The sequence below is a fragment of the Pullulanibacillus sp. KACC 23026 genome, from assembly GCF_029094525.1.
Taxonomy (GTDB): Bacteria; Bacillota; Bacilli; order Bacillales; family Sporolactobacillaceae; genus KACC-23026.
Map to the genome: position 1 here is coordinate 3,921,662 of NZ_CP119107.1, position 461,373 is coordinate 4,383,034.

Consider the following 461,373-nt stretch of genomic DNA (forward strand, 5'->3'; position numbering starts at 1 on the left):
ATATTTACTGATTATTTTTTCCCAAAATGTTTGAGCTGGTTTGTTCTCGGTTATAACAGATACTTCCCAGTTCCCTTTAAATTTTTCAAATAAATTTATAGCAGATATTCTACCTACACCCATTCCCCTATATTTTTTCATAATAAAAAATTCAGCCATAGAATAATAATTATCACTGCTATTATCTTTCTTAATCTTCCTTACTAAAGCAAATCCAGCATATTTATCATTGACTTTAATAAAGAATGGAAATCTGTGAGGCTCGTTCCAATAATTATCCAAATACTTATAGTCATATAGACCGAACTCATTTACATCATCATTCGTAAATTCACTGAAATCATAATTGTACAATTCAATGAGATGTCTTAAAACAGTTTTTTTCTCATAATCTACTTGTTCAACGGTAATACTCACAGCTTTTCAAAACCTCCAAAACGAATTTCTTATTGAACTATATTGACCGTTACTTTAAGTACATTAGTTCACAAACTCTTGGATACTTCTAATTTTATTTTAACATTAATATCCAAATGCCTTTGTAATCACAATGTTTTAACATAAAAAAACGCAACAAAATTCACATACCCGCCAATAGTTATTTTCACTCTGAGAATTACCCTGTGATTTAATATGTGAATTCTGCGTGAAAAGCTCAATAACCATTGATATATAAGCAAAAATCGCACGGTGAATTTCATTGTGAAATACCGTGCGATTTGCTTTGTTATTTTGTTGTTTGCACCTCTGAAGTGACCCCTCCAAAAAAGGGTTCTTCCATTTATTCATGAGGCCTGTTAAACCTTTTCCCTGCGTCGTTTTTCTTCCTAGCCCAAGGTTAGGCTTTCTTATTAGGCATGAAAGCCTGCTTCACCTAATAGGTCCTGAGCTAGTTGCTTGCCTTGACGGATACAGTCTGGGAGCCCGACTCCGTCATAGGATGCACCGATGAGATGTAGGTGCGGATACTCTTTGGCAAGCTTTTGCTTAATGTTATTTAACCAAGCCTGATGGCCGACTGGATACTGCGGCATCGCTTCCGGCCATCTCGAAACGATAGCGAAATCCGGATCCGCGCTGATTGAAACAACATCGCTCATTTCCTGAAGCGTTTGATTAACAAGTGTCTCGTCCGATTCATAAATGACCTGGTCATTTCCGGCTTTGCCGACATAGGTTCTGAGAAGGGCTTTTCCTTCTGGTGCCGCGTGGTCCCACTTCATGTGCGTCCATGTGCAGGCGGTTAAGGCTTTTGGTTCAAGTCGTGAGGAAACAAAGCCCGTTCCTTCACGATCCAGTTTGACATCCTTTTCATCAAATGCCATCGCAATCGTGGCAACGGACGTGTTAGGAGCGGCATCTGGACGTCTTAGAAAATCAGCTTCTGGAAGCAAAGCCTCGACCAAATGATGAGGGATCGCAAAAATAATCTGATCAAAAACGGCAGATTCTCCGTTTGAGAATCCCAATTCATAGCCGTTATCAAGCTTAAAGATTTTCTCAACCCGGATTTCTGACCGGAGGGTAACGCCGAGTTCCCTTAAGGCATTCACCAGTTCCTCCACTAAAGTGGCAAGTCCTGATTGAAGTGTTGCAAATTGACTTGTTCTCTTGCGCGGCGCTTTTCCTTGCAGACCTAGCATAAGGCTGCCTTGTTCACTCTCCGCATGAACAAATTGAGGCAAGGTAGTGGCTAAGCTTAGCTTATAAATATCCCCCGCATAGATTCCAGATAGCAAAGGACTGATTAAATGGTCGACTAATTCCTCACCAAAGCGTTTCGCAAAAAAGGCACCCACGGAGATGTCCTCAAAAGGCTCTAGCTTTGGAATGATCAGATCATTAAGAGCTCTTGCCTTACCTTCCTCGCTTAAAAGGCCTGTCTCCATAATGGCATGGATGCTTGTAGGAACACCCATAACTGAGCCAGGTGGAATCAGATGCAAGTCTCCACCCTTCAAAATATAGGACTGTCCAGTTTTATTCTCGATAAGCTCTTTTGATAAACCAAGATCTTCTACTAAATTCATAGCAGCAGGCTTCCGCTTTAAAAATGAATCCGGTCCTCTTTCAATCACAAATCCATCGCGGCGAACCGTTTGGATCTTCCCGCCAAAAGCGGCATCCTTTTCAAAGATGGTGATATCGATGTCATCTCGATGATCCTGTGACAGTTTTTTCAAATAAAAGGCAGCACTAAGTCCCGAGATGCCTCCGCCAATGATGGCTACTTTCACCTTGCTCACCTCAAATCTAGCTTCTTCTTAACAACGGTTGTTAAACAATCAATAAATTGCGGCTGATCATTTGGCATTGGCGGACGATGATAATGGGCACCAATTTCATCCGTAACCACTTTGCATTCGTAGTCGTTATCATAGAGGACTTCCAAATGCTCGGCGACAAAGCCAATTGGGCAATAGATAAAATGCTCGTAACGTTCATGCTCGTACAAGTCCCGTGTTAAGTCCTGGACATCCGGCCCAATCCACGGGTCAGGCGTGTTCCCCGCGCTCTGCCAACCATTTGTGTAATGCTTTAACTCAGCTTTTTCAGCAATGAGTTTCATGGATTCTTCTAATTGTTTAGTGTAGGGGTCACCAGCCGCTATAATTTTTTCAGGCAGACTGTGAGCGGAGAAAATAACAACCGTCTTATCATGTTCCACCTCAGGGATTTGATCAAAGGTTTCCTTAATCCGGTCAACCCAGTATTGAACAAATTTAGGCTCATCATACCAGCTTTCAATCGGAGTGATTTTTGGTCCGCCAAGCGCTTCGGCTGTCTCACAAGCCCGATCATTATACGACTTCACGCTAAAGGTCGAAAAGTGTGGAGCCAAAACAAGAGAAACCGCCTCTTCCAAGCCATCCTCATGCATTTGCTTCACGGCATCCTCAAGAAACGGATGAATATGCTTAAGTCCTATATACAGTTTAAATTCGACTTCATCCTGGCTTTCATTAAGCTGCTTTTCAAGGGCTTTAGCTTGAGCGTTGGTAATCTTCGCAAGCGGTGAAACGCCCCCAATCGATTGGTAACGAGAGGTCAAATCCTCCAGCTGTTCGTCAGATGGGCGGCGTCCATGCCTTATATGCGTATAGTAAGGTTCAATATCCTCTGGTTTATAAGGCGTGCCATATGCCATCACTAATAATCCCATTTTTCGCTTTGCCATGTTTCTGCCTCCTACTGTTACTGATTTTGTGAATAAGTATGAATAAACTCAGTCAATTTCCTCAACGTGTCAGCACTCGCTTCTGGGAAAATACCGTGACCGAGATTAAAAATATAGCCCTGTTGCTTTTTGCCTTGATCAATAATGGTCTTGGCTCTTTCTTTTAAAAGGTCAAACGGTGCGAGGAGAAGTGACGGGTCCAGGTTACCTTGCAGCGTTTTGGTAATCCCTTTTTCACGAACTTGATCAATTGTAATCCGCCAATCAATCGAAAGGACATCTACAGGAAGCTGGTTCCACTGCTCGAGCAAATGACTAGAGCCGCTTCCAAAATAAATCGTTGGGACACCCGTCTTCTTTACTTCTGAAAAAATATGGTGCATGGTCGGCGCAATGTAGATCTCATAATCCTCAGCAGAAAGGGCTCCAACCCAGGAATCAAATACTTGGACAATTTGAGCACCCGCTTCGATTTGAGCGGTTAAGTAGGTAATGGTCATCTCGCCAAGCTTATCCATTAAAGCTTTCCATACGGATGGGTAAGCATACATAAAGCCTTTTGTTTTATGATAGTCCTTAGATGGACCGCCTTCGATTAAATAACTCGCCAGTGTAAAGGGAGCTCCGCCAAAGCCAATTAAAGGCACCGATAATTGTTCACGCAATAAACGGATCGAATCTAATATGTACGGGAGATGACGCTCAACGTTCAGCTGCCCCATCCTGTTCACATCTTCAAGTGTACGAATTGGATTTGAAATAACCGGTCCGCGGCCCGATTCAATGTCGACATCAATTCCAATTGGTTTAAGAGGTGTCATGATGTCCGCAAAAAGAATCGCCGCATCTACACCTAATTGTTCAACAGGTAATCGTGTTACTTCCGCACATACCTCAGGATTCTCATTTACTTCAAAAAAGGAATACTTTTTCCGGATCTCCCGATATTCCGGTTGGTACCGCCCGGCTTGTCTCATATACCAAACGGGGATGTGGGGGACAGGTTCTTTCCTGCACGCCCTTAGGATCGCATCATTAAACAGTTGTTTATCCAAAACTTCAGCACTCCATTCATCAGACTAGCTTTTCAGTTTATCTTTTATTTTTTAATTATCTATTAAAAGCATTACGATGTGAGGGGTTTCATGTTCTCACCCTATTATTCCACATAATACGGTAATAATCGAGTGATAGAAATCACACTTTCTAACAATTCCACGACAGCTTTTTTGGATTGTCATTATTTTAATATGAGAAAGAGTTCACCATCTCATGTAAAAAAATTTGCATAAAGCCGCTCACTTTCGGTTAAAGTAATCTTAATCGATGGGACATCGCCAAGCGGTAAGGCATCGGGCTTTGACTCCGTCATGCGCAGGTTCGAATCCTGCTGTCCCAGTTCTCCTCCTTTTATTATGTCGTTTATCAAAAAAGCTGATTTAAAGGGATCCCTTTAAATCAGCTTTTTTGTTGTGTTGGCTTGTCGCCAAGGTTTCCGGCGAAAGTTGTCAACGTGATGCAGTAGCGCAAAATCCAAGAAGCTTGTCCAAAAATCACAGAAGCTCTCACCCAGCCTCATCCAAGTGAGCGAAATCCAAGAAGGTTCCCCATTTATCCGAGAAGGTCGCTAAAAAATCCAAGAAGCTTGTCCAAAAATCCTAATAGGTCAGTCAAAAATCACAGAAGCTCTCACCCAGCCTCATCCAAGTGAGCGAAATCCAAGAAGGTTCCCCATTTATCCGAGAAGGTCGCTAAAAAATCCAAGAAGCTTGTCCAAAAATCCTAAAAGGTCAGTCAAAAATCACAGAAGCTCTCACCCAGCCTCATCCAAGTGAGCAAAATCCAAGAAGGTTACCCATTTATCCAAGAAGGTCGCTAAAAGATCCGTGAAGCTTGTCCAAAAATCCTAAAAGGTCAGTCAAAAATCACAGAAGCTCACTCCCCACCCTCATGCAGGAGCGCAAAATCCAAGAAGGTTCCCCATTTATCCAAGAAGGTCGCTAAAAGATCCGTGAAGCTTGTCCAAAAATCCTAAAAGGTCAGCCAAAAATCACAGAAGCTCACTCCCTCCCCCCAGCCAGTAGCGCAAAATCCAAGAAGGTTCCCCATTTATCCAAGAAGGTCGCTAAAAGATCCGTGAAGGTTGTCCAAAAATCCTAAAAGGTCAGCCAAAAATCGAAGAAGCTCACTCCCTCCCCCCAGCCAGTAGCGCAAAATCCAAGAAGGTTCCCCATTTATCCAAGAAGGTCGCTAAAAGATCCGTGAAGGTTGTCCAAAAATCCTAAAAGGTCAGCCAAAAATCGAAGAAGCTCACTCCCTCCCCCCAGCCAGTAGCGCAAAATCCAAGAAGGTTCCCATTTATCCGAGAAAGTCGCTAAAAAATCCGAGAAGATTGTCCAAAAATCCTAAAAGGTTGGCCAAAAATCCTAAAAGGTCTACCAAAAATCTGAGAAGCTCACTTCCTCCCCCCCAGCCAGGAGCGCAAAGTCCAAGAAGGTTCCCCATTTATCCGAGAAGGTCGCTAAAAGATCCGTGAATCTGTCCTAAAATCTTTTCTTAATTAGACAACCCGCTCGAACCTCTCTTAGACTTCCCCACCCCACTCACCTGCCCAATTGTCTTTGCATACTGTATCTAAAGCACATCTATACTTAAAAGGAGGAGTCTTATGGCTGTCCATTTAACTTTTTTACATTGGACTTACCTCGTCTTTATCCTGCTTATCATGGGCTTTATGGTGATGAAACGGGATACGTCTTTAATTTCCATTATTGGTATCTTTGTTCTTGGGCTTATTGGAACCCATTCCCTTGTTCATGCAACAGCTGGTGTATTCTCAAGCCTTGTTTATGCCATTGGCCAACTTTTGGATATTATTTTGGTTATTTCTGTCATTGTCGCCCTCAGCTCCGTTATGACTAAAACCGGAATAAACGATATTATGATCCGTCCTTTTACTAAGCTGATTAAAAATCCAACTCTCGCCTTTTGGGTGATCGGATTGGTCATGATGATTGTCTCCTGGTTTTTCTGGCCATCGCCAGCCGTCGCTCTCTTAGGCGTCATCCTGCTTCCGGTAGCTCTAAGGGTGGGACTCCCCGCCTTAGGAGTCGCGATCGCGATGAACCTTTTTGGTCATGGAATTGCCCTTTCAGGTGACTATATCATCCAAGGGGCACCCAAACTCACCTCACAGGCAGCAGGTATTTCAACTTCAAGTGTTATGGTTGCGAGCGTCCCTCTTGTTATTGTTATGGGTCTTGTTACAACCATCACTGCCTTTATTCTATTGCGTCGCGATATGAAAAAGGGAAGATTAACCGTCTCAGATTCTGAGTTAGCAGACATTAATAATCAAGAAGAAAAAATGAGCCCATTATCAAAAGGCAGTCAGCACTTTTTTGCACTGCTCATCCCTGTTTTACTGATTCTTGACGTTGTAGGCATGCTCCTATTTCATCTCCAAGGCGGGGACGCCACTGCCTTAATCGGCGGTACCGTTTTGTTTATCCTTTCTCTTATTGCCCTAACTGCTTATAAAAACAAGGGGCTTGAGAAGATAACCGATTACCTTATTGAGGGGCTGCAGTTTGGATTCAAAGTATTTGGACCGGTCATTCCGATCGCAGCGTATTTTTACATGGGGGATACAGGGATTACCCAAGTATTTGGAAATGTCCTTCCACACGGCTCTCAAGGAATCGTTAGTGACCTTGGTGCTGCTCTTGCCCATAGTGTCCCGGTTAATCCTCAAGTTGCAGCGGGTACATTGACTGTCGTCGGCGCTATCACTGGACTTGATGGTTCTGGGTTTGCTGGTATTACACTTGCCGGCTCAATTGCCCATCTATTTGGTGCAGCCATTGGACATGGGATTGCCACGCTAACTGCCCTTGGTCAAATCGCTGCGATCTATGTCGGCGGGGGCACCATCATTCCTTGGGCCTTAATCCCCGTTGCCGCTATTTGTAAAGTCGATGCCTTTGAACTCGCCAGGCGTAATCTGATTCCCGTTCTAATTGGCTTCATAGTAACCACCATTGTTGCTATGTTTTTGATTTAATAGAGGATCGGCGTATCCGCCAAAGTTCTCTCTATATATTAAAGGAGTGCCCGTCCATAAATCGGATGGCACTCCTTTCTATTCGTTTAATTGGCGGCCTGATACCCACTGTAACCAAACCGTTGAAAATAGGATCCCCGCAATAAGCATCATAACGGCCGTCAAGCCATTTTGCAGATGCGTAACAATGAATACAAGCGTCAACAAGACCGTCTGGCTCATGATCAATACACGCATCACGTACAGATAACCTCTCCGCTTTTCTGACCCATTAATCGGATACAGCCCTTCTAACGCTTCTGGAAACTCATGTTTACCAAGAGCAAGCAATTGAAATGCAGTCAAAAAGATAACCGCAGCAGCAATCACAATCGATAGGACAAGCGAATAACGGGTCAAGATCATAAGAAGGGCTCCGATTAGAGTAAGACGGACAAAGATCCCGAAATAATCACCCGCACGAAGAAATGTCTTTAAATAAAGTAAAGCATACACATTATGAATTCGGCTTACCCATGGCTTTATTAAAAGATCAATATAGCGTCTTGGTTTTATAGGTTGAATGAGTCCTGGGACATCGGTCACCCAATTAGCAATTCTTAAGAACCTCATCGAGAGACGTGCTTCTTCGTCCGCCAGTAAAATCCAATTAAGAGACCCTCTGAGAAGGAGGGGCTGATACCCCAACCAACTATAGATGGCTAGAATGATAATCAAAGCAGCGATGAACCACAAATTCGCTTTTACTAAAAGAAGATAGATAAAAATGAGCGAAAGCAAAGCTCTAGCGTAATTCAATCCTCTTATAGCCTCAAGGCGGGACTCACACCAAACCCCATAAATATTCCAGCCTTTAAGAAGAATTAACAGTAAAACGATCACGGCATAATGAGCGGGCGAAGCATCTAGCGTTTTCAAATAAAGCGGCATTGCTACAGCTGAAAGAAAAATGAGGTAGATCGATTGCCTGCCCCAGCTATCTCTTAAAGCCGCTCGGAAATAGCCTGTTAAGTCCCCTTCTGCCGGTAGAAGGAGCACAAGGTCTGCCCTTTGGATATAAGTTCTAATTGAGGTGGGAATGACGGCTGCTCCAAACAAAATGGTTAAGATAAATGCCGCCGGAAAATGAGCGGGAAGCGTTTTTAACGCTTTTTGATAATAAACACTGCCGATAATAAGCCCCATATAAAGGCTAAACATAAACCCGCTATTCGCAACTAATTTGGTGTAACGAATCGTTATCTTCGTCCAAGCCTGCCGTCTCTCAGAATAAAGCTGTGAAAGCCTCATAGAAGCTCGCCTCTTGCCATTGCAAGATAGATATCATGCAAAGTCGCGTCAGGCCTCGCGATCTTTTCCTGAATTTCTTTTAAGGTTCCCATTGCAACGATACGCCCTTTATGTAAAAAGATAAATCGGTCACAATATTGTTCGGCAGTTGTCAAAATATGTGTGGACATAAGAATACCAGCACCTTGCTTTTTGGCTTCTACCATATTGTCCAAAAAGGCTTGAATGCCGACAGGATCTAAGCCAACAAACGGTTCATCTACAATATAGAGAGAGGGATTAATTAAAAAGGCACATAAAATCATGACTTTTTGCTTCATCCCTTTTGAGAAGTGGCCAGGAAACCAATCCAACCGCTCTTCCATTTGAAACTGCTTTAATAAAATGGGCAGCCGCTCCTCGACTTGTTTCGGGTCTAGATGATGAGCCATAGCCGTGAATTCTAAATGTTCTCTCAGTGTCAACTGCTCATAAAGCTCAGGCGTTTCAGGTATGTATGAGAGATGTGACCGATAGACGTTCACATCTTCTTTTAAGGTTATGCCATTGATCTTAATGACGCCTTTTTCAGGCAGAAGTAATCCTAATATATGTTTGATTGTCGTACTCTTTCCGGCTCCGTTTAGCCCGACTAGTCCAACAAGTTCACCTTTTGCAACTTGAAAGTTCAAATCATGGAGAATGCGTCCTTTTCCAGAGTATCCTCCACTTAATTGGTTGACTTCTAAAACCGATTCCATTGATCGTCCCCCTCACTGCATCTGTCATTATTGTACGTCTTTTGGCGGGATATTCCAAATCAAAAAGGAACGACCTGCAGTGTGCTTCTCACATCTAGTGATAGACATGAACAATATGGTAAGATTGAAAAAAGACTAGAAAGGATGTAGAAGGATGGCTCATGATTCAACTTGTATTTTCTGTAAAATAATTCAGGGGGAGATCCCTGCTGCTAAAGTGTTTGAAAATGAACATGTAATTGCCTTTCTTGACATTGGACAAGTAACAAAAGGACACACCCTTGTCATCCCGAAAGACCACCAAGCGAATATTTTCGAGCTTCAGGAAGATACCGCTGCGAAACTCTTTGCGGCCGTGCCTCAAATTGCAAGAGCGATCAAACAAGCCTTTCAACCTGTTGGTCTCAATCTCTTGAATAATAATGGCGAGTTAGCCGGGCAAAGTGTTTTCCACTATCATGTCCACTTGATTCCTCGTTACGGTGAAGGCGACGGATTTGGTGCCGTCTGGAAAACAAATGACGTGACACCCGAAGCGCGTACTGAAATCGCGCAAAAAATAGCGGACGCACTTTAATCGTTTAAGGATTAGGAAAGCGGATCCCGCTCCTTTTTAAGGTTTAAGAAAAGGTTCCGTATTCCCCTGTTTTTTGATATACTGTTTGTAACCTCGCGATAAGCTATGAGAGCATTATCGGAGGAAAATCAGAGTTTAGATGAGGAGAGATGAGGTTTGAAACCTACGTTAAGATTAGTACTTATGGCTTTATTTTTAGGAATTGGGACAGTGCTTTACGCCATTATTCCCGGCTTTGTGATGGGGATGAAGCCAGACATGCTGTTGTCAGCCATGTTCTTGTCGATTTTCTTCTTAGCCGATCGACGGACGATTATTATTTTAGGTTTAGTCACAGGCGTCTTGTCAGGACTTTTTTCAACAATGCCAGGTGGATTCTTACCGAACGTCATAGATAAACTGATCACTTCATTGATTATTTTCGGTTTGTTTATGGCCTTCAAAAAAGTCATTCATTCATTTTTAGGGGCAGCAATTCTGACAGTGGTTGGTACGATTGTGAGCGGAACCGTGTTCTTAAGTGCATTAGGGTTAATCGCAACCTTGCCGAAATCCTTCTTTGCTCTTTTCACAGCGGTCGTTCTTCCAGCAGCTTTGATTAACGCTGTTTTTATGGCCATTGTTTACCCTATTGTAGCAGGCATTATGGTTCGAAGCGGTCACCGCTCTTCCAACCCAAAAATAACAGCTTAAGCTTATACTCTAAAAGGCTGCCAACACTGGCAGCCTTTTTTTGGCGGGGACGGTATAGGTGCTAACAGACTAGACTTCTGCATTTCATTTGTTTTCTGACTGTGACTTTGGTACTCTCAAAATAGAGAGAAAAGCGAAATAATCAGTAATACGAATCCGATACACGCGATCAGCATGATTTTCTGTGAACCTTTAGGATCGCGAAACATAAAACGGCGCATGCCGATCCATTGTAAGGCTGTGTATCCAATTAAGCCGATACCGACAATTAAAAACAAAGACATTAAGATTAACATATGACGGACCTCCTTAGTAGACGTCCTCTAAAAATAAGTTTATTTTTCGTTATACTATCTTATGTCTTAAATAGAATATGGTGTTTCCAACTTCCTAAATTCATTCAATAGATTTTATTGAAAAGGCAAGAGTTGCTGTTTCCCAAGCTGTTACAAAGCTCCAAGCTTTAGATAGATCCCCTAAAAAATAACGAATGGAATAGGAGTGACTAAGAAATGGGAAAAGCGAAATCATTTCTTTTAGGATTTACATTTGGAAGTGTTGCGGCAGCATCAGCCGTTTTGCTCAGTACACCCAAAGCCGGTAAACAATTTCGAACCACTCTAAAAGATAAAGTAGGAGAAATGAGTGCTTCTGTAGACGATATTAAAAACGCAGTCAATCAAGCGAAAGAAAACATCAATGACTTGAAGACAAAAGGGATGCCTCTTGTAAGAACAACCGTAAACGATGTCAAGGAATTAGTAGATACTTGGAAGTCCCAAGTTCAACCCCACCTTGGAAAACTGCTTCAAGACTCCAAATCCCTTGGAGAAGAGACCAAACGAATTCCAATTACTCGGTCGATCGATGACTAAAGACACCTATCCAGCAGGCGCCTCTTAACTAACAGAGGTACCTGCTGGTTTTTATTTACCTTGAAATGCCCTGTCCGCTGTTTCCTTTTTTTAAAAGTCGGGTAACATCTCTTTGAAGAAAGCGTGACTTAGGCAACCCATGCCCTTTTCAAATGCCATAGGCCAATGCCCATTAAGTTAATATTTAGGCATTTACCTAAACGAACGAACGAAATTCTGCATACGTTAAACGAGATGAATCTGTCAACCTGTTAAAACAGGAATAAAAAAAAGGCGAAATGAATAGTTGTTATAGAAGTATGAGGACTTGCTGAATGTTAGGATAAGATTCACACGTCTTAAGGCCTACGATTGCCTTTATTTTCTTCTTTCTTCTCATCTTTTCTAAAATTAGATTCTATCAAAATTTCGAATTGTGCATTTAATCATTATGAGGGTTGATTTTCTAATTAAAAGACAGTACATTAATTGAGTGATTAAAAATAGACTTCGAGAGTAGAAAGGGCGAAGGTCGTGAATTGTTGGAAATCATTTAATATAACGAAGGACCATGGCTCAATACGGCTTATTATTCTATCGCTTTTTTTCATGGTTACCTTTTTCATCTTTTTCAACATCTCCGTGGCAGCGTTCTTTAACAAAACAACAGTAGTAGCCTTTAATCCCTTTATAATAGTGGTTATTTTTCTATTGGTCATGCCGCTTCACAAGATTTTGCATGGTCTTCCACTATGGCTTACCAGAAAGAAAACGATTTTCCAATGGAATCGGACGCTAATTCTCCCCTCTTTACGTTTTAATCAACTGCTCTCCAAGCGATTATGCCTAATGGTGATGATCTTTCCTGCTTTAATAGGGACTGTCCTGACGATCGTCTTAACATGGGCATTCCCATCAGGTATGGACTATTTCGGGACGTATGGAGCCCTGAATTTTGGCATTTCAGCCATCGATTTCTTATATATTATTAATCTGTTAAAAGCTCCACACCAATCTTATATAGAAGACGATCAAAATGGGTGCAAAATTCTTATAAAACAAACGAGTTAAGAGCTCTGGAACTAAAATCCCCCTTAGTGTGGGCAATGAATGCTTAAAAGAGGCTTTCCCATATGGGCAGCCTCTTTGTTGTTCTTTAAGCTATTTTTTGTTAGCTGAGTTATAAATATTAAAAATCAGCTTATTATGCTTTAGATCAATCTGCTCAGCACGTATGGTAAACTGATCACGGATAACAAATCCAGAAAGATGAACCTCCAGCCTTTCCTTGTTCGGTTGAACCACTACCCATTTGGGAAGGCTTGCCCCTTGTTGGATAAAGGTCATTACTTGTGAAACAGGCAAGGAAAACAGGCCAATGGTGGCAGAGGTTTCCTTAAGGACAACCGTTTCTCCATTATTTTCGACTTTGGGATCAAACAACATACTATAAGGGATTTTCACACCAAGAATTTTTAGAGAACCTGTAAATTCAACCTGATTATTTAATAAGATGGATGCCTCCAAATTACCTTTTATTTCTTTTTGAAGCTCAGCATTCATTAAACTAGCCAGTTGTTCTTTATTACCACTTACTGTAAAAATAGGTGCTGTGTTGATTGCCGATGTTTGCCACTTTGTATTAACAGGCGGCTGAGCTTTAGGTAAGGCCGTTACAAGTAGCAGCAAGACAATGATGACAAAAAGGACATCCACAGCTAATAAAATAAAAAACGCGCGTTTCCACTTATTGATCACAACAAACCTCTCTTTCCAAATCTCTTGTCACTTTAATTTCCAGATCTCAAAGACTATTTTTTTTAGCTTGAGTTTGGTACCCTTATAATAATAACGCCTTGTGCAAATTAGGAGGTAGACGTTACTTTGTATCTTTTATATCTTTTCTTTGGATTTATTATTTTATTTCTGTTCAATATTTTAACCAATACATTATGTTTAAAAAAGAATATTCCGGAAGACAAACAGTCCTCAGTTTTCAAAATGATTAATGTTTCCATTACCATTTTATTAGTTTCATCTTACATCGAAGTTCTTTTTAATGTATAAAATATCCCCAACTGTTACAAATTAAATGTTAGAGTTTTTTTGGTAATCATTCAAGCAACAGGGTTTATGGAAGATCAAATCGATAAGACCTATGTGTTATTTCTCACATTTTTTAATTTATTAAGGCTTTTTTAATAAAAATTTGCTATATTTAAGAAAGGCTATATAATAATTGGACAAGTTCCTCTCATAATTTTAAGGCTAATAGGAGTGTTTACATGAAAAAATTGGTAGCAACAACGGCCGTCATTTTCGGGATCTTCAGTCTGACAGCATGTGGAAATCCAACGATTGTGAAAACAAAGGCTGGAAATATTACGCAACAAGATTTTTATAAGGAACTGAAATCTGAATACGGCAACCAAGTTATCCAAAATATGGTATATACTAAATTACTTCAAGATAAATATACCGTTACGAAAAAAGAAATTAACGCCAAAATTAAAGAAGTAACGGATTCTTTAGGCGGCTCTGACCAACTTCAAGCAGCTCTTCAACAACAAGGGATGACAATGTCACAGTTCAAAGACAACGTTAAGACACAGCTATTGTTGTTAAAAGCCGAAACAAAGAATGTCAAAGTGACAAATGCTGATCTTCAAAAATATTTTAATGCAAATAAGAGCAATTACATTGAAGTTAAAGCACGTCATATTCTTGTTGACAAGAAGTCCACAGCTGACATGATCGAGAAGAAATTGGCAAATGGTGCGGACTTTGCAACGTTAGCTAAAAAATATTCAACGGATACAGGTTCAAAAGACAAAGGCGGCGAACTTGGCTGGGTGAAAAAAGGAACAATGGTACAGCAGTTTGAAGATGCCTTGTTCAAGCTTAAAAAAGGACAAATTACCACAACTCCAGTCAAGTCTGACTATGGGTACCACATTATCCAAGCCGAGGATATTAAAGACAGTCTTTCTGATTTCAAATCCCAAGTTACAGAAGACTATAAGGCCTCCAAGGCTGAAGATCAACAGGTTGTCCTTAACAGTTTGATCAAGAATGGCGGTATTAAAGTGAATGACAGCCAATTTAAAGATCTATTCAAGCAACAAGCTGTTACAAGCACAGACAGCTCTAGCACTGGTACTGATACGAGTACAGACAGCAGCAGTAGCTCAAGTTCAAGCAGCGATTCAAGCTCAAGCAGTTCTTCCAGCAAATAAAAGGTTCAAGGAGTCTCACAAATGTGAGACTCCTTTTTTCATTAAGTGGGTGATTTTCAGTTGGATAGCTTATTCTCGTTACGCTTATTTGCTCGGATAGCCCATTGATAGGCGAATAGAGTATTGTGGTTACGCCTAATTAGTTTTTGTGTAACGAGTATTCGCTATTGGCTGATTTTGTGTCTGATTGCCTGAATAGAGGTAACGACGATTCGCTATTTCCTCGGATAGGAGGCTTTTGGGCCTGCTTTTGAGTCATAGCGTGCCCTCGTTACGCCTATTTGCTCGGATGATCCATTGGTAGGCGAATAGCGTATTGTGGTTACACCTACTCATTTTAGTGGGAACCAGAATACGCTATTTCTTTTTTAAAAGAGTTTACATTAAGCAGCCATTAGTGATATCCGTTTAACTGCTTCTTTTTTTGCGTGCCTTTTCGATCCGCTCCATATAAACCTGTCCTTGCTCTTCTATAAAAGCTTGGTCAGCTTGGCGGTCCTCTTGATTAGCCTTAATGAATTGATACCCGCTAAAAAGGATCCCGGCAATGACAAAATACATCCACCAAGGTAACGTGGAAATAAGGGAAAAGACGCCTAAAGTCTTCAACACAAAAATGCCGGCAAGACCGCCAATGATCCAAAGTGAACGTTTGGCTCCTTTTTTCATATGAAATACCTCCTCTAGAGATAAACGACTAACACAACTTGTCCTTCGGCTTATATAAGACTATGCACCTTCCCCTTAAAATATGACAAAAAGGGTTAATGGTTTAAATCCATTAAATGGGGACCGTTCTTCTGTCCATTAATTAAACAGAGGAACGGTCCCCGCAATTTTATCGAAGAAAAACTATTTCCCTTTTTTTGAGTAAAACCTGTCCTCACATTTATTAATGACCGGCTTCAACCTGATCGACGTGGTGGACGTGCTTTCGATTGACTAAAATAAATAAAACCGACACAAGAACAAAAACGCCGCCTACAATAAACGGAACATGCGGTGAAAACCATTCCGCTAATTTCCCAGCTAGATAAGGGGCGACGGCACCGCCCAAAAAGCGTAAGAAGCTATAGGCAGCGGATGCCGTTGAACGCTCGATTGGCGCTGCATTCATCACAGCAGTTGTAATTAATGTATTGTTATTTCCGAGCATGGCACCCGCTAATATAACTGCTACAATAATAACCCATTGAATGTCCGTCCATATCCCCATGATAATAAGTAAGAGCGCAAACAAAAATAGCATGGCGCACATGGAGGAGACCGTCCCAAAACGCTGCTGCAGTTTCGGTGCCATGAAAACGGATGTGAGAGCTAACAAAACACCCCAGCCAATGAAAACATAACCAAGTCCGTGTGCGTCTAAGCCCATAACGAACGGCGCATAAGCTAATAAAGTGAAGAAACCAAAGTTATAAAGACAAGCTGCTAACCCAAATACGACGATCGATCGATGTTTCAGAGCACGAAATGGGTCAAGCAAGGAGGTTGATTTAGCCTTTGGCTTCCCAGCGTTCAGCTTACGAGTTCCTGGCATCAGCACGCTGACAAATATAAAGGCCAATACCATAAGAGCTGCCACTCCTAAAAATGGCCCTCTCCAAGTAATCGCTCCGAGTTCACCACCGAGGAGAGGACCTACTGAAATGCCAAGTCCGATTGCCGCCTCATAAAGAATCACCGCTTTTGCCGTTCCATTATTAGATAAAGTAACAATCGCCGTTAAGGCTGTTGCTACAAACAATGCATTACCGAGACCCCAGCCTCCACGTAAACCAACAATGGCCCATATATTATTTGAAAGACCCCCAGCTGCTGAGAAAAAAGCAATAATGACAATTCCGCATAAAAGAGTCCTTTTAATTCCAAGACGCGATGAAAGGGCCCCTGTAATTAACATGGCAACCGCCATCACCGCATTATAACTTGTAAATAGCAAAGTGACCTGACTGGGTGTTGCCTTTAACTGTGTGGCAATGGCCGGTAAGATCGGATCAACTAATCCAAGCCCCATAAAGGCGATGATACAAGCAAAAAAAACAGCCCATACGGCGATGGATTGCCCCCCTTGGTGTTCTTTTGACAATTCAGCTTGTTGCGTCATGTCGACTCTCTCCTCTTTTCATTTCTAATTCTTGTTCTAACGACCCAATCCGCGCCCGTACTCTCTCTCTTAACGTGACAAGTTCCTTTTGAACGCTAAGTATTTTTTGCATTTTATCTTCAATCACAAGAATTTGTTTATCCAGTGTCTTACCCATTTCCTCCAGGCTCGTTTTTTCACTAATTGAGTCCTTTAATTCTTTTACTTGAAGATAATTTGCACGTGTCTGTTCAAAATTTTCCCTAAGCGACATATAATGGACGAGCTCCTGCAAGGAAAAGCCTAACACTTCTTTGATGGTCGTGACTTTTTTCAAAAGTTCAACATGCTTGTCAGAGTAGATTCGCGTTCCTCCCTTGCTGCGAGGTGGTGAATCCAATAAACCAATTTCTTCATAGTAACGAATCGTCCGCTTGCTTAATCCAGACTGTTTGGCGACTTCATCAATTTTAAAACCCCTTTCCATAAAACACCTCCCATCCCACTTATCTATAATCACTGTGGCCAACTCATTTTCTTTTCTTTTCTTTCAAACATAATCTCTTGATAATTCCCATAATTCAAACTCACTTTATGAGTATAATATAAATTTAACGTTAACGTCAATTTTTGTTTTACAAAAAAGGGGCAGCACTTTCTGTTTCTTTTTTTATGAAACAGAAGCGCCACCTCTTTAAACCATTTAATCAGCTTAAACTGAAACCGTTTTTGACGTAAATGTCGGTTTATAGAAGGAACGATTATCCATCGCAAAAAGTCGCTCCGTAAACTCTCCCGGCTGTACTTTTTCAAGGGCCCTGGACATCATATTCATCTTGGCATCCAGATTATCAATCATATGAAGAATTTCGGCCTCTTTAATTAAAGGCGGTTTCGGGCTCCCCCATTCTCCCTTATGATGATGGCTCAAAATAAGATGTTTGAGAATGAGAACCTCCTCGGCCTCTTCATAATCCAGTGCCTTCGCTGCTTCACCTATCTCGTTTACCATAATCGTGATATGGCCGAGAAGTTTTCCTTCGAGCGTATAGGCGGTTGCCGTCGGACCCGATAATTCAATCACTTTACCCATATCATGAAGAATGATCCCTGCGTATAACAAGTCTTCATCCAATTCGGGATATAGACCCGATATCGCAGCGGCGAGATCCAGCATCGAAGTGACATGATAAGCAAGACCTGACATATACTCATGGTGATTTTTCGTTGCAGCTGGGTATTCATAAAAGGCCTGTTGGTGTTTCTTTAACAAAGCACGTGTCATTCGTTGTAAGACGGGGTTATTCATTTTAAAAATATACTGTGTGATCTTCTCCATCATATCCGCAACAGGTACAGGAGCAACCGGAACAAGATCGGCCTTTGTAATCGGATCGGACTCTTTAGCCTGTCGAATGCGACGAATCCGAAGCTGCATTTTCCCCCTGAAGCTTGTAATATCCCCTTCAACAAGGACAATGGTATCCGGCTGATAAATGTCCTCATCATCACGTGAGATATCCCATAATTTCGCTTCAATTTCACCTGAGACGTCTTGTAAAATGATGGTTAAATACGGCTTTCCATTGCTTGCGATTGAACGGCTTACGGATTTAATTAAGAGATATTGATTGATCGTTTCCCCTTCTAATGCCTGTATGATTCCCTTCAAGTCTCGTCTCCTCCTTAATTTGCTCTCTATTGTTAAGGCTAGTTTCTGGCCTCTATTTGATTAAGCGAAACTAGCAACCCCCTTATAGAAAAGCATCTCTTTTTCTAAATGTGATCTCAATCGTCAAAAGGGTATGGTTATTTTGAACGTCACACCATCTTTATCATTAAACAAATCAATTGTTCCATTATGGCGCTCAATCAACCGTTTAACGATGGCTAAGCCTAACCCAAACTGTCCTTTTACCCCTTTTTTGAAGGGTTCGAACAAGCTATCCATTATATCCTCTGAAATAGAAGATCCGTCATTATGAATTGAAATGATGTGACACCCTTGGCCTTCCTCAGCCTTCAATTCAATTTTAGATTCAGCATAACGAAGCGCATTTTCTAAGAGATTCTCTAACACGATCCCAAATTGTTCGGGATCGACATGCAGCATGACGCTTTCACCACTTATATGAAACTTCACCTCGGGCTTCATAGCGGATAAGCGCTCTTTAAAAGACTGAGCAAGCTCACCAAATGTGATCAGTTCGAGCGTCGGTGTTTCATCCTTAAGTGAATCAATACGCGTATAATAGAGAAGCTTCTTCACCCGATGCTCCATTTGCTTCGCTTCCCCAAAAATAATATCCATTGTAGTATCTAGTCCATTGGGCAGCAAGCCGTCCTTTACAGCCTGTGCATAGCTTTGTATCACCATTATTGGGGTTTTCAGCTCATGCGAGGCTTGCTGGAGAAATTCCTTTTGAGCTTCATCATAATGAACTAAATTTTTTCTCATATTCTCGAATTGATCGGCTAATGCTTGAAACTCGTCACCGCTATTCCAAATAAAGGGCTCTTTCCAATTGAATTTCGAAATAGCTTCAAAATTTTTCCCTAAAGCCTTTAGCGGAGCTTTTAAATAATGAGTCAGCCATACAGAGAACCCCAGACTGATTATGACCGCTAGCAAAAAGACATATAAGAGCCGAATCCATAATTTCTTAGCCATTTGGTTGCGATAAGTGTCCCACATATAAGAAATAACTGTGGCTTGTCCGTCATTTGTATCGATATGACGGGTCACATAAAAGAGCGTTGCCCCTTTATAATTCAACTCAAATTGACCCACTTCAAGTTTCTTACTGCTATTTGCATGTGACATCATTTCCTTCAAAACACTTGCCGGAACAGCGGCCCCTGATAATTGACCAATCCCATTTTGAACAATGAGATTTCCTACAGAGTGCGCTGCCTGTTGCTGCTCAATAAATCCAAGTCCTGATTGGGTATTGTCATCATGATCAATAGTTGGAATAAAGTTAAGCTGCTCCTGTTGGATCAAATCAAAGGAATCTTCTTTTAATGCCTGCTGAATAGAAATCGGGTAAATAACCGCAACGCTCACGGCAATAACTAGAATTAATAAAATAAAGGAAAACCAGATTCGACTCGTTAGATTTAAACGAAGCATTAGGTCACAATCCTATAGCCGGCTCCATACAGTGTTTCAAGCGAAAGCCTTGGCATCTTCTTTCGAATGCGCCGGACGACGTCGTCCACTGCCCGATTGGAGCCGTAATAATCTTCTCCCCATACTTCAGATAAAATTTCTTCTCTTGTCTTAGCGACATTCGTATTTTCTAAAAGGAAGAAGAGGACATCAAATTCCTTCATCGTCAATTCAATTTCAGCACCACTGTCATCATGCACTTTCCTTCTTGTTACATCAATATGGTAATCGGAAAGATCAATAACATGGGTTTTGATGCCTTGCCCATAAACACGATGCAGCAATTTTTGGACACGAATAACCAATTCTTTTGGAAGAAAAGGCTTCGTTAAGTAGTCTTCACTGCCCAATTCAAGTCCTGTAATACGGTCAAGATCCTGATCGCGAGCAGAAATAAAGATGACCGGCTTTTCAGAGTGAACCGCCTTAACTTCCTTGATTAAATCATGACCAGACATGCCTGGAAGCATAACATCTAATATCCAGAGATGGGCCCCATTATGAAGATGTTCCAAAGCTTCCTCTGCACTATGAAAAGTAGAAACCTTCCAGTTTTCATTTTCTAGATATGTTGTTAATATGGCTGCAAGGTTTTCTTCATCCTCAACTAGATTAATATGAAACGTCCAATCACTCATTTTAATTGGCCACCTTTCGACCCTTTTCTTTCCAATCTTCCATTCTTATACTTGTGGACTCATAGGAATGACAAGTGAAAAGAAGGACCTGACGATTTTTTGCAACCTTTTCTAAAACAACCATCATTTGATTCAACCGCCCCTGATCGAAATTCACAAACCCATCGTCAACAATAAGAGGAAGGGCCACTCGCGTCTCAAATAAATCGACTAACGCTAGACGCAGACTCACATAGAGTTGTTCAGCTGTGCCACGGCTTAATTCTTCCGCCCTAAATAGGGTTCCATCTTCATGTTCAACGGAAAACCCTTCCGTTTCTTGATAATATAAACGGATATACTTGCCATCAGTGATCAGTTTGAAATACTCCTTGGCGCTCTCAACAAGTGCAGGCAATCGATTAGCCTTATAAGTTTCCTTCGCTTTTATGAGAAGACCTAAAGCTGTCTTATAAATGGCCCATTCCTTTGCCTCATTGTTTAATTGATTGCGATGGAGCTCAAATTGATGGATTAACTCAGCATGTGATTGATCATCCTCAATCTGCCTGATTTGAACTGTAAGATCCTCTAGATCGATTTGCAATTCCTGCAAGTTTTTCTCAATTTGATTCAGCTCTCTGCTAAACCGTTCTTCCCAATCCCCCTGCCACTTTAAGTGATTGAAGTCTTCTTGATGACGCTCCAATTGTTCAGGAGAACCAAGCGCTTTTAGCAATGTTTGATTAAGTCGTTCCAATTCCTGACTATCTGCTTCTTTCTTCTTCAGCAATGCTTCTTTTGTATAAAAAGCCTCCTCAGAATCGACTTGAGCTTGCTGCCATAAATTATAGCATTCCTTTTGAAAACGAGCGATTTTTTCTTCATAGGAACGCTCTTTCTCTCTCAACTTTTCCATATTCTGCTTATGTTGGTCTATTTTCCTTTCCATTTCTAACAGGTTCTCATAAGTCAGCCTTAAGTCTCCCAAACTTAATCGTGAAACTCCTAAGCGTTCTCCCAATTGTTCAAGAGAGTGGTCCTGTTGTTCCTTTTCTTTAACTAGCTTGTCCAATGTCTTTTGCAAGGATTGGATCTCATAAATTTTTTGTTTCGCTTGTTCCATCCAATTGACGTACTCAAGAGCGAGAGAACGATCATGAATCTCAGGATACCCCTTTTGAATGAGCCAGGTCCTAAATTGGTTGTCTCGTGTTTGAAGGAGGGCTTCCGCTTCCTCCCATTCTTTTTGACTCAGTTGCCGCTTATCGAGCAGCGCCTGTCTCTTTTCTATTCGAGCCTTTTCCTTTTCTTGAAAACTTTGGTCCTCCATATAGCGCTGAAGCAAGGATTCCTGTTGCTTAAGCAGCTCTGTTTCTTGTCGCAGGACGGATAAACGCCTTTGAACGGCCTCTAGTTGTTCTAGAGAAGACGTTTTTTTGAAGAGAAGCTGACTGCCTGCCCAAACCAAGAGCGCAAGGGTGAGTATGTAGCCGCTTATCCAGCCCGTCCAAGAAGGGGGAGAAAACATTTTGCTTCCAACCAGCCAGCCTATTAGAGCCGCAAGCCCTATAAATAGAGCCAGAGAGGAATAAAGCTTCCATTTCTTCTGCGCTTTGACCCCATCCTTTAACTGCCTTAAGTCCGTTTCCAAACGTTTGACTTCTTCTTTACGGGCATCCCTTCTTAAATATAGGGAATAGAGTCGCTCCCCTGCTTCTCTCTCTTCCGATGACAAGGAATGGTCTTTTAAGGACTGTGTATCCAATAGATGTAATTCCTGTTCAATAACCGCTACATCTCTCTCAATAAAATCCCTTTCCTGTTCTAGCCGCTGCATGTCCTTCAAAGCTGATGTTAATTGATGCGACATTTGAAGGCTCGTATCTGCCTCTAATATCTTTTCTTCACTTAAGTGATGTTTATAGGCCGGTTCAAGGCGATTGAGATGAATTTGATAGGCTCGCTGTTCACCATTCAGCCGTTCCTCGATCTTTCCTATTTCAATGAGAAGGGCATCGAGCCGCGGCATGTCTTCTATGAACGCTTGTATTTGATCCCGTTCAGCTGCCCAGCGGCTATCAATCTGTTCGGTTAATTGAGCGATTTTTCCTTCTAGATCATGGATTTGAAGCTCAAGCTCTGCCTTCTCCCCTTCGAGCGTCACCCATTGCGTGCGCCAGGATTCATAACGGGCTCTGCCATCATGAGGAAAGCTGTCAAGATTATCCGGGTATGAGCTCATTTGTCTATTAAGCGTTTGAAAATCTATTAACTGCGGTTCAACGGCCTTATATTCTGTAAATTGCTGTCTTTTCTCCAGCAAGGTTTTCTGATTTTGCTTCAACCGCTTTTCTTTATCCGTTAAAATCTCTTTCTCTTTCTTTAAAGATAAATAATAGGCTTTCTTTTTCTCCCATACTGAAAGCTTCTCTCTAATCCTGCCTAACTCGTTCAACGTCTGATTCATGGTTGGATTTTTCCCCAAGGGGCGGAAATGCTCCTGCGCGGATTTCTCAAGTTCTCGTTCCAGCTCCAAAATCTTGGCATTCCCCATCATCCCTGTGCTAAACAAGTAATGCTGAAGCGTATCAGGCTTCATTCGATGTACATCCTTCAACCCGTCTAAGTCTAACCCGAAGATCGCATCAAAGAGAGGCAAATCAATTCCGTGACACCACTCCTTTAGAAGGGAGGCGTCACCTTGGGAGCCATCTGGAAAATAAAGAACAGCTTCACCACTTGCTTTTCTTAAATGGCGAACAATGGTTACCCTGCCAGCAGTAGGATGCCAAACGACGAGGCGTCCTCCCAATTGGATATCGCTGTCCCCTAGAAACCCCAGTGAACGCAAGGTGGAACGTGATGGAAAACCAAACAACATATATTTAATAAAATGAATCAAGGTTGTTTTTCCCGATTCATTTTGTCCTTGTATGACTAGAAAAGGGACATTTGGAAATTCAAAAAACTGGTCACTGAATTGACCGAATTGATCAATATGAACCTCAGTTACCCTCATCCTCTCACCGTCCTTTTCCTTCATCATATAACTTGCGAACAATTAACTGCTCAGCGGCTTTCAGAATAGACTCTTGCTGCTTGGCATCAATAGGATCTAAATAACTTCGGGCTTTTGAATGGGTGTAGAGTTCTTCAACAAATGGGGTCAGTGTGTCGGTATCATCAATTAGTCTTATCAGGTCACCTAAGAAATGAGATTCTTTACCCCAATCATCACGCGGGTAATCCGGCAATGTGTCACAATCCATTTCCATGATCCAACAAAAGACCTCTTCTTGATCTTCTCCATCCTGAAAAAGGTCCAGCAATTCTTTCTGCACCTCTATCGTTCGAAGGGTATGATGCAGCGGGCTTTGACCTATTACTTTTAAACGGAACAGCCCTGAAATTCCTGTCTCTTTAAACAAGCTCTTCCTTGACTCGACTTCTAGTATCACATCATTTAGAGTCAGCATTTCGGTAATATCTATTGTCATGGTCTCAAACAAAAAGGAGGCCGTACTCAAAAAATCAACCTTACACTCCCTCTTCGATAAGGTCACCAGTTGCACACCTTTATCTCCCGTCTCTTTAACCGAAAGACCTTGAGGGGTTCCTGAGTAATAAATAGGAGCGTGATCCGTTAACCGTTCACGTTTATGTATATGACCTAAAGCCCAATAATCAAAATCCTTTTCGATAAGTTCTTGAACAGTAAAGGGGGCATAGTTGTCATGCTCAATCGTCCCTTTGACCGACCCATGTAAAAGACCGATATGATAATCTGCACCAGACTCTTTCTTGTACAAGGAAATCATGGAGTCTGTCACATGACGAGTGGGGTAACTAAAGCCGTAAAGGTTGACCGTCTGTTTGCCTTCTTTTATAAATCGCTTAACCTCAACTTTGTCTGAAAAGACTTCAACTTGGTCATTTGACACATCCAAGCGGACCGAATCAAGAGGATCATGGTTGCCATGAATCACATACACCGAGATATCGAGATGCCTCAGACGTTCAATTTCCTTCTTAAAGCGTTGCTCCGCTCGAAGGCTCGGATTATGACTATCATACAAATCACCCGATATAAGTATAAAATCAACCTCATTTTCGATCGCATAGGTGATGGTTTGATGAAGGGCATGAAAAGGAGCTTCTATTATTTGGCTATACAGTGCATTGGGTAACGGCGTCAAACCTCTATAGGGGCGGTCCAAATGAAAATCCGCGGCATGTATAAAGCGAATGGTCACGTCCAGAGTCTCCTTTCAAGCTAATCTATTTCCATCCCTATTTTACCATAATTCACGATCATATGTTCTTGTTTGACCAACCATTTCAATTTTTAATCTAGAGTTTTCTTGATTCTCCGAGAGGGAGAGGCTACAATTCACATAGACTCATATGAGTAGGACAACCTATTAATAATCCTAAGGAGGAACAATCATGAGTGTACATATTGCAGCAAAACAAGGTGAGATTGCAGATAAAATTTTACTTCCCGGTGACCCTCTACGGGCAAAGTACATTGCGGAAACTTTTTTAGAAAATGCCACTTGTTATAACGAAGTGCGCGGTATGTATGGTTTCACTGGAACCTATAAAGGAGAACGCATTTCCGTACAAGGAACTGGAATGGGCGTCCCTTCTATTTCAATCTATACACATGAACTTATGGCGGACTACGGTGTTAAGAGCTTAATTCGTGTCGGGTCTTGCGGCGCTTATTTAGAGGAAGTAAAAGTGAGAGACGTTATCTTGGCGATGTCTTCTTCAACCGATTCACAAATCAATAAACTTCATTTTCAAGGCATTGATTTTGCTCCAACCGCTAACTTTGAACTTCTTAAGGCTGCTTATGACGTCACCATCGAAAAAAACTTGCCTGTTCATGTCGGCAGCATTTTCACAAGTGACATTTTCTACAACGATAATCAGGAACAAACGGAGTTGCTCAGAAAACATGGAACATTAGCTGTAGAAATGGAAACAGCCGCATTATATACATTAGCGGCCCGTTTTAAAGCAAAAGCGCTCTCTATTCTTACTGTTAGCGATCATCTTATAACAGGTGAAGCAACGACTTCAGAAGAACGCCAAACTACCTTTAACCAAATGATTGAAATTGCCTTAGATGCCGCTATTCGTTCATAAATAATAGGTGGGGACAGACCCTTTCAGAAGCGGTCTGTCCCCTCACGTTTACCCCTTGTTTTAGTCCCTCTTCTTAGCTTGACAGCTCTCACATTCCACTTGATAAGACTCTGCTTGTTCATCCATCCTTTTTCCGCACTCAAGACATCTTTTCTTAGGTAAGTTTCTAAAAAATTCAACCGGGTTTTGCATCTGTAATACCTCTCTTTCGATATATGACAGTTTGTTATATAACATATTCTGTTGTGATACAGTATATACCTGAAAAGAGAGTCTGTGACTTTTTTCTAAGAACAATCTTATTTATGAAAAGAAACGGGAGAACCGTCCCTGCATTAAAAAAAGGGCTGTTATAAAACAGACCCTTTCAAATCCCTTTATTAGACGGCTGTTGAGCCGCCATCGACAACTAAAACATGCCCGGTCACAAAGTCGGACGCTTTGGATGCGAGATAAATAACCGCTCCTTTAAGGTCCTCATTACCGCCAAATCGTCTCAATGGGGTGTGCTCTAGCACTCGCTCTCCGGAGACTTCAAGGACACCCTTTGACATTTTTGTCGGGAAAAAGCCCGGTGCAATGGCGTTGACGCGCACCCCTTTAGGCCCCAACTTTGCCGCCATATCTCTTGTAAATGAGACGATGGCCCCTTTGGAAGCTTGATAACCGATGGCATCCATTATTTCAGGTTCTGAACCTTTTAGTGCCGCAACCGACGCCAAATTGATAATTGATCCTTCACCGCGTTCTACCATGTGACGCGCCACAGCTTGTGTCATCAGGAATGTTCCTGTTACATTCACTTCCATGACTTTATGCCAGGCTTCAAGAGGCATTTCAAGTGCAGGCGCTCCCCAGCTTGCACCGCTGTTATTTACTAAAATATCAATGGTTCCAAACTTTTCTAATGTGCGATTGACCACGTTTTCGACAGCTTCAGGCTTCGTAATATCACATGGCAGAGCAAGTGCTTCTCCGCCCAGCGCTTCTATTTCCTTGACGAGCGCTTCACAATTTTCTACCCTTCTAGAACACGCGACAACAGACGCTCCCATTTCAGCTAATGCGATCGACATTTGATGACCAAGCCCGCGACCGCCGCCTGTAACAATAGCTGTTTTTCCTGTTAGATCAAAAAGCTTTATACTTGACATTTTTGGTCACCCCTCGTTGTTAAATAACCGTAACTTCTATCGATTAAGATCAGTTGGCTGATCCAATGATGACTGTTTCTTCATGTCTTCATCCCGAAGCTCTCTTTTGAGCAATTTTCCAACCGCGGATTTGGGCAACTCATCGCGGAACTCCACAATTTTGGGAACCTTATAAGGCGATAAGCGTTCTTTAGCAAATGCGATGATTTCATCCTCTGTAACGCTTTGACCCGGCTTGAGCGTCACGTAGGCTTTTACCGTTTCACCGCGATAGGCATCGGGCACTCCGATCACCACTGTTTCCTGAATGGCTGGATGTTCGTATAGCACCTCTTCAATTTCACGTGGATAGACATTGTAACCGCTTGCAATAATCATATCCTTCTTACGGTCAACGATATAGAAATAACCGTCTTCATCCATTCGTGCCAAATCTCCTGTTAAGAGCCAGCCCTCTTTCAGAACTTCAGCCGTCGCTTCAGGGCGTCGCCAGTACCCTTTCATAACCTGCGGGCCTTTGATCGCTAATTCGCCAACTTCCCCTGCCGGAAGAACTTCCAATCCATTTTCACCCTCTCGGACAATGGCCGCTGTTGTACCAGGGAGAGGAATGCCGATTGAGCCCGCACGTCGATCTGTAAACACCGGATTACTATGGGTGACAGGTGAACATTCAGATAAACCGAAACCCTCATATAATTGAGAACGGGTTCGCTGCTCGAATAGATGAAGTTGTCGAAGAGGCATGGCCGCTCCTCCGCTATTAAAAAGGCGAATCTTAGTAAGACCCGAATTCTCAATGTCTTTTTGTGCGTTCAACGCCACGTACATTGTTGGAACACCAGAAAAGGAAAACACCTCGTGCTTAGATACCGTTTCCAAAATTTCTATTGGGTCAAACCGAGGTAAAAGAATCTGATTCGCTCCTGTTCGAATTCCTTGAAAGGCATTGCAGGTTAATCCATAAATATGAAAAAGCGGGAGAACAGTCATTATCTTAGCGTTATAAGGGTAATCAAGCGTTTTAAAACTGAATTCATAGACCTGCTCAACGTTCGAACGCAGATTAGCATGGGTCAACATAACCCCTTTAGAGACGCCTGTTGTTCCCCCTGTATATTGAAGAACCGCGACATCTTCTAAGGCATTGATTTCGATTTCTGGAGCCTGCTCATCAGTCGTTTTAAGAAAATCCTCTAACAAATAGTCTCCTTCACTTAATTCAAAGTCCAATTTGCCTGAAAAGGAAGACACTATGACTTGTTTAAGTGATGGTGTTTTGGGTTGAACAGATTTTATTTTTGGATAAAAAGCATCAAGAGCCATAATTGAGGTGGCTTCAGAATCCTTTAAGACGTACTCTATTTCACGTTCCACGTACATCGGGTTGACCTGGACGACAATCCCACCAAGGCGAAACACAGCAAAAAGGGAAAAGAAGCTCTGAGGACAATTCGGAAGCATGACAGCTAACCGGTCACCTTTTCTAAACCCTGACTTATAAAGGGCTTGCGCAAACTGCTCAACGATCCCTTGAACTTGTTCATAAGTAAATGTCTGATTATAAAAAGTTAAAGCAACATCCTTTTTGTATTTCTGTACGGCTTGTTTCAATAAATCATTCATGGATTCATTTGATGCCGGCAGATCCCGTACTATGCGCTCATCATAAACGTTTAACCAAGGCCTTGGTTCATCTAACATATTGAATCTCTCCTCATCCAGAAATATATGCCAGTCCTGTAATAAACCCTTTTATAAAAGCGCTTTCAATATACTATTATAAATAATCCCTCGATTAATTGCGAGATAATTTTTTATATTGTGTACAATAACTTGACAAACCTGCTCTTTAAGAGAAAAAATGAAAGTATGTAAGAAAGCGCAACCATCATGATGGGGGGAAGACAGATGTTTACCTACACGCTTACAGCCTATGAAAAGGATGGAACCAAACTCATTGACGAGGTCTTTGAAGCAGAGAATGATGAACTTGCCCGCTACAGAGGAGAAAACAAATTAATTGAACTTGGTCTCTCTGAAAAAACAAGCCGTGTCACATCCCGAGGAAAGCTCATCCACTTTCATAGATAGGACGAAGTATTAATAAGGGATCTCAAGTGAGTGCGAATGGCTCAGGAGCGCGGACCTTGGATCCCTTATCTCTAGTCTATCTGGTCAAATCATTAATGTGCCTCGATGTTCATCCTCTAAGCTTATCAAAGAGCCTTTTGGGAATCCCGCCTCCTGCTCTGCCAAACCAAAAGAAAGACCCTCCCTTTTTTGGGAAGGTTTCTATAAATAATTTTATGATTTCATTATACATAAGTCTTCATTTGTTTGCGGAATACCTCACGAACAACATAGGCAACACCATTCATGTCGTTTGAGCGCGTGATCCAATCGGCTTTAGCCCGAACTTCCTTAGGTGCGTTTTGCATGGCTACACCGAGCCCCGCTTTTTCAATCATCTCTAAGTCATTAGCATCGTCACCGACTGTCACCACTTGATGGACAGGTATCCCTAAGCGGTGACACAAATAGCTCAAGCCGCCCCATTTAGTTGCCCCATGATTCGTCAAGACAAGCGTTGTGGCATCCTCTTTCCTGACTTGTAAAGAAGGGAAAAAGTCTTCCATCGCCTGCAGGACTTCCTCCATATTGTCATTGTACAATTCAACTTCTACTTCTGCCGCGTCATCTCCGTTCTCACGAAGATAACCACTTAAAGAGTTCACATAAGTAACTGGATAGAATAGGGGTTCACTAACGCCTACCGTCATTTTAGCAATCAGATTTTTTTGTCTAGGACGATTGCTGACAGATAAGCGCTCATGTGCAAATCGAATGCGGCAATTATAAGTTTCAAGAAATTCGACAAGCTGAAGCAAGACATCATGACTAATTTTGTTCGTATGGATGGGATCATCAATTGTAGTGGAGATAAAAGCTCCATTATGTGTCACGATTGGATGTGTCAATTTTAACGCCTTTGCCACTTTTGCCGCGGAATGAAAATGACGTTCTGTGACAAGTGTCACAATCGCGCCTTTCTCTTTTGCAAAAGCAACTGCCTCCTTCGTTGAACGATCTAAGCGATGATTATTTTTTAAAAGGGTGCCATCGATGTCCAATGCGAGTATGCGATAAACCAAGGTAATCCCCCTTTTCCAAAGTAAACTAATGTCCTAATTTCAAACATATGGTATTGGTTTATAAAATAGAACAGGCATACCATCTTTTTTGAATAAAAGCTATTTCTTATATAAAAACTACAATTAAAGGAGTGTGAAGAACTATGTCATTCTTAGCACCTAATGAAATTGCCCAAAAGGCCGTAGAAAATGGGACGAAAAAGGCAAATCTTCCCTTTCTTTCACAAGTTTTACTAGGATTTTTGGGTGGAGCCTTCATCGCTATTGGTTTTCTTTTAGATATTCGTGTCACCGCTGGTATGCCTGCCAATGTTTGGGGTTCCTTTCCCTCCTTTTTAGGAGCTGCCGTCTTCCCAGTTGGACTTATTCTCATTATTGTGGGAGGGGGAGAACTTTTAACGGGAAATTTGATGGCCGTCGCAATGGCTTGGTATTCAAGAAAGGTGAGTTTCGCTCAATTAATTGGCAATTGGATTAGCATCCTTATTTTTAACTTTATTGGCGCGGTTTTTGTCGCTTATTTCTTTGGTCATGTTGTTGGTCTTACAGAGACCGCACCGTTCCTCGACAAGACGGTTGCCATTGCACAAGCTAAATATTCGGAAGCGTGGTGGCCGACCTTCGTTTCAGCCGTGGGGTGTAACTGGTTAGTCTGTCTCGCGGTTTGGCTGGCATATGGGGCCAATGATATGATTGGAAAGATAGTTGGAATCTGGTTTCCCATCATGACCTTCGTCGCGATCGGTTTTCAGCACGTTGTCGCCAATATGTTCGTTATTCCTGCCGCTATCTTCGCCGGTCAAGCCACATGGGGAGACTTTTTCACTAACTTTTTCCCCGTCCTGCTCGGAAATATAGTCGGCGGAAGCATCATGGTTGGCCTAATTTATTGGATGACCTATATTCGATCACCAAAAGCGGATTGATATTTAAAAACATCCCAAAAGAGCACTGCTCTTTTGGGATGTTTTCATTTGAGTATAAGGGCAACGAGGGCTAGTACCTCGCCTAAAGGCTTGGCACCAGCCCTCGTTTTCCTTAAAACCTAGTATCTTCAGGATGCCTTAAATTCTCTGTACAAGCTTCACAAACATCATACAAATCTTCCTCTTCATTATCCCGCTCTTCAACTCGTCCACAAACTTCACAAGTACGTGCCATGCACCTATTCACTCCTTTTTTTAGACAGGGGGGTCAGACCCCTAGCATCAAAAACCTTGATATGACAACGTTTTGGTTGTTGAATTAGCTATTTAGGGGGTCAGACCCCCTAAATAATTTAAATTTCTATTTGGTAGCCGCTGTCCATTAGGGCTTGTTCGAAGTCTTCGAGTGAGGCTGAGTCTTCGTTAAAGGATACGACGGCTTCGCTTGTATCTACGTTGACTTCGACATTTCGAATGCCCCATACATCATAAAGAATTCGGCTGACCTCATCTGCTTTTTCATCTTGCAGATCCTTCACTTTAATTGATCTGATTACTTCCACGATAATCCCTCGCTTATTTCACCTAACAAATTTTATTAGAATCTTCCTAAACTCTGTCCTTGCTTGAATGGATTAGTGGGCTTCTGAAGCTTGCTCCGATGCCTGCATTCTTAAGTGTTCACCGATTCCCTTTAAAAAGCTGACACCGGCCGTTAAAGCGGCGTTTACATCAGGATCCTTTAAAATTTTCATTAAGCCCCAAACATTGATCTGCTCGTTTGTTTTTAAGGATTCAGAGGCATTCTCGATCCCTTTTGTGACACCGCCTGTCATGGCACCCAGCCCGCTTAAGTCCAATGCGCTCATGATTTCAACCATGGCAAAGACATTTTTAATCATGTTATACGTACCGGGCTTATTCACTTGCTGAATGGCAAGGGCACTGACACGATGCCCTTGATTCAGCATCGCTCTGAGCGCCTCAAGCACCCCGTACTCCTGAAGCCGCTGCAATATCTCAAGCGTCTCCATTAGGGCATTTCGACTATCAGCCGTCATCTCCATTAATTGTTCAATGGCTTGGCGCTGTTCTTCAACCGGATCTGGAACTGATTTATTAAGCTTAGTAATCGCCTTAGCCATTCTGATACCCTTCCTTCTCAATAAACTCTGGGATTGAAAGAAAATCTCGGCGTTCCCATTTCTTCTCAACTTCAACGCTGATATGGGGCTGCGGGTTTCCAAAGCGATGATTCACACGTGGGAGCGGCGAATCGCCATCCGCCTCCAACACGGTCATTTTGACACTCATTTCCTTATAGTTTGGTGTATGGGTAATGATGTCATGATAGCTGCTTGTTAGTTTATTAACCGCTGCTTCATTGTCTAGCGTATTCATGGGTAAATACAGCTCTTTTCCTTTGACATTGTCCGTCACCCAAACCCGTACTTTAACTTTTCCATAAGGCGACTCTAACCGGACAAGTGCCCCTGTTTTTATCCCGCGCTCCTCTGCAAGCTCCGGAGAGACTTCTAGCCATGGCCCTGGCACTTTATGAGTAATACCAGGTGAACGATACGTCATATTTCCTTCATGGAAATGCTCGAGCAACCGGCCATTGTTAAGATGAAGATCATAATCTTCACCAGGTTCATATGGCGGTGTCCAATCAACCGGAACAAGTCGAGCCTTGCCGTCCGGAAATCCAAATTGCTCAGTATAAAGAAGCGGTGTATCCTTACCATCCTTTGAGACGGGCCACAGAAGGCTGTTCCAGTTTTCAAGACGCTCATAAGTGACTCCAGCAAATTTCGGTGTAAGGGAAGCCACTTCATCCATGATTTCAGATGGATGATGGTAATTCCAATTTGCGCCGAGACGATTAGCCACTTCTTGGAAGATTTCCCAGTCTGGCTTACTGTCACCAAGCGGTTCAAAAACTTGATAAAGGCGCTGAATTCGACGCTCCGTATTGGTAAAGGTTCCTTCTTTTTCAAGGCTTGGCGCCGCCGGTAAAATAACATCTGCAAATTGAGCGGTCTGGGAGAAGAACAGATCCTGAACAACGAAAAACTCTAGTTTTTCAAAGGATTTATGCACATGGTTAATGTTCGAATCCACAAGCCCCATATCTTCCCCAAACAGATACATGCCTTTTACTTTATCCTTTTGGATCGCCTCAACAATTTGATGATTGTTAAGACCAGGGCGTTTTGGAATCATCGTTTTCCAAGCTTTCTCAAATTTCCCGCGGATTGCATCATCCTCTACAGGCTGATACCCAGGGAGCCATGCTGGCATTGTTCCGAAATCACTTGCCCCCTGAACGTTGTTATGGCCGCGCAGAGGATAAGCCCCTGCACCAGGACGACCGTAATTTCCTGTTATTAAAAGCAAATTGGAAATAGCCGTACTAGTGTCTGTTCCACCCAAATGCTGGGTCACCCCCATCGCCCATAGGATGCAAACCCCATCTGATTCATGAATCATTGTCGCCATTTGAATAAGGGTATCCTTTGAAATGCCCGTCATTTCTTCGGCATACTCTAAGGTGTATTTTTCAAGTGATTTCACATAGTCTTCATAACCGACCATTCTCTCTTCAATCATCTTTTTATCTTGAAAGCCTTGATCAATAATGTATTTGGTCACGGCATTCAACCAAATCAGGTCCGTTGAAGGCTTCGGATGAACATGTAGGTCAGCCCGTCTGGCCAGATCATGTCGGCGGATATCGGCAACCATTAATTTCTGTCCATGCAGCTTATGGGCCCTTCGAATGCGGGTTGATAAGACAGGGTGCGATTCAGCAGGGTTAGCCCCAATAACAATCACAAGACCTGCTGTTGCAATGTCATGAATCGTTCCGGCATCCCCGCCAATCCCAACGGTGCGCATGAGACCGGTTGAGGCTGGTGTCTGACAATAACGCGAACAGTTGTCCACATTATTAGTACCGAACACGCCACGCGCGAGCTTTTGAAACAAATAGTTTTCCTCATTTGTACATTTGGAGGAAGCGATAAAGCCGAGCGCATCCGCCCCATGTTCTTCCTTAATTTGTTTTAATTTGCTTGAGACTAAGTCTAGCGCCTCTTCCCATGTTGATTCAACAAACTCATCCCCTTTTCGAATCATTGGGGTGGTAATCCGTTCTGGGCTATTAACAAAATCCCAGCCGAATTTTCCTTTCACACAAGTTGATATCCCATTAGCAGGACCCTTTTCAGTTGGCTGTACTTTTAATAGTTTCCGATCCTTAGTCCACACTTCAAAGCTGCAGCCTACCCCGCAATATGTACAAACCGTTTTGGTTTTTCGAATACGGTCTTCACGCATGCTTGACTCAATATTAGATATGGTGAAAATTTGTTCATAGCCGGGTTCAACTTCCTTAGTAATATCGATCATTGGCTCTAAGACATCCTTTGGAATGTTCGTCATAAAGCCTGCCTCGCCAAGCATGTTTTTCTCCATCAGGGCATTGCACGGACAAACCGTTACACAATGGCCACAGGATACACATGACGATTGATCAATAGGTACGTCATTATCCCAAATAACCCGCGGACGATCCCGATCCCAAGCGATACTGAGCACTTCACTGACTTGCAAATCTTGACACGCTTCCACACACATTCCACATAGGATGCATTGGTCAGGCTCATATCGATAAAAAGGATGTGTGTTATCCGCTGCATAAGGCTTTGGTTCAAATGCATATTTCTGATGATTAATTTTTAAATGCTCTGCCGTATTGTGAATTTCACAATTGCCGTTATTGTTATCACAAACGGTGCAATAAAGCTCATGATTTTTTAAAATTCGCGACATGGCTTCTTCCTGAGCTTCTTTGACCTTGTCCGACTGAGTGCGTACCACCATTCCTGATTGAATTTCTGTCGAACAAGCTCTCTCAAGCTTTCCATTCACTTCCACATAACACGTATCACAGGTTTGGATTGCGCCAACCCCTAGATCAGGCTGATAAGAGCAAATACCTGGGATATACATGTTGCTGTGACTCTTTGAAACCTCAAGGATTTTTTTCCCTTTTTCAGCTTCGACTTCAATATCATCAATCATCAATTTGATGGTTTCAAGGTTCGAGTCCAATCATGCCACCTCACCTTCTAATTTCCTATTAGATCTTCATATTTAAATGCTTATTAGACATTTTTAACCAAATACAGACTTATCATTCAATAAAGAAGGGCGTAACTGCGGAGGGATTCAATAAAGTTATAAAAGAAGGCGGATAGCGAATCCTCGTTTCGCTCAATCCGAATAGGCGTAACGTCAGTCTCTTATTTCGGCTTTTCGTCCGGATTCGCGGCGGATAGCGTATTCTCGTTTCGCTTAACCGAAATAGGCGTAACGTCAGTCCGTTATTTCGGCTTTCCTGCCGGATTCGCGGCGGATAGTGAATCCACGTTACGCTTAACTGAAATAGGCGTAACGTCAGTCTCTTATTTCGGCTTTCCGGCCGGATTCGCGGCGGATAGCGTATTCTCGTTTCGCTCAAACGAAATAGGCGTAACGGCATTTCCTTATTTCGGCATTTCAGCCCATTTGGAGGCGGATAGCGAATCCACGTTTCGCTCAACTGAAATAGGCGTAACGTCAGTCCTTTATTTCGGCTTTCCGACCCGATTCGCGGCGGATAGCGAATCCACGTTACGCTCAACTGAAATAGGCGTAACGGCATTCCGTTATTTCGGCTTTCCGACCCGATTCGCGGCGGATAGCGAATCCTCGTTTCGCTCAACTGAAATAGGCGTAACGGCAATCCTTTATTTCGGCATTCCGGCCGGATTCGCGGCGGATAGCGAATCCTCGTTTCGCTCAACTGAAATAGGCGTAACGACATTCCCTTATTTCGGCTTTCCGACCCGATTCGCGGCGGATAGCGTATTCTCGTTACGCTCAAACGAAATAGGCGTAACGCCATTCCCTTATTTCGGCTTTTCGTCCGGATTCGCGGCGGATAGCGAATCCTCGTTACGCTCAACCGAAATAGGCGTAACGTCAGTCCGTTATTTCGGCTTTCCGGCCAGATTCGCGGCGGATAGCGAATCCACGTTTCGCCTAGTCGGCCGCAGTGTAACGACGATTCCCTATTGGCCAGTTTTGAGGCTGGTTTCAAGAATATAAAAAACACGCCCAAAAGCAGGCGTGTTTTAAAGGTATTAAAATCTATTTAGGCTGGTACAAATCCATTAGCGGCTTAGTAATAATCATGTTAATTTCTTCAATGATTTGGCTCATGCGCTGCTCGTGAGCCATGAGTTGACTAATAAGCGGCTGTTGCTGAAGCATCTGAAGCTGACTTTGAGCATTTTGTGCCTCTTGCTGGGTAATCGGTTGCCCCATTTGCTGTTTTTGCTGAAGTTGAAGCTGGAACTGTCTAAACGAGTCAAACATCCGCTTAGCGTCGGGATCTGATTCAACTGCTTGATAGGCCTTTTTTAACGAAGTGAATTCATCACTAACACGTATTGATTTTTCTAATTCATGAGCCTGTTCCTGTAAGTTCACCTAATCCCTCCAATGTTTATCATAACTATATATCTTAGTGTAGCAAACTATTCAGAGATAACAAACCGATCGATCTTTTTTTAGCATATTGGCTTTTGCCAGGTTTACACGATGGCCCCCCTCTTAGTCATCAGCTTAAAATATGCATGATGACAGCCTGAACGACTCCGATTATCCCACCTAATAATGCCCCTAAATACGTGATCATTTTAAATTCTCTCTTAGATATCATTAAAATGACGCTTTCTAATTTTTGCATAGAGAAAGCACGTACCTGATCACTCACTAATTGGTCAATCTCTAAGGATTTTAATAAATGGGCGGCTTCTGAGGAGGCTTTTGTTAATAAAAGGGAGACAAGAGAAGGAAGGAGACATTCTGTAATAGGCCGTTGCCAGTCAACCAAAGTGGAACCGGGATTTTCAACCCAGTCGCGCAATGGGGAGTGATCGATTAGTGTTTGGGCGAGCTCTGAGGCTTGATTAGTGAATTGAAATTTTGTATTTAGTTCATCTAAGGTCAATCCTTCTAGCTTGCTCCACTCTTTTTCTAAAAAAGAATAAATGGCGGTTTGGGTCGTCGGACATTCCATAAATTTAATGAGATCGGGATACAGTAAGTCCATTAAACTTTGATTCCCTAAGAACATGTTCAGCATACTGCCGAGCATTCCCCGTCCTTCGAAGAATTGGTCTAATTGCTGCTTCATCACCTCCTTAGTGGCGTCCTGATGAAGCATCTCGCAAATCGAATCAGCTATATGCCGAGATACTTCAGGTAAAGAGGTCACAATTTTCGCCTTGAGGTCTTCCGGCATTAAGTCCCCCAACTTCTTCTCCTTGTGAGCTTCAACGGTTTCCCTAATCCATGTTTGGACCCGTTGTACCAGTTCCTTTTGAAAATGGCCTGAAATCCCCTCAACATCAACATAAGTCAAGAGGTCCTCTTTGGTTGGCCTTTTTTCCATTAGATACCGTTCAATTTGTGCTTTGAGATTAGTAAGGATAACCGTTTTGAACCGTTCATCTAAGAAACGTTTTTCTAATGCCTCCGCTGTAATCAAATGCTCCATTACCAGATTGCCAAGCTGGTAAGCGATCTCTTCATGACGCTTTGGGATAACCCCAGGAGTGAAAGGAACCCTTAACTTCCCGATATAAAAAGCTCGATAGGGACGAAACAGCATCTTAATAGCAAGATGATTCGTCATTCCTCCAATGAAGGCCCCCACAATAGCAAGCAGTAAAAAAGTATCAATAAAAGGTAACATCTCAAGGTCCCTCACTTTCTTAGACTCACATTATTAAATGAATGCCCATAAACTATGGCTAACCCCAAAGGATCGATATGGAGGAGATGACGCTTGACCAAACACTGGTTCACCTCTGTGATGAAGGAGAAGAGTCAATCCATTAGAGTCCCGACTAACTTTGCTGCAACAGACATACATTATGTTCAATTTGGACGAAAAGTGCTTCCTTGCGACATTTTATTGAGTGATGGAACCGAATTCCAAATTAGTGAAGACTTGTGGGAGCTTTTAAGAATCCCCCGCCAAACCCAATTCCGCTATGTTCAGGAGGACTCAACCCTTCGACTATTGCCGTTAATTGGTCTTTTTACCCCTCATTTGCAGAGAGGGGCTAAGGAACCTCTAGGAACGGAAACGGCTATTCAACAAAAATGGCTTAAGATGACACAAGACTTAGGCGGTGTGGCTTTTTTGTTTGATGGAAAACACATTAATTTTAATGAAGGAACGCTTGAAGGTTGGGTCCTTGCAGATGGCGAATGGAAGAAGATGGAACTTCCTCTCCCTGATGTCGTTTACGACCGGACACCCAATCGCTACATGGAACGCCATCCTCTTGTTAAGGAAATCCGATCCTTATTCGAACAAGACTATGACATTCCATGGTTTAATCAAGGTTTCTTTGATAAATGGACCACATACACCCTTTTAGAAAAGGCGTCTGATGGTTTAGATTACCTGCCTGAAACGCGTGTCTACAACAAACCTAACTTTATTAAAATGTTGGAGAACCATGATTTTCTCTATCTAAAACCTCGAAACAAAAGTAAAGGCGCCGGTATTATCAGCATTGAAGCGAATGAAAGCGGCTATTTGATTAAGTCCTATCACCATCAGCAGTTAAAGAAACAGAAGGTCCAAACGAAAAGGGACTTATGGCAAACCATTCATCAACTCATTAAAAAACCAGATAAATATATCATTCAAAAAGGGATTAGACTCATTCTCTACCAAAATCACCCCGTTGACTTCCGCATTCACACGAACAAGGATCGAAATGGCCGCTGGCAACTGTCCGCTATTGCCGGAAAACGAGCAGGAGCCGAGCAGCTCACCACCCATCTTACTTATGGCGGAAAAGTCATTCCTTTGACCAAGCTGTTTAATCAAGAACAACTGAACGAGTCGTTCGAGCAGCTTAAAACGGCTGCTCTTCGACTGAGTGAAGCACTCTCAAGGCAAATGGATGAGAAACTAGGTGAACTTGGCTTTGACCTTGGAATCGATCAAACAGGACAAATATGGCTATTTGAGGTCAATGCCAAACCCCGTCATCACATCTTTTTATCACCCAGTATTCGCCATCAGCTTAAAGGCGTCCATCAATATTGGCTTGATTACTCTCAGTTTTTAGCGGAGTATCGAACAGAAATGAGCCTTTTAATGCAAAATTTTGAATGGTTTATAAATGTATATGATATGTTATAGTAAACATCGACTATAAAAAAAGGAGTTGGTCGTCCATGTTTACTCATTTTACATATCAGCCATTCATTGCTTCTGAATCAAGAAGACGGGAGTACCAATTTTCGTTTTATTATAAAGGAACCTATTTTCAAGGCATTTACCATTTTGATGGATCGATTGATTGGCAAAACGAGCCTGATGAAGCGGACAAAAAGGCCCTAATAAGTCAAATTCATGAATTGATGCTATACCATGTCTATGAATAGAGACAGCACCCATCCTTTACATGAATCGGCTGCGGACCGTGCAAACTAGGTTCAAGGGGGTGTGTTGCCATGGGCAAAAAACCATTAGTTAAGCCCGATATTGAACATGAAGGCCGTGCCGAGTATTACTTGGATGTCGATCGGATGATGAACGAAGGGATGGCTGGAGGTACCGTTAACTGGGAACACGACCATCCATCCGTCGATTTCTATCATGACGTTGTCCAACTCGAAACGAAACCGCGTGAAACTTAAACCGTCCCCTTGCCTCGAGTCTTTCACAGGACTCGAGGTTTTTTTGGCCTTATTTTTTCATGATATAATGGAGTTATCTAAAAAAAGGCCTAGGAGTTTAAAATGAAAGAGTTAAAAGCAATATTCGGACAAGCATTTATATATGAAGGGGAAGAAGCTGCTTCACCTCAAGATTTTTATTGGTTTCGTTCTTCATCAGGGCGTTCCTTTGGGATAAGAAAATCGGGGATTACAGATAAGGAACTGCAACTCTTAAAACTTCAATACCCTGTTTTGGATCAGCCGATTCGTCCTCTTTCAGATTCTCAAAAGGCTTGGATGGCTCTTCTTTACGAGGGGAAAACGCAACTTCCAATTGATTTAAAGGATGCTCTTACACAATTGATTTGGATTCGTTTTAAATCTTCTTTGACCGATCAGGAATCATTTGAAGAGGCTATATCCGGTTATTTCCCAGGGCATGTCACCATTCTCTGGCCTGACCCACAATTAGCGGTTCTTGTTACCCGCCTCAACCCTTCAGAGCTTGCAAGCGGTGAAGAGCTAATTGAACAGATCAACTCGGATTTCCTTGTCAGCGCACGGCTTCTTTTCGGCACGCCTTTTAAACACCATCAAATTGCCCCAACTCTTTTTCAGAAAGAGAAGAAAGCATTCGAAACGGTTCAACAAATACTGCCCGACAAATATGTCTTTCATTATACGGAGGTTGTTCCTTATCTATTAAAGGAGGAGCCTGTCACATCACTTACGATTTTTTTCACGACTTTAACGGCTTACTTAAAAGAAGATCCTGACAGCCGCCTGCAATTAGAGGCCCTGTTCAGCCATGACCTTAATCTGTCAACAACGGCCAAGGCCCTTTTTATGCATCGTAATAGTTTGCACTATCGCCTCGACAAATTTAAAGAGAATACAGGCTTGGACCCGCGCCTTTTCCGCGATGCTTTTTTCATACGGCTAGGTCTTTTAAACGAATTGAGCTGAAAAAGTCAGCCTTGTCCTAGTTTTCATAAAACTGACAAGAAACCGCTTTATTTTTGTGCAAATTGACAGCCCATGAAAAGGCTTTCTTACTATACAATAAAGACAAGAACTTATATTGATAGTGGGAGGCTTCAAAAATGGCTAATATTTCAATGAAACACATCAACAAGCGTTATGAAAATAGTGATTCCAACTCTGTAAACGATTTTAACCTTGAAATTCAAGATAAAGAATTTATTGTCTTTGTTGGTCCATCTGGCTGTGGTAAATCCACAACCCTTCGTATGATTGCTGGCCTTGAAGACATTACGGAAGGCGATCTTTATATCGGTGAGCGCAAAGTAAATGACGTCGCTCCTAAAGACCGCGACATTGCAATGGTATTCCAAAACTATGCGCTTTATCCACATATGAACGTTTATGATAACATGGCATTTGGACTTAAGCTTCGCAAGTTCAAAAAAGATGAGATTGAGCGTCGTGTTAAAGATGCAGCCCGCATTCTCGGCCTTGAACAATACTTAGATCGTAAGCCAAAAGCATTATCTGGCGGTCAGCGTCAGCGTGTTGCCCTTGGCCGTGCGATTGTCCGTGACCCTCAAGTATTCTTGATGGACGAACCTTTATCTAACCTTGATGCTAAGCTTCGTGTACAAATGCGTGCTGAAATTACCAAGCTTCACCAACGTCTGCAAACCACAACCATTTACGTTACACACGACCAAACGGAAGCCATGACTATGGCTACTCGAATTGTTGTTATGAAAGATGGCGTGATTCAGCAAGTTGGTTCACCAAAAGAAGTCTATGACCTTCCACAAAACATCTTTGTAGGCGGATTTATCGGTTCACCTGCCATGAACTTCTTAAACGTGAAACTTGAAGACGGTTATGCCGTTCTTGGTCAGCACAAAATTAAAGTGCCTGAAGGTAAAATGAAGGTGCTTCGTGACCAAGGCTATGTAAACAAAGATGTGGTTCTCGGAGTTCGCCCTGAAGACTTCCATGATGAGCCGATCTTCATCGAAAGCTCTAAAGAAACTTCTTTTGAAACGACAATTGATGTTGCCGAATTAATGGGTGCTGAAAGCTTCCTCTATTCGATACTCGATGGTCAAAATTTTGTCGCTCGTGTTGACGCTCGTAATGAAGTCAGAAACGGACAAAAACTCACCCTCGCCATGGATATGAACAAAGCCCATTTCTTTGACAAAGACACTGAACTTCGCATTCATTAATAAAGAAAAAAAACGGCCGCACATCATGTGCGGCCGTTTTTTTGGGGACAGACCTCCTCCGGCAGTGGCACTTTCAGTAGAGGTTCGTCCCCAACCAAAAAGAATAGGAGAAGCCCGAAAGCTTCTCCCTAGCCAATTAATGATTTACTTGCTGTAACCGCCTAACTGCTGTTGTGCAGTGGCAACAAGTCGTTTTGTGATTTCGCCACCAACAGAGCCGTTAGCTCTAGAAGTTGTATCAGCTCCTAGATTTACACCAAACTCTTGAGCGATTTCTTGTTTCATTTGATCAAGAGCTTGTTCGACTCCTGGTACAAGCAATTGGTTACTGTTGTTAGCCATCAGTGTCACCTCCCTTGTACATGAATTATCTTGTGCATTTGGGAGGTGGTTCATGCAGAAAATAAGTTGGGAATTTCTTCAATTGATGGAAAAATGGAAGTGACTAAGTGGGGACAGACCTCTCATCCTGAGAGGTCTGCCCCATTTAGAATTAGTTGGTTTTTAAATCTTCAATAGAATCGATGTTGACATAATCAGGAACGACGAGTCCGAGCTTTGTTCCTTTAAGGTTAGTAGCCAAGTCGGTCACTTGATTCTTAAACTGTTTCATATAGGAAGCATGGGTCGTTGGGAGCCAAGCACAAAGCATAGCATCGGCACTCCCTTTAGCAACAGCCGCCCACATTGCACCTGCTTGAAGCTGCTGAAGCTCAACTTTATAACCTTCGTCTTCAAGAACGGTCTTGACAACATTGTTACTTGCAATGGCGGAATCCCAGGCAACATAGGCTAATTTAATGGTCCCACTGCCTTTTGTTGCACCAGCTGTCCATTTCTTAACAACATCTGGATTTGCTTTAACCCATTTCTCTGCGGCTTTTGCTGGATCTGTCCCATTACTAATATCGAGCATTACAGATCCCATCTGGTCCGGTGTCCAGTTAAATTGCTTAAGAATTTTAGCTGCGTTCGGATGCTCTGAAACAAATCCTTTTGTTACAACGGTATGAATTTCTTCTGATTTACCAAAAACACCTTTAGGATCCTTAAGATATTTTAGTTTATATTTGGCAAACATCCAGTGCGGCGACCAGCCGGTTATAATGATTGGTTTCTTCTCTTTGATCGCCTTCGTTAACGCAGCTGTCATCGTCGCATCTGAGCCAGATTGAAGAGTCCAATTTGAAAGACCATATTGGTCAATGGCATCTTGGGCCATTTTCATTTCTCCTGCCCCGGCATCAATTCCCGTAATCGTGTAATTCACTTCTTTTCCCAAACTCGAACTGCTGCTCTTTGAATCCGCAGAACTCGTACCGCTGGCGGACTGACTGCTAGACCCGCAGCCTGTTAACACAAACCCAATCATACAAACCAAACCTAAAAACAATATGCTAAGTTTTTTCACGCTGTTTCTCCTCCTCAATTATTTTTTCTTACGTGTATTTTGTGAAATCCGATCTAATACAATCGCTATAATCACGATGGCAAGACCTGATTCAGCACCAATATCAATTCTCAACTGTTGAACTGCCAAATTAACGTCTGCTCCGAGCCCAGGCGCTCCAACCATTGAGGCAATAACAACCATTGACAAGGCGAGCATGATACTTTGGTTAATACCTGCCATAATTGTTGGTAAGGAAAGAGGCAATTGAACTTTGAAAAGCTTTTGCCAAGTTGTTGAACCAAATGCATTGGAGGCTTCGATTAAATCCTCTGGTACTTGACGAATCCCAAGGCCTGCTAATCGAATGGTAGGAGGCATAGCAAATACCACTGTCGACACGACCCCCGGTGCCATGCCTGTCCCAAATAAGAAAATCGTTGGGATTAAATAGACAAAGGCAGGCATTGTTTGCATAAAGTCTAAGAAAGGAGTAATGATTTGCCGTGCTTTATTATTCAAACCAACCCATACCCCTAGCGGAACTCCAATAATAATGGAAATAATAACGGCTGTTAGGACAAGGGCAATGGACTGAAGCGCATGTTCCCAATAGCCTAGGTTGAAAATAAGCCAAAGCCCTACAAGAGAGAAAATGGCAACTCCCCATCCGCTTCGCCAAAAGGCAATAGCCGCCACAATAATAATAAAAATAAACGGGTTAATCGAGCTGAATAGGGTCACAAGAAAACTGACAAAATGGGTAATTCCATTTGCTATTCCGGTGAAAAAGGGTTCAAAATGATTTACAATAAAATTGATAAAGGCTTCTACCCATTTGCCAATTGGGATTTTTGGAATGAAATGATGATAAGAGTCATTCATGATGTCACCTCCTCATTCAGTGCGTCGCTTGAGTGAGCCATGACATCAATAATGGCACTTTTCCCTACAATCCCGAGAAGTCTGCCTTCTTCTGTCGTAACAGCCACCGGAACAGGTGATGCCGCAATGACGTCAAACATATCACTTAAGAGCGTGTCCGGTCTTACCGAATGAATCGGTTTAACCAGATCTTTCAACTGTCCGTCTTTATCCATTGCTTTCGCCGCATCTTCAAAATAGATAATTCCGAGAAGATGTTTGTTTTTATCAATGGCATAGACGGTCGAAACACCGGCATCCTTCATGAGTCTTGCCGCCACATTTGGTCCTCGACTTATTTCTACCGTTTCAGGACGCTTCATCACATTTTGGGCTGTAAATACTTTCGTTACATTGACGTCTTCAATAAACTGTTTTACATAATCGTCTGCAGGATTCCTTAGAATATCTTCAGGAGTTCCGATTTGAACAATAACGCCATCCTTCATCAAAGCGATTCGGTCTCCAATTCGAAGGGCTTCATCTAAGTCATGTGTAATGAAAACAATGGTTTTTTTCATCTTCCCTTGCAGTTCCAAAAGTTCATCCTGCATGTCTTTACGAATAAGAGGATCCAATGCACTAAAGGCTTCGTCCATAAAAAGAACATCGGTATTGTTGGCTAATGCCCGGGCAAGACCCACGCGCTGCTGCATCCCACCGCTCAATTCATTTGGCTTCATCGCTTCATAGCCTTGTAGGCCGACAAGCTCAAGAGCAGCCATCGCTTTTTCACGACGTTCTTTCTTTGGCATTCCTTGGATTTCAAGCCCATATTCCGTATTCTCAACGATTGTCCGATGTGGGAATAAGGCAAAGCGCTGAAACACCATACTCATTTTCTTTCTTCTTACTTGACGGAGTGCTTCTTTTCCCATTTTCGTAATATCCTCTCCGTCAATTAAAACCGAACCGGCCGTCGGTTCAATCAGTCGATTCAGCAGGCGTATAAGTGTCGATTTCCCACTTCCCGATAATCCCATGATGACAAATATTTCCCCATCTTGGATATCAAAGCTTGCTTGATTGACCCCCACGGTCATTCCGGTTTTTTCAAGTATGTCCTTTTTGGAATGTCCTTTATTTAAATAATCTAATGCTTGTTTCGGTTGTTTCCCAAAAACTTTAGTCACTTGTCGGACTTCAATTTTATTCAAACCGTCACCTCATTTCTCTTTATAAGGGCGAGTGGCACTTCCTCCTTTAACTGGGAGCAAAAAAATGTTTGTATTAGCAGAAGGTCAGCCGGTCTCTCGCTGGCTCCTTAATTAATTCTAAAGTAATTCGTTTATTTCAAACAAACCGTATATACAATCAAAACAGCTCATATAGTTTGTAAAGTTAAAACTGAACAAACTAAATAGATGCCATTCTTAGAAATCCTACCGAATCCTCCCATTTACTGCTAAACTTGACAATTCATGTTCAATAGATAATAAGTTATGATAGAACTAAGACAAAAGAATTTAGAATAGGTGTTGATTATGTCAAATTCATCACAATCAAAAATCGATGAACAAATTGACCGGGCTCGTGAGCGAGTTATTGAAACCATTTCACAAAACATGCATTTATATGGCGTTACACCTTCTATTGGAAGATTGTATGGCATCCTTTTCTTTAATGAGGAACCCCTAACGCTTGATAATATGAAGGAAGAACTCAAAATGAGTAAGACAAGCATGAGTACTTCTGTTCGAACGCTGACCGATCTGAATATGGTTGAAAAAGTGTGGCGCAAAGGGGAACGAAAGGATTTGTATACCGCTAAGAAAGACTGGTATGACATTTTCATTCATTATTTTTCTAACGAATGGAGAAAAGTGGTTCAAATTAACGTGAGCGCCATCAACGAATCATTGAATGAGCTTGACTCTCTTTTAACAAATGAGGATTTGTTGACCGACCAACAGCGTGATGTCATTTCAAAGGATCGTGAAAAGCTTCTTTATTCTAAAGAGTATTATGAATGGTTAACTCGTTTATTCGATTTCTTTGAGTCAGATGAAATATTTAAGGCTGTTCAACGTTTAGATCAAGAAAAAAAGAATTAACCGCTAATGAAAGGAAAAGCTCAAGTTTTCGCTTTTAGGCGAATGCTTGAGCTTTTCCTTTAGGTTTTGATGAAGCGTTCTTCCCATCTAACACGAAACTGAAGACATTCCCCCAAAGCCCTCATAAGCGTTACAGGGGTTCCTTCTTTTTCATGCAGGCACGAATGACGACATGATCCATCAGCATCTGTTTAATTTCTAAACAATCAGCAGATGCCACCTGTACAAAGACTGGCAGCAGGACCTCCTCTACTTCCCGCAAATGCTCTATAGACTATTTGCTGTCCGCAACTCCTAGCTTGGTTAACTTTAAGAACTACAACAAGTGCATAATGTTGGTGATGGAACAATGAGATCAGTGCTTCATGTCTTTTTACTAACCTTTAACAATAGGATTCTCTATTGGAAGAGATCATTTTTTGTTCAATACCTTAAAAGCCTAGTGTCCTTCTATTCATCTTATTGAAACGCGAGAACCGTCCCCGTGTCTCATTCGTGTCTCAGTGTCTCATTCCCGTGTCTCATTTTAACGTTTGTTTCAATCCTTCAAGGTCTATTATTTTTATTTTTCTTTTGTTTATTTCAAGCAGGCCCTCTTTTTTGAATTGATTAAATATTCTATTAATCGTTTCGCGTGAAGACCCGACCATATTTGCAAAATCCTGATTCGTAATGGGGGCATTAAGTATGAGCATTCCATCTTCACTTCGATCACTTTCACTGGCTAACCTTATTAGTGTATTAACTGTACGATGGTAAACATCGTCAGAAATAAGTTCTTGAATCCGTTGAGTGAGTGCTTGAATCTTTTGCCCTAAGATTTTCATCACCTTTAGGGCAATTCCAGGTCTTTCTATTAATAGCGCATTGAACTCTTCAATTTGTATCATCACTAACTGTGCTTTTACAACAGCCTCAGCTGTTGCCGGATAGGGACTGTCATCAAAAAATCCCACATGTGGAAACATGTCTCCGGGATATAAAAGAGAGATCAATTGCTCCTTTCCATTTGAATCCAGCTTAAATGTTTTAATGGTCCCTTTTTGAATGAAATAGACCGCTTCCCTTTTCTCGCCTTCCATAAATATATAACTTTTCTTCTCATAATCGCGAAGGATTGAAATGGTCTCAACTTGTGCTAGTTCATAGGTAGTTAATTCCGAGAAAATGGGAATTGATTTTAGTAAGGCTGTTTGATCGCTCACATCTTACCTCCTCCTCAAGTAAAAGTAGGAATACCTTATATTAATTCATTATTTTTTATCTGCCTTGGAAAAAATCTCTATTTAATTGAATATACTTCTCTTCCTCACCTGGAACTTCTTCTTCTGGATAAATGGCTTCAACAGGGCAGACTGCCTCACACGCTCCACAATCTATACAAATTTCTGGGTCAATGTAATACATATCCTTGCCTTCTTCTATACAATCAACAGGGCAAACCTGGACACATTCAGCTGCCTTTTCTCCAATACATGGTGAAGTAATAACAAAAGCCAATTTGCAATTCCTCCTTACTATTATTAATTTTATCTCCCCTTACTTCAGCTTCTTAATTGCAACTCTCCAAATTTCCGGACCTTCTTCAAGATATTCCCACTCGAAAGCACCTGGTCTTTCAATCTTAAATTCGTAAAAAAGCGGTTTGGGGTTGTGATCATGTATCAATTCCATATATGTTCCTGGATTCAATGCCTCAAATGTTTCCAATATCATTCGATGTTTATCTCTTGAAGGATAATCAGGGGCATTTACTCGAGCTGTAAAGATAGGCTCAACCAAAATATCACTTCCTATAAGAAAAATCTAATCAGTATTTCTACTGATTGCTTTTATTAAAAGTACACCTTTAGCCTAAGTTACTTGATTGACCTTGTCTGTGATAGAAATCACGTTTCCTAATAAACCCTCTTGAAGCTCAAGAACACCATTAGAGTCAGGAAAATAATGAACTAACCATTTCCTTTCATTAGAAAATGATCGGTGAACTCACCGATTAAAATGTGTCACTTCTATTATCTGCACTAGTTTTTTTAGAAAAGTGAACAAAAAGTGACAGACCGTATGTCGAAATATGAACGGTCTGTGAACTTTACATTAATTGTGATCTATATCACACAGAGCCAAGCTTGAAAGTTCGTAAAATGGGGAGGCAGGAAAAGGGTAAGTAAGAAGGATTGTCAGATAGAAACTATCCGTACCATCCAATACCTTTTTCAAATCACCTAAACAAGAAGGGGGAAATTGTAATGCCAAAGACATTCCGTCGTGGGATCCTTGGCGTGCTTTTCACGGCTCTAAGTCTTTTCCTATTATCGGGCTGCAGTTCAAAATATCCAGTCCTTGATCCTGCCGGTCCTGTCGCTAAAGAAGAGCTTCATCTCATTGAATTATCTGCTTTGCTCTGTTTAATTGTCGTTTTACCGGTCATTATTCTCTTATTTGTCATTATCGCCAAATACCGAGATCGCCCTAATCGGAAAGCAAAGTATCAACCTGAATGGGCAGAAAGTGCTAAGCTCGAGTTAATTTGGTGGTCCATTCCAATTATTATCATTATCATTCTTGGTACTTTTACAGCACGTTCTATCTTTCATTTGCAACAACCAGTAACTTCTGCAAGCGATGGAACAAAGGCTAAGGCACCAATAACAATTGAAGTGACATCAATGGCATGGAAATGGGTCTTTATGTACCCTGGGCAAGGTGTTGCTACGGTTAATACGCTGGAGATCCCGACTGATCGTCCTGTTCAATTTGTATTAACAACTGATGGACCAATGAACACATTATGGATCCCAAGCCTTGGCGGGCAGGAAATGACGATGCCTGGTATGGCTATGCGTTTATGGCTTCAAGCCGATAAAGCAGGTACTTATATTGGTAAAGGCGGGAACTTCTCTGGAAAAGGCTTTGCCGATATGTCCTTTAAAGTTCACGCAGTTAGTCAAAATGATTTTGACAAATGGGTATCTAATGTCAAAAATTCTTCACCCAAAATGACTACGTCCACTTATAACAAATTAACGAAGCATAATGTTGTCGGTGTTTCGACTTATTCATCGTATCCAAAATCAATCTACACGAAAACGATTGAGGAGTATGGCGGAAAAGACATGAAAGACTGGATGATTAATGGAACAGACCCGTCTTCAATGCCAAGTATGTCCGGCAACTCTGGAATGTAAGTTTTTATTTATTTTTTCCACTTAACTATAAGGAGGATTCATATGTCTAGTCTTGAGGACTTCGCCTCACACTTTTTTGTGACCGGTGAACCTATGATTTATATGGCAGATGTCGCAATTGTTCTTGTTACGCTTGGCATCATTTTCACGCTTACCTTCCTAAAAAAATGGAAATGGTTATGGCGTGAATGGATTACAACAGTTGACCATAAAAAAATTGGGATTATGTATTTGATTTGCGCACTTTTAATGTTCTTTAGAGGTGGGATGGATGCCCTTCTTATGAGAACGCAATTAGCTTTACCAGATCTTAAGTTTCTAGATCCACAACACTATGATGAAATTTTTACAACTCATGGTACAATCATGATTCTTTTCATGGCGATGCCATTCATTTTTTCCGTATTCAATATTGCTGTTCCGCTTCAAATTGGAGCACGTGACGTCGCATTTCCTTATTTAAATGCCGTCAGTTTTTGGTTGTTCTTCTTCGGTGCTATGCTCTTTAACCTATCCTTCGTAATTGGAGGTTCACCAGATGCCGGCTGGATCAGCTATCCACCGTTAACTGAATTAGGCTTTGACCCAGGCCCTGGTGAAAATTACTATTTACTAGCTATTTCAATTTCAGGAATAGGCAGTATTGCAACTGGTATTAACTTTATTGTCACCATTTTAAAAATGCGTGCACCTGGCATGTCTCTGATGAAAATGCCGCTCTTTAGCTGGTCTGTTCTGTCAGCAAGTATCGTTGTTATCTTTGCTTTCCCTGCATTAACAATTGCCTTGGCTCTCTTATTATTTGATCGTTTGTTTGGAACCCATTTCTTTACAATGACCCACGGCGGAAGTCCAATGATGTTCGTTAACCTGTTCTGGCTATGGGGGCATCCTGAGGTTTACATTGTAGTTCTGCCTGCTTTTGGTATTTACTCTGAGGTCGTTGCCGCTTTCTCGAAAAAACGAGTATTTGGTTACGCATCAATGGTCACATCACTCATGATCATTGCAGTAATTAACTATCTCGTTTGGGCTCACCACTTCTTTATCATGGGGGCAGGTGCTGGGGTTAACACTTATTTTGCCATCGCATCTATGATTATTGCGATTCCAACTGGTGTTAAAATCTTCAACTGGTTATTTACTATGTACCGAGGAAAAATCCAGTTTACACTTCCAATGCTATGGACGATTGCTTTTATTCCGTGTTTCGCGATTGGCGGTTCTACTGGAGTTATGCTTGCAACGGTTCCAGCTGATTATCAGGAACATAATAGTTACTTTATGATTGCTCACTTCCACAACGTTTTAATCGGTGGAACAGTCTTTGGTCTCATTGCTGGTATGTATTATTGGTGGCCTAAAATGTTTGGCCATAAATTAAATCATACCTTAGGTGTTTGGGCTTTCTGGTTATTCCAAATCGGTTTCTATGTCTGTTTCTTCCCTCAATATGTGCTTGGATTCATGGGAATGACACGCCGCGTGTTTACGTACTCTGCTAACGCTGGTTGGACGAGTTTGAACTTTATCTCATCCATTGGTGCCTATGCAATGGGTCTTGGGTTTATTTTCATTGTGGTTCAGGTGCTTTACAGCATTAAACATGGTGAAAGAGATACAACTGGAGATGCTTGGGGGGTTGGACGTACACTTGAATGGGCGATTCCTTCACCAGCACCGCATTATAACTTTGCTCATACTCCAGAAGTACGTGATCGCGATGAGTTTTGGTATATGAAGGAACGCGGTGAATCACTTGCTGAACTTAACAAAACAAAAGTATTCAAACCCATTCATATGCCTAAGAATTCAGCAAAACCGTTTATGATGTCTCTCTTCTTCTTTATCTCGGGATTCGGATTTGTATTTACTTGGTACGTGATCGGATTTGCTGGTTTAATCGGGGTCTTTGTATGCATGTGGCTGCGTTCACAAGATCAACATACAGACTATTACATCCCTGTTGATGAAATCAAAAAAACCGAAGCATCTTACGGAAGGTATATAGGGGAGGTTATCGGAAAATGAGTTCAATTTCAGAAAAGGGAACGCATGGCAATGACCATGCCCTTCCCCTTGAATATTCAACCGAAACGGGCCGTTTAAATATTTTAGGCTTTTGGATTTTTCTTGCCACTGACCTTATTCTTTTTGCCTGTTTGTTTGCAACCTATATAATACTCAGTCACCACACCGACGGCGGTCCGACAGGTAATCAATTGTTTGAAGTAAAAGGCTTTATGGTTGAAACAATTGCTCTCTTAACCAGCAGTTTTACAGGAAGTCTATCCATTTTTGCGATGAGAAATAATAACAAATCACGGATGGTTGGCTGGATGATTGTCACCCTCCTTCTCGGTATCGTATTCGTTGGTTATGAAATGAGCGAATTTGTTCATTATGCATCCATTGGTGCCACCATGCAGCGCAGTGCTTTTCTTTCAGCTTTCTTTACATTAGTTGGGACACATGGTTGCCACGTCACACTCGGTATATTTTGGATGTTCTCTATCCTAACTCAAGTCATCCGTTTTGGCATTAATAAGGATACCGCTCGTAAAGCCTTTATTGTAGGGATTTACTGGCACTTCCTTGATATTGTTTGGGTCTTCATCTTTACAGTGGTTTATATGACAGGGGTGATTTCATAATGAGTCAAACTAAATCTAATCCGACCCACACACCTATGATTCCTATGAAAAATCTTGTTGGATTCATTCTTTCTCTAATTTTAACCTTTGCGGCCCTTTGGCTGGGATTATCAGGCGTTCTTTCATTTGCAGCCGTTATAATCATTCTATTAATCCTTGCCTGTTTACAAATTGCAGTTCAACTCTACTTCTTTATGCATTTTTCGGAATCGGATGGGCCAAAATATCATATTATTGGACTTTCTCTTGGTCTCTTTTTCGCTTTCTGCGTCATTGCAGGATCGATTTGGATTATGACCTTTAATGCTCAGGTTCAATAAGAAAGGAGTAAGAGATGTCATCCATTGAACTTGCCCTATCCCGTTCGTCGGTCATAGATCGATTCAAAGGCTATGTTATTTTAACCAAACCGAGAATTAATGCCCTATTACTCTTTACCGCCTACTCTGCAGCGATTGTTGCTGCAGGTGGGTTTCCTAGTTTAAAAACAACCTTTGTTCTGCTCATTGGTCTTGCTTTATCTGGCGGCGGTGCTGCTGCCTTTAACATGTGGTACGACAAAGATATTGATCAAGTGATGTCCCGTACACAAAACCGACCGATTCAGCAAGGCTTAATGACCGCGAATCAAGCCCTTGCCTTTGCTCTATTACTAGGTGCCGCCTCTTTCTTTGTGTTTTATTTTGGAGCGAACCTTTTGTCTGCGGTCTTATCTGTAGCGGGTTATGTCTATTACGCTATTGTTTATACCGTCTTATTAAAGCGCCGTACTCCGCAAAACATTGTGATCGGCGGCGGAGCGGGTGCTATCCCTCCTCTTATTGGATGGGCAGCGGTAACGGGAGATCTTAGTCTTGCAGCATGGGCCATGTTTCTAATTATCTTCTTTTGGACACCTGCTCATTTCTGGTCGCTCGCTTTGTATAAAAACAAGGATTATAAACGCGCAAATGTTCCCATGATGCCTGTTGTCAGAGGTGCACGTACCACTAAGATTCAAAGTTTTATTTACACTTTAATTTTATTGATTACCATAATTGGTCTTGCAATCGTTCATCAGTTCGGTCTTTTTTACTTCATCGCATCAAGTCTCGCTGGGCTCTCTTTCTTAGCCGTCACAGCGCGATTAATTCAAGAGCCGGATGATGAATTCACGTGGGCCAAACGCACCTTTGTTGCCTCACTTATTGTGCTTCCTCTCCTCTTCAGTTTGATGGTAGGAGCGACGCTGTGGCATGTCTTTTTTTAAGGCTCTTTTCTAAAAGAGTGTTGCTAGTTGATAAAAATAGGTGGAAATAGGCGAGACTCCTGCGGGAATAGCAAGCCAGGTGAGACCTCGCAGGCGTATTTTGCCGAGGAGGCTCACGGATTGCCCGCGGAAAGCGAGCTTATTGGAGCCTAAAAAAACAACAAGGTTTACGAAAATAACGGGTTTACCTGTGAGGTGCAAAACTCTAATTATTACCTTAAATCACACCATTATTCACAATAAAATCACAGAAAGAAAAGACTAGTAAACGTCAAAACAACCGAATCTTTTGAGATTCGGTTGTTTTACTTTCATAAAAGGCAATCGATTACCTATTTCATTAAATGGCTAGAGCGAACTTTCTAAATAAGCGGAGAAATTCCGCTTATTTAGAAATCAGCACCAAAAATAGCTAAAATAGACGGAGAAATTCCGACTATTGACTCGAAAAACATGAAAATGGGTCATTTCTTTTTGTTTAAGCGGAAAAACTCCACTTATTTATGACGAACTGAACACTACTTTGGTTGATAACGGAAAAATTTCCGCTTATTTCAACGATCACAGGTGACTCTAAAATTTCTTGTTAACCATTACACTCCGGTTTTTACCTTAAGAACCATTTCTTCACAAAGTCTTCGATAATCCAACATTTATTTTAACAGATATATCCAAATTCCTTGGCAATCCCCCTACCTTTCACTTGCTCAATCACCGGTTAATTCACACACCTCCACTAATTATATCCACCCATGTAAATTAAACGGTGATTTGATCGGTGATTTACGGATGAAATGGTTAATAAACATTGATATTACAATAAAAATCGCACGGTGAATGACTACGTGAAAAGCCGTGCGATTTACCTTGATAGTTAATTGTTTGCACCTCTGAAGTGAACCCGTTATTTACGAAAACAGCCTTTTTTAAAAACAAAATAGAAATGGACCTTCAAATCGAAGGTCCATTTGTTTTACTTTTTATTTCTTTTTAGTAAGAAAACAAAGCCAATAAGTATGATGATAAGCAGTATAACGAGTGCGACGGTGATCATGGTGTTATTGTGTTGTACAGGAGCCTGGACAGCCTTACTTGATTGGGCGGACTTGGCTGATGAATCACTTCCAACTGTAAACGATAGTTCCCCTGGAGAGTTATGCCCATCCTCACTTAAAGCCACCCAATTCATGGTGATCTTTCCGCTTTTAATAGGAGCAGCAAGATTGACCACGACTTTCTCACCATTATAGTCGTAGTTCTTGACCTTGTAAGTATGCCCGGAGTCATCTTTGATCGACATGCTGTTAAAATGCTTAACACCTTCACCAAAAGTTAAAAAAACGATGGAGACTGGTCCCTCAACACTTGATCCATCAACAGGATTACTTGTGACGAGCTCGGCATGAGCAGAAGCCTGAAACACTTGTCCGAACCAGCAAACCATACTAATTAACAGAGCAAAACAGATGCTTATCCCTCTTCTGTTCCTACGCATTCGGAGCATCATCCCTTTTTCTTTTTATTATACAGTCAAGCTATGTAAAAAGTTAGATAATTTATGACGATAATGAAAACACTTACACAAACGAAGGCTTCTTCCGTGAGCCCATAGGGAATCCATCGGCTTCGCAACTTCATGACTTGTGAACTATTTTTCTACGATTCTCTTATACTTTCATCGCTTGATGGGCATAATGCTAGAAAAGTTTTATAAAAAGATGGAGGAACGAGAATGGTTATGCAAGCAACACTTCGCCAAAACTTCTTACATTTTCTTTTCGGACTCGTCCTTTTATTTATTCCTATCGTGTTCTTTCTGAATCATGAGAACCAGACGGCCCTGGCTGAAGCCGAGACTCACATCACGGTCACCGCCGCTTCTTTAAATGTCCGCACACTCCCGTCAATTGAGGGAAAGATTATTCAGGTTGTCCATCGCGGGGATATCTTTAAAGTAACGGACACTCAGGCGGGATGGGACCGAATTGAGCTCATAAGTGCAGAAACGGGTTGGGTAAAAAGCGATGCCGTTCAGCCAACTCTTGGTGAGACATACACAGTGATCCAATCTAAGGTCAATGGACTGAACGTTCATCGTTCGGCTGATTTACAATCAACCATTATCTCGCATTTATCACCAGGACATGATTATAAAGTGATGAATCAAAGCGGACAACTTATTGAAGTTCAGTCTCCTGATGGACCTGGCTGGGTAGCTTCTCAATGGGTGACCCAACAACTCAAGCAGATGGATTCCGCTCAAAAAAAGGCCAGTGTCACTGCTGCGGCATTAACTATTCGTGAACTTCCAGAGTCGAGCAGCCAGGCTCTCGGCTATCTGCACAAAGACGACTTGGTGCGTATTCAATCAGAGCAAGCGGGTTGGGCAAAGATCATGACTTCGACTAACATTATTGGCTGGATATCCAAGTCTTATCTATCCTTTAGTGCAAATGATAAGGCGAAAAAGAATCAAAGTAATGGAACAACAACGAGTTCAACTCCAACCAAGAGTTCTAACCAAACCGTTCAGCTCGCCGCTCCCCCATCGAACAAGAATGTTTTGAAGGGTAAAACAATTGTTTTAGATCCTGGTCATGGCGGGAAGGATGATGGAACAACCAGTGTTTCCGGGACACCAGAGAAAACATTAACATTGGAAACCGCCGAGCTTGTTGCCCAGAAACTCTCTCTAGCTGGCGCACATGTCGTTCTTACACGAACCAACGATACCTATATTAGTCTCGATAAGCGTGTCAGCATTTCAGAAGCTCAGAATGCAGATGCCTTTATCAGCCTGCACTATAACGCTTCTCCGATTCCTTTTGTAAAGGGGATCTCAAGCTATTATTACACCAAGAATAAAGATCAGGAATTGGCCTCTGACATCTTAGACGGTGTTCTCTCTTCTACGGGTTTGAGCAGCCGCGGTACCCGTTTTGATGATTTGCATGTCCTTAGAGAAAATACCCAACCCTGCACCTTAATTGAATTAGGATTTGTCTCCAATAAAAGCGAAGATCAGGCAGTTGAAACCAATCGCTTCCGAATTGAGGTTGCTGATGGAGTCTATAATGGGCTCGTCACCTATTTCTCTTCTAAATAGACGGTTCTCCCGTTTCAAGGACAGGGCGATCTATTCAAAAAGCTGCCAGAACCTAAAGTCTGACAGCTTTCTTTTGGTTTATGAAACGGGAGAACCGTCCCTGCGTTTCAGTTTGCTCAGGGCCTCATAGACGATTGGGACAATGAGGAGGGTGAGTAGGGTTGAACTGGCAAGGCCGCCGATAACGGTGATGCCTAATCCTTTACTGATGAATCCACTGTTTTCGTATCCAAGGGCAAGCGGCAAAAGGGCGAAGATGGTCGCGATAGCCGTCATTAATATAGGGCGAAGACGGGTTACCCCTGCCTCAAGTAAGGCTTCTCGAGTTGACAAACCTTCCCTTTCTTTGTGAATCACGCGGTCAATCAGCACGATAGCATTGGTGACCACAATTCCGATTAACATAAGAGCTCCGATCATAGCCGATATACTTAAGGATTCGCCTGCAATCCAAAGCCCAGTAAGGCCCCCAATAATCGTAAATGGGAGGGAGAACAATATAGCCAATGGGGCAAGCGCACCGCCAAATGTGATGACCAGTATTAAATAAACAATGGCAATAGCCGCAAGCATAGCGAGTCCAAGCTGTGAGAAGGAATCGTTCATATCCTCCGTCACACCGCCCATTGAAACACTTGCTCCTGATGGAAGATGGAGCTTGTCTAGAGCTGTCTGGACATTCTTCGAGACCTTGGACACGTCATTCCCTTTTACCTTTCCGGAAACACTCACCATAATTTGTCCGTTTTCTTTAGTTATGGTATCGGCTGTTGTCCCTTTTTTGGTCGTCATGACATCTCCTACTTGAACATCCTTCCCAGTGGCAGATGGCACCTTTTGATTCAGCATATCTTGAACATCTTTATAATTTTGAGCCTTAACTTGAACGTAGACCTTAACGTCCTTTCCCTTTAATTTAACAGTCGTCAGTGTGGACGGATCACTTGGCTTCTGCAAAGCCATGCCCACTTGTGTCGCAGTCAGCCCATATTGACTGAGTTTGTTTTGATTCGCGACAAATCTATATTCTTGATAAGAGTTAGAAAGGCTTGAGTCAACTTGTTCAAGCTGTGGCTGTTTCTTCATAATTTTTTCAACGTCAGAGACAATAGGCTTGAGTTGATCCATCGTGTCCCCATAAATATTGACGGTCATTTGATTCGTGCTGCCTGTTGATGAAAAATCCTGTGAGGCCCATTCCCCTTTAGCAGTTTGCGCCTTCAAATCTTTCAGCACTTGCTCCTGCTCATGTGAGAAGTTTGTAAAGTTATCTTTATACTCCACATAAAAAAGGGCTTGGTTAGAGGCGGTTGGATCCATCGGGTTTCCCCCTCCGCCTAATGAATACTGAATCGTTTTCACCCCTTTTCGCCCCTCGAAGTAGTTTTCTGCCTTCGCTGCCACTTTCTTGACATCCCCTAAGGTCATACTTGGATCTGGGTTGTATGTTTCAATCACCATATTTTGTTCCTGGCTTGGTAAGAAGCTCATTCCGATACGTGGAACGAGGGCAATACTTCCAATTAGTAAGAGGATGGCAATTCCTGATGTAAGCCATTTGTGATTGAGAGCCCAATTAAGCACGCTTTTATAAAATCTGGCTAAGGCATTAGGCCCTTCATGACGATCAGTTCTCACTCGCTTAAGCCCTTTGCCTAAAAGACTATGTGCCATAGCCGGAACCACCGTTACCGCCACCAACAGTGAGGATAAAAGAGAAAAGACAATCGTCAAAGCAAAAGGCATAAAGAGTTGACCAACCATTCCTGTGACAAAGCCCATCGGTAAAAAGACGGCAATGGTCACAATTGTGGAAGAAGCAATTGGCCGAAACATCTCTTGGGTAGCAGCACGAATCAGCTCCCTACCCTTTAATTCCTCACCTTCTAGACCAATTCGACGGTAAATATTCTCAATGACAACAATCGAATCATCGACCACACGTCCTATCGCAACTGTCATGGCTCCAAGTGTCATAAGGTTTAGAGTGATAGTCATTTGTTTGAGAATCAGTAAAGCAATCAGTATGGACAGCGGAATCGAAACAACTGAGATTAAGGTCGTTCTTATGTTTCTTAAGAAAATTAAAATGATGATCATAGCGAACAAGGCACCAAAAACCGCTTTGCTCAGCATTGTATGAACAGAGTCAACAATTGGCTGACCTTGATCATAGGTTGACAGAATGGAAACATCTTTATAATCTTTCTTAAACTGTTTAATTTGATTTTTAACGGTATTCACCACATCAACCGTGTTTGCATCTGGAGATTTGACGATCTGAAGACTGATCGATTCCTTCCCATTCGTTTTAGAAATGGAATCAACCTTGTTGACCACTTTAAAATCAGCAAGATCTTTAAGCTGTACAGTAGGCAGCTTACTGATTTGAGAAGCAGTTGCCCCCTGTTGTACAGCAGTGGTGCCCGTTCCTTGAGAGGCTGTGCCACTTGTCTGTCCTTGACTAGGCGTTGTTGTCCCCATTCCTTGAGAGTTCGTCCCGCTCATTTGTCCTTGGCTTGAATTTGCGGCCCCCGCACCATTTGGATAAGCGCTTTGCCCAGACACTCCGTTTGCCTGCCCCATGCTTGCGGGCAATTGTGGGGTATAAGGAATCCTCAGGTTCTTGAGATCATTGAGCGATTGAATGTTGCCGTTAATGACAATGGATTTCTGTGTTCCATTTAATGTATACAATCCAAGCGGAAGATTTACATTGGAACCTTGAATAACCTGCTCTACCGTATTTGCAGTTAACCCATATTTGTTAAGCTTTCCGTCCTTAAACTTGAGCTGAACTTCTTGGGATTGCTGACCTGATAGTTGAACAGAGGAGACGCCCTCTAATCCTTGCAAAGTCGGGGACAGGTCATTTTCAACCCGTTTTGTTAAGGCATCCATATCAATCCCTTTCCCTGTAACACTCAACGTAATAACCGGCACTTCATTAAAACTTAAACGAGAAACTTTTGGAGCGTCGACCCCCTCCGGCAATGTCACCCCTGATATGGCATCCTTTACTTCTGTTAAGGCCTTATCCATATCTTTATTAAACTTATATTCGATCTGTATGGATGATGCATTTTGTGAAGAGGATGAACTGACTGTATCCACACCATCTAGATTTTTAACTGCATTTGTCAATGGGTCCGTTACGTCATCTGATAATTGCTGAGGGGTTGCCCCGGGATCTGTTGTCACAATCGTGATTAAAGGAATGTTAATATTCGGGATCGTTTCCATCTTCATATGTAAACCGGAATACAAACCTCCAACAATGACAATAAGGGTCATTAATAACAAGGCAAATTTATTTCTTAAGTTAAAGTTTATAAACGATCTCATACAACCTCTCCTTTACCCTAATTCTTTCAAAGCCTGTTACCCTTTTAATAAGATTTACCAAATCTCCTTTTATCATCAGTTATTTTATTAAAAAATCTCCTTAAATGACGAACAATTCTAGAGTGTAACGAGAATACACAATGACTCAAAAACATGACTTAAAGCCCTTGATCTTGAGGAAAATAGCGTATCGTGGTTACAGCTATTCTTGAAATCAGCGTCAAAATCCGCAATAAGGAATTCTCGTTACGCTCATCCGACATTGGCGTAACGGCAATCCGTTATTTCGGCATTCCAGCCCGATTCGCGGCGGATAGCGAATCCTCGTTACGCTCAAACGAAATAGGCGTAACGGCAATCCGTTATTTCGGCATTTCAGCCCCTTTGGAGGCGGATAGCGAATCCTCGTTACGCTCAAACGAAATAGGCGTAACGCCAATCCGTTATTTCGGCTTTCCAGCCCATTTGGAGGCGGATAGCGTATTCTCGTTACGCTCAAACGAAATAGGCGTAACGACATTCCCTTATTTCGGCATTTCAGCCCATTTGGAGGCGGATAGCGAATCCTCGTTACGCTCAAACGAAATAGGCGTAACGTCATTCCCTTATTTCGGCATTCCAGCCCCATTTCGCGGAGGATAGCGAATCCTCGTTACGCTCAAACGAAATAGGCGTAACGACAGTCCCTTATTTCGGCATTTCAGCCCCTTTGGAGGCGGATAGCGAATCCTCGTTACGCTCAAACGAAATAGGCGTAACGGCAATCCGTTATTTCGGCATTCCAGCCCATTTGGAGTCGGATAGTGTATCCTCGTTACGCTCAACCCGAATAGGCGTAACGGCAGTCCCTTATTTCGGCATTCCGGCCGGATTCGCGGCGGATAGCGAATCCTCGTTACGCTCAAACGAAATAGGCGTAACGTCATTCCCTTATTTCGGCATTCCGGCCGGATTCGCGGCGGATAGTGTATTCTCGTTACGCTCAAACGAAATAGGCGTAACGGCATTTCCTTATTTCGGCTTTCCGGCCGGATTCGCGGCGGATAGTGTATTCTCGTTACGCTCAAACGAAATAGGCGTAACGGCAATCCGTTATTTCGGCATTCCGGCCGGATTCGCGGCGGATAGCGAATCCTCGTTACGCTCAAACGAAATAGGCGTAACGCCATTATCTTATTTGGGCAATTCCGTCCAATTTAGAGTCGGATAGCGTATTCTCGTTACGCTCATCCGACATTGGCGTAACGACATTTCCTTATTTCGGCATTCCGGCCGGATTCGCGGCGGATAGCGAATCCTCGTTACGCTCAAACGAAATAGGCGTAACGACAGTCCCTTATTTCGGCATTCCAGCCCCATTTCGCAGCGGATAGCGAATCCTCGTTACGCTCAACTGAAATAGGCGTAACGACATTCCCTTATTTCGGCATTTCATCCCCGTTTAGCAGCGGCTAGCCGCCTCCAATTGGGCGATTAATATAAAAAGAAAAAAGCCAACCTCTATTTAGAAGTTGGCCAACATTTATTGAAGTCGAGACAGAAGAAATCGGACAAGGAGCCAAATTAAAAGAGCCGAGAACCCACCCGATCCACTTACTAGAATCGTGATCCTGCGAGGTTTTGTTGCCTTATCAAAGAATAGTGACGAAATCAAACCAGCAATAAATATGAAGCAACCTATTAGAAAAATTGTAAAAAACGGCAATTTTACGGCGATCAATAGAATTAACAGCAGACAGGCAGTTAGTAAGACAAGCCCTCCGTCTACCATATATCTTTTCATAAATGGATGCTCCTCCTTATCCATAGATTTTAATATATATCTATTATTAAAATGGACAAGTTATACCAATATAGAAGATTTCCTTCCCTATCTTTTCATCTTTTCCTTTAAAGGTGTTTTTCGTAAAGCTACCCGCCTGTCTGTGGATCGATGTTCGCCTTTATGACACAACAATCTAAAAAAATAAGAGTGGAAAAGAGAAGCAGAATGCATAATCACCTCTCCTTAATGCATCCTAAAAATGACTCAGACTTGCTTGTTGAAGGAGTGCGGATATTATCGTGAGTAAAAAAGAAAATCCTCAATTTGCCGTATTCGGATTAGGACGTTTTGGCGGAAGCCTCGTTACCGAATTGTCTAACCATGGAGTCGAGGTATTAGCTGTTGACAATGACTTAGAAAAAGTAGAAGAATATGCCCAAATTGCGACTCATGCACTCCAAGCTAATACGATTGAAGAGCACGTCCTTAAATCGATCGGCATTCGCAACTTTGATTATGTGATCGTCAGCTTTGGCGACAATTTGCAGGAAAGCATTCTTACTACCCTGCTGCTCAAAGAAATGGGGGTTAAAAAAGTTTGGGTAAAAGCACAGAACGATTACCACCATCGCGTGCTTGAAAAAATTGGAGCCGACCGAATCATTCATCCTGAAAGGGACATGGCAAAACGAATCGCACATCACATTGTATCTGATAAGATATTAGATTTTATCGAACTCTCAAACGAATTCAGTATTGCTGAAATTAGAGCGACCACCAAAGTCGCCAATCACACATTAACAGAGCTTGATACACGCGCTAAGTTCGGGTGCAATATTGTGGCCATCAAGAATCCACAACAAATTATTGTTTCCCCTTCTGCGGATCAACAAATACAAGAAGATGATATTCTCGTCGTGATTGGGCATAACAAGGACATCGAGCGCTTTGAAAAGTTAGGGGTCTAGTTAGACTTCTGGCTTCTTTTAAGTTTCCCAATTGCACTGCCCAAAAGCGGTTTATTTAAAGTTCGCGATATGGTTTTTATAGGAATTAAACTAAAGGTGAATGAGGGTATGCAAACGGTTGAAAAAAAGGATTGGACAAGCTCTAAGGCATGTCGCAGGAGATTTTGAAAGGAGGCTATCATTGAATCGACTTATAAAACGGTGGATGAGAGGAGCCCCTGCAAAGCAAAGAAAGGGCGAGATCGTTCAGAAAAAGAAGCCCCTCAAACTAATAGAATAACTAATCTATATATATTGGTAAATCAATCTCCACAGCGGTTCCAATACCTTCACGACTTCTAAACAGGATCGTGCCATTATGATGTTCAATAATGTTTTTGGTCACCATGATCCCCAAGCCTGTTCCTGTTTCTTTAGTTGTAAAAAATGGCTTGCCGATTTTTGTAAGAAGGGGCTCTGGAATCCCACATCCTTGGTCTTCCACGGTAATCTTGACAAAACCTTTAATAAAACTCATCTTGATCGTGACAGCACCGCCAGAAGGCATGGCCTCAATTGAATTTTTTATAAGATTAATAAACACTTGTTTGAGCTTAACCATATTACAAAGCACCGTGACGTCTTTCGTCTCAAACTTAGGGATGATCTCAACCGAAACAAGATTGGCTTGCGGTGTGAGAAAGTGGATCACTTGTTCTAAAATCACTTGAATACTGAGCGGTTGGAATGTTGAATTATCGGACTTCGAGAGCAACAAAAATTCCCCAACAATGTCATTGATTCGAGTGACTTCGTCTGCGATCACCTTTAAATAAGGATAATAAGCATGTCCAATCAATTCTTTTTGAAACAATTGGATAAATCCCTGAATGCTTGCCAATGGGTTACGAATCTCATGTGCAATTCCGGCTGCGAGCTCCCCCAAAGCATAAAGGCGATCGGGATAGCGCAACATCTCGGCACTTTTTTTCTCGGATTCTTTCAAATGTGTGATATCATGGAGAACGGATTGAACACATTGTTCTCCGGCATACAAAATTTCGGTAGCGGAAACCTCTACTTCTATATAATGCCCGTCCTTACAGAGAACTCGAAGGTCAGCACTCTTACGCTCTTTCTGAGTAGCAGCAGCGTCAGCCTCAATCCCTACTAACTTTTGATAGTCTTGCGGATGCACAAACCGACGTACATCTTCTTCCAAAATATTAGAGTAGCCCGTTATATGAAGCGCCGCTTTATTAATGTACATAATTTTACCCTTACATGTCACAAGCATGGGATCGGGGTGCTGGTCCGCTAATCGTCTAAATTGCTGATAGCTTTCTTCCAAAGCTTGCTCCACTCGTTTTTGCTCCGTTACATTGCGAATTTGGGCCTTAAAAAACATCGGCTCATCCGCCTCATTACTAACTAAGGAGTACCTTATAGACCCCCAGACGATATGACCCCTCTTGTGAATATAGCGCTTTTCAAGATAGAAATCGCCCATTTTTCTTCGTAAAGCTTGTCTAAAGTAAATCAAATGTCGATCTAAATCATCGGGATAGGTTAGTTCTTGGAAAGTCAATTTCAACATTTCATCTTCCGAATAGCCGAGCATATCACATAACGCTCGATTTAGTTTAAGAAAGCGGCCATCAAGATCCACTATTGCTTCTCCAATAGGAGCATGATGAAACGCGTTCAGAAACAATTCCTTCTCTTCTAATGGTAAAGTGAACCCCATTTGCGAACGCACCTCTTCTAAAGAATAGATATCTGTAAAGCCACCTGTGTATGTCTTACTTCTATGATAATTTAAAATTTGACCCTGTCAATTCGTAATTCTACAAATTCGTATTATTTTTGGAAAATTTGGATTTTGTGTGATATTATAAACGATTGGTTTCGCGCCTCCCTTTCTCTAATTTGAGGCAGGGATCGCCGTTTTCTTTTCTGCGGAAGTGGGTTACCCCAAAAGAATTTCCTACAATTGCTCAGTCGAAATTAAAAGGGCTTCTTCAACACTTTCCCTTGAAGTAAGCCCCGCTCTACACAAACCATATGGACCTTTTTTAGAAGTTAAAAGGGACTTTGAACATCTTGATTAACAGAGCAACAAACCCAACTGATAATAGATAAGCCCAAAAAGGGTAGCGCTGATGCAAGGCAATGATAGAAAACATAATAATATCAAATAAGAACGAGAACCAAATATGCCACCCTTGAGAATAGGAAATTCTTCCAAATATCATCATGACCCATTCTACTACAATATAAATACCCGACCAAATCAGAATGTAAAAGACACGTTCTGACCACTTTTCAGGAAAGTGCGAAAGAAAAATGAGGATACTGACAGGCATCGTTATGAGCGCATAAATAATGACAACCATTTCTTTACCATATAGAATATCGGGATGGAACTTCCATAAAGAATAGTCTTTGACCATGAATTCATAAAGCAATCCACCCGTTGCAATAAAAAACATACTGGCATGATAGGTTCTCCAATTTTTCCAATCTGCCCATTTAAGTGAGGCAAGCAATGTCAATAGAGCAATCGCCACATGCATCTAGAAAAATCCTTTCAATTATGACCTTCAGCTTTAATTTGCATAGTTCCATATTTTTTCATACACCTTTAAATAAGAACAATTTCCGCAAATTAAGGATGACTCGAATGACTTGTCCCATTATAGTGGAACTCGTTTAAGTCTCAATGCGTTGATTACCACTGAAACTGAGCTAAACGCCATGGCTGCGCCCGCTAACCAAGGTTCAAGCAGTCCAAAGGCAGCAATGGGAATTCCGACTGAGTTAAATATAAGCGCCCAAAATAGATTTTGCCTTATGTTCGCTAGAGTTTTGCGACTTAATTCAATAACCTTTACAAGATGAAGTAAATCGCCACCAAGCAATGTCACATCAGACGCTTCAATCGCGACATCCGATCCCGTACCGATCGCGATTCCAATATCCGCTTCGGCAAGTGCCGGTGCATCGTTAATCCCATCCCCCACCATACCGACTCTTTTTCCCATGGCCTGAAGCGCTTTTACTTTTGCCGCTTTTTCTTCTGGCAGAACCTCCGCCAAACAATGTTCAATCCCTACTTCAGCGGCAATAGCCTCCGCTGTCCCGCGGTTGTCACCTGTTACCATATAAACGTCAAGGCCCATCTTCTTTAAAGAACGAATCGCCTCCTTTGACGTTTCTTTGACCGTATCGGCAACCGCCATAATTCCCTGTAGCTTTCCATCAAAAGCAATCAGAACCACTGTCTTCCCTGACTTTTCCAAAACCTTCAAGACAGCTGCATGAGACTCCATGTCAATAGCGTGTGCTTCTAGCAATCTTACCGATCCGACCACTAATTCAATACCATCAATCCTAGCTATAATCCCATACCCTGGGAGCCTCTCAAATTGGGTGGCTTTCTTTACCATTACCCACTTTGATTTTCCAAATTCAACAATAGCCTGAGCAAGGGTATGCTCGGACCCTTTTTCGGCAGCTACAACCAACGAAAGAAGGTCTTGATCAGATCGCACACTTAAATTAATAAAATCGGTGACCGCTGGTTTCCCTTTAGTAATGGTCCCTGTTTTATCAAATACAAGAACATTGAGATGGTGAGCCGTTTCAAGATATTCGCCACCTTTAAAAAGGATGCCTAATTCCGCTGCCTTACCTGATCCCACCATTATCGAGGTGGGTGTAGCGAGCCCGAGGGCACAGGGACAGGCAATAACAAGAACTGCCGTAGCGGCATCAAGCGCCTGCGACCAATTCCCTGGAGAAGCCCACTTTATCCAGATTAGAAAAGTCAACAAAGCGATGAGAATAACAACAGGGACGAAGATAGACGATATGACATCGGCCAAGCGCTGAATGGGAGCTTTAGAGCCTTGTGCTTCCTTCACAATTTTGACAATCCCAGAGAGAGCGGTGTCCTTTCCTACCCTTTCCGCTTTCATTGTTAGAGTCCCGTTTTTATTGATAGTGGCTCCTATAACAGCATCCCCTTTCTTTTTTTCAACAGGGAAGGATTCTCCCGTTATCATCGATTCATCCACAGAAGAATAGCCTTCAATTACGGATCCATCCACAGGAATTTTTTCACCTGGACGAACCAGTAATACCTCTCCTATTTTAATGGCCTCAACAGGTATTTGTTCTTCTCTCCCATTGCGCAGAACAATTGCTTCTTTCGCTTGTAAATTTAAAAGTGATTTGATGGCTTGTGTCGTTCGTCCTTTTGCTCTCATCTCTAATAATTTCCCCAATAGGATCAATGTGATAATTAACACACTGGTTTCAAAATAAAGATGAGGTACAAACGTCGGATCCGTCATGGAGCGAATCAGTTGATAAAGGCTGTACAGATAGGAGACCGAAGTCCCTAACACCACCAAAACATCCATATTGGCGCTCCTGTTCAAGATGGCTCGATAAGCACTTATATAAAAAGGGCCACCGATATAAAACTGAACAAATGTTGCCAGGATCCATTGAAGCCACCCGTCCGCCAAAAGTCCTGGCATAGGAAGAAACCCTGATTTGACCAACATCATATAAATAAAAGGCAAGGAAAGGAGAGCAGCGAGAATAAAAGTACGACGTTTTTCTAGATATTCTTTTTCCTTATATCCTGCTTGATCGGCATCATCGCTTTGCGGTACAGCCTCATAGCCTAATTTCTTCACCCGCTCCACAATCTCCTCAACAGAGAGGACATCTGGCCAATAGGAAACACTCCCTGATTCCGTCGCAAGATTAATAATGGCTTGATTGACTCCAGGTGTTCTCGTTAACACCTTCTCGATTCGTGCTGAACAGGCCGCACAAGTCATCCCTCTAATATCAAATTCCCGTTTTTCAGATCGAACATCATAGCCCAATTTTCGAATCCGCTCGATGATCTCTTCTGGTGAAGCTTTATTGTCATGTATGGTGATGTTCGCTAGTTCAAGTACAAGGTTGACATGAGCTTGAACGCCCTCCATCTCGTTTAACCCTTTTTCGATACTTGCCGCACAGGCTGCACACGTCATACCGATGATCCCTAGTTGCACTTCTTCTTTGGACATCCGACTCCCCCCTTTCACATTCCTCTTTAAGCTCTCTAACGCTCGTTCGCCCTTCTGCGATTTCATTAAATGGTGAGATTTGTCTTCTATTTAATTCTTCTTAAATTCTTCGAGGTCTAGAGCTACATATCCTTCATACAAGTCTCGCTATAAGTCGGCATAAAAAAACAAGACAGTCACCTGTCCTGTCGAAATACTGAGAAACATCGGATGCTCCTTAGACTATCGATCGAAAAATAAACAAAAAAAGAAGCCTAAGGAAGTCCCCTTCACACTAGGCATCTCAATCAAAATCATTCAGGTTTATACCATTTTCTCCGTTTTCTTTTCTGGTACACCAGGTTTTTGCTCTTTTGTCCATGTGCTTCGAGCAGGTATCTTTGAATAATCCACACGATGCGCATATTTCTTTGCGATATCGGTCACTTCTTGAAGCAGTCCATTATCCAATGTTGTTGGATTCAAGCCTTTTGATAAGAACAGATCATTGGATACGTAAAGCTCGTTCTCAGCTGCTTCTTTACGCGGGTTCGACACATAGACAACTTCTCCGCCAGCCAAATCACTGACAAGATGGGCAAGATCATTAACGCGATGAGTCTCTGTCATTTGATTAAAGATCATAACTCTTTCGTCGTGTTTTGGAGGATTCTCGATTGCTAATTGGATACAACGGACAGTATCTTGAATGTGGATGAAAGCACGTGTTTGTCCACCTGTTCCATGAACCGTAATCGGATAACCAACCGCTGCCTGCATCAAAAATCGATTAAGGACGGTTCCATAATCGCCATCATAATCAAAGCGGTTGATGAGGCGATCATCAAGCATCGTTTCTTTCGTGTTTGTTCCCCAAACAATCCCCTGGTGAAGATCGGTTATCCGGATGCCATCATTTTTGTTGTAGTAATGGAACAAGAGCTGGTCTTGCGTTTTCGTCATGTGATAAACAGATCCTGGATTCGTTGGATAGAGAATTTGTTGGTGAATCAGTTCACCTGTTTCTGTTGGAACCTTCACATCCAAGTACCCTTCAGGAATCTTCATCCCAGCTGTACCGTAGCCATAAACACCCATTGTGCCAAGGTGAACAAGATGAATGTCAAGTCCAGATTCAACGATTGCACACAATACATTATGAGTCGCATTGACGTTATTATTGACTGTATATCTTTTATGCTTCGGTGATTTCATGGAATACGGAGCGGATCGCTGTTCTGCAAAATGGATAATCACATCCGGCTGCTCGTCCAACAAAACAGCTAACAATGTGTCATATTCCGTTGCAATATTAAAATTATAAAAATTGATTTTTCGACCTGAAACCTCTTCCCATGCTTTGAGACGAGTTCCCATTGGTTGAATTGGCGTTAATGATTGCGCTTCTAATTCATTATCTATATTGCGACGAGATAAATTATCAATAATGACAACATCATGGCCTAAATTTGACAGATGCAGGCTTGTTGGCCAACCACAAAAACCGTCTCCACCCAAAACAATAATTTTCTTTGATTCTTTTGTCTCAATGGACATATTTGAACACCCTTTTAATAGATTTTTTTCGACATCTGAAAATCATCTTATAGTGGTTTTCTAGTCGTTCGAATAGAAAACTCTTATTAATAACGTATGTTTTAACTAGACTATTATACTTGATTATTCGATTTGCCGCTAACTGAAAATTTGTATAGATAACGTTTTCACCACTTAAGGCTAACCCTGCTACCGTTTAATGAACGCTTATTAAGCATCGCGCTTCCTTTTTCTATTTTAACAAAGTTTTTAATAAAAATAAGGATGAATGTGTAATTTTTTCGACAATCTTTGCTCAGCTGCCTGAAAACGGACCCGTTTAACCAAATTTGCTAGCTTTCAGTTCGAAATCTCCTCCCCGTTCAATGGATGAGGTCCTGCGCTTCTTGAGCCTAGAATGAAAAATTCCCACAAAAAAAAGACCACCGAAGTGGCCTAGATTTGAAAGCTTCTTTTGCCCTTTTTAAACAATCGATTGGAAAGATTCTTTGCACGACTTCTGTAGGGGCTTGGAATAGACGCAAACTGCTCGGTCTTACATTCGGTCTGTACCGTCGTTAACCATCGTTCATGATGACAAATGGACTTTCTTAAGGCTTTAATCTGTGCTTTCAAACGTTTTAATAATCGGAAGTCATTTTGAATCATCGCTTCGAAGCATCTTATCAGCTCTTCTTCTGTTTCAGCAGCACGAGCTACATTCGCTCGAGTTAAAAACTGGACATTTTCCATCTCTTGCCCTGGTAAGGACCCATATAAAAGCATAGGCGTCTCCGCTGCTATCGCCTCAGAGATCGATAACCCTCCTGCTTTCGTTAAGTAAAGGTCGGCTACTTGCAGCCACTCGGCCATTTGATCCGTAAATCCAATGACCTTAAGTCCCTGAACCTTGCTCAAACGTTTGAATAAACTGGCATTTTTACCGCAAATCACGACAAATTGAAATTCCGGATAGCGCTCATGGAAAGTCACACAAACAGAAGCAAAATTAGTGACCCCATAGGCACCTGCCGATATCAAGACAATCGGTCGATCTGAACTCACCCCAAGATTGGCTTTTAATTGCTCTAGGTCTCTCTTCTCTTCAAATTGTGCTAATACCGGAATGCCAGTTGACTGAATGGTTTCAGCCGGAATGCCCCGCGCAATAAATTCCTTTTTAATTTGATTGGTCGGAACGAAATAATGATCGACATGCTGATAGAGCCAATGATTATGCGTTGTATAATCGGTTAATACACAGCACAGCTTAAAAGATGTCTGACCACGCTTTTTGATTTGAGACAGCATACCGGTTAAAGCTGGAAAAGTACTGATAACAACATCGGCCTTCATTTGGCGAATATAAGCCTCCAGTTTCAGACTGCCTAAATAGGTAAAAAGGGACGTGACCGAAGAATCGATAGGTAAGTCTTTTGTTTGGTAATACAACTTCTTATAAAATGGTTTAGCCCAATGAAAGGACTGTATATATAATTTCCTCATAAATTGGTCAATTAGAGGAAAGGCTTGGCCAAGAAAATCGGTTTTGTGAATAATCATCGCATCCCTATGGTGAACAGTGGCCAATTTCAGCTTTTCTTCGATTGCGTCAGCTGCCCTCTTGTGCCCTGCCCCATAATTGGCATACAAAATTAAGACGGTAGGCTTCTTCATGAACTAACCTCCTCGCTTTGTCTTCTATAATAAGACAGCCTAAATAAGTATAAAGTTCATTGTCCTAAAAAAAAAATTTCAGGATGCCAGTCTCTCCTTTAGATTCACTTAAAACTCTCCCACAGTTAAGCCAGGCGAAAAGGCCGAGGGAAAAAGTGGATGTCTGCGTCTTCTTTGTAGTCCATTATAATCGATTTAACGCTTGACCATTATTAAGATTCAATTAATTTATTGTCATTTAAGATTATTTTCTAGCCATTCAATTCCGTTCATGCTATCTTATTATCATTAACCTTATTGGTTTACTCGGAATTAGAAAGCAGGGATACTCAGTGACACTGACGACCATCGCTATTATCATTTCACTGTTTTTTGCTATAAATATTGGTGCAAGCGGTACCGCAGCTTCAATGGGCGCCGCCTATGGAGCGGGAGCCATAAAAAAGAGATGGATCGCCTTGCTGCTTGCCAGTCTATCCGTCTTACTTGGTGCCTACTTTGGCGGAGGGGAAGTCGTGAAGACTATTGGTAAAGGACTCATTCCTTCCACAGTCCTTACCAGTCAAATAACTATTATTATTTTAGTGTCGGCTTGTCTGACCTTATTTTTGGCTAATTTATTAGGTATCCCCCTTTCGACCAGTGAAGTAACCGTTGGCGCGGTTGTAGGTGTTGGAATAGCGAGCAAAGCCATTTATGGAAGCTATATTCTTTTCATTGTGGTCGTTTGGATCGCCCTTCCCTTTTTAGCTTTTTGTTGTGCCTATCTTCTTGGGAAACTGGCACCTTACATAGAGAAGTGGCTGATCACATTCAAAAATGCAAAGAAAGCCTCTCAATTTCTTATCGTCCTATTGATCCTATCGGGCTGTTACGAAGCCTTTTCAGCGGGAATGAATAATGTGGCAAATGCCGTTGGTCCATTGGTCGGCGCAGGACTAATCGACAAATCGACCGCCATTCTTTGGGGTGGATTATTTGTCGCATTAGGTGCTTTTGCACTTGGAGGAAAGGTATTAGACACCAATGCCAAAAAAATAACAAAGCTCTCCCTTCTGCAAGGCAGTATGGTCTCACTGACGAGCGGTACACTTGTCGTCATCGCCTCTATTTTTGGCTTACCCGTACCGCTGACTCAAGCCACAACCATGGCTATTTTCGGGATTGGCACGACTAGAGATGGACTCAACATCTGGAAATCCGATATTGTCAAACGAATTATAAAAGTATGGATTACATCACCGATCTCCTCGATGATCATCTCTTACTTGTTCGTCGAAGCCCTTATCGAACAAAATATCTATGAAGTCATTATTGTCTTTGGGGCCTTTGTCATGACAATTGGATTAATGAGTTTCCTCTCCCCCAAAAAAAGCTTAATTAAATGAAATGCGAAAACGCGGGGACGAAAAAAACGCGGGGACGGTTCTCCTGTTTCAGAAACGAGAGAACCGTCCCCGCGTTTCAGTCCTCGCTTCACATATCTATTATAATTCCTCTTTACAAAACAGGGGGAGGAAAGTAACATAGTAGTGTGATTGAAAGCAACGCTTAATTTCTTTTTTTGAAAACGGGGAAACCATTATTTTTGTGATATGAAACGAACATCACTTGGGGTGAATCCTTCGATGCTTAGAAGGTAGGGATACTCTTAATAGTCCCGAATCCGACAGCTACCCTCGTAAGCGTGTATTAAGAGAAACCCATGTGATCTGACAGTTGACCACAGAGTCTTTCTCTGTGGTTTTTTGGCGTGGTTTCAACGGCTCAAAACGGTGGTAAATACCATTACCTTTTTTAAAATAAGCTGGCTTTCAAATGAATGAATAAGGATCTTGTAAAGCTATTTTTTTACCAAGGAGACGACTATGGATAAGCGCACACAATATGCAGTATTTGGTCTTGGACGTTTTGGCGGGAGTTTAGTATCTGAACTGCACAGCTATGGTGTTGAAGTACTGGCAGTGGATGTAGACCCAGATCGTGTCGAAGAGTACCTGTCGATTGCCACTCATGCTGTACAAGGAAATACAACCGAGGAGAATGTCTTAAAATCGATTGGAATTCGAAATTTCGATTACGTCATCGTATCATTCGGTGATAACCTGCAACAAAGCATTTTAACAACTCTTCTGTTAAAAGAAATGGGTGTCAAAAATGTTTGGGTTAAAGCCCAAAACGATTATCATCATCGCGTTCTTGAGAAAATCGGAGCGGACCGCATTATCCATCCTGAACGTGACATGGCGAGGCGGATTGCCCATCACATTACTTCGGATAAGATATTAGATTTTATCGAGCTATCTGATGAGTTTAGCATTGTTGAGGTGATTGCGAGTAAAAAGGTAGCCAACCAATCTCTAGTAGAACTCGATACGCGCGCCCAATTTGGCTGTACGATTGTAGCGATTAAGACAAAGGACCAAATTAAAGTTTCGCCTTCTGCTAATGAGCGGATTCAAGCGGATGATGTTCTGGTTGTCATTGGACATAATAGAGACATTGAACGTTTCGAAAAAGAGGGTGTCTAATTTATGCTTAATCGATTGAAGGTTATGAATCTCAGCCCGCCGCAAATTATTACTTCTGTCTATTTTTTAATTATTCTGATTGGCGCTCTTCTTTTAATGCTGCCCTTTTCAACCACACATGGGATCAGCTTCTTAAACGCCCTTTTCACTTCGACATCAGCCATGACCGTTACAGGGCTTGCAGTGGTTGATACGGGAGAAGCTTTCACTTATTTTGGACAGATCGTCATCCTGCTCTTAATTCAAACAGGCGGTCTTGGAATCATGGTTTTTGCTGTCTTTATCTTTATCCTTCTCGGGCGAAAGATTGGGCTTAAACAGCGGATTCTTATGCAGCAATCCATTAACCAAACAGAACTTGGCGGCATCATCTATCTTGCCCGCCGTTTACTCACCTATTCTCTAATCATCGAATCAATCGGCGCCTTCTTCTTAGCCTTAAGATGGGGTCCGACAATGGGATGGGGAAACGGGATCTATAACGCTATCTTTCATTCCATATCTGCCTTTAATAACGCCGGTTTTTCCACTTGGTCAGATAACTTAACTAAATTTGTTGGGGACCCGACGGTTAATATTGTGATCTCATTATTATACATTATTGGAGGGTTAGGCTTTACGGTTCTAATTGATTTATGGACAAAAAAACGGTTTAAAGACCTGAGCCTGCAAACCAAATTGATGCTGATCGGAACACTTGTCATTAACGTCATATCAGTCCTCTTAATATTCATAATGGAATACCATAATCCAAATACATTAGGAAAACTAACATTGCCGGAAAAAATTTGGGCGGCCTACTTCCAGGGAACCGTCCCCCGAACGGCAGGATTTAATACGATTGATATCGGCAGCATGCACCCATCATCTTTGTTTTTGATGTGTCTGCTCATGTTTGTTGGGTCAGGAAGCGGATCAACTGGTGGTGGGATTAAATTAACCACCTTTATTGCCATTCTTCTCTGCGTTCTTAGTTTTCTAAGAGGAAAATCAGAGATTGTTGTTTTCAAGCGGTCCATTCCGCCATCCATTGTCATTCGTTCACTTGTGGTTAGTTTTCTTGCCTTCTTGTTAATATTTGTCGCTGTTTTCATTCTCAACATTACTGAAAAAGCGCCTTTTATTGAAATTCTATACGAAACCATTTCCGCTTTTGGTACGGTTGGATTAACTATGGGCCTGACGAGTCACTTATCCTGGATTGGACGAATCGTTATTATTCTAGTCATGTTTGTTGGTAAAATAGGACCGCTGACACTAGCCATATCGTTTGCCAAACAAAACGATGCCCCCATTCGCTACCCAAAAGAAAATATCCTTACAGGCTGATTGCATGAAAAGGGTTGCCAAAAATCAGAGAGATACTGATTATATGGCAACCCTTTTATTGATCCCATTTTTTATCCCCTCGTTGCACGAAAATTTGCTAGACGTAACCAGAATTCGCTATCCGCCGCGAATTCGGCCGGAATGCCGAAATAACGGAATGACGTTACGCCTATTTCGGATGAGCGTAACGAGAATTCGCTATCCGACTCTAAACTGGACCGAATTGCCCTAATAAGATAATGTCGTTACGCCTATTTCGATTGAGCGTAACGAGAATACGCTATCCGACTCTAGATTGGACCGAATTGCCCAAATAAAGGAATGACGTTACGCCTATTTTGATTAGGCGTAACGAGAATACGCTATCCGACTCTAAATTGGACCGAATTGCCCAAATAAGGGAATGGCGTTACACCTATTTCGATTGAGCGTAACGAGAATACGCTATCCGACTCTAAACTGAGCTGAAATGCCGAAATAAAGGAATGACGTTACGCCTATTTCGATTGAGCGTAACGAGAATACGTTATCCGACTCTAAATTGGACCGAATTGCCCTAATAAGATAATGGCGTTACGCCTATTCCGATTGAGCGTAACGAGAATACGCTATCCGACTCTAAATTGGGCTGAAATGTCGAAATAAGGGAATGGCGTTACGCCTATTTCGATTAAGCGTAACGAGAATACGTTATCCGACTCTAAACTGAGCTGAAAATGCCGAAATAAGGGAATGTCGTTACACCTATTTCGATTGAGCGTAACGAGAATACGCTATCCGACTCTAGATTGGACCGAATTGCCCAAATAAAGGAATGACGTTACGCCTATTTTGATTAGGCGTAACGAGAATACGCTATCCGACTCTAAATTGGACCGAATTGCCCTAATAAGATAATGTCGTTACGCCTATTTCGATTGAGCGTAACGAGAATACGCTATCCGACTCTAGATTGGACCGAATTGCCCTAATAAAGGAATGACGTTACGCCTATTTTGATTAGGCGTAACGAGAATTCGCTATCCGACTCTAAACTGGACCGAATTGCCCTAATAAGATAATGTCGTTACGCCTATTTCGATTGAGCGTAACGAGAATACGCTATCCGACTCTAGATTGGACCGAATTGCCCAAATAAAGGAATGACGTTACGCCTATTTTGATTAGGCGTAACGAGAATACGCTATCCGACTCTAAATTGGACCGAATTGCCCAAATAAGGGAATGGCGTTACACCTATTTCGATTGAGCGTAACGAGAATACGCTATCCGACTCTAAACTGAGCTGAAATGCCGAAATAAAGGAATGACGTTACGCCTATTTCGATTGAGCGTAACGAGAATACGTTATCCGACTCTAAATTGGACCGAATTGCCCTAATAAGATAATGGCGTTACGCCTATTCCGATTGAGCGTAACGAGAATACGCTATCCGACTCTAAATTGGGCTGAAATGTCGAAATAAGGGAATGGCGTTACGCCTATTTCGATTGAGCGTAACGAGAATACGCTATCCGCCGCGAATTCGGCCGGAATGCCGAAATAACGGAATGCCGTTACGCCTATTTCTTTTGAGCGTAACGAGAATTCGCTATTCGCCTCCAAATGGCCATTCGGAAAATAGGCGTAACGAGAATACGCTATGACTCAAAATATCCTCCTCTATTCCAAGAATATCACCGATCGCCCCTAGCTTCGTGCACCCATAAGTCGCATACTATATCAAAGCGGTACCCGCTAATTGTTTAGTGGATACCGCTTTTATTCTACTGAGTTTTGTACCAGCCTTTTTATTTTTGTAATGTATTGCGATATATTACGCCTTTTTTGCAAACTCTCCTTCAAGAGAACCACACAGGTGGTCGCTCCTTTTTGAAAGTTATTGGTTCGCTTTTTTAACCCATTCGGCAACGGTGACGGTTCTTTTGGCTTGGTGCTTAACAGCCGCTTGAACATCCCCAACCATGTTCCCATTTTGGTCAACCGTAACACTGGTTCCATATGGATTTCCTCCAGCGCCAAAAAGAACGGGATCCGTGTAACCTGGAGGTACAATAATGGTTCCCCAATGCATCATCGTTGTATAAAGAGAGAGCAGCGTGGCTTCTTGTCCTCCGTGAGGATTTTGGGCAGAGGTCATCGCACTCACAACCTTATTTACAGTCTTTCCGGTCGCCCACAGTCCGCCTTGAATATCAAGGAATTGCTTCATTTGAGAAGGCATGTTCCCAAATCGAGTTGGAACACTAAATATAATCGCGTCGGCCCATTCAATATCCTCAGATGTGGCAACAGGGATGTGCTTGGTGGCTTCCACATGTGCTTTCCAGCCTTCATTCCCTTGAATGACAGATTCCGGAGCTAATTCCTGTACCCTTAATACCTTTACCTCAGCACCTAGTTCTTTTGCACCTTCCTCTGCCCATTTGGAGAGTTGATAGTTCGTCCCTCCCATACTGTAATAAATAATCGCTAATTTTACATTTGTCACGTGTTTTGTCTCCTTTTATTTAAACTTCAATTTTTACCCTCTTTATTATTTCTTCTTTCTATCTGGAATAAACGCCAAGTTCCCATTACAAAATAAAAGGCTCCCCCAGTATTCTGAGAAAGCCTTTACTTCTAGCCCGTATTTCTAAGTATTTCATTAGGACGCACCTGATTGACGGTCACTGCCAAAGCCTCCTGTGCCTTGTCCTCCCCCTCCTTGGGAATCATTAAAGCTCCAGCCTGAACCACCGTCTCCGCCATATGAACCTGAATCCCCGTCCCCGTAAGAGCCTTGTCCGCCATCGCCATAGGCGGCTGAACCATTATCACTGTTGAATGGATCGGTATTACTGTTCGTCCCGTTTTGAACACTGCCTCCGTTTACTTCATTATTAAATAAATTTGTTTGCGTCTTATTTGTTGCTTGTGCAGGACTAAATTGACTTAATACAAAAGCTGAAAAGGCGACTCCAACCGTACCGACAATCCATTTTGCTTTTTTATTTTGGTTCATCCTCTTACACCTCTAGCATCTCGTTTTTTACCCTTAATTATAGGAACTTATAATTAAAATTCACTTAACTTAACCACCTTGGTCCCGCACCGCACATTCTGTTTTGCCGCTGCCTCTTTTGCTAAAAAAAGTGATTTTTTTATTGAATGAAGCGCTTGAGATGTTGAAATGCTAATTTTGAAGATTAAATGACCCTTCTTTTTGTCAATCATCGAGTTCCTCCTTGCCTGCTTGAACAATTTTTTCAATAGAAAATGTAGTGTCTGTCTCCTAAAAACAATTCCATTATGGCTCTTCCTTCTTAAAATCCGCTTAAAGCCTGTCTCATTCAAAAAAATTTGAATGAGAGCGTATCCTTTTTGCCGCTGCCACATATATTAATTCCAAATAATTTTTTTGCCCTGGGTAAACATTTTTCAATAATCCAAATCAAGGAGTGAGAAAGGCATGAAGTCATTTAAATCTCAATCAAAACCGGCTAAGTCTTTTCCGGTCAGTCACAAACATGTGAAACGATTTGTCGCAACAGTTGGTATTCTTAGCGGGTTTCTTTAAAGTTAAAAGGTGCCCCTTAAGAGGAACACCTTTTAGCTCAAGTTATTCTAGTCCTATTACATCTGCTCAGGTGCCTTCATCCCCAACAGACGAAGACCTTCTTTTAGCACGATTTTGACAGAATCGATCAATGACAATCGTTCCTGTTTTAAACCATCTTCTTCAAGGATGCGGACAGAAGCGTAATATTTATTAAAGGCTTTAGAAAGATCCAGTACGTACTTTGCTATTAAGGATGGGTCATAGGCTTCAAAAGCATGAACAACGGTTTCTGGAAAAGTCATTAATTGAGTCACTATTGACCAAGAATACTCATCCCCATTAAAAACCGTCTCCGCGTCATTTGCGTAATTTCCTTTATTAAGGAGTGAGGCGGCACGGGCATGGGTGTATTGAACATAAGGACCGGTATCACCTTCAAATGTCAGCATCTCTTCCATCGAAAACTCGACATCATGATGTCGGTCATGTTTGAGGTCGTGAAAAATAATGGCGCCTATTCCTACGGCGCGCGCCACTTCTTCTTTCTCTGCAAGGGTCGGATTTTTCTCGTGGATATTAGCCATTGCCATTTGAATCGCCTGCTCAAGAACTTCTTCAAGTAGAACAAGCTTTCCTTTTCGTGTTGACATCTTTTTGCCACCCTTTAAAATCATGCCGAATGGGATATGGCAAAGGTTCTTGGACCATGAGTAACCCAGTTTCTCTAAAACTAACTTTATTTGCTTAAATTGAAGAGTTTGCTCATTCTTATTAAAATTCTGTCTTCCCTATATGCATAAGGAATCAATAATGATTCACTAATATATGACTCTTTAGGAATTCTCCTATTAATATTATTTCAATCCTCCTCTCCGTCATCTTCTCCATCAATAGCTCGGCATGCTTGTTCTTTTATTTTCTCTGCCTCGTGAAGCTCGAACTGTTTCGTAAATTCCTCAATCACCAACTCAATGGCCTTTAGTTCGCCTTGAATGACCATTCTAATTTCTTGAAATTCGGGGGCTTCTAGCTGTTGTCTTAATGTCATACGTTTGACATTTAATTTCTCTAAGAAATCAAGGGCACGGCCGCGACGAAACGTTTGGGCCCCATGATGGTGATGCCTTCCCCTTCCTCTTGTTTTCCCGCCCTCACGCATGTAATCTTCCTGCTGCCTGTCAATGTCCTTCATCAAAAGCACCTCTTCGAATACATTTGTATACAACTGTATTTTCCTATAATGTATACAATTGAATGCCTGTTTGTCAATTGCCTCTTATAAAGAAAAAAATCGGGCTCTTCCTTGAAGTAAGAGCCCGAGTTTTTCTATTAAGATCTCGTCATTCTAGCTGGCCGTGCTTCGATCTGAGACGGTTTTTCTATGAACGGTTCCCCTATTCATTGACTTTACTAAGAACAGAATAATGATGATGATTCCAGAGATCCAATAGACAGACGTTCCCCACACCGTCTTAGTGTCAGAACCCATCACAACCCCGTGAATCAGCATTAATAGCCAGGCCGGAAACACCATCAAGTGAATCCTTTTCCATACCTTTTTATTCATTTTGCTTCTCATCACATCAGAAGTAAATAAGACAATAACAATGATAAAGAATGCGAGTGTTCCTAAGCCTGAGGCAATCCGATCATATTGTGCAACAAACGGAATGAAAATTTCCTTTATTGTATATGGCTGATACGAATCTACTATTAAGATAAGGATATGTCCCAGTGTAGCAAAAAGCCCCGCCCAGCTCGAGGACATGTGAATGGCACTAAATAATCCCCATTTTTTCTTAAAGGAAGACATCCGGCTGAGCATACCAAAGACAAGCGACATTGAAAAGAAGAAGTAGGCTAACCATCCGAATAGCCGAATGAGATGCCAGGTATCAAATAGCTGTAAAAAGTTTTGCATATACATCCACCTTTATCCCTATAAATTAAGCGGCTCCCGATTGACGGTCACTGAATATATCCATTTGAGCTTTGCGTATTGTTAAAACGAAAACTGAAAAGGCAATGCCAACCGTCCCCACGCCCCCACCTTGTTTTTTAATCTGTATCAACTATTGACACTTCAATTTCCCATTTTCGATTAGCTGATTCTTTGCTTTTGAACCAATTCTCCATCTGCTTTCACCAACAAATAATGAACATTAGGCATTTTGGTGCTAAACCACTCTTCACGTTCCTGCCCATTTAGCAAGAAGCACATCTTCGCTGCAACTTCTGCTTCAACACAAGTTTCGGCGATGGCGGTTGCCTGAACAATTTCTGACTCTAACACTTTACCTGTTCGCCCGTCCAACAAGTGATGCTTCGTTTCGCTCCCTTGTTTCCAACTTCTATAAACGCGATTAGACGTCGCGATACTCGCATTCTTAAAGGTAAAGATGCCAAGCTCCTTACGCTTATCCCAAGCATCGGTAACACCAATCTTCCATTGCTTCTCACCGCTTGACCAAACCGTCATGTCGCCCCCTCCATCAACAATCCCGTAATCCGCACCGTGCTCCTTCAGCCACATAGCCGCTCCCTGCACGGCATAGCCTTTGCCAATTCCTCCAAGATCAATTTGGAGGTCGGTGTTTTTGACCACTGTCAATTCCTCTTTAAAGATAAAGGGCTGCTCTTCTAAGCGGTAGGGTTCAAGGAGCCCCTCTTCGGATGATGTAAAAGGAAAACTTCTATTATAGCCTTGTTGTTCCAGCGCTTTCTTTAAATAAGGTGAAAACCGGTCCTGAGTTATAGCCCGATACTGATCGGCCATTTTTAGACAACCATACAGTGCCGGTGGAAGAACCAGTTCGGTTCCTTTTGGGGCTTGATTGATCCGATCCAGCTCATTATCCTTTTGAAATCTGGACCATTCCGCATTAACATAATGCAGCCATTCACCAACGTAATCTTTCCAATTGTCATCCACTTGGTCGGATACATCTATATAAAACTGAGTATTCATAAGTTCAGCCGTATAAGGGTCCATTCGTCATACTCCCTTTTTAAATACTTATCCTCCAGGAATTCCCTGAAGATCTAGTCGAGTGTTCAACACACTCATAATCAAATAGTAGAACATAATTATTAAACAACGCTTAATTTCTAAAAGTAAAATAAAACTAACTTTTAAGAAAATCCCCTAGGATTGCGAAGATAAGAGGGTTCCACGCTTGCCTAAAATGGCTTTAAGAAGCTCCCTCACCTGCTTTGGATATTAGGAATCGGCCATCTTCCACCCTTGACACATTTCTTTTTTATACATTAAGAAAATCGACGCAAGTATAAGTGCGACTAGGCTGCCGTCTTCACCTAAAGGCTTGGCGGGCCCTAGTTTTTCTAATGTAAACGCAATCATTTGTTGGTTGACACCTTTCTGTCTTCGGAATACAATTAGATTTGAATACATTTGTATACCAACTCTTACATAGATAGTTAGGTCGGTCATTAATAAACTTCTGGGGGAATTAGTTATGAGAGGATTAGGTGGGGGAAAGGGCTGGGAATTGCGCGAACTGGCTAAGCAAGAGCACTTCGACTGGGCCATTATCCAGCGAGTAGGTAAATCCTTTAGAACCTATTGGAAAAAAGCTGTTTTTGTATCTATTCTTCTTTTAATTACGTCAGCCGGGGGAGCTCTTCCCGCTTGGTTAACCCAGCAAATTATTGACGAAGGCATTCTGAAAGGCCATGTTTCGACCGTGATCTGGTTGACTTCTTCACTCATACTGATTGCTTTAATAACAGGGCTACTCGGAGTTGCCCAGTCCTGGTTAAGCAATTCTGTCGCACAAGATGTGATGGCGGATTATCGTCTATCTTTATTTAGTCACATCCAACGTCAAACGGTGAACTTTTTTGCCTCCCGTCAAACTGGTGATCTCGTCTCACGGATTATGAATGATGTAACGGCTATCCAAAATGTCATTACCTCCACCTTAATGGGATTAGCCAGCAATATTCTAATCATACTGACGACACTGGGTCTTATGTTTGAAATGAATTGGAAGATGACCATTCTCTCTCTCGTTGTTGTTCCAGGGTTTGTCCTCCCCACCCAACGAGTCGGCGGTGTACGCCAAAGACTGCAGGGTGAAATCCAAAACAAATTATCTGCACTTACTATCCAGCTTAGTGAGCAATTTGGCGTAAGCGGAGCCTTATTAACTCGTATCTTTAATCGAGAACCTCAAGAAACAAGCAAATTTAATAAAGTTAACATGGAGCTTAGAGATCTGCAAGTCAGACAAACGCTTGTCGGACGCTGGCTATTTATGTGGATCGGCATGTTTTCCTCTATTGGACCCGCATTACTGTGGGGATATGGGGGATGGCTTGTCATTCACCATCAAATGGGGCTTGGGACCATCGTCGCTTTTACTGGATTATTAGGTCGATTATATGGACCAATGCGGGATCTGGCTCAGATGCAAGTCAGTTTACTTTCTTCAATTGCCCTATTTCGGAGAATTTTTGCCATACTCGATATTGAACCTGAAGTCACAGACGGTCCTCTCACGCTTCCAGATGGTTCTGTAAAAGGGAGAATTCGTATTGACAAGGTTTCGTTTGCCTATCAAACGGATGAGACCCAACAGTCCAATAAAGTTCTTCACGATATTGAACTCGATATTCAACCAGGACAGATGATTGCTCTAGTGGGTCCAAGCGGTGCGGGTAAGTCTACACTGCTTAACCTCATTCCTCGTTTCGCCGATCCAGTTTCAGGTCATATTTATATTGATAATTATGAGAGTAAATCATTAACTCTCGCTTCCTTGCGCGGGCAAATGGGATTAGTGCCTCAGGATCCTTTCTTTTTCCATGACAGCATCTACAACAATCTTCTTTTTGCAAAACCTGATTCAGAACGGGATGAGATTGTAAAAGCTTGTCAAGCGGCTCAAATTCATGACATGATTGCAAGCCTCCCAGACGGCTACGATACAATTGTTGGTGAAAGGGGCTACCGGCTATCCGGGGGAGAGCGCCAGAGATTGGCCATAGCCCGAGTCTTATTGCGGGCCCCTCAAATCGTCCTGCTTGATGAGGCAACCAGTGCCCTGGACACTCTTGTCGAACGGCAAATTCAAGAAGCATTAGAAGTCCTATTGAAAGGACGTACCGCCATTATTATTGCTCACCGTCTCTCCACCATTTTAACGGCCGATCGTATTGTCGTTCTTCAGGATGGTCGAATTGCGGCTTCAGGCAAGCATCAAGAATTACTGCAAAAAAACAAACTTTATCGAGAACTGTACGAAGCTCAATTTGCTCTTCAAGGTGTGTAAGGGACAGACCTCTTCAGAGCAGTTAGTCTTTCAGTAGGAGGTCTGTCCCCAAAAAGTCCCCACCGTATTTTAGGCTTATTCAGATTTTAAACGTTTTAGAAACTGGAGCAATCGGGGATTTTCCGATTGTTCAAATACATAATCAGGTGTGCCCTTTTCAATAATTTGTCCCTCGGCCATAAAGATGACTTGATCGGCCACATGATGCGCAAAGCTCATTTCATGTGTCACCACGATCATCGTCATGCCAGCACTTGCCAAATCCTTCATGACTTCTAATACCTCACCCACAAGCTCTGGATCAAGAGCGGATGTAGGCTCATCAAATAAAATCACTTCCGGATCCATCGCCATGGCACGAGCAATTCCGACTCGTTGCTGCTGCCCGCCTGATAACTGATGAGGGTATTTATTAATATGCTCGCTCAGCCCCACTTTTTTCAATAGTGCGATAGCCTTGTCCTCTGCTTCTTTCTTTGGTCGCCTAAGAACAACCAGTTGACCTTCCGTTACATTTTCTAATGCTGTCTTATGAGGAAACAGATTGTAATTTTGAAAAACCATTCCCGTTTGCTTCCTAAATGAAGTCATTTCCCGTGGGGTAAGTCCATTATGCTCATCAAAGGACACGTTATGATCACCGATCGATATTTCCCCGCCATTCGGTATTTCCAACAAATTAACGCATCTTAATAACGTTGTTTTTCCGGATCCCGACGGTCCAATAATCACCGTTGTTTGTCCTTTTTCAACACGCAAATCAATGCCGCGCAAAACGTGATGATCGCCAAAAGACTTTTGAAGCTGCGATAGTGTAATCAGAATTTGTCACCTCAATTCTTTGCCGTAAATTTACTGAGCCGTTCTTCTAATGTCGACTGGTAATAATTCAAAATGGTACAAAGGATTAAGTAAATAAACGCGACTTCAATATAGAGCCAAAGCGGTTCATAAGTCACTGCCGCAATTTGCTGCCCCTTTTGAAAAAGCTCTGTAACGGTAATAGTGGCTGCAAGTGAGGTATCTTTAACAAGACTTACAAAGGAATTACCCAGGGGAGGGACAGAGACTCTTGAGGCCTGCGGTATGATGATCCGCCTCATCGCTTGCCATTTGGTCATTCCAATCGAAAAAGCCGCTTCCCATTGGCCTTTATTGATGGATTGAATAGCCGCTCGTATGATCTCAGAATTATAAGCCCCCATATTTAATGTAAAGCCAATTATGGCGGACGTAAAAGGATTAAGGGTGATCCCGACACTTGGTAAACCGTAAAATAAAATAAACAGTTGGACAAGAAGCGGTGTCCCTCGGATGATCCACACATAAAAAGAGGCAAGGCCCTTTAATAGTTTTATTTCAGAAATACGAGCCATTGCGGTAAAGAAGCCTAATATAAGACCAAGTAAAAAAGTAATAAGGGTAAGCGGGACCGTAAATTCCAATCCCGCTTTTAATATAGGCCAAAATGACGTGATTAAAATGTGAATAACATGTGCTGTATGTTCAGACATAGCCCGGCATCCTTATTTTGAGACGTCTTGACCGAAATACTTTTTGGAGATCTTCAAGTAGGTTCCATCTTTTTTCATATCAGCAAGGGCCTTATTGACTTTCTGAACAAGCGCTGTTGAACCCTTCCGAAATAGAAACGCACTTTTGGCTGCATTTGACTGTTCCGCCACCATCTTAATCGGTGCATTTGGATTCTGTTTTTTCATATCTAGATAAGAGAGACTATCGTTGACCGTTGCATCCACACGCCCCGATGTTATCAGATCAACAGCCTGATTAAATCCATCCACTTGAGTATTGACTGCTCCATAGCTCTTAGCAATGTTATAGTAATTACTTGTTAAGGATTGGGCGACCTTTTTTCCTTTTAAGTCTTTAAAGGTTTTAATCGTGTTATTATCTTGTTTGACAATAAGCGCTGCCTTTGACGCAATATAAGGACGGGAAAACAAATATTTTTTTTGTCTATCTGGCGTAATTCCTACTTCATTGGCGACCATATCGTAACGCTTATCATCTAAGCCCGCCAACATCCCATCCCATTTGGTTTCAATAAATTTCGCTTTTACTCCGAGACGTTTCGCCACTTCTTGAGCGATTTCGACGTCAAAACCGGTTAACTTATCACTTGAGTCATGATAGGTAAAAGGCGGATAAGTTCCCTCTGTCCCGATCGTTATAACTCCTTTTGATTGAATCGATTGATAAAGGTTCGTTGTATTTGCCTTATTTTTGCCAGACCCGCATGCTGTGAGAGAGAAAAAAACCATTAATGTCACAAGAAAGATCAGACTTTTCTTCATGTTCTAGTTACCCTCCTGCTTCTAAAACTCTTCTCATTTAATATGCACAATAACCATTATTATAATGAGCAGAAGAGAGGAATAGAGAGGAAATATAATCAACCAAAAGGCGGCTTACCTTCGTCTTGTAAAAAGTCTTCTGATCAACCAAACAATAACGAGAAGAAGGATAATATCAACCAAAATGCCTGTGAACGAAAAGCCGTACATAGTCCCGCCATAATAGCCGCCAAACGGATGGAACATATGCCCAATGAGCATACCTGCCCCAAAAGCCGCTGCATGAGAGGTAAAGCTTCTTCCAAAAGAAGAAGTGCCACGATTTGTATAGGAACGACTAGGCGTCGAATAATGTCGTGAAAAACTATGGCTATAGCTCCGGGCTTCAGAAGAATGCGGCACCATCCCTAAACCAATCATTAAAGCCAAAACTAAACTAACCCATCTTTTCATAATGTCCTCCTTAAACAAGCTAATGCTTGTCATCAACACATTTAAATTCCCCGACCTCTGGGATACCTCATACTTGGTAAAATTATTTTTCTGTTATATACAACAATACGAATTTAGAGCGAAAAGGTTACGCCAGCTGGACGCGGCCTCTGTTTTCGTGCGCAAGCCCCACTTGCGCTCGGGTATAAATAAAAGAGCGACCTAATCAGTCCATCGCTTGGACGTTTAAGTCGCTCTTCCTTAAACTATTCACATTTTTTCAAGCAGCCCTAAAGCTATTGGACTATTTTCGTTAAATTCGCCATTTCAATGGCTGCTACTGCACTGTCCCAGCCCTTATTGCCGGCTTTTGTCCCGGAACGTTCAATGGCTTGTTCGATGGACTCGGTGGTAACGATCCCAAAAATAACAGGGACGCCTGTTTCCATCCCCGCTTGGGCGACCCCTTTAGCGGCTTCATTACATACATAATCATAATGTGTTGTCGACCCGCGAATGACCGTTCCAAGCGTGATGACCGCATCGTATTTTTTAGAGGCCGCCAATTTTTTTGCTATAAATGGAATTTCAAACGCACCGGGAACCCATGAAATATCAATAGATGCTTCATCAACTCCATGCCGCTTAAGTGCGTCAAGAGCACCTGATAATAATTTGCTTGTTATAAATTCATTAAACCTTCCTACAACAATAGCCATTTTCAAACCAGATCCTACTAAATTTCCTTCAAACGTTTGACCCATTCCAATCGCCCCATTCTTATTCCTTCTTTTTTAAACCTTACAAATGCAGCAGGTGACCCATTTTTTCTGCTTTCGTCTTCATATAACGTTCATTATCTTTGTTCAATGGCAATTCAAGCGGAACTCGCTCGATAATGTCGATCCCATAGCTCTTTAAGGCCGCTACCTTTGTGGGGTTATTGGTTAGGAGGCGGCACTCCCTCACTCCTAAATCCTTTAACATCTGTGCGGCCGTATGAAATTCTCGCATATCTGCTGGAAAGCCTAGCTGTTCATTGGCTTCAACCGTGTCATAGCCCTGTTCTTGAAGCTTATAGGCACGAAGCTTATTTAATAAGCCAATTCCTCGACCCTCTTGTCTTAAGTAGAGTAGAACGCCTTGCCCCGCTTCTTCTATTTGCTCCAAAGCGGCATGCAATTGAGGACCACAATCACATCGACGAGAGCCAAACACATCTCCGGTTAAACACTCAGAATGAACGCGGACCAGGACTGGCTCATCCGGCTTTATAGTTCCCTTCACCAAAGCAACATGCTCTTTGGCATCGTAAGTGGAGGAATAGCCGATTGCCCTAAAATCACCAAAATCCGTCGGAAGCTGAATTTCAACCTCTCGCTCAATTAAAGCTTCATGAAGACGACGGTAGTGGATCAAATCTTTAATCGTAATCATTTTCAAATTATATCGCTCCGCAAGTGTCTGAAGTTCTGGCACTCTTGCCATCGTCCCATCCTCATTAATCACTTCACAAATCACACCAGACGGAGACGCCCCGCAAAGCCTTGCTAAATCAACCGCAGCTTCCGTGTGGCCCGGCCGCTCCAAAACCCCGCCTTTTTTCGCGATTAAAGGAAAGACATGTCCTGGCCTATTCAACTCATCACCCCTAGTATCAGGATGAATAAGAGCTTGAATCGTTTGGGCTCTTTCGGCAGCGCTTATACCGGTCGTTGTACTTTGGTGATCGACACTTACCGTAAAGGCGGTCCGATGCGCATCTGTATTGGCCATAACCATTGGCGTTAAGCCTAGTTGAACGGCTCGTTCCTCACTAATTGGCGTACACACTAATCCTTTTCCATTTGTAATCATGAAATTAATGACGTCAGGCGTAACCTTTTCTGATAAGGCTATAAAATCACCTTCGTTCTCGCGATTCTCATCATCACAAACGATAATCATTTTTCCTTCTTTAAGATCTCGAAGGGCTTCTTCTATTGTGTGAAACATAGTGTCACTCCTTCAGGTTCATCACATATATCCATGATCAGTTAAGAAAGCAGGAGTTATGGATGACGTATTTGTTGGTTGCTGAGCTTTTCCCATTTCCGAAAACTTATATAGATATTTAGCCAGCATATCTGTCTCGACATTCACGAATTGTCCAGGTTCTTTCTCACCTATAATACTTTCTTGCAACGTATGAGGAATCAGAGAGATCGTAAAAGTAGCGTCTGTTAAGCCAAATAAAGTCAAGCTTGTCCCATCAACGGTTACCGACCCTTTTAGTACCATGTAAGAAAGAAGAGAGGGTTCCACTTCTATTTCATAATAAATAGCATTGTTTGAAGCGACTTTCTTTTTTATTTGACCAACACCGTCCACGTGTCCTGCTACAAAATGCCCGCCAAACCGCCCATTAGCCCCCATTGCTCTCTCAAGATTCACCTTGGATCCTCGAGATAAAGTGCGAATAGTTGTGGCCTTTACGGTTTCAGGCATAACGTCAACGGTAAACTCGTTTGAGCGGAAAGACGTTACAGTTAAGCAAACCCCATTGACTGCCATACTGTCACCAAGCTTCACATCCTGTAACACTTTTTTTGCCCCAATTGTCAGGGTATAGACTTGACTGCCCGTCTGAATGCTCTCAATCTGTCCAATCTCTTCGATAATTCCGGTAAACATTAGAGGTTCTCCTTTTTTGGTATCGCCACTATCTTGATATCAGGCCCGATTCGTTCAAATGACTTAAACTCTAATTCCATGACATCAGCCATTTTTAGAAACCCCGCCCCTCCTATTGGCGATGGTGATTCGCTGCCACCACCAATGACCTTTGGTGCAAGATACAAAATTAATTGATCGACAAGTCCTTCTCTTATAAAACTCCCATTCACCTCTCCACCGCCTTCTACAAGTAATGAAGTGATGTGTTCCTCACCTAATAATTGGAGAAGGGGTGCTAAAGCAGGCCGTTCTTCACCTGTTTCAATAATTCGGACCCCTGTGGATCTAAAAAGCTCGACTCGTTTTTCATCTGGCCTTCCTGTAATGATCCATGTTTCAGCCAATTGGTCGGTCACAACCTTACTATCAATTGGCGTACGTAGATGAGTATCCAAAATGATTCTAAGAGGATGTTTCCCTCCTTCGGGAAGTCGGGTGGTTAAACTGGGATTGTCTTTTAAAATGGTTCCTATTCCAACTAAAATAGCGTCATGGTTGTGGCGGAGCCGATGAACATCCATCCGAGCCTCTTCACTCGTAATCCATTTACTTTCACCTGTTGAAGTCGCGATCTTACCGTCCATACTCGTTGCGGCCTTTACAGTGACATATGGTTGTTTTGTTTTAATAAAATGAAAGAACTCTTCATTTAAGGCCTCAGCCCCTTCGCGTAAAAGCCCAACTTCCACCTTTATTCCCGCATTCTCAAGACGCTTGATCCCTTGGCCTGCGACAAGAGGATTGGGGTCAGTTGAGGCGATGACGACTCGTGCCACCCCCTTTTCAATCAGCAAATTAGAACAAGGGGGTGTTTTACCAAAATGGCTGCATGGCTCAAGTGTGACATATACAGTTGCGCCTTTTGCTTTTTCTTCAGCCATTCTTAGGGCATTTACCTCGGCGTGAGGTCCTCCCGCTTTTAAGTGAGCTCCCATGCCAATGATCTCACCGTCTTTGACTACAACCGCTCCCACCGTTGGATTTGGACTCGTCTGGCCCTTCAGCTTACGTGCCAACTCAATAGCAAAAGCCATATACTCTGCATCCCGCAACTCGATCACCCTCTGTCTAACTCGTATTTAAAAATCGAATATAAAAGAAAATCCCCCAAGATAGTCATCTTGAGGGAGAAATCAACCTTAAAAGAGCATGCGACATCCTTTGTCCATACTTTTTTAAACGATCCTTCTCCCATCCAGACTATAACTGTCGGCTCTGGAATCACACCAGATCCTGCCACAAGTGGCTCGCGGGCTAAAGCTTTCGCTCATTACCGCCGATTGGGATTTTCACCCGACCCCGAAGGACTACTTATAAAATTGTCAAGCTTATAGAACTTTTATTTAAAATAACCTTTTTATTTCATGAAGTCAAACTAATTGGCTTTTAAAATGATCAATAAAATGAATAAAAAACTACAAAAAACGGATTAAATAGGCGTTTGCTTAGTGGAAATGACAAAACTCCGGTGGAAATAAAAGGCTCGCTTGTACACCATTTTCCATGGGCACACGGCCATTTTCGTGCGCAAGAGGTGGTTGCACACCATTTTCTTCACGCGCACCGACTTTTTCGTGCGCAAGAGGAGCTTCTATCCCGCCAAATTTATTTTGGGCCCATCTATAGCACCCTAAATCCGAATAATTCCATTTTATTCCATAGTTTATATTTTTTTGTTGAATAAACAAGTATTGAAAAGCTCATAATTTGTCTTAAAAGAATGAATAAGAAGTGGAGGAAAAATTTTGGCGGCTAAAAACCCATTAAGTGCATCTGAGATCGGAACACTTTGGCTTACTTATCAAGAAAAAACCTTGATCATGCGGATATTAGAATACTTCCAACAAAAAGCACTTGAAAAAGGGCAAGATGCAGATCGACAAGCCATCAATATTATGGGAGGGTTATGGCAAGAACTTAATCATTATGTTGAAATTATTATAGAGATTCTTGTGAATGATGGAGTTGCCATACCTGTTGGCCTTACGAGTGAAGATGTGAATTTAAACGCCCCTGAATTATATCAAAACGGATTTGATCTTATGTTTACAAGAGTTTTAAAAGAGGTCAGTCTAGGAATGTATACAATTAATATGAATATGGCCTATCGTGAAGATGTCATGTCTGTGTATGAGGGTCTGACAACCGTCAGTCAAAAAATTTATAAATTGTGTACACACTATTTACTTAAGAAAGGTATTCTTACTTTGCCGCCAAAAGTGACTCCCCCTATAACAACTGAGTTTATAAACAATCTTTCTTATTTAAAGGGACTTAACCTCTTTGGTGAGCTTCGCCCATTAAATAACATTGAACTGGGCTATCTTCATCACGGGATTGAGGCAAATAATATCGGCTTGCAGCTTATCACGGGGTTTGCGCAGGTTGCCGAAGATAAAGAGGTCAGACAGTACTTCATTAAAGGAAAGAATCTTGCTCTAAAACAAATTAAGCTGTTTGAAGATCTGCTTTTAGAAAGTGATGTCCAATTCTCTGTGACATCTGGTGCGACTGTCACCAACTCAACTGTTGCACCATTTTCTCAAAAGCTGATGATGGTATGCATCTTCTTTTTAAATGGCTTTTCTCTTGTCGGTCAAAGTTTCGGCTCTTTCTTTAGCTTGAGAAATGATATCTCCATGAAAAATGCCTTAATCGCAAAAGAAATTTACGATTATAATGAAGAAGGTATTAAACTCTTAATCAAAAATAGATGGTTAGAGGAGCCCCCTCAAATGGAGAATCGCTCGAATAAATAACATGACCATTCGAGAGGAATAGGAAAGCCCACTTAGTATAGGAATTTAACAAATTACGTAGGACCTGCCATTGTACTTTTTAGAGCCCCTGTTCTACCTAATATGAGAGGAAAAAACTATGAACTGGATGAGCCTTTTAAAACAAACAAAAAAAAGACGATATAATTTCCTTGGAGTTTTATTTTTCCTATTGCTAACGCTCCTGCTCCTGTCACTGAACAAATCCTTAAGAAAAGGCGTCGATTATTACCGGGATAAATTCTCGTTAGAATTCTTTAATTCGTTGAACTCCTATGCTGTTAAATCCAATTCAATTATAAACAGTCTATTTAAAGCTAAGTGAAATAAGACGCACGATGCCATTTTCTGGATGATCAGCCCCAAAAAAAAAGACAACACTTTTGCGCTAAGGGTTGTCTTTTGGAAATCTCGACCGATCGCGCGCTTTTAATGAAGAAAGCCCTCGTTATTCTTATACTATCCTCCTTCGTTGCTTCAACAACATTTCTTCTGATCACTTTATATTAAAGCAGGGCAAATTGTATCTTTAACTACTCACTATGACTAATGATCCCAAGACCATTTCTTGAAACTCATTTAATCCTCTGCTGCCTGCCATCACAAGGCATACACACCCTCATTAGCAGACATGACTATTTTGGCCCTGTCTCCTTTTCCTCTGTAAATTCCTTCTCAGCAGAAACTAATTTTTGATGATGCTTTTCCTCAAGAGCTCTCGTGTGAAAAACTCAAAGTATCATTTCATCATGTAGAATATAGCATTCAGGAGATAATCAACGCATGATCTACTTTTAAGCGTTTTCTTAAAGTTACGTTTTTCCTCTAATCCATGTTATAATTCTTCACGTTGATAACGGCCCCGACTTCTATGAGAGTTAGAAGTCAAATATATACAAAAAATTTCAAAATAGAAGTGAGGTTATGTATGAACTTTCTTATGACAATTAAACAAGACTGGTTTGGCAATTTGCGCGGGGATATCCTCTCAGGGTTAGTAGTTGCTCTTGCCTTAATTCCTGAAGCAATTGCTTTTTCAATCATTGCGGGTGTTGACCCTATGGTTGGGTTGTATGCTTCTTTTTGTATTGCCGTGACGATCTCTATTACTGGTGGACGTAAAGCGATGATCTCTGCTGCAACAGGGTCGACTGCCTTAGTCATGGCACCTTTAGTCGCCAAGCATGGTGTCCAATATTTGCTGGCAATGGCGATCTTAACAGGTGTCCTGCAAATCATCATGGGCTATTTAAAAATTGGTCATCTCATGAAATTTATTCCGCGACCGGTCATGACCGGTTTTGTCAATGCCTTAGCGATTCTCATTTTCATGGCACAGCTCCCTCAATTTGTAGGAGAAGGCTGGCAAATGTATGTCATGGTTGCAGGGGCACTAGCTATAATCTATATCCTGCCGAAGTTTTTTAAAGCCATTCCTGCACCCCTGGTTGCCATTTTAATTATTACGATTATCGCTATTGTCACTCACAGTCCTGTCCGAACAATCGGCGACTTAGGGGCATTGAAGCAATCCTTACCTAACTTTATGTTTCCACATGTTCCGTTAAACTTGGAAACTTTGAAAATCATTTTCCCATATGCTTTAACAACGGCGGTTGTGGGACTGATCGAGTCATTTCTAACCGCCCAAATTGTGGACGACATGACCGATTCCACCAGCAATAAAAACCGAGAAGCTAAAGGACAGGGTATTGCCAATATTGTGTCCGGATTTTTCGGAGGTATGGCCGGCTGTGCCATGATTGGCCAAACAGTGGTGAATGTGAAATCTGGCGGGCGCGGCCGTTTATCAACATTCGTTGCAGGTGTTTTCTTACTGATTCTCATTGTTGTCCTTCATAGCTTTTTAATTCGTGTGCCGATGGCTGCTCTAGTCGGCGTCATGTTTATGGTATCAATTGGAACATTTAACTGGGGTTCTCTTAAGACTTTACCTGTTATGCCGATTACCGATACGATTGTAATGATTGCAACAGTTATCGTGGTCGTTTTAACCAATAATTTATCCATTGGAGTAATAGCTGGCGTTATCTTAAGTGCTATTTTCTTTGCTTCAAAAATATCAAGCGTTCATGTTAAAGCCTCTTTTAATGAATCGACAGGCGTGAAGCATTACGAGATAAAAGGGCAATTATTCTTTGCATCCGTCACGGACCTCTTATCGCACTTTGATTACAAAGAACAAGTGGCACTCGTTGAATTAGATCTTACACATGTTCATGTATGGGATCATTCAGCAGTCGACGCGATCGATCGAATCGTCCTTAAATACAAACAAAATCATACAGAAGTTAAAATAATCGGATTAAACCAAGAAAGCTCAGAGTTAGTTGACAAAATCGGCATCCATAAAAAACCGAATGCACAGGCTTCATCACACTAACTCTAAATAAACTTAGGAACAGGAAAGAGGCTGGGACAAAACTAAACTAACTAACCTAAATTCCGAACACTAAATGTTTATAAGGACAGAAACAAATAGGAGGCGTAGTCAAAATACGGAGACTTCTGAGGGAATAGCACGGCCGCGGAAAGCGACGTATTTTGACTAGCGTTTCATAAATGACTTAACTTATAAATGAAAAACCGAACCCATCACGTTAAAAGGTGTGAATAAGTTCGGTTTTTTTCTATTCATCAACTCCTTCTGTTCCGGCCCCTTTAAAACTGGATCTCTACTTGTAACTCAGGTGCCATTGAGGAAGGTATTAAATTTTACTGTTATTCTCAAATAGGATATCATTTAAGGCCAATTCCAATGTCCCTTTAAATTCTGCTAGTTCTCTTAGATTAATACCTATATTAACAAAGTTCTTAACAATATCCGAACGAAGGCCGGTTATAATCGTTTGGCAACCCATCATCGAATTGGCCTCAATGATCTTTTTAAAATCATAAACCGCCACTTCTTCCATTGGGGTAATTCCCGATAAATCAATAATTAAAGTTCGGATATGATGCTTTCCAATTTCCTCAAGAACCTTTTCTTGAATGGTTCTAACACGGCTAGTATCGATCGATCCTATTAATGGGAGTATACGAATTTCCTTATTTATAGGAATAATAGGGACGGATAAATTTTCAACAAGCTCTCGCTGTTTTTCAATCAGCTCATCTTTATATGTAGAATAACTAATAAAAAAATGGGTCAGAAATTGGTCTATATAATCATTTATATTTTTTTCTAAAGTAAAAAAGGCATTCGAATCCTCTTTCTCTTTATTTAACAACTGGTAATTATTGAGAAATTTCCACAAAGTCCTTCTTATAGCGTGAATCCATTCCAGCTTGAATGCTAATGTTAAAGAATATTTGGCCCATGCCACGCCTTCTTGTTTGGCAAAAGCGACTAACTCCTCTTCCTTCTTTTCTACAACAAACATGACCAATTTATGAGCATTCTTTAGCAAATCAATATTTCCTATGAACAAAATCTCATTAATCTTATCCTTGACATTGATTGCCTCATCAAGCAATTCTTGTTCAAAAGGACTTTGATTATCAATAATAAATTGCTTAACAGTCGAATTCTCACGATAGCTTAGCTCCAATATCCTCACTCTCTCCATTTCACATAATATCTTCATTCCCGAAAAAGAAAAAGGTTATCTCAAGCACTTTCCCCTTACATATTATTTCAAAATTTTCCAAAGAAGAAAAGCACTTATAATCCCCCTCAGCACATCGAAACACGGGGACGGTTCTCTTGGTTCAATTGGAGAACCGCCCCCTCTTGTTCCCTCATTTTTATTCTCCTGTTTCTGCAGATCGCTTAATTCGTTCCCCTATCTCATCTCTTACTCATTGAAAAGCGACCATTTTTCTTCATCGGTCCCTGTCGCCTTGGCTGGGGCCTCGAAACCCCAATGGTCCCGTTTTACATACGGTGGTGTCATTGGGCACTTGTCGGCAGCGTCTCCGCATAATGTCACCGCCCATGCTGCACTATTTAAACTATCGGGGTCAATCACTTCTGATTTCTGTTTGGAAATATCAATTCCTTTTTTCATCATAGCTTTAACCGCATTCGAATTAAGACCATGCGCCACAATCCCCGCACTTTGGACGTTCCATTCCTTTCCAAGAAGCTTCTTTGCCCAGCCCTCTGCCATTTGGCCGCGACAGGAATTACCCGTACATAGAAAACGAATGGTTTTTTGAGTCATCATGCGTTCTCCTCTTGGTTGAAATTTACACAACTAACAATCGTATATAAAGACCGAGCAAGGTAATAAACAAAATAGGAATGGTAAGAACAATTCCGGTTTTAAAATAGGTGCTCCAAGAAATCTTAAGTCCCTTTTTGGAAAGAACATGCAGCCACAAAAGAGTCGCAAGGGAGCCGATTGGCGTTAGTTTTGGACCTAAATCTGAACCAATCACGTTGGCAAAAATTAACCCCTCTCTAAGGGCACCTTGCGTCGTTGTACTGTGAATCGCCAAAGCATCGATCATGACGGTTGGCAAGTTATTCATGATAGAAGATAAAACCGCTGCCAAGAAACCCGTCACCATGATTCCAAGAAACATCCCTTGTTCCGCTCCCGCTTGAATCAAATGCCCTAGAAGAGACGTTAACCCAGCATTTCGGAGACCATAGACCACGACATACATCCCAATGGAAAAGAACACAATCGCCCATGGTGCCCCCTTTAAAACCTTCTTAGTATGAACGGCAGAACTGGACCTGGCCATCAGTAAGAAAAAGAAAGCAACAATAAGAGCGATAATCGAAACAGGAACATGAATAAGCTGACTAATAAAATAGCCCGCTAACAGGACAGCTAGGACCAGCCATGAGAGACGAAACATTTTTAAATCCTTGATAGCCTGAACCGGCTCTTTTAAATCATCCAAATCATAGTTCTTTGGTATGTTCCTTTTGAAGTAAAAATAAAGCACCAGAATACTTCCTAATATTGAGAATAAATCCGGCAAAATCATCTTTGAAACGTATTGAATAAAGCCAATACCGAAATAATCGGCCGAAACAATGTTGACCAAATTACTCACCACAAGCGGAAGTGATGTCGTATCGGCAATAAAACCGCTCGCGATAATAAACGGAAAGATCATTTTTTCATTAAATTTAAGACTCCGCACCATCGCCAATACAATCGGCGTTAAAATGAGGGCTGCTCCATCATTCGCAAAAAAAGCGGATACGACAGCACCAAGGATAGTCACGTAAACAAACATTCTCACCCCATGGCCTTTCGCTGCCTTTGCCATATGGAGTGCGGCCCATTCAAAGAAACCAATTTCATCTAATATCAAGGAGATTATAATGATTGCAACAAAGGCAAATGTCGCATCCCAAACAATTTTGGTCACCTCAATGACATCATGTATATGTACAACACCAACTAATAAAGCCAGAACAGCTCCACCACAAGCTGACCAGCCAATTGATAAATTCTTTGGCTGCCAAATGACAAAAACCAAAGTAAGAACAAAAATTACGATTGCTAAAATCAAGGTTGTCACTTCATTTCCTCCCACTAACAACAGCTCATGCGGCTACCTTTAACCTCTAACTCATTTAACTTTTCTTTCTGATTTGGAACGTGTTCCAAAAGCGAGTGAATCAAAGCATAAGCTTCCTGATTCTTATTTAGAGAATAAAACACCCATTGCCCCTTCTTCTTCTCTGTTACAATGCCGGCCTCTCTCAATTTTCTTAAATGCTGGCTTATTGCGGGCTGAGTCATATTAAAAAGGTCCACAAATTCACAGACACAACACTCATTTGTTTGACTTAAAAGAGCAACGATCGTAAGCCTTGTTTTATCCCCCAATAATTTTAGAATGGACACGGCTTTCTCCATCTTAATTTCCTTTTTGTCCATAAAAACCTCCTCCTGAAAACCATATAAGCATATGCTTATATTATAGTATTAAGAGAGGAATCACCAGCTGTTTTAAAAACAACAAAAGCCCTGATTTCTGCGTTAAGCAGGAAATCAGGGCTTTCAAATCACATAACTGTTGTATCTGTCATAACTAAAGTAAGTTTCATTGCCTGTCTTGCCGTGACCCTTCTTTACACTTTAATTATTAGGCGTTATAATAGGTTATATAAGAACGTATATTCGCATAAAATAACCTTATAAAACGAGACCTTAGCCTTCAGTTTATATAGCCTAAAGTAAATTAACCCATTTGTATGAATGGTCTTCTAAGAAAATCCAGTGACAGGATGATGATATTCAAATGAATCCTTTAAATTATTTAGATTCAGAAGAACGCATAATTTTTAACGAGATTAAAAAAATGATTAATGAATGTGATTCTAACAATCCGATTAGGTTAAAGGCACTGGAGCTGTCGCTTGATAGTTTACTTTTTAAATCAATTGAAAAATATTGTGAAGGATTAATAAAGAGCACAAAACAATAATTTAAATTCGTCAACTTGGAGAAATAATACGATCTTCCGCTTACGCTCGTGACTTAAAGAAAGTAAGCCCAATACCTATTATCACAATAACCATTAATGCACCGTTAAAGATCCTCTTAAAAATCCTTTTCTCTTTAACTGAAGAAAAAAATGGGAACTTTGACTCTAAAAACCTAGTAAAACTTCCAAGGCATCCGACACCTATGATTATGAAAACATCTGCCATTTCGTCGTTTAAAATAAGAATATACCGCAAGAATGCAATCGCTATGGATAAATACCCTAGGTAACCAAGACTGATATAGAATAACCGATAATCCTTCTCACCAGACATATGATCTACCTTCCCATATTTAAACTTGTTTACTTGATCCAAACCTTCAATACGCATTTAAGATTTAGCCACACCTGAATCAATCACTAATCTAGGTGGCGACGTTGTGAGTTTTGCATTTGCTCCCAGAGGCACGCCATAATTAGGCTGGCAATGACCGATATAAAAATTCTCAACAACGGGGAAAGACGCACAAGCGAAGAAATCTTGTAACACCTTTTTTATTTTTGCGTATTCTTCTGGATCCGCCTGAAAATTGCCAATGACCACACCTTCAACACTCTCAAACACTCCGGCTTGTTCGAGATGGGTAAGCATCAAATTAATCTTAAACGCAGGTTCTTCAACATCCTCAATGAGTAGGATGGCTCCGTCCGCATTCACTTGATAAGGAGTTCCCAAACCATTGGTGAGTAATGTTAAATTCCCTCCCACCAAACGTCCTTCCCCTGTGCCATAAACTAGCGTATTGAGCGGAGAATGACTAGAATCATAGGTCAAAGATTCTCCTGTGAATAAAGACAAAAATGTGGATTCTGTCTCCTTTGTCCTTTGTTCATCATTCAAATCGGATGCCACCATCGGCCCGTGGAAAGTAACCAAATGACTCAAATTTTGAATGGCATTTAGCAGATACGTCATATCGCTGTACCCCCAGAAGACCTTAGGATTTCTCTGTATCTGTTCATAATCAATCATAGGAGCAATTCTAGCGGTCCCAAATCCTCCGTTAGCACAAAAAATCCCCCGAATAGCAGGATCAAAGAAAGCCTCATGCAAATCAGCAAGGCGCTTTTGATCCAAAGATGTAAGCTCCTCCTCCACACTGAATACGTGACGTCCAAAGATGACATCAAGCCCCATTTCTTCAAGTACACGTTTCCCCTGTCGCAACATCTCTTTGTCTGGGGGGCCAGCCGGTGCAACAATCGCTACCCGATCACCTTCTTGTAAGGCACGCGGTTTGATCATCATTAACTTCCCTCCCTTTCCTAGGTATTAAAATTATTAATCTTAAAAATGCTTTTCATTTCACTTTTTAGTATTAAAACCAAAGAATAATGTTGTCGTATCTAAATTATTTCTCTTGATTTAAGTAGTTTTCATAAAGCAACTCAATACTTTCTAAAATTTTTTCATCTGAATGATTATTTTTAAATCTATTAGGCAAGTCTATTGCTCCTAAGACATACAAAAGAGGATTTTGGGTGAACTCACCTAATATTCCTAAGTCCACTACTACGTTATCCAATCCGCCTGTCATATGGTTTAAAATATATGGGGGTATATTCTTAACATCATCTTTTTGTCTTACTAATCCATTAATAATAGGTGCCCATAGTTCAGGATTAGCTTTGTATCCTTGAAATATTATTTTTAAAAGATTAAACACTTCAATTAATTGCCCTTTATTCTCCACATCTCTTGGATCCTCTGTAACATTAATATTATTAAAATGCCTCTTGAGTTTTTCATTAATTACTTCCCAACCACCAGAAAATTCAACAACTCGATTAGCAACAAAACTATCGTGGCAAGCAATCATCACTTCCACTGCATCTCGCAATGGTAACATATCTCTATGTTGAAAGTGAGGGTATATTTGATTACTATTCTCATTTCTATTGAATTGAATACGACCTACAATATCGTTCCAATTAATCTTTTCTTCTTCAACAAATTTAGCTATGCAGAATGCTATTGCTACTTTTGCAGCAGATGCAAGAGGTATTTCTAACTCTTGATTAAGAGATAGTATGACTTCCTGTTTTAATACTGAGTAAACCAGTATCCCTACTTCTCCCAACTCAATTTCATTTAATTTATTTAGTATCTTTTGCATTTTTTCCCCTTTATGATGCTCTGTCATCTTATTCGGTAATTTCTCAGTATCTTGAATTAGTCTGAGTTTTAGTTGAATACTAATTGTAGTCAAAAGCGTTCATTAACCTTCTTTTTAACTGGTTGTTTTTTAAATAATTTATGAGAGTACTTCCAAATAATGATCCAAAAGTATCTAGAATAATGTCATCTATATCAGAAGCACGGCCCATTGGAATGTCATATTGAACTACTTCTATAAATAAAGACAAAAAAACCTATTGTTATTCCCCTTACTCCTTTGACTTTCCCAACAGGAATGCTGACCGCTAATTGAATAGCGATGGAGTGCTCCTTGTTCTGCAAAAGCACGGGTGAAATAAAAACCTTTATCAATCTTTAGTGTTATACAACTTATTAGTTTGAAACTTCTTCCTCGATCTCTCTCATAATATCGAACGCTCCTTGGGATTTGTTAGAGCAAATTACTGTTTTTATTGAAGTTTCGGGGTAAAAAGTCGAATGAAAACTAACTCCAGGGTCATAACCCATAATATGATATTTAAAAATCTCACTATCATTTTTCTCAATCCATAGCCCATAACCATAATATCCATTTTTGTCATTGGTTCGAACATATGGAGTTAGTAACTTTTTAGTCTGTTCTTCATTAAGTAATTGGTTATTGATGAGTGAATCCCATAAAATTGCCATATCATTCACTGTTACATAGGCTCCGCCATCTGAACCACCCTTTACAGGCAACGAGTAAATATTTGTTTTCCACTTACCATTAGGAAGGTCAATATAACCAAGCGCTGTATGTCTGGGGAAAGAATCAAATTCAAAATAGCCTGAGTTAGTCATACCAGCCTTTTTGAATATATTCTCTTCTATATATTTAGAAAAATTTAGTTGGCTTGCCTGCTCGACAATTAAACCAAGTAAAATGTATCCTGCATTATTATAATGAAACCTTTCACCCAATTTTAATTTCATTGGTTGGTTCTGGAATAGTGGTAAGAAGTCTATTAAGTTTCTTATAAGATACATTGGATTCTTAACCCACAACTCCTCAAAATCGTCCATAACTTCTTCATCAAAATAATCAGGTATTCCTGAAGTATGCGTTAAAAGATGGTGAACGGTTATTTCCTTATCAAAATTAGGAAAATGCACATCAAGACAATCTTCTAATTTTGTTTCAAAAGTAAGTTTTCCTGCTTCCACAAGCTGGCAGATAGCTATAGATGTAAAGAGTTTGCATCCCGATGCAATCCCAAATCTTGTATCTGTGCTATTTTCAATTTGTTCAGAACGATTAGCATATCCGTAGCTTAATTCCAATAAGACATCATTATATTTCTTAACAAGAATGTTTCCTGAGAATCTAACTTTTTCTTTGGTGTCAGCTATACGATCTAGTATAATGTTTTTCATTAATAACCCCTCCAAAACTATTAACTCCACCTCTTCACCACAACTTTAAACAGTTTCTAATTAAACTATCCTACTTTTAATCAAGTGACTGAATTTTCTTTATCTTAATACTAACATTGATCTCCTAATTAGCGTGAGACAAATAAAAAGCGTCTCTTCATTTGTGAAGAAACGCAACTTGTTGGAAAAAGAAAATATGACGATTACCCAATCCTTTAAACCAATTTTTCACACGTTCAACGGGATCAGTATCGCCCTTAACGGTTAGAATGGGAACCTTTTGACTAGTCGTTTGATCGTTCAAACCGCTTATTCAACTGATTTTTTAAGCTATTTAACTTTGGGTTTAATAAGAAATAAACGGTAAACCCTAAATAACCCAATCCTGAGATGAATAAAATAATCTTCCCCGATGTTAGACCACCCATTAAACCACCAATAAAATATCCAATTGGGCTTAGAGAACCTAATATTGATGAAATAAAAGAAAAACCAAGTCCAATGTATTCTTCTGGTAAGTTCACCTGAATTAAAGTTTGCACATAAATATTTAGAATTCCAATACCAATCCAAGCAATACCAAACAAAATGGTAGCAAAAATGAGTTTATTCACTAAGAGTGTTGACATAACCCAAACCACTCCTGTAAACAAAGAAATGATTGGCATTACAAGGTTCAGTGGGAATTTTTCAACCTTATTTGCTAATAAAGTTCCCAATAAAGTCCCAATTGACATAGCCGTTAACCAGAAACCGTATTGGGCAGAGGTTTTGGATATGACAGGAAGCATTGCAATTCCCATCGTTGCCATGACATTCATTCCTATAACCCCAAAAACAATATTCAACAAGATAGTTTGTTCTTTTACAATTTGAAACCCCTGAATAAAATCAACTTTATACTGCTGTAAAAAATCATTAGTTGATCTCTCAGACTCTTTTTTAGTCTTTGGAACTTTGAGATATACTAGAAAAATTAGCCCTACAAAGAATAATAAACAACTATTGGAGACATAGATAAAACCAACTCCAATAAATAAGACAAGAATTCCCGATATGCCATTACAAATAATGTCAAGTGATTGATAACAAAATTCAAAAATGGAATTTATCTTAGTCAATTTTTCACGAGGGCTTAAAACCTCAATCAAAGAACTTTCTGTTGGGAATGTTATTTCCGATAACAGGAACGAAATAAACATCATGAAAAGTAAGAGCGGGAGCCACAAAAGATGGATGAAGTAAACGATTGAGATTACGCCAACAATAATGGATTGCCCTATCATTGCAAAATATAAAATCTTTCGTTTCGAATAACGGTCAATGATTGGACCATAAATAAATTGAAATGTTACGGGCAAAATAGCAACAGCACTGGTTATCCCTATCAAAAAAGGTGAGTCGGTAACAGTTTTGACTACCAAACCGTGGCGACCATATAAAAACTATCAGCAAAATTAGTAATAATACATCCTATCAAAAAAACAAATAATTGTTTATTCATAATTCTACTCCTTAAAATGTCTACAAATAAAAATTAAATAAAGTAAAGACATTTCAGGAGGCGACCGTATATTGCGTTATATATCAAAAGGATTCTGATAAACAATTTAAAACCATTGATTTTCCTCCCAACAATTTATTATAAATATCATTTCGTAATTTTTCTGTAAATTTCAACATGAGTGTTATAATAACGGGTAAAAAGAAGGCAGTGAAAGATTTGAAATGGTCAGAGGTTAGACAATTGTACCCGCATCAATTTGTTAAATTAAAAGTGTTGCTGTCTCATATAGATAATGGACAAGAGTTCATCGAGAAATTGCATTGATAAAATCTATATCAGATAAGCAAGCAACGAATGAACTTTTAAAATCAAAAGGTGATGAGCTGGTTTATCATACTGCAAATAAAAATATTGTGATTGAAGTACGCCAAGATGTGGGATTTGGCTTTCATGAAAATCAAGCATAATTATGGATTGCTATTAGTTGACATTACTTTAACATTTAAAGGAAGAAGTGAAGTAATAAAAAATATGGTTGTAGATACAGAGGAGACCAAAACTCTAATTTTCAAAAATATGGTTGAAGAACTAGGACTTCGTGTTGAATTACAAGAAAAATTGTTACTTATTTGGGGGGGCAAAGAGAACGCCTTTAAAAAGCAAGTAGATCAAATTCAATACCTTTAAAATAGGGACATCAATTAGTATACGAATTACAGCGTTATTCAAATTTTCCACTCCCAAAACTAAAACTAGATTTCCTTTCGTTCTAGTTATCCTTTTTTATTAATGAAAAGTCTTTTTATTATTCTAAGGGCAGAAAAAATAAGTGCAATGTCTGCAAGTAGATTAATTATTGGAAAACTCATCCCCCCATACTTACGAAAGACAAGCCAAGGAATTGGATACCCATACCAATGGTCCCCAGCTTCAATATCTGGACTATGAAATTCAAAAAACGACAAAATTAGTATGATTAATAGAGTGAAACTTAAAAGTTTATGTTTACTTATTTTTTTCATAATTTCATCCCCTCTTTTAACTTTCATCCATTTTTTTTCTAGCTATTCGGTCTTTTATCATTGCATTAAATGTCCTCTACCGGAATCAATAGTTAAATAATGTCTATTTTAGATTGTATTTATCATCCCGATTGAACGACATATCTGGTTGCAAGTAGAAGTGTCATCAAGAAAATTGAAATTACACTCCTTACAGAAAATGATACCCGTGATTGCTAGTTTTCTTCCTTCTTGTTTAATACGTTTCATTTCTATTAGTGCAACGATACCCAGTATTAAAGCAATAACACCTAAAATTTATGTAAATTTAAACTTTTAAACACAAAAATGATTGACCTTATTAAATGATCGCTTGCAACCGAAACATCTTCTGGAAAACCTTTCTCTGTTAGTTCACGCCCCGTTGAACAAGACATCAAAACATCTCTCAAGTCATGTTCTGCATGTCTAAAGGCACTTACTGCAACCTTGGCTTCTGAAGAAAGAGTTGATTGTTCAAATTGACTAAGAATGGCTCCCACTCCAATCCAATCTTCAATAGCTGGTCTTAACGTACCATTAGACCACTGTTCACCACATGCAACTACACTGACAACTTTGCTTGGATAATTCATCTTTATATAGTTAGAAACGGCGAAGGCATTCCTTAGACATCCGGCAATCGTACAAACATTAGATTCTCTCGCAATAACTGTACATGTTGAACCATTTGGAGACGGTAATACGATACGTGATTTTGGGGTTAATTCTAACAAAGAATTGGGAGAAAGAGATGGGATTTGACCACGTTCTTTAGCTAATAGGGCATTAACTGAATTGGCAAATCTATCGGCAGACTTGTCTTTGTAGCGATATGGAAATACCAATGCTTCTCTAGAACAAGCAATTTCAACACAAGTTGTAAACGATAAAACATCGATAATAACAACTACATTCGATAGTGGTGCCAATCGACGTACACCCTCCGCTCCCCACCATTTACGTTTTTAAACTCTACTGCCCCATTACTTAAAGAAAGAACGGCAACTGTTGTTCAATAATCGCTTCCTCTTAGCCAACCCTGTAACGAAACGATCACCGCTGACACAGAAAAAGGGAGAAAAACTTCATTCTCCCATGGTAGCCAAACATGCCCTTTTTTGTTGCTTGTTATTCTTCTTATCTATGAAACACTTTCCTCTTGTTGGTGTGCCTTTGCCCTGCTCTCTAGACCAGGGATGATCTTTTGGATCAGAAGGAATCCAATTAATCCTGTTATCAGCAAAAAGACGCTCATTTCCCCTTTTGACAGGTAAGCCCCTAATGTGACGGAAATCGATGCGAGAATACTAGCGCCTTGATAAGTAAAGGCGTTGACGGCCATATAGCTGCTTCTTTTATCATCAGGTGGAATGCTGGCTAAGTAATTTTGTTGAACAGGGACTCTCATAAGTTCACCTACTGTTGAAATCACCATGGCGGCTAGTAAGATCCAGACGTTATTAAAATAACTGATGGAGGTATAGCCGATTGTAAATAGAACAATGGAGATTAGAAACACATTTTTATCTTTATATTTTTGAATGATTTTGGCAATCAATGCTGCTAAAAGAACAACTAACAGTGTATTCTCCGTTCTTAAGATACCCGTCATTTTAAGCCCGTCCATTGACCAAAACAAGACATGTTGGGTTGGCATACTTTTATGAAGACGAACCGCGATATATTCGGTTAATTGAAATTCCAGGCTTTGAACAAACAACCCTGCTATAACAAACAAAATAAAGAGCTTGTCTGTTGCAACCGTCTTGTAACTTTGAAAAATATTGGTTAAAATCTTTGTCTCCTTATGTTTTTCTTTCATATGCTCTGGCGGGACATAACTTTCTTCAATAAAAAAAATCACAGCAATGGTGGTCAAAACAGAGATAATAGCCATTGCTAAGAGTAACTGAAACAGGTACTTTTCAAATAGAAAGGCTCCTACAGCCCCCCCAACCGCGACAGAAAGATTGGAGGACCAATACATAATCGCGTACATGGATTTGCGTTCCTCTGGTTTACTTATGTCAATAAACATCGCATCTGTAGCGGGTCCTTCAATCCCCCAACACACACTCCCCATTAAAAACATAAAGAAAGTAAGGATCGGCGATGTGAACCAAGGTGAATTAGCAAGAGTTCCAATGATCAAGACAAACGACATCATGACTTCAGCAATCACCATCAGTTTCTTTCTACCCATAACATCCGATAAATAGCCGCCATAAAAGCCAACCAGTACACCGACTAAAATATTTAAAATAAGCAGGATTCCTGTTAACTTTGCCCCAAAATGATCCGCAAAATAAATGGTCATAAAGGGAAAGATCATACTCCCTACAATACCGCTAAAAAAGCCTATAATAATTCTTAATTTAACATTTGGATGAAACTCTCGAAAACGCATGCCATACTCCCCTCACCAACACACTTTGTATTCCCTGCTTAACCCATGCCCTTTTGAGAGCCTTGGTATAACCTCCAATATTTGGTTATTTTGGTCTTCTTAATTATTTCGAAATTATAAAAAGTAATAAAAAGCAAGATGATACCAAATTATACCATAATCCAGAATAGATTTATTATAATTTTTATAACTTTTCCCTTTTTTGAAGTATTAATTATCTGCAAGCAAATTTGACCGTTGGCACCTTAAGAAAAAAGGCGCAATCTTTCATACGATCTTCAACTCCAGCATCACTACTTGAGTAATAAATTTCTTCTACCTCTTAGTGGATGATTCATTCTTCTTCACCTCTGCATAATATCAAATTAAACAACCGAAAATTCTATATTTTTAGCATATCACCAAGTTCCTTTTAATGGTTAAAAAATTTTATAGCGTTTCTTATGAGGCTATCTTAATTTATAATCGACTTAGATTAGAAGTCTATATTTCTAGTAAAGGAGCCATACTATGAAAGACAATTGGGAACGTCTGAATTCTCCTCCTTCCTTGAACTCTGCACAAATAAACGACATTATCGAAGAAGCTTTTCCAAATAAACGGGTGATCTATTCTGAGCGAATTGGCGTTGGACTAAGTAATTCCAACTATAAAATATATTTTAATAACACCCCACAACCTTTTGTTTTCCGACTATATAGAGGAACTAAGGAGGTGGCATCTAAGGAATTAGAGATTGCCCATTTAATTAGCAGACATATCCCTATCGCCAACTTCATCGTCTCCGATACTAGCTGCAGTAAAGTGGACCATCCTTGGTCTATTTTAGAATGGAAAGATGGTCAACTTCTGTGGAATGTGATCAGACAAGGAACACGTGAGGACATCGCTTCATCTGCTGAATCAACTGGTAAAGTGCTTGCTGACATACACCGATTTACATTTAATAATTCGGGGTTTTTCGGAAAAAGTCTCAAAATCAAGGAGCCTTTCAGAATGGATGGTGACCGATTTTTATCGGTTATAGATGAGTGTTTACATAACAATTGCGGATTATATCTTGGGGAAACATACACACGAAAAGTTTGGTCCTTTTGCCAAACGTACAGTTCCTTATTAACTGAAAACCAAGAATCCCCTGTCCTCGTTCATTCAGATTACAATGGTTTAAACCTATTAGTTCAACAGAAAGGAAATGGCTATTCAGTCTCTGCTGTTTTAGACTGGGAAGATGCCTTTTCTTGGAACCGATACGCAGATATTGGCAATATGTTACGATATGAAGAAGCAGCGTCTATTTTTGAAACCCATTTTATCCGAGGCTACCAAGAAAATGGAGTAACCCTCAATGATAATTGGAAACTCTTATCTAAGCTAGAAGATTTAGTGGCACTATGCGATATGTTAAACCATTCCACTCCTAATACGCCTAATCGTGTAAACGACTTAAAGAATTTGATCCTAAATACGATTCAATGTCAATTCAAATAAACGATCCGAAAACACAAGAAAAACGCATCAGTGAACCAATCACTGTGCGTTTTCTTGTGTAAAGTTTATTGTGATTTTAACTACGAATTGGTATATGATCGGTGTTTCTCTATTCAAGAACTGAACTTGCAAGGACTAGATCCCCATCTCTTTAGTTTCAGTAACATTCAAGCAACCGGGTTTAAATAATACGGGTTCTTATGATTCCTTGAATTTGGTTAATTTCCCCTTCCAATTCTTGAACAGTTGCTCCATTTAATTCATTATCAATGTCAATAAGCGTATAAGCGATCGTTCCACGGTTTTTATTGACCATATCTGTAATATTAAATTGATAAGCCGCTAAGATAGCCGTGATATGGCTGACCATATTCGGAATGTTATCATGAAAAACCGTTATTCGGCGCTTTCCCGTATAAGGAAGTGTAACGTTTGGAAAATTGACGGAGTTTTTAATGTTACCTGTCTCTAAGAATTCCTTCAATTGGCGGCTCGCCATTACCGCACAGTTTTCCTCAGATTCGATGGTCGAAGCCCCCAAATGAGGCGTTGCAAAAGCATGCTTCATGTTGAGTACATGTTCATTCGGGAAATCTGTCACATACTTGTTGACTTTTCCACTTTCTAGAACCACGGCCAGATCCGTTTCGTTAACAAGCTCACCGCGAGAAAAGTTTAAAATCGTGACACCAGGCTTCATCTTGTTAAAGGCCTCTTCATTGAACATATCTCTTGTCTGATCATTTAATGGCACATGAACGGTTATATAATCCGCCTCTTCAAAGAGTTGGTCAATGCTCATCGCCCGCCCGACATCCCGAGATAAATTCCAAGCAAGATCTACAGAGATGAACGGATCAAAGCCAACGACATCCATCCCTAAGTTCAGGGCATTGTTAGCGACAAGCGCCCCGATAGCCCCTAAACCAATAACACCAAGAGTTTTACCTTCCAGTTCAGTTCCAACAAACTGTTTCTTTCCTTCTTCAACCTGCTTTGCCAATTCATGACCATCACCTGTTAAGTTCTGAGTCCAAGTTACGGCCTCATAAAGATTTCGAGAGGCATTTATTAATGAGGCCAAAACAAGCTCTTTGACAGCATTGGCATTCGCTCCTGGGGTGTTAAAGACCACAATGCCTTTATCAGTACAGAGTTGGACAGGGATATTATTGACCCCTGCTCCAGCTCTGGCTATAGCTTTTAGATGCGTTCCAAATTCCATGGTATGCATCTCATGACTGCGAACAAGGATTCCATCCGGATTTTGGCTCACATTGGAGACCTCATACTGCTCCTTAAATACTTTTAAGCCCTTTTCGGAGATCTTATTTAACACTTTAATTTGCCCTAACGTTTTCTTTTCTAAAGTTGAAGTAGACATGGCCATTCATTCCTCCTTATTGGTTTTTCACAATCTCAAGCTCAAATTCCCCTTAAAAACACAAAGAGGCAAGGGATAGAATCCCTTACCTCTGCCCAGGCGAACGGCCTCGATACAATGCGCTCCCTCACGGTGATCCGTGTTCGCCAGTAACACATTGCCTTTTAATTTCTTTTAGTCTAACAAACTCGCAAGCAATCTTCAACCCTTATTTTGAAATAATAAGAAAATGATAGACCGTTCACTTTCAACTTCAGTGAATCACTGCAAATAAACCCGTTAACCCTCACATTTCAATTAAATGAAATAGAAATAACTGTCAAAATCTGAAATTAGCCGCCATTTATTAATCTTTCAAATAGACCACCTAACACTACTCACAATATACTGCTCCATACCTTTATTGCGGTCATGACAATTAAAAACGCAAGTATCCCCTTTAACACCTTCGCATTTAGACGTTGCCCAAGCATCGCTCCTAGTGGTGACGCAATAATACTCGCAAGTACCACTATAAGTGCTGGGATAAACAGCACTTGATGCGAGACTAATTTTCCAAAAGTGGACCCAATGGAGGAAATAAAGGTAACAGCAAGCGATGTGGCAATTGTAACTCGCAGCGGAATTTTAAGAACCGTTAGCATTATCGGAACTAAGAGAAAGGCTCCTCCAGCCCCAACTATTCCTGCACTGACGCCTACCAAGAAGGATAGGATGATGGCCCAAAAGCGATTGAAATTATGTGGCTCATCTAGATTCCTCTCTTCTTTTCGTGGAATAAAGATTAAGATAACGGCAAGCAGGGCTAGAATCCCATAAACAAGGTCTTCAACTGCATTAGAAACCCATCTTGACCCTACTCCACCAAGCAAACTTCCAATTAAAATACTTATTCCCATATACATGATAAGACCTTTATTTAAATAACGGCTTTTCCGATAGGCAAAAACTCCTGTGAGGGTTGCAAAAAAGACTTGAACAGCTACGATCCCTGAGACACTATGGGCAGTTAAGGCAGCAAACCCCAAAAGTGGTGGAATATAAAGCAGCATCGGATAATTAATGATGGCACCCCCGACGCCAAGCATTCCTGAAAGAAATGACCCAATAAATCCTAAAACAAACAATATAACCAGATAAGAAAATGATAGCAAGGGTTGCCCTCCTCTCGAAGAATGTGAGAACCCCTAGACTTCTCTAGAGGTTCTCAAAATCTCTATGCTTTTTTAATCCAAAACTTAAGAACGTTTCCTTCTTCTATCTGTTTCAAGCAGATCATGTCCACCAAAACGGGCCCAAGCTACCAGATCACTCTTTGCACCTTTATCAGTTGCATGAACTTCAATTAATTGTCCTGCGGCAAGCTCATCCATTGCTTTTCTGGTTCGGATAATGGGCATAGGGCAAGCTAGCTCTTTTACATCTAACACCTTATCCGCTAATAAGTTCAATAGGATTTACCCCTTTCATGAAGTGGATCTCCCTGTTTAATGCACAGCACAACGGTTGGGTCCAATTTCCATTTCACGTTGTTCCTCTTCAGAAGCTTCTAATCTACCCATATTCATTTGTCGGATTTCCTGATAGCTGTTTGGTTGAGGGGGCAAATTTTCTGTTACCATTCTACGGAAATCCTCTTGATCCTGGACTTGAAGGCCCGCATTTTCTTTATATAAGTCCCCAAGCTTGGCTGTAACTGACCCATTTTCACCCATTTCATGACTAGTTGAAAAGTGTGCTGGGAGTACGATTAAATCCTCAGAAAGATCTTTATAGCGCTTATAGAGGGTTTCCCTAAGGTCGCTCACCCAATCTTCAGCTTTACCGGCTAAATCTGGACGTCCAATCGATTCAACAAAAAGAATATCTCCGGTTAATAGATGGGTGTTCTCTACAATAAAGGACGTACTTCCTATTGTGTGACCTGGAGAGTATAAGGCTTGAACCTTAATCGCCGTCTTACCAACTGTGAGGGTAGTTCCATCAATAAGCGGTTCATATTTAAAGGTAACATCCTCGGCATCCTTTGGCGGGAGATAATACGCTGCGTTTTCTTCTTTAGCTAGCGCACGGCCACCTGAGATATGATCGGCATGCAAGTGAGTATCTAAAGTGTACTTAATGGTTAAACCTCGCTCTTTTGCAAAGGTTTGATAAGTATCTATTGTACGAGCGGTATCAATAACCGCGGCCTCACCGTCAGACTCTATTAAATAGGATAAACACCCTTTTCCAAGACGCACAAATTGATAAAGAGCTCCATTTTCTAGATCCGCTATTTTTACCGGCTGTAAATACTCACTCCAAGCCTTCATGCCGCCTTCAAGGTTATAGACTTGATCAAAACCTGCTTCAACAAGCTGTTCCCCTATAAACTCAGAGGAGCCCCCCTTTGCACACACGACGAGTATTGGCTCCGTTTTCGGTAATCGGCTCTCAACTGAATCAACCCCATCTAGCAGGTTGAAATACGGTTCATTGATAATCTCAATGTTTTTTCCTTCAATCTTCCAATCATCAAACTCATCTGTATTTCGAACGTCAAAGATGAATAAACGTTCTTTGTTCATCACGATTTTTGACAATTCTTCAGCTGTCATATGTTTTACAGTCACGTTATCTCCTCCCCTTTTTATTTTTAGAAGGATAGTGTAATATTGGCATCCTTCGCAAATTCAATAAATGTTGCCGCACCGCCTACTTCAATACCTTCAATAAATTGATCTTGATCAAGCTTCATGACATCCATTGTCATTTGACACCCAATTAATTTGACACCCAGGTCCTTCGCCATCTCTAATAATTCTTCAATAGAGGGGACGTTCGATTGTTTAAATCCTTCAATAAAATGCTCTCTGCCTGCTGGTACTGGGAGATTTTTATGCGCTTCTTTATGAATAAGGTTAAGTCCTTCAAATGTAAAGAAAATCCCTACTTCTGCATCTGATGCTGCGGCAGCTGTTGCGATATTAAATACCTTATAAGCATCAAATAATCCACCGTTTGCTGCAATAATCGCTACTTTTGTCATGTTCAATTCCTCCAAATTTATTCTTTATGTTTTTATTGTTATTTTTCAATTGGACCTTCCCAGCTTGACATGCCAGGGATAACGTTTACTACTTTAGAAAAGCCTTTTTTGGTTAAGGCTTGTGACGCCCTATCACTTCTGTGGCCCGAACGGCACACCACATAAATTTCAGCATCTTTTTCCAATTCGTCAAAGCGTTCTTCAAGTTCGCCTAACGGGATATGTTTGGCTCCAGGGATGTGCCCAAATGCATACTCGGCTGATTCACGAACATCTAAAATCGTTATGTTTTCTTTCCCTTCGATTTTCTTACGTAAGGTGTCTAGATCCATGACATTTGAATGATGGGTCTCCGTTGTTTCTTCCTCAGGAAGTGCTTTCCGAAGATAGTGCTTTAAAACAGTCCCATCCTCTAGTGTTCCAATGTAGTGATGACCTGTACTTCTGGCCCAAGCTTGGATATCCGCCGTTGACCCTTTGTCAGTCGCTTGAACTTCCATGACTTGACCGGGTTTCAATTGATCAATCGCTTTCTTAGTTCGTATAATGGGCATTGGACAGGCCAGTCCTTTTGCATCTAATACCTTATTCGTCTGAATGACTTTCATAATAGTCCTCCTTTTAAAGTTATTGACTATACTTGGCATTCCAGGCTGTCATGCCGCCCACCAAGTTTATAGCTTGAAGTCCCTCTCTTTGTAGGATTTCACAAGCTTTTGCGCTTCGTCCTCCTGAGCGGCACACCATGATATGTTTGGCCGTCTTATCCAACTCCTTCAGCCGATTTTCGAGATCTCCTAAACGAATAGGTTTGGCACCCGGGATCATACCTTGGGCTACTTCATCATCTTCACGAACATCCACAATACTTAAATTCTCCCCATGTTTAATAGCTTCATATAGATCGTCTGGCAAGATTATTTGAACCATCCATAATGCTCCCTCTCAAAATATTTTACCAATACCCGTATAGGTATATAACTAATTAAAAAAAATAGGGGGGACTGACCTTCCCCAAAATTTTTTAACGGCTTTTAACTAGAAGATTAACAGCCTCTTTAATGAGTTCATCAGTCGATTCGCCCTTTTCAACTTGCTCACGTACACAGGCTTCAAGGTTAGAACTGACAATCACTCCAATCGCTCGATCTAAAGCAGATCGCACGGCTGCCATTTGAGTAACCAGGTCTTTGCAGTCTTTTTCTTCTTCCATCATTCTAATAATTCCTTTGACCTGCCCCTCGATACGACGCATTCTGTTTTTTACTTTTTCATCGTAATTCATTCTCTCCCCCCTCACCCTTTATGTTGTTATTTTATACCCCACAGGGTATGTGTGTCAACCTAAAAAAGTGAACTCCTGCCCGCTCCCAAATCACAAACGTTACCTTCTTTAATAGCGAGTTGTTCAAGAATTGGCTTAGGAGTAGGTATTTCTTATCTGTGATCACTTAAAAGTTTAGCCTCGTGTCCTGGATTAAGACGTTGGCCATGAGTTGATATCATCGATCACGTCTCCTTTCTATCCTAGTTTATCCAATTTATAGCCAAGCACTCATGCCACCTCTTACATTGGTTACTTTTTCAAATCCCATTTTTTTGAGCAGTTTACTGGCTTGGCTGCTCCGCATACCACTTTGGCAAATGACGATGACTTCTTTGTCTTTAGATAAAACCTGCTGCGCCTGTTGTCCAAGTGTGTTCAATGGCATATTTTGAAATTCCCGAATATGCTTAGCCTTGAATTCTCCAGGCGTTCTAACATCAATAAATTGCTTATTTACGTCTTTCAATAGACCTTTTAAATCGGTCGTCGATATCGACTTTACTCCCTTTACTGGCATTATCCGTTTTACTAGGAACAAGACAATCAGCGCTATAATCACAATGTTTAGCCATGTCGGCATAATAAGTTCACCTCCTTAACCTTCGCATTGTCAGGGATTCAATCGTTTTCTCACTCCTAATAACTCCGCCCCTATTTAATCCCTTTCTTTGTAAAATTCGTTGCTCTACTGCATTAACAAGATCTTGATTCGGAACCTCTGAATACTCCCTTTTTATATAGGGAGAGGGGATATTACTGGCCCCCTTTTAAAGGTGACTTATAAAAACATTGTAATCCCTAAGATCCAATAGCAACATTTTGTTATTTTTGTGGATCTTTTCAATCGTCCATGCGGGTAGAGATCGCTTTGGAATAAGTAGACAAAATAGGGATCCTCCAATGATTGCAAGTATTATAAAGACTGCAATCATCATTGGCGACCTCCATCCTGTGCTTGACACTTTGGTATTATATACCCGTATAGGTATATTGTAAATTGGAAAGCTCACTCTAGCTTTTCATAAAAATCCAACTTAAATGTTACTTATAAATGTGCTGTCTTCCAAACACCTTATTCACTCCCATTTCTATTCCTGGGATATCACTCTCTTTTCTTAAATTTATTTAATCCAACAGCTTCACGCATTCTCCTCCAACGAGAAACTGATTTCTACCAATCTTCATAAGGGCCAAAAATAACTCTGTTTTACACAAAATGTCTTTAAAATTTTATTTCTAATTCAATGTCCATTCTCCTCAAGGCCATCTCTTTTAATAGACTTCTGTTGGTTATTTCTGTTTTTTGGATCTCCCCCACCAGCCTTTTAAATAAAAATAAAAGGCCAATAAAGCGCCTACTCCAAACATGAGAATTAGAGCATAAAAATACCCAAAGGACCAATTTAATTCCGGCATATACTTAAAGTTCATCCCGTAAAGTCCCGCTATAAACGTCATTGGGATAAAGATAACACTGAATAAAGTTAAAGTTTTAACAATGGTGTTTGTATGGTCTGCTTTAAGTGACATTTGCAGATTAAAAATCCCATCAAAACTTCCCGAAAATTGATCAAGCGCTTGTACAATTCGATTGTAACTATTTCTTAGATCCTGTGAATAGAAACTGATATCTTCATCTTTATAGGGGAAGTCGGGATCCTCCATTTTTGTTATAAGGGCATCAAGAGGTTCAATTATTTGCCGAAAACGGTGCAGATGTTGTTTCATTCGATAGACTTGCCTAGCTATGTCATTTTCAAATGGCCACTTAAACACCTGTCCTTCAAGGTCTTGGAACTTATCTGCAATGGTATCCACTTGTTGTAAATACAACATGAAAAAGGCATTCAGAATATGATAAAGGATTTTAAAAGGATTGGTCATGCTCTCAGGAGTTTCTATAAAGCTTTCTTTGATTTTAGAAAACAAATTAAACAGATTACTTTTTAGGATTGTCACAACATAGTTTTCGATTACTAAAATTGTACAATTGATTGGAGTCAAATCCTTTCCAATGGCAGTCAATGAAAAAAACAGTTGATTCTTTAATTGGGCCAACGTCGGAATAGATTCAAGGTCGAAAAGTTTCTTTTTTATATGCGGATGAATGGTTTGTTCCAGAAAACTCGGGAGTCGGTCATGCTCTTCTAAGTTTAAACAGATCCAAACTGCCCCATCTTTAATTGGGACTCCCGCTTCTTGTCTCTCTTCAATTTCACCAGTCGATTCATTATATACAAGCATTGCCGACTGTTCCTCCTTGATTCCTTTTTATAAACTTAGGATTCACAAGAATTTCAAGTCTAAACCTCTGTATGCTCCTGTAGTTTGGTTTTATGAGGCAGTTATGTCTTTCCCAAAGATTTATATAGAAGTTAAATGGCTTCTCGATTAAGGAATAAAGTGAATGGTTATCCCTCTATTAGCTATTGTCCCTCTTCACTCCTTTCTCAAAGTGCTCTCTTAAGAATAGTCCGTTTCTATAAAGGAAAAGTTAAGAACAAGTCTATCTAAATGCGAGGGAAAGAATTTGAATAAGACCGAACGTACTATTGGTTTATATAACGCCCTGTTTATGATGTTGCTTAGTTCCGGCCTTTATAACCATGTCATTTTAACTCCTCTTCTATTAAAAGCCGGAGGGAGAGATGCATGGATTGGCGTTCTAATGGCTTCACTGCTTATACCGCTTTTAATTCTTATATTTTGGTTTATCTCTAAATCTACAAATGGGATGTCGATCTCTTCATGGCTTATCCAAAAGTTTGGGAAGGGAATTCATTATCTTTTAATAATTCCTATTGCCGCTTGTATTTTTATCATGAACTGCGTGACTTTCAAGGATACAATTTCCTGGTCCATTGCAAGTTATTTACCCTATACGCCCCCTTTAGCTTTAGCCTTATTCTTAGCTTTACTCTGTTATTCGACCTGCCTATTAGGTATTCGGAATATCGCCTACACGGCCGGGATACTTGGACCATTAGTCATCATTTTGGGCTTTGGTATTATGCTCACTAACATCCCCAATAAAAATTACACATACGTATGGCCCTCTTTTGAAAACGGAATGATTCCCGTTTGGCACAGTGCCTTTTTAACACTTGGGGGATTAATGGAGCTGTTTCTTGTCTTATTATTTCAACAACATCTCTTAAAAAGGATTAGATTAATTCATTTAGCTATTTTAAGTGTATTTCTAATCGGAATAACCATTGGTCCTCTGTTAGGAGCGATCTCTGTATTTGGCCCTGAAGAGGCATCCAAGCAGATATATCCTGCCTTCGAATTATGGCGTATTGCCACAATTGGTAAATATATTTCACATATTGATTTCTTTGCTATATTTCAATGGTTATCAGGAGCATTCGTTAGAATTTCCCTATTAGGTTTTTTAGCAATGGATTTATTTAACATTCAATCCAAAAAAGTTAAAGCTTATTTTCTAGCTGTTGTGTATTTAATTTTTATAGCCTTTGCCATGTTACCAATAAATCAAGAAATTATTTTATCTCTCATAACGAACTACTATACCATTTTGATAGTAATTGTTTTTGGGGGAGCAACTGTTCTTTTAACCGCCTTAACCATCTTTAAAAGAAAGTCAGAGGGATAGTCCATGAAGCCGATAGAAACTCCCAATTTCAGTAAATTATTTAAGGGGTGCCATGATGTCAAAGTTAATACCCATTCTTTTGGTGACTCCATTGCTGAGAATAAAATTATTATGATTTACTGCGAGACATTGGTAGATGGAAAGGACATCAACCAAATTGTCTTGCCAGCTTTAGAAAAAATGGCAATCAAAAAAAAAGCTTCTGTATCCATTCAGCTTAATGAAAGCAATTTACTAAATATCAGGCAATTGGAATCTAGTGACTGTTCAAAATTGGTTGATGAGGTATTTGACGGTAAAATAGTATTTTATATTGAAAGGGACAGGAATCTTTTTAGTTTAGATATGGCCGCTTTTCCAAATCGTACTCCGGAAGAGTCCAATGAGGAAGTCACAATTGTAGGAGCAAAGGATTCATTTACTGAAGATCTTCGGACAAATTTGGCGCTCATCCGGAAACGCCTACGAACGAATACTTTATACTACGAAGAATTTGTAATCGGTAGTCGATCACGGACGAAGGTCGGACTTCTTTATTTAGAAGATCTTATTAACCCAGAAATTCTAAAAGAAGTGCGCAAAAGATTGAAAGGCATTAATAGAGAGGCCCTAACACATGCAATGCTCAAAGAGGCGATATCAGATCGTACTTTTAGCATATTTCCAGTGACGGATACCACTCAACGTCCCGAATTGGCAATGGGCTGTTTGATAAATAGTCGTTTTGTTATTTTGATGGACGGTGTTCCAAGCGCAACTGTTGGACCAACTGGTTTTATGGAGTTAATAAAATCAGCCGAAGATTCTTATTTCCCCTTTTTCATCGTTTCGTTGCAAAGATTTCTACGGACTATTGCTTTTATAGTTGCCCTGTTAATTCCGGGTGCTTGGATTGCCCTTACTTCTTTTCATCCTGAACAATTGCCTGTTCCACTGTTAGCAACGATCTCAATGGGGCGATATGGGATTCCCTACTCATCCGCTTTTGAAACTTTTCTTATGCAGATTATGTTTGAATTATTCCGCGAAGCAGGACTTCGATTACCCAAAGCTGTTGGCCAAACAGTCGCGGTTGTAGGAGGAATTATGATAGGTGATGCTGCAATTAGTGCTGGTCTCACTTCGCCAGGCATTCTTGTCGTAACAGCTGTTTCAGCCGTTGCCAGCTTTACTCTGATTAATCCAACTTTAACCTACTCAGTAACTTTATTGAAATTTATCATCATGATTTTTTCATCTTTTTTTGGTTTCTTCGGTTTCTTTCTTTCAATTTTTGGAATTTGTATTTATGTAACAAATATGAAGTCATTTGGTGTCCCTTATTTATCACCCGTTTCACCATTAAACCCTCGTGAACTTATATCGGCCATGTTTTCGAAACCCTCTATTTATGATGATGAAAAACCGAGCCGCATCACAAAATCCAACTCAATTAACAGAAAGAGGGGAAAGAATGACAACTAAAAAAACCCTTTTTTTATTGTTATGTTCAAGTATCTTTCTTACAGGGTGCTGGGATCAAAAGGTGATACAAGATATATACTATGTTGCATCGGTCGGAATCGATTATCAAGATAATAAATATATAACTTATCTAAAATTGTTAGATTTTTCAACTATCGCAAAAACCGAACAAGGAAAACCAACAGAAGCTGTTCCTATCTGGATTTTAACTGGATCTGGTCAGACTCTTTTTGATGCCATTAGAGATGCAAAAAGGATGTCTCAACAGAATATTGTCTTTAGTCATGTTAATACTTTTATTCTTTCTGAATCCGCCATTAAGCATCATTTAGATGATACATTAGATTTATTGCGCAGATATCCAGATTTTAGACTAAGCGGATGGATTTTTGGGACCAAAGACGATATCATGTCTATTTTAAATTCAAATCCTGTCCTCAATAATTCTCCTTTAACCCTTATAGAAAATACACCTAAAGCGATTTCCAAGCAATACAACCGTATCACCCCTTTAGAAACATTAGAATTCAACAGAGAATATTGTGATACCAATCGGACAGTATTTCTTCCCAATTTGTCGCTTACGGACTCCTGGTATAGTGGGGGAAAACCAAACCCTTTACCCCGTATAGACGGTGCCTTTTTGTTTCATGATAAGAAATATTACACTTGGTTCTCAGATGATTCACTTATTGGATACAGATGGTTAACCCCCCATACAGAACGGACACTCCTAAACGTTCATGATTCCAAACATCATACGGCATTTGAAGTCGCTGTCTGGAAAGTCAAACCTAAAATTAAAACCTATGACCAGAACGGCACGCCTAAATTCGATGTTCATATTAAAGGAAAAGCAACCATATTAAATAAACTTGAAAATCAGCAAAATCCTAAACGACTTATTCAAGAGGAAATCAAGAAAGAAATTCAATTCACCTATAATAAGGGGCTAACAAAGAACTTAGATCTATTAGAATTAGAAAACACTTTATATCGGCAGAATAATCCGCTCTGGAAAAAAACAAAAGGAAATATAGGCTTTTCCCAAAATATGCTGAGACATATTACGGTCAATATTACGATCATCAATTCAGGTAAGATAGATTTATAAGATTTGAAAGGGCAGAAAGACCCATTATCCTAATCCTTTAAAAGGATGGGATCGAACATTTGAAGAGAATTCAATTACATGAAAAGCATCTATTTGGCGAAGAAATCATTAAAACGTCTTTGCTTAACGTAATCAAATTAAATAAACGATTCATAATAATATACTAGGTAAAAAACGAACTCATCTTCTTGAGTTCGCTTTTTACCTTTATAATAAATATGAGATAATACGACTATAGACTGTTAGAAAATGAGGGAAAAAGATGAATGACTTTTATTTGGAATTAAAAGACAGGATCGATGCCAATCGAGTGAAAATAAATGAACCGCTTAAGAACTACACGTTTACTAAAACAGGCGGAAATGCCGACTGTTTAGTGTTACCTATAACTTACGAAGAAGTCCAACAAGTCATTCGTTTCGCTCAACACACTAGTATACCTGTGACCATTTTAGGAAACGGCTCTAATGTCATCATTCGTGACGGAGGCATTCGTGGGCTCGTCATCAATTTAACAGCCATGAACGATGTTTCCAGGAGAGGGAACCATCTCATTGCTCAAAGTGGAGCCAAAATTATCGATGTCTCACGCATAGCTTACGAAGAATCCTTAACTGGCTTAGAATTTGCGTGCGGCATTCCTGGAACTGTAGGCGGTGCCGTCTATATGAACGCAGGGGCTTACGGCGGAGAAGTGAAAGATGTTTTGGATGATGCATTAGTTGTGACAAAAGAGGGCGACCTTTTACGACTAACCAATGAGGAATTAAAATTTTCTTATCGCCATAGCATCATCCCAGAAAAAGAATATCTCGTTTTGGAAGCAAGCTTTCGTTTGAATTTGGGTAATCCGGCAGCAATTAAAGAAAAGATGGATGAATTAACGTTTCTGCGTGAAAGCAAACAACCGCTTGAATATCCGTCTTGCGGAAGTGTGTTTAAGCGTCCTCCCGGTTTTTTTGCAGGTAAATTGATTCAAGACAGTGGCTTACAAGGGGTGCAAATTGGCGGTGTTCAAGTCTCGACCAAACACGCAGGTTTTATGGTTAATGTTGGTAATGGGACAGCCACTGATTATGTCCAATTGATTCACCACGTTCAACACGTCGTAAAAGAAAAATTTAATGTGAATTTAGAAACCGAAGTGAAGATTATTGGAGAAGAATAAAAAAAGACCATCAACTCCCCTGTTTTAGGGTATTGTCGATAGTCTCTGAAAGAGGAAGCCTATAGAAAATAGGCTTCCTCTCTTTTTATATGTTAAGCAACATCGTAACCTTGATCTTCAACAGCCTCTTTCATTTGTTCCAAGCTCACTTTGCTTGAATCAAACTCGACACTAACCTTACCTGTTTCGAGATTAACGTCCACCTTTTGAACGCCATCCAAATCCGTAAGTGCACCGTTTACCGCCATTTTGCAATGACCGCAAGTCATCCCTTTGACATCTAGTGTAATAGTTTGCATAAAATGAATCCCCTCACTTTAATTAAATTTTAACGCGTTTTAAGCGCAACGCATTGGTGACAACCGATACGGAGCTAAACGCCATTGCTGCTCCTGCTACCCATGGTGCCAGCAGTCCAAGCGCAGCAATTGGCACCCCAATCGAATTGTAAAACAATGCCCAAAACAAGTTTTGGCGAATGTTTTTCATCGTCTTACCGCTTAAGTCAATAGCTTTGACAACATGTTCTAAGCCGCCGCCGATTAATGTGACATCCGCTGTTTCAATAGCGACATCTGTACCAGACCCGACAGCCATCCCGATATCAGCTGCGGCAAGGGCTGGCGCATCATTAATGCCGTCACCGACCATGCCCACTTTCATCCCTTGAGCTTGAAGTTCTTTCACTTTAGATGCCTTTTCTTCAGGAAGAACCTCCGCAAATACATGATCAATCCCGACAAGTCGCGCGATCGCTTCCGCTGTTCGCTTGTTGTCACCCGTGATCATATAGACATCTAGGCCTAATGCCTTTAAATCACTGATTGCCTGTTTCGAAGTCTCTTTTACCGTGTCAGCAACAGCAATAATCCCTTGCAATTGCCCATTATATGCCACGAGCATCGCTGTCTTACCATCTTGTTCAAGTTTAGACATCGTTTGCTCATGATCATCCATCGAAATGTTTTCACGGCTCATCAGTTTGCGTGTTCCGATATAGAGTGGCACGTCATCAACTTTTGCAAAAATACCATGTCCAGGTATCGCTTCAAATTCAGAGACACTAACCGATAGAACCCCTTTTTCTTTTCCATACTCCACGATGGCTTGGGCTAATGGGTGTTCCGAAGATTCTTCCGCTGCCACAATTTTGGCAAGCAGTGCTTCGTCGGAATCCTCACCAAGGTTGATGAAATCGGTCACTTCAGGTTTTCCTTTTGTAATCGTCCCGGTTTTATCAAGTAGAATAGCATTGAGATAATGAGTGGTTTCGAGATATTCCCCGCCTTTATATAGAATACCCGACTCAGCGCCTTTACCTGTCCCCACCATGATGGAGGTCGGTGTCGCAAGCCCTAATGAACATGGACAAGCAATCACTAGAACCGCAATAGCCGCATCAAGAGCATGAGGTAAATTTCCTGGTGTGACAAAGGCAATCCAAACAATAAAGGTCAAAATCGCAATCCCAACTACAATTGGAACGAAAATGCCCGAAATCACATCCGCTAATCGCTGAATAGGGGCTTTAGACCCCTGGGCTTCTTTCACAATCTTAACAATACCTGCTAAAGCAGTATCCTTGCCGACTTTCTCAGCCTTCATGGTCAATGTCCCATTTTTATTAAGAGTAGCTCCAATGACTTCATCGCCGACTTGCTTGGAAACCGGGAGTGATTCACCTGTAATCATAGATTCATCGACAGTTGACTTACCTTCTATAATTGAACCGTCCACAGGGATTTTCTCACCTGGACGCACAAGAAGAACATCCCCGACTTGTACATTTTCAACAGGAATTTTGACCTGCTCGCCATCTTTGATCAGAGTAGCCTCTTTCGCTTGAAGATTGAGTAAGGATTTGATCGCAACCGTTGTTCGGCCCTTAGCTCTTGCTTCAAACAATTTACCTAGAAGGATCAGGGTAATGATCAACACGCTTGTTTCGAAATAGAACTCCGGCTTATATCCTGGCTGTACCAGTGACCGAATGACTCCATATAGACTGTAAAAATAGGCGGATGCCGTCCCCAAAGCAACCAGCACATCCATATTGGCACTCTTATTGGCTAGGGCACGGTAAGCCCCTACAAAGAATGGACCGCCAATATAAAATTCAACGAAGGTTGCGAGGATCAGTTGAAACCACTTATTTTCAACGAATCCTGGAACAGGCAGGATGCCCGCATGACCAATCATCATATAAATAAAAGGCAAGGCTATAACCGCAGAAACAATAAATTTCGTCCGTTTTTGTTTATATTCCTTTTCCTTATAATCTTCTTGTGATTGGTTCTCATTTTTCGGAATCGCTTCGTAGCCCAATTTCTTGACACGCTCAACGATGTCCTGAGCGGTTACTACCCCTGATAAAAACTCGACTGTCCCTGATTCGGTAGCTAAGTTAATCGTAGCTTTATCCACACCAGGCATTTTATTTAACATTTTTTCTATTCGCGTGCTGCAAGCGGCACATGTCATACCACGTATATCAAATTCCTGTTTCTCTTCTTGAACATCATAGCCTAGCTTCCTTATACGAGTCACAATCTCTTCTGTCGTCACTTGATCATCATGAATATGGACTTTCGCATTTTCTAACGCCAAATTAACATTGGCATCGACTCCATCTATTTTGTTTAATACTTTTTCAATACGGGTTGAACAGGCCGCACAGGTCATGCCTGTTATCGCTAATGATAATTCTCTTTCTTTCACCGTCATTGCTCTCTCACCTCCAAACCAGACGCAAACCCACTATTTTGAGAATTGTTGAATCACTTTCATCAATTCGTCAATGTGATGATCCCCATGCCCTTCTTGTATAGCTTTAGTAACACATGACTTAGTATGACGCTCCATGAGATTAAACCCTACTTTTTTAAGAGCAGCTTGTATGGCAGAAATTTGGACAAGAACATCAATACAATAACGGTCCTCTTCAATCATTTTTTGAAGACCTCTCACTTGTCCTTCCACGCGCTTTAACCGATTTATTAATTTATCCTTTTCCATATCTGTCCGTGGAACGGCAGGCTTTCTCCCAGTATCTATTGGTAATATCTCATTAGGTTCATTTACCATTTGCTCACCTCTTATCTAATTTTATATTATACCCCTATATGGTATATGTCAAATAATTGAACCTGTTACTGAAAAACGATCGAATTTCATTAAGATAAAATAGGGGGTAGGGGTAAAAACTCCCGAGGGGTATCACGCAGCAAGTCCTAGATTTCACCTTTATATTACGCTCTTCTTAAGCCTCCTAAAAGACTTAACAATTAAAGTTTACGCAAAAAGGGACATAAAACACGGCGTTTATTCAGTGGATACGTATCAGGGGTATTTTTTCTACTCATGTACTGCAAAAAAATGACTAAGCCTGCAGGGGAGGCCTAATCATTTCCTATTTATCAACTTAAGCAGGACGTTTTATTTGAAGTTTACTTTAAGGCGTCTATCGCGAACGATTAAATAGATCATAAAGATTAAATCTAGTGCAACAATTCCAATGGCTGACCACTGGCCACCTGTAAACTTGCCGTATCGCGGAGAATCCCCACGAAAGAACTCGAGGATAAAACGCTCGACGAAGTAGGCGGCGACATAAATGGAAAAGAGCCAGCCTTTTCCCAAACGGTTGCCATAAAATTTCGAGATCATAAAAAGAACACAAAAGAGAATCATATCCCCTTGAGATTCCCAAACCTCAGCTGGCCAAAGAGGCTGACTTCCGTAATAGTCATAGGCAATGGTGCCCTTTGGATAAACAAGACCAAAATTCCCACCAGTCGGTTTACCAAAAGCATCGCCATTCATAAAGCAAGCTATTCTTCCAATCCCTTGGGCCAGGATCATAGCCGGTGAAAGATAGTCTGCAAATTGTAAAAAGCTTATTCTGTGATACTTAGAATAAATAATTAGTGAGACAATCCCGCCGGCAACCGCCCCCTCAATAGAAATACCACCATTCCAAACTTCAAAAATCTGAATCGGATGCCGAGAGTATGTAGGCCATTGAAAGATGAAAACATGCCAAATTCGTGCTCCTATAATGGCACCAATAACTCCATAAAGAATAAATGCCTTTAAATGATTATAAAAAATCGTATTTTTAGTTAAGGCTAAGGCTACACCATACCCTAATATAATAGCGAGAAGGGAAATCACGGCATGCGTTTGAACCACATAGCCGAATAAATTAAACAAATCCTTATGCATACTTATAACAACTCCTTTATGATTAACTGTTTTTGGATCCTAAAAAATATAGGTGATAGTCCCTTCATCAAGAATTGACTTATTTAGCTAATTGATCGACCTGATCGACAAGCTCCTGATAAGAATTGCCTGTGAATTCTTTCCCATTTACAAAGAAGGTTGGCGTCCCTTGAATCGATAATTGGTTGACATAAGCGGTGTCCTTATCAAGGGCACTCTTAAACTTATTTGTTTTAAATGCCTGAACGACTTTATTTACATTGGTTGGACTCGTTATCTCACTTAACGTCTTTTCTAAAAATGACTCCGAATAAAGATCAATTTGTTCATACTTAGAATCAGCGGGCTGTTTCGAATACAATAAATCATGGAATTTCCAGAATAATTTATTTCCCAACTCGTTATAGACCGTTTCTGCAAACAGAGCAGCCCGAGTGGAATCTTTATTTATAAATGGATCATTCATAAAATAAAAAGTCGCTTTTCCTGTTTGTATAAGATCCTGATCGATCGCTGGAAAGGTTGCGTCATTGAAGTTCTTACAGATTGGGCATTTATAATCCCCGAATTCAACAATCTTGACAGGTGCCCCTTTCTTCCCTAAATAGGGCTCATCGTTATAATTGAACGTAACGGCACCCGCTACCTTACTAGATTGCGAATGACCAATAATAATTAACACAACCGTACAAATGGCAATGATTCCGATTGTCCCATAGAAAATCCAAATCGAGAAACCGCTTTTCTTTTTTACCTTTTTCTTTAAAGCCATTTTTTCACCTCTTTTAAGAAAATAGTTTAAAGCTATATTTAAGCTTGTCCTTCCTCAACTAGAAAGTTAAAATTACTACACTACATATTGTAGTGCAGTTGCTAAAAAAATTTTAGCGACTAGCTAAGCAATTGTCACTAAAACCATACCGAAGAGAATCACTAAAACTGAAACAAAAACAGTTTCGCGATCCATTCTTATCTGAAGGCTTTGATCGGGGTTAATCAAATGTTGCAGCCTATAATTAACCGCTTCGTTTGAGAAGTGCACAAAAATGAGGGATCGATTCCTCTTTTTAAAATTATTAATCATTTTAAGTAATGCTGTGCTTAACCCTAATTCGGATCCTGTTGTTTTAATAGCATATTCATCTGCTGAGAGTTCACATAAAATCTTAAAATTGGTATACAGCAATTTGGTCATGGGGACAAACCACAATGTCCGTGCAATCAGGCGTAAAATGAATATTTTTAAAGAATCATGATTGATTTTATGAGACATTTCATGCAGGATGACAGCCTCAACCTCTTGAGTTTCAAGCAAATTGAGTAAACCCGTACTCAATACGATTAACGGAGTTCGGAGTCCAATCGTAAAGGCCACCATTTTATCATCGTTAATCACGGCAATAGATTGACCTACAACTTTATATTTCTCACTAACCGCTTTGGTCCATTTTATAGTCTTTAAGGAATCGATTTTAGCATGCATTCTAGTTGATTGAATAGCATATTCAATCATTCCCACTATTAAAACGAGAATACTGTAGGCCATAATCGAATTTAACAAGAAAACAACAATTAAATAGCAAGGTGAATCCCTTTCAAATAGCCCAATACAGAAGTCAAAAAAATCCGCTTGAAATTTCAAGCCAAAAATAAGATGAATCCCATAAACAGCTATTTGGCACCATACAATTAATGCGATGAAAACGCCCGTTCCAAACATCATCTTTGACTTTTTCTTCCACATCATGACTTGTCCTTTTTTAATTGTTTGATTTTTTGTTCCAGTTGATTTAATAAGTTTTGATCAACATCCGTTATAACATCTAACATATGGTTGATTACAACACCACCAAATTCGTCCAGCAAATTCTCTGTTAACCGCTTCGATTGTTCCTCAATAAACGCTTCCTTTGTCTGAACGGGCTTGAATAAAGAAACCCTTCCATCAGTCCGTTTTGTAAGAATGCCCTTGTCGACTAACCGTTTCATAACGGTCATAACCGTATTAAAACTAATCGGCTTATCCTTCTCTAAGTAATGCTGAACCTGCTTGATTGACTGTTCTTGACCAGATTCCCATAGATAATCGATTATTTTAGCTTCGAGCGGGCCGAAAAAGCGGTCTAATCCAACCTTATCATATTTAAAATTTTTGATAGTCATTTCGTTTAGTCCTCCACTACAAATTGTAGTGTATTACTATTTAAATTTCAAGTTAAAATCAAAATCTTAATACAATTAAAAAGCCTGCCGTTTTGAATAGCTTAATTGAACGCTATCAAAGTACGCTATCAAAGTACGGTAGAACATCCCTCTTACTTTGTTCGGCTTTTAAATTCGAATAGATAGTAATGAATTCATTACTAAAAATGGTTTTTAAAAAGAGGCCGGGACAGAAGCCGTTTACGAATAGAAAAAACCGAACTTATTCACATCTTTTAACGTGATGGGTTCGGTTTTTCATTTAAAAGTTAAGTCATTTATGAAACGCTTCGTCAAAAATACGTTGCTCTCCGCGGGCACGGCCATAGCCTCTAAAAATGGTTGAACGGTAAGTGAGATTTGGAGTAATGATAGGCAAACCTTGAGGGCATATGTTATATGTGATTTTCAAAAAGGAACATCAAACTGATTTATTGATAAATACCTCCGCCAGAACTCCTAAATTCATTAGCTTTTTCTCTCATCCCTTGTTCAATGACTTTCTGTGTATCTAGGTTCTTTTCTTTTGCAAATTTGCGGATATCATGTGAGATCCTCATACTGCAAAATTTCGGACCGCACATGGAACAAAAATGAGCTGTTTTTGCTCCTTCAGCTGGCAAGGTTTCATCATGATAGTCGATCGCCCGTTCAGGATCTAATGATAAATGAAATTGATCGCGCCATCTGAATTCAAAACGGGCTTTAGACAAGGCGTCATCTCTTTTTTGTGCACCTGGATGTCCCTTTGCTAAGTCAGCAGCATGGGCCGCAATTTTATAGGTGATCACCCCTTCGCGAACATCATCCCGATTAGGCAGCCCTAGATGCTCTTTAGGTGTCACATAACAAAGCATGGCCGTTCCATACCAGCCAATCATAGCGGCACCGATTGCAGAGGTGATATGGTCATACCCAGGGGCAATATCGGTTGCAAGCGGTCCAAGTGTGTAAAAAGGGGCTTCTTTACAAACCTCCAGCTGTTTATCCATATTTTCTTTAATAAGATGCATGGGCACGTGTCCTGGTCCTTCTACCATAACTTGAACGTCATGTTCCCATGCGATTTGAGTAAGCTCTCCAAGGGTCTCAAGTTCTGCAAATTGGGCTTCATCATTGGCATCTGCAATAGAACCCGGACGTAAGCCGTCACCTAATGAAAATGAAATATCGTAAGTTTTCATAATGTCACAGATTTCTTCAAAATGAGTATATAAAAAGTTTTCCTGATGATGATACAAACACCATTGAGCCATAATGGATCCTCCACGTGAGACGATTCCCGTTACACGATTGGCAGTAAGCGGAACATACCGCAATAGCACGCCTGCATGAATGGTGAAGTAATCAACGCCCTGTTCCGCTTGTTCGATTAACGTATCACGGTAAACTTCCCAAGTCAGATCTTCAGCAACCCCTTTTACTTTTTCTAAAGCTTGATAAATAGGGACAGTCCCGACCGGAACAGCCGAATTACGAATAATCCATTCTCTAGTAGTATGAATGTTTTTGCCTGTTGAAAGATCCATAATAGTGTCGGCACCCCAGCGAGTGGCCCATGTCATTTTTTCGACTTCCTCATAAATTGAAGAGGATACAGCTGAGTTTCCAATGTTGGCGTTAATCTTTACATGGAAGTTCCGACCAATAATCATAGGCTCCGATTCTGGATGATTAATATTAGAAGGGATAATGGCCCTTCCTCTTGCCACTTCTTCTCGAACAAAATCAGGAGTCATATTTTCGCGAATAGCTATAAACTCCATTTCCGGAGTAATGATTCCTTTTTTGGCATAATGAAGTTGAGTGACATTTGTTCCTGATTTTGCCCGGAGGACCTCACGTTTTAATCCAGGAAAGACGTTATGGTTTGCTCTTGGATCCTTTTCATCCCTATACCCATTATCCTCAGGCAGGATATCGCGCCCCGAGTACTCCTCGACATCTCCGCGTTCCTTAATCCAAGTGCTTCTAATTGGAGGTAAGCCTTTTTTGATGTCAATTGAATAATTAGGATCTGTATAAGGCCCACTTGTATCATAAACACGGACAGGCCCATTTTCTTCTTCTCCAAAGCTGCCTGTTGTAGGACTTAATTCTATTTCCCGCATAGGTACCTTAATATCCGTTCGTGAGCCCTCTACATAGACCTTCTTACTTCCTGGAAACTGGGACATAATCGAAATACTTTTTTCATTTAGTGACATAAAAAAAATCTCCCCTTTTAAAATTTTTAAAAGACGAGACCCAGACAATACAGAGTAGTCAAAATCAAAGAAAAAAGCTGAGTCCATAAATAAAACGGACCCAGCTAATATGTAGAAGTTACCTACTTTGATTTCTAAAAACATCTAACTTCCCTACGCTGGCATGATCCAGATCAGGTCCAAAGAGTCAAGAAACTTCATCGCGTTTCTTTCTCAGCCCAGCTTATTGGACTCCCCTAGTTATTCGCTATTTAATTGTAGTTACAGTATACCTTAATTTCAGAAAATGAAAAGAGGGTTTCGAAAATATCTACTCTTAAACACTCAAATGGATTGTTCAACTTTTCAGTCGGACACCCTCAAAATCATAGCAGCATAAAAAAAGAAATCGGTCCTGGATTATAACTGCAAAAGTGAGGAAATGATGACCACATAAGAAAAGCAAGAATCATTGTTGATCCTTGCTTAATCATAATATTTTTAATCCAGCCGCTTCCGGTGCACCTTGGCCCCGTCACACGAGAAGAGCGTCTTTTTATCATCGATAATCGTTTCAATATGAACCGTTCGGCCCCAAAGCTTGTGAACATGGATGAGTACCTTTTCCAAGTAATTGATATCAAGCTCCTGACCTTCATAGCGATGGGCTAAATAAAGCTCTCCATTTTTTAAATAATCCCCGTCTTCTACCTCAATGTATGGGAAACCGGCGTTAACACGGCTCGCGACCAGTTCATCCCGAACCTGTTCCCAATCTTTGCTCGAAACAACTACTTCATTCCCTTTTCTTTCAAATAAAAAGAGATCCTCACGCTGGACAAGTTCCTTCGTTAAATAATTTCGGATAAAGGATTGGTCAGATTCAATTTCGCGTACTTCAAAGATTTTCTCTCGGCCAGATCCAGGTTTTACTCCGCGTTTTAACATCTCTTCCGTCGGGTTATCATAACGCTCTTCGATATCTTCAAAGATTTTAATTCCTAAATAATAAGGATTAATCTGCCGGCGTGACGGCTGAACGACGCTGGCATTTAATTTGGCATATTCAATGGCTTCCTCCGTTGTAAGATCCATCTCCCGCATGATCCTCGCATGCCAGTAGGACGCCCAACCTTCGTTCATGATTTTGGTTTCCATTTGCGGCCAGAAATAGAGCATTTCTTCACGAAGCATAGTGAGAATATCACGCTGCCAGTCGGTCAACTCACGGCTATGCTCTTCTATAAATAAGAGCAAGTCCTTTTCCGGTTTTTCAGGGAATTTCTTTTTGGTTTCAGGATTTTTCAATACTTTCTTAGCGTCGAGTCTCAGAAGATCATCATAATCAGAAAGAGGCTTTGCGGGCTTCCAACGCAAGGAATCCGTCTCCTTCGCTTCTTCCCGTCTGACTCTTGTCAGGGTAGGATCCACATGTTCTTCAATCGATAAGACGGCATCAATAAAGGCTTCGACATCGTCTCGCCCATACCGTTCCTCGTAGGCTTTAATGCGTTCTGCCGTTGCCGCCATGCTTTCCACCATATCTCGGCGCGTTTTCGAGAAACGAACATTATTCTTAAAGAAATCACAGTGAGCAAGTACGTGAGCAACGATCATTTTATTTTGGATGAGACTATTGGAATCCAGTAGAAAGGCATAACAAGGATTGGAATTAATGACAAGCTCATAGATTTTACTCATGCCGAGGTCATATTGGAGCTTCATTTTATGATAGGTTTTACCAAAGCTCCAGTGTGAATAACGGGTCGGCATGCCATAGGCCCCAAATGTATAAATAACTTCAGCTGGGCAAATCTCATACCTCATTGGATAAAAATCAAGGCCCAATCCCTCAGCAATCTCCGTGATTTCCTCAATCGCGACATCCAGCTTTTTCAACTCATCGGACTTCAAGCGGCCTCACTCCTTATATCCTTTTATCTAATATATGTTGCCACTAGTGTATGAATGAGCGAACAAGCATGTGACAGATGTTAGAATATTTAGTTATTTTTTATACTTTAGAATGATGGACATAGCTTACCATTCCGCGATGCTGCCATCCTTATGACGCCAATGCCAATTCCGACATAGTTTCCAACCGCTTCGCGAATCGCTGCTACTCTTTCTAGAACTTGATCTACTTTCTCATGGGTATCAATATACTGCAATTCTTCGGTAGCATTCATTTTGATTGCTGTAAATCCTTGCTCGACAACTTCTTTGGCCGAATTGCCTACATCACTCGGACGGTCACCGCCAATCCATGAATAAACACGGATCGAGTCACGACAGGCGCCACCCATTAGTTCATAGACCGGTGCATGATAATATTTGCCTTTAATATCCCTTAAAGCTTGGTCAATACCAGCGATCGCACTCATGAGAATCGGACCACCGCGATAAAAGCCGCTTCGATACATGACATTCCATAGATCCTCAGTACGAAGGGGATCCTGATCAATTAAATATGTACTTAGCTCGCGTACAGCAGCTTCAACGGTTGCGACTCTACCCTCTATTACAGGTTCTCCCCATCCTGTCATCCCTTCATCTGTTTCTATCTTTAAAAAGAGCCAGCGGGGTGGTACAACATAGGTCTCGAGTTTAGTTATTTTCATTTGCCAAATCTCCTCACTTCCTGCTCGTCTAATTTCTTGAGAAATACAAGTTCACTTCTAATCTAGAAATGAGTCACAATCGATGAATTCGCTAAATTTGTTAGCTTAGGCTATACTGTCTTTTTGTCTTTTCACGAACCTTGAGCAATAACTGATCTCTTTTTCCTTAGAGAAAACAGGAAAGCGTGTTCATTTTTTTCGTGAAATAGACTTTAGTTTTAATCCATATCCCATTATAATTAGTATCGGTTAGCTTTTTTGGTTACAAATAGAGAGACTATCGACAAAGGGGGAGGATGACCATTACGGCAGTTAGATGGTTACTCAGGATCATGATCATCGGCTTCTTTCTTTTTTCCTTCAATCATTCCATGCCCCCCTTTTCCAGGCATCCCATCCCGATATTAGTCTATCACTTGCTGGGTACCTATCCGGGGCACGGGGAGAAAGCTCTGTATGTTTCACCTAAAAATTTTGAAGCTCAGATGAATTATTTAAAGCAGCATGGATTTACCCCTTTGACTTTTGAGGATTGGGGCAAGGCTTCCCTAGTCAAAAAGCCTATCTTTATCACCTTTGACGATGGATATAAAGACAATACTAAAATGTGGGCCATCTTTAATAAGGTCAAATCGAATGAGTTCGAGCCTAAAGCAACGATCTTCGTCATTTCCGGTGATATAGGAAAACACAACCATTTAAATCAAACCGATATCCAGTCAATGGCTAAATCGCCCTTCTTTTCGATCCAATCCCATACCGTCACACATCCTAATCTAGCAAGGTCAAAGGATTTAGATTATGAGTTAGGCAAATCCAAGCAAGTCATCCAAAATCTAACAGGCAAACCCGTTGTCGCGATTGCTTATCCCTACGGATTATTTAATGCGAAGGTCATTAGAAAAGCCTCCCATTATTATAATTACGGTTTGACAACATTACCAGGTTTCTATCATAAACTTTGGATACCTGATGAGAACTACCTATTGCCTCGAATTTATGTGAAATATACAACGACAATCAATCAGTTTGCCCATCTAGTCACACCTGGCAGCTGATTCTTGGAAGATCTGTATCTCCCTTCTTTAGTCAGACCTTTTTATAAGGACTGTCTAGGAGGGGACTAAATCAGATCTTTTTTGTTAATACAGTCCCTTTCTTTAACATAAATCGTTTAGGTCTTAGAAAAACTAAGCCTATCTTAAACAGTTTATGAATAAAGGAAGTCCCCATATGACCAACAGAGAATTCGTCCATAGAATACGCCAATATGAACAAGAAAAAAGCCATCTTGAAATTAATCAATGGCTGCACCATGATTTGTTTTCTGCAAGATGGTGGCTTTTATTGTTATTTTTAATTGTCCCATGGGTGATTTGGATGCTGCTCCGAAAAAAAGAACTTTACCTCGAATCCGCTTTTATCGGGTGTTATGCCATTGCTTTGACACTCTTTATCGACAGCATCGGATCACAGTTTAATTTTTGGCGGTATCCAACCAAATTTTTACCTGTCATTCCAAGTGCGCTCCCTTTTGATTTATCACTTGTCCCGGTTATGTTCATGTTTATTTATCAATACTGCCAATCGTGGCGCACTTATTGGAAGACTTTGTTAGTCATAAGCTTAATGTATGCGTTTATAGGTGAGCCCGTTTGTATTTACTTACAATTAGTCATTTATATCAATTGGTCCATTTACTATTCCTTTGGCTATTACCTTATTGTTGGCTTTTCTGCTCGCGCCTTGGTCTTACTCCTTAAACGTAAGCGCAAGGAAAAGGAGACTGTCTGACGAAAAACCGCCTGCTCCATCTATTGCTTAATCCCTTTAGCAGAAGGGCCCAACAAGCTTTCCCTTCAAAAAAGTCGAAAAAATGCAGCGTTAGGAATGAGTGTCTCCCTTCAAAGTGTATTACCCGGGAAATTTCGACACTCTCCATCCTGATTCAATCTAATATCCACTCAAAAATCGATATTTCTCGCTCTCCGCGTTGATACATATCGTTATAAGGCGGTAAATCAACGGTCTCTATAAACTTACCACCCACCCGCTCAATTGTTTTTCTTGATGCCAAATTAGTCGGATTACAAGTAATGTAGAGGCGGTTCTTCCCATGCTTAAGTGCTATTGGTTTTAACAGTCTGCATGCTTTTCCTGCATAACGATGTCCCCGATACTCTTCGTCAACACTATAGCCAATATGCCCCCCATAATAGAGGCTCTCTTGCTCACCAATTCTTAGATCAATTTTCCCAATGATTTGATTCGTTCCTGCTATGACAATGTGATAGCGGTAAGCAGGGACCCACCCCTTTTCCAAATCGCCTGGCATATAGTTATCAATCAATAAATCAATCTCTTCCCCTTTAATGCGATCCGCCTCTAGAAATTCAAAACTCATGTCTACTCCCCCACACTTGAATGTCATTGAAAGGATCAACATCCTAACGACTCCACTTTATATCTTAAAATAGGCATAAACCCGTCCTGTAAGCTTCCCAGCCGCATCAAATCTCAGGGCGCTTAATGAAGAAAACACACGCAATCCTTGAAAATGTTGGCGTGTGTTCTCTCTAATGTCAGTTCTATTCAGTACTTGCTTCAACCCAAACTGCTGTTAGTTCATCAACGGATGGATATCTCATGCCAGGGTCCTCTTCAACCGCTTTGCGTGCTATATCAAACAGCCGTGGTCCTGCCTCCCATTTCGAATAAGAGCGGTCCAACCCTCCACCAAGCAGAACAAATGCTAAAGCTCCCATGTTAAACACATTGGTTCTAGAATCAATAGAGGCTCCTAACGTAAATTCTTCAGGCGACATAAACCGTGTCGAGCCCCATAACCTGCCCATGTCATTGATAAAAGGCTTCTTTCGGTACTCGTCGATATCACAAATTCTGAGTTGATCTGCTTGAAAGTTATAAAGAAGGCTTCCATCATAGAAATCAACTGCAACGAATCCTCGCTTCTCCACCTCTACGTGAAACGCCAAGACTTGCTGAAAGGCGGAAAGCCGTTTGTGAATGGGCCGTTCACGAAATCGACGAAAGGGGGAATCAGGATCGGTCTCCTTTAAAGGCGGCGGGTATCTCCAATGATTATGCAGACCTTCCCCCTCAAACCAATCAAACACCATGGCATAACCATTTGGGAGCTCTAAGCCATATTCAAATTGGATTAACGCAGGATGTTCTAATGCGTGATATAAATGCCTTGACGCCTTTAACTTATCGATCGCATCCTGGGGATCTCCCGAATAATGTATCGTGCTGGCCCCCGCATACTTCACAAACTTTTTTTGCCCTTTTATCATGACTCCAAAAGAGAGATTCCCCGAATCCTGCTGATCAAAGACCGTAAAGACCTTTCCTAAGTCCATTAACCAGTCGAAGGAATGTGGTTCTTTTAGAGAAAAGGACACATCATTCACCTTCATCTTATTCACGGCTTCGGCCATAATGCCCTCCTTTGAAAAATCGACATTTTTGGTAAGGCAGCGTCCTTCAAGAAGTCAAACTCTCAGGCCTGGACCGAAAGAATTGGCTTTATTTAAGATCTTGTATCCCTTTAGCAATCAACTCAAATAACTCTTCTAAATCCTCTTCTTCCACGCATGAGAAGGCAATTCTTAGATCTGTTGAGTTAATTGAAACGGTTCCCACTCCATATTCGTTTAATAAATGAACACGAACTGCTTCACCATCGACCCCGTCAAGCTTAAGACACATGAAATAACCTGAATTGAATGGATAGTAAGTCCACACCTCTTTATACTTTGGCTGGGTAATAATTTCCTTCGTTTTTAAAGCTCGGCGCTTCATAATTTCGAACTTTTCCTGCTTTTCAATCTGAAATTCATCGGATTGCAAGGACTGCAAAATGATCGTCTGCGAAGGATGCGAACCGCTTGAAATCGTTCCTCGAATCAACCCTTTTGTCTTAGCCTCCAATGCATTGAGAACCTCTTCGCTTTCAGAAGCGTACGTGATAAAGCCCACTCGGAAGCCCCAGACATAATTCTCCTTAGTAGCCCCGTCCACCTTAATCGGCAGAATACGGGGATGAGCATTAGCGAGCATACCAAATAGCGATTCCTTAATTGAATCCTCGTAAAATAAACCAAAATACGCATCATCAATAATCGCCACAATGTCCAATCCTGCTTCAGCCATTTCAACGATTGTGCTTACAATCGCTTTGGCTTCATCTGGGTGCGGCGTATAACCTGTTGGGTTATTAGGGAAATTTAGAAGAAGGACAACCTTTCCTTTTTCTTTAACCGATAAAATGGTATTTCTAAAGGCTTCTGCATCAAACCGACCTTCTTCATTGAACAATCGGAAGGTCTTAAGTTCTGCCTGTCTTCTGATTCCAAAAATAAGATTGTAATTCCCCCAATTTTTATCTGGAAGAATAACCGTATCCCCTTTTTCAACAAAGAGGTCAGCAGCAAGACTTAGTCCGTGGGTAAGGGCATTCGTCACAATGGGAAGCCCTATTTTCTTATTGGATAGGGATGGATTGTCTCTTAAGAGCTTCTCCTTCCATACTTGTCTGAGCGCAGGTTTCCCTTGAGGCGGTGCATAAGGGAACAAATCCTTGGTCTCATAATCCGGCATGCTGTTATGTATATGTTTGAAATGCATAGGTTCATTGCCTTCTGTAGCAATGCCAATGGTGGCGTTAAATTTCGTTGCTTTTTGATTCGCTTCATTAGATTGACTGAGAATACCTTTTGGGTAATAAAGTGCTTTTCCTAATTCAGAGAGCATTTGATAGACCGATGGCTGATCCGCTTGAATGGCCTCATTTAATCCCTTTGCAATTGGGTTCATGGGTGTTGCTCACTCCTAACTTAGCCCTAATTATTTATAGATTAAAGCCATTTTACCACATTATAAGACAGAAGAAAGCTACACCTCTTATAAAGATGTAACCCTCTGCTTGAATTTAGATGCTATAACAATAGGATTTACAGCAATGAACATATTTCACCTGTTTAAGATCAATACTATTTTTATTAGTATTCAATTTGGAGGAGAGATTAAATGCCTATTCAGAACGACCTGACATCCAGTGAGTATGGAACATTGTGGATGACTTATCAGCAACAAACGATGACTCAGAGAATTTTAGAATATCTCATACAAAACTGTGATGAACATAACTCAGGTAAGCTCCTGAAGCACACCCATAATCAAATAAGCAAGTTTATTGGTGAAATAGCGGAACTGTTCAAAAATTATGGAGCTGTTGTCCCTGTCGGTTATACGGAAGAGGATGTTAATGTAGGAGCACCGCGCTTGTATGACCAGTATTTTGATATCTTGTTTCTCCGATTGCTCTTAGAAATTGGTATGGGTCTACATACCCTTCATCTTAACATGAGTTTTAGAAAAGATATTCGCAACCTCTTCACTCGACTAACCACTTTTAGCCAGGATACTTACAATGCCTGTATGGATTACTTGGAAGCAAAAGATATTATACTCAAATCTCCAGGAATGTCACCCTCTAAAACGGTTGAGTTTGCAAAGGGGAAAGGTTACATGAGCGGCCTTAATCCCCTCAATCAGAAGCGTTCATTAAATTCAGTGGAAACTGCCCATCTCTTTTTCGCCATTGAGTCCAACATCTTTGGCATGTACATGATTACTGGGTTCGCTCAGGTTGCAAGCGAGCAAGACATAAGAAATTTTTTTGAAGAAGGGAAGAACATTGCCAAGCAAATCATTCAAGACTTTTCAACTATTCTTAGTGAATCGGATATCCAACCCCCAACCACTTGGGCAGGACAAGTGACGGATTCGAGAGTAGCCCCTTTTTCCGATAAGCTCATGATGTATTGTACGAGCCTGTTTTGCAGCTTCGGCCTCGGAAGCAATGCACTTGGGACTGCTTTTAGCTTAAGAACCGATCTTCCCATAAAAATAATAAGCGTCGCTAAGACCGTTTACTCATACGGGCAAAAAGGTGCCAAATTACTTGCAGAAAAAGGATGGCTAGAGGAACCGCCTCAATCCCATGACCGCCACGCTCTCATTAACTAACCTCCTTTCAATTTTCGCCTTAAAAAACACACCTTCTTATTAAAAAAGAAGGTGTGTTTTTTGTGCAAGCCGTGGTTCCGATAACTTGGCGGATTAATAATTGGCAGACTAAAGCTTGAGGGCTTATACAAGTTCATTAGGTAGCGCCACCACCGACTTTTGATAAATAAGCGGAGAAAGTTCTCTTATTTAGGAAACAGCGCTGAAAACAGCTTAAATAGACGGAGAATTTCCGCCTATTGGCTCCGGAAAGCGTTGACCGGAGTCGTTTTGCCCTGCTTAACAGGAAAAACTCCGCTTATATTCCCGCACGCGAGCTCTATCCAGCAGTTTAACCGGAAAAACTCCGCTTATTCTGGTGACTCAACTACCTGCTTTAGTAAAAAAATCTTCTGGGTATCGATTTTACTGGCAATTGGTAAAATAAAAGACCAAATCGTCGGCGATTTGATCTCTTTCTACATTCTTAGGTTTTGGGTCTTTCATCCTGCGAGCAAGACACAGGTGCTGCTAATGTGATTCATGATGATGATGGTCGTGGTCATGATCATGTAAGTCGGTACAGATAAGGTGATCACGGTGCGAGGTTTGACAGTCTTCCATTTGAATCGTTGAGTGATGGATGCCATTATTTTTAAGTGCCTTATTAATTTGACTGATGAACTGGGGACTTTTACTCATCGGTACCCCTTCATCTAATACAACATGACACGTTAGAAAATGGCGATCGCCTGTCAATGTCCAAATATGCAAATCATGGACTCCTTTGATTCCCGATATCCTTTTTATGTTCTCAGCAATCTCTTCAAGCTGTATGCCTTTTGGGGTGGCTTCCATTAAAATCCGAAAGCTCTGCCTAATAATATTCCAAGCACTATAAGCGACCAGCAAGGCGATTAAAATGCTTAAAAGCGGGTCAATCCACTGAAAGTCAGTAAAATAAATAATGATTCCAGCCACAATCACCCCAGCAGAAGCTCCTAAATCCCCCATAACATGTAAAAGCGTCGCCTTCACATTGAGATTACTGCTTTCACCGTTTAAAGCAAATATAATAATAAGATTAACAACTAAACCAATACCCGCACCGATAAACATCCCAAACCCATGAACGGACTGGGAATCATTAACCGCGTCACCGCTGAATACAAAATCCAAATCGTTATTAATACCAAAGTTAGTCCATTAACGGCGGCAGCAAGGATTCCCGCCCGCTCATAGCCAAAGGTCATATAGCGATTAGCCGGCTTCTTCGCTTGAACAAGCGCATACCATGAAAGGCCAATTGCCAACACATCAGTTGCCATATGCCAAGCGTCCGCCAACAAAGCCAAGCTGTTTGAAATGAGGCCAAAAATTAATTCGGCTACAAGAATAATCATCGCTAGGAAAAAGGCCTGTTTCATTTTGCCTGCAGGAGCATGGGTATGAAAAAGTCCGCTATGATCATGATCATGGTCATGGTCATGCGTATGGGAGTGACTCATGAAATCCTCCTTACTCGGGGTTATACTGTATTCTATGCAGTTTTTTAAAATTATGATTTAAGCATTCATATAATCATGGTAACGTTCCTCATTTAGAACCGTCAAGGGAGGGTTCTTGTCAAAAAGTCCTGGCCCAAGTGATCGCTTTCTGTGCGTACAGAAAAAGGGTCTGCCCCCTCAAGTGGGTAAACAGACCCTAAAGGACTAACCTCGTCCAAATGATTATTTTTTCGGCTTATGCATCCACTGCCTGTTTTCGTTAGCGCAATCAGGAAATTTTTGTCCTGCTTTCATGTGGATCTGTGTAGGCGTTTCTACCATACTTCCTGTTTCGCCAACCTCCATATAAACACCGTCATTTGGCGCACGGTCTCCTGGCTCAAAACGCTTGTTATCATAAGGAGCACCCACTATGAATCCCTCCTAATAATGAAGTCGTTCATTAGGATATCCAAAGGCGGCCGTTTTATGAAAAGGTCAGCTAACCTCTTTAAATCACGGAAATGTACAGCAAATGAAAATGAAACGCAAGAACCGTCCCTCTGTTCACACGCTGCTAATGAAACGCGAGATCCGTCCCCTCGTTCACAGGGAGGTTTCGGATAGGTGAATGTCTGGATTTTTTTGTTGGAACCATTGGAGGCCGAATTCGTTTTCGAATAAGATAACTGGGCGGTTGCGATGATCCCGCACAACCATATTGGACGTGCTTCTCAGTGCTTCTGTCGGAATTTCATCGTCATTCAGCCAGCGTGCAACTCGATAGGTCAGAGGCTGTATATCCAAATCCACATTATATTCGGCTTCCATTCGGTAGATAAAGACGTCAAATTGAAGTTGGCCAACTGCGCCAAGAACGGTCTCTTCAAAGCGCTCAGTTTTATACACCTGAACAGCCCCTTCTTGTGCGAGCTGCTGCATCCCCTTCTGGAAGTGCTTCGCTTTAAGTGCGGTCTTCGGGCGGACCTTTGCAAAATGCTCAGGGGAGAACTGCGGCAGTTTTCCAAAATTGAAAGTATCCTTCTTACCAACCAATGTATCACCGATTTGATAAATCCCTGGGTCATAGATCCCCACAATATCTCCTGGATACGCTTCATCTATATTTTCACGGCTGTCCGCAAAGAATTGCTGTGGTTGAGCCAGTTTAATCGGTTTCCCCGTACGATCCAGCCATGTTTCCATCCCTTTTTCATATTTACCTGAACAAATCCGTAAAAAGGCAATGCGATCCCGGTGTGCCGGATTCATATTGGCTTGAATCTTGAAGATAAAGCCTGAAAAGACGTCATCCTTGGGCTCGATGGTTCCGATGCTTGACTCACGCGGCGCTGGAGGTGGAGCCATTGTTAAATAATGCTTAAGAAAGGTTGGAACTCCGAAGCTTGAAACAGCACTCCCGAAGAAAACGGGTGTCAGCTTCCCTTCTAACACCTTCTCCATGTCAAAAGGATTTCCGGCTTCCTCTAATAGCAAGAGCTCCTCTTCTAGCTGCACGAGCACATCCTCATCCGCCTGTGATTGCAGTGCCTCGCGAACCGCTTCCGGCCCGTCTACCTTTAGTGAAGATAACTTCTTCCCTTCACCATAAAACTCAATTTCATTATTAAACCGGTCAAAGACGCCACGGAAAGTTGGACCCATTCCAATTGGATAATTGACTGGACAAGAGGCAATGCCAAGCACATCCTCTAACTCCTCGAATAGTTCGAGGGGTTCTTTTCCTACACGGTCTAGCTTATTGATAAAGGTGAAGATAGGGATTCCCCGATCCGAACAAACTTTAAAAAGCTTTTTCGTCTGTGGCTCGACACCTTTTGCTGCGTCCAAAATCATAACAACACTATCGACAGCCATCAGGGTTCTGTACGTATCTTCACTAAAATCTTGGTGTCCAGGAGTGTCCAAGATATTTATTTTAAAATCATCATATTCAAATTGCATGACACTCGAAGTAACCGAAATCCCTCTTTGTTTCTCAAGCTCCATCCAGTCAGAGGTGGCAAACTTACCTGTCTTCCGTGCTTTAACTGCCCCCGCTGAACGAATGGCTCCTCCTAACAATAACAGCTTTTCAGTTAGCGTCGTTTTCCCCGCATCCGGGTGGGAGATAATCGCAAAGGTTCTGCGCTTTTTTGCTTCTTGTTCTAGTTGGGCCATACAAAAGAGTCCTTTCTTTCCTCTGGTCAGGCTGCCAAGAGCTGGGCCAGCCTACGTTTTATTAAAAAATTACTTAATTCACCTTATTCATGCCTATTAAAAGGTTTCCATTTAAAAAAGATAGCACATATATGGCCTTTTAGACAAGGTCAACAGAAAAGGGGGATAGATGTAATTGTTAAAGTACGAAAATGACTCTGTAACGGACAAGGAGTCCATTAAACGGTAAATAGGACGGGTTCGCCATTTCTAACGGACATAGAATCCGTTACAACCCAAAATCCAATCCCATTTGTACCAAAAAGTCTCCGTTACAATCAGCAAAATAGCCCAAATGCCCCTGGTATTCTGAAGTCCCTCCCGCTTGAGTCAGAATCGATTAAACGTCTCACACCTCATAATAGAAAAGGAAAGAGGAGCCCCTCTTTCCTTCTTAAGAATTAAGCAATTTGATTAACGAGTCCCATAACTACTTCTTTTAAAGTCTCTAATTTGGTGACTGCATCGTCTAAACTGGTTCCCGTTACGCCGTAATAGAACTTAATTTTAGGCTCAGTCCCAGATGGGCGGAGGCAGAACCATGAATTGTCCTCTAGGATAAACTTTAGAACATTTGATTTTGGCAGATCAATTAATTCTTCTTTTGCTGCGGAAAAATCCGAACGAACAGAGGTCTTATAATCCTCCATAACACGAACTTGTTTACCTACGACCGCGGTTGGCGGGTTATCTCGGAACGACTGAAGGATGCGGGAAATTTGGGCGTTTCCTTCGATCCCTTTTAAGGTCATTGAAGTCAGTCCCTCTTGGTAATACCCGTACAGGTCAAACACCTCAAGAAGAGCATCGTACAGCGATTTTCCTTGGAGCTTATAGTAAGCCGCCGCCTCAGCAGCAAGGAGACAAGCCTGAACAGCATCCTTATCTCTTACAAAATCTCCAATTAGGTAGCCGTAGCTTTCTTCATAACCGAACAAAAACTGATGAGCACCGGTCTCATTATATTCTTGAATTTTTTCTCCAATAAACTTAAATCCCGTTAAAGTGTCAACAGTAGGAATACCGAAGCGTGAAGCGACTGTGCGCCCTAGCTCACTTGTCACAATGGTCTTTAAGACAATCCCATTTTCAGGAAGTGTGCCTTTTTCCTTCTTTTGACTCAAGATATAGTGAAGCAAAAGACCACCCGTTTGGTTCCCTGTCAATACAATATATTCACCTTCGTGATTCTTTACCGCCAATCCGACACGGTCGGCATCAGGGTCTGTTGCCAGCAGAAGATCGGCATCGTGCTTTTTACCCTCCTTAATGGCAAGGGTGAATGCCTCATGCTCCTCTGGGTTAGGCGATTTCACTGTAGAAAAATTCGCATCGGGTACAGCTTGTTCTTTTACGACCGTGACGTTTTTGAATCCCCAGTTTTTCAAACCTTCTGTTACAGGCTTATAACCCGTCCCATGTAATGGGGTGTAAACAATTTTAAGTTCATCTCCCACTTCATCAATCACACTTGGGTTTTGCTGAATCGATTTTAATTGTTCTTGGTAGGCTTGATCAATTTCTTCTCCAACGACTTTAAGCAAGCCCTTTTCTTTTAAAGCCTCTAGATTACCTACTTCAACAGCGAGTTCATCTTCAACCTGATTAACAAAGTAAATCACTCGGTCAGCCTCTGCTGGAGGAAGCTGGCCACCTGTTTCATTGTAAACTTTGTAGCCATTATACTGTGGTGGATTATGACTTGCTGTAACGACAATCCCTGAAAAAGCATTGAGGTAACGAACCGCAAATGAAAGCTCTGGTGTTGGGCGCAAGGATTCAAAGACATACGTTTGAATGCCATGGTTGGAAATCGTTTGAGCTGCCTCATAAGCAAATTCAGGTGAGAAATGGCGAGAATCATAGGCAATCACCACACCGCGCTTGATCGCTTCTTCTCCAGATTCCACAATGTAACGAGCAAGCCCTTCAGAAGCCTTTCGAACCGTATAGATATTGATACGATTAGTACCCGGGCCAATTTCACCACGCATTCCGCCTGTACCAAATTCTAATGCCTTATAGAAGCTATCCTCCAAAAGGCTTTCGTTTCCAGCTAAGGCCTCAAGCTGCTCTTTAAGCGCTGGGTCGAGATGCTCGGCAGATACCCATTTTTGATAAGCGTTTGTCCATTCTGTCATTCCCTGTTCCCCTCTCACACTTTTTCATTGTATGTAATTATAGACTAAATAAAATATTACGCACTTCAGCTTTATTATAAGTGGTTCTTTCCTGTAAAAAAAGTCTCTCCTTTATTTTACCAAGAGAGACTTAAATTATCGCCCATTATTTTTATTTCATTTTTTCATCGATTCTAAGAGTGAACAAATCACTCCTGCGGTCTTTAAGCTGTGTGACGGTTCCCATATTTCGGCCGCGGCGCAGAATCTCAAGATCTACATCTCCTACCACAACAGTTTCAATATTGGGAGAGGCTTCCCCTACAATGCCATCTCTAGGGAAGCTATAGTCAGATGGTGAAAAAATACCGGATTGGCCATATTGAATATCCATATTTTCTACGGATGGAAGATTCCCTACTGTCCCAGCAATCACCGTAAAGATTTGATTCTCTACCGCACGTGCCTGCGAGCAATATCGGACTCGCAGATAGCCTTGCCTGTCGTCCGTACAAAACGGTGAAAAAATAATATTGGCTCCTTGATCAACCGCATATCGAGCAAGTTCGGGAAATTGAATATCGTAACAGATCAGGATGGCGACCTTTCCGCGATCTGTATCAAAAATGCGGACTTGATTTCCTGGTGAAATTCCCCACCACTTACGTTCATTTGGTGTTATATGGATTTTATACTGCTTATCAATCGTCCCATCTCTTCGAAACAGATAAGCTACATTATAAATATGGCCTTCCTCTTCCACGAAATGAGACCCGCCAACTATGTTCACATTATATTTAACCGATAAGTTGTTAAACAGTTCAATATAATCTTCGGTGAATGTTGCAAGATGCCGAACAGCAGCACTCGGACTTTTGTCCTCAATAAAAGACATCAACTGAGTGGTAAGGAGCTCAGGAAAGACGGCAAAATCAGCTCGATAATCAGCGGCTACGTCGGTAAAAAACTCCACTTGGTGAGCAAAATCAGCAAAGCTTGAAATTTTTCTCATTTCATATTGGATAGCGCATATCCGAACCGGCAGAGAAGTTTGATAGATCCGCCCTGGTGTTCTTTTATAATCAACATTGTTCCACTCCATAAGGGTGGCATAAGCAGCAGAATCCTTATCATCGGGGAGATAGGCAGCATTGATCCGTTTCACCGTGAACCCATTCATTAATTGAAAGGTCAGAACAGGATCGTATATATTTCTTTCCACTACTTCTTCCATATATTGATACGGTGTAAGCTTGTCTTTGTAATTGGAGTAGCCTGGGATTCGCCCTCCAATCACAATGCTCTTAAGATTTAAACGACGAACCAAATTCTTTCGTGCTTCATATAATCGACGACCAATTTTCATCCTGCGAAAATCAGGATGCACCATCACCTCAATCCCATAAAGATTGCCTCCCTCTGGGTCATGGTTTGTAATGTAGCCATTATCTGTGATTTCCTCCCATGTATGCTCATTATCATACTCATCAAAGTTAATAATCAGACTTGAACAGGAGCCGATAATTTGCCCTTCATACGTCACGCAGAATTGCCCTTCTGGAAAGATAGCAAGATGACTTTCCAACTGTTCCCGCTTCCAAGGGTCCATCCCCGGAAAACAAACTTCTTGGAGCTCCAAGATAGCATCAATATCTGAGAGTTGAATATTTCTTATCTCCATCTTTTTTTCAAAATGATGCAGATCTAATTTTGGCATCTGTCAATCTCCTTTTGATTCATCATTTAAACTGATCTGAAGTGTATCCAAAAGTAATTTGAAATTAGTGTCAGCAAGAGAAAGCAATTTGAGATCAACATCGTCTTCAAAGGTTAACTCGCGCGTTACCTCGTTAGGAATGACGACACAGTAAAGACCTGCCCGTTTGGCAGCAACCGCTCCGTGATAGGAATCTTCAAACGCAATGGCTTCGCTTGGTTTGACGCCAACTCCCTCACAAGCCTTTAAGAAAAGCTCAGGGTTTGGCTTAACCTCCGTTACATCATTAGCCTCTACAATGCAGTCAAAGTAAGCTAGCAGCCCAAGACGTTCAAGGTGTTTTTTCGCCCACTGATCACCCGAGCTTGTTGCGAGAGCAATCTTAAGCCCCGCTTCTTTCCCAGCCTCAAGCAACTCGCGAACCCCTGGCAGCACCTCTTCATCCTTAATCATTTCATTAAACAAAGCATCTCGCTTCTCATAAAATTCCTCTTTCGTAAGGGATGCCCCTGTCTGTTCAATAAAATGCACATAAAGATCAAACTCATCCTCATGGGTTCCGGCAAGCCGCCCCCAAATACTGATCGGAAACGAACTCTTATATTCCTTATAAACCTCATTAGTCGCCTTAAACATAAGCGTCTCCGTATCCAAAATCAACCCATCAAAATCAAACACAAAAGCCCTAATCATCTCACCGCACCCCCACTTACATTATGTACTACCCACACACCTATTTTACCACTGAACCGCAGAGATCGTGAAACGCGGGGGAACGCAGGGAACGCAGGGACGGTTCTCGCGTTCCATTAACTGAAAATTCCCGTTATCTCTGGGAAGCGCTCTATATCAACCAACTGACTCACACAAGCTTCTCGGAAGGTTCCTTAGTTTATGGCTCAATAACTTTCTCACCAAAAGAAGACAGTTCCCATTTAAAAGCAGTGAGCCTAAACAAAGAAAAAGACCCCCGAATGGAGGTCTTTCCACCGTCATTGAGGTTCAGACGGTGTGGAAATAGACTGAAGGGCTTCTCCTGCTTCACTCTGAGATTCGTAAGTCGTCGCCAAGTCACCGAGAGCAACCATCCCCACGAGTTGGTTTTGGTCCACAATTGGCAAGCGGCGTATTTGATGTTGGGCCATAACCTGTGTCGCTTCGTCAGCCGACATATCCGGAGTACCCGATACAAGGCTATGACTGGACATGCAATCGGAAACGGTTTCGTTCCCGGTTCCACCTTTCGCGGTAGAGCGCAAGGTAATGTCACGGTCTGTAATAATCCCTTTGAGCTGATTATTCTCCACAACGGGAAGTGCCCCAACATTATATTGACTCATAAGCTTGGCTGCTTCTTGAATACTTTGCCCCGGTGAAACAGAAATGACGTCTTTTGTCATCAATTCTTTGATTGTTTTTGTCATCTGAAAAGTTCGCCCCCTTCAGATGATAGTGTGACCGATTATCAGGTTTTCATGTCCTATTTTTAATTTAAAAAATGGAACCGGAAAAACGGTTCTCCTAATTTATTTTGAAACGGGAGAACCGTCCCCGCGTTTCCGAAATGGAAAAACGGTTCTCCTGCTTATTTTGAAACGGGAGAACCGTCCCCGCGTTTCGGAGAACCGTCCCTGCGTTTCCCCGCGTTTCACTCTTCCTGCTTTGAGAAGAAGTGCTTTAGGGCGTGGTAGACGTCTTTTTTTTGTTTGAGGATAAAGTGGCGAAAGCCTTCTGCTTGGATTCTGTCGTAGGCACTCATTAAAGTGCTGCGGCGATTGTATGGGTTGATTTCGCCGTATGCAAAGAAGCCAGCGAGGGTTGTCAGCTGTTCCACAAGGTCTTGACATTTTTTATTATCGGATGTGAGGTTATCACCGTCTGTAAAATGAACGGGATAAATATTATAACGAGACGGTGTATATTTCTCATTAATAAGCTCTAATGCTTTTACATAGGCCGAGGAACAGATGGTGCCACCGCTCTCTCCTTTATTAAAAAAGTCATCTTCTGATACCACTTTCGCCTCAGTATGGTGTGCTATAAATGCAATTTCGACCTTCTCGTATTGAGTTCTTAAGAAACGGACCATCCAGAAAAAGAAGCTTCGTGCCATGAACTTTTCCCAGTTGCCCATCGAACCGCTCGTATCCATAATCGCAATAACCACGGCCCGACTTTCTTCTTTCGGTTCCTCATCCCAAGTTTTAAAGCGCAAGTCATCTTCCTGGATGGGTGCGACCGTTGCCTTTCCCTTCATGGCGTTCCGTTTGATCGCCTCAAGGATCGTCCGCCGTTTGTCTACATTACCCATTAAACCTTTTTTCCGAATATCGTTAAATTCTATATGCTCAGAAACAATTTCAACTTCTTCTTTTGGCTTCAAGTTCGGAAGCTCCAACTCTTTAAAGAGGGCTTCTTCAATATCCATCATGGAAACATCCGCTTCATAATAATCAACACCCGGTTTTTCACCAGGTTTCCCTGGTCCTTTGCCAGGCTGATTGGACGGTTGGCCGGGAAGCTTAGCTAACACATCGCCTTCCTTCGTGGTGCCATCTCCCTGACCAACGCGCTTTTGTTTATCTGCATTGTAACGAATTTTGTACTCATCAAGTGACCGAATGGGAATACGTGTAATACCTTTTCCATCTGACATAATAATGCTTTCTTCACTAACCAAATCAGGTAAATTATCCTTTATAGCTTTCTTAACCTTCTCCAAATGCCGTTGTTGGTCCTGATGGCCCTTACGGTGGAGATCCCAATGCTCTTCCGAAACCGCGTAGCGCTTCATATTCCCCCTCCAATCGGCTGTTATTGTAACAGGTTTTTATTTCCCGTCTTATTTTTTGAAAGTTTCGAGATTAATTTAGTCTATGCAGGATCTGACGCCAAATTGCTCATTATTTAACAGAAAAATCATCTTTTACGGCCTATTCTAATAAAAAACCGCCCCTAGTCACTCTCTTGGTCACAAGGGGTGCACAGGACGGTTTGCTTTATTTCATTTCTTATTTAAGTTTCGTGCTAATAGTTCAGAATCCAATTAAATCGGAACTTATTTCTTTATAGTGCCAAATTCATTCAGCGGCCAATAACGCAAATCAACCTTACCAACTACTTTACTTTCATCGACAAAACCAAACACCCGACTGTCTACACTGTTCTGACGATTATCTCCCATTACAAATAACTTCCCTTTAGGAACGACTGTTTTACCCGTTACTTTTTTCAGGTTAAAATCCCATGTCAGATTGCCGCTCGTTTTCTTCTTATACGCATCTAAATAAGGCTCCGCTATTGCCTTCCCATTGATATAAAGCGTATCGTTTTTATATTCCACCGTATCTCCTGGGAGACCTATAACACGTTTTACATAATCCTCTGTTGGAGTGGCATGAAAAATAATCACGTCAAACCGTTTTGGCTGTGTGACATGGTAATCCACCTTGTTAACGATCAGGCGGTTGCCGTTCTGAAGGTTTGGCATCATGGATTCGCCTTCCACCACATAATTGGTGAATATAAAACTGCGTATAACAATCGCAATAATAACGGCAACGGCTAGTGCTTTAATCCATTCAAAGACTTCATTTTTTTCTTTTTTCGCTGGTTTTCTTTGTTCATTTTCCATTTGGGCCCTCCAAAAAGTACATCTAAAATTAACTTTACCATTTCTAAGTCCATCATCACAAGCTACGTCTAGTATTCAAACTCTCTGCTAAAAGTATAAGTTTTATGGAGAGGCCAATGTCTATTTATTGTAAAACCACTACCGGTTCAAAAGACTGCCTACGTAACGCAAAAGTTCATTTGCTGAAGTAGAATTGTAACCATGTTCATCAATAAGCCGGGCAATGACCTCATTCATCCGTTTAAGCTGCGTTTCATCCGGCGTCTTTGTCGAGGTTGTAATTTTCACCACGTCCTTAAGGTCAGCAAACAACTTCTTCTGTATAGCTTCGCGAAGGCGATCGTGGGATTGATAATCAAAACGTTTTCCTTTCCGAGCGTAGGCCGAAATACGAATGAGAATTTCTTCCCTAAAGGTCTTCTTGGCATTTTCAGAAATGCCAATTTGTTCTTCAATAGAGCGCATGAGCTTCTCATCAGGATCCATCTCTTCACCTGTGATTGGATCATGTATTTTATTTTTATTACAGAAAGCTTCGACATTATCGAGATAATTATTCATTAAGGTCTTAGCGGACTCCTCATACGAATAAACAAACGCTTTTTGCACCTCTTGCTTAGCCAGCTCGTCATATTCCCGTCTTGCCATCGCAATATAGTTCAAATAGCTTTCCCTCTCCTCTTTCGTCAAGGAAGGAAGTTGATCGAGACCGTCCTTTAAAGATCGGAGCACATCGAGTGCATTAATGGACGGAACCTCTTTCTTTATTATCGCTGAGGAAATACGATTGATAACATACCTTGGGTCAATCCCCGACATGCCTTCTTCTGGATGTTCAGCTTTTAATTCGGCTACATCCACTTCATTAAATCCTTCGACATGCTCACCATCATAAAGCTTGAGCTTCTTCATAGGATCAATGCCGCGAATGGAGGACGGCTTTAGTCTCGTTAGAATCGAGAAAATGGCAGCAGCCTTAAGCGCATGCGGAGCAATATGCACATCCACAAGATCACTTTGATCAATCATTTTTTGATAAATCCGCTCTTCTTGACTCACTTTAAGATTATAAGGAATCGGCATAACCATGATCCGTGAATGCAAGGCCTCATTCTTTTTATTACTCATAAAAGACCGGAACTCCGCTTCATTCGTATGAGCCACAATTAACTCATCAGCAGAGATAAGGGCAAATCGTCCCGCCTTAAAATTTCCTTCTTGAGTGAGTGAAAGCAAATGCCAAAGAAATTTTTCATCACACTTAAGCATTTCTTGGAACTCCATCATCCCGCGATTAGCCTTGTTGAGCTCCCCATCGAAACGATAAGCACGCGGATCTGACTCAGAACCATACTCCGCAATGGTCGAGAAATCAATGCTCCCTGTAAGATCAGCAATATCTTGAGATTTAGGATCTGACGGACTGAACGTCCCTATACCTACCCGATTTTCCTCAGAAAATAAGATCCTCTCAACCGGCACTTCTTCAATCCGGCCACCATATTCCTGTTCAACGCGCAAGGCATTCAGCGGAGTTAGACTGCCCTCTATGCGGATTCCATATTCCTTGTAAAAATCATCCCTTAACGCAGGGGGTATTAAATGCAGCGGATCTTCATGCATCGGACAATCTTTAATGGCATATACTGCCCCTTCATCCGTTCGTGAAAATGCCTCTAACCCCCTTTTTAAAAGAGTCACAATGGTCGATTTCCCGCCGCTAACTGGTCCCATCAATAATAATATACGTTTTTTAACATCCAATCGTTTTGCTGCAGGATGAAAATACTCCTCCACCAATCGCTCAAGCGACTCTTCAAGCCCAAAAATTTGGTTATCAAAGAAATGATAAATTTTTCTGCCATCCTCTTCAGTAATTCCAGAATCTTTAAGCATATTGTAGACTCTTGTATGAGCGGATTGCGCAATCCAAGGCTTTTCTTTGATTAATTCCAAATACTCGGCAAAGGTCCCTTCCCACTTTAACTGATCTTCTTGGTCACGATAATCTTTTACTCTCTTAAGAAAATCCATGATGGTCCCCCTGTCTCACCTAGTGTACTATTAATCCTATGCTCGAACAGTCCATTCTTTTCATGACAATTCAAAAAAAACATCGATCGCGGGTGGAACGCGGGGACGGTTCTCCCGTCTCAAATGGAACCGCCCCCTCCAATCCCCCTACAACCCCTTAAACTCCTCTGTACTTATTAAAACGCTTTCGTTATAATAAAAGAAAATTGAAACATAGTCTAAAGGGGGAGCTGCCCGATGCATATGTTTCTTATTTTGGTTGTCATTATTGCTTTTGTAACCGCTATGTTCACAGCTGGCTACAATGATAAACCTGAAAATCAAAAATATTGATTTTCTAAAAGACAACCTACATAACAAAACCGACTCTCAGGAAGGGAGTCGGTTTTGTTGTTTGGATGATTAGCTTAGCCCAGGGTATCCCTGTTGTCGTAAAGCCTCGTAGACCATGATGGCTGCTGTATTTGACAAATTGAGTGATCGCATAACCGGTGACATGGGAAGTCGCAAGCATCTGGACTGATTGGCTTCTAATAATTCACTCGGCAATCCCGTTGTTTCACGTCCAAACACGAAAAAATAATCCTTACTTTGATCACTATAATCAAACGCGGAATGCGGCTTCTCACCATTCGTCTCAATGTAATAAAATTCACCATTAGGGTTTTGATTAAAGAAAATATCTAATGAATCATAGTAATGAACGTCTACGTGCGGCCAATAATCAAGACCTGCACGCTTTAAGTATTTGTCGTCAGTTGAAAAACCTAATGGACGAATCAAGTGTAGGGACGTATTCGTTCCGGCACACGTTCGTGCAATATTTCCCGTGTTAGATGGTATTTCAGGTTGATACAAGACAATATTCAAGCCCACAGTTAAGGCACCTCTTTCTGAACAACTTCTAAAAATAGTTCCAGACTTCCTCGAATTAATTAAGGACAGCCTATGACCAACTTTAAATATACTACCATTTTAGAAGGAATTGAAAAAGAGGACCATCTATTAACTATTCCGCAGAAGGGCTATCCATTCACACTAATCTGCGTTAATGTGGAAAAATTTATATTGCGTATTCTCTGTATAAGCCGGTGAATCCTCATAAGCCCAATAGCGGTTACGGCTATTATACGTATGAGCATTAACAAGCGGCATCCCGTCTCGGTCCTGTCCAGTTACAATCGTATTATGGTTCCACTTGCCATCTCCCTCCCAGTCATAACAAATAACATCCCCCGGAACAAGTTCTTCTGGCTCTTCCACCGTCACAGCCCCTACTGAATTGCCATCACTTGCAAGAAACCACCTTAAGGCATTAGCAACTGACCAACTGTAACTGCAGTCCTTTCCTCTGCACCACCACCCCTTACCCTTTTCCCCTATATGTGACATCGGTGCCCCACCTGCTTTCAAGCATTGCGAAACGTAATTCGTACAATCCACTTCAAATTTGGGATAGGCCGGATTATAGCTATTCCACCACTTTTCCGCATACTTAACAGCCGCTTGTCGATCATAGGTATAACGAGCAGTCCCGCTTGATTGCACACGCGGCTCTGGAAAGGTGATCTTCATTCTTGTATCCAGATTTTTTTCTTGGTTCAAAGTGCGGTCTGTAATCAACACGTCCCCATCAAAAATTCCTTCTTTTTCAATCTCCTGCTCTTCAATGTAAAATAGGTCACCTTGCTTAATAAGAAAAGTCAGATGAAGAACATACCGAACTTGATCCTGATTATCTACCTTTTGATGCCCAACCACTCGAGCATCCACCGTCGATTTTACAATTTGAGCCGAACGATCACGCATCGAACGTTTCTTACGCATGGTTTGGCTTCGCTCTTTTTCATCGATCACTTCATATCGGTCATGTGTCCGATCCACCCAAAAGTCGCCTGTTTTTTTAACATGCTCGCGCCAAGCCTCTCTCCAACTCAAGGCTTTACACCACCTTTATATAAAAGTAATAGACTGCCTGCGGGAAAGCTCAGGTTAACCCCTTTTTCGAAAAACAACCACGTTTTGTTTTTATGTGGAGAATTGTTCATTCATGCCAAATTGCCTAAATGAATCCATGAAAAAAAGGTTGTCCTATTAGGGGAATCCCTTAGAACAACCTCTGTACCATTCGTTTATTTTTTTATGATGATTGATTGTTTTCAATGGCTAGCAGATATTCTTTTTTATCTAGCCCACCGCCATATCCAACCAAAGCACCATTTGAGCCGATAACCCGATGACAAGGAATGATGATTGGAATGGGATTCTTGTTGTTTGCTCCGCCAACGGCCCTTACTGATTTCGGATTTCCTATTATTGCCGCAATGTCCTTATAAGTCCTTGTCTCCCCATAAGGAATCATTTGAAGCGCTTTCCATACCTTGATCTGAAAAGGTGATCCTTTTAATACGATCGGGAGGTCAAAAGCGGTCAGTTGTCCTTGGAAATAAGCCTCAAGCTGTCTACGAATCTCTGATGTATGATCCTCATCAAACACCAGCTCGTTATGGAGCATGTGCTTCTTAGCCCATGCTTTGATTAGGCCTTCTTCATCTACTAAATGCCCAAAGGAGACATAACAAAGCCCTGCCTCCACAGAGCCTAAAGTAAGCGGTCCAATCGGACTTTCCATTTCATTAACATAGATTAATGGTTTCTTCTCCATACGTTCCCCTTCTTTAATACATAATTATAATAAGGAAGGGCTGGCTTTTCCCAATAAAGCCTTGAAAGAGCCAATCCTCCAAAACATAAATGCCCATTTTATAATTAAACGGTTGATCAAAAGGAGTGAAGGCAATTTCTTCTCCATTCATCCTTCAATCCGATTGTAGCTTTCAATTCTGAAATAATAGTTAACCTTCTTTTAGTCAGTCAAATGACTCGATTTGCGTTCCTTTTGATGCAGTTGCTGAAGCGTTTTATCTATTTCTATGCACACACTCTCATGTGTTTCAACGTTTTTTTGTTTGATAAGCAGGTCGGTTATAGTCGGAAGCGTATCGGCATGGGCTTTCCCAATCTCTCTTAGCGCCCAAACGATCGTTTCCCGAATGTCCGGTCGAGGATCAGTCTTAAGTCCTGCCTGCAAAACATCGATAGCCGTTTTATCCTTGTAATTTCCTAATGCGAGAATGGCATTACGCTGTATAGGTTTCTTTCCCCTCCAAGAGCCCGCCATCTTTCCAAATGCCGTATAGAAATCACGGTTCGATAAAGACAAGAGCGGTTTTAGCTCTGGTTTTACTTTTTCGGGATCCGGCTCCATCTCACTATGAAAATGAAAGTCTTTGCCGCGATTATAAGGACAAACCTGCTGACAAGTATCACAGCCATAGACCCGATTCCCAATAGCCTTTCGATACGGTTCAGGCACTTTTTTCTTAGTTTGAGTTAGGAAAGCAATGCATTTCTGTGCATTGAGCTGTCCTCCCTGAACGAGAGCGCCGGTTGGACAAGTATCAAGACAAAGCGTGCAATCCCCGCATAGATTCTCAACAGGTTGATCCGGTTCAAATGGGATATTGGTCAGCATCTCTCCTAAATAGACATAAGACCCATATTCCTTAGTTATAAGGTTTGTATTTTTGCTGACAAATCCAATGCCAGCGCGTTCCGCCACAGCTCGATCCGAAAGCTCACCGGTGTCGACCATTGACTTAAGCAACGCCTCCGGATACCTCTCAAGGATAAAGGCTTCCAGTTTTTCTAAACGGTCCTTTAAAATTTGATGATAATCCAATCCCCATGAGGCTCGACTAAAGCTTCCACGGCGGCTCTCTTTCGTTACAGGTGGCTTTTCTTTTAACTTAGACGGGTATGCCAGCGCGATAGATATAATAGAGGCAGCTCCGTCCATCAGTTGAGTGGGATTCACGCGCCTCTCTATATCCTTTGCTTCAAATCCAGACTGGTACCCCAGCATCTGCTGCTGATAAAGACGATTTCTAAGAGAATGAAAAGGATCAGCCGTTGTAAAGCCAATTTTGTCTATCCCAATGGTTTGACTGTAGGCAATAATGGATTGTTTAAGTTCTTGGATGTTCATTTGATCCCCCTCTAGTCGTCTTAATAGGTGTGAACATGGTATGATAAAAGCAGGCAAAGCCTATTACATAAAAAATAGCTATGATAGCATGCATTTAATAGATAGGAGGGCCAACATGGTTCAGCTTTCAATCGACCCTGCGATTTTTGCTAGCATTCCTGACTTTAAAATAGGTATGATTACTTATCATGATATAACGGTTAGGGAAACACCGCAAATGCTGAAAGGCCGTATCCAGCTCTTCTATGAAGAGAGAAAATTAGCCTTTGCTGACAAAACGGTTACAGACATCGAAGGGATAAAAGAATGGCGGAGCATTTTTAAGAAAATAGGGACAGACCCTTCACGCTACCGTCCTTCTCATGAAGCGCTTATTCGTCGACTAATAAAGGACCAACCAATGCCTGAAGTCCAATCCGCTGTTGACCTGATGAACTTTTTCTCAATTCGCCATGAAATCCCTATGGGCCTCTATGATCTAGGCGCCATAGTTGGTGAGCAACTGGAGATTAGAAAAGGCCGATTAAATGATCATTACGAAGGGATCAATGGGCGTGACATGGGAATGGAGGGAAAGCTTTTATCCGCGGATGCAGCAGGCGCCTTTGGCAGCCCTATAGTAGACTCCAAGCGCACTATGGTGACGAAAAAAACGACAGATGCTCTGCATTTAGTGTACATCCGCCCGTCTATGGACCGCCAATCAGCCCGCGACCTCATGGCTCAATTGCAAACCCAATTTATACAAATTCATGGCGGAAAGTCATCGGCCCGCCTCATTACCGGAACAGAAGAGGAGATCATCTAATGAATACAGATAAATTCAGTGTAGACTACTTTAAAGAAGCTCTAACTTTACATGTTGAAAAGAACAAGGACTATGTGACGTTTACCCATGCTATGAACAGCTTCTACCGTTCAATGGTATCCACGATCATCGCTGATAACCTTAATAAGAATTTCGAACTTATTCGCCGATTAAAGAATCTAGATCAAGCGTACAATGACGTTAAAGAAGAGCTTTCCGAGAAAAATTCAGAACGCCCAAAAGCTTAAACGAAATAAGAAATTAACGGGTAAAATTGGGCTTTAGATGAAGCCCTCTCTTCTTTTTTTATTGGATTCAAAAATTGCAACTCATTGAATTTTAATTTTTTTAAAGGCTTAAGGTGTTCTTAAAGAGGGGCTAATTGATTATGTAGTTTTTTTTAAAAGATGAGGTTCTTAGAAGAAGATGACTCAAAATGAGGAAATGACGAAAAGAGATTCAATAGAAGTAAAAAGAGACTTACGCGGTTGGTTTAAAACGATGTTGTTACTTACACGTTCCGATAGTCTCAACTAGATCTGCTATCCATTTAATGAACGCAGTTTCTTTTTCAGTTAAATGGCGCCCTAAATTTTGTTCAAAATGCACTCTCAAAGTTTGTTCGGATCCCATCTATTACCGTTCACTCCTTTGATATTTCAACTCTGACTTCTATTATAACGCAGTCTCGCATTAAAGAGAACCTTATCTGATATGATTTTTCAGAGTAAATAGAAAATGCAGTCTAACCATTCCTATTATACCTCGTTTTGGAATCGGTTTCAATAGTGATTTTTGCTAGGTCGAAATGACTTATTAGTTAATCAAAGCGCCCGGGTCATTTGACTTTTTGGCATGAATCCCCTATGATAAAGTTACACTAACTATTTGAAATATGAACGAGAATGAACGAAGACATAACTTCAGCATCTTGTGCTAGATTCACAGAACGCTTGAGTTTTACTGTCCTTTTGATTAATCTTCGTTACATACATCATGGGTAGTGTACAATTTCGGATCTATTTTGGAGGTTTTTTAATGCACACAGGTACAGTAAAATGGTTTAATGCTGAAAAAGGTTTTGGTTTTATCGAAGTTGAAGGTCAAGACGATGTATTCGTTCACTTCTCCGCAATTCAAGGCGATGGCTTTAAAACTCTAGAAGAAGGCCAAACTGTTACTTTTGACATCGAGCAAGGTAACCGTGGACCACAAGCTTCTAACGTTGTTAAAGGTTAATTCTGCCTATAATGAGGAGGGCCTTCATAATGAAGGTCCTCTTTTGTTCGCCCCCCCTTTTTCACTACATCAAGAAAATGAGTCGAGTGGTTTACACCGCTCCTACCCCACAGTACTGTCCTTCCCAAACACCATTCAAAGCTCGCGATTCAAGTTTTAATCTTCATACCTGAATCCCATTGGCTCGGTCGAGGAACCGTAAAGATGAAAGAGAGGTAGGGCTTTCGTCGTTTTAGGTAGTAAAAAGAGGAGTAGCAGCCTCTGATTATTGTTATTTTTGAACGTGTTGTTAACTTGGAAGATGGATGAATTTGATTAGCAGTAAAAAGGAACCTTCATAATAGAAAAAGAGAATGCAGGAGTTCTACATTCGAGTGTTCAAAACAGTTTGTTTTCTGTTGCTTGACTTCTCAAGGTCCTGCTGTTTACCCTTTAAGCGGCCTGCTCTTCTAGAGAAAGGCAAACGAATCAGGGTAACACTTTGTAAAACAAGAAAACTTGGATCCACAGCTTGAGTTATATTACAAGCAGGAGACAAGTTTTTTTGTTTATCACTGAGGATCCACTTGTGCGGTATTCTTAAATACGAGATATTTGCTTCCAATAAAATTGATTCCTAAACCAACTAAAGTTGCGAGAAGCTTACTTGCCATCAACGAATGAAACAACGAGTGATGGAAGAAGACAAGCATTCCCTCAGTAACACCAAGGCTGAGCAAATTTATGCCTGCAAATAACACCATCTCTCGACTTGTCGGACGAGACACTGCCTCAAATGTCCAGTTTCGATTAACGATATAGCTGTTCAGCATGCCACAAATATAAGATAGACATTGAGCTATTGTATAAGGAATATGAAAATGCACAAAAAGGGCGAACATAAGGAGGTCAATCCCCGTGTTTACCCCACCAACAAGTCCGAATCTGATTAATTTGCCCATCTATTTATTACATTCGATTCCTTGGACCTCAAAACGAATGCCTCCTTTTCTGAATAAGAGCGTTCAAAATCAACAAGCCAATCTACTTACACTTTAACGGCATTACCTTAATAATTGTTTAAGATTATTTTACGGGTACGCCTAACTTGTCAAATGGCCCATTTAGCATTGGGAGGGGAATAGCGAATCATGGTTACGGCTAACTTGTCAAACGGACCATTTGGAGGCGAATAGCGAATCCTGGTTACACCTCATTCATTTTCGTATAACGACGATTCCCTATTTGCTCTAATCGAGAGCCTTTTTGGAGTCATAGCGTATTCTCGTTACGCCTAACTTTTTTAAGTGTAACGGCGATTCCCTATTTGCTCTAATCGGCGACCTTTTTGGGGCCATAGCGTATTCTCGTTACACCTAACTTTTTTAAGTGTTACGACGATTCCCTATTTGCTCTAATCGAGGGCTTTTTTGGAGCCATAGCGTATTCTCGTTACGCCTAACTTTTTTAAGTGTTACGGCGATTCCCTATTTGCTCTAATCGGTGACCTTTTTGGGGCCATAGCGTATTCTCGTTACGCCTCATTCATTTTCGTGTTACGACGATTCCCTATTCGCTCTAATCGGCGACCTTTTTGGAGTCATAGCGTATTCTCGTTACGCCTAACTTTTTTAAGTGTAACGGCGATTCCCTATTTGCTCTAATCGAGGGCCTTTTTGGAGTCATAGCGTATTCTCGTTACGCCTCATTCATTTTCGTGTTACGGCGATTCCCTATTTGCTCAAATCGGCGACCTTTTTTGGAGCCATAGCGTATTCTCGTTACGCCTCATTCATTTTCGTGTTACGACGATTCCCTATTCGCTCTAATCGAGAGCCTTTTTGGAGTCATAGCGTATTCTCGTTACGCCTCATTCATTTTCGTGTTACGACGATTCCCTATTCGCTCTAATCGAGAGCCTTTTTGGAGTCATAGCGTATTCTCGTTACGCCTAACTTTTTTAAGTGTAACGACGATTCCCTATTCGCTCTAATCGAGAGCCTTTTTGGAGTCATAGCGTATTCTCGTTACGCCTAACTTTTTTAAGTGTTACGGCGATTCCCTATTCGCTCTAATCGGCGACCTTTTTGGGGCCATAGCGTATTCTCGTTACGCCTCATTCATTTTCGTGTAACGACGATTCCCTATTCGCTCTAATCGAGAGCCTTTTTGGTGTCATAGCGTATTCTCGTTACGCCTAACTTTTTTAAGTGTAACGGCGATTCCCTATTTGCTCAAATCGGCGACCTTTTTGGGGCCATAGCGTATTCTCTTTACGCCTAATTTGTCAAACGGACCATTGAGAAGCGAATAGCGAATCCTGGTTACGCCTAGGTTCTCAAACTAGTTGCCCTTCTAAGATGAAACGGGAGAACCGTCCCCGCGTTCCGTCGTCCCCGCGTTCCCCCCCCGCGTTTCACCCCGCGTTTCACCATTGTTCAACTTCTTCAAGTGATGGTAAGGAAACGATTGCGCCGATTTTTGTACACACAATGGCTCCTACTTTGTTGGAAAAAACGATCACCTTTTGCAGTTCTTCAAAATCAGTTAAAATCGTTCGCGGGTCTTCAGATTGAGCGAGTTTGAACAAAGCGGCTCCAACAAAAGCATCCCCTGCACCTGTCGAGTCGACTGATTGAATTGGGATACTTGGAACCGTGGTAGATTGACTCCCCAAAGAAACAAAGGTCCCTTCTTTCCCTAATGTTACGGCTACTGCCTTAGCCCCTAGCTTATGAAGGGCCCTCACCCCTTCTTCGACCCGCTCGATCCCAGTAATAAGAGCAAGCTCTTCATCGCTGACTTTGACAAAATCGCTTAAGGCTATTGCTCTTTTAGAAAGCTTTATAAATGTTTCGGCATTCTCCTTCCACAAGTCTGCTCGATAATTGGGATCAAAGGAAAGGAACTGCCCCCTCTTATGAGCATCCTCCATCATTTGAAAATACGTAGTGCAAAACGGGTCGCTCAGCATCGCAGTGGCTGAACCAAAGTGCAAGATAAAGGATGCCTCCACTTTCTTTGTATCAATCTCATCCAATTTCAAATGAGCATCCGCTCCCCGATTAAAAACAAAATCACGGTCACCGTTTGACTTAAGTGAAACAAAGGCGAGAGTCGTCGGAACCGCTTTATCCATTACTAAGAGAGACGTATCAACACCAACATCATCAAGCGTTTGTTTTAAAAAGAAGCCAAAAGGGTCGCTCCCAACCTTACCGCTAAACAAAGCTGTCCCACCTAACCGGGAAATGGCTGCCGTGACATTGGCAGGTGCCCCGCCCGCACTTTTGAAAAAATGATGTCCATCTATTAAATCCGACTCAATATCCGTACAAAAGAAATCAATGAGCAGTTCTCCAACACATAAAACTGACTTAGCCATTAATAATCCTCCCATCTTTCTTGTCATATTCTCTCAATAATTCTAACCTTAACAGATGCAATGCCTTAAAGCATTAATATTTCAATTAAGGTTAAACTAAACCTAACTATTTAATGGAAGGCAAGGTGCTCAGCATGTTTTCCAACTTAACTTATTTAATCAGCATGATCATCCTTTTAATTATTGCTTCTGCTGGTTCCTTTGTTTGGTATAAAATGTGGAAGGATAAAAAATGGGGGAAAGAATGAATCCCCTTATTCTTTCCCTTTCCCCTTATAAATAGGGAAAATGTTAAATAGAACACTTTCCCTTAAATCACAATTTAGCAAAGGCTGCCGATGTTCTAAAGCAACAAAACCATCTAGAAAGCTGCCAAGTACGTGAACAGCGTGAATGGAAAAAGTTCCGGATGATGGTAGATTTAAAAGCAAGCTTTGAATTAAAAGTTCTCCCTCTTCCGCTAACCCCTCCATCCCAATTACAGCCATCCATACGGTTTATGAGGCTAATCTACACTTGATTGATTCCATCCCCCTCATAATGGCATTGTGGAACACGGCGGGGACAGGCCTCTACCGAAAGTTTTACTTTGCTTTCAGCAGGGGACTGGCCTCTACTGAAAGGATAACTGGATGTTGAGGTCTGTCCCCCTTGATAATGGTATTCCTACCTTTACACTCGGAAAAACATTTAAAATGTTTTATAATAAATTGGCAAGGACATTAATGAAATATTAAGGACATTGTATTATCGTATTTAAGCGACCTAATTTAAGGAGGTTTTTTACTTTGGCAATTTCGGCACATGGCGGTGAGTTAATTAACCGCGAATTAACTGGCAAGGAGCGTGAAGACGCTCTTAAGCAAGCTCAAAGCTTACAATCACTACAAGTATCAGCATGGACGGTCTCTGACCTTGAGCTGATTGGTATAGGAGGATTCAGCCCTCTGACTGGTTTTATGGGACAGGCTGATTATGAAAATGTAATCAATCAAACCCGTCTTGATAGTGGACTTGTGTGGAGTATCCCTATTACTCTCGGCGTCTCCACTGAGGAAGCGGACCGTTTCAATGTCGGTGAGAGCATTGCATTAAAAGGCGAAGATGGCGTTATCTATGCCACACTTAAGCTCGAAGAAAAATACCGTTATAACAAAGAACTAGAAGCACAGAATGTCTATGGTACGACAGACAAGGCTCATCCAGGTGTAAAAAAATTGTATGAGAGAGGCGACGTTCATTTAGCAGGCCCGATTTCGCTGTTAAATCGTCCTAACCATGATCAGTTTGCTGAATTTTATAAAGATCCAAGTGAAACACGTCAGCTTTTTGAAGAGCTAGGATGGAAAACAATCGTTGGCTTCCAAACTCGCAACCCGGTTCACCGTGCCCATGAATATATTCAAAAATGTGCACTTGAAACAGTTGACGGGCTGCTTTTAAACCCACTCGTCGGCGAGACAAAATCCGATGATATTTCAGCTGAAATTCGGATGGAAAGCTATCAGGTCATCCTTAAACACTATTACCCTAAGGATCGCACCCGTCTTGTCATCTATCCTGCTGCTATGCGCTATGCAGGTCCAAAGGAAGCCGTTCTGCATGCCATTGTACGAAAAAATTATGGCTGTACCCACTTCATTGTCGGTCGTGACCATGCCGGTGTCGGTGACTACTATGGCACTTATGAAGCCCAAGAATTTATTTCACAATTTGAACCAGAACTCGGGATTGCTATCATGAAGTTTGAACATGCTTTTTACTGCACGGAATGCGGGAACATGGGAACACCTAAAACCTGCCCACATGATGCATCTGCACATATCCACTTAAGCGGAACGAAAGTGCGTGAACTCTTGAGAAGCGGACAAAAGCCGCCAAAAGAATTTTCAAGACCAGAAGTAGCAGAGGTTTTAATTAAAGGTATGGCTCAAACAGAAGCTCATAACTAAGGTTATTTAACCTTTAAGTCCATTTGATGATTAGAAAAAATAGGTTTAAGTCCAATTTTATGAGAAAAATGAGAAAATAGGTTTACAAATCAAAAACAATCATGTAGTATGTTAATTGCTAATACAAAAGGAGGCGTGAGTATCATGAAAAAGACCATTATTGTTTATTCAACACAATTTCATACGGTTTTACATGACTCGGCCTCATACGGTTCTTTATTTTGACTACTGATTGTTTATTCAATATCGTCATTACGCCCACGAGCCCTTGTCAATAAGGTCCCGTGGGTTTTCTATTTTAATCCTTTGTGATGAAAAAACCATGGTATCATGCCATGGTTTTTTTATATATATTTTTATTACCATTAAAAGGAGGAATTGTAAATGATTGCAATTAAAACCGCTACGTACGCTTGGCTTGAGGAGAAGATTGGCTTTAAATGAAACGACTATACAACGAAGGGAGGGTGTTAATATGCTGAAATTGAATCTTTTAGCTTTCACTCTCATGATTTCTGTGCGGAAACGGGAATTGAGCACAGAAGAGCTTGAGCACTTTCTGCGCGTAAGAGAAATTCATGAGCAAATTCTCGATCGCCGTGCCAACTTCCGTCACTTTAATTAATACTTGATCAATCGGTCTGGTCTATTAAGTGAATAAAAAAATGGGGTTCTCGGATGAGTTCCCCATTTTTGTCTTATACTGGTTTTGGTTTCTTTTCTTTTGTAGGCGGATTTCTTTCAAGTGTTCCATAATCTTTTAAGTATCTCTGATAGAGTGCTTCAACACGGTCATGATAGGCTTGAGAGTCAAAATACTCTTGTGAGCGGACACCCTCTAATGCTAATAAATAGAGTTCTTTAACATCGTCCGTTAGATCATCTCTTTCTTTAAAGGCATCCAGATCAATATCTGACCGGCTTCTTTGGAGATTAGGATCGATGAATTCATCCAATTGCTCTTGGAGATGCGCCTCGTCTTTTGGCCATGGTAAATCCAATGTATTTGAAATCCGTCTGAGACATTCAAGCGGTGTATCGAAGAGCTCTTCATACGAAACAATAACCCTTTTTCCGCCAAAAGTGTCTCGAAGCGATAATAAGGTTCTTAATTGCCACTGTCTTAGAGCCCACATCTCATCGCGATCCCACGCCCTGATATTTGAGGACACAACATCGATCGGGTTACGAATGATGATGACATAATGGGGTTCGGCGTTAACATCCTTCAAAATGGCTTTCCAAAGAGCCAAATAATCGTTAGTCCGCGGATCTTTCCATCCCCATACAGGTTTATCAGAAAACGTTTCACGAACGTAGTCTTCTAACTCTTTTCTATACTGTTTTATATTTCGCTGATTCTCATACCCTTCTGGAGAAGGACGGAATTTTAGCTTTGATCCTATTTTTTTGTGCAGATTTAAAATATGTTCATTTTCAAAATAGCCTTTTGGGTTAACCTTTGTTGGTTTAATAAATTTGTCATTTCCTAGGTCAACTCCCATAAAATGAAGTCCTTTAGTCAAGACAGATGTCCCAGAACGTCCGCTCCCAAGTACGAGTACCGCTTTGGTAGCAGGCTGCTTATTAAGCTTCAACAGCTTCAAAAGGCCTGAGATCTTTTGTTCCTTCAATGTTTTATCCACCCTTCTTGAAATATCCCCTGCAACTCTATTTTAGTCTATTTTTATTAAGATAATCTTAATAAATTTAAGAGAACAGCACATTAGGAAAGGAATTCCACACTATCTTATCATAAAAACTTGAGAATACACCTACTTATTGATTGGAATAAGAGAAAAGCACATCCATTGACTTTTGTACCAGATAGCTTAAAAATGTAAGAGTAATTTTATTCATTAATCACAAATTATAGAAAGAAGGAGAGCGTTTGAACGAAACAGATTTAAAACAGTCCGACTGGGCGCTTTCAAGAGGATTAATGCTTCTCATGGCGGTTACTGCCGGAATAGGGGTAGCTAACCTCTATTATAACCAGCCTCTCCTTGCTGACATTGGTCACATATTTCACACCAATGCCCATCAAACCGGAAATATCTCAATGTTTACCCAAATAGGCTATGCGATCGGTCTTTTCTTTTTCGTCCCGCTCGCTGATATCAAAGAACGGCGTCGATTTATCGTTATCTTACTTCTCTGTGTCACCCTTTCTCTAATTGGTGTAGCAACCGCTCAAACGATGACTTGGATGTACATAGCCAGTCTTGCGGTCGGAATCACAACGATCGTCCCTCAAATCATGCTGCCGCTTGCCGCTTCACTGGCACCTCCTAAGGAACAAGGAAAAGCAATTGGGACTGTCTCAAGCGGTCTGTTATTTGGTATTTTGCTTGCTCGTACTGTTTCAGGCTTGGTCGGTGGCACTTTTGGATGGCGAATTATGTTTTGGCTCGCTGCCGTCCTTATGCTCCTTCTGGCTGTGACCTTGCGCCTTTTCTTGCCAAAGAATGAACCGGATACAACCATTACATATAAGCAGCTCTTTCAATCCATCTTCACCCTTGTGAAGCAGCATGGAACGCTCCGTGAAGCTGCCATTATAGGTGCGATGATGTTCGGCAGTTTTAGCGCTTTCTGGACCTCACTCACTTATTTTGTAGAAGGCCCTCATTACAACTTTAATAGCCAAATTGCGGGACTATTTGGTCTGGTAGGAGTAGTCGGTGCGTCCATGGCCCCTATCGTTGGGCGGGCAGCTGACCGAGTGAAGCCCAAAATAATTGCCGGATCGCTAATGGCCCTTACCTTCTTTTCTTTTATATTATTCGGGACAATTGGCTCATTTCTGTGGGGGTTAATCATTGGTATTATTCTGTTAGATCTAGGAATTCAGGGTACACAAGTTGCCAATCAATCGCGAATTTACCCGCTCGCCCCCCATGCGAGAAGCCGGCTCAATACCGTTTTCATGGTCAGTACTTTTTTAGGTGGCGCACTCGGTTCCTCTCTTGGAAGCTTTGCTTGGAAAGAGTGGGGATGGACAGGCGTCTGCACCACTTGCTGTCTAATGGTAGCCTGTGGACTCCTTGTTTGGCTATTAGGTTTTCGGCGCCGGTCCTAATAAGAAAAGCTCTAGAAAAAGACAGTCGCTATTTTTCCAATTCTTATAGGCAAAGCAGTCCATTCTGCTTTGCCTCATCTTTTTGTTGTCTATTGATTTCCCTTACCCCGTCTTCTACCTGTAAGAATGATTAAAGCAACGATAAATAAAACCGGTATGGCTATGTATAATATCGACATGGCATTATGCAAAAATGGACTCATGACGTATGTATCCTCCTTGATTCTGTAGAGTATATACATAGTCTTCCACACTTATCCCCTAACTTATCCCACTCATTCGTTACTTTCAGGAATAACGTAGCGAAATGCTTTAACGATAATGCCATCGCCAGCAGGTTCAAAATCATATTCAGCCAACCGTTCAAAACCCATTTTTGTATAGAGAGCCATAGCCTGCTCCATAAAATCACCAGTATGTAGACCTATTGCTTTGTGTTCGCACTCGCGAGTTAAATCGATACACGTCTGAATAAGCTTGCGAGCCACTCCTTTTCCCCGGGCCCGAGGAGCCACTGCAAGCATTCGGATCTCAGGAAATTCAGACATCCCAGTTAGACCTTTGTACGCATCTGTGTTCTCAGGACACAGAACGACGCTCCCGACAATATCCCCGTCTACTTCAGCTACAAATAGCTCTGCTCCCTCGTCCACATCTGCTGCCGAAGAAATAGCTTGTTTTAAAGCCTCCCAGTGAGCGGATGGAAGTCGAGAAGCGTGCTCCTCATAGGCCTTGACTCTTTGAGTTCGAATGTGTTCTAATTCATGATCTCTATATTCTCTGATCATCACCATTATAAAAAACTCCTTCTATTTAAATTTAAAAGGGTAAACCAATTTCTTTCAATAGTAACCAGTTTGTCATTAATAAAACATGCCTTTGTCGATCAATAGGGGCAACATGATTCGAATTTTTTGTTCTATAAAGTTTCAAAAAGTGAATACATTGGTTATATTTTAAGGGTATATCTTGTCACTTCCTTTAATTAGGGATATAGTTTACATGCGATAACTTCATCAAACCTAATATTAAGGGGGTACATTTTTAGCTTGAAAGCCCTCTAACTCTATATTAAAATTTTAAAACTTCTTTCTCTATAAAGTTTTACACTACCATGTTTGTGAGGAAAAAACATGAAAAGCCTTTCAACATTTCATCGTGTTCTGTTTTTGAGTTCAATCCTCTTAAGTCTCATTACTTTTCTATCTCCTGTACTTATGTCCATTCATGAGTTAAATCATGGTGGTTATTTTATAATATCTTATTATGAGCTAAGGTCAGATGTTAGTGATGCTTTAATTATCAGTTATGAAGTGCTCATGTGTATAAGCTTTGTGATGTCCTTTATTACATTTATACTATTTTTAGAGAAAAAGCGAATCTTTCTGAGATTATCAATTTTGTCAATGATCTTGAGTGTTTTTTATCCCATTGGTAGTGTTATTTTATTTATTTTGGTTATCGCACTCAGTTAACAAAAACCTCAAATACAAAAAACTAAAATTATTCAACAAGTAGAAAAAGAACCTTGGTCTAAAAATAGCCCAAGGTTCTTGTTTAATTTTCATGCTTCACTGTTTACTTTTCCTTTTAAAATATCTATATATGCGGCGATGATGTCATCTCTCGCATCATCAAAAGGGTAATTATGTTAATAATTTTTTTAAAAGAGGGCCAATGCCCCCTTTTGTTAGTTGGATATGTCTAACTCCTGTTCAAGCCGTGCAATTTGTTGTCTTATTTCCTTAATCCTTTCTAAGAGTCCCCGCTGCTCTTCCTCTTGTTCGACTTCTTCAGATACCAACTGGGTGTATTGGAGCTGAAGGGTGCTTAGTTGTCTCCTCTTTTCCTGATCATAACCGCGCTCCTCTTTAACCGATTGCCACTCTGCATAGGTACCAGGAAAATAGTGAAAACCATCATAAAGGGAGATCACCCTTGTAATCACCTTCTGTAATAAATAATGATCGTGGGACACTAATACCACAGCTCCAGGATAGAGTGTCAATGCCTCTTCTATTTTTTCCCTTGTCGCAATATCCAAATAATTAGTCGGTTCATCCAGGACGAGCAAATTCGCCTCTGATAAATAAAGGCGAACAAAGGCAACACGGCACTTTTCTCCCATACTTAAGCTCTTAATCGGTTTAAAGACATCTTCTTTTGGAAAAAGAAAACATGCGAGAATCGTTCTTGCTTCAGATTGGGTAAGCCCAGGAAGCGTTAAAATATAATCTAAAATCGTGCTTTCTTCAGGTAATTGATCCAGCTCTTGTTTAAAGTAACCGATCTTAAGTTCAGGATGCCTATAGATCACACCTTGATCGGGCTCAATGTCACCGATTATTAAATTTAAAAGCGTCGTTTTCCCGGCACCATTTTGACCTAATACCCCTAATCGATCTCCTTTTTCAATGAAAAAAGAAATGTCCTTGAACACTCGTCTTCCTCCGTACCCAAAATCAACATGATCAAAATGAAGCATGGAAGGACTTGAAAACGCCTGTGCATCAAAAGAGACGTTAATCCCCTCTTCTTCCTGAGGCTTCTTCACACGATGCTTCTCTAAGCGTTCAAGAGCCGCTTCTTTTGCTTTAAAACGCGTCATATTTTTATTCGCTCGTTTTTTGGCATGGGGATCCCGTTCACTTGCTGCGTTATGCGCTTTATTAAACCATGTCTTATAGGTTGAGATCGCTTCAACCAGGCTCTTGCGCTCTTGCTCCTGCTTTTTATAAGCGGCTTCAAGACTTTCACGCTCAAGCTCTTTTTGAGCGAGATAGTCCTTATAGCCGCCCTTATATTTTCTTATTCCTGAATCCGTGAGCTCATAAGTCGTGTGGGCTACCTTATCAATAAACGCCCGGTCATGAGAAACAAGCAAAACGGTTCCTTTATAATGATTGATCCATTCAGCTAGCCAGTGAATCGTTTCCACATCCAAATGATTGGTTGGTTCATCAAAGATAAGGAAAGAGGCCTCTTTCAGCTGCATGCGGGCAAGCTGCACTTTTGTTTTTTGCCCTCCGCTAAGCTCAGAAAAAGGTTGATCCCACTTATCCTCAGCGATCCCCATCTGCATGAGTGACCGCTCCACTTGCGTCTCCCATTCATAACCGTCCAAATCCATAAACTCCTGAAGCACCTTCATGTAAGCTTCAGTAAAAGCTGGATCGTGCTCGGCTTCTTTTGAAAGGCAATTCATTTGTTGCTTTAATCTATTCAGCACTGGTCGCTCTCTCTCGACAAACTCTCGGACGGTTTCTGAATCCGCTGCTTCAGGAGACTGCGCCATCCATGCCCAATCTGATTCCGCAAATTTTGACATGAGTTTCCCGCCTGAAATAGGTATTTGGCCAAGTATGGCTTTAAGAAAAGTGGTCTTCCCCTTTCCATTTTGCCCAATGAGAGCCACATGCTCCCCTTTCTCCAGTTCAATTGAACCATTTTTCAAAATGTCTCTTCCATTTATTTCAACATGAATCATTTCGGCTTTTAAGACTGGCATCCAGACATCATCTCCTCACTCACTAATTGGCTAACTTTTTCGGGAGAGAACCTCTTATAATGCCTTTTTTGCACCAAAAAAGCACAAGCGTCTGCTTGTGCTCCGTGAGAATTCAGATCTAGTCATCGTTTTAAAATAGAACAGCAAACCATTGTTAACCTAGGAGACCGTTCCTTCGTTCAACATACACACCTTCAAACGACTCTTCGCTCTCCTATAAAAATATGGCTGCTTATCCGATATCTATTTTTAGACAGACTAATCCTCTCTTCTCTGCACAAAACAGAGGTTCCCTTATCACTATAAAACTTGTGTGGGAAATGGATTAGTTCTTCATGACGTCTAAAATAGATACCTCCTTCGCAACATTCTCCCTTAGTTTATCAACAAACTATTTTGAAATCAATGGGCCTGTGAGGAATCATTTTAATTCATCTGACCTTTACACCTGCTAATGAATCAAAAGTGCATCACTCATGGACTAAGTGCAGAAGATAGGGGGTAGATCGAGCTAAGATTTTGAAAGACGACATTTGACATTGAACAAAAATTAAGGTAAATTACCAAATGTACGAACAATTTATCACAGATTAAATATAAACGTTCGGATTAGGAGTGTAAAACTAAATGGAAAACGTATTCGATTATGAAGATATTCAGCTAATTCCTAATAAATGTATTGTTAACAGCCGTTCAGAATGTGATACACGCGTACAGTTTGGCGGCAGAACTTTCAAGCTTCCTGTTGTACCAGCTAATATGCAAACCATTATCGATGAAAAAATTGCTGTGTTTTTAGCCGAAAACGATTACTTTTATATCATGCATCGCTTTAATCCTGAGAAACGTATTCATTTTATTAAAGATATGATGAACCGCGGCCTTTATTCCTCGATTAGTGTAGGAGTAAAAGAAGAAGAATATGCGTTTATTGAAGAACTTAAAAAGGAACAACTATCTCCCGAATACATCACCATTGATATTGCTCATGGCCATTCCAATGCCGTGATCAACATGATTCAGCATATTAAAAAGCATTTGCCAAACAGCTTCGTTATCGCTGGAAACGTTGGTACCCCTGAAGCCGTTCGGGAGCTCGAAAATGCTGGAGCAGACGCAACAAAAGTGGGAATCGGACCTGGTAAGGTTTGTATTACGAAAATTAAGACAGGATTTGGTACAGGAGGCTGGCAGCTTGCCGCTCTCCGCTGGTGCGCAAAAGCCGCTACTAAGCCGATTATTGCGGATGGCGGCATTCGGACTCATGGTGACATCGCCAAATCCGTTCGTTTCGGGGCATCGATGGTCATGATTGGCTCTCTATTTGCAGGACACGAAGAATCCCCCGGACAAACCATTGAGCGCGATGGCAAATTGTATAAAGAATACTTTGGTTCAGCATCTGAGTATCAAAAAGGGGAAAGAAAGAATGTCGAGGGAAAACGGATGTATGTCGAGCACAAAGGGGCCCTTCTTGACACCTTGATTGAAATGGAACAAGACCTTCAATCTTCTATCTCTTACGCTGGCGGCAACAAGCTGGACGCGATTCGCACCGTTGATTACGTCATCGTCAAAAACTCCATCTTTAACGGAGATCGAGTCTATTAATTAGAAACGCAGGAAACGCAGGGACGGTTCTCCTGTTTCATACTAGGGAGAACCGTCCTCTCTTTTTCCTTCTTACAAGTCGAAAGTTTCTTGAATCATTCTCGCCGCTTCCACGGCAGATAGGTCTGTATTATCTAGTCTAAGATAATGCTCTCTTTGTATTTCCCCCTCCAAAGAATTCAGCCTGTACGCTTCCATGGAACTCTTTAAATTGTTCTCAGACCATTCAAGGTTTCGCTTAGTCGGCTTTTGTTCAAGCCGAAGCGGAGTCTTATTGCGTTCCAGTCGAACATTCAGGTCAGCCTCTAACTCTACTAAGTACACGGTCCCGCCTCTTGATTCAAACAACTCACAAACTCCATTGATATAATCCCAGTCTGATTGTTGATCAAATGCCCAAACATACGTAAAAATTAATCCATAGAGATTGCTCTTGGATACCTCTTCAAAGATTTCCTGACGAAATAGATTAACTAAACGTTTTCCCTCTTTAGTGCCGTAATCAAAAAAAGGAGACACCAAATCTATCGTCATGTGGTTATGAAAAAGCTTCAACCCTGTTCTTTTAGCTAACTCTAGACCAACTGCCATCTTTCCCACAGCCTGCGGTCCCACAATTAATACTAGTTTCAAATGACTCCCCCCTGAAACGCGGGTGAAACGCGGGGACGGTTCTCTTGTTTCATATTAATGGAGAACCGTCTCCTCCTTTTCCCCGCTTAGCCTATTTGGTTTTCACTAAGCTTTTATGTCTCACTCTAAATGCTGACCAGGTGTCATCAATGGAGATAAGTGAAACTCCCAGGTAACCCGCCTCTTCAATCCTTTCCCAGCCATGATCGCGATTGATGTCTGTTTTTATCTTTGAGCTCTTCTTTGGAAAGGCCACCCACAAATAGGTGTTCCTATCCAATTTAGGGATGAGTAAGGGGACATACTGTGCTAGCTCCTGCGAACTGGAAACAAACAACAGGATCAAATCATAATGAGACTCCTCTAGTCCCACCGACTGACTAACATTGCTCGGAAGTTCCTCAGTAGGAAGCTGAAAATCAGCCGGAGCATTTACTACCGTTACATGAAACCCTTCTTTAATTAGCAGCTTTTTAACAAGTCCCATCTCGTGCTTCTCCTCTTCTCAAATCATTTATGGAGTGAAACAAAAACTTATATAATATGGCCATGATTCTACGATATTAACGGTTCTTGGTCAAATCTACTATAGACATAACACCTTTTGGTGATATAATCATTATGACACTATAAGGTGTTACATAATGACCGGAGGTTTTTAAAATGAACCATCAGGAACTGCTACCGCCTATTACAAAAAACATTGTTCTAAATGCCCCTATTGAAAAAGTTTGGAAGGCCGTCGCGACGTCAGAAGGTCTTGAATCCTGGTGGATGCCCAATACTTTTGAGCCTGTATTAGGGTATGAATTTGTTCTTCACGCTGGTGAGTATGGCGATTCACCTTGCAAAGTAACAGAGATCGATCCGCCTTATCGCTTAAGTTTTACATGGGGGAATGATTGGGAGCTTACCTTTGAATTAAAGAAATTAGCTCCTGAAAAAACAGAATTCACCTTAATCCATTCCGGCTGGGATTCAGAAAAAGTCACAGAGTTTGACCAGCCACATTCAGCTATTCGAAATCATATGAGTACAGGTTGGGATAGGCTAGTCCAAGATAAACTTTCTAAAATCATTGGAGCATAGAGATGAGTGCCGAGCAGCACAATCGCGATGTGTTCCAAGCGATTTCGGATCCCACCCGCCGCAGTCTATTGAAACTGCTGGCAGACCAAGAAATGCCGATCGCAGCCATCGTCGCTCAATTTCCAATCACACGCACGGCTATTAACAAACATCTTCACATCCTCTCTGAAGCAGGTCTTGTCAGAAGTCAGAAGGTTGGGCGTGAAACCCGTTTTACTTTGCAACCAGAGCCATTGGTAGAGCTGAAACAATGGCTTTCATTTTTTGAAACCTATTGGGAGAATAAGCTAGACGCACTCAAAGAATTGGTTGAAAAAGAAACACATTAACTTAAAAGCCGAGCGCTCATTATTTGTTGTCTTGATACAAAATTAAAAATTTCTCCAGTATGACTAATGCCTATTGACCGTTTAAATAATTTGTATTAAGATGGCAACAATAATTTAAACGTTATAGAAAGCAATGACAAGGACATGGATCACTCGTTCATTTTCTTAAAAGAGATCAGGGTCATCGGCTGAAAGCCCTGAAGAAAAGCGAATGATTTACCACCTTGGAGCTATTATGGGGAAATGGTTTTAACCAGACTATCCATGATAGGGAAATCCGTTATCATTATCGAGCAAAAAGCTAATGGATAACTGAGCTTTTTGGAATTATGGGTGGAACCACGACCGCACTCGTCCCTATCATAGGGAGGAGTGCGGTTTTTTATTTTTTTAAATAAATAATTTTAGCGTTGATAAGGACATGAATCCTTCGAAAGTTTCTATACAGAGAACAGGGTCACCGACTGAGAGCCCTGAAGAAACCCGATGGATTTACCCCCTTGGAGCTATTATAGGGAAATGGGGCACACCCAAATTATCTATAATCGGACTAACCGTTATCCTTTTCGAGCAAGAAGCTTCAATCCAAACAGCTTCTTGGCATTAGGGTGGTACCACGACCGCACTCGTCCCTATCTTAGGGAAGAGTGCGGTTTTAATTATATTAAAAACAATAGGAGGAATTTAAAATGATTCATCAATCGGAAGCTGAAAAACGTAATCATCGCAAGTTGGGTCAAGAGTTAGAGCTGTTTGCTTCTATGGAAGAGGCGCCCGGCATGCCATTCTTTCTGCCAAACGGGATGGTCATCCGGAATGAACTCGAGAATTTCTGGAGGAAAAAGCATCAAAAAGCCGGCTATCAGGAAATTAAAACACCGATTATGATGAAACAGGAGCTTTGGGAGCAATCCGGTCATTGGGACCATTATCACGAGAACATGTATTTTTCAAAGGTCGATGATCAGCATTACGCCATTAAGCCGATGAACTGCCCCGGTGCCATTCTCATCTTCAACAGTAAACGACGAAGCTATCGAGAACTTCCAATCCGCTATGCCGAGCTCGGACTGGTTCATCGTCATGAACTATCTGGGTCTTTAAATGGATTGCTCAGAGTCCGCTCCTTTACGCAGGATGATGCGCATCTATTTGTGCCCCCTGAAAAAATCGAATCTGAACTCGAAAAAGTACTCGAATTAATTGATGAGTTTTACTCCCATTTTGGTTTTGAATATAAGGTCGAACTTTCAACGCGGCCAGAAAACTTTATGGGTTCAGAAGAGCTGTGGAATCAGGCAGAATCCTCTTTAGAATCTGTTCTTAAGCAGAAAATGGTCCCTTACCATCTCAATCCTGGCGATGGTGCCTTTTACGGACCAAAGATTGATTTTCATATTCTCGATTCCCTTGGGCGAAGCTGGCAATGCGGAACGGTTCAGTTGGATTTCCAGATGCCGGAAAAGTTTAACTGTTCCTATGTGGGTGAAGATAATCATGCCCATCGCCCTGTGCTGATTCACCGCGCCATTTATGGTTCGGTTGAACGTTTTTTGGCCATCTTAATTGAGCATTATGCAGGGGAATTTCCTCTCTGGCTTGCCCCTGTTCAAGCCAAAATCGTTTCAATTGCGGATGCCCATGCAAGCTATGCCTATAAGATAAAAGCCGAACTGGAATCAGCAGGTTTTCGCGTCGAGGTAGACAACCGGAATGAAAAAATCGGGTTAAAAATTAGAGAAGCCGAAAAACAAAAAATCCCTTATATGTTAGTGGTTGGCGATCAAGAAATGGAGAAAGAGACCGTCGCGCTCCGCAAACGAAAAGAAGGAAACCTTGGCGCCCTCAGCATCCATGACCTGATCGAACGATTTTCTAATGAAATTCATTAAAAAGGCGATTACTCTTTTTATATTTTGGAGAGATCAGGGCACTGGTCCGAAAGTCAACAAATATGAGATTTTCTTAAATGAGCCGGAATAGGCAATCCCCAACTCATTAAGAGAATAGCGAATGCTTGTTACTCCTAATTGGAAAACGGCCTAGGTTTCGGTGATTTAGCGAATGCTTGTTACATCTAATTTTTTTCCGTATCCTCATTTCTCTATTTTGCCTCTCCTTTCTGGCATTCTTACTTATGTGAGGATGGGACAGAAGTAGTTTACAAATAGAAAAAACCGAACTTATTCACACATTTTAACGTGATGGGTTCGGTTTTTCGTTAAGTCATTTATGAAACGCTCCGTCAAAATACGTCGCTATCCGCGGGCACGGCCTCAGCCTCTTTATTTAACTCATAACAATCAAGGTTTTACATAGTTGAACTCGATTTCGTCCTTTTGCTTGTTATAGTCTATATGCAAGTCGTGACCATTAAAAAACCAGACGTCGCCTTCCTCAACAAAGAACAAGACGTCATCGACCTTTGTCTGAACGGCTACATTTTTTGGTTCGTTATCTACCGTGAAACCGAGTGCAAAGCCTTCCTGTACAGGGCTTGTTCCATAAATTTGAGAATAGAAACGGACTCCATTGCCGGGCTCGACACCTACTTCTTCCTTGAACCAATCCATAGCTTCTTGACTAATTTTTATCTCCATGTTGATTCCCCTCTACCTTTTTAAGGATGTTTACTTAAAGTATAAATCACTCGATGCTTATACGCTAATTATGAGTATATGCCTGATTTTACGTTGTGACTCTTCACACTTTTTCATAAAGAAAACTTGGCTATCGTCAACCCCCTAGGTGAAGGCGTTTTCCCATGCATCTTAATGTATGAAAAAACCTCCACAGGCAAAAGCCCGTGGAGACATTTTTATGCCGCTTCTTCTTGTGTCAATGAATACGTCTTTTTAAACTTAGCTTGAAAGACTAGACTAGCAAGAATTATAAAGACTACAGCATAGCCGATCAGTATTAACAGGCTCTGCCATAATAGATGAGCATCACCTAAAGAAATAACGGATTTGAAAGCGAGCATGGAATAGTTCATTGGTAAAAAGCTATGAATCGGCTGAAGCGCAGATGGTATGAGTTCTACCGGGAAGGTTCCGCCGCAAGTTGTAAGCTGTAAAATTAAAATCATAATAGCGAGATAACGCCCAGGGTCTCCCAAAGCGGAAACCAATAATTGAATAAGCGTTATAAACGTAAAACTTGTTATGAGTGCCGTTAAGATAAACAGCGGCACCGACTGCACCTTAAGTCCAAGTCCAAACAAAATGACGGCCACTGCGATAAAGGATTGGAACACCCCAATACCTGCCAGTGTGAAAAATTTGCTTGAATACCAGGCCCAGCCACTTTTTGGCTTAATGGCCGGTTCAACAAAGGGATAAACCACCGAAATAAGTAAAGCTCCTACAAATAAGCCGAGAGATAAGAAATAGGCAGCAAACCCCGTACCATAGTTCGATACTTTATGGATGGTCTTACTCTTAAGTTGAACAGGCGAAGCCATCATATTATACGTTTTATCGTTCGCTTTCAATGAAGGTGCTGCTTGAGAAGCGGCATCACCTAAACTGCTAGACAATTGATGAGTTCCTGAAGCCAACTGTTTGGTTCCAGTTGCTAAAGTACCAGAACCGGTTGCGAGTTTCTCAGATCCATTGTTTAACTGAATAGCCCCATTTAATAACTGTGAAAGGCCTTGGTTGAGACTTTGCGTACCTGACAAGACTTGATTGGAGCCCTGTGCCGCCTCTTGCAGTTTTTCATTAAACGTAATGGAGCCCGACAAAAGCTGATTCTCTCCTGATTGAAGAGCTTTAACGCCTGTATTTAAATCGGCTGCGCCGCCAGACAGCTTGTGAACGGCATCGCTCAATTGTTGCTGACCTTGGTTAATCTGTCCCATGCCCTGATTTAAGCTTGATACACTTGGCACAAGGCTGTTTGAAATAGATTGGCTTAACTCATTAGACCCGGAAGCAAGATTTGAGCTTCCGTCTTTCAATTGATCGAAATACGCTTTAATTTGTTGATCTCGTGCATCCTCTTCACTTTTAGCTTTTGCCTGAAAATCAGCCAATTGCTCAGGCGTCATGGATGCTTGTAAATAAGGCAACAATCCTTCAAGCTCTTGTTCTGAAGCCTGGTCGAGTTGGGCAATCATTTGCTGTTCCATTTGGGCAATGCTTTGATTCAACTGAGAAGCCCCAGCCGCTGTATCGGCGGCACCCTTTTGCAGAGCCGGCATCGATTGATTAAGCTGATTAACCCCTGTTGCTTCCTTCTGAGTTCCTTGATTCAAAGCCTGCATCTTTGAATCGACTGTATTCAAACCGGATGCAACTTGTGAAATACCAGAGGCTAAGTCATTTGTCCCTGATTGCGAGGCTTTAACTCCATTTAACAGTTGACCTTCTCCAGATTGCAGCGCATTTAATCCAGAACTTAAGCCCTGCACCCCTGATAATAAATCAGAAGTTCCCGATTGACTTGTCGAGAGACCGTCCTTAAAGGCCGCTGTATTAGTTGCTAAACTCTTTAGACCCGAATGCACTTGGTCAGCCCCTTTATTGACACCTGAAGCTCCCTGATCCAGCTTTTTGGCTCCGGAACTGGCTTCTTTGAATCCCTTAGCCGCGTCTTTTAACTTTCCAAAAACGGTCTCAGAATAGGTTTTGGTGACATTTTCTTGGACTGACGCCTTTATTTCGTTCATTGCATTTTTATCAATCTGCCCCGAAATATAGTTATAGCCTTCATTCGGAACATAAGTTAATTGCATTTTCTTTGGATTGTCATTGGTAAGTGTCGCTGCATTTTCAGAAAAATTCTTTGGAATCTCAATAATCATATAAAGTTTGTTCTGATTAAGGGCAGCATTTGCCTCTTTTTGACTCATGACCTTGTAATCAAATGTCTTATCCTTCTTAAGGTTCGTGACAAAATCCTTACCGACGTTAATCGAATCCCCGTCTAATGCCGCGCCCTTATCCTGGTTCACAATCGCGACAGGCAGGCGATTCAAATGACCATAAGGATTCCAAAACGCCCATAAAAACATCCCCGCATACATGCATGGGATAAAAAAGATCGCAATAACCGGTATCAAGAGCTTCCGATTAGTTAAAATCGCCCGCCATTCACCGAATATAGAACGTTTCATTCCTTCTTTCCCCCTTCATAAACACATTGACCAAAATGTCCAATTGGTCAATTTAGAACAAAATAAAAGGATTCCCTATTAAACAGACAATCCTTCAAATAAATACAATTCAAAGAGCTTAGCAATTTCTTCTTTGCTCAAAGGATCATGATACCTTTCCCAATCAAAGATGAGGGCCACATATAATTTCACTGCAACAAAAGCCGTGAGCTCGGAATTACAGGTTTTAATTTCCCCTCTTTCCATGGCCAGGTCAAGTTTCAATTGGATAAAAGAAATAATTGCTTTTTCTACCCTTCTTATGACTTCCAAAACCTTTGGCGTTCCGATTTCTCGTTCCTCTTGAAATAATTTGATGGTCAGCTGATGCTCCTTGCGAAACTCGAGAATGCGGTAGATGGAACGATGCACATTTTCTCTTAATGAAGCTTGATCATCGATAACTTCTTCAGCTGCCGTTCTCATTTCTTTTATTAAAGTAGAAATAATGACATCAAACAGGTCTTCCTTGTTTTCAAAGAACGTATAGATGGTTCCCTTCCCTACATTGGCGGCCTTTGCCACTTGATCCATGGTCGTCGCCTTGTAACCAAACTTAGAAAAGGACTGTGTCGCTGCTTCAATAATTAATTGTCGTCGATCAACTGCCATCATTTCCACCCCTAAAAAATGACCAAATGAGAAATCCGGTCACTTAGCTCACAACAACTTTATCACATTCTCCAACTTAACTCAATCTAATCGCATACTTTTTTGGCTTATAATAATGGATAAAATCCTTTTTAGCACTTAGTTCAGTCAAGAAAGGATGACAAAAGGCACTCGGGATAAAATTTGAGGGCCTTTGTCTATAATCTGAAGCGCACTAGTTTTTCCATTACGCCTTTTTTAAAAACTTGAATAAGCGCCACGACTAATTTTCCGGTACTTTTACCTTCTTTTAGGCCGTATCGCCTCTCCCTCTTACTCAAACAATTCCTGAACCCTATCTGCTACTTCTTTCGGTTTGACATCCAAGGTGGCAAGCTCATCAATCCCCACCCACATCGGCAAATAGCTGCCTCGATGAGAATCTGCAAATTCTTCCCCTTTTCCTGAACCAAAAACCCCGCCTGTTATCTTCGCTAAAAAATAATACTGGTTTCCATTATATTCAAGCTCCAATAAACAATCCTTTAACAAAATTTCTACCCCTAATTCTTCACAGGCTTCTCGTTTTGCAGCAGCCTCTGGTGTTTCTCCCGCCTCAATGCCACCACCTGGAAAAACATAATAAGTTTCGCCATTTTGTACACGCTTAATTAACGCAACTTTACCTCTTTCTATTAAAACAACAGCCGCCCGGTCCCTCATCCATTTCACATCCTATTCCTATTATGGTTTGGCCACTACTTCAGCGATGAATGAAGATAGAAAAACGAAGCACCGGCTGATAAAAGCCCACCTATTAATATCGTGCCAGCAGAACCTAAGTGCAGCGCGAGCACTCCTGACAAAAACGATGATAGCGGTAAGAAGATCCAGGACATAAAACGGCTCGTTGCCTGAACCCGTCCAAGCAGATGATCAGGGGTGAGCGCTTGGCGAAGGGTAACTATAACCGGATTCATTATAGAAGCCAAGAAATCCCCAATAGCATTACAGATAACAAGCCATACAAATGAATGAGCGCAACTAAAGAGTATAATAGACAAACCACCAATGAATGATGCACCGAACAATAAACCACGCCGCGACACTCTCTTGAGCAGCCAATTAGTTGATAACGCCCCTAAAATGGAAGCAGCTCCCCCTAGTGACAAAAGCCAGCCAATCTGGTCAGCAGTGAGATGCCGGGGTGTTTTTAGATAATAGATCATCATCGTTAAAAAAAGGGTTGCCCCAGCCATTGAAATCAGTATGGACAGGTTCGTATATAGGATCGGCTTAGTCTTAAATACAAACCGAAACCCTTCCATCAATTCTTTATAAAAGGAAACATTGGAACGCGATGGACTTTTTGCGGTTACAATCGGCAAACTGGCAACCGTTAAAAAGGAAACAAAAAAGCTTAAACTATTGATTAACAAGGCGTATCCTGGATTATAAAAACTCACGATCCAACCGCCGAGTCCAGGGCCAAGCAGTACAGCCGTTTTACTAAAGCTTGAATTAATCGAGTTTGCCGCTTGTAAATCCTGTTCTCTAACTAGTCTAGGTATCGACGCAAACTGTGAGGTATTATAAATTTGGCTCATCATCCCTATCAAAAGAGCTCCTCCATAAATTTCCCACATATCTAAATGCTGTAAGAGATAGAGACTTGCGATTAGCCCAATTAACACCCCACGCCCTAAATCACAGATCAATAAAAGTCTTTTCTTATTTACCCGGTCCTCTAAAACCCCCGTGACAGGCTGCAGCCAAATAGGCAGACGTTCCAAGGCCGCCACAATCCCCATGCTTAAAGGGGAACCGGTTAGCTTTAGAATGATCAAAGGAAAAGCAATTAAGTAAATTTGATCCCCAAAAAAGGAAATCAAATTGCCTCCCATAAAACGAAAAACCGGATAATTCCTCCTGAGCCTAGGAAGTTGTTTATCTCGAATGCTCACTGCGGGATCAGACATTTTTTTCACTCCCTCTTAATGCTCCGTCAAATATTGCTCAAGCTCTTTGGCAAGAGACAGAACCGCCTGATGCTTCAAGCGATATTTGCCGTTCTTGACCTCGACCAATCTCGCCGAACGTAGTAGCTTTAAATGGTGATGGACCGTCGTCTTTCCCATACCCAATTCATTGGTAAGGTCTTGTAAAGTTAGACGAAACGCAGGGACGGTTCTTGCGTTTCACCATTTCAAATATGGCGAATGGATATGCCCGTTTGCCCCTATATTTAACAGATTGTTATTCAAACGGACAATCACTCTAATGGAAACGAGTAATATTTGGCCAAAAATTCATTGATAATGGCTCTGTGACTGCCGACCATTTGTGCGGGGAGATTGTCTGGGTAAAACCACTCAAACTGGATGGATTCGTCGAGATCAACGGCTAGATCCCCTGTAAAACCCTCTGCATAATAGGCAATCGTGACACTATAAAACTCATCGCCATTTTGAGCTTTTACGTAACTTTTCGGCCCTGAATGTACCGTAATGAGATGGAGCTTGTCCACTACAAGACCTGTTTCCTCATAGATTTCGCGCCGGGCCGTGTCTTCGGTTGATTCCCCTAACTCCATAAGGCCTCCTGTCAGACCCCAAGTGCCATTAGGAAATCTCCGCTGTTGTAGGAGCAGACGTCCCTTATCATCCACAACGATCGCGACCGCCCCTGGCAAAATAAGCGGCCGATGTCCCACCACTTTTCGCAATTTTTCAATATAGCTCATTTTTTTCACCCATTCCCTTCATTTTAAAGTCTTCATAAATTCGAAAGCCCTCGTCTATACTCTTCTTAGGTACATGAGACAAATTCAATCCTTATTCGCTGTACTGTAATTTCGAATCATTGCTTCATTCCAATTAAGAGCCGGTCGATCGATAGTATCGGACACCGATCTGCCAAACTAGTAAGCAGGGAAAAATAAAAAGGATCCCTGCTAGCGGAATACACGCGTACAGCAGCTCTGGTCCCTTCGTTTTTCCAAGAAGAAACAGGAGCGGCAGGTAGTTCGCACATCCAAAGGGAATTACGAAGGTGAAAAAGCGCGTCACCCATTTTTTGTAGATGTTAATCGGATATTGGGCTAATTCTCTGCCGCCATCGGTAAAAATATTGGCAAGTTCAATCGATTCAATCGTCCAGAAGCACATCGTCGCAGCCAAGATAAAGATACCTGTAAAAATAAACACACCACTCAAAACCATGAGAACGACCGTCACCGCTTTAATTAGATCCCAGTGAATCGATAGGTGACCCAGAACCCATATTAGTACAACAATACTTTGAAGAAAACGGCCGATCCGGGTAAATTCAAACTTAGTCCCAATCACTTGAAGAATCGTATTTCGCGGTCGGACTAATAATCGGTCAAAATCCCCGCTTACAACTAAACTTGAAAAGGAATCAAAGCCCCTTGCCAAGCACTCACTAATCGCAAATGACATTTGAATGATGGCAAAGCAAAGCCCCACCTCGTAAAAACTGTATCCCTTTATTTCACCGAATTTGGCAAAGAGGATATAAACACCAGCCAAGAGAGAAAACGGTGTTAAAAATTGTCCAAGGGCAAGGAGCAGGAATGACGCGCGATACTGGAGCTGCCCTTTAAGCAGAATGGCCATATATTTTCCGATTAGAGACATAGTCACCCTCCTTGAACAACGACTTTGGCAAGCACTTTATTTAAAGTTACCCTTCCGAATCCGACCAATAAAATCAGCCACGCGAGTTGAATCAGAATCCCGTACAGAGCTTGTTCAACCGGAATTTGCCCTGAATAGACACGAAAAGGAAAATCCATCGTATATCTAAATGGCAGGACATTCGCTAATCTTTGAAGCCCATTTGGCATCAGTGGAATCGGAACAACTAAGCCGGCAAAAAACTCTCCGATTAAATTAAACATGAGTAAAGACCCCGTCGGTGACATCGTAATAAAGACCGATAAATACATAAACATCGAAATCGCAACGAGAAGGATAACAGCGAGTAAGAGTGTGACAACAAAGACGATGAAGCTAAGGAAACTTAGTGGAAGACTCATTCGATAAGGTTTCGGTATTAAAAAAGCGATGAAAAGAATGGGCAGTGAGCGAAGAAAAGCAGCAGATAGCCTTTGAGCGATGAGCTTAGAAAACCAAAAACTGTACATATCAAATGGCCGGCAAAGCTCATAGGCAATATTTCCTTTGGCAATGAGATCAAATAAATCATTATCCCGAAACCAAAGAACGATTAAAGCCAATAAAGCCTGCTGCAGCCAAATATAGGCAACCAACTCCTTTAGTGTCATGGGTGGAGGGGAACCCGCATGACTATAAAACGCTTCATAAATCATGATATATATGGAGCCCCAGCAAAACTGGGTCGCAACACCCGCGAAAGCCGCCCCACGATATTGCAGGCCATTTAATAGGCGAAGTCTTAAGACGGCATAGTAAGTTCTCATACGCCATATGCCTCATATAATTGAACAACGATTTCCTCAATTGACTGTGCATCAACGGTAACATCGGTTAAGGCCACTTGCTGAGAGAGCTGGCTGATGACATCGGCTACCTTCAATTCTCTTGTATCCACACTTAAAACCGCCCGTTGTATATCTTGAGAAACAAGCGTGGCCCCATCAATCTGGATAGTCGGTCTTTCATCCTGATAATCGACCGTAATGAGCTTAGTGGCACCGAATTGCTCCCTTAGATCAGATAGCGTCCCATCATACAGGAGATGTCCTTTTCCAATAAGCAGAATCCGGTCCGCTAATGCTTCTATATCGCTCATATCATGTGTAGTTAGAATGACCGTAAGCTTCCGTTCCTGATTATAGGTTTTAATAAATTGTCTGACAGCCAATTTAGACACGGCATCAAGGCCAATAGTGGGTTCATCTAAAAATAAAATTTCTGGGTTATGTAAGAGAGAGGCGGCAATTTCACAGCGCATGCGCTGGCCCAAACTAAGTTGTCGAACAGGGGTGTGGATAAAGTCTTGAAGATTAAGCGTTTCAATAAGGAGATTCAAAGTTTCTTTAAACGCTTCCATAGGCACCTTATAGATATCGCGAAGCAGTTCAAACGAATCCATGACCGGAACGTCCCACCACAACTGTGAACGCTGGCCAAAGACGACACCAATATGCCTGACATACCGCGTTCGTTCCTTCCATGGCGTGTAACCTAGAATCTCGCACATTCCAGAGTCTGGCACTAGAATACCGCTCATCACCTTAATAGTTGTCGACTTCCCGGCCCCATTCGGTCCAATATACCCGACAATTTCTCCAGGCGCAATTGAGAACGAGATATCCTGCAGTGCTTGAACGTTCTTATAATCTCGTTTAAATAAAGACTTCGCTGCCTGTTTTAACCCACCCGTTCTTTCTGCGACTTTAAATGATTTGTTTAGTCCTTTAACCGTAATCATTCCAACTTCCCTCCTCCATTTTTCAGTCGAAGGTTTATATAATAGCACTAACATTTCCAAGAAACAATAGATTTTTTCACATTTTATAAAATTTTTAGAAGAATGAGGCTGACCCCTTTTTCAGCTGCTCATTTCACCCCATCCTTAAGCACCCTGAGATCTGATCCCCCACTTCGTTTGCCGTTCATCCCCCTTATGAACGCCTTTCTCCTTATTTAACTCTATTCTCCCACCACTAGTTAAGTTTTCTCACAAGGCATTTTATTTTCGCTCTAGATACGAGTATACTTATAGGAATAAGTTTTTTTTGAGATAAGTTAAATCAGGCGTTTTGCCTTTTGATTCTATTCATCTATTAATAAGATAACTTAAAAGAGGAGGCCCGCCAGTATGCTGATTACTAAAGAACACTTACAAAAACGAATTGCGGTGGCGAGCAAACAAATTCCTGCTGACATAGTCATAAAAAACGGAATTATTATTGATGTCTTTAATTTAGAATTCCTGCAGGCGGACTTAGCCATTTGCGATGGCTTTTTCGTCGGAATCGGTGAATTTGAGGGAAATCAGATTATTGATGCAAAAGGTCGTTATATAAGTCCTGCCCTTATTGATGGTCATGTTCATATCGAATCGTCCATGATCACACCTTCTGAATTTGCTAAGGTCGTCCTTCCACACGGTGTCACAACAGTCGTAACAGATCCTCATGAAATCGCAAACGTTTCAGGGGTTGAAGGTCTTGAATTTATGTTGAATAACTCAGAGGGCAGCCCATTAGATGTCTACGTCATGCTTCCTTCCTGCGTCCCTGCCACCCCTTTTGAACATAACGGGGCAGTTCTTACGAGTCGAGAACTCGAACCTTTCTACTCCCACCCGCGAGTATTGGGTTTAGCAGAGGTCATGGATTATCCCTCTTTAAGAATGGCGGATGACAGAATGCTCGATAAAGTAGAGATGACCTTACAGCGTGGGGGACATATTGATGGTCACTTGGCTGGGTTAGACTCAACTGCTGTCAATGTCTATAAGGCCTCTGGCATCACAACCGACCATGAAAGCCATACAATTGAAGAAGGGAAAAGTCGTTTGGCTCGCGGCATGTATTTACTCATCCGTGAAGGTTCCGTTGCAAAGGATTTAACTTCACTCATTGATCTGGTTACCCTTAAAAATGCACGGCGCTGTGTGTTCTGCACCGATGACAAGCACCTTGATGATCTCATAGAAGAAGGCAGCATCAATCACATTGTCAGGTTAGCCATCCAATGCGGTTTAGATCCGCTTCTTGCCATCCAAATGGCCACCTTGAATCCAGCAGAATGCTATGGTCTTTCTCATAAAGGCGCCCTTGCACCAGGCTATCAAGCTGATTTTCTGCTCATTGATGACCTTGAAAATATGTCGATCGCTGAAGTCTATAAATCAGGGCAATGTGTGGCCAAAAACGGGGTATATCTAGAGAAGCCAGAAGCCTCAGTGACCTCAGAATCCAAGGTGAGTCGATCTATCGTTCTTCCAAAGTTAACGAGCGAAAGTCTGCAGCTCCCTCTCACCTCATCTCAAGCTAACGTGATCGGGATCATTCCCAATCAAATCACAACGAATAAACTTGTGGAAGAGGTTAACCGTGATCACGGCTTGTTTGTTCCATCACTTGAAAGCGATCAGTTAAAAATGGTTGTTATTGAACGTCACCATCAAACAGGAAATATTGGCTTAGGAATCGTTAAGGGGTTTGGTTTAAAAGCGGGGGCCATTGCCACCACCATCGCTCACGACTCTCATAATATTGTAGCAACAGGAACCAATGATGCGGACTTACATATTGCCATCGAAGCTGTTGCAGATTGTCATGGCGGTCTTGTTATAGTGAAAGATCAAAAGGTCATCGCCTCCTTATCTTTATCGATAGGGGGTCTCATGTCCGACCAATCCTACAAGCAGGTCTATGATGGCTTGCTGCAAATCAAGCCTGCTTTGCTTAAACTCGGTTTTGTTGGAGACTTTAATCCTTTTCTCACTCTTTCCTTTCTAACCTTGCCCGTTATTCCTTCTCTGAAACTAACCGATATGGGGCTCTTTGATGTGCAAACCATGAGCCATATTCCGGTAAGTGTCTAAGGCTAACGGCGAAACCTAAAAAGCCCAAGAACTCTCAAGTGAATGAGTGTTCTTGGGCTTTCTCCCATGCTAATCTAAGCCATTTTTTTAACTAGATTGATTAAATCTGTAAAATGATGAATGGCATACTCGTGTTCCTTTACCTCGCCAAACCCGTATTTGGCGAATACAAAAGGGATGCCGGCTTTTTTAGCTGCTTGCTGGTCACCAGCTGTATCCCCGATATATATAGGCGTTTCCAAGTGATTGCGCTCCATCACTAGCTTAATGTTATCCCCTTTTGGAAGGCCCGTTCTGCCGGGGCACTCAAAATCCTCAAAATAATCGCCGAGTTTGTGATACTCAAGAAAAGCTTCAATATAGCCATCTTGACAATTTGAAACGATAAAAAGCTTGTAGTTCTTAGAAAGCGACTTGATTCCATCCTCCACACCTTCATAAAGACGGCCTCCGTAATTTCGAACCCACTCATTTTCAACTTCACAGCAAGTTTTTAATAGAGCTCGACGCTTTTTTTCATCCAAATCTGCAAACAAGATGTCCCCAATCGCTTCAATTTGCAAACCCATTGTCTTTTTAAAATCCTCGGAGGTAATGACCTTATCATATCCTTCAACCTGCTCAATCACACTATTCCAGGATCGAGCAACGACCTCTCGTGAATCCCACAGCGTACCATCTAAATCGAAAATCAGACTATCCATTGTCATGTCCTCCATCTTTAAAAATAAAAAAACCCTTCACTTATTTAGGTGATGGGTGATGTACTTTTATATTGTTTAAAAAAATCAAAACCTTATTCACCATCATAACAAAACTGTAAATATATGTCTATATCATCAAAGCAACACTGGAATCCATAATGAGCAACCAGAAATAGGCGGAGATTTTTCCGTTAAACAGCCGAATGGAGCTCAGGTGCAGGTATATAAGCGGAAGTTTTCCGCTTAAACAGGTCAAAATGACTCAGATCCACGCTTTCCGAAGTCAATAGTCGGAAATTCTCCGTCTATTTAAGCTGTTTTCAGCGCTATTTCATAATTAAGAGAACTTTCTCCGCTTATTTATCCAAGCTTAGGAGACACCCCAAGCTTTGTCCACGTTATCGGAACGACTAATAGAAAAAGCCACTCCTTTTTGGAATGACTTCCCTATTTCTTTCTTTATCTCGATTGAGGTCTTAGTGATACCCCATTCCTGGAGAATAGGTTCCTCCCCCATGATGATGGCCATAACCCGGCATATAAGTCCCATGAGTATGGTGGTAACCAGCACCTGGCACATACGTTCCGCCGCCGTGATGGTAACCAGCACCTGGCACATACGTTCCATGGGTATGGTGGTAGCCTGCTCCTGGAACATAAGTCCCGCCACCGTGGTGGTAGCCGGCTCCTGGAACATAAGTGCCGTGTCCGTGATGATAACCAACTCCTGGAACATAAGTGCCGTGTCCACCATGATAAGCTCTCTCATCAGGTAGACCTGCTGGATATCCAGGATAGAACCCATTGTAATAAGGCATTGATTCAAACATGTAATTAGTCTCCTCCTCGACCGTCTGTCAAAATAGGGTATGTGTCCCGGTTCGAAGAGGTTTGGGCTTATGCCTAGTATAATGAAAAAACCCATAATGCCCTTGTTTAACGGGTTCACTTCAGAGGTGCAAACAATTAACTATCAAGGTAAATCGCACGTGTGATTTTTATTGTAATATCAATGTTTATTGACCTTTTTAAATCATAGTTTAATTTACATGGGTGGATATAATTATAGGAGGTGTGTGAATTAACCGGTGATTGAGCAAGTGAAAGGTAGGGGGATTACCAAGGAATTTGGATATATCTGTTAAAAAAATGTTGGATTATCGAAGACTTTGTAAAAAAATGGTTCTTAAGGTAAAAACCGGAGTGTAATGGTTAACAAGAAATTTTAGAGTCACCTGTGATCGTTGAAATAAGCGGAGATTTTTCCGTTATCAACCAAAGTAGCGTTCAGTTCGTCATAAATAAGCGGAGTTTTTCCGCTTAAACAAAAAGAAATGACCCATTTTCATGTTTTTCGAGTCAATAGTCGGAATTTCTCCGTCTATTTTAGCTATTTTTGGTGCTGATTTCTAAATAAGCGGAATTTCTCCGCTTATTTAGAAAGTTCACTTTAGCCATTTAATGAAATAGGTAATAGATTCATTTTATGAAAATAATCAAACCGAATCTCAAAGGATTCGGTTGTTTTGACGTTTACTAGTCTTTTCTTTCTGTGATTTTATTGTGAATAGTAGTGTGATTGAAGGTGATAATTAGAGTTTTGCACCTCACAAGCGAACCCGTTATGCCCTTGTTAGGCGGTTTAATAAGATCAACCATCTGTTCATCCACTTCATTCCCCCTCACACTTATAAGAGTCATCGTCTCTATAAAAATGTTCATTTTTCAATTTTAAAATCACGATTTAACTCCATGCCTGTGTTTAACATAAGATTTTCTTATGTCAATGGCTTGTTTTTCGGGCCTCTTTCACAATAAATAGCAATTCCATATCACTTTTAGCCAATTTATCTCAAAACGATATTTTATTTATATCAAATTGAGATTTAAAATAAAAATAAGAAATAAATGAAGCGCGAACAGGTCGCTTTCATTCGGAAGGTTAACAAGGGGGATTCATAAATGAGTCAATCAGAAAGAAATCAAAAAGTGAGACAGTTAATCGATAAGAACAAGTTCAATGAGAAGGAAATTCTCAAGATGACGGATGGCCAAATCGACTATTATCACTGGCTCTATTTTGTAGACTCTGTTTATGACTACATGTAATCATACAATATAATTACTAAATCACGTTTCAGCTCTTGCCTGTAGGCAAGAGCTGTTTTATTTTACTAACCAATAATAACCTTGATTGCTTTCTGACTCGCCGACTTCTGTGCGTAGGGCTACCGTTTTCGCGGGAAAGCCTCTCTTGCCCACCATTTTAGCTCTCATCTCGCTCATTTTCGTGGGCAAGCGCCATTTGCAGTGAGTGCTCAACCTTCGTGAAAAAAATAAACAGCCGCCCACAATTGAAGGGCGGCGAAGTTAATTAATTCTATTCTATATTTTATTGGACTTAATCGGTTTAGACCTCGAACCGGTTAACTGAATGCCGTTATTGGGATGGCTGATCGAATTGTGACCAATGGCGTTTTTTCAGCTTTGGACCCCGGTTTTCCGGCTTAAGATACTGAATTATTTCTACCTACAAAGCTCTTAGAGGACGAACTGATTTTAATTCCATGTCCTTTGCTTTTACTGATTTTATTTTTAATTAGCTTTGCGGTTGAATGATTGGTTACTGATATACCATTTAAGTTAGCTCCTGTTACCTTATTTCTGCTGACTTCGGTGCCGTTTGCGTGAACAAGGTACAGACCATCCTGTCCGCTGTTAGAAATCGTATTACCGGAAATAACGTTAGATTTTACTGGGTTTGATGAGCTTCCATAGAGCTTGACTCCATGACTCTGCGAACCCATAATTGTGTTGTTCTTAAGCTGATTTTGATTAGAGCCCGAGTTGACCCCAATCCCGTATTTAGACTGAGTAATAACGTTATGACTGATTGTATTAAGATTGGACCATCGATAAAGCACAATCCCATAATTGCCATTATTTCCGATCTTATTGCTATCCACTTCGTTGCTCGACGAATGAGTTGAAATGGATATCCCGCTTCCCAAATTATCACGAATAATATTATTCGTAATGGAGGCATTGGCATTCGCGTAGACAGATATACCGTGACTGTGGTTATTTGTAATTGTATTTGAGTCGACCTTAACATCATTGGAATAGTGGTGAATCGCTAATCCATATTCCTTAGAGCTTTGGACGTTATTCCCTTTGATTACGGTTTGACTGGTATAAGCTAAATAGATCCCATCCCCATCTGCATGATGAATTGTATTATTTTCTATGGACACATCCTCAATACTACTTTCCGATGTTCCTAAAAAAACAATCCCCTTTCCGCCAACGCGACCTGGAATCTTATGCACAGAGTCAAACCGATTCCCTGTTATATTAATGGCGTAATGATTATCCGTATAGATTGGCACAATGGGATTATCAGGACTGTAATTAGCTTTGGGATTACTTGGGACCGTTATAAAATAAATGCCTGTTCCCACATTCTCAAACGTATTGTTTAAAATGGACAGATCTTTGAATTTTAAGGCGTCAACCGCCTCATCCGTTAAGTTCTTGAATGAATTGTTTTGAATCGTAATGTACTGTGGATAAACACCTTTTACAGTGGTGTGACTGCCGACTCCCCTTGAGTAGTTCTCAATTGTATTCCCTTGAATCGTTATATTCCTGCATGGGGTATCATCGTAATAACCGAATGGGTAGGAAACTGTACCGTTATGCGTTATGTCGAGTTGAATGGCTTCTTTCTTAGCAAAATTATCATCATGAAAATAACCATTTATTGTACTATTCAAGACTTGTCCATTTTGAACGCCAACAAATTCTATGGCGTGGGCCCCATAATCATTGAGTACATTCGTGTTCTTAACCGTGACATTTGAGGCATGTCCAAATTCGAGATTATCAAAGGTATGCTTTCCCGAAAGCGCTTGGCCATTTCCATCCCATGTCCCGCCTTCGATGACAATATCATGATCCCCGGTATAACCAGGGCCACCCCTTTCATTTCGCAACATGGGTCCAAAAACCGCATTTCTTTTGATCACCGCGTGGCTTGATAAAATAAGATGGGTGTTAGAATGGATCTTCAGCGCTTTGGAGATTAAATAAGTCCCGTCCGGTACAGTTATTGTTGTGGACCTATATTTTTGAGCCGCATCGAGCGCTGCTTGGAGATTAGCGGTATCATCCACTGAGTCGGAACCATTGGCCCCAAAATCAAGAACTGTAAGATTAACGGATTCACTGGCAGACACTTTTTCCATCCCCAATCCTCCAACTAATAAAAGAAGAAAGCCCATCATAATGTTAACAACCTTTAATCGCATCCCAATCCCTTCCTCTCTGCTATGCTTCACCTTTTTTACTATTTTTTTGAAATTCCTATAAATTATTCCTGAAACTTTCTTATGAACGGTTGATAACAAACCATATTTTTTTTATAAAGACCTAAAAAGTTAAGAACACTTAGGGATAAAAGCGTTCAAACCAACTGAAATGGTGCCACTCGAGATCCCTTTTCATCATAAAATCTTGCTTCAAAGAATAAAAATTTGTATCCCTTATTTGTACCCGCTGATCACCGAAAGGAGGAATAAGAGTGGCTCCCTATGAATTTCAGGCTATTAATGAAGCCTTGTTAGTTGGTCAAAGGATTCCTAAGGACTATATTTTCACAAAAGGTTATGGGGATACCGATATTGGTCCGGGGCATGACCCTTGGGAAACGGGCTCGTTTGATATGGCACGGCAAATGGCTCAAATCGAAAACTTTAATATTGTAAGGTATACGTCTATTGTCCCACCTGACGCGACCGAGATATCCATCGAACAGGCGAAGACTCTATACCATCCAGGTGCGGTCATGGAATGCATCATCTCACAAATGAACGGCTATGAAGGGGACCGACTATGCGCAGGTGTTGGATTAGTCCAGGTAAAAAGAAGCTATGACGGCAAGCTTATTTCTAATTATGCGGCGGAATACATTGGAAACGCTGACGAAGAGGTAGCCAAAAAGTGTTTGCACCGATCTTTAACTCATGAATTTACTCGGCGTTATGATCCTAGAGAATACTATATGGATCAAGAAAAACACTGTATTCAGGTACATGAAGTTCAGCACCGTTATGGAACAGCGATCGCCCTGATTGGTTTTGTGACTTACATCTATCCCGTACTAGGAAAGTTTCAATAATCGATTAAGCCACACTCGGTTGGTCGAATCGTCTATCGGGGCTTCTCTCTGTTCACTAGTTAATCAAAGGACCGTCATGTTCATGATTTGAATTTGACGGTCACATTTTTTGGGATATGATAATACAAATTAAACGTTATATAGGGAAGGGTTCCTTTTTTGGGGACACTGTGCTGCATGAATTGCGTGTATCGATATTTGGTAACATAAATGACCGTGGATTGTTTAGCCAACTGATCTTTTATTTCCTGATTACGAATTTCCGTCGTATGACCGATGCGATTAAAGACACCTAAATACATGACCATCATGGCCACTGAACAAACGCCTGCCCCCCGGATGACCACAGGCCGTATCCCCGGTTGAATGACACTATTCAAGAGCTCCACCGCAACTAGCGCCATCATGAAGTAAGAAGAGAGAAAGCACCTCGGACTGAGCGGTGTGACAACCAAAAACGGCATCGCCAAAACGGCACTCGAAATCAGAAAAAATATGGCCCGATTTCGCTTGGTTCTCCCCTTCACCGACACACAAATTACCACAAAAAGTGTCACCACATAGACAAATGAAAATAAGCCCTCCAATATACGAGCTCCACTAAACCTCACATGGAAATTACTGATCCATATGATCTTATAAACGGGATAAGCCCCTAATATTAATGATAAAAACCAAGAAAGAACCTTGAATGGATGAGTTTGTAGCAGCCAGATTCCAGCAAAGGATAGTACAAGAATTAAAATCGTGTTGTTTAAGATGTAATGCGGATAAATATGAGCTGCCGCATGAATCATTTTGTTTACTAGAGAAGCTTCATGCTCGGTCAAAGCGATGGAGCGTCCCTTATAATTTCCGCTCACGACTGTTCGATAGCCGCTGTTTGAGAACATAATCACGGCACCAATGATCACTGAGATAAAATAAGTGACATGCAGAAGATAAACTTTTCGATAGCGGATGAATGTGTAGAGCATGACAAGCGCAGCAGCAAAGATATTATATAAAGTGACATGTTCAATAAATAACTGTGATCCAATTCCAAGAGGAACCATCCAAATCCAGCTTCCTCTCGGATAGGTCGGTTCATCCCCATCTAGGACATTCTTAATAATGTTTAAATACAATAAACTAAAAAAGGCAGCTGTTATGTAGTTGGCAAATCCTGCGCCCCACCCATAGGTTTGAGCAAACACCTTTGCTGGGAGCGATAAGATGAGAAAAAATAAGAGGAGACCGCAATGGAGCTGTTTAAGATCAATTAGACGCCAGAGCAGATAAAACACGCCTGTACAAAAGAGACTCATAGCAAGAACACGCGCCGCCAAATTTCTCGTAATGAGAATTTCTAGCAAGTTTCCTAAATAACGCCCATTATAATTAGAAAACCCGTGTTGCATTCTCTCCCAGCCAACCGAGGATCCCCAAGTCCAATCATCCTGAGTCAAAGCCATATTGAAAGCTATATAGAGATAAAATAAGAAAACGATCCCGAAAGCTACATAACGCGTCTTATGAGTTAGTCTTTCCATTACCCACCGCCTCTCTCTCTTTGGCATTTCGAAAAATAAACCATTTGCTAAAAATGAAATTGGCGACTAATACTACAACGTTTGTAAGTATTTTAGAAAGCGTTTCATTCATATGCAGTCCACTGATTAAGAGAATCATAACAGCCAAATCCATGGCATAAGAAACGAACCTAAACCCTATAAATGAGACAAACTCACGAATGGTTTCGGTTTTGTTTTCCGTTTTACTTTGAAAGACAATGATTTTATTAGCCACATAGGCAAAAAGGACAGACAGAACCCACGCCACCGTATTCGCAATGACATAATTGACTGGGATCGGGACGGTAAGCAGCCAAAAGCTAACAATATTAATAAGGGTTGTGAAGCCGCCAACAACCAAATAAGTAATTAAGGTGTACCATTTATGAAAAGCCTTCTTCACGGCATCACCTGCTCACCATTGTACTCTTCGACATAATATAAAGGACGCTGTTTGGTCTCAATAAAAATTCTCCCTAAATACTCTCCGATAATCCCTATCGAAATCAATTGAATGCCACCAAGAAGTAAAATACAGACCAAAAGCGTTGTATACCCCGTCCCTGGGATGCCCATTACCAACGTCTTAATGATCGTGATCACCATATAAACCAAGGCCAGAAAAGAAACGAGAAAGCCAAAAAAGGAAGAAAGTCGAAGGGGCAAAGTCGTATAAGAGGTCAGCCCTTCAACAGCAAGGTTTAATAAAGAAATATAACTCCATTTGGACTCCCCACTAACTCGCGGTGCCGCCACATACTTTATTTCTTTCTTTTTAAACCCAATCCAACAATATAATCCTTTTGTATATCTATGTGATTCCCGCATTTTCTTGACTGCCTCAATGCAGCGTCGATCTAACAATCGGAAATCACCGGCATCAGGGCATATCGGCATTCTTGTCGTCTTCTGCAAAAGCTCATAATACTTTTTGGACGTAAAACGGCGAAGCCACGATTCACCCTCACGCTTCACTCGCGTCGCATAGACATCTTCATACCCTTCCTCCCAATGCTTGATTAGCTCTGGTATAACCTCAGGCGGATGCTGGAGGTCGGCATCCATAATAATGATCGCATCTCCTTTTGCATAATCCATTCCGGCCATCATAGCAATTTCTTTTCCAAAGTTTCTAGATAAATCAATAAAGGAAATACGAGCGTCCTTCTCTCGATATTGCTTTAAAATATCAAGGGTACGATCCTCACTTCCGTCATTGACAAAAAGAATTTCAAAATCATAATGGGTCTCAAGAGAACCCAAGTGCGAAACCAATGATTCATACAACGGCTTAATCGATTGCTCTTCATTAAATGCAGGTATTAAAAGTGTAATTAATTTCTTGGTGCCCATTGTTGAACTCTCCTAAAGCCATTGTTCAAATGCCTAATTTTATTTCTATTATTACCTAATTTTTCAATTTCATGAGGAAGACTTAAATGGCCAAAAGCGAACATCCATTTGAAAAACTTGAATCCCCTAAAGCACTCTTCATGTGACTGAACCATCGTGAGGCGAATAGCGTATGCTCGTTAAGTCTAACTAAATTTGGGGTAACGAGAAGATGAAAAATGGTGCACAAGCCAACAGGAAAGATTCCGAGGGCTGTCCAGCTTCCATGTTAAAGCTCAACTTCCTCCAGCAATCTGAATAAAGCTCAATTTCTCAGGTTATATTGAGTTTAGTCAGACAAATGAGTGCGAGGAGAATTCGATGATTAAAGCGAATAAAATAAAAGCACTACCACCTAATGTATTTGTACAAACAGAAGAACAAAAATTAAAAGCCCACACTCTTGGGGTGAAATTTTATGATTTCGGTATAGCTGACCCAAGCTATCCTTCACCGATTACAGCGGTCAAAACGCTGCAAGCAGATGCGGAAATCCCACACTATCATCACTATTCTCCTTTAAAGGGGCATCCTGTTTTTCGAAAACAATTAGCCATTTGGTATCAAGAAAACTTCAACGTTCACTTGGATCCCAACATAGAAATCTTGCCCTTATTAGGAACCAAAGAAGGACTGTTTGATATTTGTATGACCTACTTAGATAAAGGGGATGTTGTCCTTATTCCAAACCCTGGTTTTCCCACTTATTTCCAAGCAACCTCTATAGCAGGCGGCGAAATCTATTCAATGCCTCTCTTAAAGGAAAATCAGTATCTTCCGGATTTAAAAAGCATCCCAGAAACGATTTTAAAACGTGCCAAATTAATGTTCCTTAACTATCCGCATAATCCAACTGGCGCCATCGCACCGGACTCCTTTATTGAAAAGGTCATTCAATTTGCCAAAGAACATGAATTCATCATTTGCTATGATAATGTGTTTGCGACTCTAACGCTTGACGGAAATAAGCCTAAAAGTTTCTTGGAATATGAAGGGGCAAAAGAGGTAGGGGTAGAATTTACTTCCTTCTCAAAAATGTTTAATATGCAAGGCTGGCGGATTGGCGCTGTTGCCGGAAACCACGAGGTCATCAATTCCCTTTTAAAAATGTTTGTAGAAGCCCACACTAGTATTTTTCAACCTATTCAACTTGCGGCGGCAGCTGTCTTAAGAGAGGTTGCCCAAACTGATTTTCCTCATCAACTACGGACCGATTATCAGCAAAAGGTAGATTACGGACTAAAGAAATTCGAGGAAATTGGCTGGCCAGTTGAAAGACCTCAAGGGGCCTGTTATTTGTGGGTTCCCGTACCTGATGGCTATTCTTCCGATGAATTCTCAGGGCTTTTATTTGATAAGTATTCCATTCTAACTTGCCCAGGAATCGGTTTTGGTGAATTGGGTGAAGGCTTCATAAGGCTCTCATTAACGCTTAAAATGGAAGACTGCATAAAAGGCATAGATAAATTATGCGAAGCCTTTAAAGAAATCATTTAAATCCCCTAATCCCAAGTGCGTGTCAAAAAGGCTTAGAGATGCTGATCTCTAAGCCTTTTTAAATAGGTCTAAAAAACGTGGATCGGAGAGAGGCAAAATGGTGGGCAAAAATCCGTTTATTTTATTAACATTGTTTTTTTCTAGTTAAATATCTGTTTGGTGGTTTTTAACGAATTATTTCTTTCATATCATAAGAATACATGTCTTTCTTAAATAAGAGGTATTTTATGACCAAACGCTTACTTTTTCTTCTTGAACTCTTTATTTACCTTATCCTCCCCCTTTTATTATGGGGAACGATAAGGGATATCATTGGCGACTTTCCAACGATGATTTGTTCGTCATTGTTTGGAGTATTATTCAGTACATACCGGTATTATAAAACTAGAGAGTTTAATTTGACAGCCCTTCTATTAATGGGGAATTTAATTATCGATTTTCTTATTGATATTTTCTCTCAATCTGCCATTCGTTTACTGTGGAACAGCACGTTCTATTCATTGGGACTAGCTTTTCTTTATCTTTTAAGTGTCCTGATAAAGAGGCCGATTTTTCTGCTATTTGCCTTGGATTTAATTGTCATGGATGGAAATGATAGAAAAATTAATAAGGAAATGCTTTATCGGCCTGGCCCTTTAAAAGTCTTTAACCTTCTCACTCTCGTTAATAGTCTTAAGGAACTCGTTTCTGCTTTTACCATGATGTACTTGATAAAAAACTTCGGGGTAGAAGCCTATCGCTTCGACATCCTGCTCGATCAAGCCTTTAGTTTCATCCTGTCATTGATTTCTATCTTCGGCTTTCTATACGCCTATAAGCTGGCTAACGAAATTGTGACTATCAAAAAATCACCTCTATATGGGAGCCGGCAGACGTCTTGCTTTAAGCTTGAAACGATTTACTACTTTTTCTGTAATAATTAATCGACTCCTCTAATTAAAACGAGAGAGTGCAAATAAAGAAAGCGCATCATCCCTTTTTCCTTCGAGAGCCATTTGGCACAATATTTCTCCGATGACACTGCCAAATTTAAATCCATGGCCAGAGAAACCTCCAGCAATAAGAATGTTACGATGCTCTGGATGATAATCGATAATAAAATGACTGTCGCTTGACCAGGTTTGTAGGCATGTCTTCCCTTGTCTAAGAGAACCATTTGCTCCCGGCAAGTAGGCCTGAAGACATTCGCGAAGCTCCCCTTCATCTTCCCAGTAGGAGCCAAAGTCCTGTACATGTTGACTAGGATCAATAGGCTGCCCGCCATCTGTTCTCCCTAGCTTGAGTCCTTCTCCTTTCACATTCGGGAATCCATAGAACATACGGTGACCTTCATCAATATAAAAAGATGGAAAATGAGTGAGATCATAGGTTGATTCGGTTTCAAACCAGCCAAATACCTTTCGCAACGGTTGAATCGGCAGCTGGAGAGAAGGAAGCAGCTTTCCTGTCCATGCCCCAGTCGATAGAATCACTTTTCTCGCAGAAAACGTCTCCTGCTCTGTTTGAACCATAACATGCCCATTTTTCGCCTCTACATTGACTACAGGCGTATTAATCAATACGTCTGCCCCATTCTTGATCGCAAGCTCCCTATAAGCCTGAATACAATTTTCACTATAGAGAAAGCCAGATTCCGGCTCAAAACAGCCCATAAAATGTTGCGGTAACTTTAGCCCCGGCCATCTTTTCATCACTTCATCCGCTGACAATTTCTGAAGGGGGAGGCTAAATTTCGCAGCGGAAGCTAATGTTTCATTAAGGAAAGGGGAATCCACCGCACCAATTCCTAGCACACCTGTTTTCTCAAAGATTTTATAAGTGGATTCCTCTTCTAACTGCTCCCACAATTCCTGAGCCCGTTTCACTAATGTGACGTACGCTCTTCCTTCTCCGTAAGCGTGGCGAATCATTCGAGTATTCCCATGGTGGCTGGAATTCGAATGCGGCGGATCAAAAGCATCTACGAGCAGCGTCTTAGCCTTTTGTTTTGCCAGAAAATAGCCCGCTGCCATTCCCATTGTGCCGGCACCGACTACAATGACATCATATATCGACTGTCGTTCCATTTGGTCCACTCTCCCATCGATCAGTTTAGAAAAAAAACGCTTGGACAAAAGCCAAGCGTTTTAAAAACCATGTTATTGATTGTAATTCGTAATTTGGTCAATTGGTTTAACAACAGGGATCGCGGCCCCTTTGTACTGCTTCTTAATAAAATCTTGAACTTGTTTTTCGTGGAAGATATCAACAATTTCTTTATAAGTCTTGTTATCTTTATCTTTTGTTTTTGCAGCAATAATGTTGACATAAGCTTTGTTGCTCGCATCTTCGTGGAAGATCGGATCTGTTGTTGGGTTTAATCCAGCGTTGATGGCCATGTCACAGTTAATAACAGAAGCTGTTGCATCATCAAGGCCTCGCGGTGTCTGCCCCGCATCAACTGGAGTAATTTTTAAATGCTTAGGATTATCTTTAATAAATTCGATCCCTTGAGTCCCGTTATAGCCGTCCTTTAGAGTAATCAGTCCTGCCTTTTGAAGAAGCGCAAGCGCACGGCTTTCGTTAGTCGCATCATTTGGCACAATAATTTGCGAACCATCTTTAATGTCTTTAACACTTTTCACTTTCTTGGAGTAAATGCCCATTGGCCAAATAGCCGTCGTCCCAATCGCAGACAAGTCTAAGTTATGATCTTTTTTAAATGAATCAAAATAGATGACCGTTTGGAAGGCGTTTAGATCAATATCTCCATTGTTTAATGCAATGTTAGGCTGTACATAGTCACTGAATTTAACGATTTGAATATGAATTCCCTTTTTCTTAGCAAGCTTTTGTACGAGATTCCAAGTTGGAAGTTCTGCAGGAGAAATCCCTACTTTTACAGTAACCGGTTTATTTGAATCCGAATTGCTGCTATCGCTATTTTGACTTGATCCGCAAGCAGATGCGGCTATAAGCATAAAGAGTCCAAGTACTACCACTATAATTTTTTTCATTCTGATAACCTCCATGTAGGTAAGAAAATGTCTATGTTAACCAGTAAGGATTATTTTCTCCTAATTTTCTTTGATAAATAATTTCCTAGTGCTTGAATAAGCCAAACGAATACGACAAGTAAAATGACCGTAATAACCATCGCTTGGGTTTTAAATTGCTGGTACCCATAAGTAATCGCTAAGTTCCCAAGACCGCCGCCACCGACAGCACCGGCCATGGCTGATGCTCCGATAAGTCCGATCGAGGCAATTGTCAAAGAAAGGATGATCGAACCGAGCGCCTCTGGTAAAAGAAAACGCCAGATAATTTGCCAAGGTGTTGCCCCCATTGATTGCGCGAGCTCAATGACCCCTTTATCAATTTCCAACAAGGAGTTCTCAACAAGTCGGCCAATGTATGGCGCCGTAAACAGCACCAGTGGAACAATCGCAGCAGTTGTCCCAATCGAAGTATGAACGATAAGACGTGTAAAAGGAATGATTGCTACCACTAGAATAATAAAAGGAATGGATCTAAAAATATTAATAATTATATTTAAAATGGTATAAACCACTTTATTCTCTAGGATACCTTCTTCTCTTGTGATGACGAGAATCACACCAAGCGGAATTCCAATTAGGATAGAAATAAGAAATGCCACGACAACCATGTAGAGTGTTTGCTCGACAGACTGAAGCAATTCCGGCCAAAACCAAGACCAATCAAATGCCATTTAGATCAACCTCCTTAATGTTAACCTCTTGGCTTTTGATAAACTGAATCGTCTTTTTGACTTCATCTTCATTACCAATAAAATCAACAATTAAATTACCAAAAGGGGTTCCTTGGAGCTCGGTTACCATGCCATGAATGACGCTGACATGGACGTCAAATTTCTTAGCAACGGTTGAAAGTAGCGGTTCACTCGTTGAATTTCCTTTAAAGATAATGCGATAAAGAAAATGGTCATTTGTTTGGTTTTCAATGAATCCCCGTTTGATGGAATCTGGAATACTATCATTCAATACCGTGCGCACAAAATTTTTCGCAATATCAGTTTGCGGATCAGAAAAGACATCAAGGACAGAGCCTTGCTCCACGATCACGCCACCTTCAATGACCGCCACTTTATCACAAGTATCACGGATGACATTCATTTCATGAGTGATCATTAAAATCGTAATGCCCAATTCATCTCTCACACGTTTTAATAGTTCTAAAACAGATCTTGTCGTATCAGGATCAAGAGCAGATGTCGCCTCATCACACAACAGAATATGGGGATCTGTTGCCAAAGCACGAGCAATTCCCACCCGTTGCTTTTGTCCTCCAGACAGCTGTTCAGGATACTGATGGGCTTTATCTTCTAAGCCAACAAACGATAAAAGCTCCATAACCTTTGCTTCGATTTCCTTCTTGGGTCTGCCCTCCAGCACGAGCGGCATCGCCACATTTCCGAAAACGGTTTTTGCTTGAAGCAAATTAAATTGCTGAAAAATCATCCCAATCTTTTTCCGCTCTTTTCTCAGTTCTTTAGGCGATAGAGATTGAATGTCCACCCCTTCAATAAGAACCTGTCCAGAAGTCGGACGTTCAAGAAGATTCACACAGCGAATCAAAGTACTTTTACCCGCCCCACTGAATCCAATGACGCCAAAGATCTCGCCTTTCTTGACTTCAAGATTAATGCCTTTTAAAGCAGTGACCGTCTTCGATTTACTTTTACCGTAAACTTTGTGTACATCTTTAAGAATGAGCACCGGTTTGACCTCCTATCTCTCAACCTATTTTTCACATCAAAAAACCTCTTTCATTCAAAATGAAAGAGGTTTACATGTATCGTACCTTATCTTTCAGAATGAAAAATAATTCTGCAGGAAGTAGCACCTTTCCCTTTGGAAGGTTGCTGGACGTCATCGGGCCTGTCCCTCAGTCTCTCTGGATAAGTGTTATATGAAATTATCAATAGTTCGAATCGAACATTCTCAATATTAAAAGATATACCCCAGAGTGTCAATCAGAAAAATGAGAGAAAGCAAACCGACAGCGCTATCATTCCTTTAATAGCAATGAAATATTTTTTTGAGTTTGGCTGAGCTTGTGGTATTTTCGGATGGTTTCTGGGACTTTGGAGGAGGTTCTAGGATCTTTCTCAAATTGATAGTGAGAAACATTGGCCTTCTTGGTTTTTTTGGGGATGTTCTCGGATTTTTGGCTGACCTTCTGGCATGTTTGGTCGACCTTCTTAGATTTTTGGCAAACCTTCTTGGATTTTTCTCAATTTGAATGTGGGCACATTGACCTTCTTGGATGTTTCGCGGATGTTCTCGGATTTTTGTTCGACCTTCTCAGATCTTTGGCTGACCTTCTTAGATTTTTCGCCAACCTTCTCGGATCTTTCTCATATTGAAAGTGGGCAACATTGACCTTCTTGGATTTTTTGGGGATGTTCTCGGATTTTTGGCCGACCTTCTGGCATGTTTGGTCGACCTTCTTAGATTTTTCGCCAACCTTCTCGGATCTTTCTCAATTTGAATGTGGGCACATTGACCTTCTTGGATTTTTTGGGGATGTTCTCAGATTTTTGGCTGACCTTCTGGCATGTTTGGTCGACCTTCTTAGATTTTTTGCCGACCTTCTCGGCTCTTTCTCAATTTGAATGTGGGCACATTGACCTTCTTGGATTTTTTGGGGATGTTCTCAGATTTTTGGCTGACCTTCTGGCATGTTTGGTCGACCTTCTTAGATTTTTTGCCGACCTTCTCGGATCTTTCTCAATTTGAATGTGGGCACATTGACCTTCTTGGATTTTTTGGGGATGTTCTCAGATTTTTGGCTGACCTTCTGGCATGTTTGGTCGACCTTCTTAGATTTTTTGCCGACCTTCTCGGCTCTTTCTCAATTTGAAAGTGGGCACATTGACCTTCTTGGATGTTTCGCGGATGTTCTCGGATTTTTGTTCGACCTTCTTGGATCTTTGGCTGACCTTCTAGCATTTTTAGCCGACCTTCTTGGATCTTTGGCTGACCTTCTTAGATTTTTGGCAAACCTTCTCGGATTTCCCATCGACCTTCTAGATTTCCACCCAACCTTCTCGGGTTTTCTACCAGGGCAAATTATGGGGGTTGAAAATATATGTTTCCACATTCATAATTCTATATTAAAACACGGAGACTAATACTGCTGAGTCGATGTTTCTTACGGAATATCCTATAGGAGGTCATCTTATGGATGAGCAGCTCCACTTGTTGGTGCAACGTTTAGAACTTGCTCAACAAGATTTCAACTATGCGGAGCCAGGACACGTTGACAGAGCTATTGATCATTTAGGGGCAGCTGAAATGGAACTGGCGTTGTATCTTCAGGAGACTCGACTTAGTCATGAAGCATGAGCAGCAATAGCCGCTCATGCTTTTTAAGTCGATATATAAACTTATTCAGTGATTATCCAACTAATTAGATGAAACCAAATGCTTAAACCTTAGCGTCTGGAATACTATTTTATGAAAGGATACCTTTCCTCAAACTTATTTATTCCTATAATTGATAAATCCTGGCTTCATGAGGGCGAAGGGTGGTAAATTGAATACTTTCTTTTTCGGTGACATCAGAGTAATTTGCTAATTTAAGCTGCTTGTTGGTTTCGTCGAGAACCGAATCCAATTTAAAAACTGTGGAGTGATCCGAATGATTAAGAATGATCAACCACAGCGAATCCTCCCATTTGCGAGTATACACGTAGAGATGCTCATCTCCCACTGACAGGTCGTTATAATCGCCATATACCATGACCGGATTCTCTTTTCTCATTTTTATGAGACGTTTATAGTAATAAAAGACAGAATCTGGATCTTCTAATGACTCTTTTACATTTATCTCTTTATAGTTTGGATTTACCTTAATCCATGGTTGACCGGTCGTAAATCCGGCATTGGCTGAATCATCCCATTGGATGGGAGTGCGAGAGTTGTCTCGGCTTAACAAAATTAAGCTATCCAGCACTTCGTTTGGGTCTCTTCCTTTGTCCACTTCTTCTTTGTATTTATTCTTCATGGCAATATCTTGGTAATCTTCAATGGAGTTGAAACGAACACCCGTCATTCCTATTTCTTCACCTTGATAAATATAAGGAATGCCTGGAAGTGTATGAATCATTGTCGCGAATAGCTTGGCTGACTCCTTGCGATAGGCTTGGTCATTTCCATAGCGTGTCACCTGTCTTGTATGATCATGATTGTTCAAAAACTGGGAGTTCGTCCCTTTCCCTTTTAACCCTTCATACCAGCGCTTTTGAATGTCCTTAAAGCGTTGCATGTCCCAAGTTGGCATATCGTCTGCCACCTCGAAATGAAATAAAGTATGAAGTTCATGACGATCTTCCCCTACGTAAAGGAGTCCATCTTCAGGTTTTACAAAAGGAATTTCGCCAACCGTCATAATATCATAGTGCCTGAACACTTCTCGGTTCATTTCTTGTAAATATTCATGAATTCCAGGATTATTGCCGAGATAATTAATAGTTTGGGGATGTTCTACATTCGGGAAGCCTTTTAATTTTGCTAAGAGATTAATGACATCGAGACGAAAGCCATCAATGCCTTTATCTAACCAGAATCTCATCATTTTATAAATTTCTTGTCGGACCTCTGGATTATCCCAATTCAAATCAGGTTGTTCGATAGCAAAGGAATGCATGTAATACTGCCCAGTTTTAGAATCATACTCCCAGGCAGATGGTGTAAAATAAGAACGCCAATTATTTGGTTCCTTTCCATCCACTGGATCTTTCCAAATGTACCAATCCCGTTTCGGGTTATTTTTAGAGGCACTTGATTCCAAAAACCAAGGATGCTTATTGGACGTATGGTTCACCACCAGATCCATAATGAGCTTCATTCCCCGTTCATGAACCGCTTTTAATAAGCGTTCCCATGTCTCCATATCCCCTGCTTTATCCATAATCCTATAATAATCTGAAATATCGTAACCGTTATCTATATCTGGTGATTCATAACATGGATTGAGCCATATGACATCAATGCCTAATTCCTTTATATAATCTAATTTATCGATGACCCCTTCTAGATCACCATAACCATCACCATTAGTATCATAAAAACTACGCCAGTATACTTGATAGACAACCGCTTCTTTCCACCATACTCTTAACACCAATCTGCCCCCCTGGTTTCAAATAATTATTTGTCTAAAAGAGAAGTATAAAAACATGCGCTCACCGAGGTGAGCGTCATGTTTATTAATAAAAGCAAACCCAATGGAATTTGTCTTTTGATGAGAAAGTAAAAGCCACTTCTATTTATCAAAACGCTCTAAAGGCTGTACATTCCCGCGAATAGGTTGATTCTGATTTAATGGCTTAACATAATTAACTGCATTCACGATAACACGTTGAATATCATCCTGGTGGTAAGTCGGGAATGTTTCATGTCCTGGTCTAAAATAAAAAACCTTCCCTAATCCGCGGTTAAATACGCATCCACTTCTAAAAACTTCACCACCACGGAACCAACTTAAGAATACCAATTCATCAGGTTCAGGAATGTCAAAATGCTCACCGTACATTTCTTCATGATCTAGCTCTATATACTCGCCAATTCCTTCTGCAATTGGATGACTTGGATTGACCACCCATAAGCGTTCGTTCTCACCGGCTTCACGCCACTTTAAATCGCAGGTTGTTCCCATTAAACTCTTGAAGATTTTCGAAAAATGGCCGGAATGTAAAACAATTAAGCCCATTCCTTTTAATACACGGTCCTTTACCTTTTCAACAATTCGATCATCAACTTTATCATGTCCGGTATGCCCCCACCATATAAGAACATCTGTTTCATTTAGCACATTGTCAGTTAGACCATGTTCTGGCTGTTCTAAAGTTGCTGTTTTTGCTTCAAGACCATTTTCTTTCAAAAAATTTGCTATCGTACCATGGATTCCTTCAGGATAAACGTCTCTTACTTCAGCATCCGTTTGTTCATGAATGTTTTCATTCCATACTGTTACCTTTACCATAAAGACAACTCCCTTTTTCATTAATTAAATTAAATTTGATTAATAAGCTTTTGCATTTAGGTCAAAAGTTAATTCCCCTAGATGGTCGATGTACATTTTGTATCCTACACACTTTCCATCCTCATTAATTTGATATTTGAAAATACCCGCATTCGGACAAGGGTTCATTGTTTCTTCGACGACGATCTTCTTCAGTTCACCCGTTGTCGCTCCATGCCCAAATACTAGGACTACCGAGTTTGAGGAAATGTACTTTTGAATAACTTCCTTATAGAATTTATTGACTCTTTCTTTTACATCATCTTCTTTCTCTGGCCATTTAGGCCACCACTGATCATTAGGAGACGTCTTGTAGAATTGACTGTTTGGAAACTCACCGATAATATCTGAGATCGTCTCCCAGTTATGATCTCTATAATCCAATGAAAGTTCATGGAAAAATTCACACATCTCTGGTGCAAGATGAATAGGCAGCTTCTTCTGGTCAGCTACTGGATTGGCCGTTTCTATCACCCTTCTTAAGGGGCTGCTGTAAATGACATCTACATGGATATCTCTAAAGAACTCTTGCAGACATATGGCTTGTTCTTTTCCGAATTGCGACAACCCCGCGTTTGGGGAATCACCCTTACCAATATTCAATAGGGATTGAGCATGTCTAATGATGTATAAATCCATTCCTTTGTAACCTCTCTTCTTTAACTATAACGATGTGGCACTATAGTCATTATTTTATTGCTCCCTCTCCAATTCCTTTGATAATGTACTTCTGTGACAACACATAGAAAATAACGACAGGAATAATGGTTAACACTAATCCAGCCATTGCTAGGTTCCACTGTATTGTGAACTCTCCGAAGAAGAAGAAAGTTGAAAGCGGAATGGTTCTAAGATTCTCACTAGAGAGCACCAATGAAGGTAACAGATAGTCATTCCATATACCAATTACATTTAAAATAATGACCGTCGCCGTTATAGGTTTTAACATCGGAAAAACAATTCTCCAAAAAATCCCAAATCTTGAACAACCATCAATTGTTGCGGCCTCTTCCAAAGAAACTGGAATCGATTTAATAAAACCATGATAAAGAAATACACTCATTGCGGCGTGAAAACCTATGTTCATGTAGATTAAACCACCTCGTGAATCCATCATTTTAAGGTGGAAGAGCTGTTGAATCTCATTCATCAGCTGCATTAAGGGCATCATTAACGTCTGAAAAGGTATGATCATGGTGGCAACAAGAATCATAAAAATTACTTTACTTAGTTTATTATCGTGTCTTACTAGTACCCATGCTGTCATTGAAGATAGCATGACGATAAAAAAGACCGATATAATCGTAATAATTAATGAATTTTTTAAGGCAATTAAAAAATTCATCTGCTGCATAGCTTGGCTGAAGTTACTGAAATTAAAATGAGAAGGAAAGGCTAACACATTTTGATATAATTCAGACCGATTTTTGAATGAATTGACAAGCAAAATATAAATAGGAGATAAGAATGCAATGCCTATTAACAAGATGACTAATCCTGCTAGAAATCTATTAAACTTTCTCATTACATTTCTACCTCCCTCTTTTTCGTGATAGACACTTGAGTTAAGGTAATAACCGCAACAATTATGAAGAAGATCACTGCTTTTGCTTGCCCATACCCATAATTACTGTTTCCAAAAATTTCATTATAAATATTCATTGAAAACAGTTCTGTTCCATTAACGGGTCCGCCATTAGTTAATGAGAGGTTGATATCATAGATGTTAAACGCATTTGCTAGAGTTAAAAACAAACATATTGTAAAAGACGGCATCAATAAAGGACAAATAATTTTAGTTAATCTCTGCCATGAGTTAGCACCATCCACTTTCGAAGCCTCTAATATCTCATTCGGCAAGGCTTGAATTCCTGCGAGATAGATAATCATGGTGTAGCCTGCCATCTGCCACGCAAAAACAATAACCATTGCATATAAACCAAATTGGGGTTTTAAAAGCCAATCAAAGAAAACGTGGTGAAGACCTGTCATATCACTAAGAATTTGAAAACCATCGGTAAAAATAAATTTCCAGATATAGCCAAGAATTAGTCCACCTATTAAATTTGGCATGAAAAGCATTGTTCGGGTCGCCTTGACCGTAGGAAATTTTGTTGTCACGATTAACGCAAAAATCAATCCAAATAGGTTAACTAATATGACGGCCATGATTGTAAACTCAACCGTGTGCCATGCCGATGTTAAAAATCGGGTATCACTAACTGTTTTTGCAAAATTACCCAATCCAACAAATACCTTTGGATCTGCAGGAATCCCATCCCATTTAAAGAATGAATAATAGATTCCCGAAATAAAAGGAATAATCACGACTGTTGTGAAAATAAAAAGCAATGGAACTGTAAAAAGCAAATTAACGCCTATATGTTTCCTATTACGCATGACAATCCTTCCTTTTTTGTTTTTTACTAAATCAACTCTAAAATAACAAGGCCCCTCTAATGCACTATTGCTTAAGGCAATTAGACAGGGCCAGCAATTTTAAGAAAGTTTCATTCACACTTCTTAATATATATTTACTAAACCAATAGAGATAACCTTATTGACCTGAACCACTTTGCCATGCTTGATCTAATGCTTTAAGGAATTGCTGTCCTGTCATAGACGGTGTTAGGAAGAATTGTTGAGCAACCTGCACTAAGTTGTTTACAACCATATTGCTCGGGAAGTCGTTAAAAGCCCAAGGGATGGTTTGACCGCTTCTCGAAGCATCTAGCACTTGTTGAGACAATGGATCTAATTTACTAGCTTTAATGTTTGTCATGGCTGGAATAAATTTGAATTTATTTACTATATAATCTTGACCTGTTTTGCTTGTAAACATCCAGTTTAAGAAATCATTTGCAGCCTTAATTTGAGCTGGGCTTGCATTTTTATTGATTGCCCAGTTGTTTGATACGCCAACAGCTAATTTATTGTTACCGTCTAACGGGAATGGCATCATCCCCATTTGAAATTTCAGTTTATAAGAACTAAACATCGGGTATGCCCAGTTACCTTGGTGGATCATGGCGTCTTTTCCGTTGGCAAAATCCCCAATTTCTTTATCGTAAGTCACTTTTAATGGGTTAGAGGTATATTGTCTAATAGCGACCATGAATTTTGCGAAATCTTGGAAAGTCTTGTTTCCTGACATCGTTACCTTACCCTCATTTAATTGTTGAATAAATTGTTGAGGGTTAGATTGCATTGCGAATGGTGTATTAATAATATGACCAATTAAGAAGTATGCTTCTTGTGAAAGTCCGAGACCGTTAATCCCTTTGGCCTTCATTTGTTTAAGAGTGTTGACAAAGGAATCGTAATCGGTTACATCTTTTGGATCAATTAAACTTTTGTTATAAACTAAACCGAACCCTTCCACATCATACGGAACACCCACAACTTTACCATTTATTTTTAATGCCATATTAGGAGCAATATCCTTTACATAACTTTGATCGCTCATGTCATATAGATAAGACTTTAATTTATCTGCTTCAGAACCTGGTAAAGTTCCTGGTGAAATACTCATAATAGTTGGTCCCTGATTACTTGCAAGTTTTGTTTGTAACTGTTGAGCATAACTATCTCCTGTTGTACCCCAAACATCCACCTGAACACCCGTTTGCTTTGTATAAATCTTTGCCAATTGTTCCAATTGCTTTGAAATTTCTACTTTGCTTTGAAAAATTGTAATTTTTACTGGTTCTGAACTTTTTGAGCTATTACCATCGCTACTGCCTTTCGTCCCGCAGCCAGCTAGAACAATGGACAGGGATAAGCAAACTACGATCATCCATATAAAGTGCTTTTTCCTTGGTTTCACAAAAAATCCCTCCAAATAAAATATAGAACGCTTACATAAAACGCTTACATTTAATGGAACTTTTTAGGTAAAACGTTTTAGTAAAACGTTATACTAATTATTATTCACCCTAAATTATTTGTCAATAGAGAATAGAAAAAATATTAACCATTCACAAAGAACGAAAATTTAATAATGGGACTACCCTGATAAGATTGAATCATGTTGTAATGACTAGACTCAATTATCTTACAGAATTTCTCCACTTAATTTTTGCCCGTATTTTATAAGGTGCTTCTAGCTGCTTCCCCTCTATTAACTCTATAATTCTCTTGGCAGCCATACTCCCATTTTCATAATATGGGATTGTGACTGTCGTTAGCCCGGCTACTTCCGCTATGTTGCTGTCATCAAACCCTGTTATCGAAATATCTTCTGGTATCTTGATATTTTTTTCTTTTAAGGCTTGGATTGCACCAAGTGCCATATCATCATTGGCACAAACAAGAACTTCAGGTAATGTACCACTAACCAAAAGTTGTATTACCGCTTGATAGCCACTTTCCTCATGGTAATTGCCATCAAAATAGTACTTCGATTCAAATGGAATATTATTATTTGTTAAGCAGTCCAAAAAACCAGAAAACCGCTCTTTATTATCTAATGTATTTTTCCAACCTCCAATATACCCGAACTTTTTGAATCCCCGATTGACCAAAACTTGGACTAATTCATACATTACGGGATAGTTATCAACAACTACACTTGAAATAAATGGGTTATCAATTAATCTATCCATTAGGACAATAGGAAATTTCCGTTTAGATAAAGTAATAAAGAACTCGTCACTCATTTTGACATCAAGAGATATAGCCCCGCTTGAGAAATTACTCTTCATTAAATTTTCAGCAGATTTATGTGTACAAATAATCAGATCATACCCGCTATCATTAAGCTGATCACTAATTCCTTCGATTATTTTTAGATAGAAACTTCTGTCAAAATCGCTAAAATTAAAAACAATCGTATTCGTTTTTCCCGCCTTTAAGTTTTTCCCCATGATATTTGGATGATAATTTTGTTCTTTACATATTTTTAATATCCGTTCTCTTGTGGTAGCACTTACATTTTTGCGTCCGTTTAAAACATTAGAAACTGTAGAAATTGATACCCCTGAAAGCTTTGCAATCTCTTTAATATCAACCATTCGTCATATCAACTCCTATGAAGTTCTATAATTTATTCAAATTAAAAAAGTTGAATGAATAGAATCGATTAATTTCTCCATTTTCATTCATCTCATTATATTAGTCTTGATTTCAAAGCCTTCTTAAAGTTGTATAGTCAATTAAATCAATATCGAATAATTCAATAGTCTGACGCAACTCTTTATCCAAAAAGAGCTCCAACTCTCTTTCTCTGTAATCATTTAGGATAGATAGAGACCTAAGTTGATCATCTGAATAACCCGGATGACAGCCAATCTCTACATAACAATACTTAGCTTTAGCTTCTTCTAAAAAGTGAACAATATCTCTTTTTGTATGGTAGGGTGCTTCCTGGTTAAAATAAACCATTTCAACCGTTTTAATCTTATTATCATCTAGTTTCTTTTGTAAATAGGCTTTTTCATCTCCAATCAAAAGGGATACTTCGTTTCTTAATGGAACTTTATACTTTTTAGCAAGCCTTATAAACACCTCCAAAACCTCTTCATTTTTCAACATAAATCCATGATGAGTATCCAAATGGGTTAATTCTAAATCAAATGTTAAAAAATACTCAATTTGTGCAGTAAGTTCGAGTTCTAATTCATTTGCATCAATTGATTTTTCGAAAAATTCATCTCTATTAAAAAACCTACCTTCATAATTTACAAGAGTTGGTATGTCAACTGCCGGTAACTTTGAATAGCCCATCGTTGCCAATAAATGCATACCCATTTTTCTAATATCGTTCTTCTTTGCTAAGGCCACACTTTTTTCAAATCCTGGAGCTGTGACCAAGGCACTTGTTTCAGTAATAACCCCATTTTTCATACCGTGTATTATGCCCAAACTCACATTTTCTGTCAGCCCAAAATCATCAGCGTGTACGATCAAATTCATGCTCTCTCCTCCTTTTAATCATCCGTTTCAAAACTAACGGATATTAGGAAAATTTCATTCGAATAATTGCTACTGCACTTAGTTTATCAACCACACTAAGAATAATAGAAATATAATAACACAACCTTAATACAAAATGTAGTGCACTAAATTAGTACTGTTTGAGTTTGAAGCTATATTAAATTTGTAGGTACAAGTCCATTCTTGATCCCCCATATGAGATTGAGAAGACATTTCGGTAGTGAAATAAAAAAGGGGTTATCTTCTTTTTGAAGATTTTCCCCTTGTTCGAAAACTTTCTTTATATAACTTTGAATTATAAAGAACATATCCCGTAATTGGGACAATTTCCTTTTTTGATAATTTGTCTATATCCAGAGTGCTAATCCGTTAAACAATTATTTCGCCGTATAACCACCATCAATGATTAGCTCTGTTCCCGTCACAAAGGTTGATTCATCAGAGGCAAGATAAAGTGCACCATAGACGATGTCCTCTGCCCTTCCAAGTCGCGGCCACGGTGTCTGTTCTTTTAATTTCTCAACATTTTTATTGGTGGCTAACATGGGTGTTTTAATAACGCCCGGATGAATGGTATTCACTCGGATACGATCCTTCGCATACTCCACTGCCGCTGTTTTAGTCAGCAGGCGGACAGCACCCTTTGATGCATGGTAAGCAGCAGAGCCGCCGCTTCCGACGATTCCCCATATGGAAGAAATATTGACGATAGAGCCTCCACCTGACTTGCGCATTTCTGGGGTCACATATTTGATTCCTAAGAAGATCCCTCGGGAATTGACTGATTGGATTTTTTCCCACATTTCTAAGGTTGTCTCTTCAATACCTTCTCGTGTAATGATACCTGCATTATTAATCAAGGCATGAACCGCACCAAAACGTTCTACCGTTTGTTCAATGACCGTCTTCCATCCCTCTTCTGAAGAGACATCATGTACAATAGTTAAAACATCTCCACCGTGGTTTTTAACACCAGCCGCAACACGCTTAAGGCCCTCTTCAGCAACATCGGTTAACACTAACTTAGCGCCCTCTTGTGCAAAAACCCGGGCTTCTGCTGACCCTTGTCCACCGGCAGCACCCGTAATAATAACGACTTTTCCATGTAAACGATTCATTTTGATACCTTCTTTTCAAGTGAAATTTAAATAGTCTAACCTCTCTCTCGCAGCATTATAAAGAATTTTGAATTCAATCGGTACGAGTATAAGAGGGTTGATCTTTTAACCTTCCTATTGGACTCGGATCAAATTAAATACTTAGCAACGGACCCGCCTTCAAAATTGCCATTAAGCCTATAAAAAGAACCATTTTCCTCAAAGTAAACATTTTCAAGTTCTTTTCTAGAAAAGACTGTATGTAATCTCTCTATAATTTCTTGGTAAAGATCCATTTCTTCTAATAGTAAAACCTTATGTCCCAGCTTAATTCCGTCCATGATAAAAGTCATTAAATTGTCTAAGTAAGCCGAATCATCATTAAAGACATAAAGAATATGCCCACCATTCTTAACAGGAAATCCTCTTCTAAGTTCGATTGAATTGATTGTCATGGTTCCCCCAAGATCATATGGATTTTTTAATTTTTATAAACTCAATTTAATTCTAACATTCGAAAAATAAAGTGTATAGGATGAGGTCTCAAACCCATATGACCTGCGCTTCCCTCTCATTGACCATAAAAGAGACGACACAAATTCACCCCACTGGTCTCCACTTGCTTAATCAAATCGCATAAATTTTCAAATATCATTGTGCTATAATGAATACGTCTAAGATGGGGGTTGATAAAAAATGGAAATTGTCCTCACCATGCTAGTATTAGGGACGATTTTGGGCTTTATCGGGGCAGGTGGCTCTGGGTTTATCATTGCATTTCTAACGCTTCTCTTTAAGGTCCCCATTCATGTCGCCTTAGCTACATCATTGACAGCCATGGCGTTTACAAGTCTTTCCGGTGCAATCAGCCACTACAGAGAAGGAAATGTGTCCATAAAAGCAGGGGGAATCGTTGGAATATTTGGCGGAATTGGGGCTTTTGGAGGATCGAAAATAGCGTCTCTTATTCAAGAGAACGACATGCATTATTTAACCGCCGGGATGTTGTTCCTTTCAGCTATTCTTTTACTTTTCCGCATGATCTATTTAAAAAATGATGATCGAACCGAATCCAGTACAAATCGATATTTATTTGTGTTAAAAGCAGCACTCCTTGGCATTGTAACAGGCATTCTTTCTGGTACCTTTGGAATCGGATCAACCCCTTTTATTCAATTGGGACTGCTTACTTTCTTAGGGCTTTCTCTCCGGAAGTCAGTCGGAACAACCATGTTGGTCATCATTCCCATTGCTGTCGGAGGCGGAACGGGTTTTTCGACAGAGGGATTTTTAGATGTCACCCTATTAATTGAGGTGCTTGTTGGAACCATGGTCGGTGCCTATATCGGTGCCAAATTCACCAACTTCTTACCCAAAATGGTTTTAAAAACAGCGATGGTCATGGTTCCCTTTATTAGCGGGCTGTTGTTATTAGTTTGAATAGGAAAAATACGCTAACTATGTTTCCGGTTTAATGGCTTTTGTCAGATAGACTTCAAACCGCTTTAGAGTTCCAAAAAAGGTTAGAGTTCCAATTAACACAAAAGACGCATTTCCGAATGGAAAAGCGTCTTTTATCTGATTTAAAATCAGTACATCTTATACAGAAACTAGCGTTGGATCCATTGACTGTGATAACTTTTGAAGGTTCTCAGAAACAAGCCGATACATAACGACTTTCTTTCTATATTCTTTAAACACATCCACACGGCTCTCGTAACTATATATAAAGATCCTAACATCCTGCTTTCCTTCCTTAGTATGGATAACCAAAGGAGTGCCGCTACAGCTTGGAAGTTTATAATAGCGATAGCCAAAGGTGGCTTTGTTAAAGGAGCTAATGACCTGCTCCGAATTAACACCCGCCAATCGCTGATCCCCAAACTTTACTCTGGCTGTATCTTTATTAACTTGTTGATGCACCTCAAATCTTTTAAAAAACCGTCTCGCAACAGCGTTTGGTGGAGCAGCGGCGAACGCCATAACGATATGAATCAGAATCAAAGGTAATAATAGCCACCATATATTCATTGCTTTAAACCCCTTTTAAAATCTAGAATGTAAGAACTTAAGATGTATTAAAGACTAGGGTTGTTAAATTTACGTACTAGATCCCCACCAGAAACTAATCCTCTCTCTTTTACTTTTACAACTTTTTTTACATTAATTTTTTTCCAACCGCATTGATTGACGAAGGTTTTCCAGCTGTTTAACAGTTGGTGTTAAATTAAATAAGAAATAGGATTCACGGAGTCTTCTAAATGGATCACTATCCTTTAAATACGCTCGACCGCCTGAATACAGCATATCGTTATGAACAGCTTGAGATGTTAAATGAATGATTTCTAATCTAGTTAAAAGAATTTTTTGGTTAAACGCGACTAAATCAGCCAGTTTAGAATAATCGTATGTGGTTCTTTGAATTTCCTGTAACATTCTTCCTAAATCTTCAGGTTGAACATTTAAACCTTCAAAGTAGTCCGCATTCTCTCTTCGAACCTCGCTTAGATGATCGATTGATGCTGAAGCCACCCCTAATCCTAGTGGGATTTGGTATAGAACTAATGACGGTCGAATCTGTTGTATAAAATCATCCGGATCTTCAGTCAGTATCCATTTATCAGGAAGAAAAACGTTATTAAAAGAACAAGAGAATGTACGAGTACCATTCATTCCTACAAAACCGTTCTTTTCTTCAAGTCTTAACCCCTCAGCCTCTGCTGGTAAAATGCCTAGTAGCCGATGCTGATCATCTAAAGATGCCAATATGGTAAACCAATGACCATCTCCTAAATTTGAAACACTCGGTAAACTGCCAGTTATAAAATACCCGCCTTTTGTGCGTTCAGCTTTTAATTGAATGGTTCCAATACCTGCATAATACTTTAATGCATTGGACAAGCCCGTTCCTCCAAGTACTTTTCCCGATTCTAACAAAGGGAGAAGTTCTTCTTTAATATAAGGATTGGTACTCATCCTAACGGCAGTTAAAGCGGCTAAGTGACACCATAAAAGAAAAGCGGAGGTCATGCAATAAGTCGCTGTTTTTTCTATAAGTTGTACTTCTCTTTGCCTAACCTCTTTAATTGGCAACTTTGCTGAGAGTAATAAACCGGATCTTCCAACCGATTTTAGGAATTGACCCGGATAATATAACATTTGATCAATCTTCCCAATAAATGGCTCTACCTCATCTTTAAGGATTGGATCAATCAAATGAATATCTAAATGATGATTTATCATAGAAGTTCTCCTTATAATTCATGAAAAAATTAGCTTATTGAAAATTTATGTCACCACAAAAGGATGATACCCAAAAGCCTCTATCAAATGATAGAACTTCACCTAATAGATTCCAGAAACGGTCAATGATTCAAGGTGACACTCTAATCATAAACCTCCATTGAAGAGATAACACCATCCAATTCACCACTAATTTACCCAACCACTTATGGTTAAAACACATTTAAAGAAGGACGGGGTAATTTACCTGAACTCTAGAGAGACTAATTAAAAAGGACCGGTGAGATCAATTCTCAGTCGGTCCTTTTTCTTATTTAATTTGGGAGGTGAAAACAATCGCGCATGGCGTAGGCAACCTTTTCGAGTTAAGGGATAGAGATTTATTTTATGTAGGTATAAGCCCCACCTTCGCTTAATACCTGTGATGGCCACAGTCGCCATCCAACCTATATTCATCGTACCATTACAACGTTAAGATAAAATTAACACAGTGTTAAGGTCTCATAAAGATTAGCAGATCGTGTTACAATCTACAAGTTTTCCATCTGACAAAGGACTTCCCAGAGCCCTTCTCACCAAGTGTCTTTTGGTTGTCCCCCCGCAAGAATTATGCCAGTCATTCTCCTTACTCACTTTTTATGAAGGGCTTCACTATTGTAACCGTTTTAAAATCATTCTCAACAATAAATATTGTTGAAAGATTCTAATTTTATAGTACAATATAAGTTATTCGACAATTTTTGGAGGTAAGATCATGAGAGTCGTTGAGAAAATAAGCACATTTGCAGGAAAAACGTTTACGATTTGGGTCATTATTGTGGCGGTGCTCGCTTATATGCTGCCTGGGGATTTTAAATGGATAGGAGCCTACACAGTTCCACTGTTGGGTATTGTCATGTTTGGGATGGGATTAACACTCTCAGCTGCTGATTTTAAAGAAGTCTTTCGCAGACCTAAGGAGGTCGCAATAGGGGTCGTTGGCCACTTTATTATCATGCCATTATTAGCCTTCTTATTATCTATCGGATTACATTTACCAAAAGAAGTGGCCGTTGGGGTGATTCTCGTTGGTTGCTGTCCAAGCGGGACTTCATCCAACGTCATGGTGTTCTTAGGAAGAGGGAATGTTGCCTTAGCCGTTTCCATTGCCTCTGTCTCTACTATTTTGGCACCTATCTTTACACCTCTTCTTATTTTGTTATTGGCAAGTAAATGGGTACATGTCAGCATTCTTTCCTTATTCATATCAATTGTTAAAGTTATCATCATTCCATTGATTCTTGGTTTTTTAATCAAGAGATTCTTTGGAAAACAGGCCGCTGCTGGTTCAAAAGCCATGCCTCTTGTATCCGTTATTGCCATTATCTTGATTGTATCAGGGGTCGTTGCCGGCAGTCAGCCACAAATTGCTAAAACTGGTTTACTCATATTTGCCGTAGTCGTTCTTCATAACTTACTTGGCTATTGTTTAGGATTTTTCTTTTCTCGATTATTCGGCATGGAATTGTCCAAACAAAAGGCGGTTGCCTTGGAAGTTGGGATGCAAAACTCAGGACTTGGCGTAGCAATTGCCTCCGCAAGTTTTTCTCCTTTAGCAGCCGTCCCAAGTGCCATTTTCAGTGTTTGGCATAATATCTCTGGATCTATTTTAGCTTTCATTTTCAGCAAATTGGATGATGGGAAAGGGAAAGAAGGCAAGAACAAAATGGCAGGCTGATTTTTCGGAATAGATCGAACATAAACTCCCGATATAACAACTTGATTAATGTCTTATTAACCATACCTTTTCTCAAACTGATGAGTCTACCAAGTTGTCAGATTTATTAACAATCATTCAACGGGGACAGACCTCTACTGAAAGAATTACTACTTGCAGAGGCCTGTCCCCACTAATTATTGAAGAATTACTACTTGATGAGGTCTGTCCCCACTAATTACTGAAACAATAGCTGCTTGACGAGGTCTGTCCCCACTATTATTGTGGAATGGAATGGTGACTATTGTTGATCTGAAGACTATCTAGAATAGCTCGATTGACTCGTTCATTCTTTCTTATTTTGTCATACGTTTCTTTATCCAAAAAAGGATATTGAAGAGTTGGCCATTCTCCGCATATATCCATTCCTAATACCTCGATACGACTATCAAGTTTTCGTAATAAGTTTAAAAGCTGCAATAACCCCATACTTCCCTGATCCCAGTTGGTTGCCGCTGCCTTATCGTATAAAACATCCTTATCAACACTGACGTAAATAGGCCCTTCGATAAATTGTTCAATTCTTTCTTGTACAGCCCTCATTGAAAGATTCATAAGTTCCTCTTCCGCTATTAACATGACACGCTCCGAATACAAAGGCTGCGAGCGAGCACCGACTATGACTACTCTTTGTAGATAAGGAAGGTGATCTAAGGAATAGCTGACCCAAGACCCGCAGCTAATAACACCCGGAATATCGTTTGCCATCGCATCAGTGTGGTGATCAAACAATACTAATGAAAATGGCTCTTTTATTTTCTCTAAAAGTAAATAGGTTACATAATGATAGTTTCCGTTACCAATGTAAGTAATAGAATGGACATCTATATCCGCTAATCGCTTTCTGATCTCCTCCAAGGAATCAAACGTACAATAGCCTTGGGTACTAGGTATATCGTGGACATCGATCCATCTATGCGGGAAATCCACTAGCATTTCTTGGGTTACGAGTGTTTCATCGAAATTCATCAGGTTGATATGAGTGATTTCTTTCATAGTCATCCTCCCCAATTCTCAGTACTGGATAGATAGCTTAAAAGATAACGCTTCCATTAATGAAGAATGAGAGTTTGCTAATCTAATGTTGTTGGTAAAAAAGCCGTCAATTTGATAATAATGATTTTGTAGTTTTGTTCTAACTTGGCTCTGCAGAGGGGCCCTTAGGAGAGTTGAATCAGGGATGCACGGTTCAAAAGAAGCCACCCTTATCAAACAACTTAATTGTTTGAGTTGTATATGCAACCCTATCAGTCAATCCTTTTTCTCCAGCTCGCTTATTCTCTGTTCTAACTCCCTTACCTTTTTACTCGAATGAATGAACTTCTGCTTAAACCATCTCAGAGCTCTATAACATAGCCATCCCACCAAACATACAATCACTAAATCCACGATAACATTAACCAAAGAGACCGTTCCCATTTTTCTCCTTTCAGTCCCATTTGCTGAGCAACTCATAAGTCGATTGATATTGTTTTAATTTTAGCACTATTTCGTCCCTTGTTGGAGAAAACAAGAAAAAAAGATCAAGCAACCCACAAGTCGCTTCATCCCTTTTTATAGTGGCTCCCATCTTTTAGGCCCATCCATCCGCATGATGGATCCTGGACCCTCCTCTCAGGGCAAAAACAGTTCTTCTAAGTATCGCTCCTTTCCATTTAGAAATCCCTTTGTTAGTTGATAATGTTCGGTGTCTTCATATTTGACGCTTTCAATTACACGTGAATCAAAACTAAAAATCTTTGCGCCTGGATATCCGAGAAGAATTGGCGAATGGGTCGCAATGATAAATTGAGACTGGCCATTACTCACCAATTGATGCATGACCCTCATAAACGCTAATTGGCGAGCCGGTGATAAGGCGGCCTCGGGTTCATCTAATAGGTAAATCCCCTTACTTGAGAAGCGATTTAGAAATAAGGATAAAAAGGATTCTCCATGAGACTGATGGTGTAAGGACCTGCCTCCATATCCTTGATAATTAAAGTCCGGATCTTCCCTAGACAGCTGATCCAAATGAGAGGCAAAATGATAAAAGCTTTCCGCCCTTAAAAAGAAGCCCTGATTGACTTTGGGTAACCAAGATAACCGAATGTAATCTCCTAAAGCCGCTTCGGATGAGTCGACATCATATTGATTGTTTCTTCCACCACCTGAAGTATTAAACTCGCACTTGTAGGCAATAGCCTCGAGCAAAGTCGACTTACCCGAACCATTCTCCCCTACAAAAAACGTAACGTCACTTTCTAAGTCCAATGTATCCATTCCTCTTATAGCAGGAACAGTAAATGGGTAGGTATTGAAATCCTTCACGTCGTCTCTCAAAAGAGTAATCTTACGCAAAAACAACTAGCGACACTCCTTTCATCTGAGAACTCCCTCTATCTAAATTAAATTATACGTGATGTTCGGATGAAACCAAACTGTAAAACTTTAATAGATACGAGGTTGCCCTCTTGAACAATCACCTCTTCAAGACCATTATTTTTCCCGAAAATCAAACAAGGCTAACGGTATTCGCGTCGTAATTCGGTTTAGTTTCAAAATACAGCTGAACGAGTTCGGACTTTTTTCCTATTGATAAGTCTGAACTTTTAATTGATAATGATAATCAATATCAATTAAATAAGGAGGACTTAATCATGCTGATTCATTTTTTAAAGACGAACCGTTTTGTATCTCTCTTGCTTATGGTACTTAGACTCTATCTGGGATGGCAGTGGTTAAAAGCGGGTTGGGAGAAGTTATCGGGATCAGGCTTTGATGCTCGCGGCTTTCTTTATGGAGCCGTCAAAAACATGTCTGGTGAACACGCTGCTGTTCAACCTTGGTGGGGGAATTTTTTAAAGGAATTTGCCCTGCCACACGTTACTGTTTTTAATGTGATCATTCCTTTAGGCGAGCTCCTAGTAGGGATTGGATTAATTCTCGGGATATTGACCTCCTTTTCTATCCTGATGGGACTCACAATGAATTTTGCTTATCTCTTATCTGGATCAACGAGTACCAATCCACAAATGCTATTACTGGGAATGGTCCTTCTATTCACAGGAAACAACGCTCACAAAATAGGATTGGATTACTGGTTCATCCCACTACTAAACAAAATCATTAAAAAAGCGGGCACTAAACAGATGTCACAAAGCGCTTAGTCTTAGTAAAGTTACCTCGATTCTTGTTTTCAATGGATGCTTTCAAAAAAAAGAGAGAGCGGAGAGCCCTATACAGATGCTCCTCCACTCTCTAATAATGAGGCCTTTGCCTCTTTTTAGTTTTCTTTTCCGTTCACTTTAAGCTTCTTGTTCCGGCGCTTCATAAGCAACTCATAAACAAGTGGAACAATAAATAAAGTTAATAAGGTTGAGCTTGTTAGACCACCGATAACAGAAATACCTAATCCTTTAGAGATTAAGCCCCCGCTTCCTTCCATCCCGAACGCGAGAGGAAGCAACGCACAAATGGTGGCAATAGCTGTCATTAAAATTGGACGCAGTCGTGTTGTGGCTGTTTCAAGAAGGGCTTCTCTTGTTGATAAGCCTTCTTTTTCTTTTCTCACAACTCGATCGATTAAAACGATCGCATTGGTCACCACAATACCGATTAACATAAGGGCACCGATCATGACGGACACACTGATCGTTTCACCTGTTACAAACAGGCCAACAAAGGCGCCGACAATGACAAATGGCAGTGAGACAAGAATAGCTAATGGAACCAACGCACTTCCAAATGTCACCACTAAAATAAAGTAAACAATGGCAATAGCCGCTAACATCGCCATCCCTAATTGCGAGAAGGATTGATTCATGTCCGCTGTGACCCCGCCTATTGAAGCTTTCACCCCAGAAGGCATCGCCAATTTATCAATCTGCTTTTGAACCGCTGCACTTACCTTTGAAACATCCTTCGATTTTATTTCACCGGTAACACTCGCATAAATATCCCCGTCTTTTCTTGTAATCGTATCAGAGGTTTTACCCTTTTCCAATTTGGTAACCTCGGAAACTTCCACATTCTTACCAAGTGGAGATTGTAAGGTTTTATTGGTTAAGTCGTGAACACTGTTATAGCTCTCGGTATCACTTTTGAGATAGACATTGACATCTTTTCCATCACTCTTGATGGTCGTCAGAAGTTGTTGTTGATTATTCTGTCCAAGTGTCGAGCCGATTTGAGCTGTTGTCAGTCCGTACTCACTTAATTTCTCTCGATTTACCACGAGTGAGTTTTGAACATAGTTTTTAGACAAACTGGAGTCAACATTCTTAAGATCTTTATTCTTCTTCATGATGTCTTGAATTTTATTAATAGTTGGCTTAATTTGTTCAATGGATGAACCATTGACCGTAACCGTTAAATCATTGGAACTTCCAGTACTTGACATACTGATGGTCCCCCAGCTCCCTTTGGTCGTTAACTTTTTCAAGTGAGCCAAGACTTTAGTCTGTTCCTTTGAAAAGTTGGGCGTATTTTTATCATATTCCACATAGAACAAGGCGCTATTATCTTGTCCCTGCCCCATTGACATTGGGTTCCCGCCACCAATTGAGTATTGCACAGTTTTGACATGATTGCGTTGTTCAAAATAGTTGTCTGCCTTTATTCCAACCTTTTTCACATCAGAGAGAGTTTGGCCTGGATCTGGGCTGTACGTGATTTCTAAGGCTTCTTGCTGATCGGATCCAATAAAACTCATACCGATAAATGGAACAAGACATAAAGAACCGACAAGTAGAAGGATCGCAATGGCGGAGACGATCCACTTATGATTTAAAGACCAATTAAGGAAATGGCGATAATAGGAGGCAAGCTTCCACGGCTTCGCTTCATCGTGCTTCTTTTTATCGTTGATCCCTTTCTTAAAAAAGCTGTGGGCAAGCATAGGTACCACAGTAATTGCAACTAATAAGGAAGCAAGCAGTGAAAAGACAATCGTTAAAGCAAATGGCAAGAAGAGCTGACCTACCATTCCAGAAACTAAGCCCATCGGCAAGAAGACGGCGATGGTGACAATCGTCGAACTCATGATCGGAACAAACATTTCCCGTGTTGCCGCAATAATAAGGTCGCGCCCTTTTAATGTTTCCTCAGACAAGGACATTCGCCGATAAATATTTTCAATAACCACAATCGAATCATCTATGACACGGCCAATCGCAACCGTCATGGCACCCAAGGTCATAATATTTAACGTTATCCCCATCTCTTTTAACAGGATAATCCCAATTAATAGAGAAAGTGGAATGGAGACCACTGAAATGATCGTTGATTTAAAGTTTCTTAAAAAGAGTAGAATAATAATCATCGCAAAGATCGCGCCAAGGATCGCCTTTTCTAGCATGGCATGAACCGAATCCTTAATCGGCTGTGCTTGATCCAAAGTCGTGACAACATGAAGTCCAGGCACGTCTTTTTTCATCTTCGTTATCTCACTGTTTACCGCATTTCCCACATCAACCGTATTCGCATCAGAAGATTTGACAACTTGAACGGCAATGGATGGCTTTCCGTTTGTTCGACTTATGGACTCCGTTTTACCAACCATTTTAATCGTCGCTAGATCGCTAAGCTTAACCGTTGGCAGCTTAGTTACAGGCACTTGACTGGACATTCCCGCACTCTGAACGGACGATGGCTGCATCGAGGAGGTACTATTCGACTGAGCGCTTGGTACTTGAGAGGTTCCTGTACTTTGAATCGTTATAGGTAAGTTTTTCAAATCCTTAAGTGTTGTCAATTTCCCATTAACTGAAACCGATTGTTGGGAATCATTAAAGTTATACAGTCCGAGTGGGTAATCAAGATTATTATTTTGAATGGCCTGCTCAACTGTCTGTTCAGTTAAACCATATTTCTTTAATTGATCTTGTTTAAATGAAAGATCAACTTCATTCACCTCTTGTCCGGAAACATCGACTGCTGAAACACCCTTAATGCCTTTAAGGCTCGGTACTAATTTATTGTTAATGGTGTCTGTTAAACCAGCGAGGGATTTTCCTGACTGTGTTACACTTAATGTAATAATTGGAAAAGCATCAATGGACATCCGAGAAACAGTTGGATCTTGGACATTGTCCGGAAAATTAATAGAGCTGATGGCATCCTTCAAATTACTCTCTGCCTTATCCAAATCAGTTCCATAATCAAATTCAATTTGAACAGAGGATGAGTCTTTATTAGAACTGGATGTGACGGTATTAACACCTTGAACATTTTGGACGACCTGTTCAACCGGCTTGGTGACTTGGTCATCCACATCTTGAGGCGTTGCTCCAGGATCAGACGTCGTAATTGTAATGACTGGCAGCGTAATATTTGGCATCGTCTCCATTTTCATATTTAAAGCGGAATAGAGACCCGAGACAAGAACTATGAGTGTTAAAATCCATAAGGCAAATTTGTTATTAATTGAAAACAAAATAATTTTTTTCATCGTTTCCACCTATACTAGTTATTTTCATTTTTTCTAAATCAATCTGATGTACTTGTGTCATGATTACATATGTCTACCCAATGACTATGACCAGACGGAACCCGCTCAACCGTACACTGCTCTTGTTCTTTTTACAAAATCCAGCTTGAATCTCAAGTATCAGCACTCCTCCATTCCCAGGGTCACTTCTAGATTATCAATCAAAAGTAAACTGAAAATCAACTGGATGAAAAAAAAACAGTTGATTTTCAGTTTACTTTTCAAAGGTATGATAGAAATTAGGATGATTAAGATTATGGAGGCACTTTTCATATGTTCAAACTGCTAGTTGTGGAAGATGACCTAAACACTCGTAAATTGATGTGTGCTGTATTAAAGCAACATGGCTTTGAAACATACAGCGCAGAGGACGGACTCTCTGCACTTCAATTAATGGAGAGGCAGCATATTGATTTAGTCGTGCTTGATTTAATGATGCCAAATATGGATGGCTATGAATTGACACGCCAACTAAGACTTTCATGGGAGAATTTGCCCATTTTGATGGTAACAGCCAAGCAGAAGCCAGAGGACAAGCGAAAAGGGTTTCTCGTTGGAACGGATGATTATATGACAAAACCGGTAGACGAGGAGGAGATGGTCCTTCGTATTAAAGCCCTTCTCCGCAGAGCAAAAATTGCTAGCGACCGCCAGTTAGAAGTCGGCCATGTCATACTCGATTATGATGCCCTCACCGTGTCCCGTGAAGACACGGTGATTACGCTGCCCCAAAAAGAGTTTTATCTTTTATATAAACTGCTTTCTTATCCAAATATCATTTTTACGCGGATGCAGCTTATGGATGAGATTTGGGGAATGGATACTGAAACCGATAACCATACACTCAATGTCCATATTAACCGCCTAAGAGACAGATTCAGGGATTGGAGGGAGTTTGAAATTATTACAGTGCGTGGATTGGGTTATAAGGCGGTGAGAAAGACTTGAGAGATTTTATAAAAAAACGATTAAGCCTTGCTATAACTTTGGTAATGTTTGTATTCGGAGTTATGGTGGCGACCTTTTGCTTAATTGGGGGCAGTTTCATACTCTTACAGCATCTGGGCATTATTTCCCTTTCTGCTCATACAACACGTCATAGTGGTGAAACGAACGGAAATCCGCTTTTAAGTTTATTTTTATTTATTGTACTCTGCATTTTGCTAGGAACCGCCTTAACTGCGTTTCTTAGCAGAAAAGCACTCAATCCGATCCGCAAGGTCATTGACGCCACACATAAAGTAGCGAACGGCGATTTTAATGTTCAAGTCAATATCAAGGGAATCGGCGAACTCGAAGAACTGTCTCAGAGCTTTAATAAAATGACACAAGAGCTTTCAAGTATTGAAACACTAAGAAGCGACTTTATCAACAACTTTTCCCATGAATTTAAGACACCTATTGTCTCCTTACGCGGTTTTGCCAAACTTCTCAGGGAAAACCATCTAACGGAGGAAGAAAGACGTGAGTATCTTGATATTATCATTACAGAATCCGAGCGTTTAGCGGCGCTTTCTACCAATGTGCTCACCTTAGCCAAATACGAGAACCTTGAAATTATTGTTGATAAGACCCCTTTTAGGCTAGATGAGCAAATCAGAAGGACCATCGTTTTAATGGAACCCAAATGGTCGGCAAAAGACATCACCATGAATGTCGAATTAGATGAAGTGATTTACAACGGAAATGACGAATTAACCCAGCAGATTTGGCTTAATCTATTAGATAACGCGATAAAATTCTCCCATCACGGCGGCGCCATCACACTGACCCTTACAAATGTCATCAAAGGAATTCAATTGGTTATTCAGGATGAAGGGACAGGCATGGATTGCCAGACAAAGGCGCATATCTTTGATAAATTTTATCAGGGGGACACTTCGCATTCGAAATCGGGTTACGGACTTGGCCTTCCACTTGTAAAACGGATCGTCAATCTTTGCGGCGGCAGCATTAGCGTACAAAGTGAGCAAGGAGAAGGCAGCACATTTACCATTGAATTGCCGTATTAACGCAACTCAAGCTCCGAGATTAAATAGGCGGGCTCACTGCACCATTTGTACAACCCCTGTTCTAATCGAACACAAAAAGCACCTCAATGGGTGCTCTCAGATTGTAGACAAAAGGCCCTCAAATTAATTTCGAGGGCCTTTTGTCATCTTTTAGAGGCGGAAAACGTATTCTCGCTTAAGCCTAACTAATTTAATCAAGCCTACTCCTCCGAATTCCTTCATGATTGGGCTTCTTTGTTTTGGCATCTTGCTGTCTCCCCCCAAAGGAAACCTGATGTGCCCTTGCCAGAATTGTGAGTCACATGCGGAGACGGCAGTCATCCTTTCATCAACAGTCTTCCAGCCCAAAGTGATCGAGCAATGCACGCACTTCATCTGTTGACTCGGTGCTCATCAATTGATTTCTTAGCTCACTTGCCCCGCGAAATCCTTTAACATAGATCTTAAAAAAGCGACGAAGAGGTTTGAATGGACGAGGCTCTAATTCCTTTGAATACTTGTCATGAAGGTCAAGCTGCAATCTTAAAAGATCAAGCAATTCCTTACTGCTATGCTCTTTCGGCTCTTTTTCAAAGGCAAATGGATTTTTAAAAATACCTCGCCCTATCATAACCCCATCCACACCATATTGCTGAGCAAGCTTCATGCCCGCTTGACGATCAGGAATATCCCCATTGATCGTCAAAAGTGTATCTGGTGCCACTTGATCACGAAGCTTCTTAATCTCCGGAATCAGCTCCCAATGAGCATCCGCTTGACTCATTTCCTTTCTTGTACGCAGATGAATGGACAGATTAACGATGTCTTGTTTCAATACATGTGTGAGCCATTCCTGCCATTCGTCCACATCCGTGTAACCAAGCCTTGTCTTCACACTGACAGGTAATCCCCCTGCTTTTGCTGCTTGTATCAGTTCTGCCGCAACGTCAGGACGGCGGATCAAGCCGCTTCCTTTTCCTTTGGGTGCCACATTAGCAACAGGGCACCCCATATTGATATCCACACCTCTAAATCCTAACTCCGCAACACCCTTACTCATTTGCCGGAAATACTCAGGCTTATCCCCCCATATATGGGCCACAATGGGTTGCTCATCTTCAGTGAAAGCCAAACGCCCGCGTACACTTTGCTTCCCATCTGGGTGACAGTAACTTTCTGTATTTGTAAACTCTGTAAAAAACACATCCGGTCTGGCGGCTTCACTCACGACATGTCGGAACACAACATCCGTCACATCTTCCATCGGTGCCAGTATAAAAAATGGTCGCGGTAAATCACGCCAAAAATTATCGTTCATCTTCACTGTCAATTCCCCTCATTATTGATACCAAGTCAAACTCTTCGCTTCCTGCTCATTTACACTTATAGCAGATTCAAGCCCTTTTTATCAAACGATAGTCATTTTCGAACATTAAACGGTTAACCAGCCTGTCCCAGAAGTTCCTTTTGTCTGTCCCAAACAAGCTATTACATCCATTGTATGACAAAATAGAGATTTTTTAAAAGCTAATAAGTTCCAGAAGCAGGGAGAAAAAATAAAAAAGAGGATGATATAAGGAATCATCCTCCGCTATTCATTTTGCTTTATTTGAACGTCTGCCTCTTCTTTCAAATCCTCTATTTCCTTTATTATTGTTTCTTCTTGGCTTCTCATTAAATCTTTTTTTCGGTTTACTGGAATATCGAGGCGCCTCGGAAGTCAACTGAACAGGAACATCACTTTGTTCCTTCGACAACAATTTCAAGGCGATTGACACTAAAGCTACAGGATTATACTGCTCAAGCAATTCGCTTGCGGCCTGTTCAAAATGTACATACTGTTCCTCATCAAGTGCTTGAACCATTTTTTCAACGGTCGCTTTCTGGATGGACTCCATGGCCTCCTCTAAAGTCGGAATCGTTTTACGCTGTATCTTTCCTTTAGAGGCTTTTTCGATACTATGAATTAATCTTGTTTCCCGTGGTGTAGCAAAGGTTATAGCTAACCCCGTCTTACCTGCTCGTCCCGTTCTGCCGATTCGGTGAACATAGCTTTCTGGGTCTTGAGGGATGTCAAAGTTGTAGACATGAGTCACCCCTGAAACATCAATTCCCCTTGCCGCCACATCGGTTGCAACTAAAATTTCAATGGCACCTTCACGAAATTTATTCATGACGGCATCACGCTGGCGCTGATTTAAATCGCCATGCAGTCCTTCAGCAAGATACCCTCGCTTAGTTAATCCATCGCTTAGTTCATCCACACGTCTTTTTGTTCTGCCAAAGATTACAGCTAACTCTGGATTATTCACATCAAGAAGACGGCAAAGCGCTTCAAATTTGTCTCGTTCATTAACCTCATAATAAACTTGCTTGACACTTGGAGAGGTCACTTCCTTTGCCTTCATCTTAATTAGCTCAGGATCGTTCATAAACTTTTCTGCAAGGTTTCGAATCGGTTTAGGCATGGTAGCCGAGAACAGCATCGTTTGTTTTTCTTCGGGTGTTTCTTTGAGGATTCGTTCAATATCCTCCAGGAAGCCCATATCTAACATCTCATCCGCTTCATCCAAAACAACCATCGAGACTCGGTCCAACTTCAGTGTTTTACGTTGAATATGGTCCAAAAGTCTACCAGGAGTACCCGTTATAATGTGTGGCCCCTTTTTTAATGCCTTAAATTGACGGTCTATAGATTGTCCACCGTAAATAGGAAGAGACGAGATCCCCATGTATTTGGCCAAACGATTGATCTCTTCAGATACCTGGATCGCTAATTCTCTTGTCGGTGCAATGACGATTGCCTGAACATATCTTTGGCTCGTATCCACTTTCTCCAAAAGAGGGATGGCAAAAGCCGCTGTCTTTCCTGTACCGGTTTGTGCTTGGCCGATAAGATCTTTCCCCGTCAAAGCAGTAGGGATTGCTTTCTCTTGGATCGGAGAAGCTTCCTCAAATCCCATATCGGTAATTGCTTTTAGAATTGTCTCTCTTATACCCAATTCCTGAAATGTCGTCATCGCTCAAAAACCCCTTCTATATTGTTTGCTATTTTTTATATTGGTCTATACGACTTGATTGAATGCACTATTTAATTATTTTTTAATCGTTATTTAGAAAAACCCTACATATATTATAAAGGTTTTAAATGAGATTAGAAAAACTCAGCTTATCTCCAATTCCTTAATAGCAAAAGGCGTCGCATTTCTTATACTACCATCCTTTAGCACTTCAGAGAAATTTTAAACGTGTTGGCAAACTTTCCCTATTGATTAAAAGCTCCCCTTTTACCCTGATTGGCTGCATAAACGCCATCGTAATATTGAATAAAGCTTGGGGTTTCTCCCCAAGCTTTGCTTTGTACAAGTTCATTAAACGCTACCGCGAATTTTTGATAAATAAGCGGACAAATTCCCCTTATTTAAGAAATCGCACTAAAAATAGCTTAAATAGGAGGAAAAATTCCGGCTATGGACTTCAAAAAGCGTCGTTGAGAGTCATTTTACCCTACTTAACCGGAAAACTTCCGCTTATTTCCCGCACCTGAGCTCGATTTTGCTATATAACCGGAAAATCTCCGCTTATTCTGGTTACTCAAAAAGGACACTAAGTTTTTGATAAATAAGAGGTTCATGTGAAATAGAATGCAGTTTTCCGCTCATTCCTAGAGCCTATTTAAAAATGATTGGAAAAGTAAAGATAACGAAAGCTGCCCATATCCCGTATACTGGCAAATACTTAGTAACGGCGTCTTGGATAATCGACGGTCCGGATTTATCTTGCAGAAAACGGATATAGGGTTTCATAATCCAAATTAGATTTGCCCAGATCAACAGGTTTACACCTAAAACAGCAAGTCGATTAGGAGTAATCCCATAAGAAGACAGTCTGAACACGATGGCTGACAAAGCCACACTGTCAATAATAAGTGCAAGAACAATTAAGATAACATTGATATAATCTGAAATGTTCTTTTTCCTTTCAGAATCACTTTCGATAATGGAAAAAATGGTAACAGCCAATACACCAAGGAGTATTCCGTTAAAGGCAATCAAGAAATTGCGGTCCAAGAATGGATTTTTCCCGACCCCTATCACCGTTATTAGGTAGACCACCAATGTGGCTAGGACAATTGGACTAAAGATTTTTGCTAGATAGGGTGTCATATTCTTAGCAAGTTTAAGGTTCATGGATACTAAATAGGCAGCCACAACCGCTAGAGCAGCAGCTCCAAATAAAATGACATTACTAAAATAAAAATCTTCAATATCTAAACCAACAAAACTAAACAACCGCATGGTTAATAGTGCTAACACCATTCCGCTAGCTGCCATGCATGCATAGAGAATACCATATTCTAAGTTAAATTTAATATAGGCTAGCCTTGCACTTCCTTTTGAATAGTCATTTCCTGTGAACGCAAGCCCCACCACTCCCCATAAAAATAGGGGAAGATGCAAATAAGCAAGGATCGTACTGTCTTTATCATTTAATGGAAGAAAATTAAGATACACCCCCGAAATTAGAAACAGCACGATAAGCGAGTAAATAACACTTTTCCTCGGAGTGTTATTGTAAACAAAATAGGCGGCGATAAAAGGAATGATACCAAAAGCCAAGTTAATTGGAGCGATTGCTTCTTGAGAAACAAAATAAAAAATAATCCTAGTGCTAATCCCGGCCAGAATAGCTAAAAGGCCCATGATTAAGAACCCTTTTTGAAACAAGGAAGATTTTTCTGTATTAGCCATTTCCTTGAAATACAATCTTTCATACCAAACGCCAAGAACTGGAGAATCAGGATTAAGTTCCCTTGCATGGGAGAGTGACTTTTTAAAAGCTTTTGGGTCTTTTCTATACATCCTCTCCAACTCATGGGGATTATCCATATATTCAATGATCAGATTGTTATTGTCCACGGTTATACCTCCCCTAAAGTAGTTAACTTTCTTCGTCACTTCTGTATTCTAAAACATCTCCAGGCTGACAATCTAAAGCCTTACAAATTGCCTCGAGCGTAGATAAACGAATCGCTTTTGCCTTTCCATTTTTCAATATAGAAAGATTCGCCATTGTAATTCCAACCTTCTCAGAAAGCTCTGTTACACTCATTTTCCTTTTGGCTAACATCACATCAATATTTATTATTATCGCCATGTCATTCACCTCAGACCGTTAAATCATTTTCTGATTTTATATCAATTGCTTCTTTTAAAAGTTTTTGGAGTACGGCTGCAAAGACCGCAATAACCATTGAAGCAAAAGGGACAACCAATCCGATAAAGACCACACCCGGTGCATCGTCTGCTTCTGCAAAAAGATAGAAGAGAGGCAGAACTAACACGTGCAGAATACTGATTGTGATGGCACAATACTTGATTTTCTTTAATGAACTAACAGACAAATCGGAGAAGGCCTGATTTTTGTCAATATAGTGTAAAAGTTTGTAAGCCTGATACAAAGCAAAGTAAAAAGGAATCGTTGATGCATCGAAAATGATGAATACAACATATTTAATATAGGAAAAGTTTGGCAGCAGTTTAGCTGCAAGATTCGCAAGCTCAGGCACTAAAAAGATGCACAGAGCCAGAACCGGAACCCCCAATAGAATGACAGCTATTTTTAAAAACAACGTCGTTACTTTTTCCATAATCGGCACCTCAATCAGTTATTTGATATTGATTCTAAATTATTATTTATCGTTTTGCAATAAATTTTTATTGATTTATCATCATTGAATGTTGCAACGCCCATTGCTTTACATTTTATAGCAGGCGGATAGCATGTCCTTGTTACGCTCAACTGGAATAGGCGTAACGTCAGTCCTTTATTTCGGCATTCCCCACCGGATTCGCGGCCGATAGCGTATCCTCGTTACGCTCAAACAAAATAGGCGTAACCTCAGTCCCTTATTTCGGCATTCCCCACCGGATTCGCGGCCGATAGCGTATCCTCGTTACGCTCAAACAAAATAGGCGTAACCTCAGTCCCTTATTTCGGCATTCCGGCCTGTTTAGCGGAGAATAGCGTATCCTCGTTACGCTCAAACAAAATAGGCGTAACGGCAGTCCCTTATTTCGGCATTCCCCACCGGATTTGCGGAGGATAGCGTATCCTCGTTACGCTCAAACAAAATAGGCGTAACCTCAGTCCCTTATTTCGGCATTCCCCACCGGATTCGCGAAGGATAGCGTATCCTCGTTACGCTCATCCGAAATAGGCGTAACCTCAGTCCTTTATTTCGGCTTTCCGGCCCGATTTGCGGAGGATAGCGTATCCTCGTTACGCTCAAACAAAATAGGCGTAACCTCAGTCCCTTATTTCGGCATTCCCCACCGGATTCGCGAAGGATAGCGTATCCTCGTTACGCTCATCCGAAATAGGCATAACGTCAGTCCTTTATTTCGGCATCCCCCACCGGATTCGCGGGGGTTAGCGTATGCTCGTTACGCTCATCCAAAATAGGCGTAACGTCAGTCCTTTATTTCGGCTTTCCGGCCCGATTTGCGGAGATTAGCGTATCCTCGTTACGCTCAAACAAAATAGGCGTAACGTCAGTCCCTTATTTCGGCATTCCCCACCGGATTCGCGGAGGATAGCGTATCCTCGTTACGCTCAAACAAAATAGGCGTAACCTCAGTCCCTTATTTCGGCATTCCCCACCGGATTCGCGGGGGTTAGCGTATGCTCGTTACATCTAATCGGCCTTTGTGTAACGAGCATTCCTTAAAAGCAAAAAAGGAATGGGGCTGGGACATAACTAGCCAAAATAACTAAAAAAATGGGTCCACTCATCGCTTTAGATTGAGCGGGCCCATTTTTCGTTGGATTATTATCATGTTCTATAGTTTTCAGCCCCTTTAGCATAAACTGGCAGTCGGGGTCTGTCCAACACTCCCCTGAGGAACAGATCCTGAATTGTACGGTTTATCTAACCTCCACAGCGACTTTATAAGTTAAGGAAGTGCATATTTGTTTCAAATTGTTGCCTAATCCTATCATTCACCTTCCACTTTTGTAAGGCCGTTGTCCGGACACAAGGCATCTCTGAAGTCGGCTTATTTAAAGCATGTCTATGAATTTGCACGCTATTTTTATGGTTATGCGCCTCAAAATGGAACCCTTTATTATGAGATAGACTCTGCCAGATCCGCCACAATCTCATCCAGCGTTCTTTTTGCAAGAGTAACAAATTGTGGGTTTGTTTCTCGATAGTAGGGGATGATAAGTACTGCCTGGTGAAGCGCATACCCTCGGGCTCGAAGCCATGTATCCTTATCGGCATGGATGGAAGTTTGAAAGACTTTCCGCCCTTTGGAATTAAATATACTCCAAGCAGGTATTAGGTCAAACGCTGGATCTCCAATTCCCGCTGTGCCAAAGTCGATGACCGCTGCTAAACGTCCGGAATGAACCAAAAGATTTGTTCTAAGTAGATCAGCATGTATCCATACTGCATGACCGTTCCAGACAGAAGCTTTACATGAATCTTCCCATGCCGCTAATACTCTGTCTCTGTCTAACAAATCACTTGCCTCATCCATACATTCTAATGTTCTTTTATTTAACTCATGCAAAGGTGATCGTCCTGCCCTGGGCGCATCAGCTGGCACTTCAATTGAGTGCATCTCATTTATAAAATCAGCCAAATCTTTTGCAACCTCTCTTTCATCATGAACTAATTCATCCGAATAGATATTACCCTCAATCCATTTGTATACGGCCCAGTTCACAGGGTACGAGGCATTGGGTTGACCTAAGGCAATCGGTTCGGGGATTTTAAGTGTCAGGTAGGGAGCAAGATAGGGAATCCATCTCCACTCTTTCTCTATATCTGCCCACTCCTTAACCCTGGGTAGGCGAATACAAAACTCTTGTCCGAGCCTGTAGACATGATTTACCGTCCCAACCGAATTCACTGGAGTTATCGATAACGTAGAGAGTTCAGGGAGCTGCTCTTTAATTAACCCTCTAACAAAACTTAGATTAACGTCCAATTCATTGTCATGCATTCTGCTCATATTTTCACCTTCAATCTTATCTGATAGCTCTCCAAAGTCCCCTACCTTACCAATAACCCACTGAGCTTACTGCTAGCAACCATATGTCACTGTCGTTGGCGTTTATCTTCTTCACTTTGACGGATGATCTCATCAACGACCTGCTCAATCGGTGCAGTGGCGTCGAATCATCTCTTTAATCTCCGAAAGTTGCTTTAATATTTCCTTATTCTGCATTTCTAATTTCTTTATTGAGTGAGTCCTAGTTCTCTTTATTAAAGATGAAATGCCTATTACAACAACAATCAAAATAATAATAAGAACAAATAGAACGACGAGTTGATAAATTATATTTCCCACACTTATTTGAAGCATTTTCTCCTCCTCCTTAAGCTGTTCCTTTCAACAAAAATACAATAATAACAATATTCTTAATTATATACAAAGAAATAGAGTCATGGTCATTCACTCTAATTTTTTTAAAATAAAAAAGCTATTTCCAAATTCCATTTATTTGGTATGATTAATGGGCTTACCAACAACATAAGAGGAGATTGAAGATGAAGGTCATTAAACAACTTAGATATAGCCTATTAGCCTTACTGGTTCTGTTTTTAGGATACTCTGGCCTTGGGACTACCAACAACGTTGCCAACGCAAGTACGAAACTTGTTCCTGCGGTCGTTTCAAAGAATGTTGATGGCGATACGATCCATGTAAAGATAAATGGTAAGGATCAAACAGTAAGGATGTTATTGATCGATACTCCTGAAGATGTTGATCCACAGGCTCCTGTTGAACCGTATAGTTACACTGCTGCCAGTTATGCCAAGAAGAGGCTTCCTGTGGGTAAACATATTTACCTGCAAGAAGGAAAAAAAGGCTATACAAAAGATAAATACGGACGACTCCTTGCCTATGTCTATCGTACTAAAACGGATATGTACAACTATGACGTTGTCAAAAAAGGCTATGCAAGAGTGGCCTATATTTATCCACCAAACACGGATCACCTTTCCACTTTACAATCAGCTCAAAGTTACGCCAAATCTCACAAACTTGGAATTTGGAGTCTTAAGGGGTATGTGACGTCTAGCGGCTATAGTCATTCCATTTCTTGTAGTTACGCAGCAAAGAACCACTACTCAACTCGTACATGTACACCAAGTTCTTCAAGCTCTAGCAAGTCATCGGCAAGCTCTTCAACATCCGTAACAGGTACAACGCTTAACGTTAAGCATGGCCAGTATGCTTCAGTGACGGTTAAAACTAAACATGGTGCAAAAGGAACAATCGAAGTCGATTATAAATCAGGGCCTAGTCATGCTTCCGGATTAGGGGCTAAAACCGCCAACAGCAGCGGAATGATTTCATGGAAATGGCGAGTGGGTACGAATACGACACCCGGAAAATACCCTGTCATTATTAGAGTCAATGGTTCTACAATTAAAAAGACCCTAACCGTTCACTAAGAATTGATTGGCATAAAAGGGCTTATGATACCTGCCTTAATTTTGGAATTCTTATCATACCGCAAAGTCCTGTCCTTAATGCTTTAAGTGGCGACAAATCTCTTCGAATTGTTATTCTTTCAGTAGAGGTTTGCCCCCCAAAAAAACATCACCATTCAATCTCGACAGCGGGCCTGTTGATGTTCTCTTCCATCATGAAGACGAATATTGACAGGTCTATTCATGTGTTCTCTTTCAATGAGGTTACGATAATATTCCGGTCCCCCTTTCTTCCCTCCTCTAAAACAAAAAATTAGGCCACTTAGAGGAGGGGAGTGACCATTGCCTTTAATAATTACCAAATACACGGTGCACCCACCAACGATGATTAAGAGGATAAACCACACAATATTAAAGGCGAATCCTGCCCCCATACGATATCCGACGCCTTAGCAGCAACTCCACCGTCTCCTACATAAGCCCTGCCATCCTGTTCGTTTTCTAAAAAAATCAATTCTTTTTTAATAGACGTAAGCCGTTCCAATGATATATAAGGGCATTCCGGCAATTTTAGATCAAAAAGGAACAGAAAATAATTAAATCCTATTATACGTTCACCATTTTTAGGGATACTACTTATTAGCCATGAAATAAGGAGGTACACACAAAATGGACGATACCAACCTCTCTGACCTCAATCATCATACGAAATTAACAAGCAGCGAAATGGCCACTCTTTGGACTACAATGTTGGCTGATAGTTCTATGATTGCTTTTCTTACACACTTTGCTGAACACAAAGAGGATGAGGATGTAAATCTTTTTGTTAGGAAAGCGCTCGATACCGCTATTGATCATAGAGATTCTGTCGCTGCAATCCTTGAAAACGAAGGAATTACAAGGCCTATTGGCTTCCCTTTAGATAAACACGTTAATTTGAAAGCACCTAGATTGTTCACCGATGTTTTTTATTGTCATTACATTTTGCAAGCCTGTAAAGCAGCGCTACTGAATCATAACAACTCCTTTACTGCTTCATCTCGGAAGGATGTTGTAACACTCTTTCAAAGATTTTATTCGGATACCAGTACACTCGTTATTGAAATGACAAATATGATGCAAGGAAAAGGCATTTATATTCGACCACCTTACATACCTTATCAAGAAAAAAGTGATGGTCCCATCAAGAAAAACAGTTTTCTGGGTGGTTGGTTTGGAGCTAAAAGACCTTTGCTTGCAAATGAATTAGGTCAGTTATTTGATAACAGCTATTCGAATCAAATGGGAAGAGTGTTGTTGAATGGATTTATTCAGGTGATAAAAGATAAGGAAATACAAGAATACTTCATCAGGGGAAGGAAACTTGCAACGAAGTTTGTTCATAGAGTGCAGCAGATGCTCGAAGATGAATTAGCACCACATGGAATGATATGGGATTCACAAGTTACAACATCAACTGAATCGCCTTTTTCAGACCAGTTAATGCTTTACTTAGTTGGAAGTCTCAATTCAGTGGGACTAGGGAAATTAGGATTATCTCTCGCTCAAACCCTGAGACGAGATGTTGCAAGTTTTTATATGAGCTCATTTACCTTAACAACTGCTTATTCCGAAGACGGGCTTAATTTGTTGATTGATAGGCAATGGATGGAAGAGCCGCCTCAATGCCCAGACAGAAAAGAAATTGCCAGCCAATCTAAATTATAAACAACTTGTTTTAGAGTTATTTGCGAATGAGGGCTCTTTCTAATCCGTTAGGAAGCCCTCATTTTTATATCCACTTAATCACATCCACCTCGCAGTACCTTTTCTAAGCAACTCTGGTGAATCATACATAAATAGAAGGATGCTAATCACTGTCTCGAAAAGCATCCTCTTATTTTTGGTTATGAAATTAGCTGATCTTTACTGCCTTTATTTAAAAATAAATCACCTGGATTTGCTGTTTACCTAAATTGCATTTAATAGATCACTAACACCTTATCTTATTGAAAGCACGCCTATAGAAGAAACTTAATACATAAATCTGGTTATATCCCAGCCTTGAATTTTTTTGGTAACAATTATGCGAGAAAGTCGAGAACCCGCTTGACCACAAGTTTCGTCGCGTCAGCATCGTAACACGGCAAACTGCTGTCGGTAAAGAGATGTTCCTTGCCTTCGTACAGAAAAAGTTCAGCTTGATTGGCAGACGCCACAAGATCACGGGCCGCGTTGATATCGCCGTCTTCAACGAAAAAAGGATCTTCACTCATGGCGTGAACCTGCACGGGCAAGTCGGTCGGCCACTCAGATTCAAACGCAGAAGTCGGGAGGCAGGCATGAAAAAACAGGGCACCTCTGGCTCCTTCACGAGTTTGGGCGAGCTGCTGCGCTGCCGGGACACCGAGTGAAAAACCAGCATAGACGACATCGCGTGAAAGCTCACTGGCTGCCCGAACACCGCGCGCGCTCACTTCTTCAAATCCAATTTCCTTAACAAATACCAAGCCTTCCTCCAGCGTGGAAAATATGCGGCCGTCAAATAAATCTGGCACGTGCACAGTATGCCCCGCCTCTCTCAGTTGATCGGCAATGGCTTCAATCCCCTTCGTTCGGCCTAAAACATGGTGCAACAACAAAACTTCTGCCATCATTTTCTCCCCCAATTTAAAAATATTTCATATGTCTTAAGTTTCTACAAGAAAGCCTGTTTGACCTGCCAGAATTACGATTTAGGGGTATTCCCCCAAGATATACCAACTCTGATTTTTCTAATTAACTAAAAAAAATAAAACCAAAGGACTCGTAATTTAAGGGGTTCACTTGTGAGGTGCAAAACTCTAATTAAAATGCAATCTATTACCTATTTCATTAAATGGCTAAAGCGGACTTTCTAAATAAGCGGAGAAATTCCGCTTATTTAGAAATCGACATTAAAAATAGCTAAAATAGACGGAAAAATTCCGACTATTGACTCGAAAAACATGAAAATGGGTCATTTCTTTTTGTTTAAGCGGAAAAACTCCGCTTATTTACGACAAACTGAACGCTATTTTGGTTGATAACGGAAAAATTTCCGCTTATTTCAACGATCACAGTGACTCTAAAATTTCTTGTTAACCATTACAGTCCGTTTTTTACTTTAAGAACAATTCAATAATCTAACTTTTATTTTAACATATATATCCAAATGACTTGGTAATCACCCTACCTTTCACTTGCTCAATCACCAGTTAATTCACACACCTCCAATAATTATTTCCACCCATGCCAACATTTGAGTTCAGCACGCTTTTGAATCGCTTACTATTACTTCTTATATAGCACACACGCCGTTGTAGCTTAATAAAGAGAGCATCTACTTTTATACATGTTCATCATCAATAATTTCTACATTTTTAGCAGTTAGTTGCTGCGAGTCACTTGCGTTAGGAATTTCAATTAAATCAAAAACAACTTTTTTCCCTTCTTTAAGGCTTTTATAACTATTTCCCGATATTATCTCAGAGAAATGAACGAATACGTGATTACCATCTATCCCATCCAACATGATTCGACCATAACCTTTCTCTTCTTTAAACCATTTAACTATTCCTTTTCTCCGTTCCACCATTTCCCCAACCCTTTCTTGTATCGCTTTTTTTAACAAGGAATTCGATTAGCTATGGCTTTTAAAGCTTATAAAATTTTTATCATATGAACGTCGTTTGGTTCTTTTTCAAAAAGTTCAGTGTCCACATTAGGCGTAATGGAAGAACCATGATTTGAATAAAACTTAACCGCTGATTCAGTTTCAGTAGCTGATATGTACAATTGTCTAGCTCCTCTTTTGGCTGCTTCTCTACTTAATGCTTCAAAAATTTTGCTCCCAATGCCTTGTCTTCGATATTCCCTTGTTACATACATAAGATCTATTTGAAGTTGATCATTGTCTTTACCCCTGAATTTGTGTTCAAGGACAGCAAATCCAACTAATCTATCTCCATCAAAAGCACCATATGCAGCCCCACCGCTACTAACTTCATATTCATACCTTGAAATAATTTCCTTATAGTGATCCTCATCCCAATTTGGACATTCGTGCAGCACTTTTGTCTCCTTAAGTTCACCTTCAATACACTGGTAAATCAGCTCAATCGTTTCTGAACGATCAATATCACGAATCTTATAAGCTTCCTCTAGATTCATAGAGACAACTGAAATCATTATACAATCCCCCCCTTTAAGAATGTCTGCCTATATTTAAAGGTGAATACGACTGCACTTCCATCAAGTACACCCCACCCTATGAAAACACTCACTATAATAATTGTTTTTTAAAGATACAAGTTGAGTGTAGTTTATCATTTAATAGACTTTCTATTATTTGTCTTATCACATGCGGTTCTCTTAAATCCTTGTCTTCCATCTTTGAAAGTTCATTTAATTTTATCCACTTGCTATCGACTATCTCTTCTTCTTCAAGCTTTAAGGTTCCTCCAACGATCTCAGCAGTAAAATGAAATAATATTACTTGGTTATCTGTAATACTGTTAAAATTATATACACCAGTCGTATTTATTAGGCTTACGTCAAAACCTGTTTCCTCTTTTACTTCTCTTTTTGCAGAATCCAGAATGTCTTCACCGTATTCAATTCGACCGCCTGGAAAATTCCACTTATTAATTGCAATTGGCTTATCTTCCTTTATGATTAATACTTTGTCATCTTTAAATATTGAGACACTAACCACTAAAATAATATTTTCACGGCTCAAATATGTACACCTCAAACCCATTTTTAAGTTTTATCAAATTAAATATCTTCTTTCACTAACCGACAGCAAAGCCTTGCTCACAAAGCATATCCGTTTGACCAGATAAAAATTTCAACGGATTTTATAAACACTATCATTCCCCAACCTTAAATAGCCTTGAGAAACATTAAATTGATAATTATGTTCTTTAAGACATTGAATATCATCTTCCATTGTCCCTCTAGAATAATCAAGATTATCGGATTTCCGTATAGGTTAATAGATATTTGTTTCTATATACTCTTACATCGTCATCCGAATTGAAAAGTCCATTTTTATAGGCTATTTTTAATTGGATATGGTCGTCTTTGTCATTAACTGTGTAGATATGTTGTTCCCTCAAAAAGACAATATCTAACGAGCCTAAAATAGTAACTACTATTACAAAGATTGTTCCGATGGTTATTAAAATAGGACCTAAACACTGTTTTTGGGGTAGGAACCATATAAAAAATGTAATTAAAAGAAATTCAAAAGTAATTACATTTATTATAAAAAACATGGTCCATTCGGAATATGCCATAAAGAAGATATATTCATTACTAGGTCTCAGTATCCCGTACATATCAATTAGGTTATAAACAATTAATACAGTAAACCAGACTACTTTTTTGGATTTCGAAACAAAAATTAAGCTTTTAGAGATAAGAATTTCCTCCTTACTATTTATAAAAATAGAACCAAACCAATTTTTTTATAATGCCCTACTGAGCGTTAGTGAATAAGAAAATGGCGACATCAAAACCCCACGCCATTAATAACGAGTCATTAATCTTGATTATTAAGCCAATTAACTAACTTTGAGATCTTCTCCGCATAATCTCTAATTTCCTTTATTGTTCCTATCACTTGTGTCGTCCCTAGCTTTTGCTCCTCTTCATTTGAACATTCAATCCACAAGGAACGCTTTAAATTATATTCAAGCCAACCTAATTTACCTAAGAAGCCATTTTCTAATACCATAGACCAATCCGCCTTAGTTTCTCCGTATCCCTTTTTATATCCATTTATAAAAGCGAAGAATCTTCTTTTATCTACATTACCTGTCTCATCTTCTGACCAGTAAAGAGCTGTTTCAATTAAATCTTGCATAGGATTTATATAACCAGCAGACTCCCAATCAATAAAAACGGGACCACCTTTATACCATAAGACATTTTTAGGATCTAAATCTCTATGACTAATTACTAAATTTGCTGAAAGGCATCTTTTGGCATTGATCGCTAATGAAGTCCATTCATAAAGTTTATCAACAATTTCAAGTAGCTGTTCTATCCATTCATTATTACTCTTTTGGCCCTTCTCAATGTAATATTTCCAGTCTATGCATGGTTCATTGTTTCTAAAATTTCCTATGTTAAGCTCCGAAAAATCTGTCCTATGTATTTCAGCGAGTAAAGAACCTATCTTTTCACAATGACTACAACTAATTGAAGTTGTTTTAAGCGTTTCACCCTCTACCCAATCGAAAACCATATAAAAGTGGTTGTCCATTTTTAAAACAAAGTCACCATTAATTATTTTGGCTGGTGCAGCAGGTACTTTCTTTGATACCAATTTAGCAATTCTCTCTGAATTAATATAATTATTCATCGCATCAGGTCTTATCATAATTTGAGGATTTAATATTTTAATGGCATATTTTCCATCATTCGTTTCAACCGCATACATCTTATGCAAAAGACCACCTGATATTGGTATTGGAACACCAACTATTTCTCCGAGTCTGGACTCGATACATAACTTTTTAATCAATTGAAAATCAACCATTTTATAGTCCACCTCTAGTTCAAGCACATTTTAAGATAATTAATAATTTCAATTCAAAAAAGGGTTTATAACCTTCCATCCTTTACCTTTGAATAATTTTTCTAACATCCATAAATGGTCGCTTCCTATGATTAGCATAATCCGTTCTTTTTGACTCCACGTGATTTGGAGAACATTTTTAAAAATCATTAATTCTCTTTCCATAAAAATCAAGAGTTCTTAGCATTAATCCGATATTCCTTCAATTTTTTTATGAAATGGAACGTTTGCTCCTTCGAATGAAAACGATCTTTTTTGGAATTATAATGCTTCTTTTGTTTCCGGAAAAGTGTTTACTCTTGCAGGGTTCCCTGAGGACTATACCTTCCCAAAACAAATGGCCAATGGCCCTAAATATAAACAATCCAGAAATTCTGTTACGGTTCCCGTTATTAGACGAACTGTTAAAAATATAATTGCTGTTCTTGAAGGTGGTACCATGGTTCACGATCAGGACCTTGCCTTACAAAGACAAAAAAAGAGACCAACACAAAAAAGTGTTTGGTCTCTATTTTTTTCAATCGTGCAAGGTGAAAAAAGGATTATATCGGCGTCCCTTATTAATCAATGGTTTAAGCTAATTCAAGTTTTTCAGTTTGCCCAATAAAAAAGTAACGCTTTTTTTAAAGTGCAGGACATTTAATCCATATACAGATAAAAGAAGAAGTTAAAGCCCTGTGTAAGATAGGTAGTTAGCTTCTTTTTTCCTTTAAGCAGCACCCATTTGATTATATGATTTTTTTTTATCTCGAGCATTGAGTACCATGCTGAAAATAATAACCACAATAGTAAAACCTACAATAAGGGTAGTCAAAGCACCCACACCCAATTTACCTATATTCCCCACAACAATACCCGGAATCAGATAGTCCGTGTCCGCAAAAGTAGCCGAAGCACCAGCTCCAAACGAACCCAAAGCCGGAATGATAAAGAGTGGTAACCAAGAAATCAGCAAACCATTAAAGAATGATCCGAGCACCGCACCTCGACGACCACCCGTAGAATTCCCATAAATCCCAGCAGCAGCACCACAGAAGAAATGCCCAACGACACCAGGAATAATCACCGTCGTTCCCAAAGCGAGCATCGCAAACATAGACAGAGTCCCTGTAATGAAAGAAACAAAGAAACCAATCAACACTGCATTTGGAGCATATGGAAAGATGATTGGTACATCAAGTGCTGGTTTTGAATTTGGCACCAATTTTTGAGCAATCCCTTGAAAAGCTGGCACAATTTCAGCCAAAATCATCCGAACCCCTTGAAGCACCACTACAAAACCGGCAGCAAATGTTCCTGCTTGTACGATGGCAAAGATAATATAGTTCGTACCACTAGAAAGTTTAGTTTCTACAAAGTGAGGGCCAGCAGCAATTACCAGTAAAATGTAAACCACAGCCATCACAAGCGAGATTGAAACCGTTGAATCACGTAAGAATCCAAGGCTCTTTGGAATATTTAACTTTTCTGTTGACTTTTCTGGATCTGGATTACCAAAGACTTTCCCAATCCAACCTGAGAATGCATAACCGATATTCCCTGTATGCCCCATCGCTACATTGTCAGTGCCCGTGATTTTACGCATAAACGGTTGACAGAGCGCAGGTGTAACCGTGAGCATAGTCCCTTCAAAAAGTCCGCCCAACAGAATAGTAATCCAAGAATCTCCCAAACCTGCCGACACAAGAATAACCGCAGCCATACAAGACACATAAAGCATCGCTTGACCCGTCAAAAAGATATATTTAAAACGTGTGAAACGAGCCAAAAGAATATTGACCACCATACCGACCAGCATAATCAAAGCCGTTGGTGTACCAAATTTCACCAAAGCAAGGGCAACAACACCCTCGTTAGTCGGAACAATCCCAGTTACGTGAAAAGCATGTTGGAACATAGTCGCAAATGGTGTCAGCGAGTTAACCAAAATCCCCGCACCACCCACAAGTACCAGAAAACCCGCAAAGGTTTTAACCGTTCCTTGAATCACAGCTGTCGCTGGCTTTTTCTGCAATATAAGACCAAGCATTGCAATCAACCCTACCAAAAGCGCGGGTGTTGTTGCAACAGAAACTATAAAATTAAGTAACCCATTCATTAATTATCGCTCCTCTACTCCACTTAACCATGGTTAATCCCATGACGATCCAGCACACCATTCAATGCTTCACGTGCGACATCTTTGTCAATAATTGATGCCAATGGCACAATTTTTTCTGCTGGAATATTAGGTAAAGCCGCCACCAAAGTTGCTTCTACAAAAAAGTAATCCGCAGCCTCTGGTGTAGCTGAACCTACATCCATGTGATCCAGTTGAAATTCATTCACATCCAAACCTTCTTCTTGTAAAATCGCCTGCAGATTCATTTGAACCATGAAACTTGTGCCAAGACCTGATTGACATACACATGCAAATTTCATACTATTTTTCTCCTTCTTCTGTTAAAAGTATTTGTTCTATTTCTTCGACAGTAGTCGCTGTTAATAACAGTTCTAGCTGTTCCTTGTTGGACAAAATTTTTGCGAGCGTCGATAAAGCTCTAAGGTGAGTTTCATTATCAATCGCAGCTAATACAATAAAAATCTTAATCTCATGCTTAGGATCGTCCATTAGATATACAGGATGTTCGCATTTCAAAAATGACATACCCAACTGATTGACTCCATCTTCTGGCCTAGCATGTGGCAAAGCAATCCCCGACCCTAAGTCAACATAAGGACCAAACTCTTCCACTTTGTTTAGGATTGCTGTAATATATTGCTCTTCAATCTCTTTTTTCTCAATCATTGGTTGAGCAGTAAGCTCAATCGCTTCTTTCCAGCCGAGCGTTTGATTGGTAAATTTTATTTTATCTTTAGTTAATAAATCTGAAAGCATTACTCCTGAGATTCCTCCTTCTTTTCTATTGTTATTTAACTTTTTATCAATGATTCTAAGTAAATCTTTCTTAGCCATTGGAGCTTTTATCGTGATGTATGGTTCTATAGCTTTTAGTATTTTTTGAGCTGATGGTTTCACAAAGCCTGGGAGATTAAAGTCCTTTAATAACTGATTATACAATTCATTTTCTTCCTCCATCTCCGGAAAAATGGACATGAGATAGACTTTTTTGTCTGATTTGACAGGCACTGTTGAAAAAATGACATCATAAGAATTTTTAGGTAATTTCTCAAAATGCGAAACTGACGTGCTCAAGATAAATTCCATTGAGGGAAACAAATTTTCCAGCCGTTTTTTCATAATCAAGCTTGAGCTTATCCCATTCATACATAGAACAATGGCACGCACTGGTTTTCCAGAGTACTTATTCTTATAGATTTCTCCACCAAATAAGATGACAAAATACGCCAGCTCGGATTCAGAAATTTCCCCTACCAATTCTTTCAATGGGACAAGTGCCGAATCCATGAGTAAAAATAACGAGTGATATTTCTTTTTAATTCGCTCCAATAGGACATTCTCAAGCTCAAAGTGATTTTTTAGTCTAAAATAGGCAGGAATCAGATGCGAAAGTAACGCCAAAAAGGTCTTAGTGAAGTCTTCAAATTCCACCGCTGCAAGCTTCATTACGTTTTCCATGATATTAAAAGCCACACGATAAAGAAAATCTACATTACCCAAGCTCCCTTTCCCATCCGACATCCCAATAATTAATGCTTTGAACAATTCTTCTTCGTTGTCGGATGGATGTTTCACAGCACGAGATTTGAGTACACCCACATAAAGAATCATTGGGATATAGCGACTATGTACTACTTCCAGCTCCATCTTTTGCATTAATGCTCGAAGTTCTTGGCTAATCTCAAAAATGCTCAATGGCTGATTTTGATTCAGAAATTTCGATAAAACATAAAATTCATCTTGTGCGGACAGCTTTTGGAGAAAGTACCACGCCTTCTGCCTAAGTGTGACTTCATCAGAGTCAAGATAGAATCCCCTTTTGCGAGAATACTCTATCTTTATTTTTTGATTTTGCAATAAAATTCTCAACTTTTTGATATCACTCAAAATCGTATTTCGGCTGACCTCCAATAAATCTTGAAAATCATTGACCGAAGTCTGCTTTAGCTCAGAAAAAACTAGAAGATATATCAATGCCTGTCTTTTAGACTCTGAAAGTATAAATTTACTTTTATCAATAGAAAAACGTACTTCTTCAAAATTTTGTATTTTTTTTGGTATAGCGAGCACTTCATTTTTATACTCAAGTGTCCTTATACCTGATTTTTCTAGTTTGTCATTAACCTCCTCGATTTTCCTCTGGAAAGTATTTCGATCAAGTTTTGTTGCTTCCAAAGCTCTATTCAGCTTCCAGAAAGATTGATCTGAAAAAAGGATGATATCTAAATCATAATCTATCATGTAGATCTCCTTCTTCCTTATATTTTTTATTATAACTAAATTATTTCCTGAAAATTGACGTTTTCAGTACAAAATCAAGATTCAAAAATGGCATAGATTGGACTTGTCTAATTTCTTTTAATAAACAACACAATAGTATCAATAAAACATGGGATTACAAGAAGAATTTCTCGGAAGGGTTTGGAAAAACCAAGAACGAACAGTCAAATCGGATACTAAAATGGATCATCCTACAATGACTTATTTTAAAGAGTTGTTCATACCAATCAGACTAATATCCACCAATTGTTTTTTTACAGTCCTAATTTAAAGTATAAAGTCGTCAGCAATACTAACACCAACAAGTTATTGAAAAAAATTATTAGATGAGTTAGAAATTGAGCCAATAACTGTTCACGGACTACGGCACACTCATGCAAGTGAACTTCATTATCAAATGGCAACCATTCAATTATGTAAGCGAGAGACTTGGTCATAGTGACATTGAAATAACCTTAAAGGAATATATCCATGTTCTAATGGAATCGCGTTTGCATGTGAGCAAGTCACAGTGAAAATATTTGAGAGTATGATTGTGTAAGATAGGTGTAAAACGCATTGGAAACATATCGTGTTCTATCGATATTCAATAAAACAAAAAGCTCATAAACCCTTTAAAATCAAGGTTTACGAGTTTCAATGTTTTTTCTATCGTAACGTAAATATTTATAGGTATACCGGTGGTCGGGGTCGAACCGACACTCCGTGAGGAACACGATTTTGAGTCCCCTTATAATACATAGAGTCATTTGATCCAATAGTATCAAGGATTTCTATGAAATCTTTTAAAATTGGTAACACAATTCACTATACTTATGCCTCAAGGTCCTTTATTTGTCAAGCATCAACCAATCTTCTTATTAAATTTAGCAAGACCCATCACTTTATATTTTTTTATAAGTTCAATTTCATGCCTTCGAGCATCCTCTTCTTTTTCATACTCTGCCACAAAAATATAATCAAGTTTACCTTGCTCCATTAAAGCTTTATGCTCAAGATTTCTCCTATTACTTGACCTTCTGCATCGATACCAAAGACCACTTCCGACATAGACCACATCACCATCTAGTAAATGTTCATAAACAGTGTACATGTTTGTTCGTCTTAGTTTATCGGCGTCAAAATTATATTGCTTAATCAGATCAGTGATCTTTTGAAACGGTACTCCATAAATTTTAGCAATCTCTTGGTTTGTCATTTTACCAGATAGATGTTTAACAAGTTGTTTTTTAGTTGGAAGCATAAAAAATCACCTCGTTAGTGTTATAGATAAAAAAAACGAGGTGTAAATTATGTCTAACTAATTTTTCTTATTTAATTGTTTTTAGATTAATAAATTTAGATTATGCTCCAACACTTTTATAATGTACAGGGGCTGCTGTTAGCTGTGTAAAACTAATTATTCAAGCTTACTAAACGTTTCTTCATAAATTATTTGTAGCTTTTCTAATATGTTCTGCAGTTTCTTGTTACCATATAAAGCATTAAATTTCTCAATTATCTCAGATTCATTTAATCCTTTAATTGAAATGGTTTCAGTATGAATATGAGTAAATTTGGCTTCTTGACGAAGTCCTTTTTTATTAAATTTAATTCCTCTTTCTTTTATACTTTCCATTAATTGTACCCGTTTATCGATTTCAATTGGACCAATTTCCAATGTAAAGTAAAGTGAATCTGGCGGATCAAGTCTCATCCAAAATAGAAAAGGCCCATTATCCCACCACCATTTTTCTCTTGTTTCTCCTAATTTTTCTTTAAATGCGTCAAACAATGGAATTTTAAAAGATAGCAGTCGAGATGAAACTCGATAATGATTTTCAGGGATATTTTTAGATTCCATCCATTTTTTAAATGCAATATGAACCATATTTGTTCTGTCTATTGTGTCAGTTTTCAATAGTTGAGATACTTCATTTTCTACCGGATTTCTATTATTTAGAATAGCAGCTATTTGTTTTCTTAATAAAGTAAATTCTGGACTATTATATAGATCCATCATTACTTGTGTAAGCTCTGCCATATCATCCCACTTATTAACATCCATTTTTTCTGAGAAAAATCGCGTATAACGTGCTTTCTCTAATTTGGAATCTTGCCTGATTTTAAACCCTAATTTCTCCAATTGTTCAAGTAATATAAGACGCCTAAAGTATTCCATTGGTCCTATTTCAGCAATAAGACGTAAACGCCGATCGTTCGACTGTTCAAACCAAGTAATTAATCCTTTTCCCAACCAATAATTTGGTTCTCTTAATGGAATTTTACTAATAGCTTCCCATTCAGGTGGTAATAAATAAGGTGTAGTAGGATGAGCATTATATAGAACTTCTCCATTAAATTGTTGATGAATGAACTGTTCAAAACTATATGAAAGAATGTTCTGTCCATGGTTATAGATATAATCAATAGTATTTTTATATTTCATCTTGAATTCAAATTGATACCCTAGTTCCATTTTTAATTGCTTATTTTCTAAAGCCATTTGCCCAACTAATTCATCTATTGTTTGCTTATGATTTCGATAAATATCAACAGCTTGAAATATTTGATCTTGATTTGGATAAAACTTTTCTTTCAATATTTGGTTGTAATCTTCAATAAACTTATAAACATTGTCACTCAATTGATCCTTATACAACATAAGAATTGTATCTAAAATCATTTCAACTCTTTCATAAGTTTGGATAAAATATTCATTGTTTGAAGGTTCTTCCCCGTCAAGCGTTAAGTAAATTGGAATCACTTCAAAATCTGTAAATTCACATTGAATAAAATTCAAATAATCATTTAGTTGATTTTTCGATTCTGTTGAATACAATTTATTTTCAATCAGAAATATATATTTCAATTTTGGGTTGACAATTAGTAGGTCAATAAAGCGGTTTTTATCTGTTCTTACTTCACGATATACATGACTTTCTATTAATGAATGGTTAAGGATTTTACCAATACTTTCATAACGTGAGTTGCTGCCATTTTCATCAATGAGGACAAGGTGTTCAATCATTTTCCGTAGAAAGTAGTCACCTAAACTATGATTTTCTTTGGGGTTCAGTAACCATGCCAAAATATTCGAGTGACGGATCTCATGATTCTCTAGCCTTAGAATTTTTAGTGTATTAAATGAATTCACTTGTTGGTTGAGTTGTTGGAAGGTTTTATCGTTTTCTAATTCAAACAAATCTCGAATTTCCATTACATCCACTCCCATAATTCAGATAAAATTTCCCAACACTTTTATTCTATCTAAGAATAGCATTAGACACTACCATTGTGCATACGTGGCTATAACAACCTTTTATCTTCCCCAAGATTGCCTTATCTCAAGCTTTACAAGAACAAAAAAACTCGATTTTAGATAAACATAAATTGGAATTGCGAATCTATGTTCATAAATAACGAGGTTTTATCTAAAAACTTATTAAATATTCATGGCTTTTAAACTGAGACCTAGTTCAGCAAAGAAAAAGTGCGGCAACGATTCAACTCTTGCACCCGTTAGTCTCCATGCAGCGCAAAAATCGGCGCTGCACTACAATGAATGAAAATATGCTTGAAGTGTCAATACTGATCTTAATCCAATCCAGTCTACCCTTTTTATATTTTTTCAGCTTTTCTCCTCTTTTTTTAACCATTCAGTGGGGTTTTATTTAGTGATGACCCATGTTAATATTGCCACCATTCTTTAACAGCAATACTATGTGATTTCTTATTTTTATCTATAATATCAACCGAGCAATTATATTTTTCAAATTTCGCTTTATATGGATTATTTAAATCAAAAACTATTTTTGCTTTAGCTGAAATAACATAATCTAACGGAATATTCCCACCTTCTAAGTGACGTTCAAAATCCTTTCTTAAATCATCTAAAGATTGCTTTATAACAGGGATTTCAAAAGTTCTTGGTTGAATACTTCTTCCTAGAATATCTATAACAATACAATCTATATTTTTATCTTTTGCAATGTTATATAAATGTTCAACTACATACCCATTATCCCGATAATTCATAAGGCTTAAATAGCTATGAACGGTATTATGTCCTATACTTTTTAATAATTTTAACTTAGCCATCCCAGCACCTTCTATCCTTATTTCGCAGATTAATTAATGGCACTCTTCTTCAACTCTATGAACCGTAAGTAAAGAAGAAATTGCTTTTGCTCTATTTTAAATTCGATGTATTAAGGAAATGGTCGGAGGTTCAGTTGATCCTACATCAATTATATGATTTAAAGCATTTATACCATAATGTTTAAACGGACCTGGGTGAAAATCGCTTGCTATTGTACTGACATTAATAAAATCCAAATATCTGGATTTAGAATAAATACAAAAAGCCTTCCCATCATAAACCTCGTACTGATCCCCAACTGTATAGGCTTCGTTTCTTATTGAATAAGCAATGTACCAATCAAATACCAGTCGAATGATTGGAAGTGATTCATCAACATCAATAGAGCCATAGGAATCTGATTGACTTACTTCTGTTTGTTCATTTTCTTTAACTCCCTTAATTATAGTTCTATCTAATTCAAGTACCAATGTACTATCACTGGATTCCGATATTGAATTTAAATACAAGTAACCTTGGTAATTCATCAATTCAGAGTAATTCACAAAAGTCACCCTTTTCTTTTTAATCATGAACCCAATAGTACAATTAGAAAAAGAGCCGGAGACCAATCATTGATCTTCAACTCTAGCACTCGTTAGTTGAGCGAACCTACCCTTTATTATAGGTGTTTAATATCAATTACCTCACTCGAATATGCCTTTAATTGTTGTATAGCTACTTTGTCTGCATTTTCCTTAGTATCAATTAAAGATAACCCTTTTTTAATCGGAGACCAATACTCAAATCCATCAACTTCCTTCCACTTATATACTTCTGTTGAAAAGAAACCATTCTCCCTTTGAATTATTTCGACTTTATACCGTTTACTTGGAGACAGAAGCTCTTTTATTACTTGCTCCAATATTTCACCTTCTTTAAGGTCGGTTCCATTATTTCATTCTTCAGCTATCCTGACCGTTTGCAATAAGAAAAGTGCTACAACTGTTAACTCTCTCAATATCTTGCAGCCATAGCTCAATACCTTCCCCAAGACCTTTCTATTTCATCTGATAATACTCTAGTTTCTTTTCCCATATATTTTCGTGCAATATTCAACACATTCCTATCGTCACCAAGTCTTTCTAGAATAGTGACACACAATATATTCACAACATCATCATTTCCTTGGGTTGCCATTATCTCAAATAAACGGAAGAGCCTCTGTAATACTTTAGGGTTACCCTCGATAATTTAATCTATAAAAAATTCATTACAATCTCCAAAAAAGACGTGAGGCAATAGTTCTTCGTAAAAGTTTAGATGTTCTTTTAATACAGGATCTAAGTCTTTAAATTCTTTAAATTCATCAATAAGTTTATTTATTGTTTCCATTACGTCCATATATTTTTTCCCCTTTAAACTAAAAACGTACAATGACTTGTTCAACCTTCCTGAACCGAGTGGAATAAGAAAAAAGAGCCGACGACCTTTAAACGATCTTCAACTCTTGCTCTATTTAGTGGAGCCAGCCTATTACCTACAACGACTAAATACTCTTTCAAAATCACCATCTATTATTAGTTGTTCAACAACACTCTCAATATCCTCTCGCCTAATCCTATTAACTAAAATCATATCGCTTGACCAAAAATATTTCCCATTTAAACACTCAACTGTTTGTTCATTTCTTTCTCAGAGAGTGTAAGTATGTTTCGATAAGTGAAGAACGTAGCTATCCACTCAGTTCCGTCCTCAAAATTAACCTTAACATCTGTATTACCATCTTCTTCATTTCTATTTTGCTCTTCCCAATGTTCGGCTTCAATCCAAATAAATGAAGGATTTTCTTTCACTGTAATTCCTCCAGCCCAAAACCTTCTCTTAAACTCCCTTCACTCAAAGAGTACGGCGACACCCTTGTTGAACTATTGCACTCCGTTAGTTCAATAATTACAAATATAAAAACTAAACCAACTTACCCCAACAATTGTTGGAGATGAACCAATACCTTCAAATTCAACTTGGTTGCCATTTAATATATGAGGACCAATGACACTGATTTCGCCACCTAGTTTACTCACAAGATGAAGAGTCTTGAATACGGCGTTTTCAGGTTCAGCTATTTGTAAGGTTGTATAGCAATCTAACTTATATTTTGATTGGTCTTTCCAGTATTGTTCTAATGAGAGAACTTCAATTTCGCCAATTACATTTGCTAATCTATTGATTACTCTTTGTGCCTTCTCTTTTGTTGTTACATCCAATAAAATTCCCCAAGTTATGTCTCTAAACATATTAATACCCCTTGATATTTTGCTTTTCTTCTTTCACTAGTCGAGTAGAATGGAGTCTTTCCACCTTTCGGTAGATTGTACCCCACCCCCTCTCAGAACCGTGCTTGCACTATTAATGCACACGGCTCCTCCAGTTCTCATTCACAGAATATAGTTGATCTCTTTTCTTAAGTCATATATATTAACCTTCACCCTTGGAGAAGGTAATGGATATTTACTAAGAAAGAGTCTGAATTTCTCCCAGGTGAATGACTTTCTTTGACTTCTCCTGTTGAGCCACTTAAATAATAAGTATCCGATTTTGTCCCTAAAGTTTAACACGCTTGGTGTATTGTCTGTAATGCAGTAATAGTTGTAATAACCTATAAGTGAGCGTTTAAATCGATCCATTATCATATGGATATTCTTACTTCTATTTTTCTTTAACCACTCTTTAGACTCCTTGAGTTTACTTTTGACTTTCTTACTGCTTGATTTCCGTTTCATCCGAAAATCCCCTTTCTTACTCCTCCCGCAATAGTGGGTAAAGCCAAGGAAGTCGAAAGTTTCGGGCTTGCTATTCCCTTTTTGTTTTGCATCTTTCTCCGCAAATTTTCCAAAGGAAATAATTTTAGTTTTATCTTCAGCTATTTCTAACTTAAACTTCTTAAGTCTGAGTTTTAATGATTGAAAGAAATCGAGAGCCTCACTCTTATACTGAAAACAACAAACAAAATCATCTGCGTATCTCACCATATATGCTTGTCCCTTGCACTGTTTTCTGACCCTATTCTCAAACCAAAGGTCGAGGACATAATGGAGATAGATATTGGCTAATATCGGAGATATTACGCCACCTTGCGGTGTCCCAGTATCTGTTTTGTACTTCTTACCTTCCTCCATATATCCACCTTTTAGAAACCTACCAATTATTCTAAGTAGGTTAGGATCAGCGATTCGCAGTTTTAGAAACTCCATCATCCACTTGTGGTCAACGTTGTCAAAGAATCCTTTAATATCTACATCTACGACATAATTAACTGATCTCTTTTCGATATAGTGATTCAGTATTTTCAGGGCATCGTGGCAATTGCGATTTGGACGAAAACCAAAAGAACAGTCCAGAAAATCATTTTCATAGATGGTATTTAGTATCTTTGCAATGCCCTTTTGAACTATTTTGTCCTCGTGTTCTGGTATTCCAAGCGGTCTTTTCTTATTCGAATTAAGTTTTGGAATATACATTCTTCTTACAGGAACAGGGCGATAACTTTTGCTTTTAAGCTTACTTACTAAGTCCTCTATGTTTTCTTTTAAATTTTCACCGTATTGTTCTTTAGTTGTACCGTTAATCCCAGTTGCCTTCTTATTAGGTAGCTCAATATGACATTGAGCGAGTGAATGCTCATTAAGTAAATGAGTAAGAGATGTAAATTTCATTTTAGGATCAGATTTTGCTAATTCTGCTATCCTTAATAGTTTTGTTTCCATTTAATGTTCCTACCTCTGGGTGTAGTAAATGTGTCCCTAGTAAGGACAATAACTGGTAGTAGCCTTTCCTCCATCGGCATTACCCGATTTCATTGGTACTACGCTACTATCCGACTCCCTAATGCGGCATTTGGTTTCCTTGCTTGTTATCGCTTGTACACCATACTCTTCATAAAAAGAAAAGACCGATAGGGTCTCCTGAGTTGCCATATCATATCAATGTGTTACGTGCCAAGGTCTCTGACTCCAGAGAGGTTTTACCTTTCTTGCCATTAACGAAAGATAAAATGTAGCTTTCTGCTATGCTTAAGGCATCAGCCCTCTCAAATTACTAACCTTATGGAGCTCAATCCCTTCAACCACTTGGCTTTCGGCCCGCAACCTAACTGTCTACGCTTAAAGACTAAAGTTACCTTTAGTCCTCCAAGACTCGCTACGAGTGAATGGCTAGTTCTTTCTCGACGGGAATCCCACCCGTTATATGATACGACCTAAGCTCAGCCGCACAAGCATTTGTTAGTTCATAAGAAATTTTCCTATTTCACAACGTATAACAACAATTTTCTTATTTCTTCATAATTTTTATATTCCTCAAAGAACCCTTTATAGCTACTAATTTCGGATTCTAAAAACTTATATTGCTTAAAGGAATCAAAGAAAGACATCTGTAATAATTCAATTTGATGTTCAGGAATTTGTAAGCGTCAAATCGTCTTTTTACTTTCTCTGTTTCTGTATGCAATCGAAAAACAAAATCTTCATAAGAAGCGGCAATGTCTTTATCGTCTACTTTGTACCATTCTAATATCATCGAATCCTACTCTCTTGTTTGAATACTATCACATTGACTTTGTTTTTATTATATAGGAGACATAATAAAAGCAACATCATACACAATATGAGAAAGTTGCTTCACATACATAAAAAGACCCACCTTAGCCTGTAAGACAGGAGTGGGTCTTTTATATCAAGGTCGTTTATCGAGGATACTATAAAGGTATAAAAATATCCTCTCTTTACTTAAGCGTAGGATTGGGTTTCATCATTATTATTTATTGTATAAACAACTTCATATTTAGATTTCTTTAAAATTTCTTCAACATCCATATCGTGAATACTAATGACTCGACATCCGGATTTCAAGAATTTGAGCACCTCTTCGTGTGGCCAAAATAATTGATCCATAGCACTTTTAAAATTCATTCCATTATGGACAACTAAACTAATTCTATCATTTCTCAATTTCTCAAATTCATCTTCATCCATAAGAAGACTAATATAATCACGTTTCTCTATTTTTGTTCTAACTAATACATCTGCAAGTATAGAAGACAAGTTATATATGGGAAACTTAAAAAGGATATAGATTGATCTTAAGACAATTATGTGAAAGAAAAGGTGTAGAAATTATTGAAGCCGAAGCCTGTAAAGATCACATCCATATGCTTGTAAGTATTCCACCAAAAATAAGTGTTTCATCCTTTGTTGGATACTTGAAAGGGAAAAGTAGTTTAATAATTTTTGACCGACATGCCCATTTAAAATATCGGTATGGGAATCGGAAATTTTGGTGCAAAGGATTTTATGTTGATACAGTAGGAAGAAATAAAAAAGTAATTGAAGAATACATTCGAAACCAATTACAAGAGGACGTAGTTGCAGAACAATTAAGCATGTTTGAATATATAGATCCATTCACAGGAGAGGAAATTAAGAACAAAAACAAGAAAAAATAAAAGAAGCCCTTTAGAGTAGCTGGGAAAGTGGTGCGGTTGGGGAATCTTTCAGTACCCTTTGAAGGGCTGGCCAGTAACAGAGGCTTTCAGCCGTCGAACAAACCACCCGTTATCACGGGTGGTTTTGATTTTAAGCTAAGATACCCCCCCAAAAAAATTCTCAGTTACCGTGGATAATTAATAAGTTGATATATATTGTGTCAATTAAAATAATCTTGTAAATTTAATAAAAATTTGGTAAGTTTTAGAAAATGATACATTATTATAAAAATCGACATTTTGTATTCATCGATTTTAACTTTCAGTGTCTCAGAAGATAAAGAGGTGATGGGTAATAAGAATAATCTCTAAAATTTATAACTACTTTATTACTGACATTAGTCCCTTACAATCGTCTGGCCGATTATTCCAATTACACTACCTGCATTGGTAAGAGGAAAAGGCTTATGAAGATCACCTTAAAATTAATAAAGATGTGGATTCGCCGAGAAAAAGTGATATTTTTTTAGTTATTATAAATTAGAATTGTAGAAGCTAATTTATCTAGTTATAAGGGGAGAATTGATATATGAGTAAGTATAAATCAATTAATATGAGATTAAGGTCTAGACAAAGCATTTCTGTTTTCCTTACCGCGATACTAGTTTTCTCCTCTTTAGCTTTTTTTCCCCATCAGAGTGCAAAAGCAGATACTGTAAAAAAACAGGTTATTGTTTCTCAAATAGTAGCTGGTAATAAAAGTTTCTTTGCCTTGATGAATGATGGAACTGTAGAATCTTGGGGAGTAAATAGTTATGGTCAGCTTGGGATAGGGAATATGAAAAATCATAGTTCTCCTGTTACCATATTTGGAGCTGAAAGTGTAAAACAAATAGTTACTGGTAAAGGTAGTACCTATGCTTTGAGGAATAATGGAACAGTAGAGGCATGGGGATTGAATAATGACGGTCAGCTTGGAATAGGGGATACAAAAGATCAAAATAGACCTATAACAATCCCCGGATTGCAAGGCGTGAAACAATTAGTAGCTGGTGATTATAGTGTTTTTGCCCTAATGAGTGATGGAACAGTAAAAGCTTGGGGAAACAATAAATATGGTCAATTAGGTATAGGAAACAGTACTAATAAAAGTACACCTGTTAATGTGAATGGGCTAAATAATGTCAAACAGTTAGCTGCTAGTGCAGATAATGCTTATGCAATAATGGGTAATGGCAAAGTGTATGCATGGGGGAGAAACGAACAGGGTCAACTTGGTATTGGAGCCAAAACAAATAATAGTATACATGTTCCGATTGTTATTCCAGGTCTTACAGATGTAAGACAGATAGCTGCAAATAATCAAAGTGTTTATTCGTTAATGAGTGATGGAACAGTGAAAGCTTGGGGTTCTAACAATTATGGTCAACTTGGGTTAGGAAATACAACTAATCAAAGTGAACCTGTTGAAATAAAAGGATTAAATGACGTAAAACAATTGGTGTCTTACATCAGTAGCACCTATGCACTTATGAATGATGGTACTGTAGAAGCCTGGGGTTTAAATAACCGTGGCCAACTTGGATTAGGAAATACAACTAAAATAAACCAATTATAATCCCCCGGCTCGCCAATGTTAGGCAATTATCCGCTGGTCAAAATAGCGCAATTGCTTTGATGACTGATTATACGCTTAAAGCTTGGGGTAATTATAACTATAATCAGCTAGATAATCAAAGTAAACAAATTCAAACAACACCAGCTGATTTGATGATACTTCCGGGGGATACAGCCCCACCAACAATTAAACTCTCTCAAGAGAACAAGTCTAGAACAAAAGTAACAATAACTGCTTCTATTGTTGATAAAGGAAGTGGTTTAGCTGTCAAGAAGTGGACTGCGGGAAATCATAATTCAAGATATTTTTCAACAGGAGGTACAAACTTTAAAGGTTCATCCTTCAAAGTTACTGCAAATGGAACTTATACGGTTTATGCGAAAGATAAAGCTGGTAATACAGAGGTCAAAACTATCTTAGTAAGTCATATGGATAAAACCCTTCCAACTTCACTTATTAATTTAGTTTCCAAAGTTAAAACAGACCATTCGGTAAGTTTAAAATGGAATGTCCTAACTAAAGATAAGGGGAAAACTAAGTACTACATATTTAGAAATGATAAAAAAATAGGAAGTTCCACACACGCAGCATACGTAGACAAAGGTCTGTCACCAAACACAACTTATAATTATGTCATTAAAGCTTTAGATAAAGTTGGAAATGTTTTGTATGAAAGCAATGAACTAACTGTGGTTACTAAAAATCCATCAGACTCAACAGTACCTTCAAAGCCTAGTAAAATTTCTATTAAATCAAAGACAAACACATCAGTTACTCTTACTTGGGAAGATTTAAAGGATAATCCGGGAGAGATTGATTTCGACATCTATCGCAATGGTAAAAAAGTGGGTAACAGCAAAACAATAACCTACAAAGATTCTGGTTTAAAGGCTGGAACTACTTATAGGTATACAGTGAAATCAAAAGATGAAAGTGGAAATATTTCGGAGGCAAGTACTGCTTTAGCTGTTACAACTCTTGATACTGTTGATACAACGGCGCCTACAGCGCCTACGAATGTCACCTGGACATCTAAAACAGAAACATCGATAACTCTTTCTTGGAAAGCATCAACAGATGATGTCGGAGTTTCTTCTTATGAGATTTTCCGTGATGGAGAAGAAGTAGGTGTCTCTACTGATAATACGTATCAAGATGAAGATTTGGATTCGGGAGTTACTTACAACTATACAGTTAAGGCTGTTGATGCAGCAGGGAATGAATCAACGTCTAGTAGCCCAGTTAGTTTATCTCCTTCAACATCCTTTGACTATTCAGTAAATGGTGATGGGACTATAGCTATAACCGGCTATTCTGGAACTGATGCAAATTTAGCTATTCCAACTCAAATTGAAGGGAAAACAGTTACGATAATTGGAGATTATTCTTTTTCATCGAATGATAATATGACTGATATTTCTATTCCAGATACTGTAACATCTATAGGGACTGGCGCATTCCAATATTGTCAAAATCTTAAAAGTATTACAGTTAGCGATGATAATAAAAATTACAGCAGTAGTAATGGTGTATTGTATGATAAAAAAATGCAAACTTTAATTCAATACCCAATAGGTAATCCAGCATCCGAATTTGTTATCCCCGAGGGAGTGGAAGAAATAGGTTCAGAGGCATTTGAAATGAGTTCCAATTTAACGAAAATAACGTTGCCAAATAGTTTAACAACAATAGATGATTGGGCATTTGGCTTTTGTACAAACCTTTCAACTATTAAAATTCCGGATAATGTTACTAATATAAGTAGTTTTGCATTCTATAATTGTGACAGTCTAACGAATATACTGATTCCGGTTAACGTTACTAAACTAGGTCAATTTGCTTTTTCGGATTGCGATAATTTGCAGACTGCGACGATCGCTGGATATGCAACAGATATAAATGAATTTGTATTTGAATACTGTAATAACTTAACAAGTCTTACATTAGGAGATGATAATAATACTTTAAACCAAATGAAGATTGAAGACTATGCATTTCAAGGAATTACTAACTTAGCAAATATTACTTTTAAAAATGGAGTTGCGGATATAGGAGAATTTGTTTTGGATGATTGTGAGAATTTAAAAACCTTAACCATCGATAATAATCAAACCACCATCGAAGACTATGCGTTTTATGGTTGCTCTGGGTTGACTAATGTTAATTTAAATGTAAATAGAATAGGAGAATCGGCATTTGGAGATTGTAATAATTTAACAACCGTTGATATTAATGCTGTTAATATTGGGGACTCTGCCTTTGAATCATGTGATGACTTAACAACTGTTAATGTTTCCGCAGAGAATTTAGGAGAATGGACTTTTGGAGATATTAACAGTTTAACAAGTGCTAATATTGATGTAGAAAATATTGGAGATTGGGCATTTGGGGGATGTGAGAAATTATCGGATGTAACACTGGGTGGGAATGTAAAATCGATTGGTTATGGTGCTTTTGATTCTGATAATATGTCCAGTGTTAAAATTCCTAACAATGTGATTAGTATTGGGGGTCTGGCTTTTGGGGAAAATCCAAATTTATCTGATGTTACTTTAGGAAGTAACTTAAAAAGCATAGGTGATGATGCTTTTGTGTCGAGTGAGCAACTTAAAAGTATAGTTATACCGGCATCTGTAACATATATAGGAGAATGGGCGTTTGCAGATTGTGGGTTAATGTCTGTTAACTTTAACGGGCATCAGCCTGAGATGAATGATGATGCATTTGTTGGTTGTCCAGATAGCTTGATGATTTATTATAATTCATTGGAAGAAAGTGAACCACCTTCAAAACCTCAGGAAACAAGTTGGGCGGACCCTGTTGATACATCAAATGCGGCACACAAAATACAGATGGATATCCTAGACGTTAAAGGGGCACAGGATTTATCTTTTGAAATAAGCTACGATTCATCTCAATTAACAATTGGAACAATGGGGAGAGCGTGGAGTAATAATTACGACATTCGAATTGAGAAACAAAATGATGGTACCCTGTTTGTATACTGGTCACCATCGGCTTACACGGTGTTTACCCAAAATGAGGATGGTTCATATACCTGCAAATCTCTTGGTAAACAAAATGATGTTCTAAATCAGAATTCTGATGGTAGTTATACACTTAATAGCAATAATGATGAAATATATTCTTTTGATCCCGATGGCCAATTAACAAAAATACAAAATCGCACTGGTATGGATTTAACTATTACTCATAATTCTGATGGTAATGTTGTGATTACCGAACCTATTTCTGGTCAGTCGCTGACTATGACTTATAATTCTGATGGTATGATACAGAGTGTTTCAGACACTACTGGGAGGACGGTGAAATTCGGATATAACGCGATTGAATGTTTGACATCTATAACAGATGCAAATGGCAAGACAACAAATTTCACCTATGATAGAAGTGGACGTATTCTCACCGGAATTGACGGAGATGGGGTGAATTATTTTACTGATACCTATGATGATAAAGGACGGATATCATCACAGGATGATGCGGTAAATGGTAACCAACTTACCTATTTTGGCTATGATGATAGTTCAGATAATGGACAAACCACAGTTACAATAACTGATCGTAACGGTAATACACGTAAAAATATATTTAACAATCTAAATCAGCTTATTTCTGTAACAGATGAGAACGGTAATACTAAAACTTACTCTTATGATTCTAACGGGAATATATCAGAGGAAACCGATGCACTCGGTCACACTACATCTTCTACATATGACAATTATAATCATCTGATTGAACAAATAGACCCTGTGGGTTCGAAAACAGATTATACATATGACCCAAATGGTAATAGGCTCACCCAGGTAAACCCTGATGGAAGTAAAGTAGCCTTTACCTATGATTCTAGTAATCGTGTTACTAGTATGACAGATGTACATGGTAATAAAACAACCTACAAGTATGATCTAAATGGTCTTCTTGTTGAAAAAAATATAGGTGATAAAAAATATTCCTATACCTATAAAAATGGACTTCTTAAGACTACAACTGATCCTAATGGCGGAGTAACAACCTATTCTTATGATGATGAAGGTCGTATAGTTTCAATTACTGACGCAAATGGGAAGGAAACTACCTACACCTATGATGCTAATGGAAACCAAACTTCAAATACAGATCCGTTAGGTGATAAAATTACTTATACCTATGATAGCAACGGGAATCCACTCACAGAGACTGATGCAAGAGGGAATGTAACCACATATGCATATAATGGGAATGGAAAAGTGATTTCTTCAAAAGATCCCAAAGGAAATATGACCTTATATTCATATGAAGGGGAAGGTAGAATTGCAGAAATTAAGGATTCTCAAGGGAATACAACAAAAAAAATCTATGATCCTGCTGGCCAACTTCTTAGTGAAACGGATCCAAGTGGGAACATTACCTCTTATACCTATGATGCAGTCGGGAATGTTCTTACAATAACTGCACCAGGTGGGGGAGTTACATCCTATACCTATTACCCGAATGGGAAAGTTAAAACAGAAACTGATGCAGTGGGTAACTGTTTAACCTACAGCTATGATTCCGGAGGAAGGATTAATAGGGTAACAAATGCTGCTGGTAAAGATACTACGTATGACTATGATAATGCTGGCGATTTACTCAGCGTAACTGATCCATTAGGAGATAAGACTTCCTATACTTACGATACGTATGGGAATATACTCACGAAGACTGATCCAAACGGCAACGTCACGACCTTTAACTACGATGCTAATAACAACATGATAAGCAAAACGGATCAACTTGGGAATAAAACAAATTATACCTATGATGCTCAAAACAGATTGGTTAGCACTACCGATGCCAACGGGAATACAACAACGCTTACCTATAATGCTGTTGGAAGGATAATCGCACAAACTAATGCTCTTGGTGATAAAGTTTCCACGGATTATGATCCAAACGGTAATACTGTGAAAGTAACAGACGCACTCGGTAATGTTACAAACCAAACAACCTATGATTCTACAAATCTTCCATCAACTGTTGAAGACGCACTCGGTAATAAAACAAGTAACACCTATGATTCACTTGGGAATCTTATCCAAACATCAGATCCCATGGGGAATCAGACAACTTATGGGTATGATTCTTCAAGTAACCTTGTTTCTTCCACAGATTCAGATAATGGAAACAGTAACTATGGATATGACTCGGATGGAAATGAAACAACAATTACTGGACCTGATGGCGGTTCGACTAATTTTAATTATGATCAGGCAGGAAGATTAAAGTCTGAAACCACATCTTCAAATGGTACGATTACCTATGGCTATAACTCTTCGAATTTATTATCAGAGGTTACCAATGCACGTGGTCAAAAAAGGGATTATACGCATGACGATGCGGGTAGAATTAAGAGTTATACTGATCCGGATGGTACTACTTCTTATACCTATGATAAAAATGGAAACATTCTAACTGAAATGGATGCTCAGGGTACCATTAACCGTGCATATGACGCTAATAACCGAGTTATTAAGTATACTGATGCTAACGGAAATGAGATTAGATATAAGTATGATGCTGTGGGAAATCTTTCATCTCTCATCTACCCCGATGGTAAAACGGTTCAATATGGTTATGATGCTGCCAACCGACTTATTGAGGTAACAGATTGGAATGGGAGGAAAACAAGTTATACTTATGATGCAAATGGAAATTTAATTAAAACTATAAGGCCAGACGGCAGTGTTCAAACTGAGTCTTATGATGTTGCAGGAAGGCTTACTGGAATGAATGATGTTGATGCCAACAGCGATATCATCAACAAATATGCCTTTACTTACGACTCGGATGGCCATATTATAACTGAGGCATCGTCAACTGGGCAGAAGAATTCCTCGTTGTCTTATGATTCATTGGGAAGGCTTCTCAGCCGGAAAGATACCGATTCTAATGGAACTGTACTTGATAATTATTCCTATGTCTACGATGTTGCGGGGAATATCACATCTGGTGGTTCTAATAATCAGAGTGCTTCAATGATTTATGATACGCAAAACAAACTAACATCATATAACGGTCAAAGTATCAAATATGATGCTGACGGTAATATGATAAATGGACCGCTTGGTGCTAACGAAGTAAGTTTTTCCTATGACTCACGGAATAGGCTTGTTCAAGCAGGTGGAACATCATATACCTATGATTCGGAAGACAATCGGGTGTCTGCTTCAACAAATGGACAGACAATTAAATATGTTTATAACGATGTATCCAACGATCTAAGCCAATTGCTTGTCAGAACTGGACCTGATGGAAAAAGTACTTACTACGTCTATGGGATTGGTCTTATTGGAGAAGAAAACGCTGATGGAGACTATAGTGTCTATCACTTTGATTACCGTGGCAGCACAACTGCAATAACCAATACACAGGGAACCGTTACAGACCGTTATTCATATGGGGCATATGGTGAGCTTTTAAATCATTCTGGAACAAGCGACACCCCTTTCCTTTATAATGGACGAGATGGTGTGATAACAGACAGTGATGGCCTTTATTATCTTCGGGCGAGATACTATTCTCCTCAACTAATGCGTTTTATTAATGCTGATACAATGAAAGGCATCATCGGTAATAATGAGACTTTGAATAGATATGCTTATGCCAATGGAGACCCAGTTACATATGTTGATCCACATGGTAGATTTGTAACTGTTATTATTGGGGGTATTGCAGGTGCTCTTATAGGTGGAGGTGCTGATTTAATTAATCAAGTTCTGTCTGATAAGGGAGATTGGAATCAAGTAAACTGGGGTGAAGTGGAAATTAACGCTGGAACAGGGGCGATATCTGGGGCTCTTGCTGGGACAGGAATTGGATTGGGTGCATCAATTGCTATTAATGATGGCTTGGGAATTATAAACTATGTCGCCCCTCAATACATTGAAAATGGTCCAAAATCTATTACAACTAGTGGATTAATCACAACTGCACTTTTTAGCTCTGCAGGTGCAGCAATCGCAGGGGCCGGAATATTAAGTGGTAAAACAGGTGATTTTGTAAGGGACTACCAACAAACTAGTGCATTTGCAAAATTATTAAATATACAATCTGGAGTAGATATTGCAAAAATGGAAATAAAAAACAGATTAGTTAATGATGGTACAGTAGCTTTATTTAAAACATTGGGAGGAACTGCTATAAATACAAGTCTAACTGATACTACGAATTATTTTCTTAATAAATCCTCTGATACAAGAACTAAATAGGATATATTATAGTTAAAAGAGGTGAGTCGTATTAATTGGGTTTATGACATTCTAATTAAAATAATGATTTTACCGCTATTAGTTCAATTTTTAATTTTGATTCCTTTGTTTTTTGTAATGTCACTTTGTATATTTAACCTGTTAAAAATTATAAGTATATTAGTATATCATGGATCAAAAGATTATTATTACGCGAATAACTATGATCCGCTGACAACAAACAAAATTTTGTTAAGGTCACTATTTGTAACATCTTGCCTAATGGGTGGATATTTGGCATTAGAGTTTTTAAATTAGATTTCCTTAATTTATATCTCGCTAAATAATATATTTGAGGAATTTTGTAGTATATTGCTCTATAATCTTAATGTGTGTAGCCTTTGATGAGAAGGTCAGCCAATTTTGCTGACCCAGATTGTAGACAAAAGGCGCTTCATTTTTGTGAAGTGCCTTTTGTCATCCTTTATGTCGCCTATTTTAGGCCAATTCTGGACTTACCCAGGTCCAATTGGCCATTTTCTTCAAATTTATGGCAGCGAAAGTAAGCATCGCTTGCATGGCCAATTTTTTTAACCCTCTTGGGTTGTCCATCGCATACCATGCTTTTCTTTGGCATCGGCAAACACGCGTTCAATGGATTCTTTGCGTTTGGCATAGATGTGCTTATTTTCTTGCGTGTGACGAAGGTGATCGGCTTCCTCTAGATAAGGTTCCCAAACATGTCGTTGAATCAATTTCTTATGCTCCATACTTTGGGTACAGGAAGAAAGTAGAGGACAGGATTGACACTCCATAGGGTTTGAAAAATATTGGCGGTAGCCTTCCTTCGTCGTGGTTGAATAGGGGAGCATCTGCCCTTGCGGACAAATATAGGCATCATAATATTCGTCGTAGACATACTCTGTCTTGCGCATATAACCTTCTTTGGTTTTGGGGCGTGTATAAGGTAATGCAGGTGTCATGTCATTCGTAAAGAGATAGTGTTATCGAAATGGCTTTGTGTTAGGTACGATTGTCACCCCGGGGAACACACATGATAGTGCAATCTTTGAAGATTTGGTTGAACAAGTCATAGAAAAGCATGGTAAACCTAAGGTTGTAGCCGCTGATGCTGGATACAAGACACCTGCCATTGCAGCTGCCGTATGGAAAGAATAAACAAACTGCTTGGTTCGTTCATCCTTCACATAATACCCACTCTCAGGATCTGTTGTGCTTTCTTTAATTTCCTTGGCCGCTTCCTTTTCAAATTTATCCGGAGTAAAAGGCTTTTTCAGCATGGCTTCAGGACCAACGGTTAAATGCTTTGCCGAAAAGTCCATTTGGCATGGCCGTCAATTGATCCACTTAACACTTGGACCGAGGCCAATAAGCTCTGTAATCCCCGATTCAGGTCCATAGGCAACGGATGAATATAAATCAGCCGAAAGAATTGGAAGGGCTATAAACCAAATTAATTTATTATGCTGGGCATTTAATTCCTCTGTTCTCATAGGGCGACCGATTAATACACGCTTAATACTAAAAAAGTTTGATATGGCAAACCATAGCCCTAAAACGGAAAGAATAATCAGGAAAAATTCAATTATATGTATATGAGATTGAATCACGAAGATTCTCCTCCCTATAAATAAAATTACCGATAACTTATTTTTGGCTTTTACTTAAAAATTAACTATTCCTTTATTTACCTGCCTCTTTAAACGTTTAAAAAACAAAAAAACACCTAAAATTAGGTGGTTCGTTACCTCCTTTACTTTGGCCGACGAAGTTAGCTGACGGGTAGGATGGCAAAGAAGAAGAATACATCCCTTCTACAAAATTGTAGAATTAACCCCAAGAGAAATTGGGTCCTCCGTTCTCGTATGAGACTAGGCATTGTTTATTTACTTATGTCGTTGATGTTACTCCGAAGTAGTCAAACTGTAAAGAACTAATTTTTCATTTCAAATAGTAATCAACTAAGTTTTTCACACTCAAATCTTGATTTGGATGTCCAATAACCCTGAAAGCTAATTTGGTATTTTCGTCAAATATTACATATTCATATTGATCGATAGGGAATTCAACATGATTATATAGTTCTTCCTTTTCCACTTTACCTTCCCTTGCTATTTCCCTTAATTTGAAAACTTTTCTTTCGAGCCAATCCTGTCTTTTAAAGCCAGCCCTTGGTTTAAACCAATATGTTATTTTGACTTTAGTAAATGTTTTCTCGTAAAACCAATCTCCAACAACAGCAAGTTGATCTTCATCAAGATCTTCTAATATTAATTCAATCCCTACCTCAGGAAACTTTATTTTATCCGCATTAATATTCTCGTCTTCAATTATTTCTACAATAGAATGCTTAAAGTTGTCTTTCGTTTTTGAGTTTATATAAATCTTTTTTTAAACATAGTAATATCCTGGCTTAACACCAATCCCTATGCAATCAATAAGGTTAGACTTACCAATATTATTTTCTCCAATAATTGTAGTAAATGGTTTTAGTGGTATTGAGAACCCCTTTTCACCAAAATTTCTATAGTTCCTTACACTCAATTTTGAAATTTACACAAAAAGCCCCTTATGTTTTTATAATTTACATCATTAAACTTCTACAAAAAAATATAAAAACATCCAAATTTTAGGTAAAAAACTAATAAATAATAAATCAACATTGAAAAGTAACCAACTCTGCATTTCTATAAATTAAATTGATAACCTGGCTTGAATTTCTTGCAGGTCCGCCCGCCCTTTTTACTTTTTTGATTTTAATAAAATTGATATTTTATATCAACAGAGATAAACCTATACTTCCACAAATAAACTATGCATTTTTAGTGTTTTCCCGTTATATTTTTTTCAATTCATACATATTTACAGCAGTACTACATCAAACTAACATTTAATCTGGTTGAAGAGGCTTGGTAATTATGACAATTGAAAACGAAATATACAATTCAATTGAAAAAAACGAATCGGAACTAAATCAAACTTTCAATAATTGTACTGACTTTGTCATCAAGAAAATTCAGTTATCCGAGATTCCTTGTTTCGTGGCTTTTTTTTCCGGGCTTGTCGACACTGAACAGTTAAATAACTTCTTAATACGGCCTATCATGGAAAGATCTCAAGAGAAACAGCCTTCTCCGCTTCCACACACCCTCCGAAAAAATAAGGAGAAACATTTAGAATTAATGCAGCAATTGAAAAGCGAACGGATTTCTCTTGAAAAAATTATGACAGTACATAAATTACGAGAAGCGATTCAACATATCGCAGACGGCAAAGTGGCTTTCTTTATGGATGAATGCCCGATTGCTCTTATTTTGGACATCGGCAATTCAATTCAACGTTCACTCGAAGAACCGAAAACAGAAGTCTCATTGCGGGGCACCTACATCTCTTTTATTGAAAAATTAGATATAAATATTGTGTTAATCCGCCAGATTATTCGTTCTCCTGCTCTTAAAGTTGAAAGCATGACCATCGGGACAATGACTAATACTCCTGTCGCTATGCTATATTTGCAAAACGTCGCTCCGGATTCATTAATACAGGAAACCAAGAGACGGTTGAGCAACGTTAAAGTGGACAGTATTCAAGACACAGGAAATTTGGCTGAGTTGATTTCCGATACACCGTATTTCCTATTCCCACGACTGTTGACTACAGAACGTCCGGATACTGCAGCATCGTCGTTGCTCGAAGGTAAAGTCCTCATCTTGATGAACGGAACCTCCAAAGCACTTGTGGCTCCGACTAATTTCTGGGCACAGTTGCAAACGGTGGATGATTATTATTCCGGTGTATATGCAGCTATTTTCATGCGTTGGATGCGATTTTTTTTCACAATGATCACCTTTTTGCTTCCGGGCTTATTCGTAGCTTTCACCTCTTTCCATACTGAAATGATTCCGACCGATCTAGCCCTGACCATCACCGCATCGGAAGAACAGGTTCCTTTTCCAATTGTGGTTGAAGTATTTACAATGGAGATCATGTTTGAAGTAGTAAGGGAGGCTACTCTGCGTATGCCGAGAATGGTCGGCCAATCGATCGGCATAATTGGCGCTTTGATTCTCGGTCAAGCTGCCATTCAGGCAGGAATTGTGTCGGCTCCGGTAGTTATTGTCGTCTCCGTTTGCGGAATATCTTCCTTTCTAATTCCGCATATTACAATCAACTGGACCTTCCGCTTGTTAAAATATCCGTTTCTTCTGCTGTCATCGATGTTCGGCTTTTATGGTATAAGCGCGGGATTGATTGCACTGCTCATACATCTGGTAAATTTAAAGTCTTTTGGACAAAACTATATGGAACCGTTAGCGCCTTTCCGAATGTCGTTTTTTCGAGATGTGATCTTCCGGATTCCATGGGGTAAACTAAAAAGATCTCCAAGGTGAAAGATCATTTCTACCAGCAGGTGAATTCATGAAAAAAATCATCATGCTTAGTATGTTTCTAATAGTTCTACTTACCACGAGCGGTTGCTGGGATTACTACAGAATCGAAAATTTAGCTTTTGTCATGGCAGTCGGTTTTGACAAGGCAGAAAACGGCAAGACTAAGTCCACCTATCAAATTGCCCTGCCATCCGCATTATCTCTGACAGGGAATGGGGGAGACAAGCAGCCGATATTGGTCCTGACAGCAGAAGGGAAAGACGCAGTGGAAGCAGAAGCTAAAATCCAAAGCCAGCTTTCACGCAAACTCTCTTTCAGCCATCTCTCCTTAGTCATTTTTGGAGAACAATTTGCAAGACAAGGAATAAAAGCTAACCGCGATGTGCTTTTGCGTTCCCCTTATTCTCGGATAAACATGTTTGTGGTGACTAGCAAGGGCTCCACAGCGCAACAAGTGCTACAGACTCCTTATCCACTAGAACGCGTCCCTATCCTGGGTCTCAAGAAGATGCTGAACCTAGAAGGTAACAGAATCCTTATGTTCGATGAATTTTTAACTTTGCTTTCTTCCTCATCTCATGAACAATCTGCCTATTCGAAGGCTATCCGAATAAGCAATATGTCTTTTCCACCGGGTAAAATATTTGATACGGACGAAATCGCAGTGTACAGGAAAGAAAAACTAGCTGGTTTTCTTAACAGTCAGCAGGTGATCGAATTGTCCAGTTTATGGGGTTCGATCTCTCAGAAAAGCAAAACATATCCATTCGGAACGAACGAAACGATGGGCATAGAATTTTTGGACAGCAAATCACACGTTGAAATCAGAGTAAAAGAAGATCGTCCTCACATTAAAGTGAATCTGAATTTCAATTGCCAAGTAATAGAAAATAATACGTCTATAAAATTAGCTGATCAAAAAGATTTGCAAAAAGCTCAGGAAAAACTGGATGTACTAATGAAAAAAAATGCAGAACTAACAATGCATATTTTACAGAAAAAAATGAAATCGGACATTTGGGGTTTTGGAAAAATGGTACATGATCAGGATCCTGTATTATGGAAAAACATAAAGAAAAATTGGTATAGTATCTATCCCGAAATTCCGATCGAGGTGGATGTAAAAGTGAATCTTCTGATGCAAGGTCGGATTCAATCTACCCAAAGATAAGGAGACTTTCGTTTTGCGTATTTCAGGGTTGCAGCTTTTCTGGATGATAACTGGGATGGAAATTGGAATGACAACTTTGCTGACATTCAATCCCGCATTGCAGTCAGCGAAACAAGATGCATGGATTTCCGTTCTTGTCGCGGAGATGATCGTATTCCTCATCGGGCTCGTCACCTACTATTTATGTCTTTTATATCCTGCACAAACTTTGGTGCAATTCAGCAGGACCATTCTGGGCAAATGGCTTGGTAGCTTTATCGTCTTCTTCTATATAATTCAATGGTACTCGATCATTCCAGTCGTGTTGAGGCAATACTCTGACTTAATCAAGCTAATTTTACTCCCACATACCCCAGTAATCGTCATTATGGCGATCATGCTTATCCTTGTTATTTATGCAGTTGCAAAAGGTGGAATTGAAGGCATTGCCCGATGCAGTGAAGTTATGGTACCGGTCATAATTATTTGTATTATCATTATTCTATTGTTGAGTTGGCCCAACATTCGTATTAGTAGATTGATGCCAATCCTAGCTGATAGGGGTGCTGGCCCCATTGTGAAGGGAGCGTTACCGGTCGCTTCTTATCTCGGGCATGCGTTAGATTTGACGACACTTTGCGCATTTCTCCAGAACTCGCGCAAACAGCTGCGCTACGGATTATGGGGGGTTTATTTCTCTTGCATTCTCGTGTTACTTTCTATGTTGATGACTATACTGACTATTAATGAAGGGCTGTGGTCAAAAGAATGGTATCCGTTCTTTTTGATGTCAGGTAAAGTCAGAATTGCCAACTTTATTGAAAACATGGACCCACTCGTCGTCATTATCTGGATTTCGAGTGTGTTTACAAAACTTTCGATTTATTTCTTTATCGCTTGTTACGGCACTGCGCAGTGGTTCGGTATAAAAAACTGGAGAGTGTTCATCTGGATATTAGCCCCGTGTATGCTCGTACTCGGCATCCTGCCTAGAAACATGTACGAATCGACAACCCTTTTTCTAAATTATTACTGGGTGCCTTGGGTGTTGTCAGTTAATATGTTCCTACTCCCTTTGCTGCTGTTGCTCATCGGTAGTATTCGCAAACGGATTAATCGTGCATAAACTAGAAGAAATTCAAAAATAATGTCTTTGGTCAGAGTGGCCAACATCTGTAGCTTCAAGGTAGATTGGAACTGCCGTCCGGTTGTAATCCAGATTGTTGTCTAGCGCACGAATCGCGTTCCGTGGGAAATGATATTCGATTTATTCAATTCACTGCTGTATTTTAATCACAAAATATGGAACTCAAAGTGGTCCCGAATAACCAGAGCGTATCCTTTCCGAAATATATGAATGGTTACGTAGCCGCTAATTGTGCTCGTTTAGGCAATTTCAGTAAGCTCTTATGTAGTTCCTGGAAAAAAATTTAAAAATCACATGTAATTGAAAATTTTGGTTAAAAAAAATAAAGTTAGTTTGGTAATTTACTTACTTAAAATTAACAATATAGAGGTCAAACAATCTTCAATCTTCAATTATCCTGAACTGTTAATTTACAGAACGGAATCCTTTGAATTTCCCTTATGTGTTCGTAATATCGATAATGTTGTTGTTGATGAAATAGTTGTAGGAAATGCATGGTGTTGCCTCTGTTAAGGTTGACAATCTGCTTGATGCTATCTGTTCAAACCTGTCCTTCTGCGCTGCTCCTACTTTCACGTTTCGTCCACATACAGCCTACCTCCCCGAAAAAAATGCTGAATCTACCGTAATAATGGAGGGGTGTTCACTCTCAACAAAAGCTCCAAAACGCTCAAACTCCGTTGAATTGTTCGAACTCCTCACATTTATAATTGGCTTGATAACACCTTCTATAAGGCAACTATACGAAGCAGTCCCCTACCCTACTGATCCCTACAAAAAAGTAAACCTTAAAAGTAGAACCCAAAAAATAAATTAAAAAAATAGAACTCCTAAAAAGAAATCCCAAAAAATCTTAGTATATGAATGTTCTAAATTAACTATAGCAAACAAAATGAGACATTAGTCTATTACCCTAAAAAAATTTTTCGATTCTGCTTTACAATTACTATGAAGACAATAAAAATAGCGTGTTAACTATAAGTTTTCACTCCTTCTTTTGGTGGTCTTATTAAACTAAAGCTTCAGTTAGCTAAACAACCTCAACCACCCTTGTTACATTAAAAATTAGATTAAAGTGGTTAAATCGGCATAGAAAGTTAAAAATAATTGTAGTTCATGTTAAACAATTAACGAGGTGAAAAAATGGAACGTGACATTGAACGTAACATTGATCTAGTACCACTGTCCTTCTTTCCGTCAGAAAATCTTGAATTTCCAATAATTTCAGATGCTCCTACTATTACACCAAATGAATTATTTTACGTTAGAAACCATTTCGATTATCCAAAAGTTGATTTGGATAGCTGGACGCTTACAATTGAAGGTATGGTAAATCACCCCATTGAATTATCCTATTTAGATTTAAAAAATATGACTAAGTACGTGGTTCCAGTAACGCTAGAATGTGCTGGAGATTAACGTTCTTTATTTAAAAAGAAAGCACAGGGGAACCAATTTGGTCTGGGTGCCATAAGCCATTCGGTTTGGGGTGGTGTACGATTAAAGGATGTATTGGATAAAACGGGAATTTCTCCAAATGCTACTGAAATTGTTTTTGAAGGGTTGGACTTTGGTCAACGAAAGGACATGCAAGCACCTGTCTCCTTCGAACGAAGTCTTCCCTTAGAAAAAAGTATTCATCCTGACACCTTATTGGCCTATGAAATGAATGGTGAGCAACTCCCATACAAACATGGTTTTCCTTTAAGGTTAATCGTTCCCGGTTGGTACGCTGTCGCATCTGTTAAATGGTTAAACAAAATAAAATTAATAGATAAGCCGTTCATGGGTCCTTTTCAAAGTATAGATTATGTCATCTTAAAGAAACCAAACGATTTCAAACATGTAGAACCCGTAACACAAGTTTTAATTAATTCAACAATAGCATCTCCAACCGAAGAGCAAGAGATTGGATTAGGAAAAAATACAATTACTGGTTATGCGTGGGCTGGAGAACAATCAGTTAAAACAGTAGAAGTTAGTACGGACGGGGGAAGAAACTGGAGTCCTGCAACTTTAATTGACCCTGATGTTCCATATTCGTGGAGAAAATGGTCGTTTGATTGGGAGGTACAAAAACCCGGCGAATACACAATAATGTCTAAAGCCATCAATGAACTCAACGAGGAGCAACCTCTAAAAGCGAAATGGAATGTTAAAGGTTATCAAAATAACTCCATTCATTCCATTCGTGTTCATGTCATTGACCCAAAATTAGTTCAGTCAATTTTACATTAAACAACAGAAAAGAAAGAGCGAATATCCTTTTAAGATACGTTCTTTCTTCTTTGTATTTTAACCTCTTTATTAAACAATACTGAATCGAAAAAGACGCTATTTTCATAGTGTCTATTTAACAAAACTCCCCTTACCTAAACGTTTTATTTCCACTCAATCTTATTCTCTAGATCCTTCCTAATCTGCAGTGCAGCACTTAACAATCCTCGTTCTTCTTCATCACCTGAAGCAAAGTTATACGACTCCATCCACTCAATGCACTCGACAACCGCAAACTCCAAAGCCAAAAATAGCGTTTCAACCTTTAGGTTCAACGCTTTTGCATCTCCCAAAATAGCTTCTTCTTAAACTAAATCTCATCTTTAGTTTAAGAAGTAATGTACCTTATTGCTTGTTCAACTAATTTATCAGTCTCTAATGTTGTATCAAGAACAAGTTCATCGGTTAAAATACCCATACGCACTTTTGAATAATATTCCTCTAATTCTTCAACGTCAGTTAATAATTGATTTGGCAATAGGTTTAATTTTCTTTTATTTAAACGTTCTGCCCAAACTGTTTTATCCTTACACATACATAGGATTGTTTTCAATTCACCTTGTCGCTGTGTAACCCAAGACTCTAACATCTCAACGTCATCCAAGTTGTTATATCCAAAATCGACAATTATATCGGCACCGCATTCTAATGAAGATGAAAGTAATTTATAAAGAATATCAAAACAGATTTTATTGCAATAGTACGATCCATTAACGTCTTCCATAGGGTTGTTTATAATGAAACTCTCGTTTTCTAGAAAATTGAAAAACGCTCTGACTGCTCGTAGTGTTGCGTTTATGGTCGTCTCTTTACGTCCCTTATCCATCATGTAAAGTATGACGTTTTCTCTAATTGTGTCCTTTGTTATTTTGGACGGAGACGTTTCTAGATCTTGTCGTTCGAGAATTTCACGTACAGTCGTTAATTCGTTTTTGTAATAATGAGAGGTCGTCTCACTAAGGTTGCGTATTTTAAGTCACTTAAGAACAAGTGCGAGCCTTCTTCAAATGTCCTTACTTCATGAATAGGATGTAGACCTTCCAAGTTTAACGAAATTGCGTTTTTTCTACGTGCCATATTCCTTCCCCTTCCATTTGCTAGACGAATAGTGCGAATAGGAAAACGTGCAGTCACACTATTATCGTTGCGTACTATTTTAAATCGACGCATAGACCCCAATTAACGAAAAAACGCCGACCTCACATAACGTGAAATTAGCGTTAAATCAACGTAAATATACGGTTTTAAGATACCGGTGGTCGGGGTCGAACCGACACTCCGTGAGGAACACGATTTTGAGTCGTGCGCGTCTGCCAATTCCGCCACACCGGCACGTTAAAAATATAATAGTGGAGGCGGCAACCGGATTCGAACCGGTGGATAAGGGTTTTGCAGACCCGTGCCTTACCACTTGGCTATGCCGCCAAAAACTTATCAAATTATAGATGGAGCGGAAGACGGGATTCGAACCCGCGACCCCCACCTTGGCAAGGTGATGTTCTACCACTGAACTACTTCCGCATTATAAAATGGCTGGCCCACCTGGATTCGAACCAGGGCATGACGGAATCAAAATCCGTTGCCTTACCGCTTGGCTATGGGCCAATGTATGGAATGGGGCGGCTGATGGGAATCGAACCCACGAATGTCGGAACCACAATCCGATGCGTTAACCACTTCGCCACAGCCGCCATAAGGTGCTATTATGGCAGGGGCAGTAGGAATCGAACCCACACTGGAGGTTTTGGAGACCTCTGTTCTACCGTTAAACTATGCCCCTATGATGGTGGAGGGAGAAGGATTCGAACCTTCGAACCCGTCGGGAACGGATTTACAGTCCGTCGCGTTTGGCCGCTTCGCTATCCCTCCAAATAAATAACCAACTATATCAATATATGCTAAAAAAACTTACATGATACCAATAAAGTGGTGCCGGCCAGAGGACTTGAACCCCCAACCTACTGATTACAAGTCAGTTGCTCTACCAATTGAGCTAGGCCGGCATATTAAACTTAAAATGGTGGCTCGGGACGGAATCGAACCGCCGACACGAGGATTTTCAGTCCTCTGCTCTACCGACTGAGCTACCGAGCCAAATGGCGGACCCGACCGGGATCGAACCGGCGATCTCCTGCGTGACAGGCAGGCATGTTAACCGCTACACCACGGGTCCATATTAAAATAATTTGGTTGCGGGGGCAGGATTTGAACCTACGACCTTCGGGTTATGAGCCCGACGAGCTACCAGACTGCTCCACCCCGCGACGAATGGTGGAGGATGACGGGATCGAACCGCCGACCCCCTGCTTGTAAGGCAGGTGCTCTCCCAGCTGAGCTAATCCTCCAAAATCAACAAGAGACAATGTCTATTGTAAAATATATTAATTTAAAATACAAGCCTTTTTTTAAAATTAATTGGTGACCCCTACGGGATTCGAACCCGTGTTACCGCCGTGAAAGGGCGGTGTCTTAACCGCTTGACCAAGGGGCCATTCTATTAAAATTCTGGCGGAGAGCGAGGGATTCGAACCCTCGAGACGGCTTTTGACCGTCTACACGATTTCCAATCGTGCTCCTTCGGCCAACTCGGACAGCTCTCCAGATAAATGGCTCCGCAGGTAGGACTCGAACCTACGACCGATCGGTTAACAGCCGATTGCTCTACCACTGAGCTACTGCGGAATAATTAGGTTAAAATAAGGATTACTCCTTGTTATTGATGTGGCACCTGTCCCTTCCTCTTCTAGTTTGATCTTAGAAGCATATGCGTCGGGACAACTCGCAGCTAATTCAAAGGAGTCAAGCTCGTCACTGAGCTACTGCGGAATAATTTGGTTAAAATAAGAATTATTCTTTGTTATTGATGTGGCACCTGTCCCTTCCTCTTCTAGTTTAATCTTAGAAGCATATGCGTCGGGACAACTCGCAGTTTACTCAAAGGAGCCAGACTCGTCACTGAGCTACTGCGGAATAATTTAATTAAAAGATGAATTAATCTTGTAATACAAAAAACTATCTTGTCCAATTATCCTAGTACATAACATGTATAAAGATTATGCCCGGCGGCGTTCTACTCTTGCAGGGGGAAGCCCCCAACTACCATTGACGCTGAAGAGCTTAACGGCCGTGTTCGGGATGGGAACGGGTGTGACCTCTTCGCCATAACCACCGGACTATGTAGGAAATAACAACTCAAAGGACAAATGACCTAGAGTCTATTTTCCATTTTGAAGAAACATTATTCCTTCAAAACTAGATAGGAAGTCAAACAAACACTAATTTAAGGTTAAGCCCTCGATCGATTAGTATCCGTCAGCTCCATGCGTTGCCGCACTTCCACCTCGGACCTATCTACCTCATCATCTCTAAGGGATCTTACTGACTTAAAGTCATGGGAAATCTCATCTTGAGGGGGGCTTCATGCTTAGATGCTTTCAGCACTTATCCCGTCCACACATAGCTACCCAGCGGTGCTCCTGGCGGAACAACTGGGACACCAGCGGTGTGTCCATCCCGGTCCTCTCGTACTAAGGACAGCTCCTCTCAAATTTCCAACGCCCGCGACGGATAGGGACCGAACTGTCTCACGACGTTCTGAACCCAGCTCGCGTACCGCTTTAATGGGCGAACAGCCCAACCCTTGGGACCCACTTCAGCCCCAGGATGCGATGAGCCGACATCGAGGTGCCAAACCTCCCCGTCGATGTGGACTCTTGGGGGAGATAAGCCTGTTATCCCCAGGGTAGCTTTTATCCGTTGAGCGATGGCCCTTCCATGCGGCGCCACCGGATCACTAAGCCCGACTTTCGTCCCTGCTCGACTTGTAGGTCTCGCAGTCAAGCTCCCTTGTGCCTTTACACTCTGCGAATGATTTCCAACCATTCTGAGGGAACCTTTGGGCGCCTCCGTTACTCTTTAGGAGGCGACCGCCCCAGTCAAACTGCCCACCTGACACTGTCTCCGAACCGGATTACGGTCCCGGGTTAGAATGTCCATACCGAAAGGGTAGTATTCCACCGACGCCTCCACCGAACCTGGCGGTCCGGCTTCAAAGGCTCCTACCTATCCTATACAATCGATACAGACATCCAATATCAAGCTGCAGTAAAGCTCCATGGGGTCTTTCCGTCCTGTCGCGGGTAACCTGCATCTTCACAGGTACTATAATTTCACCGGGTCTCTCGTTGAGACAGTATCCAAGTCGTTGCACCTTTCGTGCGGGTCGGAACTTACCCGACAAGGAATTTCGCTACCTTAGGACCGTTATAGTTACGGCCGCCGTTTACTGGGGCTTCAATTCAGAGCTTCTCCTAAAAGGATAACCCCTCCTCTTAACCTTCCAGCACCGGGCAGGTGTCAGCCCCTATACATCACCTTTCGGTTTAGCAGAGACCTGTGTTTTTGCTAAACAGTCGCTTGGATCTTTTCACTGCGGCTCAGCAGGGCTATTCACCCCGCCAAGCACCCCTTCTCCCGAAGTTACGGGGTCATTTTGCCGAGTTCCTTAACGAGAGTTCTCCCGAGCGTCTTAGGATTCTCTCCTCGCCTACCTGTGTCGGTTTGGGGTACGGGCACCTTGAGACTCGCTAGAGGCTTTTCTTGGCAGTGTAAGCACGGGCACTTCGGTACTAAAATTCCCTCCCCATCACAGCTCAGCCTTATGAAGGCGGGATTTGCCTCACCTTCAGCCTTACTGCTTGGACGCGCATATCCATCAGCGCGCTTGCCTTGCCTTCCTGCGTCCCCCCATTGCTCAAACGTCTCCTGGTGGTACAGGAATATCAACCTGTTGTCCATCGCCTACGCCTTCCGGCCTCGGCTTAGGTCCCGACTAACCCTGAGCGGACGAACCTTCCTCAGGAACCCTTAGGCTTTCGACGGAGGGGATTCTCACCCCTCTTTTCGTTACTCATACCGGCATTCTCACTTCTAAGCGCTCCAGCAAACCTTCCAGTTTACCTTCTCTGCCCTTAGAACGCTCCCCTACCATCCCATTGGGATCCATAGCTTCGGTGATACGTTTAGCCCCGTTACATTTTCGGCGCAGCGCCACTCGACCAGTGAGCTATTACGCACTCTTTAAATGGTGGCTGCTTCTAAGCCAACATCCTGGTTGTCTGGGCAACGCCACATCCTTTGCCACTTAACGTATACTTGGGGACCTTAGCTGATGGTCTGGGCTGTTTCCCTCTCGACGACGGATCTTATCACTCGCCGTCTGACTCCCGAGGATGAGTCCTTGGCATTCGGAGTTTGACTGAACTCGGTAACCCTGTGGGGGCCCCTCACTCAATCAGTGCTCTACCTCCAAGTCTCTTCCCTCGAGGCTAGCCCTAAAGCTATTTCGGGGAGAACCAGCTATCTCCGAGTTCGATTGGCATTTCACCCCTACCCACACCTCATCCCCGCACTTTTCAACGTGCGTGGGTTCGGGCCTCCATTCAGTGTTACCTGAACTTCACCCTGGACATGGGTAGATCACACGGTTTCGGGTCTACAACCTTAAACTATCGCCCTATTCAGACTCGCTTTCGCTCTGGCTCCGTCTCTTCAACTTAACCTTGCTTAAGATCGTAACTCGCCGGTCCATTCTACAAAAGGTACGCCGTCATCCATAAAAGGACTTCGACTACTTGTAAGCACACGGTTTCAGGATCTCTTTCACTCCCCTTCCGGGGTGCTTTTCACCTTTCCCTCACGGTACTGGTTCACTATCGGTCACTAGGGAGTATTTAGCCTTGGGAGATGGTCCTCCCGGATTCCGACGGGGTTTCACGTGTCCCGCCGTACTCAGGATCCACTCAGGTTGGGGGTCTGTTTCGACTACAGGGCTGTTACCTTCTCTGGCCGGCCTTTCCAAGCCGGTTCGTCTACAGCTCCCCTTCCGGGATGAGTGTCCTACAACCCCAAGAGGCAAGCCTCTTGGTTTGGGCTGTTCCCGTTTCGCTCGCCACTACTAAGGGAATCGCATTTGCTTTCTCTTCCTCTGGGTACTTAGATGTTTCAGTTCCCCAGGTCTGCCTTCCATACCCTATGTATTCAGGTAAGGATACTGCCCGTTCAGGGCAGTGGGTTTCCCCATTCGGAAATCTCCGGATCAAAGCCTACTTACAGCTCCCCGAAGCATATCGGTGTTCGTTCCGTCCTTCATCGGCTCCTAGTGCCAAGGCATCCACCGTGCGCTCTTATTCGCTTAACCTTGTTACAATTGATGTCTTGTTTGCACTTCATTATCTAGTTTTCAAAGAACAATAAACACCATCTTCACTTAAGATGATTATTTAAACCATTGCATATTGCAAGCACTTAACTTGCTTAGTTTATAAATAAATTAAAGAATTATTCATAAACATATATGGTGGAGCTTAGCGGGATCGAACCGCTGACCTCCTGCGTGCAAAGCAGGCGCTCTCCCAGCTGAGCTAAAGCCCCATTATTAAGATAATGGTGGGCCTGAGTAGATTCGAACTACCGACCTCACGCTTATCAGGCGTGCGCTCTAACCAACTGAGCTACAGGCCCATTACCTAAATTATTATATAGTGTAATAACAAAAATGTTACACACTCAAAACTAAACAAATAACCAAAAGCACCTAACGCTAAGAATCGTTTCCTTAGAAAGGAGGTGATCCAGCCGCACCTTCCGATACGGCTACCTTGTTACGACTTCACCCCAATCATCTGTCCCACCTTCGGCGGCTGGTTCCTTACGGTTACCTCACCGACTTCGGGTGTTACAAACTCTCGTGGTGTGACGGGCGGTGTGTACAAGGCCCGGGAACGTATTCACCGCGGCATGCTGATCCGCGATTACTAGCAATTCCGGCTTCATGCAGGCGAGTTGCAGCCTGCAATCCGAACTGAGAGTGGCTTTATGGGATTCGCTCGACCTCGCGGTTTCGCTGCCCTTTGTACCACCCATTGTAGCACGTGTGTAGCCCAGGTCATAAGGGGCATGATGATTTGACGTCATCCCCACCTTCCTCCGGTTTGTCACCGGCAGTCACCTTAGAGTGCCCAACTGAATGCTGGCAACTAAGATCAAGGGTTGCGCTCGTTGCGGGACTTAACCCAACATCTCACGACACGAGCTGACGACAACCATGCACCACCTGTCACTCTGTCCCCCGAAGGGGAAAGCCCTATCTCTAGGGTGGTCAGAGGATGTCAAGACCTGGTAAGGTTCTTCGCGTTGCTTCGAATTAAACCACATGCTCCACTGCTTGTGCGGGCCCCCGTCAATTCCTTTGAGTTTCAGCCTTGCGGCCGTACTCCCCAGGCGGAGTGCTTAATGTGTTAACGTCAGCACTGAAGGGTGGCCCCTCCAACACCTAGCACTCATCGTTTACGGCGTGGACTACCAGGGTATCTAATCCTGTTTGCTCCCCACGCTTTCGCGCCTCAGCGTCAGTTACAGACCAGAGAGCCGCTTTCGCCACTGGTGTTCCTCCACATATCTACGCATTTCACCGCTACACGTGGAATTCCACTCTCCTCTTCTGCACTCAAGCTCCCCAGTTTCCAATGACCCTCCACGGTTGAGCCGTGGGCTTTCACATCAGACTTAAGAAGCCGCCTGCGCGCGCTTTACGCCCAATAATTCCGGACAACGCTTGCCCCCTACGTATTACCGCGGCTGCTGGCACGTAGTTAGCCGGGGCTTTCTGGTCAGATACCGTCAAGGCGATAGCATTTCCTCTATCACTTGTTCTTCTCTGACAACAGAGCTTTACGATCCGAAGACCTTCATCGCTCACGCGGCGTTGCTCGGTCAGACTTTCGTCCATTGCCGAAGATTCCCTACTGCTGCCTCCCGTAGGAGTCTGGGCCGTGTCTCAGTCCCAGTGTGGCCGATCACCCTCTCAGGTCGGCTACGCATCGTCGCCTTGGTGGGCCATTGCCCCACCAACTAGCTAATGCGCCGCGGGCCCATCTGTAAGTGATGGCAGAACCATCTTTTACATTGACACCATGCAGTGTCAACGATTATCCGGTATTAGCTCCGGTTTCCCGAAGTTATCCCAGTCTTACAGGCAGGTTGCCCACGTGTTACTCACCCGTCCGCCGCTCGATCCACAAGCATCACCCCGAAGGGATCTGGAAGTTTCACGCGCTCGACTTGCATGTATTAGGCACGCCGCCAGCGTTCGTCCTGAGCCAGGATCAAACTCTCAAAAAAGTGCAGTTAAAGCACTGCTGGCTTTTGTTGGGGACAGATCTCTTCTAAAAGAGGTCTGTCCCCTTTAAAAAATATGTTCGTTTGATTCCTAGCGTTAAACTCAAAGTATGACTTTGACTGGCGCTTTTGGTTTTTGTTTAGTTTTCAATGTGCAACTCGCTACCCTTTCTTGCGACAGCGACTTTATTAATATAACATCTCAAGTTGATTTCGTCAACCACTTTTTTTGAAAAGTTTTTCGCGTCGTGGTGACGACTTTTAATAATTTACCATGTTCCATCGATAAGGTCAATAGTTTTTTTGAATTTTATTCTAGGAATTTTCTTAAGAGCCATTTGGATAATCAAATGCAGCAAGTAGAATAAATGAAAAATCATTGTTACTTCATATGATAAGTCGACCAAACCTTCATCAATACGAAGTAATTATCTAAGGATCGACGCCATCCTGCCGCAATATTTCATCGTTTTAACTTCTTACAATTGTTTTTCATGGAACGGTTGCTATTCTCCAGGCAAGGGATAGACACAAACAGGAACTGACTGAACGCATTGTCTGACCCTCTCGTGAGTTAAATGGCGGATTTTCAAAGTAACATCGGATGTATCAAATGTCAATGAGCGACAAGCGTTTAACCATTGGGAATTTGATACGGTGACTTCCTAGCCCATTGACACACAATGGCCTTAACAATAAGGCCTATTAAATTAACATAACGCCCGTTCTCTCCAAGTTTTAATAGGGATTGCTGCTGCACGTATCAACACTTATCTAAAAGAGTTTTTTCAGTTGAATCATGTACGGTATTTTGAGCCGAGAAGCAGACTAGAGCCACTTTAATAGAGTAATGCTTGCTTTCAACGCTTCACAATTTCTCTTACAGCAGATAAATCTTTCATTCATTAGAACAGAGTTGCTTCATTCTACCATCCGTATTTTAAACTCTTTAAGAATAGTAAGTCAGGCTTTCGATCGGTTCTTGGGTTTTTTTCGTGTTGTGTGCTTTCCCAAAAACATATAACGTCCACTAGTCTATTGCAATTACACGGACGTTCTCCCTCAAGCTGACGTTTAGTTAATCCCGATGAACTCTAATGTCACTTGAGCAACACCAAAGCTAGATATGATTCAACCCCACCTTTTTTGGCCAAAAGTTATTAGTTAAATGATTCAATGTATGATTTCCCAGTTAGAAAGTTGTCTTAAACATGTGATCAAACACTAATGCCTATTTTGTCGATGACAACATCCACTTGCCAAGTGTGGGGGCAGAAACTTCGAGCAGGTAGTCTTCCAGTAGAAGTCTGTCCCCAAAAAAACTATCCTCCTCCATCGCGAACAGCGAGCCTACTACTTGAATTCCTTCATGATTTGGCTTCTTCGTTTTCGCTTCGTGCTGGCTTGCGCGAAATCCATATCCTTTGAATTGGGATTTTCAAACGAGAAAGAGGCATCTTCTAACAAGTACTCCAATATCTAAATGGTAATTGGCGGCTAAATGGTCAAGCCTTCTTTTTTCTCTATGGGATTGTCGAGCTTATTTCATGCGGTTAGATAGATCTAAATTTTCACTTGAGAGGTAGGGGATTACCGCTTACATGTTGAGGGTTCTGTGCTATACTTCAAAGTGGGAGGTTGTCAAAATGTTTAAACGACAAAGTAAAATCAATAAATTCCGATCATTTGCTCTTATTCTGGTTTTCTTTGGTATCGCGATTATGTATCTGGCTCTCTATTTCCGGTCTCATTATCTCATTATGACGATCTTCATGTTGTTAGGTTTTATTGCTGTTTTGGTGAGCTCAACTGTCTATCTATGGGTAGGAATTATTTCAACGCGAACGGTACAAGTGACTTGTCCAAGTTGCGGGAAGGCAACGAAGATCTTAGGGCGCGTCGATCTTTGTATGTTCTGCAATGAGCCCCTCACAACAGATAAAGAATTAGAAGGAAAGCCGTTTGATTCAAAATACAATAAAAAACTGCCTCACTAATTATATTATTTTCTATCGTGTGTCCCCAAAAACAGGTGACACACTTTTTTATTAGCCAGCCTACTACTTGAAAAAACTTCGTGACTTCACATCTTTGAACAACTCCATGCTGGCTTGTCCCGAGGAAGCTCGCTTCGTTAGCATTGGCTTGGAGACGCAGGGACATCAGTTCTTTACAAAGTACAAGATTGGCGTTTTCCAAGACTTTTTTCTTCGTGTTGGCTTGTCCCGAGAAAGCCCGCTTCGTTAGCATTGGCTTGGAGACGCAGGGACATCAGTTCTTTACAAAGTACAAGATTGGCGTTTTCCAAGACTTTTTTCTTCGTGTTGGCTTGTCCCGAGAAAGCCCGCTTCGTTAGCATAGACCTGGAGACGCAGGGACAAAAGCTCTTTACAAAGTACAAGATTGGCGTTTTCCAAGACTCTTTTTTCGTGCTTTCTTGTGTAAAATCCCCATCATTTAATAAAAGTTTTAAGCACAGCTTTTATCTAGACTATTCGCAAATCGCAGCTTAAAAAGTATTTTTTACTCAAGCAAGTAATTGAGCAACCAAAAATAAGCGGAGGTTTTCCGGTTAAACAGCTGAATAGTGCTCGGTCAGGGGAATATAAGCGGAGGTTTTCCGGTTATTCAGGGCAAAAGGACTCCTCTCCATGCTTTCCGGAGTCAATAGGCGGAATTTCTCCTTCTATTTTAACTGTTTTTAGTGCTAATTCCTGAATAAGAGAAATTCCTCCGCTTATTTATCGGAAATCAGCGAGTGGGCAAGGTTAATGACAAAAGCTTGGACCCCCAAGCTTTTGTCTGCTAATTATAGTGTTAGTCGCTATCCGGAATGACTTAACTTTTTGTATCCATAAGTTTGATAATTCCATTAAAAAAAGCCAAGGAATCCATTCCTCAGCTTCTATATTTAAACTCAAGTTTTATTAATTTTTAATGCCATGTAATGTCTTTTGGCAGTCACTGCAGGTTCCGTAAACTTCCATGCGGTGCTTTTTAACCGTATAGCCTGTCACATGTTCAGCTAGTGCTTCAACCTCATCAAGACCTGGATAAAAGAAGTCCACGATCTTCCCGCAAGATTCACAGATGACATGGTAGTGATCAGATGTTGCAAAGTCAAAACGGCTTGAGGAATCCCCGTACGTTAATTCTTTAACTAAGCCTGCCTTCTTGAACACGCGTAAATTATTATAAACCGTCGCGACGCTCATATTTGGAAACTTATTCTCAAGGGCTTTATAAATTTCATCTGCCGTTGGATGCGTCATAGTAACGATGAGGTACTCCAAGATTGCATGACGTTGTGGTGTAATCCTTACGCCAGAGTCCTTTAACGTACTAATGGCTTCTTTAATTTTCCCATCCGTCATTGCCTCGCACCTCGCTTTCAGAGAAATAATTGGTTGCTGGTCTCAAATGAGAACTAGCCTTAAATTAGAATCGTTATAATGTATTTCTATTTTATACACTTTTACAATATCTTGTCAATTTCTTAACTCTCTTCATGTAAAACGGATTCTTTTATTCCTAATATATGATTTACATAGCGTCCTGATACGAAAAGAAAGTCGGAAAGGCGATTGAGATAGGACAGCGCCAGCGGATTAACCTCATCGTCTAGCTTAACCGCTACTCGCTCAGCACGTCTCACGATTGTCCGAGCAACATGCAGTGCACTCGCAGCCGGATGACCTCCGGGAAGAATAAATTGTCTCAAAGGATCAAGCTCCGCATCCCATTCATCAATGATTTTCTCAAGTTCATCCACCCATTCCTGCGCAACCTTCCACTTTACGTCTTTTTCCTTCGGGGTCGAGAGTTCTGCTCCAACATGAAATAAAGCCGTCTGTATTTTATGAAAAATCTTCATGATGGCCTCTTTCTCCTTAAAATCGATCTCTAGGAGCTGGCTCAAGGCAAAGCCAATCATTGAATTGGCCTCATCGCAAGTTCCATAGGCCTCAACTCTTGTATCATCTTTTTTGACCCGTTTCCCATAAACCAAGGATGTGGTCCCTTTATCACCTGAACGCGTATAAATTCGCATCTTAATACCCCCGATCCAGGTCTATTAAATTTATATAGTTTTCTCCATTTTCAAGGAAGATCCTCATATTCTCTTTAAATATTTCAAGCGCCCTTGGTTGGTAACGCGCTGTGACGGATGAAAAATGCGGTGTAATTGTCACATTATCCATTTTCCAAAAAGGATGATCTTCCGGTAACGGCTCTTCTTCAAAGACATCCAAAATAGCATGGCCCAATTCATCATTTTGAAGAGCCTTCAAAAGATCGGCTTGAATGACGGTTTTCCCCCGGCCGATATTAACAAAGACCGCATCAGGACGCAATGCACAGAAAAACGCACTATCTAAAAGACCTTTTGTTTCCTTTGTATCCGGTAAAATCGAGATGACATATTTGGAAGTTGCACAGGCTTTGTTCAGGTCACTCATTTTATACACGTCATCGATAAACTCCACTGATTGACCGCTTCGGTTAACACCAATTGTTTTCATTCCAAAAGCTTTGGCGAGGCGGGCAATCTCACTGCCAATTGCTCCGGGTCCAATCACCGTTATCGTTTCCCTAAACAGCTCCTCCATTCGGACACTGCGATCCCACTTCGATTGCTTTTGGTGTTCGAACCAGACTTTGGTTTGTTTAGCCACACTCAAGAGCGTTGTAAAAGTATACTCGGCCATTGGAATGCGGTGAATTCCTCGTGCATTGGTAACAAAGACCCCCATCTCCTTGATTTTCTGCAAAGGCATCTTTTCCAATCCAGCTGAAATCACCATAATCCATTTCAGCTTAGACATTGTTTCCAGATGCTCTTCTTTGAGGTCTTCTCCATAGGTAAGAAAAATATCTGCTTCTGGCAGTGTTTTTTCCGCATCAGCGATCGCAGGATAAAAAAGAAAATCAATATCTGGAAATGATGTGACTAAGTCCTGACGAAGTTCCTCCTTAAGCTTGGCTGTTGATACGACTTTCATCGAGAACCCTCCAATTTTATTCATATGTATAAATGCTGAAAAAAAGAAAAAGACAGCGCCCCTTTTTGTGCTCCCTAATCGCAATTAGATATGGAATAAGAAGGATCGCAAAAAGATAAGGCTGCTGCCTTTTAATATTTAGACTAACTTACCCCTCAAGGTTTTCTTTAATATAATTGTAGACCTCTTGGACATGCCCTTCCACTTTTACTTTCGGCCAGACCTTTCGAATGACGCCTTCCTTATCAATTACAAAAGTGGCCCTGACAATCCCCATATACTTCTTGCCAAAATTAGTTTTTTCTTGCCAGACGCCATATGCTTCACAAAGCTTGTGATCAACGTCTGCCAATAGTGGGAATGGAAGAGCATGCTTCTCCGTGAATTTTTCATGATCACTGACTGGGTCGGCGCTTACTCCTAATACGACCGTGTTTATTTCAGCAAAACCGGCATGATGGTCCCGGAAATCACAAGCCTCAGTGGTACAACCCGGTGTCATATCTTTTGGATAAAAATAGAGGACCACATTTTTGCCTTTGAACTCATCCATTGTTAACATGTCGCCATTTGTGGCTTGCAACGAAAAATCAGGTGCCTTTTGACCTGCTTCTAGCATAATTATCACTCCTACTTAGTTTATTAGAAAAACTTAGCTTGTCGCTAAGTCCTAGCGAAAGCTTTAGTTTTTCTTATACTACCATCCATAATTGCGACAGTGAAAGTTTGTACTTTCTGATAGTATAAAAATACAGACTGATCGTGTTTAAAAACATTCTCATATCGCCCTAGAGGATTTCAAGATACAGTAAAAGCAATCTTGCCAAACTGTTCGCCTTCTTCAAGACGCCTCATTGCTTCTACACAGGCTTCAAGCGGATAGGTCGTGTCTACCATTGGTGCGATATCATGCTTTGAGATAAATTCCAGCATGTCATGGAATTCTTCGATGCTCCCCATTGTACTGCCAAGAAGCTGATATTGCCCGTAGAAAAAGTCTCGGAGATTAAAATCGACTGAATCTCCAGCAGAGGCACCAAAAATAACGATTCGACCTCCTTTTTTCAAGACATTTAAGGATTTTTGAAAGGTAGCTGCTCCAACACTGTCAATAACGAGGTCAATGGTTTCGTTTTTCAGTGCTTCCACCCAATCCTCTTGTGAAGATAGAACGAGGTCAGCGCCGAGCTCAAGAGCCTTTTGTCTTTTCGTTTCATATCTTGAGGTCACGATCACACGAGCCCCCACTGCCTTTGCCATTTTAAGTAAAAGAATCGCTACACCGCTCCCGATTCCAGGAATGAACACGGTATCCCCTTCTTGAATCTGCCCTTTTGTAAAAAGTGCTCTGTAGGCAGTGACGGCACCAAGAGATAATACCCCCGCCTCTTCCCATGAAAGGTGAGCAGGTTTCTTCGCGACATTTAATTCTGGAAGTACGATAAACTCCGCAAAGGTTCCGTCGTCAGGCAGTCCGAGAATTTCAAACCCTTCTGGGGGCGCAGGTGTATTTTTCTCCCAGCCAAGACTTGGAATGACGACGACCTCATCTCCTTTTTGGAAGGAGGTGACACCTTCACCAATCTCTTCTATTATTCCAGCACCATCAGATCCAATGACAATCGGTGGTGCATCCGGTTGGTGGCGGACCAGCACAAATAGATCTCGATGATTGAGCCCTGCCGTCTTCAGCCGAATTTTAACCTCTTGTGCTTTCAACACTGGCTCTGGATAATCGGTATAAGCTAACCCCTCATAACCAGTCTTTCCATAATGGACTATCGCTTTCATCTTAATCCCCCTTGGTAAAACCAGCCTATTTTGTATAAGTATAACATGTCCTGCCTGCTCTATGCCTCTCATACGTGTTATGATAATGGCAGGAGTTATCTTCTATTAAAGGCTCTTATTCTAAAGATTCTTTTATAAATCCTGATGGTTCAAGACAAGCTTACCCAATCCATGCATACTATTATAAGAATTAACGTGCTGTCATCCATTCAATACGTTTAATAACCCATTCCTACCCTTCGTTAAAATAGGGTTAACTTGAAAAATTAAAGCACAAGGAGGAATTAAGTTGGTAGACATTCATGCCCTAAAATCGGCATTAACCTCCCATTTTACTGGGGGTATCATGGACGAGGAGAAAGCCTTAAGAGCGGCCATCTGTCTGCCGCTTTTCAAACTAGAAAATGACTGGCATCTTCTTTTTGAAGTAAGAGCCTTTCATTTGAAGAGCCAACCGGGTGATATTTGCTTTCCAGGCGGTAAGATCGATCCAGATGACTCCACACCTCTGCATACTGCTGTCAGAGAAACATCAGAAGAGTTGGGTATTCTAAAAGAATCGATTGAAATCATCGGGGCGCTTGACCGCTACGTTCCCTCTTCGCAGTTTATTATTTATCCTTTTGTAGGGCTTTTAAAAGATCTTCATTTTAATATTAATAAAGAAGAAGTCGATCATACCTTTACAATCCCGCTTAAGTGGCTTCTCTCCCATCAGCCCGAAAAGCATCGTGTGAATATGGATCCGAAGCCGGGCGAGGACTTCCCTTATGAGCGAATCGCACAGGGACGAGATTATAAATGGCGAAGAAGAACGATGGTAGAACTCTTCTATCACTATGAGGATCACAGCGTTTGGGGAATGACAGCTAAGATCTTAACGCATTTCTTGGAAGTTATTAAGAAAGAACACATCCTCTAACTCGGAGAAACTTAGATGCCCACGGTTCTTACTAAGATTACATAAGCATTTTTACTTTCTAACTGAAAGATAAACAAGTAAGATAATTCGTGGCAAATTTTTTTATTAATGTACCTAGAATCCCCCGGACTAGGGCATAGAGTTGAAAGGAAGAGAGACATTGAATAACAGAACACAATCACAGACTTTATATGAAAAAGCACAAGAGGTCATCGTCGGAGGGGTGAACAGCCCTTCCCGTTCTTTTAAAGCAGTAGGCGGAGGCGCACCTGTTTTTATGGAACGCGGCCAAGGAGCCTACTTTTGGGATGTTGACGGAAATCGATATATTGATTATCTGGCTGCGTATGGCCCGATCATTACCGGACATGCCCATCCCCACATAACCGACGCAATTGCACGTGCTGCTGCGAACGGTGTCTTATATGGAACACCCACACAGCTTGAAATTCAATTTGCCACGATGCTCCAAGAGGCGATGCCATCACTGGAAAAGGTCCGTTTTGTAAACTCTGGTACTGAGGCAGTCATGACGACCATTCGTGTTGCCAGAGCTTATACAGGACGAGATAAAATATTAAAATTTGCTGGCTGTTATCACGGACACTCTGACCTTGTCCTCGTTGCAGCAGGTTCAGGCCCTTCCACACTAGGAACACCGGACTCTGCTGGTGTCACACAAGCTATTGCGAAGGAAGTCATTACGGTTCCATTCAATGACCCTGATGCATTGAAGGAAGCCTTTGATAAATGGGGACATGAGCTCGCTGCCGTTCTTGTTGAGCCGATTGTTGGAAATTTTGGCATCGTCACTCCTGAGCCGGGCTATCTTGAAACCATTAATGAAGTCGCTCACGCACATGGCACACTTGTTATATATGATGAAGTGATCACCGCTTTTCGTTTTATGTATGGCGGCGCCCAAAATCTCCTTGGCGTTGAACCTGATATGACGGCAATGGGTAAGATTATTGGTGGGGGTCTGCCAATCGGTGCCTACGGTGGAAAAGTCTCTATTATGGAAAAAGTAGCTCCGCTTGGCCCTGCCTATCAAGCGGGAACAATGGCAGGAAATCCGGCTTCCATGTCAGCTGGAATAGCTTGTCTTGAAGTGTTAAAAGAGCCTGGCGTTTACGAGGAGCTTGACCGGTTAGGTGAGCGTTTGGAATCTGGAATCCATGCGATTAACAAAGAGTTTGGATTACCCATCGTCATTAATCGACTTAAAGGTGCACTGACACTTTATTTTTCAGATCATCCAATCATCAATTATGAAGATGCCAAAGCAACAGACGGGGAAAGGTTTGGCCGATTCTTCAAAGCCATGCTCGATGAAGGCGTGAATCTGGCCCCTTCCAAATACGAAGCCTGGTTCCTAACTACTGCCCATACTGACGCAGACGTCGATCAAACACTCGAAGCTGTCAGAAAGAGTTTCGCGAAGCTCTAAGCAAGCCTAAGAAATTCTTGACTCCAAGGGGCAGCGTAGCCGTTTGGAAACAACGATTTGGATTTTGGGATGCACGCGCGCCTTGTGGGCCTGGGGGCTTTTTGGATTCTAACGGACACGGTGTCCTTTACAAGCGCAATCTAAGGCAAAATGGCCAGGAATCTGTCTGTAACGGACTTGAGTGGAAAACCGGCTAAAACGGGGCTGTAACGGCCTGTATGTCCGTTACACAGGCCAGCACGGAAAGCAGAGCTTCAACTAGCTGGCTGACTGCGTGCCGTCAGTCATTTAAAATCTGCCATCAATTCGTCATAGGTTTAGCATTGAATTTATATGGTTAACATTGTATAGTCTATGAGGTGTTTATTTAGGAGAGCCGCAAGTGTGGTACTTCTTATATTTGAAGGGATTTTGATAAAACTATGAAGCTTGGTGCGCGTGTCTTAAAGACAGGGTTAGCCATCACTCTTTCGATGTATATCGCAATTTTGATAGGTTTTAAATCGCCATCAGGTGCAGCAGTTGCTGCCACCTTTGCCATTCAGCCTTCTGTCTATCGCTCTTGGCAATCGATCGTTGAAAATGTCCAGGGCAATGTAATTGGGGCGATAGTCGCCATATTAATGTTAATGCTGCTTGGAACGAACCCGATCCTAATCGGTCTTGCCGTTATAATTGTTATCGCGCTTCACCTTAAACTTAGAATTCAAGATACCATTCCTTTAAGCATTGTTACGATCATCTTAATGATGAGTGGTGTTCCGGCAGGTGAAGGGGTTCTGACTTATGCGCTCAGCCGCCTCTCCCTTATACTAATCGGGGTATTTTCTGCTTTTATTGTCAATCTGGTATTTTTACCTCCCAATTATGATAAGCGGTTGTACGAATTAATTTTCGAGCAAACGAATGAGTTATTTAATTGGATCCGTCTTACGCTGCAGCATACACCCGACCGGACTAGTCTAAAAAATGAACTCAAACAATTTCAAGATAATCGATATAAGATTGCAGAGTATTTTCTATGGTATAAAGAAGAACGCACTTATTTTAAAAAGGTTCGTTATGCTAGGTATCGAAAAGGGGTTATCTTCAGGCAAATGATGATGACAACTAACAAACTAAATGACGTTCTCCGATTAATGAGCGAATACGAAAACCTTCCTCAATCTTTGCCGGATGATTTAAAGGCAGATATTAAGGAGCGGATTGAGGGATTAATGATGTTGCATGAGGGAATCCTGCTTCGTTACAACCGAAAAATCCGCAAAGAGCCGCATGAAAAAATAATAGAAAACTCACATCTGCATAAGGCGAAGCTTGCCAAAAGCTTCTTCGACTATTATGAAGCCAAAAAGGATAATGAATCCCTTCAGCTTTTTCCTCTTATAGCAACGCTTGTTGAATATGGTCAATGCTTGGAGCATCTCGATCGCCTTGTAGATAGCTTTCAAACGTTCCATGTTAAAGAAAACAAAAAAGAAGAATAGTAAAGACCGGCCCGATTGTCACAAAGCGTGACAACGGAGCCGGTTATTTTTTATTTATAAATATAGTCCATTATTCCAGTTGTTGAACTTGAAATAGCTGATAGTAGTTGCCTTGTTTTTTCATAAGCTCCGCATGATTGCCGATTTCGACTATTTGTCCATGCTCAATAACGACGATTCGGTCAGCATGAGTAATGGTTGAGAGACGATGTGCCACAATAAATGTGGTTCGGTCCTTGGCCAGTTCCTCCATAGCTTCTTGAATCAAGTGCTCACTTTCCAAATCCAAAGCAGAGGTGGCTTCATCCAAGATTAACAGCGGCGGGTTTTTCAAGAAGACTCGGGCAATGGAAATCCTCTGCTTCTGTCCGCCAGAGAGCTTCACGCCTCGCTCCCCCACCTGTGTCTGGTAACCCTCCGGCAAATTCATAATAAAATCATGGGCATTTGCCTGCTTGGCTGCAGCGATAACGTCTTCATCCGATGCATCAGGATAACCCATGCGGATATTAGCTGCAACCGTATCAGAAAACAGCACGGTATCCTGAAGCACCATGCCAATTTTGTCACGAAGCGAGCGGACACGCAATGTACGAATATCCTTGCCGTCTAACAGAATAGCGCCTTCTGTTACATCATAAAAACGCGGAATAAGACTGACAAGCGTTGATTTCCCGCCACCGCTCATCCCGACAAGTGCAATCGTTTCTCCAGGCTGCACTTTCAAGTTTAAATGATTTAGGGCCAGGTTGTCCCCTTCATTGTAACGGAAGCTCACCTCTTTGAACTCCACAAGCCCGTCTACCGCTTCAACCTTTGGTGCCTCGGGTTCATCGACAATATCATATTTCTGATCCAATAATTCAAAGACACGATCCATAGAAGCAAAGGCTTGTGTCAACGTAGTCGATGAGCTGACCACTCTGCGCAGCGGGTCATATAAGCGGTCTAGAAAAGTAAAGAAAGCGACAACTGTCCCAATTTGAGTCATGTGATGAATAACCTGAAAAGCTCCAAGCGCAATCACTAATAACGGCGCAATATCCGTTACTGTATTCATCACAGCAAAGGTTCTTGCGTTCCAAGAAGTGTGATCCAAAGCCCGATTTAAGAAGTTCCTATTGCGCTTACGGAACTGTTCTTGCTCATAATCTTCAAGAGCAAAGCTTTTAATCACATTCATTCCTTGAACACGTTCATGAAGATGCCCTTGAACCTCTGCCAGTGCCTGCGACCGTTTTCGAGTCAGCATGCGAAGCCTTGTATAAAATATTTTTACAGAAATTCCGTAAAACGGGAACATCAAGATCGACACAACCGTCAGCCAGAAATTCATGGAAAACATGAGACAAAGTGCAATCAGAATCGTCACCATGTCGAGCCAAATATTCATCATACCAGTCATGACAAAATCCTTGGTTTGCTCAACATCATTAATAATACGAGAAATGATCTCACCCGCCTTATTATTGGCATAGAACCGGAGGCTGAGTCGCTGAATATGATCGAAGAGACGATCACGCAAATCATACAATACCTTATTCCCTACCCACTGAGCATAATACTGACGGTAGTATTCGACAGGCGGGCGTAAAATGACGAACACAAAAAAAGCCACTCCAATCACGTAGAAAAGCCGGTGCAGCTTTTCAGATGAAGGAAGAGGTTCATTAATCACATCATCAATCACATATTTAAGAATAAGCGGCAGCGCCAAGGGAATAGCAAATTTTATAATTCCAATTAATATCGTAATAATAATTTGTTTCATATAAGGATAAACAAACTGAAGATACCTTTTAATACTTTCCAGGCCAATCTCCTCCTTTTCTGCAAGGGGCCAAGACTTGCGTTTGTCCCATTTTCTTGAATGCGATTCATAAGAGATGGAGTGGCGGTCCCGTCTATGCCGAGCTTCCCTAAATCCTTAGACCCTACATATAAGATTTATAAACGTCATACCATTTATTCACGAAGTTCGGATTAAAAGGGCCTTTTTTATGCTCAATCCAATTAATGAGTTCATCCACATGACGGCGCAATATACGGTCGAGTTTATTCGGATAATTCATTTTGACACGATGAAGGGAGTATTCATCTTCATCCAAAAGTTTGTAGGTCCCGTTAGGAAAGACTTTAATATCAAGATCATAATCAATATATTTCAAGGCTTCCTCATCCCATGTGACGGGAGAGCCTAAGTTGCAATAATAATGGGTGCCATCTGGACGAATCATACAGATAATATTGAACCAATCACTCGTACTGAAATAAATGATGGCAGGTTCTTTGGTCTGCCACTTACGACCATCCGATTCGGTTACAATAGTTTGATTATTCCCGCCTATAATAGTTTCCTTTGATCCCGATAAAACGAGTGTTTCTTCCCATATCCGATGAAGGGACCCATCATGTTTGTAGCTCTGAATCTCAATTATTGTACCTGCCTTGGGAAAACGCATGGCTCCTACCACACTTTCTTTGTCTCATTTTTAGCCGCTCCAATTCTGTTGCCCTTCTTTCCGTACCCGATTTTCATCTCATCTACTCCATTAAATATGTATCGGCCGCACAAGCTCCTCATCATTGAAACGCGTATGATTGACCTTTGTTGAAACGGGATACATATGCATATCCTTTGTAGGAAAAGACGTCAAAAGCCCTTTCACATCCTGAAACGGCCGATTCGGGTCCAACCACAAAGCTTCATCCTTCTGGCTTAAGATAACCGGCATTCTGTCATGTAATGGCGACATAAAGGCATTTGCCTGTGCAGTAATAATTGTACAGGTCGCAAGCGTCTCATGGCCCGATTGCCAAACAGACCAAAGCCCCGCAAAACTAAAGGGCTCCCCATTTTTCAACTGAATCCGATAGGGTTGCTTATGCTTCTCCGTCTTCTGCCATTCATAGAAACTGTCCGCTATAACCAAACAGCGCTGCCGATGAATTAATGATTTAAAGCTTGGCTTTTCATGGAGAGTTTCCGAACGGGCATTGATCATCTTCGCCCCAATGCTTGGATCCTTTGCCCAAGCTGGCACGAGCCCCCATCTTAAACGACCGATCTTATTCCCTTTTTCACCGCGCACAACAGCCAAGACAGAATGAGTGGGTGCAATATTATAGCTTGGACTCATTGAAAGTTGAGACGAATAGGCTTGTTCAAATCGTTCAAATAACACGTCCAATTCAATGGTCAATGTAAATCTCCCACACATATTGCCCCTCCTATTCCCCGTTATCCTGAAACTCACTACAAGCCGAGTCGTCTCTAACCAAGCCTTAACCCTTATCTATATTAACATCCATAATCAGTAGCAGCGAGCCTACTACCTGATGCTCCACCATGAAACGCACCCTCGAATAAACTTCGTGCTGGCTTGCGCGAAATCCACTTCCTTTAAATGAGGATTTTAAGCACAGTTAGTTGCTAATGACCAATCATGCCGACTTTTTGCCAAATAGCATCACGCCCTGCTTGCGCGAAATCCACTTCCTTTAAATGAGGATTTTAAGCACAGTTAGTTGCTAATGACCAATCATGCCGACTTTTTGCCAAATAGCATCACGCCCTGCTTGCGCGAAATCCACTTCCTTTAAATGGGGATTTTAAGCACAGTTAGTTGCTAATGACCAATCATGCCGACTTTTTGCCAAATAACATCACGCCCTGCTTGCGCGAAATCCACTTCCTTTAATGGGGATTTTAAGCACAGTTAGTTGCTAATGACCAATCATGCCGACTTTTTGCCAAATAACATCACGCCCTGCTTGCGCGAAATCCACTTCCTTTAAATGAGGATTTTAAGCACAGTTAGTTGCTAATGACCAATCATGCCGACTTTTTGCCAAATAGCATCACGCCATGCTTGCGCGAAATCCACTTCCTTTAAATGGGGATTTTAAGCACAGTTAGTTGCTAATGACCAATCATGCCGACTTTTTGCCAAATAGCATCACGCCCTGCTTGCGCGAAAGGACTCCTCATGTGACCTTGCCATAATATGAGCCACGTTAGCGGTAGCGAAAAATCCGCTTCTTTTCTCTTAAGATTTTAAGGACAACTAATGCTTTCTGGTCGTATAAAAAAAAGATAACATAAAATGAGCAGTTATGTATATTGTGGACAATTTCGAGGTGTTTGAGACCTAACACAAAAACTCCCAACCCGAAGTGGGTGGGAGTGTTGTGCAGGTGATAAGTTACATCCCTTTATTTTTTTGGGATTTATTGTTTTGCTTACGAACTTCTTGAGCGTTCGTTTCACTTCCAAATTCGGCACCAAATTCGCTGCTAGAAGAACCGCTAGCAGATTGTTGGTTTTGACGCTTTACTTCTTCAACATTAGTGCCTGCTTTTGTTTTCTTAGCCATCTGTATCACCTCCACGGATTTTAATGTAACCTCTCCATAAGGAAATTATGTAAAAAAATTACTAAAAAAAGAATTAGAATAAATACATGATGTCCGTATTAAAGGAAACACTGAGAGCAGTATGTGGGAACAGACCTCTACTGCTGGATTCACTGCTTGAAAAATAGTGGGGACAGACCTCTAACTGTGGGATTCACTGCTTGAAAAATAGTGGGGACAGACCTCTAACTGTGGGGTTCACTGCTTGAAAAATAGTGGGGACAGACCTCTAACTGCGGGATTCACTGCTTGTAGAGGTCTGTCCCCAAGGAGGACTAAACATGTATGTCGGACGCGATTTAATGGCGCTGACTATGGTGCCGAAATCTGAATGGACCGTCGATGAGCTTGCTCATTTTAATCACTGCTTTCAACAAATCACTCCTTATCTCAATTCTCAGGGGGTTTCCCTAAGAAATGAAATTGTCGAGGAAATTGAATCACGAGATGATTTTCGACACAGGGATGAGGCTGATTGGCAAAACGGAACACAAGTCAATTTTGACTGACCCATCAACTAAATCGTTAAGCCTTTTTTAATAATTGCCAGCTATAATGAAATTACCCTGATAATTATCCCCCCTATTAGACAACGGCAAAGGGCTGACTAAATTTAGTCGGCCCTTTTGCTGTTTATCATGAGTTCTCGTATTTTTTGATGAGAGACAGGAATCGGAATCTCATGCAGTTCTTTTATTGTGACCCATTTGAATGAATTGGGTAAGCAAGGACTCGTTTCTAAAAGTGTCCCTTCCCATAAATTAAGCTCCCATTTAAGATGGGAAAAGGTATGCGATACCGACTGATTAACTTTATTTAATGTTAAGGGCTTCTTTAGACTCAACATTTCAGCTACATAAGAATTAAGATGAGACTCATCGGAATGTTCCGAGTGACTTATCATTGGAAATTCCCATAGATTCGCCAAAAGTCCGCTTTCTGACCGTTTATGAACTAATACACGGTCACTTGCGTCCTTGAGCCAAAGAACACGGTAAGCTTCTGTTTTTTGCTTAGCCTTTTTCGATTTTATTGGAAGTGACTCCTGAATGTCCTGCTGTTTGGCTTGGCACCACTGGCTGATCGGACATTCCTCACACAAAGGATTTTTCGGTTTACAAATAAGAGCGCCAAGTTCCATGATTCCTTGATTGAAATCAGAGGCCGCCTCGTTTGGAATTAATTCGTCTAATAGTTTTTCAAAAACCTGTCTTGTTTTTGGTTTGGCAATATCTTCTTTAATTAAAAAAAGGCGGGAGAGGACTCGCATCACATTCCCGTCGACTGCGGGCACAGGCAGATTGTAAGCGATGCTTAGAATAGCCCCTGATGTATAAGGGCCAATCCCTTTTATTTTCAATAATGTTGAGCGGTCTTTTGGCACGACTCCCCCGTATTGCTCAACAACTTCGCGTACACCTGCTTGAAGATTGCGAGCACGGGAATAATAACCAAGACCCTCCCAAGATTTTAGCACGTCTTCTTCGTCTGCATAAGCCAATGACTGCATTGTTGGAAACCGCGACTTAAATCGTTCATAATAAGGGATAACGGTGTCGACTTGTGTTTGTTGGAGCATGACCTCTGATATCCAAGTATAATAAGGATTATGCATGTTCCGCCACGGCAGATCTCGTTGATTTTTCCGATACCAATCGACTAAGCTTGCTGAAACTAGAATAGAGTGGTTTTGATGAAGTTCTAACGTCATTTTTTTACCTCTTTTAATATTGGTGAAAACTTATACTTTCTCTACAGTTGAATAGAAACGAACGCCCACACAAGTGTCTTTCCTAAATTCATACACTATTTTTTAAGGAGGGATTTCCCTTGGATACCGGCACACACGTGGTAATGGGTATTGGACTAGCCGCGTTATCAACATTAGATCCCGTGATCACACACGATCCTTATACCGTTCACGCCTGTTTAGTGGGTACTCTTGTAGGTTCTTTAGTCCCTGATATCGATACGGTTCTGAAATTAAAAGATAACGCGACATATATCAGACACCATCGTGGGAATACGCATTCACTGCCAGCAACTTTCTTGTGGCCGATATTAATCACTGCGCTTATTACCCATTTTTCCAATACATCTTCTATTTTGCATATATGGCTTTGGACTTTTTTTGCGGTGGCACTTCACGTCTTTGTCGATATATTTAACGCTTACGGGACCCAAGCCTTGAGACCAATCAATAATAATTGGATAGCCCTTGGAATTATTAATATCTTTGATCCATGTATTTTTGCACTTCATATTCTCGGTTTTGCCATTTGGATGGTTGTGGGTTACCCGGGCTATGTCTTCTTAGCCATTTACGGGATTTTAATTTTGTATTATTTCTTACGCATTTGGCATCACAAACGAGCCAAGGCATTAGTACGAAAACACATACCTGAAGTGGTGGACATTTATCTTTCGCCTACCTATAGATGGACCACCTATCACTTATCAGCAAAAAGTAAAACTCAATATTTTGTAGGGGAAATAAAAGGGTCAAGTATCACGCTAATTGACATCTTTCCTAAGAAATCAATCCCTGAAGATAAACTGTTCCAGCAGGCTCTTGAAGACACTAATATTGATGCATTCCTCCATTTTTCGCCTATCTATCGATGGGAGCGTGAAAAACGGGAGCATGGTGAGGAAATTCGCTTTATTGATCTTCGTTATTTTTCCAATGGACGCTATCCGTTCGCTGCCACCGTTTGGATCGATGACGACGGCACCATCATTTCTTCATTCACAGGCTGGGTCTTTAGCGATTCTAAGCTTAAAAAGAAGCTGACTCTCGCCTCTGAAGACCACTAATATAAGTTTTGATCTTATCTCGAGCTGTAATGGACATCTTGCCGTTACGGCTCGTTTTTTGGACTATCCAAATAGAATGTCACTCAAGCCTCCCTTTTTTCTAATAACGAAATCGGGAAGCCGACTGGCTCATTGGCAGATCCTCGGGTGCCCCAGGCGAAAACGCCATCTAAGTATTCAATGGTTAAAGGAGCTCCTTCTTCGTCCCCTTTTATATAGTAAGTCTCTCCCTGTTTAAAATCATTAGGATCAAGAAGATACGCGTGAGCCATCGTTGATTTTCTTTCATATACAGCCATCTCACTCGTATTGCCCATCGAGAGAGCCTGCTGTACCTTTTCTCTTAACACCTTAATTTCTTCTCTCAATTCAAATTCGGTCATATCACTATAGCGTCTGTTCATGCTGCTCCTCCTATCCTTTTCCCGGTATTACCTATTAAAAGCTGTTTCGTCTTTCTTATAAAGAGCTTCGTTATTCGTCATGATCACTCATCCAGCGGTCAATGAGATCTGCCCCAAAGCCCTTGCGATACAACATCTGTTTGATTTTCATCTTTCGCTCATAACCCGTTAAATGTCTATACTTATATAAAGCTTTCTCCCCGTGAATATTAAGAGCACTGTATTCCTCTTCTTCATCAAAGGAATCGTCTAATTGATTAACCACTTGCCCAGAGACCTCTTGTGAAAAGCCTTTTTGAATGAGGGCTTGGAGCAATTTTTGTTTTTGCTCTTTGGCCGAACGATTTCGCCAGGACTTCTCTTTCTTCTTGGCAAATTGGACCGCCTGATTATATTCATCTGTTTTATTATAATGAAGAAGTGCCTTTTCTACCTTATCTGTGGAAACCCCTTTTTGAAGCAATTCTTGACGAATGACAGAGGGGCCTTTTGAGGTTAAACTTTTCTTAGATCTTACATAAGCATCAGCAAACGCCTGGTCATCCAGCCACTTGTCTCTAAGAAGATTCTCTAGGACATTCGAAATAACCGAATCTGAATAGTCCTTTCCCTCAAGATAAACGGCTACTTCTTTGACCGATCTCATCCTATAGCTAATATAGTTCAAAGCGATTTGATAGACCTTATGACGCTCAGTTTCGTCGTCTAACTCTCGCACTTTAGCATCGGTTAGAGGAAGATCCTTTCTAAGGCCGTACTTAATAAGCAAATCCTCATGAACTTCAATCATTGTAACAAGGTGCTCATTCTCTAAAGACTTGAGCTCCACTTGATAGACTTGTCTTTTTTTAGGATGCACCTGAATTTTCGAAACGACTAACATCGCCATCACCCAATTCCCATGATACCTTCTTCTAAGCGCTTAGACAATGAATACTGTCTCTTAGAAGCCCTGTGTATTATTGGAAGTGGTTAAGGCCATTCGAGATCAGTTGAAAATAGGCGTAACGGCCGGCATTCCCTTATTTCCGCTTTCCAGCCGATTTACAACGATTCTCTATTTGTGGATTTTTGGCTTAAAATAAGGACGAAACCGACATTTAACGAATCGTTACGCGCAAATGGTTTTCATATGAAAGCGGCAAACGCAGAATCCTATATAAAATATAACTAGGAGGGTTTCCAATGATTATTGGCATTACAGGTGGCACCGGATTTATAGGAAAGGCGATTACTGATTATTATTTGGAAAAAGGCGATCAGATTGTCCTGTTCACTCGAAAGACAGAACCTGCCAGAAAAAATAACGCGATTATCTATGTAACATGGGACCCATCCAGTCATCATGTACCAGAAAATGTCCCAACTCTTGATGTGATCATCAACTTGGCTGGGGCTACACTAAATAAGCGGTGGTCACCTGAATACAAAGAAATTATTCTAAAGAGCCGATTGGACGCTGTTAAAACGGTGCTCGAACTCATCCTTCAACAGCAATCCTGCCCTCTATTAATTAATGCCTCTGCTGTCGGCTACTATGGGACCTCGCTTGAACGTGTTTTTACAGAAGCGGATGAAATGACGCCTTCTGACTTTTTGTCAGAAGTAACAGTAAAATGGGAGGCTGCCATAGAGCCATGTAAACCGCTGTGCAGCCGGGTGATCCCCATTCGATTTGGCGCTGTGCTTGGTCCGAAAGAAGGTGCCTTTCCTAAAATGATGTTGCCTTATAAATTCTTTGCAGGCGGGACAATAGGATCAGGGAAACAATGGCTGTCCTGGATTCATATTCAGGACCTTGTGAGGCTCATCGATTATGTTGTCACCCATTCTGATATTAAAGGACCGGTTAATGGGACGGCGCCTGAACCTGTCCAAATGAATGAGGTTGGACGAACAATCGGAAAAGCCATGAATCGTCCGCACCTTTTTCCAGTTCCTAACTTCATCTTAGAAGCGTTGCTAGGAGAAATGAGTGTGCTTGTACTAGAAGGGCAAAAAGTCTTGCCGCAAAAGCTATTAGATCATGGTTTTACCTTCGATTTTTCCACTATTGAGAAAGCGATTTCAAACTTGATTTTATTAACAAATTCTTAATATTTATTTTTATTTTAGACTATATCTTTTCGATAAAAAATCGACTATAATTTTATTAATTCGGTGGTAAAAAAACATGCTGTTGAATTCATTTTTAACTTTAAATTGATCAAATTTATCCGGTCAGTTCTCCTGTTATTTATAACGGTGATGTCCTGGTCAAAAACAATAAGATTCGAACTGTTTCTCCACACTTCCTTCATTAGCATTTATTAAAGAATTTCCCTGTACACATCCATCCTTACCGCTTACGACCGTTCTTTTCTAGTCGTTTTGCCTAGGGCTTAATTTCGATTTTCGGGATCCGATTGTACAGGAGTCCTAAATTGCTGATAGCATTGATCCCCCCATCTTAAGGCAACCATCGGAACCCCGATGACGTGACTCGCAAAAATTGGAGCTGCGCCATAAAGCATGGGAACCCTCTCGCCTTTCTTTCTCTTTTTGGCTTAAGCTATGTCGATTACATTTCGACCGCCTTAAGAAGCCAATAATGGTATTCTCTCAGTCTGTGAAAGCCTAAGACTGGAAGAGAGTAAGGCGGTATCTGAAGAGCCAAGTGCTCCTCACCCTGTCCGAAAGTCAGCGGCATGGCTGCAGAATTCGTTATTGTGGTACCGACACCTTTTCAAATTTGGATTATAATTACCACCAGAATATTGATCAACTAACAACCGAATAACGGGAAGGCAATTGGTGCGCCACCAAACAGTGTTTGGTCTTAGTGGGTTCGATTCCCACCCCGGAATAGGTTACACATTTTTTTAGTGGTTACCCCCACGAAACTAGGAGGTAAGAAAAATGTTGAAAAAACGTGACCTAACCGAGTGTGGCGCCCTATTTGAATTAATGCGCGACCCAGAAGTTTTCCCGTTTGTGAGACAAAAAGCCAATACACCAGAGGAATATCTATTCATAACTAAGCAAACCATTGAATTAGAAGAACAGCATAAGCTGATTTCTCGTACCATTATAGATGAATATGGTCAGCCAATCGGTACCATTACCCTTTTTGACGTTGAAGACGGGGCCGGTTTTCTCGGAACTTGGCTTGGCAAGCCCTATTTTGGCAAGGGGTATAATAAGCAAGCAAAGGATCTATTCTTTGAAGAAGTGTTTAATGAAACAGACATTCACACGGTCTTCTTGCGCATACGTGAGGAAAATATTCGCTCACAAAAAGCAGCACTGAAGCTTGCGTTTGTGCAATATGCCAATGACACTCACTCTGAAATCTTAGAACGAGCGAATACCAATCCAAATGGCCATCGTTATAACCTATACGCCATTACAAAAGAAAACTTCTTGAACCACAAATTGATGACGAATCAGCTCGCCTCATTCCTGGATACCGAAGAGCGACTTGAAGCTTAATAGATCTTATAAAGGCCTCCAGCTACGGAGGTTTTTTTAATACGGCGCTAACCCGTCACTTAATTTTTACCAAATAAGCGATTCCTTGTTGAGATTTGAATCAAAATGGTGGGCAAGAACAGCTTGCCCACGAAAATCATTAGCATCGCTAATTTAGCACCCCTCTTTTTGATAGCTGCTTACTAAAAAAAGTCTTGGCACGCTCTTTTTTGTCCACAACCCGAAGAATTCTATTTCACAAACACGTAACATTCGATTAAAATACTTAACATTTGCCAAGACTAATTGAGGATAAAAATCGCAGGGGTTCCTGCTTTAAAATGGGAGTGCATGCTTATGGCAAAAAAGAAAACAACCCTTCGTGAGTCGGACAACCTGAACAAAACGCAATCCGTCCTTTATCAACGCGAGTTCAAACGCGCTAACCGAGCCTACGAGCGCAGTAAAGGCTGATCGAAATCATTTGCTTGAAGCACCGCTTATGATTGTCTGTTTTCCAATTAGCGAATCGAGTTCCGTCATCTCGATTCGCTATTTCTTTCCTCGGATTGAATTCTGAATAGTGTGCCCCCCCTTTCCAAAGCCTTAAGCGAGAGATACGTGAAATATCCCACCTAATAATTTCCGTTGTTGGAGCGATAGCCACAAAAATTGGCAATCAGTAATTCCTTATATAACGTAGGTCCGCCTTACAATTGGGGAATAGTAACCAAAGGGAGCTATTCCCAAACAAAATTTTTTAGGGGTGTTAGACTTGGCTAAGAAACGCAATGGAAAAGTAAAAGACGATCAAGTACATGTCCCAATCGCCAAGAATGAGGATATTCATTATACCGATCCCTTCGATGAGGATGATTGGGAAGCCCAAGAACGCATGAAAGCAGCCGACATTAGAGCCCAGAAAAGTTATTAATAGTTAGCCTCCCGAGTCACCGGGGGGCTTTTTTTCTGTTAATCGTTTTCCAACTAAAAGCAGACATAAAACATTACGTTTAACAAATCTTAAAACTAAATCCAACAAGAAAAGAAGGAGGGGGAAAATTGAAAAAACGACTGGCAAGTCTTATCACCATTCCAATATTGATGTTCATTTTTTCAGGAACCGGGAAAATGGCAACCCAAACCGAATCTAATTTACCCTTCAATGAGCTTCCGCCGTTTAACGATAGACAAATGACGGTTGATACTCCTTATCACCCAATACCCGCAACGTGCACCAACAATCAAATAAGACCAACTTCATTAACGAACATACAAGATAAAAGCAATGGCCCACTTAAGAAGTACAGAATTGTTTCATTCTATGGCCACCCAAGATCCACGCAAATGGGCATTTTAGGGCAATTACCCCCTAATGACCTCATTGCCCGATTAAAAAAACAGACAAGAGCCTATTCTGCGGCTGATCCGTGTTACCCCGCAATCCCAGCCATAGAATTAATCGCAACTGTCGCTGGACGGAGTCCGGGTCCAAAAGGCCTTTATTACCACGAAACCTCGTTAATGGATATAGACAAGTACGCTCAACTCGCTAAGCGAAATGGCATGTTACTCATTTTGGATGTTCAATTGGGGCGTGATAGTGTCCTTCATCAAGTCCAGTTGCTCAAAAACTATTTAAAGCTGCCTTATGTCCATCTTGCCATAGACACAGAATTTCATGTAGGAGCGGGACAAATACCTGGAGCTCAATTAGGACGGGTGAATGGGTATCATATAGAAGATGCCATACAATATGTATCCCGTTTGACAGAGGAGAATCATCTCCCTGACAAAGTTATCGTCATTCATCAATTTAAAGGGGATGTCATCCAGAATAAAAATGTGATTAAACCAACCGATCACGTCGAATTAGTGTTAAATTTTGATGGGTTTGGCGCCCCGCAAAATAAGAAGAGGGGCTATAATTTGCTTGTCAAAAACCAGCCGGTCCAATATGGAGGATTCAAGTTATTTTATAAACAAGATTCTCCTCTCCTAACACCAAAGGATGTATTAAAATTAGACCCTTCCCCTGTTTTTGTTGATTACCAATAAGCCTGGAAATCTTTTGCTCGCAAATGAGAAAATGGAAATCGCCTTGGACATAAGTTCCAAGGCGGTTCTAATCGAAAGGCTTTAGTTACTTTTATAAGGGCCTAAAATCTTAAGAGCCTCATCGTCAAGTGATGTGTCAACGGCTTTACTCATATCAACTGTGCCTTCAATTCCACCGTTTGATTTGTACCATTTATATTGGTTTTTAATATCATCAATATACATTTTACCGTCTGGATCTAATCCTGTAACATCCACTTGCTCCCAAGTTTTTGGATCTTTGAGAGCCGTGTATTTGGTCATAATTTTGATAATCTCATCTTTATTTCCCTTGTTATAGACAAAGGCATCATTATAATCCCGCAAGCCTTTTAGATAAGCTAGCATAAAACGAATGGCAACATCGTGACGCTGCTCTAAGAAAACTGGTGAGGCTATGACCATCGCGATTTGAGCCTTTGGAGCAAAATCAGTGGTATCTCCAAGGCGGACACAAATTCCTTCAGATATGCCTTTCGTAATCATGGGTTCAATTTCTAGGGCTGCATCAATCGTGCCATTGCTGAGTGCTGCTAACATATTATTGAAATCAGACATTAACACAAAGTGCACATCACTTCGTTTTAACCCTGCACTGTTAAGCATTTGTTGGAAGATGTAGTCATCGACACCATTCTGCGTAGAGACAGCAATTTTCTTCCCTTTTAAATCCTTATAAGATTTAATTGTATTTTGCTCATCTTTTCGGATTACAAAAGAGAAATAAGATTTTCCCATTACATTATGACCTTTATCCGCAATCATTTTAACATCGATTCCTTGTGCTATTGAGTTGAAGAACGAGGCAGAAGAAATCCCTCCTGCCACATCTACTTTGTCTGCTGCTAATGCGGGGAGCATGTCATCACTGTTTTGGAAGGTCGCATATTTGACGTTGATATTGTACTGTTTGAAATAGCCTTTTTCTGTTGCAATATAGAACCCTGCACCTGACGCGGACCCATCTTCAGCAATGGTGACAGTAGCGGGCTTACTAAGTGGCGGAAGATCGCCATTTACTGGCTTATCGGTATTTTCAGTTGCCTTGCTTGAACCGCTGTTAGGCGCCGTTGATGCTTTGTCAGTCGTTCCACAGGCTGTTAATATCCACACCATCATCGGAATGACCAGCAATGCCGCAAAAATTCTTTTCAGCATGCTTATTTCGCTCCTATCTTAAAAATTTATATAGTTAAGAGCTCAACACTCTTAATCTAGAATGTTATTTTCGGCCATTTTGAACAGCCGACTGAAGATGGTTCCAAATATCTACAAATTCTCTCCCCATATCAGGGTTAGAACGAACGATTTCAATGCTTCTTGGGCGCGGCAATCCAATCTGCTTTTGTTTTTCAATACGACCTGGTTGCGCACTCATAAGTAAGATGCGGTCACTGAGTAAGAGCGCCTCATCGATGCTGTGAGTTATAAACAAGACCGTTTTCTTGGTTTCTTCCCAAATGCTCAAGAGCTCCTCTTGTAAAATAAATTTGTTTTGTTCATCTAAAGCTGCAAAAGGTTCATCCATTAGGAGAATCTCAGGATCATTAGCAAAGGCTCTGGCAATGCTTACCCGCTGCTTCATCCCACCGGAAATTTCGGATGGATATAAATTTCGGTAATCCCAAAGTCCAACTTTATTGAGGTAGTACTCGGTTCTCTCTTTTAACTCATTCTTTGGGGCATGCCTCATTCGAAGACCAAAGGAAACATTATCCTCCACCGTCATCCAAGGAATAACACCCTTTTCTTGGAAAATCATCGATTGGAGCGGTCGATTTTTCTGTCCAGGCTTGATTTCAAAGTGGCCAGAGCTTTGCGACTCAAGCCCCGCTAAGATCCGAAGCAAGGTTGTTTTCCCACAACCGCTCGGACCAATGAGACAAACAAATTCACCTTCTTGAATATCCAAGGTGATATCTTGAAGGGCGATGACACTCTCCTTCCTTTTGTAAAACACCTTTGTCAAATGCTCTATATGAATCTTTGGGTCTCCCATACAGCTGCACCTCCCCTTTTGTTAGGACCTCCAAGGAATGAGCTTTCTCGTGAGCCACCTGAGCAGAATGGAAAAAAAGTAACCAAAGAAAGAAATGAGAATCAACCCTACATACATTTCTTTTAATAAAAAGGCTTTGTATTCCATCCAAATGATGTAACCAATCCCTGAATTGGCACCAATCATTTCAGCTGCCACAATAGTAAGGAGGGCAATGGCCTGCCCCATCTGAATGCCTTCCATCATGACAGGCAGTGCTCCAGGAAGAGCAATTCTAAAGAAAAAGTCTCTGGACCTGGCACCATAATTTTTGGCCACATCCACATAAATCGGCTCTATATTAGAAACACCCGCTGCTGTATTAATGACAACTGGGAAGAACACACTGCCTGCAATTGTAATCATTTTGGCAAAGTCATTTATCCCAAAAATAATGAGTATAAGAGGCATCAAAGCGAGTGTTGGGATTGGCATTAATGCCATGATAAGCGGCTGAAAGGCATATCGAACCGGTGCATACATGCCCATTAAAAGCCCCAATAAAATGGCTGGAATGACACCCAGCAAAAAGCCCCCGAGTATCCGGTAAAGACTAATAGCAATTTGTGAAGACAACTGACCATGAAGGAGCATATTAAAAAAAGCGACGATGATCAAAGAAGGCGGTGGAAAGAACCTTGGATCAATCACCGACGTTCGAGACAACAGCTCCCATAAAAGCAATAGCAAGATAGGCGAACTAATTGTAAGTGTTTGGAGATACCTTTGTTTAGTCTGTCGCTTCTTCCATTCTTCCTTTTCTCTTTCAATTGGATTGCTCAAAGATACTGTTTCATGTGTCATGCGCTCACCTCCTTGGTGGCATCATATGCATGAATACCCAATGCGTGACAAATGCCCAGGACTGTCGAATGTAAATTATATGTAAATGCATGAAATTAGCCATTTGTCAATTAAATTGTGGATATGTGGATAAAAGGCTTAAGGCCTGTCTAACAGGGAAGTGAAGTTGAGGATAAATTTGGGGACAAATGACATTAAGTTTTGTTAGTACTGTTAGCAAATTAGAAAATCCCCAGAAATATGGGATATAACACACCAAAATTGTGGATAACTCTGTGGATAGTGTTTATAAGTTTTAATTTTTGCAATAAAAGAACTTCAAAACGCTAAGTTTACGTCATTTATATGGATAAATTTTACTAATTAGATAACGATTTCCTAGAAACCTTTTTGAGGGCCGCGGTTCCGCGAATATAGAAAAGAGCTCACCCCTAGCCCAGGTCCCGCGCTTTTACACTGACGTTTTTTGACTACCCATAAGGTCAATTAGCCATTTAATCAAACGTTTGTTTAAATCCAATAAGCGCTTAATCGAGGCAAATCTCACAAAATCCTAATGTCCCCCCAATCAAGGCGTGGCCGGAGCCCTTTGTGTATATTCGGGGCATCGGGGCTCCATTACACCACTTTAGGGCGGCGCGGGAGTCCATTTCGTGCATTGGGCGCCGCTCCATTGCACCATTTTCTTATCCCGACCTGCGGATATTCGTGGACAAGCTTGTCTTACCCACCATTTTGTCTCTCATCTCGCTGATTTTCGTGGGCAAGAGTGCCTTGCTCCATTAGTTTTAAATTCAATAAAAAACGGAGAGTTCATTCCTCTCCGTTTTAAAACTCCTTTTATAGAAGCACTTCCGCCTGGCAGGAATGCCATGATTAGTCCAACACACTTGGCATATGCTGACTCAGCATTAAATCATCCAGACTTCCGAATTCATACCCTTGCTTTCGCAAATCATCAATTAAGCGCGGCATGACGTCCGCGTTGTCTTTTGAGACCGTGTGAAGCAAGATAATCGCGCCAGGATGGATTCGTCTCATAATGCTTTTATAGGCATAATCCGCACCCTTTTTGTGATCAATCCAATCCACATAAGCGAAGGACCAGAAAACGCTGGTATAACCCATCTCCTCGCCTAGTTTTAAGGAACGCTCACTGAAAGTTCCCTGCGGTGGACGAAGGTAAATCATATCGTGACGTCCGGTTAATTTTGTATAAGCATCCGCGAGCTTCGTTAGCTCCTCTTTATAATCCTCGTCACTTATTTTCGAGAGATCTGGATGACCCCATGAGTGATTGCCGACAATATGGCCTTCATTCACCATCCGTTTCACCAGATCAGGAGCAGATTCAATGTAATGGCCTGTTATAAAAAAGGCTGCGGGGACATGCTTTTCTTTTAAAACATCTAAGATTTCAGCTGTGTATCCTTTTTCATAGCCGTTATCGAAGGTCAAATAGACAATTTTCTTAGACGTGTCCCCAATCCATACGCCCCCATACTTATCTAAAAGGTCCGTATATTCCTTTTCCGTTGTTGAAGGTTCATTATTCTGACTCGGCTTAAAATACCAATCCTTTGCCTGTGTGGATGATGCAGCAAAGAAAAAAAGAAAAGCCAAAGTCAAAAACGGTGTCAACCAACGGATTGCATGATGGCGCATAACGTCACCTCCTCCACACTTAGGATGACCCCTAAGCGAGGAGATTATGACTGTTTGAAGACCTAATCCTCGCTTGTTTGCTTCTCCCAATCCTTCTTAAAGCGATTAAGCTTCACACCTACCCCTTCAATCTGATTCATTAAGTTGCTTAAATCCTCACTGGTTGCATCCTCTCCCAAGGAAGCTGCCATATCTGCTATTAATTTCAACCGCGTTTGAAAGTATTTAATTTGCTCCGATTTTGACTCCGTTGCCCGCCCCATAACGATTCCACCTTTAAATTTAAATTTCATTTTTTATTTTATCCCAGCCTTCATACTTTCTGAAAGCAAAAGACAAACCAGCGCTTAAGCACTGGTTTATTTGGTGACATAATAGCGAAGGGAAATATGATCTTGAATAGGAATCCAGGCACCAATTCCTTGCTGGGTGATGTTTTTAACTTCAATGCTTTTCTTTCCGCCTTTTAAAACAAGATAAACTTCGCCAAAAGTTACCTTGCCCTTTTCATTCACAGCCGGAACAAATCCATTTAAGTAGCCTAACTTTTTAGGCTCTACGTTATAAACACGATCAATCTTCGTTCCTCTTCCAACATAAGTCGAGAAACCTAGAGGTAAAGAGGTTTTTTCTGCAGCCTTCATAATCATAAGCTTCTGCACTTCACCCTCGTCGGCAATCTTTGCCGTCAGTCCGCCTGTCACTTTTTCCTTCTTCTCTTGATTATAAGTAAGCTTTGTAACGGATGAATTTCCTCGGTTATCTAAAACATTTTTATTAACTTGTTTGTACTCCCAATTCACAGAAGTCTTGCCTGATTCATACTTAAGAGCCCAGTTTCCTAAATAAATTCGGGCGTGGTACCCAATGGACAGCTTCGAGGTATTAATTTCTGATTCGTTTAGCATACGAATTAATGTTGGGTTCTCAATCTCAACATTCGATGTTTTGATTAATTCTTCTGCAAGCGGGCTAGGCTTTAATTCAGGTTCATTTTGTGCCGGATTTGGATAAGTATTTTGTTTGGATATATCAACCACTGAACTAGGAACTTCAATCTCACCTGTTCCTTCTGATTCACCCTGCTTATCCTCTATTTGCTGTTGCTTAGGTTCTTGCTTTTTCGGCATTTCTTTTGCAAAGCTTGGCGTGGCCAACATTAATACAAGGGAAAGGGCAATGAGTGCTGCTCTCATTTTTTTGAACCTCCTTTTCCCTTATTTTTTTCGGGTAAAAGGAAAATTATCCATAGAGTCATGGAATGTTTTAAAGCCAGCACTTCTCGCCCCCTATTCAATCACTTGTTAGCATTCATCTTTTACAATCTCGAATGATTCGGTAATGGCGATGCTGTCCTGAACCGATTGGACCATCGAACAGTTCTTACGTGTGAGTTCAATTATTTTCTCCATGGCGTTGTCTGTAAGATCATTTGATTTGACCACAAATGTCATATGAATGGCCTCAATTCGATCTGCTTTCTCAGGATTACGAGTAACATCTGCCTTAATCGTAATATCATTTATGTCCAGACGTTTCTTGGTGAATATTTTCTTCATAACGGTCCCGCTGCAGCCTGCAATCGAAGCGACCATTAATTGAAAAGGACGAAAGCCTTTTGTATCATCTGCTGAAATGGCCAGTTCTCCAAAGTTAGTTTCCATTTCATAGGCCGTTCCATTAAATTTTAGTTCCATTGTAACCATCCTTTAGAAGTGTTTTATTCAAGGTTTATTGTAGGCAGTAAAGATAATGGGCTCAATTTTGTTGCTCAAGTTGGGTGCTAAATAAAAACAGGACAAAAAAGAGATTGTCCAAAGGTAAGTCACTCTCCCTTCTCCTACCCTAAAAAACAGGAGAATGAGAGCTTACTTTCGGACAGCCTCTTATCTCTTAGAATTTAACTGATACCCATTTTACAATTTTAAAAACGATCCAACCTAGAATCGCTCCAACCGTGTTAAGCATAAGATCATCCACATCAAATATTCGTTGGGCAAATTCGTATTGACAGCTTTCTATAAGAAGACTCGATAAGAAACCGATGCCCAGTAGCTGGCTGAAAGAACGAAACCGTTTAAAGAACAACGGAAGAAAGAACCCATATGGAAAAAACAACAAAACATTCCCTAATATATTTTTGAGAATGAGCATAGGGCTATGACTGCGAAGCATCAATCTTATGCTGTCGAACATGACCAAATTGACCGATTTTCCATAGACATAATAATTAAAGGTGAACAAGGTTAGGTAAATCACGGTGAGCAGGTAGGTCAGAAAAAGGACCGAACAAAAGCGCTTGATGCGATGTTTGACAAATATTCCGTTTGGGCTTAAGTCCATTCTCACGAAGCTCACCTCTGCTTTCACTAAATTTTCCCCGATCGTTCTCTCCTAATTATCAAGGCGGGTCAAATGGAATGCAAGACCATTTGTTTGGCAATTATTTGTCATTATCAAAGACAGGACTTATGGCTCATCCACTTTAAAAATCATTACACAATAGATAAGTGTGACCCAATCCCCCCTGGACTAAACCTCATTTTTCCAAAAGTAACAGAAAAGTCCATTCTATATTCAGGAAGATAGTTTGCGAGTTTCATAGAGTTCGGACAATGTGAAATGACGACTTTGGTCGTCGATGTAGGCAACGTGGTCTTCACTAAGTTCAACAGGTGAAGCAAGCCCTGCCGCTGCGGCGGTTGTGAAGAGTCCCTCTCTTAAAGCGATGACATAATTCATGACCCGCTGAGATTTTTCCTCAATATCTAAGGCGCGCTGCAGCTTAGGATCCGTTGTCGCAACCCCTACCGGACAAGTGTTGGTATGACAGCGAAGCGCCATGATGCAACCAACGGTGATCATAAATGGACGGGCTAGATTAACAAGATCTGCCCCCATACCAAGGACAACGGCAATTCGGTCTGGCGTGAAAAGCTTTCCTGACGCTATGAGTTTTACTCGGTCTCGAACGCCGTATTTGATTAAGGTTCTGTGGACAAGCTGAATGGCTGTTTTTATCGGCAAACCAACGCTGTCGGCTAATTCCTGATAAGTCGCCCCTGTTCCACCTTCACCTCCGTCAACAGTTATGAAATCTGGTCCAGTTTGATGCTCTTTCATATAGGCCGCCAGCTCTTCGATATCAGAAGGTTGGCCCACAACCATTTTCATCCCAACCGGAAGACCTGAAACTTCCTTGATTTGTTCGATATAAGCCATGAGCGATGGGACATCTGAAAATTCATTAAAACGATTGGGACTGTCGACTGTTTTATAAGGTTCAAGACCGCGGATTTCAGCAATTTCCGGTGTGACTTTTCTTCCATCCAAATGACCACCTCTTGCCTTCGCCCCTTGAGCCAATTTTATTTCAATCGCCTTTATCTGTTTCAATCCTGATTTCCGTTTTAGCTCTTCCCAATCCATCGTCCCTTCCTTAGTTCGAACTCCAAATAAACCTGGACCAATCTGCATGATGATATCCACATTACCTTTAAGATGGTAAGGGGAAAGACCGCCTTCCCCTGTATTCATCCAGGTTCCCCCAGCCATTCCGAGTCCTGTCGAAAGAGCGGTAATAGCTCGATTACCAAGAGCGCCATAACTCATAGCCGACATACCTACCAACCCTTTTACAGCAAATGGCTCGCGGCAATCTGGTCCAATAATGATCTGATCCTCGTCAGTCAAGAGCCAAGGTTTCACAGTGTTTTCTTCCAAATGTTCTCGTCGGTTGAAAAGCTTATCCCTATCAATTTTGTATCGCTTCCCATGCAATAGGACGGTATTATCCACTCTTAGTTCATCACGTTGTTTTGGAAACATCGCATTTCTTATGTAGTAGCCCGCTTTATCAAAGTCCCGTTTGGAACCAAATCCCATCATAGTGGTTTGATACTTAGCTGGCATGATAATATCCTGGTAATTTTCTCTTGAAAAAGGTTTCCCTTCAGAATCCGAATCAAAAAGATATTGACGGAGCTCTGGCCCAATTTTCTCAAGCAAATAACGCATATGACCTAATAGTGGAAAATTTCTTAAGACAGCATGCTGTGTTTGCTTTTCATCGTAAAAATAGAGGAAAACTAAGAAAGCAATTGGCAAAAGAATAATTAAAGTTAAAACAATCCCCAAAATGGACATACCCATCAGCATAAAATCCTCTCCTCTTTTCTGTATAGTTTATTTGTATGGCTTTCTGTACCAACTAAGAAGCATAAGGAACAGTTAGATCCCTTATAAAAAACACTTCGACAGGCTGATTCGATTTCCTTTTCATTTTCCTAAATGTCTTTAAACGGATTCCCTTTGCTGATTTCTCTCTTGCCGCAACTGATAAAGCACCACATTAATCTCACCGCCCAAGATGAGAATAAATCCAGTTATATAAAACCAAGTCATAATAACAATGACACTGGCTAACGTCCCATAAGTGGATGAATAATGGAAGAATTTATCCACATACAAGGAAAATAAGAATGAGGTCACCTGCCAACAAAGAGCGGCGATTACGGCCCCAATCCAAACCTCTTTTGGGCTAAGTGCTTTACTGGGAGATACAAAATACAAACTGCAAAAGACGATGAATATCATCATAAAAGTAACGATATAGTGAAAAAGAGTCCAGAAATGAAGAAACTTTAAGGAAATACCAAGTGAATCAAAAAGAAAATGACCCACCATTGGACCGAACACACTCAAAAATAAGGCTACAAAAATGACTGCTAACAATCCAATAGTAAAAAGAAATACCATTAGCCACATCATAATAAACGAACGTGTCTCTTTAACCCCATATGCGACGTTAAAAACATGGCGTATCGTCATGACGGCAGATGCCATAGGCCATAAAGTGGCAACTACACCAAAAGATAAAAGACCTCCATTTCGTTTCAAAATATGATAAATATTATTTTTTATAATTGAAACTAACTCTGGAGGTGCAAAGTCTTTAAGAAAGCTCATGACACTGTCAGGATTTAAACCAAGGTAAGGAAGTAGAGAAAAAATAAAAATAAGAAAAGGAAAAAGAGAGAATAAAAAAGTATAGGCTAGCTGTGATGAAAAATCTGTCACACGATCCTGATTCAGTCTTTTTATTAATTTTTTTATAAAAACCAACCAGAGATGTCGTTTCCCCATAGTTATCCGCCTCACTTTTTACTTTCCCTTAATCAAAAAACATGCTATTCCTCGAGCTTTAACTCACTTATCGCATCCTGTGCGGTTTTCATTAATTCCGCCTCATCACTCTTCGACGTACTGGACGTAGACGAAGAAGACTGGCTAGAGGAAGAGGATAGACTGCTTGATGTTGTGGACGTGGAGCTCGATGTCCCTGAACTTGCCTTGGAACTGTTCATCATCCCCATAGAGCTTGATGAAGAAGTGGGACTTCCACTTGATGATGTCGAACTGCTATTGCTCATGGAACTGCTTGTTTGTGATGATGTCGAATCAGAGAGAGCAGGTGTATTAGCTGAACTCAAACTGAAATCACTGCCCGATTGACGAAGCTTGGACGCAATTTCGGTGATTTCACTGCCTGCCTCCATGGCATAGCGATAAGCCTGCTTCGTACTTGATGTCATACCTGTAACCTTCTCAGCCATTTCACGCATATCATCGGTTACATCTTGTGCGGTGTTACGGATATTAGCCGCTGTATTTTGAAGATAATTAGCGATTTTGTCAGTTACATTGGCAGGGTCATGCACCATATTCATCACAGCGCTTGAGCTGCCGTTCTTCACATTATTAATGACTTTACCCATTTGCTTTCGAGTGCCACGATCAATAAGAGAGACGCAGGCACCGAGTAAGCCCCCAATAAGCATATATCTGCCTAATTTACTTTTTGGTCCTCGTGTATCCATCTTTGGACTTGAGTTGTATTGATCATATGAACTGTATCGATCATAAGTGTCCACTGCAATCGCCTCCCGTACTAATTTGTAACCAACCATAGGTTACATGCTATTAGTGTGAATCATTAGGAGGTGTAATATGAGAGAACTCACTTAGAAAATCTTAGGTAAACAAGGATAACACCTTTTGAATTGGAAAAAAGTTAAAGGAGATGGAAATAAAGGAATAGCGTTTCGCCTATTTCGGTTGAGCGTAACGAGAATACGCTATCCTCCGCTAAACTGGGCCGGAATGCCGAATTAAGAGAATGACGTTACGACTATTTCAGTTGAGCGTAACGAGAATACGCTATCCCCCACTAAACTAGGCCGGAATGCCGAAATAAGGGAATGACGTTACGACTATTTCGGTTGAGCGTAACGAGAATACGCTATCCTCCACGAATCGGGCCCCAAATGCCGAATTAAGAGAATGACGTTACGCCTATTTCAGTTGAGCGTAACGAGAATACGCTATCCTCCGCAAATCCGGACGGAATGACGAAATAACGGAATGGCGTTACGCCTATTTCGGTTGAGCGTAACGAGAATACGCTATCCTCCACGAATCGGGCCCCAAATGCTGAAATAAGGGAATGACGTTACGACTATTTCAGTTGAGCGTAACGTGGATACGCTATCCTCCGCAAATCCGGACGGAATGACGAAATAACGGAATGACGTTACGACTATTTCGGTTGAGCGTAACGAGAATACGCTATCCTCCACGAATCGGGCCTAAATGCCGAAATAAGGGAATGACGTTTCGCCTATTTCAGTTGAGCGTAACGAGAATACGCTATCCTCCACGAATCAGGCCACAAATGCCGAAATAAGAGAATGACGTTACGCCTATTTCGGTTGAGCGTAACGAGAATACGCTATCCTCCACGAATCAGGCCCAAATGCCGAAATAAGGGAATGACGTTTCGCCTATTTCAGTTGAGCGTAACGTGGATACGCTATCCTCCACGAATTTGGCCACAAATGCCGAAATAAGAGAATGACGTTACGCCTATTTCAGTTGAGCGTAACGAGAATACGCTATCCTCCACGAATCGGGCCCCAAATGCCGAATTAAGGGAATGACGTTACGCCTATTTCGGTTGAGCGTAACGAGAATACGCTATCCTCCACGAATCAGGCCCCAAATGCCGAAATAAGAGAATGACGTTACGCCTATTTCAGTTGAGCGTAACGAGAATACGCTATCGACCTTGAAATTGGCCAATTTGCAAATTTGGCGTAACGAGGATACGCTATCGGCCTTGATTTTTCCTCATCTTACTTTCAATTTTTATTGTTTGGTCCTGGAGTCGGTCATTTGTTTCCAAACGGAGCCTTGAGCAGCTTGACCGCCTTCGATCCTTTCAATGGCCATTTGGATTTGGAGCGCCACTTCAAATTCGGGATCCTCTTTCGCTGCTTTTAGTGCCTCTAGGGCTGATTCATCGCCAACTTCATATAAAAACATAGCGGCTCGCCAACGGACAATTTTACTTGGATCCTTTAGGGCCTCAATCATTGCGGGAATAGCTTGTGGATCGCCAATATCGGATAGGGCGTCCCCCGCTGTCCGTCTAACCGTCACTGTTTTGTCTTTTAACGCCTTGTAGAGATAAGGCAGCACGGCTTGATCCCCAATGAGTCCTAAGTAAACAACCGCTAGGCGGCGAATCGCCACTTTTTCATCCTCTAATGCTTTTGTTAAAACAGGCAGGTCATCAAGAGTAGGATCCATCCGATCGAGGGCTGCATAGCGCTTCTTCCAATCTGAATCCTCAAGCATGTCCAAGGTAACCTTGTGATAGGGGCGTTCAGGCTTCGCGCTTGGATGGAGCGCACGTTCGACTAACTCGTTCAGGCGCTCTTGATCATAGGCTGCCGATAGTTCATCCACAATATCCTTCTTAATAGCTTCTATATCGCCATATCTTGGATAGTTTTCAACCCATTTCCTATCGAGAATAACGTTTTCGGAGGCGGCTTGAGCCTTCATGACCGCTTCTATAAAACGTTGCGGCAAACCCACGCGTATCTCCTCGCCATCAACCTCCAGCTTTACTTGCATGGGCAGATCAAATAACAGTTGGATGAAGACACGAACTTCACCAAACACATGCTCAGACTGACCGGCTTCTGCCCGCTTTTCTTCAAGCGAATCCTCACCAAAGAGACTTCGAACCTTTGGTAAAATGACTTCCCATTCATATTTAGGATGGCGTTCAAGTGAAATAAAATCAGCCACCCGATAGAGCGCTTTGACTCCTTGTACCCCTAAGAGATTCTTCAATAACTCATCAGGTGCTTCCATTGATTTTTCTGGCGTTAAGGCATAGCTCTTTCCCATCGGCAAATGCTCTGACACAACCAGCTTCATGTTATTAGGACTTGGAGTGGGTTCAATTTTAATCAGTTTCATTCGCCAAAACCTCCTCTTCTAGATGGTTTTCTTTAATAATTCGGTCAAGCAGCGCTTCTGTTCCAGCTTTTACTAAGCGGTAAGTTTCTTCAAAGTCCCCTGTATACCAAGGGTCCGGAACGTCTTTCTCTTGGATATGCGGACATTCATCCAGCAACCGTGTAATGCTTAAACTTGTAGATTTAGGGCTTTTCCGTTTCATATCCTGCACATTTTTCTGATCCATGGCAACTAGATACTGGAAATCACTAAAGTCTTTTTCTTGAAATTCTCTTGCCTTAATCGTACTGTAGTCGATTCCTTTTTCTCTTAATAGACGCTGTGTCCCTCTATGCGGAGCTTCTCCGATATGCCATTTTCCAGTTCCTGCTGAATCAATTTCTATAAGATGCGCTAACCCTTTATTCTTAACTAACTCTCGAAATACAGCTTCTGCCATTGGCGACCTGCAAATATTTCCCAAACATACAAATAAAACGCGAATCATCGTTGTCCTCCTACCCCTTCTAGGTGCATATTATAATAGTAGCTCATTTAAAAAAATGAAAATGATAAAGCAATTAAAAGTGTTTTGAAACGGGAGAACCGTCCCCGCGTTCCAGTCCCCGCGTTCCAGTTAGCTCCTGGTTCTTTTTCTTATTTTTAATGATAACAATTGGATGTTCAAACGCCAACCTTCAGCTTTCTCCTGCTGCAAGTTCTGGGGTTAAGTCAGGTCTAGTGTTGAATCCTATTTTAACAGTGGACCAAGTTGGACAGACTTGCAGGTTTTCTTTTACAGTCAGAAATCAGACTGAGAAGCCCCTTTCTTTAACTTTCAATACCACTCAGCGCTTTGATTATCTTATCAAGGACGAATCTGGGCAAAAAAAGGAGCAGTTCTCGGATTCCCACTTATTTGGTCAAATGGTTTCAACTCTCACATTAAAGCCAGATGAAAGCCTGCACTATAAAGGGACGTTACCGAAGCTTGAACCGGGTCACTATCAAATCACCTTCTGGTTGAGTGATGATCATTATAAGTCAAAGATACAACAAAATTTTGTGGTGAACTAATCAAGGGGTTTAGTTTGAAAATTTATAAGAAACTGTCACTTAGGCGACTTTACTACCGCTCTAAAGAAACCTTTTGGTAAAATAAAGAGGATAATAAATTAGGGGGGTTGCCTTAATGGCTGAAACAAAACTTGATCAAACATGGAATCTTGATACTTTTTTTGAAGGTGGAAGTCAATCGGAAAGCTTCGCCGCTTTCGTCCAAGAGCTCAAAACGGATATTGAGTCTTTTATATCTGCTTTAAACACCTTATCACTCCCTGCGTTACCTGAGAGATTAAATCAATTTGCTGATCTATCCAAAAGAATGAGACAAGCCTCTGCCTATGTAAGCTGCCTTACCGCACAAGATATGGCCGATAAGAAAGCTACCCAACTTCAAGGGCAGACACAGGTCTTAAGTGCCTCTTTAAATACAGCCGATTTACAAATTAATCAATTTCTCTCAAACGTTCCTGATCCTGAATGGCAGAATTTCTTAGCGACTGATTATGGACAAGAAGTCCGCTTCCCGCTTGAAGAGGGACGACTTGAAGCAAAAGAAAAGTTGTCCATTGATAAAGAAAAACTCATTAGTCAATTGTCGGTTGATGGGTATCACGGATGGAGCCAGCTCTATAATACGACAGTTGGTCAAATGGGCATTGAAGTGGAGCTTCCTGATGAAGGCAAAAGAACAGTTTCTGTCGGTCAAGCAGCAAATCTCCTTTCTTCAAACAATCGTGATGTCCGTGAACATGTATTTGAAAGATGGGAAAAGGCCTGGACAGATGTTGCTGACTTCTGTAGTGCCTCCATTAATCACATTGCCGGATTCCGCTTAAATGTTTATGAACAGCGCGGCTGGGATCAAGTGTTAAAAGAACCCCTAAAGCTTAACCGAATGTCGCAAAAAACATTGGATACTATGTGGGAAGTGATTACCGATTACAAATCCCATCTCGTTAGCTATTTACATAAAAAAGCAGAGCTTCTCGGCGTTGACAAATTAACTTGGGCAGACGTCGATGCGCCCATTTCTAATGTCGAAGAAAAAGTGAGCTATGAGGAGGCTTGTGAATTTATCGTCGAGCAATTTTCATCCTTTAACCCAAAAATGGGTACTTTTGCTGAGCACGCCCTGGGCAACCGCTGGGTCGAAGCGGAAGACCGTGCCGGAAAACGCCCTGGCGGCTTCTGTACAAGCTTCCCAATGAGTCAAGAATCGCGCATTTTCATGACCTTCAGCGGAACAGCCTCTAATATCTCAACCCTTGCTCATGAGCTTGGACATGCATATCATCAACATGTAATGAATGACCTAAACTATTTGAATCAGCATTATGCAATGAATGTAGCGGAAACAGCCTCTACATTTGCTGAACAAATTGTCAGTGATGCCTCCATTCGGACCGCGGAATCGAAAGAACGCAAGCTGCAGCTCCTTGAGGATAAACTCCAACGTGCTGTTGCCTTTTTTATGAACATCCATGCCCGGTTCTTATTTGAAACTCGGTTTTATGAAGAGCGCAAAAATGGCTCTGTATCAGTGGAGCGTCTTAATACCCTTATGGAAGAAGCTCAAAAAGAAGCATTCTGTGGGGAACTTGCCTCCTATCACCCTTCCTTCTGGGAATCCAAGCTTCATTTTTATATTACCTATGTACCATTTTACAACTTCCCGTACACATTCGGTTACATGTTCAGCACAGGTATCTATGCCCGTGCAGTAGAAGAAGGAGCCTCATTTAGTGATAAATATGACGCCCTCCTTTGCGATACCGGTTCTATGACTGTAGAGGAACTGGCCCTCAAACACCTCGGTGTTAACCTTGAGCAACGCGACTTCTGGGAACAAGCATGTCAACAAATAGTCAAGGACATCGATCTATTCTTGGAACTAGCTGAATAACCTTTTTTTACGAAGTCGGCACTCATTGCTGACTTCTTTTTTTAGGCCAGATTTAGGTATAATGGAAGCATTAGGAGGATGGATCCATGAAATTACCTGATGCTTTTGAAGAAAGAATGAACCAGATGCTTGGAGCTGAAGCGGAGGCCTTTCTCAATACATACGAAGAGCCTAAATCCCAAGGTCTCCGGTTTAATCCATTAAAAATAGACCGAGATGCCTTTTTGAAACTGACACCATTTGACTTACAACCTGTTCCTTTTTGTGAAACAGGTTTCTATTATAAAACTCAAGATGAGCCAGGAAAACATCCCTATCATCAAGCAGGGATGTATTATATTCAGGAACCAAGCGCTATGGCTGTTGCCGATCTGCTTGATGTTTCCCCCGGTGAGCGTGTCTTAGATCTTTGCGCAGCGCCTGGCGGAAAATCAAGTCAGTTGGCTGGAAAAATGGCGGGTCAAGGCCTTTTAGTCAGCAACGAATTTATTCCAAAGCGGGCCAAAATTTTATCAGAAAATCTTGAGAGAATGGGCGTCACCAATGCACTTGTCACAAACGAATCACCCGAACGGTTAGCCTCCTTCTTTGGCGAATGGTTTGATCGCGTTCTAGTGGATGCCCCTTGCTCTGGAGAAGGCATGTTTCGCAAAGATCCAGCAGCTGCTGATTATTGGTCGCCGGAACATGTTCACGAGTGTTCTAAGCTTCAGCATGACATTCTAGACCACGCCTATAGCCTGCTCAAACCAGGAGGCACACTTGTCTATTCCACCTGCACATTTTCAGCTGAAGAAAATGAACAAATGATGGAACAGTTTCTTAATGACTACGCCGATATGGAGCTCCTCTCTCTTGAGCACACGAATGGAATTGAGCCGGGCAGACCCGAATGGACTCGGACAGGAGTTACAGAAGTGGTGAAGACAAGTCGCCTTTGGCCACATAAGTTATTGGGAGAGGGTCATTTTGCAGCTAAACTCAGAAAAAAAAGTGATGCCACCTCACACATCGGCGGCGGCAATCTAAAAGAGGAAAAGGGACTGCTTCCTAAAGGACAAGCCAAGGACTTCCTGAAATTTGTAAAGGATACCTTAAAAGTGGAGCCTCCCAATAAGTATAAGCTGATGGGGAGGCATATCTATGCAATCCCAGATGGCCTACCTGATGTCAGCGGATTAAAGGTCCTCAGATGCGGCCTGCATCTTGGAGAATTAAAGAAGAACCGATTTGAGCCCAATCACGCCTGGGCAGTAGCGCTCTGCCCAGAGGAAGTGCGGCGCGTCCATGAGTTATCTAGTGAATCCGAGGATTGGCGAAACTACCTTCGCGGTGAGACCCTCCCTACTTCTGTATCAGACGGCTGGACATTAGTTCTTATAGATGGCTACTCATTAGGGTGGGGAAAGGCCGTCCAAGGTACATTAAAAAATTATTATCCAAAAGGGTTGAGACGGCCCTAATCCTGTAGGACGATGGCAGAAGCCGGCGAATGGGTGAACGCCATGCGTTTTATGTATTTATGGGACTATTACTCCAAATTGTCCGAGTGTATCGGCCAGTTGTGAAAGCGGCAGGCCAACAACGTTAAAGTAATCGCCTTCGATTCGTTCTATAAACGTAGCACCGAGATCTTGAATGCCATAGCTTCCCGCTTTATCCATGGGTTCACCTGTTGCGCTGTAACGGGCTATTTGTTCAGGCTGCAATGGCTTCATCCACACAGTTGTTTGCTCATGGGAGGTGACCGTCTCCCCTGACTGAAGGTGTATAAGGGTAAATCCTGTTAAAACGTGATGAGAACGCCCCTGAAGGCTTGAGAGCATTTGTTTTGCCTGCTCCGCATCACTCGGCTTTCCTAAGATCTCTCCTTCTAGGACAACCACCGTATCTGCACTGATAAGGATCCCGGAAAGAAGATCCCCAGTCGCCTTCATATTTCTGTAAGCCGCATGAGCTTTGATCATTGATAGCTGCTCAACGGCTTCTGTGGGTGACCATGATGGATCAATGACCTCTTCGGCGTTGTTGTTCACAATTTTTACTGGCAAACCAAGCTTTTGGATTAATTCCCTACGCCGAGGCGAGGTTGAGGCCAAATATAATGTATGGGTCGTGTTCATCGAAGCTCCTCCTTCATGTTATCGTTACATTTTTTATTATAACTTTACCAAGTAAAAAGAGGTCAGCCGCCGCTGACCTCTTTCTCCATTATTGTTGTTGGTTTTTAAGGCTTTGTTCGGCGTATTGAATCATTCGTTTGACCATCTCGCCACCCACTGATCCATTGGCACGAGCGGTCGTATCTGCACCTAATTCGACGCCGAATTCGTTGGCGATTTCTTGCTTCATGTTATCCAACGCATTTTCTGCACCGGGTACTAACAACTTATTGTTATCGGCCATTTGTGAATCACTCCTTAAATGTGGGCTTCTGAGCCGCTATATATAAGCTGCTCATAATTAGTTTAAGGAGTTACACCTTTTTTACTACAAACACTTTCTTCCAATTTACAGCTTATCGTGCAATTTATCCCTGTAATCGCGATAGGCCTTTGACTGACTGAGCTTTCGTTCATCCATAATTTTTTCAAAACGGGCTCTCTTTTCGCTCAACTCACGACTTAACCTTGCTTGATCCTCTTCATTGTCAGCCTGCTTCACGAGATCACTCAGCTTCAGAATATCCTGACTGAGCTTGGCCTCCTCATTAAAAAATCCCGAGTTCTTTAATAAATGATACCCCATCCTCAACTCTTCGGGGATACTCGATAAGTCCTCTAATTTTAAAGGCTTTCCTTTTCCCGGCAGATCATCCATTTCTCCCTTTTTGATCGCTGCCTTTATTTTGTCCTCGGCAATCAACGCAAAGATATCCATTTTCATGCCCCCTCTTTAAGTTTATCCTCAAAAACTGCGATTAAAGCGTCTGCCTTTGTTTTCTTGGATTGGGCATGCGAATCGATAAAACAAGAATAAAAACGGCAACGACCACACAGACAATCGTCATTTCATGAAAATGAGCCGCATTTATCGTCTTATCAAATACAATCCCGAGTAGCGTGGAGGACAAAATTGTTCCCATGTAACGGCTTGTCATAAACAAACCAGAGGCCGCACCGGTTTCCTTTTTCGGAACAAACTCATAAAGCGTTGTTTGCATGCCAATATTATTAAACCCATTGCTCACTCCGAGCGCTGAGAGCACAATAATGACCCACCATAACGGGGTTGTTCCTTCCACCGTTAACAGTAATAGAGCCCCCACAATAACTGAAATAGCGCCTGTTAAGACCGCGGGCTTAGAGCCTTTTCGGTCAATCCAGCGTCCGGCCATCGGAGTAATCACCACACCGAAGCCGGCAATAGCAAGCATAATGAACCCAGTCTGCTGATCCGAATAGCCGCGAACTTGTTGAAGAAAGGAGGGCATTCCGAAGAAAATAGAATAAAAAATAATGTTGATCAGAATAAATTGGACATAGACCAATGAGGCATTTTTATTTCTCATCAACATGACTGGGTCAATAAAGGGCTCTTTCTTCCGTTTCTCAAACCAAATAAATAGAATCGCTCCTATTAGACCAATCACAAGCGGGATCCATTTAATGGCGTTTCCGAGTGACAGAAGGAAGATGAGCAGAAAGACAACAGAAAATACAAACAGGATAATCCCTATAACATCAATTCGTTTCCATTCCATACGAATTTCAGCATCCTTCGGCAAAAGGGCAATCCCTAAGAAGAAGGAAGCAATAATGAATGGGAAATTGACAAAAAAGAGGGCTGGCCAATCCCAATAATGGATCAGCAGACCGCCAATGGATGGACCAAACGCAGCAGAAGTCGAGGAAAACACAGCAAGCAAGGCAAGCGCCCTTGCTTGTCGTTCTGTTATCGTTTTCCTTATCATGGACATTCCGCTTGGAAACAAGGTCGAACTGCCGACCGCTTGAATGATTCGAAAACTGACTAACCAGATAAAGCCTGGAGAAAACGGAGCTAAGATGGATGAAATAGCGATTAAAATAAGGCCGATCAAAAATAACCTTTTAGCGCCAAACATATCGCTAAGTTTCCCCATTACCGGCTGTGCCACCGCACTGGCTAAGTAGTAAGTCGAAATCAGCCAGGAGACATTTGAAAAAGTTAAGTGAAAATCACTCTGAAAACGCGTAATCGCAACGGCAATCATTGAAGAATTCAAAGGATTTAATAAAATACCAAGTGCCACAGTTACAATTAATAAATTCGGTCGCTTTAACGTTTCCGTCATGCTGCTTGAAACATCTCCCTTTTATCAAAATTAGCTTTCGCTTAAATTTCTCGCAAAAACAGACTGAAAATCTTCAACGATATTCTCCAAATTATTGGAAACCTGTCTCAAACGGAAGCCTACAAATAATGGTGATGTTGGAAAACGCGGCACGATTTTAGCTATATATTTATTATTCCAATGATAAAAGAACAAGTTATAACTCGTCAGCCTCGCGTTAAAATGCTTGAGGAGATAAATGACCACTTGCTGAGTATAAGCTGCAAATTGATGAATGTTTGCTAAATCCTTCATCACAACATTGAACTCAGTAAACCCAATCATCGGCTTAGTTGAAAGATTTAAGGTGACGCCTGAAGCTTCGGCTATGGGCAGCCCTTCAAAATAGTCTTCCTTTAGCGTCTCCCGATAATCAGCATTTTTAAGGCCGATGATTTGCATGTGCGGGTGGCGAATCGTACCACCAGATAACGGACCATGATTTTTATAGAAAATGACCGACTTGTATTCTGGTTGCTTTTCCATCTCTAACCAATGTTTCATTGCAAATGCCATCAATTTGTTAAGATGCTCCTCGCTGTACTCAGAAAGGTCAGAATCACATTGATCCGTTTCAATAATTAAAAGCGGGTAAGCATCTTGTATAACAGGGTACTTATTTTCAAGTAATATGATCGACCCTTCAATTTCTTTGATTCCTGTTAATTGATCTGTCCGACAAAATGGACAATCATGATTTAAATGAACACTATTTGGTTTTCCTCTCGCAATGCCCATATTAAACTTCAAAATCGGCTCCTCAGTCATTATTAGCACCCCAAATCATTTGAATCTCTGAAAATTAGAAAGGCTTACCGAATTCCATCTGTTTCAACCGATTTTAGGAACTGACGAATGACTTGACGGTATTCCTCCGGTTCCTCCATATAAGGCATATGCGCACTTTCTTTAAAGACATGAAACTGTGCCTCTTCTACAAGGTCGGCATATCCTTTAGTTGTTTTCGGTGTCGCTTCATCGTAATACCCACATGTAAATAGAACAGGCAAGTGAAGCTCAGAAAGGCGCGGTGTCACATCATATTCTTTTAATGAGCCGGTTGGATTGAATTCAGAAGTCCCCCACATAGTTTCGTATATCACGGGATTAAATGCTCCCTTTGGTGCTTTCCACTCTTTTGGGATCTCTTCTTTACGGCAAACAAATTGATTGTTAAATGCCTTAACCGCCTCCCGGTACTCCTTGGAATCAGTGGTACCCTCTTTCTCACATCGCATAATCACTTCCTGAGTCTCAACGGGCAAGGTCTTAAGATTGGCTTTCTGATCTTCCGCCCATTGGAGGGCACTCAAACACGGACTTGAAAAAATAACACTTTTGACTCCCTTTGGCTTCGTCAGCATATAAGACGCCGCAAGCATCGTTCCCCAAGAATGCCCCAATAGATGCACCTGCTCAAGCCCAAGGGCTTGCCTAATCTCTGAAAGTTCATCTATAAATCGATCAAGCGTCCAAAGCGAAAGATCATCAGGTCTGTCAGAACCGCCAGACCCTAACTGATCATAGAAAATCACAGGGCGCTCTTCCCCCAGTAATTCAAGCGGTTTATAAGTATGATGGGTGCTTCCCGGCCCGCCATGTAATATTAATAATGGCACACCACTCCCATCCCCAATTTTTTTATAAAAAACACGACCTCCTGTGACTTGTATGTACCCTTCTGTCATGAAATCCCCATCCTGCCTTTGTTTATTTTTTTCACATAATAGCGAAATCTTATTTTTTTTGATAGTATAGAAAAATATAAATGCACTATCACTCTTGTACATTAACGCTTTAATTCAAAAAATGTATTAATTGCCATTTTTCACTACTTTTATTATATCTTAACGATAATATTAGGGCTAAGATAAGGAACTCGTTTTATATTGCAGGAGGCGAAAACGGTTGAAAGTTGGTTATTTAGGACCCGAAGGCACATTCTCTGAAGCAGCATCCATCGACTATTTCACAGCTCCCGGAACTGTTCGTATTCCCTTCATGACGTTTTGGGAAATATTAGAGGCTGTTAGAGGCGGTGAAGTGGATCAAGGCATTTTACCTATTGAAAATTCCATCGAAGGATCCGTCACAAGTGTCCTCGACGGGCTTCAGCATTACACAGATCTCTACATAAATGGAGAAATGATATTAAACGTTGAACAGAACTTAATGGTGCTAGAAGGGACAGAGCTAGAGGATTTGACCGAGATCTGGTCCCATCCTCAACCCATCGCTCAATGCCGACAATATTTACAAAAACTAAACGTCGAAACTAAAACATTTGGAAGCACAGCTCAAGCAGCCGCGGCTTTAAAAAATGCTCAGAATTCTCGTGTTGGAGTCCTTGGACCCGCTTGGACTGCTGAAAAGTTCGGGCTCAAAATGATTGCTCGAAATATCCAGGATGTCGAGGAAAACCATACAAGATTTATTGCGATTGGCCGAGGCCTCCATGTCCCAGCGAATGCCTCCAACTCGTTTATCCTCGTCGCGCCTCATCTAGAACGTCCCGGGGTACTCGTAAACATTTTAAATGTCTTTGCATCGCTCAACCTGAACTTAACTTGGATTGAATCACGCCCAACCAAAAAACGGCTTGGCGACTACCAATTCTTCCTCAAAATCGCCGAAGGATTAGAGCACGAATCCATGAAAAAAGCCATCAGTATACTAGAACTGTATGGCCATTCCGTACAACTATTAGGCAGCTTTTAGAAACAACGATAAAGTCCTTTTGCTAATAAGCAAACGGGCTTTTTTTAACAAGCCTTGCTCGATAGGAAAAAACAGTGACCGGATAGCGTATTGTCGTTACACCTTCCTTTTTTAAGTGTAACGCCGTTTCCCTATTTGTTGATTTTGAGTCAGTTTCAAGTTAGGTGCCGGTCCGCCTTCCATTTCGGATCGAGTTCTGGACGTGTGAAAGTGAGAATTTTGTTAATCAAATCTTCGCTATTATCCGCAGTCACCACTAATTCTTTATGGGTCGGTTTGACAAACCCCCGTTCAATCGCATGGTCAATCATTTCAATAAGAGGTGTGTAATAATTTTCAATATTTAATAGGCCTATTGGCTTCTTGTGTATGCCGAGCTGTGACCAACTGAGAACCTCAAACAGCTCTTCAAATGTCCCATAGCCGCCAGGTAACGCAATATAAGCATCGGCCAACTCACTCATTTTCGCCTTTCTTTCATGCATATCTGAAACCTCTAAAAGTTCCGTCAGCCCTGTGTGGACGATCTCCCCTTGGAATAACAGTGTCGGCATAATCCCGGTCACCTTCCCACCATGAGCCAAGGCACCGTTAGCGACGTCACCCATCAGTCCATTCTTTGAGCCGCCATACACGACTTCCATCTCATTATCTGCTAGTAATTTTCCAAGCTCCTTTGCATGCTTCGAAAAAGCCTCCAAACCACCTGGCGCCGAACCGGCAAACACACAGATCCTTTTCATATCAACCCACCCCTGACCTAATTCTAATAAAACAGGCGCTCACCTAGTGACCAAGGTGAACGCAAGTGTACTTTAATTCAATATATGACAAAAGGAATTCACTAACCTCAATTTTTTAAACAAGCTCTGTCAGCTAAAAAAATAACTATCTATCTACCCGCTTGCCTACCCGAGCTTTACTACTAGCCGTTGGACGCTTATCCGTGTCTTGCGGCTTCCGCGAAGTCCTTTTATTTCTATTATCCTGACCAGTTTGAGCAGGTTTAGAGAAACGCGGAAGATCACTTTCTTCTTTATGAATTGAGATGCCCAATTGCTTGCCAAACTGAAGGAGCTTTTTCTCATCCCGAAAGGTAACCAGGGAAACAACTGTTCCTTCAGCCCCTTGACGGCCCGTTCTTCCTGAGCGGTGCACATACTGGGTGACTTCCTCTGGCAGATCAAAATGGATCACATGGGTTACGCCTTCGATATCCAATCCACGCGCTGCCAAATCGGTCGTCAGAAGAATGGGCAGCTGTCCTCTTCGAAATTGCTGGAGGGTTGCCTCACGTTCGGTCTTTGTTCCTTCACCGCTGAGACTCCCTGCCTTCACACCCCTGCTTTTCAGGCGCTTTAACACTTCCGGAATATAGCTTGAACCGTTAATAAAAACGAGTGCTTTTACATTGTTTGACTTCACATAATGTCTTAACTCATCAATTTTGTCCTTCGGGTGGCAAACGTAATACAAATGGGTAACCTGCTGAGCCGCTTTTTTCGAAGGCGCAATCCGAATGATCTCAGCCTCTTTCATCCAATCATCTGCCAGTTGTTCCACCGTTTTTGTAATCGTTGCGGACACCATAATAAGCTGACGTTCTGCAAGCGTTGTTCGGATAATGTCTTGAACGATAGGGACACTATCATGAACAAGCAATTGGTCGGCTTCATCCAAAACAATGGTTTTTACCTCATGCATTTTGAGTTTCTTCAATGCTATTAGTTCCTGAATTCTAGCTGCTGTACCGACCACTATCTGCGGATGCTTTTTCAACTTCTCGATCTGGCGTTTCATATCAGCGCCGCCGATAAATGAAGCGCTCGTCCCGCCGCTTCCCTGAAGCCATGTTTGTAAAACCTGATGAATTTGCATAGCAAGTTCTCTTGTCGGGACAAGAATGACCGCCTGGGTCTTCTTTAACTTAAAATCCACCTTTTTCAATATAGGGAGTAAGTAAGCTAACGTCTTGCCTGTCCCTGTTGGCGATTCGATTACTAAATCCTGATTTTCTAATAAAATAGGAAGGGCCGCTTCCTGAACAGGTGTTAATTCACTAAATCGCGCTTTTTCCCATTGATTTCGAATAAAATCTGGGAACGCATCAACTTCTTGTAACTTCAAAGGACATTCTCCTTTAATTTTCATTTATGTAAGCACGTCTGCCTTTGTTTCAGCTTATTTTAACATACTTCCCGCGAACTTATTTATTCATAATGCTATCTCTATATTTCAAATAATTTTGACTTTATCGACAAAACAACGAAATTCTATTGATTTTATTCTATACTGCGATATAATCAAAAAAAGTAACATTTCGTGTGAGGAGATTTAACATGGTACTTGACATTGAGATTAGAGACTCCCTTAACAATGACTTAGTCACGATTGCTCCTTCTACACACATCAAACAGGTATTAAAAACTGTTTTAACTAAGAAGGAAGAAAGCATTCAATCCTTGCGAGATAAAATATTGAAGTATGAGCAAAAAAGCCGGGCGGAAGACGCCTTTTATCAATCACTTTCTCCACTCAGAAAACTCTTTACAGGTCGAGCACCAAGTCATCATAGAGCTGTTGAATATATGGTAAATGTTAAAGATCGGTTAAAGAAAATAGAAGATCTTAAGCGGCAGGTCACAGAACTTACCGAGCTGTTGAAGCATGTCAATACCCCTATAGATAAGATGACGATTTCCCATTCCATCCTAGAAGAAATAAAACCCTATCTATGACAGGAGACGCTTGATAAAAATGACTTTACATGGAGTAACTACAGGACTAAATACGATATGGGTCGTTCTCACCGCAGCCATGATCCTTCTAATGGAAGGCGGCTTTGCTCTTCTCGAGGCAGGATTTGTCCGTTATAAAAATAATGTGAACATTATTATGAAAGTATACGTAGACATCACCATAGGGACGCTTTGTTTTTATATCGTGGGGTTTGGCCTTATGTACGGAAAAGATATTAACGGTCTAATCGGTTCAAACGGCTTTTTGCTGCATGGCAACCTCTCTTTTCTGCACCTGCCGATTTCAAATGAAACCTTTTGGCTCTTTCAAGCCGCTTTCGTAATTGCCGTTATTTCGATCGTGTCAGGTGCCGTGGCGGAGCGAATTAATTTTCGTGCGTATATTCTTTATGCTGTCCTGATGACAACACTTATTTATCCCATCGCTGGACACTGGACTTGGGGAGGCGGGTGGCTTGATCAGCTAGGCTTTCTCGATTTTGCCGGTTCTGGTGTCATTCATGCCTTAGGCGGATTTTCAGCACTTGCCGCTGCTTTGTTTATTGGTCCTCGAAAAGGCAAGTTTACATCGGATGGAACGAGCACCATAGCCCTCCCAAGCAATCTGCCATTAGCCTCTGTCGGCGCCTTTTTATTATGGTTCGGCTGGTTCGGTTTCAATGCAGGAAGCACGTTAACTGCGACTGACCCCAGAATCGGTCATATCGCTATTTTAACCATGCTGTCAGCGGCTTCAGGCGGTGCGACTGCCCTGCTTTTTACACTGTTCCGTTATAATCGGTCGGACGCGCCCTCCGTCATAAATGGTTCACTTGCAGGACTTGTCGGTATTACGGCAGGCTGCGCCTTTGTCAGTGATCTGTCTGCTATTTTAATTGGAGTAATCGCCGGACTTCTCATGATGTTTGCAACAAGCTGGTTAGAAGCAAGAGGCATTGACGACCCCGTCGGCGCCTTCCCTGTTCATGGCATTTCCGGAATATGGGGAACTTTATCTGTCGGGCTTTTTTCAACTAACAATGGACTATTTATTACCGGCCATTGGCATCTGCTAGGCATTCAGCTGCTCGGTCTCGTCGTTCTCTCTATTTGGGGGTTTGGGCTTACATGGGGAGGCTTTAAGCTTATTAAGTGGATCGTTCCTGTTCGGGCAACTGAAGAAGAAGAGGAGCTCGGCCTTGATATTAGTTACCACGGCATTATGGCCGCATATCAAGAACATGAGTTTATCTCCTTTGAAGATCCTTACACCAATGACTTCGACCCAGACAAAAAATAAAAAACAACAACACCCTGAAGCGGTGTAACGGGTTTACTTGTGAGGTGCAGAACTCTAATTAAAAGGCAATCGATTACCTATTTCATTAAATGGCTAAAGCGAACTTTCTAAATAAGCGGAAGAATTCCGCTTATTTAGAAATCAACATTAAAAATAGCTAAAATAGACGGAAAGATTCCGCCTATTGACTCGAAAAACATAAAAATGAGTCATTTCTTTTTGTTTAAACGGAAAAACTCCGCTTATTTACGACGAACTGAACTCTACTTTGGTTGATAACGGAAAAATTTCCGCTTATTTCAACGATCACAGGTTACTCTAAAATTTCTTGTTAACCATTACAGTCCGTTTTTACTTTAAGAACCATTTTTTCACAAAGTCATAGATAATCTAACTATTATTTTAACAGATATATCCAAATGACTTGGTAATCACCCTACCTTTCACTTGCCCAATCACAGGTTAATTCACACACCTCCAATAATTATATCCACCCATGTAAATTACACTGTGATTGGATAGGTGATTTACGGATGAAATGGTCAATAAACATTGATATTAACTAAATATCGCTCAGTGAAATGACTCTGTGAAAACCCGTGCGATTTACCTTGATAGTTAATTGTTTGCACCTCTGAAGTGAACCCGTTAGAAGCGGTGTTATTGGTTTTTATTTTCAACAGATTGTAAACGCTTCATATTTATCTCCATTTTCGATATGATTAATAATAAAACAAGCTTTAAGCTAGTGGCCTATTTATTTATTACCAGCGAGCTTCAGCCCATAGTGATGGGGTTCACCGGAGCTCCGCCTCGACGCTAGGGCATACCATGGGCGCTTAGCCTTCATCACACCTTTTCGAGCCGCCTTCGAGCCCATTTGTGTGTATTGGGGCCATCATCATTTTATAAGTAAAATGAAGTTGGGTGTTGATTGTTGTCCTTGCGTCTTCTAGCTTAAGCTCCGAGGTAGGTTTCCTCTGGATAAGCCAGCACGGATTTTTTTCGAGGAGGTGACTGCACGGGAAATTTTCAAGCAGTAGGCTGGCGAGCGAATCGTCCGCTTTAAACAGGCCTAATTTCACCTTTATTAAAAGTTAATCACTAATCTACATATATTTTTATCAGAGCTTTTATTGAAAAAAAATGGGAGGGACTATTCATGTCAGGATTACTCAAGAAACGTGTAGCGTTTATAACTGGCGCGGGCAGCGGTATTGGCCAGGCCATTGCCACAGAGTTTGCAAAAGAAGGCGCAACCGTAATTATTGCTGAACGCAACATGACTAATGCGAAAACAACTGTTCAAGCCATTAGTCAACAAGGAGGGACCGCTCATTCCTATGAGGTGGATGTGACAGATGAATCTGGTTTAACCGCTGCTATCGATCAAACCGTTAAAGCGTTTGGACGTCTCGATATCCTTGTCAACAATGCCGGATTTCAGCATGTCTCCCCCATCGAGACATTCCCAACTGACACCTTTGAAGCTCTTATCAAAGTCATGCTGACAGCCCCCTTTATGGCTATCAAGCATACCCTTCCCATCATGAAACAACAACAATACGGTCGAATTATTAATCTCGCTTCAATAAATGGACTCATTGGATTTGCAGGTAAAGCAGGCTATAACAGTGCCAAGCATGGGGTGATCGGATTAACGAAGGTATGCGCACTCGAGAGCGCTCCCCACAATATTACAGTCAATGCATTATGTCCCGGCTATGTCGACACACCACTCGTTCAAAAACAATTAGGGGATCTCGCCGCATCGAGAAATGTTCCTCTTGAGAGCGTCCTTGAAGAAGTGATCTACCCATTAGTTCCTCAGAAAAAATTAATTGATGTCCAGGAAATTGCTGACTATGCTGTCTACCTTGCCAGCGACAAAGCGAGAAGCATTACCGGTCAAGCGGTTATAATCGACGGCGGGTACACGGCACAATAAAATAACTCAAGCTTTAAGTGGACACACCCTCTCAAATGCCCCATCATTTAAAAACAACAAAAAGGCGCCCCCAAAGCGAAAACGACTATCACTAAGGGGAGCGCCCGACTTTATTTGAATAATTGATTAAAGCGTTTAGGAACAGGAGATTCGAATCGCATAATTTTACCTGTTTGCGGGTGTTTGAAGCTAAGTATATGAGCATGGAGTCCTAATCGACCAATCGGGTTTCCTCTACCTCCATATTTTTTATCCCCAACAACCGGATGTCCGATATCCTGCATGTGCACACGTATTTGGTTTTTTCGGCCTGTTTCTAAGTTAACCTGCAAAAGGGAAAACTTATCGGATGCCTTCAAAACAGCATAATGTGTCACCGCTTTTTGGCCACCATTCGGTTTATTACTCGAGTACATGAGATGAGTTCGAGTTTCTTTTAGCCAAGACGTGATAGTTCCCGTTTTTTTCTTAATTTGCCCCTCAACAAGCGCTATGTATGTTCTTTCAGAGACTGAGTTTTTCCAATCATTTTGAAGCTTTTGCTGGATCTCTTGGCTTTTTGCAAACATCAGAACACCCGATGTATCACGGTCCAGTCGATGGATAATAAAGATGCGTTGTTTAGGATCAAAGGTCTGGACATAATCCGTCAGTTGACGGTAAGCCGTTAATTGTTTTTCTTTATCTGAGGCAATCGTTAGCAGCCCCTCTTTTTTATCGACCACCAAGATATCCTCATCTTCATAAAGAATGGTCACTCCTTCTAGCTTTTTGGAATCCCCTTTCTTTGCTAAGTTCACTTCCACCACATCGCCTGACTTGAGCGGCTCATTATATTGGGTTGTCTTTTTCCCATTGATCGATACTTGACCTCTTGCCAAAATCGATTTAACCGTATTCCGCCCCCGATTCCCAATCACTTGCAAAAGGAATTCCAGCAATTCACTCGTTTCCTTTACCTCAAATCGCTCAGCTACTGAATTTGATTTAGAAGGGCTAACCTTTTTCACATACTGCCTATCTTGTCCCATCACTTTGCCCCCTTTTCCTTTATAATTATTCCAATCTATGGAGAAAAGTTTTAATTCCGCTGCTCATTCATTCCGACCCGTTTTACCTCACTAACAGTCTGTATAATCAAACTGAGGATCCGGCTCAATATCAAGTTACGCGTGGTTAGTTAATCTTCGTTAGCTTAACATACTTAATCGACAATTGAACACCCTAATCCATATGGAGGTGTTGATAAATGGAACAGAAATCCAAGCATCCACTAACACAGGGCGTCAATGATTCCCAGGCTGTTAAAGAATCGCGGCAGTTTGACCATGAACTCGCCAACGAGCCTTTAACCGCTGAAGAAAGACATTTCAATAAAAAAACGAAAAAACGTCAATAACCCACCGATTCAAACCACCCCAAAAGAGCCCTTTTGAGGGTGCTTTGAATCGTACATAACAAACTTAAAATCCCTATTCATTCTCGCCAAATTTCATGAGTTATTTTCTCATTTAAGGGAAGACTATTGGGGATTTTGCATAAGGAGATGATTAAGTGGAAAAGAAGCAGCCGTCATCGGATGAAAAGCAACTCTTAACGAATAGACAAGGACATAAAATCACTGATAATCAAAATGTAAGGACAGTAGGCAATCGCGGACCTATCACACTTGAGAACTATCACTTTCTCGAGAAAATGTCCCACTTTGATCGCGAGCGAATTCCCGAACGCGTCGTCCATGCGCGCGGGGCAGGGGCGCACGGTTATTTTGAAGCTTACGGCAGTGTCGGAAACGAAGCCATTAGCAAGTACACAAGGGCTAAGTTATTTCAAGAAAAAGGTAAAAAGACACCGGTTTTCGTCCGTTTTTCAACTGTCATTGGAGGTAAAGAATCGCCAGAAACCTTGCGCGACCCGCGCGGCTTTGCCGTTAAATTTTACACAGAAGCCGGCAACTGGGATCTCGTTGGCAACAACCTTAAAGTATTCTTTATCCGTGATCCGTTAAAATTTCCCGATATGGTTCATTCTTTTAAACCTGACCCTGTTACTAACCTGTCAGATCCTGAACGCATGTTTGATTTTCTCAGCCAAACACCTGAATCAACGAACATGCTGACCTATTTGTTTTCGCCTTGGGGAATACCCGCTAATTACCGCCAGATGCAAGGCTCAGGTGTCCATACATATAAGTGGATAAACCAAGAAGGAGAAGCCGTCCTCATCAAATATCATTTTGAACCTATTAAACAAGGCATTAAAAATCTAACACAAAAAGAAGCCAATGAAATACAGGCAACTAACACTTCCCACGCCACTCAGGATTTGTATGAAGCCATTGAACGCGGGGATTATCCAGAGTGGGAGATGTGTGTTCAAATCATGTCAGACGATGAGCATCCCGAACTCGATTTTGACCCGCTTGACCCGACCAAGATTTGGCCAAAGGACCAGTTTCCCTTCTTACCCGTTGGCAAAATGGTCTTGAACAAAAATCCAGAGAACTATTTTGCTGAAGTTGAACAAGCAGCATTTGGGACAGGCGTCCTTGTCGATGGACTTGATTTTTCTGATGATAAACTCCTTCAAGGACGCACCTATTCCTATTCCGATACTCAGCGTTACCGTGTTGGTACGAATTATCTTGAACTGCCGATCAACAAGCCGCAAACAGAAGTCACCACCAATCAAGACGGTGGACAAATGGACTATACGGTTAATAAAAATCCAGGAACTAACCCTCATATTAATTATGAGCCTTCCACTATCGATGGCCTGGTTGAAGCCGCGAAATCGGCCAAGGACCATGAACCCCATTACAATGATAAACTGGTTCGCGAAAAAATAGACCGGACTAATGATTTCAAGCAGGCGGGTGAAGCCTATCGCGCGTTTGAAGACTGGGAACGTGATGAACTCATCATGAATCTCGTGGCCAACCTTAAAGTCTGTGACCCGCGCATTCAGGAAAAAATGATCGGAAATTTCACTCAGGCAGATGCTGAATACGGACGCCGAGTGAAAGAAGAACTTGAAGGGGCTAAGAAAATGATGTCGATGAACTCGAGTGAAGCAGCAAAAATAGGTGAACAGACAGAAGACAAGATGGGACGAGGCGCCGAACCTTATTAATCCCCAAATATCAAAGAAGGTGAGCGCCTTAACGCTCACCTTCTTGTTTTTCTTTATGAAGCTGCTGATCGAAATACGCGAGAATGTTTTCTTCCGGGATGGGTTTACTGTAATAATAGCCTTGACCCCAATGACAGCCGTAATCGACTAATAGACGGTCTTGGTCCGCCTTTTCAATTCCTTCAGCAATAATTTTCAAATCAAGCGCGTTAGCCATTCCAATTATGGCTTTAATGATAGGCTTGGCATCTTCACTTTCTTCCAAACCCACGACAAATTCCCGATCGATCTTAAGTGTATCAATCGGAAGGGCTCTCAAATAAGCAAGAGAGGAATACCCCTTTCCAAAGTCATCGATTGAGATTCCAAACCCCATGTCTTTAAATTGATTTAAAAGAGACATCGACTGCTCCATGTCCTTCATCACAAGAGACTCCGTTATTTCAAGACTCAAATGAGATGGATCCACCTGATAATCGTCTATCACCTTTTTAAATCTGTTAAAAAGATGAGGGTCTTGAAATTGTCTAGGAGAAAGATTAACGCCTAATTTAACGGGAGGATACTTCAATCGGTCCCAATGCTGCTTGACCTCACATACTTTTTTGAACACCCATTCTCCTAACGAAAAAATAATACCTGAAGCCTCCGCAATGGAAATAAAATCATTTGGCAGAACGATGCCTCGTTTCGGGTGATGCCAGCGTACGAGCGCTTCAAAACCAACTAATTTTCTAGTCATAAGATCGATTTGCGGCTGAAAAAAAAGCTTAAAATCCCCTTGATTAATCGATAGTCTAAGCTCATTTTCCGTTTTCAGTTCTGAAAATAGGCTGCTAATCACAAAGGGCTGAAAATAGCTTAAGGTATCACCGCCTTGATCTCTCACTAAATCTAGACTGCTTTCTGCATTTTTTAATAAACTATCAACGGTGCTGCCATCTTCAGGATAAAAAGCGATCCCGATATTGGCCTGCATCTGGATCTCTTGATGATCCAAGCGGAAAGGTTCTCTTATCAACTTTAATAAGTGATTGCCAATGCGCGGAACTTCTTTTGATAATACACGGGCTTCAGTTCCTTTGATAACAACAATAAATTTATCCCCGGTAAATCGCGCTACAAAATCTTCGGAATCCATACCGTCTTTCACCCGATTAGCCATCATCTTAAGCACTTGGTCGCCTTTTAAATGACCAAACACCTCATTTATCCGTTTAAAGCGATTAAACTCAATGAAGAGAAGCGCAATGGGGTGACCCTCTTGCAAATGGGTATCTAAAAACGTTTGGACAAATTGTCTATTATAAAGACCCGTCATAGGATCCCGAATCATTCTGTCCTCTAGAGTGACCGCTTGAGATAAAAGATTCCCAAAGGTTTTCAGCAGTCTTATATCATTATCTGAAAAGGAATACGGTTGCTCGTCAATCGCACATAAAGTTCCAAATAGTTCTGTTTTGTTCACCCAAATCGGTACCCCGATAAATGCGCCGTCTTCAAACTGACTCGACGCTTGGCCTTGATTGATTAAGGAGGAGGACTCTGAGAGATTGTCGATGGCAACAGGTTCCCCGCCTTGTTCTACCACTAATTGGCGTATTTCTTTATAAGGCACCTCCCCCTGATCAGCCACAAGCTCTTTATGACGATTGAAAGCCTTTATAATAAACTCCGTCCCCCCATCATTAGAAGCTACAAAAAATGTATTTAAGGGGATCAGATTAGGAAGCAGTTTGACAATGTCATCCATGATTTGATCTAACTTTTCCATATATTTATGATCCTGCTCATACTCCATGTCATCTCACCCCCATCTAGGTCCAATGACTCATTAGACCATCTAATCCCTATGTTAATATAATTTAACAGCCTTTTAAAACATTGTTGTAATAAAATACGCAAACTGCGAAACGGCTATTCTAAAAGTGGGTTGTTTTTAAATTATGAAAAAATCACTTTCCTCTTTTAGACTAAAAAAATCAATGGATTCAATTATAATGTAAAAAGTTCATTATAATCCCGGCGTGTGTCGCGGATATAAAAGAAGTCATTGGTCGAAGAATCATATAAATAATCTTGGGACCATTCCTCTTTATGAGCCAAAATTTGCTTGATTGCGTCCACAAATCCATAAGCTTCCTCATTCGTCATGGTAGGATGAGCAGAAAATCTCACCCAGCCTGGCTTTAGTGAGAAATCGCCCTGATCAATTTTCTTTGCTATAGATTTAGAGCTTTCTTGATCAATCTGAAGCAAATAATGGCCATAGGTTCCGGCACAGGAACAGCCGCCGCGCACTTGATAACCAAAACGATCGTTTAGCAATTTGACAATCAAATTATAATGAAGGCCCTCCACAACGAAAGAGACCACTCCTAATCGATTGGTGACGTCTCCTTCAAGCACCTGAACTTCCGGGATCGACTCAAGCCCTGGCAGGACAATTTCAAGAAGCTCCTTTTCCCTCGCTTGAATCTCGTGAATTCCCATCTTTTCTTTAAGTCGAATGGCAAGCGCTGCCCGAATGCCCTGAAGGATTCCAGGCGTCCCTCCATCCTCCCTTTTTTCAATATCTGATATATAGTGATGCTCCCCCCACGGATTGGTCCAAGTTACAGTACCTCCACCTGGTTCATCTGGAATCTTGTTCTGGTAAAGGCGCTTATTAAACACGGTTACCCCGCTTGCCCCAGGTCCACCTAGAAACTTATGAGCGGAGAAAAAGATCCCATCAAGACTCTCAAGCGGGTCTTCAGGATGCATATCGATCTCAATATAGGGAGCAGAAGCTGCAAAGTCCACAAGACAAATTCCTCCATGCTCATGCATCACCCGAGCGAGTTGATGGTAAGGAAGACAGATTCCCGTGACATTCGAACAGGCTGTAAAGGCCCCAATCTTCAGCGGGCGATTGCGGTAGGTATGCAGCAATTCCTTAAGTGCCTCTATATCCAAGTGTCCATCCTTAGAACGCGGGACGATTTTCACGTCCGCGATTGTTTCAATCCAAGACGTCTGATTCGAATGATGCTCCATATGACTAATAAAAACGATGGGACGTTCCTCTTCAGAGAGTGACATATAACGCTTCCACTTCTCCGGCCCCTTCAGCCCTAATATTCTTTGGAACTTCGCCATAACAGATGTCATACCTGAACCTTCAAGTAACACAACATCCTCATTATTAGCATGCACATGACGTTTTATTATCCGTTTTGCTTCTTCATAAGCAAGCGTCATGGTTCCTCCAGTCAAATTGGACTCGGTATGTGTATTCGCCATATAAGGTCCAAAGACATTTCTCACTTTATCTTCAATCGGTCCATAAAGCCTTCCGCTTGCAATCCAGTCCGCATAGATTATTTTTTTCTCACCAAAAGGAGATTGAAAGGTTTGTTCGACGCCAATTATATGCTTTCGGAACTGAGAGAAATAGGCTTCTAATTCCGAATTATATTGATAAGTCTTGCTGCCAATACGTGCTGTAATCACCAATCCTCACACCCTTTTAAATAACTTGATGAAGTCCAAGGGGCCCTCATAAACCCACATGCGTCTATAACAGTGTATGAAAAACACCTTTAAGTTGTTTAAAAGGAGCGTGCTGCGGGTGTCATAAGTGAGGTTATTAAAGGAGGTGACTAAAACAAACGCACAGCTAGGTAAAAGCAAACTCCTACCCACTGTGCGTATTTTTCTAATAAAAGAATTTACTTAACGAGAGACCATTTAATCCTCATCTTTTGCATCCCAATCTTCTGGAATGGGCTCTTCACGTTCGGCCTTCATTCTCTGCTTGTACAGTTCCAATTGTTCCAAATGCTGATTGAATTGATCACGATAAATGAGATGCTTTTCGCCATCGAAAACCGCTCGGATCCGCTTTTGCTGAATGAGTTTTTCGATAGAACTGATAGGCATCGATAGATAGTCGGCTGTCTCTTCGATTGTTAAATACATAGGATTCACTCCATTTATTTGGGGCTAACTCTATTCTAACAGATTTTTATAAAATATAGGATGATATCAGAAACGCGCTAGAATGCCTATAATGGAGACTTGCCCTACAAATGACATCAACAATTCAAAGCAACCGGCAATTCATTACTGGATAACGCTAAGTGAGTCCTGCTCACTGTTCATGCTTGGCTGATGGGGTAAATAGATCGTTATAGTTGTCCCACAATCGACCTTGCTCTCTATGACTACTCTGCCTTGATGATCTTCTATAATCTTCTTACTTACCATGAAGCCTAACCCAGTCCCTTTATCTTTCGTTGTATAGAAAGGCTGTCCAAGCTTTTCTATCAGCTCTTGTGACATCCCCTTTCCCTCATCCTGAAATTCAATATGATAACCAAGCTGACTGCAATTTTTCGTTAACTTAACCGCTAATTGTCCACCGTCGGGCATGGCTTCGATCGCATTTTTAATAAAATTAATAAAAACCTGCTTAAGCTGATTTGGTTCACAATGGATCTCACACGCACAGGAAGGAGCATCCAGTCTAATTTGAACATTATTTAAAATGGCCTGAGAATCCAAAAGCGTGATAACCTCTGACAAAAGCGTTTTAACATCTGAAAGCGAATGGACCAATTTTTGCGGCTTAGCTAACATTAACAGCTCACTCACAATGCTTTCAATCCGTTCGATCTCTGAACTCATAATGTTAAAATACTCCTTGTTAGAGGGAGAATCACTTTTTAAAAACTGGAGAAATCCTTTAATGGCTGTAAGCGGATTGCGAATTTCATGAGCTATCCCCGCAGCAAGTTGCCCAGCTACTGAAAGCTTTTCAGAATGAATCATTAGAGCCTCTGCTTTTTTCCGATCCGTGATATCACGATAAGTCGCAGCCCATCCCATGAACTTCCCAGCTTCACGTATTGGAAACCCTGAAACAAGTGTATCTATAACACTCCCATCCCGCTTTACTCGGATGGTTTCAACATGTCCAATATCTTGTCCCATTTTAAGCATCTTTATTTTCTTATGAAGAGTGCTGTATTCTTGCTTAGGAATGAAAGGAAGCTCCGTTATACTTTTCCCTAGAAAAATCTCCCCCTTCCAGCCCAACAGCTTCTCGAAAGGTTCATTTACTTTGATCAATTGTCCCTTTGCGTTAAAGATCAAAATGGCATCTAAATGGTTATGTATAAAGGCCTCAAGACGATTCCGAGTCCTCTTTAATTCACGCTCATATCGCTTACTTTCTTCGATATTCTTTGATATCCCGTAGACTCCTTTTACTTCATCATTAATAATAATAGGAATAAACGTATGGTCGATCGTAAGGACTTCTCCGCATTGAATGACCATTCGACTCTCAAATTGTTGAACCTCTCCGTTTTTGGCTAGATTAAAGTGGTGAGATACTTTTGACAAGTCCTCAGGAAAGACAAGGAAGTGAAAGGATTTCGGCGGATTTAAAATCCATTCTTCAGAATAGCCAAGAATAGCCCTACAAGACCGGTTAAAGGTTGTAAAATGGCCATCGAGATCGAGGGAATACACCATATCCGGATGATTTTCAATTAATGAATTAAGACGCTGTTCTTTTTCTTTTAAGGCAAGCTGCGCTTCCTTTCGCGGTGTCACATCTCGAGAAAAAGAAAGAATTTCAACCTCTCCAGATTCCGTCTCAAAATAAACACTAGTTGTTTCAAACCATAAGTAGTTCCCGTCCCTATGCCTTGCACGGTAAGTAACGGTCCCTTTTCTCTGCCTTTTTAATTCTTCATAAAACATCCTTATCATGTCGCGATCTTTGGGATGATAGAACGTGTCCGCCCTTGTGCCAACCATTTCTTCTGGCTTATAACCAAGCAGTGATTGGCTTGAAGCCGACACAAATGAAAAACATCCTTCTCTTACCTTAGTGATCATGTCCATTGAATGATTAATAATGAGTTGATAATTGTTTTCACTCGCCACCAATTGTTTGTCTATATCAAGTTGTGTTGTGGCATCTATAAATTGTGAGATAATATATGGCGCCTCATCCCCTTGGTCAACTAAGGTAACACTTATGTAAGTCCAAAGCACTTGGCCGCTTTTATGGATAAGACGTTCTAGCCGTGTATAGGAAGCCCGTCTTCTATTCACTAATTCATCGAAATGCTCCAAAGCATTATAGAGATCATCGGGATGAACAAGGTCTTGAAAATGCAGCCCGTTCAACTCCCTCTCTCCATAGCCCAGAAATTTCTGTCCAGCTTGATTCACTTTCAGAAAATGACCATCAAGTGTCAGGATACTCTTTCCAATAGGAGCATAATCAAAAGCATGCATTAATAATTGATCTTGATCTAGCTGTGATAATAGAGACATAAAACTCCTCCAATACTTGAAATGCAGTTTTTTTTAGCTCAGGAGAACGCTCTCTAGAAGTCTTACTTTTGATCAACTTATTCCTCACTAATAAAAAGTATTGAAACTTCTAACAAACTCTTTTTCCCATTTTGTTCAAGTATTAAACATTTGATTGTCTGAATACATATAAATTAATAGAACTTCTAACTAGATTTAGGGACAAGCAAGCCATTATTGGATCCATTTAGTGAGAAGAAGGAGGAGCTAGTATGAATCAAGCTTCAAAGAAGGAATCCCTAGAGTCTCTGCTTGATATGGGGTCAAGACCAAAACTTAGACTGATCGAGCCCGGAGAAGCACAATATCTGGCTGAACTCGGAAAAGTAGCTAAAGAAATCATTGAACTGAAGCAAGCGTTTAATAATCTTAATACGAATCATGAAGAATATTCTGCCGATCGAGTGGCTCTTCGTCTGACTTCAGCAGAACAGGAATTTTTCCTGCTTTTTAATACCCTTCGCAAAAGCAAGGGGATCGAACCGCTAAAAGGAAAACGGTTCTCAGGTGACTTTTCCTACGAGTCTTATCTTTACAATCACTAAAGAGTCTCAGTCCAGGACAAGCCATTCGCCTGCTCTAAAAAACGAAAACAGCTATGACCATTGGTCATAGCTGTTTTCTAGGAGACCTATTTAGAAAGAGCGTCTGTTAAAACAGGCACAATTTGTTTTTTACGTGAGACAACACCTTTTAAAAGGGCTGTGTTGTTATCCAAAGTAACGTTATAAGCTTTTTCAACTGCACTTGCTTCTTTTCCAAGAGCGAGTCCCACTGAATCGTTTGTTAAGATGTTTGTTACAACGAAAAGGAATAGATCAAGTCCTTTTGCTTCAATGATTTGATTGATTTCCGCTTCAATTTCTGTTTGGAGAGCAAGAACTTCGCTCGCATCAACGGTATTTACTTGAGCTACTTCAACCTTATGGCCGCCCATATCAAATTCTTTTGCATCAATAGAAAGCAGTTCTTTAACCGACTTATCAGAAAGATCAGCACCAGCCTTTAGCATATCAAGACCGTATTCTTTAGCATCAACACCGGCGAGTTCTGCTAATTCTTTAGCAGCAGCCACGTCCTGCTCCGTGCAAGTAGGCGACTTAAATAATAATGAGTCAGAAATAATCGCAGAAAGCATGAGGCCTGCGACTTGTTTCTCAATCGTCACGCCGTTTTCTTTGTACATTTTATTCAATATCGTTGCGGTGCAGCCAACTGGCTCAGCACGGTAGTACAAAGGATCGCTTGTCTCAAAATTGGCAATGCGGTGGTGGTCAATAACTTCTAGCACTTTTACTTCATCAATATCAGTCGCACTTTGTTGACGTTCATTATGGTCAACTAAGATAACAGAAGAAGCCTCTCCCGCTACTTTTTCAACCAAGCGAGGAGCATCCGCCTTAAAATAATCAAGGGCAAACTTTGTTTCTCCATTCACTTCACCTAAGCGAACAGCTTCCACGTTTTGACCTAATTTTGTTTTTAGATCGGCATAAACAAGTGCTGAACAAATCGTATCCGTATCAGGATTCTTGTGTCCGAAAATTAACACCTTTTCCATTCTATCCAACTCCTTAGTTGTGAACTTAATTAACTCTAATCATCAGATATGTAGCATTCGTTTCTCATTTTAGCAGAAATGAGCGAAATAGGAAAAGGTCAGGCTGAGCCTGACCCCATTTTTTTGTTAGAGAGAGGACTCCTGCTTGGTTAAACGGGAGTTGATCCATTAAGTCCCTCTTTAACCATGTGAATCCAAGCTGAACTCATGATGTTATAAAAAAGGAAACTGAATCAAACGAATTCCTGAATGTTGTAAACTCTTCCGCTCTCTATGTTCCCACCAAGAAGCCCCAATAGTTTTTCAGCTACAAGATCTGGTGAACGGAGCTGCCCCTTCTCCTTAAATTCGCGAAAACGCTCCACATTAGAAAATTGTGTCTCATCGGATGCGCGAATTTCCCCTTGCATATCTGTATCCATCACACCGGGTGAAAAAGATATCACTTGGACAGGATGTGGGGCTTGTCGCTGTTCAAGGGCGATGGTTTTAGTCAGCATATCGACCCCTGCCTTCGAACTGCAATAAGCAGCCCAGCCATCATAAGGATGCTCCGCAGCCCCAGACGATACATTGACAATCAGCTTTTCTGCCGGTACACCTGAAAAGGTCTTAATAAACCAGTTACAAAGCAGAAGCGGAGCTATCAAATTAACACGGATATTTTGAATGAGATCCTGGGAATCTGCCTGTCCAATTTGCTTGATCGGCTCTACAACACCAGCATTATTGATTAACACGATTTTATCTTGACCGGACCAATCATGGTTCTTATAAAGCGATTGGCAAACTTGCTCAATCGAACCGGACTCGTTTAAGTCACATGGATAAAAGGTTAAAGCAACCTGGTGCTCTTTTGCTAGAGCCTCTAGTTTGTCATTTGGCTTTCTTGAAATGCAGATAATCTGATTACCAGGTTCAATTAATTGTTTAACAATGGACTCGCCAAGCCCCCGAGATACACCTGTAATGATGTAAATACCCATCGTTCAAACCCCTCCTTGTAATAGGGCAGCCTGCCTTTAGCCCTTGATTCATTATTAAGTTTACCCAACTTAAAATGAGAAGGCTAGGATTCCCATGGGTGGGCTGCTACAATATGACGAGGATTAAAATCCATACCCTTTGCCCCATAGGATGTTTTCCTAATTAAATAATCGGGTATCGTTACACTAAAAACTTAAAAAAGTTAGGCGTAACGTGAATACGCTATCCACCTCCCAATGGCCCATTTGAGAATTTAAGCGTAACATGGATACGTTATTTCTCAAAAAACGCGGCAAAATGACTCCTGTCCGAGGAGATAGCGAATCGTGATTACAGCTATTCTTAAATTCAGACTCAAAATTAGGAAATAAAGAATCGAACAAACAACGTTTACTCCAAAATAAATGACGAAAATTTGGGCTTGCATTGCAAGCGTTTTAACTGTTAAAATCTTTAACAATATAATTTTCGAAACTTTTAGAAGGAGGCGCTTGGAATGAGAACTGTCACGTTAGAAATGATCTTTACTCACCCCATTACCCAACGCTATTTGCGCCGCTCTGGCATTGCCCATGCAGTGAAGGTAGCGGAGTATGCCTTTGCTTTGGCTATAGAGCACCATGTGGATCCTGATCTTGCAACGAAAGCCGCTCTGCTTCATGATATTGGTCATTATACGTGGTATCGCAACGGCGAGTGGGACTTCGAACTTTATAGAGAGAACGATATTCATGCAATTAAAGGGGCGAATCGTGCCCATAAGCTGCTCATAAGAATCGGTGAGGACCCTAAAGCTGCTAAACAGATTGCCCTTGCCATCCTTCTCCACACGGACTCCTATCTTCCTGATGGTCACCTCCATCTCAATCCATTGCAAAAAGTGGTAACGCTCGCCGATGAATCAGACGAAGAACCCCAAGGTCATCATCATTACAAAACCATGGATTTCCAAACCGCCCTCAGCCGCATTCGCAAACTTGATCAATGCATCGATGGCCATTCATCCATCGCATCAGGAGAAGCATAAGTTCGGGGTCTCCACTCCTCTTTTACATACTTTCTTAAAACCAATATACTGCATAGCTTGATTCAAAAATAAAAACCTCATCTAAATCAAAAAAATCATAGATTATTAGTCTATACCAACATTCAGGAGAGTATCAAAGTTTTTGGGATTTGGTATCCTTAACTTCGATATCTGATCCTTAAACATGAACGGTTGACAATCCGCAAAGTTCGCTGCTTCTTTAACACTCATGATTTGGTCTAAAAATTTCCATTTGCTCTACCCAATCTTGATGTGAATATTGTCAAACCTAAATAATGGATTACTAAAAAAGCGACCTAATGAACCAAAGACTTCTCCCGCTCTATATTCTAGAGATACTTAACGTTCCCCCAATCCCTAGAAAAGAATTGACAAGTATATTTCTAAAGTTAACTTCTTACTTCAATTTACATATTATCAAGGAAAGATTATCCGAACCTTATTAATTACTGAGCGAAAAAATGTTCAACGATCTGTTAAAATCCCTATGAATATGCAGTATCAAAACAATCCAAGTAGATGAACCACAATCATAGAAACCTCGAAAAGCGTAATTATCAAAGCTTTTAGCGGATTACCTTAGAGAAAAAGGAAAAATTGCTAAACTCCGTTTTTGGTCAACTCCCGCCTCTTCTTTTACAACTTGTTCCGGCGTGAAGTTCCTCCAAAGGACAGCCTCAATGCAAGTTGTGAGACTCCCCCTGTTCAACGTCAAGCATCGATTCTTAAAAGAGGCTATTTTTGAAAAGCCCCTATTGCTCGAAACTTCAAATAGAATCATGGAACATAAGAATTTTCATGCTCTAGGTTTAGAAATGATGCGTGCTTCCTTCTATAAAAAATTGAAAGGTAAGATATTAAGCAAAAGGAAAGGAAAGGAAAAGAAGTACTTCAGTTCTTTAAACCATGCCTACTTTTGCAGAGAATTCTAATCTACTCCCTATGTAAGCTACGACCGGATCTCTCGGAGCCTGGACCATTCTCGTCACATTTCAATCCACGCACCTATGTAAGGTGCGACACAAATGGGCTGACGATGTACGTTTGATGATGGAGTTTCAATCCACGCACCTATGTAAGGTGCGACTCCGGGGTGTCCCGAATGGGTTGCCGTGTAGTCAAATTTCAATCCACGCACCTATGTGAGGTGCGACAATCCAGGTCCATCTTGGCTTAAGAATCCTTTTAATTTCAATCCACGCACCTATGTGAGGTGCGACAAAACAGTGTCAATTATTACCTCGGCTTCAAACGATTTCAATCCACGCACCTATGTAAGGTGCGACACAAAAATTATTAAAAGTTCTAAACGGTACCGCGGGTTTCAATCCACGCACCTATGTAAGGTGCGACCTTTTAGCATCGATGGTAAAAGTATTCTCTGCAGTTTCAATCCACGCACCTATGTAAGGTGCGACTAACTGCCGCCCTCCCTTGACATAGGCATTACGGTGTTTCAATCCACGCACCTATGTAAGGTGCGACGGTGGGGCGTCTTGCTCCTTGCCTTGTACGGTATGTTTCAATCCACGCACCTATGTAAGGTGCGACCCCACAATTTGATCAAATCACGCAAGCCGTTGTGGTTTCAATCCACGCACCTATGTAAGGTGCGACCTTTGCGGCGAATCCTAGCAAGACTACACCCTTAGTTTCAATCCACGCACCTATGTAAGGTGCGACGTTAACTTGGATTGCTTATTGTGGGTTCTGCGAGTTTCAATCCACGCACCTATGTAAGGTGCGACCCTTATGGAAAATCTAAGTCCCGGACAACAAAAGTTTCAATCCACGCACCTATGTAAGGTGCGACGGGTGCACACAAAAGGTGCTCCACCTGGTAATAAGTTTCAATCCACGCACCTATGTAAGGTGCGACTTCGTCATCGTAGCCGTATCAGAGGCTTTCAGGTTGTTTCAATCCACGCACCTATGTAAGGTGCGACAAGAGTGTTATGACAATGATCTAAAGGCTAATCATGTTTCAATCCACGCACCTATGTAAGGTGCGACAGTATGTGAGGGGCTACATAGAGACCTCATACCCAGTTTCAATCCACGCACCTATGTAAGGTGCGACCAATTGGTTTCTCGGTGATCATCAAAGTTTTTATGTTTCAATCCACGCACCTATGTAAGGTGCGACGTTGGGGCTGATGGGGTAACACCGATAAGTGAATCGTTTCAATCCACGCACCTATGTAAGGTGCGACGTATTGTTAGAATCTTTAACCGGTCTCTCTCACGTTTCAATCCACGCACCTATGTAAGGTGCGACGCGGGCTTTACTCCACTGCGTATAGCTGGGGGAGTTTCAATCCACGCACCTATGTAAGGTGCGACTTGGAAAAATTCTTCTAACCCGACCCGAGAGTCGTTTCAATCCACGCACCTATGTAAGGTGCGACGCGGCATGAAGTTCACGACAAGTGCCGAAGTTTATGTTTCAATCCACGCACCTATGTAAGGTGCGACATTAGCTTATATTAATGATTTAATGCCTATGAGCGTTTCAATCCACGCACCTATGTAAGGTGCGACTTTTCGCTTTGTTGGCGGCAAACGTAAATCCTTGTTTCAATCCACGCACCTATGTAAGGTGCGACGTAAATAGCTGTACTTGGGTCCGCGCCTGTTTCGTTTCAATCCACGCACCTATGTAAGGTGCGACTAATCATAGCAAGGCGAGTGACGGGAGTAGATAGTTTCAATCCACGCACCTATGTAAGGTGCGACTTATCGGACAGTCCTTGGAGTCCTTCTAGTATAAGTTTCAATCCACGCACCTATGTAAGGTGCGACTCTTTCGTGGCTCGTCCTTGATACCCTTGAACCTCGTTTCAATCCACGCACCTATGTAAGGTGCGACCTCCAGGGGTCATCATGCGGGCCCGTCACAAGGGTTTCAATCCACGCACCTATGTAAGGTGCGACATAATTGTCGAACAGGAGTGGAGGATTCGACATGTTTCAATCCACGCACCTATGTAAGGTGCGACATTGTGGGATTGGTGGAAATCGAAAACTTTGGGGTTTCAATCCACGCACCTATGTAAGGTGCGACGTCATGGGATGGGAGATTTGGAGACATGCATATGGGTTTCAATCCACGCACCTATGTAAGGTGCGACCGGGTATTTTGGGGTCTATTGTTGGTGTTTTAACTGGTTTCAATCCACGCACCTATGTAAGGTGCGACGCTGTTATGGGTTCTATTGGTTCTATTCGTACTTTTGTTTCAATCCACGCACCTATGTAAGGTGCGACTCGTTACTTATGCCCAAATCCTTAACAGTCAAGGTTTCAATCCACGCACCTATGTAAGGTGCGACGATGAAATAGTCCCCATATCATAAAGAGCATAAGTTTCAATCCACGCACCTATGTAAGGTGCGACAACCCTGTATTTTAGCACAAGAACCACAAATTAAAGTTTCAATCCACGCACCTATGTAAGGTGCGACAGGTGTTCAACGGTCAACTATTCAGACGCATTATGTTTCAATCCACGCACCTATGTAAGGTGCGACATCTTGGGATTGGATGCCTTACCAGAAGCAACAAGTTTCAATCCACGCACCTATGTAAGGTGCGACTTTATTTATTGGAGGTGCTTGAAATTAAATTAAAGTTTCAATCCACGCACCTATGTAAGGTGCGACATGGTCAAAGTGGTCCTAGTGTTGTTAGTGGCTCTGTTTCAATCCACGCACCTATGTAAGGTGCGACCGCGCTTACTTTGGCATTGCATCCTGATATTCTCGTTTCAATCCACGCACCTATGTAAGGTGCGACGAGCGGTAAAATCCGCTTATAGTTGCCGATAAACAGGTTTCAATCCACGCACCTATGTAAGGTGCGACGCGGTACCGGAACCAATCGAGGCGGCTCCCAAGGGGTTTCAATCCACGCACCTATGTAAGGTGCGACCTCGATAAACCATCCACGACAACCGATACCATACGTTTCAATCCACGCACCTATGTAAGGTGCGACCTCAAGTTTTTAATCGTATGGTTAAACAGCTGCGAGTTTCAATCCACGCACCTATGTAAGGTGCGACCAAAATAATTATAAACATTCAACATCACCAAAGGGTTTCAATCCACGCACCTATGTAAGGTGCGACATTTTGCTTTTGTGTCAGTTGTTACTATTGTATGGTTTCAATCCACGCACCTATGTAAGGTGCGACATTTTCGATTCCCCCAATATAGTTTATGATAGATGTTTCAATCCACGCACCTATGTAAGGTGCGACCCTTTTTGATAGCTGACAGAGCCCGACATGGTTGTTTCAATCCACGCACCTATGTAAGGTGCGACGGGGCGGGAGCCGCCTTCAATTTGTCCATGCCAAGTTTCAATCCACGCACCTATGTAAGGTGCGACCGAGTATAACCGCATGGAAATGGTGCTACTCGAAGTTTCAATCCACGCACCTATGTAAGGTGCGACTAAATCATTCATTTTAAGCACGTCCCCACTGATGTTTCAATCCACGCACCTATGTAAGGTGCGACTATTAGAGAGGTTTATGATAGTTATGCTAGGGTTGTTTCAATCCACGCACCTATGTAAGGTGCGACAATAATCACCCACTAACAAAAGGTAGTTTTTTAAGTTTCAATCCACGCACCTATGTAAGGTGCGACGTTGGCGAAGTATTCCAATCTCTCGCATTAAAAGTTTCAATCCACGCACCTATGTAAGGTGCGACTTATCCATCTTCATAACGCTACCCCGCTTCATGGTGTTTCAATCCACGCACCTATGTAAGGTGCGACTTTTCCTAGTTCGGGATTATTTAAGTTGTCAGCGACGTTTCAATCCACGCACCTATGTAAGGTGCGACAAAGGATATTAAACGTTTTTTTGAAATTGTAAAAGTTTCAATCCACGCACCTATGTAAGGTGCGACTTTACAGTGATCGCTACTGCTAATTTAAAAAGTGTTTCAATCCACGCACCTATGTAAGGTGCGACGGCGTTTTTTGAGCAAAAATATCTATTTTTCATAGATAATCAATGCATCAATGCCATTTTATTTCCAATAAATGTATTTTAATAAGAAAAACACATGGAAATAAGCTTATATTTTGGTGCGAATAAACCTATATAATCATGTTCACTTCAGGTTCGCACCTTACTTACCGTTACCTCAAATAAATAGGTACCCTTCTAAATCAAACGTTTCTTTATTTCCAATATGTTCGACTTTTGTCTTATAATTGTCCCCTAAACGATAAAAACGAAGGCTATCTGTTTCTTTGTTTATGATCTCTAGTAATTTATATTTCAATTGTCTTAATTGAGTTGAATCGACAACACATTCAAAAACGGAATTTTGAACTCTTAAACCATAATCTTGACACAGCTTTGAAACCTGCCTTAACCTCTTTTTTCCTCCAGGATCAATTGTGCTGACATCATAAGTAATGACCACTAACACGTTAGACAACTACTTCCATAAGAAAGGCGGATACCCATCTAAATCACCTCTTATATGTCTGGCTAATAATATGGCTTGTGCATAAGGAACCAGACCCCAAGAGATTTTTTCTCCCAAGAAAGGGTGCTTTATTTTCTCTTGCTTCTTATCCTGCCAAGCCTTTAGAAATTTTTTCCGGGCTTCATCTATCATAATAACTGCACCATTCTCTTTAACAAAGAAATCATTTTTATTAACAATTTTCTTATTGATCAAAGAAATAACAAATCGATCCGCGAATACTCCTCTTAACTCCTCCATAAGATCAAGTGCAAGAGAAACCCTTCCAGGACGGTCTCGATGCAAGAACCCTACATAAGCATCCAGGCCTACTGCTTCGAGTGCCGCTGCTGTATCATTTGCTAAAAGTGTATAAGCAAATGATAGCATCGCATTGACATTATCCATTGGCGGTCTACGATTCCTACCTTTAAAAAAGAAATCTTCTTTTTGTTGGAGAATCATTTGATCAAAAACTTTATTGTAAAGAATAGCAGCTTGTCCTTCATATCCTCTCAAAAGTTCCAAATCCGTTGCATTTTTAATTTCTATTAAGTTTTTAGACAATTCCCTTGAAACCTCTTTAAACATGGAGAGATCAATTCTTAAAGGGTAATCGCGGGTCATACGTTCTAAGATCCATTTGTTGTTATATACTTTCCCAATAATGAAATGCTTTGCTATCAATAAACTGAGTGAATCACTATCTGATATTCGATATTGAGCCTTTCTTAAGATAACATTACCTCTACTTTCACCGATCACCTTTGCCAAAAAACGACCGTTCTTTGTTAGAAAAACAAGCGAAATATTTCTTTCCGCACAGGCACCCATCAAAGCAGGACTGGCACCGCTATACCCAAAGGCATAAATAGACTCTAGATTGTGTAGGGGAACTCTCCCAATATCACTTTCTTCTTTCTTTACAACAATATTTTCACCGTTCAAAGTTAAATAGACATCAGGACTTGTTATAAATAAGCTGTTCAATAGTTTTCTCATTCTTTTAGAACCCTTTCGATATAACTACTAACCGATTGCTTAGTCATTAACGTGGGCATACATATATGTTGGAGTGAACAACTTTTACAAAAGGTCCCAGTTCTTACTTTGGGTGTATAGTTATTGTTAAAAAAATGATGCATCTCCTTAAACATCTTTCTTACCCTTATTCTATTTTCTTCTGAAATTGGAACTTCCACGCGATGTTTAATTTCATTGTAGAAAATATAGCCCGTATCAACCGCACATAGCAGCATCTCCTCAAGACATATCGCTTGAGCTGTTAATTGAAGAACATCTGAATCATCCTTCTTAGGCTTTCCCCTTTTATATTCAATTGGGATAGGTAAATACTTTTCTTTGGAGTTAAAAACCGAAACTCCTTTATCATTCTGGATAAATTCGACAACATCACAAATACCCGTTGCACCTAGTTCTGTTGATTTGATCGGTAGGGCTCTAACAATTAATTTATTTTGTCTCTTCTCTCTTATTAATGGCTGGTCTGCTTTAATATGGATATGTTGTCCTTCAACTGTCCTGACATTTTCTTCCCATTGCTGTTCAATATGGATTAGTGCCCATTGACGCTTACAAAATATAAAATGTTGAATACCTGATAGCATCAGGTATTCATCTTCGTTATTGTCCTGCATAAACTTGACAAGAGAGGTTATCTAAATTTTCAAGAGTCACAGTAATATCATCAACCGATCTAGGTTCATCTGTGTTTACATCAAATTTAAGCGAACGATGAACCTTTGCAGAGGAGTATTGACCCAATTTCGAATTATGCTCCCACCAATAAACATTGTGAACTTCCATACTTCCATCAGGCCTAGCTGAAGATGCATCATTCTCAAATAAAGTTATAAGAGCTTGTTTAAGTTTTTCAGCATCTTCATTCGTAAATCCTGTTTTCTCTGCTAGTTGGGTATTTATGCTCCCATAAAATACATAAATACCAAAATCAACTCGATGTTTCATCCCCATTGTATCTGAACCTTTTTTATCAGATGTTGTTGAATTCACACTCTTCGTAATTTGAATACTTGAAACATCAATTGGATGGAGACTAACAGCGGGATGAATAGAGACAGGTCCTCTAACCCCGACAGACAAAGAATCACCTTTGAATGCAAACACCTGTCCAAAACTTCTTACATCAAACCATGTTTGGCAAGCTATATCACCAAAAAGCTCCGCATTTTTTGCCTTCTCAGCCTTTTTCAATTCTTCTTTAGAATCTGCACGTTCTTTTAAACTTTTAAAACTATCCGTTTTTCTTTCATCCGATTGAACAAAAATTAGTTCTCCAGCATCCTGTAATCGATTTCTAATCTTACGTTTTAAACAAACATCTGACACTTCACCATAACCATCATAATTTTGTCTTGGACGATTACCATTTAATGGATCACCATTTGGATTTGCATTCCGCGCAGAGAAAACAACCGCAAAATCAATTTTGTGTTCTAAGCTACCCATTTAAAAGTCACTCCCAACAATTTGTTTTTCTTGTTCACTTTCTTTGTCCTTCTTACTTTTATAGAGTTCATGTCTTTGGCTGTAAAAACCCAATAAATAGACACCGCTTAATGGCTTATTATTAAAATCTTCTATTGCAATATTGGAGGCAACTTCATCTATTAATTTGTTTAGGTAGAGTGATTGATCACCCAACCTTGCTTGGTAAGGCTGCAAATTTGATTGAATAATATCCCAAGTTCTAGAAGGGTGCCTTGAAAAAGCATTCATATATCTAATTGCGTTCGTAGCTCTCCTATCTTCGTTCGATAATGCCCTTCTTTCAAGGACATCAGCAAGTGCTAATAATCTTCCAAACAAATAATCTCTGTTTTTGTTGGTAGGATCAAGAGACACGTTATACCCCTCCTTCTCGTAATGCTTTTTTAGAAGCGCACAAGTAATACTTAACGTTTTTTTCCATTCCCACTCATCCATTGACACAGGATTGGATGCCCGATGTATGGCAGACTTGATGATATCCAATGGAACCTTCCTTCCATCTATTACGCAAGACAGCATCCGTTCCATCAATCCTTTTACGAGCTTTTCACTGGCATGGCTCCCGTATGCGGCAAAAGCAATATCCCTTGTGGCCGGAGCTCCATAAAAATGAATCGTTTTCTTGTTTTCATCCTTTTTATACTCATGAAGCCAACTACAGGTTTTATGCCAGTTTTGTATTCGGCTAAGATATTCTTCCTTATTTAAATTTCGATAATATAGAACAGAGAGGCGACCTGGGGTTGCAGCATCTAGAATTAAAATCATTACGTTAGATTCATAGTTGAGACTGGACTTGAAACCTGTAATGGCTTTATTAAACAGTTCAGCAAACACTTGGTGGGTAGAATCCCCCTCTTCAATAACCTCCGTCTCTTTAATAAGATCCATCTCAATTAATAAGCTATGTAAATCGTCCTGAGGGGAGGGGACTTCTGTCTGATCGTTCCCCCAAACAAGGAATACCCGTCCATCAATAGTCTTACCCTGTTTTAAAATTAACCACTTCAAAGCATTATGAGCTTTTTGAGAAACCTTATAACTTATATTCGCCACATCATCTCCTTTGAGGAATCGTCCCCTAAATGTATAACCAGAATTGTCATTAGCTGAAATTAATTTTGCCATGTCGGCTGAATGTCTAATTTTTGTACTGTGTTTATCTGTTTTGGCCTCTTCTCTCCCTGTAACATAACAAAAATCTTTTTCTTTCAATTTCTGCTTATAAAAACGTATAAAGGAATCATAAACCGCCTTGTCTTTCCACAATCTGCGATTTATTTCCCCAGGTATGTGTACATCAAATCTCACAAACACTTTGTCCTGTGTATCATTCATAACCCGGAATAAAGGTGGTTTCTCCCCGAACAATGCTTCTTCATCTTTAGTCCATTTCTTTATTAAGTGATTATAACGATCGACATAAAGAACAGAACAATTTACCAAATCTTGAATGAGAGTCCCTTCTTTTAAATAGTGATAAATGGCCCTTATTTTGGGATGGGTAAAGTCAGACTCAGCCCATTCTTTTAATTGCATAATGTAATTATTAAAAGGATTGCCGGTTTTAACTTGTCCCCCAAAGGCAAGAAAGTCTCCAGCGACATACATTAATTTATCATGCAAAGGGTGTGGAACAGGTGCACTTGTTCTACTAAAAGAGTCTTCCGTGCAAGGGATCACTGTTTCAGCCTCTTTTTTTTCAATTACACTTGCAGAATAAAAATCTCCTTGTTCTGTTACCACTACCTCTATTTGGGCATTTTGTGTCGTATGAGATTCAGGTAATAAAGTATATTCCTGGCCATCCTTTCTCTTATTGAAACACCCCACCTGATTAGCATTCCTTTCATAGGTCTCATATAAATCCAAGAGCCAGCTCATCTAATTCCTCCTTTCATTTATAATTTCATCATGGAGGTCATCAACTGAGTGAATCGATTCTAAACTAAACTCTTTAGCTGCCATTTCCTTAATAGGGCGAACCAATTTACATTCTTCTGGATGGATAAATTTGATGACACCATTTGACATAACCGGTTGCCAAAGACGTGTTTCCATTACTTTTTGTCCAGTTTCATCCGGATAATTAATACCATGGACCATTGTTCCTAAATGAATATCCCCATAATCATCATAAAAGCCTGTCCCATTCCCGAATTCACAAGCTTCAACATAGCCTTGGCATTCTCTTGTGCCTAAGAAAATATCTCTTCTGCCGCCAACCATTACACACCGTTTAGCAATATTGTGATGTTTATTTTCGTTTCTGTCAGCAGCTAGATCCTTGCGGTGAGGATTAAAAATGAAATGTGCACGCACTTGATAGTTAACATCTTTAAGATACGTGTAATTAGCTAAATCATTTTTTCCATCTTGGTACTTAATGGGGCGAATTCCCTTCGCCTCCATCCTAATCGGATTCATTACCCGTACTTCGTCAATGACCCAAATAATAGTTGGTTTCCAGTAAATTGATTCCACAATCCCCTTTAGAGCTTGATAGGTAGGAACTTGATAGGATAACTTTTCACCACCCATTTTAGTGACTGGATCTGTAAATAACGCATATGAACCAAAGACTTCAAATTCAATTTGATTCCGCATTCCTTCCCCCCCTTTTGCTTTTGTCAAATCAAATGAAATGTCCTTCCATTGTGCCTTCCCCTTCTAAACTCACTCCAAATTCGAGATCATAGGCATTCTCTCTCAAACAAATAATCGTCCCTTCTCTTAAATAAATAAGATTGTTATTCTTGCTCAATTCATTGATTTCATGCTGAAAGACATTTACCGTATATTGCTGAGCTCTTTTCAAAAGAACCGTCATATCTCTTATACCAATATCTCCATTAAGTTCAGCAATAAGATCTTCCCCGTCTCCATATGGAACTAAAACAGATGTAGTTTGATTATCAATGACTTCAAAATATTGGCTGGCAGTTTTAATACTTGTATTTAAAACCAGATTAATTGGTTTTCCATTTTTACTTTTGTAGGCATTTACATAATCCTTATTAGTATTTAATAGATCATACATTTTTCTATTCTCTAACGCCTTTATAGGGTAATCTAAGTCATTATCAAACTGTGTGTAATAATTTTTGAAATAAAGTGACATAGTTTCTCTTGATAGGATGTCCTTTAACCCTTCCCTACTCTTCCTATCTCTTAATATTCTATGTGTTATATCCGCCCCTACCTTGATTTCCTTTAAACGTGTAAGGTTTTCCTCTCTATGATTTACAACGTATACATTTCTTATATCCAGTTTTCCATGTCGGTTACATCGCCCTGCTGCCTGGGCGATTGAATCTAAGCCTGCCAATGAACGAATGACACAATCAAAACTTATATCAACTCCTGCCTCGATTAATTGGGTACTAATGCACAATACCCGTTCTCTGCTTTGAATCGCTTTCTTAACCTTTTTTAGGATCTCTTTACGGTGTGCTGCACACATAGAAGTACTTAAATGATAGACTTGTAAATTTGAGTGACTTTCTTTAAATTGGTTGAACAGCTTTCGAACAACCGTTTTTGTATTTAAAATAACTAATATACTCAATGATTCATTAAAATTCCCCCGTACAAACTCAGATAATTCTTCCGTCGTCCAACCACTATCTCGTGTTTTATCAACAATTTCAACTCGCTTAAAAGCTTCTGAAACCCTCGATAAATTCTGGATCACTTCACCATCAATTGATTCCAATTTCCTTTTAACAAAATCTAAGGCTGGCTGTGTCGCCGTACACAATAGGATACTGGAATGACAGGTTTGCTTAAGAAAATTTAACGCCTCATTAAATAAAGACACACAATTCACTGGCACCGATTGAACCTCATCAAATATGAGGACTGAATGAGCCAAATTATGTAAACGTCTAATATTTCGTGTGCCTTTTGAATAAAAAGTATTAAGAAACTGAACCATGGTTGTGAAAATAATCGGTACATCCCAATTATCTTTTGCAAGCTTTAGAACTTTCTCCTTTATATAATGGGAATAATCTTCTTGATCTTCTTTCTCAATGACGTTTGAATGGTGCTCCAAGATGTTGTCTTGATCATCAAGGATTCTCTTCACTTCATCAGCGTTCTGTTCGATAATAGTCGTATAAGGAACAACATAAATAATTCGCTCTTTCTGATATCTAATCGCATGTTTAAGAGCATATCGTAAACTGGCTAGTGTCTTTCCACCTCCTGTTGGGATAGATAAGGTGTAAATTCCTGAGGGGTTTTCCGCGGATCTATCACATTCTTCCGACATTTTAGCACGGAGCTTATTAATAGGATGGTCTGAATCTGGACGTTTTTTTAATTCCACTAAATGGTTTAATAGGGTTTGATAGTAGCGTTCAAATAAAAAGGGGTCAAACGCAGCTCTAATCTCCGAATCATTTTCTTCAAAGCACCTTGTATTAGTTCGGTCTGCATCAATTAAACAGCTAAATATATATTTGGTTAAAAACATAAAGAATAATTGGATTTTCCCAGAACTGCCTCGTAGATTCTCTTTCATATAATCAAGAATCTCACCTTCACACTCTTTAAGGTAGTCATCTAATTCCGTTTCTTTGGTTATGTTTGCATAAAACTTTTTAGTGAGCGGCTGAAAATCTTCTATTATTTTCTCACTGACTCTTTTTAAGTAGTCAGACTCAAGCTGCGGATTTAAAAAATCTTGAAGGCCCGAGTGATGTGATATAATAACGTTCCCAATTATTTCAGCAATTAACTTTTCTGCAACACTGGTATCTTGCAAATGAAGCTTATTGTACAGAATCTTTCCCCCAGCTGTCGAATGATCAACACTTCCCTTTTTTGGGGGATGATCGGGGTTATTAACCGCTTCAATTATGTAATCTCTAAACTCGTCACTATATTTTCCAGTATCATGAAGCCAACCCGCTAGGCCAGCGAGTTGTCCGACTCCTATTTTATCTCCGAAACGTTTGGCGAGGTCTCTTACTCCAAATAGGTGTTCCTCAATCGTTTGAATAGTACCGTCTAACTGGCGGATATGCGCTATTGAATCCATTTTTAACCCTCCTCTCATTTTAAAGACACCCATCTAATTTAATCTTCTTATACCGTTCATAACTATAAAATTTCCTTTAAGAAAACTATAACACAATATTTGGATTATTGTTATTATTTTCCGACATTAATTATACTCCAATTAAACCAAAAGACCTTTACCAATGTTGGTAAAGGCCTATAGTCTTGATATAATCTTATAAATTAGCTGATTCCCTCAGTTTCGACTTTTTCCTTCACACCTATATATCGTTCCCACCTTTTATTGGTCCAGCGCCGGTAGATTAAGAGGCCGCGGAGCCACTCATCCGTTATGAAGCTGATCCATATGCCCATGAGTCCAAGATCCAATGCGATGCCGCAAAGCCAAGCAACCGGCAATCCGATTAACCACATCACGATCATGCCCAAATAAACAGGGTAGCGAACATCCCCAACGCATCGTAACGCGCTGATCAAGATGAGATTAAATGCCCGACCAGGCTCAAGTATAACAGTGAGCAATAACAGCCACTTTCCTTCATGAAGGATGTCTGGATTATGAGTGAACAGTCCAAGAATGCCTTGCCCAAAAAAGTAAAAGAAGATTGCAATGGTAAAGGAGCCGATAAATCCGACCTTAATACTAGTCATTCCTCGTAAGAAAGCTTCTTTATAACGCCCCGCTCCGACATAATGGCTAATCAGAATTTGTGACCCCTCACCAACGGAAACCGAAAATAGAAAAATGAACATCATAATATTTTGCAGGTAAATTTTAGTAGTCAATGCTTCCGTTCCAAGAAGCGTGACAAAATAAGTAATGACGAGTTGTGATAAATCATAAGACAGTTGCTCACCTGCAGAAGGCACGCCAATCTTCATAAGCTCCTTTAAATGATCCAATCGGTGCTTCACAAACATGGAGAGCTTGGGAACAACACCTGTCCTTATTATCAGTAAACTCAGTAGGATGATCACGCCAATTGCCCGACTCACTGTTGTCGATAAGGCTGAACCGTACACGCCAAGCCTTGGAAACATTCCCGGACCGAATACAAAAAGCAAGTTGCCAATGATATTCAAGATATTAATGCCGATTGTGACCATCATGGCATCTTTTGTAAATCCAAAGCTTCTAAGAATAGCCCCAATTGTCATGCTAATCGCAGCAAGGAAAATAAATCCTCCTACCACATTCAAATAGGTCATCGCCTGTGCCATTAATTCAAAAGGCGTATTCATTAAATGAAGCAACCCATGACCTGATAGCCATAGAACAAGGCCTAGAATAAGACCAACACTAGCATTCATGACAATTGAAGTGTATCCGACCTGCAGTGCTTCTCCCTTGTCTTTCGCTCCCAACAGTCTAGATACCATTATGATCGTTCCTAAAGTTGTAAAATTAAAGAGCACAAAGACGATTTGCAAGATCTGATTAGCCATTCCAACTGCCGCCACAGATGAATCGGAGTAGTGGCTCAGCATGAGTGTATCCGCACTTCCCATCAACATCTGCAGCAAGATTTCGATAAATATTGGCCAAGTTAACCTAAAAAGAGACTTATCTTTTGTATTCAAGCCTACTCCCCCAGACTATCCACCTTAATTCTTTCATGCCCGCAACCAGCACAGCCCATTTCTTAACGCCTTCTATTAACCCTTTCTCCATCTTAAAAGAAGCGGTTTATGAAATCGATTACATAAACAGACCTTTTATTAGCCACTTAAGTCTACTCAATAACTACTTTTGCGTCAATCCCAAATAAAATGACCTTTACAGGGTTCATATCCAGCGTTGTCCAACCCACCGTTTTATATCTGCAGTGGTAGCTATGGGGCGTTTTAACCTGTTTCATTTAACGAATTCCATCAAGAATATAGACCTTACACACGTTCTAGGCGTTTAGCATAAGCTAAGTATCAGTAAAGGTATAAAGGATGTTTGCCAATGCCAGCAGTTGTAGGAGCGGTAAAAGTAAACTCAATTTCAGGAAGCGGCATTTTCCACATTGGGGATGTTTGGCGGATTAACGCAAACAGTACGCTCAAAACATTTGCGGGTGCAGGTTCATTTAATACAGGGGATTATCTTTATGTTCAAAATGGCTATAGCATGACGAGTACGAATGACTCTGATTTCATCGACAACGTCAACTTCGGGAACATCTAGATGATTTATTCGGGATATTTAAGGACGTCTGCCGCATAGTTTAGTAGTAATCCTTAAAAAAGGGGAGCGGTTGACCCCATGGCCATGGACCCGAATACACTCAATCACCTTCACCATTTAAATCAATGGATTCAAGCTCTTCAAGAGCGGTTAGACTATGCAGAAAATCGCATCAACCAACTAGAAGAAAAATTAGAACAGCTTAAGAATGACAAGAAAATGAATGTTGGTCGGATTGAATATAAATTTGACCAGTTAAAAATTGAAAAGCTTGATGGAACGCTTAATATTGGCTTAACACCCAAAACAGGAGAAGGGACGCTGGATGACATTATGGTAGGGGACTCGCCCATTACAATGACAAACCCCGATAGATCTAGTGGGCTTCCTAAAAACCCTTCCAATCAAAGCCCTCTGATTCAGGCGGTCCATGATCGGATCGAAGCTTATCTCCAACATGAAGCGATGAACCACTTGATCCGTATTGAGAAAGAACAAGGCTTCCCGCTTAATGATCCCTATCGCCTTTTTATCTTGGAAGATATCCGAAAGCAAATCCCTCAGCGCCTTACACAATTAGAACAAGGGTTACAAGCTGATCCCTCAACACGGGAGCTCATTTATCAAGACCCTGATAAAGCTGAATCGCTTTTATATGAGGAGATGAAAAAGGAAATTGAGAATGGGACGGAACAATTTATTTTAAAATTAAAGAGTGGAAGTGACGCCTAATGATTTTAAATGTGATCAATCATGGTCTATCGATCGGTTCGATTGAGCTAAAAGGGATCTCCTCTTCTTCTGTTTTATTAATTGGCGATTGCCAGAGCATAAATCTTTCCTCTGAATTTGATACACCACCGGAATCCCTGATTGTTGCAAGTGGAAACGCCCTTGTTCCGCTATCACCTAGATAAGTACTCGGCAACTGCCTTTAAGTGAAAAGTTAAAGACGTTTCTTAGGGAGGTTAACTATGCCGCGCCTATCAATGGTTGATGATCTTTTATTGACGAATATTGCCTCGTCTTCTGCCCTGCAAATTGGTGATAGCCATGATGCTCAACTAACCAGTCATGCCCTTGCTGTCCAAAAGGAATACCCTAACTTCCAAGGACATGAAGGTGATCTCAGACCCTACAGAATTTTTACTCAAGAAATTTTTCGTCCAATTGGGCACATTCCAGTACAAGTAAATACCCAAAACATTGTTCCATTGATCAAAGTGGATCACATGCGAATCATTGCTATTGCCGCTTCTTCTATGATTCATATAGGTTCGATCAATTCAATTGAAACTGAATCCCGGATTAAACATTTCCGATCGTTTAGTACCGTTCCAGAAGGTTACCGTGAACGGCCAGAACTTACGATCTATACCAATTAATTTGAATGGCTAAAAAAAGGAGGTTTCATAGTGCCTGCTCTTGTAGGACCGATTAAGATTACCGCAGTTTCTAGCGCTGCCCAAGTCAACTTTGGAGATGCCCTTAATATCGCTCCAAAATCCACTTCCAAATCGTATGTAGGGTCAGGCTCATTTGGTACAGGCGACCTTCATTGTACTATTGATCTATTAAGCAATACGAATACCTTAGATCCAGACTTAATAGATGGAGCAATTGCACAAAATAACTAGTTGGGGGGCATCTTTATGGACCTCTATGTCACCCAAACCATTATTATCCATAAACTATCTATTGGGACGGCAAACAACTCCTCAGTCATCCAGATCGGGACAGCCGGAGCCATCAATGCGCTTTCCAATGTCTATAATACAGGGGGATTTAAAGGACCCGGTCCAGCCTTAGGAAACCCTCCTCAGGCACTGCCCCCCTCTTCACTTGAAGCCCCCATTTTAGTACCGCTTACTTCCCGCTAAAGCGATAACCCCCACCTACAAAGGGCTTACCACAGTGAGAGCTAAACTAGTTGATTAACCAAACACCGCCAGTGCTGAAGCGGTGTTTACTTTTGTTTTTGTTAAAAAAATACCAGGTCTCTTGAGATTTATAAGAAGGATAAATGGATTGCCGGTGGAATAGTTTTAGTATAAGCAATTAGCTAGGAGATAGCTCAAGGCAGAGAGGAGATGTCCGGATGTCTGATACAATTGTAAAAACAATTTATGGACAAGTTGAAGGTGAAGCTTTATCGCAAGGCTATGTTTGGAGGGGCATTCCCTATGCGAGGGCCCCTATTGGTTCACGGCGGTTCAAGCGGCCAGAACCACCCGAAAGCTGGAATGGCGTAAGAGAGGCAACCGAATTTGGCCCGATCCCTCATCAGCAGCAAAACGAGATCATGGCCTTTCTTGGCAATTCAGTTGAGAACATGAGTGAGGATTGTCTGTACTTAAATGTCTGGTCACCTGCTGCAGACAATCGCAAGCGGCCTGTCTTAGTATGGATCCACGGTGGAGCCTTCGTCACAGGTTCTGGATCTAGCTTTGCCTATGACGGAGCCTCTTTTATTAAAAATGGCGATGTTGTGGTCGTGACACTCAATTACCGTTTAGGCGCTCTTGGCTTCCTTCATCTTGCAGAGCTTGGCGGTGAGGAATATGCCACATCCGGGAACAATGGCTTATTCGATCAAATCGCGGCATTAAAATGGATCCGGGCTAACATTGAATTCTTTGGCGGTGATCCGGATCGCGTTACAGTCTTTGGTGAATCGGCAGGTGCCATGAGCATTGGCGCCCTTTTGACGATGCCAGAAGCAAAGGGTTTGTTCCAGCAGGCGATATTGGAAAGCGGTGCCGCCCATAATGTAGTGACGGTCGAGAAAGCAAACGAAATGACAAATTTATTTTTGAAAACGCTTAATATCGAGGAGCACTGCCTTTCACTGCTTATCGACATGCCTGTGGAAAAACTTATCGAAGCCTCGGCTCAATTACCCTCTATGCGGTTAGTTCCTGTAGTAGACGGTATCAGTATTCCTATCCACCCAGAACAAGCCATCGCGGAGGGGGGCGCAAAGGATATTAATGTACTAATCGGAACAAACAAAGATGAATTCACCTTATTTACTGCTTTTGATCCACGATTTAAAGCGCCAACTGAAGAAACGGTCGCAACGATGTTTGAGGAGTTGATGGGTAAACATCTATGGAAGAAACTTGCCCCTTTTATTACTGCTGCTCAGCCCCTTACACCTGATTTACTTGTTCAATTTATGACCTTTTCCGTATTTACAGGACCGGCTCTGAAGCTTGCTGAAGACCAAGTGAAAAATGGCGGCAATGTCTGGATGTACCGATTCGATTGGGAGACTGATGTTCAAGATGGGCTCCTCAAATCCTGCCACGCCCTTGAACTCCCCTTTGTTTGGAATACGGTCGCAAACCCTCTAACCGAACGCTTAACTGGGGACGGACCAGAACGGCAAGCCCTTGCTAATCAAATCCAGCAAGCCTGGATTGCCTTCGCCCGTTCAGGTGACCCTAACCATCAAGACCTTCCTCTTTGGGAACCCTATGATCTCGAAACACGTCCTACTCTTATATTCAATGTTGAAAGCAAGCTCGTCCAAGACCCTGACCGCCAAAGCCGCCTTTTATCCAAACAAATGACAACCCTACTTGGAAACTGATAGACAGATAAAAAGCTGTAACGGACACTCAGTCCGTTACAGCCCGCATTCGATTAAACGGCTTTTAATTTTTCACCCAGCAATTTAAAGGCGTCTTCTAGCTCCGCTTTAGGAACGGTCTCATAGAGGTCCCCTATACTAATTTCATACGAGCATTCCTCATCGTTTACTTCTTTTATATAACCGGTAAGCCCAACCCCGGTTTCCTGATAAATGTCAATCAAAATCGGCTCAACAATGTCCTTTGATTTATAAAAATGGACATGGAACATATTAGAAACGGGTTCTTTCGGAAGCGTCTCTACCTTCTCACAGCGATTATAAAGCGCAGCAAGTTCCTTGGCTTCTTCATAGTATTGTGCCATCTTCCCAACTCTAAGATCGAAGTAGTAATCCGACGAGAGAATATACGGATACAGGCTGATCAAATCACCGCCGTGTCGGCGTTTCCAGACCTTTGATTGCTCTGTGAATGCCTTATTTCCTGCAAGTATGGCCCCCGCAATCCCGCCAATTCCTTTATAAAAAGAAACATAGACGCTATCAAATAGAGCGCAAACCTCTGCTGCCGTCTTTTTATAGTAAGGGAGAATTTCAAAAAGCCTCGCTCCATCCAAATGAAGACGGATTCCTTCTTCCTTACAATAAGCCGAAATAGCTTCCAAAGTTTCATAGCTTGGGAGTTGACCGCCAATCTCACGCTGCGGCAATTCAAGCAAAAGGCAGGCAATCTCTTCATTTAAACGGGTCACGTCTTCCAGTTCAATCACGCGGTCCTTATCCGCTAGTAAAATGGGTTGAATATGGTGAAGTTCTTTTAATCCGCCCTCTTCATGAATCTCTAAATGGCAGAGAGGGTGATAAGCGACCCGTGAATTCTCTTTCTCATCACACCAAATTCGCAAAGCGATTTGTTGCGCCATTGTACCGCTAGGAAAAAATACGGCTGCCTCTTTTCCAAGAAACGAAGCCATCTTTTCTTGAAAAGGTTCAATGATCGAAGCCTTTCCATAAATATCACTTTCTAGCTCTCCATCTACCTCGTGCAAGGCTTTTTTCAACACCTCTACCGTTCTTGGTCCATGGCCTGCTAGTTTATAAGGGGCCTTTCTAAATGCTTCTGCTAAAGAGATTGCTTCCGTCATTGCCAAAACTCCTTTGAGATCATCTTCTCTATAGTGTATCCTTATGCAGGCCTATGCGTCCACTAGGTTATTCGGTCCACCCCTCATTATGATAGGGAAGCGAGCACCTCAATGGCTTGATTAATATGTTCTTTGGTTGACCGATTTCCAAATGAGAAGCGGACCACCTCCCGCGCTTCATCCACACTTCTTCCCATAGACATGAGAATCGATGAGGGTTTCTGCTGATGGACACTGCAGGCTGAGCCTGTTGAGATCGCAACACCTTTTCGATTAGCCTCAAGCATCACAAATTGTCCTTCTGTCCCCGGTACCCTCATGGCCAAAATATAGGGACTCGTCTCCTCAAGTGGGCTTTCAATCACAATCGGTAAGTCTCTCTCTCTCATTTCGTTTATCATATAGCGTTTGATATCAAGCACAGTTTGGTAGTTTTTTTCCCGATCGGCCATAGCCCGGATCGCCGCCTCCGTAAACGCTGCAATTCCCGGAAGATTAACCGTCCCTTGCCTCCTGCCGTTTTCGTGCGTCCCAAACGGTAACAGGGGAACAAACGATAAGGATGGGTCGATATAGAGCCCGCCCACTCCTTTAGGCCCATAGATTTTATGACTTGAAAACGAGATACTTGATAACCGAGATTTTTTTACATCAATTGGTAGCTTTCCGAAGCCTTGCACCGCATCCACATGAAAACGAACCCCCTTATCATCTAAAAAGGCCCCTAATTCCTTAATCGGCTCAATAAAACCAAACTCCCCGTTCACATGGGAAGTGATAACTAAACACGTCTCCTCTTTCAATAATGGCGCTAATTGTTCAATGCCAACATGTCCATTTCCATCAGGCGACACACGCTCGACAAGGAAACCTTGCTGCTCAAGTTGGCCTAGTGCGCTTTTTACAGATCCATGTGCCCCTTCTGCCACTAAAATATGATTCCCTTTTTCTTTACAAGCCATAGCGTGACCGTAAATTGCCAGCAAATTGCTCTCCGAACCGCCGCTAGTAAAGACTAGCCCTTCAGTCTCTCCATTGATTGTTGTCGCTAGCTGCCTCCTGCAATGTTCCAATAAATCATTAGCCTCCGTTCCAATATCATGAAGACTCATCGTATTTCCGAAAAATTTTTTTGACACTTTCACATAGACATCTAGAGCCTCATCTGAAATGGGTGTCGTTGCCGCATAGTCTAAATAAATCATGATTCTCCCCTTCTCTAAACATTTTTTTGCAAATTAGATGGTTTGCTAAGCTGCCAAATCATGATGAAAAAGTGGTCTTTCCCTAATACGGCTTCCTTTAATTACCTTTGCAACATTTTGAACTTAAAAGCTAAAAAGATTCTGTGTGTCACTCCGAATTGCAGGGTTATATAAGTCATTTTACCACTTCTTTTTTCTTGCCATATGTTTGCTTATATGTCAATATAGGTGTCAAGACACATGTAAATATCGAGGTGTAAACATGAAGGCAATTTATGCCGATACACTCATAATTGGCAGCGGTCTAGCCGGTCTCATGACTGCCCATACACTTTCTTCCGACCAACATGTGATACTTCTCACAAAGGGCAGCTGGAAGAGCTGTAATTCTTACTTAGCTCAAGGCGGGCTTGCCTGTGTCACGCACCCGGAAGATTCTTGGCTTGATCATACAAACGATACGTTAATTGCCGGTAATTATCATAATGAAGAAACAAGAGTCCAAGCGTTAACCAAAGAAGGTCCCTCTATTTTTCAAAAATTGCTTGAGCTCGGTGTTCCTTTTGACCGATCTCCTAATGGTGAGATTTCGCGAACTCGTGAAGGCGGTCATCACTTCTCGCGCATTGTTCATGCTGGCGGTGATGCAACAGGAAAAGTCATTATGGAGACATTATGGTCAAAGCTTCCACCACATATTAAGGTTCACCAAGCTACCCAGGCTGTTCAATTAGTCGTCGAAGAAGGAATCTGCAAAGGGGTCTGGGCGCGGGATCCCGAAGATCAGCTCGTTCTCTACCTTGCCGCCCATGTCATTCTGGCAACAGGCGGGATTGGTCAGCTGTACCAACCCACTACAAATGCGATTACCATTACCGGCGATGGCATTGCAATGGCCTATCATGCAGGTGCTCATTGTACAGATATGGAGTTTATTCAATTCCACCCTACGCTGCTTAATACCGATCAAATAAGCGGAGCTCTAATTTCAGAAGCCGTTCGCGGTGAAGGCGCCGTCTTGGTAACGAAGCAAGGCGAGCGGCTTATGCAAGGCATCCATCCGCTCATGGACTTAGCGCCTCGTGATATCGTTGCTAGAACCATCTACTCAAGACAACTTTTAGGGGAAACTATCTATCTAGATATTCGTCCTGTTCACCATTTTGAAGAACGCTTCCCGACCATTACGGCCATTTGTCGCCGGGCCGGTGTGGACCTCGAGAAAGGATTGATCCCAATCAGTTCTGGAGCCCATTTTATCATGGGCGGGATTAAGACAGATGACATCGGCCGAACCAGCCTTGCTCATCTCTATGCGATCGGGGAAACAGCCTGTTCGGGCGTGCATGGAGCTAATCGCCTTGCGAGCAACTCCTTGCTTGAAGCGGCCGGATATGCTTTAAGACTATCCAAGTATCTTAACCAAATAGATAAGCAGATTCCTACTCTGGATCCTGCGAAACTAGAACCTGCCCATGATCTTATTGATAGTGATACCTTCTTGCCGTCAAAACTTGAGATTCAAGCCCAAGTTACAGAGTATCTCGGCATACTCAGGGAATCCTCTAATTTGCAAAAAATGAAGGCGTGGCTTGCTCCCTATATTAAAAGCTTTCCTAGAATTTCTCCACGGGAGCTCACAAAAGCACAAAATGAACGCTTTAATATGATCACCGTCGCTTGGCTAATGACCCTTTCAATGCTTGAACGCACAGAAAGTAGAGGCGCCCATTTTCGAGTGGACTATCCACTTGAAAACACGCAATGGCTTAGAAAACGATTAACAAGGGAGCGTGGCATCATTGAACACGTTTAAACTGGGTGAACTTCTTAACCAATTTTTTATTGAAGATATCGGGGATGGCGATCTTACAAGTACCTCGATATTCTCCAAGGATGAACAAGCTGAGGGCCTCTTTACCGCAAAAGCTGATGGGACATTTTCAGGGTTAGATGTCCTTTTGCAGGGCTATGACTTGGCGGATTCCACGATTAAGGTGGAGTCACTCGTTCAAGATGGTGACCAAATTTCAAAGGGGCAGAATCTTCTTAGAGTTCACGGACCCGTTGTCGAACTTCTAAGCCGTGAGCGCGTCATCCTTAATCTGGTTCAACGAATGAGCGGAATTGCCACTCAGACTCATCAGGCTGTCAGTCTATTAAACTCTGACCATACCAAAATTTGCGATACAAGAAAAACCGTTCCCGGCCTTCGGATGCTTGATAAATATGCGGTACTGTGCGGAGGTGGAGCCAATCACCGGTTTGGCTTATATGACGGCGTCATGATTAAAGACAATCACATAGAGCATATGGGCGGCATTCTTCCGGCCGTCAAGAAAGTGCGAGAAAAATGCGGTCATATGGTCAAAATTGAAGTGGAGACTGAGACACGCGAGCAGGTGCTTGAAGCGATCGAGGCAGCAGTAGATGTCATCATGTTTGACAATCGGACACCGGACGAAATTCGTGAATTTGCAAAACTCGTTCCTCCACATATCGTAACTGAGGCTTCCGGCGGCATCACTTTAAATACCTTACCTTCTTATTCGAATACAGGTGTTGATCTCATATCCCTCGGATTCTTGACCCACTCTGTCAAAGCACTCGATATCAGCTTCAATCTTTTATAAAGGAGTGAAAAAAAGTGAGCCTACTTGAAACTTTTAAGCAGCCGAACCAGCTGCCTGACCACATTATGTCCCTGTCCGAAGAGGCAATGGCGAAACGCGTCCGGGCTATTAAGCAACAACTAGGAGCTCGTCTTTTTATTCCAGGTCATCATTATCAAAAAGATGAAGTGATCCAGTTTGCTGATGCGACCGGGGATTCGTTGCAGCTTGCTCAAATCTCTGCTGCAGCAAAGGAAGCCGAATACATCGTTTTCTGCGGCGTCCACTTTATGGCGGAAACGGCTGATACGCTGACGTCAGCTAATCAAACGGTGATTTTACCCGACATGCGTGCCGGCTGCTCGATGGCAGATATGGCTAATATCCGTCAGCTTGAGCAAGCATGGGAGAGACTGCAGGCGGTCTATGGTGACACGATTATTCCGATCACCTATGTCAATTCGACAGCCGCCATCAAAGCCTTCTGTGGCCGCCATGGCGGTGCTACGGTCACTTCTTCAAACGCTGAAAAAATGCTGCGCTGGGCATTTGCGCAAAAAGAACGCGTGTTATTTTTACCGGATCAACATTTGGGGCGCAACACCGCAGCCGACATGGGCATCCCTTTAGAGCAAATGGTTGTCTGGAATCCGATCGCTGGTCGCTTTGAAGGTGGTGGGGCCGAACAGCTTGAGGCCTGTAAAATGATTTTATGGAAAGGCCATTGCTCTGTCCATGAGAAGTTTACCGTAGACAATATTCGTGACTGGCGAGAGAAGGATCCTAATATTCAAATCCTAGTCCACCCTGAATGTTCGCACGAAGTGGTCTCAATGTCTGATATTTCTGGGTCCACACAAAAAATAATTAAGACAATCGATGAAGCACCGGACGGCAGCCATTGGGCTATTGGCACCGAGATGAATCTTGTCAATCGCTTGAAGCAAGATTACCCAACCAAGCAGATCGACTCCCTCAATCCGCACATGTGCCCATGCCTGACCATGAATCGCATTGACTTGCCTCACTTATTGTGGTCACTCGAACAAATTGCCTCAGGGACTCCCGCTAACATCATTACCGTCCCTGACGAAATCAAAAAAGACGCCAAACTTGCGATCGAGCGCATGTTTGAGCATGTATAAAGAAAACAGCCAGTCAAGAGCGCCAAAATGCCAGGGCTGTAACGGCCTTTTAGCCCGCTACAGCCCTTTCTTGGCTCTTTTTTTATTGTAACGGACACTCAGTCCGTTACAGGCTCATTTTTGCTCTTTTTCCTATTGTAACGAACACTCAAGTCCGTTACAGGCACTTTTCCTGCCCTTTCCCCCCCATTTTCCCCTTCTAATGGACTCAGTGTCCGTTTTGAGGCTTTTAGATAGGCGAGTTAAGAGGTGGAGTTATCAAAACGAAGGCGAATAAAATAGGGAGCAAGCATTAGAAAACGTCATGAGAGTAAGAAAGAATTGGTTAAGGAAGGCTACTTTTTGTTGGACTTTGGTGACGTCCTCAAAGTTAAGCGGTCAGCCTTACTGAGGGTTTGCGAAGAGAAATCCAGGAGGGTTATTTTGCCTCCTCGCGAAATATTGTGGGTAGGAAGAATAGACTTAAGAGGTTTATCATGAAGCGGCGGACATGATGACCTTTACACCTTTGCGGCTTAGCTTTGTCCTCATGTCCGCAGCGGCTCCATGCCCAACCGCTAACTATGACACCATCTTTTTACTTCCCACCCAGCAAGGAGCTGTAATTTACTGAGGTTATACTCTAAAAAAAGAATTTTCGTCTATTTTAGATCCGTTCATCCCAAATTCGTTGGCAATTCGGATGAGCGGTTTCATCATTGAAAGTTAGTTGAAAAACATCCGGATTAGTTAAAGCTTTCCAGTCTTCGAAGCCTTTATCAGGATCAAAGTGCTTCAGGATTAAGGCAATTAGATTACCGTGAGAGACTAAAACCCCTGATTTATATGACGAGGAGAGAAATTCGTTAACGACCTCAATTCCTCTCTCAGTGGCGTTTCGACTCGATTCACCGCCATCCAGACAAAGGTCAATGTCCGTAAAGCTCTCCTCCAACAGCTTGAGCCAATCTGGAAGCTCTCTATTAGAGAGAACGCGCTCTCTTAAACGATCATCAAATTGAATGGTGATATTGAGGCGGTCCGCTAAAGGCTGAACCGTTTGACGAGCCCGCTCGAATGGGCTTGCGATCAAGCAATCGATTCGGTGCTCCTCCAAAAAATCAGCTAGCGCCTCCGCTTGCTTCCTACCTTTTTCCGTTAAATTGGCTTCAGGAGGCTGCCCCTCTGCCTGGCAATGTCTAACAAGATAGATAGTTTTCATTTTAACAGTTCCTCTCCGCTAACTTACAAATGCAGGGGTGGTTCGTCTAGTTAACTCTCTACTTTCATAGTCACACCGTCCACTTTTTTGTAAATCCGCTTTTTGTTAATCTCAACTTTCCGTTTAATTTCTGAGTCGAGGTCATATCCAAGAATTTCCGCAAGCCCATAGAGATAGATAGCAACATCTGCCAGCTCTTCTCCTAAAGAAGGGAGCTTTTTCCGATAGGCCTCAAAGGCTTCCGCTAGTTCTCCTTGGGTTAAGCAAAATTCAAGCTCAACATTCGTCACATTAAAGCCTTTTTCAATTTTATTTTCATAGATTTGTTTTTGAATCGGTTTTAAGTTCTCCATCGTTCTCTCCCTTAATATAATTGCAGAAATACTATAAACGTTGATCATCAACAGAGATGAGAAGTCATATAGCTGCCGGACCTAGCTAAAAAATTATAGCTTCGCACCGAATGAGCTAACTCCCATTAGGAGCTGGTTGCCAAATGCCTTTAGCCACTCGTTTTATCGATTATCGTTAATAGGTACTTTCAATGGCTTTCACACGGTCATAAAGGTATTGATTGGTCGGAGTCAAGATGCCATGTTTTTTTGCCAATGTAAGGACAGTGCCAGCGAACAAGTCGACTTCAGATTTCCTTTTGGCATCCACGTCCTGAGCCATTGAAGGTTTTCCAGTTGGGTTAAGTGTCCCAAGAACGGTTAACCAATAATCCAAATCCGCTTCCGACAACGGATAGCCTTCCTTCTGAGATAGGACGATGACCTCTCGCATGGCAGCAATCATTGTATCCCTCTCTTTTCCTTCCCTTTGAACGTCTCCATAATGGCAGCGTTCCACAGCGCAGGTTTGATTCACGCCTACGTTAAGCATGAATTTCCCCCATAGCCGGTGGAGCATGTCCGTCACCGCTTCGTAAGGAATATCCACTGAATCAAAAAATTGGGCAACTTGTTTGACCTTATCAGACACAACACCAGGTTCTTTATCCCCAAAACAAAGCATGCCTTTATTGTGATACGTCAGCTCATTGCCTACCTTTACCGCGTCCATTCCTTGTGCCACACAATAAAGCACCCTGTCGTGACCATAGGCTTCTCCAATAATCGCTTCGCTCGAAATCCCGTTTAAAGCAGAAAGAATAATCGTGTGCTCACCAACATGATGTTTGACTGATTGAATGGCCTGTTCTAAACCATCCTGTTTGACGGTAAAAAGAATAAGGTCAGCCGGCTCCACTTGCTCCTCAGGGCTGACAAAGTTAAAATCACACGCCTCACCGTTACAAAAGACCCCTTCTTTTGTATAACGATTAATGCGATCTTGATCGGCAATAAAACGCAAATCCGCTTTCGCCATTTTTTTAGCCAATTGCTGACCAAATAAGATACCAAGAGCACCGAGACCGATGATTGAGACACGCTTTATAGTCATCTCCAACACGCACCTTTTTAGGCTAATTTTACCACATAACCTAATCTCTAATCTCGAAATTTTTTAAAAAATATCACATAGAGTCCCTTAAGCCACGAGGATGTCCCCTTAACGCGGAACTAAACCCCAACTGAATAGGAACATAACGATTAATTAAACGTTTGTTTAACAAAAACCTTTCTATTTTAGCGAAAATATTTTCCTTATCAAACAAACGATCACGAACAGAGCGTCGCCGCTAGCGCTCGCCCAAGTCCGCAATCAACCTATTTAAAGCCGCCAAAGCAACAAAAAAAACACCCACTTTTTTAAACGTGAATGTTGTTTGTGCATGATTAGCCTGTTCAATTAGTTGGGTCAAGTTCGATCGTACCTGAGATCTCTATTCCTTTTAAAGCTTGTGAAGCAAGTTGATCGGCTTCTTGGTTGCTCTTTCTTGTCACATGCTCATACACGGGCTTAAGACCCAGCTTATCCAATTGGGCCTCCACTCGGTCCGCCCATCTGTTCAGCGTATCCTCTGTGACCGGCCAATCACCGCTTAACTGGCTAATCACCACTTGAGAATCCCCTTTTATTTTAAGGGTTAAATGATGAACCCCTAACCCCTCTAATTCCTTAAGAGCAAAATGCAGCGCCGCATATTCGGCCTCATTATTGGATTCAAGCTCCTCAACCCAAGCATTTTTTCTTAATCGATAATGCTTTCCATTTTGTTGGAAGTACACCGCAAAGCCGAGACCTGATTTTCTCGTTTGCACGTCATAACCACCGTCAAAATAAACCGTCACATCATGAGGCTCAGTTTCAACGCCTTTAAGATATTTTTTTAACTCCTTGACCGTCCAAGTTGAATCATTTCCATCTATAATTTGCAACGATTTGACGCGCCCGGTCCGCTCCATATCCTCAACCATTAGAAGCGCCTTCTCAGCCCGCATCTCCTTTGAAGTCATCAACGTCTCCAAACCGCGCGGCGTCTTATAGGTAAACTCAAGCCGAACATCCATGACCCCACCACCACCTTTTGGGTTTCTTCTTTTCAAGTATGACCAACGCTTTTAAAAATCATCCACATGTAAGCCTGACACCAGTGTGTCTTCCCCGCTTTAAAAATCAAGCGTTGCTAATTGCTGATCTGAATAAAAAGAAGCCACACCTGGCACAGCTTTTATGTAATCAATGACTGCTTCCCTCGAAATGCCCATATCCTTATGAATCCCCTTTAGTATGGTCTGGAGATATTCCAGAGATGGAGGATTTAGTTCATCCTTTTTCATCTTTTCCGTCGATGTAAAGGTAAAAATCGGATAGCCTTCTTCTTCTCCTAAGTAAAGAACATTCCCATACCAAGATTTGCGAAAGATATGCGATCCGTTCTGAATAACCGCTTCAAGATCAAGCTCTAACTCCCCAGACTGTTCGTTTTCCTGCCGAACCACATCGATGAACTGCTCTCTTGTAATTAAGTACATTCTGCTATAAGTGTTGGTCTCTGGGATTGATTCCAAATCGATAAAAGCAACGCCTTTTCCCTGCCACTTATCGGCTTCTTTTGTAAAATAAAGAGGATGTTTGATAATCAGATTCCTTGCTTCAATCGGAAGCGACTGATCCCGGCACCCGATTTCTCTTTTCGAAGACCCTTCAGGAGTCCCGCCAAGGATATAACAAAGAAAACGGTCGTGATTAATATTCGATCCATAGCTTGCATACCATACATAATCTAATGACTCCATCTTCTGTCCCCTCTCGATTTAAAAAATAAACGCCCTTATCAATCATAAGGACGTGCTCAGTAAAACATGACTAGAAGCCTTTTTTAATTGGGCTTTTCCATTTTCTGAAACCTGATTTTCTTTCAGGCTAATCACTCATTTACGCTTCTTGCTCGCTTAAATATAAATCGCCTTCGCTTTATCTGCTGGCTTAAATAGTTCTAGAAGCTGCTTCACTTCAGCCTCACTTAGAGACTCATAATTTCCGCTAATGTATTTGGCAACCACAAAAGTTCCTCTGATGGTAATGGGGATATTTCCTTTTTCCCGTAAAACCATGTGGCGGCTGATCGGTTGATCTTGCTCTTTAGCAAGTTGATTAAACATGACGATCTTATCTGAGAATAATGGGAGCTCTTGTATCATCTCACCTACATAATCATGGATCTCTTTTATGCTTAACTGTTCACCGACTGGATCCTTTTCAGGCGAAACAATGACGACGCGATAACCTTCCATTGTTCCCCTCCTCTTCATTAATATATTCCTAAATTTATTATAGACCATTTATCAACGTTTTTTTATAAACGCTGATCAGCTTTCTGACAAAGAACGGATCCGGCGAAGCGGCGGGAATAAATACATCCACAGCCCGGCGATAACAATGGTCCCGAGCCCGCCTATAAAAGCAGCAGGTACTGCACCCAAAAATCCAGCCACCATTCCGGATTCAAACTCACCTAACTGATTCGATGTCCCGATGAAAAGAGAGTTCACCGCATTCACCCGGCCGCGCATCTCATCTGGTGTTTGCAATTGGACGAGCGATGAACGAATGACAACACTAATGACATCTGAACCGCCGATAACCATTAAAGCGAATAGAGAAAGATATAAATTGGTCGAGATCGCAAACAGCATGGTAGCAAGCCCAAAGACACCAAGTGCACTGAATAAGGCCGCACTAAAGGCCCTTTTGATCGGAAAAGTTGCCAAGTAAAAGGACATAAGCAAAGCGCCAATAGCCGGGGCTGTTCTCATTAATCCTAATCCCCAAGGACCTGTATGCAGAATATCTTGTGAAAATATAGGGAGTAAGGCTGTTGCTCCGCCGAGAAGAACCGCAAACAAGTCCAGCGATATCGTTCCCAAAATCACTCGGTGCTTAAAGACAAATACAAGACCTTTAAAGAGGGACTCAAGTGTAACGGGCTCTGTCTTCCGTTCGACAGGCTCCATCCGAATAAAAACAGTAAAAAGAGTTGCTAAGAAAAGAGCAACGGCAGATACCGAATAGACAAACGATCCGCTGATCGCATAGAGCAACCCACCAAGAGATGGGCCAAGAATCTGGGAAACTTGGCTGCCAGAGGTGCTCCAGGCAATGGCCTTCTGCAGGAATTGCTTTGATACAAGCTGAGGCAATAAAGCAGCGCTTGAAGGACCTTCAAATGCCCGGCAAGCACCCAAAACGGCCGCTGCGATTAAGATCTCCTCTCGACCTAACCAACCTGCTATATTACCAACTAACAGTAGTATCGCAATGAGGCCTTCTACCAATCGGCAAATAAACACAATAAGACGCCTGTCAAACCGGTCCGCCGCATGCCCGACGACAAGAGTCAATAAAATCATTGGCAAGAATTGCGCCAAACCGACAAACCCCAAACTAAAGGCATCGTGCGTGACACTATACATTTGCCAACCAATAGCGACAGATAGCATTTGAAAGGACGTTGAGGATAGAATTTGCCCCATCCAATAGAATAAAAATGAGGTCTGTCTAATCATAGGTTTTTCTATATGAACCAAGTAGGCTCCCACCTTTTCGATTGAATGAATTGTCATGTCCTGGGTCCGCCCCTAATATAAGACAGAGAGTATTATACTACTTTGCGCGTTTATAGTATAAAAATCTGTCTTATCTAATCCCTTTACAAATTACCACGCCAAAATCCGTGGATAGCGCATTGACGTTACGCCTATTTCTGCTGAGCGTAACGTCGATTCGCTATTTGCCCTCAAACTAAGAAGGTGGGCCTTTTATCTGAGAAGGTTGGCGGAAAATCCGAGAAGGTCCACAAAAAATCAAAGAAGGTGGACCTTTTATCTGAGAAGGTCCACCCCGACCACGGCAGATTAGCCCCAATTCCTAGAAGGTCTGCCTTTTATCCGAGAAGGTTGGTGAAAAATCCGAGAAGGTCTACAAAATATCAAAGAAGGTGGACCTTTTATCTGAGAAGGTCCACCCCGACCACGGCAGATTAGCACCATATCCAAGAAAGTCTGCCATTTATCCAAGAAGGTTGGTGAAAAATCCGAGAAGGTCGGCAAAAAATCCAAGAAGGTGGACCTTTTATCTGAGAAGGTCCACCCCGACCAGGGCAGATTAGCCCCAATTCCTAGAAGGTCTGCCATTTATCCGAGAAGGTTGGTGAAAAATCCGAGAAGGTCTACAAAAAATCAAAGAAGGTGGACCTTTTATCTGAGAAGGTCCACCCCGACCACGGCAGATTAGCCCCAATTCCTAGAAGGTCTGCCATTTATCCAAGAAGGTTGGCGGAAAATCCGAGAAGGTCCACAAAAAATCAAAGAAGGTGGACCTTTTATCTGAGAAGGTCCACCCCGACCACGACAGATTAGCCCCAATTCCTAGAAGGTCTGCCATTTATCCAAGAAGGTTGGCGAAAAATCTGAGAAGGTCCACAAAAAATCAAAGAAGGTGGACCTTTTATCTGAGAAGGTCCACCCCGACCAGGGCAGATTAGCTCCAATTCCTAGAAGGTCTGCCATTTATCTGAGAAGGTTGGTGAAAAATCCAAGGAGGTCTACAAAAAATCCAAGAAGGTGGACCTTTTATCTGAGAAGGTCCACCCCGACCACGGCAGATTAGCTCCAATTCCAAGAAGGTCTGCCATTTATCCGAGAAGGTTGGCGAAAAATCCGAGAAGGTCTACAAAAAATCAAAGAAGGTGGACCTTTTATCTGAGAAGGTCCACCCCGACCACGGCAGATTAGCCCCAATTCCTAGAAGGTCTGCCATTTATCCGAGAAGGTTGGCGGAAAATCCGAGAAGGTCTACAAAAAATCAAAGAAGGTGGACCTTTTATCTGAGAAGGTCCACCCCGACCACGGCAGATTAGCTCCAATTCCAAGAAAGTCTGCCATTTATCCGAGAAGGTTGGCGAAAAATCCAAGAAGGTCTACAAAAAAAACACCATTTAAACTTCTGTGTATTTTATAAAGTTAATGTATTCATTAAAAACTAACTAGTGTAAAATAATAGCGTACTTGCAGCACATTATAAAGGGGTCCGTTTTCGTGGATGAACTAGCATGGTTTGACTTTTCATTATTTCTTCTTCTTTTAGGCCTTTTTGTTATCGTTTTTGTAAAGGTAACCATTTCGAGCTTACATAAAGTCTATTTTATGTTCCACTTCTTTATGATGCTTTGGCCATTAAGTCAGGCCATGGTGGACTTGAGTCATAACGCAACTACCCAATTGACCTATGTTCTTTTTTCTTTCGTAGCTCTCTCCTTGTTAGGCGGAGGCTGGCTACTCCTGACGATCTACCTCTCCGGACGAGCCCGCTATATAAAAGAAAAAGACCTTATCGCTATTTTCATTCCTGCTCTCCTATCAGCCATCATTGTTTCGGCGAATCCTTTCCATTTATTTGTGAAAGCTTCTAACAATAATTATGTTCATCGTACTTATGGCCCTTTGTTTTGGTTGATCATACTGATTCTCTTATGCTACTTTACTTTTTCTATCTATTTTATTATCAGAGGCTTAATCTCTAGGAAAACTACCATTTTTGCAAAAAAACAACTTAAGCTTACTCTCTGGGGAATCATCGTCCTAACTTGCTTTTCCTTAGCTGACTTGTTTATCAATGTAATTTTAAAAAAGTGGTTTCCTATTCCCATTATTCCAGGCTTAACTTCTGCCGGTATTTTTCTATCCGACCTGTTTTTTGTAGTGGCAGTTGTTCGTTATAAAGTTTTTGATATCGTCCTCATTGCCCATCAGGATATCTTTAATACCATCCCGTATGGCATGCTGGTATTGGATGAAAACGAAACAATTATCGAGATGAACAAAGCCTTACACCATTATTTTGATTTTAATTTGGAAGAAACGTTCGATATAGCTTCCTTTTTAGAAACCGTTCAAGTAGAAGGCGATAAACAAGCCTTTCTAGATGCCTACCATTTAAAAAGTGGTGGATCAGCCAAACTCCATATTATCCTGGATCAGCCATCGGCAACCCATTTTATATTGGAAGCATCTCCCATCCTTTATAAAACGAATAATCCGATTGGTCAAACCATCACCTTCCAAGATGTGACGAGACTTCGCGAGCTTGTTTCAGAAATGGATCAAAAAAATAAACTGCTTCAAGAACGCAACTTATCTCTTGAAAGCACACGTGACCAATTAGCACAAGTTAATCTTCAACTGGAAGAAATGGCGAATACCGACAGCCTTACCAATTGCTATAACCGTCGCTACATGACTGAACTTTTGTCTCAAGAATTGGTCCATTATACTCCCAAGCAGCCATTTGCTCTCATTCTGTTTGACATTGATTACTTCAAAAGAATAAATGATCAATATGGTCATTTAATGGGAGATGAGGTGCTGTGCAGAACCGTTCAAACGGTCAAACACATCATCCGCCCCAACGATGTGCTGTCACGTTACGGCGGTGAAGAATTCCTGCTCTACCTTCCGCAGACAGACCTCGAAGAAGCCAAGGTTCTGGCTGAGACGATAAGATTAGCCGTTCATCAAAATATCATGTTCTTTCAGCCAAATCTTGAAATGATTTCTGTCTCAATTAGTATAGGCTTATTACATGTGGATGAAGCCTACATGACTAGCAGCGTTTATGATGGAGAGTTGGTCAGTTTATTTGAAACAGTTGACCAAGCCCTCTACCTTGCCAAGCACAATGGAAGAAATCGAGTCGAGTATTCGGTCAGAAATCACCTTTATGATAACTCTATCTTGAACTAACCTGATCTCTTCCCAAGAAAAGCCAGGCGTTCACCTGGGAGAAAATCATTTTCACGAGGTGAACGCCTGTTTTTATTTTTCAACCTTCTTAAGCTTTTTTCGTACCGCGTCCTCTTTCTAGAAGACCTTTCTCTTTATCTTGAATCACTTGCTCTCTCATAAGAAAATGCTTCTTCTTTCCGGTCGCTGTATAAGGAAGTTCATCGATAAATCGATAGAATCTTGGAATTTTATAATCAGCTAATGAGGTGTGCTCCAGACAGTAGGTGTGCAATTCATGTGCTGTCAGAGACTCATCCTTTTTAATAATATAAGCAACAACGGATTCGCCTCTCAGTTCATCTGGAACACCGACCACAACCGCTTCTTCTACTTTTGGATGTTGGTTCAGAATCTCTTCTATTTGAACCGGGTGGATGTTCTCACCGGAAGACACAATCATATCGCCTTTTCTCCCGACAATGGTGATAAACTCGTTCTCATCCCAAGTTCCCATATCACCAATATAGATCCAACCCTTATAAAAGACACGCTTCGATTCCGCTTCATTATTGACATAGGCGTAGGCGGTTTTGGCAGGGGCTTTGACAATGACCTCGCCCACCTCTTGTCCATCCTTAGCGACAACTTCATGAGGTTCCGCACGGCGGTCAGGGAATACTTTTACAACCGCTACATCGTCATCCGTACAAGAACGACCGGCGGTACCGGACATTTCAGGAAGATCAAACGGACGAAGGAACGTATTCCAGAACGCTTCAGATGTCCCGTAGCCATTAAAGATATTAGGGGTCAACGTTTCTTGGAACTTAATGCAATCGGCCTTCTCAAAAGGCGCTCCCATTGTGACGATTCCTTTTAAGTTAGTTAAGTTCGCTGGCTTCTTAACCTGTGCCGCATAGAGAAGTTTGAGGATGGCGGGAACTCCGACTAAGAACGTAATTCCATACTCTTCTACCGATTCCAGTGCCGTTCTTGGATTAAAGTTTCTAAGGATGACCACTTCTCCCCCGACATAAAGGGTAGGATTAGGTCCTCCAGAATGGATCCCGCCGCGATGGAACCATGGTGTCATGTTCATCGTTTTATCTATTGGACTAAGCGGGAAATGCATGATCACGTCATGAGCGGACAGAACTTCATTTATATTGTTAAGAGGGACCCCTTTAGGTTTGCCCGTTGTCCCAGATGTATAAAGCCGTGTCACTTCCGCATAAATATGCGTCGAGACGTTTAGCTCTGGCTCTTCAGTGGAATGATGGACTGTATAATCTTTATAACTAATATGCCCTTCAGGAACCTCTACGCTATTTGTCATGTCAACCATTACCACTCGTCGCGGCTTATGAGAAGCCATCTCTAGAGCTTGAATAGCGATATCTTTGAATTCGGCATCATAAAGATAAACAGCCGGCTTGCTGTCATCTAATATAATAGCCGTTTCCCCAGGTGATAAGCGGAAATTAATCGGGCAATTAATGGCGCCTACTTTCTGTGGTGCGAGATAACTAAAGATAAATTCGACTGAATTGGGCAATTGATAGACGACAACCTCATTAGGCTTAATATTGTCCTCAATGAGTGCATGTGCCAATTGATTAACCTCTTGGTTCAAGGTTTCATAGGTCCATGTCTTGTCACGAAGCGGGCAAGTAACAGCTGGGCGGTTCCGGAAACGATGAACGTTTCGCATGAATCCATTGATGTAAGTGTACTCTTTTTCAAAAGTTTCTTTGAACATCGAGACATCATAAGTAAAAGTTTGTTCCATAGCTTGTCTTCCTCCTGAATTTTATTTAAAGCCTAAGCTATTTTTAATTGTTAGGATTTTAATTTCCCGCATTTTTATTAAATCGGCCGACGATCAAAGAAGCGTTCTGACCTCCGAAACCGAAGGAATTAGACATTGCGATGTTAACCTTAACCGATCTTGCCTCATTAGGCACATAGTCCAGATCACAGTCTGGATCAGGATTTCTATAATTTAAAGTCGGAGGAACGACTTGGTCTTGAATAGCCTTGATACAAGTTATCAATTCCGTTACCCCGCCTGCTCCCATCAAATGCCCCGTTGCGCCTTTGGTTGAGCTCACCGCTAATTTCTTAGCTTGTGCCTCACCAAAAACAGCCTTCAAGGCGGCTGTTTCAACCTGATCTCCTAATTTCGTAGAGGTCCCATGAGCGTTGATATAATCAATCTGATCTAGGGCTAGTCCAGCTGAGTTCAAAGCCTGACGAATACAGGCCATTTCACCCTCCCCATTCGGTTCAGGTGCGGTGACATGGTGAGCATCATTCCGATTCGCATAGCCTAATAATTCTGCTTCAATTGGAACGCCGCGTTTTTCTGCTGATGAAAGGGTCTCAAGTAGCACTGCTCCTGCTCCCTCACCAATCACAAAACCGTTTCTCTCTTTATCAAACGGTCGACTGGCCATTTCAGGATCCGTCTCTAATGATAGGGCTTTTGCCGAGGACAGACCGCCGACCATTAATCCTGTTAAAATTGATTCCGCCCCAACAGCAATGACCAAATCGGCCTGTCCTGAATTTAGAAGCATGGAAGCTATTCCAACCGCATCTGCACCTGCTGAGCAAGCGGTTCCCACTGTTAAGCTAGGGCCCTTTAATCCGTGTGTGATGGCCACTTGGCTTGCTCCAATATTGCCGAGCATCTTCGGAACAGTATGTGGGCTCAAGCGAAAGTTTCCTTGGCTGGATAATTGTTCTTGCGAGGAACTCATCGATTGAATCCCTCCCAGTGCTGTTCCTAAAACAACACCCACCCGTTCCAAATTAATATCCTTCAGGCGGTCTTTTAAAGCTTCCGCTGCAGCAATTAACGCATACTGCATGAAAATATCGGTTGTTCGGATGAGCTTTTTGGGTAAAAAGGCAGTTGGATCAAAATTTGGCACTTCTCCTGCAAGGTGGATCGGCCAATCTTCTGCCTCATAGCGTTTGATAGGTCCAATACCACTTTTGCCCCTTATTAACTGTTCCCAATAAGTGCTGACCCCAATGCCAAGCGGGGTAACAGCTCCCATCCCTGTTATGACAATCCTTTCCTTAGGCACATCTAGACCCCCCTTTCCTTCCTAAATCTCACCTTCACCAAAACATCCTACCAATTTCTCCCAAAGAATTGGAAACTTCTTCTGAAGGTTAAACGGTCGACCTTCAGGACTTACAATAGCATGTCTTGTTAAGCCTTCCCCCGCAACCTCTCCATTTTCCTTTATGAGCTTGTAGGAAAAAGTCATCCTAGTTCTTGTAAGACTTACCAAGGAGGTTTTAACGATGATCTTTTCTAATGGCTTTAACATTTTTTGATAATCGCTCTCAGCCTTTAGACAAACTAAATAGATGCCTTGATTATGAAAGGCCTCCATATAAGGAAAGCCATAATGCTCTAGAAATTGAAATCTTGCATCCGTAAACCAATCGAAGTTCTTCGCATAATAGGAGATTCCCGCAGCATCACAATCTCCCCATGTCACAGTCATGGGTAAATCATAGTACATCTGCTCGTTCATCATCTTCCCCCTCCCGCCCTTTTTTATATAAAAATTTACACAATCCATGGGTTATTTTATCACTCAAACTTTGAATTAGAAAATGAATCGCTCATGCCTGCCAAGCAAGGTCCTTTATAAAGTCATTTAGTACAGGTTAAATTAATGGAAGTCAACATCTAAATGGATTATGATTACATTTATCCCCAAAATGGTTAGGATTATGTCAATAAGGAGTGTGTTAACATGCAGTCATTACAGGGAAAACATGCATTGATTACTGGGGCAGGAAGAGGCATCGGACGAGCAACAGCCATCTCTTTAGCCAAAGAAGGCGTGAATCTCGGGCTTATAGGACTAACTGAGAGTCATTTAGAGAAGGTCGCTGAGGAACTTTCTTCCTATAATATTAAAGTCGTCACATCGGTTGCTGATGTATCTGATCTCGCTTCTGTGAGTCAAGCGGTCGAAAAGATCAGCTCCGAGCTTGGTCCCATTGATATCCTTATCAATAACGCAGGGACAGCAAAATTCGGCGGTTTTCTTGACTTAACCCCAGAGGAATGGGAACAAATCATCAAAGTAAATTTGATGGGAACCTATAACGTCACAAGAGCCGTTCTTCCACAAATGATCGAGAAAAAGTCCGGAGATATTATCAATATTTCCTCAACTGCAGGACAGCGCGGCGCTGCAGTTACAAGTGCTTATAGCGCTTCTAAATTTGCCGTTCTCGGATTAACTGAATCTCTAATGCAGGAAGTCAGAAAGCATAACATCCGAGTAACAGCCATGACACCAAGCACAGTTGCCACCGACCTTGCTTATGATACGAATTTAATAAACGGACCCGCAGATAACGTCATGCAGCCAGAAGACCTTGCCGAACTCATCGTTTCAACATTAAAATTGCATCCTCGAGTGTTCGTCAAATCAGCTGGTTTATGGTCAACTAATCCATAAATAAAACGACTAAAAACGTTGAATTCAACCTTGAGTTCAACGTTTGTTATTAATCGTTCATTACACTGAAATTATGGAGCCCGAGTTACACCTTAAGAAGAACATAACTGTTAAATAAACGTTTGTTTAAAAAAGAAGCTCTACTAGTCCTAACCATGAGCTTATTTGACCAAAGAGGCTGGGACAGAAGTAGTTTACGAATAGAAAAAACCGAACTTGTTCACACATTTTAATGTGGTGGGTTCGGTTTTTCATTTATAAGTTAAGTCAGTTAGTTTAGTTTTATCCCAGCCTCGTTCTCTTTCTTATTTAAATGTTCCTTCAAAAAGGGTTTCATTTAACGGTCTGCGATCAGATGGCTGTTCGCGTTCCTTTAACCCTTCTGGTAAGGCTTCTTTTTCTCCTTGGTATCCAATGGCTATAACGACCTGACAATCAAAGTTGTCTGGGATATTTAACACGTCACGAGCTTTGTCTCCATCAAAACCACCCATCGCATGAGTGACTAAGCCTTCTCTTGCTGCTTGTAAAGAAAGGTAACCCCATGCCGTACCCGTATCGAAGGCGTGTTTAGGGTCTTCTTTATCGGAAATGAGCAGGGCTAAAACGGGTGCTTTCTCACACCACATAACGTTTCTTTCATTAATAAAAGAGTAAAACTTCTTTCTGTCTTCTTCAGTTCGAGCAATAATGAACCTCCACGGCTGCAGGTTAATAGCAGAAGGCGCCCAGCGAGCTGCTTCAAAAATACGCATTAGCACCTCATCTGGTACTTCTTTGTCTAAGAAAGACCGAGGAGACCATCGATTCAAATAAACAGGATCAATATCATGTTCAGCATGACGATAGGGGTTAGTTTGTGTTTCTGTCATGGTTGATTGTTCCCACCTTAAGATAATATATTGTTTCTAATGGATTATAAATAGAAGACGATTTTAAATCAACTAAAGAAACTTGATCATCATTCTTCCTCTGATTAAGGCTCTGTTAAAGACCGTCGTTTTATAAAAGTAATTATAAGTCTAACTGTAACCTTATAAACGCTAAGATTTAAACTCAGCTAGCAAACCATCCGTTCCAAATAATAACCGTGATAATAGTTCGTATAGTTTTTCGATTTCTTTTTGACTCAAGGGCTTCATCCATTCTTTTGCTAATCCCTCAACACCATGTATGACATTATGCAATTTTTCGATTCCATCCTTAGTTAAAGTTAAGTCATATAGTCGGCGATCTTTTATATTTCGTTTTCGTTCAACTAGATCCCATTTTTCAAGATCATCTACGATCGCAACGATGGTTGATTTATCTATTGACATCTTCTTTGCCGCTTCACTTTGAGATAACGGACCATAGTTTCTCAAACAGATTAGTAAACCGAAATGGCGAGCTCGAAGTCCCATTGGTTCAATGGCCCTTTCAAACTTCTCATGAATAATTCTCCCAGCTCTGGAAAGAAGGTATCCGGTACTCATCATTTGATCCATCGTTATTGCTTCTCTTTTATAGTCTTTATTTTCAGCCATCATACATTCACCTCAATTTAGCGGGTTGACAATCCTTTAAAATCATCATACCATATGGATTGTCAGATAAACAGTTTGGAAACAAAACCATTTTATAAACAAACTATAATTATGCTGTTTGAAAGAGAATCTGGAGGAAAACTATTAAGCTCAACTTAACCTTTTAGATTTAATTTATCTTATGGTCCTTTTTAAAAGTGGACTTGGAGTCATGGATGGGCTTTGTTGTGAACAGGGCATCTTTACTAAAACTACAGCGAAACTTTTGAGGTGTTAAACAGATGCCATCTACCCATTTAACAGGAATAATGATCGCTATCTTCCTTGTTGTTTTTATAATATATAGAAAAATTAAAAAGTTTTCTGGTTGGCGTCCGCTGCCTCATCCTCTAATTGATTTACTCATGTTGCCTCGAACCTCCGTATTATTCAGAAGGTTGGCTATTGGGTTATTTATGATCATTGTCATCGCGCTTTTAACAACTATCTTCAGTCATATCGCTCTTATCACGAAAGCCTTTCAAAGTGTTACACCCTATATTGGCCATTTCAATGGGCTACTTTTATTGTGGGAGAGTATCGGAGTTGTATTAGGCTTTGGGCTTGCTTTGCTTTCGATCAGGTCCACAAGAATAGAACGGCGTGGTCACGTTTGGTACTATCGACCTAACCCCTATATTGGTACTATTGTCGTAACGCTTGTGCTTAGTAGGATAATTATAAAACTAACACATCTATATCATTTATATAAAATTGAAAAAGGGTTGAATTTTTCAGCTAGCGATCTTCAAAATTTTGATTGGCAATCACAAGTCTCCACCTCGACAGGCGATACATGGACAGGTCTCCTTTTCGCCATGTTTATCAGTTATTTTATTTGTTATTTTATTCTTGTGATTTGGAAGGTACTAGGTCTATATAGGGACCAACTCGATTGAAGAAAGTACCTGTCCTTATCCTTTATACTAGGAGATTTAATTATAGAATTTGTTTGAAACAGAACTGGAATCCAAAATTTTTTATACAGGGAGACATACACCTAAAGGACAAAATAAGTGGCTTGAGACACTATTGGCAAAAGAAAAGACTGGGTCCCCTATTGGATCCAGCCTGAATATTGATTGAAGGTCAACAATGGACTTTTTAGCCACTTAAGCCCTGTTATCCCTTATTCCCTTTTGGGGCAATTGGTACCTATTTACAATGTTCACAATAGCTTTCTGCCACTTTATTTAAAAAATAGGCGTAACCAACTTGTTGTTGTTCCAACATGTTTCTGTGAAAGTCATCCCTAATGAAAAATTCAGTCTGATTTAAAAAGTCTTGCGGTGATGATCGATGCCCCTTTGTTTTTAGAAAAATCAAATGGTCTTTTACACGTTCCAAGATGGCTGAATGGCCTGGAGGGAATCCCTCTTGCAAGAATTGTATCATCTCTTTATTAAAAGACTGTGCCTCCATAGCAGATTCGTTTAGTGACTCTACATCTAGTGGTTCCTTCGATAAGTCAACATTGTATTCTTTTTTCAAATGTTCATTTTGCTCTCTTAACGCCTCTTCCCATTCCTTTTCTGTTTCAAACCCTTTAAACATGGTCTCCATATCTACTTCGACTCCTTCTCTGGCACCTTCGATAGAGGAATAAATGGTCTCAATCAGACCCTTTAATCGTTCCATTTTTTGTTCCAATAAAGATTTTTGTTGAATTAAGGTTTCCTCCCTATCTACTGTGCCTTCCAGTAATTGTTGAATTTCTTTGAGTGGAAAATCCAGTTCCTTAAAAAAAAGAATTTGCTGTAATCGTTCTAAGTCTTGTTTTCCATACAAACGATACCCGGCTTCCGTCGTTTGTTTTGGGATTAATAGTCCTATCTTGTGATAATAATGCAAGGTTTTGACTGTCGTATGAGCAATCCTTGCAACTTCTTGAACGGTATACATGCTTTCACTCCTCTCATTGTTTTTTAGCATAAAGGATCCTCTAAGGTAAGAGTCAACTCGCAATGTTTTGCCCCTCACAAAAAAATGATGTTCCTACTTCCCCACTTGTTTTATCACTATCTTATGTAAGTTCGATTAAGGAACACTAGAAAAGCTATAATTGCCAAATAAAGGACATGGAAAAACCCCCAAAATCGGAAAGTGTTTTTTCACGAAATGGAGGTCCGTATCGACAACGTCTATTTTCGATTGGCTGTTTACGAATCAAAGCTGCGTTTTTCTCAGTGCCGCTTACTCTAATAAGCATAACCTAGTGTCCTGCAGGATAAGCAAGCCAACACTAGGTTAATCAGCGATGGCGATTCACGATGAGTAACAAGCAGTAGGCTGGCTTTCGGAAATCGATTCGATCTTCGCTTTATAAAAAGCAACAAAAGTTTTCGAAAACAGTGATTTAAACGCTGTAGGCCTTCTTCAAAAGTTCGATAACCTCTTCTACTGTAAGACCAAAGGATTTGTAATAGGAGATGTCGCTAATCATCTGCTTCAAGACCATTTCATTGCGTATTCGCAGCATCTCATCGAATGAGAATTCAGCTACAAAGCACCCTTTACCCGTTATTGTATTTATCAAACCGCATCGCTCGAGTTCCTCCCAAGCTTTCTTTACGGTGATGATACTAACACGGAGTTCCTTGGCTGCTTGACGAATTGGTGGTAAACAATAACCTCCTTCTAATTCACCTTTTAAAATTTGGGCGCTGATTTGTTCGAAAATTTGCTGATAAATCGGCTTTTCAGATGTGTTCGAAATCGCTATTCTCATTGTATCTCCACTTGTAGAAATCGTTTATACGCAATTCGATAGGCAAGCAAGGTGAAAGCAATGAATATGACAATTCCTATAATCAAAATGGATGCTTGAAGCGCGACATTGTGAGCACCACTTCCATTGAAAACGTCAGCTACTCTAGAATTCTGTATTCCAAGCCATTGTGCAAATCCAGCAAAAAGCATCGCGACTATAACGGCAACTGTTGTTGCTTGACCGTGCTTATACGCTGTTTTGTAATACATGGAAATAAATATCACGTTGAAGATCGCGAGCATAACAAAACATAATCCCCAAAAACCCATGTGCGGTGCAAAGAAATAGTAAATCATCTTGGGATATAAACGAATCGTTATCATACCATAAATCATGGCAATCACAATATGCAATAATTCCAGGATGACAATAACGGCCACTCTAGCCCTTACAATATCTTTTTTGTCTACAGGCATTATGGTAGTAAATATCAAATCGTTCTGAGTTTTAAATCCGCCAAACATATTCGGTACTGTTATCCAACAAAAATAAAGAGGAACAATAAAATAGATCCACCCAGGAACAAGCATTAAAGCACCAGTTAAAAAAGGGAATACAAAAAACATCGGATTTACTCCTAATTTTATATCCTTCATCACTAAGTTAAACATTCATATCCTCCTTTTTTGCGAAATAAATCATGATTTCCTCGAGGCTCGGCGTGGTTGATTTAATATTGTAAGATGGATTGAAGTCTCTAGAACGGATTAATCCCGTAAAACCGAATGAATTCTTTTTGTAGGAAATCAGCTCTTCCTTCACTAGATTTAGCTGGCCTTCATCACCATTTAGGAGGCGATAGGATGCAATAAACTCTTCCTTGTCAGCACTCTTGATCATTTCACCGTTTTCAATAAAGGTAATAAAATCGGCACATTTCTCCAAGTCAGTTGTAATATGCGTCGAGAACAGAATGCTGATTTCACCATCCATTACAAGCTCTTGAAAAATATCCAACAGTTCATCTCTTGCGACCGGATCGAGTCCGCTAGTCGGTTCATCCAGAATGAGAAGCTTGGCACCATGGGACAAGGCAAGAGCCAAGTTGTACTTTACTTTCATTCCGGTCGACAATTGAACAATTTTTTTGTTTTCATCCAATTTAAATTTCCGCAAATAGTTGTAATAAGTTTCATCATCCCAATTCGTGTAGAACTTCTTAATCACATCGGTTAACGTCTTCATTTTGCTCCGCGTATAAAAGTCAATATCGCCAAATGCATATCCAATTTCCTGTTTCAATTCGATCTCATGTTCGACAATATTCTTACCCCAAATACGCACCTCACCGCTATCAAGATTAATAATATTCAAGATCGATTTAATGGTGGTTGTTTTCCCCGCGCCATTAGCACCGATGAAACCCATAATATAGCCCTTTTCCAACTGGAACGATATATCCTTTAACTCGAAATTTTCGTATTTCTTATTTAAATTCCTAACATCTAATGCCAGCATACAAGCCCTCCTAATCATTGTGCATATCGTATATACACAATATACGCAGCATTACTTCTTAAGTCAACTATTAAATTTTCCTATATGTACCCATTTTTTTGTGTAACCTTCTTTGATTTTTCCTCAACCTTTTAGGATTGAGCTCGTTCGCTTGTGGGCGGCGCTGCACCTTCTGGGATTTTGCGCCGACCTTTTGGGATTTCTGGTGGACCTTTTACGATTTTTGGGTAACCTTCTCTGATTTTTCCTCAACCTTTTAGGATTGAGCTCGTTCGCTTGTGGGCGGCGCTGCACCTTCTGGGATTTTGCGCCGACCTTTTGGGATTTTTGACTGATCTTTTACGATTTTTGGGTAACCTTCTTTGGTTTTTCCTCAACCTTTTAGGATTTGGCTCGCCTGCTTAAGGTCGGCGCCAGACCTTCTGGGATTTTGCGCCGACCTTTTGGGATTTTTGACTGACCTTTTACGATTTTTGGGTAACCTTCTTGGATTTTTCCTCAACCTTTTGGGATTGGACTCGCCTGCTTGTGGGCGGCGCTGCACCTTCTAGGATTTTGTGCCGACCTTCTGGGATTTTTAGCGTACCTTTTAGGATTTTTGGTGGACCTTTTACGATTTTTGGGTAACCTTCTCTGATTTTTCCTCAACCTTTTAGGATTGAGTTCGCCTGCTTGTGGGCGGCGCTGCACCTTCTAGGATTTTGTGCCGACCTTCTGGGATTTTTAGCGTACCTTTTAGGATTTTTGGTGGACCTTTTACGATTTTTGGGTAACCTTCTCTGATTTTTCCTCAACCTTTTAGGATTGAGCTCGCCTGCTTGTGGGCGGCGCTGCACCTTCTAGGATCTTGTGCCGACCTTCTGGGATTTTTGGTGGACCTTTTACGATTTTGGGCTAACCTTCTTTGGCTTTTCCTCAACCTTTTAGGATTGAGCTCGCCTGCTTGTGGGCGGCGCTGCACCTTCTAGGATCTTGTGCCGACCTTCTGGGATTTTTGGTGGACCTTTTACGATTTTGGGCTAACCTTCTTTGGCTTTTCCTCAACCTTTTAGGATTGGGATCGCCTGCTTGTGGGCGGCGCTGCACCTTCTGGGATTTTGTGCCGACCTTTTAGGATTTTTGGTGGACCTTTTACGATTTTGGGCTAACCTTCTTTGATTTTTTCTCAACCTTTTGGGATTGGGCTCGCTTGCTTGTGGGCGGCGCTGCACCTTCTAGGATTTTGCGCCGACCTTCTGGGATTTTTGAGTAACCTTCTTGGATTTTTCCTCAACCTTTTAGGATTGGGATCGCCTGCTTGTGGGCGGCGCTGCACCTTCTGGGATTTTGCGCCGACCTTTTGGGATTTTTGAGTAACCTTCTTTGATTTTTCCTCAACCTTTTAGGATTGGGCTCGCCTGCTTGTGGGCGGCGCTGCACCTTCTAGGATTTTGCGCCGACCTTCTATGATTTTTGGTGGACCTTTTACGATTTTTGAGTAACCTTCTTGGATTTTTCCTCAACCTTTTAGGATTGGGATCGCCTGCTTGTGGGCGGCGCTGCACCTTCTGGGATTTTGCGCCGACCTTCTAGGATTTTTGGTGGACCTTTTACGATTTTGGGGTAACCTTCTTTGATTTTTTCTCAACCTTTTGGGATTGGGCTCGCCTGCTTGTGGGCGGCGCTGCACCTTCTAGGATTTTGTGCCGACCTTTTGGGATTTTTGGTGGACCTTTTACGATTTTTGGCTAACCTTCTTTGATTTTTTCTCAACCTTTTAGGATTGGGCTCGCCTGCTTGTGGGCGGCGCTGCACCTTATGGGATTTTTGGCGGACCTTTTGGGATTTTTGACTGACCTTTTACGATTTTTGAGTAACCTTCTTTGATTTTTCGAAATCATATTGGATGTTGAAAACAAAACTGCAATCGATTTAGCTAGTATGGGTGACTGGCTCCAAGCACTTGGAGGAGTTGTTAGCGCTGTAGAAGGTTTTGAGAATGAGGCACTGATAGGTCCAACCTATAATATGATCGGTAATTTCATTCAAGCGATTGGAAATTCCATGCAGGCATTGTCGAAACTTGAGCCATTGGGGGTAAAAGGGCACATAGAACAAAGGCGTACATTGAATAGTATTGAGAGCTGGATACAAGCCGTTGGCGCTATCCTTTCAACGCTTGGTCTAATAGAGAGCTTTGAGAAGAGAACAGCCATTCTTAATAAAGAATAGGCACAGTGGAATAGAGTCCGAAAGAAAGAGTGTTTAAACCACCTTAAACGCTAGATGGGAGCTTCTCCTTTTGCCCTTTCTTTTTTTCATAGTCGAACTTATTTAAACAGAGGGGCTGGGACAAACTAAACTAACTGACTGAAATTCCGAACAGTAAATTTTTAAGTAAAGAAACAAATAGGAAGCGTAGTCAAAATACGGAGATTCCACCGGGAACAGCACGTGTCCGAAGACCCCGCAAACAAGCGTTTTCCTTGCTGAGTAGGCTTGGGCCTTGCCCGCGGAAAGCGATGTATTTTGACTAGCGTTTCATCAGTGACTTAACTTATAAATAAAAAACCGAACCCATCACGTTAAAATGTGTGAATAAGTTCGGTTTTTTCTATTAGTAAAAAGCGACAAAAGGTATTAGTAATACTAAAAGGACAACGCAAGGGGCAATTGCAATTAGAACAAAATGCGAACGTTTAATTAAATCGTCTGTACTAAACTTAACAATAAAATCATCTAATTTAGGGAATTTCGGAATTTCAATTGTCTCAAAGCGTTGTGCTTAAGCATAATAAATATCCTCAAGAAAAGGTTCCTTTTACTTTCAAGGATTAGACGATGGATTGCCCCCTTATAGAATTAAAGTACATTCGGACAAAGAAACTAAAAGCTATGTCTATAAACAAACGCCAATTATATTGGCAACTTTATTAAAATGGAAGTTCCTTTCTCCACTTTACTTGCTACTTCTATTGTCCCTTGGTGAGCTGTAATAATTTGTTTAACGATAGCCATACCAAGCCCTGTGCCTCCGGTTGGAGCTTCTGTGGATGTTCCCCTATAATAGCGGTCAAATAAATGTTTGATAGTATCTTCATCCATACCTTTTCCATTATCTTTTATCTCCACTTCCAATTGTGGCTTTTTCCTGATCGAAACGGTAATTTTTGTACCTGGTGGATTATGCACAACTGCATTAACGATCAAATTAGTAAAGGCTCTTTTGAGTAAATGTAAGTCACCATTAAAATAGATGGGTCCCTCTCCTAATATTTCAAAGGAATTCCCTTTATTAGATGGCATATTGACTACTTCCGCTATGACCCGACGAAGTAATTCTACCAATTCTATTTTTTGAGAGACATATTTCATACCAATCGATTGGTCCATTCGAAAGGCAATCCCGAGGTCATTAATAAGCTCTTCTAAATGAGCTGATTTTTCTTTAATTAATTGTAAAAATTCTCTTTCTTCCTCTTCACTCCACTTATACTCAGACGATAATAGCATATTTGTATATCCAGAGATATACGATAATGGTGTCTTCAAATCATGAGTAACACCTGCTGCCCATTCTTGTCTTAATTGTTCGAATTCCTTTCGTTTACTTTCGTTCTCTTGAAGAGTAACTGAAAGGGACTCAAGATTTGTATAAACTTCTCGGTAAAGTCGACCAGAAGCAAAATTAAAACGCCGCTTTTTATCAGATTTAAAATAGCTTCCACTAGCCAATTTCTGTATTTTACTAATAATATCAAACATTGGCCGCGCAACATAAAAACCATAAAACAAACAATACAAAATATAAGCGATCAGAATAAATCCAGTTGTTAAATTTATGACAGCCGGAATCGTTGTTTCCTTTAAAACGACAATATAGAATATCGCAGGCAGCGAAACCGACAAAAACAACAATATCTGATGTAAAATGAAGTTTAAAGTAAACCGAACAACGAGCTTACTATTTTCTAAGTTCACTTTCATTTGGTCTCACCTTGTTTGGGTGGAACAAACTTATAACCAATCCCCCTCATTGTGACAATCAGAGAAGGATGCCGCGGGTCCTCCTCCAATTTTTTACGCAGACGCATAATATGAATGGAAACTGTTTTTTCCTCTCCGATACTGTCATATCCCCATACATTTTCATATAATTGACTTGCTGTAAAAACTTGATTAGGATGGTCAGCCAAAAAAAGCAATAATTCAAATTCCCTCGCAGGACAACTTATCTCTTCCCCATTTACCCATAGTTGTGCTGCTTTTCTATCAATCGTAACTTGACCAAAGCGATCAATCTTTGATTGCCTTGCAGACTGCTGATAGTGCTCTTGCCTTCTAAACTGTACGTTTATCCGTGCAACAACCTCTAATGGATTGAATGGCTTAGTTATATAGTCATCTCCTCCGATTCCCAATCCTGTTAGTTTGTCAAAATCACCTGAACGAGCAGTAAGGAACAGAATGGGAACATTAGAATGTTGGCGAATTTCTTGACATAATTGAAACCCATCTGTATCGGGAAGCATAACATCCAGTAGAATCAAATCATATTGATTTTGACTTATTAATTCCTTTGCTTCTTGCCCTGTAAATGCAGTGTGTATGGATGAATAGCCTTCTTTTGTGAGTATGGTCTTTAACATCTGCACAATTCCGGGCTCGTCATCCACTATAAGTATTTTCTGTAATCGCATTCGTCCCTTCACCTTTATCTTTTTATTTATTAAACAGCAACATCACGATTTGTAAAAACAACCCAACTTGCTGTCATGAGAGAAATAATATAAACTAACAGAACAGAAATAGAAAATCCTAATGTCATTTCTGGCCGAGCTGGCAGATGAAAAATGTATAAGCTAACATCACTGTTGGCAAATGGCAGATACTTCAACCAAGAGATTTTTGCTGTTGCCTCTATCATCGAATTACCTACTATCATAATAAACAACGATAGACCGACTGCTAAGGTACTATTACGCAAAATAGTAGAAACCGCAAAGGCTATGGTTACATAACTCATGATCGGGAAAATACTTAATCCATACATCTTTAAATCTTGCATGAATACATTTTTTTGAACGATTTCTCCCTGTTGATTAAAGAACAAATCGGTGACTTGTGCCCCGCCCGTTCCATAGAAAAGAGCATTCGTTGTGTAGCTGCAAATCACTAATAACAATAGCAGGGAGATCGCGTATAGTAAAACGGCCATATATTTTGAGATCAATATTTTTGAACGGCTATACGGACGAATCAACAATAATTTCATCGTACCAGATGAATACTCTCCAGCAACCACATCCGAAGCAATGATAATGGTAAAGAGTATCACCATTTCGATCAACCCAGAAAGTGTCAGCAGAGAAGACAATGGGTTATTTTTTGCAGGGGGAAAATGATGATCCAAACGATATTGAGCAATATTTAATTTATTTTCCGCATCTGCATGTAAGGTTGGAGAAAGGTCCTTAATCTTCAATCTTTCTTCGTATTGTTGTACAAGTTGGGTCGTTTCACTCTTCCAGTTTGTATTTGAAGAAGAGTGCTCACTTGTTTTATCTATCAACGAGGCACCTATAGTTATTGCCAATAGAAGAACCAATAGGATCCATGTTAGTTTACGATTGTAAATTTTCATTAATTCATTAGCAATTAGTCCCTTCATTAGTCTTCCTCCATCATTTCCAAAAATTTATCCTCAAGAGTTGGTTCTTTCATCTCAATGCTATAAACAGTTATCCCCTCATCTAATAGCTTTTTATTAATCACTGGTATATCCTCTTTACTGACTTGAATCAGTAATTTCCCTTGTTCATCCAAAGGTAAAGCCACTATTTTCAAATCGGAAATTACTTGCTTTGCTTCACTTATTTGTGAAGGCTCTATATCAAGGCAAACCCGCGAATTTTTAACATCGAATCTAAACTCCTTCACTTCTTGGATGCTTATGAGTTTCCCCTTTTGCAACACAGCAATTCTGTCACACAACAATTCCATCTCTGAAAGCAAGTGACTCGAAACAAACACCGCAATCTCCTCTTTATGAGCAAGTTTTTTTAAATATTTTCGTAATTCATGAATTCCAGCAGGATCAAGACCATTTGTAGGCTCATCCAATATTAAAAGTGACGGGCGATGTAACAATGCTTGTGCAAGCCCTAATCGTTGACGCATACCAAGAGAATAGGTTCCTACCTTGTCATGAATACTTTCCTTTAATCCAACGATATCGACTATCTCATTTATGCGATCCTTTGAAATGCCAGCAGGAACCATTCTTGCAAAATGCCTCAAATTTTGATATCCCGTTAAATATTTATATAAGTCTGGGTTTTCTACAATGCCACCGATATTTTGAATAGCCTTTTCAAAGTTCTTTGTAATGCTGTAACCATTAATCACTATATCCCCTTGACTCATTTTTATTAATCCAACCATCATTCGAATTGTAGTCGTTTTTCCAGCACCATTAGGTCCTAAAAATCCAAATATTTCCCCCCTTTAAAATATCAAAAGAAAGATTATCAACGATATTTCTCCCTTTAACCCTCTTTGTTACATTCTTTAATTGCACGATCGGTATGGAACTCATATATTTTTTCCTCCTCGATTATTAATAACACCTTTTAAGTAACCTCAAAGTGATTATAGAATCTTAAGGTAAACAGGTGGTAAACTGAAAATAAACATAAGACAAATACACTTTTTATTTCTTGAGGAGAAAAAGGATACAACCGGTTTTGTCCTTATTGAGTAACTAAATGTAAGGAAGCAAACTAATAAAGATTGGAAAAACAACCGGAACCCTTTTTGGACAAAGGATTGAGAGCATATGAAAACATAAAAAAACTGGATCGCCATTGGATCCAGCCTGAATTTGTATTGATTTGATATTGAAACAACTGATTGATTCTGGCTCGCTTGTTCTTCTTCCCTCCATATTTTTACCTCTAATGAACTGACTGTTTCGCATGGAAACCCGAGAACGTAACAACTTCTTTAAATCCTCCTTATCAACCCTGCTTATAGATTCCATCCTGACAGACTTTATCGATTCGTGAGCTTTTTGAAGGGGCTCTGAAGGACAAGATACTACTGAATCCGGGTCATCTTTACCATCGTGATTTCACCCAGTATTTACGAATTTCCTACTCCTATGTCTCACTGTCAGAGATTGAGGATGCTCTTGCTAGACTAGCTATCATAATTAAACGACTCGTTAAAAAACGGACTTAACCTATACATAAGGTCTGTTTCCACCTCCATGTACCGACTTAATATCCAACCGCTCAGCTGTTGAACCAATCTTTAATTAGGTTTTGATTAACAATAAAATACCAAGTAACACAATGAGAACAAATACGTAACGCTCAAATTTATGAGGGGGAATTCGCTTATGTAAAAAGGTACCTAATATGGTTGCAATAACAATCAATGGCAGGGATAGTCCAAAAAGGATAAACACATCTTTTGTCCATAATCCGCCAATTGCTTGACCAACAACTACTAAAACACCGGAAATAAGGAAATGAGCTTGCAGAGTTGCTTGAAATTGATCTCGTTGCCAACCTTTCATCGTTCCGTAAACAACAACAGGCACCCCATTAAAGTTATAAGCACTACCAAGCACACCAGCAGAAAAGCCAAACGGCAATGCCCAAACAGGATTTTGTAACAGACGGCCTCTTGTCGTTTTAACTAAAGTAGGTTTAACAAGTGAATAAATTCCATAAACAACAAGAAAAACGCCAAGAGATACAGTAATGACACTTACTGGAGCAAAAGTAACCATAATCAATCCAGCCGGAATTCCCAGTAAAGTTGAAATGGCGAGCAGAACAAGAGAAGAACGGTCAATGTTCCGCCATCCAGCAGCAACACAAAGGCAAGCCACCGTAAGCCCCGCTAAACCAATTAAAGAAATGGCTGTATGTAAGTTAATCGGCAATAGTGTTAGTAAAGGCATACTTACTATCGCTTCTCCAAATCCAAAAGTTGCCCTCATCAAGGCCCCAATAAACACTATTGTAATAATCATGATAATAAGAGTAATAGACATAAATATATAGCAGCCCCAGTAATCAATATTAATACTTAAACTAGCGAGTGATAAGTATCTAAGCATCTCCTTACGTTTTTATAATAGTTCATATTTATCGTACCATTCTTCTTTAAGCCATTCATTGGTTGATTTATTACAATCTCAATTCAAATCTCTTTTCTACTATGCTCCCCCAAAATATTCAAAACTCAAATCACCCCTCCCCGCACCGTTCTCTCAAAAAAAGTTTTCCGGCAAAATCCGACTAGCCTTGGAATTAGCCAAAGTAACGATAATTAACTGCAATGTATGTTTCATCTTGCTTCAGCGCTTCACCTATCAATCTATTTATTTCTACTCTATTTGCGGGGAGCTTTGCCAATCCCATCTTTGTCTTATGCAAACGATTCAACACAAACTTAATCCGTGACTTCAAGTGACCTTTCACCGTTCCCTGTTACACTATAGTTTTGGCATCGGATGTTTGATACATTCTATTTTTACAGTGCCTCATAAATAAAAGACGAAAGGATTAGACAGTGGCATTCACCATCTTTCCTTTCGTCTTCTTTAGCTTATAAAATTTCGAGATTCGAATGAAACGGGAGAACCGTCCCCGCGTTTCAAGCCCCCCCGAATGAAACGGGAGAACCGTCCCCGCGTTTCAAAGTTCTATTTTAGCGACGGCTTCGCAGTGCATAGTTTGGGGGAACATGTCGACGGGTTGGACTTCGATTGTTTTGTAGCCGCCGTCTTCTAGTACTCTTAAGTCCCGTGCCAAGGTTGCAGGGTTGCAGGACACATAGACAACACGCTTTGGCTTCATCTCAAGAATGGTCTGTAAAAGCGCCTCATCACAGCCTTTGCGCGGGGGATCAACCACCACAATATCCGCCTTTATGCCTTGCTTATACCAATTAGGAATCACTTCTTCAGCTGGTCCCGCCTCAAATGTCACATTGGTTAATTCGTTGAGCTCGGCATTCTTTCTCGCATCTTCAATCGCTTCTGGAACGATCTCAACACCGTAGACCTGCCCTGCTTTTTGAGCAAGAAAGAGTGATATGGTGCCAATGCCGCAATAAGCATCGATGACCGTCTCTTTGCCAGCAAGTTCTGCGTATTCCATGGCCTTTTCATAGAGCACACGGGTTTGCTCAGGGTTCACTTGATAAAAGGAACGCGGTGAGATGGCAAATTTGACGGAGCCTATCGTATCGAGGATCGTCTCTTTGCCCCATAAAATGCGGGTTTCATTCCCGAAAATCGTATTCGTTCGTTTTTTGTTGATGTTCTGAGCAATGGATTTGATCTGAGGGAACTTCTCTGGCAGCTCTTTAATGAATCGTTTTCTGAACGGTAGCTCGTCCGTTTTCGTGACGAGAACCACCATCACCTCATCCGTTTGCTTGCCGACTCGGACGATAATATGCCGCAAAATGCCTTTATGGGTCTCTTCATTATAGGGTTCAATCCCGCTGTCCTTAGCGATTCGCTTGACCTCTTGGATCACTTCATCGACGGTGTCATCTGTAATTAAACAATGATCCATATCAATGATAAAGTGACTTCTTTTCTGATAAAAACCCGCAATAAGCTCACCCTCACGACTTGCAACAGGAACACTCGCTTTATTCCTATATGCCCAAGGATGATCCATCGTAAGAACAGGGTGAACCTTTATCTCTTTTAAACCGCCCAGGCGTTCAAGGGCATCGGTCACCATTTTATATTTAAATTGGGCTTGTCCCTTTGGATTCAAATGCTGAATTTGGCAGCCTCCACAGCGATCAAAAATCTCACAGGGAGGCTCCACACGATCCTCGCTTGTCTCAATGAATTTTATAAGCTTCCCAAAGCCGTAGCCCTTTTTTGTTTTGATTACTTTTACCTCAGCTGCTTCTCCAGGGAGACCGCCTGGAACAAACAGTGTATATCCCTTTACTTTCGCAACCCCTGCCCCGTCATGAGACAAATCGGTAAACGTCACTTCTAATGTATCATTCTTCTGTACGGGCTGTGTGGTCATCCCCAACCCCTCCATCCTGTCTTTCATCTCTTTTTATAGTGGCGGACGGACGATCAAGCGACGATATGCCGCCTTTCCTCCCCCATTATTCAACGCAATTTCCTTAGGAACGACGACCGTTAAATGCTGATAAAGATTGCTAAACTCACCAGGCAGTTCTCCGCCGTACTCGCCATCAAGATTCAATTGCATTTTTTCATCATTAAAAACTCGAATTCGGTTCGCTTTTACATAGATTACATTTGGATCCTTAATATGCTCCCCTTTTACCGCCAGCCTTGCAAGCCGAATGAGGTCCGGGAGCGTTGTTTTTCTTAAAATGACGAGATCAAACATGCCATCATTCATCGAAGCTTCAGGTGCCAGCTTCTCAAAGCCTCCCACTGAATTCGTATTCGACACAAGAAAAAACATGATTTCGTCTTCAAAAAGATGTCCGTCGAATTCAATTCGAACTAAAGAAGGCCGAATCGATGGCAGCATTTCGATTCCCTTCAGATAATAGGCAAGCTGTCCAAGCATGGTCTTCAGTTTGCTTGGCACTTCATACGTTAACTCGGTCAGCTTACCGCCTCCAGCGATATTAATAAAATATTGTCCATTTACCTTTCCAACATCAAGGGGCATATGATAATCCTGACAGATTATATCACAAGCTGCCTCTATGTCTCTCGGGACACAGATCGCTCTGGCAAAATCGTTGGTTGTCCCGGTTGGAATAATCGCAAGCCTTGGGCGATAAGACTGCTCACAAAGCCCGTTGATGACCTCGTTGATCGTCCCATCCCCGCCTGCTGCAATAACCAGATCAAACTCCCTTTCGACAGCAGCTTGAGAGGCCTTCGTCGCATCCCCGATTCCGGTGGTTGCATGACAAGAGGTTTCCCATCCTCCACGCTCAAGCCGATCCAGAATATAGGGAAGGTTCTTTTTTATCGTTTCACGTCCTGATGTTGGATTATAAATTAATCGTGCACGTCTCATTCTTATCACACCTATTATATAAGGTCATGTCATGAGCTTCTAAAAGCTTAGTACCATTATTAACCTTTTATCCAAGAGGTAAAACAAAAACCTCGAGGGCACTCGTCTAATATGTATATGCGACCCGAATAATAAACGTTCACTTTAACACTAGTTTAAACTTAGAAAAGCCCTCCCTGCCATTGGGACAGCTACATTCTTGTCTATTATAGACATTCTTTAGAACGAATTCAAAAAATGCAAGATATGCCGCTTTAACAAATTTTCTATTGCATCCAGGTTGATCGGGAGCGGCGCTGGACCTTCTTGGATTTTTGGGCGAGCTTCTATGATTTTGCGTCGACCTTCTTGGATTTCTTGCTGACCTTCTCGGATTGGACCCTCTTGACCGGGAGCGGCGCTGGACCTTCTTGGATTTTTGGGCAACCTTCTAGGATTTTGCGCCGACCTTCTTGGATTTTTTACTGACCTTCTCGGATTGGGCTCTCTTAACCGGGGCTAGTGCTAGACCTTCTTGGATTTTTGGGCGAGCTTCTATGATTTTTTGGCAACCTTCTTGGATTTTGCGCCGACCTTCTCGGATTTTTTGCTGACCTTCTCGGATTGGGCCCTCTTGGCCGGGGCCAGCACTGGACCTTCTGCGATTTTTGACTGACCTTCTAGGATTTTTTGTCGACCTTCTTGGATTTTGCGCCGACCTTCTAGGATTTTTTGCTGACCTTCTCGGATTGGGCCCTCTTGAACGGGGCCAGCGCTGGACCTTCTTGGATTTTTGGGCGAGCTTCTATGATTTTTTGTCAACCTTCTTGGATTTTGCGCCGACCTTCTCGGATTTTTTGCTGACCTTCTCGGATTGGGCCCTCTTAACCGGGGCTAGTGCTGGACCTTCTTGGATTTTTGACAAACCTTCTTGGATTTTTTGTCGACCTTCTTGGATTTTTTGCTGACCTTCTCGGATTGGGCCCTCTTAGCCGGGGCTAGTGCTGGACCTTCTTGGATTTTTGGGCGAGGTTCTATGATTTTTTGTCAACCTTCTGGGATTTTGCGTCGACCTTCTCGGATTGGGCCCTCTTAGCCGGGGCTAGTGCTGGACCTTCTTGGATTTTTGGGCGAGCTTCTAGGATTTTTTGTCAACCTTCTTGGATTTTGCGTCGACCTTCTTGGATTTTTTGCTGACCTTCTCGGATTGGGCCCTCTTAGCCGGGGCTAGCGCTGGACCTTCTTGGATTTTTGGGCGAGCTTCTAGGATTTTTTGTCGACCTTCTAGGATTTTGCGCCGACCTTCTCGGATTTTTTGCTGACCTTCTCGGATTGGGCCCTCTTAACCGGGGCCTGCGCTGGACCTTCTTGGATTTTTGGGCGAGCTTCTATGATTTTTTGTCAACCTTCTTGGATTTTGTGTCGACCTTCTCGGATTTTTTGCTGACCTTCTCAGATTGGGCCCTCTTGGCCGGGGCCAGCGCTGGACCTTCTTGGATTTTTTGGGCGAGCTTCTATGATTTTTTGTCAACCTTCTTGGATTTTGCGCCGACCTTCTCGGATTTTTTGCTGACCTTCTCGGATTGGGCCCTCTTGGCCGGGGCCAGCACTGGACCTTCTGCGATTTTTGACTGACCTTCTAGGATTTTTTGTCGACCTTCTTGGATTTTGCGCCGACCTTCTTGGATTTTTTGCTGACCTTCTCAGATTGGGCCCTCTTAACCGGGGTCAGTGCTGACCTTCTCGGATTGGGCCCTCTTGGCCGGGGCCAGCGCTGGCAAAGTTCTTGGATTTTGCGCTCAAGTCACGCCTGTCGAGTGTCTTTTCAGCTATCAAAAAAGATCCAGTGATTCGATTCGCTTAACGGCTTCTACTAACCGTTCTGAATGGGTTAAAAGCCCCACTCGAACATAGCCTTCTCCGAAATTTCCAAAGCCTATGCCCGGAGCAACCACTACTTGCACTTTTTCAAGTAAAAGATCAGCAAAGCTCTCAGACGAGTAACCATCCGGTACGGGCAGCCACGCAAAAAAGGAGCCTTTCGGTGATTTCACCTTCCAGCCAATCTCATGACAGGCATTTATAAAATCGTTTCTCCGTTCTTCATAGATTTCCCGAAGCTCATCCACACACTCTTGTGGTCCTGTGAGCGCAACGGCCGCCGCCTCTTGAACCGCTCCAAATAAACTCACATAATAGTGATCTTGAATGAGGTTCAATGCTTGGATAACACTTGGATTCCCTACCGCAAACGCAATGCGCCAGCCTGCCATGTTATACGTTTTAGATAAGGTATAGAACTCCACGCCGACTTCTTTGGCTCCTGGTAGTTGCATAAAACTAATGGGCTTCTCCCCATCAAAACCAATGGCTCCATAAGCAAAATCGTGGACGACACATAGTTGTGCAGATTGGGCTCTTCTAATAACTTCTTCAAAAAAAGCCTTGTTTGCCACGCCTGCCGTTGGGTTATTGGGGTAATTAAGAAACATCAGCTTCGCTTGTTCCCAAATCTCATTTGGAATGGCATCTAAATCAGGTAAAAAGTCATTGTCTTCTCTGAGCGGCATCATGTGCATGGCCGCATCCGCTATAGCGATCCCCGACCAATAATCAGGATAGCCCGGGTCAGGAACTAATGCGATGTCTCCTTTGTTCAAAAGGACTTGACTGATCTCCACCAAGCCTGCCTTCGCCCCGAAGAGTATGGCCACCTCTTTTTCAGGATCGAGATCGACCTGATAATTTTTCTTATAAAAGGCAGCCACTGCTTCTTTTAAGAAGGAGAATCCTTGAAACGGCGAATATTTATGATACTGTGGATTCTCAGAAGCCCGCTTCAAGGCTTCCACAATATGAGGGGGTGTCGGCAAGTCGGGATTACCCTGGCCTAAGTTAATCACATCATACCCTTCATTTGCCTTCTTCGTTGCTTTTTGAACAAGGGAAGCAAAGAATTGCTCTGGCAGTCGCTTGAGTGCATCCGACATTTCAAATTGTCGCATAAAAGAACCTCCAATAAGGCATGTATTAAGAAAGATAGCATTGCACGTGCCGAAAAATAAATTCCTCTATCACTATTTTCACAATTTATTTATAGAAAAGTCAATTCTATTATTTTATTCTTGAAACCTATCGTTTAGAACCTTTTCGACTCAACTATCGGTTGTTTATAATGAAGATAAATTGATTAATAGTTTCAACGATTTGTATAATGCAGGTAGCGCTAAATGGGCAAGGCTCAACCCTTATAAAGGAGGCAGGACATGAACTTAAATATAGCTTTATTGCAAATGGAGATTAGTTTTGGTGATCCCCATGCCAACTATGAGAAAGCAGAGCGCCTTTTTGAAGAAGCGTGTAAAAAGCAGATCGACGTGATTGTGTTACCGGAACTATGGACAACAGGCTACGATCTTGAAAGACTTAAAACGATAGCCGATCCAAACGGGGAGCAAACGAAGACCTTTTTTTCCAGACTTGCCAAGAAGCATCAAGTGAATGTGATAGGCGGGTCTGTCGCGGTTGAGAAGGAGGATGGTATCTATAATACGCTCCTTGTGTTTAATAGAAATGGAGATTGCATCAAAGACTATGCGAAGGCACACCTCTTCCGTTTAATGCGTGAGGAAATGTTTTTATCGGCGGGAACAAGTGACGGCCTTTTTGAGCTTGAGCAGCTTCCATTTGCTGGCTTTATCTGCTATGACATCCGTTTTCCTGAGTGGATACGCGCCCATATCCTTCAAGGTGCAGGTATCATCGTAGTTCCGGCCGAATGGCCAGCTCCACGTATTGAGCATTGGCGAAACCTTCTTATCAGTCGGGCGATCGAAAATCAAAGCTTCGTCATGGCCTGTAACCGAGTCGGAAAAGATCCTGATAATGAATTTGGCGGGCACTCCCTCGTTATTAATCCATGGGGTGAGGTCCTAGCAGAGGCGGATGCAACTGAGCAAATTTTATATGCAAGCATCGACCCTGACGAACTCTCGATGATCCGCGAACGCATCCCCGTCTTTGAGGATCGCCGGCCAGAGCTATATAAAGCCTTGTTTGATAGCATCTCCTCAACTTAATTTGAATCGCAGAAAGCGGACGGATCCTCCGTTCGCTTTTTTTATTGGAGATGATTGGCCAATCTTAGACTGACCGAAAATAAAAACGATTGTCTTCTCGTTCAAAGCCTTTTTTCTCATATAAGCTTTGGGCAACTCTGTTATCCTCTGCCGTCTCAAGCAAAATACCTTTTGTACCCGTTTCTTTGGCGAATTCAATCACATGTGTGAGAAGCTCTTCACCAATACCATGCCCGCGGTCCTCTTTTTTGACATAAAGGTCATTTAGAATCCACGTTCTTTTCAGGCTGACTGATGAAAAAGCCGGGTAAGCTTGAGCAAAGCCAACTGCCTGCTCCCCTTGATAGGCTAAAAAGATCACAGATTCTTCCTTCTCTATTCTCTCTTTAAGAAATCGGCACGCCCCATCAAGGTCAGACTCCTGCTTATAGAAAATCCGGTATAAATTAAACAGGTCACTCGCTTCCATTAAATGGTCTAATGTCGCTTTAATAATTGGCATAGGGTCAATTCCTTTCAAGTTTACAAATAAGCCTTCCTTCCAAACGCATCTTTACCTTTGAAATGGGAAATTGGTCAAAATCCGCCAAAGAGGACTTGTGACTAGTTCACAAGCCCTCTATTCACTTTCAAAAACAATCTCCCCGGTTTCGGTTAAATTATAATCGCCTAAATACTGCAATTCATTTTTAAAGGCCGTTGACTGCAGGAGATTTTTCACTTGCTGGATGAGGGATTCATTCTCGTCATTTTTCAGAATGACGAGGTCGACATGCTCTTCAATGAGAGGGATAAATTCGATCCCTACTTGCTTGGCTGGCTTTTCAGAGCCGACCCCAACATCAGCATCGCCATTGGCAATAACAGCGGCCACTGCAAAATGACTCGTTTCCTCATGATCATATCCGCTTATCTTTTTTCCTAATAGCCCGTTCAAACGGAGCTGTTCATCAAGGAGCACCCGTGCGCCTGAGCCCTTTTCCCGATTAATAAGAGTCACTTGATCCCGGCCCAAGTCCTTCCAATCCTTGATCTTTAAGGGATTGCCCTTTTGGACATAAAGGCCCGCTTTCCTTTTTAAAAAATGAATAACCAAGTAACGATAACCTGAAAGAAGCTTCTTAATGTACGGAAGATTATAGGTTTTCGAATCCCCGTCGTATAAATGCGTACTGACAATATCCGCCTCACCTCTAAATAGCTCAATAAGGCTCTCCATGCTCCCTTTATTAGAGCGAAGTGTACGAATACCGCTAAGCTGCTTTTCCAAATGCTTTCCCATTACGTCTAACGAGACATCCTGACCCGTAATAATAATAGGGCGATTAGCTTGCGGGTGTGACCACATCCCTAGTGAATTCTTCCTAATAGAGGCAAGTCCTTCATTCTTAGCAGGGTGTGAACGGTCTTCTTGGTTCACTTCTGAAGTCACGATCTGCTTCGCTTTTGATTTATACACGTCAAAATCCTTCACATCGATCCGCATCTGACGCCCAACCCGATAAGCAGGAAGCTCTCCTTTTTTTATCAAATCATAGACCGTAAGCTTAGAAACCTTTAATAAGTTCGCAATGTCCTCTGTTGTATAAGAAGGCTCCATCACCATGACCCTCCCTCCTTTCACTTTTTAAAACAAAATAGATATAACTTGTTATAACTAAATATAATTAGATATAATTAATTATCATTTGTTAAGGAGTGTTATAATGTTTTTGAAAAAATGGCCTTTTTTATTAGTTATGTTAGTGTTAACCTGTGTAATCGCATCTGGATGCGGAAAGGAACCGGTAAAGTCCTCTACTCCCAAAGCAACTAAAGGTGTTGAACTCACCATTTCCGCAGCAGCAAGTATGCAAGATGCGTTGAATGAAGTTAAGGACGCTTATGAGAAAACATCCCCGAACAAGCTAGTGATTAATTTCGGTTCATCAGGCACCCTTGAAACACAAATTGAGCAAGGTGCTCCCGTTGATCTCTTTCTCTCAGCAGCGGAAGATAATATGAAAGCTTTATCTGATAAGGGTCTCATTGATCCAACCCATGAAACAGACCTTTTAAAAAATGATCTTGTCCTCATTGTACCAAAAACATCATCACTCAGTATCAAGTCATTGGATGATTTAAAATCAGATTCAGTCAAGAAAGTGGGAATTGGCATACCTGATTCCGTTCCGGCCGGTGCCTACGCGAAAGAAGCCTTAACTAACACAAAAGATTGGGACGCGGTGCAGCCTAAGCTTGTCCAAGGAAAAGATGTTCGCCAAGTCTTGGATTATGTAGAAACTGGAAATGTAGAAGCAGGAATCGTCTATCGGACGGATGCTCTCATCTCATCAAAAGTTAAAATTGCAGCTACGATTCCAGATTCAGAGCACTCTCCAATCGTCTATCCAGTCGGTATTATCAAAGATTCGAAGCACGCTAAAGCCGCACAGGATTTCTATAAGTTCCTGCAAACCGATCAGGCAGGGAAGATCTTTGAGAAGTACGGATTTAAATTAGCGAAAGCGAAGTAAGCTCATGAATGAAACCATTTTCGACCCAATACGGCTTTCAATTGAAGTCTCATTAACTGCAGAAGTGTTCATTGTTTGCCTCGGCCTTTGGATCGGACAATGGATTGCCCGTTCGCGAAAATCCGTCCGCAATGTCATCGTTGAAACGGTGTTAATGCTCCCACTTGTCCTCCCCCCAACCGTTGTCGGATTTATCTTAATCATCGTCTTCGGGAAAAATAGTCCTATTGGTCAAGTGATTGAATGGGTGTTTCATCAGCCGATTATCTTTACATTTTGGGCGGCTGTCATCGCGGCAACCGTTGTCGCTTTCCCTTTAATGCTTCAATCCGTAAAAACGGGGATTGAAGGCATTGATCAAGACATTGAGGATGCAGCGCGAATGGATGGAGCCAACGAATGGAAGCTGTTTATATTTGTGACCATTCCGCTTGCCTCAAGGGCTATTGTAACGGGTGCCATATTAGGGTTTGCTCGGGCTCTAGGCGAGTTCGGTGCCACCTTAATGTTCGCAGGGAATATTCCCACCAAAACGCAGACCATACCTACTGCCATCTATGTCGCCATCGACACAGGACACATGAGTATTGCCTGGATTCTTGTCATCACCACCGTTATCATTTCGTTTATTATGCTACTGGTCACATACGTGTTAAGGTAAGCTTTGTTAAGGCTGTTACGGACACTCAGTCCGTTACAGCCCCTTTTTTGCTGTTTTTCCTATTGTAATGAACACCCAGTCCGTTACCGACACATTTCCTGCCCGTTCACCCCCATTTTCCCCTTCTAATGGACTCATTGTCCGTCCCCCCCAAGAAAGGCACTAACAAGAAAAAAACCGGCCAGCAAGCTCCACTCGGAGCCTCACTGGCCGGTTTTTGTATTATAGCTTTTCGACTGCTTCTAAAATAATTTTATTGACCATTGGCGGGTTGGCCTGGCCTTTACTTGCCTTCATCACTTGGCCGACTAAGAAGCCAAGGGCGCGGTCCTTACCATTTTTGTAATCAATAAGAGATTGCTTGTTTGCTTCGAGAATTGGCGTAATAAGATCTCGTAAAGCACCTTCGTCAGAGATTTGAACAAGGCCTTTTTCTTTGACGATTGTCTCAGGATCGCCGCCTTTAGAAACAAGTTCATTGAAGACCTTCTTCGCAATCTTGGATGAAATAGTCCCTTTTTCAATCAACTGAATCATTTTCGCAAGAGCTTCAGGAGTCAATGGCACCTCAGACAACTCTAGATTCTTAGAGTTCAGATAGGCCATCACTTCACCCATCAACCAGTTGGCCGCTTGTTTTGCCTCTCCTCCAGCTGCAAGAGTGGCTTCGAAAAAGTCAGCGGTAAGAATCGACTGAGTAAGCACACGGGCATCATAGTCTGACAAGCCAAACTCTTGAACATAACGGGCTCGACGTGCATCCGGAAGCTCAGGAATCTCACCGCGAACCTTTTCCTTCCAAGCGTCATCGATGTAAAGGTCCACTAAGTCAGGTTCTGGGAAATAGCGATAATCATCTGAACCTTCTTTTACACGCATTAAAATGGTGGTTTTAGAGGCTTCGTCAAATCGGCGTGTTTCTTGCTCAATGACGCCACCTGATAACAAGACCTTTTCTTGGCGAACTTGCTCAAACTCTAAGCCTTTTTGTACAAAACTGAATGAGTTTAAGTTCTTGAGCTCTGCCTTTGTACCAAACTTGTCCTGGCCATAAGGACGAAGGGAAATATTCGCATCACAGCGGAGTGAGCCCTCCTCCATCTTACAATCGGAAACACCCGTATATTGCATGATCGCTTTCAGCTTCTCAAGGTAGGCATAAGCCTCCTCAGGTGTCCGCATATCAGGTTCTGAAACAATCTCAATAAGCGGCGTTCCAACACGGTTAAAGTCAACAAGTGAGCCGCCTTCAACGTGTGTCAGCTTACCGGCATCCTCTTCAAGATGAAGACGCGTTATGCCAATGCGCTTTGTTTTACCATTTACTTCAATATCAATATAGCCGTGTTCCCCAATTGGTTTATCAAATTGAGAGATTTGATAAGCCTTTGGATTGTCCGGGTAAAAATAGTTTTTACGGTCAAATTTTGTATCTGTCGCTACTTGACAGTTCAATGCCATCGCAGCACGCATAGCGAATTCCACAGCTTGTTTATTTAAAACAGGAAGCACACCAGGATGCCCCAAGCAAATAGGACAAGTATGGGTATTAGGCGGTGCCCCAAATTCAGTAGAACAGCCGCAGAAAATTTTCGAATTTGTCTTTAACTCCACGTGCACTTCAAGTCCAATTATCGTTTCAAAATTCATTAGCCCTTCACCCCTTCAAGTTCCGGTACGAGCTTCCATCCGGCGGCTTGTTCGTAGGCATGTGCCACACGATAAATGGTTGCTTCATCAAAGGCTTTCCCAATGATTTGAAGGCCGGCAGGAAGTCCGTTCACAAGGCCGCACGGTACACTGATTGCCGGAACACCAGAGAGATTCATTGGAATCGTCAAGATATCATTGGCATACATTGTAAGCGGATCACTGATATTCTCACCAATTTTAAAGGCAGGAGTTGGTGTTGTTGGTCCAATAATAACATCATAGTTATCAAACACTTTTTCAAAATCTTGCTTGATCAAGGTCCGAACACGCTGTGCTTTTTTATAGTAAGCATCATAATAGCCGGAGCTTAACGCATAGGTACCAAGCATGATCCGTCGCTTCACTTCAGTTCCGAAGCCCTTGCTTCGCGTTTCTTTGTACATGTCAAGCAGGTTCTCCGCTTCAGCACGAACGCCGTAGCGCACACCGTCAAAACGAGCTAAGTTGGCTGACGCTTCAGATGAGGCTAATAGATAGTAAGTTGCAACGGCATATTTCGAATGTGGAAGAGACACTTCCTCCCAAGTTGCACCTAATTTTTCAAGCTCGGATAAGGCTTTAAGGACGGATTCACGGATGCCGGGATCGATCCCCTCACCAATGTATTCTTTTGGAACCGCGATTCTTAAGCCTTTTACGTCACCCGTTAGTCCTTTTGTAAAATCAGGAACGTCCACATTGGCAGAGGTTGAGTCATAAGGGTCAACACCAGCAATAATGTTCAACAAGTGAGCGTTGTCCTCTACATTTCGAGTAAGAGGGCCAATCACATCAAGCGATGAAGCAAATGCGACAAGACCAAAACGAGACACTCGACCATAGGTTGGCTTTATACCGACAACACCGCAGAAGGCTGCTGGCTGACGAATTGAACCACCCGTATCTGATCCTAGAGTAAAGGGAACCATTCCGGCTGCAACAGCCGCTGCTGAACCGCCGCTTGATCCTCCTGGTACACGTTCAAGATCCCATGGATTGCGTGTCGTATAAAAACTTGAGTTTTCATTGGATGATCCCATTGCAAACTCGTCCATGTTCAGTTTCCCAATAACTACCCCATCTTCACCCAAAATGCGATCCACAACCGTTGCATCATGAAGGGGCTCAAAATTAGCCAAAAGCTGACTGGCACAGGTTGTCCGAAGTCCTTTTGTCACAATATTATCCTTAATCCCAATCGGAAGACCGAATAAGGCTTTGTTTGTTTCGCCCTTAGCGTCAAGCTCTGTAGCCCGCAAACGCGCGGCTTCTTCATTTAACGTTAAAAAGGCTTTGACTTTATCCTCAACAGCGGCAATGCGCTTGTAGCTTTCATCAACGACTTCGCTTGAGGAAAGGTCTTTATTATGTAATCGATCAAGCAGTTGTTTTGCGCCTTCATCAAATAACGACATGCCTGTCCCTCCTTTATTTAATCTTCAAAGACTTTCGGTACTTTAACTTGTCCATTTTCTTGTTGAGGAGCATTTTTCAAAGCTTCCTCACGCGTCAGCCAATCGCGGGCGTGATCCTCACGAAGCACATTTTTCATATCCAAGACATGTGTCGTCTCTTGAACATGATCCGTATCTAATTCATTTAACTGCTCTGCAAATTGAATGATATTCCCAAGATCCTTCGTAAATTGCTCTGCCTCTTCATCACTAAATGTAAGACGGGCCAAGTGAGCAACATGCAAGACATCCTCTTTCGAAATCCCTGCCAAAACCTTCACCTCCGGATTAAATACAATAACTTGATGATACCAAAAACCTTATAGATTCGGCAACAAACAGCCTTTAAATAAAAGTCTTAAGCATTTACAATAAAACAGACAGAATACAGTTTAGTCGATAAACCAATGTTTCAAACCCTTTGCTGAATCGCTTTCTAATCCGTTGCCTTTTCCACAAAAACGAACCTTGTGAAACATCAAGGTCCGTCCGTTTAAAATCAATTTGGTTGTTAGCCACGTTTTTCTTTCATTAATTGCTTGAATACATCCTTCATAAAACTGTCTAATGGATGAGAGGGGCCGTTAAATCCTCTTAGCAAATGGTCAAAGGGGCCTGGTGTCGTTTGAGCGGCACTCTCCAAACGTTTAAGGGTCAAATCAATCGCCCCTCTTTTGCGCGCTGCTTTCTTTGGCTCTACCAAATGGCGAAGTGCTTTTTCAGTCTGAAAGGCCCAATGAAGGACAACACAAACACTATGTTCACAAACGTCTGTATCCTCCGAACAAGTGCAGTGGCAAAAGAGCTTCTTCGGATCCGGTAACCCTAATTCAGTCAAATCATCTTTCTCATAGTAGATCGATACTTTACTAACCTGAGTATCGTTTACCATTGCTTCTACCTCGGAACCGCCTTCTTGAAAGCCAAATAATCGATGGTTCTGAAAAAGCTGCTGTCCTTTAGCGAGGTCGATCGAATCCACTCGGTCAAAAAAGGAAGATAACCATTTTTCTAGCCCCGTGCCCTTTCCGCTCATCTATGTCCCTCCTCTCATGATGCCAATTCAGCTAGCCGCGCAGCACTTTATTTCGAAGGCGAACTAGCTCGTAAACTTCTTCATCGTTTAATTCCGTCACCCAGCTATCGCCACGGCCGAGAATCTGGTCGCTGAGGGATTTTTTCTTCTCTAGAAGATCATCAATTTGCATTTCAAGCGTACCTTCGCAAATTAATTTGTACACATGGACATTTTCAGTTTGCCCGATACGGTAAGAACGGTCGGTGGCCTGATTCTCAACCGCTGGGTTCCACCAACGATCATAATGAACAACGTGGTTCGCTGCCGTTAAATTGAGCCCAAATCCCCCGGCTTTCAGGGACAAAATAAAGATCGCCGGACCATTTTTCGTTGATTGAAAGCGATGGATCATAGCCTCGCGCCGCTTGACGTCAACGCCTCCATACAAGAATGAGATGGGGACTTCAGGGAAATGCTGACTCAATTCCGCCTCAAGCAAATGCCCCATTTTAACGTATTGAGTAAAAATTAAGATGCTTTCTTGGCGCTTTAATATATCAGGAAGCAATTGAAATAAAGCATCCAGCTTCCCTGAGTGTCCTCTCTGTTCAATTTCCTTCGTGATAAGGTCAGGATGATTACAGACCTGCTTCAAACGAGTCAAAGTTGATAAAATCAAGCCACGGCGCTCCATTCCATGAACCGTTTTAACCCGTTCCATTAAGCGATCAACGACGGATTGATAAAGCGAGGCTTGAGCTTCTGTAAGATGACAATAAATATTTTCTTCTCTTTTACCCGGAAGGTCCTGAATGACGGTTTTATCCGTTTTTTCTCTTCTTAATAAAAATGGGTGAATCAAACGCTTAAGAAGAGTGGAGCGATCGTTATCTTTTCTTTTTTCTATTGGATTAATAAAGCCTCTGCGAAAACCCGCCAAAGAACCTAAATAGCCTGGATTTATGAAATCCATAATCGACCAAAGCTCTTCCAAGCGATTCTCGATCGGTGTCCCTGTTAAAGCAAGCTTATGATGAGCCCTATATTGTTTCAGGACACGGCTTTTCTGAGAAGCTGGGTTTTTGATCGCCTGAGCCTCGTCTAAAATAATTGCCGACCATTCACGGGCCCCTAATGAGTCGACATCTTTTACAGATAATGTATAACTTGTAATCACCACATCAATTTGGTCAAGCTCTGTGATAAGATCTGCCTCATTATGCCGGTTCCCGCCGTGGTGAAGCAATGTCTGAAGCTGCGGTGCAAATTGCTTGAGCTCTCTTCGCCAATTCCCCATCACTGAAGTCGGACACACAATCAAAGCTGGCAAAGACACTTTTTCTTCCTTTAACTTTGATAAATAAGCAATGGTTTGAATGGTCTTTCCAAGTCCCATATCGTCAGCCAAGCATCCCCCGACTCCTTTGGTTCTTAGATTCCATAGCCATGCATAGCCCTTTTTCTGATAAGGACGAAGCTCCCCTTGCAAACCTTTCGGAAGCGCAGGCACCACCTCGTTCGTAGAGAGGAGACGTTCTAGATATTGTTGAAGCAAGTGATCGACATTGAAATGAACTGTGCGATCCTTGTCTTGTTCCTCAGCCAGTGAAAAGCGCAGAAGGTCTGAAACTTTTCCTCTATCCTTTATATCGACACCGTTATTAGTAAGTTGCTGGTAGACCGATGACAATTTCGCAAGGGGAATATTCACCCACTGGCCGCGATAATTAATAATCTGTCTATGCTCTTTAACCAGTTGTTGAAATACTTCTTTTGGCAGTTGCAAATCCCCTATTGATAATTCCCATTTGAAATTCACAATAGCGTCTAATGAAAAAAAGGAAGAGGCAGAGTGGACTTCCGCATTTAGAGACACATCACTTTCAGAGTAATCCTGCCACTGAAACCAATCCGGAAAACGCAATCGGACCCCATGCTTTCTCAATAGATCCGTTTTGGCAAGCATTTGGTCGATCCAGCTTGACGGCAGAGTCCATTCTGATTCGGTCCATTCACCCGGTAAAGCTAAATCCTCAAAGAGTAATTTTCGGAAAGCTTCCACCCACTTGACGGAGTTGGAATGATTGGTACTTACCTCTTCTAGGGTAAAAATTTCTGATGGCAGAAATTGAAAAGCCGTTTCCTCATCCGAGAAGGGTCTCTCCTCCTCTTCAAAAAAGGAAGAGTCATTAAAACGGTTTAAATAAACCAATTGCTTTCCTTCAACGCCAATAGACACTTCCCATTCCGATTCATACCCAAATGGATCATCAGGTTGAAGGGGATTAAGATCTAACTCTACAGCTTCAGGTTTAATATAAGGAGGCAAATACATCTCTTGAGAAGCCTCATAAAGCTTAACCGCATCAGACCCGGATGCTGATTTGGCATCAATCGAAAGGTATTGTTGTAAAGAGCGATAAACCTCTTTCTTGTGAGGCGATAAAATGCGATCAAATGGCAGCGCCGTATCCGTTAACAGTCCATCGACCCAATGCTGTCCAATCGGGAAGGCATTCGTGACTCGTTTTAACGTAGAAGGCTCGATTAACCCATTCATCTTATTCCTTAATATTTGGTCATTCCATTCATCCAACAATAGGTCTAACCATTGACGGACATGAAAATGTGCCAAACGCTTAGGCGAGAGAGCGGCTCTCGGAATCGTATGCAGCCACTGTTTCACAACGCCTGACACTTCAAGCGGTTTTCTATTTAAAAACCAGCGGGCCTGCGGATAAAGAACGCCTTTAATTTCAGGAAGTGCAAGACCTGGGTAAAAGTGGTAATGCTGATGAAGCAAGTCTAGCCCTTTCGCCACTCTTCCAAAATAGCGAAAGGTTTCGCCATATCTAAATTGAGGATCGGGCGGATCCACAAAACTGTCTGTTACGAAAAACTCAAAAAAACTAATTATAGGAAACAATAAGCCTTGAGTTTCAAGCTCATCATCATCGCTTTCAAAAGTCAGTCTTTGACTGCGATACCCATACTTCTGATAAATATATCGCCATTCAGGCCGTGATAAGAGCTCTGTATGAAGCTGTTCATTCAACCGCTTGTACGGAAGCCCATCCTCATCTGAAAGCCATACAAAAAACGCATAGGTCCACTCTGGATCTGGTAAAAACGTCACATTCAAATAGCGCAAACCGTCTTACACCTTCTCGCTGTTTAAGACTTCTAAATTCTAATATAACACGGAACGATTGCTTTAGGATAGGTCCGAAGCACTTCCCCAATTAAGATAAGCCACGGTAAAAATTTTAGCGTAACGACAATTCCTTATTCGCTCATTTGGAGGCTGATTTCAAGATTGGCGGTAACCACGATTCGCTATTTACTCGGATCAGGCGCCTTTCGCTCTGTTTTTTTGAGTAATAACGTATTCTCGTTACGCCTAATTACTCAAAAGGCCCATTGGAAGACAGATAGCGAATCCTTGTTACGCCTAACTTTTAGTGTAACGTCGTCCCGCTATCCGCTCGGAACAGTGCTTCTTTTGCACTTTGGACCTATCTCCCACCACACCTCTGTTCGCACAGAGTGAGTGGCAAGGCTTCTTATTTCGGATAGCCCAAGCCTTCACGTTTTAGACAGTTTTTATTCAATTTATGGGTTCAAGCCTTGTGTGGCTTTAATTTTTACCCATCACATAATAAAAAAGGAGCTCCCCTTAAAGCAAGAGGGGAACTCCTTTTTGTTATTTACTATACATGGAATAAACCTGAACAAATGGCTGATCCATTCCTGGGCGCTGTACGATCACCGCTTCAGGCTGACTCACTGAATTGATATCGACTTCCACAGGGATGTCTTGTGAGAAAGGAAACTTGTCTTTAATCAGCATAGCAACATAGTTCGCAAAAGAGACCGTTTCGGTTTTATCATAAAACCGCTCGTTAATCGTGACGGTCAATTGCGAAAGATTCCCATTCTTATAAAATCCTTTTCCGATTACACCTATCGAATTCGGGAAGTAGCTTTGGACATCATCTGAGAACTTATTGAACTTGTCACTATCTCCGCGATTCGCATTTGTGGCAGCCGATGACGGGAATAAGAGAACCTGTTCTTTGACATTCGTCCATTTGGAAATGGATGAACTACCTGCTGGGACAGTTGTCTTAGCAAAATAATGTCCCGGGACAAATGAGTTAGGCTCTGATTCTAAATACAACCCAATAAAGATGGGAACCTGACCCAGTCCTTTAATTCCACGGACTTTTTGCAAAATCTTTGTAGCATCCGCTTTGGCTTCAGCCATTGATTTTTTCGTATCTAAAGTGACGTCAACAGGGTAAGTCTTCCCATTGGATTTGTTATACAAATTTTCACTATAGACCGAATTGACCGAAATTCCAAGAGAAATTCCCGACAATTGATAACTATTCCCATTCTTGGTCAAGTAATCTTGTTCTAAAATATAGCTCAAGTATTTCGGTGAATTAGCCGCCTTCTCACCTAGATCCTTTCCTTTGCCAAGGGGCGGGTTAAGCCCGTCTGGATGCGTACCATCTTTGCGGGATAATAAAGAGTCTATAAATGACGTTGACAGATAGCGCCCCTCCTGAAAATAATAGCGGGACGGATCAAATGGTGACTTAGATAAATCTTGAAGCTGCGTCTCGATTTCATCCACATCTACTCGATTAGACACACCGTACAGGATATAGCCTCTCGTATCGCTTGCCGTTTTAGGACGAATTGTTTGGTAATCTTTTTCAGAGGTCTGACTCTGAGGAATAACCGTTAATTGTTGATTTTCTTTTGGGCTATTTTTAATGACCGTTTGTTTTTTGGAGTTGTCTGCCTTTTTATTAAACCAAGAACAGGCAGTTGTGCTCATTAGTAATAAAGTACAAAGGCCAAAAAACAGGATCGGTTTTAAAAAAGCGGTTCGTTTATTACTTCTTCTGCCTGACTTCTGGGTTAATTTATCAGTTAGTTGTTGATTGTTCACATCAAAGCCTCCATTAACTGCGCCTCGGTCCAAATTTCAATACCTAAACTCTCAGCCTTCGTAAGCTTTGAGCCTGCTTCTTCACCAGCAATCACTAAATCGGTTTTCTTGCTGACACTTGAGGTTACCTTACCCCCAAGGCGGCCTATTGCCTCTTCTGCCTCTTTACGAGAAAGCTGCTCAAGCTTGCCGGTTAGCACGACCGTTTTATTAAGGAAAGGGGAGTCCTCAATCAACGTGGCATCAACCGCCTGTCCCTTATAGACCATATTGACTCCCAATTCCTTCAATTCCCCAAGCAAGTCTTGAACCTCATCACTTTTAAAATAGGTGACAAGCGAGTCCGCCATCTTCTCACCAATCTCTTCAACCTCAAGAAGGGCTTCTTCAGAGGCTTCTGCCAAGGCGTCCATTGAACCAAAATGGGCAGCGAGGGTTCGAGCCGCTTTTTCCCCAACAAAACGGATACCCAATCCCACTAATAAACGTTCAAGGGAATTTTCTTTGGAAGCCTGAATAGCTTCCAGTAGGTTGTTAACCGATTTCTCACCCATTCTTTCAAGCTGAATGAGTTGATCAAAGGTGAGTTTATAGAGATCGGCGACATCTTCTATTAAATTATTTTCAAACAAGGCGGTTATCACTTTCTCACCTAATCCGTCTATATTCATAGCGTTTCGCGAGACAAAATGAATCAAGCCTTCTCGTATTTGAGCGGGGCATTTTGGGTTGAGACATCTTAATGCCACTTCCCCTTCAATCCGAACAAGCTTACTGCCGCATTCCGGACATGTTTCAGGCATGGAAAAAGGCGCTTCATTTCCTGTTCGTCGATCAGTCAATACATTTACGACTTCAGGGATGATGTCACCCGCCTTTTTGATGACCACTGAATCGCCAATCCGTATATCCTTTTCACGAATTAAATCCTCGTTGTGAAGCGAGGCGCGCTTGACGGTTGTACCGGCTACTTGAACAGGTGTCAAAACGGCCGTCGGTGTTACGACTCCCGTACGCCCCACATTCAGCTCAATGTCCTCAAGTACGGTCACCACTTCTTCAGCTGGAAATTTGTAGGCAATCGCCCAGCGCGGACTTTTTGCCGTAAATCCAAGCTCCTGCTGTTGATGCAGATCATCCACTTTTATTACAATTCCATCAATTTCATAAGGGAGATTTGGTCGCCCGACTGTCCACTTTTCAATAAATGCCATCACTTCCTCAACCGACTCGCACCGTTCCCATTCAGGATTCGTTCGCAGGCCAATAGATTGCATCCATTTAAGCCCCTCACTATGCGCTTCAATGTGCTGAGGATACCCCTCCCCTAATGCATATAAAAAGATATCGAGATTCCGACTCGCTGTAATCCGCGGATCTAATTGTCTCAAGGAACCTGCTGCTGCATTCCGAGGGTTAGCAAAAAGGGCCTCCCCATTTTCCTCGCGCTGTTCATTAAGAGAAACGAAAGAGCGCTTTGGCATGTAGGCTTCACCACGTACCTCAACCGACACAGGTTCTTTTAAGACCAAGGGGATAGAGCGAATGGTTTTTAAATTCGTCGTAATATCTTCACCTGTCGTGCCATCTCCCCTTGTTGCTCCAAGAACAAATTGGCCATTCTCGTAGGTTAGCGATACGGCCAGCCCGTCAATTTTCAATTCACAGACATAAGCCACACGTTCTCCAACCGCTTGGCGGACTCGGCGGTCAAATTCACGCAGATCCTGTTCATTGAAGGCATTGCCAAGGCTCAGCATAGGAGAACGATGCACGACTTTACTGAAGCCTTTAAGGGGTTCCCCACCTACTCGCTGGGTGGGTGAATCCGGTGTGATCCATTCAGGGTGCTCGGATTCAAGCTGGATCAATTCATTCAAGAGCCGGTCATACTCCGAATCGGGTACGCTTGGCTGATCCAGCACATAGTATTCATAAGCATATTGATTAAGCGTCTTTTTTAGAGCCTCTAACCGTTCATTCACATTATCCAAAAGGAATCCGCTCCTCTTACACTTTTTCAATAGGTGCAAAGGTCGCAAGCAGGCGCTTAAGACCTATTGGTTTTGGGAAGGCAATATCAAGTTCGATGCCCTCCGCTTCGCCCTTTAGACTCACAACTGTGCCAATCCCCCACTTTTTGTGGCTCACTTTATCACCTACGGACCAAGCTTGAGAAGGGTTGATGGTTTTCTTAGGAATAAAGGTTTGACGTTGAGAGGTGCCATGATTTGTTGTTGAACCGCGGCCGCCCCAAGGAACAGGCTTCATCTGGAGTCCATCATTTTCAATGAGTTCTTGTGGAATTTCCGCTATGAAACGTGAAACAGGATTCATATTGGTCTTACCAAAAAGTGTGCGCGATCTGGCATTCGTTAAGAACAACCGTTTTTCAGCCCGTGTTATTCCTACATAGGCTAGGCGCCGTTCTTCTTCCATTTCTTCTTCATCCATAATCGCTCGAATATGAGGGAAAATCCCTTCCTCCATTCCAGCCAAGAAGACAACCGGAAACTCAAGTCCTTTTGCTGCATGAAGCGTCATAAGCGTGACACCTTCTTGAGTCTTTTCACCTGTCTCTTCTTCTGCTCCATAATCGGCATCCAGAGCAAGCTCGGTCAAGAACGAAATAAGTGACTTATCCTCATGGTTCTTTTCAAAGTCTTGGGTAACAGATAAAAACTCTTCAAGGTTCTCAAGACGGCTTTCTGCTTCTAGTGTCTTTTCATCCTTAAGCGATTGTTTATAACCGGTCTTATCTAATACCTCTTCAACTAATTCTGTTACGGATAAATAATCCTGCATGGTACTCCAATTCAAAATTTGTTCAGCAAAATGAACTAGAGCCTGTGCCGCCTTCTTAGACACATTGGTCTCTTCGATTTCTTGAATTGCTTGTACCAAGGAGAGGTCGTGAGCCAGGGCATGTTCGGCAAGGCGGTCTAGTGAAGCGGCGCCAATCCCTCTCTTAGGAACATTAACAACACGAGCAAAACTGATGTCGTCATCCGGGTTCGCAATGAGTCGCAAATAGGCAAGGAGATCCTTAATTTCTTTACGTTCATAGAACTTTGTCCCTCCTACCATTCGATAGGGGATATTCGCTTTTACAAGCATCTCCTCGACCACACGAGACTGAGCATTTGTGCGATAGAGAATCGCCATATCCTTATGCTCGAGCCCTTCCTCTTGACGAATCTTATTGATTTGCCCAGTAATATATCGGGCTTCATCATGTTCATTATCCCCATGATAATAGGCAATGGCAGCCCCATCTTGATTCTCAGTCCACAATTTCTTAGGTCTTCGATTCGGGTTATTCTCAATAACATGATTCGCAGCCTCAAGAATTTTCTTAGTCGAGCGATAGTTCTGTTCAAGCAAAATCACTTTAGCATCGGGATAATCCTCTTCAAATGATAAAATGTTTTTAATATCTGCTCCGCGCCAACGGTAAATGGACTGATCGCTGTCACCTACAACACATAAATTACGAAGGCGAGCAGCCAAAAGTTTTACTAATGTATATTGTGCACGGTTGGTATCCTGATACTCATCCACATGAATGTACTGGAATTTCTTTTGATAAAATTGAAGCGCATCTGGCACCCGATTAAACAACTGAATGGTTGTCATAATTAAGTCATCAAAGTCGAGTGATTGATTCTTCCGCAGCCGCTTTTCGTATTCGAGGTAGGCGTCTCTTGCCACCTGGTCATATGGACCTGTCGCGTTTTTGGCAAATTCATCGGCAGTTATCAGTTCATTTTTTGCAGAACTGATCGTACCAAGGACACTCCTCGGCGTGAATTTCTTCACATCCACATTTTGGTCCTTCAAAATTTGCTTCATGACAGACAGTTGGTCCGTCCCATCCAATATTGAGAAATTACGGCTGATTCCGATGCGATCTGCATCTCGCCTTAAGATCCTCACGCACATTGAGTGAAAGGTCGAGACCCATAGATCATTTGCAAGCGGCCCGGTCAAAGCGATTAAGCGATTTTGCATTTCCTTAGCCGCTTTATTTGTAAAGGTGATGGCTAAGATGTTCCATGGTGCCACTTCTTTTTCAATTAATAAATAAGCAATGCGATGGGTAAGAACACGCGTCTTTCCGCTTCCGGCCCCCGCCATGAGAAGCAATGGGCCTTGGGTAGTCTTAACCGCTTCTTTTTGTGGTGGATTAAGTCCTTTAAATAAATCATTTGCCATTCCCTGCATGGCGTTCACACTCCTTCTGTTCGTTTCTTCACATCTTGAACGGCCTTAACCGTCTTAAGGGCCGCCTTTAAGTCCTCATAGATCAAATTCCCGACTATCACAACATCCGCCCAGTTTGCCATTTCCTCAGCCTGCTCTGAGCTTGAGATCCCGCCTCCGTAAAAAAGGGTTGCTTGTTTAAGCCTTTGTTTAACTTTTTTAACAAGTTCAGGACTGCCGTAGGTGCCGCTGTACTCCAAATAAAGGATGGGCAAATGAAACAATTGATCGGCAAGCTGCGCATAGGCCGCAACAGCCTCTCCATCAAGGGAAGTATCTGCCTTTGTCAACTCGGCAACCTTTGCTTTAGGATTGAGTACAATATAGCCTTCTGCTGCAATTTCTTCCCAATCTAAAGTATGACCGTACTCTTTAAGAGCAGATTGCTGATGACCGACTATCCATTTTGGGTCCTGTGCATTTAACACAGTTGGGACAAAATAGAAATCAAATCCAGGTGTCACGGCGTCCAGGTTAGATATTTCAAGGGCACAATCCACGGAATATTGGCGAATTCGGCTTAGTAAATGAAGCGTGTTGTCAAGCGTCACTCCATCAGTACCGCCAACTACTACCGCATCCGTACCCGATTCACAAATCTGTTCAAGAGCATCGTCACCTATAGGACGATTGGGGTCTAGTTTAAATACATGCCCCCATGATTTATATAAACTCATTTAGCTTGTCCTCTCAAATTACTCTGATAGGATTATAACATATTTCACTTCATCAAATCTTGCCGACCAAGCCCAAAACAAGCACCATTTTTTGACTGTTTTTCTCCTTAATTAATCTACAAAATGAAAACCAGCTCAAACAATCTTATCAAGATTATCTGAACCGGCTTTAGTCGTTACTTTAAGTCTGTATTATTCAACGGGGTCTCTAAGACTCGTTCCAACGTCATCTGGTAACCATCATTACCAAAGTTAATGCAGCGTTTCACACGTGAGATCGTTGCCGTACTCGCCCCTGTTTCTTCTTCAATTTTGTGATACGTATACCCTTCCATTAACATTCGCGCGACTTCTAGGCGCTGTGCCAGGGACTGAAGCTCTCCCATTGTACATAGATCATCAAAAAAGCGATAGCATTCTTCGAGATCCTTTAAAGATAAGATGGAAAGAAATAATTGATCAAGCGCTTTACCTCGTAGTTTATCGATTTGCATAATTATGACCCCTTTTATTCAATTTTTACTTCCTTTTCAAGTCCAGGACTTGATTCCACTATGTTTATCCAGGTTTGACCCGGAACAAATCCTAAAGGATGACCATTTTTGTATGGAAGAAGACGGCCGCCGACATTTTTCCACTCAACACGCTGAAGCTTCCCCTTTTGCAAGAGATAAGCAGGTCCTCCAGATGTTAGATCGATAGCTCTTCTAGGATATTTATCAATGAAAGTATGCTTGGCACTTACTATGAATACATTGGCAGCAGAAAGCGGCGTTAGAGATTCCCTGTCTTCTGCTTGTTTGCCATTTATTTGTCTATAAAACAACTCATCTTTCGGATTATAGGCATAGCTCACAACATTATCCGAACTATAAGTAATCGTGACCTTATTAACTGTTTCTCCCTTGAGCTTAGACTGTTCCTCAGTTGATAAAAACGGGAGCGGTTTAACGGATTGAGTAAGAGAGAAACCAGATGCCTTTGCGCCTTTTTCCAAATCAGCAGAACTGGTATAAGCATTATGCGGTGCTTCCCTGAATGTGACGCGCTTAAACCATGTGCCATCGTGGTAAAGCCCTTGAATGTAATCAATATCCCCATTTTGTAAAATCGACTTTGCTTGAGGACTCCACCCGAAAGCCACATAAATCCCACCAAAGCCCTGGTTAAGCTGGATGTAGTAAGGTCTTGCACTTCTTACCGGCCCTATAATTGGCGGTCTCTGACTTTGAAACAATGCCAGAAAGCGTGTGATTCGGCCTTCTGCCAACGCTTCAATGACAATGTCAGCCTGCTGTAATCCAGACTGCGGGCGGGCTAAGTAGTAATTATTAATCATGACCCCGATCACCCTATTATTAATGGGTCCTTTAGCAGGGAGACCCGTTAATGGGTAAACAGGTTCAGAAGCTCGTTTTTCCGGATTCGTTTTGTTTTCTATACTTTGCCGTATCAAAGCGACCGGCTTAGCTTTATGAAGGGTTGTACGACTCTGGCAGGCTGTTAAGATTAAACACATGGATGCAAGGAACAAGATCCAGCCTTTCATACGTCGGTTCATCTTCTCACACCTTTATACAATTTGGCTTAGCTACCATTATAAACAATTCGCATTTAGGATCAATTTTCTCTTGCAGTCTTTGATTTTAGCAACTAGCGAATCCTCGTTACGCAAACGCGAATTAGGCGTAACCACCATGCGCTATTCGCCTCCCAATGGAACATTCGAACAAGTTAGCTTATCCATTTTGTCTAAAACGAGCCCTTTTTCCTTTGAGAGTCCCTCATTTTTTCTTCCCATTACCTAAAATTCTTCATCTAATTAATCCTGATTGAAGGGGCCAACATTTTACGGCCCATCACATCATAGAGCCCCGCAGGAGTAATTCGAATATAGGGCAAGTGAATCGCTGAAAAAAAGTTTAAGCTATAGTAAGGGTCCTCATAACGATAACCTTTATCTCTTATAACCGTTTGAAAGGCCTTATCCTCTTTAATCAACTCCGGGAGAGACTTATCAGAGAACGCGGCCGAGATCAGTAGGGGTATCTCAGCGAGAATGCTTCCCTCTTCAGCAATTACAATCCCGCCATTCAATTCTTTTACTCGATTAAAAGCATGAATGATATCTGATTTATTTCGACCTATAAGAATAATGGAGCCCGTTCCTGAATAACTGCTTGCAAATCCGGAAAGGGTATCCGCAAATCCTTTGACGAGTGTACTGACACGCCACTTTTTCTCTGCATCGATAAAAGTGAGGTAGCAGACGCCGGCAGGCAATTCTCCCTCAAGCATGCGTTCTTCATATACATAGGGCTGGCTAATAACCGCATTTTTCAATTCCATGCCAACATGACTAGTTGGCTCAATTAAATCTTGTGTAAGATCCCACGAGATAGTGCGTGTTTTTAACTTTGCTGAAAAATTATAGCTGTCATGAAAAGGAAACTCCTGGCCCTCCTTCTTCACCCATTTTCCTTTTGCCAAGACGTGAAAAGGAACGGGCTGATCAGGCGCTAACAAAAAATTGATATGTGCTAGACGCCCGGGGGCTAACTCACCAATTAACCGATTTAACCCATAATGCCGCGCGGGGTTAGAAGTAGCCATTAAATAAGCCTCTATCTCAGGGACTCCCGCATCCAATGCGATTTGAATCAGGCGATCAACCAACCCTGATTCACAAAATGCAGGTGTTCCGCCATCTGTTGTCATATAAAGCGATTGATAGCTTGATAATCCGCGTTCAACAAGTCCCTTTAGTATATCAGGTAAATCAGGACGAATAGAAGAATAACGAAGCGATGTCGAAAGTCCCACTTTTAGTCGCCTGTAAGCTTCGTCAGCGGTCATCGCTTCATGGTCTGCTGTTACCCCATAAAGAGCCATCTCAGTCAGCGTTTTATCGGAGGCACCCGGCAGATGTCCTTCAATCTGCTTTCCCATTTGGCGTGTTCTCATGAGCCATTGAAGCATCTGGTCATCACCTTTTACAAGACGCGGCCAATCGGTTAGTTCGCCGCCTTGAACAACAAGCGGGTGCTTAAGCCATCGATCCATTCGTTCATTCGTAAAAGAAGACGCCTTCTCAATCGTTTGATTATCATACCGGCACCACCAAAATAAGGTAGTGGGTAATAGGTCCAGTTCTTCTATAATCTTAAAGGAGTCATCATCTGACAAACGCTGAAAAAATAAAAGATTATCACAGATTAATGTGGTCGTCCCTCTAATTGCCGCATAGCTTGCCAAGGTCACAGGATTATACAGTTGAAACGGATGAGCATGGGGCTCCACATAGCCAGGAACAAGATAAAGACCTTCACAGTCCATTAACGCCACACCGTCATTTGATGCGGGCACATCCTCTCCCACATAGACAATGCGATCGCCTAAGATCCAAACATTCCCCTTCTCCCACGTTTTTGAAAACGCATTCAAAATCATACCGTTTTGTAACACTAATGATGGCAGTGCCTTTCCTCTTACCACAGCGGCTTGCTTTCTTAGCTCGCTTAAAGACCATGGTTGATAAAAGTTCAGGACAATCCCTCCTCTATCTATACCCATTTTACATTAGTTGTTTAAATTGTTAAAGAGTCTGCCCCTATTAAACCTGTGACAATTTCCTTTTTAAGTATACCTGTTTAACTTGGTGATCAGGCAACCACTCTGGCAGATTTTTTTCAATACTTATATATAAGAGTCATGCTAGAATAAAGGAAAACAAGACTTGGAGGAGTGACACATGAAGCCCTTTGATTTTCAGCTTCCTACAATTATAAAAATTAGGAATGGCCTCTTTAAAGACACTGCTTCCTACATTAAAAAGCACATTCAAGGGAGACGCGTTTTAATTGTGACGGATCCAGGGATAGAACAACTTGGTTATCCGAGTGAATTGAGTAATCAATTAAATAGTCTCGGATATGTTTGTACCGTCTATACAAACGTCAAACCTAATCCGCGTGATGTTGACTGTATCAACGGCGGTGAGCGGGCCCGAGAGTTTCAGGCTGATCTCATTGTTGCCATTGGCGGTGGCTCCGTTATTGATTCAGCAAAGGCAATAGCTATTCTCTCAGTATTTGGCGGTTCAACGCAAGATTATTCAGGGAAAGACCTTGTCCCAGGTCCCGTCTTGCCGCTCGTTGTTATTCCAACCACTGCTGGAACTGGGGCTGAAGTCACACGCTCATCTGTCATCACCGATAGTGAAAAGAAAAGAAAGTTTACTATAAAAGATGTTCATATTGCTCCAAAGCTTGCCCTCGTTGACCCCGAGCTCACTTATAAACTTCCTGCTCTTTTAACGGCTTCAACGGGGATGGATGCGCTCGTTCATGCGATAGAAGCCTATACTTGCAAGCTGTCTAATCCAATTGCTGAAGGACTCGCTATTGAAGCGATGACACATATTTACCCTTATCTTAAAAGAGCTGTTTTAAACGGGGAGGATTATGAAGCAAGAGAGCATTTAATGATTGGATCCACCATCGCCGGAATGGCCTTTTCTCATGCCGATGTGGCCTCCGTCCATTGTATGGCAGAAGCTATTGGCGGCTTATATGACACCCCGCACGGTATTGCGAACTCGATGTTTCTTCCTTATGTCCTTGCTTTTAATGCCGAGACCGAGCCGGTCAAGCATGGGGTGATTGCCCGAACGTTAGGTTTAGCTGATCCTGCTATTGGCGATGAAGAGGCGACACAGCGTTTAGTAGAGGCTATGAAGCAGTTGGCAAGAGAGATCCGCATCCCAACCTTTGCTTCCCTTCCTAGCGTCCGCCCTGAAGACTTTTCCGCTTTATCAGAAGCTGCCTTTCAAAATGGCTCAACCCCAAGTAATGCTAGAACCATAACAAAAGAAGATTATCTTAATTTGTTTAAAAAAGCCTATCACCAACCTATTGAATAATACCCTGAGAACGGTTATTCCAATAACAGATCCTGTTTACTTAGAAAATGAGGAGAGGACTCCTAATTAGCGAAAAAGGAGAGCCCGCAGAACGCGGCAGCTGTGGATGTTTACAGATCGTCCTCAGAAAACGCACGCCCAATTACCTCATTCTTTTAAAATTAACTGCTTATTGTCAAAAAAACTTTTCGGAATTCACAAAAAGGTACACCAACTCTAAATTTTTATCAAACTTGAGAAAATCACACCGAAAACACCCGTTTAAATGACCCTAAAATCGCAAATTTTTTCAATACACAAGTTTTGGAAAAAAAGCTAGAATAAAAATATAAGAGAAGAACTTATAAATCTCTAATAGTTTTAAAGTTTTCCTCTTATAAATTTTTTGCCCCATTTCATTTGACTTCATCTCCCAATAGATGATATTAGAACCCTCTTCCCTTCGAGGGTTCGTCTCCCTTTTTTTCTTCCTCCAAGACTCTCGACTCATTTCCAACATTCCATAGTAAGAACCCATTCGAGAACACACCAAGACTCTAAGGTTAAACAAGAGCCTTTATAAAAGGCGAAACGGACACCGGATCCCCATTGATTAGTCATCGATCAGTCTCACTAGCCAGGGGTCATATGTGACCGTTATACGCTCTATGATGAAGAGGCCACTTGAAATCTCCCCTGCCTGTCCGCTTCAACCAGCTTCAGTCATAATCCCCCAATTGGCACAGGCCCCCATCCTTCCATCTTATAATGCAGCTGGCGCCAAATGGTTGTGAAAGACGTTTGATGCCGGCCCCCATCCTTTCAAAACTTAAAACTCATTCCTATTTGTAAGCAGGTTACTACTTCACAGACTTTTTATTTTTTCAGAGAGACTTCTTTTTAATGTACAAAAAAAGCCGGCCCCTTAGCTGGAGCCGACTGATTCGTATTAATTGTTCTGTAAGGCTCGATAGCCAATATCCCGTCTAAAAAAGGTCCCTGGACTTGTGAGTTTTTCCATTTCAGTACGCGCCTTCTCAATGGCTTGATCCAAACTGGCGGCTTTTTGAGCCACTAACAAGAGACGCCCCCCACTCGTTACCCATTGATTTTCTCTAAGCTCGGTTCCCGAATGAAAAACCATCGTCTCATGATCAAGCTTCTCAAATCCACCGATTGGATGGCCTTTCTGATAGCTTCCTGGATAGCCTTCTGCAGCCAGCACTACACCACAAACCGCAGCGTCATCCCAATAAAGCTCTGTCCTATCCCCATTAATAACGGCTAAGAAAACTTCGGCTAAATCATTTTGAAGGCGCGGCAGCACAACTTGTGTTTCAGGGTCACCAAAGCGACAGTTGAATTCAATCACCTTTGGCCCGTCACTTGTTGCCATCAATCCAGCATAGAGAACCCCCACATACGGACGATCTTCTTGAACCATCGCATTCGCAGTCGGCTTTAGAATGGTTTCCACCGCTTCTGCAACAACCGCTTCAGAAATTTGAGGGACCGGTGAATAGGCTCCCATTCCACCTGTATTAGGTCCTTTGTCCCCATCAAATGCCCGCTTATGGTCTTGGGCAATCACGAGCGGCATGACAGTTCGACCATTTACAAACGCCATGAGGGAAAACTCCTCTCCCTCCAAATAGTCTTCTATAACAATAGAAGCACCTGCTTCGCCAAAGGTTTGCTCCCCTAAGCTTGCATGGACCGCCTGTTCAGCCTCTTCAAGTGATAGGGCCACCGTTACCCCTTTACCAGCAGCAAGACCATCTGCCTTGATCACAATCGGCGCCCCTTTTTCCCGAATATAATTTAACGCTTCTCTTTCATCCGTAAAAACACCATATTGAGCTGTTGGAATGTTATAACGCCGCATTAAGTCCTTTGAAAAAGCTTTGCTTCCTTCAATCGCGGCGGCGGCCTGGGTTGGACCAAACACCTTGAGGCCTGCTTCTAAAAGGCGATCGGCCAGGCCATCGACCAACGGCTGCTCCGGTCCAATTACAACAAGATCCATTTCATGTGACTGAGCCCATTCAATAAGCTCGGAAAAATGGGTTTCTTCTATCGGAACAAGGGTAGCCACCTTGCTCATCCCTGCATTTCCCGGTGCCACAAATACTTCCGTTACACTCGGAGCGTCTGCCAGCTTCCAGGCAAGAGCATGTTCACGTCCGCCTTTTCCTACAACGAGCACTTTCATGGTCTCACTCCTAATGTTTAAAGTGGCGAATCCCCGTTAACACCATGGCGATTCCAAACTCATTTGCTTTATCAATCGATTCCTGATCTTTGATAGAACCGCCTGGCTGAATAATTGCCGTTACGCCTGCCTTAGCCGCCTCTTCAACCGTATCAGGCATTGGGAAGAAGGCATCTGAACCCATAACGGAACCCTTTGCTTCTTCACCCGCTTGCTCAATCGCAATCTTTGCTGCGCCAACACGATTCATCTGTCCTGCCCCGACACCAATCGTTCGATCGCCTTTAGCTAGTACAATGGCATTCGATTTGACATGCTTGACAGCTTTCCAAGCAACCTCAAGCGCACGCATCTCTTCATCACTTGGCTTGCGGTCTGTCGGATACGTTAATTCCGCGTCAGCAAGACCTAAGGAATCAACATCTTGAACCAATAGGCCACCGCCGACCGAAGTCAATTGTTGATCCAGCGTTACTGCATCCTCGATCGCAACAGTTAATAGACGGATATTTTTCTTTTTCGAAAGGATCTCAAAAGCTTCCTCAGTATATCCAGGTGCAACGATAATTTCTAAGAAGATTTGACTTAGATGAGCTGCAGTAGCGGCATCGATTTCTCGGTTAGCAGCGACAATACCACCAAAGATAGAAACCGGATCAGCCTCATACGCTTTTAAATAGGCTTGCTCAATCGTTTCCCCTGTACCAATACCGCATGGGTTCATATGTTTCACAGCTACAACGGCCGGTTGATAAAATTCCTTCACCATTTGAAGAGCTGCATCGGTGTCGCGAATATTGTTATAGGAAAGTTCTTTTCCATGTAGCTGTTTGGCACTGCTGATGGTTCCTTGTTTTTCAAAAGGACTGGCATAGAAGGCCGCTTGTTGGTGTGGATTTTCACCATAGCGAAGGCCTTGCTTCTTCTCATAAGTAACAGTGAATTGTTCAGGGAAAGCTTCACCAATTTCCTTCGTTAAATATTCTGCAATAAGCGCATCGTATGCCGCGGTATGGCGAAATGCTTTTGCGGCTAATCTTGCACGCTGAGAAGCAGATGTCCCTCCATCTTTTTCAACCGCAGTTAAAACAGCCTCATAATCACTTGGATCACACACGACGGTTACAGATTCATAGTTTTTCGCAGCGGAACGAATCATAGAAGGACCACCGATGTCGATATTCTCAACCGCTTCTTCGTGGGTCACATCTGGCTTAGAGACCGTTTCTTTGAAAGGATATAAGTTTACAATGACGAAATCGATCGGATCAATAGCGTGTTCACGCATTTGTTCGCGATGTTCTGGAAGCTCTCGTCTGCCAAGCAATCCACCATGAATCTTTGGATGAAGGGTTTTAACCCGGCCATCAAGGATCTCAGGAAAACCGGTCACCTCAGAAACTGATTTTACGGGAACGCCCGCTTCTTCTAAGAGACGCTTTGTTCCACCTGTTGATAGGAGTTCAATCCCCAAACGCGCCAGACCTTCTGCAAATGGGACGAGCCCTTCTTTATTCGAGACACTGATTAAAGCTTTCGTCATTGTTTGTCACTCCTTAAAATTATCTATTTGGCATTTGGCTTAGTTGTAATATATATCGCTGTACCGTTTTCGGATAGAGGCGATGCTCTACTTCATGTATACGCGCCTCTAAACCCTCTAAGCTTTCATTCGACAAAAGCGTAAGAGATTCCTGTGCAAGAATCGGTCCCGTGTCCATTCCCTCATCAACTAGATGAACCGTCACACCTGTTTCCGGCACCTTTACCTCATAAGCTTTTTCGATAGCATGGAGGCCTGGAAAAGCAGGGAGCAGCGATGGATGAATGTTTAAAATCCGCTCCTTATATTCACCTAATAAGGTCGGCCCAACAAGGCGCATATACCCGGCTAGAACAACTAAGTCAATCTGTTTAGATCTTAACGATTCCAATAGTTTCGTTTCATAGGCTTGTTTATTTTCAAAGTTTTTAGGGGAAAGAACGAGTGTTTCGACACGAGCAAGCTTTGCTTTTTCAATAACTGCCGCCCCGGGACGGTCACATACTAACAGGTCAATCGAAGCCGCTAATTCACCCGATCTAACCGCCTGTACAAGCGCCTGAAAATTACTCCCCGTTCCGGAGGCAAAGACTGCGAGCCGCATTAGTTAGAGGTCTCCTTTAAAACAAGCCCTGCTTCTGCCGTGACGGAGCCAATTTCAAAGGCATTTTCTCCTAATAGTTCAAAAGCTTCTAACGTTGCTGCGACATCCGCTTCAGCAACGACCACAGCCATCCCAATTCCCATATTAAACGTCCCGAAAAGATCATCTTCAGAGAGGTTGCCGAGCTTTTGCAGAAAAGGAAACACCTCTGGAATGTCCCAGGAGCCTTTGGTAATTTCCGCTCCCAGACCACCCGGCAGCATACGAGGAATATTCTCATAAAAACCGCCGCCCGTTACATGAGCAAGTCCTTTGATGACACCTTTCTTTAATACCTCTAAAACCGGTTTAACATAAATGCGCGTTGGCGTCATAATTTCCTGACCAATCGTTTTGTCTGTATCCAAAAAGCGCTCTTCATATTTAAGTCCCGCTTGCTGAATGAGACGTCGAACAAGGGAGAACCCATTGCTGTGAATCCCATTAGACTGAAGGCCGATGAGGCGATCCCCCGCGTGAATGGCTTCTCCCGACAGACGTTTACTTTTTTCGACTGCACCTACTGCAAAGCCTGCCACGTCATAATCCTCTTCATCATACATACCTGGCATTTCGGCTGTTTCACCGCCAACCAAGGCACAGCCCGCCATTTCACAGCCGTCAGCTATCCCCTTAACGATCTGTTCAATCCGTTCGGGTTCAAGTGATCCGCAGGCAATATAATCAAGGAAAAAGAGCGGTTCAGCCCCTTGTGTCACAATATCATTCACACACATCGCGACCGCATCAATTCCAATCGTATCATGCTGGCCTGTAGCAAGTGCGACCATTAATTTCGTGCCAACGCCATCAGTGCCTGAAACAAGGATGGGCTGCTTCATATTAAGCTCAGATAGGTCAAAGCCTGCTCCAAACGCCCCAAGACCTTCCATAACGCCTGGTCGACGCGTCCGTTCTGTATGCTTTTTGATTCGGCTAACCGCTTCATAACCGGCATCAACATTGACACCCGCTTCTTTATAGGCGTTCGACATGCTGGCCACCTCCACTTTATTCATCCATTTTTTCTCTCTTTCCTTCACGCTGCTAAAAAAGTTAGATTGTGAGTTCCTTTTCATGCGGCAAAACCGTATCCGGATAAATCTCAGTTGGGTAGTCCCCTGTAAAACAGGCGAGACATTGCCCGCATTGCGACCATTCCGGACTTCTGCCAATCGCCTGCTTTAATCCCTCTACCGACAGGAAGGTTAAGGAGTCTGCCCCAATGATCTCGCGAATTTCCTCTACCGAATGGTTAGAAGCAATCAGTTCGCTTTCAGATGATGTATCGATCCCGTAGAAACAAGGGTTTTTAATTGGCGGTGAGCTAATGCACACATGGACTTCCTTCGCCCCGGCCTCACGCAGTAAATTCACAATACGGCGGCTAGTCGTACCGCGGACAATGGAGTCATCCACCATGACCACTCTTTTGCCTTCAACAATTCCTCTTACTGCTGAGAGCTTCATTTTGACCCCTTGCTCACGAAGCGCTTGGGAAGGCTGAATGAATGTGCGGCCGACATAACGATTTTTAATAAGGCCAAGCTCATAAGGGATACCGGTAGCTTCTGCATAACCAATGGCTGCTGAAATACTGGAATCCGGGACACCTGTTACAACATCCGCTTCAATAGGCGCCTCTTTTGCGAGCATCATCCCAAGCCGCTTACGAGAAGCATGGACGTTAATCCCTTCAATATTGGAATCCGGTCTTGAAAAATAAATATATTCCATACTGCAAATCGCTCTTTGTGAAGATCTGGCAAACCGATCCTCTAACACACCGTGCTCATCAATAATCAACAGTTCTCCTGGCTCAACATCTCTTACAAAAGTAGCCCCAACAATATCAAAAGCACAGGTTTCAGAGGTGACGACCCACGCATCACCAAGACGGCCTAAAGCAAGCGGACGAAGCCCATTTGGATCACGGGCCACTAACAATTGATCCTCTGTTAAAATGACAAAAGCATAGGCTCCTTTAATCATGGACAACGCATTTTTAACTCGGTCTACTAGACTAATTGAGCCGCCTCGTTTAATTAAATGAGCAAGTACCTCTGTATCAGATGTTGTTTGGAAAATACTTCCTTGCCCTTCCAACTGATACTTCAATGCATTAGCGTTGACCAAATTCCCATTATGTGCGAGTGAAAGCGTGCCAGTTTGAGAGCGGAAAACAAGCGGTTGAACATTCGCATAGTTATTGGCACCTTGCGTCGAATAACGAACGTGCCCAATAGCCGCATGCCCTTCAAGGTCACTTAGAACCGTCTCTGAAAAAACATCATTAACCAGACCTAAGCCTTTATGAAACTTAATGCGATCTCCGTTAGTAACAGCAATACCCGCTCCTTCTTGGCCGCGATGCTGCAAACTATGAAGGCCATAATAGCTAAGATTAGCCGCCTCTTCATGACCCCATATCGCAAAGATTCCACACTCTTCATTCAACTCTCTAACTACATCTATTTCCTCTTCGTTCTCAAACCCTAGTTCACGGTGCTTGTTTGCAGGAAACATGGGATGGCTCCTCTCCAAATGTGCTCGAGCTCTTTTGTTTTGGCAGTAAGAAGTGTTTCACCTTTTGATTCAATAACAAGCTCCGCATTTTGAGTTGTGACGCCAAGTCGACTGGCTTCTGGGAAGAGTGCTTCAAAGGCTCCGACTCTCTCAGGATTGACCGCTACAACAAACCGCGATTGGGTTTCACTGAACAATTCACTCGTAATGTCCTCATTAGTCAGCGTAATGTCCGCACCTAATTCGGTTCCCATGAGTCCTTCAACCAAAGCAACAGCCAATCCGCCTTCCGAAAGATCATGGGCCATTGTAATCAATCTATTTTGAATGGCGGTAAGCAGACGGGTTAAACGATCTTTTTCCACTTCTAAATCAAGGTAAGGAGCTTTGCCAAACGTTTTACCAGTTTGCAAAATTTGGATCGCACTGCCGCCAAATTCTTGATTGGCTTCACCAATGACATAAATAACGTCACCAGCATTTTTGAAGTAAGAAGTTGTTATATGCTCCACGTTCTTAATGAGTCCAACCATGCCGACAACTGGTGTAGGATCAATGGCCGATCCATTGGTTTCATTATAAAGCGAGACGTTTCCGCCAATAACCGGTGTTCCGAGAATACGGCAGGCTTCACTCATTCCGTCAACCGCCTTCTCCATTTGCCAGAACACTTCCGGATTCTGAGGATTACCAAAATTCAAATTATCGGTAATAGCAAGAGGCTCAGCCCCGGAGCAGACAACGTTGCGCGCGGCTTCTGCAACCGCAATTTTTCCGCCCATTTCCGGATCAATGGATAGGTATTTCGCATTGCAATCCGTTGTCATTGCAAGTGCCTTTTTCGTTCCACGAATGCGCAAGACAGCAGCATCTGAGCCCGGCGCCACAACGGTATTGGTTTGAACCATATGATCATACTGCTCGTAAACCCATTCCTTACTCGCTATACTAGGATTTTTCAGCAATGCTTCTAATGTTTCTTTAAGATTGAGGTTTTTAGGAACCCAATTTTCTAGAGCTTGATTATCTGCAAAGCTCTTTGGTTCACTCGAAGGCATCTGATAAACAGGTGCTTCCTCTGTTAAAGCCATAACAGGAACATCAGCTGCCACTTCACCTTTGTGTAACAAACGGAAGCGCTTCTCTTCAATGACTTCACCGATCGCAACAGCATGCAAACCCCATTTTTCAAAAATGGCTTCAATCTCTGCTTCTCGTCCTTTAGTGACAACTATCAGCATGCGCTCTTGAGATTCCGAGAGCATCATTTCATAAGGCGTCATACCAGTTTCACGCTGAGGAACAAGGTCCAGATTCATTTCTAATCCAACGCCAGCTTTAGCGGCCATTTCACTGGCAGAAGAAGTAAGACCAGCGGCTCCCATATCTTGAATCCCTACAAGCGCATCTGAGTGGATGACTTCAAGGCAGGCTTCAAGCAATAATTTTTCCATAAATGGATCGCCTACTTGAACTGCTGGGCGCTTTTCATCTGAAGCGTCTGTAAGCTCTTCCGATGCGAAGGTCGCTCCATGAATCCCGTCTCGACCCGTTGAGGCCCCAACATACATAACCGTGTTGCCGACACCATGAGCACGGCCGACTTTGATGTCGGAGTGGTTAAGAAGTCCGACACACATAGCATTCACAAGCGGATTTCCATTGTAGCAAGGGTCGAAGTTCACTTCACCGCCGACTGTCGGAATACCAATACAGTTCCCGTAACCCGCTATACCTGCTACCACTTGCTCAAATAAATAGCGTACGCGCGGTGAGGAAAGATTACCGAAACGGAGAGAGTTTAATAAAGCAATTGGACGTGCCCCCATTGAAAACACATCGCGAATGATGCCGCCAACGCCTGTTGCAGCTCCTTGATAAGGCTCAATTGCGGATGGGTGATTGTGACTTTCAATTTTAAACACAACCGCCTGCTCATCACCGATATCAACAATACCGGCTCCTTCACCCGGTCCCTGAAGGACATGATCTCCGGTTGTCGGAAATCTTCTAAGGAGCGGCTTAGAGGTCTTATAACTGCAATGCTCTGACCACATGACCGCAAATAAACCTGTTTCGGTATAGTTAGGATCACGACCCAAAATGGACTGAACCTGTTCATATTCACGATCGGTGAGACCCATCTCGCGGTAGAGCTTTTCTGTTTTAATCTTCTCTGGTGTTGGATCAAGCCTTAACGCTTGCATGCTGGTCACTCCAATGCTTTAAGATAGATTGAAAGAGTTTTAGTCCGTCAGTATTCCCCAAAAGGGCATCGGCTGCTCGCTCAGGATGCGGCATCATGCCGAGAACATTGCCCTTTTCGTTCACAATGCCTGCTATATCATGAATAGAACCGTTTGGATTGTTTCCATAGGTAAAAACAATTTGGTTATTGTGAACTAACTTCTGAAGCGTTATGTCATCACAGTAGTAATTCCCTTCACCATGAGCAATAGGAACCGTGATGATTTCTCCTTCTTCATATTCAGAGGAGAACATCGTCGTATTATTAACAACCTTCAAAGGCTCAGGACGGCAGATAAAACTTAAGTTCTCATTGCGACGCATCGCTCCTGGGAGAAGACCCGCTTCAAGGAGAATCTGGAATCCATTGCAAACACCTAGAATAGGTTTTCCAGCTTCTGCTGCTTCAATGATGGCTGGCATAATGTTCGAAAAACGAGCAATAGCCCCCGTTCTCAAATAATCCCCGTAAGAAAAGCCGCCTGGAATCATCACCGCATCAAAGCCCTCTAAGCTTGTTTCGGCATGCCAGACATACTCGACCTCTTGAGCCATTCCATCTTGGATCGCATGAAACATGTCACTGTCACAGTTAGAGCCTGGAAACACGATTACAGCCGTCTTCACTGTGCAATGACCTCCTCCACCTCATAACGGTAATCTTCTATAACCGTATTGGCGAGCAGCTTCTCACACATTTCTTTTATCTCGGAGTCTGTAACAAAATCCTCTACTTCTAGCTCAATTAACTTCCCGATGCGAACCGAGGCAACACCTTTAAATCCAAGACGTTCCACTGCTCCAGAGACCGCCTGACCTTGCGGGTCCAATACACTTTCCTTTAGAGTGACGACAACCTTGACCTTTTTCATGCGTTTCCACCGATCCTCTCGAGTAATTTTCCGTAAGCTTCTTGTAGGTTCCCAATGTTTTTTCGGAACACATCTTTATCTAAACGTTCCCCCGTTGTTTTATCCCAAAGACGACAAGTATCTGGAGACACCTCATCTGCTAAGACAAGTTCGCCCGTTTCCTTTAAACGACCGAATTCAAGCTTAAAATCAACTAAGGTGATATTAAAATCATTAAAATAATTAATGAGAACTTGATTCACTTTAAGAGCCATTGTTGTGAGGAGGCTAACCTCTTCAGGTGTTGCCAGTTCGAGCTCATACACGTGGTCAACGGTTATTAAAGGATCACCTAAATCATCGCGTTTGTAGCAAAATTCGACAATTGGTTGCTTAAGCGCACGGCCTTCTTCAAGTCCGAGTCGCTTCGCCATGCTGCCCGCTGCGATATTTCGAACGATGACTTCAATTGGCACAATGGTTACCGCCTTGACTAATTGCTCATTATCAGAAATTTTCTGAATAAAATGGTTCGGGACACCTGCTTGTGCGAGCCTCTCAAACATAATCGTGCTGATCTCATTATTGAGTTGCCCTTTCCCTGTAAGCACCGCATGTTTTTCTCCGTTAAATGCAGTTGCATCATCTTTATAAGCCACCCGAAGCACAAATTCCTGATCTGTTGAATAAAGGCGCTTTGCCTTTCCTTCATAAAGCAATTCCGTCATTTGAAAAGACTCCTTTTTAATAGATTAAGAGAATTCTATCTGCACGAAACGTTGTAGGGGTAATGTCGACATCCAGCTCTGTCAGCCAACTAATGTCCCCTCATTACTCTTTTTAGAAATCTGTAATAACCGAGGTCTTGAACACCTTCTATCAATCGGAATAGTCCAGGCAGGCGGTTAACCTGCCCTTCATGACTATTAGTTCTTTACAGCTTCTTCAGTCAGCCCAAGCCGTTCAAAAATTTTCTCGACATTTTTAAGATGGTAGGTTGGATCAAAGCAATCTTCAATCTCAGCCTGACTTAGGTGAGACGTAATCACTTCATCTTTTTCAACGAGTGACTTAAACGGTGTTTCAGTTTCCCAAGCCTTCATGGCGAGCGGTTGAACGCGGTCATAAGCACTCTCACGGCTGAGCCCTTTGTCAACTAAGCTTAGAAGCAAACGTTGTGAGAAAATGAGGCCGTGTGTCCGTTGCATGTTACGTTTCATATTTTCTGGGAACACCGTTAAGTTTTTCACAATGTTAGAGAAACGATTAAGCATATAATTTAAAGCGATTGTTGCATCAGGAAGAATAATGCGCTCAGCTGATGAGTGGGAAATATCCCGTTCATGCCAAAGCGGTACATTTTCATAAGCTGTCAGCATATAACCGCGGATGACTCGGGCGATCCCGGTCATATTTTCAGAGCCGATCGGATTGCGTTTATGCGGCATTGCCGAAGAACCCTTCTGCCCTTTAGCAAAGAACTCCTCTACCTCACGTGTTTCTGATTTTTGTAAGCCGCGAATTTCCACCGCAAATTTCTCAATAGAAGTTGCAATGAGAGCGAGCGTTGACATGTAATGGGCATGACGGTCGCGCTGAAGGGTTTGGGTCGAAACAGGTGCTGGCTCTAGGCCTAGCTTCTCACAGACATACGCTTCAACAAATGGATCAATGTTGGCATAGGTTCCAACTGCCCCTGATAATTTACCAACTCGAACGGTTTCAGCCGCTTGTTTAAATCTTTCAATATTACGCTTCATTTCTTCATACCAGAGCGCCATCTTCAGACCAAATGTTGTCGGCTCTGCGTGAACCCCGTGCGTGCGTCCCATCATAATCGTGGTTTTATGCTCAATGGCTTTTTCTTTAATCACGTCAAGAAATCTGACGAGATCCTTTAATAAAATCTCATTTGCTTGTTTTAATAAATAAGAGAGAGCGGTATCCACAACATCTGTTGAGGTCAAACCGTAGTGCACCCATTTCTTCTCATCGCCTAATGTTTCCGAAACCGCCCGAGTAAAGGCGACGACATCATGACGCGTTTCTTGTTCAATTTCAAGAATACGGTCAATTGAAAACGAGGCATTTTCACGAAGCTTGATCACATCTTCTTTTGGAATGACACCAAGCTCAGCCCATGCTTCACAGGCGAGGATTTCAACCTCTAACCAAGCTTCAAATTTATTTTGGTCCGTCCAGATTCGGCTCATTTCTGGTCTTGCATAACGTTCTAACATGTTTTTCCTCCGCTCTTTAATCCAACCAAATTTTGGTTTGATCCAAATCATTTAATGTTTGGTCTATATCTTCAGTCAATATCGTGATATGGCCCATTTTGCGATTCATCTTTGCCTCATCCTTCCCATATAAATGGAGATGGGCATGCTTCCATGTTGGAAGCGCCTGTAGAACGCCATGGAGATGCTGGCCAAGAATGTTCACCATAACAGCTGGTTTGAACAAGTTTATATGCCCAAGCGGGAGTGAACAAATCGCTCGAATATGTTGTTCAAATTGAGAAAATTCGCAAGCCTCAATCGTGTAATGCCCGGAGTTATGCGGCCGAGGTGCCAGCTCATTAACAAAAACCTCATCCTCTTCCGTCAAAAACATTTCAACTCCAAGTGCCCCGACCAGGCTCATGTCCTGAGCGATCGTTCTTGCCGCTTGTTCGGCTTTAGCCGCTATTTCTTGACTTACACTTGCCGGAATGGTGCTTTGGTGAAGAATATTATTTCTATGTGTATTTTCAGCAACCGGAAAGGTTTTTATTTCTCCAGATGGGTGTCGGACGACCATGACCGAAAGTTCTTTCGTAAAACGGACCCACTGTTCTAAGACATAGACGCGTTCCTCATCCAGCCAATCATATGCTTCCTCTAACTCTGCCTCTGTTCTTATAACAAGCTGTCCTTTCCCATCATAGCCCCCTTGGACGGTTTTCAACACCGCCGGAAGACCTAGTGCCTGAACAGCTTCCGTTAAGGACTCCTTCGACACCACTTTTTTATATGGAGCGACTTTTAACCCGGCCTGCGTTAAGCTTTCTTTTTCATTTAAACGGTTCTGCGTAATGGCTAACAACTTACTCGTCTGCGGTAAATAACCCGCTTCTTCAATATAGCGTGCAACGTCTAAATCAACATTTTCAAATTCATAAGTGATCACGTCAGAGCGTTCGACAAGTTTCTTGGCAGCTGCCCTATCATCGTAAGCTGCGGCAATGATCTCATCACATACTTGGGCACATGGACAGTCTGAGGCGGGGTCCAAAACGATTACTCGATAGCCCATTTGCTTAGCTGACATCGCCATCATCTTACCAAGCTGTCCCCCTCCCAAAATCCCAATCGTTCTTCCGGGCGGTATCACTTGATAGGTTGTCAAAACGCTTCACCGCTTTCTAAAACCGCTTGTCTCATGTCTTGTCTATAAGCCTCTAACTTCTGAGCGATCGCTTCTGAAAAAGCACTCAAAACTTGAACGGCTAATAAGCCGGCATTCTTGGCTCCTGCTTTTCCAATGGCCACCGTCGCAACAGGGACACCGCCCGGCATTTGTACGATAGAAAGCAGTGAATCAAGCCCTTTTAAAGCTTTCGATTCAACAGGAACACCTATGACAGGTAACGTCGTTTTGGCGGCTACCATGCCTGGCAGATGTGCCGCGCCTCCTGCCCCCGCAATAATGACCTTTAATCCTCTTTGACGGGCTGTTTCAGCATACTCAAACATAAGGTCAGGTGTCCTGTGGGCCGAAACAATCTGCTTCTCATAAGGAATCTCTAAAGCTTCTAATATGAGACAAGCCTCCTGCATCGTTTCCCAATCAGACCGACTTCCCATAATAACGCCAACCTCTGGCTGCATACGATCACTCCTTGTTTTAAAAGAGTACTAGTTTCTTTAAATATAAAAATCCGGCTATTCACTTAACTAAAGAGAAAGCGAATAAGCCGGATTATCTAATAAAAAGATATCCAAACGCTTCCTCCATAGTCTGGTAATTTACGGTTACCAGGTAGAGACTTTTGGGCCATATCCCCAAGGTTATATGAAGGAATTACGATCGATTTAATTGTCCTCTACATCATAACAAGCGTATTGGCGTTGGTCAACCTAAAAAACTGAACGTTCACTTGTTATTCAATGTTAATGTTCGGTTTTTGGAACCGTTTCATAAATAATGACTTGTTTAACGTACTCAGGTCCCTTTTTTCCCTCACGAAATAAAGGTTTTTCAAAACGACCTATTGGCTCATAGCCATCCTTTTCAATAGCTGACAAACACTCACTAATCGAACCATTATAATCATCCACCGAATAGCGCCTTTTCTTTTCTTTTGCCATTGACATTCAGCCTTTCTTACCGATCAACTAATAAGTTTGCCCCTAGATACCAGGGGGGACATAAGCAACAGGCATTCTTAAGCATAAATAACTTTGAATTAGCGTAATTTCTATAAGATACCTATCCTCTTAAAGCCTGACCTTATTCTAACAAATGAATAAGAAAAGGGCATCTTGAGCTAATGGAATGACCAAAAGGGGGAAACGAGACTCGTGGCTGAAGGAAAAAACGACTGGAAGCATACCGTCAACCAATTTCTTGGAAAAGATTTCTGGCATGATTTCCAAGATCTCTTTTCAAAAGAATGGCCCACTTACAACCTCTATGAATCCGAATCTAGTTTTATTTGTCAAATCGCACTTCCAGGTCTTAAAGAGCTTGGCGATGTTACAGTATCGATCGATAACACCAAACTGTTAATCCGCGGGAATGCCCACTATCACTTGAGCGGTTACTCCATTGTCAGTGAAGAACTCCTAAAGGGGAGCTTTGAACGAGAAATTGTGTTCCCTAGTCCTGTGCAAACAGAACCGGTAGAAGCGACTTACAGAAAAGGCATGCTGATCATCCAGCTCCAAAAACTGAAAGGACAAGAAATAAGCGAGATTATCATCGAAGAAGAAGATTAGATAAAATGAAAGCCGAGTGGGATAAACCCTATGGCGATAAGAACTAAGCCGATAATGATAAAAAACATATTCACGGCATACCAAGGGATCGCATCTGCCACTTTTTCGCCCGCCCCATAAGCAATGTGAGCCGAGTTATCATCGAATTTATTCTTTTCGGATTTACGTTCAAGCTTTCTTTCTAAGCGTCTCAATAGATTATCTGCAATTTTACCGCCAAACAAGGCAATAATCCCTATGACCCATAAAACAACAGTGAACCAAAGCGCCATGCTTACCCTCCTCATTCATACCTATTAAAAGTATGAACTCAGGAGCCCGAAACTATGCGAAGAAGGGGCAGTCCAGGATGGGCCGCCCCCCTTCAAGTTTTTAATTTATTTAGCAAGAACCGGTAAGAAAATGATAAAGATGATAAATAAGATATACATGATTGGATTCAATTCTTTAATGCGACCACGGACAATCATGGTGATTGGATAAACAACAAATCCAAATGCAATACCTGTTGTGATACTATACGTAAATGGCATCATCGCGATTGTCAAGAAAGCTGGAATCGCAATTTCAAGCCTGCTCCATGCTATATCCTTCAAAGAAGACGCCATTAACACGCCGACAATAATAAGCGCTGGAGCTGTTACATCGGATGTTACGACTCCTAAAAGCGGTGAGAAAAACATCGCCAGCAAGAACAAAATAGCTGTGATCACAGCTGAAAATCCGCTTCGTCCCCCTGATGCTACACCAGAAGAGGATTCCACATAAGCCGTCGTTGGGGAAGTCCCTAAAATACTACCGATAACAATAGAAATGGAATCTGAGAATAGCGCACGACCGGCACGAGGTAATTTATTATCTTTCAAAATCCCTGCTTGGTTTGCAATCGCCATTAGCGTACCCGCTGTATCAAAGAAACCAACAAACAAGAACGTTAAAACAACGACAATTAAATTGAAAGAATTAATATCACCCAAATGCGTAATGGCCACACCAAAGATTGGTTTAAGACTTGGAATACTTGAAACAACGTTAGACGGGATTGAAACTGGATTGACCTTATCATTGATTCCTAATAGAGCCAGAATAACGCCAAGAATAGCCGTTAATACCATTCCATAGAACACGCCGCCTTGAATCCCGCGAACCATGAAGAGAACCGTGACAATAACACCGAATAGAGTTAAAAGAACACCTGGATTGTGAAAACTTCCAATTTGAACCAAAGTATCGGGGTTTTTCACAACAATTTTAGAATCTTGCAGTCCGATAAAGGCAATGAAAAGTCCAATCCCAGCAGCCGTAGCCCGTTTCAAATCTTCTGGGATGGCATTAATAATCATTTCACGAATTTTAAAAATAGTAATAATAACGAAGATGACCCCTGCGATAAACACACCTGCAATGGCGGTTTCCCAAGGAATTTTCATACCGATACAAACGGTATAGGTAAAGAAGGCATTTAAACCCATACCTGGTGCAATTGCAACGGGATACTTAGCTAAAATCCCCATGATAAGCGTGCCGATCGCAGCGGATAAAGCCGTTGCTGTAAATACAGCATGAGTATCCATATTTGCCGCACCAAGAACAACCGGGTTAACGAACAAGATATAAGCCATCGCCAAAAAGGTCGTAACCCCGCCGATTACTTCACGACCAAAAGTCGTGCCAAGCTCGTCGAACTGAAAATAACGTGCAATTGCATTTTGATTCTTCATGTTCGTCCTCCAATGAATGTTTTATTTCGTCAAAAGACCTGATTTATGAAAAGGAATAAGAACTAAAACGAATGGCCTCTTAACGTTAGGAAAGGGTTGCTTTAACAACCCCATTCACTTAGCTGATATAACAGTACATCCTAACTCTCAATTATAAGGAATTGAAGGTTAAAGGTAATTCTTTCGTCACATATCCTTACAAACATTATTCCCACTCAATTGTAGCTGGCGGCTTAGACGTAATATCATAAACCACTCTGTTAATATGAGCGACTTCATTGACAATCCGCGTTGAGATCTTCTCAAGGACCTCCCACGGAATACGAGCCCAATCAGAGGTCATTCCATCGATAGACGTCACAGCCCTAATAGCGAGACAGTAGTCATAGGTGCGGCCGTCTCCCATAACACCAACACTTTTGATGTCTGGCAATACGGTAAAATATTGCCAGATGTCTCGGTCAAGCCCCGCTAACTTGATCTCTTCGCGAAGAATCGCATCGGATTCTCTAACAATTTCAAGCTTTTCTTCAGTTACAGCCCCAAGGACGCGAATCCCAAGACCAGGTCCTGGGAAAGGCTGACGCCAAACAATCTCATCAGGAAGGCCTAATTCGGTTCCAAGCTTTCGAACCTCGTCTTTGAAAAGGGTATTGAGAGGCTCAATGAGATCAAACATCATATCCTCAGGGAGTCCGCCAACGTTATGATGGGATTTAATGGTTTGAGCCGTCGCTGTTCCGCTTTCGACAATGTCTGTATAGAGTGTTCCTTGAACCAAGAAAGAAATATCCGTAAGCTTCTTCGCCTCTTCTTCAAACACATAAATAAATTCATTACCGATGATTTTTCTTTTCTTTTCAGGATCTGAGACCCCGGCAAGCTTATTAAGGAACCGCTCCTTCGCGTCAACCTTAATAAGATTCATGTGAAATTGACCGCGGAAGGTCTTAACAACGCCTTCTGCTTCTCCCTTTCGAAGCAAGCCTTGGTCAACGAACACACAAGTCAATTGGTCACCAATTGCCTGATGAACGAGCGCCGCTGCCACCGATGAATCCACTCCGCCGCTAAGAGCGCATAAGACATTCTTATTGCCTACTTGCTCACGAATCTCTTGGACTTTCTCCTCAATGAAATGTTCCATTGTCCATGTGGCTTTGCATCCGCACACATCAAAAACAAAATGCTGCAGGAGTTCATTTCCATATTCACTGTTTCGTACTTCAGGATGATATTGGACACCATAAAGCTTGAGTTCGTCATTTGCCATAGCTGCAACCGGACAAGAGGAACTGGACGCAATGACTTCAAAACCCGCCGGCGGTGCTTCTACAAGATCGCCATGGCTCATCCACACGCTCTGCTCAGCAGGTTGTCCTTTGTACAGAACATGATCTGATTTGGCTTGAATCATCGCTTTTCCATATTCACGATGATTAGCCTTTGACACTTTGGCACCTAATTGGGCACTCATAAGCTGCATCCCGTAGCAAATACCTAGAACGGGAATCCCTAATTCAAATAGCTTAGGATCACAACTTGGCGCTCCTTCACCGTAGACACTATTCGGACCACCTGAGAAAATAATGCCTTTAGGCTTCTCTTTCAGAAGGTCTTCTGCCGTTAAGGTATTCGACTTTAATTCACTATATATCCCTAAATCACGAATCCGTCTTGCAATTAATTGATTGTATTGTCCCCCAAAATCAAGAACGATAATTTTATCATGCTGTTCCATATGTACACCCCTTTTCAGTAATTAGTGTACCTCTTATTAGGTCCAAATTATAACTTATACTCTTTACCGATACTTTTATAACTGTTTATTCGCCAAACTGCCGCAAAATTCGACAACTAGAACCTAAAAAAGGACACTCTCTCGTCATTTCGACACGTTTCTAGTTCAAGAGAGAGTGGTTTTCCCTTTTGGATTCGTAAATGGCGTTCTCTTAAAATCTTCAGATTAAAGTATCAAAACAAAGAAAAGGCTGGATCTCTACTACTATGAGCAGAAACCCAGCCTCTTTATCCCATGTCTATCTAACGGCAACATAGGTATATATAGCTGACACTGCCTTCATAGTCGGGTCATTTACGGTGACCTGGTAGAGACGCCCGAGCCATATTCTCGAGCATATAAGAAGGTAACAATCGCTTAAAATTATTAAACTAACGTGATTATAATATCAATAGCTACTAAAAGAATCAAGCACGTAATCTATTAATCATATTTTCCCAAAATTCCTTCGAATCAACCCATGAAATGGAACTTGCAGCTGCATAACGGTTTCGCTCTATTTGTCGGACAAGTTTGACCATATCATAGGTTCCAAAGACCCGATCAATTTCTAACGCATATTCTCTTAGTGTTTGCGAGGCTTTCTTCTCATAGCCTGTGAGTGCAAGCAACTTCAGCAATTTATCAAATGCTATATCTAATGTACTGTCTTCTGTGCGGTTACTGTAACGAAGCTTCCATATAATCGGCAGCCATTTCCGCCGCGTTTTGATAATAAATGTGACGATTCCTCCGATGACAATGATAAGAAGCGAGACTAACTCAAACACCGTTTTCCCTTTTAGATGAGGGAACAACTTGTGAGTGCCAACGGTTGGAGCGGCAGAATGATCTTCTGGCTTTGGCTGTTGATTGGGCTTCTGTACATCCGTTTTATCTGGTGTATGGGTTTTCGCTTTTGCCGGTGTGACAGACGCTTGTTTAGCACTTGGATCCGTATAACTGAATGGATAGGTATTCGTGTACCCTTTCGTAGGCTCAAACGGGACCCACCCTGACCCTGGAAAATAAACCTCTACCCATGAATGAGCATCCGATTCTCTGATCTGATACTGATCGGTCGTTGAGTTCACGGTCTCTTGATATTTTCCCGGCGCAAACCCCGTTACCCATCTAGCAGGAATACCTAATGATCGCAGCATGACAACCATCGAACTAGAAAAATTATCACAATAACCTTTTTTGCTTTCAAATAAAAACTGATCCACATAATCTTGATTCTTTTTCGGAACAGGAACATCTGTTGTATCGTAAGTAAAGCTTGTTCCGTTCAAGTAAGTGACAATCGCTTCCGCTTTATCATAACGATTCGTTTTTCCAGCCGTAATCTTCTTAGCCAAATCCTTCACTCTCTGAGGGAGTTCATCAGGAAGCTGGAGATAGGTCTCTTGAATCGTCTCAGGATCCTTAGAATTATCAGTTACCTTTTGTAAAAGCGGCACCGAAAAGGTTGGATAATTGTAAGTCACCGTGTAATCATGCGGCGTGACCAGATTTTCACCTTGCTCAGGTTCAAGTTTTCCTGAAGTTGTATTTAAACGAAGCGTATCGTTCGAGAGCCCAGATATCGATAAGGGATCACCGCCGTAAACCAATTGAGAGAAGTTCGCTAAACTCACATGAATTTTATCGGTGAGCTTTTTCGTTTTAGTATCCGATTCGTACGCCTTTAAAGAATCAAAGGAATCAAGGTCTTTTGTCGACACAAGATTTTGATAGGACTGATTAGGTACGTTTGTCCATCCTTTACCAGTATAGGTATTCTTTGTCTCTATCTTCCAATAGTGCTCGTAACGGCTATCGGCGGTGAATACCAATGTATTATCCATTTGGAACGCCCCGCCTAAATGGGTGTCGTCCGAGTCATAACCAATCTTCTGTTCGGCTTTGCCAGAACCCGGATAGCCGTTTGCTGCCTTCGTAATAAACGGAGTTGGATCCGGCCACTGGGCATCCGCTTTTGGAGCCGCAAATCCTAGAACAAGTGAGACAATAACAAGACTAATTAACCCTAGAAACCAAGAAATTGGCCAACTGCCTTTCTCAAATGTTGTCTGCTCCCTTTCTTGGATATTTGCTAGGCGAAGGAGCCCAATTAAAATTAATCCAATCAGCATGGTGCGAACGATAGCCGCATTCGCGTGATACATCGTAAATGAATCGAGGATTGTTAAATAGATGATCGTTACAAAGAAAAAGAGAAAAAGCTTGCGTGCTTGGATGAGCCAATAATGCATGAGGTAACTGACCACCCACAGGAGGATAAAAAACAAGAAAGAACGAAATAAGCTGGTCATCCCCACCCAGTTGCCCCCAAACATGAAGGCGATATTCTCAGTAAAATCCGAGTAAAAGTATTGAAGCCAAGAGACATCAAAAAAAGATGTATGGTAGAAATAAAGAATATGGAGCGCATAAGCGACGCCAATAAGTTTGGCCGGAAACGAGAGCCAAAAAGATAATCTCATATAGGACAAGAAAAATGAAAAGGCGGCAAAGCAAACAAAATAACTAATGTCGGTTCCATCTGAGATAACAGCAAGGGGTCTCAACCACTCCCAGAACAATAAAAAACCTAATATATAGAGGACCAAAGAGAACAAACGATGGGTACTAGCTTGTCGCACGAGAACCACCCACCTTTAAATCTTGATTAAACTGATTGTCTTTAATTTGATGTGTAATAATACTTTGAGTGTTCAGTCTTGCCAATAAGGCTTTCCTTTGTGATTCAAGCAGGGCATCATTTACAAAAAAGAGTTCAACCGGCATTCCGCGCGAAGCAATGTCATACAACAATTGACTATCTTTTTCATTGCTTTGAGTGGTGACATACACGATTGATGCGTGATGCGGGAGTCTTTGAAGGTATTTAGAAAGCGTAAAGGAAGACGTCCCCTCCCCATTCGGTTCAACCCCTACCAAATAGTTCAGAATCTGCCATTTAGCCCTCGCTTGGTTACTCATTTCAAAAAAAGCCGATTGGTTGCCAATTGCGATGAACCCTACTGAAGCGCCGAATCGGGTAATCCGATCAAGAAGTGAAGCTGCCAAAGAGACGCTTCTCTCGAAATTTCCCCTATTTTCAGCCTGTGCCACCCCAAAGCAGTCCAGCACCACGATCATATCTCGATTCATTGGGTAATCAAATTGCTTGGTGACTAAGCGATTCGCTCGTGCCGTTGCCTTCCAATCGAGCCAGCTCAAACGGTCCCCTGGCAAATAATCACGAATACTAGAAAAAGAAGTCAGGTCTTGCTCGAATTGCTTCTTGGACCGATGACTGCCGCCGAATGCCAACTCCACCGGTTTCCATTCATCCAATGTCTGTACTCTCGGATAAACGACGACTGAATTATCAAGAGATACAGTCCGCTTTTTTTGAATAAAACCAAAAAAATCTCCCGTCCTAAGTTCAATTTCTGTAAAACGATAATCCCCTCTAGGCATATCGCTTAATTGATAAGTAAACGAAACACGTCTCTTAAACCCAAGAGAAAATAACCCTTTCGTCTTCTCTTTCTTCCGATGCGGTTCTTTTTGAAGAAGCCGTTTTGGAAGCTGATCCTGTACCACTAAGTAAAAAAGAGGAAAAGCGAGCTTTCGACTGATCTCAATGGTAAGAGTCAGAGATTCCCCGCCGAACAATTCACCCTTATGAATCACTCTATTCATTTTTATATCTCTTAACGGGTAAAAAAGAACGAGCATGGCATTGAGAAAAACAGGAAGATAACTGTAGAAAACAAACCAGCTGACAAATCCTCCCTGGAACATGGCATAAGAGAAGGCTATAATAAATAATAAAATTTGACCCATCGCACCAAATACGATTTGCTGTCTTGCACTTAGATTTCTCAATCGATTAAGCATACCGATCAAATCCTTTTTTCGGCTGGAACCGTGGTCCCTTTTAATATGGACCCAATCACATCACTAACTTCAGTCCCGGTATAACGGGCATCAGGCTTCAGAATCATTCGGTGGCCTAAAACAAAAGGCGCCAGGAACTTCACATCATCAGGCACAACGAAGTCCCGATCGTAAATCATAGCGAGTGCCTGTGACGCTTTTAACAAAGCAAGCGATCCCCTCGGGCTGACCCCAAGATAGACATCGTGATGATGACGCGTTCGATTAATAATGTCTACAATATACTTTTTGACGGATTCATCCACGTAAACCGCCCTTGTTTGAGTCTGAAGCTGGATCACTTCTTCTGCGGTCATGACAGACTCCAATTCATGAATCGGATGCCCCGCCCCCAGGCGATTAAGCACTTCCATTTCTTCCGATTGGCTGGGATAGCCCATTTTAAGCTTTAACAGGAAACGGTCCAACTGGGCCTCTGGAAGCGGAAAGGTCCCTTCATATTCAATGGGATTTTGCGTCGCCATAACAAAGAATGGACGCGGCAACATGCGGGTTTGACCATCTACCGTTACACTGCCCTCTTCCATTCCCTCCAAAAGCGCCGCTTGGGTTTTCGGTGAGGTTCGATTGATTTCATCAGCCAGCACGACATTCCCCATTAAAGGGCCCGAGCGAAATTCAAAGATTTGATCCTTCTGATTATAAATTGACATGCCTGTCAAATCGGATGGAAGTAGATCCGGTGTAAACTGTATGCGTTTGAATTCAGTTCCAAGAGATTTGGCCAATGCCCTTACAAGCATGGTTTTCCCCACTCCCGGTACATCCTCTAATAGGACATGCCCTTCTGCAAAAAGCGCCACTAAAGAAAGGAGCGCGGGCTCCCTTTTTCCTATAATAACTTTTTCAATATTTTCGATAACTTGATTGATTTTCGGTGCCAGCGTTTCTAGTCTCGTTAACATGGTTATCCCTCCGGAAATCTAAGTGAATCAATCTATTCTATCACTCTTCAAAAATTTCAAACTTTTAATCAATTGTATCCTTTTAAGTATAGCAAAAAAAGAGAGCAATTAACCATTCCGAACTGGTAATTTCTCTCTTAAGTTTTATCATAATAGACTCTGTCAAAGACCGTTGTTGATTAATAAATGAATCAGTTTCGTAATTGCTTTTGTAAATAATGCACAGTTTAACAGAATTTCCGTTTGCCATTTTTTTAATGAATTTTAGTCAGAACCCTCCCGCTTTCCTCAAGCGTTCCGGGAGACTGCCAGGATAAACAACTCAAAAGTTAGAAAAGGCTTAAGAACCTATGCTATTTGATATCACGGCACATTAGGCGGGTTCAATACTTCGCAGCTGTTGTTCAGCAAATTGACGATACAGTCGGTGTGTCTTAAGAAGCTGATCGTGCGTTCCTACGCCTGTTATCTCACCTTTATCTAGAAAGATGATTTGATCGGATTCAACGACTGTTGATAATCGATGGGCAATAATGACTGTCGTCCGCCCTCTCATCAGATTCTGCAGCGCCTGCTGGACAATGCGTTCAGATTGACTGTCCAAACTTGAGGTGGCTTCATCCAACATTAAAATTTTAGGATCTCTTAAAAAAGCTCGGGCTATGGCGATCCGTTGTCTTTGACCTCCAGATAACTTAATGCCCCGCTCTCCCACTTCTGTTTCAAATCCATTTGGAAGTTCAGAAATAAATGGATCCGCATAAGCCATTTTGGCGACTCGCATCAATTCATTCTCTGTGACAGGACGATCCAATCCATAACAAATATTCTCCCGGATAGTACCCGAAACAATAGGACTTTCTTGTGACACATAACCAATTTGACTCCTCCAGGAGGCTAAATCGTAATCTTGAATTGGTGTCACGCCCAGTCTAATCTCACCTTTTAAAGGAGCATAAAACCGCTCCAGTAAAGAAAACAAGGTCGTTTTGCCGCTTCCGCTTGGCCCAACAATAGCTGTCACCTTTCCTGCTTCGATCGTCAATTGAACATCCTTAAGAACGGCTTCACCCGTTTTATATGAAAAATGAATGTGATCCATCGTTATGGCAGCATTAGTTTGAGGAACCTCCAACATGGCATTTTCTTCCTCTTCTGAATCAAGGATGGCAATGATGCGTTCGGTAGCACCCGTTGCTTTTTGAAATTGTGTGAAAAAGGCAGCAAGCTGTCCCATCGGCATGATGATTTGAAAGAGATACAGAATAAAAGCCACTAAATCTCCTGCTGTCAGGGCCCCTGAAGCAACTCGCATCCCACCGTATCCAAGAATAAGAATTAACAAGGCCATGATTACCAATCCCATAAGCGGTGTGATAAAAGCTTGAACTTTCGCTTCTTTTAAGCCATAGTCAAATAGTTTGTTAATTCCCCCTTTCCCATTCTTATATTCAACAGGCTCTGCATTAGAGGCCTTAACAAGACGTATTTCAGAAAGGACTTTCTGAAGTACGGAGGTAAAGCTTGCCGTTTCGTCCTGCATACCCTTTGAGATCCGATGCATTCTATGCCCAAGTATCATTAGGATAGTAACTGCTATTGGAATGGCAATGAACATAAGCAGTGTCATTCTCCAATCCAAGAAAAGCAGGACAATAATTGAACCAATAATTGAAATTGTCCCCGTAACAAAACTAGAAAGATGCTCTGAAATAAGGTTTTTGACAACCGCTGTGTCATTTGTCATCCGACTGACAATCTCTCCCGATTCATATTCATCAAAATAACTCACAGGGAGTCGCAAGAGCTTTTGCCATAACCGGTCACGGATTCCTGCCACAACAGACTGACCAATATGATTAAGTATATAAACTGAAACACCCCCTGCCACCGCTTGAGCAAGGATGGCCGCGATCAGAAGACCAAGCATTCCCGGGCTTAAGGAAGCAAAAGAAAACCGATTAATAAGATTTTTTGTAAATAGGGGGACTAACAATCCCGCCCCCGTCGTCAATATGCTTAACAGTAGAGCGATTGCTATAAAAGAGAATTTTGGCCTCGTTTGCCGAATCAGTCGAACGAACGGTCGCCATCCTTCCTGAGTTCTCACCCGATTCTTCATACTATCCATATGGTCTTCCAACCTTTCATTTCTTGATAATTAAGTTCGTCTCTATGAGTAGTCTAAGTCGGAGTTATGAACGGAAGATGAACAGTGGGCAATTCTCAGAGAAAAACAAGCACCATTTTATTCAATTAGCCGGAATATCATTACTATAAACTTGTGACAAGCCTGTTTTTCTGTTTGATAACCTATGTTGTTACCATGGGGCCAGCCTAGTGTAACGACAACACCTTTAAAACGAGTCAATAAATTCCTTTGCTGTTTTAGGCAAATAACTGTTGGCACGCCAGACTACGGTTGCTCGAATCGTCCAGGGATTGTCCACAATGTTATACACTTCACAATTTTGCATAGATAAATCATGAAGCATAGAGTTAGGGAGGATCGCAGCACCGACACCCATTTTGACAAGATCCAAGAGAATAGCGGAATCATGACACTCACAGATGATATTAGGCTGTAATCCTCGGCTTTCAAACTCGGCCGTGATTCTCCCATACAAGCCATTCCCTAGAGATGAGCGTAAGATGATTATGGGGATTGTTGACAAATAGTGAAGATCAACCTGATTCCTTGGTACCGGCATCTTCTTTGGTGCAAGTAATTGACACGGAATATCTGTAATAACTTTCTCTTGCAAATCGGCTTTTGCCAGGGAACTAGCGGATACCGCTAAATCGATTTGGCGATTCCCCAGTAAATCTTTTAAGTAAGAAGAAGGCCCTTCCCATATATGGAATCGAACCTGAGGATGATCTTGCCGGAATTTTTCTAATCGAGCAAGCATAATTGGGGCACAATAAATCGTAGTGCCAATAGCGAGTGTCCCACTAATCTCTTCGCCTAACTCCTTCACTTCCACAATTGCATCATTAAATCGATTAATAACCTCTTTTGCTTTTTCTAAAAACAGCCTGCCTTGTGCCGTGAGTGACACAGCCTTCTTTTTGTTTCGGTCAAACAGTTGCAGTCCAAGCTCTAACTCCATTTCTTTTAATTGCCTGCTTAAATGAGGCTGAGCTATGTGCAAAACCTTAGCCGCCTGGGTAATCGTTCCTTCCTCTGCGATCGTAATAAAATAATTTAATTGGCGTATATCCAAACTGCTCTCTCCCCCAATTAATTAACTTGTTAATTGCGCCTTCTTTATAATACCTTAAAAGTATATTAAATAATTATAATAGGCATTTTAACTATATAGATATTAGATTTATACTAGTTAGATGGGAAAGTCTATGCTTTAACAGGACTTACATATTTTATAAGAAAATTGGGGATAAACATGACGGATTATACAAAAGAAAAGAAGGAAAGGGTAAGGGAACCCAAGAAAAAAAGTTTATATAGTCGCCCGCCTGTTGCGGAACACCCAAACCCCGGAGGCATAAAGGGAGCGTTCCATTGGAATAAAGCACCTGCCTACCCTTGGGGGAAAGCTGTTGCTGCCGCCTTTAGTCTAGGCATCCCTTTTTTGTTAGGGATCCTTTTCCACCAATTGGATTTGGCACTACTTGCGAGTATGGGAAGTTTTACCGCTCTCTATATTCATAATGAACCTTATCCTCAACGGGCCCTGAAACTATTTCTAATTAATCTCGGCCTTATGATAAGTTTTGGGCTTGGTCAGCTGTCTGCTGCCTACCCATTAAGCATGCCTTTGGTATTCGCCCTTGTCAGTGCCGGCTCTGTTTTTTTGAGCGGGGCATTCAGATTACCTCCGCCCGGTGGTTATTTCTTTGTCCTTGTTTGCGCTGTAGGAACCATTCTCCCATTTGATTTGTCAGAGATTCCTTTTCGAATGGGCATGGCTTTTGCAGGGGGCTGCTTAGCTTGGCTACTTGGAATGTCCGGATGGATCTGGAATCCTCACCGTCAAGAAAAGGCAATTGTTATCCTAGTCTACAGGCTGCTTTCTGCTTATCTTGACAAAATCGGCAAAACATCGACCGATAGTGCTAGACACCAACTGACTCTTGCCCTTAAGAATGCGGAAGAGGCGGTTCTCACGTCGCCCTTTAGAAAAATGAAAAGGGTTGGAAAATCACTCTATCTGGCTCATCTAATTGAGAAAGCAAATGATATCTTTCTTTCGGCCATTGAATATGAAGCAAGGGAAAATTCCCCTATTCAAGAAGAGTTTGTTCGCGCTCCTCTGATGATTGCAGAAGCCATGAAACAGGAGGGGCAGGTTATTTCAAGCCCTATCGGCAATCCAATCGATCGAGATAGCCTAACAGAGCGTTTAGCTAAGGACCTAATGGATGCAGTGACCATCTTCAATGAAAAGCGTAAGGATTATAACCAGCTGATTCAAAGCCCGAATCGAAACATTAAATCTATTCTTTCGAGTGCCATAGCACCAACCTCGGTGGTACTGCCCGCCTCTCTAAGAATCGGGATTGCTGTACTAATCGCAGCAACGCTCTCTGTTCTTCTTGGAAATGAAAGACCTTATTGGGTATCACTTGCCTGCGCTTCCGCTTTGCAAGGACCGACTGCGCTCGCGATTGTGCAACGAACGATTCAACGGTCAGTGGGAACGGCTATCGGGATCATGATAGCCGGCGTCATTTTTTTCAGTCATACGAGTTCCTTACATCTCATCTTAATCGCCATGGTTTTTCAGTTTTGTGTTGAATTAACCATTGTTCGGAACTACACGTTAGCAGTTGTGTTTATTACCCCTATGGCTATGATTATTACTTTCTTTACTCATGTCCAATTAACCACACTCTCACTGATTGAAGCCCGGTTAATTGACACCATACTAGGAGCTGCCGTTGCCCTGCTCGCTGGGCTATTTTTATGGCATGGGAGTGCTTCATCACGCTTACCAAAACTTTTAGGTTCTACGATTCAAGCATCCGGGGACATCCTTCAAGGACTCTTACAACTCCCCGCCTCTCAACAAAAACAGCTAGTCCGGCAAAAGAACCGACTTAGGACCCTATTAATAAACTTAAGAGCGGTCTATGATGGCTCAATTAAAGAATTGCGCACCCAATCTGATCGCGTGGAAGCTTACTGGTTATCCATTGTAGCAGCCGAACGATTAGGCTATTTTGTTCTAGCAGCTTTAGAAAGTCCCATTAATGTCAGCATCGATGCCGAGAAACTAAGAGAGATCTCGGACATCTTTAACGAACTTACAGAGCAAGCTAAACTGCAACAACCAATTGGAGAATTGACCTTTCCAGAAATCCCTGACTTCCCAGGAATTACTAGAGAAGTCAACGAGCTCATCGAAAGTCTTAGAATTAAAGATTTAAGTACAAAAATATGATGAAAAAGAGCACTGCGGTGACTAACCGACAGTGCTCTTTTTTGCGGGGGCAGTGGGAATAGAGAGGGGGCTGAGACATAAGGAAAAAATGAATGGTTCTATACAAATACTGAAAATATAAAACCGCATGAAATCAGGATTTTTAAATCAGATTTCATGCGGTTTATTCATGTAGTAACATTTTGTCCCAGCCTCCCCGACTAATTGTTATAATACAACTAATTAATTCATGAAATCTTAAGAGAATCTTAAGGATTATCGCATCTGAATGTTAAGATTTTCTGTCTAAAATACAGTTATAAGGATTTTTGAAAGGAGCTGTGTCGAGTACACCCTACAAACTCTATTCGATCAGGAGTGACGCCTATGACTCATACGATTTTAGTCGTTGATGATGAAAAAGAAATACGAGAGGCCATTGATATTTATTTAAGAAATGAAGGCTTTACGGTTTTACAAGCGATGGATGGCATTGAAGCTCTTGAACAGCTTAAGTCGCACCCGGTTCACTTAATTATTCTCGATGTCATGATGCCGAAGCTGGACGGCATTGCGACGACTTTTAAGATTCGCGAGGAAAAACAAATCCCTATTATTATATTAAGCGCAAAAAGTGAAGATACAGACAAAATACTAGGCTTGCAAATCGGTGCCGATGATTATATGACCAAGCCATTCAATCCGCTTGAGCTTATTGCAAGAGTCAAATCTCAGTTAAGAAGATACATAACATTCGGCAAGAATGAAACAAGTGAACAAGCCATTCATCTTAACGGACTCATCTTGGACCCCTCTGCCAAATCCTTTACTGTGAATGGGGAGCCGGTTAAATTCACGCCGATTGAATTTAAGATTATGGAGCTACTCATGACCCATGCCGGGCGGGTGTTTTCAATTGATGAAATTTATGAACGTGTTTGGAAGGAACCCGGTTTCAACGCTGAGAATACGGTAGCTGTCCATATCCGAAAAATTCGAGAAAAGATCGAGATTAACCCAAAGGATCCAAGATATTTAAAGGTGGTGTGGGGAATTGGATATAAAATTGAAAAATAGACTATTGGCGGTATTAACGTTTGCAGGTCTAAGCTTTGGAATAAAAGGAAGCTTGAATTTTTTCTTCAACAGCGGTGCCTATTTTGATGATTACCGGTCCTATTACTCCAATGTTTTCATTCTGATATATGGCATTATTGCTATTTTATTTCTGCTTTTTAGTCTCTATCTTATCTTTAGCAAACAGATCATCCATGAACTCATCACGATTAATTTACAAGAAAGATACAATTCTCTCCCCATCGATGTGCTGGGCCTGATTCTTGCTTTTACAGGGATCATTGCGCTTGTCGACACCTTGTTAGTAAACAACGAATTTTTCAATGTCTTCAGTACAATTAAAGATTTACTCTTAAACACCTTATTTATGGGACTCACCTTGTTACAAATCATTTTATTACGTCGCCGATTCAAGAGCGGGAGAACGTTTGAAGAAGATTGGAAAAAGACTCTAGTGTATCAAGGCTTTTATGGTGTTAGTGACACCTTGCATCTATCTAGCACAGGAATAGCGATTTTATTTCTATTAGTCATCGTCTTTTTTTCAGGATTCGGTATCCCGATTATTAGCGAAGAACCAGGGCTTCATTTCCCTTATTTCTTATTATTTGTTGCGATAACCCTCCCTGCCTTAGTGATCACCGCTAAGCGAATCAGTCAGTTTAATCGTCTTGCCAAAAATGTCAATCTAATGGCAAAGGGACAGCTTTCATCAGATCTTCCAGTAGAAGGCTGGTCCCCTTTAAAAACATTAGCGGCTGATATCAATACATTAAAACAAGGGATCTCAGTAGCTGAAAAAGCTATGTCTAAAAGTGAGCGCCTGAAAACAGAGCTCATTACTAATGTTAGTCACGATTTGCGAACGCCGTTAACCTCTATCATCACCTATACCGAGCTCCTGAAAAAACCGGACCTGACGATTGATGAACAGAAGAGCTACATTGAAATTATTGATCGAAAGTCTAAACGCTTAAATGTATTGATTGAGGATTTGTTTGAAGCGTCAAAAATGGCAAGCGGAGATATTGAACTGGATCGAAAGAAGGTCGATCTCGTCCAGCTCTTGCAGCAAACGCTTGCTGAAAATGACGAAAGAATCGAAGCCTCTCCCTTGCAGTTTCGTTTTACTAAACCTGAAGATCCTGTCTATGCCTTTGTCGATGGTCAAAAGCTCTGGCGCGTATTTGATAACTTACTAGGCAACTGTATAAAATACTCACTTGAAGGCACACGTGTCTTTATATCTATTAAGGACTGTGAAGAAAAAACAATTATAACCTTTAAGAACATATCCAAGTACGAACTGAGTGAAGATATCGACGAGCTCTTTGAACGCTTTAA

409 protein-coding genes, 18 tRNA genes, 3 rRNA genes, 14 pseudogenes, 1 CRISPR repeat array and 8 riboswitches (2 of these 453 only partly in view) are annotated in these 461,373 nt (G+C 41.2%); of the genes and pseudogenes, 124 read left to right on the top strand and 320 right to left on the bottom strand.

The window, feature by feature from the left end; all coding sequences use genetic code 11:
- From PU629_RS18125 to hemE, 4 genes are all read right to left on the bottom strand, one after another.
- Window positions 1-417, bottom strand: partial view of a GNAT family N-acetyltransferase gene (locus tag PU629_RS18125; protein ID WP_275281436.1) — the 5' portion only. The gene continues 63 nt to the left of window position 1, outside the view; only the first 417 of its 480 coding nucleotides appear in the window; its start codon is at window positions 415-417; its stop codon lies off the left edge, out of view.
- A 434-nt stretch (window positions 418-851) separates the two neighbouring features.
- Window positions 852-2,237, bottom strand: a complete 1,386-nt coding sequence (gene hemY / locus PU629_RS18130; RefSeq protein WP_275281437.1) for a protoporphyrinogen oxidase — start codon at window positions 2,235-2,237, stop codon at window positions 852-854.
- Between the two features lie 5 nt (window positions 2,238-2,242).
- Window positions 2,243-3,178 carry a ferrochelatase gene (hemH, locus tag PU629_RS18135; protein WP_275281438.1) on the bottom strand — a complete coding sequence of 312 codons (936 nt, stop codon included), beginning with the start codon at window positions 3,176-3,178 and terminating at the stop codon, window positions 2,243-2,245.
- Window positions 3,179-3,195: 17 nt separating this feature from the next.
- Window positions 3,196-4,233, bottom strand: coding sequence for a uroporphyrinogen decarboxylase (gene hemE / locus PU629_RS18140; protein WP_275281439.1), 1,038 nt, complete (start codon window positions 4,231-4,233; stop codon window positions 3,196-3,198).
- Window positions 4,234-4,505: 272 nt separating this feature from the next.
- On the opposite strand from hemE, the gene PU629_RS18145 reads away from it, so the two are divergent.
- Window positions 4,506-4,577 (top strand) — tRNA-Gln (locus PU629_RS18145).
- 1,269 nt (window positions 4,578-5,846) lie between these two features.
- Window positions 5,847-7,241, top strand: a complete 1,395-nt coding sequence (locus tag PU629_RS18150; RefSeq protein WP_275281440.1) for a hypothetical protein — start codon at window positions 5,847-5,849, stop codon at window positions 7,239-7,241.
- A 78-nt stretch (window positions 7,242-7,319) separates the two neighbouring features.
- On the opposite strand, the gene PU629_RS18155 is transcribed toward PU629_RS18150, so the two are convergent.
- Together PU629_RS18155 and PU629_RS18160 are read right to left on the bottom strand one after the other, a co-directional pair.
- On the bottom strand, window positions 7,320-8,531 hold the full coding sequence (locus PU629_RS18155; RefSeq protein ID WP_275281441.1) for an ABC transporter permease: 1,212 nt from the start codon (window positions 8,529-8,531) through the stop codon (window positions 7,320-7,322).
- Window positions 8,528-9,271 (bottom strand): ABC transporter ATP-binding protein, encoded by a 744-nt coding sequence (locus PU629_RS18160; RefSeq protein WP_275281442.1) that lies wholly within the window; start codon window positions 9,269-9,271, stop codon window positions 8,528-8,530. Before PU629_RS18160 ends, PU629_RS18155 begins: the two co-directional genes overlap by 4 nt.
- Window positions 9,272-9,425: 154 nt before the next feature.
- Between PU629_RS18160 and PU629_RS18165 the strand changes: the two genes are divergently transcribed.
- Both PU629_RS18165 and PU629_RS18170 read left to right on the top strand, forming a co-directional pair.
- Window positions 9,426-9,848 (top strand): HIT family protein, encoded by a 423-nt coding sequence (locus PU629_RS18165; protein ID WP_275281443.1) that lies wholly within the window; start codon window positions 9,426-9,428, stop codon window positions 9,846-9,848.
- Window positions 9,849-10,004: 156 nt separating this feature from the next.
- Window positions 10,005-10,541 carry a tryptophan transporter gene (locus PU629_RS18170; protein WP_275281444.1) on the top strand — a complete coding sequence of 179 codons (537 nt, stop codon included), beginning with the start codon at window positions 10,005-10,007 and terminating at the stop codon, window positions 10,539-10,541.
- 116 nt (window positions 10,542-10,657) lie between these two features.
- On the opposite strand, the gene PU629_RS18175 is transcribed toward PU629_RS18170, so the two are convergent.
- Window positions 10,658-10,837, bottom strand: a complete 180-nt coding sequence (locus PU629_RS18175) for a hypothetical protein (RefSeq protein ID WP_275281445.1) — start codon at window positions 10,835-10,837, stop codon at window positions 10,658-10,660.
- Between the two features lie 216 nt (window positions 10,838-11,053).
- On the opposite strand from PU629_RS18175, the gene PU629_RS18180 reads away from it, so the two are divergent.
- Window positions 11,054-11,416 (top strand): YtxH domain-containing protein, encoded by a 363-nt coding sequence (locus PU629_RS18180; RefSeq protein WP_275281446.1) that lies wholly within the window; start codon window positions 11,054-11,056, stop codon window positions 11,414-11,416.
- Window positions 11,417-11,929: 513 nt separating this feature from the next.
- Window positions 11,930-12,466: a DUF3267 domain-containing protein gene (locus PU629_RS18185; protein ID WP_275281447.1), complete on the top strand. Its 537-nt coding sequence runs from the start codon at window positions 11,930-11,932 to the stop codon at window positions 12,464-12,466.
- A gap of 90 nt (window positions 12,467-12,556) precedes the next feature.
- On the opposite strand, the gene PU629_RS18190 is transcribed toward PU629_RS18185, so the two are convergent.
- A complete protein-coding gene (locus PU629_RS18190; protein ID WP_275281448.1) occupies window positions 12,557-13,153 on the bottom strand; it encodes a YpmS family protein in 597 nt (198 codons plus the stop codon).
- Between the two features lie 126 nt (window positions 13,154-13,279).
- Between PU629_RS18190 and PU629_RS18195 the strand changes: the two genes are divergently transcribed.
- Window positions 13,280-13,462, top strand: a complete 183-nt coding sequence (locus PU629_RS18195; protein WP_275281449.1) for a hypothetical protein — start codon at window positions 13,280-13,282, stop codon at window positions 13,460-13,462.
- 218 nt (window positions 13,463-13,680) lie between these two features.
- Complete coding sequence (locus PU629_RS18200; protein WP_275281450.1) at window positions 13,681-14,631, top strand: peptidylprolyl isomerase; 951 nt, start codon at window positions 13,681-13,683, stop codon at window positions 14,629-14,631.
- A gap of 408 nt (window positions 14,632-15,039) precedes the next feature.
- Here PU629_RS18200 and PU629_RS18205 read toward each other — a convergent pair whose 3' ends face one another.
- The 8 genes from PU629_RS18205 to PU629_RS18240 form a co-directional block, all read right to left on the bottom strand.
- Entirely contained in the window at window positions 15,040-15,300 is a 261-nt protein-coding gene (locus tag PU629_RS18205; RefSeq protein WP_343076294.1) for a sporulation YhaL family protein, read from the bottom strand.
- Window positions 15,301-15,523: 223 nt separating this feature from the next.
- Window positions 15,524-16,738, bottom strand: a complete 1,215-nt coding sequence (locus PU629_RS18210; protein WP_275281451.1) for an MFS transporter — start codon at window positions 16,736-16,738, stop codon at window positions 15,524-15,526.
- Window positions 16,722-17,204 (bottom strand): MerR family transcriptional regulator, encoded by a 483-nt coding sequence (locus PU629_RS18215; protein ID WP_275281452.1) that lies wholly within the window; start codon window positions 17,202-17,204, stop codon window positions 16,722-16,724. Before PU629_RS18215 ends, PU629_RS18210 begins: the two co-directional genes overlap by 17 nt.
- Before the next feature lie 225 nt (window positions 17,205-17,429).
- Window positions 17,430-18,389, bottom strand: coding sequence for a 3'-5' exoribonuclease YhaM (yhaM, locus tag PU629_RS18220; RefSeq protein ID WP_275281453.1), 960 nt, complete (start codon window positions 18,387-18,389; stop codon window positions 17,430-17,432).
- A gap of 123 nt (window positions 18,390-18,512) precedes the next feature.
- Window positions 18,513-19,850 carry a sensor histidine kinase gene (locus PU629_RS18225; RefSeq protein ID WP_275281454.1) on the bottom strand — a complete coding sequence of 446 codons (1,338 nt, stop codon included), beginning with the start codon at window positions 19,848-19,850 and terminating at the stop codon, window positions 18,513-18,515.
- The gene (locus PU629_RS18230) at window positions 19,850-20,527 is read right to left on the bottom strand and encodes a response regulator transcription factor (RefSeq protein WP_275281455.1); all 678 of its coding nucleotides are present in this window, start codon (window positions 20,525-20,527) and stop codon (window positions 19,850-19,852) included. The genes PU629_RS18225 and PU629_RS18230 overlap by 1 nt, the downstream gene beginning before the upstream one ends.
- Window position 20,528: 1 nt before the next feature.
- Window positions 20,529-23,528, bottom strand: a complete 3,000-nt coding sequence (locus PU629_RS18235; protein ID WP_275281456.1) for an AAA family ATPase — start codon at window positions 23,526-23,528, stop codon at window positions 20,529-20,531.
- A 4-nt stretch (window positions 23,529-23,532) separates the two neighbouring features.
- On the bottom strand, window positions 23,533-24,762 hold the full coding sequence (locus PU629_RS18240) for a metallophosphoesterase family protein (protein ID WP_275281457.1): 1,230 nt from the start codon (window positions 24,760-24,762) through the stop codon (window positions 23,533-23,535).
- Between the two features lie 193 nt (window positions 24,763-24,955).
- Between PU629_RS18240 and deoD the strand changes: the two genes are divergently transcribed.
- Window positions 24,956-25,663, top strand: a complete 708-nt coding sequence (gene deoD / locus PU629_RS18245) for a purine-nucleoside phosphorylase (RefSeq protein WP_275281458.1) — start codon at window positions 24,956-24,958, stop codon at window positions 25,661-25,663.
- Between the two features lie 60 nt (window positions 25,664-25,723).
- Here deoD and yhfH read toward each other — a convergent pair whose 3' ends face one another.
- The 3 genes from yhfH to PU629_RS18260 form a co-directional block, all read right to left on the bottom strand.
- Window positions 25,724-25,900, bottom strand: coding sequence for a protein YhfH (yhfH, locus tag PU629_RS18250; protein ID WP_481900456.1), 177 nt, complete (start codon window positions 25,898-25,900; stop codon window positions 25,724-25,726).
- A gap of 143 nt (window positions 25,901-26,043) precedes the next feature.
- Window positions 26,044-26,817, bottom strand: a complete 774-nt coding sequence (locus PU629_RS18255; RefSeq protein WP_275281460.1) for an SDR family oxidoreductase — start codon at window positions 26,815-26,817, stop codon at window positions 26,044-26,046.
- Between the two features lie 36 nt (window positions 26,818-26,853).
- Entirely contained in the window at window positions 26,854-28,521 is a 1,668-nt protein-coding gene (locus PU629_RS18260; protein ID WP_275281461.1) for a long-chain-fatty-acid--CoA ligase, read from the bottom strand.
- Between the two features lie 207 nt (window positions 28,522-28,728).
- Here PU629_RS18260 and PU629_RS18265 point away from each other — a divergent pair, with 207 nt between their 5' ends.
- Window positions 28,729-28,911, top strand: coding sequence for a YhzD family protein (locus tag PU629_RS18265; protein WP_275281462.1), 183 nt, complete (start codon window positions 28,729-28,731; stop codon window positions 28,909-28,911).
- A 224-nt stretch (window positions 28,912-29,135) separates the two neighbouring features.
- Here the strand turns inward: PU629_RS18265 and PU629_RS18270 are convergent, their stop codons facing one another.
- A complete protein-coding gene (locus tag PU629_RS18270; protein ID WP_275281463.1) occupies window positions 29,136-29,972 on the bottom strand; it encodes a Cof-type HAD-IIB family hydrolase in 837 nt (278 codons plus the stop codon).
- A gap of 143 nt (window positions 29,973-30,115) precedes the next feature.
- On the opposite strand from PU629_RS18270, the gene PU629_RS18275 reads away from it, so the two are divergent.
- Window positions 30,116-30,898: a formate/nitrite transporter family protein gene (locus PU629_RS18275; protein ID WP_275281464.1), complete on the top strand. Its 783-nt coding sequence runs from the start codon at window positions 30,116-30,118 to the stop codon at window positions 30,896-30,898.
- Between the two features lie 112 nt (window positions 30,899-31,010).
- On the opposite strand, the gene PU629_RS18280 is transcribed toward PU629_RS18275, so the two are convergent.
- The 4 genes from PU629_RS18280 to fdhF form a co-directional block, all read right to left on the bottom strand.
- Window positions 31,011-31,133 (bottom strand): hypothetical protein, encoded by a 123-nt coding sequence (locus PU629_RS18280; RefSeq protein ID WP_275281465.1) that lies wholly within the window; start codon window positions 31,131-31,133, stop codon window positions 31,011-31,013.
- A gap of 118 nt (window positions 31,134-31,251) precedes the next feature.
- Window positions 31,252-31,461 carry a heavy-metal-associated domain-containing protein gene (locus PU629_RS18285; protein WP_275281466.1) on the bottom strand — a complete coding sequence of 70 codons (210 nt, stop codon included), beginning with the start codon at window positions 31,459-31,461 and terminating at the stop codon, window positions 31,252-31,254.
- A 72-nt stretch (window positions 31,462-31,533) separates the two neighbouring features.
- Complete coding sequence (locus PU629_RS18290; RefSeq protein WP_275281467.1) at window positions 31,534-32,043, bottom strand: helical membrane plugin domain-containing protein; 510 nt, start codon at window positions 32,041-32,043, stop codon at window positions 31,534-31,536.
- Window positions 32,036-34,987 (bottom strand): formate dehydrogenase subunit alpha, encoded by a 2,952-nt coding sequence (gene fdhF, locus PU629_RS18295; RefSeq protein WP_275284495.1) that lies wholly within the window; start codon window positions 34,985-34,987, stop codon window positions 32,036-32,038. The genes PU629_RS18290 and fdhF overlap by 8 nt, the downstream gene beginning before the upstream one ends.
- A 486-nt stretch (window positions 34,988-35,473) precedes the next feature.
- On the opposite strand from fdhF, the gene PU629_RS18300 reads away from it, so the two are divergent.
- Window positions 35,474-36,055 (top strand): hypothetical protein, encoded by a 582-nt coding sequence (locus tag PU629_RS18300; RefSeq protein ID WP_275281468.1) that lies wholly within the window; start codon window positions 35,474-35,476, stop codon window positions 36,053-36,055.
- Window positions 36,056-36,097: 42 nt separating this feature from the next.
- Here the strand turns inward: PU629_RS18300 and PU629_RS18305 are convergent, their stop codons facing one another.
- A complete protein-coding gene (locus PU629_RS18305; protein ID WP_275281469.1) occupies window positions 36,098-36,439 on the bottom strand; it encodes a YlbF family regulator in 342 nt (113 codons plus the stop codon).
- 130 nt (window positions 36,440-36,569) lie between these two features.
- The gene (locus tag PU629_RS18310; protein WP_275281470.1) at window positions 36,570-37,709 is read right to left on the bottom strand and encodes a DUF445 domain-containing protein; all 1,140 of its coding nucleotides are present in this window, start codon (window positions 37,707-37,709) and stop codon (window positions 36,570-36,572) included.
- Window positions 37,710-37,802: 93 nt separating this feature from the next.
- On the opposite strand from PU629_RS18310, the gene PU629_RS18315 reads away from it, so the two are divergent.
- The 5 genes from PU629_RS18315 to PU629_RS18335 all read left to right on the top strand — a co-directional run bounded on the left by PU629_RS18315 (window position 37,803) and on the right by PU629_RS18335 (window position 41,904).
- Window positions 37,803-39,179 carry a YheC/YheD family endospore coat-associated protein gene (locus PU629_RS18315; RefSeq protein WP_275281471.1) on the top strand — a complete coding sequence of 459 codons (1,377 nt, stop codon included), beginning with the start codon at window positions 37,803-37,805 and terminating at the stop codon, window positions 39,177-39,179.
- A 35-nt stretch (window positions 39,180-39,214) separates the two neighbouring features.
- The gene (locus PU629_RS18320) at window positions 39,215-39,424 is read left to right on the top strand and encodes a DUF5342 family protein (protein WP_275281472.1); all 210 of its coding nucleotides are present in this window, start codon (window positions 39,215-39,217) and stop codon (window positions 39,422-39,424) included.
- A 69-nt stretch (window positions 39,425-39,493) separates the two neighbouring features.
- Window positions 39,494-39,679, top strand: a complete 186-nt coding sequence (locus tag PU629_RS18325) for a hypothetical protein (protein ID WP_275281473.1) — start codon at window positions 39,494-39,496, stop codon at window positions 39,677-39,679.
- 102 nt (window positions 39,680-39,781) lie between these two features.
- The gene (locus PU629_RS18330; protein ID WP_275281474.1) at window positions 39,782-40,666 is read left to right on the top strand and encodes a PucR family transcriptional regulator; all 885 of its coding nucleotides are present in this window, start codon (window positions 39,782-39,784) and stop codon (window positions 40,664-40,666) included.
- Window positions 40,667-40,803: 137 nt separating this feature from the next.
- A complete protein-coding gene (locus tag PU629_RS18335) occupies window positions 40,804-41,904 on the top strand; it encodes an ABC transporter ATP-binding protein (protein ID WP_275281475.1) in 1,101 nt (366 codons plus the stop codon).
- Window positions 41,905-42,048: 144 nt separating this feature from the next.
- Here PU629_RS18335 and PU629_RS18340 read toward each other — a convergent pair whose 3' ends face one another.
- The 4 genes from PU629_RS18340 to PU629_RS18355 all read right to left on the bottom strand — a co-directional run bounded on the left by PU629_RS18340 (window position 42,049) and on the right by PU629_RS18355 (window position 45,375).
- On the bottom strand, window positions 42,049-42,246 hold the full coding sequence (locus PU629_RS18340; protein WP_275281476.1) for an alpha/beta-type small acid-soluble spore protein: 198 nt from the start codon (window positions 42,244-42,246) through the stop codon (window positions 42,049-42,051).
- Window positions 42,247-42,397: 151 nt separating this feature from the next.
- Window positions 42,398-43,315 (bottom strand): glycine betaine ABC transporter substrate-binding protein, encoded by a 918-nt coding sequence (locus PU629_RS18345; RefSeq protein ID WP_275281477.1) that lies wholly within the window; start codon window positions 43,313-43,315, stop codon window positions 42,398-42,400.
- Between the two features lie 18 nt (window positions 43,316-43,333).
- Window positions 43,334-44,179, bottom strand: a complete 846-nt coding sequence (locus PU629_RS18350; protein WP_275281478.1) for an ABC transporter permease — start codon at window positions 44,177-44,179, stop codon at window positions 43,334-43,336.
- Entirely contained in the window at window positions 44,176-45,375 is a 1,200-nt protein-coding gene (locus PU629_RS18355) for a quaternary amine ABC transporter ATP-binding protein (protein ID WP_275281479.1), read from the bottom strand. The genes PU629_RS18350 and PU629_RS18355 overlap by 4 nt, the downstream gene beginning before the upstream one ends.
- Before the next feature lie 327 nt (window positions 45,376-45,702).
- On the opposite strand from PU629_RS18355, the gene PU629_RS18360 reads away from it, so the two are divergent.
- Window positions 45,703-46,272: a GbsR/MarR family transcriptional regulator gene (locus PU629_RS18360; protein ID WP_275281480.1), complete on the top strand. Its 570-nt coding sequence runs from the start codon at window positions 45,703-45,705 to the stop codon at window positions 46,270-46,272.
- A 521-nt stretch (window positions 46,273-46,793) separates the two neighbouring features.
- On the opposite strand, the gene PU629_RS18365 is transcribed toward PU629_RS18360, so the two are convergent.
- Genes PU629_RS18365 through PU629_RS18375 form a run of 3 tightly spaced genes read right to left on the bottom strand, consistent with a single transcriptional unit; the run spans window position 46,794 to window position 47,988 of the window.
- Complete coding sequence (locus PU629_RS18365; protein WP_275281481.1) at window positions 46,794-47,477, bottom strand: Crp/Fnr family transcriptional regulator; 684 nt, start codon at window positions 47,475-47,477, stop codon at window positions 46,794-46,796.
- Window positions 47,478-47,532: 55 nt separating this feature from the next.
- Window positions 47,533-47,772 (bottom strand): ferredoxin family protein, encoded by a 240-nt coding sequence (locus PU629_RS18370; RefSeq protein ID WP_275281482.1) that lies wholly within the window; start codon window positions 47,770-47,772, stop codon window positions 47,533-47,535.
- A gap of 39 nt (window positions 47,773-47,811) precedes the next feature.
- Complete coding sequence (locus PU629_RS18375; protein ID WP_275284496.1) at window positions 47,812-47,988, bottom strand: DUF2249 domain-containing protein; 177 nt, start codon at window positions 47,986-47,988, stop codon at window positions 47,812-47,814.
- Between the two features lie 533 nt (window positions 47,989-48,521).
- Between PU629_RS18375 and PU629_RS18380 the strand changes: the two genes are divergently transcribed.
- Genes PU629_RS18380 through PU629_RS18400 form a run of 5 tightly spaced genes read left to right on the top strand, consistent with a single transcriptional unit; the run spans window position 48,522 to window position 53,363 of the window.
- Window positions 48,522-49,460, top strand: a complete 939-nt coding sequence (locus tag PU629_RS18380) for a cytochrome c oxidase subunit II (protein WP_275281483.1) — start codon at window positions 48,522-48,524, stop codon at window positions 49,458-49,460.
- A 42-nt stretch (window positions 49,461-49,502) separates the two neighbouring features.
- Window positions 49,503-51,491, top strand: a complete 1,989-nt coding sequence (locus PU629_RS18385; RefSeq protein WP_275281484.1) for a cbb3-type cytochrome c oxidase subunit I — start codon at window positions 49,503-49,505, stop codon at window positions 51,489-51,491.
- Window positions 51,488-52,114, top strand: a complete 627-nt coding sequence (gene qoxC, locus PU629_RS18390; protein ID WP_275281485.1) for a cytochrome aa3 quinol oxidase subunit III — start codon at window positions 51,488-51,490, stop codon at window positions 52,112-52,114. The genes PU629_RS18385 and qoxC overlap by 4 nt, the downstream gene beginning before the upstream one ends.
- Complete coding sequence (locus PU629_RS18395) at window positions 52,114-52,434, top strand: cytochrome o ubiquinol oxidase subunit IV (RefSeq protein WP_275281486.1); 321 nt, start codon at window positions 52,114-52,116, stop codon at window positions 52,432-52,434. The genes qoxC and PU629_RS18395 overlap by 1 nt, the downstream gene beginning before the upstream one ends.
- A gap of 14 nt (window positions 52,435-52,448) precedes the next feature.
- Window positions 52,449-53,363 carry a heme o synthase gene (locus PU629_RS18400; RefSeq protein ID WP_275281487.1) on the top strand — a complete coding sequence of 305 codons (915 nt, stop codon included), beginning with the start codon at window positions 52,449-52,451 and terminating at the stop codon, window positions 53,361-53,363.
- 973 nt (window positions 53,364-54,336) lie between these two features.
- On the opposite strand, the gene PU629_RS18405 is transcribed toward PU629_RS18400, so the two are convergent.
- Complete coding sequence (locus PU629_RS18405; RefSeq protein ID WP_275281488.1) at window positions 54,337-54,858, bottom strand: copper resistance CopC family protein; 522 nt, start codon at window positions 54,856-54,858, stop codon at window positions 54,337-54,339.
- A gap of 237 nt (window positions 54,859-55,095) precedes the next feature.
- On the opposite strand from PU629_RS18405, the gene PU629_RS18410 reads away from it, so the two are divergent.
- A complete protein-coding gene (locus PU629_RS18410) occupies window positions 55,096-56,469 on the top strand; it encodes an N-acetylmuramoyl-L-alanine amidase family protein (RefSeq protein ID WP_275281489.1) in 1,374 nt (457 codons plus the stop codon).
- A 78-nt stretch (window positions 56,470-56,547) separates the two neighbouring features.
- Here PU629_RS18410 and PU629_RS18415 read toward each other — a convergent pair whose 3' ends face one another.
- On the bottom strand, window positions 56,548-59,814 hold the full coding sequence (locus PU629_RS18415) for an efflux RND transporter permease subunit (protein WP_275281490.1): 3,267 nt from the start codon (window positions 59,812-59,814) through the stop codon (window positions 56,548-56,550).
- Window positions 59,815-60,006: 192 nt separating this feature from the next.
- Here PU629_RS18415 and PU629_RS18420 point away from each other — a divergent pair, with 192 nt between their 5' ends.
- Both PU629_RS18420 and PU629_RS18425 read left to right on the top strand, forming a co-directional pair.
- The gene (locus PU629_RS18420) at window positions 60,007-60,456 is read left to right on the top strand and encodes a hypothetical protein (RefSeq protein ID WP_275281491.1); all 450 of its coding nucleotides are present in this window, start codon (window positions 60,007-60,009) and stop codon (window positions 60,454-60,456) included.
- 67 nt (window positions 60,457-60,523) lie between these two features.
- Window positions 60,524-61,024, top strand: a complete 501-nt coding sequence (locus PU629_RS18425; RefSeq protein ID WP_275281492.1) for a hypothetical protein — start codon at window positions 60,524-60,526, stop codon at window positions 61,022-61,024.
- Between the two features lie 312 nt (window positions 61,025-61,336).
- Here PU629_RS18425 and PU629_RS18430 read toward each other — a convergent pair whose 3' ends face one another.
- The gene (locus PU629_RS18430) at window positions 61,337-61,597 is read right to left on the bottom strand and encodes a hypothetical protein (protein WP_275281493.1); all 261 of its coding nucleotides are present in this window, start codon (window positions 61,595-61,597) and stop codon (window positions 61,337-61,339) included.
- A 281-nt stretch (window positions 61,598-61,878) separates the two neighbouring features.
- On the opposite strand from PU629_RS18430, the gene PU629_RS18435 reads away from it, so the two are divergent.
- Window positions 61,879-62,547 carry a potassium channel family protein gene (locus tag PU629_RS18435; protein ID WP_275281494.1) on the top strand — a complete coding sequence of 223 codons (669 nt, stop codon included), beginning with the start codon at window positions 61,879-61,881 and terminating at the stop codon, window positions 62,545-62,547.
- Window positions 62,548-62,827: 280 nt separating this feature from the next.
- On the opposite strand, the gene PU629_RS18440 is transcribed toward PU629_RS18435, so the two are convergent.
- From PU629_RS18440 to PU629_RS18460, 5 genes are all read right to left on the bottom strand, one after another.
- On the bottom strand, window positions 62,828-64,273 hold the full coding sequence (locus PU629_RS18440; RefSeq protein ID WP_275281495.1) for a PAS domain S-box protein: 1,446 nt from the start codon (window positions 64,271-64,273) through the stop codon (window positions 62,828-62,830).
- A gap of 328 nt (window positions 64,274-64,601) precedes the next feature.
- Window positions 64,602-65,102, bottom strand: a complete 501-nt coding sequence (locus tag PU629_RS18445; RefSeq protein ID WP_275281496.1) for a CBO0543 family protein — start codon at window positions 65,100-65,102, stop codon at window positions 64,602-64,604.
- Between the two features lie 120 nt (window positions 65,103-65,222).
- Entirely contained in the window at window positions 65,223-67,619 is a 2,397-nt protein-coding gene (locus tag PU629_RS18450) for a heavy metal translocating P-type ATPase (protein WP_275281497.1), read from the bottom strand.
- Window positions 67,620-67,922: 303 nt separating this feature from the next.
- Window positions 67,923-69,155, bottom strand: coding sequence for an NAD-dependent epimerase/dehydratase family protein (locus PU629_RS18455; RefSeq protein ID WP_275281498.1), 1,233 nt, complete (start codon window positions 69,153-69,155; stop codon window positions 67,923-67,925).
- Between the two features lie 435 nt (window positions 69,156-69,590).
- Window positions 69,591-70,811, bottom strand: a complete 1,221-nt coding sequence (locus PU629_RS18460; protein WP_275281499.1) for an MGDG synthase family glycosyltransferase — start codon at window positions 70,809-70,811, stop codon at window positions 69,591-69,593.
- Window positions 70,812-71,143: 332 nt separating this feature from the next.
- Here PU629_RS18460 and PU629_RS18465 point away from each other — a divergent pair, with 332 nt between their 5' ends.
- From PU629_RS18465 to PU629_RS18475, 3 genes are all read left to right on the top strand, one after another.
- Complete coding sequence (locus PU629_RS18465; RefSeq protein WP_275281500.1) at window positions 71,144-72,199, top strand: sulfate permease; 1,056 nt, start codon at window positions 71,144-71,146, stop codon at window positions 72,197-72,199.
- 150 nt (window positions 72,200-72,349) lie between these two features.
- A riboswitch (cyclic di-AMP (ydaO/yuaA leader) is annotated at window positions 72,350-72,515 on the top strand.
- A 164-nt stretch (window positions 72,516-72,679) separates the two neighbouring features.
- Window positions 72,680-73,342 (top strand): potassium channel family protein, encoded by a 663-nt coding sequence (locus PU629_RS18470; protein ID WP_275281501.1) that lies wholly within the window; start codon window positions 72,680-72,682, stop codon window positions 73,340-73,342.
- 3 nt (window positions 73,343-73,345) lie between these two features.
- The gene (locus PU629_RS18475) at window positions 73,346-74,671 is read left to right on the top strand and encodes a TrkH family potassium uptake protein (protein ID WP_275281502.1); all 1,326 of its coding nucleotides are present in this window, start codon (window positions 73,346-73,348) and stop codon (window positions 74,669-74,671) included.
- Between the two features lie 1,429 nt (window positions 74,672-76,100).
- On the opposite strand, the gene PU629_RS18480 is transcribed toward PU629_RS18475, so the two are convergent.
- The 9 genes and pseudogenes from PU629_RS18480 to PU629_RS18520 form a co-directional block, all read right to left on the bottom strand.
- The gene (locus PU629_RS18480) at window positions 76,101-76,277 is read right to left on the bottom strand and encodes a hypothetical protein (protein ID WP_275281503.1); all 177 of its coding nucleotides are present in this window, start codon (window positions 76,275-76,277) and stop codon (window positions 76,101-76,103) included.
- A gap of 274 nt (window positions 76,278-76,551) precedes the next feature.
- Complete coding sequence (wrbA, locus tag PU629_RS18485) at window positions 76,552-77,163, bottom strand: NAD(P)H:quinone oxidoreductase type IV (RefSeq protein WP_275281504.1); 612 nt, start codon at window positions 77,161-77,163, stop codon at window positions 76,552-76,554.
- Window positions 77,164-77,319: 156 nt separating this feature from the next.
- Window positions 77,320-77,676: a hypothetical protein gene (locus PU629_RS18490; RefSeq protein ID WP_275281505.1), complete on the bottom strand. Its 357-nt coding sequence runs from the start codon at window positions 77,674-77,676 to the stop codon at window positions 77,320-77,322.
- A gap of 53 nt (window positions 77,677-77,729) precedes the next feature.
- Window positions 77,730-77,888, bottom strand: a complete 159-nt coding sequence (locus tag PU629_RS18495) for a hypothetical protein (RefSeq protein WP_275281506.1) — start codon at window positions 77,886-77,888, stop codon at window positions 77,730-77,732.
- A 399-nt stretch (window positions 77,889-78,287) separates the two neighbouring features.
- Window positions 78,288-78,977 (bottom strand): annotated as a pseudogene (argS, locus tag PU629_RS18500) (arginine--tRNA ligase domain-containing protein); the annotation flags it as partial.
- Window positions 78,978-79,072: 95 nt separating this feature from the next.
- Entirely contained in the window at window positions 79,073-79,405 is a 333-nt protein-coding gene (locus tag PU629_RS18505; RefSeq protein WP_275281507.1) for a hypothetical protein, read from the bottom strand.
- A 153-nt stretch (window positions 79,406-79,558) separates the two neighbouring features.
- Window positions 79,559-80,134, bottom strand: coding sequence for a ferric reductase-like transmembrane domain-containing protein (locus PU629_RS18510; protein WP_275281508.1), 576 nt, complete (start codon window positions 80,132-80,134; stop codon window positions 79,559-79,561).
- 180 nt (window positions 80,135-80,314) lie between these two features.
- On the bottom strand, window positions 80,315-81,205 hold the full coding sequence (locus PU629_RS18515; protein ID WP_275281509.1) for an FAD:protein FMN transferase: 891 nt from the start codon (window positions 81,203-81,205) through the stop codon (window positions 80,315-80,317).
- Window positions 81,206-81,433: 228 nt separating this feature from the next.
- The gene (locus tag PU629_RS18520) at window positions 81,434-81,664 is read right to left on the bottom strand and encodes a hypothetical protein (protein ID WP_275281510.1); all 231 of its coding nucleotides are present in this window, start codon (window positions 81,662-81,664) and stop codon (window positions 81,434-81,436) included.
- Between the two features lie 25 nt (window positions 81,665-81,689).
- Between PU629_RS18520 and PU629_RS18525 the strand changes: the two genes are divergently transcribed.
- Window positions 81,690-83,507 (top strand): ABC transporter ATP-binding protein, encoded by a 1,818-nt coding sequence (locus PU629_RS18525; protein ID WP_275281511.1) that lies wholly within the window; start codon window positions 81,690-81,692, stop codon window positions 83,505-83,507.
- Between the two features lie 75 nt (window positions 83,508-83,582).
- Here PU629_RS18525 and PU629_RS18530 read toward each other — a convergent pair whose 3' ends face one another.
- The 9 genes from PU629_RS18530 to PU629_RS18570 all read right to left on the bottom strand — a co-directional run bounded on the left by PU629_RS18530 (window position 83,583) and on the right by PU629_RS18570 (window position 90,660).
- Window positions 83,583-84,329 carry an amino acid ABC transporter ATP-binding protein gene (locus tag PU629_RS18530; RefSeq protein WP_275284497.1) on the bottom strand — a complete coding sequence of 249 codons (747 nt, stop codon included), beginning with the start codon at window positions 84,327-84,329 and terminating at the stop codon, window positions 83,583-83,585.
- Window positions 84,330-84,340: 11 nt separating this feature from the next.
- Window positions 84,341-85,021 carry an amino acid ABC transporter permease gene (locus PU629_RS18535; RefSeq protein WP_275281512.1) on the bottom strand — a complete coding sequence of 227 codons (681 nt, stop codon included), beginning with the start codon at window positions 85,019-85,021 and terminating at the stop codon, window positions 84,341-84,343.
- A gap of 12 nt (window positions 85,022-85,033) precedes the next feature.
- Complete coding sequence (locus PU629_RS18540; RefSeq protein WP_275281513.1) at window positions 85,034-85,825, bottom strand: amino acid ABC transporter substrate-binding protein; 792 nt, start codon at window positions 85,823-85,825, stop codon at window positions 85,034-85,036.
- A gap of 114 nt (window positions 85,826-85,939) precedes the next feature.
- The gene (locus tag PU629_RS18545) at window positions 85,940-86,278 is read right to left on the bottom strand and encodes a hypothetical protein (RefSeq protein WP_275281514.1); all 339 of its coding nucleotides are present in this window, start codon (window positions 86,276-86,278) and stop codon (window positions 85,940-85,942) included.
- Between the two features lie 275 nt (window positions 86,279-86,553).
- Complete coding sequence (ribH, locus tag PU629_RS18550; RefSeq protein ID WP_275281515.1) at window positions 86,554-87,021, bottom strand: 6,7-dimethyl-8-ribityllumazine synthase; 468 nt, start codon at window positions 87,019-87,021, stop codon at window positions 86,554-86,556.
- 37 nt (window positions 87,022-87,058) lie between these two features.
- On the bottom strand, window positions 87,059-88,252 hold the full coding sequence (locus PU629_RS18555) for a bifunctional 3,4-dihydroxy-2-butanone-4-phosphate synthase/GTP cyclohydrolase II (RefSeq protein ID WP_275281516.1): 1,194 nt from the start codon (window positions 88,250-88,252) through the stop codon (window positions 87,059-87,061).
- A 21-nt stretch (window positions 88,253-88,273) separates the two neighbouring features.
- Complete coding sequence (ribE, locus tag PU629_RS18560; RefSeq protein WP_275281517.1) at window positions 88,274-88,930, bottom strand: riboflavin synthase; 657 nt, start codon at window positions 88,928-88,930, stop codon at window positions 88,274-88,276.
- Complete coding sequence (ribD, locus tag PU629_RS18565; RefSeq protein ID WP_275281518.1) at window positions 88,930-90,006, bottom strand: bifunctional diaminohydroxyphosphoribosylaminopyrimidine deaminase/5-amino-6-(5-phosphoribosylamino)uracil reductase RibD; 1,077 nt, start codon at window positions 90,004-90,006, stop codon at window positions 88,930-88,932. The genes ribE and ribD overlap by 1 nt, the downstream gene beginning before the upstream one ends.
- A 145-nt stretch (window positions 90,007-90,151) precedes the next feature.
- A riboswitch (FMN riboswitch) is annotated at window positions 90,152-90,283 on the bottom strand.
- A gap of 134 nt (window positions 90,284-90,417) precedes the next feature.
- Window positions 90,418-90,660, bottom strand: coding sequence for a hypothetical protein (locus PU629_RS18570; protein WP_275281519.1), 243 nt, complete (start codon window positions 90,658-90,660; stop codon window positions 90,418-90,420).
- Between the two features lie 57 nt (window positions 90,661-90,717).
- On the opposite strand from PU629_RS18570, the gene PU629_RS18575 reads away from it, so the two are divergent.
- Window positions 90,718-91,731, top strand: coding sequence for a DUF3231 family protein (locus PU629_RS18575; RefSeq protein WP_275281520.1), 1,014 nt, complete (start codon window positions 90,718-90,720; stop codon window positions 91,729-91,731).
- Between the two features lie 946 nt (window positions 91,732-92,677).
- On the top strand, window positions 92,678-94,153 hold the full coding sequence (locus PU629_RS18580; protein WP_275281521.1) for a SulP family inorganic anion transporter: 1,476 nt from the start codon (window positions 92,678-92,680) through the stop codon (window positions 94,151-94,153).
- A 325-nt stretch (window positions 94,154-94,478) separates the two neighbouring features.
- Here PU629_RS18580 and PU629_RS18585 read toward each other — a convergent pair whose 3' ends face one another.
- The 10 genes and pseudogenes from PU629_RS18585 to PU629_RS18630 form a co-directional block, all read right to left on the bottom strand.
- Complete coding sequence (locus PU629_RS18585; RefSeq protein WP_275281522.1) at window positions 94,479-95,321, bottom strand: STAS domain-containing protein; 843 nt, start codon at window positions 95,319-95,321, stop codon at window positions 94,479-94,481.
- 196 nt (window positions 95,322-95,517) lie between these two features.
- Window positions 95,518-95,936: pseudogene (gene arsC, locus PU629_RS18590) on the bottom strand (arsenate reductase (thioredoxin)).
- 25 nt (window positions 95,937-95,961) lie between these two features.
- A complete protein-coding gene (locus PU629_RS18595; RefSeq protein ID WP_275281523.1) occupies window positions 95,962-97,257 on the bottom strand; it encodes an arsenic transporter in 1,296 nt (431 codons plus the stop codon).
- 14 nt (window positions 97,258-97,271) lie between these two features.
- A complete protein-coding gene (locus tag PU629_RS18600) occupies window positions 97,272-97,619 on the bottom strand; it encodes an ArsR/SmtB family transcription factor (protein WP_275281524.1) in 348 nt (115 codons plus the stop codon).
- A gap of 590 nt (window positions 97,620-98,209) precedes the next feature.
- Window positions 98,210-98,560, bottom strand: coding sequence for a hypothetical protein (locus tag PU629_RS18605; RefSeq protein ID WP_275281525.1), 351 nt, complete (start codon window positions 98,558-98,560; stop codon window positions 98,210-98,212).
- Window positions 98,561-99,478: a S66 peptidase family protein gene (locus PU629_RS18610; protein WP_275281526.1), complete on the bottom strand. Its 918-nt coding sequence runs from the start codon at window positions 99,476-99,478 to the stop codon at window positions 98,561-98,563.
- 103 nt (window positions 99,479-99,581) lie between these two features.
- Window positions 99,582-100,346, bottom strand: coding sequence for a serine hydrolase (locus PU629_RS18615; protein WP_275284498.1), 765 nt, complete (start codon window positions 100,344-100,346; stop codon window positions 99,582-99,584).
- Between the two features lie 79 nt (window positions 100,347-100,425).
- A complete protein-coding gene (locus PU629_RS18620) occupies window positions 100,426-100,557 on the bottom strand; it encodes a VanZ family protein (RefSeq protein WP_275284499.1) in 132 nt (43 codons plus the stop codon).
- A 184-nt stretch (window positions 100,558-100,741) separates the two neighbouring features.
- Window positions 100,742-101,764: a serine hydrolase domain-containing protein gene (locus PU629_RS18625; protein WP_275281527.1), complete on the bottom strand. Its 1,023-nt coding sequence runs from the start codon at window positions 101,762-101,764 to the stop codon at window positions 100,742-100,744.
- A gap of 284 nt (window positions 101,765-102,048) precedes the next feature.
- Window positions 102,049-103,188 (bottom strand): MFS transporter, encoded by a 1,140-nt coding sequence (locus PU629_RS18630; RefSeq protein ID WP_275281528.1) that lies wholly within the window; start codon window positions 103,186-103,188, stop codon window positions 102,049-102,051.
- A 403-nt stretch (window positions 103,189-103,591) separates the two neighbouring features.
- On the opposite strand from PU629_RS18630, the gene PU629_RS22495 reads away from it, so the two are divergent.
- Window positions 103,592-103,738 (top strand): hypothetical protein, encoded by a 147-nt coding sequence (locus tag PU629_RS22495; RefSeq protein ID WP_343076295.1) that lies wholly within the window; start codon window positions 103,592-103,594, stop codon window positions 103,736-103,738.
- Window positions 103,722-103,958 carry a hypothetical protein gene (locus PU629_RS18640; RefSeq protein ID WP_275281529.1) on the top strand — a complete coding sequence of 79 codons (237 nt, stop codon included), beginning with the start codon at window positions 103,722-103,724 and terminating at the stop codon, window positions 103,956-103,958. Before PU629_RS22495 ends, PU629_RS18640 begins: the two co-directional genes overlap by 17 nt.
- An 86-nt stretch (window positions 103,959-104,044) precedes the next feature.
- Here PU629_RS18640 and PU629_RS18645 read toward each other — a convergent pair whose 3' ends face one another.
- The 4 genes from PU629_RS18645 to PU629_RS18655 all read right to left on the bottom strand — a co-directional run bounded on the left by PU629_RS18645 (window position 104,045) and on the right by PU629_RS18655 (window position 106,721).
- Window positions 104,045-104,293, bottom strand: a complete 249-nt coding sequence (locus PU629_RS18645) for a hypothetical protein (RefSeq protein WP_275281530.1) — start codon at window positions 104,291-104,293, stop codon at window positions 104,045-104,047.
- A gap of 108 nt (window positions 104,294-104,401) precedes the next feature.
- A complete protein-coding gene (locus tag PU629_RS22640; protein ID WP_481900520.1) occupies window positions 104,402-104,590 on the bottom strand; it encodes a DUF4190 domain-containing protein in 189 nt (62 codons plus the stop codon).
- Window positions 104,584-105,243: a 2-phosphosulfolactate phosphatase gene (locus PU629_RS18650; protein ID WP_275281531.1), complete on the bottom strand. Its 660-nt coding sequence runs from the start codon at window positions 105,241-105,243 to the stop codon at window positions 104,584-104,586. Before PU629_RS18650 ends, PU629_RS22640 begins: the two co-directional genes overlap by 7 nt.
- 212 nt (window positions 105,244-105,455) lie before the next feature.
- Complete coding sequence (locus PU629_RS18655) at window positions 105,456-106,721, bottom strand: MDR family MFS transporter (protein WP_275281532.1); 1,266 nt, start codon at window positions 106,719-106,721, stop codon at window positions 105,456-105,458.
- A 510-nt stretch (window positions 106,722-107,231) separates the two neighbouring features.
- Here PU629_RS18655 and PU629_RS18660 point away from each other — a divergent pair.
- Window positions 107,232-108,212 (top strand): phosphotransferase family protein, encoded by a 981-nt coding sequence (locus tag PU629_RS18660; RefSeq protein WP_275281533.1) that lies wholly within the window; start codon window positions 107,232-107,234, stop codon window positions 108,210-108,212.
- A gap of 181 nt (window positions 108,213-108,393) precedes the next feature.
- Here PU629_RS18660 and PU629_RS18665 read toward each other — a convergent pair whose 3' ends face one another.
- From PU629_RS18665 to PU629_RS18710, 10 genes and pseudogenes are all read right to left on the bottom strand, one after another.
- On the bottom strand, window positions 108,394-109,596 hold the full coding sequence (locus PU629_RS18665) for a phosphoglycerate dehydrogenase (RefSeq protein ID WP_275281535.1): 1,203 nt from the start codon (window positions 109,594-109,596) through the stop codon (window positions 108,394-108,396).
- Window positions 109,597-109,682: 86 nt separating this feature from the next.
- Window positions 109,683-109,760, bottom strand: a riboswitch (ZMP/ZTP riboswitch).
- Window positions 109,761-109,973: 213 nt separating this feature from the next.
- Window positions 109,974-110,750, bottom strand: coding sequence for a sulfite exporter TauE/SafE family protein (locus PU629_RS18670; protein WP_275281536.1), 777 nt, complete (start codon window positions 110,748-110,750; stop codon window positions 109,974-109,976).
- A 62-nt stretch (window positions 110,751-110,812) separates the two neighbouring features.
- Window positions 110,813-110,996, bottom strand: a pseudogene (locus PU629_RS18675) (sulfurtransferase TusA family protein).
- A gap of 87 nt (window positions 110,997-111,083) precedes the next feature.
- Window positions 111,084-112,211, bottom strand: coding sequence for an MBL fold metallo-hydrolase (locus PU629_RS18680; RefSeq protein ID WP_275281537.1), 1,128 nt, complete (start codon window positions 112,209-112,211; stop codon window positions 111,084-111,086).
- Window positions 112,212-112,234: 23 nt separating this feature from the next.
- Window positions 112,235-112,627: a DsrE/DsrF/DrsH-like family protein gene (locus PU629_RS18685; RefSeq protein ID WP_275281538.1), complete on the bottom strand. Its 393-nt coding sequence runs from the start codon at window positions 112,625-112,627 to the stop codon at window positions 112,235-112,237.
- Between the two features lie 38 nt (window positions 112,628-112,665).
- Window positions 112,666-113,235, bottom strand: a complete 570-nt coding sequence (locus PU629_RS18690; RefSeq protein WP_275281539.1) for a sulfurtransferase TusA family protein — start codon at window positions 113,233-113,235, stop codon at window positions 112,666-112,668.
- A gap of 19 nt (window positions 113,236-113,254) precedes the next feature.
- A complete protein-coding gene (locus PU629_RS18695; protein WP_275281540.1) occupies window positions 113,255-113,557 on the bottom strand; it encodes a rhodanese-like domain-containing protein in 303 nt (100 codons plus the stop codon).
- A gap of 94 nt (window positions 113,558-113,651) precedes the next feature.
- Window positions 113,652-113,912 (bottom strand): metal-sensitive transcriptional regulator, encoded by a 261-nt coding sequence (locus PU629_RS18700; protein ID WP_275281541.1) that lies wholly within the window; start codon window positions 113,910-113,912, stop codon window positions 113,652-113,654.
- Between the two features lie 256 nt (window positions 113,913-114,168).
- On the bottom strand, window positions 114,169-114,534 hold the full coding sequence (locus PU629_RS18705; protein ID WP_275281542.1) for a rhodanese-like domain-containing protein: 366 nt from the start codon (window positions 114,532-114,534) through the stop codon (window positions 114,169-114,171).
- Between the two features lie 710 nt (window positions 114,535-115,244).
- A complete protein-coding gene (locus tag PU629_RS18710; RefSeq protein ID WP_275281543.1) occupies window positions 115,245-116,198 on the bottom strand; it encodes a magnesium transporter CorA family protein in 954 nt (317 codons plus the stop codon).
- A gap of 286 nt (window positions 116,199-116,484) precedes the next feature.
- Between PU629_RS18710 and PU629_RS18715 the strand changes: the two genes are divergently transcribed.
- From PU629_RS18715 to murB, 4 genes are all read left to right on the top strand, one after another.
- Window positions 116,485-117,570 (top strand): endospore germination permease, encoded by a 1,086-nt coding sequence (locus tag PU629_RS18715; RefSeq protein WP_275281544.1) that lies wholly within the window; start codon window positions 116,485-116,487, stop codon window positions 117,568-117,570.
- Between the two features lie 3 nt (window positions 117,571-117,573).
- Window positions 117,574-119,034 (top strand): spore germination protein, encoded by a 1,461-nt coding sequence (locus PU629_RS18720; protein ID WP_275281545.1) that lies wholly within the window; start codon window positions 117,574-117,576, stop codon window positions 119,032-119,034.
- Window positions 119,024-120,148, top strand: a complete 1,125-nt coding sequence (locus tag PU629_RS18725; RefSeq protein WP_275281546.1) for a Ger(x)C family spore germination protein — start codon at window positions 119,024-119,026, stop codon at window positions 120,146-120,148. Before PU629_RS18720 ends, PU629_RS18725 begins: the two co-directional genes overlap by 11 nt.
- 262 nt (window positions 120,149-120,410) lie before the next feature.
- Complete coding sequence (gene murB / locus PU629_RS18730) at window positions 120,411-121,316, top strand: UDP-N-acetylmuramate dehydrogenase (RefSeq protein ID WP_275281547.1); 906 nt, start codon at window positions 120,411-120,413, stop codon at window positions 121,314-121,316.
- A gap of 92 nt (window positions 121,317-121,408) precedes the next feature.
- Here the strand turns inward: murB and copZ are convergent, their stop codons facing one another.
- The 10 genes and pseudogenes from copZ to dgoD form a co-directional block, all read right to left on the bottom strand.
- Window positions 121,409-121,615 carry a copper chaperone CopZ gene (gene copZ, locus PU629_RS18735; protein ID WP_275281548.1) on the bottom strand — a complete coding sequence of 69 codons (207 nt, stop codon included), beginning with the start codon at window positions 121,613-121,615 and terminating at the stop codon, window positions 121,409-121,411.
- Between the two features lie 22 nt (window positions 121,616-121,637).
- A complete protein-coding gene (locus PU629_RS18740; RefSeq protein ID WP_275281549.1) occupies window positions 121,638-124,040 on the bottom strand; it encodes a heavy metal translocating P-type ATPase in 2,403 nt (800 codons plus the stop codon).
- Between the two features lie 33 nt (window positions 124,041-124,073).
- On the bottom strand, window positions 124,074-124,400 hold the full coding sequence (locus PU629_RS18745) for a metal-sensing transcriptional repressor (protein WP_275281550.1): 327 nt from the start codon (window positions 124,398-124,400) through the stop codon (window positions 124,074-124,076).
- Between the two features lie 351 nt (window positions 124,401-124,751).
- Window positions 124,752-125,540 (bottom strand): prolipoprotein diacylglyceryl transferase, encoded by a 789-nt coding sequence (lgt, locus tag PU629_RS18750; RefSeq protein ID WP_275281551.1) that lies wholly within the window; start codon window positions 125,538-125,540, stop codon window positions 124,752-124,754.
- Window positions 125,541-125,619: 79 nt separating this feature from the next.
- The gene (locus PU629_RS18755) at window positions 125,620-126,312 is read right to left on the bottom strand and encodes a DsbA family protein (RefSeq protein ID WP_275281552.1); all 693 of its coding nucleotides are present in this window, start codon (window positions 126,310-126,312) and stop codon (window positions 125,620-125,622) included.
- 123 nt (window positions 126,313-126,435) lie between these two features.
- Window positions 126,436-127,287, bottom strand: a complete 852-nt coding sequence (locus PU629_RS18760) for a M56 family metallopeptidase (protein WP_275281553.1) — start codon at window positions 127,285-127,287, stop codon at window positions 126,436-126,438.
- Window positions 127,284-127,703, bottom strand: a complete 420-nt coding sequence (locus PU629_RS18765) for a BlaI/MecI/CopY family transcriptional regulator (protein ID WP_275281554.1) — start codon at window positions 127,701-127,703, stop codon at window positions 127,284-127,286. Before PU629_RS18765 ends, PU629_RS18760 begins: the two co-directional genes overlap by 4 nt.
- 470 nt (window positions 127,704-128,173) lie before the next feature.
- Window positions 128,174-129,949 carry a phosphomethylpyrimidine synthase ThiC gene (gene thiC, locus PU629_RS18770; RefSeq protein WP_275281555.1) on the bottom strand — a complete coding sequence of 592 codons (1,776 nt, stop codon included), beginning with the start codon at window positions 129,947-129,949 and terminating at the stop codon, window positions 128,174-128,176.
- A gap of 133 nt (window positions 129,950-130,082) precedes the next feature.
- A riboswitch (TPP riboswitch) is annotated at window positions 130,083-130,197 on the bottom strand.
- A gap of 232 nt (window positions 130,198-130,429) precedes the next feature.
- Window positions 130,430-131,842, bottom strand: a complete 1,413-nt coding sequence (locus PU629_RS18775; protein WP_275281556.1) for a SpoVR family protein — start codon at window positions 131,840-131,842, stop codon at window positions 130,430-130,432.
- A 161-nt stretch (window positions 131,843-132,003) separates the two neighbouring features.
- Window positions 132,004-132,549: pseudogene (gene dgoD, locus PU629_RS18780) on the bottom strand (galactonate dehydratase); the annotation flags it as partial.
- Window positions 132,550-132,845: 296 nt separating this feature from the next.
- Here dgoD and PU629_RS18785 point away from each other — a divergent pair.
- Together PU629_RS18785 and PU629_RS18790 are read left to right on the top strand one after the other, a co-directional pair.
- Window positions 132,846-133,607 carry a polysaccharide deacetylase family protein gene (locus PU629_RS18785; RefSeq protein ID WP_275281557.1) on the top strand — a complete coding sequence of 254 codons (762 nt, stop codon included), beginning with the start codon at window positions 132,846-132,848 and terminating at the stop codon, window positions 133,605-133,607.
- Between the two features lie 175 nt (window positions 133,608-133,782).
- Entirely contained in the window at window positions 133,783-134,343 is a 561-nt protein-coding gene (locus tag PU629_RS18790; protein ID WP_275281559.1) for a CBO0543 family protein, read from the top strand.
- Window positions 134,344-134,497: 154 nt separating this feature from the next.
- Here PU629_RS18790 and PU629_RS18795 read toward each other — a convergent pair whose 3' ends face one another.
- The 3 genes from PU629_RS18795 to PU629_RS18805 all read right to left on the bottom strand — a co-directional run bounded on the left by PU629_RS18795 (window position 134,498) and on the right by PU629_RS18805 (window position 137,388).
- Window positions 134,498-134,953: a GNAT family N-acetyltransferase gene (locus PU629_RS18795; RefSeq protein ID WP_275281560.1), complete on the bottom strand. Its 456-nt coding sequence runs from the start codon at window positions 134,951-134,953 to the stop codon at window positions 134,498-134,500.
- Between the two features lie 184 nt (window positions 134,954-135,137).
- Entirely contained in the window at window positions 135,138-136,010 is an 873-nt protein-coding gene (locus tag PU629_RS18800; protein WP_275281561.1) for a serine/threonine protein kinase, read from the bottom strand.
- Window positions 136,011-136,098: 88 nt separating this feature from the next.
- Window positions 136,099-137,388 (bottom strand): aminotransferase class I/II-fold pyridoxal phosphate-dependent enzyme, encoded by a 1,290-nt coding sequence (locus PU629_RS18805; RefSeq protein ID WP_275281562.1) that lies wholly within the window; start codon window positions 137,386-137,388, stop codon window positions 136,099-136,101.
- A 213-nt stretch (window positions 137,389-137,601) separates the two neighbouring features.
- Here PU629_RS18805 and PU629_RS18810 point away from each other — a divergent pair, with 213 nt between their 5' ends.
- A complete protein-coding gene (locus PU629_RS18810; protein WP_275281563.1) occupies window positions 137,602-138,603 on the top strand; it encodes a DUF3231 family protein in 1,002 nt (333 codons plus the stop codon).
- Between the two features lie 510 nt (window positions 138,604-139,113).
- Here the strand turns inward: PU629_RS18810 and PU629_RS22645 are convergent.
- From PU629_RS22645 to queG, 14 genes and pseudogenes are all read right to left on the bottom strand, one after another.
- A pseudogene (locus tag PU629_RS22645) lies at window positions 139,114-140,090 on the bottom strand (cation diffusion facilitator family transporter).
- Between the two features lie 222 nt (window positions 140,091-140,312).
- Window positions 140,313-140,501 (bottom strand): YjzC family protein, encoded by a 189-nt coding sequence (locus PU629_RS18825; protein ID WP_275281566.1) that lies wholly within the window; start codon window positions 140,499-140,501, stop codon window positions 140,313-140,315.
- Window positions 140,502-140,675: 174 nt separating this feature from the next.
- Window positions 140,676-142,250, bottom strand: a complete 1,575-nt coding sequence (locus PU629_RS18830; RefSeq protein WP_275281567.1) for a peptide chain release factor 3 — start codon at window positions 142,248-142,250, stop codon at window positions 140,676-140,678.
- Between the two features lie 440 nt (window positions 142,251-142,690).
- Window positions 142,691-144,430: a phospho-sugar mutase gene (locus PU629_RS18835; RefSeq protein ID WP_275281568.1), complete on the bottom strand. Its 1,740-nt coding sequence runs from the start codon at window positions 144,428-144,430 to the stop codon at window positions 142,691-142,693.
- A gap of 151 nt (window positions 144,431-144,581) precedes the next feature.
- Complete coding sequence (locus tag PU629_RS18840) at window positions 144,582-146,126, bottom strand: bifunctional GNAT family N-acetyltransferase/carbon-nitrogen hydrolase family protein (protein ID WP_275281569.1); 1,545 nt, start codon at window positions 146,124-146,126, stop codon at window positions 144,582-144,584.
- Between the two features lie 3 nt (window positions 146,127-146,129).
- Window positions 146,130-146,819: an HAD family hydrolase gene (locus tag PU629_RS18845; RefSeq protein ID WP_275281570.1), complete on the bottom strand. Its 690-nt coding sequence runs from the start codon at window positions 146,817-146,819 to the stop codon at window positions 146,130-146,132.
- Window positions 146,820-147,118: 299 nt separating this feature from the next.
- Window positions 147,119-147,550 carry a CBS domain-containing protein gene (locus PU629_RS18850; protein ID WP_275281571.1) on the bottom strand — a complete coding sequence of 144 codons (432 nt, stop codon included), beginning with the start codon at window positions 147,548-147,550 and terminating at the stop codon, window positions 147,119-147,121.
- Between the two features lie 224 nt (window positions 147,551-147,774).
- Entirely contained in the window at window positions 147,775-148,920 is a 1,146-nt protein-coding gene (yhbH, locus tag PU629_RS18855; protein WP_275281572.1) for a sporulation protein YhbH, read from the bottom strand.
- A 264-nt stretch (window positions 148,921-149,184) separates the two neighbouring features.
- On the bottom strand, window positions 149,185-149,760 hold the full coding sequence (gene lepB / locus PU629_RS18860; protein WP_275281573.1) for a signal peptidase I: 576 nt from the start codon (window positions 149,758-149,760) through the stop codon (window positions 149,185-149,187).
- A 138-nt stretch (window positions 149,761-149,898) separates the two neighbouring features.
- A complete protein-coding gene (locus PU629_RS18865) occupies window positions 149,899-151,794 on the bottom strand; it encodes a PrkA family serine protein kinase (protein WP_275281574.1) in 1,896 nt (631 codons plus the stop codon).
- A gap of 402 nt (window positions 151,795-152,196) precedes the next feature.
- On the bottom strand, window positions 152,197-152,670 hold the full coding sequence (trmL, locus tag PU629_RS18870; RefSeq protein WP_275281575.1) for a tRNA (uridine(34)/cytosine(34)/5-carboxymethylaminomethyluridine(34)-2'-O)-methyltransferase TrmL: 474 nt from the start codon (window positions 152,668-152,670) through the stop codon (window positions 152,197-152,199).
- 162 nt (window positions 152,671-152,832) lie between these two features.
- A complete protein-coding gene (locus PU629_RS18875; protein ID WP_275281576.1) occupies window positions 152,833-153,732 on the bottom strand; it encodes an amidase domain-containing protein in 900 nt (299 codons plus the stop codon).
- Window positions 153,733-153,934: 202 nt separating this feature from the next.
- Window positions 153,935-154,459, bottom strand: a complete 525-nt coding sequence (locus PU629_RS18880) for a methylated-DNA--[protein]-cysteine S-methyltransferase (protein ID WP_275281577.1) — start codon at window positions 154,457-154,459, stop codon at window positions 153,935-153,937.
- A gap of 201 nt (window positions 154,460-154,660) precedes the next feature.
- Window positions 154,661-155,842, bottom strand: a complete 1,182-nt coding sequence (gene queG, locus PU629_RS18885) for a tRNA epoxyqueuosine(34) reductase QueG (RefSeq protein ID WP_275281578.1) — start codon at window positions 155,840-155,842, stop codon at window positions 154,661-154,663.
- Between the two features lie 115 nt (window positions 155,843-155,957).
- Here queG and PU629_RS18890 point away from each other — a divergent pair, with 115 nt between their 5' ends.
- From PU629_RS18890 to PU629_RS18900, 3 genes are all read left to right on the top strand, one after another.
- A complete protein-coding gene (locus tag PU629_RS18890) occupies window positions 155,958-156,650 on the top strand; it encodes a B3/B4 domain-containing protein (protein ID WP_275281579.1) in 693 nt (230 codons plus the stop codon).
- Entirely contained in the window at window positions 156,650-156,898 is a 249-nt protein-coding gene (gene yvfG, locus PU629_RS18895; protein WP_275281580.1) for a protein YvfG, read from the top strand. Before PU629_RS18890 ends, yvfG begins: the two co-directional genes overlap by 1 nt.
- A gap of 790 nt (window positions 156,899-157,688) precedes the next feature.
- Entirely contained in the window at window positions 157,689-157,889 is a 201-nt protein-coding gene (locus PU629_RS18900; protein WP_275281581.1) for a cold-shock protein, read from the top strand.
- A 551-nt stretch (window positions 157,890-158,440) separates the two neighbouring features.
- On the opposite strand, the gene PU629_RS18905 is transcribed toward PU629_RS18900, so the two are convergent.
- Window positions 158,441-158,830 carry a GtrA family protein gene (locus PU629_RS18905; protein ID WP_275281582.1) on the bottom strand — a complete coding sequence of 130 codons (390 nt, stop codon included), beginning with the start codon at window positions 158,828-158,830 and terminating at the stop codon, window positions 158,441-158,443.
- Between the two features lie 1,466 nt (window positions 158,831-160,296).
- The gene (locus PU629_RS18910) at window positions 160,297-161,253 is read right to left on the bottom strand and encodes a carbohydrate kinase family protein (RefSeq protein WP_275281584.1); all 957 of its coding nucleotides are present in this window, start codon (window positions 161,251-161,253) and stop codon (window positions 160,297-160,299) included.
- A 788-nt stretch (window positions 161,254-162,041) separates the two neighbouring features.
- Here PU629_RS18910 and sat point away from each other — a divergent pair.
- Both sat and PU629_RS18920 read left to right on the top strand, forming a co-directional pair.
- The gene (sat, locus tag PU629_RS18915) at window positions 162,042-163,205 is read left to right on the top strand and encodes a sulfate adenylyltransferase (protein WP_275281585.1); all 1,164 of its coding nucleotides are present in this window, start codon (window positions 162,042-162,044) and stop codon (window positions 163,203-163,205) included.
- A 475-nt stretch (window positions 163,206-163,680) separates the two neighbouring features.
- Window positions 163,681-163,830: a YrzI family small protein gene (locus PU629_RS18920; RefSeq protein ID WP_275281586.1), complete on the top strand. Its 150-nt coding sequence runs from the start codon at window positions 163,681-163,683 to the stop codon at window positions 163,828-163,830.
- Between the two features lie 73 nt (window positions 163,831-163,903).
- On the opposite strand, the gene PU629_RS18925 is transcribed toward PU629_RS18920, so the two are convergent.
- Entirely contained in the window at window positions 163,904-164,839 is a 936-nt protein-coding gene (locus tag PU629_RS18925; RefSeq protein ID WP_275281587.1) for a sulfotransferase family protein, read from the bottom strand.
- A gap of 257 nt (window positions 164,840-165,096) precedes the next feature.
- On the opposite strand from PU629_RS18925, the gene PU629_RS18930 reads away from it, so the two are divergent.
- A complete protein-coding gene (locus PU629_RS18930) occupies window positions 165,097-166,287 on the top strand; it encodes an MFS transporter (RefSeq protein ID WP_275281588.1) in 1,191 nt (396 codons plus the stop codon).
- A gap of 275 nt (window positions 166,288-166,562) precedes the next feature.
- Here the strand turns inward: PU629_RS18930 and PU629_RS18935 are convergent, their stop codons facing one another.
- Window positions 166,563-167,081 (bottom strand): GNAT family N-acetyltransferase, encoded by a 519-nt coding sequence (locus PU629_RS18935; protein WP_275281589.1) that lies wholly within the window; start codon window positions 167,079-167,081, stop codon window positions 166,563-166,565.
- A gap of 896 nt (window positions 167,082-167,977) precedes the next feature.
- Window positions 167,978-169,795: a ribosomal protection-like ABC-F family protein gene (abc-f, locus tag PU629_RS18940; RefSeq protein ID WP_275281590.1), complete on the bottom strand. Its 1,818-nt coding sequence runs from the start codon at window positions 169,793-169,795 to the stop codon at window positions 167,978-167,980.
- 627 nt (window positions 169,796-170,422) lie between these two features.
- Here abc-f and guaC point away from each other — a divergent pair.
- Window positions 170,423-171,406, top strand: a complete 984-nt coding sequence (gene guaC, locus PU629_RS18945; RefSeq protein ID WP_275281591.1) for a GMP reductase — start codon at window positions 170,423-170,425, stop codon at window positions 171,404-171,406.
- A 72-nt stretch (window positions 171,407-171,478) separates the two neighbouring features.
- On the opposite strand, the gene PU629_RS18950 is transcribed toward guaC, so the two are convergent.
- Together PU629_RS18950 and PU629_RS18955 are read right to left on the bottom strand one after the other, a co-directional pair.
- Window positions 171,479-172,039: an AAA family ATPase gene (locus tag PU629_RS18950; protein ID WP_275281592.1), complete on the bottom strand. Its 561-nt coding sequence runs from the start codon at window positions 172,037-172,039 to the stop codon at window positions 171,479-171,481.
- 91 nt (window positions 172,040-172,130) lie between these two features.
- The gene (locus PU629_RS18955) at window positions 172,131-172,526 is read right to left on the bottom strand and encodes a hypothetical protein (RefSeq protein ID WP_275281593.1); all 396 of its coding nucleotides are present in this window, start codon (window positions 172,524-172,526) and stop codon (window positions 172,131-172,133) included.
- A gap of 176 nt (window positions 172,527-172,702) precedes the next feature.
- On the opposite strand from PU629_RS18955, the gene PU629_RS18960 reads away from it, so the two are divergent.
- The 3 genes from PU629_RS18960 to thrS all read left to right on the top strand — a co-directional run bounded on the left by PU629_RS18960 (window position 172,703) and on the right by thrS (window position 175,349).
- Window positions 172,703-173,128, top strand: a complete 426-nt coding sequence (locus tag PU629_RS18960; protein WP_275281594.1) for an SRPBCC family protein — start codon at window positions 172,703-172,705, stop codon at window positions 173,126-173,128.
- A gap of 2 nt (window positions 173,129-173,130) precedes the next feature.
- A complete protein-coding gene (locus PU629_RS18965; RefSeq protein ID WP_275281596.1) occupies window positions 173,131-173,457 on the top strand; it encodes an ArsR/SmtB family transcription factor in 327 nt (108 codons plus the stop codon).
- A 689-nt stretch (window positions 173,458-174,146) separates the two neighbouring features.
- The gene (thrS, locus tag PU629_RS18970) at window positions 174,147-175,349 is read left to right on the top strand and encodes a threonine--tRNA ligase (protein ID WP_275281597.1); all 1,203 of its coding nucleotides are present in this window, start codon (window positions 174,147-174,149) and stop codon (window positions 175,347-175,349) included.
- A 411-nt stretch (window positions 175,350-175,760) separates the two neighbouring features.
- On the opposite strand, the gene PU629_RS18975 is transcribed toward thrS, so the two are convergent.
- The 10 genes and pseudogenes from PU629_RS18975 to PU629_RS19020 form a co-directional block, all read right to left on the bottom strand.
- Window positions 175,761-176,057 carry a HesB/YadR/YfhF family protein gene (locus PU629_RS18975; protein ID WP_275281598.1) on the bottom strand — a complete coding sequence of 99 codons (297 nt, stop codon included), beginning with the start codon at window positions 176,055-176,057 and terminating at the stop codon, window positions 175,761-175,763.
- 218 nt (window positions 176,058-176,275) lie between these two features.
- Window positions 176,276-178,576, bottom strand: a complete 2,301-nt coding sequence (locus PU629_RS18980; RefSeq protein WP_275281599.1) for a YhgE/Pip domain-containing protein — start codon at window positions 178,574-178,576, stop codon at window positions 176,276-176,278.
- 78 nt (window positions 178,577-178,654) lie between these two features.
- A complete protein-coding gene (locus PU629_RS18985; RefSeq protein WP_275281600.1) occupies window positions 178,655-179,227 on the bottom strand; it encodes a TetR/AcrR family transcriptional regulator in 573 nt (190 codons plus the stop codon).
- A gap of 312 nt (window positions 179,228-179,539) precedes the next feature.
- Window positions 179,540-179,929 carry an NUDIX hydrolase gene (locus PU629_RS18990; protein WP_275281601.1) on the bottom strand — a complete coding sequence of 130 codons (390 nt, stop codon included), beginning with the start codon at window positions 179,927-179,929 and terminating at the stop codon, window positions 179,540-179,542.
- Window positions 179,930-179,964: 35 nt separating this feature from the next.
- Complete coding sequence (locus PU629_RS18995; RefSeq protein WP_275281602.1) at window positions 179,965-181,185, bottom strand: MFS transporter; 1,221 nt, start codon at window positions 181,183-181,185, stop codon at window positions 179,965-179,967.
- Window positions 181,186-181,200: 15 nt separating this feature from the next.
- Window positions 181,201-181,374 (bottom strand): annotated as a pseudogene (locus PU629_RS19000) (ArsR/SmtB family transcription factor); the annotation flags it as partial.
- A gap of 104 nt (window positions 181,375-181,478) precedes the next feature.
- Complete coding sequence (locus PU629_RS19005; protein WP_275281603.1) at window positions 181,479-181,949, bottom strand: NUDIX hydrolase; 471 nt, start codon at window positions 181,947-181,949, stop codon at window positions 181,479-181,481.
- 133 nt (window positions 181,950-182,082) lie between these two features.
- Window positions 182,083-182,865: an ABC transporter permease gene (locus tag PU629_RS19010; protein ID WP_275281604.1), complete on the bottom strand. Its 783-nt coding sequence runs from the start codon at window positions 182,863-182,865 to the stop codon at window positions 182,083-182,085.
- Window positions 182,866-182,867: 2 nt separating this feature from the next.
- On the bottom strand, window positions 182,868-183,671 hold the full coding sequence (locus tag PU629_RS19015; RefSeq protein WP_275281605.1) for an ABC transporter permease: 804 nt from the start codon (window positions 183,669-183,671) through the stop codon (window positions 182,868-182,870).
- Window positions 183,668-184,645 (bottom strand): ABC transporter ATP-binding protein, encoded by a 978-nt coding sequence (locus tag PU629_RS19020; protein ID WP_275281606.1) that lies wholly within the window; start codon window positions 184,643-184,645, stop codon window positions 183,668-183,670. The genes PU629_RS19015 and PU629_RS19020 overlap by 4 nt, the downstream gene beginning before the upstream one ends.
- 390 nt (window positions 184,646-185,035) lie before the next feature.
- Here PU629_RS19020 and ade point away from each other — a divergent pair, with 390 nt between their 5' ends.
- Window positions 185,036-186,772 carry an adenine deaminase gene (gene ade / locus PU629_RS19025; RefSeq protein WP_275281607.1) on the top strand — a complete coding sequence of 579 codons (1,737 nt, stop codon included), beginning with the start codon at window positions 185,036-185,038 and terminating at the stop codon, window positions 186,770-186,772.
- Between the two features lie 74 nt (window positions 186,773-186,846).
- On the opposite strand, the gene PU629_RS19030 is transcribed toward ade, so the two are convergent.
- Window positions 186,847-187,476 (bottom strand): HAD family hydrolase, encoded by a 630-nt coding sequence (locus PU629_RS19030; protein ID WP_275281609.1) that lies wholly within the window; start codon window positions 187,474-187,476, stop codon window positions 186,847-186,849.
- Between the two features lie 476 nt (window positions 187,477-187,952).
- The gene (locus PU629_RS19035; protein ID WP_275281610.1) at window positions 187,953-188,306 is read right to left on the bottom strand and encodes a hypothetical protein; all 354 of its coding nucleotides are present in this window, start codon (window positions 188,304-188,306) and stop codon (window positions 187,953-187,955) included.
- Between the two features lie 1,132 nt (window positions 188,307-189,438).
- Between PU629_RS19035 and PU629_RS19040 the strand changes: the two genes are divergently transcribed.
- Complete coding sequence (locus PU629_RS19040) at window positions 189,439-189,585, top strand: BH0509 family protein (protein ID WP_275281611.1); 147 nt, start codon at window positions 189,439-189,441, stop codon at window positions 189,583-189,585.
- Between the two features lie 398 nt (window positions 189,586-189,983).
- On the opposite strand, the gene PU629_RS19045 is transcribed toward PU629_RS19040, so the two are convergent.
- The gene (locus tag PU629_RS19045) at window positions 189,984-191,786 is read right to left on the bottom strand and encodes a right-handed parallel beta-helix repeat-containing protein (RefSeq protein WP_275281613.1); all 1,803 of its coding nucleotides are present in this window, start codon (window positions 191,784-191,786) and stop codon (window positions 189,984-189,986) included.
- A 272-nt stretch (window positions 191,787-192,058) separates the two neighbouring features.
- Between PU629_RS19045 and PU629_RS19050 the strand changes: the two genes are divergently transcribed.
- Window positions 192,059-192,655, top strand: coding sequence for a pyruvoyl-dependent arginine decarboxylase (locus PU629_RS19050; RefSeq protein ID WP_275281614.1), 597 nt, complete (start codon window positions 192,059-192,061; stop codon window positions 192,653-192,655).
- An 80-nt stretch (window positions 192,656-192,735) separates the two neighbouring features.
- Here the strand turns inward: PU629_RS19050 and PU629_RS19055 are convergent, their stop codons facing one another.
- The 3 genes from PU629_RS19055 to PU629_RS19065 are packed head-to-tail and all read right to left on the bottom strand — an operon-like array spanning window position 192,736 to window position 195,561.
- Window positions 192,736-194,187 (bottom strand): DUF6056 family protein, encoded by a 1,452-nt coding sequence (locus tag PU629_RS19055; protein WP_275281615.1) that lies wholly within the window; start codon window positions 194,185-194,187, stop codon window positions 192,736-192,738.
- Window positions 194,168-194,611 (bottom strand): GtrA family protein, encoded by a 444-nt coding sequence (locus PU629_RS19060; RefSeq protein WP_275281616.1) that lies wholly within the window; start codon window positions 194,609-194,611, stop codon window positions 194,168-194,170. Before PU629_RS19060 ends, PU629_RS19055 begins: the two co-directional genes overlap by 20 nt.
- Window positions 194,608-195,561, bottom strand: a complete 954-nt coding sequence (locus PU629_RS19065) for a glycosyltransferase family 2 protein (protein WP_275281617.1) — start codon at window positions 195,559-195,561, stop codon at window positions 194,608-194,610. The genes PU629_RS19060 and PU629_RS19065 overlap by 4 nt, the downstream gene beginning before the upstream one ends.
- Before the next feature lie 360 nt (window positions 195,562-195,921).
- Here PU629_RS19065 and PU629_RS19070 point away from each other — a divergent pair, with 360 nt between their 5' ends.
- Together PU629_RS19070 and PU629_RS19075 are read left to right on the top strand one after the other, a co-directional pair.
- On the top strand, window positions 195,922-197,097 hold the full coding sequence (locus tag PU629_RS19070) for an aminotransferase class I/II-fold pyridoxal phosphate-dependent enzyme (RefSeq protein ID WP_275281618.1): 1,176 nt from the start codon (window positions 195,922-195,924) through the stop codon (window positions 197,095-197,097).
- 227 nt (window positions 197,098-197,324) lie between these two features.
- Entirely contained in the window at window positions 197,325-198,020 is a 696-nt protein-coding gene (locus PU629_RS19075) for a VC0807 family protein (RefSeq protein WP_275281619.1), read from the top strand.
- A 9-nt stretch (window positions 198,021-198,029) separates the two neighbouring features.
- Here PU629_RS19075 and solA read toward each other — a convergent pair whose 3' ends face one another.
- From solA to PU629_RS19095, 4 genes are all read right to left on the bottom strand, one after another.
- On the bottom strand, window positions 198,030-199,163 hold the full coding sequence (gene solA / locus PU629_RS19080; protein ID WP_275281620.1) for an N-methyl-L-tryptophan oxidase: 1,134 nt from the start codon (window positions 199,161-199,163) through the stop codon (window positions 198,030-198,032).
- 72 nt (window positions 199,164-199,235) lie between these two features.
- On the bottom strand, window positions 199,236-200,093 hold the full coding sequence (locus PU629_RS19085; RefSeq protein ID WP_275281621.1) for a MetQ/NlpA family ABC transporter substrate-binding protein: 858 nt from the start codon (window positions 200,091-200,093) through the stop codon (window positions 199,236-199,238).
- Window positions 200,094-200,143: 50 nt separating this feature from the next.
- Window positions 200,144-200,806 (bottom strand): methionine ABC transporter permease, encoded by a 663-nt coding sequence (locus PU629_RS19090; RefSeq protein ID WP_275281622.1) that lies wholly within the window; start codon window positions 200,804-200,806, stop codon window positions 200,144-200,146.
- Window positions 200,796-201,833, bottom strand: coding sequence for a methionine ABC transporter ATP-binding protein (locus tag PU629_RS19095; RefSeq protein ID WP_275281624.1), 1,038 nt, complete (start codon window positions 201,831-201,833; stop codon window positions 200,796-200,798). Before PU629_RS19095 ends, PU629_RS19090 begins: the two co-directional genes overlap by 11 nt.
- An 83-nt stretch (window positions 201,834-201,916) precedes the next feature.
- A riboswitch (SAM riboswitch) is annotated at window positions 201,917-202,022 on the bottom strand.
- Window positions 202,023-202,891: 869 nt separating this feature from the next.
- On the opposite strand from PU629_RS19095, the gene PU629_RS19100 reads away from it, so the two are divergent.
- Entirely contained in the window at window positions 202,892-203,251 is a 360-nt protein-coding gene (locus PU629_RS19100; RefSeq protein WP_275281625.1) for a hypothetical protein, read from the top strand.
- 49 nt (window positions 203,252-203,300) lie between these two features.
- Window positions 203,301-203,465: a hypothetical protein gene (locus tag PU629_RS19105; protein WP_275281626.1), complete on the top strand. Its 165-nt coding sequence runs from the start codon at window positions 203,301-203,303 to the stop codon at window positions 203,463-203,465.
- A 145-nt stretch (window positions 203,466-203,610) separates the two neighbouring features.
- Here PU629_RS19105 and PU629_RS19110 read toward each other — a convergent pair whose 3' ends face one another.
- From PU629_RS19110 to PU629_RS19155, 10 genes are all read right to left on the bottom strand, one after another.
- Window positions 203,611-205,245 (bottom strand): glycoside hydrolase family 13 protein, encoded by a 1,635-nt coding sequence (locus PU629_RS19110; RefSeq protein ID WP_275281627.1) that lies wholly within the window; start codon window positions 205,243-205,245, stop codon window positions 203,611-203,613.
- Between the two features lie 141 nt (window positions 205,246-205,386).
- On the bottom strand, window positions 205,387-206,106 hold the full coding sequence (locus PU629_RS19115) for a ThuA domain-containing protein (protein WP_275281628.1): 720 nt from the start codon (window positions 206,104-206,106) through the stop codon (window positions 205,387-205,389).
- Window positions 206,107-206,145: 39 nt separating this feature from the next.
- Window positions 206,146-206,784: a histidine phosphatase family protein gene (locus PU629_RS19120; RefSeq protein ID WP_275281629.1), complete on the bottom strand. Its 639-nt coding sequence runs from the start codon at window positions 206,782-206,784 to the stop codon at window positions 206,146-206,148.
- 49 nt (window positions 206,785-206,833) lie between these two features.
- Complete coding sequence (locus PU629_RS19125; protein WP_275281630.1) at window positions 206,834-207,670, bottom strand: carbohydrate ABC transporter permease; 837 nt, start codon at window positions 207,668-207,670, stop codon at window positions 206,834-206,836.
- Complete coding sequence (locus tag PU629_RS19130) at window positions 207,670-208,545, bottom strand: carbohydrate ABC transporter permease (RefSeq protein ID WP_275281631.1); 876 nt, start codon at window positions 208,543-208,545, stop codon at window positions 207,670-207,672. The genes PU629_RS19125 and PU629_RS19130 overlap by 1 nt, the downstream gene beginning before the upstream one ends.
- A gap of 157 nt (window positions 208,546-208,702) precedes the next feature.
- Entirely contained in the window at window positions 208,703-209,971 is a 1,269-nt protein-coding gene (locus PU629_RS19135) for an ABC transporter substrate-binding protein (RefSeq protein ID WP_275281632.1), read from the bottom strand.
- A gap of 223 nt (window positions 209,972-210,194) precedes the next feature.
- Complete coding sequence (locus tag PU629_RS19140; RefSeq protein WP_275281633.1) at window positions 210,195-211,157, bottom strand: LacI family DNA-binding transcriptional regulator; 963 nt, start codon at window positions 211,155-211,157, stop codon at window positions 210,195-210,197.
- 112 nt (window positions 211,158-211,269) lie between these two features.
- On the bottom strand, window positions 211,270-212,058 hold the full coding sequence (locus PU629_RS19145) for a ChbG/HpnK family deacetylase (RefSeq protein ID WP_275281634.1): 789 nt from the start codon (window positions 212,056-212,058) through the stop codon (window positions 211,270-211,272).
- A gap of 398 nt (window positions 212,059-212,456) precedes the next feature.
- A complete protein-coding gene (locus PU629_RS19150) occupies window positions 212,457-213,197 on the bottom strand; it encodes an SDR family NAD(P)-dependent oxidoreductase (protein ID WP_275281635.1) in 741 nt (246 codons plus the stop codon).
- A 128-nt stretch (window positions 213,198-213,325) separates the two neighbouring features.
- The gene (locus tag PU629_RS19155) at window positions 213,326-213,631 is read right to left on the bottom strand and encodes an MEDS domain-containing protein (protein WP_275281636.1); all 306 of its coding nucleotides are present in this window, start codon (window positions 213,629-213,631) and stop codon (window positions 213,326-213,328) included.
- A 241-nt stretch (window positions 213,632-213,872) separates the two neighbouring features.
- Here PU629_RS19155 and PU629_RS19160 point away from each other — a divergent pair, with 241 nt between their 5' ends.
- Window positions 213,873-214,616, top strand: coding sequence for a sulfite exporter TauE/SafE family protein (locus PU629_RS19160; protein WP_275281637.1), 744 nt, complete (start codon window positions 213,873-213,875; stop codon window positions 214,614-214,616).
- 159 nt (window positions 214,617-214,775) lie between these two features.
- On the opposite strand, the gene PU629_RS19165 is transcribed toward PU629_RS19160, so the two are convergent.
- Together PU629_RS19165 and PU629_RS19170 are read right to left on the bottom strand one after the other, a co-directional pair.
- Complete coding sequence (locus tag PU629_RS19165; protein ID WP_275281638.1) at window positions 214,776-215,207, bottom strand: YfmQ family protein; 432 nt, start codon at window positions 215,205-215,207, stop codon at window positions 214,776-214,778.
- 132 nt (window positions 215,208-215,339) lie between these two features.
- Window positions 215,340-216,419, bottom strand: a complete 1,080-nt coding sequence (locus PU629_RS19170) for an acyl-CoA dehydrogenase family protein (RefSeq protein WP_275281639.1) — start codon at window positions 216,417-216,419, stop codon at window positions 215,340-215,342.
- A gap of 754 nt (window positions 216,420-217,173) precedes the next feature.
- Here PU629_RS19170 and PU629_RS19175 point away from each other — a divergent pair.
- Entirely contained in the window at window positions 217,174-218,136 is a 963-nt protein-coding gene (locus PU629_RS19175) for a bile acid:sodium symporter family protein (RefSeq protein ID WP_275281640.1), read from the top strand.
- Window positions 218,137-218,394: 258 nt separating this feature from the next.
- On the opposite strand, the gene PU629_RS19180 is transcribed toward PU629_RS19175, so the two are convergent.
- The gene (locus PU629_RS19180; RefSeq protein WP_275281641.1) at window positions 218,395-219,171 is read right to left on the bottom strand and encodes an arginase family protein; all 777 of its coding nucleotides are present in this window, start codon (window positions 219,169-219,171) and stop codon (window positions 218,395-218,397) included.
- Window positions 219,172-219,789: 618 nt separating this feature from the next.
- The gene (locus tag PU629_RS19185) at window positions 219,790-220,521 is read right to left on the bottom strand and encodes an AAA family ATPase (RefSeq protein WP_275281642.1); all 732 of its coding nucleotides are present in this window, start codon (window positions 220,519-220,521) and stop codon (window positions 219,790-219,792) included.
- Between the two features lie 293 nt (window positions 220,522-220,814).
- On the opposite strand from PU629_RS19185, the gene PU629_RS19190 reads away from it, so the two are divergent.
- On the top strand, window positions 220,815-221,324 hold the full coding sequence (locus PU629_RS19190; protein ID WP_275281643.1) for a DoxX family membrane protein: 510 nt from the start codon (window positions 220,815-220,817) through the stop codon (window positions 221,322-221,324).
- A gap of 116 nt (window positions 221,325-221,440) precedes the next feature.
- Here the strand turns inward: PU629_RS19190 and PU629_RS19195 are convergent, their stop codons facing one another.
- Window positions 221,441-224,605, bottom strand: coding sequence for an efflux RND transporter permease subunit (locus tag PU629_RS19195; protein ID WP_275281644.1), 3,165 nt, complete (start codon window positions 224,603-224,605; stop codon window positions 221,441-221,443).
- Window positions 224,606-224,917: 312 nt separating this feature from the next.
- Between PU629_RS19195 and PU629_RS19200 the strand changes: the two genes are divergently transcribed.
- Entirely contained in the window at window positions 224,918-225,592 is a 675-nt protein-coding gene (locus tag PU629_RS19200; RefSeq protein WP_275281645.1) for a response regulator transcription factor, read from the top strand.
- A complete protein-coding gene (locus PU629_RS19205) occupies window positions 225,589-226,656 on the top strand; it encodes a HAMP domain-containing sensor histidine kinase (protein ID WP_275281647.1) in 1,068 nt (355 codons plus the stop codon). The genes PU629_RS19200 and PU629_RS19205 overlap by 4 nt, the downstream gene beginning before the upstream one ends.
- Before the next feature lie 328 nt (window positions 226,657-226,984).
- On the opposite strand, the gene PU629_RS19210 is transcribed toward PU629_RS19205, so the two are convergent.
- The 7 genes from PU629_RS19210 to PU629_RS19240 all read right to left on the bottom strand — a co-directional run bounded on the left by PU629_RS19210 (window position 226,985) and on the right by PU629_RS19240 (window position 235,010).
- Window positions 226,985-227,953, bottom strand: a complete 969-nt coding sequence (locus PU629_RS19210; protein WP_275284500.1) for a tRNA dihydrouridine synthase — start codon at window positions 227,951-227,953, stop codon at window positions 226,985-226,987.
- Window positions 227,954-228,230: 277 nt separating this feature from the next.
- Window positions 228,231-229,655: a degradosome RNA helicase CshA gene (gene cshA / locus PU629_RS19215; RefSeq protein WP_275281648.1), complete on the bottom strand. Its 1,425-nt coding sequence runs from the start codon at window positions 229,653-229,655 to the stop codon at window positions 228,231-228,233.
- 651 nt (window positions 229,656-230,306) lie between these two features.
- The gene (locus tag PU629_RS19220) at window positions 230,307-231,554 is read right to left on the bottom strand and encodes a DUF4153 domain-containing protein (protein ID WP_275281649.1); all 1,248 of its coding nucleotides are present in this window, start codon (window positions 231,552-231,554) and stop codon (window positions 230,307-230,309) included.
- Window positions 231,555-231,576: 22 nt separating this feature from the next.
- Window positions 231,577-231,792 carry a helix-turn-helix domain-containing protein gene (locus PU629_RS19225; protein WP_275281650.1) on the bottom strand — a complete coding sequence of 72 codons (216 nt, stop codon included), beginning with the start codon at window positions 231,790-231,792 and terminating at the stop codon, window positions 231,577-231,579.
- A gap of 10 nt (window positions 231,793-231,802) precedes the next feature.
- Window positions 231,803-232,285, bottom strand: coding sequence for a DUF2975 domain-containing protein (locus PU629_RS19230; protein ID WP_275281651.1), 483 nt, complete (start codon window positions 232,283-232,285; stop codon window positions 231,803-231,805).
- Window positions 232,286-233,762: 1,477 nt separating this feature from the next.
- On the bottom strand, window positions 233,763-234,656 hold the full coding sequence (locus tag PU629_RS19235; RefSeq protein WP_275281652.1) for an aminoglycoside phosphotransferase family protein: 894 nt from the start codon (window positions 234,654-234,656) through the stop codon (window positions 233,763-233,765).
- Window positions 234,657-234,800: 144 nt separating this feature from the next.
- Window positions 234,801-235,010 carry a hypothetical protein gene (locus PU629_RS19240; RefSeq protein WP_275281653.1) on the bottom strand — a complete coding sequence of 70 codons (210 nt, stop codon included), beginning with the start codon at window positions 235,008-235,010 and terminating at the stop codon, window positions 234,801-234,803.
- 185 nt (window positions 235,011-235,195) lie between these two features.
- Between PU629_RS19240 and PU629_RS19245 the strand changes: the two genes are divergently transcribed.
- Window positions 235,196-236,107: a thermonuclease family protein gene (locus PU629_RS19245; protein ID WP_275281654.1), complete on the top strand. Its 912-nt coding sequence runs from the start codon at window positions 235,196-235,198 to the stop codon at window positions 236,105-236,107.
- A 155-nt stretch (window positions 236,108-236,262) separates the two neighbouring features.
- Here PU629_RS19245 and yjcZ read toward each other — a convergent pair whose 3' ends face one another.
- Window positions 236,263-236,520, bottom strand: coding sequence for a sporulation protein YjcZ (yjcZ, locus tag PU629_RS19250; protein ID WP_275281655.1), 258 nt, complete (start codon window positions 236,518-236,520; stop codon window positions 236,263-236,265).
- Window positions 236,521-236,755: 235 nt separating this feature from the next.
- On the opposite strand from yjcZ, the gene PU629_RS19255 reads away from it, so the two are divergent.
- The gene (locus PU629_RS19255; RefSeq protein WP_275281656.1) at window positions 236,756-237,793 is read left to right on the top strand and encodes a DUF3231 family protein; all 1,038 of its coding nucleotides are present in this window, start codon (window positions 236,756-236,758) and stop codon (window positions 237,791-237,793) included.
- A gap of 356 nt (window positions 237,794-238,149) precedes the next feature.
- Here the strand turns inward: PU629_RS19255 and PU629_RS19260 are convergent, their stop codons facing one another.
- The 6 genes from PU629_RS19260 to PU629_RS22650 all read right to left on the bottom strand — a co-directional run bounded on the left by PU629_RS19260 (window position 238,150) and on the right by PU629_RS22650 (window position 242,837).
- On the bottom strand, window positions 238,150-238,722 hold the full coding sequence (locus PU629_RS19260; protein ID WP_275281657.1) for a dienelactone hydrolase family protein: 573 nt from the start codon (window positions 238,720-238,722) through the stop codon (window positions 238,150-238,152).
- A 710-nt stretch (window positions 238,723-239,432) separates the two neighbouring features.
- Entirely contained in the window at window positions 239,433-239,681 is a 249-nt protein-coding gene (locus tag PU629_RS19265) for a cold-shock protein (protein WP_275281658.1), read from the bottom strand.
- Window positions 239,682-239,746: 65 nt separating this feature from the next.
- Window positions 239,747-240,274, bottom strand: coding sequence for a GNAT family N-acetyltransferase (locus tag PU629_RS19270; RefSeq protein ID WP_275281659.1), 528 nt, complete (start codon window positions 240,272-240,274; stop codon window positions 239,747-239,749).
- Window positions 240,275-240,368: 94 nt separating this feature from the next.
- Window positions 240,369-240,824 carry an NUDIX hydrolase gene (locus tag PU629_RS19275; protein ID WP_275281660.1) on the bottom strand — a complete coding sequence of 152 codons (456 nt, stop codon included), beginning with the start codon at window positions 240,822-240,824 and terminating at the stop codon, window positions 240,369-240,371.
- A gap of 807 nt (window positions 240,825-241,631) precedes the next feature.
- Entirely contained in the window at window positions 241,632-242,633 is a 1,002-nt protein-coding gene (locus PU629_RS19280; protein ID WP_275281661.1) for a phosphotransferase, read from the bottom strand.
- A gap of 48 nt (window positions 242,634-242,681) precedes the next feature.
- Complete coding sequence (locus PU629_RS22650) at window positions 242,682-242,837, bottom strand: DUF5694 domain-containing protein (protein ID WP_481900457.1); 156 nt, start codon at window positions 242,835-242,837, stop codon at window positions 242,682-242,684.
- Between the two features lie 172 nt (window positions 242,838-243,009).
- Between PU629_RS22650 and PU629_RS19285 the strand changes: the two genes are divergently transcribed.
- Window positions 243,010-243,279, top strand: a complete 270-nt coding sequence (locus tag PU629_RS19285) for a hypothetical protein (RefSeq protein ID WP_275284501.1) — start codon at window positions 243,010-243,012, stop codon at window positions 243,277-243,279.
- A 102-nt stretch (window positions 243,280-243,381) separates the two neighbouring features.
- On the opposite strand, the gene PU629_RS19290 is transcribed toward PU629_RS19285, so the two are convergent.
- From PU629_RS19290 to PU629_RS19350, 15 genes are all read right to left on the bottom strand, one after another.
- Window positions 243,382-244,770, bottom strand: a complete 1,389-nt coding sequence (locus tag PU629_RS19290; protein WP_275281662.1) for a PTS ascorbate transporter subunit IIC — start codon at window positions 244,768-244,770, stop codon at window positions 243,382-243,384.
- Between the two features lie 23 nt (window positions 244,771-244,793).
- Window positions 244,794-245,093, bottom strand: coding sequence for a PTS sugar transporter subunit IIB (locus PU629_RS19295; protein ID WP_275281663.1), 300 nt, complete (start codon window positions 245,091-245,093; stop codon window positions 244,794-244,796).
- Window position 245,094: 1 nt separating this feature from the next.
- Window positions 245,095-247,035 (bottom strand): BglG family transcription antiterminator, encoded by a 1,941-nt coding sequence (locus PU629_RS19300; protein WP_275281664.1) that lies wholly within the window; start codon window positions 247,033-247,035, stop codon window positions 245,095-245,097.
- Window positions 247,036-247,918: 883 nt separating this feature from the next.
- A complete protein-coding gene (locus tag PU629_RS19305) occupies window positions 247,919-248,317 on the bottom strand; it encodes a hypothetical protein (protein WP_275281665.1) in 399 nt (132 codons plus the stop codon).
- A gap of 156 nt (window positions 248,318-248,473) precedes the next feature.
- Window positions 248,474-250,273, bottom strand: a complete 1,800-nt coding sequence (locus PU629_RS19310; RefSeq protein WP_275281666.1) for a PDDEXK-like family protein — start codon at window positions 250,271-250,273, stop codon at window positions 248,474-248,476.
- Between the two features lie 470 nt (window positions 250,274-250,743).
- Window positions 250,744-251,154: a hypothetical protein gene (locus tag PU629_RS19315; RefSeq protein WP_275281667.1), complete on the bottom strand. Its 411-nt coding sequence runs from the start codon at window positions 251,152-251,154 to the stop codon at window positions 250,744-250,746.
- A 96-nt stretch (window positions 251,155-251,250) separates the two neighbouring features.
- A complete protein-coding gene (locus PU629_RS19320) occupies window positions 251,251-251,700 on the bottom strand; it encodes a hypothetical protein (RefSeq protein ID WP_275281668.1) in 450 nt (149 codons plus the stop codon).
- Window positions 251,701-251,816: 116 nt separating this feature from the next.
- The gene (locus tag PU629_RS19325; RefSeq protein WP_275281669.1) at window positions 251,817-252,059 is read right to left on the bottom strand and encodes a hypothetical protein; all 243 of its coding nucleotides are present in this window, start codon (window positions 252,057-252,059) and stop codon (window positions 251,817-251,819) included.
- 113 nt (window positions 252,060-252,172) lie between these two features.
- The gene (locus tag PU629_RS22655; RefSeq protein WP_481900458.1) at window positions 252,173-252,334 is read right to left on the bottom strand and encodes a DUF7674 family protein; all 162 of its coding nucleotides are present in this window, start codon (window positions 252,332-252,334) and stop codon (window positions 252,173-252,175) included.
- 54 nt (window positions 252,335-252,388) lie between these two features.
- The gene (locus PU629_RS19330; RefSeq protein WP_275281670.1) at window positions 252,389-252,538 is read right to left on the bottom strand and encodes a hypothetical protein; all 150 of its coding nucleotides are present in this window, start codon (window positions 252,536-252,538) and stop codon (window positions 252,389-252,391) included.
- Window positions 252,539-252,798: 260 nt separating this feature from the next.
- Window positions 252,799-252,990 carry a hypothetical protein gene (locus PU629_RS19335; protein WP_275281671.1) on the bottom strand — a complete coding sequence of 64 codons (192 nt, stop codon included), beginning with the start codon at window positions 252,988-252,990 and terminating at the stop codon, window positions 252,799-252,801.
- Window positions 252,991-253,080: 90 nt separating this feature from the next.
- Entirely contained in the window at window positions 253,081-253,431 is a 351-nt protein-coding gene (locus PU629_RS19340) for a hypothetical protein (RefSeq protein ID WP_275281672.1), read from the bottom strand.
- 141 nt (window positions 253,432-253,572) lie between these two features.
- Window positions 253,573-254,901: a group II intron reverse transcriptase/maturase gene (gene ltrA, locus PU629_RS19345; RefSeq protein ID WP_275281673.1), complete on the bottom strand. Its 1,329-nt coding sequence runs from the start codon at window positions 254,899-254,901 to the stop codon at window positions 253,573-253,575.
- A gap of 536 nt (window positions 254,902-255,437) precedes the next feature.
- Window positions 255,438-255,566: a YxiJ family protein gene (locus tag PU629_RS22660; RefSeq protein WP_481900459.1), complete on the bottom strand. Its 129-nt coding sequence runs from the start codon at window positions 255,564-255,566 to the stop codon at window positions 255,438-255,440.
- Window positions 255,567-255,921: 355 nt separating this feature from the next.
- Complete coding sequence (locus tag PU629_RS19350; RefSeq protein ID WP_275281674.1) at window positions 255,922-256,167, bottom strand: hypothetical protein; 246 nt, start codon at window positions 256,165-256,167, stop codon at window positions 255,922-255,924.
- A 48-nt stretch (window positions 256,168-256,215) separates the two neighbouring features.
- Here PU629_RS19350 and tnpA point away from each other — a divergent pair.
- From tnpA to PU629_RS19365, 3 genes and pseudogenes are all read left to right on the top strand, one after another.
- Window positions 256,216-256,637: pseudogene (gene tnpA / locus PU629_RS19355) on the top strand (IS200/IS605 family transposase).
- A 568-nt stretch (window positions 256,638-257,205) separates the two neighbouring features.
- Window positions 257,206-258,234, top strand: a complete 1,029-nt coding sequence (locus tag PU629_RS19360; RefSeq protein ID WP_275281675.1) for an RCC1 domain-containing protein — start codon at window positions 257,206-257,208, stop codon at window positions 258,232-258,234.
- 59 nt (window positions 258,235-258,293) lie between these two features.
- The gene (locus tag PU629_RS19365; RefSeq protein ID WP_275284502.1) at window positions 258,294-265,487 is read left to right on the top strand and encodes a leucine-rich repeat protein; all 7,194 of its coding nucleotides are present in this window, start codon (window positions 258,294-258,296) and stop codon (window positions 265,485-265,487) included.
- 477 nt (window positions 265,488-265,964) lie between these two features.
- Here PU629_RS19365 and PU629_RS19370 read toward each other — a convergent pair.
- Window positions 265,965-266,443 (bottom strand): annotated as a pseudogene (locus tag PU629_RS19370) (transposase); the annotation flags it as partial.
- 37 nt (window positions 266,444-266,480) lie between these two features.
- Between PU629_RS19370 and PU629_RS19375 the strand changes: the two are divergent.
- Window positions 266,481-266,621: pseudogene (locus PU629_RS19375) on the top strand (transposase); the annotation flags it as partial.
- Window positions 266,622-266,625: 4 nt separating this feature from the next.
- Here PU629_RS19375 and PU629_RS22665 read toward each other — a convergent pair.
- The 4 genes and pseudogenes from PU629_RS22665 to PU629_RS19390 form a co-directional block, all read right to left on the bottom strand.
- A pseudogene (locus tag PU629_RS22665) lies at window positions 266,626-266,767 on the bottom strand (IS5/IS1182 family transposase); the annotation flags it as partial.
- Between the two features lie 54 nt (window positions 266,768-266,821).
- The gene (locus PU629_RS19380; protein WP_275281677.1) at window positions 266,822-267,097 is read right to left on the bottom strand and encodes a hypothetical protein; all 276 of its coding nucleotides are present in this window, start codon (window positions 267,095-267,097) and stop codon (window positions 266,822-266,824) included.
- Between the two features lie 135 nt (window positions 267,098-267,232).
- A riboswitch (cyclic di-AMP (ydaO/yuaA leader) is annotated at window positions 267,233-267,375 on the bottom strand.
- Between the two features lie 53 nt (window positions 267,376-267,428).
- On the bottom strand, window positions 267,429-267,584 hold the full coding sequence (locus tag PU629_RS19385) for a hypothetical protein (protein ID WP_275281678.1): 156 nt from the start codon (window positions 267,582-267,584) through the stop codon (window positions 267,429-267,431).
- 294 nt (window positions 267,585-267,878) lie between these two features.
- Window positions 267,879-268,031, bottom strand: a complete 153-nt coding sequence (locus PU629_RS19390) for an AAA family ATPase (protein WP_275281679.1) — start codon at window positions 268,029-268,031, stop codon at window positions 267,879-267,881.
- Between the two features lie 374 nt (window positions 268,032-268,405).
- Here PU629_RS19390 and PU629_RS19395 point away from each other — a divergent pair, with 374 nt between their 5' ends.
- The 5 genes and pseudogenes from PU629_RS19395 to PU629_RS19415 all read left to right on the top strand — a co-directional run bounded on the left by PU629_RS19395 (window position 268,406) and on the right by PU629_RS19415 (window position 274,413).
- Window positions 268,406-269,878 carry a spore germination protein gene (locus PU629_RS19395; RefSeq protein WP_275281680.1) on the top strand — a complete coding sequence of 491 codons (1,473 nt, stop codon included), beginning with the start codon at window positions 268,406-268,408 and terminating at the stop codon, window positions 269,876-269,878.
- Between the two features lie 28 nt (window positions 269,879-269,906).
- Window positions 269,907-271,049 (top strand): Ger(x)C family spore germination protein, encoded by a 1,143-nt coding sequence (locus PU629_RS19400; RefSeq protein WP_275281681.1) that lies wholly within the window; start codon window positions 269,907-269,909, stop codon window positions 271,047-271,049.
- Window positions 271,050-271,062: 13 nt separating this feature from the next.
- Window positions 271,063-272,154 carry a GerAB/ArcD/ProY family transporter gene (locus tag PU629_RS19405; RefSeq protein ID WP_275281682.1) on the top strand — a complete coding sequence of 364 codons (1,092 nt, stop codon included), beginning with the start codon at window positions 271,063-271,065 and terminating at the stop codon, window positions 272,152-272,154.
- A gap of 1,347 nt (window positions 272,155-273,501) precedes the next feature.
- Window positions 273,502-273,906, top strand: a pseudogene (locus PU629_RS19410) (molybdopterin-dependent oxidoreductase); the annotation flags it as partial.
- A gap of 54 nt (window positions 273,907-273,960) precedes the next feature.
- Window positions 273,961-274,413, top strand: coding sequence for a molybdopterin-binding protein (locus PU629_RS19415; RefSeq protein WP_275284503.1), 453 nt, complete (start codon window positions 273,961-273,963; stop codon window positions 274,411-274,413).
- Between the two features lie 143 nt (window positions 274,414-274,556).
- Here the strand turns inward: PU629_RS19415 and PU629_RS19420 are convergent, their stop codons facing one another.
- The 23 genes and pseudogenes from PU629_RS19420 to PU629_RS19525 all read right to left on the bottom strand — a co-directional run bounded on the left by PU629_RS19420 (window position 274,557) and on the right by PU629_RS19525 (window position 282,633).
- A complete protein-coding gene (locus PU629_RS19420) occupies window positions 274,557-274,745 on the bottom strand; it encodes a hypothetical protein (RefSeq protein WP_275281683.1) in 189 nt (62 codons plus the stop codon).
- A 35-nt stretch (window positions 274,746-274,780) separates the two neighbouring features.
- Window positions 274,781-275,056 (bottom strand): hypothetical protein, encoded by a 276-nt coding sequence (locus PU629_RS19425; protein WP_275281684.1) that lies wholly within the window; start codon window positions 275,054-275,056, stop codon window positions 274,781-274,783.
- Window positions 275,057-275,257: 201 nt separating this feature from the next.
- Window positions 275,258-275,422: pseudogene (locus PU629_RS22670) on the bottom strand (tyrosine-type recombinase/integrase); the annotation flags it as partial.
- 280 nt (window positions 275,423-275,702) lie between these two features.
- Window positions 275,703-275,784: transfer RNA gene (locus tag PU629_RS19430), tRNA-Leu, on the bottom strand.
- Window positions 275,785-275,802: 18 nt separating this feature from the next.
- Window positions 275,803-275,877 (bottom strand) — tRNA-Cys (locus PU629_RS19435).
- 21 nt (window positions 275,878-275,898) lie between these two features.
- Window positions 275,899-275,973, bottom strand: a tRNA-Gly gene (locus PU629_RS19440).
- 9 nt (window positions 275,974-275,982) lie between these two features.
- Window positions 275,983-276,057, bottom strand: a tRNA-Gln gene (locus PU629_RS19445).
- Between the two features lie 10 nt (window positions 276,058-276,067).
- Window positions 276,068-276,143 (bottom strand) — tRNA-His (locus PU629_RS19450).
- A gap of 15 nt (window positions 276,144-276,158) precedes the next feature.
- A tRNA-Trp gene (locus tag PU629_RS19455) sits at window positions 276,159-276,232 on the bottom strand.
- A gap of 4 nt (window positions 276,233-276,236) precedes the next feature.
- Window positions 276,237-276,321 (bottom strand) — tRNA-Tyr (locus PU629_RS19460).
- Window positions 276,322-276,379: 58 nt separating this feature from the next.
- A tRNA-Thr gene (locus PU629_RS19465) sits at window positions 276,380-276,455 on the bottom strand.
- A gap of 15 nt (window positions 276,456-276,470) precedes the next feature.
- Window positions 276,471-276,546: transfer RNA gene (locus PU629_RS19470), tRNA-Phe, on the bottom strand.
- A 3-nt stretch (window positions 276,547-276,549) separates the two neighbouring features.
- Window positions 276,550-276,625: transfer RNA gene (locus PU629_RS19475), tRNA-Asp, on the bottom strand.
- 14 nt (window positions 276,626-276,639) lie between these two features.
- A tRNA-Met gene (locus PU629_RS19480) sits at window positions 276,640-276,716 on the bottom strand.
- 5 nt (window positions 276,717-276,721) lie between these two features.
- A tRNA-Val gene (locus PU629_RS19485) sits at window positions 276,722-276,797 on the bottom strand.
- Window positions 276,798-276,868: 71 nt separating this feature from the next.
- Window positions 276,869-276,943: transfer RNA gene (locus tag PU629_RS19490), tRNA-Glu, on the bottom strand.
- A 15-nt stretch (window positions 276,944-276,958) separates the two neighbouring features.
- Window positions 276,959-277,052, bottom strand: a tRNA-Ser gene (locus PU629_RS19495).
- 7 nt (window positions 277,053-277,059) lie between these two features.
- A tRNA-Asn gene (locus PU629_RS19500) sits at window positions 277,060-277,134 on the bottom strand.
- A gap of 375 nt (window positions 277,135-277,509) precedes the next feature.
- Window positions 277,510-277,625 (bottom strand): 5S ribosomal RNA (gene rrf, locus PU629_RS19505).
- A 109-nt stretch (window positions 277,626-277,734) separates the two neighbouring features.
- A 23S ribosomal RNA gene (locus PU629_RS19510) occupies window positions 277,735-280,651 on the bottom strand.
- Window positions 280,652-280,808: 157 nt separating this feature from the next.
- A tRNA-Ala gene (locus PU629_RS19515) sits at window positions 280,809-280,884 on the bottom strand.
- A 13-nt stretch (window positions 280,885-280,897) separates the two neighbouring features.
- Window positions 280,898-280,974 (bottom strand) — tRNA-Ile (locus PU629_RS19520).
- A gap of 98 nt (window positions 280,975-281,072) precedes the next feature.
- Window positions 281,073-282,633 (bottom strand): 16S ribosomal RNA (locus PU629_RS19525).
- The 16S, 23S and 5S rRNA genes sit together here with 17 tRNA genes alongside, the layout of an rRNA operon.
- A 1,643-nt stretch (window positions 282,634-284,276) precedes the next feature.
- Here PU629_RS19525 and PU629_RS19530 point away from each other — a divergent pair.
- Complete coding sequence (locus tag PU629_RS19530) at window positions 284,277-284,627, top strand: DUF2614 family zinc ribbon-containing protein (RefSeq protein ID WP_275281685.1); 351 nt, start codon at window positions 284,277-284,279, stop codon at window positions 284,625-284,627.
- A gap of 930 nt (window positions 284,628-285,557) precedes the next feature.
- Here PU629_RS19530 and perR read toward each other — a convergent pair.
- From perR to PU629_RS19555, 5 genes are all read right to left on the bottom strand, one after another.
- Complete coding sequence (perR, locus tag PU629_RS19535; RefSeq protein ID WP_275281686.1) at window positions 285,558-286,004, bottom strand: peroxide-responsive transcriptional repressor PerR; 447 nt, start codon at window positions 286,002-286,004, stop codon at window positions 285,558-285,560.
- A gap of 122 nt (window positions 286,005-286,126) precedes the next feature.
- Window positions 286,127-286,681, bottom strand: coding sequence for a cob(I)yrinic acid a,c-diamide adenosyltransferase (locus tag PU629_RS19540; RefSeq protein ID WP_275281687.1), 555 nt, complete (start codon window positions 286,679-286,681; stop codon window positions 286,127-286,129).
- Between the two features lies 1 nt (window position 286,682).
- Window positions 286,683-287,633: a D-2-hydroxyacid dehydrogenase gene (locus PU629_RS19545; protein WP_275281688.1), complete on the bottom strand. Its 951-nt coding sequence runs from the start codon at window positions 287,631-287,633 to the stop codon at window positions 286,683-286,685.
- Between the two features lie 148 nt (window positions 287,634-287,781).
- Complete coding sequence (gene bcp, locus PU629_RS19550) at window positions 287,782-288,252, bottom strand: thioredoxin-dependent thiol peroxidase (protein ID WP_275281689.1); 471 nt, start codon at window positions 288,250-288,252, stop codon at window positions 287,782-287,784.
- 179 nt (window positions 288,253-288,431) lie between these two features.
- Complete coding sequence (locus PU629_RS19555; protein ID WP_275281690.1) at window positions 288,432-289,424, bottom strand: zinc-binding dehydrogenase; 993 nt, start codon at window positions 289,422-289,424, stop codon at window positions 288,432-288,434.
- Between the two features lie 289 nt (window positions 289,425-289,713).
- Between PU629_RS19555 and PU629_RS19560 the strand changes: the two genes are divergently transcribed.
- The 3 genes from PU629_RS19560 to PU629_RS19570 all read left to right on the top strand — a co-directional run bounded on the left by PU629_RS19560 (window position 289,714) and on the right by PU629_RS19570 (window position 293,283).
- Window positions 289,714-290,346 carry an NUDIX hydrolase gene (locus PU629_RS19560; protein WP_275281691.1) on the top strand — a complete coding sequence of 211 codons (633 nt, stop codon included), beginning with the start codon at window positions 289,714-289,716 and terminating at the stop codon, window positions 290,344-290,346.
- Window positions 290,347-290,506: 160 nt separating this feature from the next.
- Window positions 290,507-291,796, top strand: a complete 1,290-nt coding sequence (locus tag PU629_RS19565) for a glutamate-1-semialdehyde 2,1-aminomutase (protein WP_275281692.1) — start codon at window positions 290,507-290,509, stop codon at window positions 291,794-291,796.
- Between the two features lie 422 nt (window positions 291,797-292,218).
- Window positions 292,219-293,283 carry an FUSC family protein gene (locus PU629_RS19570; RefSeq protein WP_275281693.1) on the top strand — a complete coding sequence of 355 codons (1,065 nt, stop codon included), beginning with the start codon at window positions 292,219-292,221 and terminating at the stop codon, window positions 293,281-293,283.
- A gap of 70 nt (window positions 293,284-293,353) precedes the next feature.
- Here the strand turns inward: PU629_RS19570 and PU629_RS19575 are convergent, their stop codons facing one another.
- The 4 genes from PU629_RS19575 to PU629_RS19590 form a co-directional block, all read right to left on the bottom strand.
- Window positions 293,354-295,096: an ABC transporter ATP-binding protein gene (locus PU629_RS19575; protein WP_275284504.1), complete on the bottom strand. Its 1,743-nt coding sequence runs from the start codon at window positions 295,094-295,096 to the stop codon at window positions 293,354-293,356.
- Window positions 295,097-295,217: 121 nt separating this feature from the next.
- Window positions 295,218-295,745, bottom strand: a complete 528-nt coding sequence (gene ntdP, locus PU629_RS19580; RefSeq protein ID WP_275281694.1) for a nucleoside tri-diphosphate phosphatase — start codon at window positions 295,743-295,745, stop codon at window positions 295,218-295,220.
- Window positions 295,746-295,835: 90 nt separating this feature from the next.
- Entirely contained in the window at window positions 295,836-296,504 is a 669-nt protein-coding gene (locus PU629_RS19585) for an SOS response-associated peptidase (RefSeq protein ID WP_275281695.1), read from the bottom strand.
- A gap of 984 nt (window positions 296,505-297,488) precedes the next feature.
- On the bottom strand, window positions 297,489-297,659 hold the full coding sequence (locus PU629_RS19590) for a gamma-type small acid-soluble spore protein (RefSeq protein ID WP_275281696.1): 171 nt from the start codon (window positions 297,657-297,659) through the stop codon (window positions 297,489-297,491).
- Between the two features lie 320 nt (window positions 297,660-297,979).
- On the opposite strand from PU629_RS19590, the gene PU629_RS19595 reads away from it, so the two are divergent.
- Window positions 297,980-298,207 (top strand): hypothetical protein, encoded by a 228-nt coding sequence (locus tag PU629_RS19595; RefSeq protein WP_275281697.1) that lies wholly within the window; start codon window positions 297,980-297,982, stop codon window positions 298,205-298,207.
- Window positions 298,208-298,311: 104 nt separating this feature from the next.
- Here the strand turns inward: PU629_RS19595 and mutY are convergent, their stop codons facing one another.
- Complete coding sequence (gene mutY, locus PU629_RS19600) at window positions 298,312-299,409, bottom strand: A/G-specific adenine glycosylase (RefSeq protein WP_275281698.1); 1,098 nt, start codon at window positions 299,407-299,409, stop codon at window positions 298,312-298,314.
- A 119-nt stretch (window positions 299,410-299,528) separates the two neighbouring features.
- Here mutY and PU629_RS19605 point away from each other — a divergent pair, with 119 nt between their 5' ends.
- On the top strand, window positions 299,529-300,515 hold the full coding sequence (locus PU629_RS19605; RefSeq protein WP_275281699.1) for a metal-dependent hydrolase: 987 nt from the start codon (window positions 299,529-299,531) through the stop codon (window positions 300,513-300,515).
- 83 nt (window positions 300,516-300,598) lie between these two features.
- On the opposite strand, the gene PU629_RS19610 is transcribed toward PU629_RS19605, so the two are convergent.
- Window positions 300,599-300,919 carry a YfhH family protein gene (locus PU629_RS19610; protein WP_275281700.1) on the bottom strand — a complete coding sequence of 107 codons (321 nt, stop codon included), beginning with the start codon at window positions 300,917-300,919 and terminating at the stop codon, window positions 300,599-300,601.
- A gap of 70 nt (window positions 300,920-300,989) precedes the next feature.
- Window positions 300,990-301,802 carry a recombination regulator RecX gene (gene recX / locus PU629_RS19615; RefSeq protein ID WP_275281701.1) on the bottom strand — a complete coding sequence of 271 codons (813 nt, stop codon included), beginning with the start codon at window positions 301,800-301,802 and terminating at the stop codon, window positions 300,990-300,992.
- A gap of 79 nt (window positions 301,803-301,881) precedes the next feature.
- On the opposite strand from recX, the gene PU629_RS19620 reads away from it, so the two are divergent.
- The 6 genes from PU629_RS19620 (at window position 301,882) to PU629_RS19645 (ending at window position 306,427) form a co-directional block, all read left to right on the top strand.
- Window positions 301,882-302,004, top strand: a complete 123-nt coding sequence (locus PU629_RS19620) for a hypothetical protein (protein ID WP_275281702.1) — start codon at window positions 301,882-301,884, stop codon at window positions 302,002-302,004.
- A gap of 100 nt (window positions 302,005-302,104) precedes the next feature.
- Complete coding sequence (locus PU629_RS19625) at window positions 302,105-303,016, top strand: TIGR01777 family oxidoreductase (RefSeq protein ID WP_275281703.1); 912 nt, start codon at window positions 302,105-302,107, stop codon at window positions 303,014-303,016.
- 801 nt (window positions 303,017-303,817) lie between these two features.
- Window positions 303,818-304,390 carry a GNAT family N-acetyltransferase gene (locus PU629_RS19630; protein ID WP_275281704.1) on the top strand — a complete coding sequence of 191 codons (573 nt, stop codon included), beginning with the start codon at window positions 303,818-303,820 and terminating at the stop codon, window positions 304,388-304,390.
- A gap of 336 nt (window positions 304,391-304,726) precedes the next feature.
- A complete protein-coding gene (locus tag PU629_RS19635; protein ID WP_275281705.1) occupies window positions 304,727-304,843 on the top strand; it encodes a YfhE family protein in 117 nt (38 codons plus the stop codon).
- A 301-nt stretch (window positions 304,844-305,144) separates the two neighbouring features.
- Window positions 305,145-305,303, top strand: coding sequence for a YfhD family protein (locus tag PU629_RS19640; protein ID WP_275281706.1), 159 nt, complete (start codon window positions 305,145-305,147; stop codon window positions 305,301-305,303).
- A 128-nt stretch (window positions 305,304-305,431) separates the two neighbouring features.
- On the top strand, window positions 305,432-306,427 hold the full coding sequence (locus tag PU629_RS19645; RefSeq protein WP_275281707.1) for a hypothetical protein: 996 nt from the start codon (window positions 305,432-305,434) through the stop codon (window positions 306,425-306,427).
- 81 nt (window positions 306,428-306,508) lie between these two features.
- Here PU629_RS19645 and PU629_RS19650 read toward each other — a convergent pair whose 3' ends face one another.
- The 15 genes from PU629_RS19650 to PU629_RS19720 form a co-directional block, all read right to left on the bottom strand.
- Complete coding sequence (locus PU629_RS19650) at window positions 306,509-307,624, bottom strand: ABC transporter substrate-binding protein (RefSeq protein WP_275281708.1); 1,116 nt, start codon at window positions 307,622-307,624, stop codon at window positions 306,509-306,511.
- Window positions 307,625-307,688: 64 nt separating this feature from the next.
- The gene (locus PU629_RS19655) at window positions 307,689-308,465 is read right to left on the bottom strand and encodes an ABC transporter ATP-binding protein (RefSeq protein ID WP_275281709.1); all 777 of its coding nucleotides are present in this window, start codon (window positions 308,463-308,465) and stop codon (window positions 307,689-307,691) included.
- A 21-nt stretch (window positions 308,466-308,486) separates the two neighbouring features.
- Window positions 308,487-309,308 (bottom strand): ABC transporter permease, encoded by an 822-nt coding sequence (locus tag PU629_RS19660; protein WP_275281710.1) that lies wholly within the window; start codon window positions 309,306-309,308, stop codon window positions 308,487-308,489.
- An 876-nt stretch (window positions 309,309-310,184) separates the two neighbouring features.
- Window positions 310,185-310,973 carry a delta-lactam-biosynthetic de-N-acetylase gene (gene pdaA / locus PU629_RS19665; protein WP_275281711.1) on the bottom strand — a complete coding sequence of 263 codons (789 nt, stop codon included), beginning with the start codon at window positions 310,971-310,973 and terminating at the stop codon, window positions 310,185-310,187.
- Window positions 310,974-311,035: 62 nt separating this feature from the next.
- A complete protein-coding gene (locus PU629_RS19670; RefSeq protein ID WP_275281712.1) occupies window positions 311,036-311,266 on the bottom strand; it encodes a hypothetical protein in 231 nt (76 codons plus the stop codon).
- Between the two features lie 66 nt (window positions 311,267-311,332).
- Complete coding sequence (locus PU629_RS19675; RefSeq protein WP_481900460.1) at window positions 311,333-312,169, bottom strand: YfkD family protein; 837 nt, start codon at window positions 312,167-312,169, stop codon at window positions 311,333-311,335.
- 108 nt (window positions 312,170-312,277) lie between these two features.
- Complete coding sequence (locus tag PU629_RS19680; protein ID WP_275281713.1) at window positions 312,278-312,670, bottom strand: OsmC family protein; 393 nt, start codon at window positions 312,668-312,670, stop codon at window positions 312,278-312,280.
- Window positions 312,671-312,866: 196 nt separating this feature from the next.
- Window positions 312,867-313,343 carry a VanZ family protein gene (locus PU629_RS19685; protein WP_275281714.1) on the bottom strand — a complete coding sequence of 159 codons (477 nt, stop codon included), beginning with the start codon at window positions 313,341-313,343 and terminating at the stop codon, window positions 312,867-312,869.
- 207 nt (window positions 313,344-313,550) lie between these two features.
- Window positions 313,551-315,131: an FMN-binding glutamate synthase family protein gene (locus tag PU629_RS19690; protein WP_275281715.1), complete on the bottom strand. Its 1,581-nt coding sequence runs from the start codon at window positions 315,129-315,131 to the stop codon at window positions 313,551-313,553.
- A gap of 138 nt (window positions 315,132-315,269) precedes the next feature.
- A complete protein-coding gene (locus PU629_RS19695; RefSeq protein WP_275281716.1) occupies window positions 315,270-316,118 on the bottom strand; it encodes a YihY/virulence factor BrkB family protein in 849 nt (282 codons plus the stop codon).
- A 44-nt stretch (window positions 316,119-316,162) separates the two neighbouring features.
- Window positions 316,163-316,906 carry a hypothetical protein gene (locus PU629_RS19700; RefSeq protein WP_275281717.1) on the bottom strand — a complete coding sequence of 248 codons (744 nt, stop codon included), beginning with the start codon at window positions 316,904-316,906 and terminating at the stop codon, window positions 316,163-316,165.
- A 401-nt stretch (window positions 316,907-317,307) separates the two neighbouring features.
- Entirely contained in the window at window positions 317,308-317,448 is a 141-nt protein-coding gene (locus tag PU629_RS19705; protein ID WP_275281718.1) for a hypothetical protein, read from the bottom strand.
- Window positions 317,438-317,611 carry a hypothetical protein gene (locus tag PU629_RS19710; protein ID WP_275281719.1) on the bottom strand — a complete coding sequence of 58 codons (174 nt, stop codon included), beginning with the start codon at window positions 317,609-317,611 and terminating at the stop codon, window positions 317,438-317,440. Before PU629_RS19710 ends, PU629_RS19705 begins: the two co-directional genes overlap by 11 nt.
- Window positions 317,612-318,179: 568 nt before the next feature.
- Window positions 318,180-319,304 carry a conserved virulence factor C family protein gene (locus tag PU629_RS19715; protein ID WP_275281720.1) on the bottom strand — a complete coding sequence of 375 codons (1,125 nt, stop codon included), beginning with the start codon at window positions 319,302-319,304 and terminating at the stop codon, window positions 318,180-318,182.
- The gene (locus PU629_RS19720) at window positions 319,291-319,791 is read right to left on the bottom strand and encodes a low molecular weight protein-tyrosine-phosphatase (RefSeq protein ID WP_275281721.1); all 501 of its coding nucleotides are present in this window, start codon (window positions 319,789-319,791) and stop codon (window positions 319,291-319,293) included. Before PU629_RS19720 ends, PU629_RS19715 begins: the two co-directional genes overlap by 14 nt.
- A 233-nt stretch (window positions 319,792-320,024) precedes the next feature.
- Here PU629_RS19720 and PU629_RS19725 point away from each other — a divergent pair, with 233 nt between their 5' ends.
- From PU629_RS19725 to PU629_RS19735, 3 genes are all read left to right on the top strand, one after another.
- Complete coding sequence (locus PU629_RS19725) at window positions 320,025-320,360, top strand: BsuPI-related putative proteinase inhibitor (RefSeq protein ID WP_275281722.1); 336 nt, start codon at window positions 320,025-320,027, stop codon at window positions 320,358-320,360.
- A gap of 115 nt (window positions 320,361-320,475) precedes the next feature.
- Window positions 320,476-322,251, top strand: coding sequence for a M3 family oligoendopeptidase (locus tag PU629_RS19730; protein ID WP_275281723.1), 1,776 nt, complete (start codon window positions 320,476-320,478; stop codon window positions 322,249-322,251).
- Between the two features lie 86 nt (window positions 322,252-322,337).
- Window positions 322,338-323,714, top strand: a complete 1,377-nt coding sequence (locus PU629_RS19735) for an RsmF rRNA methyltransferase first C-terminal domain-containing protein (RefSeq protein ID WP_275281724.1) — start codon at window positions 322,338-322,340, stop codon at window positions 323,712-323,714.
- 57 nt (window positions 323,715-323,771) lie between these two features.
- On the opposite strand, the gene PU629_RS19740 is transcribed toward PU629_RS19735, so the two are convergent.
- The 6 genes from PU629_RS19740 to PU629_RS19765 form a co-directional block, all read right to left on the bottom strand.
- Window positions 323,772-324,374, bottom strand: coding sequence for a Maf family protein (locus PU629_RS19740; RefSeq protein ID WP_275281725.1), 603 nt, complete (start codon window positions 324,372-324,374; stop codon window positions 323,772-323,774).
- An 88-nt stretch (window positions 324,375-324,462) separates the two neighbouring features.
- Window positions 324,463-324,657 (bottom strand): alpha/beta-type small acid-soluble spore protein, encoded by a 195-nt coding sequence (locus PU629_RS19745; RefSeq protein ID WP_275281726.1) that lies wholly within the window; start codon window positions 324,655-324,657, stop codon window positions 324,463-324,465.
- 105 nt (window positions 324,658-324,762) lie between these two features.
- Window positions 324,763-325,131, bottom strand: a complete 369-nt coding sequence (locus tag PU629_RS19750; protein ID WP_275281727.1) for a DnaJ family domain-containing protein — start codon at window positions 325,129-325,131, stop codon at window positions 324,763-324,765.
- Window positions 325,132-325,171: 40 nt separating this feature from the next.
- Window positions 325,172-326,527, bottom strand: a complete 1,356-nt coding sequence (locus PU629_RS19755; protein ID WP_275281728.1) for an MFS transporter — start codon at window positions 326,525-326,527, stop codon at window positions 325,172-325,174.
- Window positions 326,528-326,557: 30 nt separating this feature from the next.
- On the bottom strand, window positions 326,558-327,334 hold the full coding sequence (locus tag PU629_RS19760) for a DUF4931 domain-containing protein (protein ID WP_275281729.1): 777 nt from the start codon (window positions 327,332-327,334) through the stop codon (window positions 326,558-326,560).
- Window positions 327,335-327,378: 44 nt separating this feature from the next.
- Window positions 327,379-328,254 (bottom strand): proline iminopeptidase-family hydrolase, encoded by an 876-nt coding sequence (locus tag PU629_RS19765; protein WP_275281730.1) that lies wholly within the window; start codon window positions 328,252-328,254, stop codon window positions 327,379-327,381.
- A gap of 220 nt (window positions 328,255-328,474) precedes the next feature.
- Between PU629_RS19765 and pheA the strand changes: the two genes are divergently transcribed.
- Entirely contained in the window at window positions 328,475-329,284 is an 810-nt protein-coding gene (gene pheA, locus PU629_RS19770) for a prephenate dehydratase (RefSeq protein ID WP_275281731.1), read from the top strand.
- Between the two features lie 155 nt (window positions 329,285-329,439).
- Here the strand turns inward: pheA and PU629_RS19775 are convergent, their stop codons facing one another.
- Both PU629_RS19775 and PU629_RS19780 read right to left on the bottom strand, forming a co-directional pair.
- A complete protein-coding gene (locus tag PU629_RS19775; protein ID WP_275281732.1) occupies window positions 329,440-330,027 on the bottom strand; it encodes an LOG family protein in 588 nt (195 codons plus the stop codon).
- 244 nt (window positions 330,028-330,271) lie between these two features.
- Window positions 330,272-331,411, bottom strand: a pseudogene (locus PU629_RS19780) (DEAD/DEAH box helicase); the annotation flags it as partial.
- 212 nt (window positions 331,412-331,623) lie between these two features.
- Between PU629_RS19780 and PU629_RS19785 the strand changes: the two are divergent.
- The 3 genes from PU629_RS19785 (at window position 331,624) to PU629_RS19795 (ending at window position 335,270) form a co-directional block, all read left to right on the top strand.
- Entirely contained in the window at window positions 331,624-332,022 is a 399-nt protein-coding gene (locus tag PU629_RS19785; RefSeq protein WP_275281734.1) for a hypothetical protein, read from the top strand.
- Window positions 332,023-332,041: 19 nt separating this feature from the next.
- Window positions 332,042-333,322, top strand: a complete 1,281-nt coding sequence (locus tag PU629_RS19790; protein WP_275281735.1) for an ammonium transporter — start codon at window positions 332,042-332,044, stop codon at window positions 333,320-333,322.
- A 1,162-nt stretch (window positions 333,323-334,484) separates the two neighbouring features.
- On the top strand, window positions 334,485-335,270 hold the full coding sequence (locus PU629_RS19795) for a 3-hydroxybutyrate dehydrogenase (RefSeq protein WP_275281736.1): 786 nt from the start codon (window positions 334,485-334,487) through the stop codon (window positions 335,268-335,270).
- A gap of 110 nt (window positions 335,271-335,380) precedes the next feature.
- Here the strand turns inward: PU629_RS19795 and PU629_RS19800 are convergent, their stop codons facing one another.
- Window positions 335,381-336,301 carry an RluA family pseudouridine synthase gene (locus PU629_RS19800; protein WP_275281737.1) on the bottom strand — a complete coding sequence of 307 codons (921 nt, stop codon included), beginning with the start codon at window positions 336,299-336,301 and terminating at the stop codon, window positions 335,381-335,383.
- A 218-nt stretch (window positions 336,302-336,519) separates the two neighbouring features.
- On the opposite strand from PU629_RS19800, the gene sspO reads away from it, so the two are divergent.
- Entirely contained in the window at window positions 336,520-336,669 is a 150-nt protein-coding gene (gene sspO, locus PU629_RS19805) for a small acid-soluble spore protein SspO (RefSeq protein WP_275281738.1), read from the top strand.
- Between the two features lie 155 nt (window positions 336,670-336,824).
- Window positions 336,825-338,402, top strand: coding sequence for a catalase (locus tag PU629_RS19810; RefSeq protein ID WP_275281739.1), 1,578 nt, complete (start codon window positions 336,825-336,827; stop codon window positions 338,400-338,402).
- A gap of 28 nt (window positions 338,403-338,430) precedes the next feature.
- Here the strand turns inward: PU629_RS19810 and PU629_RS19815 are convergent, their stop codons facing one another.
- The 4 genes from PU629_RS19815 to PU629_RS19830 all read right to left on the bottom strand — a co-directional run bounded on the left by PU629_RS19815 (window position 338,431) and on the right by PU629_RS19830 (window position 344,738).
- Window positions 338,431-340,203: a sensor domain-containing phosphodiesterase gene (locus PU629_RS19815; protein ID WP_275281740.1), complete on the bottom strand. Its 1,773-nt coding sequence runs from the start codon at window positions 340,201-340,203 to the stop codon at window positions 338,431-338,433.
- 194 nt (window positions 340,204-340,397) lie between these two features.
- Window positions 340,398-341,900: an aminotransferase class V-fold PLP-dependent enzyme gene (locus PU629_RS19820; protein WP_481900461.1), complete on the bottom strand. Its 1,503-nt coding sequence runs from the start codon at window positions 341,898-341,900 to the stop codon at window positions 340,398-340,400.
- Window positions 341,901-342,134: 234 nt separating this feature from the next.
- Window positions 342,135-342,365 (bottom strand): excisionase family DNA-binding protein, encoded by a 231-nt coding sequence (locus PU629_RS19825; RefSeq protein ID WP_275281741.1) that lies wholly within the window; start codon window positions 342,363-342,365, stop codon window positions 342,135-342,137.
- 144 nt (window positions 342,366-342,509) lie between these two features.
- Window positions 342,510-344,738: a PAS domain S-box protein gene (locus PU629_RS19830; RefSeq protein WP_275281742.1), complete on the bottom strand. Its 2,229-nt coding sequence runs from the start codon at window positions 344,736-344,738 to the stop codon at window positions 342,510-342,512.
- A gap of 251 nt (window positions 344,739-344,989) precedes the next feature.
- Between PU629_RS19830 and PU629_RS19835 the strand changes: the two genes are divergently transcribed.
- A complete protein-coding gene (locus tag PU629_RS19835; protein ID WP_275281743.1) occupies window positions 344,990-345,322 on the top strand; it encodes a hypothetical protein in 333 nt (110 codons plus the stop codon).
- Window positions 345,323-345,408: 86 nt separating this feature from the next.
- On the opposite strand, the gene PU629_RS19840 is transcribed toward PU629_RS19835, so the two are convergent.
- Window positions 345,409-346,338, bottom strand: coding sequence for a manganese-dependent inorganic pyrophosphatase (locus PU629_RS19840; RefSeq protein ID WP_275281744.1), 930 nt, complete (start codon window positions 346,336-346,338; stop codon window positions 345,409-345,411).
- Window positions 346,339-346,571: 233 nt separating this feature from the next.
- Window positions 346,572-347,324 carry a (S)-benzoin forming benzil reductase gene (locus PU629_RS19845; RefSeq protein WP_275281745.1) on the bottom strand — a complete coding sequence of 251 codons (753 nt, stop codon included), beginning with the start codon at window positions 347,322-347,324 and terminating at the stop codon, window positions 346,572-346,574.
- Between the two features lie 497 nt (window positions 347,325-347,821).
- On the opposite strand from PU629_RS19845, the gene PU629_RS19850 reads away from it, so the two are divergent.
- Window positions 347,822-348,352 (top strand): HD domain-containing protein, encoded by a 531-nt coding sequence (locus PU629_RS19850; RefSeq protein ID WP_275281746.1) that lies wholly within the window; start codon window positions 347,822-347,824, stop codon window positions 348,350-348,352.
- Window positions 348,353-349,362: 1,010 nt separating this feature from the next.
- A CRISPR array of direct repeats spans window positions 349,363-353,359; the repeat unit is 32 nt; unit sequence GTTTCAATCCACGCACCTATGTAAGGTGCGAC.
- A 175-nt stretch (window positions 353,360-353,534) separates the two neighbouring features.
- Here the strand turns inward: PU629_RS19850 and cas2 are convergent.
- The 8 genes from cas2 to PU629_RS19890 all read right to left on the bottom strand — a co-directional run bounded on the left by cas2 (window position 353,535) and on the right by PU629_RS19890 (window position 363,005).
- Window positions 353,535-353,825: a CRISPR-associated endonuclease Cas2 gene (cas2, locus tag PU629_RS19855; protein WP_275281747.1), complete on the bottom strand. Its 291-nt coding sequence runs from the start codon at window positions 353,823-353,825 to the stop codon at window positions 353,535-353,537.
- A 9-nt stretch (window positions 353,826-353,834) separates the two neighbouring features.
- Window positions 353,835-354,866, bottom strand: a complete 1,032-nt coding sequence (gene cas1c / locus PU629_RS19860) for a type I-C CRISPR-associated endonuclease Cas1c (protein WP_275281748.1) — start codon at window positions 354,864-354,866, stop codon at window positions 353,835-353,837.
- Window positions 354,863-355,522 (bottom strand): CRISPR-associated protein Cas4, encoded by a 660-nt coding sequence (gene cas4 / locus PU629_RS19865; protein WP_275281749.1) that lies wholly within the window; start codon window positions 355,520-355,522, stop codon window positions 354,863-354,865. The genes cas1c and cas4 overlap by 4 nt, the downstream gene beginning before the upstream one ends.
- Window positions 355,509-356,354 carry a type I-C CRISPR-associated protein Cas7/Csd2 gene (gene cas7c, locus PU629_RS19870; protein WP_275281750.1) on the bottom strand — a complete coding sequence of 282 codons (846 nt, stop codon included), beginning with the start codon at window positions 356,352-356,354 and terminating at the stop codon, window positions 355,509-355,511. The genes cas4 and cas7c overlap by 14 nt, the downstream gene beginning before the upstream one ends.
- Entirely contained in the window at window positions 356,355-358,280 is a 1,926-nt protein-coding gene (gene cas8c / locus PU629_RS19875) for a type I-C CRISPR-associated protein Cas8c/Csd1 (protein WP_275281751.1), read from the bottom strand.
- Window positions 358,281-359,003 carry a type I-C CRISPR-associated protein Cas5c gene (gene cas5c, locus PU629_RS19880; protein WP_275281752.1) on the bottom strand — a complete coding sequence of 241 codons (723 nt, stop codon included), beginning with the start codon at window positions 359,001-359,003 and terminating at the stop codon, window positions 358,281-358,283.
- A gap of 28 nt (window positions 359,004-359,031) precedes the next feature.
- Window positions 359,032-361,443, bottom strand: coding sequence for a CRISPR-associated helicase Cas3' (cas3, locus tag PU629_RS19885; RefSeq protein WP_275281753.1), 2,412 nt, complete (start codon window positions 361,441-361,443; stop codon window positions 359,032-359,034).
- A 203-nt stretch (window positions 361,444-361,646) separates the two neighbouring features.
- Entirely contained in the window at window positions 361,647-363,005 is a 1,359-nt protein-coding gene (locus PU629_RS19890) for an MATE family efflux transporter (protein WP_275281754.1), read from the bottom strand.
- 370 nt (window positions 363,006-363,375) lie between these two features.
- Between PU629_RS19890 and PU629_RS19895 the strand changes: the two genes are divergently transcribed.
- The 7 genes from PU629_RS19895 to PU629_RS19925 all read left to right on the top strand — a co-directional run bounded on the left by PU629_RS19895 (window position 363,376) and on the right by PU629_RS19925 (window position 367,192).
- Window positions 363,376-363,597 carry a spore germination protein gene (locus PU629_RS19895; RefSeq protein WP_275281755.1) on the top strand — a complete coding sequence of 74 codons (222 nt, stop codon included), beginning with the start codon at window positions 363,376-363,378 and terminating at the stop codon, window positions 363,595-363,597.
- Between the two features lie 78 nt (window positions 363,598-363,675).
- Window positions 363,676-364,329, top strand: coding sequence for a spore germination protein GerPC (gene gerPC / locus PU629_RS19900; protein WP_275281756.1), 654 nt, complete (start codon window positions 363,676-363,678; stop codon window positions 364,327-364,329).
- Window positions 364,329-364,514 (top strand): spore gernimation protein GerPD, encoded by a 186-nt coding sequence (locus PU629_RS19905; RefSeq protein WP_275281757.1) that lies wholly within the window; start codon window positions 364,329-364,331, stop codon window positions 364,512-364,514. Before gerPC ends, PU629_RS19905 begins: the two co-directional genes overlap by 1 nt.
- A gap of 57 nt (window positions 364,515-364,571) precedes the next feature.
- Window positions 364,572-364,982: a spore germination protein GerPE gene (locus PU629_RS19910; RefSeq protein WP_275281758.1), complete on the top strand. Its 411-nt coding sequence runs from the start codon at window positions 364,572-364,574 to the stop codon at window positions 364,980-364,982.
- Window positions 364,983-365,012: 30 nt separating this feature from the next.
- Entirely contained in the window at window positions 365,013-365,234 is a 222-nt protein-coding gene (locus PU629_RS19915; RefSeq protein WP_275281759.1) for a spore germination protein, read from the top strand.
- A gap of 15 nt (window positions 365,235-365,249) precedes the next feature.
- A complete protein-coding gene (locus tag PU629_RS19920; protein WP_275281760.1) occupies window positions 365,250-365,477 on the top strand; it encodes a spore germination protein GerPB in 228 nt (75 codons plus the stop codon).
- Between the two features lie 218 nt (window positions 365,478-365,695).
- Window positions 365,696-367,192: a carboxylesterase/lipase family protein gene (locus PU629_RS19925; protein WP_275281761.1), complete on the top strand. Its 1,497-nt coding sequence runs from the start codon at window positions 365,696-365,698 to the stop codon at window positions 367,190-367,192.
- 53 nt (window positions 367,193-367,245) lie between these two features.
- On the opposite strand, the gene PU629_RS19930 is transcribed toward PU629_RS19925, so the two are convergent.
- Window positions 367,246-368,337, bottom strand: a complete 1,092-nt coding sequence (locus PU629_RS19930; RefSeq protein ID WP_275281762.1) for a threonine aldolase family protein — start codon at window positions 368,335-368,337, stop codon at window positions 367,246-367,248.
- A gap of 86 nt (window positions 368,338-368,423) precedes the next feature.
- Entirely contained in the window at window positions 368,424-369,542 is a 1,119-nt protein-coding gene (locus tag PU629_RS19935; protein ID WP_275281763.1) for an IscS subfamily cysteine desulfurase, read from the bottom strand.
- A gap of 262 nt (window positions 369,543-369,804) precedes the next feature.
- On the opposite strand from PU629_RS19935, the gene nadB reads away from it, so the two are divergent.
- The 3 genes from nadB to nadA are packed head-to-tail and all read left to right on the top strand — an operon-like array spanning window position 369,805 to window position 373,299.
- Window positions 369,805-371,358 (top strand): L-aspartate oxidase, encoded by a 1,554-nt coding sequence (gene nadB / locus PU629_RS19940; protein WP_275281764.1) that lies wholly within the window; start codon window positions 369,805-369,807, stop codon window positions 371,356-371,358.
- On the top strand, window positions 371,345-372,175 hold the full coding sequence (nadC, locus tag PU629_RS19945; RefSeq protein WP_275281765.1) for a carboxylating nicotinate-nucleotide diphosphorylase: 831 nt from the start codon (window positions 371,345-371,347) through the stop codon (window positions 372,173-372,175). The genes nadB and nadC overlap by 14 nt, the downstream gene beginning before the upstream one ends.
- Window positions 372,176-372,189: 14 nt before the next feature.
- Window positions 372,190-373,299, top strand: coding sequence for a quinolinate synthase NadA (gene nadA, locus PU629_RS19950; protein ID WP_275281766.1), 1,110 nt, complete (start codon window positions 372,190-372,192; stop codon window positions 373,297-373,299).
- A gap of 646 nt (window positions 373,300-373,945) precedes the next feature.
- Here nadA and PU629_RS19955 read toward each other — a convergent pair.
- The 7 genes from PU629_RS19955 to PU629_RS19985 form a co-directional block, all read right to left on the bottom strand.
- Window positions 373,946-374,500, bottom strand: a complete 555-nt coding sequence (locus PU629_RS19955) for a histidine phosphatase family protein (protein ID WP_275281767.1) — start codon at window positions 374,498-374,500, stop codon at window positions 373,946-373,948.
- Window positions 374,501-374,550: 50 nt separating this feature from the next.
- Entirely contained in the window at window positions 374,551-374,853 is a 303-nt protein-coding gene (locus PU629_RS19960) for a MazG-like family protein (protein ID WP_275281768.1), read from the bottom strand.
- 175 nt (window positions 374,854-375,028) lie between these two features.
- The gene (locus PU629_RS19965) at window positions 375,029-375,946 is read right to left on the bottom strand and encodes a ketopantoate reductase family protein (RefSeq protein WP_275281769.1); all 918 of its coding nucleotides are present in this window, start codon (window positions 375,944-375,946) and stop codon (window positions 375,029-375,031) included.
- Window positions 375,947-376,290: 344 nt separating this feature from the next.
- On the bottom strand, window positions 376,291-376,956 hold the full coding sequence (locus PU629_RS19970; protein ID WP_275281770.1) for a ribonuclease H family protein: 666 nt from the start codon (window positions 376,954-376,956) through the stop codon (window positions 376,291-376,293).
- Between the two features lie 99 nt (window positions 376,957-377,055).
- Window positions 377,056-377,685, bottom strand: coding sequence for a hypothetical protein (locus PU629_RS19975; RefSeq protein ID WP_275281771.1), 630 nt, complete (start codon window positions 377,683-377,685; stop codon window positions 377,056-377,058).
- Between the two features lie 156 nt (window positions 377,686-377,841).
- Entirely contained in the window at window positions 377,842-378,183 is a 342-nt protein-coding gene (locus tag PU629_RS19980; RefSeq protein WP_275281773.1) for a DUF3846 domain-containing protein, read from the bottom strand.
- A 75-nt stretch (window positions 378,184-378,258) separates the two neighbouring features.
- Window positions 378,259-379,512 (bottom strand): MFS transporter, encoded by a 1,254-nt coding sequence (locus PU629_RS19985; RefSeq protein WP_275281774.1) that lies wholly within the window; start codon window positions 379,510-379,512, stop codon window positions 378,259-378,261.
- Window positions 379,513-380,985: 1,473 nt separating this feature from the next.
- Here PU629_RS19985 and PU629_RS19990 point away from each other — a divergent pair.
- On the top strand, window positions 380,986-382,689 hold the full coding sequence (locus tag PU629_RS19990; RefSeq protein ID WP_275281775.1) for a histidine kinase N-terminal 7TM domain-containing diguanylate cyclase: 1,704 nt from the start codon (window positions 380,986-380,988) through the stop codon (window positions 382,687-382,689).
- Window positions 382,690-382,777: 88 nt separating this feature from the next.
- On the opposite strand, the gene PU629_RS19995 is transcribed toward PU629_RS19990, so the two are convergent.
- The 3 genes from PU629_RS19995 to PU629_RS20005 are packed head-to-tail and all read right to left on the bottom strand — an operon-like array spanning window position 382,778 to window position 386,228.
- Entirely contained in the window at window positions 382,778-384,460 is a 1,683-nt protein-coding gene (locus PU629_RS19995) for a class I adenylate-forming enzyme family protein (protein WP_275281776.1), read from the bottom strand.
- Between the two features lie 58 nt (window positions 384,461-384,518).
- Entirely contained in the window at window positions 384,519-385,766 is a 1,248-nt protein-coding gene (gene fabF, locus PU629_RS20000; protein WP_275281777.1) for a beta-ketoacyl-ACP synthase II, read from the bottom strand.
- Window positions 385,767-385,787: 21 nt separating this feature from the next.
- Complete coding sequence (locus tag PU629_RS20005; protein ID WP_275281778.1) at window positions 385,788-386,228, bottom strand: acyl-CoA thioesterase; 441 nt, start codon at window positions 386,226-386,228, stop codon at window positions 385,788-385,790.
- 222 nt (window positions 386,229-386,450) lie between these two features.
- Between PU629_RS20005 and PU629_RS20010 the strand changes: the two genes are divergently transcribed.
- Window positions 386,451-387,167, top strand: a complete 717-nt coding sequence (locus tag PU629_RS20010) for a 3-ketoacyl-ACP reductase (RefSeq protein ID WP_275281779.1) — start codon at window positions 386,451-386,453, stop codon at window positions 387,165-387,167.
- Between the two features lie 305 nt (window positions 387,168-387,472).
- Here PU629_RS20010 and PU629_RS20015 read toward each other — a convergent pair whose 3' ends face one another.
- On the bottom strand, window positions 387,473-388,039 hold the full coding sequence (locus PU629_RS20015) for a nitroreductase family protein (protein ID WP_275281780.1): 567 nt from the start codon (window positions 388,037-388,039) through the stop codon (window positions 387,473-387,475).
- 171 nt (window positions 388,040-388,210) lie between these two features.
- The gene (locus tag PU629_RS20020; protein ID WP_275281781.1) at window positions 388,211-388,693 is read right to left on the bottom strand and encodes a MarR family winged helix-turn-helix transcriptional regulator; all 483 of its coding nucleotides are present in this window, start codon (window positions 388,691-388,693) and stop codon (window positions 388,211-388,213) included.
- Between the two features lie 281 nt (window positions 388,694-388,974).
- On the opposite strand from PU629_RS20020, the gene PU629_RS20025 reads away from it, so the two are divergent.
- The gene (locus PU629_RS20025) at window positions 388,975-389,631 is read left to right on the top strand and encodes a CcdC protein domain-containing protein (RefSeq protein WP_275281782.1); all 657 of its coding nucleotides are present in this window, start codon (window positions 388,975-388,977) and stop codon (window positions 389,629-389,631) included.
- 256 nt (window positions 389,632-389,887) lie between these two features.
- On the opposite strand, the gene PU629_RS20030 is transcribed toward PU629_RS20025, so the two are convergent.
- The 4 genes from PU629_RS20030 to PU629_RS20045 form a co-directional block, all read right to left on the bottom strand.
- A complete protein-coding gene (locus PU629_RS20030; protein WP_275281783.1) occupies window positions 389,888-390,664 on the bottom strand; it encodes a MerR family transcriptional regulator in 777 nt (258 codons plus the stop codon).
- 424 nt (window positions 390,665-391,088) lie between these two features.
- Window positions 391,089-391,460 carry a GntR family transcriptional regulator gene (locus PU629_RS20035; RefSeq protein ID WP_275281784.1) on the bottom strand — a complete coding sequence of 124 codons (372 nt, stop codon included), beginning with the start codon at window positions 391,458-391,460 and terminating at the stop codon, window positions 391,089-391,091.
- Complete coding sequence (locus tag PU629_RS20040) at window positions 391,457-392,113, bottom strand: ABC-2 transporter permease (protein WP_275281785.1); 657 nt, start codon at window positions 392,111-392,113, stop codon at window positions 391,457-391,459. The genes PU629_RS20035 and PU629_RS20040 overlap by 4 nt, the downstream gene beginning before the upstream one ends.
- Window positions 392,106-392,960: an ABC transporter ATP-binding protein gene (locus PU629_RS20045; RefSeq protein ID WP_275281786.1), complete on the bottom strand. Its 855-nt coding sequence runs from the start codon at window positions 392,958-392,960 to the stop codon at window positions 392,106-392,108. The genes PU629_RS20040 and PU629_RS20045 overlap by 8 nt, the downstream gene beginning before the upstream one ends.
- Window positions 392,961-394,841: 1,881 nt before the next feature.
- On the opposite strand from PU629_RS20045, the gene PU629_RS20050 reads away from it, so the two are divergent.
- Window positions 394,842-395,171 (top strand): DUF6944 family repetitive protein, encoded by a 330-nt coding sequence (locus PU629_RS20050; RefSeq protein WP_275281787.1) that lies wholly within the window; start codon window positions 394,842-394,844, stop codon window positions 395,169-395,171.
- A gap of 684 nt (window positions 395,172-395,855) precedes the next feature.
- On the opposite strand, the gene PU629_RS20055 is transcribed toward PU629_RS20050, so the two are convergent.
- The 7 genes and pseudogenes from PU629_RS20055 to PU629_RS20085 form a co-directional block, all read right to left on the bottom strand.
- Window positions 395,856-396,926 carry a sensor histidine kinase gene (locus tag PU629_RS20055; protein WP_275281788.1) on the bottom strand — a complete coding sequence of 357 codons (1,071 nt, stop codon included), beginning with the start codon at window positions 396,924-396,926 and terminating at the stop codon, window positions 395,856-395,858.
- A complete protein-coding gene (locus PU629_RS20060; RefSeq protein WP_275281789.1) occupies window positions 396,923-397,639 on the bottom strand; it encodes a response regulator transcription factor in 717 nt (238 codons plus the stop codon). Before PU629_RS20060 ends, PU629_RS20055 begins: the two co-directional genes overlap by 4 nt.
- A 29-nt stretch (window positions 397,640-397,668) precedes the next feature.
- Window positions 397,669-398,610, bottom strand: a complete 942-nt coding sequence (locus PU629_RS20065) for an ABC transporter permease (protein ID WP_275281790.1) — start codon at window positions 398,608-398,610, stop codon at window positions 397,669-397,671.
- Window positions 398,610-399,537, bottom strand: a pseudogene (locus tag PU629_RS20070) (ABC transporter ATP-binding protein). Before PU629_RS20070 ends, PU629_RS20065 begins: the two are co-directional and overlap by 1 nt.
- Window positions 399,538-400,257: 720 nt before the next feature.
- Window positions 400,258-401,004: a sulfite exporter TauE/SafE family protein gene (locus tag PU629_RS20075; protein ID WP_275281791.1), complete on the bottom strand. Its 747-nt coding sequence runs from the start codon at window positions 401,002-401,004 to the stop codon at window positions 400,258-400,260.
- Window positions 401,005-401,650: 646 nt separating this feature from the next.
- Entirely contained in the window at window positions 401,651-403,015 is a 1,365-nt protein-coding gene (gene rlmD, locus PU629_RS20080) for a 23S rRNA (uracil(1939)-C(5))-methyltransferase RlmD (protein ID WP_275281792.1), read from the bottom strand.
- A gap of 33 nt (window positions 403,016-403,048) precedes the next feature.
- A complete protein-coding gene (locus tag PU629_RS20085; RefSeq protein ID WP_275281793.1) occupies window positions 403,049-403,999 on the bottom strand; it encodes a diacylglycerol kinase in 951 nt (316 codons plus the stop codon).
- Between the two features lie 1,230 nt (window positions 404,000-405,229).
- Between PU629_RS20085 and PU629_RS20090 the strand changes: the two genes are divergently transcribed.
- Window positions 405,230-405,613, top strand: a complete 384-nt coding sequence (locus PU629_RS20090) for a hypothetical protein (RefSeq protein WP_275281794.1) — start codon at window positions 405,230-405,232, stop codon at window positions 405,611-405,613.
- Between the two features lie 197 nt (window positions 405,614-405,810).
- On the opposite strand, the gene PU629_RS20095 is transcribed toward PU629_RS20090, so the two are convergent.
- Complete coding sequence (locus PU629_RS20095) at window positions 405,811-406,983, bottom strand: pyridoxal phosphate-dependent aminotransferase (protein ID WP_275281795.1); 1,173 nt, start codon at window positions 406,981-406,983, stop codon at window positions 405,811-405,813.
- 261 nt (window positions 406,984-407,244) lie between these two features.
- Between PU629_RS20095 and PU629_RS20100 the strand changes: the two genes are divergently transcribed.
- A complete protein-coding gene (locus tag PU629_RS20100) occupies window positions 407,245-408,057 on the top strand; it encodes a carbon-nitrogen family hydrolase (protein WP_275281796.1) in 813 nt (270 codons plus the stop codon).
- 64 nt (window positions 408,058-408,121) lie between these two features.
- Here the strand turns inward: PU629_RS20100 and PU629_RS20105 are convergent, their stop codons facing one another.
- Together PU629_RS20105 and PU629_RS20110 are read right to left on the bottom strand one after the other, a co-directional pair.
- Window positions 408,122-408,559 (bottom strand): GNAT family N-acetyltransferase, encoded by a 438-nt coding sequence (locus tag PU629_RS20105; RefSeq protein ID WP_275281797.1) that lies wholly within the window; start codon window positions 408,557-408,559, stop codon window positions 408,122-408,124.
- A gap of 117 nt (window positions 408,560-408,676) precedes the next feature.
- Window positions 408,677-409,663: a helix-turn-helix transcriptional regulator gene (locus PU629_RS20110; RefSeq protein WP_275281798.1), complete on the bottom strand. Its 987-nt coding sequence runs from the start codon at window positions 409,661-409,663 to the stop codon at window positions 408,677-408,679.
- A 100-nt stretch (window positions 409,664-409,763) separates the two neighbouring features.
- Here PU629_RS20110 and modA point away from each other — a divergent pair, with 100 nt between their 5' ends.
- Both modA and modB read left to right on the top strand, forming a co-directional pair.
- Window positions 409,764-410,573 carry a molybdate ABC transporter substrate-binding protein gene (modA, locus tag PU629_RS20115; protein WP_275281799.1) on the top strand — a complete coding sequence of 270 codons (810 nt, stop codon included), beginning with the start codon at window positions 409,764-409,766 and terminating at the stop codon, window positions 410,571-410,573.
- A gap of 4 nt (window positions 410,574-410,577) precedes the next feature.
- Window positions 410,578-411,234: a molybdate ABC transporter permease subunit gene (modB, locus tag PU629_RS20120; RefSeq protein WP_275281800.1), complete on the top strand. Its 657-nt coding sequence runs from the start codon at window positions 410,578-410,580 to the stop codon at window positions 411,232-411,234.
- A 222-nt stretch (window positions 411,235-411,456) separates the two neighbouring features.
- Here the strand turns inward: modB and gatB are convergent, their stop codons facing one another.
- The 5 genes from gatB to PU629_RS20145 form a co-directional block, all read right to left on the bottom strand.
- Window positions 411,457-412,884, bottom strand: coding sequence for an Asp-tRNA(Asn)/Glu-tRNA(Gln) amidotransferase subunit GatB (gatB, locus tag PU629_RS20125; protein ID WP_275281801.1), 1,428 nt, complete (start codon window positions 412,882-412,884; stop codon window positions 411,457-411,459).
- The gene (gene gatA / locus PU629_RS20130; protein ID WP_275281802.1) at window positions 412,884-414,341 is read right to left on the bottom strand and encodes an Asp-tRNA(Asn)/Glu-tRNA(Gln) amidotransferase subunit GatA; all 1,458 of its coding nucleotides are present in this window, start codon (window positions 414,339-414,341) and stop codon (window positions 412,884-412,886) included. Before gatA ends, gatB begins: the two co-directional genes overlap by 1 nt.
- A gap of 17 nt (window positions 414,342-414,358) precedes the next feature.
- Window positions 414,359-414,652, bottom strand: coding sequence for an Asp-tRNA(Asn)/Glu-tRNA(Gln) amidotransferase subunit GatC (gene gatC / locus PU629_RS20135; RefSeq protein WP_275281803.1), 294 nt, complete (start codon window positions 414,650-414,652; stop codon window positions 414,359-414,361).
- 239 nt (window positions 414,653-414,891) lie between these two features.
- A complete protein-coding gene (locus PU629_RS20140) occupies window positions 414,892-415,416 on the bottom strand; it encodes a hypothetical protein (protein WP_275281804.1) in 525 nt (174 codons plus the stop codon).
- A 31-nt stretch (window positions 415,417-415,447) separates the two neighbouring features.
- Complete coding sequence (locus PU629_RS20145) at window positions 415,448-418,549, bottom strand: DEAD/DEAH box helicase (RefSeq protein ID WP_275281805.1); 3,102 nt, start codon at window positions 418,547-418,549, stop codon at window positions 415,448-415,450.
- Window positions 418,550-418,714: 165 nt separating this feature from the next.
- On the opposite strand from PU629_RS20145, the gene PU629_RS20150 reads away from it, so the two are divergent.
- Window positions 418,715-418,948 carry a hypothetical protein gene (locus PU629_RS20150; RefSeq protein ID WP_275281806.1) on the top strand — a complete coding sequence of 78 codons (234 nt, stop codon included), beginning with the start codon at window positions 418,715-418,717 and terminating at the stop codon, window positions 418,946-418,948.
- A gap of 153 nt (window positions 418,949-419,101) precedes the next feature.
- Here the strand turns inward: PU629_RS20150 and PU629_RS20155 are convergent, their stop codons facing one another.
- From PU629_RS20155 to PU629_RS20185, 7 genes are all read right to left on the bottom strand, one after another.
- On the bottom strand, window positions 419,102-420,361 hold the full coding sequence (locus PU629_RS20155; RefSeq protein ID WP_275281807.1) for a CamS family sex pheromone protein: 1,260 nt from the start codon (window positions 420,359-420,361) through the stop codon (window positions 419,102-419,104).
- A complete protein-coding gene (ligA, locus tag PU629_RS20160; protein WP_275281808.1) occupies window positions 420,358-422,355 on the bottom strand; it encodes an NAD-dependent DNA ligase LigA in 1,998 nt (665 codons plus the stop codon). The genes PU629_RS20155 and ligA overlap by 4 nt, the downstream gene beginning before the upstream one ends.
- Before the next feature lie 16 nt (window positions 422,356-422,371).
- Window positions 422,372-424,585 carry a DNA helicase PcrA gene (gene pcrA / locus PU629_RS20165; protein ID WP_275281809.1) on the bottom strand — a complete coding sequence of 738 codons (2,214 nt, stop codon included), beginning with the start codon at window positions 424,583-424,585 and terminating at the stop codon, window positions 422,372-422,374.
- A 5-nt stretch (window positions 424,586-424,590) separates the two neighbouring features.
- Entirely contained in the window at window positions 424,591-425,301 is a 711-nt protein-coding gene (gene pcrB / locus PU629_RS20170; RefSeq protein ID WP_275281810.1) for a heptaprenylglyceryl phosphate synthase, read from the bottom strand.
- A 176-nt stretch (window positions 425,302-425,477) separates the two neighbouring features.
- The gene (locus PU629_RS20175; RefSeq protein WP_275281811.1) at window positions 425,478-425,795 is read right to left on the bottom strand and encodes a YerC/YecD family TrpR-related protein; all 318 of its coding nucleotides are present in this window, start codon (window positions 425,793-425,795) and stop codon (window positions 425,478-425,480) included.
- 14 nt (window positions 425,796-425,809) lie between these two features.
- On the bottom strand, window positions 425,810-426,862 hold the full coding sequence (locus tag PU629_RS20180) for a DUF3048 domain-containing protein (protein ID WP_275281812.1): 1,053 nt from the start codon (window positions 426,860-426,862) through the stop codon (window positions 425,810-425,812).
- 257 nt (window positions 426,863-427,119) lie between these two features.
- Window positions 427,120-428,796, bottom strand: coding sequence for an adenine deaminase C-terminal domain-containing protein (locus PU629_RS20185; RefSeq protein ID WP_275281813.1), 1,677 nt, complete (start codon window positions 428,794-428,796; stop codon window positions 427,120-427,122).
- 256 nt (window positions 428,797-429,052) lie between these two features.
- On the opposite strand from PU629_RS20185, the gene PU629_RS20190 reads away from it, so the two are divergent.
- A complete protein-coding gene (locus tag PU629_RS20190; protein WP_275281814.1) occupies window positions 429,053-430,222 on the top strand; it encodes an iron-containing alcohol dehydrogenase in 1,170 nt (389 codons plus the stop codon).
- A 928-nt stretch (window positions 430,223-431,150) separates the two neighbouring features.
- On the opposite strand, the gene purD is transcribed toward PU629_RS20190, so the two are convergent.
- The 13 genes from purD to PU629_RS20255 form a co-directional block, all read right to left on the bottom strand.
- On the bottom strand, window positions 431,151-432,413 hold the full coding sequence (gene purD, locus PU629_RS20195; protein ID WP_275281815.1) for a phosphoribosylamine--glycine ligase: 1,263 nt from the start codon (window positions 432,411-432,413) through the stop codon (window positions 431,151-431,153).
- 10 nt (window positions 432,414-432,423) lie between these two features.
- On the bottom strand, window positions 432,424-433,956 hold the full coding sequence (gene purH, locus PU629_RS20200; RefSeq protein WP_275281816.1) for a bifunctional phosphoribosylaminoimidazolecarboxamide formyltransferase/IMP cyclohydrolase: 1,533 nt from the start codon (window positions 433,954-433,956) through the stop codon (window positions 432,424-432,426).
- Between the two features lie 19 nt (window positions 433,957-433,975).
- Window positions 433,976-434,560, bottom strand: a complete 585-nt coding sequence (gene purN / locus PU629_RS20205) for a phosphoribosylglycinamide formyltransferase (protein WP_275281817.1) — start codon at window positions 434,558-434,560, stop codon at window positions 433,976-433,978.
- Window positions 434,560-435,594 (bottom strand): phosphoribosylformylglycinamidine cyclo-ligase, encoded by a 1,035-nt coding sequence (purM, locus tag PU629_RS20210; protein WP_275281818.1) that lies wholly within the window; start codon window positions 435,592-435,594, stop codon window positions 434,560-434,562. Before purM ends, purN begins: the two co-directional genes overlap by 1 nt.
- A gap of 61 nt (window positions 435,595-435,655) precedes the next feature.
- Complete coding sequence (gene purF / locus PU629_RS20215) at window positions 435,656-437,125, bottom strand: amidophosphoribosyltransferase (RefSeq protein ID WP_275281819.1); 1,470 nt, start codon at window positions 437,123-437,125, stop codon at window positions 435,656-435,658.
- Entirely contained in the window at window positions 437,095-439,332 is a 2,238-nt protein-coding gene (gene purL, locus PU629_RS20220; RefSeq protein WP_275281820.1) for a phosphoribosylformylglycinamidine synthase subunit PurL, read from the bottom strand. The genes purF and purL overlap by 31 nt, the downstream gene beginning before the upstream one ends.
- The gene (gene purQ / locus PU629_RS20225; RefSeq protein ID WP_275281821.1) at window positions 439,313-439,999 is read right to left on the bottom strand and encodes a phosphoribosylformylglycinamidine synthase subunit PurQ; all 687 of its coding nucleotides are present in this window, start codon (window positions 439,997-439,999) and stop codon (window positions 439,313-439,315) included. Before purQ ends, purL begins: the two co-directional genes overlap by 20 nt.
- Window positions 439,996-440,244 carry a phosphoribosylformylglycinamidine synthase subunit PurS gene (gene purS / locus PU629_RS20230; protein ID WP_275281822.1) on the bottom strand — a complete coding sequence of 83 codons (249 nt, stop codon included), beginning with the start codon at window positions 440,242-440,244 and terminating at the stop codon, window positions 439,996-439,998. Before purS ends, purQ begins: the two co-directional genes overlap by 4 nt.
- Window positions 440,241-440,951: a phosphoribosylaminoimidazolesuccinocarboxamide synthase gene (gene purC, locus PU629_RS20235; RefSeq protein WP_275281823.1), complete on the bottom strand. Its 711-nt coding sequence runs from the start codon at window positions 440,949-440,951 to the stop codon at window positions 440,241-440,243. Before purC ends, purS begins: the two co-directional genes overlap by 4 nt.
- A 198-nt stretch (window positions 440,952-441,149) precedes the next feature.
- Window positions 441,150-442,463, bottom strand: a complete 1,314-nt coding sequence (gene purB, locus PU629_RS20240) for an adenylosuccinate lyase (protein WP_275281824.1) — start codon at window positions 442,461-442,463, stop codon at window positions 441,150-441,152.
- 16 nt (window positions 442,464-442,479) lie between these two features.
- Window positions 442,480-443,544 (bottom strand): 5-(carboxyamino)imidazole ribonucleotide synthase, encoded by a 1,065-nt coding sequence (gene purK, locus PU629_RS20245; protein WP_481900521.1) that lies wholly within the window; start codon window positions 443,542-443,544, stop codon window positions 442,480-442,482.
- Window positions 443,545-443,609: 65 nt separating this feature from the next.
- Entirely contained in the window at window positions 443,610-444,095 is a 486-nt protein-coding gene (gene purE, locus PU629_RS20250) for a 5-(carboxyamino)imidazole ribonucleotide mutase (RefSeq protein WP_275281826.1), read from the bottom strand.
- Window positions 444,096-444,201: 106 nt separating this feature from the next.
- A riboswitch (purine riboswitch) is annotated at window positions 444,202-444,303 on the bottom strand.
- A gap of 74 nt (window positions 444,304-444,377) precedes the next feature.
- Window positions 444,378-444,575, bottom strand: coding sequence for an NETI motif-containing protein (locus PU629_RS20255; RefSeq protein ID WP_275281827.1), 198 nt, complete (start codon window positions 444,573-444,575; stop codon window positions 444,378-444,380).
- A 213-nt stretch (window positions 444,576-444,788) separates the two neighbouring features.
- Between PU629_RS20255 and PU629_RS20260 the strand changes: the two genes are divergently transcribed.
- Window positions 444,789-445,205 (top strand): Hsp20/alpha crystallin family protein, encoded by a 417-nt coding sequence (locus PU629_RS20260; RefSeq protein WP_275281828.1) that lies wholly within the window; start codon window positions 444,789-444,791, stop codon window positions 445,203-445,205.
- Here the strand turns inward: PU629_RS20260 and PU629_RS20265 are convergent.
- The 8 genes from PU629_RS20265 to PU629_RS20300 form a co-directional block, all read right to left on the bottom strand.
- Window positions 445,202-445,477: a hypothetical protein gene (locus PU629_RS20265; protein WP_275281830.1), complete on the bottom strand. Its 276-nt coding sequence runs from the start codon at window positions 445,475-445,477 to the stop codon at window positions 445,202-445,204. The two genes, PU629_RS20260 and PU629_RS20265, sit on opposite strands and share 4 nt — an antisense overlap.
- Window positions 445,478-445,582: 105 nt before the next feature.
- A complete protein-coding gene (locus PU629_RS20270; protein ID WP_275281831.1) occupies window positions 445,583-446,926 on the bottom strand; it encodes an NCS2 family permease in 1,344 nt (447 codons plus the stop codon).
- A gap of 205 nt (window positions 446,927-447,131) precedes the next feature.
- Window positions 447,132-448,667: a glutamine-hydrolyzing GMP synthase gene (gene guaA, locus PU629_RS20275; RefSeq protein WP_275281832.1), complete on the bottom strand. Its 1,536-nt coding sequence runs from the start codon at window positions 448,665-448,667 to the stop codon at window positions 447,132-447,134.
- Window positions 448,668-448,989: 322 nt separating this feature from the next.
- Window positions 448,990-449,091, bottom strand: a riboswitch (purine riboswitch).
- Window positions 449,092-449,134: 43 nt separating this feature from the next.
- Window positions 449,135-451,354, bottom strand: a complete 2,220-nt coding sequence (locus tag PU629_RS20280; protein ID WP_275281833.1) for a transglutaminase-like domain-containing protein — start codon at window positions 451,352-451,354, stop codon at window positions 449,135-449,137.
- Window positions 451,341-452,600, bottom strand: coding sequence for a DUF58 domain-containing protein (locus PU629_RS20285; protein WP_275281834.1), 1,260 nt, complete (start codon window positions 452,598-452,600; stop codon window positions 451,341-451,343). The genes PU629_RS20280 and PU629_RS20285 overlap by 14 nt, the downstream gene beginning before the upstream one ends.
- 5 nt (window positions 452,601-452,605) lie before the next feature.
- Window positions 452,606-453,565, bottom strand: a complete 960-nt coding sequence (locus PU629_RS20290; RefSeq protein WP_275281835.1) for an AAA family ATPase — start codon at window positions 453,563-453,565, stop codon at window positions 452,606-452,608.
- A 373-nt stretch (window positions 453,566-453,938) separates the two neighbouring features.
- Window positions 453,939-455,696, bottom strand: coding sequence for an ABC transporter ATP-binding protein (locus tag PU629_RS20295; protein ID WP_275281836.1), 1,758 nt, complete (start codon window positions 455,694-455,696; stop codon window positions 453,939-453,941).
- Between the two features lie 226 nt (window positions 455,697-455,922).
- Window positions 455,923-456,792 carry a LysR family transcriptional regulator gene (locus tag PU629_RS20300; RefSeq protein WP_275281837.1) on the bottom strand — a complete coding sequence of 290 codons (870 nt, stop codon included), beginning with the start codon at window positions 456,790-456,792 and terminating at the stop codon, window positions 455,923-455,925.
- 180 nt (window positions 456,793-456,972) lie between these two features.
- On the opposite strand from PU629_RS20300, the gene PU629_RS20305 reads away from it, so the two are divergent.
- From PU629_RS20305 to PU629_RS20315, 3 genes are all read left to right on the top strand, one after another.
- Window positions 456,973-458,973, top strand: coding sequence for an FUSC family protein (locus tag PU629_RS20305; protein ID WP_275281838.1), 2,001 nt, complete (start codon window positions 456,973-456,975; stop codon window positions 458,971-458,973).
- A 366-nt stretch (window positions 458,974-459,339) separates the two neighbouring features.
- Window positions 459,340-460,029 carry a response regulator transcription factor gene (locus PU629_RS20310; RefSeq protein WP_275281839.1) on the top strand — a complete coding sequence of 230 codons (690 nt, stop codon included), beginning with the start codon at window positions 459,340-459,342 and terminating at the stop codon, window positions 460,027-460,029.
- On the top strand, window positions 460,007-461,373 hold the 5' portion of the coding sequence (locus tag PU629_RS20315) for a sensor histidine kinase (protein ID WP_275281840.1). The gene runs 142 nt beyond the window's last position; the window shows 1,367 of its 1,509 coding nt (coding positions 1-1,367); its start codon is at window positions 460,007-460,009; its stop codon lies beyond the right edge, outside the window. Before PU629_RS20310 ends, PU629_RS20315 begins: the two co-directional genes overlap by 23 nt.

Excerpts from the sequence above, each read along its gene's own strand:
- PU629_RS18935 (WP_275281589.1), bottom strand. The coding sequence starts at position 167,081 with ATGGTGATGATCAGAGAATATAGAGATCATGAATTAGAACACATTCGA.
- PU629_RS18760 (WP_275281553.1), bottom strand. The coding sequence starts at position 127,287 with ATGATGTGGAAGAAAAAGTCAAAGATGATGTTTGGAACGGGCGTTTTC.
- PU629_RS18325 (WP_275281473.1), top strand. The coding sequence starts at position 39,494 with ATGGGCAAAAAACCATTAGTTAAGCCCGATATTGAACATGAAGGCCGT.
- PU629_RS18175 (WP_275281445.1), bottom strand. The coding sequence starts at position 10,837 with ATGTTAATCTTAATGTCTTTGTTTTTAATTGTCGGTATCGGCTTAATT.
- PU629_RS18610 (WP_275281526.1), bottom strand. The coding sequence starts at position 99,478 with ATGATGATCAAACCGCGTGCCTTACAAGAAGGTGATCGGGTAGCGATT.
- fdhF (WP_275284495.1), bottom strand. The coding sequence starts at position 34,987 with ATGATTGATGATATTGAAGTCGAAGCTGAAAAAGGGAAAAAAATCCTT.
- PU629_RS18275 (WP_275281464.1), top strand. The coding sequence starts at position 30,116 with ATGTCATTCTTAGCACCTAATGAAATTGCCCAAAAGGCCGTAGAAAAT.
- PU629_RS18475 (WP_275281502.1), top strand. The coding sequence starts at position 73,346 with ATGCTTAATCGATTGAAGGTTATGAATCTCAGCCCGCCGCAAATTATT.
- PU629_RS19075 (WP_275281619.1), top strand. The coding sequence starts at position 197,325 with ATGACCAAACGCTTACTTTTTCTTCTTGAACTCTTTATTTACCTTATC.
- PU629_RS18890 (WP_275281579.1), top strand. The coding sequence starts at position 155,958 with ATGGTTCAGCTTTCAATCGACCCTGCGATTTTTGCTAGCATTCCTGAC.
- PU629_RS20175 (WP_275281811.1), bottom strand. The coding sequence starts at position 425,795 with ATGCAAATCGATAAACTACGAGGTAAAGCGCTTGATCAATTATTTCTT.
- thiC (WP_275281555.1), bottom strand. The coding sequence starts at position 129,949 with ATGTCACTAAATGAAAAAAGTATTTCGATTATGTCCCAGTTTCCAGGA.
- cas5c (WP_275281752.1), bottom strand. The coding sequence starts at position 359,003 with ATGCGGAATCAAATTGAATTTGAAGTCTTTGGTTCATATGCGTTATTT.
- PU629_RS18320 (WP_275281472.1), top strand. The coding sequence starts at position 39,215 with ATGTTTACTCATTTTACATATCAGCCATTCATTGCTTCTGAATCAAGA.
- yhfH (WP_481900456.1), bottom strand. The coding sequence starts at position 25,900 with ATGTTATATAACAAACTGTCATATATCGAAAGAGAGGTATTACAGATG.
- PU629_RS19750 (WP_275281727.1), bottom strand. The coding sequence starts at position 325,131 with ATGGATATCTTTGCGTTGATTGCCGAGGACAAAATAAAGGCAGCGATC.
- PU629_RS18865 (WP_275281574.1), bottom strand. The coding sequence starts at position 151,794 with ATGGATTTTCTTAAGAGAGTAAAAGATTATCGTGACCAAGAAGATCAG.
- PU629_RS19840 (WP_275281744.1), bottom strand. The coding sequence starts at position 346,338 with ATGGAAAAGGTGTTAATTTTCGGACACAAGAATCCTGATACGGATACG.
- PU629_RS18210 (WP_275281451.1), bottom strand. The coding sequence starts at position 16,738 with ATGACGCAACAAGCTGAATTGTCAAAAGAACACCAAGGGGGGCAATCC.
- PU629_RS19745 (WP_275281726.1), bottom strand. The coding sequence starts at position 324,657 with ATGGCCGATAACAATAAGTTGTTAGTACCCGGTGCAGAAAATGCGTTG.
- PU629_RS20030 (WP_275281783.1), bottom strand. The coding sequence starts at position 390,664 with ATGCTAAAAAACAATGAGAGGAGTGAAAGCATGTATACCGTTCAAGAA.
- PU629_RS18215 (WP_275281452.1), bottom strand. The coding sequence starts at position 17,204 with ATGGAAAGGGGTTTTAAAATTGATGAAGTCGCCAAACAGTCTGGATTA.
- PU629_RS18705 (WP_275281542.1), bottom strand. The coding sequence starts at position 114,534 with ATGCCGACATGGCTAAACATTGTGATTATAGCGCTGATTGTCTTGTTC.
- lgt (WP_275281551.1), bottom strand. The coding sequence starts at position 125,540 with ATGCATAAGGATTTGTTTAATTTATTCGGCTATGTGGTTCAAACGCAT.
- PU629_RS19310 (WP_275281666.1), bottom strand. The coding sequence starts at position 250,273 with ATGGAAATTCGAGATTTGTTTGAATTAGAAAACGATAAAACCTTCCAA.
- PU629_RS18685 (WP_275281538.1), bottom strand. The coding sequence starts at position 112,627 with ATGACAAAAGTAGCGATTATTGCAGCAAACGGTGGATTATTTGATGCT.
- PU629_RS19145 (WP_275281634.1), bottom strand. The coding sequence starts at position 212,058 with ATGAATTTGATCGTACACGCTGATGATTTTGGGCTGACAGAAAATGTG.
- purF (WP_275281819.1), bottom strand. The coding sequence starts at position 437,125 with ATGTTTCCTGCAAACAAGCACCGTGAACTAGGGTTTGAGAACGAAGAG.
- PU629_RS19305 (WP_275281665.1), bottom strand. The coding sequence starts at position 248,317 with ATGCTTCCAACTAAAAAACAACTTGTTAAACATCTATCTGGTAAAATG.
- PU629_RS19690 (WP_275281715.1), bottom strand. The coding sequence starts at position 315,131 with ATGCTGATGGGTATGTCCATTTTGGGGATTGTTTTAACTTTAATTATT.
- PU629_RS18850 (WP_275281571.1), bottom strand. The coding sequence starts at position 147,550 with ATGACAAAAACAATCAAAGAATTGATGACAAAAGACGTCATTTCTGTT.
- PU629_RS19035 (WP_275281610.1), bottom strand. The coding sequence starts at position 188,306 with ATGTTTGAATCAATGCCTTATTACAATGGGTTCTATCCTGGATATCCA.
- PU629_RS18280 (WP_275281465.1), bottom strand. The coding sequence starts at position 31,133 with ATGGCACGTACTTGTGAAGTTTGTGGACGAGTTGAAGAGCGGGATAAT.
- purN (WP_275281817.1), bottom strand. The coding sequence starts at position 434,560 with ATGCGGCTCGCAGTCTTTGCCTCCGGAACGGGGAGTAATTTTCAGGCG.
- PU629_RS20015 (WP_275281780.1), bottom strand. The coding sequence starts at position 388,039 with ATGACAGAAACACAAACTAACCCCTATCGTCATGCTGAACATGATATT.
- PU629_RS20180 (WP_275281812.1), bottom strand. The coding sequence starts at position 426,862 with ATGAACCGACGTATGAAAGGCTGGATCTTGTTCCTTGCATCCATGTGT.
- PU629_RS18795 (WP_275281560.1), bottom strand. The coding sequence starts at position 134,953 with ATGAGTTTTGAATTTCTAGAGGCGGATCGCATTAAAGGGGAAGAGATT.
- PU629_RS18380 (WP_275281483.1), top strand. The coding sequence starts at position 48,522 with ATGCCAAAGACATTCCGTCGTGGGATCCTTGGCGTGCTTTTCACGGCT.
- PU629_RS18510 (WP_275281508.1), bottom strand. The coding sequence starts at position 80,134 with ATGCAAAACTTTTTACAGCTATTTGATACCTGGCATCTCATTCGGCTA.
- ntdP (WP_275281694.1), bottom strand. The coding sequence starts at position 295,745 with ATGCGTTTTCCCAAGGCAGGTACAATAATTGAGATTCAGAGCTACAAA.
- PU629_RS19830 (WP_275281742.1), bottom strand. The coding sequence starts at position 344,738 with ATGTCTCTATTATCACAGCTAGATCAAGATCAATTATTAATGCATGCT.
- PU629_RS20305 (WP_275281838.1), top strand. The coding sequence starts at position 456,973 with ATGACGGATTATACAAAAGAAAAGAAGGAAAGGGTAAGGGAACCCAAG.
- PU629_RS18805 (WP_275281562.1), bottom strand. The coding sequence starts at position 137,388 with ATGAACCCAATTGCAAAGGGATTAAATGAGGCCATTCAAGCGGATCAG.
- PU629_RS18880 (WP_275281577.1), bottom strand. The coding sequence starts at position 154,459 with ATGGAGAAGAAACCATTAATCTATGTTAATGAAATGGAAAGTCCGATT.
- purL (WP_275281820.1), bottom strand. The coding sequence starts at position 439,332 with ATGCAAGCGTTAAGGCTTGATCCAACACCAGAGAAGATTAAAACAGAA.
- PU629_RS18785 (WP_275281557.1), top strand. The coding sequence starts at position 132,846 with ATGACCATTACGGCAGTTAGATGGTTACTCAGGATCATGATCATCGGC.
- PU629_RS18410 (WP_275281489.1), top strand. The coding sequence starts at position 55,096 with ATGGTTATGCAAGCAACACTTCGCCAAAACTTCTTACATTTTCTTTTC.
- solA (WP_275281620.1), bottom strand. The coding sequence starts at position 199,163 with ATGGAACGACAGTCGATATATGATGTCATTGTAGTCGGTGCCGGCACA.
- PU629_RS19660 (WP_275281710.1), bottom strand. The coding sequence starts at position 309,308 with ATGACACATGAAACAGTATCTTTGAGCAATCCAATTGAAAGAGAAAAG.
- gatA (WP_275281802.1), bottom strand. The coding sequence starts at position 414,341 with ATGTCGTTATTTGATGAAGGCGCAAAACAACTGCTTGATCGATTACAT.
- PU629_RS18520 (WP_275281510.1), bottom strand. The coding sequence starts at position 81,664 with ATGACCGACCTAACTATCTATGTAAGAGTTGGTATACAAATGTATTCA.
- PU629_RS19775 (WP_275281732.1), bottom strand. The coding sequence starts at position 330,027 with ATGAAAAGGATCTGTGTGTTTGCCGGTTCGGCGCCAGGTGGTTTGGAG.
- deoD (WP_275281458.1), top strand. The coding sequence starts at position 24,956 with ATGAGTGTACATATTGCAGCAAAACAAGGTGAGATTGCAGATAAAATT.
- purC (WP_275281823.1), bottom strand. The coding sequence starts at position 440,951 with ATGACGGAATTGCTTTATGAAGGAAAGGCAAAGCGCCTTTATTCAACA.
- PU629_RS20310 (WP_275281839.1), top strand. The coding sequence starts at position 459,340 with ATGACTCATACGATTTTAGTCGTTGATGATGAAAAAGAAATACGAGAG.
- PU629_RS18920 (WP_275281586.1), top strand. The coding sequence starts at position 163,681 with ATGCTGAAATTGAATCTTTTAGCTTTCACTCTCATGATTTCTGTGCGG.
- PU629_RS19150 (WP_275281635.1), bottom strand. The coding sequence starts at position 213,197 with ATGAATCGTTTACATGGAAAAGTCGTTATTATTACGGGTGCTGCCGGT.
- PU629_RS18360 (WP_275281480.1), top strand. The coding sequence starts at position 45,703 with ATGTCAAATTCATCACAATCAAAAATCGATGAACAAATTGACCGGGCT.
- PU629_RS19040 (WP_275281611.1), top strand. The coding sequence starts at position 189,439 with ATGAGTCAATCAGAAAGAAATCAAAAAGTGAGACAGTTAATCGATAAG.
- yhbH (WP_275281572.1), bottom strand. The coding sequence starts at position 148,920 with ATGAAGCGCTACGCGGTTTCGGAAGAGCATTGGGATCTCCACCGTAAG.
- ribD (WP_275281518.1), bottom strand. The coding sequence starts at position 90,006 with ATGGCTTTTGCTATTGAGTTGGCACGTAAGCTGAAGGGCCAGACGAGT.
- PU629_RS18335 (WP_275281475.1), top strand. The coding sequence starts at position 40,804 with ATGGCTAATATTTCAATGAAACACATCAACAAGCGTTATGAAAATAGT.
- cas1c (WP_275281748.1), bottom strand. The coding sequence starts at position 354,866 with ATGAGAAAACTATTGAACAGCTTATTTATAACAAGTCCTGATGTCTAT.
- PU629_RS19545 (WP_275281688.1), bottom strand. The coding sequence starts at position 287,633 with ATGAAAGTCGTATCAACAGCCAAGCTTAAGGAGGAACTTCGTCAGGAC.
- PU629_RS19360 (WP_275281675.1), top strand. The coding sequence starts at position 257,206 with ATGAGTAAGTATAAATCAATTAATATGAGATTAAGGTCTAGACAAAGC.
- PU629_RS19415 (WP_275284503.1), top strand. The coding sequence starts at position 273,961 with ATGGGTCCTTTTCAAAGTATAGATTATGTCATCTTAAAGAAACCAAAC.
- PU629_RS19020 (WP_275281606.1), bottom strand. The coding sequence starts at position 184,645 with ATGATTACGGTTAAAGGACTAAACAAATCATTTAAAGTCGCAGAAAGA.
- PU629_RS20040 (WP_275281785.1), bottom strand. The coding sequence starts at position 392,113 with ATGTTTAACTTAGTGATGAAGGATATAAAATTAGGAGTAAATCCGATG.
- PU629_RS18405 (WP_275281488.1), bottom strand. The coding sequence starts at position 54,858 with ATGCGTAGGAACAGAAGAGGGATAAGCATCTGTTTTGCTCTGTTAATT.
- qoxC (WP_275281485.1), top strand. The coding sequence starts at position 51,488 with ATGAGTTCAATTTCAGAAAAGGGAACGCATGGCAATGACCATGCCCTT.
- PU629_RS18540 (WP_275281513.1), bottom strand. The coding sequence starts at position 85,825 with ATGAAGAAAAGTCTGATCTTTCTTGTGACATTAATGGTTTTTTTCTCT.
- PU629_RS18545 (WP_275281514.1), bottom strand. The coding sequence starts at position 86,278 with ATGAAAAGATGGGTTAGTTTAGTTTTGGCTTTAATGATTGGTTTAGGG.
- PU629_RS18620 (WP_275284499.1), bottom strand. The coding sequence starts at position 100,557 with ATGGGCCGTGCTTCTGATATAGATGACATTATTCTAGATACTTTTGGA.
- PU629_RS19630 (WP_275281704.1), top strand. The coding sequence starts at position 303,818 with ATGTTGAAAAAACGTGACCTAACCGAGTGTGGCGCCCTATTTGAATTA.
- PU629_RS19835 (WP_275281743.1), top strand. The coding sequence starts at position 344,990 with ATGAATCAAGCTTCAAAGAAGGAATCCCTAGAGTCTCTGCTTGATATG.
- PU629_RS19100 (WP_275281625.1), top strand. The coding sequence starts at position 202,892 with ATGTTCTCAGATTTTTGGCTGACCTTCTGGCATGTTTGGTCGACCTTC.
- PU629_RS18470 (WP_275281501.1), top strand. The coding sequence starts at position 72,680 with ATGGATAAGCGCACACAATATGCAGTATTTGGTCTTGGACGTTTTGGC.
- PU629_RS19350 (WP_275281674.1), bottom strand. The coding sequence starts at position 256,167 with ATGGATGAAGATGAATTTGAGAAATTGAGAAATGATAGAATTAGTTTA.
- PU629_RS19755 (WP_275281728.1), bottom strand. The coding sequence starts at position 326,527 with ATGACGGAAACGTTAAAGCGACCGAATTTATTAATTGTAACTGTGGCA.
- PU629_RS18445 (WP_275281496.1), bottom strand. The coding sequence starts at position 65,102 with ATGCATGTGGCGATTGCTCTATTGACATTGCTTGCCTCACTTAAATGG.
- PU629_RS19160 (WP_275281637.1), top strand. The coding sequence starts at position 213,873 with ATGGAAATTGTCCTCACCATGCTAGTATTAGGGACGATTTTGGGCTTT.
- PU629_RS18845 (WP_275281570.1), bottom strand. The coding sequence starts at position 146,819 with ATGATTAGGGCTTTTGTGTTTGATTTTGATGGGTTGATTTTGGATACG.
- thrS (WP_275281597.1), top strand. The coding sequence starts at position 174,147 with ATGATTCATCAATCGGAAGCTGAAAAACGTAATCATCGCAAGTTGGGT.
- pcrB (WP_275281810.1), bottom strand. The coding sequence starts at position 425,301 with ATGAGTTTATATAAATCATGGGGGCATGTATTTAAACTAGACCCCAAT.
- PU629_RS19045 (WP_275281613.1), bottom strand. The coding sequence starts at position 191,786 with ATGCGATTAAAGGTTGTTAACATTATGATGGGCTTTCTTCTTTTATTA.
- PU629_RS20075 (WP_275281791.1), bottom strand. The coding sequence starts at position 401,004 with ATGTCTATTACTCTTATTATCATGATTATTACAATAGTGTTTATTGGG.
- PU629_RS19850 (WP_275281746.1), top strand. The coding sequence starts at position 347,822 with ATGAGAACTGTCACGTTAGAAATGATCTTTACTCACCCCATTACCCAA.
- PU629_RS20295 (WP_275281836.1), bottom strand. The coding sequence starts at position 455,696 with ATGGATAGTATGAAGAATCGGGTGAGAACTCAGGAAGGATGGCGACCG.
- PU629_RS18765 (WP_275281554.1), bottom strand. The coding sequence starts at position 127,703 with ATGACTATCAAAAATTTTAAATATGATAAGGTTGGATTAGACCGCTTT.
- PU629_RS19905 (WP_275281757.1), top strand. The coding sequence starts at position 364,329 with ATGATTTTAAATGTGATCAATCATGGTCTATCGATCGGTTCGATTGAG.
- PU629_RS19030 (WP_275281609.1), bottom strand. The coding sequence starts at position 187,476 with ATGGATAGTCTGATTTTCGATTTAGATGGTACGCTGTGGGATTCACGA.
- PU629_RS18990 (WP_275281601.1), bottom strand. The coding sequence starts at position 179,929 with ATGAGGGACCGGGCGGCTGTTGTTTTAATAGAAAGAGGTAAAGTTGCG.
- PU629_RS19085 (WP_275281621.1), bottom strand. The coding sequence starts at position 200,093 with ATGAAAAAAATTATAGTGGTAGTACTTGGACTCTTTATGCTTATAGCC.
- PU629_RS20140 (WP_275281804.1), bottom strand. The coding sequence starts at position 415,416 with ATGAGCGGAAAGGGCACGGGGCTAGAAAAATGGTTATCTTCCTTTTTT.
- pcrA (WP_275281809.1), bottom strand. The coding sequence starts at position 424,585 with ATGCAGGGAATGGCAAATGATTTATTTAAAGGACTTAATCCACCACAA.
- PU629_RS19590 (WP_275281696.1), bottom strand. The coding sequence starts at position 297,659 with ATGGCTAAGAAAACAAAAGCAGGCACTAATGTTGAAGAAGTAAAGCGT.
- PU629_RS19070 (WP_275281618.1), top strand. The coding sequence starts at position 195,922 with ATGATTAAAGCGAATAAAATAAAAGCACTACCACCTAATGTATTTGTA.
- PU629_RS22655 (WP_481900458.1), bottom strand. The coding sequence starts at position 252,334 with ATGGCAACCCAAGGAAATGATGATGTTGTGAATATATTGTGTGTCACT.
- PU629_RS19625 (WP_275281703.1), top strand. The coding sequence starts at position 302,105 with ATGATTATTGGCATTACAGGTGGCACCGGATTTATAGGAAAGGCGATT.
- PU629_RS18975 (WP_275281598.1), bottom strand. The coding sequence starts at position 176,057 with ATGGAGATAAAAATTAGTCAAGAAGCTATGGATTGGTTCAAGGAAGAA.
- PU629_RS20085 (WP_275281793.1), bottom strand. The coding sequence starts at position 403,999 with ATGAGACGTGCACGATTAATTTATAATCCAACATCAGGACGTGAAACG.
- PU629_RS18350 (WP_275281478.1), bottom strand. The coding sequence starts at position 44,179 with ATGAATGACTCTTATCATCATTTCATTCCAAAAATCCCAATTGGCAAA.
- PU629_RS19585 (WP_275281695.1), bottom strand. The coding sequence starts at position 296,504 with ATGTGTGGGAGATTTACATTGACCATTGAATTGGACGTGTTATTTGAA.
- lepB (WP_275281573.1), bottom strand. The coding sequence starts at position 149,760 with ATGGAAAATGAACAAAGAAAACCAGCGAAAAAAGAAAAAAATGAAGTC.
- PU629_RS18385 (WP_275281484.1), top strand. The coding sequence starts at position 49,503 with ATGTCTAGTCTTGAGGACTTCGCCTCACACTTTTTTGTGACCGGTGAA.
- PU629_RS19975 (WP_275281771.1), bottom strand. The coding sequence starts at position 377,685 with ATGGAGTCATTAGATTATGTATGGTATGCAAGCTATGGATCGAATATT.
- PU629_RS18740 (WP_275281549.1), bottom strand. The coding sequence starts at position 124,040 with ATGACGGTGAAAGAAAGAGAATTATCATTAGCGATAACAGGCATGACC.
- PU629_RS20055 (WP_275281788.1), bottom strand. The coding sequence starts at position 396,926 with ATGAAAGTGAACTTAGAAAATAGTAAGCTCGTTGTTCGGTTTACTTTA.
- PU629_RS19235 (WP_275281652.1), bottom strand. The coding sequence starts at position 234,656 with ATGAGCAGAATGCATGACAATGAATTGGACGTTAATCTAAGTTTTGTT.
- PU629_RS22660 (WP_481900459.1), bottom strand. The coding sequence starts at position 255,566 with ATGTCTTTCTTTGATTCCTTTAAGCAATATAAGTTTTTAGAATCCGAA.
- PU629_RS18155 (WP_275281441.1), bottom strand. The coding sequence starts at position 8,531 with ATGAGGCTTTCACAGCTTTATTCTGAGAGACGGCAGGCTTGGACGAAG.
- PU629_RS19825 (WP_275281741.1), bottom strand. The coding sequence starts at position 342,365 with ATGTATTTAACAATCGAAGAGACAGCCGACTATCTATCGATGCCTATC.
- PU629_RS18710 (WP_275281543.1), bottom strand. The coding sequence starts at position 116,198 with ATGCTTGTATATAATGAATCGACTGGTGAAATTGAAGAGAGACAAGAA.
- PU629_RS18490 (WP_275281505.1), bottom strand. The coding sequence starts at position 77,676 with ATGAACCAAAATAAAAAAGCAAAATGGATTGTCGGTACGGTTGGAGTC.
- PU629_RS19760 (WP_275281729.1), bottom strand. The coding sequence starts at position 327,334 with ATGACTGAGGAGCCGATTTTGAAGTTTAATATGGGCATTGCGAGAGGA.
- PU629_RS18995 (WP_275281602.1), bottom strand. The coding sequence starts at position 181,185 with ATGTCTGATCCCGCAGTGAGCATTCGAGATAAACAACTTCCTAGGCTC.
- PU629_RS18235 (WP_275281456.1), bottom strand. The coding sequence starts at position 23,528 with ATGAGGGTAACTGAGGTTCATATTGATCAATTCGGTCAATTCAGTGAC.
- purB (WP_275281824.1), bottom strand. The coding sequence starts at position 442,463 with ATGTTAGAACGTTATGCAAGACCAGAAATGAGCCGAATCTGGACGGAC.
- PU629_RS18450 (WP_275281497.1), bottom strand. The coding sequence starts at position 67,619 with ATGTCCAAAGAAGAAGTGCAACTAGGGATCATCGGTATGACGTGTGCA.
- PU629_RS19715 (WP_275281720.1), bottom strand. The coding sequence starts at position 319,304 with ATGAAACTGATTAAAATTGAACCCACTCCAAGTCCTAATAACATGAAG.
- guaA (WP_275281832.1), bottom strand. The coding sequence starts at position 448,667 with ATGGAACAGCATGATAAAATTATCGTTCTTGATTTTGGGGGACAATAC.
- PU629_RS18310 (WP_275281470.1), bottom strand. The coding sequence starts at position 37,709 with ATGTTACCTTTTATTGATACTTTTTTACTGCTTGCTATTGTGGGGGCC.
- PU629_RS20265 (WP_275281830.1), bottom strand. The coding sequence starts at position 445,477 with ATGGCGCTTTGGTTCACTGTTGTTTTATGGGTCATAGGGATTATTGCC.
- PU629_RS19530 (WP_275281685.1), top strand. The coding sequence starts at position 284,277 with ATGTTTAAACGACAAAGTAAAATCAATAAATTCCGATCATTTGCTCTT.
- PU629_RS18615 (WP_275284498.1), bottom strand. The coding sequence starts at position 100,346 with ATGCAAAAGATACTAAATAAATTAAATGAAATTGAGTTGGGAGAAGTA.
- PU629_RS18375 (WP_275284496.1), bottom strand. The coding sequence starts at position 47,988 with ATGATATTGGAAACATTTGAGGCATTGAATCCAGGAACATATATGGAA.
- copZ (WP_275281548.1), bottom strand. The coding sequence starts at position 121,615 with ATGCAAACTATTACACTAGATGTCAAAGGGATGACTTGCGGTCATTGC.
- PU629_RS19170 (WP_275281639.1), bottom strand. The coding sequence starts at position 216,419 with ATGATAAATCATCATTTAGATATTCATTTGATTGATCCAATCCTTAAA.
- abc-f (WP_275281590.1), bottom strand. The coding sequence starts at position 169,795 with ATGCCAGTCTTAAAAGCCGAAATGATTCATGTTGAAATAAATGGAAGA.
- PU629_RS19055 (WP_275281615.1), bottom strand. The coding sequence starts at position 194,187 with ATGGAAAGACTAACTCATAAGACGCGTTATGTAGCTTTCGGGATCGTT.
- PU629_RS18840 (WP_275281569.1), bottom strand. The coding sequence starts at position 146,126 with ATGCCAAAATTAGATCTGCATCATTTTGAAAAAAAGATGGAGATAAGA.
- purD (WP_275281815.1), bottom strand. The coding sequence starts at position 432,413 with ATGAAAGTGCTCGTTGTAGGAAAAGGCGGACGTGAACATGCTCTTGCC.
- PU629_RS19190 (WP_275281643.1), top strand. The coding sequence starts at position 220,815 with ATGCTGATTCATTTTTTAAAGACGAACCGTTTTGTATCTCTCTTGCTT.
- PU629_RS20065 (WP_275281790.1), bottom strand. The coding sequence starts at position 398,610 with ATGAAGGGACTAATTGCTAATGAATTAATGAAAATTTACAATCGTAAA.
- PU629_RS19260 (WP_275281657.1), bottom strand. The coding sequence starts at position 238,722 with ATGATGGCAGAAGTTTTGTTGTTGCACCATGTTTTAGGCCGAACGAAG.
- PU629_RS19330 (WP_275281670.1), bottom strand. The coding sequence starts at position 252,538 with ATGGACGTAATGGAAACAATAAATAAACTTATTGATGAATTTAAAGAA.
- PU629_RS19280 (WP_275281661.1), bottom strand. The coding sequence starts at position 242,633 with ATGGTTGATTTTCAATTGATTAAAAAGTTATGTATCGAGTCCAGACTC.
- mutY (WP_275281698.1), bottom strand. The coding sequence starts at position 299,409 with ATGACGTTAGAACTTCATCAAAACCACTCTATTCTAGTTTCAGCAAGC.
- PU629_RS19570 (WP_275281693.1), top strand. The coding sequence starts at position 292,219 with ATGAAGCTTGGTGCGCGTGTCTTAAAGACAGGGTTAGCCATCACTCTT.
- PU629_RS19680 (WP_275281713.1), bottom strand. The coding sequence starts at position 312,670 with ATGGAACTAAAATTTAATGGAACGGCCTATGAAATGGAAACTAACTTT.
- PU629_RS19255 (WP_275281656.1), top strand. The coding sequence starts at position 236,756 with ATGGACGATACCAACCTCTCTGACCTCAATCATCATACGAAATTAACA.
- cas8c (WP_275281751.1), bottom strand. The coding sequence starts at position 358,280 with ATGAGCTGGCTCTTGGATTTATATGAGACCTATGAAAGGAATGCTAAT.
- PU629_RS18695 (WP_275281540.1), bottom strand. The coding sequence starts at position 113,557 with ATGGTTCAAATAATCTTGCCAGACGATCTATATGAAGCTATTAAACAT.
- PU629_RS18260 (WP_275281461.1), bottom strand. The coding sequence starts at position 28,521 with ATGTTAGATGAACCAAGGCCTTGGTTAAACGTTTATGATGAGCGCATA.
- PU629_RS18225 (WP_275281454.1), bottom strand. The coding sequence starts at position 19,850 with ATGCTTCGTTTAAATCTAACGAGTCGAATCTGGTTTTCCTTTATTTTA.
- PU629_RS19695 (WP_275281716.1), bottom strand. The coding sequence starts at position 316,118 with ATGGGGAAACGACATCTCTGGTTGGTTTTTATAAAAAAATTAATAAAA.
- PU629_RS18640 (WP_275281529.1), top strand. The coding sequence starts at position 103,722 with ATGAAAATCAAGCATAATTATGGATTGCTATTAGTTGACATTACTTTA.
- PU629_RS18430 (WP_275281493.1), bottom strand. The coding sequence starts at position 61,597 with ATGAAAAGATATATGGTAGACGGAGGGCTTGTCTTACTAACTGCCTGT.
- PU629_RS20060 (WP_275281789.1), bottom strand. The coding sequence starts at position 397,639 with ATGCGATTACAGAAAATACTTATAGTGGATGACGAGCCCGGAATTGTG.
- gatB (WP_275281801.1), bottom strand. The coding sequence starts at position 412,884 with ATGAATTTTGAAACGATAATTGGACTTGAAGTGCACGTGGAGTTAAAG.
- PU629_RS18665 (WP_275281535.1), bottom strand. The coding sequence starts at position 109,596 with ATGTCTACTTCAACTTTAGAAAAGAAAACGTTAGGGCAAATTAAAGTG.
- PU629_RS19315 (WP_275281667.1), bottom strand. The coding sequence starts at position 251,154 with ATGGCTAAGTTAAAATTATTAAAAAGTATAGGACATAATACCGTTCAT.
- recX (WP_275281701.1), bottom strand. The coding sequence starts at position 301,802 with ATGTTAGTCGTTTCGAAAATTCAGGTGCATCCTAAAAAAAGACAAGTC.
- perR (WP_275281686.1), bottom strand. The coding sequence starts at position 286,004 with ATGACGGATGGGAAAATTAAAGAAGCCATTAGTACGTTAAAGGACTCT.
- PU629_RS18180 (WP_275281446.1), top strand. The coding sequence starts at position 11,054 with ATGGGAAAAGCGAAATCATTTCTTTTAGGATTTACATTTGGAAGTGTT.
- murB (WP_275281547.1), top strand. The coding sequence starts at position 120,411 with ATGAATGACTTTTATTTGGAATTAAAAGACAGGATCGATGCCAATCGA.
- purE (WP_275281826.1), bottom strand. The coding sequence starts at position 444,095 with ATGCAGCCAGAGGTTGGCGTTATTATGGGAAGTCGGTCTGATTGGGAA.
- PU629_RS19295 (WP_275281663.1), bottom strand. The coding sequence starts at position 245,093 with ATGAAATTTGCATGTGTATGTCAATCAGGTCTTGGCACAAGTTTCATG.
- PU629_RS19010 (WP_275281604.1), bottom strand. The coding sequence starts at position 182,865 with ATGTCTCTAATCGGAAAATATATGGCCATTCTGCTTAAAGGGCAGCTC.
- PU629_RS19675 (WP_481900460.1), bottom strand. The coding sequence starts at position 312,169 with ATGAGAGCAGCACTCATTGCCCTTTCCCTTGTATTAATGTTGGCCACG.
- PU629_RS18150 (WP_275281440.1), top strand. The coding sequence starts at position 5,847 with ATGGCTGTCCATTTAACTTTTTTACATTGGACTTACCTCGTCTTTATC.
- PU629_RS19290 (WP_275281662.1), bottom strand. The coding sequence starts at position 244,770 with ATGAATGGGTTACTTAATTTTATAGTTTCTGTTGCAACAACACCCGCG.
- cas7c (WP_275281750.1), bottom strand. The coding sequence starts at position 356,354 with ATGGGTAGCTTAGAACACAAAATTGATTTTGCGGTTGTTTTCTCTGCG.
- PU629_RS19935 (WP_275281763.1), bottom strand. The coding sequence starts at position 369,542 with ATGATTTATTTAGACTATGCGGCAACGACACCCATTTCAGATGAGGCT.
- PU629_RS20095 (WP_275281795.1), bottom strand. The coding sequence starts at position 406,983 with ATGCGACAATTTGAAATGTCGGATGCACTCAAGCGACTGCCAGAGCAA.
- PU629_RS20110 (WP_275281798.1), bottom strand. The coding sequence starts at position 409,663 with ATGGTGATGGAGCCTTCTTATACAACAGAGGACATTGCGAACTTATTA.
- PU629_RS20100 (WP_275281796.1), top strand. The coding sequence starts at position 407,245 with ATGAACTTAAATATAGCTTTATTGCAAATGGAGATTAGTTTTGGTGAT.
- PU629_RS19910 (WP_275281758.1), top strand. The coding sequence starts at position 364,572 with ATGCCGCGCCTATCAATGGTTGATGATCTTTTATTGACGAATATTGCC.
- PU629_RS19980 (WP_275281773.1), bottom strand. The coding sequence starts at position 378,183 with ATGGAAGGTTATCGCGTCGTCATTGTTTCGCCTGAAAAGGATCCAGTC.
- ade (WP_275281607.1), top strand. The coding sequence starts at position 185,036 with ATGCTGATTACTAAAGAACACTTACAAAAACGAATTGCGGTGGCGAGC.
- PU629_RS18265 (WP_275281462.1), top strand. The coding sequence starts at position 28,729 with ATGTTTACCTACACGCTTACAGCCTATGAAAAGGATGGAACCAAACTC.
- PU629_RS20285 (WP_275281834.1), bottom strand. The coding sequence starts at position 452,600 with ATGCTTAATCGATTGAGAAATCTAAGTGCAAGACAGCAAATCGTATTT.
- yjcZ (WP_275281655.1), bottom strand. The coding sequence starts at position 236,520 with ATGGGGGCAGGATTCGCCTTTAATATTGTGTGGTTTATCCTCTTAATC.
- PU629_RS19400 (WP_275281681.1), top strand. The coding sequence starts at position 269,907 with ATGAAAAAAATCATCATGCTTAGTATGTTTCTAATAGTTCTACTTACC.
- PU629_RS19065 (WP_275281617.1), bottom strand. The coding sequence starts at position 195,561 with ATGGGCACCAAGAAATTAATTACACTTTTAATACCTGCATTTAATGAA.
- PU629_RS18910 (WP_275281584.1), bottom strand. The coding sequence starts at position 161,253 with ATGGCTAAGTCAGTTTTATGTGTTGGAGAACTGCTCATTGATTTCTTT.
- PU629_RS18505 (WP_275281507.1), bottom strand. The coding sequence starts at position 79,405 with ATGAAGGACATTGACAGGCAGCAGGAAGATTACATGCGTGAGGGCGGG.
- PU629_RS19105 (WP_275281626.1), top strand. The coding sequence starts at position 203,301 with ATGGATGAGCAGCTCCACTTGTTGGTGCAACGTTTAGAACTTGCTCAA.
- PU629_RS18440 (WP_275281495.1), bottom strand. The coding sequence starts at position 64,273 with ATGGGGTTCACTTTACCATTAGAAGAGAAGGAATTGTTTCTGAACGCG.
- yvfG (WP_275281580.1), top strand. The coding sequence starts at position 156,650 with ATGAATACAGATAAATTCAGTGTAGACTACTTTAAAGAAGCTCTAACT.
- PU629_RS18810 (WP_275281563.1), top strand. The coding sequence starts at position 137,602 with ATGCCTATTCAGAACGACCTGACATCCAGTGAGTATGGAACATTGTGG.
- PU629_RS18415 (WP_275281490.1), bottom strand. The coding sequence starts at position 59,814 with ATGAGATCGTTTATAAACTTTAACTTAAGAAATAAATTTGCCTTGTTA.
- PU629_RS18340 (WP_275281476.1), bottom strand. The coding sequence starts at position 42,246 with ATGGCTAACAACAGTAACCAATTGCTTGTACCAGGAGTCGAACAAGCT.
- PU629_RS18700 (WP_275281541.1), bottom strand. The coding sequence starts at position 113,912 with ATGAATTACGATGAAAAAGTAAAAAACAGAATGCGTCGTATCGAGGGG.
- PU629_RS19960 (WP_275281768.1), bottom strand. The coding sequence starts at position 374,853 with ATGGAGAACTTAAAACCGATTCAAAAACAAATCTATGAAAATAAAATT.
- PU629_RS19555 (WP_275281690.1), bottom strand. The coding sequence starts at position 289,424 with ATGAAAGCGATAGTCCATTATGGAAAGACTGGTTATGAGGGGTTAGCT.
- bcp (WP_275281689.1), bottom strand. The coding sequence starts at position 288,252 with ATGCTAGAAGCAGGTCAAAAGGCACCTGATTTTTCGTTGCAAGCCACA.
- PU629_RS20035 (WP_275281784.1), bottom strand. The coding sequence starts at position 391,460 with ATGAGAATAGCGATTTCGAACACATCTGAAAAGCCGATTTATCAGCAA.
- PU629_RS18965 (WP_275281596.1), top strand. The coding sequence starts at position 173,131 with ATGAGTGCCGAGCAGCACAATCGCGATGTGTTCCAAGCGATTTCGGAT.
- PU629_RS19610 (WP_275281700.1), bottom strand. The coding sequence starts at position 300,919 with ATGAACAGACGCTATAGTGATATGACCGAATTTGAATTGAGAGAAGAA.
- rlmD (WP_275281792.1), bottom strand. The coding sequence starts at position 403,015 with ATGACCACACAGCCCGTACAGAAGAATGATACATTAGAAGTGACGTTT.
- PU629_RS18535 (WP_275281512.1), bottom strand. The coding sequence starts at position 85,021 with ATGTCTGAACATACAGCACATGTTATTCACATTTTAATCACGTCATTT.
- PU629_RS19090 (WP_275281622.1), bottom strand. The coding sequence starts at position 200,806 with ATGGCATTTGATTGGTCTTGGTTTTGGCCGGAATTGCTTCAGTCTGTC.
- PU629_RS19815 (WP_275281740.1), bottom strand. The coding sequence starts at position 340,203 with ATGGAGTATGAGCAGGATCATAAATATATGGAAAAGTTAGATCAAATC.
- PU629_RS19845 (WP_275281745.1), bottom strand. The coding sequence starts at position 347,324 with ATGGGTATTTACATCATTACAGGTGTATCTCGGGGGCTTGGCGAGTCC.
- PU629_RS19365 (WP_275284502.1), top strand. The coding sequence starts at position 258,294 with ATGACTGATTATACGCTTAAAGCTTGGGGTAATTATAACTATAATCAG.
- PU629_RS19925 (WP_275281761.1), top strand. The coding sequence starts at position 365,696 with ATGTCTGATACAATTGTAAAAACAATTTATGGACAAGTTGAAGGTGAA.
- PU629_RS19340 (WP_275281672.1), bottom strand. The coding sequence starts at position 253,431 with ATGTTTAGAGACATAACTTGGGGAATTTTATTGGATGTAACAACAAAA.
- PU629_RS19115 (WP_275281628.1), bottom strand. The coding sequence starts at position 206,106 with ATGGTAAAGGTAACAGTATGGAATGAAAACATTCATGAACAAACGGAT.
- PU629_RS19225 (WP_275281650.1), bottom strand. The coding sequence starts at position 231,792 with ATGGCGATAATAATAAATATTGATGTGATGTTAGCCAAAAGGAAAATG.
- PU629_RS20020 (WP_275281781.1), bottom strand. The coding sequence starts at position 388,693 with ATGGCTGAAAATAAAGACTATAAAAGAGAAGCAATAACGATGGATCAA.
- PU629_RS18525 (WP_275281511.1), top strand. The coding sequence starts at position 81,690 with ATGAGAGGATTAGGTGGGGGAAAGGGCTGGGAATTGCGCGAACTGGCT.
- PU629_RS19165 (WP_275281638.1), bottom strand. The coding sequence starts at position 215,207 with ATGAATATATGGTGGCTATTATTACCTTTGATTCTGATTCATATCGTT.
- PU629_RS19195 (WP_275281644.1), bottom strand. The coding sequence starts at position 224,605 with ATGAAAAAAATTATTTTGTTTTCAATTAATAACAAATTTGCCTTATGG.
- PU629_RS18725 (WP_275281546.1), top strand. The coding sequence starts at position 119,024 with ATGACAACTAAAAAAACCCTTTTTTTATTGTTATGTTCAAGTATCTTT.
- PU629_RS19005 (WP_275281603.1), bottom strand. The coding sequence starts at position 181,949 with ATGAGCTATATTGAAAAATTGCGAAAAGTGGTGGGACATCGGCCGCTT.
- PU629_RS19395 (WP_275281680.1), top strand. The coding sequence starts at position 268,406 with ATGACAATTGAAAACGAAATATACAATTCAATTGAAAAAAACGAATCG.
- PU629_RS18255 (WP_275281460.1), bottom strand. The coding sequence starts at position 26,817 with ATGTCAAGTATAAAGCTTTTTGATCTAACAGGAAAAACAGCTATTGTT.
- PU629_RS18905 (WP_275281582.1), bottom strand. The coding sequence starts at position 158,830 with ATGGGCAAATTAATCAGATTCGGACTTGTTGGTGGGGTAAACACGGGG.
- modA (WP_275281799.1), top strand. The coding sequence starts at position 409,764 with ATGTTTTTGAAAAAATGGCCTTTTTTATTAGTTATGTTAGTGTTAACC.
- ribE (WP_275281517.1), bottom strand. The coding sequence starts at position 88,930 with ATGTTTACCGGAATTATCGAAGAGATTGGACAGATTGAGAGCATTCAG.
- PU629_RS19655 (WP_275281709.1), bottom strand. The coding sequence starts at position 308,465 with ATGGGAGACCCAAAGATTCATATAGAGCATTTGACAAAGGTGTTTTAC.
- PU629_RS18745 (WP_275281550.1), bottom strand. The coding sequence starts at position 124,400 with ATGGTAAATGAACCTAATGAGATATTACCAATAGATACTGGGAGAAAG.
- PU629_RS22650 (WP_481900457.1), bottom strand. The coding sequence starts at position 242,837 with ATGGAAAGAGAATTAATGATTTTTAAAAATGTTCTCCAAATCACGTGG.
- cas4 (WP_275281749.1), bottom strand. The coding sequence starts at position 355,522 with ATGCAGGACAATAACGAAGATGAATACCTGATGCTATCAGGTATTCAA.
- PU629_RS19300 (WP_275281664.1), bottom strand. The coding sequence starts at position 247,035 with ATGATAGATTATGATTTAGATATCATCCTTTTTTCAGATCAATCTTTC.
- PU629_RS19720 (WP_275281721.1), bottom strand. The coding sequence starts at position 319,791 with ATGATTCGCGTTTTATTTGTATGTTTGGGAAATATTTGCAGGTCGCCA.
- PU629_RS18230 (WP_275281455.1), bottom strand. The coding sequence starts at position 20,527 with ATGAGTGATTGGACGTTTCATATTAATCTAGTTGAGGATGAAGAAAAC.
- PU629_RS19930 (WP_275281762.1), bottom strand. The coding sequence starts at position 368,337 with ATGACGGAAGCAATCTCTTTAGCAGAAGCATTTAGAAAGGCCCCTTAT.
- PU629_RS19015 (WP_275281605.1), bottom strand. The coding sequence starts at position 183,671 with ATGAGAACTTACTATGCCGTCTTAAGACTTCGCCTATTAAATGGCCTG.
- PU629_RS19800 (WP_275281737.1), bottom strand. The coding sequence starts at position 336,301 with ATGGGACAAGATAGGCAGTATGTGAAAAAGGTTAGCCCTTCTAAATCA.
- hemH (WP_275281438.1), bottom strand. The coding sequence starts at position 3,178 with ATGGCAAAGCGAAAAATGGGATTATTAGTGATGGCATATGGCACGCCT.
- PU629_RS19230 (WP_275281651.1), bottom strand. The coding sequence starts at position 232,285 with ATGGAAAAAGTAACGACGTTGTTTTTAAAAATAGCTGTCATTCTATTG.
- PU629_RS18955 (WP_275281593.1), bottom strand. The coding sequence starts at position 172,526 with ATGGGACTTGTTAAAAAGCTGCTAATTAAAGAAGGGTTTCATGTAACG.
- ribH (WP_275281515.1), bottom strand. The coding sequence starts at position 87,021 with ATGGGTCAAACGTTTGAAGGAAATTTAGTAGGATCTGGTTTGAAAATG.
- PU629_RS19985 (WP_275281774.1), bottom strand. The coding sequence starts at position 379,512 with ATGACAATTCATTCAATCGAAAAGGTGGGAGCCTACTTGGTTCATATA.
- PU629_RS18985 (WP_275281600.1), bottom strand. The coding sequence starts at position 179,227 with ATGGCAGTTGATCGACGACAATTAATTATTGAAGCAGCGACACAGTCC.
- guaC (WP_275281591.1), top strand. The coding sequence starts at position 170,423 with ATGGAAAACGTATTCGATTATGAAGATATTCAGCTAATTCCTAATAAA.
- PU629_RS19595 (WP_275281697.1), top strand. The coding sequence starts at position 297,980 with ATGTATGTCGGACGCGATTTAATGGCGCTGACTATGGTGCCGAAATCT.
- PU629_RS19895 (WP_275281755.1), top strand. The coding sequence starts at position 363,376 with ATGCCAGCAGTTGTAGGAGCGGTAAAAGTAAACTCAATTTCAGGAAGC.
- PU629_RS19175 (WP_275281640.1), top strand. The coding sequence starts at position 217,174 with ATGAGAGTCGTTGAGAAAATAAGCACATTTGCAGGAAAAACGTTTACG.
- PU629_RS19200 (WP_275281645.1), top strand. The coding sequence starts at position 224,918 with ATGTTCAAACTGCTAGTTGTGGAAGATGACCTAAACACTCGTAAATTG.
- PU629_RS19735 (WP_275281724.1), top strand. The coding sequence starts at position 322,338 with ATGAAATTACCTGATGCTTTTGAAGAAAGAATGAACCAGATGCTTGGA.
- PU629_RS19130 (WP_275281631.1), bottom strand. The coding sequence starts at position 208,545 with ATGCGTAATAGGAAACATATAGGCGTTAATTTGCTTTTTACAGTTCCA.
- PU629_RS19265 (WP_275281658.1), bottom strand. The coding sequence starts at position 239,681 with ATGGTGGAACGGAGAAAAGGAATAGTTAAATGGTTTAAAGAAGAGAAA.
- PU629_RS18455 (WP_275281498.1), bottom strand. The coding sequence starts at position 69,155 with ATGTCCATTGAGACAAAAGAATCAAAGAAAATTATTGTTTTGGGTGGA.
- PU629_RS18690 (WP_275281539.1), bottom strand. The coding sequence starts at position 113,235 with ATGAAAGTCATTCAGACGAATAAGGTATTAGATGCAAAAGGACTGGCC.
- PU629_RS18200 (WP_275281450.1), top strand. The coding sequence starts at position 13,681 with ATGAAAAAATTGGTAGCAACAACGGCCGTCATTTTCGGGATCTTCAGT.
- PU629_RS20010 (WP_275281779.1), top strand. The coding sequence starts at position 386,451 with ATGCAGTCATTACAGGGAAAACATGCATTGATTACTGGGGCAGGAAGA.
- PU629_RS18495 (WP_275281506.1), bottom strand. The coding sequence starts at position 77,888 with ATGATTGACAAAAAGAAGGGTCATTTAATCTTCAAAATTAGCATTTCA.
- PU629_RS18645 (WP_275281530.1), bottom strand. The coding sequence starts at position 104,293 with ATGAAAAAAATAAGTAAACATAAACTTTTAAGTTTCACTCTATTAATC.
- PU629_RS19155 (WP_275281636.1), bottom strand. The coding sequence starts at position 213,631 with ATGACAATCAATTCAATCGAACTTAGAAGAGGATTTCCTGTTAAGAAT.
- PU629_RS19140 (WP_275281633.1), bottom strand. The coding sequence starts at position 211,157 with ATGGTTGATATTAAAGAGATTGCAAAGCTTTCAGGGGTATCAATTTCT.
- PU629_RS20255 (WP_275281827.1), bottom strand. The coding sequence starts at position 444,575 with ATGGCAAAAGAAAAGAAAAGGCGCTATTCGGTGGATGATTATAATGGT.
- modB (WP_275281800.1), top strand. The coding sequence starts at position 410,578 with ATGAATGAAACCATTTTCGACCCAATACGGCTTTCAATTGAAGTCTCA.
- PU629_RS18580 (WP_275281521.1), top strand. The coding sequence starts at position 92,678 with ATGAACTTTCTTATGACAATTAAACAAGACTGGTTTGGCAATTTGCGC.
- gerPC (WP_275281756.1), top strand. The coding sequence starts at position 363,676 with ATGGCCATGGACCCGAATACACTCAATCACCTTCACCATTTAAATCAA.
- PU629_RS18600 (WP_275281524.1), bottom strand. The coding sequence starts at position 97,619 with ATGGACAAAAAGGAAATTAAGATGGAGAAAGCCGTGTCCATTCTAAAA.
- PU629_RS18165 (WP_275281443.1), top strand. The coding sequence starts at position 9,426 with ATGGCTCATGATTCAACTTGTATTTTCTGTAAAATAATTCAGGGGGAG.
- PU629_RS19740 (WP_275281725.1), bottom strand. The coding sequence starts at position 324,374 with ATGAACACGACCCATACATTATATTTGGCCTCAACCTCGCCTCGGCGT.
- PU629_RS19180 (WP_275281641.1), bottom strand. The coding sequence starts at position 219,171 with ATGAAAGAAATCACTCATATCAACCTGATGAATTTCGATGAAACACTC.
- PU629_RS19785 (WP_275281734.1), top strand. The coding sequence starts at position 331,624 with ATGGTACTTGACATTGAGATTAGAGACTCCCTTAACAATGACTTAGTC.
- PU629_RS18605 (WP_275281525.1), bottom strand. The coding sequence starts at position 98,560 with ATGCGTATTGAAGGTTTGGATCAAGTAAACAAGTTTAAATATGGGAAG.
- PU629_RS19540 (WP_275281687.1), bottom strand. The coding sequence starts at position 286,681 with ATGCGAATTTATACGCGTTCAGGTGATAAAGGGACCACATCCTTGGTT.
- PU629_RS19970 (WP_275281770.1), bottom strand. The coding sequence starts at position 376,956 with ATGGATGTTCGGCTTGAGTTTACCTATAAGACGCCGCGCGGTTTGGAG.
- PU629_RS18395 (WP_275281486.1), top strand. The coding sequence starts at position 52,114 with ATGAGTCAAACTAAATCTAATCCGACCCACACACCTATGATTCCTATG.
- PU629_RS19120 (WP_275281629.1), bottom strand. The coding sequence starts at position 206,784 with ATGGATTTATACATCATTAGACATGCTCAATCCCTATTGAATATTGGT.
- PU629_RS19635 (WP_275281705.1), top strand. The coding sequence starts at position 304,727 with ATGGCAAAAAAGAAAACAACCCTTCGTGAGTCGGACAACCTGAACAAA.
- purK (WP_481900521.1), bottom strand. The coding sequence starts at position 443,544 with ATGATGGCGATGTCAGCTAAGCAAATGGGCTATCGAGTAATCGTTTTG.
- PU629_RS19765 (WP_275281730.1), bottom strand. The coding sequence starts at position 328,254 with ATGACAGAAGGGTACATACAAGTCACAGGAGGTCGTGTTTTTTATAAA.
- PU629_RS19240 (WP_275281653.1), bottom strand. The coding sequence starts at position 235,010 with ATGCTTCAAATAAGTGTGGGAAATATAATTTATCAACTCGTCGTTCTA.
- PU629_RS18790 (WP_275281559.1), top strand. The coding sequence starts at position 133,783 with ATGACCAACAGAGAATTCGTCCATAGAATACGCCAATATGAACAAGAA.
- PU629_RS18980 (WP_275281599.1), bottom strand. The coding sequence starts at position 178,576 with ATGAAACGTTCTATATTCGGTGAATGGCGGGCGATTTTAACTAATCGG.
- PU629_RS20190 (WP_275281814.1), top strand. The coding sequence starts at position 429,053 with ATGAAGCCCTTTGATTTTCAGCTTCCTACAATTATAAAAATTAGGAAT.
- PU629_RS19795 (WP_275281736.1), top strand. The coding sequence starts at position 334,485 with ATGTCAGGATTACTCAAGAAACGTGTAGCGTTTATAACTGGCGCGGGC.
- PU629_RS18660 (WP_275281533.1), top strand. The coding sequence starts at position 107,232 with ATGAAAGACAATTGGGAACGTCTGAATTCTCCTCCTTCCTTGAACTCT.
- purS (WP_275281822.1), bottom strand. The coding sequence starts at position 440,244 with ATGAAAAAGGTCAAGGTTGTCGTCACTCTAAAGGAAAGTGTATTGGAC.
- PU629_RS19965 (WP_275281769.1), bottom strand. The coding sequence starts at position 375,946 with ATGACTATAAAGCGTGTCTCAATCATCGGTCTCGGTGCTCTTGGTATC.
- sspO (WP_275281738.1), top strand. The coding sequence starts at position 336,520 with ATGGAACAGAAATCCAAGCATCCACTAACACAGGGCGTCAATGATTCC.
- PU629_RS18835 (WP_275281568.1), bottom strand. The coding sequence starts at position 144,430 with ATGACAGAATGGACAAACGCTTATCAAAAATGGGTATCTGCCGAGCAT.
- PU629_RS19650 (WP_275281708.1), bottom strand. The coding sequence starts at position 307,624 with ATGCTGAAAAGAATTTTTGCGGCATTGCTGGTCATTCCGATGATGGTG.
- cas3 (WP_275281753.1), bottom strand. The coding sequence starts at position 361,443 with ATGGATTCAATAGCGCATATCCGCCAGTTAGACGGTACTATTCAAACG.
- PU629_RS19670 (WP_275281712.1), bottom strand. The coding sequence starts at position 311,266 with ATGAAATTTAAATTTAAAGGTGGAATCGTTATGGGGCGGGCAACGGAG.
- PU629_RS18400 (WP_275281487.1), top strand. The coding sequence starts at position 52,449 with ATGTCATCCATTGAACTTGCCCTATCCCGTTCGTCGGTCATAGATCGA.
- purM (WP_275281818.1), bottom strand. The coding sequence starts at position 435,594 with ATGTCGAACGCCTATAAAGAAGCGGGTGTCAATGTTGATGCCGGTTAT.
- PU629_RS20005 (WP_275281778.1), bottom strand. The coding sequence starts at position 386,228 with ATGATGAACGAGCAGATGTACTATGATTTACCCATGACTGTGACATGG.
- PU629_RS19210 (WP_275284500.1), bottom strand. The coding sequence starts at position 227,953 with ATGAACGATAATTTTTGGCGTGATTTACCGCGACCATTTTTTATACTG.
- PU629_RS18800 (WP_275281561.1), bottom strand. The coding sequence starts at position 136,010 with ATGGCCGAAGCCGTGAATAAGATGAAGGTGAATGATGTGTCCTTTTCT.
- PU629_RS18900 (WP_275281581.1), top strand. The coding sequence starts at position 157,689 with ATGCACACAGGTACAGTAAAATGGTTTAATGCTGAAAAAGGTTTTGGT.
- PU629_RS19955 (WP_275281767.1), bottom strand. The coding sequence starts at position 374,500 with ATGAAAACTATCTATCTTGTTAGACATTGCCAGGCAGAGGGGCAGCCT.
- PU629_RS18720 (WP_275281545.1), top strand. The coding sequence starts at position 117,574 with ATGAAGCCGATAGAAACTCCCAATTTCAGTAAATTATTTAAGGGGTGC.
- cshA (WP_275281648.1), bottom strand. The coding sequence starts at position 229,655 with ATGACGACATTTCAGGAATTGGGTATAAGAGAGACAATTCTAAAAGCA.
- PU629_RS20290 (WP_275281835.1), bottom strand. The coding sequence starts at position 453,565 with ATGTTAACGAGACTAGAAACGCTGGCACCGAAAATCAATCAAGTTATC.
- ltrA (WP_275281673.1), bottom strand. The coding sequence starts at position 254,901 with ATGGAAACAAAACTATTAAGGATAGCAGAATTAGCAAAATCTGATCCT.
- pdaA (WP_275281711.1), bottom strand. The coding sequence starts at position 310,973 with ATGCGCCATCATGCAATCCGTTGGTTGACACCGTTTTTGACTTTGGCT.
- PU629_RS18960 (WP_275281594.1), top strand. The coding sequence starts at position 172,703 with ATGAACCATCAGGAACTGCTACCGCCTATTACAAAAAACATTGTTCTA.
- PU629_RS18515 (WP_275281509.1), bottom strand. The coding sequence starts at position 81,205 with ATGGACCCTTATACGGCTGAACTTATGAATACTCAGTTTTATATAGAT.
- PU629_RS18290 (WP_275281467.1), bottom strand. The coding sequence starts at position 32,043 with ATGGCTAAGGCGATTACTAAGCTTAATAAATCAGTTCCAGATCCGGTT.
- PU629_RS18330 (WP_275281474.1), top strand. The coding sequence starts at position 39,782 with ATGAAAGAGTTAAAAGCAATATTCGGACAAGCATTTATATATGAAGGG.
- PU629_RS18460 (WP_275281499.1), bottom strand. The coding sequence starts at position 70,811 with ATGAAGAAGCCTACCGTCTTAATTTTGTATGCCAATTATGGGGCAGGG.
- PU629_RS18205 (WP_343076294.1), bottom strand. The coding sequence starts at position 15,300 with ATGAAAAAAGGAGCCAAACGTTCACTTTGGATCATTGGCGGTCTTGCC.
- queG (WP_275281578.1), bottom strand. The coding sequence starts at position 155,842 with ATGAACATCCAAGAACTTAAACAATCCATTATTGCCTACAGTCAAACC.
- PU629_RS19125 (WP_275281630.1), bottom strand. The coding sequence starts at position 207,670 with ATGAGAAAGTTTAATAGATTTCTAGCAGGATTAGTCATCTTGTTAATA.
- PU629_RS19285 (WP_275284501.1), top strand. The coding sequence starts at position 243,010 with ATGGCCAATGGCCCTAAATATAAACAATCCAGAAATTCTGTTACGGTT.
- PU629_RS20105 (WP_275281797.1), bottom strand. The coding sequence starts at position 408,559 with ATGCCAATTATTAAAGCGACATTAGACCATTTAATGGAAGCGAGTGAC.
- purH (WP_275281816.1), bottom strand. The coding sequence starts at position 433,956 with ATGACGAAAGCTTTAATCAGTGTCTCGAATAAAGAAGGGCTCGTCCCA.
- PU629_RS19270 (WP_275281659.1), bottom strand. The coding sequence starts at position 240,274 with ATGATTTCAGTTGTCTCTATGAATCTAGAGGAAGCTTATAAGATTCGT.
- PU629_RS18655 (WP_275281532.1), bottom strand. The coding sequence starts at position 106,721 with ATGCGTTTTCGAGAGTTTCATCCAAATGTTAAATTAAGAATTATTATA.
- PU629_RS18625 (WP_275281527.1), bottom strand. The coding sequence starts at position 101,764 with ATGAAAAACATTATACTAGATCGTATAGCTGACACCAAAGAAAAAGTT.
- PU629_RS20045 (WP_275281786.1), bottom strand. The coding sequence starts at position 392,960 with ATGCTGGCATTAGATGTTAGGAATTTAAATAAGAAATACGAAAATTTC.
- PU629_RS18555 (WP_275281516.1), bottom strand. The coding sequence starts at position 88,252 with ATGTTTCACACAATAGAAGAAGCCCTTCGAGATCTTAAAGAAGGAAAA.
- PU629_RS19995 (WP_275281776.1), bottom strand. The coding sequence starts at position 384,460 with ATGGAACAAACTTTTACTTATGATGTCTCGATGTTCAAAGAAACTTTT.
- PU629_RS19790 (WP_275281735.1), top strand. The coding sequence starts at position 332,042 with ATGACTTTACATGGAGTAACTACAGGACTAAATACGATATGGGTCGTT.
- PU629_RS18160 (WP_275281442.1), bottom strand. The coding sequence starts at position 9,271 with ATGGAATCGGTTTTAGAAGTCAACCAATTAAGTGGAGGATACTCTGGA.
- PU629_RS19730 (WP_275281723.1), top strand. The coding sequence starts at position 320,476 with ATGGCTGAAACAAAACTTGATCAAACATGGAATCTTGATACTTTTTTT.
- nadB (WP_275281764.1), top strand. The coding sequence starts at position 369,805 with ATGAAGGCAATTTATGCCGATACACTCATAATTGGCAGCGGTCTAGCC.
- PU629_RS19920 (WP_275281760.1), top strand. The coding sequence starts at position 365,250 with ATGGACCTCTATGTCACCCAAACCATTATTATCCATAAACTATCTATT.
- PU629_RS18830 (WP_275281567.1), bottom strand. The coding sequence starts at position 142,250 with ATGGCCCAACTAGAACAAGAAGCAAAAAAGCGCAGAACCTTTGCGATT.
- PU629_RS19245 (WP_275281654.1), top strand. The coding sequence starts at position 235,196 with ATGAAGGTCATTAAACAACTTAGATATAGCCTATTAGCCTTACTGGTT.
- PU629_RS20025 (WP_275281782.1), top strand. The coding sequence starts at position 388,975 with ATGCCATCTACCCATTTAACAGGAATAATGATCGCTATCTTCCTTGTT.
- PU629_RS20270 (WP_275281831.1), bottom strand. The coding sequence starts at position 446,926 with ATGAAGAATCAAAATGCAATTGCACGTTATTTTCAGTTCGACGAGCTT.
- PU629_RS18755 (WP_275281552.1), bottom strand. The coding sequence starts at position 126,312 with ATGGCTTTAAAGAAAAAGGTAAAAAAGAAAAGCGGTTTCTCGATTTGG.